Raw genomic sequence first — 461,373 nt, 5'->3', positions numbered from 1 at the left:
GTCAATCTGGCCGAGCTGCCGGCAGACGCGCGCGGCCACGCCGTCATCGAGGTGACCAGCGAAGCCGATATCCAGACGCTTGAGCATCCGGCCGGCATCGAGCTGCACTGGGTCATCAATGCGCAGCCGGACCCGAGCGGCCAGCCGCTGCTGGACAAGATCGCCTCCTTGCCGAGCCTGGAGGGTCAGGTGTCTGTCTGGGCGGCCTGTGAATTCGGCAGCATGCGAGCGCTGCGTGCTCACCTCAAGCAGGTGCACGAGATCCCCAAGTCCCACTTCTATGTCTCCAGCTACTGGAAGATCGGGCAGTCAGAAGATGGCCACAAGCTGGCCAAGCAGCAGGATGCCGAGGCGGAAGGAGCGTGATCGCCTTGAGGTCTCTGAGCAAGTGAATGAGCTGCTTTTCCCCAATGCCCTGATGCACGCCTGCATGAGGGCATTTCGTTGTCGCAATGAAGCCCTGGCCCTGCAGAAAGCCCTGCGTCATTTGAAGGGATTGCGGTGTCATTTGAAGGGATGGCGGGCCAGATAGTCCTGGGTGTGCTCAATGAAATGGCGGATCCGAAGCGGCAGCACGGCATGATGTTGATAGACCAGATGGATGTCGGCATTGGGCAATTGATACTCCTCGAACAGGATCTTGAGCTCTCCCGCCTCGACATAAGGCGCCACATCCCATTCCGCTCGCAGCACGATTCCGCGGCCATCCAGGGCCCAGCGAAGGGCGCTTTCCCCATCATTGGTGGACAGGCTGCCGCCCACCTTGACGCTACAGGTTTCCTCACTGCCCTGAAATTTCCAGATGCTCCATGAGTCCCGATTCTGATGCAGGGTGATGCATTCGTGGCTGGCCAGTTCATCGGGATGCTGCGGGCACCCATGGCGGGCAAGGTAATGCGGAGAGGCACAGACGATGCGGCGATGTGAGGCGATCTTGCGTGCATGCAGATTGGAATCAGGCAGCTCGCCGAATCGAATGGCGACGTCAAAGGCACCATCGACCATGGCGTGCGGGATGTCGGAAAGATGCAATGTCACCTCGACCTGCGGGTACGCCTGAACGAAGCCCGAGATGATGGGCGCCATGTACTTGCGCCCGAAGCCCAGCGGGGCGTTCACCTTTAGTCTTCCTCTTACCTGCCCCTCATGGCGGGAAAGCTGCTCTTCCATCTCCAGCACCTGGCTCAAGGTCTGTTCCGCATGGCGCTGATATATCTGGCCTTCGGGCGTGAGGCTCATGGAGCGCGTGCTGCGGTTAAATAATTGAATCTTGAGTCTTTTTTCAATGTTTGCCAGTCGCTTGCTGACGGCTGCCGGACTGATGTCCAGCACGCGGGCGGCGTTGGACATGCTGCCTTCCCGACAGAGCGTCAGGAAGAAATCGAGTTCTGTGAGCGATTGCATTTTCAACTTCCTGGTTGAAGGTGTTGTGAATGCTAGTGCATTGTCGGCTCGGTGGCTCGCTGGCTAGTGTGTGATCACGCCTTGATTCACCCACCCCAATGACAAGAGAGCCTACATCATGAATAGCCACCGTATTGCAGTCATCCCGGGCGATGGTATCGGTCTTGAAGTCATCGAAGCCGGCAAGCGTGTGCTGGAAGTGCTGGCGGAAGACAATACCGATGTCACCTTCGACTTCGTCGACTTCGACTGGAGCTCCGAGCGCTACCTCAAGACTGGCCAGTACATTCCGGATGGCGGCATCGAGGAGCTCAAGACCTTTGATGCCATCTATTTCGGCGCCGTAGGCAGTGAAAAGGTGCCGGATCACATCTCGCTGTGGGACCTGCGTCTCAAGATCTGCCAGGGGTTCGATCAGTACGCCAATGTGCGCCCCGCCCGTGTTTTCCCGGGGATCACCAGCCGTCTTCAGCAGGCGGAGGATATCGACTGGGTCATCATTCGCGAGAACAGTGAAGGGGAATACTCCGGGAATGGCGGCCGTGTCCACCAGGGGCTTCCGGAGGAGGTGGGGACTGAAGTCTCGATCTTCACTCGCAAGGGCATCGAGCGCATTCACCGCTTCGCCTTTGAAATGGCGCAGTCCCGTCCGCGCAAGCATCTCACGCTGGTGACCAAGTCCAATGCCCAGCGCCACGGCATGGTGTTGTGGGACGAGATCTTCTTCGAAGTCGCCAAGGACTACCCGGACGTCACGATCACGCGTGAACTGGTCGACGCCATCACGACACGCATGGTGCTCAAGCCCCACATGCTGGACGTCATCGTCGCGACCAACCTGCATGCCGATATCATTTCCGATCTCGCTGCGGCTCTGAGCGGCAGCCTGGGGATTGCCCCGACCGCCAACCTCAATCCGGAAGGCACCTTCCCCTCCATGTTCGAGCCTATCCACGGCTCTGCCTTCGATATCACCGGCAAGGGCATCGCCAATCCGGTGGGCGCCTTCTGGACGGCCGTCATGATGCTGGAGCATCTGGGTGAGACGGCACTGGCCAAGCGCCTCATGACCGCCATTGAAGAAGTGGTCGCTTCGGGTCTGCATGCGCCAGATCTGGGCGGCAGCGCCACCACGCGCGAGATCACCGATGCCGTCTGTGAACGGGTTCGCGCGACTCGTCAGAGCGCCGCCATCGCCTGACGCAGTTCTTGCAGCATCCAGGGGGCAGGAACGCCATGCCTGCCCCCTGCGCGTGAAGGTTCCAACCACAAGGACAATAAAATGGACGCGCAACTTCTGACGCTGGCCATTCTCATGGTCGCGATCGTACTGTTCGTCTCGGAAAAGATTCCGCTTGCCCTGACTGCCATGCTGGTACTGATCAGTCTCGTGCTGGGCGACATCCTCACGCCAGAGGAAGCCTTTTCCGGGTTCATCAACAAGAACGTGATTCTCTTCTGCGCGATGTTCGTCGTCGGCGGTGCCTTGTTCGAAACCGGCATGGCCAATCGTATCGGTGGCATCGTGACGCATTTCGCCAAGACAGAGCGACAGCTGCTGCTGGCCATCATGCTGGTGACAGCGATTCTGTCCGGCTTTCTGTCCAATACCGGCACGGCTGCCGTCTTGATTCCTGCGGTGGTCGGCATCGCCAGCCGCTCCGGGATTCGCCGCTCCAAGCTTCTGATGCCGCTCGCCTTCGCTTCCGCAATGGGCGGTAATCTGTCCTTGATCGGGGCACCGGGCAACCTGATCGTCGACAGCACCTTGAGCAAGATGACCGATGGCGCTCAGTCCTTCGGTTTCTTCTCCTTTGCGATGATCGGCATTCCGATGATGATCTTCGGCCTGCTGTACTTCCTGACCATCGGCTACAAGCTCCTGCCGGATCGTCCCGGCGGCGATGGGGTCGAGATGTATGACGAGCAACCGACCATGGCACCGCTCTGGAAGCAGTACCTGGCGTTGGGTGTGCTGGTGCTCACCATCCTGGCGATGGTCTTCGATGACGTGATCGGTTTCCCCATGCATGTCATCGGTGTCACGGGGGCACTGCTGCTGGTCTTGACGGGTGTCATGAAGGAGCGCCGTGCGCTGGATGCCATCGACTCCCGCGTCATCTTCCTCTTCGCAGGCATGCTGCCCATGGCCATCGCCATGCAGAAGACGGGGTTGGGCACGATGATGGCGGAGCACGTGGTCGCCTATCTGGGCGAAGCCCCATCACCGCGCGTGTTGCTCAGTGTGCTGTTCGTGATATCCGCGGGTCTCTCGCAGTTCATGTCCAATACGGCCACGACAGCCCTGTTGGCCCCTATCGGCGGTGCGATCTCGGTGGGATTGGGCGCTGACCCCAGTGCGGTATTGATGGCGATCTGCATCGGCGGCTCCTGTGCCTTTGCAACGCCGCTGGGCATGCCGGCCAACACCATGGTGTTGGGGATCGGGGGATATCGCTTCAATGATTACGTCAAGGCGGGCCTGCCCCTGGTGGTCGTGGGCTATCTGGTCAGCGTCGTATTGCTGCCCATCATCTGGCCTTTCTATCCGGCCTGACATCTGGGGTCCATTCTACCCAGGCTGATATGCGCGCCATGAAAAATGCCCCACAGGCCAGTCCTGTGGGGCATTTTTTCGTCAGCTGATCGTGAAGTCAGGGGCTGAGTTAGTGGCTGGGTCAGAAGCTATAGCTGGCACCCAGGCGGACGTCACGGCCCGGCTCCAGCATGCTGTCACCGCTGCTGAGCAGGTAGCTGCTGTGGTCGCTGTAGCGCTTGTCGAACACGTTGTTGACCGCCAGTGTCAGGGTCAGGTCCTGATATGAGGCGGGTGTCCACTGGGCGCGGATGTCGTGCGTCACGTAGCCCGGCTTCTCCTCGTCGCCTTCTGCCACACGTTCCAGACGTTCCACCGCGTTCAGGGTGTAGCCCAGGGTGACGTTGTGGTTTGGCAAGCGATACTGATGATCCCAGGTCCACTTGTCGCCAGTGGAGGCGCCGATGTTCATCTCGTCACCCAGCGGGTCGCCGTCGTTGTTCTTCATCACCACCTTGGCGTAGCCCAGGCGCGTGTCGTAGCCGCCCACGCCCCAGTTCAGGCTGGCTTCATAGCCACGGCTTTCGACTTCGCCTTCCAGGTTGTAGAGCACCGCCGGATCACTGCCGCGATCATAGGCCTGATAGTTCTCGATATCGGTATGGAAGCCGGTCAGCGCGAAGCCGAGGCGGTCTCCCGCCATCAGGGCGTCCCGCTGATGCCAATCCAGACCGATCTCGCGCTGGCGAGCGCGTTCCGGCTCAAGCCCCTCCGCGATGGTGACATCATCGCCGATCAGGATCACTTCACGTGCCTTGGCACCGCGAATGGCCTCGCCGTAGCCGGCATGCAGGGTGAGGTTGTCAGTGGCATCGACACTCAGAATCGCGTTGGGGGAGACCTCGCTGCCACTGACGCTGCCCGCCTCGCCGTAATCACTGTCGTAATCATCCAGACGCGCGCCAACGGACAGGGCCCACGGGCCCAGCGTCATGCGGTTCTGGGCGTAGACCCCCAGGTTGCGTGAGGTGTCTTCGTTGTTGGGGCCGGCGCTGCCGGCGTCGTCGGAGCGACGAGTGTCCTGATCATGGAAGTCCACGCCAGTGGTCAGCGCATGTGCCACGTCACCCGTCTTGAGGCGCAAGGTGTTGCGGACATCCGCGCCGAATTCTTGGGAACGGCTGGTGCTGCCGGCATCGACACGATCCAGTTCCTGGGTGGTGTGATAGAGGGTGGTTCTGGTGTCGATCAGGTCATTGCCCGGGTGCCAGGCATGATTGACGGTGAAGGTCTCGCGCTCCATTTCCTGATAGGTCGGCTGCTGACTGCTGAAGCTCGGCATGTGCGGACGCGTGAAATAGGTGCCGTGATCGGTGGTGCGCTCGGCGCTGATGCGCAGGTCCTGATCATTGACGTCCAGCAGTGACATCTTGAGCAGGTAGCCACGCTGCTGGCCTGCGGTCTGTTCCTGCTCACCGCCACCGCCAACTTCATAGTCATCGCTGTTGCGGCCGCTGACATATCCCATCAGACCGAGATTCTCCCCCAGACGACCATAGAACGCCGTGGTGCCGGAGGTGGCGTCCGCAGCACTTTCGGTGCCGACGGAGACGCGTGCGCCCAGGTCCTGACCGGGCTTGAGCAGGTCCTGCGCATCCTTGGTCTCGAAGCGGAGACTGCCGCCAAGCGCGCCCGGGCCATCATCGGCGGTCGCGGGGCCTTTATCGACTTCCGCCTGCTTGAGCAGGGCCGGGTCAATGGTCAATCGACCGGTATGGTGGAAGAGGTAGCCGCCCTGACGCGCGCCATCGATGGTGACGTTCAGGTTGGTGTCTTCCAGGCCGCGTACATAGACCTTCTGGCCGATGGCGATGCCACCGCCGACACTGACGCCCGGCTCAGCGCGGAACAGGTCTTCCAGGTCGCGTGCCTGACGCTGATCGATCTCTTCAGCACTGATCACGACATTCTGTTCGAGACGGTCTTCGCTGATGACGAGGGTGGACATGTCGTCAGCCGAGGCGTGGCCCGAGAGGCTCAGGGTCAACGCACTGGCGGAGAGGACGGCTGCGGTAAGCGGATGGAGGCGGAGGTGCACGTGATGTCCCTTGCTTTGAATAGTTATATGTTGCGGCTGGCAATGCTAATCGTTCTCAATAATGAATTGCAAGATTCTTGCACAATTCTTGCCTGCAAGGTCTGCTGGCATCGTGTCGGGGAGAAAGGTCGCGATTGAGTTGCCCGTGCAAGGCATTGCCACGTGCAAGCCGATAGGGTTGCTGGACAAGGGTTGCTGGATAAGGGTTGCTGGATAAGGGTTGCTGGATAAGGGTTGCTGGATAAGGGCTGCCGGATATCGGTGCGCTCTGTATCGTGCTCGGTTATCGTGGCAAGCCATGCCCCCCTTTTTTGACCACCGTCACGTGAGGCAACAGAGTGGATCAAGCAGAAGCACTGTACGAAGCCGTCAATCAGCTCATCCGTGTCCATCAGTTTCGCGACAGGGAAAGCATCTGCCACCACAACGTCTCCGTCGCTCAATGCTATGCGCTGGAGACGCTGGTCAAGCGCGGACCGCTGAGACTGCAGGCGCTGGCGGACGAGATGTACCTCGACAAGAGCACGACAAGCCGGGTCGCCGACTCGCTGATCCGCAAGCACTATGTGCGCAAGATCGAGGACCCCAACGACCGGCGTGCCGTTGAGCTCTCGCTGACCCCGGAGGGCAGGGCGCTGTACCAGCAGATTCACGCCGAGCTGGTCGCGGAAGAGGCCTCCATGATCGAGGGCCTGTCGCCGGAGGTCGTGGAGGGCGCAGTGGCGCTGCTCAACAAGCTGACCCTTGCCGCGCGTCAGCGCCTGGGTGACTGATTGAGCGCCAGGGAGTAGACATTGGCGTGGAGGGATACTAGGTTTGTTGTCACTGACAACATATTGCTGCGAGAGACTGCCATGAGTCGTGATATCACAAGCCTGCCGGTGGCCATCATCGGCGCCGGGCCGATAGGGCTGAGCGCCGCCGTCCATCTGCTGGAGGCAGGGTTGGAGCCGATTCTCTTCGAGTCGGGCGCACACGCAGGCGCCAACCTGGCCTGCTGGAGACATGTGCGCATGTTCTCGCCCTGGTCATGGAATATCGACGCTTTAGCGGCCGAGTTGCTGCAGGAACAGGGTTGGCGCGCCCCGGACGCCGCTGCCTATCCCACCGGGGCCGAGTTTCTCGACCGCTATGTCGCGCCGCTCGCCGCGCACCCGTCGATCAGCTCGCGGCTGCATGTCGATAGCCGCGTCACCCATGTCAGTCGACAACAGCATGATGTGCTGCGCAGTGGCGGTCGCGATGAGGCGCCCTTCGTGCTGCGCGTCGAGGGGCCTGACGGCCCGCGCGATGTGCTGGCCCGCGCGGTGATCGATGCCTCCGGCACCTACCAGACCCCCAACTGGATCGGGGTGCACGGGATTCCCGCCATCGGTGAGCAAGCGGCGGCCGAAGTCATCGCCTATGGCGTGCCGGACATTCGCGGCACACAAGCGGCTGAGTATGCCGGCAAGTCGATACTCGTGATCGGCAGCGGCCACTCGGCGCTGAATGCGCTGCAGGACCTGATCGCGCTGGCAGACCATGAAGCGGGGATGCGAATCCTCTGGGGTGTTCGCTCCGCCAATATCGAGGAGGTCATCCGCCCGGCGCCCAATGATGAGCTGGAGGAGCGCAAGGCGCTTGAACTGCGCATCAAGGCGCTGCTTGAGGAAGGCCGGATCGAGGTAGTGACCGGGCTTGCCGTCGAGGCGATCGAACACCAAGCGGGGCGCTGGGTCGTACAGAGTGGCGAACACCGGCTGCCGGCGGTGGATCGCATCATCGCGGCCACCGGCTTCCGCCCGTCTCTGGGGCTGCTGTCTGAATTGCGTGTCTCGCTGGACCCTGCGACGCAGAGCCCTATCAAGCTTGCGCCGCTGATCGACCCCAACCAGCACAGCTGTGGGTCGGTGCCGGAACACGGCGCGGCCGAACTGCTGCATGCCGAGCCAGGCTTGTTCATCCTCGGCATCAAGAGTTACGGCAGAGCGCCGACCTTCCTGATGCGCACCGGCTATCAGCAGGTAAGATCCGTGGTGGCCGCGCTGGCAGACCCCGCCTCCATTCGCCCGGCGCCTGTCTGCAATGCCCCGGCTACCCGCAACGCCTGCTCTGCACCCGCCTGATCGTCGCGCGCAGGCCTGGGAGTGTGATGTGTGGGCGTGATGTGTTGGCAGTCGTGGTGATCGGTTGGTCCGCGCGACGAGAGAACATGAAAATGCCCGCTACCTTTCGGTAGCGGGCATTTTTCGTTCAGGCATGGAGCGTGTGGCTGGGCTTATTCCCGGGAGCTTGTGGCTGAGCTCATCCCCGGGAGCTTATGGATAGGCTCGTTCCCGGGGCCTTGTGGGAGGCTCAGCCCGTCGAACCTGCCTTCTCGGGAGTTGCCTGATTCAACTGCACCGGTTTGCGAATGCCGAGGAAGTAGACGAAGACCACCGTCAACACGACGAAGAACAGGCTGTCCGGCGTGGTGATGAAGGTCATCGGGTTGCCGTTGGAGAGCGTCAGCGCGCGCCGCAGGAATTCTTCCAGGTTCGGGCCGAGGATGAAGCCGAGCAGCAGCGTGATCACCGGATAATCATGTTTGCGCATCAGGTAGGCGACGATGCCCAGCACCAGCGTCATCATCATCTGGAACACGGAGTAGGTGGCCACGAAGCTGCCGACCATGGCCAGCAGTGCGATGGCGCCATAGAGCACGTCCTTGCGGATCGTGACGATGCGCAGGAAGTAGGGGCCCATCAGGTAGAGCGTGAGAGGAATCAGGATCAGCGCGCTGAACAGCAGTGAGGCCAGCATCGGTGCAATCAGTCCGGATTGCGAGGCCATCAGCTGCGGCCCCGGCTGGATGCCGTTGATCACCAGCACTCCCAGCACGATGGCCGTCACCGGGTCGCCCGGAATCCCGAAGGTCAGCATCGGCACCAGGGCGCCACCGCACACGGCATTGTTGGCGCTTTCGGCGGCGGCGATACCTTGAGGGTTGCCCTTGCCGAAGCTCTCCGGCTTCTTCGAGGTGCGCACGGTTTCCACGTAGGCGAGAAAACCACCCATCGAGCCCCCTGCGCCAGGCAGGGTGCCGACCATATAACCGATCAAGGTCGATTTCAGATAGCAGCCGAGGCCGATCTCGCGAATGGCACTCAGCGGCGGAATGAAATCACGCCGCTTGAGCTGTTGGCTGGCCTTGAGTTGCTGGCGGATGGCGGCGTCCTTCTTGCGGTTGCCGACCTGGATCAACAGCTCGCTGATGGCGAAGGTACCGATGATGACCGGCATCAGATCGATCCCGGCGGTCAGCTCACTGATGCCGAAGGTGAAGCGGGTCAGCGGCTGCATGGCGTCCAGCCCGACGGTCGCGAGCATCAGGCCCAGGCAGGCGGTGATGCCAGCCTTGCGGATGTTGCCGCGTTGGGCGACCACGATCACGATCAGCGCGAAGGCGATCAGCGCGCACTTGCCCGTCGTCTTGACCAGCAGTGAGGCCTCGGCGATGAAGGGGGCCAGCACGATCAACAGCAGCGCACCGAGGCTGCCGCCGATCATCGAGCCGAAGGAGGCATGGCCCAGCGCTAGCGCGCCTTCGCCACGCTGCTGCATGGGGTAGCCTTCCAGCGCTGTCATCATCGAGGACGGCGCGCCGGGAATATTGATGGTGGTGGCCGTGATGCTGCCGCCACACATGCCGGCCATGTAGATACTGGCACACGCCATCAGGGCGGTGGTGACATCGAGGCTATAGGTCAGCGGCAGCAGCAGGGCGAGTGCCAGCGTCGCGGTTAGACCCGGGATGGCCGAGAAGATGGTGCCGATCACGAAGCCGGCGACCACGTAGAACAGGATCACGGGGTCGAGCAGCAGGGCGAAGCTCGAGAATACCTGGGCAATGAATTCCATGGGTCAGCTCCCGTTGCCCAGGCCGAGCGCAGACAGATCCAGCGCAGGGAGATGGACGTTGAACAGTTGCTCGAAGAGCCCATAGCCCAGCGCGGAAATGGCGCAGGCGATCACTGCCTTGCTGATCCACTTGTCGCGCCCCGCGAACAGCAGCATCACCGCGAAGACATACAGCGCTGACGACAGCAGGTAACCCAGATGCGAGAACGCCAGGATATAGAGCGCGGTCACCAGCATCAGGCGCAGCGCCGGCGAGAAGAGAGGCGAGCTTGCGTCGCTGTCCGCGCTGGAGGCGTCATCGTTGGCGGTCTCGGTGCTGGTGGATTCAGCGCTGACGGTCTCAGTTCTGGCGGACTCGCTGCTGCGGGAGCCACGGTTCGCCCGTTGTTGGCTCACCAGCTGCGCCACGCAGAGCACGAGCGCGATGCTGCCGATCAGGGCGGGGAAGAAGGAGGCCGTCAGGCGGCCATTGTCCAATGGCGGCGCCATCTGGAAGGCACTGATCAGATAGAGGGCGCTGATGGCGGTCATGGCCAGCGTCAGCGGTGTCGCCCCGCTGAGCAGCCAGTGACGCCGGACGGGAGGAGAGGCGGAAGGAGACATGACAGAATTCCCTGGCGGCGCCCGTGGCCGGGCGCCGCTTGACGATGGAAGTGAAAGAGGACGGGTAGACGTGGGGTTGCAGCGGCACTCAGAGGTGCCGCCTGCCAGCGCGTCTACAGGCCGAGTTCATCCATGGCAGTGAAGGTCTTCTGTTGATAGTCCTCGATCCAGGCGTTGACCTCATCGGCCCCCAGCCAGCTGGGTGTGACGCCGACTCCCGTAATCCACTTCTGGAATTCTGGTGTCTCGTAGGCGCTGTGGTAGGCGCTTTCCAGGGTGCTGACCACATCCTCCGGTGTACCCTTGGGCACGGCCAGCACGATGAAGCTGCCGGTCTCGAGATTGCCGCCCAGTTCGCTCATCGGCGGCACTTCCGGGTAGGCCGGATTCTGCTCGGAGGAGAACTCGACGAGGCCGTGGGCATCGCCGGAATCCAGAATGCCGGAGAAGTCTCCCAGGCTCGAGATTGCGCCGTCGATCTCACCGGAGAGCAGAGCCTCGGCTTCGGCGGTGGAAGAGCCCGGGTAGGTGATGACATTGAATTCGACGCCCGCTGCCGCTTCCAGGCGGCGTACCGCCAGGTAAGGGCCAGAGCCCTGCGGAGCGACGCCGATCCTCACGGTACCGGGGTTTGCACGGGCGGCCTCGATCAGTTGCTCATAATTCTCGTACCCGGACTGCCTGGAGACCACGATGGCATCCGCTTCCTTGGTGATGCGGGCGAAGGGGATCATCCGGTCCAGCGAATAGCCGGGCACCAGGTTGCCGCGGGGCAGGGTGATGATGCTGTCGTAGGTCAGTACGCCGACGGTATGGCCATCCGGACGCGCCTTGCTGAGCTGCATCAGGCCGGTAGCGGTGATGGCGCCGCCGATGTTCTCGACGTAGATCGATTTCGGCAGGTCCTGCTCGGCGAGGTTGCTGATCTTGCGGCTGATGGCGTCGGCACCACCGCCGGCCGGCCATGGCACGATCAGGCGAATGTCACGTACGGGATAGTCGGCCTGCACGCCGCTGCTGACGAAGGGCGAGGCCGCCACCATGCCGGACAGGGCCAGCGGGGCGAGCAAGGCCAGCAGCGGACGACTGCGGCGCTTGCGGTCTGCGCGGGAGTGCTGACTGGCATCAGGGTTGGCGTGCACGTTGGCCTGACGGCTGTTTAGAGGACTATTCAGATGGCTATTGAGACGGCTGTTCAAACGGGTCATGGCATGACTCCAGTGTTGTTATGGTTGTGGTCACTCGAGGCGCATTGAGGCAGGAGAGATGGCGGACGACAGGTCGGCGTGGCCTGTCGTCCGTGGCCGCCGTGGACAAGACGGCGGCTGGCGAGCCGGTTACTGCTTGGCTGCCATGTAGCGTTCGAATTCTGCACGCGCTTCGTCGGTCGGCGGATACAGACCGATCACCGGCGTGCCGTTGCGTACCTTCTCCAGCACGTAATCCTCGAAATCTTCCATCTGGCTGGCTTCCTCGGCGATCTCGTCGGCCAGTTCCAGCGGCACGACCATGACACCATCGGCATCGCCGACCAGCACATCGCCCGGGAAGACCGGCACGCCACCGCAACCGATCGGCACCTGCAGTTCTACCGCGTGATGCTTGGTCAGGTTGGTCGGCGCGCTCGGCTTGGCGCAGAAGATCGGCAGGTTCATCTCGGCGGCGGCGCCTGAATCACGAATGCCGGCATCGGAGACGAAGCCCGCGCACTGACGATACTCCAGACGTGTCAGCAGAATGCTGCCGGCGCTGGCGGCCGAGGCGTCCTGGCGGCAGTCAGACACCATCACGTGACCGGCCGGCACGGTTTCCACCGCCAGACGCTGCGGGTGCTTGGGGTCGCGGAAGGCGGCGACGGTGTCGATGTCTTCCCGCGCCGGGATGTAACGCAGCGTGAAGGCCTGGCCCACCATCTGGGTGGTCCTGTTGTTCATCTGCACCACGTTCTGGATGAAGGTGTTCCGCAGACCGCGCTTGAACAGCAGGGTGTGCAGGGAGGCGGTGGAGGCGCGCATCAAACGCTCGCGGGTCACGGAGGAGAGCTCGGCGTAGCTGGGATGCTCTGTGGAGGTAATGGCAGTCATATGGCGTCCGTCGTCAGTATAGGTAAGGAGTCTCGGCTCTCGGCAACGTGCCTGGCCCAAGTGATCAGTCGACACGTGCGTCTGATGTGCTTTCGAGACTCACTATAGGGGGGAAGGGATGACTGATCAAACAAATATTGACAACTTTTGATGAGCAATAAGTCTAGTGTCGTGACCCGAAAAGCGCGTCTTGGTGGCCGCCAACAGACTTGTCACGAAAGGGGTGTGGCAACGATTGCGCAAAGAGGAATGATGGTGAGCTATTGAGTAATGTTAGCAATCTACTGATTGTAATGGATTTTTTGTGAGGTGTGAGCGCGATGGGTATCTGATCGGCCTGGTATCTCGAGACGTGATCGAGGGTTGAGCCCACCTTCAGAGGGAAGGGCGCCGGGAGAGCCGCTCGCTGGCAGCGACGTAGGTCGCATGGCAGCAGCTGATACAAGTTGTCATATTTTGTCGGCAGGTGGCATTTGCCCCCTTTGACCGTCAAGGAGATGACATGGAAGCGACATGGCGCTGGTTCGGTCCCGCGGACCCCATCACGCTCGAGGAAATTCGCCAGACCGGCGCGACAGGTATCGTGACGGCGCTGCATGAGATTCCCAACGGCGAGGTCTGGCCGCTGGAGGCCATTCGTGAGCGCAAGGCGCAGATCGAGGCGGCTGGGCTCAGGTGGTCGGTGGTCGAGAGCATTCCGGTGCATGAGAGCATCAAGCAGGCCGCGCCCGGCAGTGATCGCCATATCGCCAACTATCAGCAGTCGCTGCGCCACCTGGCGGAATGCGGGATCGGCACCGTGTGCTACAACTTCATGCCGGTGCTGGACTGGACGCGCACTGACCTCGCCTGGCAGCTGCCGGAGGGCGGCACGGCGTTGCGTTTTGATCAGGATGCCTTCGCGGCCTTTGATCTCTATCTACTGGAGCGCCCCGGCGCCGAGCACGAGTACAGCAGCGCAGAGCAGCAGGCCGCGCTCAGGCATCTGGCGTCGCTCGATGATGCCGGACGCGAGACGTTGATCCGCACCATCATCGCGGGGCTGCCGGGGGCGGAAGAAGGCTACACGCTGGCCCAGTTCCGAGCGGCGCTTGCGGCCTATGACGGTATCGATGCCGCGCGACTGCGCCAGCACCTGGCCATCTTCCTCAAGGCCATCGTGCCGGTGGCGGAAGAGGTCGGCATTCGACTGGCCATCCACCCCGATGATCCGCCGCGGCCGATGTTTGGCCTGCCACGCGTGGTCTCGAGCATGGTGGATGCCGATTGGCTGCTGGGCGTCGTGCCCAGCCCCGCCAATGGCCTGACGTTCTGCACCGGCTCCTACGGGGCCAATCCGGAGATCGATCTGTGCATCATGGCGCGGCGCTTCGCCCCACATATCCACTTTGCCCATCTGCGGGCCACCGGGCGTGACAGCGAGGACAAGCGCTCCTTCCATGAGGCTGAGCATCTCGAGGGCGACCTGGACATGGTGGACATCATCAGCGTGCTGGTCGCGGAAGAGCGTCGTCGTCTGGTGTCTGGCGGCGCGCCCTTGCCGATGCGCCCGGATCACGGCCACCACATTCTGGATGATGCCAGGCGCGAGACCCGCCCGGGGTATCCACTGTATGGGCGCATGAAGGGGCTGGCGGAAATCCGTGGCCTCGAAATGGCGGTCCAAAGACTGGCCTGACGGCGAGTACGCAATCCAGACACAAATGCAAACACGAACGGCCACCCGCGGTCTTGAGACCGGGGTGGCCGTTCGTGTTTGCTGCAGGTCGCGATGTCTGCTGATTCAGAGCTAAGAGCCAAGAGCCAAGAGTTCAGAGCCAAGAGCTCAGAGCTCAGAACTCAGAACCAAGAGTTCAGACGACCGCAGGTTTCAGTCTTCGACGATGTCGAAATCACCATTGGTGCGCACGTAGAGCAGAGTCTCGCCGTCGGCGCCGGTGGTGATGTCATGGGTGATCTCGCCTTGAGAGCCGAAGTAGCTGCCGGTCGCCAGGCTCTGGCTGTCGTCCTTGCCTTCGGTCTCGTGGGTCAGGGCGCCCTTGATGACCACGGCGCGGAATTCGTCGGCGTGGCTTTTGATCTCGCCGGAGAAGTCGGCCGGCAGTTTCACCAGGCGGCCGCTCAGCTGGCCGACGTCCGGGTTGCCCCACAGGAAGGCGGTCTTCGGGCCTTGCTCGGCGTCGTCGCTGCCCGGCAGGTTGATCCAGCGGATGTCATTGGCATCCAGCCACACCATGTTGTTTTCGGCGACATTCAGCGGCTCTTCATCGTTGTGGAAGGCCTCGGATTCCGGCTGTACCAGGTAGGGCCCTTCATTGATCTCGATGTAGGCCATGTTGACCTTGTCTCTGGCCGCGGTGATGTGCGATTCGCCTGCCGGCTGGATCCAGAACGAGCCTGCGGGCAGCCACTGCTCATCGGCGTTCTTGTCATCGTTGTGGACCTCGCCCTGGATGACCACGCCACGGTAGGTGATGTTGTGGATGTGGGGCGGTGAGGAGAAGCCTTCGTTGAACTTCACCAGAAATCCTGAAGCGCCATCCTTGGTGCGGTCGCCCCACAGGTCGCCGGCCGCCGGGCTCTGGTCACCGCGCAGCGGGTTCAGGTAGCCCCAGTCGATGTCGGACTGCTGGACGACTTCACTGGACGGTGTGAGCGTGGAGTGGTCATCGGCGTGGGCGGTCATGCTGACGAAGGCGACCGAGAGGCCGAGAAGAGCAAGGGAGAAGGGACGTTTCATGGTGGCTGCCTGTCTGGTCATGGGAAGAAGGGGGACAATGCCGATGCGCGGGCAATCGACGCAGTGAATCTTGGAACAGGCAGGCGGCGGGATATAGCGGCAGATGGCGTAAAGACTTTCAATCAAAACATGATAATCAGTCGTTCATCTTGAGCGTGTTATCGGCGCAAAGGCCCAAGACGATGCCATGACCTGTGGCGTGGCGATCACCCTGAGGCGAGGAGGATCTCTCGACAGATCACGACGTTGGCGCGCTTTTGGCGCGGGTTCGTGCCGCTAGTGCGGCCCGGCCCGCCGGGGTGAGGCGGGCAAAAATGAGCCGCTAGGGGGAGGATGGGAGGTGTGCGAGGATGAGAAATGGGCAGTTCCGGACTTTCCTAAAAGAGTTTTCGGAATGTCCGGATAATACGTCGGGTCAGACGAAGTCAGGGGCGATCAGGCGCGGAATGGTCAGCACGAATTCCGGGAACAGGATCATCAGCAGGATCACGGCCAGCATCACGCCGAGATACAGCATGGTGGTCGCCATGGCCTTGAGCAGAGGGATGCCGCCTATCTTGGCAGAAATCATCAGGCACAGGCCGTAGGGCGGCGTGATCAGGCCCAGCCCCAGCGCCATCACGCCGATGACACCGAACTGCACGGGGTGCACGCCTGCCGACATCGCCAGCGGATAGAAGATGGGCGCCATGATCGCCATCGCGGGCAGGGCATCCATGAAGGTGCCGATCACCAGCAGCACGATGGTCATCACGATCAACAGCACCGTCGGGTCGGTGATGCTGACGCCCGCCATCAGCTTGGGCGGAATCTGATAGAAGCTGATCAGATAGCCGAAGATGGCCGCGCCCACCAGGCTGAACAGCGACAGCGAGCACAGCCTGACGGTGTCGGTGGAAGCATTGAGCAACTTGGTGAGATCCAGCTCGCGATAGACCACGAAGCCTAGCGCCAGCGCATAGACCACCGCGATCACCGCGGCCTCGGTGGGGGTCACGATGCCCAGGGTGATGCCACCGATGATGACGATCGGAATCCCGGCGGCCAGCAGGCCATCCTTGCCGGAGCTGGCCAGCTCCTTGAGGGTGGCGCGCTTGCGCACCGGCACATCATAGCGGCGGACATAGCGGGTATTGAGCAGCAGCTGGGCCACGCCGATCATCACGCCGGGCAGAATGCCGCCCAGAAACAGGCCGGCGATCGAGGTATTGGTCAGCGCGCCCCACACGATCATGTTGATCGACGGCGGGATGATGGTGCCCATCACGGAGGAGGCTGCGGTGACCGCGACGGCGAAGCTGACTGGATAGCCTTCGCGTTTCATGGCCGGAATCAGCACCGTGCCCACGCCGGCACTGTCGGCGGTGGAGGAGCCGGACACCCCGGCAAACAGCATGCTGACCAGCACATTGACGTGGGCTAACGCGCCCCGGAAGTGGCCGACCAGACGCATGCACAGCGTGATCAGCCGGTCGGTGATCCTGGCGGCATTCATCAGGTTGCCGGCCAGCAGGAACAGCGGCACGGCCAGCAGCACGAAGGAATCCATGCCGTTGTACATGCGCTGGAACATGATCCAGTAGGTCAGGCGCGGGTCGAGCAGAATCAGCGTCGTCGCCGTCAGCACCAGCGCCATGGCGATGGGGATGCCGATCACGATCAACACGCCCAGCACGCCGAACAGCAGCCAGGGCATCAGGTAGAGCCAGTCCATTGGCATCATGACAGGGGCCTCCGATCAGTCGCGCCATGCGCATGGCTGGCGATGGCGGGAGACAGAACCGCTGCCGTCTCCTCCGGTATTGCCAGTTCTTCCGCCTCATTGGGCGTATTGAGCGCCTTCTCCATGGCTTGCATGCCGTGCAGCCAGGCATGCAGCAGCCGTTGCAGGCTGAACAGCACGATGAAGATGCCGCTGACGGTGAATACCGAGTAGACGTAGATCATCGACAGTCCCGAGGCCATCGCACTGCGGCGCAGACCGGAAAGGGCGAAGTCCTTGCCGTGCAAGATGAACAGTACCCCCAGCAACAGGCAGGCGAGATCACGGATCCAGCGCGTGACGAGATCGGCACGGCTGCCACGCGCAAAGGCTTCCAGCACGAAGTGGTCGGCGTGCAGCACCCCGACCGCAGTGCCCAGCATCACCATCCACTGGAAGGCGAAGCGGCTGAATTCCTCGGTCCAGAACAGGCGCGGCAGAAAGGCCAGATTGCGACTGGCGATCTGATAGATGATGAAGACGATGAAGCTTGCCAGCAGCGCCAGCAAGACGAGATAGAGCAGACGTTCGAGCGTCCGGTTCAGGCGCGAAAGCCCTGAGAGCACAGGATGCATGGCACTGTCCTCAAGAAGAGTGCGAGGGGGGAGGGAGCTCGACGCAAGGCGGCGAGATCATTCAAGCCAACCTGACGGCGGGGCAGCCAGACGCTGCAGGGCTGCCCCCAGGCGTGGCTTACTTGACCGCACGCACCTTGTCGTAGATTTCCTTGAGGCCCATCTCGGCGATCACTTCCTTGAGCGGCTCAGCCACGATTTCCTGCATGCGCTCACGGTCGATCTCATGCAGCTTGGCGCCCTGCTTCTCGAGCTCGGCGAGAGCATCCGCGTCCTGCTCCAGCTGCACCTTGCGGGCATAGGCCGCCGCGTCATGGGCCGATTCCATCAGGGTCTTCTGCTGCTGCTCATCCAGGTTGTCCCAGGACATCTTGGACATGGTCAGCAGGCGCACGGTGATGTCGTGCTCGGACAGCGCGATGTTGGGCGCGACTTCGTGGAAGCGCATGCGTAGGGTCCATTCCGGCTCGTTGAGCAGCCCGTGGATCGCGCCCAGCTGGATGGCGGTGTAGATCTCCTTCCAGGCCACCACGCTCGGTTCGACCCCGAGTGCCTGCCAGGCGACGATCAGCGGCTTGGTCGGGTTGGTACGCAGCTTGAGGCCCTCAAGTTCATCGAGTGAGGTGACCTCGCGCGAGCTGACGATATGCCGCTTGCCGCCCCCGAAGTAGGCCAGCACCTTCACATCGGTCTCGTCACTGATCTTCTGGGCGATCTCCTGGCCGACATCGCCATCCAGCACCTTCTGCCAGTGATCGACATCGCGATACAGGAAGGGGATCGTGAACACGTTGGCGGTGGGCGAGAAGTCGGTGATCAGCCCCGGGCTTACGATGGACATGTCCAGCGCGCCGGCCATCTGTTGCTCGAACATCTCGGTCTCATGGCCCAGCACCGAGTTGCCCATGATGGTCATGGTGATGTCGCTATCGGTCTTCTCGGCGAGCAGGTCGCGCAGCCGCTCGGCGCCGAGTTGATAGGCGGTATCTTCGGTGCCGGCGTGGCCGAAGCGCAGCTCCATCGCCTGGGCGCTGGCCGAGACGCCGAGCGTGGCGCCGATCAGGGTGCCGGTGGTGGCCGCGACGGCCAGGCTCTTGCCTAGCCCTTTGCTTAGCCGGGCGCTCAAACGAGAGCCCAGACGTGAGCACTGGGAGGGAGAGGTGGAGATAGAGGTGGAGGTGGAAATAGAGCGAGAGGCATTGGTTGGATTGATCCAATTCAGCATGATGGCGTTTTCCTTGGCGTTGTTTGTTGTTGTGCCTTGCACCTTCTGGTCTTGCAGTCTTGCCGTCTTGCGCTTGCCAGACCGACAGTCTCCAGACTGCCGGTCCATGCTCGGGGGCTGCGCGGCTTGTCGATGCTCTCCAGGCATGACGTGCCGATCAGCTGAAGCTTGGTATCAGTCCTTCGGGGGCGTCGCGACGATGGCGTCGTCAGGACTCCCGCAGGAGCGGCGTATCTTGAGTTCCGGCGGCATGATGACGCTTTCTCGCTCGCCGCCGGGGTTGGCGATCCGGCGCAAGGCCAGGCGCGCCGCCTGCTCCCCGATGGCGTAGGGGTGCGTGGCGATACTGGTCAGGGGCGGGTCGCCCAGTTCGGCTTCCTCGACGTCATCGGTGCCGATCACGGCGCAGTCGCGGCCGGGCTCGAGCCCCATCTGGCGCAGGCCCAGCATGGCGCCGAAGGCCACCAGGTCGTTGTGGCAGACCACCGCCGTCGGGCGCGGGCTTTCCTGCATCAGACTCTTGATCAGTTCATGACCGACGCGTCGGGTCACGCCGTTGCCACGCACCAGGCGGCGATAGGCCAGGCCGTGGCGATCCAGCGCGGCCTGATAGCCAAGCCAGCGGTCATGGCTGACCGAGTGATCCGCGCCGCCGATGAAGGCGATGCGCTGATGGCCCAGGCCGACGAGATGATTGACGGCCATCTCGGCCACGCGCCGGAAATCGGTGCCGGCGTAATCGAAGGGCGGCGCGTCCAGATAGCGCATCACCTGGATGCAGGGCATGCCCCAGTCGGCCAGTTGATGAATCAGGTTGGGGTCCGTGTGTTCGGCGGGGCACAGCAGCAGGCCATCGACGCGATGTTCACGCATGCGCTCGATGAAGCGCTGCTGGCGCTCGGGGGAATCCTCGCTGTTGGCGAGGAATGACACATAGCCTTCCTGGTGCAGGGCGGCATCGATACCCGCGACCATGGAGCCGAAGAAGGGGTTGGCGATGTCATAGACCACCACGCCCAGGGTGGCGGTGCGGCTGCCACGCATGGCGGCGGCGCCACGGTTGTAGACATAGCCCAGCGCCTTGATGGAGGCCTGGACCTTCTCGCGGGTGCGCTTCGCCACCAGCGGGCTTTCGCGCAGCACCAGCGAGACCGTGCTGCGCGAGACCTTGGCGTGGGCCGCGATATCCTGGAGCGTGATGCTGCTCGAGGCGCCCTGAGTCGAATGGCCCTGAGTCGAATGGCCCTGTGATGACGGGTCGGCATCTTCCCGAGCAGGGGGTGGCGTGATGGGCGCTTTCATGGCGTCGTTCCTGGGCATTTTCTTGTTGTCATCCCAAGCCTGGGCTGGGGCGCTGGCGTTTTGGATTGTTCCAATTCCTTGTCGTCAGCATAGAGCAATCCCTCGGCTATCCCTTCAGCACTTTGGTCTGGCAGGCGGGTTTGTGCTAGCGGCGTGTCCAGTGGGTTTCATTGACCGCGCTCAAGGGGGATTCGCCTGCCAGCGCCAGCAGCAGGTTGTCCAGCGCACGCTGCGCCATGGCGCGCCGGGTCTCATGGGTCGCCGAGCCGATATGCGGCAGCGCCACGACCTGAGGCAGGCGCGTCAGCGGCGAGCTTGCCGGCAGCGGTTCCTGCTCGAAGACATCCAGCCCCGCCCCGCGAATGCCGCCGCGCTCGAGACACTCGATCAAGGCCCCTTCATCGATGACGCGCCCGCGGGCGATGTTGATCAGAAAGGCGCTGGCGGGCATCAACTCCAGTTCGCGCCTGCCGATCAGGCGTTCGGTCTGCTCGCTGAGCGGGACGGTGACGCACACGAAGTCGCTGGTCTCGAGCAGTGAGTCCAGTTCGACACGGGTCGCGCCAAGCTCGCTTTCCAGCTCAGGCTTTGGGGAGGCGTTCGAGTACTGGATGCGCATGTTGAAGCCGAGCGCGCCGCGCCGTGCGATCGCTGCGCCGATGCGCCCCATGCCGATCATGCCCAGCGTCTTGCCGTGCACATCCGTGCCGAAGTGGGACGGTGTGAGGCTCTCTGTCCATTGGCCATCGCGAACCTTGCAGGCCAGCTCCACCGCGCGCCGCGCCGTGGCCATGATCAACAGGAAGCCGGTGTCCGCCGTGGTCTCGGTCAGCACATCCGGGGTATTGCACAACAGGATGCCGCGCGCGTTCATCGCCGTCAGCGGGTAGTTGTCATAGCCCACCGAGACCGAGCAGATCACCCGCAGTACAGGGGCGGCGTCCAGCAGCGATGGCGTGATCACATGGCCTGAGCTGATCAGGCCGTGGGCATCGCGCAGGACATCGCGCAGCGCGTCTTCCCGCGCCTGTGTGGACAGGCCCTCAGGCAACACCACGACATCATGATGCTCGCGCAGGGTGCTCATCTGGTCATCGTCGAGTGCCTTGAGCACCACGACCTTGCGGCGGGGCAGGGGGTTGGCCGCGTCGCTGGCCATCTGGCTGGCACCCTGGGGCGAGTAGTGCTGTGCGTGCATGGAGGTCTCCTTGAGTTCATGAGCGTTCGACACGAACGGATCGACAGGCGCAGATCGACAAGCGCAGATCGCGGCTCAGGACACGAGACTGGCGGCCTCTCCGTTCTCGATCGCCGTGAGTGTCTGGCGATCCGGCAGGCCCTCCATGTCACCGCGCACCTGCACCGCGCGACTGCCCAGCAGGTTGGCGCGCAGCATGGCAGCTTCAGGTGACAGTCCATCGAGCAAGGCGCTGATGGCACCCACCGCAAAGGCATCGCCGGCACCGACGGTATCGACGACCTGGTCGACGCGCTGGCCGGGGACACTGAAGGCGGCTTCCTTGCCACCGATCAGTCCACGGTAATAGCTGCCCTCAGGCCCGAGCTTGATGATGACGGCCTTGGCACCTTGTTCGAGGTAGTGGCCCGCGATGGCCTCGGGGGTCTTGTGGCCCGTCAGACGTTCGCCTTCCGCCAGTCCCGGCAGTACCCAGTCAGCGCGGCTTGCCAGCTGATTGAGGGTGTCGCGCATCTCACGCTCGCTCGACCACAGGGTGGGGCGCAGATTGGGGTCGAACGAGATGCTGGCGCCTGAGGCGCGGGCCTGCTCGAAGAGGTGGAAGGACAGCTCGCGGCAGCTGGGGGAGATGGCCGGCGGAATGCCGGTGGCATGCAGGTGGCGCAAGGCGCTGAAGTCGATGCCATCGGCATCGCGTGCATTCATGCGGCTGGCGGCGCTGCCCTGGCGGAAGTACTCGACATGGGGGTCTTCGCCCTGACTGGCGCGCGCCTTGAACATCAGGCCGGTGGGCGCCTCGTTGTCCCGAGTCAGATGGCGACAGTCCAGGCCATTGTCTTGCAGGGTCTGGCGCAGATAGCGCCCGAGACTGTCGTCACCCACGCGGCTCAGCCAGCCGACATGAAAGCCCAGGCGGGCGAGGCCGATGGCGACATTGGTGTCGGCCCCGGCGATACGGCGCTCGTAATGTGAGACGTGCGCAAGATCTCCCTCGCTCTCGGCGACCAGCATGGCCATGGCTTCGCCGAAGGCGAGGATTTCCAGTGGCGAGGAAGAAGGGGAAGAGGTGGGCGTCGCAGACGCGCTGGCTTGCTCAGACATCATGGCGTGTCCTTTGTCTTGGAGACATTCCTTGTATTTGTCAGCCATGACGGTGCGGCTGGCGAAGCCGCCCCGTCATGCTAGTGCTGCACCGATAGTGCTGCACCGATAGTGCTGCGCCGTCTTGCTGGTCGCGCGTCACTTGTTGCGTACTGATTGTCGCGTACCCGTTGCCGACAGGCTCAGTGATGGCGCGACTCAGTGCTGGCGCTTGCCGTCCACCAGGCGTGGCAGGTCGGCGCTGTCACGCAGGGTCGGGCTCAGCAGTGCTTCGGGCAGGTCCTGGTAACACACCGGACGCAGGAAGCGTTCGATCGCCGCGCTGCCCACCGAGGTGGTGCGGCTGTCGGAAGTGGCAGGCCAGGGGCCGCCGTGGACCATCGCCTGACAGACCTCGACACCGGTCGGCCAGCCATTGGCGAGGATGCGCCCCGCGCGACGCTCGAGGACCGGCATCAGGCTGCGCGCGGCATCGATATCGGCATCGTCCAGATGCAGGGTGGCGGTCAGCTGGCCTTCCAGGTGCTCGCAGACCGCACGCATCTCGTCCAGATCGCGACAGGCGATGACCAGTGAGCTGGCACCGAAGACTTCTTCCTGCAATGCGGCTTCACTCAGGAAGTCGCTGCCGGTGGTGCGGAACAGCGCGGTCTGACACGGGCTTGCGTTATCGCCATCCAGCGCACCGCGCGCCACTTCCTGTACCTGAGGCAGGGCGGAAAGCTTCTCCACGCCACCGCGGTAGGCGTCATGAATGCCTGGCGTCAGCATCGTCTGGCAGGCACTGGCCGCGACGTTGTCGGCGGCGGTGTTGAGGAAGCGCTCCAGCGCCTCGCCTTCGAGTGCCAGCACCAGCCCCGGATTGGTGCAGAACTGGCCGGCACCCATGTTGAGCGAGGCGATGAAGGCCTGTCCCAGCGCTTCGGCGCGGGCCTCAAGCGCGGCCGGCATCAGCAGCACCGGGTTGATGCTGCTCATCTCGGCGTAGACCGGAATCGGCTGCGGGCGGGCTTGAGCCGTCTTGAGCAGTGCCGTGCCGCCACTGCGCGACCCGGTGAAGCCCACGGCCTGGATGCGCGGGTCATTGACCAGTGCCTGGCCCAGGGTGTTGCCGCTGCCGTAGAGCAGCGAGAAGACGCCTTCCGGCAGGTTGCAGCGCTTCACGGCACGCTGGATGGCACCGCCGACCAGCTCGGACGTGCCCGGGTGAGCGGAATGCGCCTTGACGATGACCGGGCAGCCCGCCGCGAGGGCCGAGGCGGTATCGCCACCGGCCACCGAGAAGGCCAGCGGGAAGTTGCTGGCCCCGAATACTGCCACAGGGCCGAGACCGATGCGCCGCTGGCGCAGGTCGGCACGTGGCATCGGGCTGCGTTCCGGCATGGCCGGGTCGATGCGCACATCCAGCCATTCCCCGGCGCGTACGACACCGGCGAACAGACGCAGCTGACCGCAGGTGCGGCCGCGTTCGCCTTCCAGACGTGCGCGCGGCAGGCCGGTTTCCTGCAGGGCGCGTTCGGTGATCTGCTCGCCGATGGCCTCGATTTCCTCGGCGATGGTCTCGAGGAAGCCGGCGCGGGTCTCGGCGTCCGTCTCCCGGAAGCTGTCGAAGGCGTCATGCGCCAGCTGGCAGGCCAGCTCCACCTCGCGGGCACCACCGGCCGGATAGGCGGGGTCCAGTCGTTCGCCATTGGAAGGATTGATGGCATGAACCGGCTTGCCGTCAGCCAGCAGGCTCTGCTGGCCGATGAGCTGATGGCCGCGCAGTGTCGTCTGATCGGAAGGTGACATGAGGCGTCTCTCTTTTCGTTGGGCGTGCTGTGCGTGGGGCATACGGAGCGTGGGGCCTACGGTGCGTGGTAGGTGCTGTGCGAAGGACGCGTGGAGGGCCAGGGGGGGGCAGGCGCCTCGACAGGCCAGGCCAGTCGAGGCGTCACCGCCTTGGGGATTGCGCGTCACTTCACGTCATTCCACCGCGCTGAAGGTGGCAGACGACATGCCTTACGGGCACATCTGGCCGCCGTTGATGTCGATCACCTGACCGGTGATGTAGCCACTGGTGGCGTGCGAAGCGAGGAACAGGAAGGTCGGCGCGCATTCTTCGGAGGTGCCGAAACGGCCCATGGCGATGCTGCCGGCGATCTTGGTGCGCAGCTCTTCGCTCTTGTCGGCATGGAAGACGGTATCGATGGTGCCCGGCGACACGATGTTGAAGCGCACGTTGTCCTTGGTGAATTCCTTCACCCAGTTGCGATGCAGGTTGTGCAGCATGGCCTTGGTGCCGCCGTACAGGGAGGCGCCCAGACCGCCGCCTTCGCGACCCGCGATGGAGCCGGTGCTGATGACGCTGGCGGTGGTGCCGGAGTCCTTGGCGGAGGCCTTAAGGTGCGGCATGGCGTACTTGGTGGTCATGATCGCGGAGCGCAGGTTCAGGTCCATCACCAGGTCGAAGGCGGCATCGTCCAGACTCTCGAGTCCCGCACGCACACCCAGGCCACCGGCGTTGTTGACCAGCACGTCCATGCCGCCGAAGGCCTTGGTGAAGTCTTCCACCAGTGCGGCGCAGCCTTCGCTGGTGGACAGGTCACGTGCGAAATATTCAAAGCGTGCCCCGGTGGCTTCCAGCTGGGCGATGGCGTCACGCGCGGCGTCATCCTGCTGACGGCTGTTGATGCCGACCACGGCACCCTCACGGGCGAAGGCGACAGCGGCTGCCAGACCAATGCCCTTGGTAGAGCCGGTGATGAGAACTTTCTTCTGCTTGAGATCGGTGAACATGTGGGATTCCTGACGGTGGAAAGCCGTACGCTCTTGGAGGCGGCATGGCGAATGAAAGGTGGAGGGGCCTGCGGCGAGCATCGGCTCCCTCTCGGCACGAGTCACCTTAGCCCAGACAAACAGGTTCGACAAACAAATAATGACAACTAGCGAATAGTGCTTTAGTGCAGTCCCGCCTATCAAATGACATGAGAAGGCTGACTTGAGGCCTGGTTCGCGCGGTGCTGACCGGGGCTATTGGGAGAGGGGACTGTGCGCATCAGTCGAGAGACTGATTTGTCGTGAAATTCCTGATAAATCAAATAAATCAATGGCTTGTGGCAATGCATGCGATGCGGATCGGCCGACGATCTGCAAGGCGTTGCGGCCATTGGATAAGGGTCGCAGGGGCCGGGGTCGGCTATCCTAGGGGTTGATCCGGCCAGCCTGTCACGACCTACAACTCCCGCTCCCTCCCTGCCGTCCATTTTTGGATTGGTCTAAAGTTCAAGTTGTCATAACTTGTAAAATTCGTGCATCCCGCTGACACTGATCTGCGTATTCGGGGCAGTCATCGCCAACCCTCAAAGCGGCTGCCTCACGCTGCAACGCCACAATCGACACAGCCACGCAACGCCTCCATAACAAGACAACGAGAGAGTCTTCGCCATGCGTAAATTGTCACAAGTCCTCTGCGCCTCCGTGCTGACCCTGTCCGCTTCCGCGGTGATGGCAGCCGACTATCCCTACAAGCCCATCACGCTGATCGTGCCCTGGTCTGCCGGTGGCGGTACCGATGCGGTCGGTCGTCAGCTGGCGGCGGGCCTGCAGGAAGAGCTCGGTCAGCCGGTCAATGTGGTCAACAAGACCGGCGGTTCCGGGGTGGTGGGGCACATGGCCATGAAGATGGCGCGTCCCGACGGCTATACCCTGGGGCTTGGCACGGCAGAGATCGCCACCTATCAGCACATCGGCACCGCGCAACTGTCCTATGAGGACTTCACGCCGATCGCGCTGCTCAACCTGGACTACGCCTCCTTCACGGTGAATGCCGATTCGGAATGGAAGACACTGGATGATGCCCTGTCGGCGCTGAAGGCCAACCCCAGTGACTACACCGTGTCCGGTTCTGCGCCGGGGGCGGCCTACCATCTGTCCTTCGCGGGCTTCTTGGATCAGCAGGGCATCAACCCGAATGACGTGACGCTGGTCCCCAGCGAAGGCGCGGCACCGGGCCTGCAGGAACTGGCCGCCGGTGGCGTGGATATCGTGTTCTCCTCGCTGCCGGAAATCGAATCCATGCGCCAGTCGGGTCGCGTCAAGGCGCTGGCGGTACTCGCCAATGAGCGTGTCGATTCCTTCGAGGACATTCCGTCTGCCAAGGAGCTGACCGGTTCCGAGTGGAGCCAGGGCTCCTGGCGTGGTCTGGTCGGCCCTGAGGGCCTGCCGGAAGAGGTCACCGCGCGCCTGTCTGAAGCGACCGAGAAGGTCTGGAAGTCCGAGCAGTTCCAGGACTTCATGGCCAGCCGCGGTTACGGCACCGTGTGGGAAGATGCCGAAGGGTTCCGTGCCTTCATGAAAGATCAGGATGAAAAGAACGCTGCCACCATCGAAAAGCTGGGGCTGGCCAACTGAGCACGTCGCATCGCTTGGTGTTCGAACGTTTCCTCCTGAGTCTTCATGAGTAACCGCACATGCGTACCAACGACAAGGTAACGGGTGTGGTGACGGCAGCCTTCGGGGCTGCCGTCATATATGCCTCCCTCGACCTGAAGAACCTGCCGCGCCAGGAATATGGGGCCGGTACCTTTCCCACCGTCATCGGCGCACTGCTGATACTGTTCGGGGCCATCCTGCTCGTCCGTGGGCTGCGCAATCGTGAAGTCTGGTTTGCCTGGCAGCACCCCGTGCCGCTGATCACCTTCATTCTGACGCTGGTGGCCATCTGTGCCTCCATCATCGCCTACATCTATCTCACCCCGGTGGTCGGCTTCCCCGTGGTGTCCTTCGTATTGCTCACCTTGCTGCTCTACACCTTCCATCATCGTCGCTGGATGCCCGCTGCCGGCATCGCGGTGACGGCGACAGGGGTGATCTGGGGCGTGTTCGGCCAGTTGCTGCACGTGCCGCTCGAGCTGGGACTGCTGGAAAAGGTGATCTACTGATGAGTGACTTACTGCAAGCCGCCACGATGGTCTTCACCTGGGAAGTGATGCTGATCATCCTGGCCGCCTCCCTGTTCGGGCTGTTCATGGGCGCGATTCCGGGCCTGACCGCCACCATGGCCACGGCCCTGCTGGTGCCGGTCACCTTCTTCATGGACCCGCTGCCGGCCATCGCCGCCATCGTGTCCGCCACGGCCATGGCGATCGTGGCCGGGGACATTCCCGGGGCGCTGTTGCGAATCCCCGGTACGCCAGCCTCGGCGGTCTATACGGAGGAGGCCTATGCCATGGGCAAGCAGGGCAAGGTGGGTCTGGCGCTGGGCCTCAACGTGACCTGCTCGATGATCGGCGGCGTGATCGGGGTGCTGATCCTGGCCTTCTTCGCACCGCGCATCGCCGAGTTCGCCATCCAGTTCACCAGCGATGAGTACTTCTGGCTGGCACTGCTGGGGCTGTCCTGCGCGATTCTCGTCTCGGGGCGTGATCCGCTCAAGGGCGGCATCTCGATGCTGGCGGGCCTGGTCATCGCGATGGTGGGCATGGACAGTGTCTCCGGCCAGATGCGTTTCACCTTCGGCAACTACGACCTGCTGGCCGGTATCTCCATCCTGCCGGTGCTGATCGGCCTGTTCGCGATCTCCGAGCTGATCCGCCGCATGCCAGAGACGCGCAACCCGGCGCCGATCGTACCGCCGGTCATCAAGCGTCCCTTCGAGGGCGTCGGCTCGACCCTGTGGAAGTACAAGGGTGGCGTGCTGCGCGGCGGGGCACTGGGAACCGTGATCGGCTCTCTGCCCGGCGCCGGTGCCGACATCGCCTCCTGGATCAGCTATGCCGTCAGCCGCAAGTTCTCCCGAACGCCGGAGAAGTTCGGCAAGGGCCATCCCGAAGGCCTGGTATCGGCCAGTTCCGCCAACAATGCCTCGCTCTCCGGTGCCTACATTCCTGCGCTGGTGTTCGGTATCCCGGGCGATACGGTGACGGCGATCATCATCGGCGTCCTGATGACCAAGGGCATCACCCCGGGGCCGGACGTCTTCACCGACCAGGCGCCGCTGGTGAACGCCATCTTCATGGTCTTCGTGCTGGCCAACCTGCTGCTGTTGCCGCTGGGCTTCATGGCGATCCGTGGGGCGCGTCACATCCTGTCGATTCCCACCGGCATCCTGTTCCCGCTGATCCTGATGTTTTGCATCGTCGGTGCCTTCGCGGCCAACAATGCCATGTTCGATATCTGGATCATGCTCGGCATCGGTCTGATGGGCTTCTTCATGGCCGAGAACGACTTCCCGGTCGGGCCGATGATTCTGGCGGTGATTCTCGGACCGATTGTCGAGAGCAACTTCATGCGCTCGATTCTCAAGTCCAATGGCGACCTGACCGCCTTCGTGGACCGCCCCATCGCCATGGTGCTGGCCATCGCCGCGGTGGCGGTGTGGAGCATGATCATCGTCAACGGCGTGAAGGCAGGGCGCAAGGCACCGCAGGCAGAGGAAGCGACTCAGCCCCAGGATGCCTGAACGGGCGTCAGCCGCGCGGCCTTTCCTCAACTGGCAGGGTTTCCGGTAGAATTGCACACCATCCGACATGCCTGAAGGTGGACTAAGAGTGATGAGAAAGGGCGACATGACACGATGAGTGACGCAGCCAAGCATTCACTGGCGCTGGTGGTCTACGAGAAGATTCTGGCGGCCATCATCAGCGGTGATTACCCCGTCAACAAGAAGCTGCCCACCGAGGCGCGCCTGTGCGAGCTGTATGAGGTGTCGCGCCCGGTGCTGCGTGATGCGCTGGCGCGGCTGCGCGAGGACAATCTCGTCGTCTCGCGGCGGGGCTCGGGCAGCTTCGTCATCAATCGACCCGACAGCGCCGTGCTCGAATTCGCGCGCATCTCCAGCATCGCCGACATCCAGCGTTGCTTCGAGTTTCGCACCAATGTCGAGGCCAGTGCGGCAGGCCTTGCCGCACTGCGGCGCACCCCGGAGCAGCTGGAGCACATTCGCCAGCGCTTCGAAGCCATCAACCAGGCCAATCTCAACCATGATCGCGCCTCGGATGAAGACTTCGAGTTCCATCTGGCGATCACCGAAGCGGCCAGCAATCACTACTACGCCACCGTGCTGCGCTCGCTCAACCAGAGCATCAAGGAGGGCATGAACCTGACGCGCGGCCTGTCACTGCGCGCCTCGGAGGAACGCCTGCGCATCGTCCAGGATGAGCATCAGGCGATCATCGATGCGATTGCCGACAAGGACGCCTCGGCGGCCGAAAGCGCGATGCGGGCGCATCTCGAAGGCGCGCGCCGACGCATGTTCGAAGGCGTTCATGCGCCTTAGCCCCACAACAGGTAAGCCCCTCAGAGGCAAGCCCCTCAAGAGGCAAGTCCCACAATAGGCAAGCCCCTCGCGAGGTAAGCATTTCGCCAAGAAGTCATGACCCACGACAATGCCTCTGATCGTCACCGATCAGAGGCATTGTCGTATCAGGAGATGTGAAAACGCGGCCTGCAGGCGCGCAAGCGGCCTGTGAAGATAGCCAGAGCACGATGCTCGCTAGGCTAGTGCTCGCCCAGCCAGCGACGTGCCACGGCGACGGCGCGTGGCAGGCTGCGGCACCAGCTGAGCTTGTGCGCACGCGTGTGAATGCCGGCCCGGCGCAGCTTGACGATCAGATGGCTCGGCAGCCCCGCCAGAATCAGCGCCACTCGCTGGAGATGCATGTCATCGATCAGGGATTTCAGGGCCACGATGGCCGTGCCATCCATGCTCGGTACATCGCTCATGTCGAGAATCACGACCCGGACCCTGTCATCGACCAGGCGCAGTGAGGTCAGCGCCTTCTCGGCCACGCCGAAGAACAGGGGGCCATCGATGTCGTAGAGCGCGATGGCGCTGCTGTCGCTTCCCTCGCACGGTGTCTGGCGAAGCGCCTCGCCCTGTGGCGTGTCGGTGATCTGGCGGGTCTGCGTCAGCTGCATCATGCGGCGTATGAACAGCGCCGCCGCCAGACCGACGCCAACTGCTACCGCCAGCACCATGTTGAACAGCACGGTGAGGCCGAAGCAGATCAACAGGATCGCCACATCGCCTCCCGGGGCGGAACGCAGGCTATGCACGAAGTGGCGAGCTTCACTCATGTTCCAGGCGACGATGAACAGCAGCGCCGCCAATGTTGCCATCGGCACCTTCCCCAGCAGATCCGCCAGTGCGATCACCGCAAGCAGTACCACCGCGGAATGCACCACTGCCGCCAGTGGTGAACGGGCTCCGCAGCGAATGTTGGTGGCGGTGCGTGCGATGGCGGCAGTGGCCGTAATGCCCGCGAACAACGGTGCTATCAGATTTCCCAGCCCCTGGCCGATCAACTCCGCATCCGGGTCATGGCGCGTTCGCGTCAGTCCATCGGATACCACCGAGCACAGCAGGGATTCGATCGCCCCCAGCATGGCAATGGCGATGGCGGGCCCCATCAATGCACGGATCAGCTCGAAATCCAGTGTCAGCGGCTGGCCATTCACGTCGGGCAGCTGCCAGGGAGCCACCAACGTTGGGGCGATGGGCGGAATGCCCGTGCCGCTGCTGCCCGCCGCTTCCCAGCTGAAGCGAGAGGCGATGGTTTCCACCAGCGGGCCCTGGGTGTCACCGCCGAAGGCGAGGTCGAGCGCATGGGCCGCCAGTGCACCGACGATCAAGCCGACCAGTGGTGCAGGGGCGGGCAGGTGCAGGCGTGGCCACAGCAGCATGACGGCCAGTGAAAAGACCCCGATGGAGAGCTCATGAGGGTTCAGCGTCGGCAGGGCGACCAGAATATGCCCGACATTCTCGACGAAGTGCTCGCTGAGCTGTCCGACACTCAGGCCCAGAAAGTCAGGCACCTGCAGGACGGCGATCACCACGGCGATGCCGGCGGTAAAGCCGAGCACGACCGGATAGGGCACGAACTGGATCAGCCGCCCCATGTGCGTCAGCCCCAGCAGTACCAGAATCGCCCCCGCCATCATGGTGGCGATCAACAGGCCGCCGAGTCCGTACTGCTGAACGATGGGAAACAGGATCACCACGAAGGCCGCGGTGGGCCCAGAGACGTTGACGCGTGAGCCGCCCGTCATGGCGATGATTGCCCCCGCGACGATGGCCGTATAAAGGCCATGCTGTGGCGCGACCCCGGCCGCGATGGCCAGTGCCATGGACAGCGGCACTGCCACGGTGCCGATGGTCAACCCGGCCAGGATGTCCTGACGCAGATCGGTGAGGCCGTAGCCTGAGTGCCATGCACTGCGCAGGCCGGTGGCAATCGGGGGCAGGCGCATGGGAGAGCGCTTGGAGGTCATCGGGGCGGGTCCTCGCGGAGGGAATCTCGACGCTGGACCTGGTGCTGGCCGTTTCAGGGCATGGCGTGGCATGTCCGAACATGTCACTGCGCCAGGCGACAGCAGGCCAGCCGTCTGTGACGGACTGCCCTGTCATGATTACATGATAATCACATGGTAAAAACATTAACATGTAATTAGCATGATCGTCATTCGCTTGCCCAAAGGTTCGGTGCGGGGTCACAAGGTTCGACTCGGGTTCACAAGGATTGGCTTGTCGGTATCGGCGTCCCGGCATTACCATCTGATGTTAATGATTTCGGGAGAGCTGAAGATGGAAAAGAAGACCGCACGCCTGACCCTGATGATTGACCCGTACAAGAAGCAGGCCTTCGAGCAGCTGTGTGCCTCGCAGGATCAGACGCCGTCTCAGGTCGTCCGTCAGTTGATCCGCGAGTATCTGCAGGCGCATGGCGTCGAGTACGCGTCCCAGCCCGGGCGTCCACAACCCCCATCTTCCTGAACGAGCGGGTTGGGTGGGGCGCTCTGACAAGCCCTGCGCTGATGAGCCTGCTCTGACGCAAGAAACAAGAAGCCCCTGACAGGCGAACCGGTCAGGGGCTTCTTGTTTTTGCACTACCTCACGTAGATGAAGGGTGCAGGCTTATAGGTTTCTCGCGGGGCATGAAGGCTTGACCTCAGGAACATGTTCTAGCGTGCGCTGGAAATTTCCATCGTTGCATCCTGCTCTCTCCCTCTTGAGATATCAGGCGATCTCGATCTGATAACGGAACTCGCTGGCGATACCGTAGGAGCGCCTCAGCTCCAACGGAGTGCCATCAAAGCCGCTGGCGATACGGTCGATCACCACGACTGGTGTCTCGAGGGCTACACCTAGCAGCTCAGAGGTAGATGCGTCTGCCACGCCGATGGAGAGTGTTTCCCGCGCATGGGCGACCAGCTGCCCACATAGTGTTTCGTAGGTCGGGTAGAGCAGGTCACCCAGTGCATCCTTCGGGGTTTCGAGCAGTGCGGCAAAGCGCTTCTGAGGGAGCCAGATCCGCTCATGGAACAGCGGTTTTCCCTCCAGGCGGCGTAGACGCTCCAAGTGGATGACTCCTGCTCTGGCTCCAAGGTTCAGTGCCTGCCTGACATGCTGGCTGGCTGGCTCGCTCTCCAATGACAGGATATCGCTCTCCGGAATCCGGGTAATGCCCTGCGAGTCGACCTGACGGAAGAAGCGCGACAACGAATGCGTGAATTCCGGGCGGCGAACGAAGGTACCGCGTCCTTGCTGGCGCTCCAGGATACCGTCCTGCACCAGTGTCTCGATGGCCTTGCGAACCGTGCCGATCGCGACTTCATACTCTCGCGTCATCTCGGCTTCGGTCGGGATGGGGGTGCCCGGCACCCAATGACCCTCGGCGATCTGCAGAAGGAATTCATCGCGAAGGCGCTGGTAAAGCGGTAGTCGGCTGTCCGTTCCAGTGATCCCCCGAACTGACCGTGCTTGCGGCATGCATTACTCCTTTGGTCATGGGTCTCTGCTATCAGCGTAAGTTTTACGCTAACCTGTCACTCGAAATACATATATATGTTTGCATGAATTACGGGAGGCATGGCCTGATATTCCTGCTTCCTGACATACACATCGATAGTGAGTGACCCTGATGACTGTAGATTCACTGACTTCCTGTCGTGGCGTTGATTGCCACGCCCATGTCTTTCTTCATGACCTCCCCATGGTGGAAGGTCGTCGCTATTGCCCTGAGTATGATGCCACGGTCGACGCATATCTGGCGCAGCTGGATTCGCAGGGGCTGTCACATGGCCTGCTGGTCCAGCCAAGCTTTCTGGGCACCGACAATCGTTTCCTGCTGCAGGCGCTTGCCGCATCTCCTGAGCGCCTCAAGGGCGTGGTAGTGGTTGACAGTGCCATCTCCATGGCGGAGCTGGATCGCATGGGAGCGAAGGGCGTGGTCGGCATTCGCCTCAATCTGATCGGTGCGACACCGGCGGACTATCTCGGGGAGGAATGGCTGTCGCTCTATCGTGAGCTGGCGCGCCGCCGATGGCATGTAGAAATCCAGCGCAGCGTGGCCGATCTCGCCGACTTTCTGCCGAGCTTGATCGAGACTGGCGTGACACTGGTGATCGACCACTTCGGCCTGCCGAAGGAGGGTGAGCTTACTCCTGGACTCCCCGATCATCAGCGCTTTCTGACGCTGGTGAGTTCTCCGCAGCTGTGGGTCAAGGTCTCCGCGCCGTATCGCTCGGGCGCAACGCTTGAGCAGTCACGACGCTCGCTCGCCGTGTTGCGCCAGGCCATGGGCAATGACCAGCGGCTGATCTGGGGCAGCGACTGGCCGCACACCCGTTTCGAACACGTGGCCGATCATGCAGCCCAGACCCGGTGCATGCGCGAGCTGTTGTTGAGCCCGGAGCTGATCGAACAGGTAATGATCCACAACCCGCGTCGTCTGCTGCAGCTGTAACTTCATTGTCCTGCCACATCTGCCCTGTCCCCACATAACAAGAGTGTTCGCCATGTCGAGTCTTGTCGTCATACTGGCCATCGTGGTCTCGATCGTCTTGGGCTATCGCTTGCGCCTGAACATCGGTCTGTTCGCCATTGCCTTCTCCTATCTGATTGGCTGCTTCTGGCTTGGAATGTCGCCCAACGAGGTGATCGGCCTATGGCCGCTGAAGATCTTCTTCATCATCTTCTCGGTCTGTCTGTTCTATAACTTCGCCATCGTCAACGGCACGCTTGAGAAGCTGGCGGAACATCTGCTATACCGCTGTCGCAATGTGCCAGCCTTGTTGCCGTTTGCCATCTTCTTTTCGTCGGTGATCATCTCGGCGTTGGGTGCAGGCTACTACACGGTACTGGCCTTCATGGCGCCCATCACGCTGTTGTTGTGTGACAAGACTCGCCTGTCGCTGATCGTCGGTGCCATGGCAGTCAACTACGGCGCGTTGGCGGGGGCCAACTTCGTTTCCAGTCAGAGTGGCATCATCTTTCAAGGTTTGATGACCGGTGCCGGCATCTCGTCCGGTGATGCCTTCCATTACAGTTTCGGCATCTTCCTGGCGACCATGGTCGTGCCCATCGTGGTGCTGGGACTGCTGGTGCTGTTCTCGCTGCGAGGAAGTCAGGGCGGTGTGCAAATTACCGATGCTGCCCAGCCCTCGCCGATGAACCGTGAGCAGCGACTGACATTGCGTCTGACCTTGCTGTTGATGGTCACTGTATTGGCACCGCCGATCACCGCGATGATCCTGCCGGATAATGCGCTGGTGGCTTACGTCAACGACCGCATCAACATAGGGTTGATTGCCAGCGTGTTCTCGGTGATCGCGTTGTTGATGAAGCTGGGGGATGAGCGCAAGGCGATCGCTTCGCTGCCGTGGGGCACTATCATCATGATCTGTGGTGTCGGCATGCTGATCTCGATTGCCATCAAGGTCGGCACTATCGATCTTCTGGCTTCCTGGGTGAGCGGCAATATCCCGGTCTACGCGGTGCCGATCGTATTTGGAGTGATCTCAGCGATCATGTCGCTTTTCGCCAGCACTTTGGGAGTGGTGACGCCTGCGCTGTTCCCTGTCGTGCCGGCGTTGGCCACCCAGCTGGGAATTGACCCGATGATCCTGTTTGTCGCCATTGTCATCGGTGCTCAGTCCACCGCTATCTCGCCATTCTCTTCCGGCGGTAGCCTGATTCTGGGTTCATGCCCCAGTGAAGAGCGTCGCAATGACCTACTGCCCAAGCTGCTGTTCAAGGCAGCGCCGTTGGGCTTCGGGGCTGCGCTGATCTTCAATTTCCTGTTCGCTTTCGTGTATTGAGGAGCGGAAATTTTCTCTCCACCTTCTGTAAGCAGAAGCTCTTGCAAGCTCTGACGCAAGAAACAAGAAGCCCCTGACAGGCTCGCCTGTCAGGGGCTTTCGTCTTCATGGGCAAGAGTGCAGTTCTGCTTGCTCAGGAGAGCGGGATCATTGGCAGAACCTGGCGGGCGACAGGCTGCGCGCGTATTCCGGCAGGGGTTCGTGCGCCACCGTGCGTGCCACCAGATCGCCCGTCTCGGCCGAGAGTGTCAGGCCCAGGTGGCCATGCCCGTAGGCGAGCAGCAGGCCGGGGCAGCCGGGCATTTCGCCTACTACCGGCAGGCCATCAGGGGTGGAGTGACGCACGCCCATCCAGTGGCGGGCGACGTCGAGCGGCTGACCGAAGAGTGTCTCGCCCCATTGCTTGAGGGCTTGCCAACGCTCCGGCGAGGCGGGGCGCGATGGCGCGCAGAACTCGGTGGTGCCCGCCAGGCGTATGCCTGCGGCCATGGGCGAGGCGTAGAAGTGATGCGCCAGCCAGCCCACCGGGCGTGCGAGTGGCAGCGATGTGGCGAGCTCGATGTGATAGCCGCGCTCGCTGACCACCGGCAGACGCTTGCCGAGTCCTGCCAGCAGCGTATTGCTCGCGATACCGGCGCAGATCACCACATGCGAGACCTCCTGTGAGGTGGTGGCGGTGTCGATGCGCCAGCCACCACTGGAAAGCGGCGTGAGGGCATCGACCTGCTGCGCCGTCCACTCAAGGCCGCCTTTTTCGAGCTGTGCGAAGAGCTGGCGGCTGAGTGACAGCGGGCTGGTGAGATGGCGGGTATCAGGGTAGTAGAGGCCGCCTGCCAGTCCCTTCGAGTTGAGCGACGGTTCCAGATCCCGCAGCTGGTTCGCGCCCAGTGCCTGACATTCGACTCCGTCAAGGCGCTTCGCCTGGGCCATCTTCTCCAGCGATACCGGGGTGATGGCGGTGTCGCGCTGAATCTGCAGGCAACCTGTCTGGCTGGCCAGTGCAGTGGTCGCTCTGGTCTGCAGATCATCGATCAGGGCATGCTGTCGTTCGACGGCATTGGCCAGCAAGGCGATCAGGTCCGCCTTGTGGCGCTGGAAATTGGAGGGCGTTGCCGCCTTGAGGAAGCGCCAGCCGAAATCCGCGAGGGCCGGCGTGTGGCGCAGGGCGATGGCAAGGGAGGGCTGTCTGCTCAGCAGGTGGCCCGGCAGTTGACGCAGGGTATCGCCGTTGGCCATCGGCGAGGTGGCGTAGTTGGCGATGAGGCCGGCGTTGCCGAAGGAGGTGCCTTCGCCGATGGGATTCGGGTCATACAGTCGAACGTGATAGCCGCGTGCCTGCAAGGCGCGGCAGGTCGCCAGGCCGATGATGCCGGCGCCAATGACGGCAATGCTGTCGTGGCTCGCCGCTTCGGCGGCGGAGGATTGCGGGGTCATCGCGCGTACTCTCTTTGCCGGTCATGCCGGGCGGATTGCCCGACATGATCGGCGTGGTGAAGACGGTGGCAGGGTCGTGACAGAGCCATGACGGGTCATGACAGAGCCTGGGAAGACTCATGGTCGAGCGGCGCAGGCCCTGCCGATGGCTCAGTTGTCGCGGTAGAACTTCCAGGAGGCGATGGCGATGCCCACGGCGATGAGGATGCTTAGCAGGCAGATCACATACAGGGTCAGTCCGAACATGGTCAGGTCCTCAGGAATGGGTGGGCTGGGTCGGGGCGTTATTGCCGTTGTGGTCCGGCGCCGCGTTCAAGAACTGATAGACGAGGGTGAAGACCACGATATTGGCGATGACGCCGGCGATCAGCGGCGTGATGCCGCTCAATGCCTCAAGCTCCAGGCCGCTCCACTTCCAGACGCTGGTGGCCAGTGCCCCGGCGAGCATCGCGGCAATGCCGGCACGCTTGCAGCGAATCTTGAACAGCACGGCGAAGATGAACGGCAGCAGGATGGTCGGTGCCCACAGCGCGTAGCTCAGCAGCAGCGCATCGATGATCGAGGTGGCGTAAAGCGCGAAGACGATGGCGCCCAGTCCGATGGCCAGATTGACGCCGCGCTCGATCCACAGCTGCTGCTTGCCGGACATGGCGGGATTGATGAATGGCTTGTAGATGTCGGTCACGAAGATGACCGCTGCCGAGTTCAGGTAGGAATCCGCCGTCGACATCACCACGGCCAGCAGTGAGGCGAGCACCAGACCGGTCAGGCCCAGCGGCAGGGCGTCACGAATCAGTTCCGGCATGGCCTGATCCGGCGAGATCTGCGGATAGAGCACCAGCGCGATCAGGCCGATGGTGGAGCTGACGGCATAGAACAGCAGGCCGAAGCCGCCGGCCAGCGAGTAGCCGATCTTGGCATGACGCGAATCCGGTGCCGAGAGGGCGCGCTGGGTGTAGGGCGGGACGAGGGTCTCGCCGAGCAGGAAGGCGATGAAGATGCTGATGAACATCAGCGGCGTGTAATCGCCCATGATGCTGAAGTGCTCGGTGGGCAGCGCGGCGATCAGGGCATCGGGGCCGCCGATCTTGTCGAGCCCGACGATCATGGTGATGGGTAGGAAGACCGCGAGCATCACGAACTGCACCACGTCGGTCTGGATCACGGCCCACATGCCGCCGGCCGTGGAGTACACCAGTACCACTGCCATGCCGATCAGGATGCCGGTGCTGATCTCGATGCCCAGGATGGCATTGAAGACGGTACCGATGGCCAGCGCTTGAGCGCCGAGGATGCCCACGCAGAAGATCAGCGAGAAGATGCCGGTCAGCAGGCGAGCGCTGCGACCATAGTGATGCGCCATGATGTCACCGACTGTCTGGGCTCCCGCATAGCGCTTGAGGCGCGGTGCGATGTAGAGGCCTGCGATGATGGTGGCGATGGGGAAGGCGGAGGCCGCGAACATGAAGGCGTAGCCCTCATCGAAGGCCTTGCCGGCGCGGCCCATCGAGGCGCCCCCGCCTAGGAAGGAAGCGGCGAGCGTGGCGAACAGCACCGGCCAGATGATCTTGTTGCCGGCGACGGCGAAGTCGGCACTGCTGGACGTTTTCCTGGCACTGCGATAGCCGATGTAGAGCAGTATCGCGAAATACAGCAATAGCCCCATGAGGTCGATCATATGCATTGTCTGTGGCCCTTTGTTGTTGGTTATGAGGGTCTGGTCAGCTTCCTCCCGCAGGGGGTATAAGCACAACTAAAGGCTGTCTATTAAGTCATAAGAACAATTTAGAGTCTGCCCGAGAAAGGCTAGTCTCGAGAATCCGGACATGAGTGCCCCGCTGCGAGAGCTTTGCCACAGGAGCCCTGCCATGCGAGCCCTGTCACAAGACTTTGCCACAAGAGCTCTGCCACGAGAGCCCTGCCATGAGATGAGAGCCCAGCCGTCATGAAACTCAGACACAACCTGCGTCAATTGCAGATCTTTCAGGAAGTGGTACGCACGGGCAGTCTCTCCCAGGCAGCGCGTCGCCTGGCCATCACCCAGCCCGCGGTAAGCACGGCGATCACCAATCTGGAAAGCGAAGTCGGCTTTCTGCTCTTTCGCCGCAACCACTACGGCACCCAGTTGACGCCGGAAGCCGTCCATCTGGCCGAGGGGGTCGACAAGGTGCTGGCCTCGGTGGGCCACCTGGATGAGCTGACCGATGGACTGCGTGACGGCCATGCCGGCAAGCTCACCGTGGCCTCGATGCCGGGGCTGTCTCCCACGGTGATGCCCCGAGTGATGGCGCGCTATCTTGTCGACTTCCCCGACAGCCGCCTGTCGTTGCAGACGTTCAGTTCGCGCAAGATCGCCGAGTGGGTCGCCGAGGGCCAGTTCGATCTCGGCGTCATCGAGTCGGACGCCACCATCGAGGAGCTGGTGCTTGAGGAATATCGGCTGTGCATGGCGCTTGCGGTTCCCGAAGACAATCCTCTCGCCGAGAAGGCGTCACTGAGCCCGGCGGACCTGGCGGGGGAGACCATCATCACGCTGGACCAGCATCACCAGAGCACTCTGAAACTCGCGCGTGCCTTCCAGCAGGTCGGCATGACCTTGCAGGCGAGCATCGAGACCCATCTGTTTCCCTCGGTCGCGATGCTCGTCAACGAAGGGCTGGGGATCGCCCTGATCGATCCGGTGACGGCGGAGGCGATGCTGGCCCGCCGCGATTGCCATCTGCGCATCGTGCCCTTCACACCGACCATCACTCTGGATGTCGCGCTGGTCACCTCGCGCTTTCATCCCATCTCGCGTCAGGGGCAGCGCTTCATGCCCTATCTGGCGGCGGAGCTGGCCGCCTGGCAACAACGCTCGCAGGACAGATACGCGCCAGGCGCCTGAGCGAGCGCCTCAGACCGATGTTCTCGGCAGAGTGCGCTGCCAGTCACGGCGGTGGACTTCCTCGTCGTCTTGCCAGGCGATCTGCTCGGCTTCGAGATAGAAGTTCTCGGCGTCGCAGCGCATGCGATAGTGGCTCTCGACGCGGACGTCGAACTGGCCCGGGGTGGTCTCGCCAAGCGCACTGTCACGCCCGTGCTGATCGCGTCCGGCGTGGTAGTGCCAGACGATCTCGGCACGGGTGCGATCCGCATCTTGCGGGTGCGCGGTATAGCGCTCGGTACAGCGATATTCGACCCGCATGCCGGTATCTTCGAGCGTCATCGCGCCCAGGTCATCCGCGACGATGGTAGTGACTTCGCCGCTGGCCGCATCTTCCACCACGCTGCGACTCGGCCTGGCGGCACGCTGCTCGCTGATGTTGGCCGGTGGGGCGGATTCCGGTGCCGCGAAGGGGTTGTCGACGGCCTCGCCGGTAAAGACCGGCAGCCCGAGTGATTGCAGGCCCGCTTGCAGGGTCAGAGCCGCTCGCCGGGGTGCCGGCCACACCATCGGGAAGTTGGCTGACGCCAGTGCCACGCGCAGACGGTGGCCGGCTGGAATCCGATAGCCCGCCATGTCCAGTTCCAGCTCGATATTGATGGGCTCGCCCGGAATGAGAGGCTGCGGGTTGTCATGATCGCGCAGCGCGAGGTTGAGCACGCCGTAGGTGATGCGTGCGACCTGGCCATCGGGCTGCACATCACTCAGGCGCACCGTCAGCTGGCCGCAGGTCTGGTCGCTGGTCAGTGTCAGCGTGACCCTGGGCTTTCCGAGGATATCCAGCGGCGCGTCGAGCGGTTCACTGTCAAAGCACACGGCGAGTGCATCATCGAGACGCTGATCCGCAGGCAGGTCAGGCCCGAACCAGATGGCACAATACTCGCCCTGATGACGACCCGCGGTCAGCGGTGAATCCACCACGACAGGCCTGGCGAGTGCCTGCTGGCCCTGATGTGCGTCGTCGCTCAGGCCTGATTCGCTCAGCGACATCTGGTGCATCTCGACATTGCTGGCGGGCCAGCCGTCGGTCTGCACCCAGCGTCCCGGACGTTCGGCATACATCGTCTTCGGCGGCAGAGCATCCTGCAGATAGAAGGTGGCGGACGGCTCGTCCATCACGCCATTCTCCTCGCCTTTCAGCCAGTGGTCCCACCAGCGCAGCGCTTCCTGCAGGAAGCCGATGGCGGGGTCGGGCACCGCAAAGTGCGGATACTTGTGGATCCACGGGCCGATCAGCGCCTTGCGTGGGCAAGTCAGGTTTTCCATCATCCGCCCGATGGTGTTTTTGTAGGCATCGCCCCAGCCACCGATGGCATAGACCGCCGCTTCGATGTCGGCGTAATCGGTGTTGATGGAGCCCTGCTTCCAGTAGGCATCGCGGTGCTGATGCGACAGCCAGGTCTCGGCCAGCAGCGGCATCTCGTCGAGACGCTCCTGCCACATGGCGCGCCACTCATCGCCCACCAGACGCAGGTCCGGCGGTGCCGCGGAGAAACTCAGCATGGTGGCGGCCCAGGCCAGGTTCTCGTTGAGCAGGCAGCCACCCTTGTAGTGGATGTCATCCGTGTAGCGATCATCGGTGGAGCAGAGGGTGATGATGGCCTTGAGTGGCTCGGGCCGGTGCGCGGCCAGTTGCAGCGAATTGAAGCCGCCCCAGGAGATGCCCATCATGCCGAGCTTGCCGCTGCACCATGGCTGATTGGCGATCCAGTCGATCACCTCCAGCGCATCGGACTGCTCCAGTGGCAGATATTCATCCTCCATCAGCCCCTGGGATTCGCCGTTGCCGCGCATGTCGACGCGCACTGACGCGTAGCCGTGGCCCGCGAAGTAGGGGTGGGTGAGGGCATCACGCGCGATGGTGCCGTCACTCTTGCGGTAGGGCAGGTATTCGAGGATGGCCGGCACCGGTGCCTGTTCCGCGTCTTCCGGCAGCCAGATTCTGGCGGCCAGCTGATTGCCGTCCGAGAGCGGAATCAGCGTGTGCTCGATCTCGCGGACGCGATGGGGGAAGTCGGTCTTGACGCGCATTCACGTATCCTTGTGTCGTCGGGGCGATGGACGGGGGCTTGTCACGGGAGTACTGCTTGCCGCTGGCCGCGACGCCGGGACTCATAATTCGGAAGTCGATGCTGGCGCATGCCGTCAAACGCCGCAAGGCGCCGTGGAGGGAAATCCACGGCGCCTTGCGGTGTCATGCGGGGAGGGAGCAAGGATGCATGGCATTTCAAGGCCATGCATCCCGTCAACCACTGCTTGTCTTGGGCGCTGCCCTGCTGACAGGCAACACGATCACATCTCGCTACTCCAGACTCGCTCCATAGCCGAAGCTGGCGGCGGGCTCGGCTGCTGTCTCGACCCACACGCTCTTCACTTCGCTGTATTCGCGCAGCGCATCCAGCCCTGAGGATCGGCCATAGCCACTCTCGCCGTAGCCGCCGAAGGGCGAGCTGACGTGAATGGTCTTGTAGCCATTGACCCAGAAGGTGCCGGCACGCACCTGGCGTGCCACGCGGTGGGCGCGCCCGACGTCGCGCGTCCAGACGGCGCCGGCCAGCCCGAAGCGACTGTCGTTGGCGATGCGGATGGCCTCGGCTTCCTCCTCGAAGGGAATGGCGACCACGACCGGGCCGAAGATCTCTTCCTGCGCGCAGGCCATGGCGTTGTCACCCAGCAGTACCGTCGGCGCGACATGATAGCCGCCGGTGTCCGGTACGGGGTCTGCTGAGCCATCGGCGAGACGCGCGCCGTCCTCGATGGCGCCGGCAAGCATCGACGTCACATGCTGGTATTGCTTCGCGTTGTTGATCGGGCCGATCTGGGTCGCCGGGTCCTGCGGGTCACCGAGGGTGAATTGCGTGGCGGCCTCGGCCAGCGCAGTGGTGAACTTGTCGAAGATCGAGGCCTGCACCAGCAGGCGCGAGCCGGACACGCAGCTCTGGCCGGCGCCGGAGAAGATGGCCGCCTGGGCGCCGCGCAGGGCCACCTCGAGATCGGCATCCTCGAACACGATGTTGGCGGACTTGCCGCCCAGCTCCAGCACGCAGGGGATGCAGCGCTGCGCCGCGGCGGTGGCGATGTGGCGGCCGGTGGCGGGTGAGCCGACGAATACCACCTTGCGAATGTCGCCCTCGGCGATCAACGCCTGGCCGATGCTATGGCCGTAACCGGCGATGACATTGACCAGCCCGCGCGGCACACCGGCGCGCTCGATCAACACGCCCAGCGCCAGCGAGGACAGCGCCGTCAGCTCCGAGGGCTTGAGAATCACCGCATTGCCGGCGGTGATGGCCGGGGCGATCTGCCAGCCGGCGGTGAAGATGGGGGCGTTCCACGGCGTGATCTGCAGCACGGTGCCCAGCGGCTCGTAGGTGACGTAGTTGAGGTGCGAGGTCGGGACCGGAATCACCTCGCCGTGCAGCTTGTCGGCCCAGCCCGCGTAGTACTCGAACATCTCGGCGACCTTGGCCACCTCGACCCGCGCATCGCGAATCGGCTTGTTGGCGCTCAGCGCCTCCAGTTCGGCCAGGGTGTCGGCCTGCTCTCGGATCAAGCTGCCTATCCGGTAGATGGCGCGCCCGCGGGCCTGGGCGGTCAGGGCGGCCCATTGCTGCTGGGCCTCGCGGCTGGCGGCATTGACGAGCGCGACCTGAGAGATGTCGGCATCCGGGAAGGACAGCATCAGGCTGTCATCCTGGGCGTTGCGCACCTCGATGCTCTCACCGCTTCCTTTGATGAACTCGCCACCGATCAGGCTGCTGACGACAAGCGTGTCGTCTTGAGATTGGCTGCTGTCCTGAAACGCCTGCATCAGTTCGGCGATACGCTGAGTCGTTGAGAATGCCGGGGTCATGTCGTGGGTCAACATGGCTTATGCTCCGTGGCCAAAGAGAGTCGGGTCAGTGCGTTGCACGATGGCGCAGAAATCCTCGCTGTCATCCAGCGTCGCGCTGCTTTCAATCCAGAGCTGGGCGACGGCGTTGGCGAGAGGCAGTTCCATCCCGAGCTGTTGCGCCAGCTCACTGGCCAGCCCGACATCCTTGCGCATCAGGCCCATGGTGAAGCCGGAATCGTAGGCCTTGTTGATCACCCAGTTGGGGAACATCACCTGGCTCGCGCCACTGCGCCCGGAACCCGCATTCACGCCTTCCAGCAACTTCTCGGGGGAGACGCCCGCTCTGGCGGCCATGGCAACGGCTTCCGCCGTGCTGATCAGATGGCAGGCAGCCAGCATGTTGTTGGCGATCTTGGCCACATTGCCCGCCCCGCAGCGACCGACGTGCACTCGGCTGCCGCTCATGGTCTCAAGCACTGGCTTGGCGCGTGCCAGCACCTCATCCTCGGCGCCGATCACCATCGACATGCTGCCGCTCGCGGCGCCCTTGGGGCCGCCGGACACCGGGGCGTCGATGAAGTCGATACCGCGCGTCGCCAGCGCCGCTGCCACCTTGCGGCTGGTCTCGGGAGTCGAGGTGGTGGTGTCGATCACGATCAGTCCCGGCCTGGCCAGGGCCAGCAGGCTTTCGGCCTGGTGGTCGTCTGCTGCATCGCTGACTGGCGCATCTTCGCCGCCCAGACACAGGCGTTCGACATGCTCGGCCTTGGGCAGTGAGAGAATCACCACCTCAACCTTCTCGAGAAGCTCGGTGAGGGAATCGACCGGCGTGACGCCTGACGCAGCCGCCTTGTCACGCGCAGCCTGTGATAGATCGAACCCGAATACGGGGAAGTCATGACGGGCGAGAGTCGCGGCCATGCCGCCGCCCATGTTGCCCAGTCCGATGACACCGACGGTTGTTGTCATTGTGGCGTTCCTGTCGTGGTGAAAGGGGGAGTACTACCCGGTGACTCGAGTATGGACAGCGCTTCTGTGTTCCAGCAATAATCCAGAATTCACTTTAATGTTGCCTTCAAGGCAATGCTGGGGGCGTGATGAGTCTGGTGCAGGATCGACGTATCAGTCACTTCCATGAGGCGGCAAGACTCGGTAGCGTGCGCGCGGCGGCGGATTTCCTGAATGTGGCGCCTTCCGCAGTCAGTCGGCAGATCACCCAGCTGGAGCATGAGCTGGGCATGCCGCTGCTTGAGCGCCATCGTCGCGGGGTCAAGCCGACGGAGGCGGGGGAACGGGTGTTGGAGTATTACCGGCAGCGTCTGGCGCAGCAGGAGGTTCTGCTCGAGTCGTTGCAGTCATTGAAGGGGCTGCAGAGTGGCTCGCTGGTGCTGGCGATCGGTGAGGGGTTCATCGAGGGGCTGGCGGGGCCATTGAGTCGTTTCTCCGCGCGTTATCCGGGCATCGAACTCAAGGTGAATCTATGCGGGACCAATGAAGTGATCCGTCAGGTGGTCGAGGACGAAGCGCATCTGGGGCTGGTGTTTCACCCGACTCGCGATCCGAAGATTCGCACACACGTCTCGCGGCCGCAGCCGGTGTGTGCGGTGGTCAATCCGCAGCATGTCTTGGCTCGACAGTTCGGGGGGCAGCCGTTCAGGGGGCAACAGTTCGCGGCTCAGGAAGGCTCAAGGCGGGCGGCAGGCACGCTCGAGCCGCTATCGCTGGCGGCACTGGCCAGTCACTCCCTGGCCCTGCCGGAGGTGTCATTCGGCATCCGCCAGATCGTGGCCCAGGCCGAACATCAGGCCGGTGTGATGCTGAGCCCGACCCTGACCTGCAATGCCCTCGCCATGCTCAAGCAATTCGCGCTGCATGGCGGCGTGACCCTGCTGCCGGAGTTCGTGGTCTCCGAGGAAGTCGCCGCCGGCCGCCTGTGTCGAATCCCGCTGCAGGAAGCCCAATTCGTCACGCCGCATGTGCAGTTGATCAGCCGCCTGGGCCGTCAGTTGAGCGATGGCGCCAGTCGGCTGTCGAGCCTGCTGCAACAGGACATGACGGCCTTCAGCCCGTCGGAGGGGGGCTCAGTCGGTCAATCGCGCTGACGGTGAGGGATTCAGTACAGAATTGGCGCGCAGGCGTTCGGCGGCAAAATCCAGGAAGGTGCGGACCTTGGCCACCGCGCCGCGCCCCTCGCTGTGCAACAGGTGGATCGGCAGCGGCGGTGGCTCCAGCTCCTCCAGTACCGCCTGCAGGCGACCGGCGGCGAGATCCTCGCCAACCTGATAGGACAGCACGCGGGTGATGCCCCAACCACTGCGGGCCGCCTCGATGCAGGCGGCAATGCTGCTCATCGTTAGCCGGGGGCTCACTCGTATGGCGTGTTCTCCTGCGTGGCCGAAGCGCCACTCCTTGCTGGCATTCATGTTGCTCGAGGCAACGATGCGCAGTCCGGCCAAGGCCTCCAGCGAGTCCGGCGTGCCCTCGCGGGCGAAATAGCTCGGTGAGCCGCACACCACGCGCCGTACGCTGCCGACTCTCAGTGCCGAAAGCCCCGAGGACGGCAGGGAACCGATACGCACGGCGATATCGAAGCCTTCCTCGATCATGTTGACCACGCGGTCCACCATGACCACCTCGGCGCGCATCTCGGGGTAGCGTTCGAGGTATTCCATCAGTAGTGGCATCACATGGAGACGGCCGAATTCGGTGGGACAGGTGATGCGCAATACGCCAGTGGGGCGTGTCGCGGCGCCGCTGACACCATCCTCCGCTGCCTGAAGCTCCGCCAGAATGCGCCGTGCATCCGCCAGATACCGCCCACCGATCTCGGTCAGGCGCACGCGACGTGTGGTGCGCGTGAACAGACGTGCGCCCAGGCGGGCTTCCAGGGCATTGATACCGCGTGTCACCGAGGGGGCGCTCATGCCCAGCGCCCGGCTGCCTGCCGCGAAGCTTTCGGCGTCCGCCACGGCCACGAAGACCTCCAGTGTCTGCAGTCGGTCCATCTTTGGCTCCCATTGGCGTCAATTATTGTCATTATCTGGAATGATCAATTGTGTCTGCTGAGGATTCTAGTAGCCAGATGAGGAGAGTAGTGTGGGGATGTGTTTGATCACCCCAACCGCTGGAGCCTCTTTCATGTCAGCCAATCTGCCCCGCCATCCCTTGCCACCGTTCACGCCAGACAGTGCGGCACACAAGGTGCGTCTTGCCGAAGACGGCTGGAACAGCCGTGATCCCGAAAAGGTAGCGCTGGCGTATTCGCCGGACACCCGCTGGCGCAATCGCGCCGAATTCGTGACCGGCCGTGATGAGGTGGTGGCCTTCCTGACCCGCAAGTGGGCAAGCGAGCTCGACTACCGCCTGATCAAGGAGCTGTGGGCCAGCGCAGGGAATCGGATCGCCGTGCGTTACGCCTATGAGTATCGCAATGACAGCGGCCAGTGGTTTCGCGCCTACGGCAATGAGAACTGGCAGTTTGATGAGCTGGGGCTGATGACCCATCGCCACGCCAGCATCAATGAGCACCCCATCGCGCAGAGCGAGCGCAAGTTCCATTGGCCATTGGGGCGCCGACCGGATGACCACCCCGGGTTGAGCGATTTCGGCTTCTGAGTCGTCATTGCCTGCCACGTTTCCTGCAGCGCACTGCGCTTTGCCGCTCTCGGCTCTTTCCTCTTTGCTTTTTCCTCACATTGTCAGGTGAATCATGAACCCACGCTTTGCTGCCGCGTCAGCGCCCATCCGTCTGTTCCGCAATCCGAAGTCTGGCCACTGTCACCGCGTCGAGCTGATGCTGGCGCTGCTGGACATTCCCTATGAGGCGGTGGATCTCGACATGGCCAACGGCGCGCACAAGGCGCCCGACTTCCTCAGGATCAGTCCGTTCGGGCAGGTGCCGGCCATCGAGGACAATGGCGTCTTCCTGAGTGATTCCAACGCCATCCTCGTCTATCTGGCCCAGCGCTATGACGGCGAACGACGCTTCATGTCCGGAGACGCCCTGGCAGCGGCCCAAGTGCAACGCTGGCTCTCGGTCGCGGCCGGCGAGATTGCCGCTGGCCCCTGCACGGCACGTCTGGTGACCGTCTTCGGTGCCCCCTTTGACCACGAGCAGGCCATCGCCCGCGCGCATGCCCTGTTCGCCGTCATGGAGTCCCATCTGGATCAACGGCAATACCTGGTGGAGGAGCGGCTGACGTTGGCCGACATCGCGGGTTACAGCTACATCGCGCATGCCCCGGAGGGGGGTGTCAGCCTGAGTCCTTATCCCGCCATTCGTGGCTGGCTTGCGCGTATCGAAGCCGAACCGGGCTTCGTGGGCATGGCGACGAGCCCGGTACTGGCCTGAGCCCCACCGTCATTCTGAGGGTTTGTCCATGAATGAGCATCGGCAGGTGTTTCATGCAGGTGAGCGACGTGTCCAGGCACGCGCAGGCGTGCCGGAGCATTATCTCGACCAGGTCGCCCCCTACGTGCGCGACCGGATGCCTGAGCAGCATGTCGCGTTCTTCACGAGTCTGCCGGTGCTGTTCATGGGCGTGCCTGACAGCCACGGCTGGCCGTGGACGGTGGTGAGCCTTGCGCCGCCCGGGCAGCTTTGCGATGCCACGCCCGGTGAGCTGCAGGTGCATGCACGACCGGCGCTGGGGAAATTGCTGGGGCTGGATTTCACTCCCGGTACCAGGGTCGGCGTGCTGGGGCTGGATCTGGCCAGTCGGCGGCGCAATCGCCTGAATGGCACCCTGCTTGCCCCTGAAGCGGTGGCGGGCATGCGGCCCGATGGGCTGCGGATCGGGGTCGATCAGAGCTTCGGCAACTGTCCGCAATACATCCAGCAACGTGAGATCGACTGGGCTGCCGAGCAGGCGAAAGCGCTGGTCAGCCGCGAGGTGGCACTCAATGACGAGGCGACATGGAACGATGAAGAGGCGCGCGCCTTGCTGGCCCAGGCGGACACCTTCTTCATCGCGACCCGCGCAGGTGAGCTGGACGATGCTGCGCCCAACGGCGTGGATGTCTCGCATCGTGGCGGCAGGCCAGGCTTTCTGCACCTGAATGCCGATGGCAGCCTGTCGTTTCCCGATTTTGCCGGCAATCGCTTCTTCAACACCCTGGGCAATATCGAGCTGGATTCCCGCGTCAGCCTGTTGATTCCCGACTTCATCACGGGTGATGTGTTGGTGCTCAAGGGGCGTGCCCGGGTCGACTGGAACCCCCAGCGGGCAGCGCTGGTCGCGGGCGCCGAGCGCATCGTGGATGTGGTGCCAGAGCAGGTACTGCATGTCGAGCATGCCTTGCCGGCGCAGGGGCGTCTGATCGAACTCTCGCCGTCGCTTGAGCAGACCGGTGACTGGCCGGCCCCTGACGAGGCGCCCGTACCCTTGCGTCGTCTGAGCGTCATCGACAAGGTGCGCGAAAGTGACTCGATCACCTCCTTTTATCTGGCGCCATGGCCGCTAGCGGGGCAGGAGCGCGAACCGGCGGAAATCGACGCCTATCACCCCGGCCAGTTTCTGACCCTGCGTCTGGCCTCCACGCCACGCAAGCCCTTGTCCTGCGGCGAGATCGCGGTGATGCGTAGCTACAGCATTTCGCAGGCCTGGCGGGCGGGACAGAGTGCCTATCGCATCTCGGTACGCCGCGACCCCAAGGGACTTGCCTCACGACTGCTGCATGATGAATTCGCGGTGGGCGATGTGCTGGAAGCGACACCCCCGGCGGGGGATTTCGTGTTGCAGGACTTGCCAGCACCTTGCGTGCTGCTGTCATCCGGCGTCGGCATCACGCCGATGATCGCCATGCTGGAGGCCTTGATACAGCAGGCAGAAGCGGGGCATCCGCCGCTCGGCGAAGTGGTCTTCCTGCATGCTGCGCGTAATGGGCGTGAGCTGGCATTTCTCGACACGCTGGAGCGCTGGTCGCGCGCCCATGCGTGGCTGCATCTGCATATCGCCTTGTCGCGCCCGAGTGCGGCGGATCTCGTGGCCGGGCGGCATCAATCTGTGGGCAGATTGGAGCTGGTGAGTCTGGCGGGCAGCCTGCCGGAACTTGCCTCCAGCCATGTCTATCTATGTGGCTCCGAGGGCTTCATGCGCGCGCAACATGCCGCCTTGCTGGCGCTGGGGTTACCGCGTGAGCAACTGCATCACGAATTCTTCGGGCGTGGTTCGCTGGAGGACGGGGAGGCAACCGCGGTTGCGCTATCGGCAGATTTCCAGGAGAGCCTGCCGGAGCGTACCCGGGTCACCTTCACGCCTCGCGTGGCACCTGGTCAGCCATCGGCCAGCGACGTGGGAATCACACGACAGTGGACACCCGAACAGGGCAGTCTGCTTGAGCTGGCCGAGCAGTCAGGCGTGAATACCCTGTCCAGTTGCCGTGCCGGGCGCTGTGGCAGCTGCGCATTGCGACTGCTCGCGGGTGAGGTCAAGTATCCCGAGCCGCCACAGGCCGGCGTGGCTCAGGGACAGGTGCTGATGTGCTGTGCCTATCCGGCCAATGTTCAGCCGCTGGTCATCCAGACGCTTTGAGCTGCGTCGTCGGGCGCGAAAGACTCGGTGTGAATGGCTCGGTGTGAATGGCTGGGCATGAATGACTCGCGCGGCTGACAAGCCCGATGCAAATCAGTGAGATAGCAATAGATCAGTTCATGGTCCTGACAAGTGGCTGGCGGTATAGTACGAAGCGTGTGTCATTTATCCGAGCCTGTCGCAGCTTGTTGCCCGCTCGGCATCACAGACAAGGATTTTCACGATGGCTTCATTTCGTATTCTGACGCATCCCGAGCACGGGACGCGTGCCGTCAAGATCGGCTGGTCATGGCCGGCATTCTTCTTCGGCCTGTTCTGGGCGCTCTACAAGCGCATGTGGCTGCTGGCGGCCAGTCTGTTCGGCTTCATCGTGCTCAGCTCGGTCTTCATTCCGGCGACGCAGGGAGGGCAGCTGATCTCCAATATCCTGTTCCTGGGCCTCAACTTGACCATCAGCCTCAAGGGCAACCTGTGGTACGCGAGCCTGCTGGAAACCCAGGGCTATCAAGAGCAGGCTCAGGTCTCGGCGCGCAATCCCGATGATGCGCTCGCCGTGTACGCCAATTCGCAAAAGGCCTCTGCTGCCGATATCCGCGATCATGAACAAGGCGGCGCTGACTCGCGGGATCAGGACTCATGGGGCGATCAGCGTGACGAGCGGGAGCGCAAGGATGGCAGGGGTGACAGAGATGAAAGAGATGAAAAAGATGACGACGACAACGACGATGGTGGCACCGGCGGCAAGGGCGGCGGCAACACCACGGGTACCTTCATCGGCTAAGGGCCTGCCCGGAAAGAGATGAGACGATGAACCTTCAAGGACGATTGACGCGCTGGAACGATGACAAGGGCTTTGGCTTCATTACCCCGGCGTCGGGTGGCAAGGATGTCTTTGCCCATATCAGCGCCTACCAGGGGCGCGGGCGACCCAAGGCCAGCGCGCAGGTGCACTATCAGTTGGGCATGGATGACAACAACCGCCCACGTGCCATCCGCTTTCGCACCCATGGGGCCGGAGCTTCCACCACCTCTACCGGGGTGTGGCTTGCATGGTTGGTGGCGTTAGCCGTGATGGTCGTACTCGGAGCGGGCTGGTGGCAGGAGCGTCTGCCATGGATGTTGCCTGCAGCGTATCTGGGCATGAGCCTGGTGGCGTACATGGCGTATCGGGTAGATAAACTGGCCGCTGCTGAGAGTGAACAGAGAGTCCGCGAGGATACCTTGCACTTCATGGAGCTGCTGTGTGGCTGGCCGGGCGCGCTGATCGCCCAGCAAAGCTTGCGCCACAAGACGCGCAAGACAAGCTACCGGTTCGTGTTCTGGTGTGCGGTACTGCTCAATATCGCGGCCGTGAGCTGGCTGACTCTCTCGCCGGATGCCGCGACCCTTCGTGACCTGCTCGGCTTTCCCGTCATGGCAGGCGAGGCCATGATCAGGTGGTCATGAGGGGATGATTGAGCGCCGTTATCGAGCGCATGACAACGACAAAGGGGGCCTATCAAGGGCCCCCTTTGTCGTTGTTGCTCACTAATGTTTACCAGTAGAGCACGCTGGCCATCAGAACGGTGCGAAATCATCCTGTTCGGCGCTCGAGGCGACCCAGCGGTCTCTGGCAGGTATCGCCCGGCGTTGCGCGCCCTGTGGCGGTATCTGGCCTCGCTCACCATACAGCCACAGCACCAGGTTGGAGCGCTGGCCGCTGGTGATCGGCTGCGCGGCATGCGGCACATTACCGCGATGCAGCATGGCCGAGCCGGGCGTGAACGAGAAGCGCACTGCGTCGCCGCTCGCGGCGTCCAGAACGTCCAGTTCAGAGCCCTTAAAGGTCTCGTCGGGTAGGTTCATGTTGATGTTGAGAGTCACGGACGAGGCGTCGGTATGCGGCCGAATCGAGGCGTCTGTCGTGGGCTGGTAGTGGATCGAGAAGCCGAAGGACTGGCTGTCGTAGCCGATGATTTCCGGGAACAGCAGCCGCGAGATCGGGCGCATGTAGGTGTCCAGCAGTTGCTGATAGAACGCCTGGAAACTCGGTGCCGCCAGATAGCCCTCTGAGCGACGGTCGAGCATGGCGCCGCGTCGATTGAGCACGATGCCGTAGGGCGGGCGCAGCGGAATGCCGGCGTCCCATGCCTGTTCCAGCATGTTGCGCAGATCAGCAATGCGCTCGACATCGAAGAGCTGGAACTGATAGACGTCAGTAGCGACTTCTGTCATCAGCGCCTTGACGTCCGTCTCGCGCTCGGGATTTTCCCACGCCTGCTTGACGGCAGTGCGCAGCGCCTCGTCGATCAATCCACTATCGAGGATGGCGAGGTCGTCTTGCTCGACGGCTTCCCATTCACGCCAGGCGTCACTCAGCAGCTGACGATGGCTGTCCCAGAATTGCTGGACGGAGGGGGCGCGCCGCAGCATGGCCTCGCGGGAAGGAAGTTCGAGCTCGCGGGCCTGCTGCAACCGGGTCTGCTGTAGTCGGGTAGGGTGCAATACAGAATGGGTCATGGGGTGTCTGCTCCAGAAACTTGCGACATGAAGGCTGCCGTTTCGGCGATGTTGGGCAATTTATTACGCCGTGCCTTGTTGATAAACAGGCCCCTGGAGTAAACACATTCAATATTCTGTTGATGATCTCTACACGACAGCAGGCCCGCACACAATGCGGGCCTGCTGGCGTTTGCCAGAGTGATACGAGGCGTGTTGTCAGCTCATCAAGCCGTCGATCACGCCCAGGCCGTGGAAGGCGATCATGCCGATGATGCCAGCGAAGATCACGTAGTAGAGGGTCGGCAGGATCGTCTTGCGAAGCGTGACGCCTTCGCGACCCAGGAGGCCGACGGTGGCCGAGGCGGCCACCACGTTGTGGATGGCGATCATGTTGCCGGCAGCCGCGCCGACCGCCTGGAGGGCGACCATCATGGCGCTGGAGATGCCCAGAGCCTGGGCGACGTTGAACTGGAAATCGGCCAGCATCAGGTTGGAGACGGTGTTGGAGCCGGCGATGAAGGCCCCGAGGGCGCCGACACTCGGCGCGAACAGCGGGTAGATATCGCCCACGCTATCGGCGATGAACTGTGCCATCGCCACCGGCATCGACACCAGATCCGCCTCGTTGACGCCGGAGTTGATCAGGATGCGCACCATCGGAATCGTGAACAGCAGCACGAAGCCTGCGCCGAGGATGGTGCGGCTGGATTCGCTGACGGCAGCACTGACGTCTCGCATGCGCATGCGGTGCAGCAGGATGGTCAGCAGTACCACGACCACCAGAATACCGCCGGGCAGGTACAAGGGCTGCAGGCTGCCGGAGATGTCAGCCTCCCCGAGAATGCCGCTCCAGCCGAAGCTCCATGAGGTCAGCGCCTCCTTGATCGGCGCGATGACGCGCGACATCACCAGCAGCACCGCGAGCAGCACATACGGCAACCACCCCATGCCGACCGAGAGCGGCTTGCGGCCCTCGACGGGCTCAAGTGTCATGTCCAGCTTGCCGATCCACTCCGCGGGCCAGCTGTCTGCGTTCGGGAAGTCCCAGGTCCGGCTGGGCAGCAGGAAGCCCTTGCGCGCCGCGGGTACCACGATGGCGAGCCCCACCATGGCGCCGATCATCGACGGGAACTCCGGCCCCAGCAGCATGCCGGCCAATACGTAAGGCACCACGAAGCAGACGCCGGCGAACAGCGCGAAGGGCGCGACCTCCAGCCCTTCACGCCAGGAGCGATTGGCGCCGAAGAAGCGTACCATCACCGCGACCATGATCAACGGCATGCAGATCCCGATGATGCCGTGGGTGATGGCGACCTCAGAGGTCACCAGCTGGAAGTAGGCCTCCCAGCTCGAGCCATTCGCGGCCAGTGTCTCGCTGACACCGGCCTTGTCGAGGCCACCGGAGACCCCGACCACAATGGGCGTGCCGACCGCACCGAAGGAGACCGGCGTCGATTGCACCATCATGCCCACCACGACCGCCGCCAGGGCCGGGAAGCCCAGCGCTACCATCAAGGGGGCGGCGACGGCGGCAGGGGTGCCGAAGCCGGAGGCACCTTCGATGAAGCAGCCGAACAGCCAGGCGACGATGATGGCCTGTACGCGGCGGTCCGGGCTGATGCCGGAGAAGCCGTTGCGTATCGCGGCAATGCCGCCGGAATGCTTGAGGGTATTGAGCAGCAGCAGGGCGCCGAAGATGATCCACAGGATCGCGACCGTCAGTATCAGCCCTTGGAGTGACGAGGCCAGGACACGAGAGAAGGTCATGTCCCAGGCCAGCAGGGCGATCAGTGCAGTGACTACGAAGACGATGGGCATGGCGAGGCGGGCGGCCATGCGAAAGCCGATCAACAGCACCCCGGCGAGCAGCAATGGCACAAAGGCCAATAGTGCCAATAGCGACTGATTCATGTGCAGCACTCTCCCTATGTTGCGTGGCGCCCCATGTTGCGTGGCGAACGTCGTTTTATAAGACTTTGTTGTTGGTGGGTGCGTGGTTATGTCGCACCTGACGCTAGCTCAAGGTAAGAGAGTCCATTTGTTTCTGCTACTTGAGGTCATCTGGTATTACCAGTGATGATCACGAGGTTTATTTGCGCCAACTCATTGATAGTCAACGCCTCTGTGAGGTGCCGCAGCCCACTCATCACGCGCAGCAGGTCAGTTTATTAGACTAAAAGGCGGCAGTTTACCGGGTGAGAGGCGTCTGCTTTCTGAGCGTGACAGGAAGGGTGTCCGGCCAATGACATCTGCATGCCACGCGCTTCACTTCCCCCAAGCGCCCCAATAGAAGGAGGAATGGCGAACAAGAAGATGGTCGGGTGGGGGTGTCTTGCGCGCCATAAGGGCGGCTCACGCCTTGTTGTCTTGCGTGAATCCCCTCTTTCTGGTGGTCGTCATTGTCTCGAGATGATGGGCGAAATCAAGGCCTGCTCAGGCAAGGATATATCCACTGATTATTCAAGAAGTCGCGCACGATTCAGTGACAAGTCACTAGTAGCCGTCATGTCTGTCATGCATTGGCGACAGGTATTCAAGTTTAACTTTCGTTGGCTGATTGAGAATAACAATTGGATACCATTTAAATAAAAGAAAGTACAAATAAGCCGGCTGTGTATATTTACAGGCTCCGGGCGTGTCTTGTTACGCTGTCTTTCCTCAATCAATCACGTCTATGGAGAGCGCATGGCACAATGGGGCACGTTATTGGTCATTCTGGCAGCCCTCCAGTGGGGGATTACCGGTGGGCTGGGAAGTCAGTTGATGTCGTGGGGCTGGCAGGCCGAAGTCATTTCGTTCTGGCGCGCCATGGTGGGGTTCATCTGCATGCTGGGCTGGATGTTTCTGCTGGGCTATCACAAGCGCCCGGCCGACTCCACGCGTGGTCTGTTGGGGTGGTCATTGCTGGCGGGGCTGGGTGTCGCCGGCAATTTCATGTTCTATTTCAAGAGCGTCAATGAAAGCAGCGTCGCGGTGGCTGCCACGCTGATGTACAGCGCGCCCATCTTTGTCTATATCGCCTCTTTCCTGGCGCGGGTCGAGAAACCGACGCCGACCAAGTTGGGATCGATCGTGGTGGTGATGATCGGCATCGTATTGCTGACAGGCGTGCTGCAATCCGGCTCTGCCTCTGTCACCCCACTCGGCATCGCCTTTGGCTTGTTGGCAGGCGTGTCTTATGCCGTGTTCATCTTTGCCTTCAAGTCCGCTTCGCGGCATGGCAGTGTGCCGGGCATCCTGGCCATCGCGCTGGGCTTGAGCACCTTGATCATGGTGCCGTTCACGGACATGGGGCAGGCAATTGCGGTGCCCTTCGCCGATGAGTGGTGGGTCTTCATCCTGTTCGGGCTGGTGGGCGGTGGCCTGTCCTTCTATTGCTATATTGCCGGGCTGCGCCATAGCTTGCCCTCGGTCGCCTCCATCGTCGCCATGATCGAGCCGATCACTGCCACCCTGTACGGCCTGTTGATTCTGGGACAGGGGCTGGATGCCATGCAGATAGGTGGCATGGTGCTGATTCTGCTCGCGATCACGGTGCTGAGCCTGGCGCAGAATCGCCCCGATGTGTTGCTGCGCATGCCGCTAGGCTTGCGCAAGGACACCTCAAGAGACGCGCAGGCGAAGCAGACGGAACAGACAAGTCAATGACGCCTTGTGAGTCCTGAACTGATGTCTTCATTCTGCTCGCGATCGTGATGAATGCCGCGCGATACACGATGCGCAAGTCTCGATGGCAATAGCGAAGGGATGAAGGGGCCTGCAACACGACAACGCCTCGTCAGCATGGCTGGCGAGGCGTTGTCGTGTTGTGACGTGTATGAAGTCGAGTGATGCCAGTGCGTGCTGGATCTGCCTCGCTGTCAGCTATCGCTGAGCACGGCGGCAAGTTCAGGGCTCGGGCGGCTGGCGTTGACGAAGAAGTCATTCATCGTCAGCAGCAGGTATTTCTTCATCATGTTCTGGGCCGGCAGGAAGATGCGATCACCGAAGTCGAAGTTGCCTGCCTGGTGCGGCACGGAGTCCTGAACGGCGTAATCCTTGCTGAACAGCAACTGCTCGTTCTTGTCGTAGAGACGATACTGGACATCGAAATCGGCAATGATATCGAAATCTTCATTGGCGACACCGAAGGTCAGCAGATTCTTGGTCAGGTTCTGGGCGATCAGGTAATCAAGATATACAGGGCCACGATTCTCATGGGCCTGGATTTCCACTTGCAGGCGGTAGTCGCTGGCGCGTGCATCATGGGTGATGCGCGAAGACGCGGGCAGTTGCTCACGCAGCAATTGATTGAAGTGGGTCATTGCCGGTGAACAGGCGCGCGACAGCTTGATGTTGCCCAGTGGTTGCATGGCCTGTTGGGCTGCGCCGGAAAACAGGTTGGCCTGTGGCTGACTGTAATAGACGTCGGAATAGAACACCTTGTGCTGGTAGGCCTGCGCCTCCACCGGCGTCACCTTCGGGACATCGATCTGCGCGCGCGACACACAGCCGGCCATCACCATGAGGGCAATGCCCGCGCTAGCGAGTTTCATCAATGGCATGGGCATTCGAGTGACGGGCATAAGACGAATTCTCGGGCGTGGCGAAGTTGTCGCTCACCGTAACATGCGCATGTCACAAGGCTAAACACAGGCCAGACAACGCCTTTCAACCATTGTTAACTTTTGTTGAATATTGTTGCATTTGTATATGTGAAGACTCGCAAGAGGCGCCAGCTCAATCGAACCAGCGCTTGAGTGTCGTCTCCGCGCGCGCGGAATGTTCCGGCTTGATATGCGCGGCGACGATGGCGACGGCACCCGCCATCAGCGTCAGGTCATCGGTGTAGCCAAGCAGTGGCGTGAAATCGGGCAGACCGTCGATGGGTGAGATGAAATAGCCCAGCGCCCCATAGATGGTGGTGCGCGCCCAGAGAGGCGTATCGGGGTCCTGGGCGGCGAAATACATGCGAAATGCGGGGTTGAGCACACGCTTGCCGGCCTTTCTGGCGGCGCCGCTCATCTTGCGCCAGAAGCCGGCCTCCGAGTAGTCCTCGGTATGGGCGTCGAGGGCCTCCTGGTGTGGACGGCTGCCATCGCCCGTCTGCGCTAGTGGATCCGGTGCTGGCAGCCTGAGTGTCTCAGGCGGCTCGGCGGCGATGATGGTCTCATTCGTCATGGCGCTGTCTCCGTCATCTGAAGGTGTCGGCAATGGCTGCCAGCCTCATACCCTGCGCTGCAGGCCTTACTCTAGCATGTGACTTTGTGCGGGTTGCGTCGTTCAATGAATCGCGCCGTGAATCCTTCCGTGAGTCACTTCGGCAATCGCTCCCTGTGTCGTTCTGTGGAGCGCTTTGTGAGCCGCTGCGTGCTGGCAATGACAGACAGAAAGACGCCGCTTCCTCACCCGTATCAATTGGGCAGGGAGGCGGCGTCATTTTTGGCGATCAGGCACAGATCAGCATCAACGGCTCAGGCGGGCAGGTCGAACAGCAGGGCATGCAGCCGGTGGGCCTCGCTCAGCGCGAGCCGTGATGCTTGATCCAGCGTCACGGCGTCGCCTGCGCCCAGCGAGACACCTTGCGCATCACTCGTGCTCAAGCGCGTGGTCCCGTCGATCACGTGCAGATAGTAGCGGCGCTCGCTGTCCAGCGGCAGTTCCAGTGCTGTGCGCTGCTCGTCATCCCCTTGCAGGCCGATGCGATACATCCGGGCATCCTGATTGATGGTCAGCACCCCAGGCGCGGCTTGCGCCGGTGGTGCGATCAACAGGGTCAGGCCGTCGCGGGCGGCGAAGGGCTGCTGCTGATAGCGCGGCGGCAGCCCCTTGGCCTGTGGCGTGATCCAGATCTGCAGAAAGCGCAGTGGCTCGCGCGACGAGGCGTTGTACTCACTGTGCTCGATGCCCGTCCCGGCACTCATCAGCTGGACTTCGCCGACCCCCAGGGTGTGCCGTGAGCCCATGCTGTCGCGGTGCTCGATGCTGCCTGACAGCACATAGCTGATGATTTCCATGTCACTGTGCGAGTGCGGATCGAAACCTGCGCCCGGCGCCACGCGGTCATCGTTGATCACGCGCAGCACGGAGACGCCCATGTGAGCCGGGTCGTAGTAGCTGGCGAAGGAGAAACTGTGGCGGCTCTCCAGCCAGGCGAACCTGGCATGGCCGCGCGCATTGCCGGGACGTAACGTGAGCATGGCAACCTCCTGAGACTGTGCGGGCGCGCATTGAGTGATGAATAGCCAGCCTTCAGCAGGCTTATGAATCGTGCCTGGCCGGGCTCAGCAGACGGTCGAGTGACAGCTTGCCGCCGCCGGTGATCACCAGGCTCGCCGCGATGGTCAGTAGTGCCAGCGCATATTCGTAACCGTTGTTGCTCGCGAACAGACCATTGCCGATATGCACGGTCAGGATGGCGACCAGCATGGTGAAGGCCAGCACGGCAGCCGCCGGACGTGTCAGCAGGCCGATCAGGATCGCCAGTCCGCCGAAGAACTCGCCGCTGCCGGACAGCAGCGCCATCAGGTAGCCGGGTTCGATGCCGATGGAGGCCATCCACTGACCGGTGCCTTCCAGGCCGTAGCCGCCGAAGGCGCCGAACAGTTTCTGTGAGCCGTGGGCCATGAAGATGATGCCGGTCGGGACCCGCAGCACCAGGCTTGCGAGGCTGGAATCGGTGGTCATCAGGCGAGAGAGGGCAGACTTGAACATGTGTGGCTCCATTGATCAGAGGATATGAGGTTTTTCAGATCAGTGTCTTTGATCGATGGAGCTACTATAGAATGGGGCTTATCAAAAAAATAACGGAGGATTCTGGTCTCAATGATCAGAATTTTTGAATCATGGTCTCACCCATCACACTCGACGCCCTGCGCGTGCTGGATGCCATCGAGCGGCGTGGCAGTTTCGCCGCGGCCGCCGAGACGCTGCATCGCGTGCCCTCGGCGATTTCCTATTCGGTCCAGAAGCTGGAGGAAGAGCTGGGCGTGCCGCTGTTCGATCGCTCGCGGCGCAAGGCCGAGCTGACCGATGCGGGCCACTTGGTGCTGGCGCATGGACGGCGCATTCTGCTGGCCACCGAGGAGATGACGGCGCTGGCGCGTCAGGCGGGAGCGGGCTGGGAGGTCGAGCTGCGCATCTGCGTCGATACCATTCTTGATCCGGAGGCGCTCTATCCGCTGTTGGAGGAATTCCAGGCCATCCAGCCGCGCACGCGGGTGGTGTTGAGCGAGGAGGTGATGGCGGGTGCTTGGGATGCGCTGCATGACAATCGCTGTGATCTGGTGATCGGCGCGCCCGGCGAGCCACCGGTGTCGGGTCTTGCGTGCCGGCGGTTCGGCGCAATAGAACCGGTCTTCGCTGTGGCGGCAGATCATCCGCTGACCCGGCTGGCGCAGCCGATTGCCATCGAGGCGCTGCAGGAGTATCCCACCGTGATCGTGGCGGACAGTTCGCGCAGTCTGCCCGGCCATTCTTCCGGCTTGCTGGATGGCCGCAGCCAGATCATCGTCAAGACCACGGCGCAGAAGATCGAGGTCCAGCGCAAGGGGCTGGGAGTCGGCTATCTGCCGCGCCATCGGATCCATCGCCAGCTGGAGGAGGGCAGTCTGGCACTGCTGCAGCTGGAGACGGCGCGCGCGCCGATCGATCTCTCGCTCGCGTGGCGCAGTGGTCGTCAGGGCAAGGCGCTCAAATGGTTCCTCGAGCGCCTTGCCGCCCCCGGCATGGGCGAGGCCTTCGGGCTGTTGCCGCGCGCGCCGGCGACTGACTTGCGTGGAGACTGAATCGCGCAAGCGCCCTCAGCCCCAGTCGAGCACCACCTTGCCCGACTGACCGGAGCCCATGATCTCGAAGCCCTGCTGAAAGTCTGCGACGCCCAGGCGATGGGTGATGATGGGCGAGAGATCCAGCCCTGACTGGATCAGGCTGGCCATCTTGTACCAGGTCTCGAACATCTCGCGGCCATAGATGCCCTTGATGGTGAGGCCCTTGAAGATGACCTTGGTCCAGTCGATGGCCATCTCGCCGGGCGGAATACCCAGCATGGCGATCTTGCCGCCATGATTGATGACATCGAGCATCTGCTCGACGGCGGAGGGCACGCCGGACATTTCCAGCACCACATCGAAGCCCTCATGCATGTCGAGCTCCGCCATCACCTCCTGCAGGGATTCGCGGCTGACATTGACGGTGCGGGTCGCGCCCATCTGCTCGGCCAGTGCCAGTCGATAGTCATTCACGTCGGTGATCACCACGTGGCGAGCCCCGATATGGCGGATGACCGCTGCCGCCATGATGCCGATGGGCCCGGCGCCGGTGATCAACACGTCCTCGCCGACCACATCGAACGCCAGCGCCGTATGCACGGCATTGCCGAAGGGGTCGAAGATGGCCGCCAGGTCATCGCTGATCTCATCCGGCAACTTGAAGAGGTTGTAGGCGGGCAGGGCGAGATATTCGGCGAAGGCGCCGGGGCGGTTGACGCCCACGCCCTCGGTATTGCGACACAGATGGCGACGCCCCGCGCGGCAGTTGCGGCAATGGCCGCAGGTGATGTGCCCTTCGCCCGAGACACGGTCGCCGATCTCGTAGCCGCGCACCTCGCTGCCCAGCGCGACGATCTCCCCCGCATACTCATGACCGGTGACCATCGGCACGGGCACGGTCCCCTGCGACCACTCATCCCACTGATAGATGTGCATGTCCGTGCCGCAGATCGCGGTCTTGCGGATCTTGATCAGCACATCGTTATGGCCGATTTCCGGTACGGCCGTCTCGGTCATCCAGATGCCGGGTTCGGCCTTGAGCTTGGCCAGCGCCTTCATGCATCACCTCCCGTCGTGGAGTTGATCACGCCCATCTCGCCCCCGATACGCGTAAAGGCGGCAATGGCCGTCTCGATCTGCTCCGGAGTATGCGCCGCCGAGATCTGGGTGCGAATGCGCGCCTGTCCCTTGGGCACCACCGGATAGGAAAAACCGATCACGTAGATGCCGGCCTCCAGCAGGCGATTGGCGAAGTCGCCCGCCAGGCGTGCATCGCCGATCATCACCGGAATGATGGCGTGACCGGCACCCGCTAGGGTGAAGCCGGCCTCCTGCATGCCACGACGAAAGCGTTCGACGTTCTCCCACAGTTGATGGCGCGCCTCGGCGCTGTCCTCGACCTTGTCCAGCGCCTTGAGGGTCGCCGCCACGATGGGCGGTGCCAGCGAGTTGGAGAACAGATAGGGCCGCGAGCGCTGGCGCAGCCACTCGATGATGGGCCCGCGCGCTGCCGTCACGCCGCCCGAGGCACCGCCCAGTGCCTTGCCGAAGGTCGTGGTGATGATGTCGATCTGATCCATCACGTCATGGTATTCGTGGCTGCCACGCCCGTTGGCCCCCACGAAGCCGGTGGCGTGGGAGTCATCCACCATCACCAGCGCGTCGTAGCGCCTGGCGAGCTCGCAGATGCCCTTGAGATTGGCGATCACGCCATCCATCGAGAAGACACCGTCGGTGGCAATCAGCTTGAAGCGTGCACCGGCGGCGTCCGCTTGCTGGAGGCGGGCCTCGAGTTCGCGCATGTCATTGTTGGCATAGCGATAGCGGCTTGCCTTGCACAGGCGCACGCCATCGATGATGGAGGCGTGATTGAGCGCATCGGAAATGATGGCGTCTTCAGGGCCGAAGAGTGTCTCGAACAGGCCGCCATTGGCGTCGAAACACGAGGAATAGAGGATGGCATCGTCCATGCCGAGAAAGGCCGCAAGGCGTTTTTCCAGCACGCGATGCTGATGATGAGTGCCGCAGATGAAGCGCACCGAGGCCATGCCGAAGCCGTCACGCTCCAGCGCCTGTTGCGCGGCCGCGATCAGCTCGGGGCTATCGGCCAGGCCCAGATAGTTGTTGGCGCAGAAGTTGATCACCTCCGACCCTTGCCTCTCGTGTTCACCCCCGCCCGCGACCCGCAGGCTGGCACGCTGGGGCGAGGTGATCTCGCGCTCCTGCTTGTAGAGACCTTCTTCATGCAGCTCATTGATCTGACGGCTGAGGTGGTCGTGGAAACTGGCTGGCATGCGTCGCTCCTGTCTGTCGTGGTCCTGTTCGCTTCCGATGGACGCTGAACGCCTGCGGGAAACGTGATGGCACAGGCTTTCAGCGTAGTCGGGGTCTGTCAGCGGTGTGGTGCGGATCGTGCGCTCAGCTGACCGGACGCTCCTTGAGTTCGTTGCCATCCTCGTCTTCAAAGGTCAGTCCCCAGCTGGTGACGGCGGCCAGCAGCATGATGGCCACGAGGAACCAGCCCTGGAAGACAAACGGGAAGACGGCGGTCGGTGAGACGGAGGGCAGCCAATCATAGGTGCCCTGCATGGACTGGATCGTCGACCAGCCCAGCAGTACCGGTGCACCCCAAGGGAAGATGTAGCCCAGCGCAGAGGTCACGGCGTCCAGCATGTTGGCGCGGCGATAGCGATGGATGCGGTAGCGGGTGCCCAGCGCACGCACGAAGGGCGCGGCCGCGATCTCAGCGGCGGTATTGATGGTGATGGCGCTGTTGAGCAGCGCCACGATGCCCCAGATGGCCACTTCGGCGCGGCGCATCGATTGCTTGATCCAGCGCATCAGCAGGCGCGTGACATGCTCCATGGTGCCGCCGAGGGTCATCAGGTGGGCGGCACCGACGATCAGCAGGATCAGGATGCCCATGTTGACGTAACCTTCGACGCCGCGAACCAATGCACCAGTCATGACGCCATCGGCCTCGGCATCGAAGGCGATGATCTGTGGCAGGCTGCCGGTGCCGGCGATCAGCATGACAGGAATGGCGAGCAGGATGCCCCAGGTCAGAGAGGTCAGCAGGTGTTGCCCACGCAGTGCCAATATCAGCACCAGTGCAAAGGGCGCCAGCATGATCAGGCCCGCTGGATCGGCGGCCTCCTGCATCGATTGAACCGCCGCGGGGTCGGTGATGCCGCCTTGCTCGCTGCCGCCGAAGATCACGAACAACGCCAGTGCCGGCAAGGCTGCCGCAATCGAGTACTTGAAGCGGCTTTTCACCACGCCGGGGACATCCGCGCCCTGGGTCGTGGCGGAGACGATGGTGGTGTCCGACACCGGGGCCAGGTTATCGCCGAAGATGGCACCGGACAGAATTGCGGCAAACAGCAGGGTGGGGTCACCGCCCACCGCGATGCCGGCCGGATACATCAGCGTGCAGAAGGCGACCGTGGTGCCGTAACCAGTACCGACAGCGGTCGAGAACACGGCTGCGAGCAGGAAGGTGAGCCCGACGAACCAGCCGCCGGTCATGTCCGAGATGCCGCCCAGCCAGACAAGCCCTTCGACCAGTCCCCCGACCTGCAGAACCTGAGCGAACATCCCGGCATAGAACCAGGCGACGATGGCGACCACCCCGATGGGCTGCGTCAGCCCATCGAACAGCCCGTTGGCATAGTCCTCCCAGCGACTGGTGCAGAAGAACAGGCCGAGGGTCAGCCCGAACAGTGCCCCCATGACCAGGCCGATTTCAGAGGACAGCCCCATCACGCTGGTCGTGATTGCCCAGACGACAAAGAAGATCAACGGGATGGCGGCGCCCCAGGCACCGAAGCGGAATGTCAGCGAAGGGGAGTCAGGCGCTGCGTGTGAGGCGTCATTGGGCGGGTGAGCAGCGTTCTGCTGCCCATGATCCTGCTGGGAAGTCGGGGACATGTCATTACCTGTCTACGTCATTGTGATTGTTGGGTGACGACTTGAGGCAGGCGCTGGGCAAGACGATCTTCCGCATGGCAAGGCACTTGCTTCACCTTGCATCGGATGGCACTCGGCACATGCCTGAGCGCAATGTCGATGTCCGCATGGCCTTGTCAGCAATACAAACGCCAGCAAGGCTTGTGGATGTTTGATGTCTTGCCAGCATGAAGCGCTGAAAATCCAGCGTTCTGCCAGTCATTTCAGCCTATCAGTGTGTGCTGATGGACTGTCAATGCGGCGAAGGCGCAAGACGTGTCGTTCGTGGCGGGTAGCGAAAAAAGGTGTTCATCAGACGTGACACGGCCCTGCACCTCATTCGAGGGCAGGGCCGTTGTTTTGGACAGATTGCGTTGGATAGATCGCGTTGGACAGATTGCGTTGTCATGCATCGCGTCGGTACACGCTGCAACGCCTCTCACGCCATGGCGGTTCAGCGCTGGGTGAGTGGCGCCGGTGCCGGGACGGCGCGGGTGGCTCGATCACGGCGTACGCGGATCACGAAGGCGATCACCAGCGCGAAGATGCCGAAGGCGACCGGGATGGCGGCGACCGAGATCAGGCTCAGCAGGGTCTTGTAGACATCGCCGCCCAGCCAGCTGACCACGACGGCCAGGGCCGCCATGGAGACGATCCAGAAGGCGCGTGAGCGTTTGACGGTCAGCATCTCGCACACCAGGCCCGCGGAGTCGGCGCTGGTGATGAAGAACAGCAGGATGTTGAGCGTCAGGATCAGGGACAGCAGGCCGCTGCTGTCGATGGTGTCGATCAGCTTGAACACGTCATCGACGCCCAGACTCAGGCTGCCGAGCCCGAAGACCACGAACCACAGGCACGAGAACAGGGTCGGCACCAGCATCACGCCCAGCACCATGCCACGCAGGGTGCGGCCCTTGGAAATGCGGGCGATGAAGACGCCGGTGAAGATGAACCAGCCATACCATGCCGCCTCGAAGGCATATAGCCAGTCTGCCAGCCATGTCTTGCGCTCCGGATCGCCCAGGCCGATATCGGTGGCCATCGCGGGGTACTTGAGCAGGTATTCCGGCACCAGGCGCACGAAGGTGGAGAGGATATCGCCGGGCACGGTCAGCACCAGCACGCCGAGCATCAGGATGATCGCGAACAGGGTGTTGTAGTTGCTCAGCCACTTGATGCCGCGCTTGAGGCCCGAGGCGGAGGAGATGATGGCGCACACGGCCAGCACGCAGATGATCAGGGTCGGGCTGAACTCGATGCCGACCAGCTTGACCAGCCCCTGCTGGATCGGGGTGGTGGCGTAGGTGAAGGACAGCGACAGGCCGATGACGGTGGAAACGACGAGGCTGATCAGGTTCAGCTTGCTCCACAGGCCGTTGCCCAGCAGTTCTTCGGCGGGCTTGGCCATCTTCATGTTGTACATGGCGTGGGCGAAGAGCGCGCCGATGGCCAGATAACCGGCCCAGGCGAGCAGACCCCAGTGATTGAAGGCGTTGAGCAGCGCCATATCGGTGCTGAGGCCGGCATCGGTGTGATATTTGGGTTCCAGCACGCCCCAGGTGAGCAGGCCGATGCCCATGCCGGTGGCGAACAGCATGCCCATCCAGCTCAGGGTATGGAATTCAGGGTCGCCTTCGCCGAAGCGTAGCTTGCCCAGCGGGGTAAAGCAGACCGCAACCAGAATCAGCGAGACGGCAAAGGCCGGCCAGGTGAACAGGAAGCCGAAGTTGCCGATCACCGAGCCCTTGATCAGGTCGAGACTGGCCAGAAATCCTTCGGGAAACAGGGCGGCGGCAGCGATCAGCAGCGCGATCACGCAGACGGTCGCGATCGAGGTCAGGTACTGCTCCTTGCCGGAGACCGAGGACCCCAGTCCGCAGATGTCGTCAGCGGATTGCGCGTTCTGTTGTTCTGAGACGAGCTGTCCATGAACGGACTGTTCAGACACGGGCTGCCCAGAAACAGGCTGTGCAGAGGGCGAGTGATGGGTCATTGTGCGAGTCCTGATGTTGTTATTGTCATGGCTGGCAACGTGATGCGGGGATGAGGTGACGCGTTGAAGAGGCCGATGCTGAGCTCCTGTGAATGGCAAGGACCCCAAAAGACTATCCGGACTGGGTAAGCAGTTTTGGATATGCGCGACAACTAATTGGCTTGTTGCGACATCCCGGGCTGCCAGTGCGAGAAATATTGGTTGATAACGTCGTGATGCCTCCTCCCAACGAGACTCGCCGAGCCGCCCCGGTATCGGGATGGCTCGGCGAGTGTGGTGATACCTGCCGAATGATGTCTGTCGGGAGATGTCTAGATCAGACGCGACCGCTGTCTTGACTGGGCTTGCGTAGTTTCCTGAGCGCGATACCCGACTCCTGACACAGTGCCACCAGTAGGCCCAGCGTCATCGCCACGATCACGAAGCTCATCGGCAGGGCGGCGGCCATCAGGATGGTCTGCAGCGCCTTGAGCCCGCCCGCCATCAGCAGTGTACCGGCCACCAGCCCGATGCAGATGCCCCAGAAGATACGATGGCGTGCCAGCGGTTCTTCATCGCCCAGCGACAGGATGGTCGTGACCACCAGGGTGCTGGAATCCGAGCTGGTGACGAACCAGCTGATCAACAGGAAGATCAGCAGAGACGACAGGATGACGCTCAGCACGCTGTTGCCCGCCAGGGCATCGGCGGTAGCAAACAGCGCTTCGGGTAGGTTCCAGTTGCGCACCAGCGACATCAGCTCGCCGCTGCCGGCACCCATGCTGGCTGTCAGCTCCTGATACAGGCCGGTACCGCCGAACAGTGCCTGCCAGATGAAGATGATCAGCGGCGGGGCGATCAATACACCAAGGATGAACTCACGCAGGGTGCGGCCCTTGGAGATGCGGGCGATGAACAGACCAATGAACGGGGCCCACGCCAGCCACCAGGCCCAGTAGAAGATGGTCCAGCCGACCTGCCAACTGTTTTCCCCCGCAGTCTCGGCGACCCACAGCCCCATCGGCACCACATCGCGCAGATAGGCCAGCAGCGTTTCGCCGAACAGCGAGATCAGCCATAGCGTCGGGCCGCCGATCAGGAAGCTGCCGACCACGAGGACCGACACGCCGATGTTCAGCTCGGAGATGAAGCGAATCCCGCGCTTGATGCCGGAGACCGCGGAGGCGATGGAGATCGCACTGATCGCGACGATCAGCGCCAGCTGGGTGCCGATGCCGGCATCCAGACCGGTGAGGCGATTGAGGCCCACCGCGATCTGGCTGACGCCCAGGCCCAGCGAGGTGGCGATACCGAACACGCAGCCCAGCACGCCCATGATGTCGACGGCATGGCCGATCGGGCCGTAGATGCGATCACCGATCAGCGGATAGAGCGCGGAACGCAGCGCCAGCGGCAGTTTCTTGCGATAGGCGAAGTAGGCCAGCGTCATGCCGACCATGCCGTAGATCGCCCAACCATGCAGCCCCCAGTGGAAGAAGGCCACCTTGAGCGCCTCGACGGCGCGGGCGTGATCCATGGCGGTCGCGCCGGCCAGATCCGCATGCGGGTTGTTGGGGTAGCCGAAGCCACCGGAATTGTCGAAATAGAACATCGGCTCCGCGACACCGAAGAACAGCACGCCGATGCCGACACCTGCCGAGAGCAACATCGAGATCCAGGTGAAGCGCGAGAATTCCGGCGCGCTGTCCTTGGGGCCGAGGCGCAGGCTGCCCCACGGCGAGCACACTAGCACCAGCGACAGGGCGATCATCACGACCACCAGCACCAGGTAATAGGTGCCGAAGGTATGTTCGATCCAGCTGCGCGCGGCACCGAAAATGGCGGCCGCCCCATCGGGAGAGAGACCGGCTCCGACGACGAACGCTAGCAACAGGCCGGCCGAAGTCAGGGTCATGCCCTTGTGCATGCCCTTGAGCGGGCCGCTGGTTTCCACCTGGATATGTGCCGTGAGGGCATTGTTCTGCGAAGGGTGTGGTGCGGGATCACCGAGCGGATCATGGTCTGTCGCTGCCATGAGAAGACTCCTGAATTGTTGTAGTTGTTGTGTGAGCTGTCGTTCTAATGCTGTTCGAGCTGTCGTTCTAATTGCTGTTTGAGCGTCGCTCCTGCTGCAGCCTGAGTGCCTTGAGGCCTTGAGAGCGGAATCGATACGGGCAAGGCCGGTGGCTAAAGTGGGGGATGATGTTCTCGTTCAGGCCAATGCCGGGGATGGCCAATCTCGAGAGCGCCAAGAGTGTCATGCGTACCTGGCTGGGCACTTTTGCTGTCAGTGTCCTGTCAGTAACGCAACCGACTGTCAGGCCGAGGGTTGCGCCTTTCCAGACTAGTCAGATGCGGTTTGTGAACATTGGATGCAAGCGACGCCTATTTGCCACAACGCGACGTCGAGAACACGCCAAAGACGCCAGAAACGACAATGCCCGCTCAGATCGGGATCTGAGCGGGCATTGGTGACTCGATAATGACAAATGGCTACCAAAGAGTGTGACTCTGCTGCCAGTCTTTAGCCCGCGTTGGTCTGGTTGACCGCTCGCGGAGTAGCCTGAGCGGATGGCTTCGGCTGACGACGCGACCTCAGCGCGCTGCGTGATTCATCGATAAGTGCGACCAGCAGGCCGAGGGTCATTATCAAAATCACGAAGCTGACTGGCAGAGCGGCTGCCATCAATACCGTCTGCAGCGCCTTGAGTCCGCCGGCCATCAGCAGCACCGCTGCGACGGAGCCGATGCAGACACCCCAGAAGATGCGATGACGCGGCAGTGGGTCTTCATCGCCCATCGACAGGATGGTGGTGATGACCAGGGTGCTGGAATCGGAGCTGGTCACGAACCAGCTGATCAGCAGGAAGATCAGCAGCGACGTCAGCACGGTGCTGAGAATGTCATTGCTCACCAGCGCATCGGCGGTGGCGAACAGTGCCTCTGGCAGATTCCAGTCGCGAATCATGCCCATCAGCTGGCCGGTGCCCGGGCCCATGGCCGCGTTCAGCTCCTGATGCAGTGCGGTGCCGCCAAACAGGGTCTGCCAGATGAAGATGATCAGCGGCGGGGCAATCAGCACGCCGAGGATGAATTCACGCAGGGTGCGGCCCTTGGAGATCCGCGCGATGAACAGACCGATGAACGGTGCCCATGCCAGCCACCAGGCCCAGTAGAAGATGGTCCAGGCATCCTGCCAGTCGCGCTCGACCGGCGTGCTCGCGACCCACAGTCCCATGGGAATCACATCACGCACATAGGAGACCACCGTCTCGCCGAACATGCTGATCAGCCACAGGGTAGGGCCGCCGATCAGGAAGCTGCCGACCACGATGACGGACACGCCGACATTCAGCTCGGAAATGATGCGGATACCGCGCTTGACGCCGGAGACCGCCGAGGCGATGGAGATGACGCTGATGATCGCGATCAGCACGACCTGGGTGCCGATACCCGAGTCGATACCGGTCAGGCGGTTGAGGCCGACGGCGATCTGACTGACGCCCAGCCCCAGCGAGGTGGCGATACCGAACACGCAGCCCAGTACCCCCATGATGTCGACGGCATGGCCGATGGGGCCGTAGATGCGGTCACCGATCAGCGGATAGAGTGCGGAGCGCAGTGCCAGCGGCAGATTGCGGCGATAGGCGAAGTAGGCCAGCGTCATGCCGACGATGACATAGACCGCCCAGCCATGCAGGCCCCAGTGGAAGAAGGCCAGCTTGAGCGCGTCGACGGCGCGGGCGTGATCCATCGCCATATGGCCGGCGAGGTCTGCGTGCGGGTTGTTGGGATACCCGAAGCCGCCAGAGTTGTCGAAGTAGAACATCGGTTCGGCGACGCCGAAGAACAGGATGCCGATACCCACGCCTGCCGAGAGCAGCATCGAGACCCAGGTAAAGCGCGAGAATTCAGGACGGCTATCCGGCGCGCCTAAGCGCAGCTTGCCCCAGGGGGAGAAGACGAGGGCAATGCACAGGCCGATCAGACCGACGATGGTCACCAGGTAATAGGTGCCGAAGGTGGATTCGATCCAGGCGCGCGCGGCGCCGAACAGACTGGAGGACAGCTCGGGTGCCAGGCCGGTGGCGAGGACGAAAAGCAGCAGCAGGCCGGCGGAGGTCAGGGTCATGCCCTTGTGCATGCCCTTGAGCGGCCCGGAGGTCTCGACACGCAGGCTCAGGTCCGGCGAATGGTAGCGCTGAGAACCGACGACTGCTGTGGCGCTGCCGTTAGAGGGGGTGTTTTGGGCGGTGGCGTTTTTAGTACTGGCGTTGTCAGGTGAGGCGGGATCAGGCTGAGGTGGGGTCACGCAATATCTCCTGTTCGAGCTGGTCGTAGGGCCAGCGTTCCCTGTCGCGGTCACGGCGGAATGACCGTTCATCAGTTGCGAAAAATTGTTGTCGATAAGGCAACGAGATGAAGACGTGAATGCTTGTCGAGATGCGCAAGAAGGCGCTAACTCCCTAAAAGCATTACAATATATTATGTATGGAATTGATTTTGATGGCTACAGCTTCTGGAAAATTGGCTGTGTCTCAAGAGCACGTTCGCCAGCGGGCCTGTTCGGTCACGCAAGCTCATTGGCCAGGACTACCGTATAGGAGTGTCGCGTCAGTCTGAGAAGCAGAAATCATGCAGTGATATTCTTGACGTGATGCGACGTATTCTTGCCTAAATACGACAATGTTAGCCGCACGTGGGCCTCTTCCGGAATAACATTCTGGCGGTGCAGGGTCGTGAGTGGAGCCTGTACCTCAGGCGCTTGCCCTCACGACGTCATTGACGCTGCTTGCGCTCAGGCGACGGGCAGGGCGGATTCACCTTCTCACTCTCTGGAGCCACTGCACGATGCGACTCGATTACACCGGCCCGCTACCGGAAACCATCGGTTTTCTCTTGCTGCCACGCTTCTCGATGATGGCGTTCTTCGCGGCCGTGGAGCCTCTGCGCATCGCCAATCGCATCAGTGGCAAGCCGCTGTTTCGCTGGTTGCTTATCAGTGAGGATGGTCAGCCGGTCACGTCTTCCAGTGGCATGACGCTGGTCGCCGACCACAGCATTCTTGATATTCGCTCCCTGCCTTCCCTGGCGGTATGCAGCGGTTTTGAGCCCGAGGCACACCTCAATCGCGCCTTGACGGGCTGGCTGCATCGTCTCGATGGCGGAGGCTGTGTGCTGGGCGGCCTGGATACCGGCTGTTTCCTGTTGGCGGCGGCAGGACTGTTGGACGGCGAGCGGGTCACCCTGCATTGGGAGAGTCTGCCGGCGTTTCGTGAGCGCTTCCCGACCATCAGTACCTCGGACGAATTGTTCGAGCTGGGCGCGCGCCGCTTTTCCTGTGCCGGTGGGGCAGCCGCGATGGACATGGCGCTGGATGTGATTGCCCGCCGGCACGGTACGGCGTTGGCGGTGGATGTTTCGGAGCAGCTGGTACACGACCGCATGCGCACGCGGACTGACCAGCAGCGCATGACGTTGGCGCGCCGCCTTGGCACCCACAAGCGCCAGCTAGTGGATGCGGTCGCCCTGATGGAACAGAACCTGGACACCCCCTTATCGCTGGAGGAGTTGGCAAAGCGCTGTCGCGTCTCGCTGCGCCAATTGCAGCGCCTGTTCGAGCAAGAGCTGTCGACCTCGCCGCGGGCCTGGTATCTGCGTCTGCGACTGGAGCGGGCGCGGCATCTGCTCAAGGAAACCGACCTCGATATTCTCTCGATCGGGCTGTCGAGTGGCTTTACCTCCAGCTCCAGCTTCTCGCGTGCCTACCGCAACCACTTCGGTCACTCACCGCGCCAGACGCGCTGAGGGCCTGGGCAAGGCATTGCCTCAACAATTGCTGCAAGTTTATGCGCCACTTTGCTTGCGATCGGCTCTCACCACTGGCTTTTGGCGGCTGTCATAACCGCGTGTCAACAGCGTGACCTGATGGGAAAGACTGCCAGAAGGCGGGTGTCCACGCCTTGAGGTGCCATGCTGTCTGGCAAGGGGCGTCTTGTGCTGGATGAAGGACGAGGTTCCAGCAGGCGCTTGGTCCGAATGAGTGACAGCTGCGTGTGGCCTGCATAGGCATGAGAGCGACTTTTGCAATGACAAGGGGATGGGGAATGAAGCATCTGACAAGCAAGTTGCTATTGGGGAGCGCCATCGCCTTGATGGCCTCCACGACCGCCATGGCCCACGGCATTGATATGAGCGAGCGGCTGACAAGTATCAAGTCGATGTTCGATGCCGACAGCATCGTGGCGGGACCGAAGGTCGTGGACTGCACGCTTTCCGGCGGCACCGAGACCCAGTGCTTCAGCATCACGCTCAAGAACTCGCTGGCTGCCGATGAGATGGGCCCCTGGTGCCCCGGCAATATCTCGGACAGTGCTGATGAGGGCGGTATCTGGGTACGTGATGGCACGCAATACGACGTGGATGGGGCCTTCATCGAGAACCTGGCCACCTTCTATGATGATCCCGAGTGGCAGTTGTTTGACGAGGAGACTGGCAAGGTTCGTATTACGGACACCAAGACCGCCTGTGATCAGGCGGCGCGGCCGGATGTGGCTGAGGAGTACAACAACTACTGCGTGGAATGCCGCACTGAATATATGGATGAGGTCGTCGAGACCACCTATGTCGTGCCATTGGTGCCTGTCGCCAGCCAGGAGGAGGCGGCAAGACGCACGCCAGGCCCGCGGGGGATCGCCTTCAACGGCGTCAGATTCGATGCTGCGGCGCCGCAGGATGCGATTCTCGCTGCCCATACTCTAGCCCCGTTCGACGATTGCGGGGGGCATGTGAATCTGCATGTGGGCTATCACTACCACGGTGCCAATGGCTGTAGCCCCAAGCAGGAGAAGACTGAGGCGGATGCCCCGATGATTGGCTTTGCGATGGACGGTTACCCGATTCTGGCCAAGCTGACCGGAGATGACGCGGATAAGGCAGATCTGGATGCCTGCAGCGGTCACGTCGCCGAGGGGATCGGCTATCACTATCACGGTAACAGTGCCGAGAAGAACGAGATTCTGGGCTGCTTCAAGGGTGAGATCGGCTGCGCGCTCGACTCGCCCGATGCGGTCTGCAAGGCAAATGAACGACCTAAGGGTGGACCGCCCGAGGGCGGGCCTGAAGGGCAAAAGCCTGCCGACAAGGCGTGATGCCGGGATTGCTCCCGTGTGATTGGGGGAGCCCTTGCGAGTGCAGGGGTTGCCTCGGGTTGTCGGCATGGTGCGGCGTTCTGACATATTGCCTGCACACTCTAGCGGCACCCTGCGTTCATCAGCACGAATACATAAGGAACGAGCATGATGAAGCTTTCTGGTCTCTCTGGCGTGAGTCAGGCCATCGCCCGTAGTGGCGCAATGTTTGCCATCACCGGCGCCCTGCTGGCAGTCAGTGCCGTGAGTGCGGCGCAGCAACCGCCGCGCGGCAAGCCGCCTCAGGAAGCGTTGGAGGCATGTATCGCCAAGCAGGTGGGAGACCAGTGTCAGATTCAGGTGCAAGGTCAGCAGGATCTGATCCCCGGTCAGTGCATCGCACCGCCCGAGGACGGTCCTGGCCCGGGTGCATCAGGTGACGCGCCGGCCGATGGAGGTGCAGGTCTTGCCTGTCTGCCCGAGGGTGCCAAGCCGCCGGGCGGCCCAGCGGAACACTGAGGCTGAAGGCGCCTGCGCCGCATGCACAATGAATGCTTCGCCCGTTACTCTGATGATGTTGCAAAGATCAAAGGGCGGGAGCTGCTGTCTGTGCGCCGCCGGGGCAAGCTGTGAGTGCCAGCTTGTGCTCACGAATTGTTCGTTGTAACGGTTCTTTGCAACGCTTCACTCGTACGCTGCGCTTTTGCATGCGTTCTAGTGGATCCACCCTTTCTGTCGCGGCGACACCTTACGCTTACCGCGACATTCAAGCGTCTTGTCAGGAGTCATTGAATGACCATCACACGTCCTCGTCGTGCAGCTGCCTTGTGGCACAAGGCACGCTTGCCCGCTTCTGTGCTGTCAGCATCGGTCGCAATGCTGATGGCCGGCGCGGCTCACGCTGAAGTCGTGCCGAGCCAATTCTCCTCGGCCGCGCTGGTGAAAGCTCCTGAAACGGTGAGCTGTACGCTGGAGAATGGCACGCAAACCCAGTGCACCCGTCTGGTGGTCAAATATAAGCCGGATGGCCTGAAAACCGGGCCATTCTGCCCACCATCTCTGGATGACGAGGGCGGTATCTGGGACTGGGATGGTGAGAACTCAGGCCTCTATCGTCTGGATCGTGCCTTCTTCGAGATGCTCGATACGCTCGGCTTCCATTTCTATGATGATGACGAAAAGCTCAACATCATGACGGACCTGAGCAAGAAACCGGTCGAAGCCAACAACTGCCTCAATGTGGCCGAAGATGAGAGCGTCGAAATGACGGTGCTTTTACCGCTCACGCCCGTCGAGGCTGATGAACCAGTCGATCTCGGCACCGTCGCAAAGGTTGGCCTGGCACTGGATGGTGTACCGATCTTCGCCGATGCCCCCTCGGTACTGGATACCGGAAATCTTCCGGCACTCGACACCTGTGGCGGTCACGTCGATCCCGGTGGCTGGTATCACTGGCACGCGACGGCGACTGATATCGACACCCTATATGATGAAGAAGGTGTTGATGCTCACTGTCAGTTACCGCAAAGCCACACTGCGCAATTCGCCTATGCCTTCGATGGCTATCCGATGTTCGGTACTCAGGATTCAGGCGGAGAAAAACCGACAGATCTCGATAGCTGCAATGGTCACTTCGGCCCGACAGAGCGCCACCCCGAGGGCGAGTACCATTATCACGCCACTGACGAGTTCCCGAATCTGCCTAAGTGTCTAAAAGGCGTGGTCGCCAAGGATAACTTCGAAACCACGGCCAGCATGGGGATCGGCTCGCCGCGCATACCGGGCCAGGGCCCCGGCCCGGGTGGGCCGGGTGGGCCGGAGAAGGACACATCTGATCGCTCGGAGTCTGATCAGCCGTCAGAGGCCCCATCTCAGGCATCCAGCGAGCAGTAGAGGCGGATGTCCATCAGGCTGCTGAGTGGAAGCTTGGCGCGCCACCTTGCCGACACTCGCGCGGACTGCCTGAGCTCACGAGCTGTATGAAAGAGAGTGCTGTATGAAGAAGCCCTGCGGCCATGCGAAAGACCTGCATTGCCGCGGGGCTTCATGCTTTTCACCGAAGGATTGTTACCTCATGACGTTTACTCGCTTTTCGGTGCCGCGACTCTCGCGGGCAGCCATCTCTCGCCTGGGCCTGTTGCTGGTCATGTTCTCCGGGGCTGCGCATGCCCATGTCGATACCGATTCGGTCGGTGGCTTTGCCGCGGGCTTCCTGCATCCCCTGACCGGGCTTGATCACTTCACGGCCATGGTGGCGGTGGGCCTATGGGGCGTGATTCTGGGGCGGCCCGCCACCTGGCTGCTGCCGGTCGTCTTCCCGATGATCATGGCGCTGGGCAGTGTGGTCGGCATCGTGGGCCTGGCGCTGCCGGGCATCGAGATCGGTATCGCGCTTTCCGCGCTGGTGCTCGGCGCCTTCATCGTGTGGCGGGTCGCATTGCCGTTGTGGCTCGCCTGTCTGGTCGTCTCGGTGTTCGCGATCTGTCATGGCTACGCCCACGGGGCGGAATTGCCCCTGGCCTCCGATCCCTTCGCCTTCGCGATGGGCTTCATGTTGGCCACCGGCAGTCTGCATGCCGCCGGTATCGGCGTGGGCGTAGTGGCAGAGCGCTTTCGTCAGGGCGTGTTGCTGCGGGTACTGGGCGCAGTGACGGCGCTGTTGGGCGTCTACTTCCTGATGGAGGCCCTGGCATGATGATGTGGGATCAATGGCTGTTGGGTGTTCGCGCCGCCACCGGAAGTCCGGTGATCCTGTATCTGCTGCTGACGGCCAGTCTGGTGGGCGTTGCCTGTCAGAGCCGCTTCACGACTGGCGAGTGGCTGCGCGGTGTCCTGCGTCTGATCAATGCCATGGTGCTGGGAGTCGTGGTGGCGCTGTACGCGCCGGATTCGCTGGTGATGGCAGTGGTGGGTTTCGCGATCGTCACGGCCTTGCTGGTGTCGATTCATCTACCGCTGCGCACGCTGTGGGGCAGGGCGCTGATGATGCGTGTTCCGGCAGCGTTGTCGGGGCTGGTGGTCGCCCTGCTGTTCGTCGGGCATGACGTGGCCACTACCCCAGTGGCAATACTGCTCGGCGTAATGACGGCCATACTCCTCATCGTTGTCGCCGGCTGGGGGATTCTTGCCTTGGCCGGTCGCTTTCTCCCCGAGTCGGCTTTCGTCATCGCCCAACGCGTGCTGGGCGCCTGGCTGGTCGCCATCGGCGTGATGACCCTGACCTTCATCGTGATGCAGTGGTGAGGTTGGCCTCTTGCATTATCAGGCTGCTCGCCCCCATTGCATGAGGATGCCCTCAGTAAGCCCCAAGGAATGGAGCGCGTATGCAGTTCATGAAATATGCCAGGCAGTTGGCGCGGAACCCGCTGGGGATCATCGCGTTGTTCATCTCGTTGATCTATGGCTTCGCGAGTCTGCTGCTGAATTCGGCGGCCGAGACACTGACGGTGGCGGAGCGTTGGCCGTTGATCGGTTTCATCGTGGTGTTTCCGCTGCTGGTGCTTGCGGTGTTCTATCGACTCGTGACCCATCATCACGGCAAGTTGTATGCGCCGGGGGATTACGACAAGGACCGCTCCTTCATGCGCACGCTGTCGCCAGCCGAGCAGGAGCAGCGTCTGACTCGCGAGGTGCAGGAGTCGCTGGGGGAGAGTGATTGGCAGCAGGGTGGAGCAGACGCCGAGGCTCAGATATCAGCCGCAGATGAGGATAGCGGGCAGGCCGTCGACGATGCCGATGTCGCGCAGCTGTTGAGCCCTCAGAACGGCGCCGACGAGAAGGCGCCGTTATCGCGTGCCGAGCACCTGGAACATCATCGCCAGCAGATGACCCAGCTGAAGGATGCGGTGCTGCGTCAGATGCAGGAGTCCTCCACTGCGGGTGGTGGCGGCGGTAGTGCGAGCGGTGGGATGACGCGGCATGTGCGTGTCGGCGAGACCGATGCCTGCTTCGATGCGTTGCTCGAGGGAGAAAGTGCCCCCTTCACGTTCATTGAAGTGAAGGTGCTCAAGCACTACGCCAGAGCGCAGACGGTGCTGCAAAGTCTGCTCTACGAGGCGCTGCTGGCGGACCGCACTCTGGAGGCCAATTTCAGACTGATCGTCGTGGTCGTGCTGACGGACGATTCGTCTCAGGACATGACGCGGGAGCGGCTGGAGCAGGAGTGGCATCAGCGCATCCGTCAGTGCCCGGTCGCCATCGAGCTGCGCTTCATGTCACCGGCGAGTCTGAAGGCTTAGGCGACGGCTTGACGCTCGAGCGGTCATCTCCAGGCCTTTCATTCATCAGCTATATCTGTCGTCAACTATGTCGGTCACCAGCTATGTCTGTCACCAGATGCGCAAACGCCCAGTCACTATTCTCGTGGCTGGGCGTTTGTGTACGTGAGGGGCTTGCGCTAGTCCAGGGCGCACAGGCGCCGATCGAGGGCTTCACAGAAGGCCTGCCAGGCGTGCTGCATCTCGGGGAGCGCATGATGTGCGTGCAGCGCCGCATGCACCATGCCGCTTGCACTGCGATAGCCGACATCGGCACCGCGCCAGCGCCAGACATCCACCGCTGCCTCCAGCGGTTGGGTCAGCGGATCATGTTCGGCGGCCAGCACTTCGATCTGGCGTGCTGGCGGCTGCTGGGAATGGGCCGGCGAGGGTGAGTAGCTGGCGGAGCGGTCGCCCTCGGCGACGGTCAGCCACATGCTGACCACTTCATCGCGGCCGAGCAGCGGCGCATCCGAACCCAGCGCGAACTCGTTCTCCTTGGCCAGCACGAAGACCGGGTCCATCGGCGGGTAGATCAGCCCCAGCACATAGCTTGTGGGCTGCTCGGGGGCCGGATGCTCTTGATGGTGGGCCGTCTCCATTTCCGCGCCGTGGGTGCCGAGGCTCTGCATGCGCGTGCCCTGCAGGCCGATGTTGGGCATCTCGGTATCGAGTCGGCGCGCCACATCCATCGCCAGTCGAGCGCCGGCGCTGTCACCGACGATGGCCACCGGTTCGACCGTGGCGGAGAGGTGCTCGATGGTCGCCAGGCAATCCGCCAGTGCGTCCTGATAGTTGGCTTCCGGCAGCAGGCGATAATCGACACTGACCACCTCACGCCCCAGCTGGGCGGCCAGGCTGGAGGCGATGCCCTGATGGCTCTCCGGCGAGCCTATCTGCCAGGCCCCGCCGTGCAGAAATACCACCGGTGCCGGCAGGTTGCCGTCTGCCTTGCGTGCCACCTCCGGGATGAAGTGGCGCAGGCGCAGCGGCGTCGCGCGGCCAGCGACCTCGACGTGATTCTCGTGGGTCGTGACGCCCTCGGCGAGCGGCGCACCAAGTTGCTGGCACAGTTGTTCATAGCGCTTGCGGGCGTCTGCCAGCGGCATCTCTACCATTTCATCCATGCCGCGCGCGAAGTCATCGATGAAGGCGCGACAGGTGATGGGGGAAGGCGTCATGGTCATGAATCGGCTCTCGGCGGGTGTCCCAAGACAATAACACCCCGCCAGAAGACTGGCAGGGTGCGGGTTTCGACGCTAAATCAGCGACTTGTTATCCGAAGCGGACATCGGTTGTCACACGTCTCAGGCCGTCTTGCGGCGGATGGCGATACGACGACCGGCCGCCTTGGGCCAGTCCTCGTCGCCTGTCGGCTGGGGCAGGGCGGCAATGCGCTCCGCCACCGATTCCGGGCAGGGCGTCGGGCGACCGCCACTGATGCTCATCGCCATCAGCATCTGCTCGCTGGTGGCGATCTCGCCGCCGTCGGCATCCGTCAGGGTGAACAGCACATGCTGACGCTTGGCGTCATGGTCCAGCAGCAGCACCTTGACCTTGAGCGTCTGGCCTTCATGCGCTTCCGCCAGATAGCACAGGTGCGTCTCCAGGGTGTAGATGGTCAGGTCGTGTTCGCGACGACCCTCGGCATCCAGCCCCACGTGCTCCATCAAGGCTTCGACCGCCATCGAGAAGGCACGCGCGTACTCGGCATCATTCATGTGGCCGTTATAGTCGACCCACTCATGCGGTACCGTGATCTCGAGCAGGTCCATCAGATACGACCCTCGAGGCCTTCGGCTTCCGGCCAGTACTTGCGCGTCAGGCTCAAGAGCTCGACCAGGAATTCATCGCGACGACGGTCCAGCTCGGCGACCGGGCGGCCCGCAGCCTGGTATTCGCAGCCTTCCACGACCTTGTCGATCAGCTCGTCGGTCAGCTCCGGCGCTTCGAGTTTGGTCCACGGCAGTTTCAGTGCCGGGCCGAACTGCTCGAGCATGTGACGCATGCCCGGCTCGCCGCCTGCCAGGTGGAAGGTCAGGAAGGTGCCCATCAGCGACCAGCGCAGACCACAGCCATAGACGACGGCAGCGTCGATCTCTTCGGTGGTGGCGACGCCGTCGTTGACCAGGTGCAGGGCTTCACGCCACAGCGCTTCCATCAGGCGGTCAGCGATGTGACCTTCGATCTCGCGACGCACGATCAGGGGACGCATCGCCAGCTGCTGGTAGTCGTCACGGGCGCCTTCCAGCAGTGCCGGTGAGGTGTGCTCGCCACCGACCAGCTCGACCAGCGGCAGCAGATAGACCGGGTTGAAGGGGTGAGCGACGATGACGCGGCCCGGTGCCTTCTTGCAGTCCTGTTGCAGATCGGTCGGCTTGAAGCCGGAGGTGGAAGAGCCGATCACGACGTGCTCTTCGGCCGCGGCATCGATGGCGCTGAGGATTTCCTGCTTGAGCGGCAGACGTTCCGGCACGTTTTCCTGGATCAGATCGGCGCCGACCACGGCTTCCTCGAGGGTCGCGGCGAAGCGCAGACGATCGACGGAGGCACCCTCTGCCAGGCCATCCTTCTCAAGCGCATGCCAGGCATTCGCGACGAAGGCGCGAGTGCGGGCTTCGGCGTCCGGCGCCGGGTCAAAGGCGACCACATCCCAGCCATTGGCCAGTGCACGCGAGATCCAGCCATTGCCGATGACACCGGTTCCTACGACAGACAACTGGCTCATGCGACACCTCCAGCGGTTTCGAGTGCGGCGATATCGCCAGCGGTCTTGCCGGTGGACGGATCACGCAGCTTGAGGAATTCACGCGTCTCGGCCGGGGTCATCACGCTGGAACCCAGGTTCTCGATGATGCCGGAGGACTTCTCGACCAGCTGGGCGTTGGTCGCCATCACGCCCTTGGACAGATAGAGGTTGTCTTCGAGACCGACGCGAGCGTGACCGCCCAGCAGCACGGCCTGTGCGACCATCGGCATCTGCATGCGGCCGATGCCGAAGGCGGCCCAGTTGGAGTTGGTCGGCAGCTTGTTCTTCATGGTCAGCATGGTTTCGGTGTCGGCTTCCGCGCCCCACGGGATGCCCAGGCACAGCTGGAAGAGCAGGTCGTCGTCGAGCAGGCCTTCCTGCTGCAGCTGGCGGGCGAACCACACGTGGCCCAGATCGAAGCACTCGAGCTCCGGCTTGACGCCAGCGGCCTGCACCAGACGAGCGTGCTCGCGCAGCCAGTCGGCGGTGTTGATGTAGACCATGTCGCCGAAGTTCAGGCTGCCGCAGTCCAGGGTGCACAGTTCCGGCAGCAATGCCTGTATCGGCGCATGACGCTCGGCCGGGGTCTGGATGTCGGTGCCCGGGCCGCCACGAGTCGGATCATTGACGTCCGGAATCCAGTCGCCGCCGCCACCGGCGGTGATGTTCATGACGATGTCGGTGTCGGCGGAACGCACACGGTCCATGACTTCACGGAAGTGCTCGGTGGAGTGGCTGATGCCGCCGGTCTCCGGATCACGCACGTGAATGTGGGCCACGCTGGCACCGGCCTTGGCGGCCGCGATGCAGTCATCGGCGATCTGCTTGGGCGTCACCGGGACATTCGGGTTCTTGCTGGCGGTATCACCCGCGCCAGTGATGGCGCATGTCAGGATAGTCTTGCGATTCATCGTCGGGCCTCACGTGTCAGAACACTTGTCTGCGGTAAGTCGCAGCGGCCATGTCACCAGACGTCAACCTGCACGTCCCGGTCGCATCGCCTCTGCGCCTTTGTTGAACACAGTGTCGTGAAGTTGAGGGCGGTGAGATGATCAGAAGACGCCGGATACTTTGCGTTTTACGTCAACTTTGCTCAGGCTGGGCGCCAACTCGCCCTGACGGACGCGAATGCGTCGTTGAGAGGCCTCGATCGTGAGCCAATCTGGCAGCGCCTTAGAGAGGTTTCGCGGCCTCAGGTGCTGCCACCGACCCGCAGCGTGAACCCCAGGTCGTGGCTCAGTTCTCCGACGGGTTCACCATTGATGCGCGCCAGCAGCTTGCGCGCTGCCATGCGGCCGATCTGCTCCCGTGGTGAGACGATGGTGGTGAGGCGCGGCGTGACATGCTCCCCGATCGGCAGGCCATTGAAGCCGGCGATGGCGATGTCATCCGGGATGCGCACCCCAAGCCTGGCGGCAGCGAGGATGGCGCCACAGGCCATGTCATCGTTGGCGAAGTGGATGGCGTCGCAGTCAGGGAATGTCGCTTTGATACGCTCAAGCGCCTGAGCACCGCTGGTCATCTGTTGCCGCACGGGCAGGTCGAGCAGGGGAGCGTCCTCGATGCCGGCCGCCGCCAGCGCCTCACGGTGTCCGGCATAGCGCATCGCCGCGCGATAGTCGCGATCAAGCTCGGCACCGGCGAAGTGGATCGTGCGATACCCGCGTGCCAGCAGGTGCTCGGTCATGGCGCGTCCGGCGGCGACATGATCCATCCCCACGTTCAGATCCAACCCTTCCCCCAGCTCCATGATCTCAACGATCGGCTGATTCCAGTTCTCCAGTATCTGGCGCGTCGCATCGTCATGGCGCAGCCCCGTCACCACCAGACCCGCGGCCGACCAGCCCAGAAAGGTACGGATCAGCTGGGTTTCCCGAGCCAGATCGTAATCCGTCTTGCCCAGCAGCAGCTGATAGCCGTGCGCCTCGAATTCATCCTGCAGGCCCTTGATCACGTCGATGAACACCACGTTGGACAACGAGGGCACGATCACCGGAATCACGCGACTGGAGGCCGAGGCCAGGCTGCCGGCAATCATGTTGCGCACGTAGCCGACCTTCTCGATGGCCGCTTCGACCTTGATGCGGGTCGCTTCGCGCACGCTGTCGGGGCTATTGAAGTAGCGCGAGACTGTGATCGAGGAGACCCCGGCTTCCCGGGCCACGTCATTCAGGGTCGGCTGCATGGCACCCTTGCGGCTGCGGCGGGGAGATGATGGTGGATTAGACATATGTCGCGTTTTCTCATTTGCCGCTTGTCGTGGCTTGGAGCCTAATCTATTAATGATGTTAGCGCTAACATGGTAGCGCTAACATTCAGTGAAGTGCTGATCGGTGTGCCGCATGAGGTCGCCTTGATCATCACTTGAAACAGCTTCCGCGGGAGATGCGAGATGACAGCAGCAACGACTTCACCAGTGATCGGCCTTGTCGGCCTCGGCGCGATGGGAATGGGCAGTGCGCGCGCCATGCTGGAAGCAGGCCTGGACGTGATCGGCTGTGATATCTCGCCCGCCGCCTGTCAGGCCTTCGAAGCGGCGGGTGGCCGCGCCGTTGCCTCGCCGCTGGAACTGGCGGCCGAGTGTCAGGTGGTGGTGCTGGTCGTGGTGAATGCCGATCAGGTCGAGCAGGTGCTGTTCGGGGCCGAGGGTGAGGGCGGCCTGGCCGAGCGACTCGCGCCGGGTAGCCTGGTGATCCAGTGCGCCACCGTGGCGCCGAGCTTCGCGCGCGAACTCGAAACCCGCCTGAACGGCATGCAGCTGGAGCTGCTCGACGCCCCGATCAGCGGCGGCGCCGTCAAGGCACGCAGTGGTGAGCTGTCCGTGATGTCCTCCGGCAGTGAAGCGGCTTACGTCAAGGCGGAACGCGTGCTGGCGGCGATGGCAGCCAATGTCTATCGGCTGGGCGACTGCGCCGGCCCGGGCTCGAGCGTCAAGCTGGTCAACCAGCATCTCGCGGGCGTGCACATCGCGGCGGCGGCAGAAGCCATGGCGCTGGGCATGAGCATGGGGATCGACCCCGACACCCTGTATGACGTCATCACCCATTCCGCGGGCAATTCCTGGATGTTCGAGAATCGCGTGCCGCACATCCTCAAGGGCGATTACACGCCGCTGTCGGCCGTCGACATCTTCGTCAAGGACCTCAACATCGTGCACAGCACCGGGCGCGAGCTGAAGCTTGCCATGCCGGTGGCTGGCAGTGCCCTGCAGCAGTTCACCGCCGCCAGTGGGGCAGGCTTCGGGCGCGAGGATGACTCGGCCGTCATCAAGGTCTATCAGCGTCTCGGCAGCTTCAACCTGCCGGCCGCGAATGATGAAGGAGCGCAGTGATGTCGATCGTACTGGGCGGAATCGCCGATGACTTCACCGGCGCGACGGATCTCGCCAACAACCTGGTACGTGCCGGCATGCGCACCGTGCAGGTGATCGGGGTACCCCAGGATGCGCTGCAGGAAGGGGCGGCGAACGGATTGGATCTGACTGAGGTCGACGCAGTGGTGGTCGCGCTCAAGTCGCGCAGCTGCCCGGTGGATCAGGCGATCAGTGAATCCCTCGCGGCGCTTGAATGGCTGAAAGCCCAGGGCGCGCGCCAGCTGTTCTTCAAGTACTGCTCGACGTTCGATTCCACGCCCGAGGGCAACATCGGGCCGGTCGCCGATGCCTTGCTGGAGGCCTTGTCCTCCACGCAGACGGCCTTCGTGCCGGCCTTCCCCATCAACGGACGCAGTGTCTATCAGGGCCATCTGTTCGTCGGCGACCGCCTGCTCAATGACAGCGGCATGCAGCATCATCCCCTCAACCCGATGACCGATGCAGATATCGTGCGCGTGCTGTCACGCCAGACGCCGCATGGCGTGGGGCTGCTCGATCACGCCACTCTACGCCGCGGCGCGCAGGAGGCCCGTCAGCGTCTGGACGAGCTTGCCCATCAAGACGTGCGTCATGTGGTCTGTGACAGCCTCGATGAGCAGGATCTCGAGGTACTGGCCGAGGCGCTGGTGGATCACGCGCTGGTCACCGGTGGCTCTGGCCTCGCGCAGGCCTTGCCTGCCCAGTACCGCCGCAAGGGCTGGCTTGAGCCGATCGATGATGCGGCGGTGCTGGCCCCGGCGCAGGGCGCCGCGATGGTGCTGTCCGGCAGTTGTTCTCGCATGACGCTCAAGCAGGTGGCGCACTTCACGCAGCAGCATGCTGCCTTCGCACTGGACCCCGTCAAGCTCAATGCGAGCGATGCCCACTTCGAGGCGGCGCTGAGCTTCGCCCGTGAGCAACTGGCGGCGACGGAGCCCAAGCCATTTCTGATCTACGCCTCGGCCGAGCCGGAAAGCGTCAAGGCGGTGCAGGCGTCACTGGGCGTCAAGCAGGCCGGTGAGCTCATCGAGTGCGCCCTGGCCAGTCTGGCCAGCACCCTGGTTGGAGAAGGCGTCGGGCGTCTGCTGGTGGCGGGGGGAGAAACCTCCGGCGCGGTGGTCTCGGCACTCGACATCCGTGAGCTGCGTATCGGCGGTCAGATCGACCCCGGCGTGCCCTGGACACAGGCACCGCACCCGGCCGCCGGCCCCTCGCAGCCGGAGGCGAGGCTCTCGCTGACACTCAAGTCCGGCAACTTCGGGGGTGAAGACTTCTTCACCCGGGCATTCGACGTGCTGGATGCCATGAATCCTCGCGAGGAGAACGCATGAGTCAGTCACAGCACGACATCAACGTGTTGCGTGAGCAGATCGCCACCTACGGCAAGTCACTGTTCGACCGCGGCCTGACCATGGGCTCCAGCGGCAACATCAGCCAGCGGCTGGACGATGGTGGCTGGTTGATGACGCCGACCAATGCCTGCCTGGGGCGTCTGGACCCGGCGCGCATCTCGCGCCTGGACGCCCAGGGCGTATTGATCGATGGCGACGCGCCGACCAAGGAGCACTTCCTGCATCGCGCCATGTATGACGAGCGCCCGCAGTCGGGTGCCATCGTCCACCTGCATTCGACCCACTCGGTGGCGGTGTCCTGCCTGCCGGACGTGAATCCCTGCGAGTGCATTCCTCCGCTGACGGCCTATTACGTGATGCGGGTCGGCAAGCTGCCGCTGGTGCCTTATTACATGCCGGGCGACCCCGCGCTGGGCGATGCCGTGCGTGGCCTGGCCGGCAAGCACTGCGCCGTGTTGCTGGCCAATCATGGCCCGGTGGTGGCTGGAAAGACGCTGGAGGCGGCGGTCTATGCCACGGAAGAGCTTGAGGAAACCGCCAAGCTGTTCCTGCTGCTGCAGGGCAAGAACCCACGTGGGATGACCCCGGAACAGGTGGCGGAACTCGAAGCCAAGTTCGGGCGCCCCTGAGTGATGACGTCTTCGTCTGTGAAATCCAAGGATCTGACATGACCCGATTGGCCGCCAATCTCAGCATGCTGTTCACCGAGCATGACTTTCTCGATCGCTTCGCGGCTGCGGCCGAAAGTGGTTTTCGCGGGGTCGAATATCTCTTCCCCTATGCCTATTCCCCGGAAGAATTGCGCGCAAGGCTCGATGAGCACCAGCTGTCGCAGGTGCTGTTCAATCTGCCGCCGGGCGACTGGGAGGCCGGTGAGCGTGGCCTGACCTGTCTGCCGGGCCGCGAGGAGGAGTTTCGGGCCTCGGTGGCCGAGGCGATCCGCTATGCCCAGGCGCTCGATTGTCCGCGCGTGCATGCCATGGCGGGCCTGGTGCCGCAAGGCGCGGATGACGCCATGCGCGCGCGCTGCACCGAGACCTATATCAGCAACTTGCGTTACGCCGCCGCCGAGCTTGAGAAGGTCGGCAAGACACTGCTGATCGAACCGATCAACCCGCGCGACATGCCCGGCTTCTATCTGAGTGGCCAGGCGCAGGCACGCGAGATTCTCGCCCAGGTCGGCGCCGCCAACCTCAAGGTGCAGTTCGATCTCTATCACTGCCAGATCGTCGAGGGCGATCTGATCCGCAACCTGGAAGCGCAGTTCGCGCATATGGGCCATGTGCAGATCGCCGGCGTGCCGGACCGTCACGAGCCGGATGTCGGGGAAGTGCATTATCCGGCGCTGTTCGCTCGGCTGGAGAGTCTGGGGTACGACGGCTGGATCGGCTGTGAATATCGTCCACGGGGTGAGACGCGCGCAGGCCTCGGCTGGGGTCGCGCCTTCGGGCTCAACGACGGCCAGTCCGGCACCGCCTGATCACGACTCAAGACAGCAGAAACGCCAATAACGACAACACGTCATGAGCCGTCATGCCAGGCGGCGAGCAAGGAGTCCACACGATGCACGTCATGATTACCGGCGCCGCCGGATTTCTCGGTCAGCGTCTGACCGAGGCCTTGATCGACACGGGCAGCCTGAAGGGGCAGCCATTGTCACGCTTGACCCTGCTGGATCAGATCGAGGCGCCACGTCCCGAGGCGGCGTCATGTCTGGCAGTCGAACCGGCCACCTCGCTGGATATCGAGATCGTGGCAGGCGATATCGCCGACGGCGAGGTGCTTGATCGCTGCCTGGCGGGCGAGCCGCAGGTGATCTATCACCTGGCAGCCGTGGTCAGCTCGGCAGCCGAGGCGGACCTGGCGCTCGGCATGCGCGTCAACTTCGACGCGACTCGCCTGCTGCTGGAAGGCTGCGCGGCGCGTGGATTGAGCGACACCCGGCTGGTGATGGCCAGCTCGGTCGCCGCCTACGGAGGCGATCTCCCCGAGACGCTGAGCGACATGACCGCGCTGGTGCCGCAGAACTCCTACGGCACCCAGAAGGCGATGTCGGAACTGCTGATCAATGATTACAGCCGTCGCGGGCTGGTGGATGGCTGCGTGCTGCGTCTGCCCACCATCATCGTGCGCCCGGGGCGTCCCAATGCGGCAGCCTCGAGCTTCGCCTCCTCCATCCTGCGCGAACCGCTCAATGGCGAAGCCGCCATCTGCCCGGTACCGAGCGAACTCGAGATGTTCGTGATGTCGCCCCGTCGGGTGGTCGCGGCCTTGCTCAAGGGCGCGGAGGTGCCGAGCGCGGACTTCGGCCTCTCTCGCTGCTTCATGCTGCCGGGCATCACCGTCAGCGTTGCGTCAATGCTCGCGGCGCTCAAGGATATCGCCGGTGAGCAGGCGCTGGCACTCGTCAAGCATGAGCCTGACCCGCGTATCACCGCCATCGTCGGCAGCTGGCCGGCGCGCTTTGACACCCGCAAGGCGCGTTCGCTGGGCTTCGTCGGCGATGCCGACCTGCACGAGATTCTCAATGCGTATCGCGACGAGAGCGCCATCGCCTAGCCAGCGTCTGGTCATCTCATCCAGGACGAGCTCGCCAGACACCTTTGCCAGACCTGCTCGTCACATCAGTACGTCAATAACAACGATCGGCGTCATGCCAGCCGGCAGCGCCGACACCGCATACCTTGCGCCACACAATAACAAACTACAGGAGTAGCACCCCATGACAGACGCCGCCGTCGCGGGGCCACAGGTCATCATCGGCCTGGGCATCGCCATCTTCGTCATGATCTATCTGGTATTGAAAACCCGCGTGCATGCCTTGCTGGCCTTGATCATCGCCGCCTCGCTGGCGGGGTTGATCGGTGGCATGCCGCCCAATGAGGTCATCAGTGCCATCACCACCGGTTTCGGCAAGACGCTTTCCACCATCGGTCTCGTGATCGGCTTCGGCGTGATGATGGGGCGTATCCTGGAGGTGACCGGTGCCGGGCAGCGCATGGCCTACGCCATTCTCAATCTGCTGGGCAAGAACAAGGAAGAGGCCGCGATGGCGCTGACGGGCTACATCGTCTCCATCCCGATCTTCTGTGATTCGGCCTACGTCATCCTCAACCCGCTGGTGCGTTCACTGGCGCGCAACAGCGGACGTTCAGTGATCGGTCTGGGCATCGCGCTGGCGGCTGGCTTGATCATCACCCACTCGAGCGTGCCACCGACCCCGGGCCCGCTGGGCGTGGCCGGTATCTTCGGTGTCGACATCGGTCTGATGATCGGTTGGGGCCTGGTGATTACCGCGCCGGCGCTGATTGCACTGGTGATCTATGCCCGCCTGATGGGGCCGCGTATCGAGGCGATGCTGGAAGCCCAGCCGGGTGGTTTCGAAGGTAGCGTCAAGCATGACACCGACAGCATGATGCCTGAATCGGAGCTGCCTTCCCTGCTGATGTCGTGCATGCCGATCGGCCTGCCCATCGCGCTGATCTTCCTCAATACGCTGGTCAGTGCCGTGATGGGCGATACCAGCAACGCGTTTACCAGCACCATCGCCTTCGTCGGCAACCCGGTGATCGCCGTGGGCATCGGGGTGCTGGTCGCCATCTATGGTCTGATGCCGAAGACCCCCAAGCAGGAAGTGTTCGATCATCTGGAAAAGGGCGTCGAGACGGCGGGTATCATCCTGCTGGTCACCGGTGCCGGTGGTGCGCTGGGCTCGGTACTGCGTGCCAGTGGCGGCGGTGATTACATCGCCATGCAGGTGGCGGCACTGGGGCTTCAGCCGCTGTTGATTCCGTTCATCATCGCCACCCTGGTGCGCTTCATCCAGGGGAGCGGCACGGTGTCGATGATTACCGCGGCCTCGATTTCCGCGCCGATCCTGATGGGCATGCCGGACGTCAACATGGTGCTGGCCGCGCAGGCCGCCTGTATCGGCGCGATGTTCTTCAGCTACTTCAATGACAGCTATTTCTGGGTCGTCAATCGCATGCTCGGCGTCAAGAGCACCAAGCATCAGATGCTGGTGCTGACCCTGCCGACGACGCTGGCCTGGGCCATTTCCATCATCACCCTGTTGCTGCTCAACGCCATCGTCGGTTGAGCCAGCCAGAGCAGTCAGCTGCATCAAGAACGCCGGGCCTCATCGAGGCCCGGTTTTTCGTTGGATTTTCGTTCATGAGCGAGGTATCAACACGGACATGCGGCGCTTGAGCATTTCCGTCAGCGTGGCTTTCAACATCTGCGCATGTGATAAAGAAAGCAGGGCGATCGAAGGGAAATCAGACATGCCTTCACGAATGGCAATATTGGAGCAACACCTGAGTGCCACGACTCCTGCGAGGCTGAGCTTTGCCCCTGAACTCGAGAGGGACTTTGAACAGTTCGAGCATCGTCGGCGCATGAGTCGTGCCGTAATGGGTTGCTGGAGCCTGATCATCTTTCAGCTGATGTTCGTGCTCTATGACACCGTCTATGCGCCGATCGCGATGCCGGTGATAGAGAATCTCGCCGTGATGCTGCGCCTGTATGTCTGCATCGCGCTCGCGATTCTCGTGCTGGTCCTCAAGAGCGAGGTCTGTCGCCCCGTCGGGCGTGAGGCGCTGCTGGTCGCGACCCTGTGGGGCGTGATCGGCCTGGCGGCGTGGCTGGCGGTTCGCGAGAACCACCTGCGCTGCTTCCTCGAACTCTATGCGCTGGGCGTAGTGCCACTGGTCGGTATCGTCTTGATGCAGCTGCGTTTCGTCGCGGCTCTGGTGCTGTCGGCAGGGGGGATGGTCATCGTGATCAGCGTAGCGCTGAGCGTAGCGATGCCCTATGCCCACATGGACTTCGCGATCGTCTTCGTCTTCATGGCGTTCTGCCTGTTTTCGCTGATCGCCAGCTTCCGCATCGAGTTCTCTGCCCGTCATGCCTATCTGATGACCTCTATCGATCAACTGCGCCTGCAGGATGTGGAGTCACGCAATGCCGAGCTGCAGGAAATGGCCTGTCTCGACCCGCTGACCCAGCTCTACAATCGCCGTCATCTGATCGAGGTGCTCAAGCAGCACCATGGCGATGCTCAGCAGGCGAAGAGCGGCGTGTCAGCGTCCCAACCGGTGCCACCGTTACCATGTCTGGCGCTGATGATGATGGATGTCGATCACTTCAAGGCCTTCAATGATCACTACGGGCATGTCGCGGGTGACAACTGCCTGTATCAGATTGCCCAGGCCTTGCAGGAAACACTGGACAGGGAAAAAGGCGCGGGCATCGCCGGTGCTCTCGAGGGGGAAGAGGCTGCGTTGGCCAGCGTCGTCCGCTTTGGCGGTGAGGAATTTACCGCCCTGGTGGCCGTGCGGGATCTCGAGCATGCGCGCAGCCTGGCCGAGGCAATGCGCTATGCCATCAAGTCGCTCAAGCTGCCTCATCGCGAGTCGGAACTCGGTGTCGTCACCCTGAGTGTTGGGCTTTGCGTCATCCCCTTGTCGCGCCTGCTCGAGGGCGAGGGGATGGAGGATGAGGTGACGCGTGACATGGCGGTCGAGACGCTCCTCAGCCGCTGGGTCGATCAGGCCGACAAGGGGCTCTATCGTGCCAAGCGCCATGGCCGCAACCGTACCTGCGTGCAACGTGGCAACCGCCATGGCAAGGCGCGCGCCCAGGCCAGTGATGACCTGCGTGATGGCCTTCACGATGGCCTTGACGATGAGCGGCAGGCTGCGCAGCAGGGTGAGCGGCAGAATGCACAGCACGATGAACAGAAGGCTGAGCTGCCTGATCACAGGCCGCCGATGGGCGGAGCGGGCCTGTCATGAGAAGTCAAAAGCGACTCCCCGGCGCCCGCGAGGCGATGATGCCGGCGGCGATGGCCGCCGAGCGCGGTGTCGTCGAGGGGCTGATCGACGGTCGTGGCGCGTCACGCTGGCGGCTCATGTTTCCTGAAACCCTCGAGACCCGATATGTGGAAGAGACGCGCGTCTCGCGCACGCGCGGCTTGCTGTATTCCGGCATCTTCGCCTTCGTGATGTATGCCACCTTCCTGATCAGTGACACCATTCATCGCAGTGAGGACCTGGCACTGGCCGCCATGCTGCGGCTGGGCTGTGTCTGCGTGGTGGCCATGCTGGTGCTGCCGCTGGTGCAGCGCGCGCCTTCCATGCGGCTCAAGGAGTGGCTGATGACTGCGCTGGTGATCAACACCATGCTGGTCAGCGCCATCCTGTTGCAGCTGTCGCGCACCGAGCTTTCGCATGTCGATACGCTGTTGTTCGGCTTCTTTCCGATGGTCGGCAACATTCTCTTTCGGTTGCGCTTCCCCCAGGCACTGACGGCGTCGCTGACCTGTACGCTCATCATGGCCGGGGTGATCGTGTTGGAACCTGCCGGTCAGGAGGGGCTGGAGCTGCTGGCGATGGTGATCTTCGTCAGCACCACGGGGCTCTCGCTATTGGCCAATCATCAGCTCGAGCACAATCAGCGTCAGGTGTGGTTGCTGCGCCAGCGTGAGCGACTGTTGCTGGAGGAGAAGCGCGCTGCCGGTCAGCGTCTTACCCGAGAGGCCAACTGCGATGCGCTGACAGGCGTCTACAACCGGCGTCATCTGGAGCGGGATCTGGCCCAGCGCTGGGCGGACCTGACCCGTGAGGACGGGCTGGCGATCCTGATGGTGGATGTCGATCACTTCAAGACCTACAACGACCATCATGGCCATGTGGAAGGGGATCACTGCCTGCAGCAGGTTGCCGAGGCGCTTCAGGCCGCCATTGGCCCGCAACCGGGCATGGTGGTGCGCTATGGCGGCGAGGAATTCCTGGTCCTGCTGGAGTCAGTGACCGAACGGCAATTGCGGGCCTGCGCCGAACGCATCCGCCGCAAGGTGCGTGCGCTCAAACTGATCAACCCTGACAGCGCGGTGGCGAAAGTGCTGACCGTCAGCGTCGGGGCGGTGAGCTACAAGGCCGAGCAGCACACCAATCTGACCGATCTGGTGCGTGCGGCGGATGCGGCGCTCTATGACGCCAAGCATCAGGGGCGCGACTGCTGTGTCGTACGGTGAGTTTCTGACGCGAAGGGGCAGGGCAACAAGAAAAAGGATAGAGAGGAGAGAGGAGGGTGAAGAGTGAAGAAAGGCAGAAATAGATAAAAGGGAAGAGGGAAGAGGGAAGAGGGAAGAGATGGAGACAACAAGGCGCGTTTCTCGAAAGGGGGCGCGCCTTGTCTTTTTTCCGCCATCAGGGCGCACATTCCTGGCTGGCTCAAGGTGCGCAGCACGACAGAATTCAAGATAAACCGCGTCCGACGGCCCCTGGCATTGGTCGTATTCGAGGCTCGACGTGTGGTTATCTTGATGTAGGTCAATAAAGGCGGATGTGCGGCGAAATATAGATGGCAAGCCTGAGCATGCCGAGTGGAAAATACGTGGATGCTGTCGTGCAATATGGCGGGCCTGATCGATCACCAACACGGCGATTGATCGTATGGCTGGGCCTGCGGCAAAGCGTCATCGTGCACGATAGCCTGGTGTTTTCTATGCTCTTTGGGTCAGCTGGTAGAAAGATGACTGCCATGATCGATGGAGTTTGGTGGTATGCCTTATCGTCACGGGCCTGACCGTGATATCGCTGCGACTGTGCGTCCCACAACGGGATGAACAGAGTGCAACCCCTGGAGTCCTGAGGAGTCGCCCATGGAACTGGATCCCGTGATCCTGTCACGCATACAGTTCGGATTTGTCGTGTCCTTTCATGCCGTCTTTCCGGTGTTTACCATCGGTCTGGCATCCTATGTGGCCTTGTTGCATGGCCTTTTCTACAAGACAGGCAATGCCGCCTGGGAGCGCCTTGCGGCGTTCTGGGTGAAGGTATTCGCCGTGGTCTTCGCGATGGGCGTGGTCTCCGGTATCGTGATGGCCTTCCAGTTCGGCACCAACTGGAGCAACTTCAGTTATGCCACCTCCAACTTCATCGGCCCGATGCTCAGCTATGAGGTGGTGACCGCCTTCTTCCTCGAAGCCGGCTTCCTCGGCGTGCTGCTGTTCGGGCGTGGCAAGGTGCCGGAAGGCGTCCACCTGTTCGCGGCACTGATGGTGTCATTGGGCACCTTCATTTCCTCCTTCTGGATCCTGTCCTCCAACAGCTGGATGCAGACACCGGCGGGCGTCGACTTCATTGATGGCCACTTCTTCGTGAATGACTGGAGCGCGGCCATCTTCAATGCTTCCTTCCCGTATCGCTTCACGCACATGGCGATCGCCTCGTTCCTGACCGGCGGCTTCGTGGTGGCCGGGGTGAGCGCCTGGTATCTGCTGATCGGGCGTGATGTCGAGGCCAACAAGCGCGCGCTGTCCATGTGCATGTGGCTGCTGCTGGTGCTGGCGCCGGCGCAGGCGGTGGTGGGTGACATGCACGGCATCAATACGCTGGAGCATCAGCCTACCAAGGTCGCGGCGATGGAAGGCAACTGGGAAACCCAGTCGGGCGCGCCCTTGCTGCTGTTCGCCTGGCCGGACAAGGAAGCCCAGATGAACCACTTCGAGATCGCGATCCCGAAGCTGGCCAGCCTGATCTTGACCCATGACCCCGATGGCGTGGTGCCGGGCCTCAAGGAGGTCGAGCCCGACATGCAGCCGCCGGTGTGGTTCGTGTTCTGGTCGTTCCGCGTGATGGTGGCGGTGGGGCTGGTGATGATCGCGGTGGCGTTCATCGGCCTGTTCCTGCGTCGCGATGGCAAGCTCTACCGCTCGCGCCCCTTCCTGCAGACGCTGCGTCTGATGTCGATCGCGCCATTCTTCGCCGTGCTGGCCGGCTGGTTCGTCACCGAGGCCGGGCGCTCTCCGTGGCTGGTCTACGAGATGATGACCCAGCAGGAGGCCGTCACGCCGTCACTGACCGGCTGGATGGTGCTGGCCACGCTGATCGGCTACTTCCTGGTCTATCTGGTGGTCTTCGTGACCGGCAGCTACTACCTGACGCGCGTCATCCGTGGCGGCATGCAGCCTGAGTTGCCGCATGACGATGTCGAAACCGCGATGCGCCCGCTGTCCGCCGCGCACGAGAGTCTCGATGATGATGCCAGCCGTACGGTAAGGAGTTGAGCACATGGAACTGATCAATCTGACCATGATCTGGGCGCTGATCATCGGCTTCGGCATCATGATGTACATCCTGATGGATGGCTTCGATCTCGGGGTCGGCATCCTCTATCCCTTCGCCCCGGATGAACACGCCCGTGACGTGATGATGAATTCGGTCGCGCCGGTCTGGGACGGCAATGAAACCTGGCTGGTGCTGGGTGGGGCCGGCTTGCTGGCGGCGTTTCCGGCGGTGTACTCCATTCTGCTGCCGGCGCTGTATCTGGGGGTCTTCCTGATGCTGGCCGGGCTGATCTTCCGCGGGATCGCGTTTGAATTCCGCTTCAAGTCCACGCGCAATCGGCATTGGTGGAACGTCGCCTTCAGTGGCGGCTCCTACGTGGCGACCTTCTGTCAGGGCGTGGTGGTCGGGGCCTATATCCAGGGCTTTGCCACCGAAGGCCATATCTATGTCGGCGGCGCCTTTGACTGGCTGACCCCCTTCACGGTGATCACCGGGCTCGCGCTGGTGGCGGGCTACGCTCTGCTGGGGGCCACCTGGACCATCCTCAAGAGTGAAGGCGAGGTTCAGGCCTGGGCCTATCGCATCACGCCCAAGCTGCTGATTGCCGTACTGGTCGGCTTCGGGGTCATCAGCCTCTACACGCCGTTCGTCGATGAATACGTGCGCGAGCGCTGGTTCAATCATATTGGCATGTTCTGGATCTTCCCGGTGCTGGCACTGTGCTGTGCGGCCTTCATCTGGCGTGCCGTCAGCAAGCGTCTGGAGGGCCAGCCCTTCGTCGCGACCTTGGGGCTGTTCCTGTTCACCTATCTGGGGCTGATCTTCAGCAAGTGGCCGTATCTGGTGCCGCCGGACATCACCATCTGGGATGCAGCGTCAGACCCGGGCGCGCAGCTGTTCCTGCTGATCGGCGTACTGTTCGTGATTCCCATCGTGCTGGGCTATACCGCCTGGAGCTACTGGGTCTTCCGCGGCAAGGTGCAGGACGGTGGCTATCACTGATCTCACGCAAGGGGCAGCGCAGGGGGCAGCACAGGAGGCCCCGACCAGCGCCGCTGGCAATGACACGGCGCGTGCAACCGTCAGCGACGACAGTGTCACTGGCAAGGAGCGCGACAAGGCGAGACGCAAGGCTGCCGGCAAGTGGCTCACCCAACAGGCGACGCGCGAGCGTCGCCTGTTGGCTATGGCGGCGCTGTGCGGCGCACTGGCGGGGCTGGCAACGGTGGCGCAACTGGTACTGCTGGCCTGGCTGGTCACTCAGGTGATCGAGCAGCCCGAGGCGTTGGCTCGCCTGTGGTGGCCGTTTGGCGGCCTGGTGGCGCTGCTGGCAGTGCGCGCCTTGCTGAGTGCCGCGCAGGAGCTATGCGCCCAGAAGGCCAGCCAGCGCCTGCGCCAGCGGGTGCGTCGAGAGGTGCTGGATCACCTGCAGGCGCTGGGGCCGGTGCGGGCCGCGCAGTTTCATGGCGCTGATGTGGCCCAGCGCTGGGTCGAGCAGGTCGAGGCGCTGGAAGGCTACTTCGCGCGTTTCTACGTCCAGCTGCGCCTGGTGCTGATCAGCCCGCTGGTGATTCTGGCCATCGTGGTCAGTCAGGATTGGCTGGCGGCGATTCTGCTCGCGCTGACCGCGCCGCTGATTCCGCTGTTCATGGCGCTGGTCGGCATGGGGGCCGAGTCGCTCAATCGCGAGCAGTTCGTCGCGGTCGCGCGCCTGTCGCGCCACTTCGTCGATCGCGTCCGCGGGATCACAACTTTACGGTTGTTCGGCCTGGGCGAGCAGGCCACGCGTGAGGTCACGCTGGTCGCCGATGATTATCGCCGCCGCAGTCTGCGCACGCTGCGCCTCGCCTTCCTCTCATCAGCGGTACTGGAGTTCTTCTCGTCGGTATCGATCGCGGTGGTCGCGATCTATATCGGCTTCGGCCTGCTGGGCGACATTCCCTTCGGGCCCGCCCAGTCGCTGACCCTGTTCAGCGGCCTGCTGATCCTGCTGCTGGCGCCGGAGTTCTTCCAGCCGCTGCGCACCCTGTCACAGCACTATCATGATCGCGCCTCGGCCTTGGCCGCCGCGGACTCGCTGCTGGAGCTGCTCGACACGCCCATCGCGCCGGCGCGTCAGGCCTCCACGATGGCGTCGGTCAGTGTCTCGCTGCCCAGCGATGTGATGTTGCAGCTGGAGGCCGTCACGCTGACGCATCCCGGGCGGGGCAGGGTGCTTGGCCCGCTGGATCTCACCTTGAAGGCCCACGAGGTGCTGGTGATCAGCGGCCCGTCCGGGGCCGGCAAGTCATCGCTGTTGCAACTGATGGCGGGATTCGTGGCACCCGATGAAGGCCAATGCCTACGCCGAGATACCACTGGCCTTGCCTGGATGGATCAACGACCGCTGCTGATGCAGGGCAGTCTGGCCGACAACCTGCGTATCACCGCGCCAGACGCCAGTGATGGCGACATCGCGCAGGCGCTGACGCGCGCCGGCCTCGCCGAGGTGCTGGCCGCCTTGCCGCAGGGCATCGCCAGCCCGTTGGGCGAAGGCGGGCGTGGGCTGTCCGGCGGCCAGGCTCAGCGTCTGGCGCTGGCGCGGGTCTTCTTGAGCGATGCGCCGCTGGTGTTGCTCGACGAGCCGACCGCCAGTCTGGACGCCGAGACTGAACAGCGCCTGATCGCCGGTTTCCAGGCGTTGGCCGAAGAAGGCCGCACGCTGGTCATCGCCACCCACCATCCGGCCTTGAGGGCCATGGCGACGCGCCAGATGTGTCTGTCCCGTGATGGGGTCGTTGGCACCACTGGAGAGAAACAGGATGCTGGGGAGGGCGCATCATGATCGGACCCGCTCGCACTCTCGGTCCTGGCTCCACTCCCTCGACGCGCGAGGCACTGGCCGCGCTGGCGCCCTGGTGGCGGGTGCATGAGCGCTATCGCCGTCGACTGCTGCTGGGCGTGGTGCTGATGACAATGACCGCGCTGTCGGCACTCGGGCTGCTGGCGGTCTCGGGGTGGTTCATCACGGCGTCGGCCCTGACGGGGGCGGCGCTGGCTGCCGGTGCCGTCGCCGTGCTGGATGTCTACACGCCGGGCAGCGCGATTCGCCTGTTTGCCGTCTCGCGCACCGTCTCGCGCTATCTGGAGCGTCTCTACAATCACGACACCATCCTGCGACTGCTGGCCAGCCTGCGCGGCAGTGCCTTTGCCTCGCTGGTCAGCATGGACCCCGCGCGGCTGGCAGCCCGGCGTTCCAGTGACTGGCTGAATCGTCTGACCGCGGATATCGACACCCTCGATGCGCTCTATCTGCGTCTGGCGGCGCCTCCGGTGATGGCCTTGCTGCTGATTGTGGCGCTGCTGGGCATCACACTCGTGTGGCTGCCGGGCGCGACGCCGTGGCTGGCGCTCTTGCTGTTGACTGGCTGGGCGTGGCTGACACTCGGGCAGGCACGCTGGGGACTGGTGGCCAGCCGTCGGCGTGTGACCACTCTCGAGGCGTTGCGCTCAAGCCTGATGGAGGCGCTGCGCGGGCATGCCGAACTCGAGGCCTACGCGGCGCTTGGCCATGTGCGTGAGCAGCTTGAGGCGGTGGAAGCGCGTCTGCTGGCGGACCAATGGCGGCTGGCGGTCATCAGTGCCGTCGGCAATGCGCTGGCCGTGCTGGTGATCGGACTCGCCTGGTTGCTGCTGCTGGCGATGGGCATGCTCGCCCTGCGCGATGGCCAGCTCAGCGGCCCGATGATGGTGATGCTGCCGCTCGCGGCGATGGCGCTGGGTGAGGGAATGGCGGGGCTACCGGCGGCCTTCAGTCAGGCTGGGGCGACGCTTGGCGCTGCGGAGCGCCTCAATGATATCGAGCACGCCGCGGGTGTCGTGCACGGCGATGCTCGCCTGTCAGCAGGGCCGATCACAGTAACGCTGGAGCAAGTCAGCTACCGCTATCCGGGCGCCTTGTTCGAGGCATTTTCAAATGTCTCGCTCACTGTCGAGGCCGGTGAGCAGGTCGCGATCTGTGGCGCCTCCGGTGCTGGCAAGTCGACGCTGGCGGCACTGCTGACCGGGCAGACCAGCCTGGCCTCCCGCGGCCTGCAGAGCAGACTAGATGAAGAGCCGAGCGGGGGTACTGAACAGCAGGGCGGGGGTACTGAACTGCAGGGCGGGGGTATTGAAGAGTCGAGCGGGGGTCCTGAAGAGAAGAGAGGTGAAGAACAGAGCGGGCGAGTATTGCTCAATGGCCGTGAGGTGCATCACTACGCGCCTCTGGCGATTGCCGATGGTGTCGGCTGCCTCACTCAGCAGGTCGATCTGTTCGATGCCAGTCTGGCTGACAACCTGCGACTAGGGGCCGCCGACGCCGAGGATGCCGTGCTATGGCGGGTGCTGGCCGCGGTGGATCTCGCTGATTGGGTCGCGAGTCTGCCGCAGGGGCTGGCGACACGTGTCGGCGAGGGCGGTCGTCAGGTGTCGGGTGGCCAGGCACGGCGCATCAGTCTGGCGCGCCTGGCGCTGACCAACCCCGGCCTCGTGCTGCTGGATGAGCCCTTCTCGGGGCTGGATGCCACGACAGCGCAACGCGTCGCGCAGGGACTTGCTGACTGGCTGGCGGGCAGGACGGTGATCTATCTGCTGCATGAGCATGATCTCGCGGCGCCACGTCCCGGCACCGAGGCCGTGACTCGCGTCTGGTGGCTGGATCGCTGAGCCGCCCCCAGAGTGGGATCAAGGCAGAGTGGAAATGCGAAAAAGCCTCCCGGGCAGAGTGCCCGGGAGGCTTTCTTGTCACTGGACCCGTCGATCAGGTTCAGTCAGTTGGGCTCAGTCAATCAGTCCCAGTCGGGCGCGATGTCCGGGTTGGCGATACGCTCGCCGCGGTCCAGCTCGGCGATCTTGGCCATGTCCTCGCCGGTCAGCGTCAGCGAGAAGGCCTCGATGTTGCTGCGGATGTTCCTGGGCTTGGTGGAGGACGGGAAGGTCACGATGTCCTGCATCTTCAGCCACGCCAGGGCGATCTGCGCCGGGCTGACACCGTGGCGGTCCGCGATGATCTTGAGGGTCTCGTCATCCATCACCTTGCCGACGGCCAGCGGCATGAAGGCGCTGACTTCCAGCCCCAGCTCCTGACACTTGTCGAGCACCTTGCGGTTCTGCAGGAAGGGATGCACCTCGACCTGATTGGTCAGCAGCTCATCACGCCCCAGAATGCCGACGGCGCGTTCCATCTGCTCGCAGGTGAAGTTGGAGATGCCGATATGGCGTGTCTTCTCCTCGGCCTTCATCTTGGCGAGCGCCGGCAGGTAGTCCTCCATGGCGACTTCGTCATTAGGTGACGGCCAGTGGATCAACAGCAGGTCGACGTAGTCCATCTGGAGCTTCTCGAGGCTTTCCTCGACGCTCTTCTCAAGATCACCGGGCTGGAGGCGGTCGTACCAGATCTTGGTAGTGACGAACAGCTCGCTGCGCGGGATGCCGCTGTCGGCGAGCACCTGTCCCACTTCGGCTTCGTTGCCATAGAACTGGGCGGTATCGAAATGACGATAACCGGCGTCCAGCGCCGCCTTCATGCTCTCACGCAGGGTGTCGCCTTCCAGACGGAAGGTACCAAAGCCGGGATTCGGTAGGGTAGTCGACATGCGGTAACTCCTGTTGACGTTCCCGCCGAGTGCGGCGGGGACGTTTCCATGTGTTGTGTCGTCTTTACTGGGGCTGTGAAACTGGCGCGACAATGGCGTGCCTACGCATCAGTCATGTGCCGGTTGCGCAACAATCCTGCGCCGCCCGCCATGCGCCTCATTCGTTGGCCGTGATCACGAATTTCAGGGCGCGACGCTCACCACGCTTCAGTTCGGCGAGGCAGGACGGCAACGCCGTGAATGGCTCGATGCAGGGCGCCGGCTGGTTCATGGAGCCATCGGCGATCGCTTCGAGCAGACCTTCCCCCGCCTCGACCAGACGTGCCCAGTCCTCGTCGTCGCCCGCCCAGTGCAGAGCACCCAGCGCGACTTCGTGCTGCGAGATGGCGCGATCGAAGGCCGGCGCGGCCGCCTGCTCCAGGCGGTCCTGAATGCAGACGATGTGGCCATTGGCCCCCAGGTGGCGGGTCATCTTGTGGGCGTGATCACCATTGACGGTATCGATCACGGCGAAGACCGGCGCGTCCAGCTGCTCGGCGTCCGCAAGCGTCTCGTCGGCGCCCAGCGCCTTGAGGTCCGCGTGGCGCTTCTCGGAGGCAACACCAATGACGTGGAAGTTGCGCTGTCTGGCCAGCTGGATCAACCAGCGGCCCACGCTGCCGGAGGCGCCGGTGATCAGCAGGCGTCGCCCGGCCTTGACGGGCAGCTTGTCGATGGCAAGCCAGGCGGTCAGTGCCGGGCAGGGGAAGGCGGCGGCGTCATTGAAGCCCAGGGTGACGGGCAGGCGCATCACGGCGCGCGCCGGCACACGCAGGCGTTTGCTGAAGGTGCCCGGCCCCGCCAGGGTGGTGTGGACCGCGATGCGATCGCCCGGCGATACGTGACTGACATTGGCACCGCAGGCGATCACCTCGCCGGAGGCATCGACGCCGGGAATCTGGCCGGCTTGCCACAGCTCGCTGTCCATCGCCATGAACTTCCAGTCGACGGGATTGAGGCCGATGGCACGCGTGGCGACCAGTACCTCGTCGTCACCCGGGGCGCCGATGTCCACCTCTGACTGCTCTAGCGCCTCAGGCTCGCCCGGGCCTTGCCATACCCAGGCGGGTGCCCGGGTGGCGCTGTGACTGATGTCTTGCGGGGTGGTGGTCTCTGTGGAATCTGACATGGGATCTCCTTGCAGCGTGAACGGTGAATCCTTTCCGCCATGGCGGGGGCAGGTCGCGCGACCCGCCCGGCTTGCCAGTGCGCTCAGCCAGCCGGGCAGATCAGTGCAACCCTTGCGCCCTCATGAGAAGTGCGGCAGCACCTCACGCCCCAGTTCCTCGAGGGTTTCCGTGAGCGGGCGGCGATTGCGACGCAGGTGGAAGCCGATGTGATTCACCCCGGCATCCTGCATGGCCGACAGTTCTTCCATGAGGGCAAGGCGGCCACTCGACAACCCGAAGCGATGACGACGCACCGAGGCGTGCGGGTCTTCTTCCAGATTGAGGTGGATGAAACTGACGTAGGGTTTGTCACCGGCGACCTGACGCCAGAGCGCCACGCGACGGATGTGATCCTCCGGCGTGCCCGGGTAGGCCAGCCAGCCGTCCATCTCGCGACCGATCCACTCGGGCGTCTGCTGGGAGAGCCCGGCACTCAACAGCGGCGGACGCGTCGCGGCAGGCAGGATGGCCTGGCCTTCGCTCAGGGCGTCGTCCGCCTGGCCCTTGATGACATCCACCGCGTGACGGAAGGCGGCACCACGGGTCGCGAACTCCTCGCCGAACAGCGGGTATTCCGCCGGTCGGTCGCCACTGGCGACGCCAAGCAGCAGGCGGTCTTCGCTCAGGGCCTGCACGCTGGCGGCGGCCTTTCTCACCAGCCACGGCTGGCGCAGCGGCAGCACCGCGGCGGCAGTGCCCAGCAGCAGGTTGTCGGTGTGACTGGCCAGATAGCCCAGGTAGGTGAACAGCTCGAAGACCTGACCGGCATCGCCGAAGGCGGGGTCGAACAGCGGCACGTCACGCAGCCAGGCGGCGCGGAAGCCGAGCCTGTCGACCTGGCCGATCAGCTCGGCATGGGCGCGCATGTCAGGCACGCCGAAGGGCGTGGAGGGGGCTCTGTCAGTGCGGACCCAGTCATTGTCGAGGGGCAGTTCGACGCCCAGGGTCAGGGGGCCTTGAGTTAGGCGATCCAGCGGACGGGACGGGGAGATCATGGTGGACTCCTTCAGCAAGCAGGTGGGTAGACGACGGTGCCCCCGAGCCAGCAGGCTGAGCTGTCGGAATCGGGGGCACGTCGTGATGGCGGGAGGCTTCGCGGCGGATCAGGCGGTCGCGATGGAAGACGCGTGACGCTTGTCGAGGCGACCGGCCAGCAGGGTCAGCAGCAGGGCGGCGGTGACGATCAGCGCGCCGATCCAGGCGGTGTCGGTCAGTGCCATCCCGGAGACCACCTGGCCACCGACGATGGAGCCCAGCGCGATGCCGATGTTGAAGGCGGCGATGTTGAGGCCGGAGGCCACGTCAACGGCCTGCGGCACGAAGCGTTCGGCCTGCTGCACGACGTAGACCTGCAGGCCCGGCACGTTGCCGAAGGCGAAGGCACCCCAGATCAGGATGGTGATCACGGCGGTGATCGGGTTGGCGGCAGTGAAGGTCAGCACGCCGAGGATGACGATCAGGCCACCGAAGATCAGGGTCAGGGCGCGGATCGGACCCATGCGGTCGGCCAGCTTGCCGCCCTGGATGTTGCCGATGGCGACCGAGACGCCGTAGACCAGCATGATCAGGCTGATGGCGCCTTCATTGAAGCCACTGACGTCCTGCAGCAGCGGGGCCAGATAGGTGAAGGCCGTGAAGGTGCCGCCGTAGCCGAGAATGGTGATCAGGTAGACCAGCAGCAGACGCGGATGGGTCAGAACCTTGAGCTGTTGGGCGAAGGTGGCCGGTACGCTCTTCTTGAGATTGTTGGGCACCAGGATGGCGCTGCCGATCAATGCCAGCACGCCGAGGACCGAGACCACGAGGAAGGTGGCGCGCCAGCCGAAGTGCTGACCGATCCAGGTGCCCAGCGGCACGCCGGTGACCAGAGCCACGGTCAGGCCGGTGAACATGATGGCGATCGCACTGGCTTCCTTGTCCTTGCTCACCAGGCTTGTCGCGATGGTGGAGCCGATGGAGAAGAAGACCCCGTGGGCCAGGCCAGTCAGGATGCGCGCCGTGATCAGCGAGCTGTAGCTGGGTGCCTGCCAGGCCAGCAGGTTGCCGGCGATGAACAGTGCCATCAGGGCCAGCAGTACCAGCTTGCGATTGAAGCGGCCGGTCATGGCGGTCAGCACGGGGGCGCCGATGGCGACACCGACGGCATACAGGCTGACCAGCAGGCCAGCGGAAGGCAGAGAGACGCTCAGGTCCTGAGCGATGGTGGGTACCAGTCCGACGATCACGAACTCGGTGGTCCCGATGGCAAAGGCGCTCAATGTCAGCGCCAGCAGGGCAAGGGGCATGGCAGTTCTCCATCAGCAATGGGTGGGTCTTGGATGCTGTGCAGTCTGCCGTGAGATACCTTTGTGATAAACGCACGAAATGATGAAATACTTTTGCATTTTTCGTAAAGATTGCCTGTGATGGCGTCTTTCTCCCATCCTTGCAGCGCCTTTCCCTGTCCCTGTCAGCTTTTGTCGTCATCTCGATCTCATGCCAGATGGCGCCACAGGGTGACTCAACAGCGTGATTCAACAGGGTGACTCAACCGGGTGACTCAACAGCGGGATTCACCAGGGTGACTCCACAGGGCGGGGCGCAGCGGCTACACTGCGCGCCGAGAATTTTCATTCACTCCCTGTTCACATCGGAGATCGTCTTGGCCGCGCCTAACACCCCGTCTTCCTCTCAGCCTGATGCCCGGACTGCAGAGATTCCCTGTTCCTTGCCGCGCCTCGTCATGCCCTCGACCTGGCGGGGCTGGAGCCTGCTGGTGATCTTCCTGCTGCTGGTCGTGATGGGTATCTGGCCGGTGATCGGCTGGATCAACCAGCAGACCCTGTTGTGGGGCATGCCGTCATTGATCATCTGGAGTTACCTGATCATCTTCGCCTGCAGTGGCGCGATGTTGTTAGGCAATTGCCTGTTGCGCCGTCGCCACGGCGCAGACCCGCTGTCGAAAGCGGCCGCTGGCGAAAGAGACGGAGGCGCCGCGTGATTGATCCGCATGCCTTTTCGTCCGTGCATGACAGCGTGCCCTTGATGGTCACGCTGGGGTATGTCGTCCTCGCCATGGCCATCGGTCTCGGCGCGCGGGGTGGCCGCCGCATGGACACGCTGGAGCAGTGGGGAGTCGCCGGGCGCTCGATGGGGCCCGTGACACTCTATCTGTTGATCGCCGCCGGCAGCGTCAGTGCCTACACCTTCATGGGCGCGCCGGGCTGGGCCTACAGCAAGGGCGTGCCGGTGTTCTATGTCGCCATCTATCTGGCCTATCTGGCGCTGGTGGCCTGGTACTTCGGTCCCAAGGTGTGGAAGTTCGGCGAGCAGTTCGGGCATGTCACCCAGGCAAGCGCGATCGCGGACCGCTATCAGAGCCCTCTGCTGGGGGCGCTGTCGGCGCTGGTGATGTCGATTGCCTCCATCGCCTATGCAGTCCTGCAGACCATCGGCTCGGCCTATATCCTGCTGGTGATGAGCGGCGGGCGCATTCCGCTCTGGGCTGGCGTGTTGCTGGTGCTCAGCGCGATCGCCGTCTATCTGTTCGTCAGCGGCCAGCGCGCCATCGGGCGTACCAATGCCTTCCAGGGCGTGCTGATGCTGGTCGTTGCCTGGGTGATCGGCCTGTGGGCGGCCTATCTCTCCACCGGCGAATGGGGCTTCAGTGGCGTGTTCACGCGTCTTGAGGCCAGCCATCCGGAGTATCTGCGTCTGCCCGGCGCCGGCGGCGACATGAGCTTCAGCTTCTGGACCACCTCGATCATCGTCTCGATGCTGTCCTTCATGCCGCCGGTATGGACCCAATGGATGAGCGCGGCCTCCGCCGGCACCATCCGCCGCAGTGCCAGCTGGCTGCCGACCTACTATGTGGTGATCCTGCCGCTGGTGGTGGTCGGCTTCATCGGTATCTACAGCCTGCCGGAGCTTGCGCGCGCCGACACCGTGGTGCTCGAATACGCGATGGCCAACATGCCGGTCTGGCTGGTGGGCCTGTTGGGCGCGGGCACGCTGGCGGCCTCGATGTCCTCCAGCGAGCCCTTCATTCACTCGGTGGCCCTGAGCCTGAGTCGTGATGTGCTGCAGCCGGGCCTCAAGCTTGATGACCAACGCGCTGGCAAGCTGGCGCGCTGGCTGATCTTCCCGGTGATGTTCCTGGTCGTGGCACCCCTGGCGATCTGGGAGCCGGGCAATCTGGTGATGATCCTCTTGATCGGGCTGGGCTTTGCCTCTCAGGTATTGCCGGCATTTGTGGGCATGTTCTTCTGGCCGCGTGCCTCGGCGGCAGGTGTCATCAGCGGCATCAGTGCCGGCTTCGTGGTCACGGTGCTGTTTACCGTCGTATGGCCGCATCCGCTGGGCCTGCATGCCGGTTTCTGGGGGCTGATGCTCAACCTGCCGGTCTTCGTGCTGGTGTCACTGCTGACACGGCCGGTGGATGAGGCGGTGACGTTGCGCTTCTTCCGCATCGCCGCCCCCTGGAGTCTCAAGCGCTGAGATTACGCAGGAAAGATCGCGGGCGAAGTGATGTCGGGGGCATCACTTCGCTCTGATAATCGAGCGTTTGGCTCTACCAAACAGTTGTCTGAAATTTGGACAAGCGTTTGACAAGGTTGTGAACGATTGTCACGTTTGCGCCCGAGCGCTTATTGATCCGTGTCGCCTTGTATAGAGTGAGATCATTGATTGGCTGTCCTCAAGGGAGGGGACGTGAATGAATGATCTGATGGTGCAGGTGGACAGACAGATACAGCGTGAGGGCGGTCTGGGAGTGCATTTCCCGGCCGAGATAGAAGCGCGCTTCGAGCACGATATCCATGTCGCGCGCAGCCACAAGCTTGCCTGCATGGGCGCGGTGGCGATCAGTATCTATGTGCTGTTTCTGCTCAATGACTGGCGCTTTCGCCCAGACCACATGCTGGAGGCCATCGTCATTCGCGTCGGGGTCATGACGCCCATCGCCCTGATCTGCATCTACCTGCTCAAGCGGGGTGTCTCGCCGGTACTGCGTGAGATGTTGATGACCGCGCTGGTGTGCTTCGCGATGATCTTCACGGCCCTGTTGATCCAGTTGTCAGTCTCGCCACATTCCTTCCTCGACCTGTTCGCACTCGGCCTTATCGTGCTGGTGGGCAATGTCCTGTTTCAGCTGCGCTTCTGGTATGCCCTGTGCTCTTCGGCCTTCCATTTCGGCGTGATGCTGTATCTGGTCAATGCCCATCCTGCGCCCTATGCCTCGGCGGGTTTCATGGCGTTGATGGTGTTTCTGTCCATCACGCTGTTTTCGATCATTTCCAATCTGCGCAGCGAAAAGGCCGAGCGCCTTTCCTACCTGCTGTTGCTGCGAGAGCAGCTCAGGGTCGAGGAGTTCACCGAGAAGAATGAAGAGTTCCGACGCCTGGCCTCGATCGATCCCTTGACCGAAGTCTATAACCGGCGTCACTTCGACAGTCTCGTGAGCTCCCTGCTCGGCAAGCAGGTCGACAGTCGGCTTCAATACGGCGTGGCCATGATCGATGTCGACCATTTCAAGGCCTACAACGACCACTACGGCCACGTGAAAGGGGACCTGTGCCTCAAGCGTATCGCGACGGCCATCTTTGAAAGCGTGCACCCCGATGTCGATATCGTGGCGCGTTTCGGGGGCGAGGAGTTCGTGGTGCTGCTGCCATCCTGTACGCCGCAACAGGCATTGGCGCGCGCAGAAGAGATTCGCCGCCATGTTCGCGACCTGGCGCTACCGCATGGGGGGAGTTCACGCCATGGCATCGCCACCATCAGCATCGGGGTCTCTGCCGCCGGCACCGGCCAGGGCTGCAGCTTCGAGACCATCCTCAAGCAGGCGGATGAGGCGCTTTATCGTGCCAAGGCCTCGGGACGAGATCGCTGCGAGCTGTTTGCTCAGCAGGATCAGCAAGCATTGGGCCGAGCCTTCGCCGGCTAGCGTCGTGGTGTCGTCGCGGTGGTGTCATGGTGGTGTCGTGGAGTCTGAGACGAGAGCCCAAGGGGGCGTGCGCTCACGTCTCGTGTGACAGCCCCAGCTGCTGGCGAAGCCACGGCAGCATGATCTGCTCTGCCTGATGCGCCCGCGCCCCGGGATAGACCAGATAGAATCCCTGGCCCTGGTCCGGCAGACCACACAGAGTGACCAGTTGCCCCTTCGCGATGCCTTCCGCCGCCATCAGGCGCGGTGTCAGCGCGATACCTTGATCTGCCAGAGCGGCATCGATCGCGAGACTGGTGTGATTGACCCAGAGGCGATCGGCCTTCTCCAGGCCCGAGAAGTGCGCCGCAAAGGTATGCCACCCCTGATGGCTGTCCTCGATCAATACGCACCCGCGCATATCGAGCCTATCCAGTCGCTCGCCCAGCTGTTCCCGATAGCCGGGACTGCAGACGGCGATACGCTCAAGCCCCGTCAACCATATCGCCTTGAGTCCGGCGTCATGCTGGCCATAGCCCTGGCGGATGGCGAGATCGATCCCGTCCTGATGCAGATTCGAAAGTCCTTCGCTTGCGTGTACCCGCAGTTGCCATTCGGGATGTGCGTGGCGAAAGCTTGCCAGGCGGGGCATCAGCCACTTGGCGGCAAAGGAGGGCGGTACGCTCAATGACAGGGTGGTGTCAGCGGGGTCATGGCTGGCATCGCGCACGGCCTTGTCGATATTGCCCAGCGCCAGGGCGATCTGCTCATGAAAGCGCTGGCCTGCGTGAGTCAATGCCAGACCACGTGGGAGACGATGGAAAAGCTTTATCCCAAGCTGTGTTTCCAGCTCGCGTACACGCTGCGCCACGGCGCTTTGGGTGAGCGACAGCTCTTGGGCCGCGCGGCGGAAATTGAGATGGCGCGCTGCCGCATCAAAGGCTGGCAGCGCGCCCAGGCGCAGTTTCGTGTTCAGGTTCTTGCTCATGTCAGGGACGTGCTCATGTTCAGGCTCGTGTCAGGGGCTCATGCTCAGAGCCATGCTCATGCTCAGAGCCATGGGCGCTTGGCCGGCAGGGGGCGATGAGGCCCCTCCGGCGCCAGCACGCTATCTGAGCGGGAAGCCGACGCACCGCGTGTGACGTCATATGGCACAAGAGTGAAGATTTTCTACAGGGTAATGCAAATAATGCCCGCTTGTCGCGACGCGGAGCACAGCCGAACATGGCGCTATCGGTCCCACATGGCGCTATCGGTCCCACATGGCGCTATCGCCAGGGGCGCCATGTGGTTGGCTCCCCAAGTATCCTCGCCACAAGGAGTACCCCATGCCTCGCTCACGATTCTCGGCACATCTTGCCTTTCTGGCGCTCGGTACCATCTGGGGCAGCAACTTCCTGTTCATGAAATGGGCGGCAGAGTGGATCACCCCGGGTCAGGTGACCTTGCTGCGTGTCGTGGCAGGCTTCATCCCCCTGGCCCTCTATGCTGCCTGCCAGGGCGTTCTGCACCGGGCGCACTGGCGCCATCTGCATCACTTCGTTGTCATGGCCCTGCTGGCGACGGCGCTGTACTACCTGGCATTCGCCTATGGCAGTTCGGTATTGCTGTCGAGTGTCGCGGGCATGCTCAGTGGCGCCATCCCGCTCTTCACCTTCGTGGCGGCGGCCTTGTTCCTGCGTAACGAGCCGATCAATGTACGTTCGATCACCGCCACCTTGCTCGGCATCATCGGTATCGCGCTGATTGCCCGCCCATGGCAGGGCCTGCAGGCAGACGTCTCGCTGGCGGGCGTGGCCGCCATGCTCGGCGGCGCGATGTGTGTCGGCTTGTCATTCGTCTATGCCAAGCGCTTCGTGATGCCGTTGGCGATTCCTTCGCTGGCCCTGGCTACCTATCAGACGGGGATTGCCACTCTGCTGCTGCTCGCTGTTATCGACCTTGAGGGTATCCTGGCGCTGAGCAACGACGGCGTTGCCTTGACCGGGCTGGTAATCGGCCTCGGGGTGTTGGGAACCGGCGTAGCCTATGTGCTTTATTACTTCATCGTCGGCGAACTTGGCGCCATCAAGGCCTCTGGCGTGACCTACCTGCCCCCGGTGGTCGCCGTCATCATCGGAGTGCTGCTGATAGGGGAGCCCATCCGCGGACTCGACCTGCTGGCAATGGCGATCATTCTGGTGGGTGTCATCCTGTTGCAATCCGCGCGTAAGAAGCAGGAGGTTGCGCCTCCCAAGCCAGACGACAACGAGACTGAACAGGTATTGCCTCGCTCAGGCGGCCTCGAGACCTCGAATCACTCGGCGCGATGATCAACACCTGGGAATCACGACTGAGGCCGCAGCAGAGAAGCACGACTGAGCATCGCAACTGCATCTCGCGATAGTGATGGGAAATGATCGAACGCCTGATGCTGCACCCTGCCTGTGAGCGGGGTGCAGCATCATGTTTCAGCCGGTGTGACCTGTCTCAACCCTGTGCCACTTAACTCCCGTGCCTGACACGGGTAAGGTTGAGGCAAATGGCCACAGGTTGATGAAATTTGCCTCATGTCTGAACCGCAGCCCGACCCCTCTGAATCCTCCGGGCTTTCAGAACAGCCCGCGCCATCCCGCATGCCTCCTCTAGCGTCGGCGACGGCGTCGGAGCCTCTCTCTGCGCCGTATCCGCGCCCGGATTCACCGCCGCTGCTGGCACCGGGGGCCGCCGAGCACACGCTGAATGTCTGGTTGGTGCCGCGCTTCTCGATGTTGACGTTGTTCTGCCTGCTGGAACCGCTAAGGGTCACCAATCGCTTCGGACGGCCGCTGTTCGCCTGGCGTCTGCTGTCCAGTGATGGCGAGGCTGTCGTGGCCAGCAATGGCGTGCGCATCGACGTCGATGGTGCCTTGTCGTCTCTGGTCGATGAGCCGTCGTCGGGTGGCCAGAGTGGGGCGCAGACGCGCTTGATGGTGGTGTCATCCTACGGACCGGAAGTCAGCGTCGGCAGCCAGGCGCGTGGCGTGATTCGCCATCTGGCAGCCCACGGCGCCTGGTTGGGAGGCTTGGATACCGCCCCCTTCATTCTGGCGCGCGCCGGGGTGCTCGCCGGTCATCGGGTCGCCCTGCACTGGGAGAGCGTGCCGGCCTTTCGCGAGGAATTTCCTCAACTCGAGATCAGTCAGGCCGACTATGAATGGCAGGGCGAGCGGCTGACGGGGTCTGGCGGCGCGGCCAGTATCGACATGATGCTGGCGTGGATCGAGTTTCTGTACGGGCCGTCGCTGGCGGACGCCGTCGGGCGGCAGCTGGTGCATCAGCGCGGGCATCTGGCCACGCCTGCTGCCGTCAGTACTCGAGACGATTCGCTGCCACGCAGTGTGGTCAAGGCGCTGGCCGTGATGGAGGCCAATCTTGCCCAGGTGCTCTCGATCCCCGACATCTGCCGTCTGGTCGGCCAATCCCAGCGCCAGCTGACGCGTCTGTTCATGGCGCATTTTGAGGAAACGCCCAAGCAGCGCTATCTCGGCATGCGCCTGGATCATGCCCGGTGCGTATTGGCCGACAGCAGTCGCAGCGTTTCCCAGGCGGCTCTCGGCGTCGGATTCACGCATCTGGCGCACTTCTCGCGTGCCTATCGTCAGCGATTCGGTGAGCCGCCCAGCGCGACCGCCCGCCGTGGTCAGGCCACGCCCTGAAGCGGGTCATTATCCTCCGCCCCTCAAGGCGGCGCGGATGACGTCGAGGGCACAAAAAGAGCCGCAAAAGGGAGTATGATCGCGCCGCTGCGCCGCTGCGCCGCTGCACCGAAACGCCATCGCAGCAGACGACTTGGCAGAGGGTGCCATCAGGGTTCACGACAAGCATATACGCCATTGTTTCATGCGCACGCCAGCGCACTGCAGGAGGCTTCACGAGAATGAACTGGATAACCTGGCTCGACCTGGCCGGTGTGATGATCTTTGCCCTGACCGGTGTCGTCGTGGCGTGCCGTTCACGCATGGACCCGATCGGCATGCTGGTGCTGGGCGCCGTGACCGGTATCGGCGGCGGTACGCTGCGTGATCTCGTGCTGGGAATCGGCCCGGTGTTCTGGGTCGAGCAGCCGATCTATCTGTGGGTCATCCTGTTGACGGTAATGGTGGCGACGCTGGGCTTTCATTATATCCACCGCCTGACGCGGGTTTTCCTGCCGGTCACCGATGCCTTCGGGTTGGCGTTGTTTACGGTGCTGGGTGCGCACAAGGCGCGCATGCTGGGCGTGGATGGCATCGTGGCCGTCTTGATGGGCACCATGAGCGGCGTGGCGGGTGGCATGATTCGCGATGTGCTCGCGCGCCGTGTGCCGATGGTGCTGCGTCAGGAAATCTACGCCTCGGCGTCGCTGGCGGGTGGCATTCTCTATATCGCGCTTCTCGAGGCGGGCGTTGGCCTGGCGTGGGCCACCGGCGCTGCCATCTTGCTGATACTGGCGATTCGCCTGCCGGCGATCTATTGGCATCTGACCTTGCCGACCTTTGCCTGGGTGATCATCCCGCCACCCCCGCTGGCTTCGCAAGACAGTGGCCAGAGGCATGATCAGGCCCCGTCGGGGGCAGAGGGCACGGGCGGGGAGAGTCGCGAGGGCGTGCACGCCGCGCCAGATGGCAGACCTCGTCAGCGCTCGGAATTCGCGACGACGCTGGGCGGCTCGGTCGGCGCCAGCGATGTCTCGCCCTCAGGTCAGCTGGAGACACCACCGGCGCCTCCGTCATTGCCGCGGCGCACGCCCAAGGCACGCGTCAGGATGCTGCGCCCCGGCGAACGCCGCCGTGGTGGGCTCTAGGCGACATCCTTTTGCTGAGTGATTTGATTGGCAAGCCATATTGCAGAAGCGATCATGATGCGCATCATTATTGTGATTTCTGCAAAGATGCATGGGACCATGCATGTTGCACTTTCAAGGAGATCACAGCATGCGCAGCCGTTCGGATGACCTCGAGTTGCTACTGGCCGTGGTGGATAGCGGGGGCTTCAGCGCCGCCGCCAATCGGTTGAACATTCCGGTGGCCAAGGTATCGCGGGCCATTCAGCGCCTGGAAGGTGAGCTGGAAACGCCGCTGCTGAATCGCACCACACGCAGCGTGGCGCTGACCGATGAGGGACGCGGCTTCGTCGAGCGCGTGCGCGAGGGCTTGTTGCTGCTCGGCAGTGCCGAAGAGGCTCTGTTGCAGCAGCGCGATCAGCCCAGCGGGCGGCTGCGTGTCGATGCCGCGAGCCCCTTCGTGCTGCATCAGCTGGTGCCGCTGGTCGCGGAGTTCTCCCGCAGCTATCCCGGCATCGCGCTGGAGCTGTCAGCCGCCGATGACATCATCAACCTGCTGGAACAGCGTACCGATGTGGCTATCCGCATCGGCGAGCTGGATGACTCCACGCTGCACGCCAAGGTGCTGGGGCGCTCCACGCTGCATCTGGTCGCAAGCCCTGCCTATCTGGCCGAGCATGGCGTGCCGTCCAGTGTTGCGGCGCTGCAGACCCATCAACTGCTGGGGTTTCTGCCCCCCAGTCGTCTCAATCGCTGGCCGCTCAAGGGTGCCGCACAGGGCTTCGACACGACACCTCATCTGCCGACCACCAGTGGCGAAGTCATGCGTCAGCTGTGCCTGGCGGGACATGGTATCGCCCTTATCTCGCGCTTCATGCTGGGCAATGACCTCAAGACCGGCGCTCTGGTGGAAGTGTTGCCCGGCCAGATCCAGAGCCCCAATCCCCGCGAGCAGATCCAGGCGGTCTATTACCGCAACAGTACGCTGTCGCCGCGTATCAGCGCTTTCGTCGAGTTTCTCGCCACCCGCCTGACGCTGTGAGTGGCTTATGTCTGGCGCCCCAGATTTGCCCTGACAACAGCGGATAAAGGGGCGCTAATTTGTCCTGGCACAGAGTTTTAACGATTATCCCGCACCTGAAGCATGGCAGAGGAGTCGGGCTGATTTAAATAAAGTTTATAATCTATTGATGAAATCTGTTTATTGACGCATGTTGCATGGCGTATTTTACGGGCAATAGCGATATATTGGGCTGACAAGGAAGTAATCAGCGCTTCAGGGACGAGCAGATGATAGCCAAGGAAAAAGAGGCCTACAGTGGCGACGATGAGCGCGCCAGGTACGGTCACCGCCAGGAAGAGGATGTGGCCTTCCATCTACGGCGTGCCTTCGGGGATGACCCCGAGGTCGTGATCTTCAATGATCTGCGACTGAAATACGGTGAGGAGAATGCCCAGATCGATCATCTGGTCATGCATCCCTTCGGCTTCATCATCATCGATTCGAAAAGCATCACTGGTGAAGTCAGGGTCAATGCGGCAGGTGAATGGCAGCGCAGCTATCGGGGCAATTGGTCTGGGCTCAAGTCACCACTGCGTCAGGCGGAATTGCAGCAGGATATTCTCAAGCGCCTGTTGATCGAGCATCGCACTCGTTTGATGAACAAGACTTTGGGGCTGCAAGGCGGCTTTGCCGGTCGACAATGGAAAGTGCTGTGCGCCGTCTCGAGCAATGCCATCGTGCACCGTGACGATATGGCCAAGGGGGTCTCGGCTCAGGTGGTGAAGCCGGAGTTTCTTCACGAGCAGGTCAGTGGTCTGATCGGGGCGCGTTCGATGGTCAAGCGTGCCTTGCTGTTCGATACGCGTCCGGAGTTCACCAAGGATGAGCTTGAGCGTGTCAGCGAGTTCCTGCTTAAGCAGGACGCCCGTTCGCGTCGCGCGCATGCCGTCGAGAGCGTCCGTCGCGAGGTGAGTCGTCGCCCGCCGCCGGCAGCGAAGACGCCTGATGCCGCTGACAGTGCTGCGAGTCGATGGGCGGTCAATGAGGGTGGTATCCGCGAATCTGCCAGCAAAGTCCTCGCCAACAAAGACCTCGGTAGCAAAAATCTCGTTAACAATGGCGCGGGCTACAGTGCTCATGGCGGCAATGGCATTGGCGACAGTGCGCCTGGCAGCAATGGGCGTGGCGAACAGGAGCGCGGCAGCCAGGGGCGCTGTAAACAGAAGCAGCGCGCCATGGCCAGGCAGGGAGGCGATTCGAGTGCAGTGGCAGTTGCCATCCCCGCCGCCGCGGCAGTCAATGAGGCGAAGGCAAGCGCCGAGAGCGTCGCTAAGCCCAAAGCTGAACCCAGAGCCGAAACACCAGCGCCGCCAACCGAGGCACCAGTCGGGTCGCCAGTGCCTGAAGCGTGCTTGGCCTCGCCCCAGTTGAGCGAGCATCTCGACAGAATTGCCGCACGCCTGAAGGCTTCCGCCACCACGCAAGCGCCACCGCAAGTGCGTGTCCAGTGCCAGAAATGTCAGGAAAAAGATGCACTGCTGGGGCGTTATGGCCCCTACGGCTATTACGTCAAATGTCAGGTCTGCAACGCCAATACATCACTCAAGCAGGGCTGTCCGGCCTGCGAGCATCACAGCGTACGCCTGAGCAAGTCCGGGGCGGTCTACTCGGGGCATTGCCCGCAATGTGAGCACGAGTTCGTGATATTCCGACAGCCCGACTGATGTGGTGCCTTGCAGAAAGACAACGCCCGCATTCCTGACCAAGGAATGCGGGCGTTGCCATTCAGAGGGTCGACTCGATGGACCTCTCTACAGCCGACTCAATTATCGACGGGCCAGACCTTGAAGATACGGTACGGCGCCTGGCCGCTGTCCTTGCCGTCATTGAAGGGCGGCGTGCTGTCGAGCTGGTTGACGGTGACATAGAGCCAGCCGTCGGCTGCCATGCGCACGCCATCCGGCCAGTCGAGACGCTCATCGCGCACCAGCGGCGTCAGTTTGCCATCGGCGCCCAGCACATCCAGCCCATGCTGATTGAGGTTGGTGAAGTAGTGGGTGCCCCCAGCGGTATCCGCGCCGTCGGAAACGGGCTTGTCGCCGACGCGGGTGATGGCAGCGGCAATGGTGGCGTGATCGGCGCCTTCGCGCAGCAGTCTGGCCGGTACGCTGTACCAGCTGTGGCCGGTCATGGCGCCGAAGAAGACTGTCTCGCCATCGCCGGACAGGGTGATCGGGTCGACGCCGACCTTGGCAGGCTTGCCATTGAACTGGACGTCCTTGCCATCGATCTTGAGCGTGGCACCGGGTTCTGCCTCAAGCGCCGGATGCTCGCTGAAGCGGGTGGCCTCGCCGCTCTCCAGGTCGACGGTGATCAAGCCCGGATTGGCGATGTCTGCCAGATAGGCCACGCCGCGGCTGCGGTCCACTGCCAGGTCCTGCACGAAGCTGCCCTCGGGGGCGATATTCGCAGGCAGAGTCAGCTTGGTAATCAGCTTGCCCGAGGCAATATCGAAGCCCCACAGGCGGGTCTTGCCCAGATGCAGCCCCATGTCGGTGATCCACAGACCGCCCTGGCCATCCTGATAGATGCCCAGCGGGGAATCGATGGTGGCGTCGCCGTAGCGGCCGGCATGCGTCTGCAAGGCGGGGGAGGGCCAGGCGCGATAGCTGTTCTGGCCGGTGATCTCGACCAGCTGCACGTCGTGATCCCCATCCATCGGGTGGATGGTGGCGAAGACCTGCCCATTGGGCGTCACCGCCACATTGCCGGGGCGAATCTGCATGACGGCGACAGAGCGCATTTCACCGTAGGCAGGCCCGGCCTTGAGCGCTGAGGTGGTGGCCGGCAGGGTCGTATGGCCGTTGGCGCAGCCCGTCAGCAGGCCGGTAAGCAGGGCGACCATGCCCAGATGTCGGGTCGAACGGACGGGGTCAGGCATCAATGTTTCCTTATCGTGGTAATGCTGGTGTTACTGTCGCGATGAGCGATATCTTGAAGGCAGGGATTTCTCTATGACGATAATTGCCTGAAAAATCATGGGCATAGAGTAACCTAAAGCACCGTTCAGACCAAAAAAAACGCCCTCATGGAGGGCGTTTTTCTTACAGCGTCAGTGCCTTGCGGCCAGCGGCCGATTCGATCAGGCGTGACGCGAGATCATGGCGTCGAAGTTTTCCTTCGGCTGGACGCCGGTCAGGGCTTCGAGCTTCTCACCGGACTTGAACAGCGCGATGGTCGGCAGGCCGCGGACGCCATTCTGGGCGGCGAGGTCCGGTGCATCATCGACATTGATGGCTACGACCTTGAGGGCATCACCCTGTTCTTCGGCGATGGATTCGACGATCGGGTCGAGCATCTTGCACGGGCCGCACCAGGGTGCCCAGAACTTGACCAGCACCGGCTGCTCGCTCTCGATGACTTCCTGGGTGTAGTTGCTATCGACGACTTGTGCGAAATCCGCCATTTGTCTCTCCTGTGCATCACGAGGGATGCGTGATTCAAAAGGGCACTTGGTGTGCTTGATGGGCACACACTAACGCTGCTCGACTTTTGTTCGCAAGCGCATTCGCTTTTGAGGCCAGGCAACATATGCGTGCCGTTTGCGCAACAGTGGCGATGGTGTGACCGCCTACCCGCTGGTACACCGAGCCAAGCGACACTCTGATCGCGCTTCATTTGCCCTCCATTCAACATCCACTCGCTCTCCATCGCTGTCATCGATTCCCGCGACGACTGTCATCCAACTGTCATGCATGTGTCACTTGATATATGGAAAAACACATATATGATATTTCGTATGTCACCGCGCTTCAGCCGGCTGGCAGGCAACCTGCCTTGCCATGCGTCAGGTGCCGGTGAGAGGGAATCGGGAGGGGAGAAAGATGGCTCAGGCATACGCGAGGACATCGCCATGAAACCGTCAACCAATGACGTTATTGATGGAGTGGGAGACATGGCGGCCTGCCTGACACCGTTGCAGGTCTTCAAGTGCCTTGCCGAGGACACTCGCCTGACCGTCGTGCAGCTGTTGGCCCAGATGGAAGAGCTGTGTGTCTGTGAGCTTATCTGGCTGCTGGAGCAGCGCGCCATGCCCATCTCCCAACCCAAGGTCTCGCGGCATCTCGCCCAGCTGAGAGATGCTGGCCTGCTGACCAGTCAGCGGCGTGGCCAGTGGGTGCACTACCGCCTGGCACCTGACCTGCCGGCCTGGTGCCATCAGATTCTCGCGACCCTCTGTCAGGCCAACGCCCGCGAGGTGTCGCGCTGGGTGGCGTGGCTGGAGACGATGCCCAACCGCCCTGTGCGCTGCTGCTGAGTGCACAGGGCCTAGAACGTTAGCCGAATCTTTTTGAACACTCTCAAGGAAATGCCCATGTGTCCTGCTCATAGCGCTCCGTCCTATTCCTCATCCATCAGCGTGCCGGAGGGCATGCCGGCCCTGCGCGTCGGTATCAACGGCTTCGGGCGCATCGGTCGTCTCGCACTGCGCGCGCTGTGGAAGCTGCGCGAGGACATCGCGCTGGAGGTGGTGCGTATCAATGACCCGGGTGGCGATGCCGCGACCTTCGCCCATCTGCTGGAATTCGATTCCGTGCATGGCCAGTGGTCGCCGGGCGCCGGTATCACCAGCGACGCGGACTCCATCACCCTCGATGGTCAGCGCACGGCATTCTCAAGCCAGCGTGAGATCGGTGACACCGACTGGTCGGGCTGCGATGTGGTAATCGAGGCTTCCGGCAAGAAGAAGAGCACCGAGGTGCTGAACGCCTATCTCGAGCAGGGCGTCGCGCGGGTCGTGGTCTCCGCGCCGGTCAAGGAAGAGGGCGTGCTCAACATCGTCATGGGCGTCAACGACCACCTCTACAACGCCGATGAGCATCGCATCGTGACGGCGGCCAGCTGCACCACCAACTGCCTGGCGCCGGTGATCAAGGTGATTCAGGAGCAGTTCGGCATTCGTCATGGCTCCATGACCACCGTGCACGACATCACCAATACCCAGACGATTCTGGATGCGCCGCACAAGGACCTGCGCCGCGCGCGGGCCTGCGGCATGAGCCTGATTCCGACGACCACCGGTTCCGCCAAGGCGATCAGCGCCATCTTCCCGGAGCTGGAAGGCCGCTTGAACGGCCACGCCATTCGCGTGCCGCTGGCCAATGCCTCCCTGACCGACATGGTGTTCGAGCTCAACCGCGAAGTGACGGTGGATGAGGTCAATCAGGCGCTGCAGAGCGCGGCGGAAGGTGAACTGGCCGGCGTGCTGGGCTACGAGACACGCCCGCTGGTGTCGATCGATTTCCGTACCGATTCCCGCTCCAGCATCATCGATGCGCCCTCGACCATGGTCGTCGCGGGCACCCAGCTCAAGCTGTACGCCTGGTATGACAACGAGTGGGGCTATGCCAACCGCACCGCAGAGCTGGCGCTGAAAGTGGGCCTGGGTGATCTGGCCGACGCCAGCACACGGGAGCGCTGAAATGCTTGCCCGCCTGCGAGAGCTGCCCCATGAGGTGCGCCAGTACCTGCTGGTGACGGGGAATTACTGGGCCTTCACGCTGACGGATGGCGCACTGCGCATGCTGGTGGTGCTGCATTTCCATTCGCTGGGCTATTCGGCGCTGGACATCGCGCTGCTGTTCCTGTTCTACGAAGCCTTCGGTGTCGTCACCAACCTGGTCGGCGGCTGGCTGGGGGCGCGGCTCGGCCTCAATCGCACCATGAATGCGGGGCTTGCGATGCAGCTGGTGGCGCTCGGCATGCTGTTGGTGCCGGAGCCCATGCTGACGGTGGTCTGGGTGATGATCGCCCAGGCGCTGTCGGGCATCGCCAAGGACCTCAACAAGATGAGCGCCAAGAGCGCCATCAAGGTGCTGGTGCCGAAGGGGCAGCAGGCGGCGCAGTCGCAGAGCGCGCTGTATCGCTGGGTCGCGCTGCTGACCGGCTCCAAGAATGCCCTCAAGGGTCTGGGCTTCTTCCTCGGTGGCGCGGCGCTCAGTCTCATCGGCTTCCAGGGCACGGTGTTGGCCATGTGGCTCATGCTGGCCGTGGTGCTGGTGCTGTCACTGCGCAAGCTCTCGGCATCGCTGGGGCAGAGCAAGGCCAGCCGCAAGCCGGCGTTTCGTGAGATGTTCTCGACCTCGCGGGCGGTCAATGTGCTGTCGGCGGCGCGCATGTGCCTGTTCGCTGCACGTGATGTCTGGTTCGTGGTCGCCTTGCCGGTCTATCTGGCCGAGGTACATGGCTGGAACTTCTGGACAGTCGGTATCCTGATGGCCGCGTGGGTGATCGGTTACGGCGGGGTGCAGACCCAGGCCCCGCACATCACCGGGCCGATCGCGCGTCGCTTGAGCGGTGATGCGGGCGTGCGCTGGATGACCGTGCTGCTGGCCGGCGTGCTGGCGTTGTTGCCCGCGCTGATGGCGAGCATGTCGCTGGACGCGCAGCAGGGCGGCGATGGCAGTGCGGCCATCCTGTTGGGGCTGGCACCCCTCGAGTGGTTGATCATCGGTCTGCTGGTGTTCGGCGTCATCTTTGCCGTCAATTCCAGCTGGCACAGCTACCTGATCGTGCGCTTCGCGCGCAGTGAAGGCGTGTCGATGGATGTCGGCTTCTATTACATGGCCAACGCCATGGGGCGCCTGCTGGGCACGTTGCTGTCCGGTTGGCTCTATCAGGCCTATGGTCTGGAAGCCTGTCTGTGGTGGTCGGCGGCACTGGTGGCGGCGAGCGCGGTGATGGCCATCGCGTTGCCCTCGGACACGCAGCATGCTTCCACTCAGGAGACGTCGGCCAACTGAAGCCTTCGCCGGGCACCTGACGCCTAAGCCCTTATGCAGGAAGCCCTTATGCAGGAAGCCCGTCCCAACCATGGGGCGGGCTTCCTGTCATCTGGCGACGATAGTCTGGTGGGTGATGCAAGGGGCGAGAGGATCAGCTCATTGCGCATTCACCTGATGTCACCGTAGCGTCAGCAAGTGAAAATTCTTTCGTATAGCTCTTGCTAAGCCCCTCGCTGGATTTCTGGTCGTTATCCTTTCCTTTCCGCTCCAAGAGAAACGTCATGTCACATCCGGATGAAACTACCCAGCGTGAGCGCGACCACGCGCCTGATGCCCCGCTTGCGAGCGACAAGGCGCGGCGCAGTGAAGTGCTGCGCACCTTCTTCACCTTGGGGCTGACCAGCTTTGGCGGCCCGATAGCTCACCTCGGATACTTCCACGATGAGCTGGTACGCAGGCGAGGCTGGTTGAGTGACAAGGCCTACGCCGAGCTGGTCGCGCTCTGTCAGTTTCTGCCGGGGCCGGCCAGCAGCCAGGTCGGTTTCGCGCTGGGCATGGTGCGTGGCGGTGGCGTGAAGGGCGGGATATTGGCGTGGATCGGCTTCACCTTGCCGTCTGCGTTGGCGTTGCTGGTATTGGCGCTGGTGGCGGGCAGTCTCGAAGGGCCGCTGGCCTCGGGGGTGATCCACGGCTTGAAGCTGGTGGCGGTGGCCGTCGTCGCCCAGGCGATCTGGGGCATGGCGCGCAAGCTGTGCCCGGACTTGCGGCGTACCTGTCTGGCGCTGTTGGCCATGCTGGGCCTGGCGCTGGCACAGAGCGCCTGGACGCAGGTCGCCTGGGCGCAGGTCGGGGTGATCGCGATGGGCGCAGTGCTCGGCAGCCTGCTGTGTCGTGATGACAAGGCGGAATCCGTGCGCCAGCAAGCCCAGGCCGCGGGGCTGTCACTGCCGGTCTCGCCGCGCCTGGCGCGCTACTGCCTGGTCGCGTTCTTCGTGTTGTTGATCGGTCTGCCGCTGGTGGCATCGGGCAGTCTGGTCGATATCTTCTACCGTGCCGGGGCGCTGGTATTCGGGGGCGGGCACGTGGTGCTACCGCTGCTGGAGGCCTCCACCGTCGAGACGGGCCAGATCGCGGCCGATACCTTCCTCACCGGCTATGGCGCCGCCCAGGCAGTGCCGGGGCCGCTGTTCACCTTTGCCGCCTGGCTGGGGGCCGGCATGGCGCAGGTGGGCGGCGGTTCGGCATTGCTCGGTGCCGTCATTGCGCTGTCGAGCATCTTCCTGCCGGGGATTCTGCTGCTGATCGGCGTGGCGCCTTTGTGGGGGCGTCTGCGCGCCCGCGCCGGGGCGCGCGCTGCGCTCGCCGGCGCCAATGCGACCGTGGTGGGCGTGCTGGGCATGGCGCTCTATGACCCGCTGTGGACCACCAGCGTGCTGAGCCGCACGGACCTGGTGATCGCGCTGGCCGCCTTCATCGCTCTGACGCGTTTCTCGCTGGCACCCTGGAAGCTGGTGCTGGGGATGGTGATCCTCGGCGCGGTGCGTGGCGTGATCTAAGTCTCGACGTCGTATCTGACAAAAGAACGCCCCCGTCTGCTGTTGGCAGGCGGGGGCGTTCTTGTTCTGTAGAGCAGTTCATGCAGAGCAACTCATGCCGAGCAACTTCAGGCAGAGCAGCTCGCGGTCGGTGTCACACCAGCGACAGCAGCGCGGTGACCAGCAGCTCGTTGTCATAGTAGGGTGCGCTCTGCTCGCTGATCAGGCGGGTGTCGATCACGGTGATGCCCATGCGCTCGAGCGCCTCGATGCAGGGGCCGCCGGGATAGTCACCGCGCTGGCTGTCGAGGAGCACGATGTTGAGCAGGTTCTCGGTGGGGCAGTCTTCCATGCGGCCGGTCAGGTCGGCACACAGGGTGTCGAGCAACACGCTGACCAGCTCATCCATGCGCTTGCCGGTCTGCTCCGGGTCCGGGCAGCAGTTGGGGATATAGACCTTGGGGCAGGGGTTTGCCAGCACCGCGCGCCCGACGCCCTTGGGCAGCAGATTGGCGAGCACGCTGGAGTAGAAGCTGCCGGGAGGGAAGCAGATCAGTTCGGCCGACTCGATCAACTGTCGATTGTTGGCGTGCAGCTCCGGCACCACGGGCACATGGTGGTCGCCCTCTGTCGCGGCCAGACGCATGCGCGCGATGGGCGAATCGAGGGGGGCGACTTCCTTGCCGGTGATGCGATGCTGACCGATGATCTCGCGACCATCTTCCAGCGTCACCGCCAGATGACAATCGGCATTGACCACGGCGCGTACCGTGCCGCGTACATGTACCAGCTTGGAGAACAGGAAGATGATCTGATCCAGCTGCTGGTGATGGTTCAGATAGCCGCCGGCAATGATCAGATTGCCGATGCTGGCGCCGCGCAGATCGAAGCCTTCCGGCATGGCGTCGATGAGAAAGCCCAGCTGATGGCAGATCAGGGTGCGCATCGGTTCCGCGACCGCCATGGTCAACGGATGACGCCCGGCTGCCAGCTCGCGCAGCGTGGCGTGCAGCATCTCCGGGCGCGCTTCACGCGGCAGGCGGTGGGTAAACAGGCGATAGATCTCGGGATGGCCCAGGACGCTGTCATCGGCCAGCGCCATCAGGCGTGATCGCAGATCGCCGATGGCGGGCATCGAGAAGGCGTCGCGCAGTTTGGCCGAGCTGCCACCGGAATCAAACGGCGTCACCAGATGGATGCTGTGGTGGGTATAGCGGGTCAGGGTGCGCGAGACCCCGGTCAGTGCGGTGCCGCCACTGAAGAACAGCACGCGCGGGCCGACTTCGGGGGCTTTCAGATAGCGCCTGACGCGCATGGGATCGGGTACACGTGCGGTCCGACTGACCCTGACCTTGGCCATTGCATGGCTTCCTTTATGCTTGCATTTTTGGCATAGAGTGCCTTTTTTTACGCCCAGCGTCGCCTATTATGCACTTTCTCTCAATTCCAGCGCAGGGACTCTCGATCCCAGTCTCTCGACCCTAGCCCAGCGTCTCTTGTTGCCAGCCTGGCTTCCCTCATTGCCAACCCGGTTTCCTTCATTGCCAGCGTAGTGTCTGCCAGGCGCGCTGTTGCGCCAGGCTGGCGAGGGTCGGGTCCGGGTGGACGGCGAAGGGGTGATCGACGAATTCCAGCAAGGCCAGATCATTGCGTGAATCGGAATAGCCCCAGCTGGGCACTCCGGTACTGTGGCTGGCGTGTTGCTGCTGCCATGCCTTGAGAGCCGCGAGCTTGCCCTCGCGGAAGGTGCGAATGCCACAGGCGCGCCCGTTGTAGCAGCCTTGCTCGGTCTCAAGGGCCGTGGCCAGGGCCGCGTCCAACGCCAGGCGCTCGGCGAGAGGGGCGACCAGATGCGCCGTCGAGGCCGAAATGATCACGACCTGATGATTCTGCGCGCGGTGCCAGTGGATTCGCTCCAGCCCCTCACGATACAGGCGCGGCATCAACTCGGCATCGAGAAAGCGTGCCACCTCGGCATCGACCTCACTGACGGCGCGCCCTGCCAGCGGGGCCAGCAGGTGGGTCAGGTGGGTCTCCATGTCGAGCTTGCCGGCCGCGTAGTCCAGCATCTGTTGTGCCCAGATCGCGCGATATTCCTCTCCATCGGCGATCCAGCCCCTTGCGATCAACCAGTCGGTCCAAAGCCCCGTGGCATCGCCCTCGAGCAAGGTGTCGTCGAGATCGAAGATGGCAAGCCCTGTGATGTCATCCATGGGACACCTGCGACGTGGCGGTGGTCTCGTGCCCGCCCAGCGCCTGAACCTCATCCAGATCGGCGTGCAGCATCACGCGCAGATGGCGCGGCAATAACTGCCGAGCGCTGCGATTGAGGACATCGACATTCAGGCGCAGTCCCTGACAGTCCACCTCGTAGCGCACGATATTGCCGAGCAGCTGGTGGCGGCGAATCACGCCCGGGCAGCCGGGGCCGGCATTGTCCGGCAAGGGCTGGGTCGGGAAGTTGGCATGTTCATCCTGTTGTCCCTGGGGGCTGGTGTCCGGTTGCAGATACAGCGCTTCCGGACGCAGTGCCACGCGCGGGCTGTCACTCTCGTAGCCGAGCAGCGGGCGCGCCAGCTCGCGACCGATCAGGTTGTAATGCCCCATGAAGCCCGCCGCCGTGGCATCCACCGGCCGGGTATACAGCGACTCGGCATTGCCCTGTTGCAGGATGCGCCCCTGATGCATCAGGAAGATGCGGTCCGACAGCAGCAGCGCCTCCTCCTGATCGTGGGTCACGAACAGGGTGGTCAGGCCGAGGCTCTTCTGGATATCGCGGATCTGATCACGCAGATGGCGGCGGATACGTGCATCGAGTGCCGACAGCGGCTCATCCAGCAACAGGATCTGCGGCTCGACCACCAGCGCGCGTGCCAGTGCCACACGCTGACGCTGACCGCCGGACAACTGGTGCGGGAAACGCTGCGCCTGATCGGTCAGCTCCACCAGTCTGAGCACCTCGCTGACACGCCGCTCGCGCTCTTCCGGGCGCACCTTCTTCATGCGCAGCCCGAAGGCCACGTTGTCCGCCACCCGCATGTTGGGGAACAGCGCATAGTGCTGGAAGACCATGCCGATGCCGCGACGCTGCGGCGGCAGCGACGTGATGTCGTGACCATCGACGATGATCTGGCCTGCATCGACATCATTGAGGCCGGCGATGGCGCGCAGCAGGGTCGACTTGCCGCAGCCGGAGGGCCCGAGCAGGGTGATGAATTCACCCCGCGCGATCTCGGCCTCTATCTCGGCGAATACCTGGGTCTTGCCGAAGCTCTTGGCCAGGCCATTGAGCTTGAGGTAGTGCTGGTCGGCGGCGCGTTCGCGCAGGGCACTGGTCAGAAGGCCGCCGGCGCTCTGGCTATCGAAAGTGGTGGCGGTGTCGATGGCAAGCATCAGCGGTCCCCTCGGGGTGCGGAGTCTGACGACTGGTGAGTGGTGTGGCGCGGCTCGGGGTCGGCGCTCGGCACCGGGCCGGGCAAGCCGTCGGTTATGGCGGTGGCCAGCGCCTCGTCGGGGTCATCCGCGGGCATCTCCTGCTCGGCGGGCTGACGATTGCCGAGCCAGGTCAGGATCAGGGTGAACACGAACAGGGTGATGACCAGGGCGCTGGTGAAGTGGCCGCTGGCGCCGCGGATATTGTTCAGATAGACCTGCAGGGTCTCGAAGCGTGTGCCGACCAGCATGTTGGCGAACACGAATTCGCCGGCCAGGAACGAGAAGGCCAGGAAGACGGCAATCTGGATGCCGACGCGAATATTGGGCAGTACGACCAGGAAGAACGCCTTGAGCGGACTCGCCCCCAGCAGTTGAGCGGCCTCCATCAGGGACGCCACGTCCAGCGCGCGCAGGCTGTTGGCCAGGGCGCGGTACATGAAGGGCAGCACGATGGTGAAGTAGGTGGGGATCAGGATCCACGGCGTGCCGACGATGGCCAGCGGGCCGCCTGCGTAGAGCTGCAGCAGGCCGACCGATGACACGATGGGCGGCACGGCGAAGGGCAGCAGGATCAGCCCATTCATCACGCTGTCGAGGCGCGGATAGCGTGTGTGGGCGAGAAATACCACCGGCACGATCAGCAGCAACGACAGTGCCAGCGCGCCGACGGCGACCAGCAGCGAGCGCCCGAACGCCGCCAGAAAACGCGGTGTGGTCCAGAGCTCCAGAAACCATTTCACGGTCAGGGCGTCGGGAGTCAGGCTGGCGCCCCAGCGTGTCGCCAGGGCGTAGAACAGCGTCGCGATCAGCGGCAGTGCCAGCAGCGCGAAGACACTGGTGACGATGAAGGTGTAGATGTTCACGCGGCGCAGGCGCGCCATCAGGCTGGGCAGCAAGGGCTTGCCGTGGCGATAGGGCAGTTCAGCGGGAAGTGACATGGTAGCTCCTGCGCATGAGCCATTGCTGAATCAGCGTGACGATGACGAGAATGACGACCAGCACCAGGGCCAGTGCGCTGGCCAGTTCCGGCTGCAGGAACAGGTCGCCGGAGACCAGATTGGCGATGCGGATGGTCATCAGGTTGTAGCTGGTGTTCACCAGCGCATAGACGGTGGCGTAGGCGCCCATGGCATTGGCGAACAGCACGGTGAGCGTGCCCGCCAGTGACGGCCACAGCACCGGCAGGCCGATGTGCTGCCAGTAGGCGAGGCGATTGGCGCCCAGCAGGCTGGCGGCTTCACGCCACTCCGTCTTCAGGGTGCTGAAGGCGGGATACAGCAACAGGATGCCCAGCGGAATCTGGAACCAGGTGTAGATGACGATCAGGCCGGTGCGCGAGTAGAGGTTGAAGTCCTCGAGCAGACCAAAGCGCTCCAGCATCAAGGTCAGCATGCCGTTGGCGCCCATCAGGATGATGAAGGCGAAGGCCAGCGGGACACCGGCGAAGTTGCTGGTCATGTTGGTGAAGGCGATCATCATGCGCGTCAGGCGCGGGCCGCAGCGGTGCATGCTGTGACAGGTCACGGCGGCGATCGCCAGCCCCAGCACGCTGGACATGAAGGAGATCTCGAGGCTGCGCCAGATGGCCTGGCGGAAGAAGGCCGACGAGGCGATCTCGTGAAAGTTGGCCAGCCCCCAGCCCGTGGGGGTCTTGAAGGCGCTGATCATCACCCACACCAGCGGCGCGATCTGGAAGGCGCCGAAGATCAGCGCAAACGGCAGCAGCCACATGACGGGGCTGGTCAGGCGGCGCTTGAAGGCGGCAGGCATCACTCGAGGCCTCGCGTGACAGCATGGCTCGCCAGCAGCGACGGATTGCTCGCCTTGCTGTGCTCAAGCCCCAGCAGTGTGGCCAGGGTGCCGCAGAGCTCGCGTTGCTTGAGATCCGTCGCGGCGCCATTGGCGAAGGCGGTGCCGAAGGTCCACAGCGGCACGCGACGCTCCTCTTCCAGCAGGCCGGAGTGTGAGCGGTCGGCATTCATGCCGTGATCGGCGGTGACCATCACCTGATAGCCGGCTTCCAGCCATGCCGGCAGATAGTCGGCCAGGGCGACGTCGGCACGCCGCGCGGCGTTGCGATACTGCGGCGTGTCGCCGCCATGACGATGGCCGGCATCGTCGATGTTCATGCTATGCACCAGCAGGAAATCCGGGTCGTGACGCAGGCGCAGCATTTCGGCGTCACTGAACAGATGGTCATCCGGATAATGATCCTGCCAGTAGAAGATGCCCGCCTGGATGGCGGATTCCGGGTTGTCGAGCCAGCGATGGCGGGCCGGCACGAAGGGGGCCGCGACATAGAGTTCGCTGACCCAGTGATAGGCGGCGGCAGCCGTGCGCTTGCCCTGCTGGCTGGCAAGGTCGAACAGGCTGATGCCGCGTGAACGGCGCACGATACCGTTGTTGACGATACCTGAGTCGACAGGCAGGTCGCCGGTCAGCAGGCATTCATAGAGCGGGCGCGACATGGCCGGCAGTTCGCAGTCCAGTGATTGATACTGGCCACGGCCGGCCTCGACCAGGGCACTCAGATAGCCCATGGCATGATGACCCACGGCATGGTTGAGGCCGTCGAGCACGACAAGAATGACACGCTGAGACATGGTGACTCCGTGAAGCTCAAGACGGCACCGCAAAGGCGATGCCGTCTGTCAGGATGGTGCGCGCTCTGCTCGCGTGAAGCAGAGGCCGGGGATCACTGCTGGTGGATCAGTACCTGGGACTGCCACTGACGCGGCAGCTGCTTGGCACTGGCTTCCCAACCCGCGAAGTCCTGGACCGGACGTGCATTGGCGTACTGCTCGTTGGGCAGCAGCTTGGCGGCGATATCCTCGGGCAGGGTGAGGTGCTCGGCGCGGATGGGACGGGCATAGCCCTTGGCCAGATTCAGCTGACCGGCATCGGAGAGGATGTACTCACGGGCCAGCTTGGCGGCATTCGGGTGCGCGGCATGCTTGTTGATGATGGTGGCGTAGCCGGAGGTGACGGAGGCATCAGACGGAATGACGACCTCGAAGGTGTCGCGGTTGATCTGATCGCGATAGTTCAGGGCATTGAAGTCCCACAGCAGGGCGACTTCGACTTCGCCTTTCTCCAGGTTGGCGATGCTCGGCTCTGCCAGTGACAGACGGCCCTGGCGCGCCAGTTCCGCGAAGACTTCCAGGCCCGGTGTCAGGTCGGATTCCTTGCCGCCATTGGCGAAGGCGGCGGCCAGAATGGCGTTGTTGGCCTGGGAGGCCTTGCCCACGGCGCCGACGGACACCTTGTAGTCACCCTCGGCGAGATCGGCGAAGGAGGTCGGGCGCTCATCTTCGCTGACCAGTGTCTTGTTGATCATGAAGGAAATGGTGCCGGTGTAGCCCAGTACCCAGTGGCCATCCTTGTCTTTGGCCCACTCCGGGATCTGCTCCCAGGTCGTGGTCTTGTAGGCCTGGGTCACGCCTTGCTGCACCGCGATCGGACCGAAGGCGAAGCCCACGTCACCGATATCGGCGGTGGCGTTCTCACCCTCGGCCTTGAACTTGGCGACTTCCTCGGCGGAGCTCATGTCGGTATCGCTATGCGCGATGGAATACTTCGACTCGAGGTCAGCCCAGGTGTCCTTCCAGTTGGCCCAGCTGTCCGGCATGCCGACGCTATCGACACGGCCTTCGGACTGAGCGGCCTCGAGAAGGTCAGCCGGCATGTCGGCGGCACTGACGGAGGCACTGCCCAACAGGGCGGCCATGCAGGTGGAAACTAGCAGGCCGGTGGAGCGGGATGAGGTAGTGGCAATCGACTTCAAGGAGATTTCCCCAGTAGGTGATGAACAATCGCTGCGCTGAAGGTAAGGCGTGACGGGCATCAGGCACCCTGTCGACACGCTGAGAGCACGTCCGGGTGCTCAGGTCATTGCTCAGGCCAGTTCTCGGATCATTGACCAGACCAGTGCTCTGCCAAGTGCTCAGGCAAGTGTCGAGACAGCCGAGATGTGTGGTCTAGTTCAGTTCGAAAGGCACGATCGACTCTAGCGCTCGCCTGTGACAGTTGCGTGTCGTCAACATGTCGTTGTCATGGCATGGGGTGGCGGCTCTGCCTCTGCCTCCTTCATACCTTCTCCGCGCCTTCTTCGTGCCTTGCCGCGGGCTTCAGTCCTCGCTATCTTCCACAGCCATAGGCGTGCAAGGCATGAGCCAGCACGTGATGGCTGAGCTGGCGTGGCAGCCAGAGCTGCGCTGTCACCGAGTTGTCACGCCAATGCCACTATTCTCCTCATGCGTGTCTCGGCAAGCGTGTCTTGAAAAGTCGCTCTGAGCTTTGCGGGTCCTCTGAACTAGACCACAGAAATCGCTTCGCTCTGACCCTTTCCATCCTGGACGCCCTGGATGTCATGCAAGTGACTCGCCAGAAATTGCTGTCTTTCGTTATCTTTCAGGAACTTCGCATGCCTTCATCTTCGCTTGAGCCCCAGAGTGACGCCGCTTCATCGGCAACTCCTGACGCGGATGTCCCCGTGGCAGGGCTCAAGGGCAAGCTGCTGAACCATCTTGAGGCAGCGCCGCTACGCGCTTCACAGCGCCTGCCCTCCGAGCGCGAGATGATCGAACGCTTTGCCACGACGCGGGTCACCCTGCGCGACACCCTGCTGCAGCTGGAGGCGGAGGGGCGTATCTATCGCGAGAATCGGCGGGGCTGGTTCGTCTCGCCGCCACGACTGCGCTATGACTTGCTGGCGTGCCTGCCATTTCGCGACATGGTCGAGTCACAGCAGCGGGTGGCCAGCACCGAGGTACTGGCGGCAGGAGAAGTCGCTGCCAATGCGGTGATCGCGCGGCGACTGGGGATTGCGGAGGGCTCAGTGGTCTATCGCATCACTCGCGTGCGGCGTATCGACGGGCGGCGCGTGCTGCATGTCTGCCATCACCTGCGACGTGACTGCTTCCCGGGCATCCTCGATTTCGACCTCGCTGCCCACTCCCTGACCGACCTCTACCGGCACGAATACGCCATTCGTGTCAGTCGCGTCAGCTTCGAGCTGGCTTCCACGGTGTTCGACGCTGAGGCCGCCGCCGCGCTGAACGCCGCACAGGGCAGCCCCGCGCAGCGCATCACTCGCATCAACTTCGATCAGAATGGCCGCGCGGTGGACTGCGATGATGAACACTGGCGCCACGACGCCATCGAATTGACGTTGAGTGCCGCACCACAGAGCTAGTCGGCAAGTTCGCGGTAAAGCCTGAATGTCTGGCAGGCCGCTGGTAGCCCAGACGAAAACACCCGCACACCTCTCTGTCAGTAGAGGCCGTGCGGGTGTTTCTTGTGCGACGGGCAGGATTCGGGCGCGGTTGAGACCCGATCGATCGGTATCAGCGCATCAGCAGGCTTTCATCGACTTCGCGGAAGTGATGGGCGCTTTTCATCAGGGCGAGGGCGGTGAGGGCTTCGACGCCGTAGACGTGTGTCGTCACATCGTGGCGCGCCGCGACATGATCCAGCAGCAGGGCGAAGTCGCCATCGCCGGAGGCGAGGATGATTTCATCGACCTCGGGGGCGGCTTCCATCACGTCGATGGTGATGCCGACATCCCAGTCGCCCTTGGCCGAGCCGTCGCCGCGCTGGATGAAGGGCTTGAGTTTGACCTCAAAGCCTATCTCGCGCAGGCGCTGCTGGAATTGCTGCTGCTTGGGGTCGCCACGGTCGATCGCGTAGGCGTAGGCATGCTGGATCGAGCCGAGGCGCTCGAGCTCTGCCCACAGGCGACGATAATCGAACTGCCGGCCGAAGGTATCGCGGGTGGTGTAGTAGATGTTCTGCACATCAATGAAGACGGCCAGGCGTGTGCGTGCCCCATCCGCGTCGCGAGTGCCATGCACGCTGTGCTGGCGGGAGTCGAGGGAGCTGTCGCGCGAAGAGGATGCTGGCATGGGCGTCGCCGTGGCGGGAGGAGCAAGGGCAGGCAAGAGGTGATTTTCCTCTCCCCAGAAAGAAGCCGGCCGCTACCTGATGATGCAGGGCAGCGGCTGGAGGTCTAGCGATGAACAGCGCTCTCACCGGTCAGTGACTCGATGGCAGACGCCAGTTGAGCGAGGCGAGCAGCGCGTTCGGGCACCAAGGCTTGATGGGCAAGCCTCAGCTCTTGGCAGCAGGGTTTGACGGCTTGGTCGGCTTGACGCCAATGACCTGGCCGCTGACACCGGATTCAATCACATCCACCTTGCCACCACGGTCCAGGAAGGCCTGCATCTGAGCTTCAAGCGAGGCTGAGGTTTCGACAGCAGCCGGTGCTTTTTTCTTTGCAGCAGTACGAGTATTCGCCATGCGGGACTCCGTTCCAAGACGTGAGGGGTGAAGGTGCATGATAACACAGTGGCAACTTTGCTGCTTGATGGCGTCAATTTGGAATCAGAAGCCTGATGTTTTGCGTCGCTTTTCCTGGTGTCTGCAAGCCTCGCGCAGCTTGGTGGGTCGCTGTTGCGATATGACCAACACAGTGATGCAGGGCAGCCAAGCCATTGAAAAGTCGGGCTGTCGGCAAGATGTCAGTGGGCATGATCGCGACTGCCGCATGGCATGCGAATCCTTTTACGGGCGCTGAATCATCTTTGATGACCAGGCTGTCCGACGCTCAGCCAAGCAAGGAGAGACTCCATGACAAGCCCTTCCAACGGTGATTTTGACGGCCAGACACGCGCTTATGCCGTGGCGTCCGAAACGGCAGACCTGGCGCCCTGGAACTTCGAGCGTCGCCAGCCGCGCCCGGATGACGTGGCCATCGAGATTCTCTACTGCGGTGTCTGCCACTCGGATCTGCACGTCGGGCGCAATGACTGGGGCTTTTCCCAGTATCCGCTGGTGCCGGGGCACGAGATCGTGGGTCGGGTGACCCAGGTGGGCAATGACGTCAGTCAGTACAAGGTGGGCGACATGGTCGGCGTTGGCTGCATGGTGGATTCCTGCCGTGAATGCAGCGCCTGTCAGAAGGGACTCGAGCAATACTGCCTCGACGGCATGACCATGACCTACGGCAGCCCGGACCGTCACGACGGCAGCCTCACCCAGGGCGGCTATTCCGACAAGATCGTCGTCAGCGAACGCTTCGTGGTCTCCATCCCGGACAAGCTCGACCCGGCAGTGGCCGCGCCGCTGCTGTGCGCGGGTGTCACGACCTATTCGCCGCTGCGTCACTATGGCGTGAAGTCCGGTGACAAGGTCGGGGTGATCGGCATGGGCGGCCTGGGCCACATGGGCATCAAGTTCGCCAAGGCGATGGGCTGTGAAGTGACGCTCTTCACCCGCAGCGAGAGCAAGGTCGAGGAAGCGCGCGAGAATGGCGTCGATCATGTGATCGTCTCGACGGATGACGAGCAGATGACAGCCGCCACCGAAACCTTCGACTTCCTGCTCGACACGGTGCCGGTGCCGCATGATCTCAACCCCTACCTCAATACCCTGAAGTACGATGGCACGCATATCCTCGTCGGCCTGGTGCAGGAAGTGGACCCCGCGCTGCAGGGCGGCAACCTGGTCATGAAGCGCCGTGTACTGGCGGGCTCGTTGATCGGTGGCATGCCGGAGACCCAGGAAGTGCTCGACTACTGCGCCGAGCACGACATTGGCTGCGATATCGAGATGATCGACATCGACACTATCAATGATGCCTGGAAGCGCATGCAGGAAGGCAAGGTCAAGTATCGTTTCGTGATTGACATGCAGAGCCTCAAGAACGCCCAATAAGCGCTGGCGCTGCTGCCGATCAGGCAGTCTGTCAGTGAATGCTGAAACCCCCGCCAATGACGCATTGGCGGGGGTTTTGTCGTAAGGTATGTCACAAAATTGCTACAGGGTGATTCCCGATGTATCGCAAAACGCGTATAAGAACGCGATGAAAACGCCAAAGAGAATCCAGCCGCTCATAGATGACGGTCTGGTCGATGAAGTGCTCCGCCCCTTGATGAGTGGCAAGGAAGCCTCGGTTTATGTCGTGCGCTGCGGAGAAGAGATTCGCTGTGCCAAGGTCTACAAGGATGCTGCCCAGCGCAGCTTCAAGCAGGCTGTGCTGTATCAGGAAGGCCGCAAGGTGCGTAACAGTCGCCGTCAACGGGCGATGGAGAAGGGCTCCGGCTTCGGACGCAACCAGCAGGAAGCCGCCTGGCAGAATGCCGAGGTCGATGCGCTGTATCGTCTGGCCGATGCCGGTGTACGCGTGCCGCAGCCGTTCGGCTGCTTCGATGGCGTGCTGCTGATGGAGCTGGTCACCGATGACGACGGCAATGTGGCGCCGCGCCTGAATGATGTCTCGATGTCCGCCGAGCAGGCGCGGGAAGACCATGCGCTGATGATGCAGTACATCGTGCGCATGCTGCATGCCGGCCTGGTGCATGGTGACCTGTCCGAGTTCAACGTGCTGGTCGATGACTATGGCCCGGTGATCATTGATCTGCCGCAGGCGGTCGATGCCGCGGCCAACAACAATGCCAAGAGCATGTTGGCGCGTGATGTCGCCAATATCACCGCCTACTACGCGATGTTCGCGCCTGAATTGGCACAGACACGCTACGCCGACGAGATCTGGGCATTGTTCGAGGCCGGTGTTATGGACCCGGATGTCGAGCTGACAGGCCTTTATGAGGACGACGCCGAAGCGCCGGATGTGGATGCGCTGCTCGAGAACATCATGGCGGCCATGGAAGAAGAGCAGGAGCGCAAGGCGCGCCAGAAGAGTGCCGAAGAGGGCGATGATGACTAGCAGGAACCTTTAGCTGCTAACTGCTGGCCGCTAGCCGCTTGCCAGGACTCGGGCTCCCGCCAGGAGCGTTGAGGAGGGGCTCGCCAGTGGCAAGCGAGTGATGCCCTGTCACGCACGCTGCCGTGTCGATGGCCTGATCTTCCCACGAGTGACTGGGGAGGTCAGGCCATTTCTGTTGGGGCCTTGTCTCGGGCGAAGGTAAAGCAGAGAGGCGAAAGGGGAAGGGGAAGGGATATAGGAAGGGATATAGGAAGGGATATAGGAAGGGATAGAGAGGCACGGCAGCCCGCGGCAGGATCCTCAGCGGAGATGTCACGCGACTGCAATAAAATGATGCTCATATATGCCTATGCGTATTTATCGACATGCCTGTCATCGAGATACGTGTTCAGCATGCCGAGGGTGATTTTCATCACTGGCATGTGGCGATTGGCGAGGTGTCGCGCCAATCGGGTTAGCGGAGTCGTGAGGGATTCCGCCACCAAATATATGCTTATTCATATAAATCAATGCATCGGAGCACCGCAATGAATCGCCCTCTCAAGCAGCTCGCTTTCGTGATCGCCTCTGCGGCTATCGTGTCCAGTGCACAAGCACGTGACCAGGTTCGCATCGTCGGTTCCAGCACCGTCTATCCCTTCTCGAGCTATGTGGCGGAAGAGTTCGGTGTCACCACGGATCATCCCACTCCGGTCATCGAGGCCACGGGTTCCGGTGGCGGCATGAAGCTCTTCTGTGAAGGTGCCGGCAGCAACACCCCGGATATCACCAACGCCTCGCGCCGCATGAAGGCCTCCGAATTCGAGCGCTGTCAGGAAAATGGCGTGACCGACATCACCGAAGCCTTCATCGGTTATGACGGCATCGCCTTCGCGCAGTCCAACACCAACGATCCTGCCGCCTTCACGCTGGAGCAGATCGCGCTGGCGGTTGTAGCCCAGGTGCCGGTCGATGGCAAGCTGGTGGCCAACCCCTATACCCACTGGAACCAGATCGATTCCAGCCTGCCGGACCGCAAGATCACCATCTATGGGCCGCCCAGCACTTCCGGGACACGCGATTCCTTTGAAGAGCTGGTGCTGGAAGCGGCTACCGAAGAGATGGACGGCTATGGTGGCGAAGGCTACTCCAAGGTGCGCAACGATGGCGTCTTCGTGCCGGCCGGTGAGAACGACAACCTGATCGTGCAGAAGCTGTCGGAAGACACCGAGGCCTTCGGCGTCTTCGGTTATTCCTTCCTCGAGGAGAACGAAGACTCGCTGAGCGGCGCGTCCATCGACGGCATCGCCCCGTCTCCCGAGGCCATCTCGGAAGAGACCTACCCGGTCGCACGTACCATGTTCTTCTACATCAAGAATCAGCACGCGGAAGAAGCGCCGGTCATGTATGACTACGCGGACCTGTTCATGAGCGAGAAGATGGTCGGCAACCTGGGCTACCTGAAAGGCATCGGCCTGATTCCGGCGCACGAAGAAGCGCGCAAGGCGGCGCGTCAAGCCGTCGCCGACAGGAAGACCCTGACGCTTTCGGACCTGCAGGGCTGATGACGTGAGCCACGCGGTGCGGCGGTCGAGCGCATCGTGAACGCAGCGAGTGGCAATCTTCGCGGGCTGGCGTGGTGTGCCTGGCAGTTGCCGGTAACTGCGCCGGCCCGTTCGCGTCTGTTGCAGGCTCTGTTGCAGGTGTTGTTACAGGGTTTGTTGCAGAAAGTGATCTGAAGCTGGGGCGCCGAGGCCTGAAAGGCTACTGACATCAGTTTGTTATACAAGCGCGGTACTTCTGATATGCGACCCTATGGTAAGGTAAAATTGCAGCTCTGGAGATGAGTCATGTCCAAACAGCGAGTGCTTTTTCTGTGCAATGCCAATTCTGCCCGCTCCCTGATGGGGGAGGCATTGCTGCGCAACATGGCGGGGGACGAGTTTGACGCCTTCAGTGCCGGTGTCGCGCCTGATGCCCCGCAACAGCATGCGTTGGACGCTCTGGCGCGCGCCGGGGTGGATAATTCAGGTCTGGCGAGCGAGTCGATCGATCGCTACCGCTCTCAGTCCTTCGATGCCGTCATCGTGCTGTGTCAGAAGGCGCAGCAGCAGTGTCGCCAGTGGGATGGCCAGACCGATGAGCTGTTGTTCTGGGATATCGAAGATCCGCGCAATGAGGATACTGCGGTGTCCTATGGGCGCGCCTTGAACGAAATTCGCACGCGCTTGCAGCTGTGGTTGGCGGCACGCTCACATCATTGAATCAGGTGGAATTCTGCATTGTCTCTTCTGACCCCGACACGTCTTTTCAAATGCCTCAGCGACGATACACGCCTTGTGCTGATGTTGCTTGTCCATGCAGAAGGCGAGCTTTGCGTATGCGAGATGACCTACGTGTTGCAGGAGTCGCAGCCCAAGGTATCGCGCCATCTGGCCCAGTTGCGCAATTGCGGTCTGCTGCTGGACCGCCGCCAGGGGCAATGGGTCTACTACCGCCTGATGCCTGACCTGCCGTCCTGGGTATTGCCGGCGCTGGTCGCGGCTGCGGAAGGGAGTCAGCACCGCATGGCACCGTTGCTGGCGCGCCTGGCCACCATGGAAGGGCGCCCCAACCGCGAATGCTGAGCCGCTGTTGGTACCGCCATTGCCGTCATGCAACAACGCCGCCCCGGATTCCGGGGCGGCGTTGTTGTTGAGAGCACATCAGGGGCTGATCAGACCGGATCGACGGCGTGCTGCTCGGTCTCGGGGTCATGGCGACGATGGCGCAGTTCGATGCCCTTGAGCAGGTTGCGCAGGATCTGGTCCTTGCACTCGCGGTAGTGGCGATGATCGGGCTTGCGGAAGAAGGCAGACAGCTCGGACTTGGTGATCAGCTCGAAACCGGCCAGTGCCAGCAGCTCGAGCATGTCGTCATCCTTGAGCTCGAAGGCGATCTTGAGCTTGCGCAGAATCACGTTGTTGTCGAGACGCTTTTCAGGCGCTGGCTGGGCGCCTTCGCGCTTGCCGCGACGCACGTTGATCAGGCCATTGAGGAACCTGGCCAGGTCGATGTCCTTGATGCGCTGCTGAGCTTCATCATCATCGCGCTTGAGCCAATCGCTGATCTGGGCGCGTGAGACCTCGTGGTCCGCGGCAGCGAAGGTGTTGATCATGTCGGTGTCGGAGAGATTCAGCGCGTAGCGCAGGCGACGGATGATGTCGTTATTGGTCACGGGCGTGGTTCCGGTCGTGAAGAGTGTCAAAGGGCGGCAGGCGGCGCAGTCGGCACAGCAGAACTGATGCACAAGCGCTGGCCAGCAAGGCCGCGGATGGCGCGCAGCATACCAGATCAGGCGGGCGGTTCGCTCCACTGCAGGCGATGGGGATCGAATCCGGCGCACAGGGTCGGCTTGATGATGTCGAAGTAGGGCGAGATATCGAAGTCGCAGGGCGCAAACAGGCTGTGATGGCGGATATGCAGCAACTCCTCATAGCAGTGCAGGCATGCCGGGTCGCTGGAGGGCAGGACGTCACTGTCTGGCAGGATGGGATAGCGCACGGCCTGGAAGGCCTCGGCGATCAGCGATGAGCAGATCGCACGGGTCGGGTCGCCGCTGCCCAGTGCCAGCATGCGGCGTCGATAGCGGCTTGGCACCGGTGGCGTGCGAATCAGATAGCGAGCCAGATCGACGATGTTGCGCAGGTCATATTGATGGCCCAGGCGTGCCTCGGCATGGGCGATCAACGCGCTGATCTCCTCCTCCGTGAGTCCGACCGGGCGGCAGATACGCGTGTGCTGATGCCAGTAATGGTTGAGGGGGACGCGGCGCACCCCAGCGGTGACGTCCGCTTCCAGCAGGCAGTCGCCCCTGACCGGACGCCCTCTGCTGTCCAGCGGCGTGCGCACGCAGAGCGCGGCGTGAGACCAGGTCGACTGGGTGAGGTAGCGAATGGCGGTGCTGATACGCGAGGAGCCCTCGACCAGCAGGACATCGCCGCGCCGCAGGGTGGCAGCCAGCTTTTCCGGTGATGAGGTGGCGCGATGCGCCGGCAGCTTGCCCGGCGCCGTGAGATGACGCGCCATCCGCGTGCCCAGCCAGTCGAGTCCTCGCATGCCTGCCTCCCGTATGGCTCAACCCTCATCAGCCAGTCTGGGACCTTTTGGAGAATTCAGCCAAACGCCACCTCAGTCGTGTCGCGCTCAGCGACCCGGTTTCGGCACGTCCTGCTGGCTGACATTCTCGTCACTGGCGGTCTCGCTGGCCTCGGCCTGGTCGTCGGCGTCCGGCTCCGGGGCATCGAGTGTCTCGCCGGTGTCCTGGGCGGGCGTCAGCGCCAGTTCGGTGAGCAGCGGGAAGTGATCGGAGCCGAAGGCTTCCATGCGCGCCACGCGCACCACACTGAAATGCTCGCTATGGAAGAGGTGATCCAGCGGCCAGCGCAGCAGGGGAATGTTGGCGTGAAAGGTATTGAACATGCCGCGGCCGACGCGGGGGTCCAGCAGGCCGGACAGCTTGCGGAACAGGCGCGTGGTGCGAGACCAGGCCACGTCGTTGAGGTCGCCGGTCACGATCACCGGTTGCTGGCTGTCGGCGACGCTCCGCGCCACGATGATCAGCTCGGCATCCCGCTCGGATGACTCGTCATTCTCGGTCGGGCTGGGCGGCGCCGGGTGCAGGAAGTGCACCCGCACGCGGTCACCGCTGGCCAGCTCCAGTTGCGCATGCATCGACGGCACATCCTCTTCGACCAGGTAGTCGATGCTGGCGTCATGCAGTGGCAGGCGTGAATAGACATGCATGCCATAGAGGTTGTCCAGCGGGCATTTGAGGGTGTGGGTATAGCCGTATTGCTCGCTATCCGCCTCGAGCACGTCGAGCCGCTGCTGCCACCAGTCATCGGATTCCAGCGTCACCAGCACGTCGGGCTGTTCGCGTTCGACGATGGCCAGCAACTTGTCACTGTCGTGGTTGCTGGTCAGGACGTTGGCGTTGAGGATACGGATCTGGCGCTGCCGGTCGTGCTGTCTGGTGCGCGCGGACTCGCAGGGAAAGAGGCGGGTATAGGGCACGATCCAGTGTGCCTGATAGACAAGCCCGGCCACGGCGATCACGGCCAGTGACACCCTGAGCCCGAAGGAGAGCTCGGACACCGCGAGGTCGGCGATCAACAGCATCGCCCACAAGGCGGCCAGCTGCAGACGGGGGAAGTCCATGATGCGCACCGACCAATGGCGAATACGCGTCAGTGGCAGCAGGGTGAAGGCTGCCATCAGCAGCGTCAGTACGCCGAGTAGTGTGGGGATCATGGTGGCTCCGGTGGCAGAGAATGGGGCGGGAAGTCGAACGCTCAAGCGTCAGACATGGTGGCGACATGCCTGACACTCAAGTCAGGACGCTTTTCTCACGAGGCAGCCCGCCGCTGACGCCACAGGCGTGAGATCCATTGCCAGCGATTGATCAACAGGGCGGTGAAGATGAGGCCGCAGCCGGTCATCTGGATCAGGGTCATGCGCTCACCGAACCAGGCAGCCGACATCAGGGCGGCCCAGACCGCTTCCAGCATCAGGATGACCGAGGCGTGACTGGGGGTGGTCAGGCCCTGTGCGTAGATCTGCAGGAAGAAGCGCAGGGTGCTGGCGATCAGGGTACTGGCCAGGAACCAGCTCAGGATGTCGAGACTGATGCCGGCGGGCCAGCTCTCGCTGAGCGCCGAGAGTATCAGGCAGGTGACGCCGGTGGTCATCAGCTGGATGGCCGTCAGCGGCAGGGCCGGGATATTGCGCACCAGGCGTGAATTGAAGTTGAACACCAGTGCGAACAGGCAGGCGGCGCCGAAGATGAGCCATTGAGCGGGCTCGATGGTGAAGCCATCGGTCGCGCCGGGCTGGCCCATGCCGAGCAGGGCGAAGCCGAGCAGGGCGGTGGGTAGTGCGATCCAGGTGCTCAGCGGCGGTCTGTCCTTGAACAGCAGTCGTGCGAGTACCGGCACCATCAGGATGCCGAAGCTGTTGATGAAGGCGATCACGCCCAGCTGATCAGACAGTGCGACCCCCAGTGACCAGCAGGCCATGGCGCCCCCGAACAGGACACCGACGCCGCTGGCGCGCAGCTTGCGCGCGGTGGACAGCTGGCCCAGTGAGCGCGCATCGAAGATGGCCAGAATGAGCCCCGCAAGCAGGAAGCGACTGCCGATGAACAGCAGAGGGGGCATGCCAGCCATCGCCTCCTTGGAGAATATCCAGCCGGCGGCGGCGATGATGGTGACCAGCAGGAGCAGCAGATCGGCCTTGAAAGGCGAGCGGGAGGGGGTCGTCTCGGAGGAGAGGCTCATGGGGAGGGCGGGAATCCTTTATTCGTTGCTTCGCAAGTGATAACTATCCTATCAAGCTGGCGCAGTGGCTGCTGGCCTTTATCGGAACGCGAAAATCCGCCAATGCGTCTTGAAAGCCGCGCGACTTTCGATGTTACGCTGCGCATCATGCAGACACGTTTCTTTTTTCATTAGATGGCCGGAGGTTGAATGGCATCGACACCGCAAGATGAGGTTCGCGAACCCTCGCATGAGCCTTCCGGGCAGCACGCTCACGATCATTCCCATGGCTCCGCCCCTTCAGGCGGGCACTCGCATGGCCATTCACACGGTCATTCACACGGCCACTCACATGATCATTCACACGGCCACCACCATGATCATGCGCCTGAGGTGACCGCCGACAGCGAGCGACGCGTCAAGCTGGCCATGTATCTGACGGGCGGCTTCATGCTGGCGGAGGTGGTCGGCGGGCTGGTCGCGGGCTCACTGGCCCTCTTGGCGGATGCCGGGCACATGCTCAGTGATACCGTGTCGCTGGCATTGGCCTGGGGCGCGTTTCGCCTCGGGCATCGGGCGGCGACCCGCAAACTGACCTTCGGCTATGCGCGCTTTCAGGTGCTGGCAGCGTTCGTCAATGGCCTGACCCTGCTGGTGATCGGGGCGGCGATCGTGGTGGCCGCCATCAAGCGGCTCTGGCTGCCCTCCGAAGTACTCGCGGGGCCGATGCTGGCGATCGCCGTGCTCGGACTTGTCGTCAATATCGCGGCATTTCGTATCCTGCATCAGGGCGATCAGGACAACCTCAATCTGCGCGGCGCGGTATTGCACGTGATGGGGGACCTGCTCGGCTCGGTGGCGGCCATCGTCGCCTCGCTGATCATCATGACCACCGGCTGGAATCAGGCGGACCCGCTGTTGTCAGTACTCGCGGCGGTGCTGATATTGCGCGGTGCCTGGTCATTGGTGAAGCGGTCGGCGCACACCTTGCTGGAAGGCACGCCTGAGCAGCTCGATCACGCCGATATCCAGGCGGGTGTCCTGGCGCTTGAGGGTGTGGAGAGCGTACATGACCTGCATCTGTGGGGGCTGACGCCTCAGTCGCCGATTGCCAGTCTGCATGTCGTCGTGGCCGCCACCAGCGTGCCCGGCGATGTGCTGGAGCGTGTTCAGGCCTATCTGCGCGACGGCCATGACATCTCGCACGTCACGGTTCAGTTGGAAGGCGAGGCATGCCTGCAGGGCTGCGTGACGCGCTGATGTGATGAGTGCGATCAGCGCGCCGGCTGGTTGAGGGAGGGGGATCTCGCAAGGGCAAGCATGCGAATCTCTGACGAACAACGCCCCGCTGAAAAGCGGGGCGTTGTTCGTTGCAGCGAAGGGACTGGAGTGAATCATCCGCTGCAGTCTCTTCAGCTCTTCAGGGTCGCTGACGTCACGTTACGCCTATACGTGCAACAAGTCTGTGCTCAGCGACTCAGTGCTCAGCGACTCAGTGTTCAGCGACATAGACGGTGCGGATGTTCATGAAGGCACCGAAGCCATACTCGCTCTGCTCACGACCATAGCCACTGCCTTTGACACCACCGAAGGGCAGCTTGGCGAAGGGCGTGGTCGGACGGTTGACGAAGCTCATTCCAGCTTGCAGCTGACGAGAGACGCGTTCACCCCGTTCGTCGTCCTTGGCCACTACGGTGCTGCCCAGGCCATAGGGGCAGTCGTTGGCAAGCTCGATGGCATGCGCTTCGTTGTCGGCGACCACCACGGAGGCGACCGGACCGAACAGTTCTTCATTGAAGGCCGGATTGCCCTGGGTGACATTGGTCAGCACCGTCGGCGGATACCAGGCACCGTCGCGATCCGGAATCTCACCACCGCACTCAAGCTTGGCACCTGCCTTGATGGCGCGCTGGACCTGGTCATGCAGGTCATCGCGCAGGTCCTTGCGAGACATCGGGCCGATATCGACCCCTTCGCTCATCGGGTCGTCCATGCGCATGTCCTTGACCTTCTCGATCAGGCGCTTGGTGAAGTCCTCGGCGAGGGACTTGTCGACGATCAGGCGCTTGGACGCGGCGCAGCTCTGGCCGGTATTGTCGAAACGCCCGGCGATGGCGAGATCCACCGCACGCTCGATGTCGGCGTCATCCAGCACGATTAGCGGATCGATACCACCCAGCTCCAGCACGCTTGGCTTGAGCGCCGCGCCTGCCTGCTCGGCGACCTTGCGACCCGCCTCTTCACTGCCGGTCAGGGTGACGCCCTGCACGACAGGGTCATTGATGATGTCTTCGATCATCTCCGAGCCCACCGGCAACCAGGTGAAGATACCCTCTTCAAAGTCGGCCTTGTGGAACAGCTGAGTGATCAGATCGGCACAGCCCGGGACATTGGAGGCGTGCTTCATCAGGCAGACATTGCCGCCCGCCAGGGCCGGAGCCGCGAAACGGATGACCTGATAGAGCGGGTAGTTCCACGGCATCACGCCGAGGACGGCGCCGATGGGGTCCTTGACGATCTTGGCACGCACGGCGCCGTCGACATCACGCTGCTCGGTTTCCATCAGCTCGGGCAGGTTGTCGGCATAGAAGCGCGCGATGCTTGAAGAAATCTGCGTCTCGCTGATGCCCTGATCATAGGGCTTGCCCATCTCATGGGCGATCTGCGTGGCGATTTCATTCTGATGCTCATCGATCAGGTCCGCCAGAACGGTGAGGCGCTGCGCACGATCCTGCACGGTGGTCTGGCTGAAGCTCGAGTACGCCTTGCGCGTCTGCTCCAGTGTCTGCTGAACCTCTTCCTTGCTCAGCGTGGCGTATTCCTTGAGAACCTTGTCATTGGCCGGATTGGACGCGGTCAGTGTGTTGTTGCTCATCTTGCCTCCCTGGTGGGTGCTGGTTCAGCAAGTGACTGAATGGGGATCGCGAGGGATCGAGATCGGCCCTTGAGCCAGTCACTTCATTGGCTACACATCAGGACTTGGCGATATTGCCTGAGGTCTTCAAGGGGTAGGGGGCTATTGCGTCGGGTCACCTCAGTGTTGCCATATGAGCACGCTGCTGGCCCTTGAAAAGCCACAGGTGTCATCAGTGCTCGATCGCGAAGCGGTCAAATGTGAACCTGCCGAACAGGCTGCCAGCATGCGACAATGGGCGTCTGACGTCCGTGCGGGGCCAAGCTTGCCGCGCGCCGGGCCATCAACATGAGTGCAAGCGTCACAAGGAAGAGGAAGTCAGCGTGTTCAACAATATTCTGGTGGTGTGTACCGGCAATATCTGTCGCAGTCCGGTCGGCGAGTCACTGCTGAAGCAGGCGTTGCCTGGCAAGACAGTGCACTCGGCGGGCGTGGGCGCACTGGTCGATCACCCGGTCGAGCCCACGGCAGCACGCTTCGCCGTCGAGTCAGGGCTCGAGGTAGATGAGCATCGAGCGCGCCAGGTGTCGGTCGAGATGCTGACGGCTGCAGACCTGATTCTGGTCATGAGCGATGGCCACCGCCGCGCCATCAATCAGATGGCGCCGCAGGTCAGTGGCAAGACGATGCTGTTCGGCCGCTGGCTGGCGGGCGGCCAGGGGGAAGAGATCCCTGATCCCTATCGCAAGAGCGAAGAGGCCTTCCGCCATGCGCACCAGAAGCTGGTGGAAGCGGCTGCGCTGTGGGCAAAGAAACTGATGTAACCGATATCTAGCATTTGACTAAGTTTTAACAAGTTGCTGTATAGCTTTGACGAAGAGATTGATTGCCATGCAATCAATCTCTTTTTTTTTGTAGTTATCTAATTGATCGTGTATTAATAAAGTAGTTTTTTAGTATGCAAGTATCTGTATTTTCTTGGCTCTCCCTGCGGCCCATCTGCGCTGGGTGGAATAAGCGTGAATTTTTGTCAAATTTGATCTTGTGTAGGTCGTAACGTATCTTTGTGTAACTATAGGTTTCGTTAAAATTACAATGGTGCCCTCTCCCCATGCGCGAACTCGATCTCCAGGCTCTTGAGCCCCGTCTGCTGTTGGATGCCGCTGCTGCCGTGACCATTGCCGAGGGCGCCGATAGCAACGGCGACACGGTGTCGGCCACCAATACTGGTGCTTCGCTGTCGGGTACCGAAGATACGCAATTCTCGCTTTCGAGCCTGAGTGTCACGGACAGTGGCAACGTGGATGATGAGGGCAACGCCACGGATGAGTACTCGCTGACACTGAATCTGGATCAGGCAGCCGCCGATTCCGGAGCGGAGTTCAGTAGCGGCGGCAGCAGCGCGACCCTGACGGGCACAGCCCAGGAGATCACCGATGAGCTCGCCGGCCTCGTGGTCACCCCGGGGGACGATTACACCGCCGATATCACCTTGAGCCTGAGCCTCACCGAAACCACAGACGGGGTGGTGGATACCGACCGAGGCAGCCTCGATTTCGTCGCCACTCTGACGCCTGTCAACGATGATCCGGTGTTCGGGGACAGCGGCGCGACGGTCACCGAGGCGGGAACCTTCACCTTCTCCATTGAAGCCTTGGGTCTGAGTGATCCGGATATTGCCAGTGGCGAGCAGGATACCGACCAGCTGATCATCGAGATCGACAGCCTGCCGACGGGAGGCTCGCTGACGTTCAATGGTTCACCGGTCGCGATCGGTTCAAGCTTCGATTCAGACCAGCTTGGCAAGCTGGTCTATACCCATGACGGTGGCGATGTTGCTGTCGGGGACACTGACAGTTTCGCCATCACGGTGGTGGATGGCGCGGGTGGAGAGGCCTCCAATACCCTCAATATCGAGCTGATCCCTGACAACGCCGCGCCGACTATCACGGGCGACCCGCAGCAGTTCGAGGGCGAAAATACCTCGCTGGGCCTGAGTTACACCGATGAAGAGTCCGGGCATGCCGATGCGGCGGCCAATGCAACGGTGGAAATCACGGATCTGGGCAATCTCTCGGAGCGTGGCACCCTCTATCTGGATCTCAACCAGGACGGTATCGCAGACGCTGATGAGATCATCTCCGACACGTCGGACGCGGCTGCCAGTTTCACGGCAGACAAGCTCCAGTATCTGTCCTTCGCCCATGATGGGGACGAGCCGATTGTCGATGACTTGCCCAGTTTCACCATCAAGGTGACCGACGCCGGTGGCGGTGAGGGTATTGACGCTGCGCTGACCAACGACACTGATTCTGAAGATGGTATTGATGGTCAACAGGTCACCATCTCCATCCTCGAGAATGACGATGACCCGACGCTGACGCCCACCACCGACGCGCTGGATGCCACTGGTGAGGCGGTATTGATCGATGCATCTGCCCTGAACGCGATAGACCCGGACAGCACCGATGATCAGCTGAGCTACAAGATCGACACCTTGCCGAGCTTTGGTGAGATCCAGATTCTCAATGGGACTGAATGGGTCAAGCTGCCGGTGGGTGGCACCTTCTCGCAGGCGCAGGTCACGGCGGGCGAGGTCCGCTATCAACAGACCCTCGTGGATGGCACTGGAGGCACGGCGGACGACTTCACCTTCACGTTGGTGGATTCCGAATTCAAGGCATTTGAAGAGGCAGGAGACGCAGGGACCTGGGGCGGCGCGGATTCACCGACCGTCGGTACGCTGAATTTCCTGATTGACAATGTGACCGGTGGCCCCGGGGAGCAGCAACAGGAAACCATCTACGCCGAGCAAGTGAACAATACCGGCGTCATCGTGAGCGAAAGCACGTCCGATCCTGCTTCCACCGCGGTGGTCATCACAGACGATATGCTCAAGTATGGCGCCGAGCTGGACGGCTACGTGCTGCCTGCGACCCAGATCGTCTACACCGTGACGAACATACCGACCAACGGAACGCTATTCCTGGATGGTCAGCCGATTTCCGACTTCGGCAGCTTCACCCAGGAAGACATCGATAACGGGCTGGTCACCTTCCTGCACGATGGCAGCGAAGATCATGAGTCCAGCTTCACGTTCACCATCCTGCCGACGGACATCGACAAAGATCCGGACACGCTCGACCCCATTACCGATGTCTTCACCATCGACGCAACACCCGTCAATGATGCCCCCGTCGCAGGTAACTCGAGTGTCAATCTGCTCGAGCAGACCGATACGACGGACGGCATCGTTCGTATTACCAATCTGGTGATGTCGGATGTGGATGGGAGTCTGGAGAATCTGGACGGCGAGGGCGAAAGTGATGATCTCTGGTTCCAGATCGCCAGTACTGAACTGAGCGGTGGATCACTCGAAGTCTGGGATGGCGACAGCTGGGAGGCAGCCTCCACCGATGTCTGGTACTCCCAGGCGATTCTGACCGCGCAGGCGGATGGTCAGACGGGGGGATTGCGCTACGTTCACGACGGTGGTGAAAGTGTCGACTCCCTGAACGATAGCTTCACTTTCATCGTGCGCGATGATCTGACAGCGCCGTCAGATCCCTTCGCGACGGATTCTTCTACTCCGGTAGACAATGGGAACGATACCAGTGTCGTCTCCAATGTCGGCAACGTCACTATCGAAGTAACGCCCTTCAATGATGCCCCTCTGATTCCGCTGACCTCCGATGCTGCGGATCAGACGGTCATTGATGCCCTGGATCAGTCGTCCACTTCCGCCAACAACGTACTGACCCTTGGGGAAGGGGAATCGGCAGTCATCGGCAATAGCCTGCTGCAAGCCGTGGACAGCGACAACACCACGCGTCAGTCGACCTTCGTGATCACGAGCCTGCCGGAGAACGGCACTTTGACGGTGAATGGCAAGGTTCTGCGCGTCGGTAGCTCCTTCACCCAGGCCGACATCGACAGTGGGGCACTGTCCTATGAGCATGATGGCGGGGAAATCCACTCTGATGCTTTCACCTTTACTGTCAGTGATGGTCCGCTGACGACCGACGTTGCGACGTTCAGCATTGATATTACCCCGTTGGATGATTCGCCGGAAATCACGGCAACCCAGCCAGAAGACAGACTGATCCCGGCTTCCACAGCACTTTCAGCATTGGACCTTGGTGATGCCTTTGTCATTGGCGATGTCGATATTCTGGATCTCGACTCCAGTTCGGGTATTGATGCTGGCGAGACGGATAACATCACGGTATCTCTTTCGCTGAAGGATGAGACGGGAGCTACTGTTCCTTTTACTACCGCAATATTGACTACAGATGCGTCGGTAACCACGGACGCCACTTTCAGCACTGAGGCAACGGAAAACCTGTCGGCTGACACTCTGGTGCTTGAAGGCACGCTGGAGGGTGTGCAGGCACTACTGGAAAACCTTCAAGTCCAGATGGTATTGGCAGGTGATGCTGCTGATTTCGATGCACGTTGGACGGTGGAAGCCGTAGTAGATGATCGTCTTGATGACGGCTCCTTGAATGGCGGCGACGCCAATGAGGGAGGGGTGACGATTGGTGATGAGTTCAATACCGCCACCGCGAGCATCGAACTGTGGGTTTCCACCGAGAACGATGCTCCTGTTGTCACGTTGCCGGATACCGACTCTCTGACAGTCACGGAAGATGGCGGCTATCAGGATATCGGCGCCATCACGGTGACGGACGCTGACAGCTTCGATACTGATATCACCGTCGTACTGAGCGTTCCAAATGGCACGCTGCAGATCAGTGATGCCGGTGATGCGGACATCAGTGGTGACGGTACTGCAAGTATAGAGTTGGTAGGCACTCAGGAAGAGCTTGCGACGGCATTGGCAAACGTCCAGTACCAACCGGATGCCAATGACAATGGTGCCGTCGAGCTGACCATCACGGCGACGGATACTGACTTGCACGGGACCGATACCGCCATTGAAACTGTCGTGAAGGAAGACATCACCGTGACAGCGGTCAATGACCAGCCGGTCTTGACGGTGCCCGGCACGACCTTCGTGATCAACAACAACGATTCTCAGACGATTGCCATCACTGGTGTATCGGTCGCGGATGCCAATGATGTAGGCCAGAGTGTCTATCAGGATGTACAGACCATCACGGTCAGTGTTGATGGCGGTGGTGCTGCCGGTACTCTGAGCATGGCGGGTGCCACCGCCAGTAATGGTGATACGCAAGTCACGCTGACAGGCACCCTGGCGCAGATCAATGCTGCTCTGGGAACACTCGAGTTTACCGCGACAAATGTCGATGCCGATGATACAGCTACGCTGAATATCGTATTCGATGATGATGCCAATGGTGATCAGACATTCGATGTTCTGACAGCCCTGACCGCCACTGCAGCTGTCAATATCAACATTTCTGCGGCCAATGATGCGCCGGCCATATCCGCGCCTTCAGGGACTACCACGCTGGTCGAAGATGGCAGTCTCACGCTGTCAGCGCTCGGGGTGACGCTTGATGATGCCGATGATTTCGGAGCCAATAATCTGTCGCTGACATTGACCGTGGATCACGGCACCTTCAGCAATGGCAGCAGCACCATCACCTTTACTGGGACTGTCGCTCAACTGCAATCTGCATTGGATGCTGAAACCTATTCGCCTGACACCCATTTCTATGGTCAGGACAGCCTCAGCATCGAGTTCAACGATGGCGGCAATACCGGTGTCGGTGGAAACCAGATCACGACGCGAACCATTGTGTTGACCGTCACCCCGGTCAATGACCGTCCGCTTGCCGCCGGTACAGCGGAAACAGTGGTCTCCGTTGCAGAAGATACCGCGGCAGATGAAATCGCCGGCACGGATCTCTATACGCTGCTGGTCGATCAGTACGATGACACCACCGATGATCAGACCGATGAGAATGGCAATACCGCTGCCACCACCGAGACTGATCTCACCTATGTTGCCATCGTCGAGAATACGTCTACCGATGCGCAAGGGGAGTGGGAATACAGCACTGACGGTGGTAGCACCTGGGAGCAGATCCCAGGCAATCTGCGTAACAATAATGCCCTCATATTGCCTGCTGATGCCGACATTCGCTTTGTTCCTGCCGACGACTTCAATGGTGAGCCTGGTGCTCTGACCGTACGTCTGGGTGATGACAGCGCAGCACTGGTTACCAGTACCGATGCTGATGATCTTCGTAATCTGAATCAAACTGCCAATGGTGACCGCGATCTGGCGACTGGCGTCTGGTCAAGCCGCACCATTGCCATCAAGACCAGCATCACTGCCGTCAATGATGCCCCGACGACACCTGATGATAGTGTGACTCTCGCGGCCATCAATGAAGACGACACCGATCCGGTTGGCGCCACCGTCGCGGAGCTGGTGGGCGTTAATTTCAACGATGTCGCTGCTGACGACCAGACCCAAGAGGCTGTTTCGGGGGGCAGTTCTGCCAACGTGTTGGCAGGTATCGCCATTACCTCCAATCCCTCCGATGACAGCGAAGGGACCTGGCAGTACTCCACTGACGGCGGCGATAGCTGGATCGATGTCCCTGCTGATGTCAGTGACAGCAATGCGTTGGTGCTGTCGACGACTGACTCAGTGCGCTTCCTGCCGGAGGAGAACTACCACGGTGATCCGGCTGGCCTGACCTACGTCGTGGCGGATGACAGTAGCGGAGCCGTGACGTCTGAAACCACCGTGGATGTCTCCACCTTTGACGAGACCGGTATCTGGTCAAGCGTGGCCGATGCCGACACCCTCAACACGACGGTCAATGCGATCAATGATGCACCGGTACTCTCCGGTGGCACGGCTGCGCAAGCCTTCCCGATTTCAGCTGTCGAGGCTGGCGGTGAAGGCACCGGAACCAACGAAGTTTCGCTGGTTTCCGGGGCCTCGCTTGCCGATGTCGACACTGCACTGGTCGGTGACAACTTCGGTGGTGGAACCATCACGGTTTCCATCGATGCCGCGACGGCTGCCGATGTGTTTGCCGTCGATGACTCTCTGGCGGGCTTCGCCGGTGCTTCTCTTGCAGACGGCACCCTGACGGTGACGCTGAGCTCCGGCGCGACGGCAGCCCAGGTCTCGGCGCTGATTGACTCGCTGACCTATCAGAACACCAGCGATGACCCGGACACCGATACGCGTGCCTACACCGTAGTCGTCAATGACGGCAACAACGACGGTCTGGCCGAAATCGATGGTGTCGGGCTGGATAGCAATGTTCTGACCGGCTATCTGCAAGTCGTGGATACCAATGACGGCCCTGTCGCGAATGATGATGCCGATGCCACCGACGAAGGCGTGGCGCTGACCACCGCTGACACCCCCAATCTGTTCGACAACGACACGGATCTGGATACCCCCACTGATGACTTCACCATCACCCAGGTGAATGGCAATGCTGGCGGGGTAGGCTCAGCTGTCTCGGGCAGCGAGGGCGGTTCCTTTACGGTCAATTCCGATGGCACATGGAGCTTTGATCCGGGCGCTGATTTCGACGGCCTCACCGATGGTGAGAGCGCGGTTACCACCATTACCTACCAGGTCAGTGATGGCGAGGGCGGCGTCTCGACCGCCACCGTCAGCGTGACCGTCAATGGTGTCGATGACACCCCGACGCTGACCCCGGACACCGGTAATGTCATTGAAGATACCAATGTCACCTCCGACAACCTGACTACCAGCGGTACGCTTGACGCGGGCACTGGCGGCGACACCGGGGAAGACAAGTTCACGGCTGAGACACTAACGGGCTCCTATGGGGCTCTGGTGGTCGATGCCGATGGCAACTGGTCCTACAGTGCCGACAATACTCAGGACGTCATTCAGCAGCTCAATCAGGGCGCCACGCTGACGGATACCCTGACGGTCACCAATGCTGATGGTGTCACCCAGACCACCATCAGCATCACCCTCACCGGTGTCAATGACGCGCCTGTCGCTGTCGCCGATACCGGCGAGACTGCGGAAAACCTCGATCTTAGCGTCGCGGCTGCGGATGGCGTACTGGCCAATGACACGGATATCGATACCGGCTCCACCAAGGCGGTTAGCCAGGTGGCTGGCGCGGGGACGGGCGTTGGGGCAGCGGTCGCCATGGCAGGGGGCGGTACTGTCACCATTGCCGAGGATGGCAGCTATGTCTTCGCGCCGGGGACTGACTTCGATTATCTCGCCGAGGGTGAGACCGCGACCACCACCGTTGCCTATACGGTCATTGATGACAATGGCGCCGAGTCGAGCAATACGCTGACGATTACCGTGACCGGCACCAATGATGCGCCGACCTTGGTGGAGACCCAGGCTGCTCAAGACAGCGTCGATGGTCAGGCCATCACGCCCTTTGATGTGGTGGATCTGTTCGCGGATGCCGATGACGGTGCGGTGCTGACCTACTCGGCAACGGGCCTGCCGGACGGGCTGAGCATCGACCCGGATACCGGTGAGATCAGTGGCACGCTGACCAGTGTTGCCTCCCAGGGCGGCAGCGGGGGCGTTCACACCGTCACGCTGACGGCGACGGATGAAAACAATGCGCCTGTCACCACGACTTTCACGTGGACCGTGGCCAATGTGGACCCCGTTGCGCAGGACAATAGCGACGATATCTCTGAAGGACTTGCCACTGATTCCGTCAGCACGACCGCCGGCAATGTCATGTCTGACGCCGGTACCGACAGTGATGGTGGCAATGACAACGATGCCATCGTCGTCAGCGGAGTCGGGGCGGGCGCCAATCAGGACACGGATGTTGCGGCCGGTACGCCGGTCGAAGGTGTCTACGGCAGCGTGACCATCGCCGAGGATGGTAGCTACACCTATACGCTCGATAACACCGATTCCGTCATCCAGGCGCTGGATGTCGGCGACAGTCTCACCGACACCTTCACCTACGAGATTTCCGATGGCCAGGGTGGCACCGATACAGCGCTGCTGACGATCACCATCAATGGCACCAACGATGCTCCGGTCGCGACCGATGATGCCTCAACCACTGATGAAGACACTGCGCTGGCCACGGCCGACACGACCAATGTGCTGGTCAATGACATTGATGTGGACGCTGACTCCGCGCTTGTCGTCAGTCAGGTCAATGGCAGTGGTGCGAATGTCGGTCAGCCGGTTACCGGCAGTGAGGGTGGTGATTTCACCCTGAATGCTGACGGCAGCTGGAGTTTCGATCTCAGCGGCGATTTCGAAGCGCTGAAGGACGGCGAAAGCGCTGTCACCACCCTGACGTATCAGGTCAGCGATGGCCTGGGCGGTGTCTCCACCGCCACGGTCAGCGTGACCATCAATGGCGTTGACGATGTGCCGACTCTGACGCCGGCCACTGGCGACGTCACGGAAGACACAGCGGTCAATGGTGAGGGAGACCTCGTGGCTGCCGGCACTCTGGCGGCAGGTAGCGGCGGTGATGCAGGCGAAGACAAGTTCACCGCCGCTACCCTCACCGGGGAGTATGGCGAGCTGACGGTCGATGCCGACGGCAATTGGGCCTATAGCGCAGACAATGCGCAAGATGCCGTGCAGCAGCTCAACCAGGGCGTTGAGCTGACCGATACCTTCACGGTCACCAACGCCGATGGCGTGACCACCACTACGGTGACTATCACCCTCACCGGCGTGAACGATGCGCCGGTGGCTGAAGCGGATACCGGTACCACGGCCGAAAATGCCAACCTGGTGGTGGACGCCGTCGAGGGTGTGCTCAGCAATGACACCGATATCGACACAGGCTCCACAAGCGTCGTCAGTCAGGTCGCGGGCACTGCCGCCGGCGTGGACGCCGCGGTCGACATGACCGGGGGCGGCAGCATCACCATCGCCGAGGATGGCAGCTACACCTTCGCGCCGGGGACTGATTTCGACACCTTGGCTGTTGGCGAGAGCGCCACCACCACCATCGCCTACACGGTCCAGGATGATAACGGTGCCGAATCCAGCAGCACCTTGACCATCACCGTGACTGGCACCAATGACGCCCCGACCGTCGTCGCGACCCAGGGTGACCAGGCCCATGAAGATGGCGAGGCGATCACCGAGTTCTCGGTGGCCGACCTGTTCGAGGATGTCGATAACGGTGCCGAGCTCACCTACACCGCCGCACAGTTGCCGGACGGCCTGAGTCTGGACCCGCAGACGGGTGTCATCAGCGGCACCTTGAGCAGTGATGCCTCTCAGGGCGGTACTGAGGGTGATGGGGTACATACCGTCGTGCTCACTGCGGACGATGGCAACGGTGGGGTGATCACCACATCCTTCACCTGGACCGTGGCCAACGTGGTGCCGGTGGCAGAGGACAACAGCGACTCTCTCGATGAAGGCGTGGCAGACACCAGCGTCAGCCAGGCTCAGGGGAACGTGATCAACGACGCCGGCACGGACAGTGATGGCGGCAACGACAACGATGACATCGTCGTCAGCGGTGTCGGGTTCGGCGAGAACGTCGCCACGGGGTCTGCAGCTGATACCGAGGTATCCGGCACCTATGGCGCCGTCGTGATCGAAGCGGACGGCAGCTACACCTATACGCTGGACAACAGCAACGCAGCGGTTCAGGCGCTGGATATCGGCGACAGTCTGGTCGAGACCTTCACCTACGAGATCTCCGATGGCCAGAGTGGCGTTGCGACTGCTCTGCTGACACTCACCATCAACGGCACCAATGATGCCCCGGTATTGGTGGACAACGCTCAACCCGTCGAGCAGAACGACGCGGATGGCGATGAAGTGACGCCGGTGGATGTCTCCACCGCCTTCGCGGATGTCGATGGCGATGCCGTGCTGACCTATAGCGCGGCGAACCTGCCGGACGGCCTGACCATCGATCCGGAAACAGGTGTGATCAGCGGAACGCTGACCAGCGATGCCTCCCAGGGCGGCACCGACGGCGCACATTCCGTGACGGTCACGGCGACCGATGATCAGAACGCGACCGTCACCACCACCTTCGTGTGGAATGTGGACAACGTGGCACCGGTGGCGCAGGACAACATCGCGAGTGTGTCGGAAGGGCTCGACACTACCAGCACCAGTGCGACAGGCGGCAATGTCCTGACTGACGCAGCCCTGGATGCCAGTGTCGATGCGGACGGAGGAAATGATACCGATACCCTGAGTGTCAGCGGTGTCGGGGCGGGTCAGAGCGTGGTGGACGCGGCGACAACTGCCGAGGGCACCTACGGTAGCATCTCACTCGATAGTGCCGGCGATTACGACTACACCCTCGATAACACCAATCCGGACGTTCAGGCACTGGCAGTGGGGGAAAGTGTCACCGAGACCTTCACCTACGCGATTTCCGATGGCCAGGGCGGCTCGGATACCGCCGAGCTGACCATCACCATCAACGGAACCAACGATGCGCCGGCCATCACGATTGCGGCCGGTGACAGCATCAGCGCCGCGCTTTCAGAGTCGGATAGCGGCTTGAGCGCGGATGGCACCCTGACGGTCACCGATGTCGATACCTCCGACAGCGTGACGCCCACGGTCGAGGCGGTGGTCGCCGACGGGGACGTCAATGGCCTGTCGGATGCCGCTCTGCTTGCGATGTTCAGCGTGGATGGTGGCGCCATCATCGACGGCACTGCCAACGACGGCACCCTGAATTGGGGCTTCGACAGCAGCGCGCTTCCCGAAGCCTTTGATCATCTCGAGCAGGGGGAAGTGCTGACCCTGACGTACCAGGTCGATGTCGCGGATGGCAACGGCGGCACCGACACTCAGGACATCACGCTGACCATTACCGGCACCAATGATGCGCCGGTGTTGGTCGCAGGCGCTCAGCCGCAAGATCAGTCTGACAATGACGGCGATGCGATCACGCCGTTCAGCGTCGCGGATGCCTTCGCTGACGTCGACAACGAGGCAGTGTTGAGCTTCGCCGCTGACAATCTGCCCCCGGGCCTGGTGATCGATGCCGACACCGGCGAGATCAGCGGTACCCTGTCACCGGATGCCTCCATCGGCGGAGACGACGGTGTCTATACCGTCACCCTGACGGCCACGGATGAAAACGACGCCGAGGTCACGACGACCTTCACCTGGAGTGTGGCCAACGTCGACCCGCAAGCCGAGAACGATGCTGCCTTTGTGACGGAAGGGCTTGACGCCGGCGACAGCAGTGACGTCAGTGGCAATGTCCTTGCCGCTGCGGGTGCCGGTGTCAATGACCAGGCAGACAGTGATGGCGGCAACGACTCGGATGCGCTCGTCGTCAGTGGCCTGGCCTTCGGGGCGGTCCCGAGCGCCTTCACCGCCGCCGGCAGTGACGTCGAGGGCAATTATGGCGCCGTCACCATCAATGAAGACGGCACCTATACCTATGTCCTGAACAATGCCCATGAAGATGTCCAGGCATTGGCAGAGGGCGAGGTGCTCAGCGAAATCTTCACCTACCAGATCTCCGATGGTCAGGGCGGCACGGATACCGCACTGCTCACCATCACCATCAATGGCAGCAATGATGCTCCGGTCATCGCGATTGAAGGCGATGACAGCGCGGCCGAAACGCTGATCGAGACTGACGACACGCTTGCCACTGCTGGCACGCTGTCCGTCAGCGATCTGGATACCTCGGATAGCGTCACGCCCAGTATTGATTCCGTGACCGCCACAGGCGACACCGACGGCCTGAGCAATGCCGAGCTGCTGGGCATGCTCTCCGTCGATGCCGACGCGATCATGGATAGTGCCAACAACGACGGCACCCTGAACTGGACCTTCGACAGCAACAGTGTCGCCGGTGAGGCGTTTGACCATCTCGCCGTCGGCGAAAGCCTGGTGCTCGACTACACCGTGGTCGTCACCGACAGCCAGGGCGCGACCGCCGAGCAGGTCGTCTCGATCACCATCAACGGCACCAACGATGCACCTGTCATTGCCATTGAAGGCGACGACAGCGACAGCGCCGACCTGACCGAGACCAACGCACCGCTGTCCGCCGACGGCACCCTGTCCGTCAGTGATCTCGACACCACCGACGACGTCACTCCGAACGTCACGGCTGTCGCTGCTGATGGCGACACCGACGGCCTGAGCAATGCTGAGCTGCTGAGCATGCTGAGTGTGGATGCCGACGCGATCATCGCCAATACCGAGAACGACGGCACCCTGAACTGGGCATTCGACAGCGCGAACCTGCCGGAAGCGTTTGATCATCTGGCACTGGATGAGACGCTGGTGCTGGATTACACCGTGCAGGTGACTGACAGCGAGGGAGCGACAGCGGAGCAGGTGGTGACCATCACCATCACCGGTACCAATGATGCACCGGTACTGGTTGCCGGCGAGCAGCCCGCTGATCAGACCGACAATGATGGCGACCCCATCACGCCGTTCAGCGTCGCGGATGCCTTCACGGACATCGACAATGATGCCGTGCTGAGTTTCTCGGCTGACAACCTGCCGGACGGGATCGAGATTGATCCGACCAGCGGTGAAATCAGTGGCACCTTGTCGCCGGATGCCTCCATCGGCGGTGACAACGATGACGGCACCTACACCGTCATCCTGACCGCGACCGACGAGAATGGCGCCACTGTCACCACATCCTTCACCTGGACCGTGGCCAACGTCGCGCCCGAGGCCTTCGACAACACTGCCGAGTTGGATGAGGGCGTCGCCACCGGCGATACCAGCACTGCCACAGGCAATGTCCTCGATGATGCGCAACCGGATGCCGACACCGATGGCGGCAATGACAGCGATGCACTGATCGTCAGTGGTATCGGTGCTGGCACCAACGCCGGTACGGCAAGTGCGGTCGATACTGACGTGACCGGCACCTATGGCAGCATCACCGTCGCGGAAGATGGCAGCTACACCTACACCCTGGACAACACCAATCCTGACGTTCAGGCACTGGCCGTCGGGGAAAGCCTCAACGAGACCTTTACCTATCAGATCTCCGATGGGCAGGGTGGTGTCGACACGGCACTGCTCACCATCACCATCAACAGCACCAATGATGCGCCTGTCATCGACATTGATGGCGATGACAGCGCGGCTGCGATTCTGACCGAAACAGATGCAACCCTGAGTGCCGCTGGTACCTTGTCGGTCAGTGATATCGACACCACCGATGAAGTGACCCCGAGCGTCACGGCCGTGGCTGCCACTGGTGATACCGATGGCCTGAGCAATGCCGAGCTGCTGGGTATGCTCTCCGTCGATGCCGACGCCATCATCGATGGTGCCAACAACGACGGCACCCTGAACTGGACCTTCGACAGCGACAGTGTCGCCGGTGAAGCCTTCGATCACCTCGCAGTGGGCGAAAGCCTGGTGCTCGACTACACCGTGGTCGTCACTGACAGCCAGGGCGTGACCGCCGAGCAAGTCGTCTCAATCACCATCAACGGCACCAATGATGTGCCGGTCATTGCCATCGAAGGTGACGACAGCGCGGCGGAATCTCTCACGGAAACCGACGCGCCGCTGTCGACCACCGGTACGCTCTCCGTCAGCGATCTGGACACCACCGACGAAGTCACTCCGAGTGTCACCGCCGTGGCTGCCACTGGTGATACCGACGGCCTGAGCAATGCCGAGCTGCTGAGCATGCTCTCCGTCGATGCCGACGCCATCATCGACGGTGTCAGCAACGACGGCACCCTGAACTGGACCTTCGACAGCAACAGCGTCGCCGGTGAAGCCTTCGATCATCTGGCGGTGGGCGAGAGCCTGGTGCTCGACTACACCGTGGTCGTCACTGACAGCCAGGGCGTGACCGCCGAGCAGGTCGTCTCGATCACTATCAACGGCACCAATGATGTGCCTGTCATCGCCATCGAAGGTGACGACAGCGCCGCCGAGTCACTGACAGAAACTGATGCTCCGCTGACCACCGCTGGCACGCTCTCCGTCAGCGATCTGGACACCACCGACGAAGTCACCCCGAGCGTCACCGCAGTGAACGCCACCGGCGACACCGATGGCCTGAGCAATGCCGAGCTGCTGGGCATGCTCTCCGTCGATGCCGACGCCATCATCGATAGTGCCAACAACGACGGCACCCTGAACTGGACCTTCGACAGCGACAGTGTCGCCGGTGAAGCCTTCGATCACCTCGCAGTGGGCGAAAGCCTGGTGCTCGACTACACCGTGGTCGTCACCGATAGCCAGGGCGCCACTGCCGAACAGGTCGTCCAGATCACCATCAACGGCAGCAACGATGCGCCTGTCATTGCCATCGAAGGCGACGACAGTGCGGCCGAGTCACTGACCGAGACGGACGACACCCTGACCAGCGCTGGCACGCTGTCCGTGAGCGATCTGGACACCACCGACGAAGTCACACCGAGTGTCACGGCCGTGAACGCCACCGGCGACACCGGTGGCCTGAGCAATGCCGAGCTGCTGGGCATGCTCTCCGTCGATGCCGACGCCATCATCGACGGTGTCAGCAACGACGGCACCCTGAACTGGACCTTCGACAGTTCAAGCGTTGCTGGTGAAGCCTTCGACCACCTGGCCGTCGGCGAGAGCCTGGTGCTCGACTACACCGTGGTCGTCACCGACAGCCAGGGCGCCACTGCCGAGCAGGTCGTCTCGATTACCATCAACGGCACCAACGATGCGCCGGTCATTGCCATCGAAGGCGACGACAGCGCCGCTGAGTCACTGACAGAAACCGATGCACCGCTGTCCACCGCCGGCACACTCTCCGTCAGCGATCTGGACACCACCGACGAAGTCACGCCGAGCGTCACCGCAGTGAACGCCACTGGTGACACCGATGGCCTGAGCAATGCCGAGCTGCTGGGCATGCTCTCCGTCGATGCCGACGCCATCATCGACGGTGTCAGCAACGACGGCACCCTGAACTGGACCTTCGACAGCAACAGCGTCGCTGGTGAAGCCTTTGATCATCTGGCGGTGGGCGAGAGCCTGGTGCTCGACTACACCGTGGTCGTCACCGACAGCCAGGGCGCCACTGCCGAGCAGGTCGTCTCGATCACCATCAACGGCACCAATGACACGCCTGTCATTGCCATCGAAGGTGACGACAGCGCGGCCGAGTCACTGACAGAAACCGATGCACCGCTGACCACCGCTGGCACGCTCTCCGTCAGCGATCTGGATACCACCGACGAAGTCACGTCGAGCGTCACCGCCGTGGCTGCCACTGGTGAGACCGATGGCCTGAGCAATGCCGAGCTGCTGGGCATGCTCTCCGTCGATGCCGACGCCATCATCGACGGTGTCAGCAACGACGGCACCCTGAACTGGACCTTCGACAGCGACAGTGTCGCCGGTGAAGCCTTCGATCATCTGGCGGTGGGTGAGAGCCTGGTGCTCGACTACACCGTGGTCGTCACCGACAGCCAGGGCGCCACTGCCGAGCAGGTCGTCTCGATCACCATCAACGGCACCAATGATGTGCCTGTCATCGCCATCGACGGTGACGACAGCGCGGCGGAATCTCTCATGGAAACCGTTGCACCGCTGTCTACCACCGGTACGCTCTCCGTCAGCGATCTGGACACCACCGACGAAGTGACCCCGAGCGTCACCGCAGTGGACGCCACAGGCGACACCGATGGCCTGAGCAATGCCGAGCTGCTGGGCATGCTCTCCGTCGATGCCGACGCGATCATCGCCAACGCCGAGAACGATGGCACTTTGAACTGGACCTTCGACAGCGCAAGCGTCGCCGGTGAAGCCTTTGATCATCTGGCGGTGGGCGAGAGCCTGGTGCTGGATTACACCGTGGTCGTCACCGACAGCCAGGGCGCGACCGCCGAGCAGGTCGTCCAGATCACCATCAACGGCACTAATGATGCGCCTGTCATTGCCATCGAAGGCGACGACAGCGCGGCCGAGTCACTGACAGAAACCGATGCACCGCTGACCACCGCTGGCACGCTCTCCGTCAGCGATCTGGATACCACCGACGAAGTGACCCCGAGCGTCACCGCAGTGGACGCCACAGGCGACACCGATGGCCTGAGCAATGCCGAGCTGCTGGGCATGCTCTCCGTCGATGCCGACGCCATCATCGATAGTGCCAACAACGACGGCACCCTGAACTGGACCTTCGACAGCGACAGTGTCGCCGGTGAAGCCTTCGATCATCTGGCGGTGGGTGAGAGCCTGGTGCTCGACTACACCGTGGTCGTCACCGACAGCCAGGGCGCGACTGCCGAGCAGGTCGTCTCGATCACCATCAACGGCACCAATGACACGCCTGTCATTGCCATCGAAGGTGACGACAGCGCGGCCGAGTCACTGACAGAAACCGATGCACCGCTGACCACCGCTGGCACGCTCTCCGTCAGCGATCTGGATACCACCGACGAAGTCACGTCGAGCGTCACCGCCGTGGCTGCCACTGGTGAGACCGATGGCCTGAGCAATGCCGAGCTGCTGGGCATGCTCTCCGTCGATGCCGACGCCATCATCGACGGTGTCAGCAACGACGGCACCCTGAACTGGACCTTCGACAGCGACAGTGTCGCCGGTGAAGCCTTCGATCATCTGGCGGTGGGTGAGAGCCTGGTGCTCGACTACACCGTGGTCGTCACCGACAGCCAGGGCGCGACTGCCGAGCAGGTCGTCTCGATCACCATCAACGGCACCAATGACACGCCTGTCATTGCCATCGAAGGTGACGACAGCGCGGCCGAGTCACTGACAGAAACCGATGCACCGCTGACCACCGCTGGCACGCTCTCCGTCAGCGATCTGGATACCACCGACGAAGTCACGTCGAGCGTCACCGCCGTGGCTGCCACTGGTGAGACCGATGGCCTGAGCAATGCCGAGCTGCTGGGCATGCTCTCCGTCGATGCCGACGCCATCATCGACGGTGTCAGCAACGACGGCACCCTGAACTGGACCTTCGACAGCGACAGTGTCGCCGGTGAAGCCTTCGATCATCTGGCGGTGGGTGAGAGCCTGGTGCTCGACTACACCGTGGTCGTCACCGACAGCCAGGGCGCCACTGCCGAGCAGGTCGTCTCGATCACCATCAACGGCACCAATGATGTGCCGGTGCTGGTGGATGGTGAGCAACCGGTTGACCAAAACGGTAACGATGGTGACCCCATCACGCCGTTCAGCGTCGCTGATGCCTTCACCGACGTCGACAACGGCGCGGAGCTGAGCTTCTCGGCTGACAATCTGCCGGACGGCCTGGTGATTGACCCGACTACCGGCGAGATCAGCGGCACACTGTCACCGGATGCCTCTACCGGCGGTGACAACAACGACGGCATCTACACCGTCACGCTGACTGGTACTGACGAGAATGGCTTGGATGTCACCACGACCTTCACCTGGACGGTGGCCAACGTCGCCCCCGAGGCCTTCGACAACACTGCCGAGCTGGATGAGGGCGTCGCCACCAGCGACACCAGCACCACGACTGGCAACGTGCTCAGCGATGCGCAGCCCGATACCGACACCGATGGCGGCAACGACAGCGATGTGCTGATCGTCAGTGGCATCGGTGCTGGCGCCAACGCCGGCACTGACACCGCCGCGGGTACGCCGGTCACCGGCACCTACGGCAGCGTCACCATTGCCGAAGACGGCAGCTACACCTACGCGCTGGATAACAGCAACGCGGCGGTGCAGGCGCTGGCCGAAGGCGAGGTGATCATCGAGACCTTCACCTACGCGATCTCCGATGGCCAGGGCGGCACCGACACGGCACTGCTCACCGTCACCATCAACGGCACCAACGATGCACCGGTGCTGGTCGATGGGGCACAGCCGGTTGAACAAAACGGTAACGATGGTGACCCCATCACGCCGTTCAGCGTCGCTGATGCCTTCACCGACGTCGACAACGGCGCAGAGCTGAGCTTCTCGGCTGACAATCTGCCGGACGGTCTGGTGATTGACCCGACCACCGGCGAGATCAGCGGCACGCTGTCCCCGGATGCCTCCACCGGCGGTGACAACAATGACGGCATCTACACCGTCACGCTGACTGGTACTGACGAGAATGGCTTGGATGTCACCACGACCTTCACCTGGACCGTGGCCAACGTCGCGCCGGAAGCCTTCGACAACACTGCCGAGCTGGATGAGGGCGTCGCCACCAGCGACACCAGCACCACGACCGGCAATGTGCTCAGCGATGCGCAGCCCGATACCGACACCGATGGAGGCAACGACACGGATGCGCTGATCGTCAGTGGCATCGGCGCTGGCGCCAACGCCGGGACTGACACCGCCGCAGGTACGCCCGTCTCCGGCACCTACGGCAGCGTCACCATCGCGGAAGACGGCAGCTACACCTACGCGCTGGACAACAGCAACGCAGCGGTACAGGCGCTGGCCGAAGGCGAGGTGATCACCGAGACCTTCACCTACGAGATCTCCGATGGCCAGGGCGGCACGGACACCGCACTGCTCACCGTTACCATCAACGGCACCAATGATGCGCCAATCGCGACTCTTCGGGCTCCGCAGGTGGAGACGGGAAGTGACGGGGAAGAGATTGCACCGATCAGCCTCCAGGATGCCTTCCAGGACGTCGATAGCGGCGCTCAGCTGAGCTATACGGCCGAGAACCTGCCAGGTGGTCTGGTCATTGATCCGGTGACGGGCGTCATAAGCGGCACACTTGCCGACGATGCCTCTCAGTCAGGCAACACCACGACGGACGGTCGCTACACCGTGACCGTGACAGCCACGGACGAACAAGGCCAATCGGCTGACGTCACGTTGAACTTCTTTGTCGCCAACGTGGCGCCGGAAGCCTTCGACAACACTGCCGAGCTGGACGAGGGCGTCGCCACCAGCGACACCAGCACCACGACCGGCAACGTGCTCAGTGATGCGCAGCCCGATACCGACACCGATGGTGGCAACGACACGGATACCCTGATCGTCAGTGGCATCGGTGCTGGCGCCAATGCCGGCACTGACACCGCCGCGGGTACGCCGGTCACCGGCACTTACGGCAGCGTCACCATCGCCGAAGACGGTAGCTACACCTACGCGCTGGATAACAGCAACGCGGCGGTGCAGGCGCTGGCCGAAGGCGAGGTGATCACCGAGACCTTCACCTACGAGATCTCCGATGGCCAGGGCGGCACCGACACGGCACTGCTCACGGTCACCATCAACGGCACCAACGATGCGCCGGTGCTGGTCGATGGGGCGCAGCCGGCCGATCAGGCTGCCAATGACGGCGACGTGATCACACCGTTCACCATTGCCGATGCCTTCACCGATGTCGATGAGGGTGCGGAGCTGACTTACAGCGTCGACAACCTGCCGGACGGCCTGGTGATTGACCCGACTACCGGCGAGATCAGCGGCACGCTGTCACCGGATGCCTCTACCGGCGGTGACAACAACGACGGCATCTACACCGTCACGCTGACGGGCACCGACGAGAATGGCTTGGATGTCACCACGACCTTCACCTTCGAGGTAGGGAATCCGGCGCCGCAGGCATTGGATCAGAGCGCGGACGTCTCCGAGGATGGAGTGACGACGGCTGAGGGCAGCCTGCTGGTCGATGCTGATGGCGAGCCGGTGACTGTCGATGGCGATGGCGATTCACTGCTCATTGCGAGCGTCAATGGTCAGGCCGTCGCTGACAGCGACACAGTGATCCAGGGCACTTACGGTCAGTTGATCATCGCTGCTGATGGCACCTGGAACTATGTGCTGGACAACGACGGTGATGCCGTCCAGTCCCTCGACGATGGTCAGCAGGTGACGGATGACTTCAGCTTCGTGGTCAGTGATGGAGAAGGGGGCACGGCAGTCGGTGAGTTGACGATCCGGGTGGCTGGTCTCAGCGACAACGTTGTTCCGGAACCCGTGGTGCCGGTGACGCCAGTCGAAGGCTCCTCTGGTAATGGTTCCCCGGCGGGCGGAGCGAATGCTGGATCTGATGAGGGCGAAGCAACCTTCCTTCCGGAGTCTGATGGAGAGCTCTTCCAACCGCTCAGCGATTCCACCTTGCTGGATATTCCGAGCATTCAGCCGGTGCAGTTGACCATCATCCTGCGTGACGTCGTGGCCAATGAAGCCGTGTATGAATTTGCGCTGCCGGCGGGCGCATTTGAAAGCACCAACAATGAAGAGATCAAGGTTGAAGCGACGAGAACCGACGGGTCGCCGTTGCCCGACTATGTCGCTTTCGACAGTGATTCCCTCAACTTCCGTGTCAATCGGGCGCTGGCCTTGTCTCTCGGCGTTGAGCGAGTCGACGTCAAGGTCATCGGTCGCGACGAGTCCGGCAATGAGGCCAGTACCACCTTCGTCATCTACCTGACGCCTGAGCAGGAAGAGGAAGAGAGCCTCGAGTATTACCGCAACCTCGCCAACGACGGTGAAGAGAAGCCGCCGGCAGAAGGGCAGCAGGAAGACGAAGCCGAGCCGAGCACTGAAGTCACTGGCACACCTGATCTCGAAAACGGTGAGGATCAGGCCAGCGTACCGGGTGCCGTGCCACTCTCCGAGATGCTCAAGGTGGCCGGACGTGACGGGTTCAGTCACGACCATGCAGATGTGCTGGCCGATTTGATGGCGTTGTTGAGCGATGATTCAGAAATTTCTTGATTATCGTTAATAGAATAAACCGCAACGAGCTCTCCATGGCGCGAAAGTGAGCTTATCCAATACAAGGTGTCCGCCTGCCCCCATACCACGGGGCGGGTGAACAAGAGCAAGGGAACGAGGCGATATCATGACGGGAAACGAAAAAACGGAAACCGCCCGGGCGTTGCCTGAATCACGCGGGCGGGGTCGTCTCAAGACTCTGGCGACGATGGTTGCCATAAGCGCCGCGGGCATTGCCTTGTCGGCATGCGGCACCGTGCAACCTGAGCCTCTGGATCGTCAGGATATCGCGACCGCCATCCAGAGCGATGAGATGCTCTTCGAACAGATGACGCCGGCCATCACCGAGCCGCTGAATCTCAATCAGGCGATGGCGCGTGCGCTGAAGTACAACCTCGACAATCGCGTCAAGCTGATGGAGCAGGCGTTGGCCGAGCAGAGCTTCAATCTGGCCAAGATGGACATGCTGCCGGTATTGGCGGCAAACGCCGGTTTCACCAGCCGCAACAATGAAGATGCCTCCTCGAGCGAGAACGTGCGTACCGGCGTGCAGAGCCTTGCCCAGTCGACCTCTGTCGACAAGGACCGCACCGATGCCGATCTGCGCCTTTCCTGGAACGTGCTGGATTTCGGTGTCAGCTACCTGAAGGCCAAGCAGGAGGCGGACCGCTTCCTGATCGTCAAGAATGCCCGGCGTGACATCATGGCCAAGCTGCTTCAGCAGACGCGCAGCGCCTATTGGAAGGCTGCAGTGACGCAGAAGTTGAAGCCGCGCATCGATGCCTTGCTGATAGACACCGAAAAGGCGCTCGCGCAGCTGGATCAGATCCAGCGCGAACGACTGCGGGCACCGTTGGATGTCCTGCAGGAGCAGCGCCAGCTGCTCTCCATCATGCGCAATCTCAAGAGCTTGCAGCGTTCCGTCGAGACCTCCCAGATCGAACTGGCGAGCCTGATCAATCAGGCCCCCAATGTCGAGATCCCCCTGCAGGCGCCGAGTGAGTTGCCGGAACTTCCTCCGTTGCCCTCCAACGACCTGGATGTGCTGGAGCGTGTCGCGCTGGCCAACAGCGGGGAATACGTCGGTCAGCTCTACAATGCGCGCATCGCGCAACGTGAAGCGCGCAAGAGCATGGTGCGATTGTTGCCGGGGCTGGAGTTCTCCTACAGCGCCAATTACGACAGTAACAGCTATCTGTACAACGACACCTGGGCACAGGCGGGTGTGCGGGTCAGCTGGAATATCTTCCGGCTGTTCGCGATCGATGAGATCAAGGCTCAGAACGAGGCGCGTGACCAGATGGTCGAAGCGCGTCGTCTCGCCAGCAACATGGCGACGCTGGCACGGGTGAATCTGGGCTGGCAGCAGTACCACAACTCCTTGGATAGCCTGGCGATCGCGCAGCGCTTCCAGGCATTGGATGAGCAGATCGCGGACTTCAGCAAGCAGGCGCGGGCAAGCCGTGCGATCTCGGGAACGCAATCCCTGCTCAACCAGGCCAAGGCCTTGAACTCCGTGCTGAGCAATTCATTGGCCTACGCCGATGCACAGGACGCCTATGGCGGCTTCCTGTTCAGCCTGGGCTTCAATCCGGTCCCCGAGGATTATCAGCGTTACGACGTCGATACGCTGGCCAGCAACCTGGATGCCTCCTTCCGCCAGTGGTCTGGCGGCAGCCTGCCATTGCAGGACCCGGCACTCTGGCTGGAAGCCCAGTCCGAGACAACCCAAGCACAGGACGGTCAGGCCAGTCTGTAAGCTAGCCTCCCGCCATATTTCAACAGGGATGCTGACGATGATGATCGCTGGTAAAGGTATCAATCGCCGCATGGCGAGGTTGGGGGGAACCCTGCTGGTCGCCATGCTGCCCGGGCTGATGAATGCCGCTCACGGGGCGGATCAACCGACCGTTCGCGGTCAGGTCAGTGCTGTCAATTCCACCATTCTGGCGGCGCCCCTGTCGGGGCGCCTGCTGGAAGTCAATCGGCGTGTCGGGGAAGAGGTCAACAAGGGCGATGTGCTGGTGCGCTTCGATTGCCGTTCGCTGAAGGCGGAGCGGGCAGTCGCGCGTGCGCGTCTGTCCGGTGCAAGCTCCCAGTACAAGGTCAACAAGCAGCTGGCGCGCTATGACAATGTCAGCCAGCTGGACGTGGATCTGTCGCGAGCGGCGGTCAATGAGGCCAGTTCCTCGGTCAAGCTGTCGGATGTCTATCTCAGCGATTGCACCATCACGGCACCCTTCGACGCGGAAGTGGTCTCGCGTGCCGTCAATCCTCATCAGTTCGTCTCCAATGGCGAGCCGATGCTGGAGCTGGTGAGTTCCGACGAGCTCGAGATCGAGGCCGTCATTCCCGCCATGTGGCTGGGGCAGGTCGGCGCGGATACCCCGATGACCTTCACCGCAGATGCCACGGGGGCGGAACTTGCCGGCAAGATCGTGCGCGTCGTCGACAACATTGACCCGGTCAGCCAGACCCTCAAGGTGATCGCACGGCCGGATGCCAAGCCGGATGGCGGCATCAAGCCCGGCATGAGTGGCGAGGTCCGTTTTCCTTCTCTGAGTCCTTCCACCGTCGAGGATGTGGATAGCGGAGAGGCGGCACAATGAATCGGCGGGTCGAAATGCCAGGCAATGTCACGACAGATCGCCTGGCGGGCCTCATCACCTTGCAGAAGCGTTTGATGAGCGCCAAGGGGCGCAAGGAAGCAGAGTATGTGCTGGTCAATGACACAGGCTACCTCTTTCCCGCGCGCCAGATGTTGCTGGTCAGCAATGGCAAGCTCTCGTCACACTCCGGCGCCACGGATGTCGAGCAGCAGAGTCCCTATCTGCACTGGGCAAGACGCGTCATCAAGGCGTTTGATCTCGATCGTCAGGTCGTCTCCGACAAGGCAGGTGACTCCCGGGCGGCCAAGCCCGAGCAGGTCATGTCACTGACGCCGGAGCGCCTCAAGGAACGCGATGCATCTCTTGCCGAAGACTGGAGTGAGTATTGGCCACGAGAAGGACTCTGGGTGCCCATGGTATGGCGAGGCCGTATCGAGGGTGGCTTGCTGTTGTTGCGCGAAAAACCCTGGAATGAAGCCGAACAACGCCTGCTGACCCATTGGGTGCAAGGTGCCGAGAACGTGCTGGCACGTCATTCGGGTCGCAGGCGCCAGCCGGTGGGCAAGCGCCTGCTGTGGGGCGCGGCCTTGGTGGTGATCGGTCTGCTGATGTTGGTGCCGGTACGCCTTTCCGTGCTGGGGCAGGCGGAGGTGGTGCCAGAGGTCAGCAGTATCATCCGCTCACCCCTGGATGGCGTGCTCAAGGACTTGTCCGTGGCGCCCAATCAGGTGGTGGAGAAGGGCCAGTTGCTGGCGAGTCTCGATGATGCCGAGCTCAAGGGGCGACTGGCCGAAGCCAATCAGGCTCTGGCGGTGGCACAGGCGGAATATGCGCGTGCCCGGCAGCGCTCCTTCACCGAGCGTGAGGCCAGTGCCGAGGTGCCGCTGTTGAGGGCGCGGGTGGACCAGGCGCGTGCCGACGTCGATTTCCTTGAAACACAACTGACGCGTGTGCGCGTTGAAGCGCCACGTGAGGGTGTCGCGATCCTCGGCGATACCAGCGATTGGGCCGGGCGTCCGGTCAGGCTGGGTGAGCGTCTGCTGGAAGTGGCCGACACTCGGGGCGCCGAGGTGGAAATCTGGCTGCCGAGTGCCGACAACATTCCGCTGCCGGAAGGTGCCGAGGTCTCGTTGTTCTTGAATGTTGACCCTTCCCAGGTTCGTGAAGCACGGCTGACGCACGTCAATTATCGGGCCGAACTGGCACCGGATGGCGAGCTCGCCTACCGCGCGCACGCCGTGTTGAGCGATGCCGAGAACCTGCCGCGCGTCGGCTGGCGGGGCACGGCCAAGGTCGAGGGGGAACAGGTCACGCTGGGTTATTACCTGTTCCGTCGCCCGTGGGCCACGCTGCGCAGCTGGACCGGGTGGTAAGGCATGATCTCACAGACTCCCCCGTTGGCCGTGCTGCGTGAAGACCTCAAGTTGCACCCCGTCGAGCAGGATCGCGATGGCAAGCGGCGCTGGTTGCTGCATGACCCGGTCGCCCAGCGCTTCTATCGACTGGGCGAGGCCGCCATCGAATTGCTGCCCTTCATTCGCGGTGGTCAGGAAGCGGCAGCCGCCAAACAGGCGAGTGCCAGTCTCGGTCGTGAAGTGCCTGGCGAGCAGTTACGCGCCCTGTCGGAATTTCTGCGTCAGCATGATCTGGTGCGCGGGGATCCCGGACAGCAGGAACGCTACCAACGCCGTCTTGAGTCGCGTCCTACGGGGCTCAAGTGGTTGATGCATCACTATCTCTTCGTGCGCATTCCGCTGGCCAATCCGGATCGCTGGCTGAGCCGGCACGTCAACAAGGTACGCTGGCTGGGTAGCCGGGGCCTCTTCTGGAGCCTGGCGGTCATGTTTCTGGTGGGCCTTTGGCTGACGGTACGCCAGCTGGATACCTTCATCGCGAGCTTCGCGGCACTGGGCGCTGTCGGTGGCTGGCTGACACTGGGGCTGGCGCTGGTCTTCGTCAAGATACTGCATGAGCTGGGGCACGCCTTCGTTGCCAAGGCCAAGGGCGCGCGCGTCCCGACCATCGGGGTGGCCTTCATCGTCGGCTGGCCGGTGCTCTACACCGATACCAGTGATGCCTGGCGACTCACCCAGGCCCGGGACAGAGTTGGCGTCGATATCGCGGGTGTCGCGGTCGAGCTCTCGATCGCGGTACTGGCCTTGCTGTGCTGGCATCTGTTGCCGGAAGGCTTGCCGCGCACCCTGTGTTTCTGGCTGGCGACGACGACCTGGATCATGTCGGCGCTGGTCAACTTCAATCCTCTGATGCGTTTCGATGGCTATTACCTGCTGTCGGATGCCTGGCGGCAGCCCAACCTTGAACCGCGCTCCCAGGCGCTGGCGCGTTGGCAGCTGCGTGAATGGCTGTTCGCCTTCAAGGAAGCGCCGCCTGAGCGTCCGCAGCGTGCCCTGGTGCTGTTCGCGGTGGGCGTCTGGGTGTATCGCCTGTTGCTGTTTCTCGGGATCGCCCTGGCGGTCTATCACTTCTTCTTCAAGCTTCTCGGCATCGTGCTGTTCGCCGTCGAGATCTGGTACTTCATCATGCGGCCAATCGTGAATGAAATTCGGCGCTGGTTCAGTGAAGGTCGCAAGCCTCGCGCCAATCTGGCTCTGTTGCGTACCGGGATGATCATCGTGGCGCTGGGGGCCTTGCTGGTCTGGCCCTGGCAGAGCGAGCTGCGCCTGCCGGGGTGGCTGGAGCAACCCTCGGCCCGTCTCGAAGCCCCCTTCGGTGGCCGGCTGAGTCTCGATGTCGCCCAGGGTGACGAGGTGAGCGCCGGTCAAGCGCTGGCGACCATCAGTGCCCCGGAAGTCGCCCAGCGGCTTGCCAGTGCCGAGCGTCGCGTGGAGCAGCTGGACTGGCGTCGCTCCGCCAGTGGTCTGGATCGCAGGCTGCTGCAGGATAGCCCGGTGGTGCAGGCTGATCTGGATGTGCAGCGCCAACGGGTCAGCGCGCTGCAAGCCGAACAGGCGACCGGTCAGCTGGAGGCAGCATTCGCCGGCAAGGTGAACTCGCTCAACCCTGCCTTGCGAGAAGGGGGCTGGGTCGGTGAAGGGGAGTGGGTGATGACGCTGCGCAATCCCCGGCAGGTAACCCTGACGGCCTGGGTGGAAGAGGAAGAGGTGCTGCGCGTCGATGAAGGCGCCACTGCCTGGTTCTATCCGCTGGCGCCGGTAGGCAAGCCGCTGGAAATGCGCGTGGTCAGCGTCGAACCTCAGGCAGTCGCAGTGCTTGAACAGCCGGAAATGGCCGCGCCCTATGGTGGGGAGTTGAAGGTTCGCGAGGGCGAGGAAGGGCAGCTGGAACTGATGCGCAGCCTCTATCGGGTCACGCTTGAGCCAGTGGACTTTTCGCAGGCGCTGGCACTCTCGATGCCTGGCCGGCGCGGCATGGTCAACGTCGAGACTGAGCCGCGCAGCCTGTTGAGCCGAACCTGGCGTGAAGTGGTGGGGGTCTGGCGCCGCGAATCCGGTTTCTGACACCGTTATTCTCCCCCCTGCACCCTGAATTCTGAAAAAGAGCACAGAAGCCCAGCTTACGAGTGGCGTTTGCCGCTCGGAGGCTGGGCTTCTCTTGTGTGGTCTTGAGGAAATGTCGCGCTCTGCTCTATGGGGCGCTTCGCCTTTATTCGGCAAGCCTCTGATTCAGCCAGCTTTAGGAGCAAGAGGCTGCGCCACCCGAGCGTCATTGACCCGTGAGGTCGGGCTGGAGTCTGTGTCGCCGGTATGCCCCTTGCTGTGGCCGTCATTGGTATTGGAGCAGATGGCGAGTGTCTCGAGTGGCTCCGGCATGCCCAGCGCATAGCCCTGCACATAGTCGGCACCGATGGTGGCGACGGAGGCGAGCACTTGCGCACTCCCCACGAATTCCGCCACGGTCTTCATGCCCATTTCACGCGCGACCTCGGCAATGGCGCGGGCGATGGAGTAGGAGACGCGGTTGGTGTCCATGTCGCGAATGAAGGCGCCATCGATCTTCAGGAAGTCGACGGGCAGGTTTTTCAGGTAGCCGAAGGACGACACGCCACTCCCGAAGTCATCCAGCGCGAAGGAGCAGCCGAGTGCGCCGAGTGCCTCGAAGAAGGCGCGAGCGTCGCCCAGCCGCGTGATGGCGACGGACTCGGTGATCTCGAAACACAGCTTGTCACCCGGGATGCCACTGTCGCGGACCAGCGTGACCAGCAGGTCGCGAAAGCTCGGGCTGCTTATGGAGTGCCCGGAGAGATTGAGTGACACCATGGTCAGTCGCTGGGCATGCGCAGGGTGCGCTGCCAGCCAGCTCAGGTATTGGCGAATGACATGTTCATCGATGGCGGCTGACAGGCCATAACGCTCCGCCGCAGGCAGAAAGGCGCCCGGCGCAATGATGGTGCCATCCCTGCCTTTCAAGCGCACCAGCACTTCGTAATGTAGCTCGCAGTTCAGCTCGCAGTGCGGGTCGTTGGCTGGCTCTGCGTTGTCAGCTTGTGCAGTGGCGAGGGTGCTGACAATCGGCTGTTGGTAAAGCACCAGGCGCTGTTCTTCGATGGCCGCGGTGATTTCTGTCAGCCAGTGCATTTCCTGCATGCGCCGAGCTACCTCGTCACCGGATTCACTGTGGCGATGAATGCGGTTGCGCCCGGCATCCTTGGCTTCATAGCAGGCAGCATCGGCGGCACTCAGCAGCTGGTGTGGGTCGTTGTGATTGCTGTCGATGCTCACCAGGCCAATGCTGGTACTGATGGTGAACAGCTTGTCTTCCCACATGAATCGGAAGTTGGTGACGGACTGGCGCATCTCTTCGAGCAGCGCTTCGGCGGCGTCCAGCGACATGTCGGGCATCAGCAAGCCGAATTCATCCCCTCCCAGGCGTGCGAGACGATCCTGCTTGCGCAAGCCGGCGGCAATGACGTCGACCAGCTGGATCAATAGCGCATCGCCGGCCGAGTGGCCGCAGGTGTCATTGACGACCTTGAACTGGTCCAGATCGATGTAGGCGAGACAATGTAGCGTGCGGGTGGCGCGCGCATCATCGCAAAGTGTCGTCAGTTCACGCTTGAAGGCGCCGCGATTGAGCAAGCCCGTCAGGCTGTCGTGATTGGCCTCGTGAGCCATGCGCTGCGACATGGTGTGATTGAGCGTATTGTCGATCAGCGCCAGCAGCGTATAGCCATCCTGGTCTGGCGTCGCCTCGACCGCAGAGACACTGATCTCTGCATGCACCGAGTTGCCGGAGGCATGGATGAAGCGACATTGCTGGGTAAAGAAATCCTTGCGCTGCTCGATCAGGGCCTGATGTTGCTGCAGGAAGCTCTCCAGGTCTTCCGGCTCGATCAGTTCGCGTATCACACTCTGCGACAAGGTGGCGGCGGTGTAGCCCAGGATGCTCTCGATTCGTTGATTGACGCGCAACAGCTGGCCACTGGTGCTCAGGTGCGCCATGCCGACAGCGGAGTGCTCGAAGGTGGCGCGGTAGCGTCGCTCGCTGGCACGCAGGCGTTTCTGAGAGGCCTGTTGCTCGAATTCGGTCATGAGCTGTGAGACGTGATCCGCCACCGAGGCCAGAAACGCCTGCTCATCATCTGCCCATTCGCGTGGGGCATTGCTTTCCGTGCAGCAGATGACGGCCACCACCTGGCCTGCCACACGGATCGGGCTGTCGATGATGGCCTTCACGCTGCAGCGGAAGGTGCCATCAAACAGCAATTCCTGATTGGCCTTGGTCACATCGGCCAGGGCGAGAGCATGACCGGCATCCAGAGCCTCGAAATAGACCCGGTTCTGGGTGCGGGTGAGGCGAGTGGGAACTGTGCTATGCGTGGCATCGTGCGGCGGGGGGACCCACGCATCATGGACATGGGCCAGCGACAGGCAGTCGCGGTCTTCATTCATGTACCAGAAGCTTACCTTGCGTATCTGCAGGCCCTTGGCGACTTGCTCACATAACCACGGCAGCAGGCTGTCGAGCTGCGCGTTCTCATCGTGGCGGGTGTTGCCGAGCTCGATCAAGGCCGCCTGCTGACGTTCATAGCGGCGCAGCTTGTCGGCCTGGGCATCCTTGGCCAGATGCTGCTGATGGATATCCAGCAATGAGCCGATGAAGCGGTAGGGCGCTCCGTTTCTGACCTCGAATTGAGCGCGCAGCTCAAACCAGCGATGATCTCCCTGTTGGGTGCGGATCAGCAACTCGCAATTGAAAGGCGTCCCGCTCAGTCGCTTGGCGTTGATCAAGGCCTTGAAGTCGTCACGCATGTCGGGCGCGACTCTCTCATGCAACGCCTCGAGTGCGGTATCGAGTGTGCCGGCTTCATACCCCAACTGGTTTTCCAGGCGGGTAGAGATGGTCAATCTCTCGTTGCCTGTTTTCCATTCGATGATGCCATCGGAAATGCTGCGCAATATCCAGCTGGCCCGCGACTGACTGTCTGCGAACTCTGCATTGAGGTAGCTTTGATTGACCTGGCGTTTCAGCGCCTCGGTCGCCAGGCTCGCGAGCTTGTCCAGCCGGACGAGGACGTCCGGGCTGGGCAATTGTTGCCGCGGCTCAGCGTCCGCCAGGCTCATGCAGCCGATTATCTCGCCATTGTCTGCCTTGAGGGGCAAGCCGATGTAATAACGAATGCCGTCGGCAAGGACCGAACTGCAACCGGCGAGTTCCGGTTGTCGACGGGCGTCACACGTGATGAGGGGACTGGCTTGCAGTACCGCTGCGCCACACAGCGCATCGTTGATGGGGACGGACTCATGCACATTGTCGTCCAGACTCAACCAGCGCTTGAGCTGCTCGCCATCACGCAGGTTGATCATCGCCATGGGAGCGCCAGCCAGGTCGGCAGCCAGTTCAAGGATCATCAGAGCCTGATGATCCTCTTCATGCCGCAATGTCTTGATCCAATTGGGAATAATGGATGTATCAAGCCCGAGAGAATCTGGCATCGTGTCGCAGCCTTCCCTGTCTGTAACGGTGATGGGGGATCAAGATCGCAGATTATCACAGTAAAGCGTTGCCTCACCGTTGTTGGCGTTGAGAGCACTGAGGGCAGCAAGGGCGCCGGGGTCATGAGGATGCCGGGTGGGAGAGGCAAGGGCGTCAGGGATGGCTGTGACATAATTGTCAGCATGACGGCCTGACGGGCTGACACGGTCAAGAGGAGTCTGTAAGGAAATGGCGTTGATCAAGGGGTTCTGCATCTTGCTGCTTTGCCAGTTTCTCGGCGAGGTGACGGGGCGTGCGTTGTTGCTTCCGGTGCCGGGGCCGGTACTGGGAATGTTGTTCCTGCTGCTGGGGTTGATGTTGCGAGGGCGGCTGCGCAAACGGTTGTTGCCTGCCCCGGACAGAGAGGGGGAAGGAGTGCTGCGTGTTGACGAGAATGCGGATCGAGACCTCGGTCAACGTCAGCTGGCCCGAGCGCTGCTGCGGGAACGTGTGCCTGCCAGTCTCAGGCTTGCCAGCAATGGCCTGCTCTCGCATCTGTCGCTGCTGTTCGTGCCCGCGGGCGTTGGCGTGATGGTCCATTTCGAGCTCATCGCACGCGATCTCACCGCCATCGCCATCACGCTGGTCGCGTCGATCGCGGTCACCCAATTCGTCACGGCGTGGCTGTTGCAGCGCTTGATCGATCGAGGTTCTGCGACACCGAGTGGAGCAGGGGGCAAGTCACCCAGCGCCGATGAGGTGTCTTCATGAATCTGGCCCCGCTTGACGCCCTGTGGGTGTACCTGAGCGCTTCTCCGTTGCTGCATCTGCTGTTGACGCTGGTGGCCTTTCTGCTGGCGACGGCGATCAACCGTCTGGCTCGGGGGGCATCGCTGGCGCATCCAGTATTGGTCTCCATCGCGCTGATCATCGGGTTTCTGTGGCTGACGGACACCGACTATCCCACCTACTTCGAAGGGGCCCAGTTCATTCACTTCCTGCTCGGGCCGGCCACCGTCGCGCTGGCGGTACCGCTGTTTGATCATCTCGATCGGGTCAAGCAGATGCTGTGGCCACTGCTGACAGCCTGTTGCGTCGGCATCGTCACCGCCGTGACCACTACCCTTGGGCTGGCGCTGGCACTGGGGGCACATACCCAGGTGGCCTTGAGCCTGGCGCCCAAATCCGTCACATCGCCGATCGCGATGGGGATCGCCGAAAAACTGGGCGGTATTCCCTCGCTGACGGCAGGGCTGGTACTGCTGACCGGCACCCTGGGTTGTGTGGTAGGCCCCGTTGTCATGCGACTGGCAGGGGCGCGAGACGATACCGTCAAGGGTTTCACCATGGGCTTGTCGGCGCATGGCATCGGTACTGCCTTTTGCTTCTCGTCGGTGAGCACGCTGGCGGGCGCCTTCGCTGGCATGTCGATGGGGCTGACCGGTCTGCTGACCGCCTTCATCGTGCCGCCTATCGTCAGGCTGTTCGGCTTCTGAGCATGAGGGGCATTGGTGGAGAGTCGAGCTGGAGGTGAGCAAGCGGCGAGCAAGCGGCGAGCAAGAAACAGGAAGGCCGGCGCTATCGTGGCATCGTCTTGTGAGAGCTTAAGTTTGCGTTAAGCGCAGCCATTCATGCTGGTGATCACTCCATGGTTCAGCTCAGCGCTTGCGTGTTGGCCATGGCAATCGCCAGCACGTCTTGTGGAGATGTCACCTCGTTGCCACATGTCTGTCAGTGAGCTGATCGATCATGCTCCTACGCAGTTCCACAAGGCGTGTCATCCACTCGCGCCTCTGTGGCTGGCAATGCCTCGACCCAAGGAAAGCCCTCATGTTCACCTCTCTTGCACGCACAGTTCTTGAACGCACTGGTCTGGCCCGCACTGGTCTTGCCCACACCGCTGCAAATCTCAAGCCCGCTGGCCTTGCCGGGCATCGTGTACTGGTCGAGGCGCCGATGGCCTCCAGCTGTCGAGAGCTCTGTTGGCAGCTGGCGGCGGCAGGGGCTGCATTGATTCTGGTCGAGCGAGAGGGGGATGACCTTGCCTTGCTGTGCAGGTTGTTGCCCACCCCGAATGGCCAGCAACACCGCCGCCTGTCACTGACGCACGCAGATGTGAGGGGTGATGCGCTATGCACGCAACTGCGCAACATCCCGGCTTCGGAGCGCCCCGATACCTTGCTGAGCCTGCCGGGCGATGGCCGCTGGCATCTGGAGAGTGGCCGCGCCTGGCATGTGCTCGAGCGTGGGGGATGGCCGGCCGAGGTGCGCGCCAAGGTACTGGAGTGTCTTGAACTTCATGGCTCGGCGGATGGCCGACGCGCGCTGCTGGAGCTGATCGTGCAGGCAGACGGCGACTTTTTCGTTCCGTTGCCGACAGCGAAGCACTCACGTATCCGGTTGCATACCCCGGCGCTGATCACCGGTGAAGAGGACCCTCTGTTGATGCGCCTGGCGCGTCATCAGGGCAATCATCCTGTCAGTGTGGGGCGTCAGGCGCGCAAACTGATCTTCCGACTGCGGCTGGCGCGAGCCAGGCACCCGCTCGCGTATGGCTGGTTGATGGCGGGTGAGGCACTGCGGCGTGTCATCGGCGGGCCGCGCCGCATGCTGGAGCGTGGCGCGCTCGGGCTGCGCGAGCAGAGGATGCTGCTGACGGCGCGTCTGGCCAGGTGGCTCCATGCTCGACACCAGGGGCGTCGCGCACGCAGCGGTGTGTAATGGCTGGCTGATCCATCGATACAGGCGATGTGCTATCCCGCAGTATGCTTGCAACGTCCGTCACCTTTCGGTGGCGGACGTCTTGTCTCATGTCCCCTCATGTCCCGATATGACATGGCAGAATCAGAACGATTTCAAGGAGTCCAGATGCGAGTTCTGCTCGTCGAAGATGATCCGTTGTTGGGCGAGGGGGTCAGCCATACCCTGCGCCGCGAAGGCATGAGCACTGAATGGTTGAAGGAGGGCGCCAACGTCGCCGCCACGCTCAAGCATTCGCCCTTTGATGTGCTGGTGCTGGACCTTGGCCTGCCGGATCTCGACGGTCTGCAGGTCTTGAGTCACCTGCGCCGTCAGGGCCAGACGTTGCCGGTATTGATCCTGACGGCACGTGATGACATCAGCGACCGGGTACGTGGTCTGGACGGCGGCGCGGACGACTATCTGGTCAAGCCGTTCGACATTGCCGAGCTGGTGGCGCGTCTGCGTGCGTTGGTGAGGCGCCATGCCGGGCAGGCCAGCGGTTGCCTGCAGCTGGGGCCGTTGCGCATTGATCAGGCTGGCCGCACTGTCACGCTCTCCGGTAGTGAGGTCGGCCTGGGGCGGCGCGAGTTTGATCTGCTGGAGTTCCTGCTGCTGCACCCCAGTCGTGTCTTCAGCCGGGATCAGCTCGTCGAGCAGCTCTATGGCTGGGATGGCGATGTCGAGAGCAATGTCATCGAGGTACATGTGCACCATCTGCGCCGCAAGTTCGGCACCGGGGTGGTCAAGACCGTGCGCGGTGTGGGCTATCGGCTGGGGGAACTCACGTGAAATCCATCCGCAGTTTCCTGCGGCGCAACCTGATCGGTGGCGTCGTGGTCGTGCTGGGGACGGCCGCCGCCTGGAGTTACTTCGATTCCCGCGAGCAGATTGATGAGCTGTTCGACGCTGAGCTGGCCCAGAATGCACGCATGCTGGGGCGACTCTATCAGTCCCGACTCGCGTCGTTGACACCGGTCGAGCGTCAGGAAACGTTGCAGCAGATGACATCGGGCCAGTTCAGCCTGCGTCCGCCCTCCCTGAGCTTTGCCGATGGCCACGAGAAATCCCCGCTGGGACATGTCTATGAAGACAAGCTGATCTTCCAGATGTGGGATGCGCTGGGCCAGCCGTTGCTTGGCCTCTCGTCACGCTCCGTGGCGCTCGATTATCTGCCGGTGCCCGGCTATGGCAGGCAGCATGACAATCACCATGACTGGTTCACCTTCACGCTGTATTTCCCCGAGAGTGGCATCTGGGTCACGGCGGCCCAGCGTGAAGATGTGCGCGATGAACTGACCGGCCAGATTGCGTTGCACAACGTGCTGGCGCTGGTGGTCGGGTTGCTCGTGATCGCCTTGCTGATCGGTGTGGCGGTCTCGCGGGGTTTTCGTCCCGTCTTGCGCATCAGTCATCAGATCACGGCCCGTCAACCCGGGTACCTCGAGCCGCTGGATGCCAGCGAGGCGCCGGAAGAGATACGCGGCATGGTGGATGCTCTCAATGGGCTGCTGGCGCGCCTGGCGGACACCCTCGACAAGGAGCGGCGCTTCACGGCCAATGCCGCCCATGAATTGCGGACTCCCCTGGCGGGCATCAAGGTGCATGCCCAGAATCTGGAGGCCGATGCCAGGGATGAGGCCTCGCGGCGCTCGGCACGCATGATCGTGGATGGCGTCAATCGCATGACGCGGGTAGTGGAGCAGCTGTTGACCCTGTCACGACTGGAAAGCGGGGCAGAGGCACCGCGTCGTCCGGTCGATCTCGCCCAGCTGACCCATGAGCTGGCGCGGGACCTGGGCCCCATGGCACGCCAGCGAGGCATCAAGCTGCATGTCGAGGTTGCACCCGGCGCGCAGCTGGTCAGTCACGAGAACGGCCTCTACGTGCTGCTGCGCAATCTGCTCGACAATGCGCTGCGCTATACGCCAGAAGACGGAGAGGTGCGTCTGGATATCCGCCGCGACGACGCTGGATGGCGCATGGAAGTGGCCGATACGGGCCCCGGAATCCCGCTGCGTGAACGCGAGCGCGTCTTTGAACGCTTCGTGCGTCTGGCCGGCCAGAGGACTCAAGGTTCCGGGCTGGGCCTTTCCATCGTGCGCGAGCTCGCCGAACGTCTAGGCGCAGCGCTGGCGCTGAAGGAGAGCCCCTTGGGAACGCCGCAGGCCCCGGGGCTGCTGGTGCAGGTTCGCTTCCCGTCATAGCAGGTGCGCTTCTCGTCGTGAATAGCGCCTGTCGGCCGGGTTGCGTCAGCGGAGGCCAATGATTGCGTCGAATGCATCATGCGGCTGTGATGCTGGCTGGCGCCCGATAATGCCAGCGGGGAGTGCAACTCGGCGATGGTCGGGTGGCAAAGACGGCTAGATTAGCGCTATCTTCATTATATGTTGCAGAGCAGCATGACATTCCCCTCTGTCAGGAGATTCGCATGAGTGAACAACAGTCTTCCCCTGTCCGTGTTGCACTGGTGACCGGCACCGCCAGTGGTATCGGCGCCGCCATCATGCAGGCGATGTGCGATGCCGGGCATCAGGTGCTGGCGGTCGATTTCAGTGATGAGGGGGCAGAAGTCGCCGACAAGGCTGGGGCTGCCTTCTTCAAGGCCGACCTGACGGATGCCGAGCAGTGTCGCGCGGCGGTGGATGAAGCCGTGTCCCGTTTCGGGCGCCTCGATATCCTGGTCAACAATGCCGGCATCCAGCATGTCGAGCGCATCAAGGACTTCCCCGAAGCCAAGTGGAATCAGATCATCGCCTTGATGCTGAGTGCGCCATTCACGCTGATCCAGGCGGCCTGGCCGCATATGGAGAAGAATGGCTATGGGCGCATCGTCAACATGGCGTCCATTCACGCCCATGTCGCGTCACCGGGCAAGGCGGCCTACGTCAGTGCCAAGCACGGCTTGATGGGGCTGACCAGAACCGCTGCGCTGGAAGGGGGCGAAAGCGGCATCACCGCCAATGCCATCTGCCCGGCCTATGTGCGCACGCCGCTGGTCGACAAGCAGATCGCCGAGCAGGCCAAGCTCAATGACATGCCTGAGGATGAAGTGATCGAGAAGATCATGCTCAAGGGCGCGGCGATCAAGCACATGATCGATCCCTCCGAAGTGGCGGATATGGCGGTGTGGCTGGCCTCCGACAAGGCAGGCTCGGTGACCGGCTCCAGCTTCAACATGGACCTGGGGTGGACGGCGCAGTAACGGCGTACCCTTGAGCAACGGCTCATTCCAGACAGTGCAGAGACACGAAGCCCTCACCATCGATGCGCGCTTGCGAGCGAGGATGGTGAGGGCTTTTGCTTGGCCGGCAGTGAAGTGTCGCCTGGGATGCAGACTACGGCAGCGCCGATGTCTCAGCGCTTGACCGGACGCTTCTGCAGCTTGCGTTGCAGGGTACGGCGGTGCATGCCCAGGGCGCGGGCAGTGGAGGAGATGTTGCCATCGTGCTCGTTGAGCACCTTCTGGATGTGCTCCCAGGTCAGGCGGTTGACTGACGGCGGGTTGTCGGAGATCTCGGCGGCAGGGTCGCCGCCTTCGCGGTTGAAGGCGTTGAGAATCTCGTCGGCATCGGCGGGCTTGCACAGGTAGTTGACCGCGCCGAGCTTGATGGCTTCCACCGCGGTGGCGATGCTGGAATATCCTGTCAGCACCACGATACGCGTGTCAGGCAGCAGGGCGATCAGCTCCGGCAGCAGCTTGAGGCCGGAACTCTGCTCCAGCTTCAGGTCCAGCGTGATCAACTCCGGGCGGTGGCTGCGTGCCACACTGAGTGCCTGGGCTTCATCACGGGCCACTTCCACTTCATAGCCGCGACGCGTCATGGCGCGCGCCGTGACCTGGCAGAAGAATTCATCATCGTCGATGATCAGCAGTCGGGTTGCATCGCTCATCAGGGTTCTCGCTTGGGCGGTCTTTGCCGCCATCATGTCAGATGAAGGGGGAGGCGCACTTCCGTCAAGGTGCCGCCATCTTCGTGGTTGTACAGACTGACGCCGCCACCGAACCGATTGATGGTGGCATGCGTGAGGAACAGGCCGATGCCCATGCCCTTGGATTTGGTGGAGATGAAGGTCTCACCGAGCTGGTCCGCCACCGCCATGGGCACACCATCGCCATGATCGCGGATGTCGATCAGCACTTCCTGATCGCGTTGCTCCAGGGTGATCTCGATATCATCCGGGCAGGCGTCGGCGGCATTGTTGAGCAGGTTCATCAGCGCCTGCTCAAGCGTGGTGTCCACCAGCATGGAGGCCTGTTCAGCGCCGGACGTCACCTCGACGCTATGCTGCACGTCCGGGCGCACCACCAGCCAGCGCTGCACGATTTCCTCCAGCCACTGGGCAGCATTGATGGGTTGGGGCTGTTCCATGCGACGGCGGTCGGCCGCGGCTACCATCGCCTGCAGGCGTTGCTTGCAGGTGTCGACCTGACTGCGCAGCAGGGCAAGATCATCCTCCAGCTGAGGGTCATTCCTGTCCTTGGCATCCTCGCGCATCTCGCTCAGCAGCACTGCCATGGTGGAGAGCGGGGTGCCCAGCTCATGCGCGGTGCCGGCGGCCTGACTGGCCACCGCCAATACCTGCTCGCTGCGCAGGGCGGCCTCTCGCGTGGTGGACAGCGCCTGATCCCGGGTGCGCAGGGCATGGGCCATCTTGTAGATGAAGTAGGTCACCAGCGACGCCGACAGGCCGAAGTTCAGCCACATGCCGATGACATGCAGGCTGATGCGTCCACCCAGCTCATAGGTCGCCAGCTGCGGCACCGGCTCATAGAACACCATCAGGAAGCTGTAACAGCCCATGCCGACCGCGGCAATCACCCAAGCGTAGCGCCAAGGGAGCGTTGCGGCCGCCATGGTCACCGGCACCAGATAATAGGGCACGAAGGGGTTGGTGGAGCCACCGGTATGGAAGAACAGCATCGTCAGACCGGCAATATCCACCAGCAGGTGAATCAGGTTCTCGGTGTCGGTGACGGGATGCGACTGCCCGAGGCGCCACCAGGTCGCGACATTGACCAGCCCCATCGCGATGATGATCGAGATGACCGGCAGCACATTGAGCTGAAAGCCGATGATCTCGAGCCCGAAGATGATCAGGATGAGAAAGCCGGTCCAGGTGATGCCGCGCGCGATGGTCAGACGAATGAGATTGCGGTGCGGCGTGGACAGTGGTGGCGGTAGCGGCTGATTCATGACGACTCCTGCGAGGAATGCGGCCATGATAGTGAATAAGGCTCATAAAGTGCAGTCCTGACGGTCAGTTAGCGCCAAGGCGCCATGCAATCCCCTGCGTTGCTTTCTCTGCGTTGTGCCCGCTTTGTGGCGCTCTCTTCGTGGTTCAACGCTTGTCAGCCTCGCTCGAAGGAGCCACTCAGCCAGGGCGTCACGAGTGTCGGTGTGATGTCGGCCAGATGGGCCTCCCAACCCTCGACATGCGTGAGAGGCTGGCGCGGGTAGCTTCCCGCTGATCCGTTGCGGCCAGCGCTGCTTGACCAGGCGAGCCAGGGCGCATGGCGCTGCATGCCGGCGGGCAGTGTCGCAAGCTCCGGTATCCAGCGGCTGACGTAATGACCGAGAGGATCATGCTGGCGTGCCTGCTTCATCATGTTGAAGTGGCGATCCCCGCGCGGATCGCGTCCGATACCCGCCAGATAGCGCCAGTTTCCCCAGTTGGAGGCGACGTCGTGATCCAGTAGCTGATGCTCGAACCAGGCCGCTCCCTGGCGCCAGTCCACGCCAAGGTCCTTGACCAGAAAGCTCGCCACGTTCTGGCGCATGCGGTTGCTCAACCAGCCGGTAGCCGCCAGTTCGCGCATGCCGGCATCGACCCACGGTACCCCGGTCATTTCGGTCTGCCAGCGTTCAAGCGCTTCCGACGTCTGCGCATGGCTTTGCGGCTGAGCCGCGTAGTGGCCTGGGGACTCGCCCGTGAAGGTGTGTCTGCCCAGCCGCCGTGCATCCCAGTGGAAGTACTCGCGCCATAAAAGCTCGACGCGGATCCAGTCGCTGTCCTTGAAGGCAGCCTGCGGATGTTCACAGTGCTCGGGTAGCGTGGTCTGAAAACGGTGCAGCGCGTCCAGTATCCGCCGCGGCGACAGACAGCCCAGTGCCAGCCACATGGAGAAGCGGGTCGAGAAATCCGCACCGTTGAGGCGATTGCGGGTGGTCTTGTACTGGCCGGCGAAGGCGGGGCTCAGGTAATCCTGCAGGCGCTGCAAGCCGGCGGGCTCTCCGGGGGCAAAGGTGTATTCGCCACGGGTGTCGGCCTGCCAGTGGCGAGCCTTGAACAGCTGCCTGGCCGCGCCTTGAAAGCCACGAGGGGCGGCCTCTGGCCAACCAGGGAGCGTGGATGGTGCGTCCAGCGGGGCAGGCATGTCGGTGAGGCTCGGGCGGGCCTTCTCCAGCTTGCGCCGGAAAGCACTGAAGCTCTCGGGGAGTGCGGCGAGCGGTTCCGGCAGCTCGTCTTCGTCCAGCAGCAAACCACTGTTCAATTGCCGCAGACGACACTGGCTTGCCACCGCGCGTTGCTGGCGTCGTTCCACCACGCCCGTGGCGCGGCGCGTGATGACGCCCCGGCAGCCATATTGCCTTGCCAGTTGCCCAATCAGCTGTGCCGCGTCGCCATGGAGGATCAGCAGGTCACTGCCCAGTGCCTGAAGTCGCGTGCGCAGCGATTCCAGGCTCCTGAGCAGGGCATGTTGCCGTCCCGTGCTGAGCGGCTGCAGGCGTGGCTCCCCGGGGCTGACGCTGCCGAAGGGCTGAAAGGTCGTCTCCGCCACCACATGCACGACCAGCAGGTGCGAGGCTTGCTCCTCGAGCGCGGCTTGCCACAACGGGTTGTCATCCAGGCGCAGGTCCTCGTTCAACCATACCATCCAGGGGTCAGTGGACGTCATCGCGCGCCTCCCGTGCCAGCTGGCGTGCGTTGCGACGACAGCGCTGACTGCAATGGCGTACGTCGTCCCAACAGTCCTGCCACTTCTTGCGCCACGTGAAGGGGCGCTGGCAGGTCTGACATGGCTTGCTGGGCAGGTGCGGTTTGCGATGCATGCTGGCAAGGCTCCTTAAAAACAGTACACAACCTATACCATGATTGTACGTCGCACGAAATGGCGGCCAGGCAATCCCCTGTCGTTCTGTGGATGAGTGCCTTGCATCCCTGCCTCAGTCACCGCCCGGCAGTTGATCCAGTTGTCGCTCCAGAGTCTGCATGGTGAGCAGCAGATCACGGTATTGGCGTGCATTGACGGCGCCGAGCAGCTCATCCTCGAATCGCCGCGCTTCGGGAATCAGCTCGGCGAGCATGGCCTCGCCCTCGGCGGTCAGGACAAGCAGCTGCGCACGCTGGTCCTGCTCGCTCGGGCGACGCAGGATCAGTTCACGGCCTTCCAGTGATTTGACGGCGCGCGAGACGCGTACCTTGTCCATGTGGGTGCGCAGACTGATTTCCCGCGCGGTCATCGGCACGCCTCGGCTCAACCAGGCCAGCAGACGCCACTCGGCGACATTGATGGCGAAGCGCTCGCCATAGCGGGCGAACATCGCCTCACTGGTGCGCTCGGCCAGTCGGTTGAGGCGATAGGGCAGGAACTGGTCAAGATCCAGCTCGCAGCGGGGCGTGTCCTGTGAGACTTCCCCATCAAGGGCATCGCGCGCTTCGGGAGTGTCATCAGTGCGTTGCATCGAGAGTTACCTGTCTCGGTGAGAGGGCTGACCAGCGTTGTCACGACAGTGCAGGGTAGTCGGATCAGGTTACCGATGTTACCACTTTCGACAGCGAGCAAGACAAAAGTCGAGCACTTGAGCGATTGCCAAGGTATGAATCTGTCTATATGGTTTCATATGTAACTATCTAAGGGCGATGGTGGCATGTCGTGCCGTGGATGCCCCAGGTCATCAGGAGCCGCGAGCCCACAAGGAGATGAATCGTCATGCGCGAGCGCAATGCTGAGTGTCATTATCACGCCGGTTTTCGAAATCATGTCTCCAGTGAGGCGTTGCCTGGCGCCTTGCCGCAGGGCCAGAACTCTCCCCAGCGTTGCCCCTATGGCCTGTACGCGGAGCAGTTGAGCGGCTCGGCCTTCACCGCGCCGCGTAGCCACAATCTGCGCAGCTGGCTTTACCGCATTCGGCCCTCGGTGGTGCAGGGCGCCTATCAGCCCATGGAGATGCCGCAGGTCGCCACCGCACCGCTGGCCGAGAGAATGCCGGATCCCAACCCGATGCGCTGGGACCCCATCGCGTTCTGCCCTGGCGATTTTCTGGAAGGCCTGATCACGCTGGCGGTCAATGGGGATGCCCAGGCGCAGCAGGGCTGTGCCACGCATCTCTACGCCTTCTCTCGCGGCATGCAGCAGCGCTTTTTCTACAATGCTGACGGCGAATTGCTGATCGTGCCGCAGCAGGGTGCCATCGAGGTACGCAGCGAGCTGGGCCTGCTGGAAGTCGCCAGCGGCGAGATCGTCGTGATCCCACGTGGTATCAAGTTCCAGCTCAATCCGCTGGCGGGACACGCAAAGGGCTGTCGAGGCTATGTGGCCGAGAACTATGGCGCGCCTCTCGAGTTGCCCTCGCTGGGGCCCATCGGCAGCAATGGACTGGCCAATCCGCGCGACTTCCTCGCGCCATCGGCACGTTTCGAGGACGAAGCCGGTGACTTCACGCTGGTGGCCAAGTTCGGCGGGCGTTTCTGGCGCGCGAGCCTGGATCATTCACCGCTGGATGTCGTGGCCTGGCACGGCAACTACGCGCCCTACAAATATGATCTGGCGACCTTCAATACCATCAATACGGTCAGCTTCGATCATCCTGACCCCTCGATCTTCACCGTGCTGACATCACCGTCGGACACCGCCGGGGTCGCCAATCTCGACTTCGTGATCTTCCCGCCGCGCTGGATGGTCGCCGAGAACACCTTCCGACCGCCGTATTTCCATCGCAACCTGATGAGCGAGTTGATGGGCCTTATCCATGGCGAATATGACGCCAAGCGCGAAGGTTTCCGTCCGGGCGGCGCGAGTCTGCACAACGCCATGACCCCGCATGGCCCCGACGCTGCCACCTTCGAGGCCGCCACTCAGGCAGAGCTCGCTCCTCGCTATCAGGGCAATACGCTCGCCTTCATGTTCGAGAGTCGCTATCTGTTCCAGCCCACCCCACAGGCCCTGTCGTCGAGCGCTCGTCAGCGCGACTACGGCTCGGTCTGGCAGGGGCTCGCGTCTCACTTCACGCCTCACACCACTCCTCAATTCACCCCTTGATTCACTCCTTAATTCACCCTGCATCAGTGATGACCTTTGACTGTTCATCGTCATCCGACCCCAGGCAATTCCTGCATTAATGCTCACGTTGCTCTTCAAGGAGGCACCCATGAAATTCGCTACCTACCAGGATGGTTCCCGCGATGGAACGCTGCTGCTGGTCTCCCGTGACCTGACCCGCGCCGTCAAGGTCGCGGATGTCGCAACGACCCTGCAGGCGCTGCTGGAAGACTGGACGTCGCTGGCGCCCAGGCTCGAGCAACGCTACGCGGCGCTCAATGATGGCACGCTGACGGACGCCTTTGCGCTGGAAAGCCAGGCGCTGCATTCCCCGTTGCCGCGCAGTTATCAGTGGGCAGACGGCTCGGCGTATCTGAACCATGTCCAGCTGGTGCGTCAGGCGCGTGGCGCCGAGATGCCCGAGACCTTCTGGCACGACCCGCTGATGTATCAGGGCGGCAGCGACAGCTTCCTGGCCCCCAGCGCCGATATCGTATGCGTCAGTGAGGAGCATGGCATCGATTTCGAAGGCGAGATCGCCGTCATCACCGATGATGTGCCGATGCACGTCAGTCCGGAGCAGGCCGAGGACCACATTCGCCTGTTGATGCTGGTCAATGACGTCAGTCTGCGTGAGCTGATCCCCGGCGAGCTGGCCAAGGGCTTCGGCTTCTTCCAGGCCAAACCGTCGTCAAGCTTCTCGCCCATCGCCGTGACGCCGGATGAGCTGGGGGATGCCTGGCAGCAGGGGCGCGTACATCTGCCGCTGAGCGTGCATCTCAATGGTGAGAAGTTCGGTGAGCCAGAGTCCGGGCCAGACATGATCTTCAGCTTCCCGCAGCTGGTGGCGCATGCCGCGAAGACTCGCCCCCTGGGCGCCGGCGCGATCATCGGCTCAGGCACCGTGTCCAATCCCGGCAAGGATGGCGGCCCCGGCAAACCGATCAGCGAAGGGGGCGTGGGCTACAGCTGTCTGGCCGAAGTGCGCATGGTCGAGAAGATCCTGTTCGATGAGATTCGCACGCCCTTCATGCGTTTCGGTGATCGCATCCGCATCGAGATGTTTGATCGCGATGGCCAGAGCATCTTCGGCGCCATTGATCAGCAGGTGACGCAGTTGGACGCCTGATGGCGGCGTCGAGAGGCAAAGCTTCTCAGAGACATGTCTCGGGAAGACGTCGTGTGCCGGTAAGCCTCAAGCCAACTGGGTGCGAGGCAGTGCGAAGGGGCGGCCGGCATCCAACCGCGTCACAGGGGAGTGCAGCATGAGTTCAATGAGCCTGTATGGCTATTACCGTTCATCTACCAGCTATCGGGTAAGAATTGCGCTGGCGCTCAAGGGGATAGAGGTCGCTCAGGTGCCGGTCAATCTGCTCAAGGGCGAACAGCGCAGCGAGGACTATCTGGCCATCAACCCCCAGGGACTGGTGCCGTCCCTGATGGTCGGAGATACCCCAACATCTGTGGCCCTGACCCAGTCGCTCGCGATCATGGAATATCTGGAGGAGCGCTGGCCCACCCCGGCGCTGTTGCCCTCAGCGCCGGAAGCGCGTGCGAAGGTGCGCTCACTGTGCCAGTTCATGGCCTGTGAGATGCATCCGCTCAACAATCCGCGCGTGCTCAATTATCTGACCGATCGGCTTGAGGTCACCCAGCAGCAGCGCCTTGAGTGGTACCGACACTGGGTCGCCGAGGGCTTCGCGCGTCTGGAAGTGATGCTGGCGGAAAGTGCAGGGCGTTTCTGTCATGGCGATAGCCCGGGCATGGCGGATGCCTGCCTGATGCCCCAGCTCTACAATGCGCGCCGTTTCGAGTGTGAACTCAAGGACTACCCGAGGATTCTGGCCATCGAGGCGGCCTGTCAGTCACTGGAAGCCTTCCAGCAGGCCCACCCCGAGCGTCAGCCAGATTGTCCGGCGGCCTGACGCGCATGGCTTCAAGGCAGCAAGCAGCGCCCCACTCGAAACGGTGGGGCGCTGTCGTTTCAGGTCATCGTCTCAACGACAGCACTTGCTGGAGCTGTCGCCGCTGGCGGGTGTCTGCTCGACCTCTACGGCAGCCGTGGATGGCGCGCAACAACTGCGGGTGGCGCAGGATGATGGCGGAGCGTCAGGGGCTTGGGAGCTTGCGTCTTGCTCATCCGCAGCTTGCACGCTTTCGGCCTGCTTGGCCTCGCGCAGCTCAACTCGCGCGTCGCGAATCACCTGCCAGGCGGACTGCAGGAAGAGTGCGGCAATCGCCGCCCCCAGCAGCACATCCGGCCAGCGGGAACCTGTCCAGCCGACCAGTAGTGCGGCGCCGAAGACCGAGGCATTGGCGATGATGTCATTGCGTGAACACAGCCAGGTGGAGCGCATGTTCAGATCATCCGACTTGAAGCGCCACAGCAGGCCGAAACAGACCAGATTGACGGCCAGCGCCAGCAGGGCGAAGGCGCCCATGCCGTGTGCGGCGGGGGCGATGCCATGGAGGGCCTGATAGCCCGCCTCGCCAAGGACGATCACGCCCAGCGCCAGCATCACGATGCCTTTCACCAGCGCGCTCAACGCACGTTCACGCACGCTGCGGTGCAGGACGTAGAGGGTCAGGGCGTAGACGCTGGCATCGCCGAACATGTCGAGTGAATCCCCCAGCAGCGCGGTGGAGCCCAGCCACCAGGCCGCGGTGAATTCGATGAAGAACATGCTGGCATTCAGTGCCAAAAGGATCTTGAGCACCTTGCCCTGAGAGGCTCTGAGCTCTGCCAGCTCGCCGGACTTGCTTTCGCAACAGCTTTTCATAAGGGGTCTTGGCCTCCTGTCGTATTGCTGACAGCATGGAGGTTATAGCCACTATAAGGTCAAGCCTCATGACACAAGGAACCGAGCGCGAGCCGGGGACAGCAGCGCAAGACCCGCAAAGATCAGCGGCTTGCCCAGGGTCTGACACAGAGCCTGTCACAGGGGCGATGAGCATCGGTCAGCTGGCCAAGGCCTCAGACGTCCAGGCGGTGACGATCCGCTACTACGAGAAGCAGGGTCTGTTGGCCCCGCTGCGGCGTGCGGCCAACGGCTATCGTGAATATGGCAATGCACAACTGCGCCGGTTGACCTTCATCCGCCGTTGTCGACGTCTGGGTTTCTCGCTGGATGATATCCGCGCCTTGTTGGGACTGGCGGACCAGCAGGCGTTGCCGTGCGATCAGATAGACGCGCGCATCGAGGCGCAGCTGGCCGAGGTGCGCAAGCGTCAGCGCGACCTCGCCGTCATGGAGGAGGAGTTGCAGCGCCTGACACATTGCTGTGCCGGCGGGGTGGTGGCGCAGTGCCGTATCGTCGAGTCACTGTCCGAGAGCGAGGAGTAAGGCCCCGGCAGGCAGTTAACTGTTGCCAGGGCTGGGTCAAGGAGGGGGGAAGTCAGGCGGGTTCAGGCGGTGCCAAGCGGGGTCAGACGCCGCAGGACTTGCGGGCGAGCTCCTCCGCGACCAGTTCCGTGACATCGATCAGGGTCTTGGCGGGCGCTGCGTCGTTGCCTGATGAGCTGACGATGTTGACGGGAATCAGTGGCAGCTCGGTACAGGCCAGCAGCACGGTGTCTGCCGACAGGCTCTCCAGCAGTGTATGAAAGCGCTGGACCACGCTCGGGTCATCGCCGCCATGGGCCTTCACGTCATAGATGATCTGATGCAGCAGGTGTGGGTCGCCGGGCACCTCGACTTCCACCACCTCCGTCAGTGCCCGGTAGGGTGACCAGTCCCCCATGTCCGTCACGGATTTCGCGCCCAGCAGCGCCACCTTGCTCAAGCCGTCGCGCCGCACCCTGTCGATGACGACATCGCTGAACGACACCAGCTGGGCATTCAATTTCAGGGCCTCCAGTTGGGGCTGATAGTAGTTCAGCGTATTGCAGGCGATGGCGTAGTAGTCGACATGCTCGGCGAGCTTGTGGGCGCTGTCGGCCAGCGCCTCCCACACTTGTTGGTCATGAGTCTCTAGCTCCATGGACAGCCCGAGCGCCGGCTGGGAGATCAGATGGACGTGCGGGGCATCCAGATCTCCCCGATAGCCAGGCCCGATGCGGGCCTTGTTGGCGATCAGCAGCTTGTTCCAGAGATCCAGTCCGGCATCCGGGCCGGAGCCGGTGAGGATGCCGATCACGTTGCGTTGGCGCAGCTCAGTATCTTGCATGGCGGTGTCCGTCGTCTTGTTGCGGGGCAGGCAGTGAAGGTTCAGTCGAGGGCAGCTCAGTCAGGGGTAGATCAGCTGGCTGAGCTTGGGGCTGAACTTGAGACTGAACTTGGGGCTGACGCTGACAGTGAGGAGCGCACAGCGGGCGTGTCGCCGGTAGCTTCTTCCTGCGCGCTCGCCTGGCCTGCCGGGCTGAAACGACGGCCCCAGCCGGTGGCGATGGAGACGCTCATCACGGCCAGCAGGACCCAGGCGTAGAGCACCCAGGGCGTCAGATCGAGCGGCATCAGGGCCGGCACGCCGGGGAAGGTCTCAGCGGCTTTCACTGACAGCCCGGAGGCGAACAGCAGCGCGGCGGACCAGGGCAGCGAATAGACCAGGGTGCAGGACATGCTGTCGATGATGTTGGCGCGACGGTAAGGGCTCAGGCCGAAGCGTTCGCCGACCGGTTTGGCGTAGGACAGGCCGACCGCGAGGATCGCCGGGGCATTGATGCTCATCAGCGAGGACATCAGCAGCGAGAGCCCGGCGGAGGAGGCTTCCGCGCCACGCGGTGTGCGCACGACCCCCTTGAGCGCATTGATCAGCCTCTCACTGCCACCGCCATCGAGCATCAGGCGAATGCCCGCCGACAGCAGGATCACCAGAATCGACAGGTCTGCCATCCAGCCGGCCACGCCATTGATCAGCGCGCCATTCTCGACCGACACGAAACCGCTCAGGGTGTTGAGGCCGGTGAGCATCGCCACCAGCATGCCGGACAGGATTCCCACGGTGGTGGCGAAGATCACATCGCCTTTCTTCATGGCCACGTAGATGGCGGCCAGGGCGGGCAGCAACATCACCAGGCCCTTGGGGTCCATGTGCTCGGCCAGCTGTTCATGCGCGATGACCAGCGGCGTCGTTTGCTGCGTCAGACTGATCAGCACCATCACCACGAGCGTGATGCTGCCGGCCACCAGCGTGAAGGGCAGTCGGGAGCGAACCACGCCGCCGATGTCAGCGCCCTGACTCGCCGCCGAGGAAATGGTGGTATCGGAGATGGGCGCCAGATTGTCGCCGAAGGCGCCGCCGCCCACGATGGCCCCTGCCAGCAGCAGCGGGTCGGCGCCCAGCATGACGCCTGCGGGATAGAGCACGCCCATGCCCGCGGCGATGGTGCCGAAGCCGGTGCCTGCCGCGGTGGCGAACAGGGCGCAGGCGAGGAAGGTCACGACAAGGAAGGCCGTGCCGGTGGCACCGGTGTGATAGGCCGCCCACAGGATGCCGTCCACCAGTCCCGAGGAGCGCAGTACCGTGGCGAAGATGCCGGCAAAGATCCACGCCGCCACCGGGGCGATGGCCACCTTGCTGGCCATGCCCTTCATGATGGTGTCGCTGTAGACGGACTTGTCACGGGCAAACAGGAAGGTGACCAGCAGGCCGGCGAGAATGCCGACCCACATGCCCTGGATGGTCGGCTCCTCCAGGCTGGTGGCCACATGGATGGCCGTGGTGATGAAGCACAGGATGGGCAGGAACGAGACCCAGGGCCCGCCGTGGAACGTGAGTTTGGATGCAGGAGTCATGCGATAGCCTCTTTTATGGTTATTACTATCTGCGTGTGAGGGACTTCTGCATTGCATCACTCACTCGTGAGGCGTGGAATTTGACGACCTGACTCAAGGTGGCGCACTCAGACGCACTATCTGATACAGACTGCGCCTGACGCACTCTGGGTCATGGCGGGGGAGCGGCGTAGACTGAGGCTCTATCCCGGCGCGAGACAGACCCATGAACGAAGACCTGGCCCTCAATCTGCGGCTGCTGTGCAGCTACTACCGATCCATCGCCGAGGTGAGTCGGCGGCTCGAGATCAGTCGGCCGCAGTTCAATCGATATCTGAGCGGTCAGTACCGGCCCGCCGCGCATACGCTGCGGCGGATCTGCGAGTTCTTCGGGGTGGAGGAGCACGAGATCCTGCTGCCCAATCGTCAGTTCCAGCGTCTGGTGCAGGTGCGTCCCAAGCCGCGCGAGAGTCACGCCACGCGTGTGGAGAGCGAGCCGCTGGCGCAGCTGAGACGCTCGGGCGCCTCCGAGCTGAGCCGCTATGTGGGCCACTACTATGAGTACTATCTGTCGATGTCGTCGCCTGGGCGGATACTGCGGGGGCTGGTGTCCATCATCCAGCGTGAGGATGGCGTCTATTACCAGCGTCTTGAGCGCCTGGTCGAGCGCGAGTCGTCCGGCGTCGGCGTGTCACACTGCAAGTATCAGGGGATGGCGTTCTATCTGAGCGATCGCATCTTCATGACCGACTACGAGTCGATGACCGGCAATGAGATCACCCAGACCATTCTCTACCCGACCTTCACCAGCCGTGTGTCGCGCCTCAAGGGGCTGCGGATCGGGGTATCGGCAAGTGGTGATCGCACGCCGGCCAGTACTCGCGTGCTGCTCGAATATCTCGGGCGTGATATCCGGGTTCGCTGCGCGCTGAAGCAATGCGGGCTCTATCCCCTGGACAGCGACGAGATCGAGGATGCCATCCGCCACGAGATCCTCAATGATCAGGCGCCGGTGGGCGAGGGGCCCTGGCATTTTCGCGCGCGCATGGATGACTGAAGGGCGCTGATCGCGCTCGCCTCTGTTGCCGCGCCGCGCCAGCCGCTACAATGCGCGCCATTCGTCTTGTTCTGCTATTCACCCAACAGTGCGCGCGGCGTGCCTCACGTCGGGCCGGATGCCTTTCAGCTCATGTCAGATTCCCAGATTGCCAAGGCGGCGGATGTGCGCCGTACATTCGCCATCATCTCTCACCCGGATGCCGGTAAGACCACCATCACCGAGAAGCTGTTGCTGTTCGGGAATGCCATCCAGATGGCCGGCTCGGTCAAGAGCAAGCGGGCCGATCGCCACGCGACCTCTGACTGGATGAAGATGGAGCAGGAGCGTGGCATCTCCGTGACCACCTCCGTGATGCAGTTCCCCTACAAGGACCGCATGGTCAACCTGCTGGATACCCCCGGGCACGAAGACTTCTCCGAAGATACCTACCGGACGCTGACGGCTGTCGACTCGGCGCTGATGGTCATCGATGGTGCCAAGGGTGTCGAGGACCGCACCATCAAGCTGATGGAAGTCTGCCGCCTGCGCACCACGCCGATCCTGACCTTCGTCAACAAGATGGACCGCGAGACGCGTGACCCCATCGAGGTGATGGACGAAGTCGAGACGGTGCTCAACATCCAGTGTGCGCCGATGACCTGGCCGATCGGTGTCGGCAAGGGCTTCAAGGGCGTCTATCACCTGCTCAATGACGAGATCCACCTCTACAAGCAGGGTCAGGGCAACCGCATCCCCGATGACGTGCGCATCAAGGGCCTCGATAGCCCCGAAGCCATCGAAGTGCTGGGCGAAGACCTGATCGAAGAGCTGAGCATGGAAGTCGAACTGGTGCGCGGCGCCTCTCACGAGTTCGATCTCGAGGCCTATCGTCGCGGTGAGCTGACGCCGGTCTACTTCGGTACCGCCATGGGCAACTTCGGCGTGCGCGAGATGCTCGACGGCTTCGTCGAATATGCACCGCCGCCCCAGCCGCGTGATACCGATACCCGCGAAGTCACGGCCCACGATGAGCGCTTCACCGGCTTCGTGTTCAAGATCCAGGCCAACATGGACCCGAAACACCGTGACCGCGTCGCCTTCCTGCGTGTCTGCTCCGGCAAGTACGAGAAGAACATGAAGATGCGCCACGTGCGCATCAACAAGGACGTCAAGATTCCTGACGCCCTGACCTTCATGGCGGCGGACCGCTCCCACGTGGAAGAAGCCTGGCCGGGCGATATCATCGGCCTGCACAACCACGGCACCATCCAGATCGGTGATACCTTCACCATCGGCGAGGACATGCGCTTCACCGGCATTCCGCACTTCGCGCCGGAACTGTTCAAGCGCGTGCGCCTGAAGGACCCGCTGAAGATGAAGGCGCTGCAGAAGGGCCTGCAGCAGCTCTCCGAAGAGGGCGCGACCCAGGTCTTCCAGCCGTTCGACAACAACGACCTGATCGTCGGTGCCGTCGGTACGCTGCAGTTTGACGTGGTCGCTCACCGCCTGAAGGAAGAGTACAAGGTCGAGTGCATCTATGAGGCGATCAACGTGCAGACCGCGCGCTGGATCTACTGCGATGACACCAAGATGCTGGAAGACTTCAAGCGCAAGGCCAGTGCCAACCTGGCCTACGACGGCGGCGGCTGGCTGACCTACATCGCGCCGACCCGCGTCAACCTGCAGCTGACCCAGGAGCGCTGGCCGGACATCACCTTCCGCGCGACCCGTGAGCACTGAGGCAGTTGCCAAAACGGCGTTGCCCTAGCGGCGATGTCGTAGTGGCGCTGCCACAGCGACGCTGCGATAGCGAGACTGTCGATCACGCCATGAAGAACGCCACCCCTCGGGGTGGCGTTTTTTATGCCCGGATAAAGGTGGCGTTTTTCGTGGCCAGACATGCGTGTAACCCTACGTTTACACAGCCAACCCATGGCGCGGCATCAGCACGGCATAATGTTCGGGTCATGTTGTCTTGCTGGCATCCGGGTGATGAAGCTTGCTGGGGCGAAGGTCGGTAGGGCGCAGACAATGACAACAACAATGGCGTGGGATGTGTCTCAGTGCGGGCCATGCATGATGCGTGGCAATCCACCGGATGGTTAGCGAGTGACAGGAGATGACAGATGTCCGGATTCATGCAGGAATTTCGTGATTTTGCCGTCAAGGGAAGCGTCGTCGACATGGCGGTCGGCATCATCATCGGCGGGGCATTCACACTGATCGTCAAGAGTCTGGTCGGTGACATGCTCAACCCGTTGATCGGGCTGCTGATCGGCGGAGTCGATTTCGCCAACTTCTTTGTCGTCCTCAAGGAAGGCGCTCAGGCCGCGCCCTACGCCAGTCTCGAGGCCGCCAAGGAAGCGGGAGCCGTCACGCTGAACTATGGCTTGTTCATCAATGCCATCATCAGTTTCGCCCTGGTGGCGCTGGCGGTATTCGTGTTGATCCGCCAGATCAACAAGCTCAAGAAGGAAGCCGAGGAAGCGCCGGAAGAGGTCACCGACAAGGATTGCCCGTATTGTCTTTCCAAGGTGCCGCTGGCGGCGACCCGTTGTGGTCATTGCACCTCCGAGCTGGCGCCGGCAGCGCCGGTGGAGGCGGCCTAGGCCATCTGCGTCAGTCACGACGACTGGCAAGCAATATCGACACTCGTCCTCAAGGGACCGGCCACCAGGCCGGTCCCTTCGTTTGTCTGACACACGCTGATATAGCACGATGGCTGTACGACCATCACCGGGAGATTCCATGCTGATCGACAGTCATTGTCATCTGGATTTCGCTGACTTCACGCCGGATCGTGAGGCGGTCATCGCGCGTGCCGAGCAGGAAGATGTCTCGGCCTTCGTGGTGCCCGCCACCACGGTGGCAAGCTTTTCGGCAGTGCTGGCGCTGGCGGATTCATCGGCGCGTATCTTCGCTGCCCTGGGACTGCATCCCTATTTTCTGTCCGAGCATGGTGAGGGCGCGCTGGCGGCGCTTCATCAGGCTCTCGATCAGCATGCCGGCCAGATCGTCGCGTTGGGCGAATGTGGCTTCGATGCGCGACTGGCCGATCATGACGCCCAATGGCAGCTGTTCGAGGCCCAGCTGAGCATGGCACGCGAATTCTCCCTGCCTGTCATCGTGCACTGCGTGCGCGCCAATGACGAAGTCGCCAAGCGTATCAAGCAGGCACAACTCACCCGTGGCGGCATCATCCACGCCTTCTCGGGCAGTCAGGTGCAGGCAGAGCGCTTTCTCGAGCTTGGCTTCGTGCTGGGGCTGGGCGGCAGCGTGACCTACCCGCGTGCCAACAAGCTGCGCGGAGTGGTGGCGTCACTGCCCGACGATGGCTTCGTGCTGGAAACCGACAGCCCCGACATGCCGCTGTGCGGGTTTCAGGGCCAGCGCAATGAGCCTTCGCGAGTGGCCAAGGTCGCGGATGTGGTGGCGGAACTCCGCTCGAGCAGTCGCCACGATATCGCGTTATCCACCACGACGAATGTGCAGCGTATTCTTCAACTGAACGTCTGATCTAGACTGACCTCAAAGGCCAGGCGACAGCCTGCCGACCCGGTTCAGGAGGTCGCCTCATCATCGGTAAATCAATGTCAGATTCTTCAGCATCGCGTTCCTCCTCTCGTGTGCCGGCACACGAGTCTTCTGCTGTCTTCGCGCACGCCTCCCTGCCTGCTGGTCCCCGCTATCGGATGTATCTGCTGCCGCTGCTGTTGCTGGCGGCATTGCTGGCCACCGCCTGGTTGACGGCCAGCCAGATCACGCAATCCCGCGAGGCGGATCGTGAGTCCGACAGGCAGCGGCTGGCCTTGTGGGTCCAGAGTGAACAGCGCCTGCTCGCGGGACAGTTGCAGGAAAACGGCTACTGGGAAGAAGCCGTGACCAGGTTTCTGCGCGAGCCCGAGCTCGACACGACCTGGCTCGAGTACATGTATGGCCCCGAGTTCGCCATCAATACCGGCATACATCTGATCTCTGCGGTGCGTGGCGATGGGCAGGTGGCCGCCTGGGTGCAGCACAACGCCGGGTCGCCGGGGGCCGACTGGCTGGGCAAGCAGCCGGTGAGCTGGCGACGTGCGCTCGCCCCCGTCATGCAGGCGGCCCGCCAGTCACCGACACAACCCCAGCTGGCCTGGTTGATCGTCGATAACCAACCATGGCTGATCGGTATGCAGGGGCTCTACGAGGATGAGGAGGCCTTGCCGCCGCAGGACGAGCAGGGGCTGTTGATTCTGGGCATGCCGCTCACGACAGACCTGCTTGACGAGCAGGCGGCCGTGCTGGGCTTGAAGGGTCTGCAGGTGGTCAGCAACGCCATGCCACAGCCCATCGCGACGCAGCAGGTCTGCGTGGCCTTGCCGGCGTCCGGCCGTGCCGATCGCTACAACCATGCCAAGGCCTGCTGGCAGGATGAAAATCGCGTCGCTCAGTTGCTGCAGGAGATGGGCACTCCGCTGGCGGTGCTGCTGTTGATCATTTTGCTGGCGGGCATGGGCACTATCGGCATGCTGGTGCGCGACAGTCGGCGCCGCAGGGCGAGTCGGGCCTATGGCGCCTATCTCGAGCATCAATACCAGCGCCACAGCATTCTCAACCAGCAATTCCTGAGCGTCCCCTATGAAACCCACACGCCGCAGAATGCGCGTGCCTCTCTCACCCGCTACCTGCAGCGCGTGCGCGAGATGCTGGGGGCAGAGATCATCATCTATCGGCGTGAGGTGGGAAATCCCAACGCCGGCTACCTGATTCTGCAGAGTCATGATGAGCGTGAGTGGTTGAGTGAAGCATCGTTGCGGCGTGATCCTCTCTGGCGCCTGCCGGTGGGGCGCGTGTGCGTGTCAGCCGGCGATCGCTCGCGACGCGATGGCGATGGGAGCGTCGACAAAAATGTCGATGAGCAGGAAGATCGCGCGCTGCTGCTGTGCCAGCGACTGGGCGCCAGCCAGCTGATGGGCTATTCGGTCTCGCCGCATCCCGGGCGCAGCGAATTGCTGCTGGTGGCCAGTCGCGGCCATCGACTCAACGCCACCGAGATGATGCCGTTGCTGGACATGACCCTCGATACTCTGGTGGTAAGAGGACTGGAGCAGGAGCGTGTGCTGCTCCAGCACCAGTTGCTCGAGGAGCGCGAGACGGATCTCGATACCGGTCTGCTCAGTCGTGAAGGCATGCTGCGCCTGATCAAGGTGCGGATTGACCAGCTGGGCGAGGTCGCGCCGATGGAGGGCTTCGTGCTGATGGCGCTTAGGATCGGCGGCTTGCAGGTGCTCTACGATCATGCCGGCGCCGAGCCGGGCAATCACCAGCTGGAGCAGGTCCAGATGCGTATCGCTCCCTTGCTGGGAAATTCCGGCGATGTGGCGCGCCTCGAGACCGACAGGCTGCTGATCATGGTCCAGCGCCGGCTGCTGGAAGCGACGCGTGGCGGTATCAGTGGCTGGCTGGACAACCTGCTGAATGCCGTGCGCGACAAGGTCACGCTCAATGATGAGGTGATCTATCTGCAGCCGAGCCTGGGCATCACGCGCTATCCCGAGGATGGCCATCAGGTGGATGCGCTGGTCTATCGCGCCGAACGTGCCCTGCACGATACCCAGCAATGCCAACGCGAGTGGCATTTCTTCGATGAAGAGGCGGAGCGTGAGTTGCGTCGCCTCAAGCAATTGGAGGCCGAGTTCACCGTCGCTCTGCGCGAGAATCAGCTCAGGCTCTTCGTGCAGCCGATCGTCGACGGGCGTACCGGCCGCTTGCAGCTGTCGGAGGCGCTGATTCGCTGGCAGCACCCCGAACATGGCTTGATGGGCTCGGCGGACTTCATGGCGATCGTCGAATCCGCCCGCCTGGATGTCGCGCTGGGGCGCTGGGTGCTCAAGGAAAGCATCGCGACCCTGATGCGCGTCCACGAAAGCGGTCATGAGCTGCATCTGAGCGTCAACGTGACCGTGCGCCACATGATGGACAAGCGCTTCCTGTCAGACCTGGACATGTTGTTCCGGCATCCGGAGCTATGTGAGCGCCTGACGCTTGAGCTGGTCGAGAGCCAGCTGCCGGATGACATCCAGGCCCTGGCCGTGCTGTTCCAGACCATCCGGGCTCACGGTGTGGCGTTGGCATTGGACGATTTCGGCACGGGCTACTCCTCGCTGTCGCAGCTGCAGCGGTTGCCGTTCGACAAGCTCAAGATCGATCGGCAGTTCGTGACGGCGCTGGGCTCCAGCAAGGGGCAGGCCATGATCGAAGCGATGCTGGGGCTGGCGGAGGCCTTCCATCTTGCGGTGGTGGCCGAAGGCATCGAGACGCCGGAGCAGCGAGCCGAATTGCTCGCGCATGGCTGCTCGCTGCATCAGGGCTATCTCTATGCACGACCGATGCCGGTGCAGGAGCTGATCGAGCACCTGATTGCAGGAGATGGCTGGCTGCCGGAAGGGCTGTGAGCCCCGGCAGGTGCGTGAGGTCTGCAGTCCTTGAAAGACAAAAGCCCCGTACGTTGGCACGTGCGGGGCTTTCCTGTGGCGGCTTTCAGCGATCAGTCCCTCAGGGCGATCAGCCTTTCAAGCCGTGCCCTTCAGCCCTTGAGCTGCTCCGGGTCGCGACGCTCGACGGCATAGGGCAGCGCGCTGCGCTCAAGCTGGGTGCCATCTTCCAATGCCAATGCGATCTCTTCATCGCGCAGGCTGATCACGGCCAGCAGCTCCAGGCGACCCTGCTCATCATGGGCTGCCTGCAGCACTTCGCCGAGGGACTTGCCGTCGGGGCTTGTGACCTTGCTGCCCACCGCAGGCAAGTCGGCCGGCTGCGCCGTCGTCAGGCGTTGCAGGCGCTTCTTGACCTGACCGCGGAAGTGGGCGCGGGCCACGACTTCCTGACCGGTGTAGCAGCCCTTCTTGAAGCTGATCGCGGCGAGGGCTTCCAGATTGAGCATCTGCGGCAGCCAGCTGTCAGTCTGCGCGGAGGTGACCCATTGCAGCCCGGCGCGGATATCTTCCAGGCGCCAGTGGGTGTCATCGCTGGCGGCCACATCGCGTGCGAACAGCGCTGTCGCGAGGTCTGCCAGGGCGGCATGCGGGCCGACCAGTATCGCGCGCGGGGTATTGCCTGACGGCTGGCGCGCCAGCGCGCAGGCCTGCGGTTCATCGTCCTCGCTCGACAGCAGGGGCGACGGGAGGACCGAGCGCATGGCCAGGTCATGCTCGGCCAGCGCAGGTGCCGCCAGGGCGTCGGCACAGGCCGCCAGAGTCTGCTCGCCGAGCAGGCCGAGCACGCTCAGCTCACTCGACACCTCCAGCGTCACCTTGTAGAAGGGCGCGAACTTGGCCAGATGGGCGCGCAGCGGTTCGGCGGTGCCAGCCGGCATCACCAGCCACAGGCGCTCTTCGCTGACGCGCAGCAGCTGAGCCATGGCCAGAATGCGTCCCTTCGGGGTGCAGAAGGTCGTCAGCGGCGCCAGCTCGCCATCGACCAGACTCAGCTGCTGTGAGGTCTGTCCCTGCAGAAAGCGTTCGCCATCCTTGCCGCAGACCTCGAGTACCTCGAAATTGCCCAGCGGAGTCAGTGCATTCTCGGCCAAGGCACGGTCGGCTACGCCAGCGTGAGGCATGTCAGCGAGTGGCATGGAGGCGTCGGCTGGCTCACCCAGCGTCAGGCGGCCGTCCTCGCCGAGCTGGTAGCCGTGGTCTTGCATCAGGGTCTTCAAGGGATTCATCTACCATCATCCTGTTGCGAAGGAGTGAACTGCCGGTGGCGCACTGGCAACCAGGCGGCATGTCGGATGCCCGCATTGTCACGCGCCAGCTGGCGGCTGTCAGCCCCTTGTGCCCCAAGTGGCAGTAAAAGAACGGGCAAATCAGTGTTCCCGTCCTGCCAGGCGTTTCTCGGGCCTGGCTCGCGGCGAGTCTGATGCGCGCTGACTGTCAGGCAACCGTGCTATTCTTGACGGCTGCAATGCGCCGCGGCGCCCCTTTTTTACTGCATGACAGGAATGACACGATGGCCAGCTTTTCTCTTACTCTGATCGGCGTCGAGAGCGTCAAGGACGTCAACAAGGTCACCACGGCGCTGATGATGATGGATGGCGTCAAGGAAGCCGAGGTCGGGCGTGGCTTTGCCGAAGTCGACGGTCAGGTGCGTTATGACGCACTGGTCAAGACGGTCGAGAAGGCCGGTTACAAGGTCAAGTGACCGCGGTGCGGTGACGCTGGACAGGCGGGAAACAGGCAACGTCTCACGAGCGGGATCACGGATAGATCAGCGACAGGGAGGTGACGAATGAGCATCGAGGTAATCAGCCGTCGGTCAGGCAGCTTCGTGCAACGGGTACAGGTCGCAAGCTTTGATGAGTTGCTGGTCGATGTGCCGGCGGTGGTCGGTGGCGACGAGAGCGCCCCGGACCCGCATGACTACTTCGATCTGTCGCTGGGGGCCTGCAAGTCGATCACCGTGCAGATGTACGCCCGGCGCAAGGGCTTGCCGCTGGCGGGGATCATCACCACGGTGGACCGGGACGACAGCGACGAGCGCCGTGGCAGCAACAGCGAATATCGCCTCACGGTCAGCATGCAGTTTCTGGCTGAGGAGGGCCATGAGCTGGACGCCGAGACACGCGCGCGCCTGATCGAGATCTCCGAGCGTTGCCCCATCCATCGCCTGATGACCAGCACCCGGGTCTCGGTGACCAGTCGAGAAGCGCCCGCGAGCGAATGATGCCGCCGGGCAATCATCTGCCTGTCGTCAGTTGAAGACCCGACTGACTGCCACCATTGAGAGCGCATGAGCAAACCATTTCGCATCGATTCCAAGTTTCAGCCGGCCGGTGACCAACCGGCGGCCATCGAGAAGCTGATCACCGGCCTGGACGCGGGCCTGGCGCATCAGACTCTTCTGGGCGTGACCGGCTCCGGCAAGACCTTCACGGTGGCCAACATCGTGGAGCGCCTGCAGCGCCCGGCCATCGTCATGGCCCCCAACAAGACGCTGGCGGCGCAGCTATACGGCGAGTTCAAGTCGTTCTTCCCCGACAACGCCGTCGAATATTTCGTCTCCTATTACGATTACTACCAGCCCGAAGCCTACGTCGCCTCCTCGGACACCTTCATCGAGAAGGATGCCTCGATCAACGACCACATCGAGCAGATGCGTCTGTCGGCGACCAAGGCGCTGCTGGAGCGCCGCGATGCGATCATCGTGGTCTCCGTCTCGGCCATCTACGGCCTGGGTGACCCGGACCAGTACCTGAAGATGCGCCTGCACTTCAATCGTGGCGAGCAGATCGATCAGCGCGGCTTCCTCAGGCGTCTGGCGGAGCTGCAGTACACCCGCAACGACATGGATTTCCGGCGCGGTACCTATCGGGTGCGCGGCGATGTGATCGATGTCTTCCCGGCCGATTCCGAAGAGCAGGCGGTGCGTGTCGAGCTGTTCGATGACGAGATCGATTCCATCCGGCTGTTCGATCCGCTGACCGGTGAAGTGGCCGAGTCGGTACCGCGCATGACCATCTATCCCAAGAGCCACTACGTGACGCCGCGCGAGACCATCGTCGCCGCGGTCGATCACATCAAGGAAGAACTGGTCGAGCGCCTCGATTACCTGCGCAAGCACGACAAGCTGGTCGAGGCCCAGCGCCTGGAGCAGCGCACCCTCTATGACATCGAGATGATGATGGAGCTGGGCTACTGCAACGGCATCGAGAACTACTCGCGCTATCTGTCGGGGCGTGATCCCGGCAATGCGCCGCCGACCTTCTTCGACTACCTGCCCAAGGACGCGCTGGTCTTCATCGATGAGTCCCACGTCAGTGTGCCGCAGGTCGGCGGCATGTATCGCGGTGACCGTTCGCGCAAGGAAACGCTGGTGGAGTACGGCTTCCGGCTGCCGTCGGCCCTCGACAACCGCCCGATGAAATTCGAGGAGTGGGAGAGCATCCTGCCGCAGACCGTATTCGTCTCGGCGACGCCTGGCCCCTATGAGGAAGAGCATGCCGGCCAGGTGGTGGAGCAGGTGGTACGTCCCACCGGGCTGCTCGATCCGGTCATCGAGGTGCGTTCGGCCTCGACCCAGGTGGATGACGTCCTCTCGGAGATTCGCGCGCGCACCAAGGTCGGCGAGCGCGTGCTGATCACCACGCTGACCAAGCGCATGTCAGAAGACCTGACCGAATATCTGGGCGAGCACGACGTGCGGGTGCGCTATCTGCACTCCGACATCGACACCGTCGAGCGGGTCGAGATCATTCGTGACCTGCGTCTGGGCAAGTTCGATGTGCTGGTCGGCATCAACCTGCTGCGTGAGGGCCTCGATATTCCGGAGGTCTCGCTGGTGGCGATTCTGGATGCCGACAAGGAGGGCTTCCTGCGCTCGGAACGCTCCCTGATCCAGACCATCGGTCGCGCGGCGCGTAACGCCAACGGCAAGGCCATTCTGTACGGGGACCGCATCACCGATTCCATGCAGCGGGCCATCGCCGAGACCGAACGCCGTCGCGAGAAGCAGATGGCCTTCAATGACGAGCACGGCATCACGCCGCGCACCATCACCAAGTCGGTGGCGGATATCATGGAAGGTGCCCAGGCGCCGGGCCGCAAGAGCAGCCGTCGCAAGGGCAGCGAGCGTCAGGTGGCGGAAGAGACGCCGGACTACGCTGCGCTGGCGGCCGAAGGGCCTCAGGCGCTCGAGAAGGAGATCAGCCGTCTCGAAGATGCCATGTTTGCCGCGGCCAAGAACCTCGAGTTCGAGGAAGCCGGTCGACTGCGCGACCAGATCAACGATGTTCGCAATCGCCTGATCGCGCTGGGCTGACGCTATTCTCCATCCCCCAGCATTCGCGTTGCTAAAGGCATGACCCTGCGCGCCCGACGATGTCACCCATCGTCGGGCGCGTGGCGTTCAGGGCTGGCGGGTATCTGACGGGGAAGTGTCATCAACAAGTTATCCCGTTATCTTGCCTGTTGCGTCGCAAATCATCACATTGCAGCTCAGTGCATGGCTCAGAGGCAACCGGTTGCTCGGGTGGGGGGCGGCAGGATTGCTTCTCTTACAACCTTGGGCGTAGCCGGGCAGGGGGCTGCGGCGCGTCCTGATGGTGCAATAGGAGAGGGAAATCCTGTTATCCGCGTGTTGGCATGTGCCAATGACTGGCTTTGATCGGGTTTTCCGAGGATTGTCTGGCCACATTGGAAAGCGTGGTGCTTTTCGCTATTGGCAGGCTGCCGAGCCGCATTCATGAGCGCCCAAACGGTCACTTTACATGCGTATTCGCTGCTGCCAATAATGCTTTCAAGGCATTCCTGACGTGTCGACCCCCTGCCTGCAGGCTGGCAGCGGCGCACAAGGTCAGCGAATGACAGACACTGTCGCCAGCCTTTTGCGGTCAGCCCAGCGCTGCCACCAGGCGTCAGTCAGGTCTGCCCGGCCGTAGTACAACAATAATCGGGAACAGGAATTCTCATCATGATGCGCAGGTCTCTTCTCGCTCTCGGTATCGCCGCGGCGATGTCCACCCAGGCTCAGGCCGATATCACCATCGCCATGGCAGGCCCGGTCACGGGGCCAGTCGCCCAGTACGGTGACATGCAGTTCATCGGTGCCGAGATGGCCATCGAACGGATCAATGCCGCCGGTGGCGTCGACGGCGAGATGCTCAAGGGCGTCAAATACGACGACGCCTGTGATCCCAAGCAGGCGGTGGCGGTGGCCAACCAGATCGTCAATGACGGTGTCCAGTACGTGATCGGGCACCTGTGCTCCAGCGCGACCCAGCCGGCCTCGGACATCTACGCCGAGGAAGGCGTGATGATGATCACGGCGGCGTCCACCAGCCCGACCATCACCGAGCAGGGCTATGAGCTGGTCTTCCGCACCATCGGCCTGGACTCCCTGCAGGGGCCGGTCGCCGGGCGCTATATCGCCGAGACGATCAAGCCCACGCACATGGCCGTGATCCACGACAAGCAGCAGTATGGGGAAGGCATCGCCACCGGCGTGCGCGACACCGTCGAGGAAGCAGGAATCGATGTGGTGCTGTTCGAGGGCATCACGGCGGGCGACAAGGATTTCTCGGCGCTGATCTCCAAGCTCAAGAAGGAGAACGTCGACTTCGTCTACTACGGCGGCTATCACCCGGAGCTGGGCCTCTTGCTGCGTCAGTCGCGTGAGCTGGGCTTCGATGCCCCCTTCATGGGCCCGGAAGGGGTCGGCAACCCGGACATTTCCAAGATCGCCGGTCAGGCCTCCGAAGGCCTTTACGTGACGCTGCCGCCGGCCTTCGAGACCGACCCGAAGAACGCTGATCTGGTCGCGGCCTTCAAGGACAAGGATCAAGACCCCTCCGGCCCGTTCGTCATGCCAGCCTATACCGCGGTGGAACTGATCGCCGATGGCATCAAGGGCGCCGATTCCACCGACCCGTATGACGTCGCCGAATATCTGCGCGCCAACAGCTTCGACACGCCCATCGGCAAGGTCGAATACGACGAGAAGGGCGATCTGAAGGACTTCAACTTCGTCGTCTACAACTGGCACGCCGACGGAACCAAGAGCGAAGCGGCACATTGATCATCGGCTGGCCTCTGCTCGTCTGAGCCCAGCCTTCGCCACGGCCATGTGGCATCTCATCTGGCACCTCATTTGAGCGATCATTTGAGACCTTGTTCGAGACCTCTTGTGGCCGTGGTGGATCAACCCCGAGACGCTTCCCGTCATGCCTCCTGGCATGGCGGGCTTCTCCGTTCGGTCGAGTCCACGGTGATGCAATATCGCCGTGCCTTCCCGTTGTCGCCGCGCATGCGGCATTTCCCTGACGGTCACCGGCCACAAGCCGAAGACAGTCGCGGCCAAGGGTCGTTTCAATGGAAGACATCCTCTACTTCCTGCAACAGGTCATCAATGGCCTGACCATCGGCAGTACCTATGCCTTGATCGCCATCGGCTACACGATGGTCTACGGCATCATCGGCATGATCAATTTCGCCCACGGCGAGATCTACATGATCGGCACCTACGTGACCTTCATCGTCATCGCGGCGCTGGGCATGCTGGGCATCGCCAACCCCTTCTTCCTGATGGCGGCCGCCTTGCTGGTGGCGGTGCTGGTGTCCTGCGCCTACGGCTTTGCCGTGGAGCGGGTGGCCTATCGTCCGGTACGTGGCTCCAAGCGTCTGATCGCGCTGATCTCGGCGATCGGCATGTCGATCTTCCTGCAGAACTACATGCGGCTGGCCCAGGGCTCGCGTGACATGGCGATCTCCAGCCTGATTCCGGGCGGTTGGGAGTTCGGGCTGGAAAGCTTCGCGGTCAATCTCTCCTACATGCAGGTGATCATCTTCAGCGTCACCCTGGTGTGCATGCTGCTGCTGTCGTCCTTCATCTCGCGCTCCCGCCTGGGGCGTGCCTGTCGTGCCTGCTCGCAGGATGCCGGCATGGCGCGTCTGCTGGGCATCAATACCGACATGATCATCTCGATGACCTTCGTGATCGGGGCGGCGCTTGCCGCCGTGGCGGGCCTGCTGCTCGGCATGTACTACGGCGTGGTCAATCCCTACATCGGCTTCCTGGCCGGTCTCAAGGCGTTCACGGCGGCGGTGCTGGGCGGTATCGGCAGCATCCCCGGCGCGATGCTGGGCGGACTGCTGCTGGGGGTCGCGGAGGCGCTGACCGGCGGTTACCTGTCCACGGAATACAAGGACGTGGTGGCCTTCGGACTGCTGATCCTGATTCTGCTGTTCCGTCCCTCCGGGATTCTCGGCAAGCCCGAAGTGGAGAAGATCTGATGCCCAAGCTTGCGAAACAGACTCTGAAGAAGGCGGGCACCTCGCCTGCCGAGACGTTGCCGCCCCAGCCTGCCTATCGGCGTCCCTGGTGGTCGGCGCTCGCGGCCGCCGTGCTGACCCTCGTGCTGGGCGGCTCGGTGCTGGGGGTGCAGCTCGAATCCACCGGCATCACCACCACGGTGCGCTTGATGGGCATGGACACCTGGGGCTGGTTGCTGGCTGCGGCGCTGGCCGTCTTCCTGCATCAGCTGGTACGCCCGCAGATCGAGGAGTGGCGGGCGCGTACCCGCAAACCCTCACGTTTCAGCGTCCCCGATGTGATGAGCGGCCAGAAGCGTCAACTGTGGATCATGCTGGCCATCGGCGCGCTGCTGATCTTTCCGTTCCTCTCCAACCGCTCGGCGGTGGATCTCGCCACCCTGACGCTGATCTACATCATGCTGGGCCTGGGGCTCAACGTGGTAGTGGGGCTCGCCGGGCTGCTGGATCTCGGCTACGTGGGCTTCTACGCCGTCGGGGCCTATACCTATGCGCTGCTCAACAGCTATCTGGGCTTCAGCTTCTGGGAGGCATTGCCCATCGCCGGGTTGATGACGGCGCTGTTCGGCTATCTGCTCGGCTTCCCGGTATTGCGACTGCGCGGGGATTACCTGGCCATCGTGACGCTGGGTTTCGGGGAGATCATCCGCATCCTGCTCAACAACTGGACCGAGCTGACCGGTGGCCCGAATGGCATCGCGCGCATTCCCAAGCCGACCTTGTTCAACCTCGAGTTCTCGCGGCGAGCCGACGAGGGCAACATCGCCTTCCATGAGTACTTCGGCATCGACTACGACCCGGCCCTCAAGGTGATCTACCTGTATCTGCTGGCCTTGATCCTGGTGCTGATCACGCTGTTCGTGATCTACCGCCTGCTGCGCATGCCCATCGGGCGGGCGTGGGAGGCGCTGCGTGAGGATGATATCGCCTGTCGCTCGCTGGGCATGAACCCCACCGGCATCAAGCTCTCGGCCTTCACGATCGGCGCGAGCTTCGCGGGCTTCGCCGGCGCCTTCTTCGCCGCGCGTCAGGGCTTCATCAGCCCCGAGTCCTTCACCTTTATCGAGTCGGCGATCATTCTGGCCATCGTGGTGCTGGGCGGGATGGGCTCGCAGCTGGGCGTGATCCTGGCCGCGATCGCCATGACGCTGCTGCCGGAGCTGGCACGCGAATTCAATGAATATCGCATGCTGCTGTTCGGACTGATGATGGTGTTGATGATGGTCTGGCGTCCCCAAGGCCTGGTGCCGCTCAAACGACCGCAGATGGAGCTCGACCGTGGCTGATACACATGACAAGCAGGTCCGTGACAAGCAGGTCCGCGACAGGCAAGAGCACGACAATCCGACACCGGTTGCCTCCTCGCGTCGTCAGGCGCGCGCCGAGGGCGGAGCGCCATTGCTGGATGTGCGCGATCTCACCATGCAGTTCGGTGGCCTCAAGGCCGTGGACGGCGTGACGCTCCAGGTGCATCCGGGCGAGGTGGTGTCGGTCATCGGGCCGAACGGTGCAGGCAAGACCACCGTCTTCAACTGCATCTCCGGCTTCTATCAGCCCACCGGCGGCGAGGTGTATTTCCAGAATCGCGCCATGCATCTTCTGCCGGGCTATCGCATCGCCCAGGCCGGCATGGTGCGCACCTTCCAGAATGTGCGGCTGTTCAAGGAGATGACCGTCATCGAGAACCTGCTGGTGGCGCAGCACATGCACGCCGAACGCAATCTTTTCAAGGGACTGTTCAAGACGCCGGGCTATCGACGCAGTGAAAAGGCGCTGATGCAGCATGCCGGCGACTGGCTGGAGCGAGTCGGTCTGCTCGAATTCGCCAACCGCGAGGCAGGCAATCTGGCCTATGGTCAGCAGCGCCGACTCGAGATCGCGCGCTGCATGGTCGCCAGGCCGCGGCTGCTGATGCTGGATGAGCCGGCGGCAGGCCTCAATCCCAACGAGACACGTGATCTGGATGATCTGATCGTCAGCCTGACCCGCGATGAGGGCATCTCGGTGCTGTTGATCGAGCATGACATGAGCCTGGTGATGGGCATCTCGGACCACATCTACGTGGTCAATCAGGGCCAGCCGCTGGCGGATGGCAGTCCGGAGGACATACGGCGCAATGATGCCGTGATCAAGGCCTATCTGGGGGAAGAGTGATCATGAGTGAGCATGTCGAAGACGTGACGCCCGAGGCCACGCTTGCCGGTGAGGAGCTCGCGCCCCGGGAGGCCATGCTGGCCCTCGAGCATCTGACCACCCACTACGGGCCGGTGCAGGCGCTCAATGATGTCTCGCTGGCCGTCGGCCAGGGCGAGATCGTGACGCTGATCGGTGCCAACGGCGCCGGCAAGACGACGCTTCTGATGTCGATCTGTGGCGATCCGCGTCCGACCAGCGGGCGGGTGTGGTTCGAGGGCGAGGAGATCACCGGCACGCCCACGGCGCGCGTGATGCGCGGTGGTCTGTCGGTGGTGCCGGAAGGTCGCCGCATCTTCACCGGCATGACGGTGGAGGAAAACCTGGCCATGGGCGGCTATTACCAGAGCAAGGAGGAGAACGAGCGCAGCATCGAGCACGTGCTGGGGCTATTCCCGCGTCTCAAGGAGCGCTTCCAGCAGCGCGGCGGCACCATGTCCGGTGGAGAGCAGCAGATGCTGGCCATCGGGCGCGCCCTGATGAGTCGGCCGCGGCTGCTGTTGCTCGATGAGCCATCGCTGGGGCTGGCGCCCATCGTGATCGGGCAGATCTTCGAGATCGTCGAGCAGCTGCGCGAGCAGGGCACCACCATCTTCCTGGTGGAGCAGAACGCCCATCGTGCCTTGTCGATCGCCGATCGCGGTTATGTGCTGGAGCATGGTCGAGTGGTATTGGCGGATAGCGGCAAGGCGCTGCTGGCCAATGACGACGTACGACGCGCCTATCTCGGAGGCTGATCGTTCGCAAGTCGATCGATTGCCAGCCGTCGCCAGGACTTTTCGAGGGCTGCCAGTCGATCGGGTTCACCACACCAGAACGCCGCCTCCGGCACTGAATCGTCAGTGTCGGGGGCGGCGTCTTCTTTCGCTCTCGAGATGGGGATGAGGTGGAAGTGTGGGAAGGAGGGAAAGGAGAGGGAAAAGGCTGGCTCGGTCAGTGGTGTGCTGCTTGTGCCAGTCCCTTTATCAGTCCCAGTGAGCTGCGTGAACAGAGGTCAGGCAGAGAGCGATTCGGGAAACTCTTCGGGCATGTAGGCGACGCCGTCATGAATGCGGTAATGATTGGTGGGGCCTGAAGCCTGGCAGCTCTTGACGCATGCCTGGCTGGCGGGGAGCTGGCGCAGGGGGTAGCGCACGCCGGCTTGGCACAGTTCCAGCATCTTCTTGAGCGCGCTGCGCTCACAGTAACCACACAGGCACTCGAGGGCGTTGTCGAGGCAGTCTTCTTCGCTCATGCCCGCACCGTAGATGCGGTTGTCATCACAGACGACGAATCCGAGAGCGCCGGGGGATGTGGCGGGTGTTGTCATGTCTGCTGCCGTATCAGGTACTGCACTGAGAATGTTGTCAGCCATGATGAACCTCATTGTGATGGGGTATTCCGGCTTCTCCGAGCCAGTCGCTAGCTTGTCTGTCCATGATCCTCTCTGGTCATGCCTCACCCCAGAGTAGACGGCGGTCGTCAAACTGCCATGCAAATCTGTTTAACGCGTCAAGGACGAACCGATGCTGCGTCAGAAATGTGACAGAGAAGTGTCGTTCAGATGACTGCGAAGATCTCGCGACTGGCGGTTTCAGGACGGCTGGCATCCCAGTGGCTGACGGTAACGTGAATTGAGCGCCAGCAATATCGCGGCACTCTCGGCATCGAAGGCTCCGCTGATCGCCCCGGGACGAAAATGTGCCTGGAATGCGGCAATCGCCAATTCGGGACGTGCGGCGTCCACCGGATAACCGTAATGCGTGAGCGCCGTGAGCAGAACCTCTTGTGATGGCAGGCCCTCGCTTGCCAGCTGGCGCTGGAAGCACAGCACGTCAGAGGTGCGTGGCCAGGCGCCGATGCCGGCCTCATGCAGACGTTGCCATGGGAAGCGCGGGCCGGGGTCGGTCTTGCGCTCAGGGGCGATGTCCGAATGCCCGACGACATCCACCGCCTTGATGCCATGACGCGCGATGATGGGCTTGAGCAGCGTTAGCAATGCAGTAATTTGCGCCTCGCTCCAAGGCGCGAAGTCACGCGAGGGGGACCACCGTCTGGCGACCGCCGCCGTGGCATCTTCCTGCTCGCCTGCCGGCAGTGGCACCAGTGCCTGCGGCCCGGCATTGACGATCTCGATGCCGATGGAGGTGTCATTGAGGTTGCTGCGTTCACCCCACTGGCTGACGCCGGCATGCCAGGCACGGCGCGCTTCCGGCACCAGCGGATAGACGCGCGGCAGGCCAGTCGCGGGCATCGGCGCCGACAGCAGATAATGCGCGCTGACCTGAGAGCCGGTCAGGCTGATCAGGGAGCCGCGCAGATCATCATCGGTGTAGTGCAACACCAGATGGCGAACCCGCGAATTGCTCTTGCCGTGGGGGGAGGACGTCACCCAGTCGAAGGTATCGCTCCCGTCACCGGCGTCAGAACCCGGCTGGGTGCCACAGCCTGCCAGCAACACAGTGAGCGTGGCAGCGGCCAGCGACAGCAGACGCCGCGAAAAGGAGCGTGACGAGAAGGAGGGTGGCAAGAACAAAGGTGGCGAGCAGGGACGTGGTGAACAGTAGCGTGGCGTCATTGAGCGGTCATCGTGGTTAAAAAAGGAGAGGCTGCATGACAAGACGGTACCGCAACGGGACGGCGTCAGTCGCCTCGCGATGCAGGCGACTGCCGGCAGCGAAGCAGGCGGCTCCGGCCGGGAGAGCCTCACGCAGACTGGGCCATAACCTGCTGAATTCTCATGACTTGCGGGTTGCAGGATTCGCTCTGCCGCCTCGTGCTCGCATGAGGTATAATCCTGCGCACCTGACCTGACGCTCGCCCCGTGGCGGCGCGATTGCCGTGCCTGACAACAGTAATCGCCCCGGTGCCCTGCGCGCCAGTGTGTCTGTCTTTCCCATCGCTTGCCCTTGAGGAGCCGATCCTGATGACCGTGATCCGCCAGGATGACCTGATCCAGAGCGTCGCCGACGCGCTGCAGTACATCTCCTACTACCATCCGAAGGATTTCATCGACGCCATGAACGCGGCGTACGAGCGTGAAGAGAATCCTGCCGCCAAGGATGCCATCGCGCAGATCCTGATCAACTCCCGGATGTGTGCCCTGGGTCATCGTCCCATCTGTCAGGACACCGGTATCGTCACCGTCTTCGTTCACGTCGGCATGAACGTGCGCTTCGAGGCCGACATGAGCCTGGATGATATGGTCAACGAAGGCGTGCGTCGCGCCTATCTACTGCCGGACAACGTGCTGCGTGCCTCCGTGCTGGCAGACCCGGACGGCAAGCGTGCCAACACCAAGGACAACACCCCGGCCATCATCCACCACAAGCTGGTGCCGGGTGACAGCGTCGAGATCCACGTCGCGGCCAAGGGCGGCGGCAGCGAGGCCAAGTCCAAGTTCGCGATGCTCAACCCGTCCGATTCCGTGGTCGACTGGGTGCTGGAGCAGATTCCGAAGATGGGTGCTGGCTGGTGTCCGCCCGGCATGCTGGGCATCGGCATCGGCGGTACCGCCGAGAAGGCGATGCAGTTGGCCAAGGAGTCCCTGCTCGAGCCGATCGATATCCAGGAGCTGCAGGCGCGTGGTGCCTCCAACCGCGCCGAAGAGATCCGTCTCGAGCTGTTCGAGAAGGTCAATGCGACTGGCGTCGGCGCCCAGGGCCTCGGCGGTCTGACCACCGTGCTCGACATCAAGGTCATGGATTACCCGACCCACGCGGCCAACAAGCCGGTGGCGATCATCCCGAACTGCGCGGCGACCCGTCACGTGCACTTCACCCTGGATGGCAGCGGTGTGGCAGAACTGCCGGCACCCAAGCTCGAGGACTGGCCGGAAATCACCCGTGAAGCGGGCGACAGCGTCAAGCGTGTCAACCTCGACACCGTGACGCCCGAGGAAGTGCAGAGCTGGCAGCCGGGCGACACCCTGCTGCTCAATGGCAAGCTGCTGACCGGCCGTGATGCCGCTCACAAGCGCATGACCGAGATGCTGGCGCGCGGCGAGCAGCTGCCGGTCGACCTCAAGGGTCGCTTCATCTACTACGTCGGCCCGGTCGACCCGATCCGTGACGAAGTCGTCGGTCCGGCTGGCCCGACCACCGCGACCCGCATGGACAAGTTCACGCGCACACTGCTGGAAGAGACCGGCCTCCTGGGCATGGTCGGCAAGGCAGAGCGTGGCCCGACCGCGATCGACGCCATACGTGACAACAAGTCCAGCTACCTGATGGCCGTCGGCGGCGCTGCCTACCTGGTCGCCCAGGCGATCAAGAAGTCACGTGTGCTGGCGTTTGAAGACCTGGGCATGGAAGCGATCTACGAATTCGAGGTCGAAGACATGCCGGTGACCGTGGCCGTCGACAGCGCGGGCGTCTCCGTGCACCAGACGGGCCCAGCCAAGTGGAAGGAAATCATCGCCAGCCGCGCCTGATGACGGCCGAGTGATGAATCGCCACGTCCCTGCGACATACGTCCTTGTGACATGCGTCCTTGTGACATGCGTCCTTGTGAGATGACATGAAGAACCCCGCCCGTGATCATTCATCGGCGGGGTTCTTGGCTTTGCGGCGCTCAAGACATCTTCCTGAGCGCCAATGCAACGGCATCGTCGCGCGCGCTGCTGTGGCATACTCTGGCAACCCTGACGCCTGCAATGGAGTTGCAATGACCGCCTGGCTACTCGGCTTTCTACTGCTGACCAGTCATATCCTCGGTGCCATGTCTGCCGTCATGGCCCTGATGTCGAGCCGCACTTCACAAGGGGCGATCGCCTGGATTCTGTGTCTGCTGACATTCCCCTACGTGGCGCTGCCACTGTACTGGGTGTTCGGACGTCCACGCTTCTATGGTTACGTCAGCGCTCGTGAGGAGCGCGATTCGACCATGCGCCGCGTGCTGATGCGCTTTCGGCCCAAGCTGTCGCCGTGGCTGTCACGCCCGCTGGGAGGCAATCCCACCCATCTGGATGCCATCGAGCGTCTGGCGATGATGCCGGTCACTACCGGCAACCGCGCCAAGTTGCTGATCAATGGCGAGCACACCTTCGATGCACTGTTTCATGCTATCGACGCCGCCGAGGATTACATCCTGATCCAGTTCTTCATCGTACGTAACGATGAGCTGGGGGTGCGTCTCAAGCAGAAGTTGATGCGCCGCGCCGAACGCGGCGTGCGAGTCTGTTTCCTGTATGACGAGATCGGCTCGCGCAAGCTGCCCGATGGCTATCTGAATGATCTGATGGAGTCGGGGTGTGAGGTCAGTGCCTTCAATTCCTCGCGCGGTTGGCGCCATCGCTTCCAGATCAACTTCCGCAATCACCGCAAGGTCACCGTCATCGACGGCCGCGTCGGCTTCGTCGGCGGGCTGAATGTCGGCAATGAGTATCTGGGTCATTCCGAACGCTATGGCGCTTGGCGCGATACCCACCTCAAGCTTGAGGGGCCCAGCGTGATGGGCCTGCAGGAAGCCTTCTGGGAAGACTGGCACTGGGCGACCGGTGAGGTGCTGTCGCTCGAATGGCAGCCACAGATCAGCTGTGACGAATGTCAGCATGTGGTGATCGTGCCCTCCGGCCCGGCGGACCGCCGAGAGACGGCCAGTCTGCTGGTGCAGCAGGCGATTCACTCCTCGGTCAGTCGTATCTGGATTACCAGTCCCTATTTCGTGCCGGACCAGGGGGTGCAGGATGCGCTAAAGATCGCGGCGTTGCGTGGGGTGGATGTGCGGGTGATGATTCCTGAGCGTCCCGATCACCTACTGGTATTCCTGTCGGCGTTCTCGTTCCTGTCCGAGATGATTCGCTCCGGTGTGCGTGTCTTCCGCTATCAGCCCGGCTTCCTGCATCAGAAGGTGATGTTGATGGATAGCCATACGGCGACCATTGGCACCGTAAATCTCGACAATCGCTCCTTCCGCCTCAACTTCGAGATCACGGCGTTCGTGCCCGATCACCAGTTCGCCTCGGAAGTGGAGGCGATGCTCGAAGAGGACTTCCGCCACTGTCGTGAAATCAGCTGCGAAGAGCTGGATGCGCGGCCGATGTGGCGTAAGCTGGTCTCGCGCGCGGCCTATCTGCTGGCACCCATCCAGTAATGCAGCACCCTGCATGCGACAAGCGCCTGCCGAGCTGAGTAAAACTCACTCGGCAGGTCTTGCCAATCGCCGCGCCAGCAGGCATCTTCTCGCTATAACTGATCGCCTTCTTATTTCTGTAAGAAATAAGGTGAGAGCCTTGAAGTGCTTCACGTGCCACGCACGCCAAGCGCCATCGAGGCCGGCGACTTCATGATTCAGCGCTGAGACCTGCCATGACTGCTCAAGACTCCACCGCTAGCACTTCACCCTCCATCGACTATCAGTTTCGCGATGATGCGGATGTGATCGCCTTCGCGCGCCAGCACGTGGGTGCGCGCTATCCGGCCTTCACGACCGCTGAAGAACTTCAGGTCGAAGAGATCGGCGATGGCAACATCAACTATGTCTATCGCGTCTGCACGCCGGACCGCTCCGCCTCGGTGATCGTCAAGCAGGGCCTGCCCTGGGTGCGCATCATCGGCGAAAGCTGGCCGTTGTCGCTGGTACGTGTGCGCATCGAGGCGGAAACCCTGCAATTCGAGGCCGCCTGCGCACCGGACCTGGTACCGGCGCTCCATCACTTCGATGAAGCTCGCTCGGCGATCGTGATGGAAGATATCGGCGATCACCGCAATCTGCGCCATGCCTTCCTGGAGCGCGCGTCATTGCCGCGGCTGGGCGAGCAGATGGGGAGTTTTCTGGCCACCACGCTGTATCGCAGCAGCGATCTGGCACTCGATGCCCACGACAAGAAGGCGCGCGTCGCACGCTTCATCAATCCCGATCAGTGCAAGATCACCGAAGACCTGTTCTTCATCGATCCGTTCTGCGATCACGAGCGCAACAGCATCAATCCGGCGCTGCGCGCGGATGCCGAAGCCTTGTGGCAGGACGTCGCCCTGAAAGTCGAAGTGGCCGAGCTCAAGCAGCGTTTCCTGTCCGCGCCCGAGGCGCTGCTGCATGGCGATCTGCATGCCGGCTCGATCTTCGTGCGGGAAGACAGCACCAAGGTCATCGATCCCGAATTCGGCTTCTTCGGCCCGGCGGGCTTCGATATCGGCAGCTGGCTGGCGGCACTGTGGCTGGCGGCCTGTGCGCATACCGAGCTTGAGGCAGAGCAGGGCGACAAGCGTGACTACGTGGCGCAGCTGCGTGCCCAGGCGGTCGCCAGCTGGGAAAGCTTCGCTCGTGAGTATCGTGAGCAGGCCGCCCACACGCCGGATGCCAGCTTCGCTGCGCCGGGCGTGGCAGATCGTCTGTTGGCTCGCATGTTACGTGATGCGCTCGGCTACGCCGGTTGTGAGCTGATCCGCCGCACCGTGGGGCTTGCGCATATTCTGGAGCTCGAATCCATCGGCGATGAGACTACCCGCGCACGCGCCGAGCGACGTGCGCTGTCGCTCGGGCGCGAGCTGATCATGGCGCGCGAAAGCCTGAGCGATATCGATGCCATCGATGCCCTGGTGGCGCGTCACCTCGCCTGAGGGCGGGCATGCCAGGCAGGAGTCGGGCGTTTAGGGCCCGGCTAGGGTAGACTCTGCGCTCCGCACCCACGCGCTTGCATTGTCATGCGCGTGGTTCAGTCGAGGAGCATGGTGCTTTATCGGCAGAGTGACTGCCTGCCATCGCCTTTCCAAGACGTCTGCCTTTTCAAGAAGAGATTTTCATGGCCCTGTCTTCCACGCCTTACAAGGTGGATCTGTCGCTGACCGACCTGGATCGCGGCGTCTACGAGACCCTGCGCTTCACGGTGGCTCGTCATCCCTCCGAAACCGAACTGCGTCTCTGTGTGCGTCTGCTGGGCCACGCCCTGTGGTACAGCGAGAACATCGCGTTCGGTCGTGGCCTGTCCGATGTCGATGAGCCGGCGCTGTGGGAAAAGAGCCTCGATGGCCGTGTCCTGCATTGGATCGAAGTCGGTCAGCCGGATGCCGAGCGCCTGACCTGGTGCTCGCGACGCACCGAGCGAACCTCGCTGCTGGCCTATGGCAGCTTGCGCGTGTGGGAAGCCAAGGTCGTGCCGGCGGTGGCGGGGCTCTCCAACCTCAACATCGCGGCCGTGCCGGAAGGTTCGCTGGACGCCATCACTGAGTCGCTGCCACGGAACATCAAGTGGACCGTAATGATCTCCGAAGGAACCATCTTCATCACCGATGACAACGGCCAGCACGAGATCAATCTCGAATGGCTGAAGGGCGAGCGCTAAGCGATAGCGTTTGCTTGATGTCATGCGGTACACGAAACGCCCCCGCAAGCCATGCTTGCGGGGGCGTTGTCGTTGGGGATGGCTCAGCCGGAGCTGCCGCGGCTCAGATGACGCTAAGGTCCTTGTCGACCATCAGGCGGCCTCGGCCATTTTCCTTGGCGTGATAGAGAGCGTCATCACTGCGCTTGACCCAGCTCGACAGGGTGTCATCGTCGTGCAATTCGCTGGCGCCGGTGCTGAAGAGTATCACCCCGTGCAGCAGGGGCGAGGTTTCGCAGCGCTCCCGCAGGCATCTGTCGAACTGGCGAGCCGTCGCCAGGGTGCCGGGAATCAGGATCATGAACTCCTCGCCGCCATAGCGCCCTGCTTCTCCCGAGAACTCCTGCGTTAGCAGACTGACATGGCGTGAGAATTCTTCCAGTACCGTGTCGCCGTATGGATGCCCGTGGTTGTCATTGATCATCTTGAAATGATCCAGATCACAGATTAGCAAACAGGAACTTTGCGAACGCCTGATCCAGGCTTTAGCCTGTTCGTGGATGGCGCGATGGTTGTAGAGGCCGGTCAGGCTATCCAGCAAGTTGAGGCGCTCGAGTCGAGCGGCATAGGCATTGGCAATATCACGCTCTTCATGGATGCGTCGAGCGTAGCCTGCGATCACTACGCTGAGCAGTCCAAAAGAGAGCGTGTAACTGAAGCCCATGTCAATGAAGCGCATGCCTTCTGTGGCATAGCCGCTGACCAGCCCCGGCCTTGAATACTCGAAGGCCAGCAGCCCCCAAGGCATGAACATGAGTCCAATGATGATGATGCCACGGCGCTTGGGATTAGCTGGAAGTACCGCTAGCACATAGGCTGCCGCCATTAGATAGAACAGCAGGGTGGGACCGGTCGCGCCATGATTGAATAGCCAATTGCCAGGCAGCATCACGAAGGTCACAAGCGCACAGAACAACCAGGCCATGCGCTGGAACTCACCATGAAAGCGCGAGCGATACCACATCAGGGCGATGAACGCGCTGGTGGTGACCAGCACGATGTTGTACGCAGGAAGGGTGAGGTCAAATAGGGAATTGAAGAGGGCCGAGATCAATCCGATGAAGACAGCGGAAACGAGAAAGCCATGATGGAGTATCTCGCGCGCGGAGCCGGTCTTGCCGACCAGCCAACGCCAGGAGGTAACTATCAATTTCAATGGGCTGACCATGTGACCTCGGGCATCGAAATGTCAGTGCACGCCAGGCACCAACCGGGAAAGGCGGATAATACACCACCTCATCATCAGCCACAGCTCGCCAGAGCCAACGAAGACACGCAAACCTTATGCTAACGAAGTGCGGGTCAAAACTTGTCTTATATATCATTGCGCGCAACGATATAGGTTGATTTTTCGGGTAAGGCGCAAGATAACGCCTGTTTGACCTGACGCGATACCCTCTCACGCTTTCCCAATGATTTCCTGCGCCGCTCGCTTATTTCCAGGGCGTGTAGCGGTAGCTGTCGGGATCGTTGGCATCCGGGCTATCGGCTTCCTTGAGGCGCACTAGGGTGTTGCCATCGTCATCCTCTTCGACTCCCGTGACTGTCACCGGAAAGTTGGGTGACAGGGCATCGAGTGCCAGCCATTGCCCCTTGGTGATCTGGCTGCCGGCGGCAGGAGCGCTGTCGGCGCTGACCTTGATGGGGTCTCCGCTGACGCTGGTGCCGCCCTTGAGCGTGGTGGTAAGCGTGAATTGGATCATCAGTCGCGAACTCCTCTGGACGTTTGTCGTTCATGGGGCGTTGCATTCGAAGGTGCGAAATGAATGCCTGCTTCTTGAACATGCGTCGCACCCGGGCATTTTGCAATGCCGACAGCGGATTCAGGCGTCACTGCGACAACAGATCACGACGCAGGTAAAGAAATGTGAGATTCCTGCTTTTCTTTTTGAGATCAATGCGGTACATTACGTCTCGTCTTGAGGGGGAAGCTCTTCCAGGCACTGTCGGGACGTGGCGCAGCTTGGTAGCGCGCTGCAATGGGGTTGCAGAGGTCGCAGGTTCGAATCCTGTCGTCCCGACCAGATTCAAGTGAAAAGGCCATCCGGAAACGGATGGCCTTTTTGCGTTTTCGCATGTCCGAAAGATACCTGCCTCTTTACTGTTCGTTCTGCGCTCTTCTTTTCCATTCTCCGCTCCTCATTTCCCTTCCTCATTTCCCTTCTTCATTTCCCTTCCCGCGACAACCAGCCTGTCTCCCGCATCTCGCCTTCGCCCGTATTGCTCACTTTCCTGGCCCCTCAGCTCAATCAGCGCTGTGCTCGCGCAAGTTCTTTTGTGTTGATCCAGGCAGATGCCTCTGGCATGTGACCCTGAAAGCGCTGCCGATTGAGTTGATGTGGATCAATTTTCTGTCGGTTCGAAAGGCGAGGTAAACAGGATGAGTTATCTAAGCATGTAAGTATTAGAGTTTTCGTATATACTGCGCCAGTCGATATTGGGGGTGATAATGAAAATCATAGACATTTACACGGCATCTCGATTCAATCCCGAACGATCCATCCTCAGAGAACAGCTGGGCGGAGGCTATGTGGTGCAGACCTGCGCCGTGGCCGCCGAGAACTACTGCTTCGAGGTCTCTCAGTCGCGGCATTTCATCCTGGGGTTTGAGGTCGCGGGTGCGCGCAGTGCTGAATTTCTGTCGATCATCACCGAGGATTACGTCTTCCAGCATCCCGGCATTCGCCCGGAAACGCTCTCGGCATACCTGCAGGATCGCGCCCGACATCCGCTGCGTCGTCGCGCAGCCTCTGTGCCTTCCGCCACTGCATCGAGCGCCGCACGGCGCAGTGTCACCAGCGTTGCCGTTGGCTGATGATGCTTGAGGCAACGTTCTTCAGCGAATGTCGTTGCGCCGTGCTGAGGGGAAAAGCAGGCAAGAGACAGGCGAGCGCAGGGCAAGCGAGACAGCCAGAAAGACTACAAAGACAAGAAAAACCAGCAGGACAAGGAAGGGTAGAACGCAGCGCTGGGGAAGGGGAGCCGTTCAGAGAAGACTGCGCAGGTTTTTCACTTTTTACGGCGCACACTGTTGCGGCACGGGCTTTTGCGGCACACGCTTTTTACGACGTTCACTCTTCGCCGTGCATCTGCTCTTCGACGTGCATGTGCGCGTCTCATTTATTCGCAGGGCGCGCACAGGGTCATGTTCTGGCCCGATAGCGCCTGAGCGCCCAGACCGTGCTGGCCAGGCACATACAGCAGAGCAGCGGCAGGGCGACATCGAGACAGGAATCCAGATTCCAGTGTTGCAGCAGTCCGTAGTCCCAGCGCTCCGCCTTGGGGCCGTCGCCCTTGTATTCGTGCTGAGCGATCTCGCGGCCCAGAAACAGGGCCACGGCGATGGCACCTGCCGACCACACGCCAAATAGCGGCCATAGCGCCAGCTGGATCAGCATGGCGATCACGCCATGCTGAAGGGCACTGTTCAGAATCTCGGCCGTCATATCTCAGCCATCATGCTGCAGGCCTCATGCTTGAGAGCTCATTCTTGAGAGCTTGTTCTTGAAAGCCATCTGTCGACCTTCACTTCTCGATCCTCATCCCTAGACCCTCATTTTCGACCGTCATTTCTCGGACCTCGTTTTCGATGAAGCTCACGCCTCTCACGCATAGCCCAGTGTCTTCTGCAGGCGCTCGGCGTTGTCGGCGACCCACTGGGCATTGATCGGCCCCCAGTCACGAATCACGTAGTGGCCGATATTGTTGCGCTGGCCTTCCTCACGCTGGAATTCACAGACGATCTCGAGCTCACCCAGGGCAGTGATGGTGTCCTGGGCGGTGCGCCGCGGCATGCCGGTGGCAGCGATGATGGCCGGTACGCTGGCGATGTCATGCGCGATGAGGTGGGCCACGAACAGGCGTCGATAGAAGCTCGTCTGGGTCTTGCTCAGCGGGGTATCGGACATGGGGGCTCCATATGGCGAAGATGGGGGCTGTCGAGAGGTGATCAGTGGCTCAGGGTGTAGTCGATGGTGGTCACGACTCTGACTTTCTTGATGTCAGGGGTATAGCTGTCGAGATCCGAGATCGAGAAATAGCCCTGGCTGGCATGCTTGATGTGACCCACCGTGCTGCCGGAATCCTCCGCGAACTGCTGGGCGGCGCGCCGGGCATCCGCGGTCGCGGCCGCGATCATGTCGGGCTTGATGGCTTCAAGCCCCGTGAACAGGAATTCGGTGCGATAGGCATAGTCAGCCGAGAGCAGGATGCCTTCGCGCACCAGCTCACCGGTCAGTGAGGCACTCTGCTTGACGAGGTCGACCTTGGGCGAGCGCACCAGCACCGTGGCTTCGGCGCGATAGCGTTCATCCGGGCGCTGAGCGTTGTAGCTGTTGGTATAGAGGTCAGTCACCTGGGGAGAGGTCACGGTGACCTGGTCGGCGGGGAAGCCCCGGGCGGTGAGAAAGGCGCGAATCTTGCGCTCATCATTGGCCAGCGCCTCATGAAGCCCGGTCAGCTGATTGGCATTGACGCTGAAGTGCAGCGGCCAGAGGGCCAGATCGGCCTTGACCTCACGCTCCGCGAGCCCCTTGACGGTGACCACGCGGCTGGAAGATTCCCACACCTGCGCGGCCTGCTTGAGATAGCTGCCACTCCAGACCATCCCCACGGCCAGCAGGCCGCCCAGCACGGCCGAGCTGATGATGTTGCGCATGAATTGTCGTCCCTGACGTGAGCTGTGAGCTGGCCGCCGCCTGTGGTGGGGTCAGTCCTGTACCTTGCCGCGCATGGCCTTGATCTTGCCCTTGCGCGTCTTGCTGTCGACCCGGCGACGCTTGGCCCCCTTGCTGGGCGCTGTCGCACGGCGCGCCTTCTGTACCTTGACGGCCTCCAGAATCATCGCCTTGAGGCGCGCCAGCGCATCTTCCTTGTTCAGCTCGAGGGTGCGATGGCTCTGCGCCTTGATGATGATGACGCCTTCCTTGCTGATGCGCTGATCCGACAGCTGCATCAGGCGCTCCTTGTAGAAGCCGGGCAGCGTCGAACGCTGCACATCGAAGCGCAGGTGAACGGCGGAGGCGACCTTGTTGACGTTCTGTCCGCCATTGCCCTGGGCGCGAATCTGGGTAAGGTCGATTTCCCAGTCGGCCAGCGCTACCGAATTGGAGATGGTCAGCATATTGAATCTCCTTGTTTTTGGGACTGTGTGGTTTGTCACGCAGGCACAGTCAGTGAAGCGATGGTCCATCTTAGCCTATTCGCGCACTGGCTTCAGAATGGCGGGTGCGTCTGCCCCTCCATTGGGTCAGCTCGCGACGCTGATCGTCTGCCCTCGTGTCACAGCGCCGAGAGCTGTGAGAACTGTCATGAAGAGGAGGAGGAGAGGCGAGGAGGCGAGGCGATGATTTATTTTGATATGGCGTTGAGGGAGGATGAGTTCAACCGCGCGCTGCCCGAGGCGCCCGGATATCGGGTACTCTGCTGGCTGCGTCTTGTGTGAAGACTCTCCGCTTTTCTTAGCCACTCTCCCATCCTCTGCAGAGCGCCTCATGGATATCCCGCATCAGCGTCTCGTCTATTTTCAGGTCACCGTCGAAGCCGGCTCCATCCGGCGTGCCGCCGCGCGTCTGAACATCGCCCCCTCGGCTGTCAGTCGTCAGATAGGTCTGCTCGAAGAGGCCATGGCCGCCTCGCTCATCGAGCGCACCCGTGACGGCGTGCAGCCGACGCGAGTCGGCGAGATGCTGCTGGATTACATCCTGCAGCGAGAGAAGCTCGACCAGCACCTCGGCGAGCGCCTCGATGCCTATCAGCGGCTGGAAACCGGGGAAATCCGCCTGATCATCGGCGAAGGCTTCGTCGGCGATATCATCAACAGCCCGCTGCGTGCCTTTCGCAAGCAGTACCCCGGCATCACGCTCAAGGTCGATACTGGCAGCATGCAGAGCATCATCGACAGCGTGATCGAGGATGAGGCGGATATCGGCCTGATGTATCACGAGCGGGTCCATCCCCAGCTGCGCTTCTGGCATTCAAGCCCGCAGCCGCTGGTGGCCATCATGTCGCCGGAGCATCCGCTGGCAAGCGAGACCCATGCGCTGACGCTCGAGGAAGTGGCACAACATCCCATGGCGCTGTGGGGGCCGAGCCACGGCGTGCGTCAGCTGATGGACGATGGTTTTCGTGAGGCAGGGGTGCGCCCGCATATGGTGGTGCAGACCAATTCCATGGAGGTACTCAAGCAGGCGGCGCGCTCCGAGCTGTGCATCACGCTGTTGCCGGCCTTCGCCGCGGCGCGTGAGCTTCAGGAGGGCGTGTTGATCGCGCGGGATGTGGAGTGCGCCAGCTTCCGCCAGGCCCGCGCGCATATCATCACGCGGGTCGGGCGGCGCATGCCGCGTGCCAGCCTGCAGCTCCTGCGCCATCTTGAACGCTGGATCGCGGCGTTCAGTGGTCCGCGTCAGGAAGCGCGCTGATAGCAAGGGCTTGTGGTTTAGGGGCTCTGGGTTCGGTCAGTCGCGGCAGGGGCAGCTGGGCAGGTACCTTGCTCAGCCAGCGATCGCACAGATGATGGAGATCATCCTCGTCCGCCGGACACAGCTCCGGCGGCTGACAGCGCTCGAAGACCGCCTTCATCAAGCCTTCCGGCAGGTTGAGCGTGGTGACGAAACTGCGCGCCAGACGCAGGTCGCGGCGCAGATGACCGGTGGAGATGCCCGAGTCATAGCGGCCCGGCAGCACCCAGCGCGGAAAATTCACCTCGCTCACGGCACTGCGCCCGGCGCCCAGGTTGATGGCATCGATGCACGCCTGGGGTGTCACCCCCGCGCGATAGGCCATGGCGACCGCCTCGGCGGTGGTGATCAGGTGCGCGGCATGCAGATAGTCGCTGGCCAGGGCGGCGGCATGGCCACAGCCGGCATCTCCGACATGCAGATGCTGCGTGCAGATGGCGTCGAGCAGCGTTGTCATGCGCGTCACTGTCGCCTCATCACTGCCGATCAACAGCGTCAGGCTGGCATTCGCCTCATCGGCGGGATTGCGACTGGTGGCCGCTTCCAGCCAGTGATGGCCGGCGAGGTGTGTCTGCACGGCCAGTTCGCGGCTGAGCGTGACATCACCACTGCAAAGATCGATCACGGTACTGCCGGGCGGCGCCCTGCGCAGCAGGCCTTGCTTGCCCGTCAGTACCTTCTGCACCTGTTGCGATGTGGCCAGCGCCATCAGGTAGACCTCGGCGCTGAAGGACGAATGACTCGCGACTTGCCCCTCGGGCGCTGCCACTGCCATGACGCCCTCAATTCCGGCATGCGCAAGCGCCTGTATGGCCCGAGTGCCAATGGGCGCATCGCCAATCACGCAGATCTTCATGCTGAGCATCCCTCGAGGGTTTGTTCACCTGGCCTCAGGCGGCGGCCAGCAGCTGACGCACCAGCGTCGTCCAGTAGCTGACGCCGATGGGTGTGGCCGCATCATTGAAGTCGTAGTGCGGATTGTGCAGCGAGGCGCTCTCTTCGCCGTTGCCCAGCCAGATATAGGCGCCCGGACATTCCTGCAGCAGATAGGCGAAGTCTTCCGAGGCCATCGAGGGCGGCAGGTCACGATGGACCCGCTGGATGCTCGGCAACTGTTCGAGAACGCTGGCGCAGCGTTTGGCATGGCCGGGCGCATTCCGGGTCGCGGGATAGCGTGGCTGATAGTCGAAGTTGACCTTGAGACCGTGGAAGGTCGCCATGGCATCGACGGCGTCATGGAAACGCTGCTGCAGATGCGCGCGCAGTGTCGGGTCGAAGCAGCGCAGGGTGCCGCGAAGTTCGACCTCTTCCGGCATCACGTTGAAGGCATCACCGGCATGGAACTGGGTGATGCTGAGAATCGCGGTCTGGTGCGCCGGCGTCTCGCGGCTGATCAGCCCCTGCAGCTGGGTCACCAGCTGACAGGCCGCCAGGATGGTGTCTTTGCCCAGATGCGGCATGGCGGCGTGGCAGCCGTGGCCGCTCAGGGTCAGGGTGAAGACATCAAAGGCCGCCATCACCGCCTCTTCATGCACCGCCGCCTCGCCGAGCGCCAGCCCCGGCCAGTTGTGCAGGCCATAGATGGCATCCATCGGGAACTGCTCGAACAGGCCGTCCTCGACCATGCGGCGGCCGCCGCCTTCGTTCTCCTCGGCCGGCTGGAACACGAACACCACGCGGCCGGCAAAGTCCGGATCGCGCGCCAGTTCACAGGCCGCGCCCAGCAGCATGGTGGTATGGCCATCATGGCCACAGGCATGCATCTTGCCGGGCGTGTGCGAGCAATGTGAGACGGCGTTGGCCTCGGTGACATCCAGCGCATCCATGTCGGCGCGCAGGCCGATGGTCTGGCCCTTGCCCAGCTTGCCGTCGAGCACCGCGATCACGCCGGTCTCGGCAAGTCCCGTGGTGACTTCCAGGCCTGCCGCACGCAGGATCTCGGCGACGCGCGCCGAGGTGCGGTGCTCCTCGAAGGCCGTCTCGGGATGCTGATGAAACTCATGACGCCAGCTGCGCAGCAGTGCCTCGTCGATCTTGTCGGGTAGTTGCATGCTGAATTCCTGTGGAAACCGGCACCCTGGAGTGCCGGCGTGAAAGTGATGAGAAGGGTATGCAAGTGAGGAGCGAAGGGTGAAGCGAAAGGTAAAGCCCGAAGCCCGTGTGATCAGAGCAGTGCCTGCGCCACGACCGCCGAGCCGATATAGGTGCCAGTGAAGACCAGCAGCGAGATGATCACCAGCTTCCAGCCCGCCTGGCGGAACATGCTGAACTCGCGCTTGCTCAGCGCCAGACCCGCATAGCCGAGTACCGGCGTGACGATGGCGAGGAAGTTGACGAAGCCCAGCTGCTCGGTGATCCAGCCGCTGCCCGGGAACCACGGCAGCGTCATCAGGATGCTGACCAGCGACACCCAGGCGATGGCCGGCAGGTAGAAGGGCATGAAGCGGGCGACCAGCAGGCCGAGCATGGTCATCACGTACAGGATCAGCATGCCGGGGGCGGCGTCGATCAGGCTGGCACCATTGATGGTGTTGACCACCCAGCCGACCACGCAGACGGCCGCGACGACCATGGCCGTCTTGCCCAGCTGGTTCTCTGGGCGGTCTTCAACCAGCGCGTCTGAGGCGAGCTTGGCTTCCTCGTCATTCATGGCGTCATCGCTGCCGGCCCGCTTGCGGCTGAAGAAGCGGAACAGGCGCTCGGCGACCGGCAGAGCGATGAACAGCGAGACGTAGAGGCCGGTGGCATAGGTCAGCAGGTTGCTGGCGCCGGCGAAGGCCAGCAGCTCTTCGCCCATCTCCGGCAGGGCACCGGCGATGGCGCCGGAACACGCCGCCACCATGCTGCCGCTGCCGACACCGCAGGCCATGGCCAGTGCACGCGGGTCGAAGATGTCCAGTGAGGTCAGGTAGCCCGCCATCAGCGCGAACCACAGGGTGCCGAACATGGTGCCCACGACATAGACGCCCATCACGCCGACGCCTTCCGGGCCCTTGAGGCCGTATTTGTCGGAGATGATCGCGATATTGGGTTCACGCGCGATGGAGTAGGTCGCGCCGATCGCCTCGCGGCCCATCTTGAGCACCACCACCGCGATCGGCATCGCGATCAGCATGGTGCCCAGATTGCCCAGTTCCTGCAGGATCAGTGCCGGACCCGCCGAGATCAGCTGCTCGATGGCCGGGCCGATGGTGGAACCGAAGCGGGCGATGAACGGCATGATCGACAGCAGGATGACCGGCCCTGCCGCCGCGCTGACCACCGGCGGGATGAAGCGCCTGGTACCACTGAACAGGTGCGGGTTGCACAGTACGGCGGCAATGAAGGCATAGAACAGCGGCAACAGCAGCAAGGTGCCGGGGCCGAGCGGGAACTTGAGAATACCGATCAGTTCGGCGCCGAGAGACAGCACCACGACCAGCAGGTGCAACCGCCAGTCCAGGAGTTGAGACAGGGGCATGTGGGACTCCGCTTGTTATTGTAGTTTCTTCAGCTGATGAAACGTCTGGAATGCAGCGCCTCGGGGCATGCCCGCGGCTGTCGGCTGCCACCCTCTGCCGGGGCGGTCAGCGCAATCCAGTATTGTCAGGAGCGGTGCTCTAAAGAAACACGGAGGGTGTTCGAAAAAATAGCGCGGGTCGTCCTTGCCACGAAACCAGACGCCCACAACGCGACGACCCGACACGCCGCGTGGGGCGGCGTGTCGGGTCGTCGGGTGTATCGAACGTGTCGAGCGTGTCGCGACTGGCTGCGGGCCGCCATTCACGGCCCGGCGGGCGGTCAGTCGCGGGTGATCACGCGCAACAGCTCATGGCAGGCGCCGAGGCTGTGATAGTCACACTTGGCACCGGGCGAGCTCTTCAGGTCATCGAAGCGCTGGTTGTCGGCATTCAAAAGGCGATACCAGGCACCGTGCTGGTGGTCGATGAAGTGCTGCCAGGCGTAGCCCCACAGGCGCTCGTACCACTCGGCATAGTGCGAATCGCCGGTGGCCTCGTGCAGCAGCGCCGCGGCCACCAGGCTCTCGGCCTGCACCCAGAAGTACTTGTCGTCATCGCAGATGGTGCCATCCGGCGCGAAGCCGTAGTAGATGCCGCCGCGTTCGCTGTCCCAGGCCAGATCCAGGGCGGTATCGAACAGACGCTGCGCGGTCGGCAGCAGCCAGTCGTCATCGCGATGACGCTTGAGCATCAGCAGCAGCTTGGCCCACTCCGTCAGGTGACCCGGCTGGAAGCCCCACGGGCGGTAGAGGTTCTTGGGGTCGTCGCGGTTGTAGTCCCAGTCGACGTTCCAGTCGCGATCGTAATGCTCCCAGATCAGGCCATCGGCCTTGGCGGCCTGACGCTGGCAGATGTTGCTGGCCAGGGTCATGGCCCGCTCCAGATAGTGCGCCTCGTCGGTGGCTTCGAAGGCGGCCAGCATGGCTTCACAGGCATGCATGTTGGCGTTCTGGCCACGGTAGTCGGACAGCGTCTGCCAATCGGCGCTGGCCTCGTCGGCATAGAGCCCCGCCTCAGGCGACCAGAACTTGTCTTCCATCAGCGCGCGGGTCTCCTCGAGCCAGCCGCGAGCCTCCTCGATGCCGGCGCGCCAGGCCGTCGCATAGGCCAGCATCACGAACGCCAGGCCGTAGCACTGGTTGGTGTGGTCTGCCTCGCCTTGCTCGCTCAGCGACCACAGATAGCCACCGGTCTGCGGATCGAGATGGACATCGCGCAGGTAATCGATGCCGTGACGGGTCGCGGCCAGACACTGCTCATCACCGCTGCGCAGATATTCCATCGCGAAGTTGAAGACCATCCGCGTGCTGCTGACCAGATGACGCGCCGCGGGCGCATACACCGTGCCGTCGTCGCGCCAGGCCTGGAAGTAGCCACCGCGCTCATGGTCTATCGCCTTGGGCAGATAGAAGTCCATGATCGAGCGGATATGCTCACCCAGAAAGCCGCGGCTGGCGAACGTTGCCGGCATGGGCGGTATTGCCTGGCGTGACAGCGGTGCCTTTTGCGGTGCCTGCGCCAGTGGAGAGGCTTGTTGAGACTGCTGCTGAGAGGCGTGCTGAGTCATCAGGAAGCCTCCACGACGCCGGCTGCCGCCTTGCTGGCAGTGAAGCTCTCCAGCGGGTTGAGCCAGTAGAGGTCCATCGCCGCGGTCCAGGAGAAGTCGCGACCGCCACAGCCTTCGCCGGTCACCGAGTTGAAGTACTCGTAGTAGCCGGCGGCCTCGATGCACTTCTGGCTGGCCTGCTTGATCTGGTCGGCCTCGCGGGACATGCCATATTCCTCGCAGCCGATGGCCAGCATCCAGTTGATGTGCAGCCAGCTCGGTCCGCGCCAGTAACGCTTCGGCTCGAAGCGGGTGCTGGCCGGATGGGTGGAGGCGACACCGAAGGGCGCCTGTTCCAGCCATTCCTCGAGCAGACCGCCCATGCGCTGCGCCTGGGCGCCGCTGGCGACCCCGGCGAACAGCGGCAGGATGCCGGCGGTGGTGACGTGATCCAGCAGCACGTTGGCACGCGCATCGCGGCTCAGGAAACAGCCCAGCTCATCGCTCCACAGCGCCTGCACGCCTTCCTCGGTGCGCGCCAGCGACTGCTTGAGGCTGAAGAGCGCCTCGCCGTGGGTGTTGGCCAGGCCCAGACCAGCGGCATCCTCTTCGCACAGCGCGATCAGGTCGCGCGTGCCACGGTGCAGGATGGAGATCAGGCTGATGTCCTCGACGCGGTACGGGCAGTCGCGATACAGCACCTCGGCGTCGTGCTCGTTCTGCTGGAAGAACTTCACCAGATAGATATAGCGATCGTATTCGTACTTGTGCGGGCGCTCGGACGGATCGACCAGACCGGTATCGCGACGCACGTATTCGGCATCGACCGGCGGCACGCCAGCCAGCGGGCCATCCCACTGGGGGCTGTTGTCCATGCCCGATTCCCACGGGTGATAGCTGCACACGCGGCCGGTGTGTTCCGGATCACGATCGCGGTAGAACCACAGGTGGTAGCGGATGACGCCGGGCAGGGTGGCGGCCAGCTTTTCCTCGGCAAGCCGGCGATCACGGCCTTCCTCGAACAACAGCTTCATGACGCTGGCCAGCACCGGCGGCTGGGAGATGGCGCTGGTCGACGGGCTGTGCTTGACGCCCCAGACTTCCGGCCCCGGGAAGTAGGTTTCCGCGTCACCGTGGAAGACGATGTGCGGCACCATGCCGTTGTCCCACTGACCTTCCAGCAGGCGCTCGACCTCACGCCAGGCACGTGCTTCGTCACCGGCGGCCAGCCAGCCCAGCGCGGTGATGGCGGCGTCCCAGTTCCACTGGAAGGGGTAGAGGCCACGCGTGGGCACGGTGTAGCCGCCCAGGTCGTTGAGCTTGAGAACGTCGTGAGCGCTGAGCGCGTCGAGCTTGGCATTCATGTGAGTCGGCTCCGTTCGGGATGAAAGGTTTGGGCTGAAAGGTTGGCTAGAGAGGAGTCGGGGTGCCTTACGCCGACATCAGGTGGCCGCTGTGGTCGTAGAAGCGCACCTTCTCGGCCAGCGGGCGGATGTGGATGTCGCTGCCATTGCCGACATCGAGATCACTCGGCACATTGACGCGAATCATCTCGTCACCGAAACGCGCGGTCAGCTGCTTGTGCGACCCCAGTAATTCCGAGACCAGCACGCGCACCGGGGCGAAGTTCTCGGTGGGCTCGAAGCGCACCTCGAAGTCCTCGGGGCGAATACCGCACTTGTGCACCTGCTGGCTCGACTGCTCGGGTCGGGTCGGGTGATTCCAGCGCGCATCCGGCGGGATGAAGTTCATCGGCGGGTTGCCGATGAAGCTGCCGACGAATTCGGTCGCCGGGTAGTGGTAGATCTCGGAGGGCGGCGCGTACTGCTCGATCTGACCCCCCTTCATGACCGCGATACGGTCCGCCAGGCTCATGGCCTCGACCTGGTCGTGGGTCACGTAGATGGTGGTGGTGTCGGAGGCGGCGAGAATGGTCTTGAGCTCGGCGCGCATCTCCAGACGCAGCAGGGCATCCAGATTCGACAGCGGCTCATCCATCAGCAGCACTTCCGGCTCCATCGCCAGGGCGCGCGCGACCGCGACACGCTGACGCTGACCGCCGGAGAGCTGACCGGAGTAGTGATCGAGGCGGTCCTCGATATGCATCAGTGCGGCGGTTTCCTTCACCTTGCGCTGGATATGCGCCTCGCTGTCCTTGCGCACGCGCAGGCCGAAGGCGATGTTCTCCGCCACGGTCATGTGCGGGAAGACGGCGTAGTTCTGGAACACCATCGCGATGCGACGATCGCGCGGTGCCAGCGAGGTGATCTCACGCTCGCCGATGCGGATCGAGCCGCTGCTCTCGTATTCCAGCCCCGCGATGATGCGCAGCAGGGTGGACTTGCCGCAGCCGGACGGGCCGAGCAGCACGGTGAATTCCTTGTCGCGGATCTCGAGATCGATGGACTTGAGGATTTCCTGCTTGCCGAACTGCTTGCGTACGGCGCTGATTTGGATGGCTGACATGGTCTGACTCCTTTGATCGAGAGCGGCGGCGAGGAAGTGAACTCGCTTGCGAGACGATGAAGATCGCCGCCGGTCATTGGCCTGATGAGCGGGCGTACGTTAGCGGTTGGAAATGCCCCACATGCTGAACAGGTACTTCCTGATCGCGAACAGGAACAGCAGCGCCGGGACGACCAGAATCAGACCACCGGCATACTTGATCTCGGCAGGTGACTCGGAAAGGCTCTGCACCAGGAAGGCGGTCAGGGTGCGGTTCTCGACGGTGAGAATTGCCGAGGCGAACACCTCGTTCCATGAGATCACGAAGGCGAACACGGCCGAGGCGGTGATGCCCGGCGCGGCCAGCGGCAGCACCACGCGACGGAAGGCCTGCCAGCGGTTGCAGCCCATCAGCCAGGCGGCTTCCTCGAGTTCCACCGGAATGCCCATGAACAGGCTGGAGGTGATCAGCACCGCAAACGGCAGTGCCAGGGTGGCGTGCACCATCGCCAGACCCAGGATGGAGTCATCGATGCCGACCTGGATGAAGATGACGGCCAGCGGCAGCGCCAGCAGCGGCATCGGGAAGGCCCGCGACAGGATGATGATCATGCGGTAGGCATTCATGCCCGGGAACACGAAGCGGGCCAGCGCATAGCCTGCCGGTGCGCCGAGCACGATGGCGATCACCATGGTGAAGACGGCGGCCAGCAGCGAGTTGCCCAGCGCGCTGATCACGCCCTGGTAGTGCCAGAAGAAGTCGAGGGTCTCGAAGCTCAGCGCCGGGGTCAGGGTCTTGGGCCAGCCGGTGATCTGCTCCGGCGTGCTGACGCTGTTGAGCATCAGCAGGGCGATGGGCACCAGCACCCACAGCACCAGAATCGCGACACCGGCCCGGAACAGCCATTTCCAGGCCATGTCATTGCGTCGTGGCTTGTGGGCGGTCTGTGCCTCCTGGCGTGAGGAGTCGGCTGAGGAGGCGCTTGCGCGTGACGAAAGCGATGACGGCATGACGGCCTCGGAAGAAGAGGATTTCATCAGCGGGCCTCCTTCGGCACATTGAGGAACTTGATGTAGAAGCCGGTGATGACCACCGAGATCAGCATGATCAACACCGCGTAGGCCGCAGCGGCACCCGTCTGCTGGTAGAGGAACTGCCAGTCGAAGGTCTCGCTCATCAGTACCGGCATGTCACTGCCGCCCAGCATCATCACCACCGCGAAGACCTCGAGTGCCAGCAGGGTGCGCAGAATCAGCGCCGACTGGATGCTGGGGCGCAGCATCGGCAGGGTGATCTTCCACAGGCGCTGCCAGTAGCTGGCGCCGAACACCTGACCGGCCTCGTCATATTCCTTGGGGATCAGCCCCATGCCTGATACCAGGATCACCAGCACGATGGCGGTACCGCGCCAGATCTCGGCGACCACCACGGCCAGAAACAGCGCGAAGGCATTCTGATAGTTGAGCCAGGACGCCGGCGCATCGATCACGCTGACCGCACTCAGGAAGCTGTTGAGGAAGCCGAACTGCTCGAGGATCGCCAGCCAGATGATGCCGGCGGCCAGATCGGAGATGCCCAGCGGGATGGTCCAGATGTAGAGGATGCTGTCGCGCCCCTTGTTCATCCTGGTGACCATCAGCGCCATGCCGATGGCCAGCACCAGCTGCAGCGGCACCACGACCCCGGTCAGCAGCAGGGTGTTCTTGAGTGACGGCCAGAAGTTGAAGTCCTGATAGATGCGCGTGAAGTTGGCCAGGCCCACGTTGCCATCACTGCTGGTGAAGGCCTCGGCGAAGATCTGGATGAACGGATAGAGAAAGAAGGCACCCATGAACAGCAGGCTGGGGGCGATCAGGTAATAAGGTAGCCAGCGATCGTGCTTCATCTTTGCTCACCTTTGGCGTTGTTGTGATGGCTTGTCGGAATGGTCTGGGGGCACCGGGCCGGCATGACAGGGGTTGGCGTTCCGTCATGGCGACCCGTCGGGGGGTGCCGTTGCTGCTGCGTTACGAGTGATGCGAGTGATGCGTGTGTGGCGAGTGATGCGTGTGTGGCGAGTGATGCGTTCTTGAGTGTTGCGTTCTGGCGTCAGCGGCTTACTTGACCGGGCAGGGGCCGTCGCTGGGCGTATCCGGGAGCCAGCAGCCTGCGCCTGATGTGTTGATCAGCGTCTGCAGGCGCGGGGCGAGGATATCCAGCGTCTCCTCGATGTCGGCGTCGCGCAGTACGATCTGCACGAAGGCATCGCGGTAGATCTTGTTGAACAGGCCCGATTGCTGGCCCAGGCCGCTGGGCAGCAGCGAGAGCACGGCGTCATCGGCGGAGGACTGGGCCGCGACCGCCTTGCCGGACATGCGAATGCTGGCGGGCAGGTCATCGGGCAGTTCAGCCTCCACCACCGGGAAGAAGTTGGTGGCCCGCAGGGTGCGAATCTGGGCTTCCGGCGTCATCAGATAGCGGATCAGCTTGCGCGAGGCATCGGGATTCGTGGCATTGGCGGGTACCGCCAGGCCAGCGACCACCGGCATGTAGCCGCGCCCCTCGGGGCCGGCGGGGGCCGGGAAGGCCACGTACTGATCCGGCTGCTTGTTGAAGGCATCCTTCAAGCGCGCGGTGTGATCGAAGGCGACCCACACCTCGCCATTGAGCAGCGGTTCCTGCATGAAGCCGTAGGCGGTGGAGCGCGGATTGGTCACCGCCCAGATCTCGCGAAACTTCTGCCACATGGCCACGGCGTCATCGCTGCGGAACTCACGCACCACCGAGTGGGTGAAGGACGGGTAGAGATAGCCTTCCAGGAAGCGGTGGATCAGCCCCTTGCGACCGGCCGGGAAGCCCAGCTTGGGGCTGCCGGTGGCCTCCTGCATGTTGCGGCCCCAGGCCAGCAGCTCGTCATAGCTCAGCGCGTTCAGGTCAGCGCCTTCGGGCAGGTAGGGCAGCGCCTTGCGGTTGGCGGCCATGATGTAGGTCGCCTGCATCCACGGGATGTAGCGCTGCTGGTCGCCGCCCAGCTTGCCCAGCGTCATGTACTGCTGGCTGATGCCCGCGTCCGCAAGCGAGCCTTGCAGGTCATCCAGCGGCGCCAGAATGCTGGGCGTCAGCGACCCCAGTTCGCCGTGCAGCCCGCCGAGCAGATCCAGCGCGCCATCGGGGCTGGTCTTCTCCGCCTCGAGACGCGACAGGAAGGTGCCCGTCTCCTGTGGCATGTAATTGATGGCCTCGGCGTAGGGTGCCAGCGCGATCTCACGCATCTGCTGGGCCTCTTCCAGCGGTCTGGCCTGGGTGCTGAAGAAGGTGATGTCAGCGAGGGCGGACGTACTGCCCAGCAGCGCCAGCAAAGCGAGGGCGGTTGGCATCTTGCGCATGGAGGTCTCCCCGGTCGGGTGTTGTTTTTCTGGCGTCACGCTGACCACGTTCTGGCGATGGCATTTTCAGATCAGGCGTTTAGCGGTCAGGCTTCTGGCGTCGTGAGGTCAGTCGATGGTCCTGTGTGCTCAGGCATGTGTGCTCAGGCAGTGGTATCGCGCAGCAGCAGGTCGTAATCGAAGCAGCGATGGCGTGGCGCGCCCTCCTGCGGCGCCAGCACCAGTTCGATCAGCGCCTGACTGACGGTCTCGAACGAGACGTCCAGGGTGCTGAGGCTGGGCTGGCGGTACATCTGCGGCGGCAGGTTATCGGCGCCGATGATGGCGATGTCCTCACCGGGCGTGTGGCCGCAGGCGCTGACCGCTTCCATCACGCCGTAGGCGAAGATGTCGCTGGCACACACGAAGGCGGTGGGGGCGTTGGCCCCGGACAGCGCTTCATGGGCGACCTGATAGGCACTGGCATAGCCGTGCGGGCAATGGCGCGAGCTGGGCGCGAGGCCGGCGTCGTGCATCGCCTGCAGATAGCCGGTCTCACGTTCGACGGCGGTATAGAGGTCGCTGAAGAAGTTGAGGAACAGGATATTGCGATGGCCCAGGCCAATCAGATGGCGGGTGGCGCGCATGAAGCCGTCGGCAGCATTGATGTCGACCCAGTCGTGCTCGCTGGCGCGGCCGGTACGACCGTGAGTGACGAAGGGGATGCCGCTGTCGAGCAGGAAGTCGACGCGCGGGTCCTGAATGCGGGTACGTGCCACCACGAAGGAATCGACCTTGCCGCCATCGATGAAACGCTTGTAGGTGTCCAGCTCGTCGCGGTCCTCTGGCACCGTGGTGACGATGAGGTCATGTTCCGGTGCGGCGTCGTGCAGCGCCTGGCCCAGCGCGACCAGCAGGCGGGTGTTGAACTGATCGCGAAAGTCGCCCTGGGCGCCGTTCATGATGTAGCCCACCGAGGAGGTGCGGCCTGTCTTGAGGCGGCGTGCGCTCTGATTGGGCTTGTAGCCCACTTCACTGGCATAGGCCTGCACCCGCTCACGGGTCGTGGCGCTGACATCCTCGAATCCGCCCAATGCCCGCGAGACCGTCGTGACTGACAGGCCCAGCTGGCTGGCGAGATGCTTGAGTGTGATGTTCGGCGGCATGGCACTTTTCCTTTGCGGTAACTGTGAGCGGAAACCGTTACCCGAAACGTTTCGGAAGCGATCTTTTCACTGTTTTGATTAGCTTGGCAAGAATGACGAGACCAAAGAATATATCCGTAATAATCCCGACATATGGCGCTGAAAATCGCCGCTCAGGCTGGCGATTGAGCCGGCGACGATACCACGCTATTTGCACGTAGCGATCTGGCGCGCGTCAGCGCAGGAGAAGGGCAGCAAGCCAAGTGCGTTGTGGGTAGCGGAGCCGCTCTCATGTCGTGAGGCGATGCTCGGCGGGGGCTCCTGACGGGCATGACTGCCAGAGCCATAAACGCCGACACCCCGCACAGGGCGGGGTGTCGGCGTCTGGAGAGCGTTACTCGAGTCAGGCTTCAAAGCTAAGTCGTCAAGAGCCTCAGTTGCCCTGTGGCGCGAGTGCCGCGGCCTGTTCCTGCTCCTTCTCCTTGCGCGAAGGGCGGATCAGACGGCCCTGCAGGTCCTCAAGCGAGACACCCTTGGTCTCGGGCATGAAGAACAGCACGAACACCAGTTGCAGCAGCATCATGACGGCGAAGAAGGCAAACACCGGCCCGCCGCTGAAGTGGCTGAGGATGGTCGGCATCAGCAGCGCGATCAGCGCCGCGAAGATCCAGTGCACGGAGCTGCCGAAGGACTGGCCCATGGCACGTACCTTGTTGGGGAATATCTCTGAGATGAACACCCAGATCACCGTGCCCTGGCTCATGGCATGCGCCGCGATGAACACGCCCAGCAGCACCGGCACGCCATAGCCGCCCATGGCGGAGAAGTCCTCGAGATGGAAGGCCCAGGCGATCAGGCACAGCGACACCAGATAGCCGGCAGAGCCGATCTTGATCAGGGTGCGGCGCCCCAGCTTGTCGATCAGCGACATGCCCAGCAGGGTGAAGACGAGGTTGATCACCCCGATGCCCGCCGTCGAGAGCAGGGCAGCACTCGCTTCCAGCTGCGCCTCGGCCAGAATGCGCGGCGCGTAATAGATGATGAAGTTGATGCCGGACAGCTGATTGAAGGCCGCGATCAGGAAGGCGAACAGCACCGGCAGACGATAGCGCCAGGCGAACAGACGGGTGTGCTGTTTGGCACTTGCATCGCTCTCGGTGCCGCGGATGATGGCGATTTCCTCGGCGATGTCGGCCTTGGGGTTGATCAGCGCGATGATCTCGGCGGCGGCCGCCTCATCGTTGCGCTTGAGGATCAACCAGCGTGGGCTGCGCGGCACCTTGCAGATCATCAACAGATAGAGCGCGGCCGGCACGGCTTCCACGCCCAGCATCCAGCGCCAGTTCTCACCGTCGATGAAGCCGATGAAGTAGTTGGAGACGAAGGCGATCAGGATCCCGAAGACGATATTGAACTGATAGAGCCCGACCAGCGCCCCACGCCGCTTGCGCGGTGCGATTTCCGAGATGTAGATAGGCGCCGCGACGGATGAGGCCCCCACGCCCAGCCCGCCCAGCAGACGGAAGAACGAGAATACATAAGGGTCAGTGGCCAGCGCCGACCCCAGCGCCGAGACCAGATAGAGGATACCGATGCCGATCAGCGTGGCGCGGCGCCCGAAGCGATCGGTCGGCCAGTTGCCGAAGATGGCGCCGATCACCGTGCCCCACAGGGCCATCGACATGATGATGAGGCCGTGGTTGAGATCGCTCAGACCCCACTGGCTCTGCAGTGAGGTATCCGCCCCCGAGATGACGGCGGTATCGAAACCGAACAGGAAGCCGGCGAGGGCAACCGTGATCGACCATTGAAGTATTCGTGACATGGTGTAGCTCGTCCAATGAGGGCTAGGGTAAGTGACAGCAACTTGTGAAACTTAATCGTTCAAGATTGTATGGCTGAATCGTGTCACCGCGCAATGTCAGCATAGCGTGTGCGATTCTTTCTATCAGCTATACCTTATGGTGAAAGGCATTTCGTTGAGGGATGTCGCTAATTGCTATTGGGAAATTCAATAGCTAGAACAATAGGTTATTGAAGACGCCTTGTTGTTATTCTTTATGGTTTTAACGTTATTCTATTTTGCGTTGTTGCCGCTGCAAGCGTAGGCTTGAGACATCAATCCTTGAGCGAAGCAGGAGGTCGGAAGATGGCAACCTCAATACAGCGCCCCCAGGTCGAGAGCTTCTTCGACGAAGACAGCAACACCTTCACGCACCTGGTGCGCGACCCGCAGTCCCGCCAGTGCGCGATCATCGATCCCGTGCTCGACTTCGATTATCCCGCAGGCCACACCAGCACCCGCTCTGCGGATGCCTTGCTTGCGCATATCGAAGCCGAGTCCCTCGAGGTGGCGTGGATTCTCGAGACCCACGTCCACGCCGACCACCTGTCGGCGGCCGCCTACCTGAAAGGCAAGCTGGATTGCCAGCTGGCGATCGGGGCGCGCATACGCGAAGTGCAGGACATCTTTGCCGATATCTTCGCCGCCGAGGCGGGTTTCGCGCGTGATGGCCGCCAGTTCGATCGCCTGCTGGAAGAGGGCGACAGCCTGGCGATCGGGGCGCTTGAATGCCGCGTGCTGCATACGCCGGGCCATACGCCGGCCTGCGTCAGCTACGTGATCGGCGACGCCGTCTTCGTCGGCGATACCCTGTTCATGCCCGATTACGGCACCGCGCGCTGCGATTTCCCCGGCGGCGATGCGCGTACGCTGTATCGCTCGATTCACAAGGTGCTCTCGCTTGCAGGCAGCACACGCATCTTCCTGTGCCATGATTATTCGGCCGAAGGGCGAGAAGGCTTCTGCTGCCAGACGTCGGTGGGTGAGCAGCGTGAGCACAATATCCATGTGCATGACGGCATCGATGAGCAGGCCTTCGTCGACATGCGTACCAAGCGTGATGCCGGGCTTGGCATGCCGCGTCTGATGCTGCCGGCGGTGCAGGTGAACATGCGTGCCGGCCAGCTGCCGCCGGCGGAAGACAACGGTCGCGCCTATCTCAAGATTCCGCTCAACCTGCCGTTTGATCAGCTTTGATGGCTGCCATGCCGGCAGGGAGTATGACCAGGCGCTTTGCCTATGTAGCTTGCTTACGTAATTTTGTGACTCAAATGGACGATTTTCCGCGATGGGAGCCTTATCGATGAGCCAGAGCACGCCACAGACCCCGCCAGTTTCGGATTCTGCAACGACGCCTTGTGACAATCAGGGGGCTGATTCGGCCACGGAAGCGACTCGCGCCGCCAATCACCGCCTGGCACCCAACGCCCACAAGGTGGTGATCATCGGTGGCGGGGCCGGCGGCATCGCGGTGGCGGCCAGTCTGCTCAAGCGCCAGCCGGGCATGGACATCGCCATCGTCGAGCCCGCCGAGCAGCACAGCTATCAGCCGGGCTGGACGATGGTCGGTGGCGGCATCTTCACGCCGGAATTCACGCGCAAGCCGATGCACTCGGTGATGCCCAAGGGCGTGCACTGGTATCGCGATACGGCCACCGGCATCGATGCCGAGGCACACGAAGTCACGCTCGGCAATGGCCATCGTCTGCGCTACGAGCGCCTGGTGATCGCCATCGGGCTGGAACTGGACTGGGGCGCCATCGACGGGCTTGAGGAGACGCTGGGCGAAAATGGCGTCACCTCCAACTATCGCTATGATCTCGCGCCCTATACCTGGCAGCTGGTGCAGACCCTCAAGGGCGGCAAGGCGCTGTTTACCCAGCCGCCGATGCCCATCAAGTGCGCCGGTGCGCCGCAGAAGGCGATGTATCTGGCCTGCGATCACTGGCAGCGCGAGAATGTGCTGTCGCAGCTCGAGGTCAGCTTCCACAACGCCGGCGGCGTGATGTTCGGCGTGCCGGCCTACGTGCCGGCGCTGGAAGAGGCGGTCGCGGGCTATGGCATCGATGTCAGGTTCCATCAGCGGCTGGTCGCGGTGGATGGCGAGACGCAGACGGCACGCTTCGAGGTGCCGGCAGCCGAGGAGGGCGGCGAGCCGCAGATCGTCGAGCAGTCCTTCGACATGCTGCATGTGGTGCCGCCGCAGAAGGCACCGGCGTTGATCGCACAATCCGGGCTGGCCAACGCCGCTGGCTGGCTGGATCTCGAACCCGAGACCCTGCAGCACATGAGCCATCCCGACATCTTCGGGCTGGGCGATGTCAGCGGTACCTCGAATGCCAAGACCGCCGCGGCGGTACGCAAGCAGTCCCCCGTGGTGGTCCAGAACCTGCTGGCCACGTTGACCGGTGGCGCGCTCACGGCGGGCTATCGGGGCTATGGCTCCTGCCCGCTGACGGTGGAGAACGGCCGCATCGTGCTGGCGGAATTCGGTTACGGCGGCGAACTGCAGCCCACCTTCCCCAAGTGGGTCAATGACGGCACGCGTCCGACTCGCCTGGCCTGGCAGCTCAAGGCACGAGGGCTGCCGTTCATCTACTGGAACCTGCTGCTCAAGGGCCACGAATGGCTGGCGCGTCCGGCGTCACGCGATGTCTGAGCCGGTTCGAGAGACAAAGGGGGCGTCGCTTGCCCGCTGGCTGCCGCTGGCGGGTTGGCTTGCCCACTATGACCGCCACAGTCTCGGGCGTGATCTGCTGGCGGCGGTGATCGTCAGCGTCATGCTGGTGCCTCAGGCGCTGGCCTATGCACTGCTGGCGGGGCTGCCGGCGCAGGTCGGCCTCTACGCCAGCATGTTGCCGCTGGTGCTGTATGCGCTGTTTGGCACCAGCAGCACCCTGGCGGTGGGGCCGGTGGCGATCATCTCGCTGATGACGGCCTCGGCGATCGCGGGCATGAGCGGCGCCGATGGCGCGGCGCTCTCCACGCCCGAGATGCTGGCCGCTGCACTGCTGCTGGCCTTTCTCTCCGGCGCGATGCTGATCGCCATGGGGCTGTTGCGCCTGGGAGTGCTGGTGAATTTCATCAGCCACCCGGTGATCTCGGGCTTCATGACCGCCTCGGGCATCCTGATTATCGCCAGTCAGCTCGGGCCGATCACTGGCCTGAGCCTGAGCGGCGGCAATCTGATCGCGATGGGCGAGTCGCTGTCGGCAGGCGCTCAAGAGTTGCACTTGCCGACACTCGCCATCGGGCTGGGCTGCCTGGCGTGGCTGATCCTGGCGCGCCGCCATCTCAAGCATGGCCTGATGGCCTTGCGGATGAGCGAGAGCGCGGCAGGCATGCTGTGCAAGACCACGCCGATCATCGCCGTCATCGTCTCCAGCCTGCTGGCCTGGGGGCTGAGTGATCCTCTCGTTCAGGGCGAACAGCTTGAGCAGGGCAAGAGCGGCATGGCGCTGGTCGGTGCCGTGCCCGGCGGGCTGCCCGATCTCAGCCTGCCAAGCCTTGTCAGCCATGACTGGTCGGGTCTGCTGATCTCGGCACTCTTGATCAGCGTGGTCGGCTTCGTCGAATCGCTGGCGCTGGCCCAGACTCTCGCCGCGCGGCGCCGTCAGCGCATCGACCCCGACAAGGAGCTGATCGCGCTGGGCGTCTCCAACATGGGCGCAGGCGTCAGCGGTGGCATGCCGATCTCGGGCGGGCTGTCGCGCTCGGTGGTCAACTTCGATGCCGGCGCCGCCACGCCCTTGGCGGGGGCCTTCACCGCCATCGGCATTCTGCTCGCCAGCCTGTGGCTGACCGACTGGTTGGCCTGGCTGCCGCGCGCGACGCTGGCGGCGATCATCATCGTCGCCACCACCAGCCTGATCGACATCGCGGCGATCAAGCGCACCTTCCGCTACTCGAAGGGTGACGGTGCGGCGCTGATGATCACGCTGGTCATCACCCTCGCGCATGGGGTGGAGAGCGGCATCATCGTCGGCATCGCCGTGTCGCTGGGGCTCTATCTCAAGCGCACCAGCCAGCCGCACAGTGCGCTGGTGGGGCGCGTGCCGGGCAGCGAGCACTTTCGCAATGTCGAGCGCCATGAGGTGGAGACCGACCCCGAACTGGCGATTCTGCGCATCGACGAGAGTCTGTATTTCGCCAATGCGCGCTATCTGGAAGACACCGTGCTGGCGCTGATGGCCGAACGCCCCTCGCTCAAGCATCTGGTGCTGGCCTGTCAGGCGGTCAACCTGATCGACGCCTCGGCGCTGGAAAGCCTGGAAGTCATCAATGAACGCCTGAGCGCCGCTGGCGTGAAGCTGCATCTGAGTGAGGTGAAGGGCCCGGTGATGGACCGCCTCAAGTGCTCGGAGTTGCCGGCCAATCTCGGCGGTGACATCTATCTCAGCACCTTCGATGCCTGGCAGGCGCTGAGCATTCACGGCAGCCACTGCGGCCAGTCCTGCGCGCGGGACGGCATCAGCCAGACGGCGGCGGTCGGCTGATAGGAGAAATAGGAGAAGTAGCTGGTTTCCATAAAGAGTCGTGAACGAAAAGCCCCGCCTCGGTGATTGCCGAGGCGGGGCGTTTTCTTATCTGGTCACACAAGATGCTCAGTCAATACGTTCAGTCAATACGTTCAGTCGAGCACTGGGCCGATGATGTGCTTGACCTCCAGATAGCCCGCCAGGCCCCACGGCCCCAGCTCACGGCCGATGCCGCTGCGCTTGAAGCCACCCCAGCTGGCCTGAACCAGCGGCAGCTGCTCACTGTTGTACCACACCACCCCGGCGCGCAGGCGACGGCCGAGCTGCTGGGCGCGCCTGGCATCGCCGCTGACCACCGTGGCCACCAGCCCGAAATCACAGTCATTGGCGAGGCGGATCGCCTCGGCCTCATCGGCGACGCGGCGCGAGCACAACACCGGCCCGAAGATCTCCTCGCGCCACAGACGGCTTGCTACCGGCACATCGGTGTAAAGGGTCGGCGCCACGAAGTAGCCCTTGCTCGGCAGGCTGCGATGGGTGCCATCGCGCAGCGCCGCCAGGCCTTCCTCGCGCGCCACGTTCAGATAGCTCAGCACGGTGTCGCGCTGGCGGGCGCTGGTCATCGGGCCCATCTGGGTCGCGGCATCCAGCGGGTCACCCAGCACCAGCGCATCGATGCGGCTGGCCAGTGCGGCGTGCAGCTCATCGGCGATGGCTTCATGCACCAGCAGGCGCGAGGTGGCAGAGCAGATCTGACCGGCATTGAAGTAGATGCCCGCCATCACCCAGTCGGCGGCTTCCTCGACGTCGGCATCGTCGAGCACGATGATCGGCGATTTGCCGCCAAGCTCGAGAGAGACACCGCGCGTGCCGCAGGCCGCGGCCTGCATGACCTTCTCGCCGACCACATTGCTGCCGGTGAAGGAAATCTTGTCGATGCGCGGATGACGGGTCAGCGGCGCGCCGATACCCTCGCCATCGCCGTGCAGCAGGTTGAACACGCCTGCCGGCAGACCGGCTTCCAGGGCGATCTCGGCCATCACCTGCTCCGGCAGTGGCGTCACTTCAGACGGCTTGATCACCAGGGTGCAGCCCGCGGCGAGCGCCGGCGCGACCTTCCAGGCGCTGGTGACCAGCGGGAAGTTCCACGGCGTGATCAGTCCCACCACGCCAGCCGGCTCGTGATAGGTGTGCGCGGCATAGCCTTCGACATCGTGCGCGACCTCCGCACCCTGACGCGCATCCAGCGCGCGTGCCTGGGCGGCGTAATAGCGGTAGCAGCCGATGGCGTCATCGAGATCGATCTCGGCCTCGGCGCGAATCTTGCCGTTGTTGCGACACGACATCTCCACCAGCGCTTCCCGGCGTGAGGTCAGCCCCTCGGCGAAGGCCTCCAGATAGACCGCACGTTCGGCGCCACTCAGTGCCTGCCAACCCTCGAAGGCCTCGGCGGCGGCCGCGACGGCGGCCTGTACATCACGCGCATCACCCGCCGTCACCTCGGCGATGACGGTCTCCTCGAAGGGATTGGTGACCGCCAGACGACGCTCGCCGTGGGACTTGACCCACTCGTTGTTGATGAACTGATGATCGAGCTTGTGCATGGACATTCCTGACATGTGAGTTTCTGGCATGAGAGTTCCATGCCGCCTGCCACCTCAAGGTCACAGGCGGGCATTGTTCGTGAGAATGATGCGCTGCGCCGAGCCGGACTCAGCCGGCGATTGAGCGCTGCCATCCCGCCGCGTCGATTTCCACCAGCAGCGGGGCGTTTGCGTCGCGCTCGCTGATCGCTGTCGCCAGCTGACTGGGGGAGTCGATCGCCACGGCGGCGCAGCCGAAGCCCTGGGCGAGCAGCTGGAAGTCGGGGGCCTTGATGTCGACGCCCAGGCGCGTGACGCCGGCGTTGTCCATGAAGCGGCGGATCTCTTCATAGCCCTGGTTGTGCCACAGCACGATCACCACCGGCAGCTGTTCTTCCACCGCGCAGGCGAGTTCGGACAGCGTGAACATGATGCCGCCATCGCCGACCAGCGCGATCACCGGCAGGTCCGGGCGGCCCAGGGTCGCGCCCATCGCGGCGGGCAGGCCGTAGCCGAGCGTGCCGTAGCCGGTGGAGGCATTGAAGTAGCGGCGCGGTGCCGGCTGGCTGAGCAGATGATTGGCGGCGTAGACGGTCGCGCAGGAATCGCCGACCCAGATCGCCTCCGGCAGTGCTTGCTGGAGGGTATCGAACAGCGGCACATAGGGCGCGAAGGCCGGGTCAGTCGGCAGCGCGAGGGCTTCAAGCGTGGCGGCGGTGATCTGCGCGCCACGTGTCTTGCCTGCCTCTGCGTCAGCCGTCTTGTCATAGGTTTCGCCCAGGCCATCAGCAACACGCGCGGCGAGAGTCTCCAGCGCCAGGCCGGCGTCGGCGACGATGGCGAGTGTCGCCTGCTGGTTGCGCGCCAGCTGTTCGGGGTCGATATCGATGCGGATCAGCTGACCGCCGATCACGAAGCCATCATCGAACACCACGTCGTAGTCGGTCTCGCCAAGTTCGGTACCGATCGCCAGCACCACATCGGCGTCGCGCGCCAGTTCACGTACCGCAGGCAGCGCGGCGTTGGCACCGAGATCCAGCGGGTGGGCGCCGCCCAGCAGACCCTTGGCATTGATGGTGGTGACGGTGGGGGCATCGAGCGCCTCCACCAGCTGGCGGGCCGCCTCGGGTGCAGTGACACAGCCACCGCCCAGCAGCACCAATGGCCGCTCGGCGCCCTGCAGCAGGCTCACGGCCTCAGCTAGCAGGGCCGGGTCCGGCGCGAGGCGCCCGATGCGCGGGCGCGTGAAGTCATGCGTGGTGCGACCGGCGGGCGGAGCGATCTCGGCATTGAACAGGTCGATGGGAATCTCGATATGCACGGGGCCGGGGCGGGCACCCTCGAACAGCGCGAAGGCGCGGGCCAGCACTTCCGGCAGCGCGGCCGGGTCGAGCAGCGTGTGGCTGAAGCGCGCCACGCCCGACACCAGTTGCTGCTGGCTGGGCAGTTCGTGCAGACGCCCCTGGCCACGGCCGAGGGTGTCGGTGCGATTGACGCTGGAGATCACCAGCATCGGGATGGAATCGGCCAGCGCCTGGCCCATCGCGGTGGTGATGTTGGTCATCCCCGGGCCGGTGATGATGAAGCACACCCCGGCCTTGCCGGTGCTGCGGGCATAGCCATCGGCCATGAAGCCGGCGCCTTGTTCATGGCGCGGGGTGACGTGGCGAATGCTGCGCGCGGCGGTATCGGCATCCGGCTCCAGGCCACGGTAGAGCTCGACGGTATGCACGCCGGGAATACCGAAGACGGTGTCGACGCCGTAGGTGTCACGCAGCAGTCGGATCAGGAGTTCAGCACATGTCATGGCAGGTTATTCCAATGACGGGAGCACCGTGGTGCTCCCGTATGAGATGAGAAACAAGGTGAGTGCCCGCTTGGCTCAGAACACGAACAGATGCGCGATACCGGCGATGATCGGCAGGGTGATCAGCGTGCGCAGCACGAAGATGGCCACCAGTTCCCAGATCTTGAGCGGAATCTTGGACTTGAGCAGCAGGGCACCGATCTCGGACATGTAGATCAACTGGGTCAGTGACAGGCAGGCGATCACGAAGCGGGTCAGTTCGCTGTCGATGTCCTTGGCCAGCACCGCCGGCAGGAACATGTCGGCAAAGCCGACCAGCGTCGCCGGGGCTGCCTCTGCCGCGTGGGGAATCTGCAGCAGTTCCAGCAGCGGAATCATCGGGTAGGAGAGCCAGGTGAACACCGGCGTGAACTCGGCCAGCATCAGCGCCACGGTGCCGATGGCGATCACCACCGGCAGCAGGCCGAGGAAGATGTCCGCCACGTTGAAGCCGGCCGATTTCACCAGCTTGAGCGGGCCCGGCGCATGCTCGGCGCGCGCGACCGCCATGCCCAGTGAGTAGCGCAGCACGCCACAGTCGCTCTGGTTCTCTTCACTGATCTGGCAGCCGACCGGCTCGTGGTAGTCATCACGCTTGCGCGACAGCGGCGGCAGACGCGGCACGATGACGGCGGCGATCAGGCCCGCGATGACGACGGTCAGATAGAAGGGCACGAACAGGTGGTTGATGTTCATGAAGCTGGTGACCAGCAACGCGAAGGCGATCGAGACCACCGAGAAGTTGGTGGCGATCACCGCCGCTTCACGCTTGCTGTAGAAGCCCTGCTCGTACTGCTGGGTGGTGATCAGCACGCCGACGGTGCCGGAACCCATCCACGAGGCGGTGGCATCGATGGCGCTGCGCCCGGGCAGATTGAAGATGGCGCGGAACGGGCGACGCACCAGGCTGCCGATGAATTCCATGAAGCCGAAGTCGACCAGCAGCGGCAGCAGAATGGCCGCGAAGAAGAAGAAGGTCAGCAGTACCGGCGCGAGATCATTGAGCATCACGCCGCCGGTGAAGGCCGCGGTGACCTGGGTCGGCCCCCACTGGAAGTAGGTCATCAACGCGAAGATGGCGCCGAGGGCACGCATGGCGAACCACACCGGCGAGACGTCGAACAGCTCGTGCGCCGCGCCCTGACGTGCCCAGGCGGGCTTGGCGAGCTTGACGAAGCCGGTGAGGATCACCGACAGGCACAGCACCGCGACGGCGATGGCGGGCAAGGCGCTGCCGAGCGTGGCCTTGAGCCAATCGGCCATCAGGCCCATGCCGATGTTGATGGTGTCGCCGACACTGAACGGCACCAGGAAGAAGCTGACGCCGAGCAGTGACGGCACCAGGAATTTCATCAGCCCCTTGGCCGTGAGCGGCACGGGGCGGGTGGCGATGAGGTCTTTCTGCGCCTTGTGTGGCTTGGCGGTCTCAGGTTGTTCAGCACCAGAGCCAGAACTTGATGCGGAACTTGAGACAGAGTCAGAAATAGCGCGGGGCGGCGTATGGTCCGCCGCGGAGTCGATGCTGGTTGTCATTCGGGTCACCTAGATCTTGTTGTAATGGTCAGGCTCTAGCCGAGCATTGTGTGATGCATCATGCCGTATCGTCTCGGGTGATTCTGTGTGCGCCGAGGGCGGGACGGGCCCCCGGCGCGGGTGCAGCAGGACAGCGGGTCATTCGTGGGTCGTTCGTGGATCAGTCGCGCTGTTGCACGCCCGGCAGTACACACAGCATCTCGTAGAGCAGGGTCGCGCCCATCAGCGCGGTGTTGCCGCTGGTGTCGTAGGGCGGGGAGACTTCCATCAGGTCACCGCCGACGATGTTGAGGCCACGCGCGCCGCGCACGATTTCCATGCCCTGCGGCATGGTCAGGCCGCCGGCTTCCACGGTGCCGGTGCCGGGGGCGACGGAGGGGTCCAGGCCATCGATGTCGAAGGTGATGTACACCGGGCGGTCGCCCATCATGTCGCGCACTTCGGCCATCAGCGGGGCGAGTGACTTGAACCAGCACATCTCGGCAGTCTCGACACGGAAGCCCTGCTGGCGGCACCAGTCGAAGTCATCGGCGGAGTAGCCGGTGCCACGCAGGCCGATCTGCACCACGCGATTGCTGTCGAGCAGGCCTTCTTCCTGGGCGCGGCGAATCGGCGTGCCGTGGGCGATGGGCTCGCCGAACATGTGGTCGTTGACGTCGGCGTGGGCATCGATGTGGATCAGGCCGACCGGACCGTGCTTCTTGGCGATGGCGCGCAGCACCGGCAGGGTGACGGTGTGATCGCCGCCCAGTGTCAGCGGCACGCAGTCGTGGCGCAGCACCTCATCGTAGAACTGCTCGATGATGTCCATGCTCTTGGGCAGGTGGAAGGTATTGATCGGCACATCGCCGATGTCCGCCACCTGCAGGCTATCGAAGGGCGCGGCGCGGGTGGCCATGTTGTAGGGGCGCAGCATGCGCGATTCATCACGGATCTGACGCGGGCCGAGACGCGCACCCGGGCGGTTGGAGGTACCGATGTCCAGCGGAATGCCGATGAAGGCGGCGTCCAGGCCTTCCGCGGTTTCCTGAGCCGGCAGACGCATCATGGTGGCCGGGCCGCCGAAACGTGGCATGTCGTTGCCGCCCAGCGGCTGATTGAACTCGCTCATCTGTCTCTCCAGGGTCTTGAGTCGCTCGCGCTGACGTGACGGCGAGCGGGGTATTGTGATTGTTCGCCTGATCGCCTGCCGGACAGTGGCATGAAAGCCGGCGATCTTCCTTGGCGCATACCCCAGCATTGCAGTAACCATGCCAATTTTTAGTCTATTGATTTTATTGAGCTTTATTTGACGGCGGTCGCCGAGTGATTCATTTATGGATCACTCGTGCGCCATTAATGATTCAAAAATGGATCACTGATTCATTTGTGGATCACATTCGGGCATCATCGAGAGTGTCTTCAAGCGCAGTGCGAGAAAGACCAGCTAGAAAGACCTGCTGGAAAGAACTGATAGAAAGAAGCGCTAGAAAGAACTGCTAGAAAGACCTGCTGGAAAGCCCCGCCCGATTCACAGGCTCGACCATGAGGTGCCCGCCATGTCAGAGCTCGACCGTCAGATTCTCAAGACCATCATCGACACCGCTCACGATCACTACTTCGTGGTCAATGCGGATGGCCAGGTGATGGATGTCAGTCCCGGCGCCGCGGCGGTCTATGGCATGACCCGCGAGGAGTTGTGTGCCGCCAACGTGCATGAGCTGGAAGCCAGCGGCGTGCTCAAGCCCTCCATCAGCCTGGAGGTGCTGCGCACGGGGCGCACGCTGCAGATGATGCAGCTCACCGCCACTGGGCGGCGGGTAGTGGCGCAGGCGCATCCGGTGTTCGTCGCGGGCAAGCTCGAGTGCGTGGTCAGCCGCTCGATGGACCTCACCGATATCCAGCTGTTGCAGCAGGAATACGCGGTGCTTCAGCAGCGCTTCAGTGATCATCTGCGTCGCAACTCGCGCGGTGGCGATCTGGGCGGCGTCAGCCAGGGAGAAAGCGATTGGACAACGGCGGGGGCAGGGCAAGCAGTCCAGGCCACTGAGCAATATGCACAGAGCCAGGCTGAACAGCGGCAACGTGAACAATCAGCACGAGAGCAGGCCGAGTGCGAAGACGCCGCGCTGGAGCTAGGCGAGCTGCAGGTCAGAAGCCCGGTGATGCGCGAGATAGCACTGCTGCTCAAGCGGGTCGCGCCCACCAACGCCACGGTATTGATGCTGGGCGAATCCGGGGTCGGCAAGACGGCCTTCGCCCATCAGCTGCATCGCTGGAGCCAACGCGCCGACGGCCCCTTCATCGAGGTGAACTGCGGCGCCATCCCCGAGAGCCTGTTCGAGTCCGAGATGTTCGGCTATCAGGCCGGTGCCTTCACCGGCGCGGGCAACCGTGGCAAGGCGGGCCTGATGGAGCAGGCCGAAGGCGGCACCCTGTTCCTCGATGAGATCGGTGAGCTGCCGCTGGCCACCCAGACCAAGCTGCTCAAGGTGATTCAGGACGGGATGATCACTCGCCTGGGCGACACCACCACTCGCCGCGCCGACTTCCGTCTGGTCGTCGCCACCAATCAAGACCTCGCCGCCCGCGTGGAGCAGGGCCAGTTCCGCCTCGACCTCTACTACCGCATCAATGTGCTCCCCGTCAGCCTGCCGCCGCTGCGTGAACGCCGCGAAGACATTCCCGCCCTGATCGAGCAACACCTCTCCCGCCTCAATCAACGTCACGGTCGCCGCAAGCTCCTCGACGCCTCGTTATGGCCCATCCTCATGCGCCAGGACTGGCTCGGCAATATCCGCGAACTGGAAAACTGGCTGGAACGCGCCTGGCTCAGCGCCCCCAGTGATGTCATCGACAGCGAGTCAGTGAAAACACTGCTCAACACTTGTTCCACGAATAACGCTAATGGACTAGGCAATTCATTTAGCTTCAGTAATGACAAATCTAATGGAATAGGCGTTACTGAAAATTTTACCACTGCCGATAACTCTCATCGTCCCAACTCCCTCTCAGAGCCTGCCGCTGAGGGGGCGGTAGCCATGCCAATCCCCAAACTCGGCCCTAACGAAACTCTCAAGGAAGGCCTGGCACGCATCGAAGCGCAATGGCTCCGAGAGATGGCTGCCGAGCTGCCCAGTACCTATGCAATAGCGAAGAGGGCAGGGATCAGTCAGCCGTCGGTGGTGAGGAAATTAAAAAGGAGCTAAAAATTATATTAATATATAAATCGATTGAAATAGTATTTATCTTGAACGTTGTACTGACAAGATCCCCTGTGAGGCTAGTGAAATATGATGTCAAGAGGTTTTTTTGTGAAGTGTCATGCATAAAGATATATGCAAGTAATCAATAGACTAGGCGATGCTAGAATTTTGCTTGTTCCTTAACATGCTGATTTATAAATTAAGACATTCGCTGGCTTTATCTATATTGTCTGCCTGGAATAAAAGATTTGTCATTATCAAGATAGCAGAAAGATGTATTAATTGTTTCTATAAGATTAATGATTTGGCTTTCAACTTCATAGAAGTCAAGTCTAGGCATTATATGTAAGGTTATACCGATGCGTTGATAATGTTTGATCGCATCAACCTGGTGCTCTGTATATTTGAACTCTTTTGATGTGGGTGAGATAAAAAGGCTATTAGACTTCTGTATTAAACTTGATATTTCTTTTAATATATCAAAGTATTTATCTGATATTTTTAACTGTCCTTCTTGTGAGTCCGGGTAGATAGCGTTATACCATTTTAATAAGTCAAATGTGCTATGTTGCAACTTATCACGTTTGTTAATTTCTTCACCAACGTATTTAAGAAACACGCTGACGTTAGAGATATGTATATTGGAGTTGGACGCTTTTTTGCTGCTTATATAGTTTTTGCATGCTATATTAAAACTGCCAAAGGCAAAAATCCCTAATATTGAAGCTCCAGTAGCTTTGGATACACTTATTGCTGTACTAGCTTGTTCGTAAAATAGCTCTACGCATTTGTTAGTGAAGCAGAGGTTAAGGTCAAACAATTGGCCCTGAAATCCAGTAAATAAAAGTATAGCTGAGGCCGCACAAAAACCTACTATAAAAATTATAGTGCAAATTATGTTTACGAGAATGAACTCGTTTTCTGAGCTATAGGCGTATTTGAATTTTTGTACTAACGTATCCATTAAGTTACTCATATTGTGGCCTTATAGTCTTCAGCTTAAATCTTAGTGTTTTCGCTATATTTGGGAAACTTCTCTGTATAATATTTAAGCGTTCATGCGCTTGGAAGTATTTCTTTTTGTACCAATAGTCATGTAAATGTGTAGGGTAAATATGTTCAAGCTGCCTTATCATGCTCCGAGCCCTGATTACAGCCTGACGATTCGGTAAAGGTTTAACTTTTCTCAATCTAGAAATTAATTTTTTATGCTGAATATGCTTAACCCGCGCGAGTTTATTTACGCGTCCAATACATTTATTATAATCTTTTTTGTAAGCATTAGAAGTACGATAATCCGGATGTTTAGATAATTTTTCAATATTCCTAACCGCAGCTCTTATTTGTCTTGCTTCCTCAGGTGGTAATCTCGGCTCTTTGAATGAAATTCTTAGGCCATGAACTAATATTGGTGCAGAGGATAGCCGTTGAACAGTAGTTTTAGCTTCATTGATTGGCAGATCTTTTGAATGAAGCATATCAAATACTAATTTTTTTGCAAAAGAGAAGTCGTAATTAGGATGTTGTGAAGATATAGTGATGTCATCAACAAATCTTGTGTATTTGACATCCTTATTTTCAAGCCTTTTAACAACATCTGGTTCTACATCAAAGAGAGATAGACAAGCTAAGTAACTAGAGGTCAGGCCGCCTTGCGGAAGTTTATTTTTATAGGTGCATAGGTCTGTTAGCAATTCAGCAACCTCTTGGGGGTACTTGAATAGCTTGATAAATATGTTAAAAATCAAATCGGAATGAATGTTGTCAAAAAAGTCCTTTACATCAATTTTTAAAACCGATTTTGCCTGGCAGTGTATGCTTGCACATGTTACATAATCCTTTTTCATTTCAATTTCATCATCTCCTATTGTATTGGGTATCGATCCATATAAATAGCTTGGCCATTCGATTACGTTCGATGATGAGAATATTCTTTTGTTAAGTCTTCTTTGTATGGTTCTTATTCTATGGTTGGGTTTATAGATTTTTCTAAAGTTTCCATCGGCTTTTGGCAAGTTTTTTTCTTTATAACGCTTTTCTGTAGACAGTGCATTAGCTGCATTGATTTCTTCTAAGGTAAGGTTAAGAGCTTTAGCTAGATTCTGAGGGCTAGCAATAACACTACCTTTTATCTTGTAGTTATTCATGATTATGATTTCAATAAAAATGATAAATGTGGGCGCGATCGACTCATTCTATAGAGCTTGAATTGAGCAAAGTTACTTACGCTGGCACTCTAGCATTGACTACAGCCTTTGCCTTCATCTGATTACGCCCACCGTCCAGAGGTGTTGCTACACAAGCCCAAGCCAAAGTGCTTGGAGCCCCCTCGAGCCTGCATCGCTGCAGGCGCCCCGATTCAACGGAGCATCAACTCCAATGCTATTTAGAGTGCTAGCTGCAGAAAGTAAGCGAGTCGCTTACGCAGTTAAATCATTGCAACTCCTCTCAAGTATGTCAATAAATGTATTCGAGTATTTCGTCTAGTAATATAGTATTAGGCTCGAGGATTCTGGCCTTTTTAGAGCCGAACTTAATTAAATTGTTCTTCCATTACCACCAGACTCTCCATCACCCCTTCACATAACGGCTTGATCTCGCTGAAGCCTTCATCAACTGAGAGGTCTGTCTTGGCTTTGGCGTAGGTGGTGCCGTCGGCGGTGGGGTGGTAGCTGGTGCAGTGTAGGCGGATCAGCTTGTCGTCGAGGAAGAGGCCGTATTCGCGGGTCTGCGTGGTGATGGGTGTGCCCTGGTGTCGCTGAGTCATGGCGATATCGAACCAGTAGACCTGACGGTGATCCACTCGGGTCAGGCCGGAGTCGAGCATCTGACTGTTGATGGGCGCCCATTGCGCCAGTTGGTCCGTGGCGGCCATTACCTTGAGCTGCGCATCGCTGACGGTGTCGCCATGCAGATCATAGATCTCGAGGATGATCATGTCGGTGCCGGTACCCGCCTGACTCTGCCATTTCTGCACGATATGCGGCAGGCGCCCCTCGGCGGCAGACCACGAGGCGGGCAGATGCAGCGCCAGGTTGATGCCCAGTGACTTGGCGTGGCCCTTGGTGTGGAATTCCTGGAAATAGCCGTCGTACAGCTCGTACACCGGCTCGATCTGATACTTGGTCGCCAGCAGGAATTCCTTGAACGGCGAGGGCAGGTATTCCCCCTGGGCGCGCAGATGAATGGCCTCGATGAAGCGGGCCGCGAAGTCGCTGGTCAGCTTGTCGGTGGTCAGCTGCGAATCCAGCTCCTTCTTTATCTGACGGCGGATGCCTTCCAGCACTTCGCGCGCGTGGTCCTTGCCCATCAGGGTGGCGAGGTTTTCCGCCAGACGATGGGTGATATTCGGGAAGGCATTCTTGAAGTAGGCGGAGGCCAGTTCCGCATCCGGCGCGAGGCCGGGATACTCATCGGCGATGCGTGACAGGGTGATGTCCTGGGCGATGACGAAGCCGTAGGTACTGCTCAGCGTATTGATGACCTTGGGCGTGGGGCGAAACTGTGCGGCTTCGGCGCGTGCCGAGGCACCGGGGGTAATGAGACATAAGCCCAAGCTCAGGCCCAGTCCGAGCGTCAGGGCGGCGGCGGCCAGCCCGGGAATTGCCCCAAAGGAGCGTGTTACGGCAAACGCCATGCGTGACATCCTGTCAGAGTGCGATCGATTCAATCCTATCATCGGCCTACGGTGACTTCTTGCGTGCTGACGCTGTTCAGATGCCTAATCAGGCAGAAGTATCAGACTGCGCGTCATGCGGCGCACGCGGTTTCCCTTGTGAGAGAGCAGCAGACAACGATGTCCAGACGACACCAGTATTCGGTTGAACTTGAGTGGACCGGCAATCGCGGTGATGGCACCCGCCATTACACCGCCTATGAGCGTGATTTCGTGGCCCGCGTCAGTGGCAAGCCGAGCCTGGAAGGCTCCGCCGACCCCGCCTTTCGGGGCGACGCTGACCGCTGGAATCCGGAAGACATGCTGGTGGCCTCCGTCTCGGCCTGCCACAAGCTGTGGTATCTGCACCTGTGTGCTGAGGCCGGCATTCGTGTCATGAGCTATCACGACCACGCCGAGGGCACGATGCAGGAAGGCGCTCCCGCCGCGGATGACAAGACTCAGACAGAGAACCCGGGCGAGGCGGGACGCTTCACCTCCATCGTGCTGCGCCCCGAGATCACGCTGGCCGCCGGTGACGATATCGCGTTAGCCCATGAGCTGCACCACCGAGCGCATGCGCTGTGCTTCATCGCCAATTCGCTGAATTTTCCGGTCAGCTGTGAGGCGGTGATTACCCATCAGTGATGGGTAGCCCTCAGCCCGCGTCGGACTGAGCGTGTCAGACCGACCGTGTCAGACCGACCGTGTCATACTGACCGTGTCAGAACCCAAAAGGCCACCAGAGCAATCTGGTGGCCTTTTTTGGTTTCAGCGTCTCGCAATCGCATCAAGCGAACGGATCAACCGCGTGCGTTCACTTCCTCGATCAGCTTGCTGGAGCCGGTGAGGTCCGGCAGGCAGGCGCCGTCGGCAATCTTCGCCAGCAGCACTTCTTCGGCTTCTTGCACCTCGATGGCGTGGCTGGCGATGGCCGAGACTTCCTCGGGCGCCATCACGATGACGCCGCTTTCATCAGCGAGGATGGCATCGCCCGGATTGACGACGACACCGCCGATGCTGACCGGCACATTGAGCGCGCCGCCGATACCGGCGAAGCGGGTGGTCAGCGAGGCGACACCGCGACTCCAGACCGGGAACTGCTTGTCGCGAATGGTCAGCGCATCGGTGGCCATGCCATCGATCACCACACCCGCCACGCCGAGGCGTGAGGCGACTTCCGTCATCACGCCGCCCCAGCAGGCGCGGTGGCGATCGCCCTGACGATGCACGATCAGCACATCGCCCGGGCGCACCAGGCGCATCAGGTGGTTGAGCAGGGTGCCGTCTTCCGGCGGCAGCGAGACGGTGACGGCGGTACCGGCGATGCGCACCTCGGGCAGCATGCTGGCAATCGCCGGTTCGACGAAGCCGTGGGTGTGGAAGTGGCCGATGGTGGCCGTCTCGCACTGCTTGAGCTGTTCCAGCCGTTCAGGCGCGACCTGCGCTGGCATGTCATTGAGTTGGTACATGGAAGTCTCTCGTCGTGGTCGGTCAGATCAGGCTGGGCAGGAAGGTCGTCAGCCACGGGGCCCAGTAAAGCATCAGCATCGCGAACAGGAAGCAGATGACGATCGGCCAGGCCGCGGCGTAGATGGTCTGCATCGGCGTCGCTGGGGCGGCGCCTTTCACCGCGAACAGGTTGTAGCCGAAGGGCGGGGTCAGACTGCCCACCGAGATGTTGATCAGGAACAGTGTCCAGAACCACACCGGATCAAAGCCATACAGCTTGACCAGCGGCGCGTAGATGGGAATCACCACCATCATGAAGGCGATCTGATCGATGAACATGCAGGCGATCAGCGGAATCAGCATCAGGATCAGCAGCATCCACACTGGATCGAGATCCAGCCCTGTCACGCTGCTCACCAGACCGCTGGTGGCGCCGGTGAAGCTCAACAGCTGCGAGAACAGCTTCGAACACGCCAGGATCAGGATGATCATGGTGCTGACCTTGAGCGAGGACATCACCGCCTCGCCGGCCATCTTGAACGAGAACTTGCGGTAGTAGGCCGCGACTACCAGCGAGCCCAGCACGCCGGTGGCGGCGGATTCGGACGGCGTGGCGATGCCGAGCAGAATCAGGCCGAGCACGGCGAAGATGATGATGGTGAACGGCAGCATGTTGATCACGGCGCGGCGCTTTTCCTGGGCCGTGCCGCCACCGCTTTCATCGACGGGCGGCGCGCGGCGCGGGTCCAGCGTGATGCGCACCTTCACATAGAGGATGAACAGCGCGGCCAGCAGGATGCCGGGCAGGATACCCGCGATCAGCAGGCGCGCGATGGAGACATCCACCATCGAGCCGATGATGATCACCAACAGGCTCGGCGGGATGATCGGCGCGAGACTCGCCCCGCCCAGAATCAGGCCGATGGAGAGCCTGTCGTCATAGCCGCGCTCCTGCATGGTCGGCAGCGCCGAGCGGCTGAGCATGGCGGTCACGGCCAGTGCCGAGCCGGACAGGGCACCGAACAGCGTCGAGAGGGCGACGACGAAGAAGTAGAGGCGACCCTTCATGCGGCCCATCAGGGCATCCAGCGAGTCGAAGATCACATCGATGGAGCCGGAGCGGAACAGCAGCTCCCCCATCAGCACGAACAGCGCGATGGTGGTCAGCGTCTCCGAGGTCATGCTGTCGTAGACACTGTTGGCGAACATGCCGAAACCGGCGGTGCCCATCAACCACAGCGTACCGAGCACGTTGATGGTCAGGAAGGCGGCGAAGACGGGGATGCCGAGGGCGAACAGGCCCATCAGCAAGGCGATGGCCAGGCCCAGAGAGGTATACCATTCCATGACTCAGGGTCCTTTTCTGGCGGCGGTAGCCGGGGGCGTCGCGCGGCTAGTCGAGCGGCTAAAGGCGTGGCGCAGGAAGTACAGGGCGGCGCTGATCATCGCGTAGGCGATGAAGCTGGAGACCCAGTACTTGGGAATGTCGAGGCCCATGGCGGTGGTGGTGTGGTAGTTGAACTGACGCAGGCTTTCCTGCACGCAGATCCAACCGGCCACGGCGCAGACGGCGCCGGTCACCAGGGCGAGGAGACGATCATAGAAGGCGCGCGCGGCAGGGCCGAGGCACTCCGGCAGCACGGTGATGGCGATATGGCCATGGGTGCGTGCCAGTTCCGGCGTTGCCAGCGAAATCGAGAGGCATAGCAGGTAAGCCACCATCGCGCCGGACCACAGGGTGGGAGAGTTGAAGAAGTAGCGCGCGATGACTTCCAGCCAGAAGCACAGGACGATGCCACACAAGGTGACACCGCCCAGAAGGAAGCCTGCTCGCGTCACGCCGTCATGCACACGTGCAAGCAGGGTTAGCATGGTGGATTCCTTACTCGCTGACGGTGGTCAGGTTCTTCTCGATCGCCAGCTCACGCATGGCGGTCACCGTGTCCGGGGTCTTGTCGATGCCCAGCTGCCAGATACCGTCGGTGACGAGGGCATCCAGACGCTCGGCGTCTTCCGGTGCGAATTCGGTGGCCTGCATGCCGGCTTCGTCGAGCGCCTTCCACTCTTCGACTGCCAGTTCATCCAGGATCGGGACGATCTCGGTTTCCAGCTCACGCCCTTCGTCGAGCAGCACTTGCTGCTGTTCTGGCGACAGGGTGTTGAAGGCGTTCAGGTTCATCAGCACGAAGTTGTAGGTCTGACCGAAGGTCGGCTTGGAGTAGTAGCCGGCGACTTCCTGCCAGCCCATGTCCTTGACGCCATTCAGGCCCCAGGCCGCGCCGTCGATCACGCCACGGTCCATCGCGGAGTAGACATCGCCACTGGACATCAGCACCGGCGTACCGCCCAGGCCCTTGGTGACGTTGGTATAGGTGGGGCTACCGCGCAGACGACGGCCATCCAGACCCGGCGTACCAGTGATCGGCTCCTTCAGCACGTACTGGAAGCCGTGGCTGCCCAGCGGCGGAATCGCGATCAGTTTGAGGCCCAGGCCGTTGTAGTGCTCATCGACCATGTCCCACAGGCCGGATTCACGCGTCTGTTCCGGATTCACCGCCACGCCATCCATCGCGGCGCCGACGCCGGTGGTGTTGGTGTGGTAAGCGGCGTGGGTATACAGCAGCTGGAAGACACCGGCCGCGACAGGCTGCAGCTGCTCGAAGGGCGGCACCACATCCGGACCGGTCAGCTTGATGGTGAGGTCGGCGGCCTTGTTGGCTTCGACTTCCTTGATGAAGCGCTGGGCAATCTCGCGGGAGTAGGCAGTGGTCTGGTCGTAACTGGACAGCATGCGCAATTCGGTGGCCATGGACTGGGTGGCCGGGAGGAGGGCGAGCAGCGGGAGCAACAGAGCGGGCTTGAGGGTTTTCATAGCAGTATCCACGTTATCGTTATTGTGAGCGGGGCAGTGCATGCGGGACTTCTCGTGACCATGATGCTGCGTCCGGGAGATGCATGCGGTACCTGTCCCTGCTTCTTGTTGTGATGGTACGCCTTCAATCTATGAGGCCCTCCCTTCGCGGTCAACGAATCATCAGCCTTTTGGGCTTTCAAATTTCAATACGCAGTATTTGCCAAATTTATGTAAGAAAATATGTGTGTATTGTGCGATGACAACATGCGGGGATTGCGATGAGAAATTGGCCGATCAATGGCAGAAAAGACAGGCAAGTCGTCGCAGGGATAGTGGGCAGTCGCTCACGATAAACCTGCCTGAAGGCATCTGCTCGGTCAGCAGAATGGTCATCGGAATGGCCATCATAGTGGTGAGCAGGAAACCCGCAGAGCGATGGATCCTGAACACGGGAAAGCCCCCGTTGCCGATGCTCTCAAGAGGTCATCGGCAACGGGGGCTTTCGGGGGGGACATCACTACTTGATAAGCACTGAGCGCAACTGTTCTCTCAGTCAGTCAGCTCGGCCAGTCAGTGCGCCAAGTCAGCTCGGTCAGTCAGCGCGCCGCAGACTCGGTCGAGAGGCTCAGGCTCGGTTTGCGCAGCGCCAGCGGCATCAGCGCCAGCGAGACCGGCAGGCCGATCATCACCGGGTGCAGGCCGAAGGGATGGCCCAGCACCTGCCACAGTACGGCGGTGGCCAGCCCGCTCCACATCATGATCACCCCGCCACGCGGGTCTGGCGTGCGACGGCACAGCGCGACCACCGTCGGCACCAGCACACCGCAGACCAGCATCGCGCTGCCGAGAATCCAGATATCGAGCAGACGCGGGGCATAGAGCGCCAGGCCCAGCGAAATCAAGGACATGGCGACCACCGAGTGGCGGCTCATGCGCAGCATGAAGGCATCATCGCGGCCCTTCATGCGCGGCTTGATGATGTCGTTGGCGATGGAGGACGCACCGGCGATGAAGAACGAATCCGCGCACGAGATGATGGTCGCCAGCAGCACGACGACCATGCTGACCATCAGCGGCAACGGCAGAGTGGCCTTGATGATGGCGTAGAAGGACAGGTCCGGATTGGCGACCGCGATATCCAGCCCCAGCTTGGCGAAGGCGCCGATCAGGACCACGGCACCGCCGACCAGCAGCGTGAAGACGATGGCGACGGCGTAGCCGGTGCGTGCCGCCTTGAGGCTGCGTGCGGCCCAGAAGCGCTGCCACAGGTCCTGGCGCACGAACTGATAGGCGCCGATGGTCAGCATGTAGACCGCCAGTTCATGCCCGGAAATGCCGGTCAGGCTCAGGAAGTCAGGGTTGCCTTCGGGCATCGGTGCCGCGCTGATGAATTCCCAGCTGCCGCTGGCGTAGTAGACGGTGACCAGCAGAAAGAAGATGCCCAGGGTCTGCAGGGTGCCCAGGATGGCGTCTGACCAGATGACCGCCATCAGGCCGCCCAGCCATGTCTTGGCGGTCAGCAGCGCCCAGGTCAGCAGGATGCCCACCGGCAGCGCCAGGCCGAACACCAGCTTGAGCACCGTGGCCACGGCCACGAACTGCATGCCGGTGATGGCCGCGTAGGCACACAGGATACTGAGCAGGGTCGGCACCCTGACGCCTTCGCCAAAGCGACTGACCAGGAAGTCGGCCAGGGTCACCATGTTGAGGCGCTCGCCTTCGGCGTGGATCTTGCCGATGAAGAAGTACAGCGCAATGCCTGCGAAGGTCATGCCCACCGGCAGCCACAGCTGGCCCATGCCGAAGGTGTAGCCCTTGGAGACGAAGCCCAGCAGGGTAGAACCGCCGACGGCGGTACCGATCAGCGTACAGATCAGCGGGAAGGTCGAGGTGGAACGGCCTGCGACATTGTAATCATCATAGGTCTTGATGCGGCGGAAGAAATAGAGCGAAAGCCCCATTAGAAATACGCCACATGCTATGATCATGATCGAGAGAATGAAGGTTTCTCGGGTATCGAACATCGTCGTGTTTTCCGCTTTATTGATATTGTATTGATCGTCATTAGTGTCTTGAGCGAGGGGGAATATATCACTCGAGGGCAGACGTTGGTGACGCGGTGCTGACTTTATTACCATCTGGCGTGCCACCGGGAGTGCGTTTCATTGCGCTCTTGCCGGTCGCGCCACTTTCGGGACAGGAACAATCGCCATGCGACCCATACATGACACGCTGGACTGGAACCTGCTGAGAACATTCATCGTCATCGTCCAGGAGGAAAGCGTCAGTCGGGCCGCGGCGCGTCTCTACCTGTCACAGCCAGCGGTGAGTCTGTCACTCAAGCGCCTGGAAGAACGCCTGGGGCAGCGTCTGATCGAACGGGACAGTCACAGTTTTCGCGTGACCGGGGCGGGGCAGGTGGTCTATCGCGAGGCGGTGGAGATCTACGCCAATGTGGCGCGTCTCGCCTCTGAGGTGGGCAATAGTCATACGGAGATTTCCGGACATGTCTCGCTCCTGTTCATCACCGGCATTGAATGCCGTTTCCTTGATAGCGTGTTTGCACGCTTTCACCGCTGTTTCCCCCAGGTCACCTTCTCGATCCAGGAAATGTCCAGTCACGAGGTGCAGCAGGGTTTGCTGCAGCGCCAGGGGGCCTTGGGTATCTGTCTGGCCCAGCAGACGCCTGAACAGCTGATGTCCCAGGTGCTGGCGCGCCAGAATTACCGCTACTTCTGTGGTCGCATGCATCCGTTGTTCGGTCAGCAGAACCTGCCGATGGATGCGCTGCGCAATGAACGCTATGTCTCCTTTGGCAGTGAGCAGCTCGATGGCGTGCTGTCACCGCTGGCGATGTTCCGTGCTCGCGAAGGCGTGCAGGGTCCGGTGATCGGTCAGTCCAGCAGCCTGCAGGAAATCCGCCGCATGGTGCTGGCCGGTTGGGGCATCGGCTGCATGCCCGAGCACATCGTGCGCCGTGAAGTCGCGGAAGGGGAGCTGTGGCCCCTGCCGCCCTACGGTGGCGTGGCCGATATCGACCTGCACCTGATGTGGCACCGCGAGGCGCGTTTCAGTGCCGCCGAATCCACCTTCGTCAACTTCATGCACAACGCGCTGGCCAAGGTGCCGCTGGAAGAGCGTCTGCATCGCGGGCTGGAAATGCAGCCCACCGCGGCCTCTGCCGCAGCCGACGGCGTGCCGGCCAGTCGCGACCCGCTTGCCGCCGTGCATGCTGATGCTGATGCGGCCCAGCCGGGTGCTGAACGGCCAGATTCCGGCGAGGGCGAGACCGTCTAGACCGAACCTCAGTTTCAAGCCCCATTTCTCGACTACCACCATCGACACCGCTGCCATCCTGCAATATCGGATGACAGCGGTGCCTTGGGTGGGTGGGTCGTCACAGGCCTCAGTAGGCGAGATTGATCCAGGTGGTCTTCAGGTCGGAGTACTTGTCCAGCGCGTGCAGTGACTTGTCACGCCCGAAACCGGACTGCTTGACGCCACCGAAGGGCACGCTGATGTCGCCATCGGCGTAGCAGTTGACCCACACCAGCCCCGCCTTGAGACGCCGCGAGACACGATGGGCACGCGCCAGATCGCGGGTCCACAGGCCAGCGCCCAGCCCGTAGATGGAATCATTGGCCAGTTCGATGGCCTCTTCCTCGCCGCTGAAGCGGGTCACGCCGAGCACCGGGCCGAAGATTTCCTCGCGCATCACGGTGCTGTTCTGGCCGCCTTCCACGATGGTCGGCTCCAGATACCAGCCGCCGGCGGTGGCGTCGCTGGGCGCGATCGCCTGACCGCCCTGATGCAGCGTCATGCCTTCCGAGAGCGCCGTCTCGACGAAGCCGAGCACCTTCTCGTGGTGGTCCGCGCTGACCAGTGCGCCCATGCGCGTGGCCGGGTCGAGCGGGTCACCGGCCGGCATGGCGCGGGCGCAGGCGATCAGGCGCGGCATGAAGTCATCGAAGATGGCCTCATCGACATACAGGCGCGAACCGGCGATGCAGACTTCGCCCTGATTGATGAAGATGGCGTCTGCGGCGGCGCGAGCGGCCTGGTCCAGGTCCGGGCAATCGGCGAACACGATATGCGGCGACTTGCCGCCACACTCCAGCCACACACGCTTGAGGTTGGAGTCGCTGGCATAGCGCATGAAGCGCTTGCCGGTCGCGGTGGAGCCGGTGAAGGCCAGCGCATCGACTTCCATGTGCAGGCCGAGCGCCTGACCCGCCACCGCGCCGAGGCCTGGCGTGACGTTGAACACGCCCGCTGGAATGCCGGCTTCATCGGCCAGTGCCGCCAGACGCAACGCACTCAGGCTTGAGGCTTCGGCCGGCTTGAGCACCACGCTGTTGCCCAGTGCCAGCGCCGGCGCGAACTTCCAGGAAGCGATCATCAGCGGGAAGTTCCACGGCACCACCGCCGCGACCACGCCCAGCGCTTCACGGGTGATGGTGGCGTGCACGTTCTCGCCGGTGGGCGCGATCTCGTCATAATGCTTGTCGATGGCCTCGGCGTACCAAGCCACCGAGCGCGCGGTTTCCGCCAGATCAAAGCCCAGGCTGTCGCCGATCGGCTTGCCCATTTCCAGTGTCTGCAGCAGCGCCAGTTCTTCGGCATTGTCGCTGATCAACTGGGCAAAGCGCTGCAGCACGGCCTTGCGGGCCTGGGGGGACTGACGCGACCAGACACCGGATTCGAAGGCTCGACGCGCGGCCATCACGGCGCGGTCGATGTCCTGCTCGGTGCAGGCGGTGATATGCGCCAGCACTTCGCCGGTGGCCGGATTGTAGGCCGGGAAGGTGTCGCAGCCGGTGCTTTCGGTATAGGCACCGTCAATGAAGGCACGCGTCTCGAAGGTCAGCGCTGCGGCGCGTTGCTGCCAGTCGGCATGCGTCAGCGGGGCGGATGTGGCAGTGCTCATTGGGCGTTCTCCGCGGTGTTGTGGGTCGCATTGGCGTCGTCAGTGTTGGTGCTGACGATGCCGGCGCGCTTGAGCATCGCCAGCAGCAGGACGTTGGCGCCATCCTCGAGATCGGACGGTTCGGCGTTCTCGCTCTCGTTGTGGCTGATGCCGTCTTCGCAGGGCACGAAGATCATCGCCACCGGATTGATGCCGGCGATCTGCACGGCGTCGTGACCAGCACCGGTTTCCATGTCGCGGTAGCTGAGCTCCAGCTCCTGACTGGCGCTGCGCACCATCTCGATCAGTTCCGGCGCGAAGGGCGTCGGCGGAATGTGCTGGACCTCGATCAGCTCGATGTCCACGCGCTGCTTGTCGCTCTGGTTGGCGGCGTGATGCTTGAGGCACAGCGCCTTGAGCTGGTCGTGCATCTCGGCGAGCACCGCCGGTTCCAGGTGGCGCAGGTCGACGCTGAAGCGCACCTGGCCCGGAATCACGTTGCGCGAGTTGGGATGCACATTGAATTCGCCACAGGTGACGCGACCGTTGGGCTGGTAGGCATCGGCCAGCGTCAGGATGTCGCTGACCAGCGCGCAGGCGGTCTTGAGCGCATCGCGGCGGTAGGGCATCGGCGTCGGGCCGGCGTGGGCTTCCTGACCACTGACCACCACGTCGAACCAGTGCAGACCCAGCGAGCCGGTGACGGCGCCGATGGTGATCTCTTCCTGCTCCAGCACCGGGCCCTGCTCGATATGCGCCTCGAAATAGGCGCCGAAATCATGGCTGCCCACCGGCACGTCACCGGCATAGCCGGTGCGCGCCAGTGACGCGGCAACGCTGTCGCCGTCGCGGTCGGTGGCGGCCAGGGCCTTCTCGAGCGGGATCAAGCCCGCATGCACGCCGGACCCCATCATCACCGGCACGAAGCGGCTGCCTTCCTCGTTGGTCCAGATCACCACTTCCAGCGGGGCTTCGGTCTCGATGCCGCGCTCATCCAGCACGCGCATGACTTCCAGGCCGGCCAGCACGCCGTAGCAACCGTCGAACTTGCCGCCGGTGGGCTGGGTGTCGATGTGACTGCCGGTGGCGACCGGCGGCAGGTTGTCATTGCGCCCCGGGCGACGCGCGAAGATGTTGCCGATCTCGTCGACGCGCAGTGTCAGGCCCGCGGCCTCGAGCCAGCCGGTGACCAGCTCGCGGCCGGCGCGGTCTTCTTCGGTCAGGGCCAGACGGCAGTTGCCGCCCTTGGGCGTCGCGCCGATCTCGGCCAATGTCATCAGCGCGTCCCACAGGCGCTTGCCATCGACGCGCAGGGCGAGGCTATCCAGAATCTGCTGGGTCTGTTCGGTGTTGGCAGAGGGAGCTGAAGGGGTAGTGGTAGTGGACATGTTGTTGTATGACTCCTGTCGTCGCGCTCTGGCGGCATGGTTCAACTGTTCTGACGGTTCAACTGTTCTGACTGGCGACCTTCCCGCCTTCGGGCGACGGGAAGGTCCCCCGAAGGCGGGAAGGAGCGCCTCCCTGTGACTTACTCGGCCGCGTTACGCGTGAGGGCATCTTCACGGATGCCGCTGAGCAGCTTGCCCGGGGCGATGCCGTCCGGGTCATAGCGCAGCTCGATCAGGGCCGGCAGACGCTCGCGGTCGGCGAATTCCAGGGCGCGCTTGAAGCTTTCCTCGAAGTCCTCGTCCTTCTCCACTACCTGACCCAGGCCGCCGTAGGCGGTGACCAGCGCGGCGAAGTCCGGGTTGGTGAAGGTCAGCGCGATCTCGCGGCCCGGGAAGTCGTTTTCCTGGTGGGCGCGGATGGTGCCCCACATGCCGTTGTTGAACACCAGCACCACGACGCCGAGGCGGTACTGCAGTGCCACGCCCAGTTCCTGCAGGTTCATCTGGAAGCAGCCATCACCGGCGTAGCAGACGGCGGGGCGTTCCGGGAATTCCAGCTTGCTGGAGATGGCGGCGGGCAGGCCGTACCCCATGGAACCGACGGTCGGGGCCAGCGAGCTGCCCAGGCCACGGAAGCGCACGTAGCGGTGTGCGTAGAGCGCGTAGTTGCCGGCGCCGACGCTGATGCAGCCCTTGCCATCGAGAATGCGGTCGACGGTCAGGCTGACCTTGTCCAGGCTCAGCGGGCCCGGCGACGGCTGCTCTTCCAGCGTGGCCAGATAGGCGGCGCGCGCCTCGCGGGTAATGCCGGACCAGCGCGGGGCGCTATCCGGTGACAGGGTGGAGAGCGCCAGTGCGAAGCCGTTGACGTCGGTATTGATGGCCAGCGTCGGCTGATAGACGCGGCCCAGCTCTTCCGGGTCTGCGTAGATGTGCACCAGCTTCTGGGTCGGCACTGGCGACTGGATCCAGCTGTAGCCTTCGCTGGTGGCTTCGCCGATACGGGTGCCGACGGCGATCACCAGGTCACTCTCGACCAGCTGCTGGCGCAGTGCGTCATGCATGCCCATGCCGACGTGACCGGCGAATTGCGGCAGTTCGGCATCGACGCACTCCAGACGGCGCCAGGCGACACCGGTGGGGATATCGAAACGCTCGGCGAAGCCTTCCAGCGCGACCTGGGCATCGCGGGTCCAGCCGCTGCCACCGACCAGCAGGAAGGGGCGCTCGGCAGAAGCGAGCAGGCTCTTGAGCTCATCCAGCTGCGGCTGACCCGGATAGGTGGCCAGACGCGGGTGCGGCTTGACGTCCGCGACCTGGGCTTCGCCCCACAGGGTGTCTTCGGGCAGTGCCAGCACCACCGGTCCCGGACGGCCGCTGCGCGCCACCTGATAGGCACGCGCGATGTATTCCGGAATGCGCGAGGTGTCGTCGATCTGCGCGACCCACTTGGTCATCTCGCCGAACATGCGGCGGTAATCGATTTCCTGGAAGGCTTCGCGCTCGATGAAGTCACCCCCGACCTGACCGATGAACAGGATCATCGGCGTGGAATCCTGATAGGCGGTGTGCACGGCGATGGAGGCGTTGGTGGCGCCCGGGCCACGGGTGACGAAGCACACGCCCGGCTCGTTGGTCAGCTTGCCGTAGGCTTCGGCCATGTAGCCTGCGCCACTTTCCTGGCGGCAGACGATGGGCTCGATGGCGCCCTTGTGCTCATTGAGCGCATCGATGCACGGCAGGTAGCTTTCGCCCGGCACCAGGAAGACACGCTTGGTGCCGTGCAGACGGATCTGGTCGACGAGGATCTGCCCGCCATTGCGCAGCGGCAGGGTGGAAGCGGAGGAAGTGTTCGCGGCCTGAGTCATGGGAGTGCTCTCGTTGTTGTTGAGAATTCGTTGTTGAGAAATCAGTGTTGAGAAATCGGATGTTGAGAAATCGGTGTTGAGACGTCGGTACTCTTGACGCGGTAATGAATTCGGTGCGGCGCTCGGCAGGGCAGCCTTTCAGAACTGAGGCGCGGTGTTGTCGACGGGCATCGGGTCAGCGCCGTGAGCGGGCATGAGGTCATACAGCGCCTCGAGCTGTTCGGGGTAGATGACGCAACGCGCCTGCAGCCCCTGCTGATTGGCCCAGTGCTGGTCGGTGCCCAGCCCGTGCTTCCAGCGCCACGGGCCATCGATGGCCAGCCGGCGATGGGTCTTGCAGGCTCGCGCCAACCGCTGACGCCACGGCTTGAGCGTCTCGGTGATGGCGGCGGCGGGCTGGTCGGGCATCAGGCCCAGATCCGTGGCCAGGTCCCCGGTACCGATCAGCGCTCCCAGCAGGCGTGGCGTGTCATCGCCCGCGGCGAGCAGTTCCTCGGCGGCCAGCAGTCCGGCCCGGCTTTCCAGCGTCGCGACGCTCTTCAGACTGCCCCGTGGCAGGCCATGCAGGGCTTCCTGCTCGGCGAGGGCGTCATCCAGCGCGGCCAGCTGGGCGCGTTGCTCGACGGCGGGCAGGAAGATGGCGGCGGGCGCGCCAGTGGGATCGCCCAGGGTGGCGCTGATCAGCTCTGCCAGCTCTTCGCGACCGCCGTGCTCCAGCAGGTTGAGGCGCACGGCCGGCCACACCTTCAGGGCACGGGCGCGTCTGGCGAAGTCGGTGAAGCGACTGATGGCAAGCTTGCGTCCGGCGGCCGGGGTGAACTCTTCGAGATCGACCACGATGGCATCGGCGCCGCTGGTGAGGGCGGCCTGCAGACGGGCGGCGTCGTCACCCGGCACGAACAGCCAGCGCTGGGGAAGCTTGTGGTCCATGGCGGTGGTCATCACTCAGCCCTCCATCAGGTTGGGCAGGAACAGCACGAGTTCCGGAATGAAGGTGATCAGCATCAGCACGGTCAGCATCGCGCCCAGCATCAGGCCCAGCGGGCGCAGCGAATCGCTGACGTTGATCCCGGCGATGCGACAGGCGGCCATCAGGTCGATCCCCAGCGGCGGCGTATTGGCGCCGATGGCCAGATTGACGGTCAGCAGTACCCCGAAGTGCACCGGGCTGATGCCGTATTGCGCCAGCAGCGGCATCACGATGGGCGTCACGATGATGATGATCGCCACGCTTTCCATGAAGGAGCCCAGTACCAGCAGCACGGCGGTCAGCAGCAGCAGGACGCTAATGCGGCTGTCGGTGAATTCGCCGATCAGCTGGGCGATGGCCTGCGGCACCTGCTCGTAGGTCAGGCCCCAGGCGAACATGCCGGCCGCACCGATGATCAGCAGGATGGCGCCGGTGGTCTCGGCGGTTGCGCGGACGCTGTCCAGGAAGCCGCGCCAGGTCAGGCTGCGATAGACACAGGTGCCGATGATGATGGCGTAGAGAATCGCGGAGGCGGCGGCTTCGGTGGGCGTGAAGACCCCGAAGCGGATACCGCCGATGATCATCACCGGCACCATCAGGGCCGGCATGGCGCTGAGCAGGGCGCGGCGACGCTCGCCGGGCACACGGGCCGCGACACCGCCCGACCAGCCATGCTTGCGTGACATGTAGAGGGCGACGCCGACCAGCGCGACGGTCAGCATCAGGCCGGGGATGATGCCGCCCATGAACAGCTGGCCCACCGAGGTATTGGAGGTGGTGCCGTAGACGATCATCACGATGCTGGGCGGAATCACGGTGCCGATGGAGCTGGCGGTACCTACCAGCGCACTGCTGAAGCCCTTGTCATAGCCGTTGCGGGCCATGGTGGGCAGCAGCATGCTGCCGATGGCGATCACGTCCGCCACGCCGGAGCCGGACAGCGCGCCGAACATCATGCAGGCGAGCACCGCGACCACCGCCAGTCCGCCGCGGATATCACCGACCATCGCCATGCACAGGCGTACCAGGCGTTCGGTCAGACCGGCGCGGTTCATCAACTGGGCGGCGAGCACGAACAGCGGGATCGCCAGCAGGGTGAAGCTTTCCATCCCGGCCACGAATTGCTGCGCCGAGACCATCATGGGCGCGGCACCGAAGGCCAGCAGGTAGAAGAGGGCCGACATCAACAGCGCGAAGGCGATGGGAATGTCGATGAGGATGCCGAGCGCGAATACGCCGAGCAGAGCCAGGGCGCCGAGAGTCATGAGGCATCTCCTTGGCGTGGGGATGACGTGGCGTCATCGGCCAGGGTGTCACGGGAGGTTGCGGTCGGCGTCAGCAGGTGCTCCAGCTGTACCAGTGCCATCGCGGTGCAGCACAGCGGCACGGACAGATAGACGATACCGGCCGGAATCTGCAGCGCGGTGGTGGTCTGACGCATCGTGATGGCACTCAGGTCCATGCCTGCCTTGGCCAGCAACAGCAGCATGATCAGGATCATGGCGTCAGTGATGCGTCCGGTGATGCGCTGGACACGCACCGAGCGCACCAGCAGCGGCAGCAGGCCCGCACTCAGGTGAGTGCGGTTGCGGGTGCAGGACACCGCGGCCAGCAGGGTGGTCCATACCAGCACCAGCTGCGGCAATTCTTCTGCCCAGTGCGGCGGCTGGCCCATGACCCAGCGCATGAAGACGGTCCAGATCACCAGTGCCGACAGCGCGGCGACTCCGCTGGCAGCCAGGGCCAGACAGCCCCGGCAGCTCCAACGTGAGAGGGTGATCATCAAGGTACGCACGGCACACAACACGGCCAGCGGCTTGACGGAGGGAGAGGCGGAAGACATCGTTACTCGCCCTTGCGGTATTGCTCGATCAGGCCCATCAGCTCAGGCCCGAAGACGTCGGTGTACTCGGCCCACACACCCTGCACCTTGGCATTGAAGGGCGCGGTGTCGACCTCGTTGACCTGCATGCCTGCCTCTTCCAGCTTGGCGACCAGCTCGGCGTCGTCCTTCTGGGTCATCGCGCGCTGCTTGTCACGCCATTCGTCGGCGCTCTTCTGCACTGCGGCCTGATCCTGCTCGGAGAGCTGGTTCCAGGTGAAGTTGGAGATGGTCAGACACGCCGGTGCCCAGACGTGACCGGTGAGGGAGACGTAGTCCTGCACTTCGCTGAAGGAAGAGGAATAGATGATGGCCAGCGGGTTTTCCTGGGCATCGAACACGCCCTGCTGCAGCGCGGAGTAGAGCTCACCGAAGGACAGCGGCGCCGGGCTGGAACCCAGTGCGGTGAAGGTGTCCAGACGCATCTTGTCCGGCGTGACGCGAATCTTGAGGCCGGCGAGGTCTTCCGGGGTGGTGATGGGGCCACGGTTGTTGGTGACGTGACGGAAGCCGTTTTCCCACCACGACAGGATCTTCATGTTGTGCTCGTCGGCGACTTCCTCGAGCGCATCGCCCAGCTTGCCATCGTAGGCGGCGTAGGCGTGTTCGCGGTCCGGCCAGGAGTAGGGCAGCTCGACGATGCCGAAGCGGGCATCCAGCGGCTGGAAGGAGCCACAGCCGATCACGCCAGCCGGCACGCTGCCGATCTGCATGCCTTCCACGACCGTCTTCTCGTTGCCGAGCTGTCCGCTGGGGAAGACCTGGAAATTGACGCGGCCATCAGTGGCCTCGGCGACATCCTTGGCAAAACCTTCCGCAGCGATGTTCCAGCTATGGGTGGGCGCCAGCACGTGGCCGAGCTTGATATCCTGAGCCTGAGCGGCGCTCAGCGGCAGGATAGTGGTAGCGGCAATTGCAGCGGTCAGCAGGGTACGCTTCATCGGGACACCTCTTGGAGTTGTTATCGTTGTGACAGGCGCCTCTGTGTGCGCCTTGATCCAAGAGTGTGTTCTGTTCGTGTATTTCGGTAGTTTCGATTTTTTATTCTTGGTATTAATCAGATTTATGCTGGATCTCGATGACTCGCCAATCCTGTAGTCCAGTCCATTTATATACCGTTATCTTGCTTTGCTGGCCATTGCGGTTCTGGCAGGCCTGGGTGAGGCAGCAGTCATCGGGACACGCAATACAAGGCGCCCGCGAAGAAGGATGTCTTCGCGGGCGCTGAGATATCACTGAGAGAGCCTGGTTAGCGCCTGAATGGTGCCTGACTGTCGTTTAAGAGCCGCGCTTGGGTCAGGCCACTGCCTTGTCCAGCGCCTGGCTGACATCGGCAATGATGTCGTCGATATGCTCGATCCCCACCGAGATACGCACCAGATCCGCCGAGACGCCTGCCTTGGCCAGTTCTTCCTCGTTGAGCTGGCGGTGAGTGGTGGAGGCCGGGTGGCAGGCCAGCGACTTGGCATCGCCGATATTGACCAGGCGCAGAATCATCTGCAGCGCATCGATGTACTTGCCGCCGGCGATGCGCCCGGCTTCGGCCTTGTCGTCACCAGTCGCGTCCGTCTTGATGCCGAAGCTTACGATGCCGGAGGCCTTGCCGCCGGTGATCTTCTGGCAGGTGGCGTGATAGGGGCTGTCGGGCAGCGCGCCGTAGTTGACCCAGCTGACGCTCGGGTGCTGCTGCAGATACTCGGCCAGCGTGAGCGCATTGCTGCAGTGACGCTCCATGCGCAGGCTGAGAGTTTCCAGGCCTTGCAGCAGCAGGAAGGCGCTCTGCGGTGACAGCGCCGCGCCGGTATTGCGCAGCGGCACCACACGGCAACGCCCGATATAGGCGGCCGGACCGAAGGCTTCGGTGTAGACGACGCCGTGGTAGGAGGGGTCCGGCTCGTTGAGAATCGGGAAGCGCTCCTTGTTGGCGACCCAGTCGAACTTGCCGGAATCGATGATGATGCCACCCACGGTGGTGCCGTGGCCGCCGATGTACTTGGTCAGCGAGTGGATCACGATATCGGCGCCGTGATCGAAGGCGCGGCACAGCACTGGCGTGGCGACGGTGTTGTCGACGATCAGCGGTACGCCATTCTTGTGGGCGATCTCGGCCAGACGCGCGAGATCGACGATGTTGCCGGCAGGGTTGCCGATGGACTCGCAGAAGACGGCGCGGGTCCTGTCATCGATCAGCGCCTCGAGACCGGCGAAGTCATCGAAGGCCGCCATGCGCACCTCGACCCCCTGACGCGGCAGACTATGGGCGAACAGGTTGTAGGTGCCGCCATACAGCTGGCTGGTGCTGACGATGTTGTCGCCGACCTGCACCAGCGCCTGGATGGCATAGGTGATCGCCGCCATGCCGGAAGCCACCGCCAGCGCCGCGATACCGCCTTCGACGGCGGCCATGCGCTGTTCGAGCACGTCATTGGTCGGGTTCATGATGCGGGTGTAGATGTTGCCCGGCACCTTGAGATCGAAGAGGTCCGCGCCGTGCTGGGTATCATCGAAGGTGTAGGAGGTGGTCTGGTAGATCGGTACCGCCGCTGCCTTGGTGGTGGCTTCCGAGGTATAGCCGTGATGCAGGGCGAGGGATTCCAGCTTCATGTTGTCAACCGACATGACAGTGTCCTTGTGCGAGAGCGTGGCGAAGTCTTGTTGTGTCGTGCTGTTCTTCGTGATGTTCAGTTCGTGCTGTTTTGCGTGCTGTTGTCGTTCGTCCGTATGCGGCTGCGGTCTGCCTGCACCGCCAGCAGGGCGCATGCCGCAACGACGCTCAACATTAGCAACGGGTCATCACCAAGTCCAAGCGTCGCTCACGCCGGCACTACCGGCCGCTGACTGGGCGGTACGCCGAACTGGCGACGAAAGGCGGTGGCGAAGTTGGCCGCGCTGCGATAGCCCGCCAGTTCTGCTGCGGCTTCTATCGTCAGCTTGCGGTCCTGCAGCAGGTGCGCCACTCGGGTCAGTTGCCGCCGTCGCAGGTCCTGCGCCAGGGTCTGGCCGTAGGCGTCGCGATAGCGGCGCTGCAACTGGCGCACGCTCATGCCCAGCCGCGCCGCCATCTCCGCCTGACTCAGATAGGCGGCTTCCCCGCTGTGTATCCAGTCTTCCAACCTTGCCGCCCAGTGCTCGCCAAGCCCTTCGGGAGTCGGATGAGAAAGAGAGGCGGAGGCCGCCAGACATTCGCTGATCACCTCCAATGCCAATGACTCGATGCCGAGGCGCAGCGCCAGCGTCCCCGGCCGTTGGCGGCTGAATTCCTCCAGTCGCTCGATCAGACGCGCAGAGGGCTGCCAGGCGTAATGGGCCAGATGCCGCGCCTCGGGCATCAGCTGGCTGGCGCGTGATACCCCCAGATGCAATTTCAGCCACGCCGGCGTCAGCGACAGGATGGCGCTGTGCTCCTGCGTGCCTTTCACGCTCTTGAGCGCGAATTCCGTCACTTCATCGAGGGCGATGCATAGCGCGCGCCCCGGTGCCAGTGCATGGCTGTCCGGGCCGAAACTGACCTTCGGCTCCCCGCGCCACACCACGGCGATCTTGAGGGACGGCTCGATACGGGAGCGAATCATCAGGTCGGCACGTTTGCGCACACGGTTGAGGCGCATGAACAACCCGGGCTGAGCCTCGTGCAGATGCATGTTGCCGATCAGCGCACCATCGCCGGACTGGCCCTCGGCAGGCTCGCACTGGTGGTCGCTGGTCAGGGCGCGCGCCATGCGGTGGACGTGTTCCAGCTCGATGATCCTGGGCCTTGCGCTGTCGCCACGAAGGTTGTCGAGAGGCGCTCTGTCAGAGGACGAGGGGGATGAAGCAGTGGCTTTGGGTAGGAGAGGGACACCACGTTGTGACCGGACATGCATCTTGTCGCACCTGCAAACATGAAGAAGCGTTCAGCAAAGGTTTTTGCCGTCATTGAGTGCCAAAATGCCCCGTCAATGCATCAGATGCAAATAATTATCATTAGTGGCGACAGGCAGTGAGCACAAGACAATGAGCACGAGGCAAGGGGACATGATGATGAAGATGAAGACTAGCGGAGGCGTGCTGTGTGGGGCAGGGGCGCGTCGTTTGCTGCTCGGGGCGGGCGTGGTGCTGATCAGTCTGCCGGCGCAGGCGGACGACTCGACGCTGGTGCTGGAGACGCAGCGGGTCACTGGTCTGCGTCTGTATGACATGGCCTCCAGTGAGGAAAGCGGTGGCTACAGCGTGGATGCCGCCACGGTGGGCTCGAAGGTGCCGGCTTCGCTGCGCGACATTCCGCAGTCGGTCAGCGTCGTGACCCATGACGCCATCGAGGACCAGAATTTCATCACCCTGGATCAGCTGGCGGCGCGTACGCCGGGCGTGCGGGTGCTGAACAACGACAGTGGTCGCTCGTCCATCTTCGCGCGTGGCTATGAGTACGATGCCTACAGCATCGATGGCCTGTCCGCGCCGATGTCGAGCCTGACGGGCTCGGTGCCTTCGCTGACCGCCATCGATCGGGTCGAGGTCATGCGCGGGCCGTCCGGTCTCTTCAACAGCACCAGTGAGCTGGGCGGCGTCATCAATCTGGTGCGCAAGCGTCCGACCGATACCTTCCAGGGCTCCATCAGCGGCAGCGTCGGCACGCTGGATGACAGCAGCGTCAGCGTCGATATCTCCGGACCCATCGATGAGCAGGGCCGTATCCGCGGGCGCCTGGTGACCCGCTCCACGGAGCAGGCGCAGTGGGTCGATGACAACGACAACACGCTGAATGATTTCTATGGCGCGCTGGATATCGATCTGGATGAGAACACCGAGCTGTCAGTGGGCGTGATCCACAACACCAAGGACATCACCGTCAATCAGGGTCAGCCGGTGGGCAGCGATGGCGACTTCACCTACGCACGAAGTTCGGCTTTCTATGGCGCGGACTGGAACAGCTTCGAGAGCGACTCCACCGATGTCATCGCCGAGCTGACGCACCACTTCAGTTCGCGCGGCTATGGACGTCTGGCGGCGCGTTACAGTGATCGCAATGCCGATTACGAGTACGCCTACAGTGGCTCCGCGCTCAGTGACAGCGGCGACATGAGCAGTGTCGCGGGCTATGCCGGTTTCACCGATGAGACCTCGGTGAGCGTGGATGCCAGCTACACCCAGGGCTTCGATGCCTTCGGCAACCAGAACGAATTCGTGGTCGGGGTCGACTACAAGACCTCAGAAGCGGACACCACCGCGGCGCGCACCAGCGACCTGACCGGCTCCAGCGCCAGCATCAGCGAGCTGAACAACCTGGCCTATGTCGACATTCTCGGCAACGCGCGTGACGGCGTCAGTGGCTACAGCCTGTCGCGCACCAAGACCACCCTCGAAGAACAGGGCCTGTACGGCAAGGTGACGCTGCGTCCCGTGGCGCCGCTGGCCGTGATACTGGGCGCGCGGGTCAGCCATTTCTCGGCGGACTCCGAAGACAGGATCAATGGCGGCAGCAGCGACATGCAGGACACGGCTGTCACGCCCTACGGCGGACTCGTGTATGACCTGGACGCCGATCACTCCGTCTATGCCAGCTACTCCAAGGTCTTCGAGCCGCAGACCAGTGAAGGCGAGGACGGGGACCTGATCGACCCGCGGGAAGGCGAGCAATACGAGATCGGCATCAAGGGCAGCTATCTGGATGGCGCCCTCAATGCGCGCATCAGTGGCTTCCAGCTGACCGACAGCCACCGCGCGGCATCCTCCACTGACAGCAGCGTCGATTACTCGGTGGATTCCGGCAAGATGCGCATCACCGGTGCGGAGCTGGAGCTGGCCGGCAATATCACGCCGCAGTGGGATGTCATCTTCGGCTACACCTACATGGACTCCGAGGTGCTGGAAGCCGGCAGCTCCGATACCTTGCTGATGCTGATGCCCAACAACATGGTCAATCTGTGGACCCAGTATCGCTTCGAAGGCAACCTGCTGGACGGCGTATCCGTCGGTGCCGGCATGACGGCGCTGAGTGATTTCGACAATACCCAGGGCACCATCCATGCACCGGGCTATGCGGTATTCGATGCCATGCTCGGTTACCAGTTCACGCCACGACTCAGCGGCCAGCTGAACGTCTACAACCTGTTCGACCGCGAATATTACGTGCGCGCCGGTTCTGCCAGTGTCTTCAACTTCGTGGGACGCCCGGCCAGCGCCGTCGCCACCATGAAGTATGAGTTCTGATGGTGGCTCTCGGATTGCGAGCGCGGATGAGGCTTTTCGCACGACTACAGGCATGGGGACTCATCATGCTGACATCCGTTGCTGTCAGCGTGCCGGCCCTTGCCATGTCTCACGCCACTGATGAGGCGCTGCCAGGCACCACGACCTCCTTCACCCAGCATTCGCACCTCACGGGGCACGATTATCTGATCCAGGTCGCGCTGCCGCAGGTCGCGCCGCCTCCGGGAGGTTATCCCGTGTTGCTGGTACTGGACGGCAATCGTCATCTCGATCTGTTCACGGCGGCGCGCGACATATTGGGCCGTCGTGGCTTTGACAAGGCGCCGGCGGATCTCGCCATCGTCGCGGTCGGCTATGCGGGCACTGACGAGCAGGCAGAGGCGAGGCGCGCCACCGTCACGACGCTGCGCTACAAGGACTTCACGCCACCGCTCACCAGCGGTACCGCACCTGAGGGCACGGGAGGTGGGGCGCAGTTTCTGGCCTATCTGACGCAATCCTTGCCACCTGAACTGGCCTCACGCTATCCGCTCGATCTCAAGCGTCCAGCGCTGGTCGGTCACTCGCTTGGCGGCCTGTTCGCGCTCCATGCCCAGCAACAACAGCCCGAGGCGTTCGGCGCCATCTTCGCGATCAGCCCCTCGCTGTGGTGGCTGCAGGAGAATGACCAGGCCAACTGGCCGCTGCGTCTTGCCTGCTCCGAGGCGGTGGGCCCGGTATTGATCGCCGCTGGCGGACGCGAGCAATCGCCGCAGCCACAGCGCAATGACCCAAAGCGGGACAGGCTGCGTGTCCAGCGCGCGATGATCGACAACGCCCAAGCCTATGCGCGCCAGTTGGGCGAGCGCTGCCCGCAGATCGAGGTGCAATGGCGGCGTTATGCAGGCGAAGACCACGGCAGCGTGATGTGGCCCGCGGCGCGCTCGGTGATGGAGATGTTGTTGGGGTCACGCTGATCAGGCTTGCCTGCGCGAGAGCGCGAACGTGAAAGGGGTCAGACTGACAGTAAAAACACGACGGCGGCATCAGCGTGAGACGTTTATCGTCCTGGCTGATGCCGCCGTCGTCTTGTTTCTGCGCCGCTTTATATCCTCGTGCTCGTCGTAAAATAAAGGAGCTTCATATATGGGAATAGATGTTTTTGAGTGTTCTTCTAGCTTTTTCCTATCAGAATGTGCTTAAGTGATATTTCTATAAGTTTTAATGTAGATTGCCTTGCAGGAATTGATTTGTACGTTAAAGTAAATTGACAACTAGGCTAATAAAATTTAGCTAAGGAGAAATTTGCATGGATGATTTATGCCATTATGACACGATCGTACAGCAGCTTAGAAGTGATTATAAAAAGGCAATAGTAAGACAAGACATTTCAGCAATATATTCTGTTGATGACGATAATATATCAGGGGTATTCTTATCGAAACCTTCTGAAGATTATTTTAATGTAAGTCCTAGAATAATGGTGGTAGGGCAAGAGCCAAGAGGTTGGCGTGATAAAGCATGTAAGGTAAAGAATAATCTTGAGATAGATGAGGTTGATCTACAAGAATCAATGAATAAGACATTAGAGTTTGCACGCAGCGGAGGAAAAACCAGTAAGTTTTTCCAATTTTACCGTAAAGTCGCTAAGGAGGTACATCTAGCGAATAAAGATGCGATCATATGGTCTAACCAGTTCTGTGTCAGTAGTAACAAGAAGAGCCCTGTTAAGACCAGTAAAGATAAATTTGCAATAATAAAGGATCTTTCTAACGATCTTCTTAAGGCTCAAATTAATAACTTAAGGCCAGATGTTGTAATCTTTACCACAGGCCCCTCTAGAGATAAGTATATAAAAGAGTGCTTTCCTGAGCTCGAAACTATCGAAGTCATTGTGCCTAGGCGTTTATGGCACTTTAAGGTTGGCAGTGTTCACTGCTTTAGAATTACTCACCCGAGATATCTGCGAGGTAATAAGATGTGGGGGCAGGTTATCGAGCACGTCAAGGAAGTATGCTGATTATTAGCAATGGATAAGCTTGTCTTTGCCAAGATATATTCTAATACGACTATAGAGGCCAGCGCCTCTATAGTCGTGATTTTTGATAATCAACTGATAAAAGATATCTAGCCTAAAACTACATCACCGCACGTACCGCCAGGAACAGCACTGTCGGGGCGAGCAGAATGCCCAGGCCGGTGTAGAAGGTGGCCGTCATCGCGCCGTAGGGCACCAGGCGGGCATCGGTGGCGGCGAGACCGGCCGCGACGCCGCTGGTGGTGCCGATCAGGCCGCCGAAGATCATCGCGGAACGCGGATTGTCGAGCCCGATCAGGCGCGCCGTCATCGGCGTGGCGACCATGGTCAGAATCGACTTCACCAGTCCGGCCGCGATCGACAGCGCGACCACTTCGGAGCTTGCCCCCAGGGTGGCACCGGTGACCGGGCCGACGATGTAGGTGACCGCGCCCGCGCCGATGGTGGTGATATCGACCGGATCGGTATAGCCGAAGGCGATGGCGACACCGCCACCGGCGATGAAGGAGATCAGTACGCCGACGAACAGCGCCACGACCCCACGGAAGCCGGTCTGGCGGATTTCCTTCAGGTTGACGCCGTAGGCGGTGGCGATGATCGCGAGATCGCGCAGCATGCCGCCGCCCATCAGGCCAAGCCCCGAGAACAGCGTGACATCCGAGAGCCCCTTGCTGCCGCCGGTGGTCGCGCCGCCCACATAGGCCAGCACCAGGCCGAGGATGATGGCGATGGCGGAGCCGTGCAGCTTGCCGTGGGTCAGGTTGTTGCTGATCCAGTAGGCGACATACATCGCCAGGCCGATCACGGCGAAGGCGGCGACCAGATGATACTTGTCGAACAGTTGGACGAGTGACTCGATCATGGTTCAGCCCTCAGTGTTTGTGCGCAGGAGTGGAGGAGGTGTGGCGGCTGCGGTCCAGCACCGGCGCACCCGTCGTCACTGAGGTTCTGGTCGGCGTATAGCGGGTCTCGCCGGCGAGCGGGTCATCTTCCAGCGCATTCTCGGGGCGCTTGCCGGTCAGCAGCGGCACGAGGGCCAGCCCCAGCACCACGGCCAGCACACCCGCCACCAGTGCGACCATGCCGCCACTGAAGGCCGCGACCACGTTCTGGCTGGCGGCCATCGCGACCACGATGGGGATGTACATCGCGTTCCAGAAATTGATGCCGCTGGCGGTGCTGTCGGCCATCTTGCCGCGGTCCTTGAGCACGCCGGTGATGAAGATGAGCAGCAGCATCGCGATGCCGACGCCGCCGAGATTGGAATCGATATTGAGCATTTCTCCGAGCAGATCACCGATCACGAGACCGGCCATCATGCACCCTGCGAGCAGGGCAACTCCGTAGATCACCATGGCGTAATACCTTCTTGTTGTTGTGGTGAAGGGGTGGTGAATCAGTGTGGCGTCTTGTCGTCTATCTGATTTATCTCTCGTCTATCCAGGTTGGCTAGCCTGGCTTTACGTGTCTTGTCTCTGACTATTGCGCGTCCTTTGCCTGTCCTTTGCCTGTCCTCTGCAGGACTTGAGGGTGAATGAACCCACCGGCATGACGTGATGGCGTCACGCCATGCCGGTGGCAGTCGATGATTGAGCGTCAAGCTGTATAAGTCGTACCGAACGAGCCCTCAGCTTTGGACTAGAGAGCCCTCAGCCATGAGCGCGTGAAGGCTCTGGCATGAACAGCTCGGCATACTCCTCGCGCAGCTGCTTCTTCTGCACCTTACCCATCACGTTGCGTGGCAGGCTGTCGATGAAGAACACGCGCTTGGGCTGCTTGTAGCGGGCCAGCTTGTCGCTGAGGGCGACCAGCACCGCCGCTTCATCGAGACTGTCCTGGTGGCCGGGCTGCATCACCACCACCGCGCAGACGCCTTCGCCGAAGTCAGGATGCGGCACGCCGAACACCGCCGATTCGTTGACGCCGGGCATGTCATCGATCAGCAGCTCCACCTCCTTGGGGTAGATGTTGTAGCCGCCGGAGATGATCAGGTCCTTGTCGCGGCCGCTGATGCACAGATAGCCATCGGCATCGATATGGCCGAGATCGCCGGTGATGAAGAAGCCATCCTCGCGGAATTCGCTGGCGGTCTTCTCCGGCATCTTCCAGTAGCCCTTGAAGACGTTCGACCCACGCACCTCGATCAGCCCCGTCTCGCCACGCGGCAGGATGGCGCCTGTCTCGCGGTCGGTGACGCGCACCTCGCTGCCGGGCAGCGCCATGCCCACCGTGCCCGGGCGACGCTCGCCATCGTAGGGGTTGGAGGTGTTCATGTTGGTCTCGGTCATGCCGTAGCGTTCGAGAATCGCGTGGCCGGTGCGTGCGCTGAATTCGCTGTGGGTCTCGCTGAGCAGCGGCGCGGAACCGGAGACGAACAGGCGCATGCTGGCGGTCGTCTCGCGGTTGAGGCGCTCGGATTCCAGCAGGCGCGTATAGAAGGTCGGCACGCCCATCAGTACGCTGGAGCGCGGCATCAGGTCGAGAATCTGCTCGGCATCGAACTTGGGCAGGAAGGTCATCGAGGCGCCGACGGTCAGCACGATATTGCAGGCCACGAACAGGCCGTGGGTATGGAAGATGGGCAGGGCGTGGATCAGGTGATCGTCCGCGCTGAAGCGCCAGGTCTCGGCCAGTGCCTGGCAGTTGGAGGCCAGGTTGGCGTGGGTCAGCATCGCGCCCTTGCTGCGTCCGGTGGTGCCGGAGGTATACAGAATGGCGGCGAGATCATCGGCGGCGCGTGGCTCGACCTCGTGGCTCGCGCTGCACTGGCGCGCCTGCTCCATCAGGCTGCCGTCCTGCTCGGTACCGAGGCTCTCGACGCGCGGCACGCCGCATTGCTTGCCGAGTTCACGTGCCGTCTCCAGCACCTTGGGCTGGCAGACATACAGGTGCGGGCCGGCGTCGCCCAGGAAGTAGCGGATCTCCTCGCCGGTGTAGGCGGTGTTCAGCGGCAGATAGACCGCCCCGACCTGCAGGCAGGCCAGATACAGGATGACGGTCTCGCAGCTCTTGTCGATCTGCACCGCGACGCGGTCGCCCGGTGCCACGCCCAGCTCGCGCAGGGCGCTGGCCATCTGGCCGGCGGCGGTGCGTGTCTGGGCGAAGGTGTAGCCGTGACCTTCGACGGTATCGAGGAAGGTGGCATCCGGGCGCTCATCGAAGTTGCGCGCGAATTGCAGATAGAGATTGTCGTGGTTGGCGTGAGACATCATTGGCTCCAATGGCGTTGTTCTTGTCGTGAGGTGTTGTCTTGTCATGAGGCGTCATTGACGCAAAGCAAGAGACGTCGTGGTCAGGCGTGCTCCGGCAGGCGGCGTGCCTGCCGGGCGACTTATTCTTCGAGCGGCCTATTCTTCCAAAGACTCAGGCGCTTGCTTGCTGTCGTTGGCATCAGCAGCCGGTTTCGGTGCTGGCGGCTGTTTGGCCGCTTTTGGTGTTTGGGGTGAATTGGAGAGGGGCGAACTGGACAGGGAATCGGTTTCCTTTTTAGTTTCGCGCTTTGGGGCCTTGGCCAGTTCCTTGTTGGCTTTCGATTCCTTCTTGACCTCGCTGCTGCACACCACGCTGTCGTTGCGGCTGAAGGCCTCGTGGTTCTGCTCGATGCGGTGCGGCTCATAGAGGTAATTCACCATCAGGCCGTGGGCCTGCTGGCGGCCATTGGGCGAGGTGTCGCCGGGCCAGTTGAGGCGATGCAGACTGGCACCATTGCCGAGATGGAAGCGGGCGACCGGGTCCATCGGCTGGCCGCTGCGATGCTTGACGTTGACCAGATAGTGGGCGGCGAGGGCACGCAGCTCCGGCGCCATCTTCTGCTGGGCCTCCTCGTCATTCATCCAGTCATCGTGCTGCAGGTGATGGGCCAGCAGGTCGGAGACTTCCAGGCCCTCCTCGTCACGCGCACGTTCGAGCCACTGACTGAAGCCGGGCACCGGCGAGAGGGTGACGAAGCGGCTGAGGTTGGGCAGTTCGCGTTGCAGCTCCTGCACCACCTGCTTGATCAGGAAGTTGCCGAACGAGATGCCTTTCAGGCCCTTCTGGCAATTGCTGATGCTGTAGAAGACGGCGGTGTCCGCCTCGCGCTCGGTGGTCTGGCCGCTGTTGGCGAGCAGATGCTGGATGTTGTTGGGCACGCCCTTGCACAGCGCCACCTCGACGAAGATCAGCGGTTCATCGCCGATGGCCGGGTGGAAGAAGGCGTAGCAGCGGCGGTCCTCGGGGTCGAGGCGCCCGCGCAGGTCGCTCCAGTCCTGGATGGCATGCACCGCCTCATAGCGGATGATCTTCTCCAGCACCGCCGCGGGAGTGTTCCAGTCGATGGCCTCCAGCATCAAAAAGCCGCGATTGAACCAGGAGGCGAACAGGTGCGCGAAGTCGGCATCCAGCGGCTTGAGCTCCGGATGCTGCTTGATGATCTTGAGCAGGTCGGCGCGCATACGCACGATTTCATAGGTGCCGCCGGGGCACAGGTTCAGACGGCGCAACAGCGATTGGCGCCTGGGTTCGCTGGCGGCGAACAGCGTGCTCAGGTTGGCGTTGTCCGGGGATTCACGATAGGCCGCGTAGGCGGCGTGGATACGCGCTTCATCGGCGGCGTAGTGCTCGGCCAGCACATGGAAGAAGGCGAGGCGCTGCTCGTGGTCCAGCTGCTGATAATCCTCCAGCGCCCGCTGGGCCATCATGATGCGCGAGGCTTCACCGCTGCTCTCGGTGAGGTTGTGGCAGCTCTCGGTCAGACGGGCGAGGGCGGTGTCTTCATTGCCGGCGCCAGGCGAGAGGCCGACCTGCTGGCGGGCACGCTGGCCGACATGGGTCAGCAGATCCTGCAGAAAACTCAGATTGATGTTCATGGCGGTCTTCCTCAAGGCGCGAGACGCGAAGCTGTGGTGGCTGGTGCATATCCATTGCTCAGTATGGCGTCTGAGGAATGAATATTTGGCTTCGTCTTGTTGTATACAACAGATAGGCGTCTGGTGTGTTAGCGTCAAGTCCTGACATGCCAGACACGACTAAAGTCAGTTTCCTGCGCGGCCACTTCCCCTGTTCAATGAAGGCAAGGGGACGAGGCAGCGACTGGCCTCATGGCCGGTTGGCATGTCTGTGAGGGGATTGAGGCGAAGGGCGGCAGTAATTGGCGCCATCGTCACCGCAACATGGCCGCAAGGCATCAGAATCAGCACTCAGCATCAGTGCTCAGCATCAGTAAAAGGACGCCGCAGATGATCAAGATGTCCCACACCCAGCGCCTTCGCGATCTGCTCGAAGATGCCATCGTCGAAGGGCGCTTCCCGCCGGGGACCAAGCTCGATCCCGAGGCCCTGGGGCGCGAGTACCAGTGCTCACGCACGCCGATCCGCGAGGCGCTGCAGCAGTTGGCCGCCTCCGGCATGGTGAAGGTGGTGCCCAAGCGTGGCACCTTCGTGACGCAGCTGGGGGTCTCGGAGCTGGTGGAACGCTTTGAAGTCATGGCAGAACTGGAAGCCATGTGTGGCCGACTCGCCGCGCGGCGCATCACCACGCAGGAGCTTTCTGAACTCAAGGACGCCCACGCCGCCTGCCGTGAACGTCTGGAAGCCGACGACGCCAATGGCTACTACTACGAGAACGGCCTCTTTCATCACTGTCTCTACCGCGCCAGCCACAACGCCTTCCTCACTGAAGAAGCCACGCGCCTGCACGCCATCCTCAAGCCATACCGTCGCCTGCAACTCCACGTCCGCCACCGCATGCACAGCTCCTACGCTGAACACGAAGCCATCGTCGCCGCCATCGAAGCCGGCGACGCCGCTGCTGCGGAGCAAGCGCTGAAGGATCACGTGCATATCCAGGGGGAGAGGTTTACGGATCTAGTGGCGAATATTGAGCGGCTGCATGATGTGGGATAAAGTTAGCTTTCAATATTACTAGTTTGTTGGATTGTCGAGAAAAATCATGCATGATAAAATTATTCTGGTAGCGCTAAATGATGAGCAAAAAGCTGAAGCCGTAGAAGCGCAAAGTAGCCGCAAAAAATAACCCATGCTGTTGTATGTGGGGATTATGGAACAATCTTTGGTACTGAAAAGTATTGTCTAAAATATTTTCATGCTTGGAGTTCTATTTTTCCTAATATATTTTCAGGAGGGGAGTTTTCTGATAGTTTTCAATTCGGCTCCTATCAGCCTACATACGAGCTGGTCAATATTCTGATGGTAGCGAATGATGAGGCGAAAAAAATCATCGCCCTAGTATTGAAGTGGCATTACTTAAAAGCAAGAGCGGCCATAGCATAGGTATGCTAATAAATATTAATATTTATATATTTTGTTGTAGCTATTAATATTTTTCTGCTCTTTTCTAGTTTGGTTTTGATGTGTCAAGGATGATATTATGAAATATAAAATGGCGCTAGTTTTAACCTTATCTTTTGCTTCCTCTGAAGTGTTTGCTTTTGATAAGGATGATGCCGCATCTTTAGTGAAAAAGTTTACTGAAACTACCGCCTGCGAAGTCGGTGACCGTGATGAAGATAAACCCTTGCAGTTCAAAACAATTCAATTGAAAGAAGGCATGGATACTGTCGATGGTTTCGGAGTCCAGTATGCAGTGTTTTGGACAGGTGATTTAGGGTGTTATGGGGGGCGAGGAGGCAACTCACCGCATGTGAGTATTGTTGAAAGAAGTGGTTTTGGTAGTGCAGATCCAGTTGTAAAAATAGATGAATATGAATTACCTGATGCTTTAAAAAATATTGCTCATGTTACAGATTTTTATGGCAATGACTTTAAGGAACAGTTCTATATCAAGGGGTTTAAGTATAATCCGGATGACCACCAGATAAACCCTACGAGAGAAGTTAGTTATTTGGTGAAAGTGGGTTACTCTGGCATGAAAATTATAGATTGACCAAGATTGATGTCCGTATATTGTAATTTTGGGGACCATCCGTTAATAGCAACATGAACAACCTCATGTTCTGCCAAAGTACTAGGCGCCGTAGAGATTGATATCTAGGTTGGTGGCGAGCCATCGACCTGTAACGGGTCAGTTTGTTCCTGCTAGGGAGAACACAGCAAGGCCATAGTGGTCACCTTCTTCGGGGGTGACCGCCATGATCGGGCCGCCTATAAGATAGCGATCTTCGGGATGTTGAAGAGCATCTCACGGGTAGCTGCCTCATGTAGATACCCATTCAACTTTTATACAACTGATTGAAGCCTTTGACGCTGAAGCCCTTCAAGAACTGATCGCCAATCTTCAGGACAGGCACGCTGCGAAAGCCTGTCTTGGCGAATTCCTTTTGGCCCGCGGGGGATCTGACATCCACCAGGCGGAAGCCGATCTTCTGCTGCTCCAGATACTGCTTGGCTGTCTTGCAGTGTGGGCAGTTGGCCATGGTGAAGAGTGACACCCGTTTCATTGCTGTGCTCCCGTATTGATCGATCCCGCGCTGTACGCACCTCGCCTGAGATGCTGGCGGGCAATGATACCAGCCGTTGTTCTCTCTCTACACCAGCACCTCCTGCACCAGCACTTTCCACACCAGGCGTTGTGAAGGTCAGCCCTTGCGCGGGATATGGCTCATCGCATGTTCCGCCAGGGCGGTGATGGTCAGGCTGGGATTGACGCCCAGGTTGGCGGCGAGCATCGAGCTGTCACAGATCAGCATGTTGCGGTAATAAAAGACACGATTTTGCCCATCGCAGACGCCGTCCTCGGGGGAGGCCGCCATGGCCGCGCCGCCCATGCAGTGCGCCGTGGTCGGGATGTTGAAGAGTATCTCGGGGATGCTGCTGCCGGGGATGGCGCCGATGGCCTCTGCGCCACGTGTGACGAAATCATTCGCTTCGGGGATGAAGGTCGGGATGCGCTTGCCCTCGGTGACCAGCGCCTTGCGCAGCGGCCAGTACCACAGGCGTTTCAGTGTCATGTTGAGATGGCCATCCGCCGTCTGCATGCACAGAAAGATGATCGTCTCCTTCGCGAAGCCCCACGGCAGCTGGAATTTCAGCGCGCGGCGCGGATTGGCCGCCACCACCTTCGCCATGGCCTTGAGCCACGAGAAGGGCCGTGTCCAGCCGGGCTTGCCCCTGGCCATCGCGGTGAACAACAGCCCCATGAAATCGGAGCCCGCCGGATAGCGCGTGGCTTCGATATGGGTGTGCTCATCGATATGAATGCCGGAGCCGATGGCGATGCCCTTGGACATGTCATCGGGACTGTCCGGCATGCGACAGCTGATCAACGACTCCGCATTGGTGCGCACCCGCTTGCCCAGCGCATTCGAGATGTTCGGCAATGAGCCCTTGTCCCTGAGGTGGAACAGCAACTCCTGGGTGCCGAGCGACGAGCCGGAAAAGACGATGGACTGACAGGTGACGCGGCGCTTGCCCAGCCCAAGATAGAGCCCGGCGAAGGTGGAGGGCACCGTCGTCACCGCATAGCCATCGGCCCCATCCGCCTTGCCATTGAGCGGCACGACATCGATCACCTTGGTCTCGGCATGCACCTGGGCACCGTGCTTCTCGGCCAGATACAGATAGTTCTTGTCGAGGCTGTTCTTGGCGCCGTGCCTGCAGCCCATCATGCAGCCACCGCAGCCGATGCAGCTGTGTCTTTCAGGGCCTTCGCCAGCGAAGTAGGGATCTGCATGCGCGCTACCGGCGGCTGGCGTGGCGCTTTCTCCCTCGGGGCCGAAGAAGATGCCGACCTCGGTGGGGTACCAGGTGTCTTCGCAGCCGGCGACCGCCGCCATGCGTTTCAGGTGGTGATCCGCTGACGCGATGATCTGATTGGTCGTCACGCCGAGCATCTGCTTCGCCGTGGCGTAGTGCGCCGGCATCACCGCATGCCAGTCATTGAGCCCCGCCCACTGGCCGTTGTCCCACACCCTGTCGGGCGGCACCAGCAGCGTTTGCGCATAGGTGATGGAGCCGCCGCCCACCGCGTTGCCGTGCAGCACGATGACATGGCGGAAAAAGCTCATGGTGAAGAAGCCGCGCAGGCCCAGCATCGGCCGCCATAGCCAGCGACTCAGCCGCCAGTTGGAGCGCGGCATGTTGTCCGGTGTCCAGCGCTTGCCCTGTTCCATGACCGCCACGCGATAGCCTTTCTCTGTCAGGCGATGCGCGCACACCGAGCCGCCAAAGCCCGAGCCCACGATGAGGTAGTCGTAGCTGTGTTTATGGCCGTGCGCCTGTTGCGCGGTATCACTGGCGTGGCGATCGGTCTCTGACATGGCGGCTCTCTATAGGGAAGCGCTGCTCTTAGCAGGAAAGAACCCTTCGCACGGCGCTGGCTGGGCGACTGCCTCAGGAATGCTGGCGAACGGGCTAGCTAGCGAGGGGGCTAGCGAGGGGGCTAGTGAGGGAAATGCTGCGCCAGCTGCCGGACGATCAGATCGACGAAGCCCTGACGGTCGATCTCGAACAGCACTCTGGCGTTGTGCGGCTTGCCGGTGAGCTGATAGCGGTCCACCACCGTCATGCCCTGGGTGTGCTCGCCCTGTGTCTCGACGCCGACCCAGCACGCCACCGTGGTGAACAGCTCAGGCGCCAGCAGCCAGGCGATGGTGCAGGGATCATGCAACGGCGCGCCGTTGAAGCCCCACTTCGGATCGCGCTGGTAGATCATGAAGAAGTCGAGCAGCTCGGCGACACACTGGGCGACGGGATTGTCGATGGCGCGGATGCGCTCGATGTCCTCATCCATGATCTGCGCCTGATGGGTAACGTCCAGCCCGCACATCACGATGGGCAGGCCGGACTTGAACACCATGTCGGCGGCTTCGGGGTCGACGAAGATGTTGAACTCGGCGGCGGGCGTCCAGTTGCCGACACCGGCCGCGCCGCCCATCAGCACGATGCTGTCGATGCGCGGATGCAGCTCGGGATAGGCTGAGAGAAACAGCGCGATATTGGTCAGCGGGCCGGAGGGCACCAGCGTGACCTTCTGCTCACAGGCGCGGACCTTCTCGGCCATCAGCTCGATGGCGCTCTGTTTGACGGGGGCAAAGCCGGGGTCTGGCAGTTCAGGGCCATCCAGGCCACTTTCGCCATGCACGTTGTCGGCGATGATCAGCTCGCGCGCCAATGGCTTGGGCGCACCGCCCGCCACCGGAATATCGTGGCGGCCCAGCAGGGTGAGCACCCGCAGCGCGTTGTTGAGCGTCTTGTCGGGCGTCTGATTGCCGGCGCTGGTGGTGACAGCGAGGACGTCGAGCGCATCTGAGCTGAGGGCCAGAATCAGCGAGATGGCGTCGTCGTGGCCGGGATCGCAATCGAGAATGATGGGGCGCGGCATGCGGCAGTCCTTGTCGTGAGTCGTCTTGTTGTCGTGGCTTGCCTCTATAAGCTTTTCCTTTATGCCTGAACGCAAAACGACACGCCATCCTTGCGAAGGGCGTGTCGTCTGTCAGGGCATTCGCGGCAATGCGGGGCGGATCAGTCCGCCTGCTGGGCACGCGCCTCATTGAGCATCTGCACCAGCACTTCCACCGGCTGCGCGCCGGGCACGTAGTACTGGCCGACGATGGTGCTGGGCACCGACTGGATACCGGCGTTGCGCAGCGCCTCCTGCTGGGCAGCGACTTCCTGCTCGCCCGCGTCGGAATCAAGGAAGGCCAGCGCCTGCTCGATGCTCAGGTCGTCATCGTGCTGGCTTGCGATCTCGGCCAGCACCTGCCGGTCACCCACGTCCTTGCCATCGTGGAAGTAGGCGCTGAACAGGGCTTCCAGCAGCGGGCGCTCCGCCAGGCCCTTGGATTGCTGGCGCCAGACGATGCACTGGGCATCGGTGGAGTTGGGCGTGCGCTCCATCAGGGCATGACGGAAGGTGACGCCACTCTGCGCGCCGGCCTGGGCCACCTGGGCATCGAGTTCCGCGCCGCGCTCGACACTGCCGAACTTCTGCGCGCGGTAGTCGGCCCGCATCATGCCTTCACGCGGCACCCACGGATTGAGCTGGAAGGGCAGGTAGTTCACGCGTACCTCATCCTTGAAGTCGAGTTGCGCGATGGCGTCATCGAGATGGCGCTTGCCGATCCAGCACCAGGGGCAGACCACGTCGTAGGCGACCTGGATATCGAGCTGTGACATCGGGATTCTCCTGCTGATCTCTCATGCGCTCTTCACTACAGCGTGAAGGGCGCTGTGAGAGCACGTCGAAAAGTGCACGTCGAAATGATTTTGAGCAATCGCTCATCAGTGTCCTGTCATCCTAGCGATTTGGGGCGCGGGACGCTACCGAAAACGCCCTGACCGATCATGTGACATGACCGGACAGGGCGTTCGTGCTCAGCGCTTGGAGTTCAGCACTTCGAGTTCAGTACTTGGAGCTCAGCGCTGCGTATTCACTGCGCCGGGCTCAGCACCTCAATCAACTCAGTGCCTTGCGCAGATCCGCCAGGGCGCGGATGTCGTCCGGGCCGGTGCGGCAGCAGCCACCGATGGCCGTGGCGCCGGCGGCCAGCCAGCGCGGTGTCCAGCCGGCGAGATCATGGTCGTGGTCATAGCTGTTTTCAAAACCGTGCTCAGAGCCGTGGCCATCGGCATCTGAGACGGCGCAGGCGGCAGACCAGGTCTTGGTGACCGGATCATAGACCTCGCCGGAGTTCGGGTAGATGACGATGTCCTTGTCCGTCTCGCCGCGAATCTCGCGCACCAGCGATTCGATGTGCTCAAGCGCGGTGCAGTTGACGCCGATGGCGACCACCTGCTCGCAGTCGGCGATGGCGCGCACGGCGTCGCGGATCGGCGTGCCGTCGCTCAATTCAGTGGCGTTGCGCGCGCTGAAGGCGATCCAGGCACGCGCCGTCGGGAAGTCATCGCGCAGCAGGTCACACACGGCCAGTGCTTCCTCGGCGCAGGGGAGTGTCTCGACGGCGAGCACGTCCGGCTTGGCATCGAGCAGCGTGGCGAGGCGGGCACGGTGGAAATCGCGCAGGCCGGCGCGGTCCAGCGCGTAGCCACCACGGTATTCGCTGCCATCGGCGAGCCAGGCGCCATAGGGGCCGACGGAGGCCGCGACCAGCGGCGGGCAGTCCAGACGCTCCGGGTGCGCGGCCAGATAGTCGCTGCGGGCCTGCGCCGCCAGGGTCACGGAGCGCTGGATCAACGCGCTGGCCTGGGTCTCGCTCAGGCTGCGTGCCATCAGGCCTTCAAGCGTTGCCTGGTAGCTGGCCGTGGTGGCGACATCGGCACCGGCCTCGAAGTAGGCGCGGTGGACATCGACGATCGCCTGCGGATCATCGGCGAGCACCTTGGCCGACCACAGCGAGTCGTTGAGATCGAACCCGGCGCGCTCAAGTTCGGTGGCCAGGGCGCCATCGACGATCATGAAGGGCTGGCGCGCGGTGATGGCGCTCAGCGGATTGCGGGTGGCATCAGCGGGCATCGAGGGCCTCCTGCGGGGTCGGGTTTACAGATTTCGCGGCGTCACCAGACGTGCGATGGGTCAGATAGTGCACCAGATAGCACAGCGCCACGAAGGGCACGCCGAAGTAGAGCGCGATGCGCTGGTTGGGATCGAAAGCGATGCCGATGCAGGCCAGCGCGCAGAACAGGAAGGCGGCAATCGGCACAACGGGATACAGCGGCGCGCGGTAGGTCAGCTCGCTGGCGCTATGGCCTGCCTTCAGCCACTGGCGGCGGAAGCTGAACTGGCTGGCGGCGATCGCCATCCACACCAGCACCACGGCAAGCCCGGAAATCGATACCAGCGCCAGATAGAGGGTGTCCTCGGCATACACGCTGGAGAGCAGCGACAGCAGGCCGCCGAGCATGGTGATCAGCAGTGCGGGCACCGGAATGCCGCGCTGATTGACGCGACTGAACACGCGCGGCAGCGTCTTCTGATCGGCCAGGGTCCACAGCATGCGCGAGGCAGCGTAGAGGCCGGAATTGGCCGCTGACAGCAGCGCGGTGATGATCACGAAGTTCATGATATCCGCCGCGTAGGGAATGCCGGTGAGCTGGAAGACCGCCACGAAGGGGCTTTCCTTGAGGCCGGCGCTGTCCTGCGGCAACAGGGCGGCGATGACGATGATGGTGCCGATGAAGAAGATGATCAGGCGCCACAGGGTCGCGCGGATCGCCAGGGGCACGTTCTTCTCGGGGTTCTCGCTTTCGCCGGCGGCGATGCCGATCAGCTCGGTGCCGGAAAAGGCGAAGCTGACGGCCAGCAGCGTCATCAGAATCGGCATCACGCCGTGATCGAATACGCCTTCCTGCAGGATACGCGTGACGCCCGGCGCCTCGACGTTACCCGCCAGGGGCGTGAAGCCGAACATGGCGGCGGCACCCACCGCGATGAACACGATCACCGCGGCGACCTTGATCAGCGACAGCCAGAATTCGGACTCGGCGAAGAAGCGCGCCGAGACGATGTTCATGCCGAACACGATCAGCGAGAAGATGCCGCACCAGATCCACGGTTCGACACCGGGGAACCAGCGCCCCATGAACACGGCGGAGGCGGTGAATTCCGACCCCAGCGCCACGGCCCAGGTCAGCCAGTAGAGCCAGGCCACGGTATAGCCGGTGGCAGGGCCAAGATAGCGGGTGGCGTGGGCGCTGAAGGCACCGGGTTCCGGGTGATGCACGGCCAGTTCGCCGAGGCACATCATCACCAGATAGACCACCAGGCCGCCGATCAGGTAGGCGAGTACCGCACCCGCCGGGCCCGCCTGCTGAATGGTATAGCCGGAGCTGAGAAACAGGCCGGTGCCGATGACACCGCCCAGTGACAACATCACCAGATGGCGCTGCTGCATGCTGCGTTTGAAGTCGGTGGCGTTGCTGTCAGACATGGTGGGTGTCACTCGTGGAGCTGATGATCTGACTGTCGCTCAGGCTGGTGATCAGAGCTTGCTCGAGCAGGCCGCGCTCGTGCAGGCAGGGCGGATGGATGGACACATGTGGCATGGCAGAAACCGGCTGGAGTGGGAGGGAAACAGGTCGGATATGATAAATGAGCGATAAAGTCTATCCCAACGAATCATCAAGCCGATTGGCTATATATTTAGATGGGCAACTAACGGTGAGGTGCACGATTGATGGTTGAAGAACCCCGCAGTGGCAGGGCTTGGCGTGATAATTCATCTCATGCCTTGTGGCCGGGTCGTGCGGCATATCGTCAGTCTTTTCACAATGATGGCGTTGCCATCTGTCGTGTCATATTGTGCGATGGCAGGTTGCAGAAAACGCAAAACGGCCACCCGTAGGTGGCCGCTGTTTTTATGCATGCCTGCGCTAGACGTTCTGCGCCAGGCAAGCGATCAGGCGAGGCTTTCCAGCGCCTGCTCGATGATGGCGAGACCTTCCTCGAGCACTTCCGGCTCGACGGTCAGCGGCACCAGGATACGGATGGTGTTGGAGTAGAAGCCACACGACAGCAGGATCAGCCCCAGCTCCTTGGCCTTGGCACACACGGCGGCAGTGGCGGCGGCGTCCGGCTGGCCCTTGGCATCCACCAGCTCGAAGGCGGCCATGGAGCCCTGGTTGCGCGGGTGAGCGACATGCGCGAAGCGCTCTTCCCACTTGGCGAAACGCGCGGCCAGTAGCTCGCCCATCTGGGTGCTGCGCTCCAGGATGTTCTCTTCACGGATGACGTCGATGACGGCCAGCGCCGCGGCGCAGGACAGGGCGTTGCCGCCGTAGGTGCCGCCCAGTGAGCCCGGGCCGGAGGCATCCATCACCTCGGCGGTACCGACCACTGCAGAAAGCGGCATGCCGTTGGCCAGGCTCTTGGCCATGGTCATGATGTCGGCTTCGACACCGCTGTGCTCCATGGCGAACAGCTTGCCGGTACGCGCGAAGCCGGACTGCACTTCATCGGCGATCAGCAGGATGCCATGCTCGTCACACAGTTCACGCAGCGCGGTCAGGAAGCTCGGCGAGGCGATGTAGAAGCCGCCTTCGCCCTGTACCGGCTCCAGAATGATGGCAGCGGTGCGGCTGGCCGGAATGTCGGTCTTGAACAGGGTGCGGATGGCGTTCAGGGACTGTTCTTCGCTGATGCCGTGCTTCTCGTTCGGGTAGGGCGCGCGGTAGACGTCACCCGGCATCGGGCCGAAATCACCCTTGTACGGTACGACCTTGCCGGTGAGGGCCATGGTCATCATGGTGCGGCCGTGGAAGGCGCCGTCGAAGGTGATGACGCCGCTGCGGCCAGTGGCAGCACGCGCGATCTTGATGGCGTTCTCGACCGCTTCCGCGCCGGAGTTCATCAGCAGTGCCTTGCGCTCGGGGCCACGCACCGGCGTCAGTTCACACAGCTTCTGGCTCAGTTCGACGTACAGCGGGTGGGACATCACGCCAGCGGCGGTGTGCATCAGCTTGTCGAGCTGCGCCTTGACGGCAGCGACGATCTTCGGGTGACGGTGGCCCAGGTTGAGCACGCCGATACCGCCGGCGAAGTCGATCCAGCGGGTGCCATCCGCGTCCCAGATTTCCGCGTTCAGCGCGGTGTCGGCGGACTGCGGGGTGGCGGTGGCGGCACCACGTGCAACGTACTTCTTCTTGAGAGTTTCGAGTTGAGCGTTGTTCATCTTGTTCTCCGTACGGATTTCATCGGCCTGCACTGTGCAGGCCTGTCACTGTTCGGGGCCCGCACGCCGAGGCGTGCGGGAATCTTGTCGAGAGTTGCCGTGCCTCAGAGGCCGCCGATGCAGACGTACTTGAGCTCGGTGAACTCTTCCAGGCCGTGGTGTGAGCCTTCGCGACCCAGACCGGATTCCTTGATGCCACCGAAGGGCGCGAGTTCGGTGGAGATCAGGCCTTCATTGACGCCGACCATGCCGTATTCCAGCGCTTCCAGCGTGTGCCAGATGCGGCGGTAATCGTTGGCGTAGAAATACGCAGCCAGCCCGAACGGGGTGTCGTTGGCCATCGCGATGGCTTCCTCGTCCTTGCCAAAGCGGAACACCGGCGCCAGCGGGCCGAAGGTTTCTTCATCCGCGACGACCATGTCGGTAGTGACATCGGCCAGCACGGTCGGCTCGAAGAAGCTGTGACCGAGAGCGTGCTTCTTGCCGCCGGTGACCAGGCGCGCGCCCTTGCTGACGGCATCATCGACGTGGCTCTGCACCTTGTTGACCGCCGCGTCGTTGATCAGCGGGCCGATGGTGTTGCCTTCGACCAGGCCATCACCGACCTGCATGCTCTCGACACGTGCCGCGAGCTTGGCGACGAAGGCGTCGTAGACACCGTCCTGGACGAGGAAGCGGTTGGTGCACACGCAGGTCTGGCCGGCGTTGCGGAACTTGGAGGCGATGGCGCCATCGACGGCTGCATCCAGGTCGGCATCATCGAAGACGATGAAGGGTGCGTTGCCGCCCAGCTCCATCGCGGTCTTCTTGACGGTAGAGGCACACTGCGCCATCAACGTCTTGCCCACCGGTGTGGAGCCGGTGAAGGACACCTTGCGGATGCGCGGGTCGGTGGTCAGCACTTCCCCGATGGCGATCGGCTTCATGGCGGTGACGACACTGATCAGGCCCTTCGGCAGGCCGGCTTCCAGCGCCAGATCTGCCAACGCCAATGCAGTCAGCGGCGTGGCTTCGGCCGGCTTGATGACTACCGCACAACCTGCGGCGATCGCCGGGGCGCACTTGCGGGTGATCATCGCCAGCGGGAAGTTCCACGGCGTGATCGCGGCCACCACACCGATCGGCTCGCGCAGCACCATCAGGCGCTTGTCGGCGCCGTGGGACGGCAGGGTCTCACCGGCCATGCGCTTGGCTTCTTCGGCGAAGAATTCGATGAAGGAGGCACCGTAGGTCACCTCGCCACGCGACTCCGCCATCGGCTTGCCCTGTTCCAGCGTCATCAGCTGGGCGAGGTCTTCACGGTGTGCCAGCACCAGATCGAACCAGCGACGCAGCAGCGCGGAACGCTCCTTCACCGGCACCTTCTTCCAGGCGTTGCCGGCGATCTCGGCTGCGGCGACGGCGTCACGGGTGTCATCGGCGCTGACCTCGGCGACACGCGCCAGCTGCTCGCCGGTGGCCGGATTGGTCACGTTGAAGGTGGTGCCGGTCTCGCGGTGCTCGGTACCGATGAGCGCCGGGACGAAGACGTCGCTGCTGGTTTCCGAGTTGACGTAGCGCTTCAGGAAGTCGCTGATCGGGAGGGCGGAACGGGACATATGAAGCTCCTCTGGCGTTCTGGCGTGCAGGTCATTCATGGAGTGAGCAGCATGTCGCAAGAGGCTTCAGCTGCTCTCGAGTCGGCTCGAATATGACGGAGTCGAGATGGCTGGGCAGGCGGAACAGACTGCCCAGCGGTGTAGGTATTGCGTGTTTACTGCGCCGTGAAAGCCGGGGCCATGACACGGTCGCTATAGGCTCGGCCGAATTGCTTCAGGGCGATGACATACATCACCAGACCCAGAGCCATCCAGGCGCCGAAGATCAGCCATTCGGTGCCGGTCAGCGCGGAAGGGCTACCCGGCAGATACAGGCAGGCCATGCCGAAGGACAGGAGGATGGCCAGTGTGCCGCAGAGCTTGCCGTGGCGGACGCGGAACGGACGCGGCATGTCGGGCTCACGGATACGCAGGATCAGGAACGAGATCGCGACGAACAGATAGGCGATGACGATACCCAGGCCACCCGCATCGACGATCCACACCAGTGCCGGACGACCGAAGAAGGGCGCGATGCAGGACAGCAGACCGATCAGCAGTACCGCATTGGTGGGTGTCTTGTGCTTGGGGTGCAGCTTGCCCAGCCAGGCAGGCAGCATGCCGGCATGTGCCAAGGCATAGATGGCGCGAGAGCCACCGATGTAGAAGGCATTCCAGCTGGTGATGATGCCGGCGATACCTGCAAGGATCATCAGCTTGCTGGCCCAGGGCGAATTGAACAGGGCGCCCATGGCGTCCGGCACGCTCAGTGAACTTGCCAGCAGGGAGTCATGATCCAGTGCCATGCTGGTGGCCAGGATGATCAGCGCATACCAGACCACAGCCAGTACCACGGACATCATCAGCACCTTGCCGATGGCGTTGTAGGGCAGATTGATTTCCTCTGCGGCCTGCGGAATGACGTCGAAGCCGACGAACAGGAAAGGCACCAGTACCAGCACCGCGATGACGCCTGCCACCACGCCGCCTTCGGATTGGGTGAACAGCGGTGTCATGTTGGCGACGTCACCTTCGAACAAGGCGCCGGTCACGAACAGGACGCCGGCGATCAGAATCACGCCTGTGACGACCTTCTGCAGGAGTGCGGCAGTGGTGACCCCGACATAGTTGATCGCCATCATGGCCAGCGAGCCGCCGACACCGACAGCCACCCAGGTCGCCTTCACATCCCAACCGGCGATGGTCCACATGTGGCCAACGGCATAGTTGGGCGCGAGGTTCTCGATGACCGTGGGCAATGCCACCGCCTCGAAGGACACCACGCTCAGATAGCCGAGAATGATGGTCCAGGTGCACAGGAACGAAGAGAAATGCCCCATGGCCCGGTAGCTGTAGACATGCTCACCGCCCACCTTGGGCATGGCTGCTGCCAGTTCTGCATAGGTCAGGCCGATCAGGACGACGGCGATGCCGCCAATGATGAAAGCGATGATGGCGCCGACGCTGCCGGCATCCTGAATCATGCCGCCGGTGAGGACGATCCAGCCCCAACCGACCATGGCGCCGAAGGCAAGTGCCAGGACGTCGCCACGCGCAAGGACTCTGACTAGCTGTTCTGCAGGGGGAGTACTGTTGTTCATTGGAATACTCAAATCGATCTTGGAATTTGTTATATAGCGAAGCCGTTTCCTGCTGATGTCCCGTGCGCTCTTCTCAATTTCAAATCCAAAGCTTGCTGGCATGAACGAGAAGTAATGACAGTCCTGTCGCTGGCTGATGCTTGCTGAAAGGTCGCTCCTGTAAAGGGGGAGCCAAGAGCGATTCAGCAATCATTTCGCTGTGAGCATCAGTCAGTAGGCAACGCCTGAAACACACGCTACCAGCGCCATGCCCGATGGCGAATAGACCAATTTGGTGTTTGACTGGACCAATCGGCAGGGGCTGCGGATAATCAGGGCTGAAGGGGCGCTGCGCGCCGCCCCTCAGGCGAGTGGCTGGCGGGGGATGGACAACCTCGGGAAGCTGCGTGACAGCCCTACGGCAACGACAACGGGAGACCTGAATGGAACTGGCCGCGCTTGAGCCGCTGATCGAATGTTATCGCCGCCAGTCCGAGACGCTGGGCAAGCAGGTACGGCTGGAGCAGGCGTTGCTCGAGGTGATTCGTGAGCAATGGCCACTGGGCGCGCGGCTGCCGCCGCATCGCAAGCTGTGCGAGGCGCTGGGGGTGGCGCGCAATACGCTGGCTTTGGCGATCAAGTCGCTGATCGAGGAGGGCTATCTGCACACCGGCCAGGGGCAGGGTACCTGGACGCGTCGCCCGCATGCGCGCCGGGCAAGCGCGGGGTCGGGGGAGTTCGGGGCGGCGGAGTTAGGGCCGGGTGAGTCAGGGGCGGGCGCGACGGCGGCAACACCGGCGCCGTTGCCGTTGTCTGCTCGGGCCCGCAAGGTGTTGGGCGGGCAAGGGGCGAGTCTGATCCAGAGTGGCGCCTTCGTGCCGGGCATCCCGGACATCGCACGCTTTCCGATGCGCAAGTGGCGTCAGCTGTATGCCAGCGTGACGGTGCCCCACAACGCGCTGCTGCTGTCCTACTCCAGCGGCGGCTATGGCCCGCTCAAGCGTGAGATCCGCGATTTCCTGCGTCGTTGGCGCAATATCGATTGCGATACCCAGCAGATCATCATCACCGAGGGCACCCACCACGGCATCGAGCTGTGCGCGCTGGCGCTGGCGGATGCCGGGCAGCGGGTGGTGATGGAGTCACCCTGCTATTGGGGCGCGCGCAATGTCTTCCTGGCCGCAGGCCTCGAGACCCGCCAGATTCCGTGGCGGCCGGTGAGCGATACGACAAGTGAGGCAGGACACGATCTCACCTCGCTTGGCGAGGGGCCGGTGCAGATCGCCTACTTCACCGGCTCGCATCACTATCCGCTGAGTGTGCCCACCTCGCGGCGTGACAAGCAGAGACTGTGCGAGGCCTGTCAGCCCGCCTATATCCTCGAGGATGATTACGAGTTCAGTGGTGATGATCACGGTGAGCTGCTGTTTGATCCCGATTCCGGCAATCGCCTGCTGGTGGGATCGTTCTCCAAGCTGATGTTTCCCGGGCTGCGGCTGGGCTATCTGGTGGTGCCGCGCGCACTGGCCGGGCCGATGAACCGCCTGCGCAGCGAGGTGTTCCGCGAGGGGCGCATGCTCGATCAGGCGGTGCTGGCGCAGTTCATCGCCGATGGCGATCTGGACGCCTGGTATCAGCGCATCCAGCGCGATTATCTCGGCCGGCAGCAGGTGGTGCATGACCAGCTGTGTCAGGTGAAGGGCGTGATCAGCGTCTCGCCGCCGTCGCGCGGCATCAGTCTGTGCGTGCAGTTCGCCCCCGAGATCGACGACCAGCGCGTCGCGCAGCTGATGGTCAAGGAGCATCTGATCGTGCGGCCACTGAGCATGGTCTGCAGCCGCGAGGATTCACGACGCGGGCTGGTGCTGGGGGTCGGCATGCTGGCGGGCGAGAGTCTGGTCAGTGAGGTGGCGCGCCTGAGGCGCACGCTGGAGAGCATTCTGAGCATGCGGGATATTCGACGCCACAACTGAAAACGCCTCCGCCGGCAGGGCGAAGGCGTGGTATCGACGCTGATTGCGTGGGTTATTTTGCCTGCTGCATGCGCTCGGTCAGCTTGCGGAATTCCTCGCGCATGGCGCTGTTCTCGAAGCTGGTGGCAACCGGTACCTGCAGGTCGGCGAGGGTGTCGAAGGTCTTGACGCCCTGGCGGATCAGGTCGGCGACGTGGGCGCTGAGCTTGACGGTGCGATAGGTATTGGTCGCCACCGCAAGCTCGCGCTGACTCTTGGTCAGAGAGGTCGTGACGCGGTCACGTTGCTCGGTCACCAGCGAGCGATACAGGTTGATCGTCTTGAGCGTCAGCGCATTGGCGCGGATGTTGTTCTCCAGACTCTCGCGTGACCCGCCTTGCTTGATCAGCGTACGGGCTTCGCGCGTGGTGGCCTCGGCTTCGTCGGCGAAACCTTGCAGTTGCGGCAATACCTCATCATTCACGCGCGTGATGAAGTCCTGCTGCATGGTCACGATCATGCGGTGGAGCATGACGACCATGCCGTAATAACGGCGCGCGTAGTCGAGGTTCTCGCCGCTGTCGCGGGTCAGCTCGGCGAGCTGCTGGGCCACCGACTTGATGCTGGCGAACACGACACTCATGGTCAGCACATCATCGCCGACTACCGAGGACAGCCACACCTGGACCTGGTCCGGCGTCAGGGTGATGCCGATCTCCTCGAGTCGCGCGGCCAGCTTGCCTTCCAGCGTGGTCAGCTCGCCCTGATAGGCGGCGATGTTCTTCTCATGCGCGGCGATCAGCAGATCGTAATCGCCGCGCGTGCTGGCGGTGAATTCGCGCAGGGTATCGGTGGGCGTGAGGCGCGTCAGCGTCGAGACATCGGTGTCCGGCGCGAGGATGCGCTTTTCCTTCAACTCGGAAATTTCGCTACGCGATTCGCGAATCTTGTCCTCGACCTGGCGATAGGTGCTGCGCAGTGTCGAGAGTTGTGGCACGTCGAGGGCCTGCATGGCTTCCTCGATCATCTCGTCCATATCGCTGCGCGCAGACGCTTGATCGCGGCTGATCCAGGCCTCTTCCGGCAAGGTGTCCATTTCATCGAAATAGCTGACCGCCTTCTTCAGGGTGGCGAAGGCTTCCGGCTGGTCAAAGCGCATATCATCGTCTGACTGCGCTGTAGTGGGTACGAGAATCGCCAGAGATAAAGTGAGAGTTACCAGCATTCGCCATGTTGAGGTGGCGGGGCGAATGCGAGTGTCTTGCGGTGTGCCATGTGTCATTAAATAAACTCGGGTCAGCGTGAAGCACGGCAGCGCAGAGTAGCAAAATCGCTGACAGACGTCTCCGAGTGCAATGTGTAGAAGGTTTGGTCAGTGCGGTTGATAGGCTTGCGGCCGGCCGGTGAGAGGGTCGATGCGATCCAGCGAGGGCCCTTGATAGCGGTCGGTGATCAGGGCCACCACGGCGTCACCGTATTGCTCGAACCAGAAATCGCCCATGGCCTTTAAGTGCTTGATGTTGGTGGTACTGATGTCGTCCATCGCGTCATCAGGCGCCTTGAGCATGCCGGGCTGTGGGCGCATCTCGGCATTGACGCGGATATAGCTGCCTGGCGGCGAGATGGTGATGGCCTGATAGCCGACCACCTTCTCATCGGAGAGCACGTCGATCAGGCTGCCTTCCAGTACCCACTGCACTGCGCCCCAGTGCTGGGAGTCCGGGCCATTGATCTTGCGCGTGCGTGTTCCGGTGCCGATCGACAGCACGCGACGCGGCTCATGCGGCCACAGGCGACAGGCTTCGGCGATGGCGCACATGGTAGGGTTGTTGGCGATGACGCCGCCATCGATCAGCCAGGTCTGCTCGTTGTCCGGCCCCAGCTTCATGTCACGGGTCGGGAAGTAGGTGGGCGCCGCGCTGGAGGCGTCCGCGACCTGCCAGGCCAGCAGCTTGTGATGCTCGCGCTTGCTCGACTTCAAGACATGCGGGCGGCGTCGCTCGATGCCGTAGGTGACGACAAGTACCTGCTTGCCAGCGGGGACATCCCTGAGCTTGGCCTGGCCGAGGTGCTTCTTGAGCATCGCGCTCTTGCCCTTGGCCTCGTACTTGGGCGCATTGATGCCATCGAGTTCGAACCAGCCGCGGTTGTCGGCGAAGATCTGTTTGGCGCTGGTCGCGCTGTAGAGCCCGCTTATGTCCTCGAGGCTCATGTTGGTGGTGGCCAGCGCCAGCGCGATCAGACTGCCGGTGCTGGTGCCCGCATAGAAATCGACCCGCTCACGCAGGCTGGTCTGGTGGTCATTTCTGAGTGTCGCGTCGACACGCATCAGAAACTGCGCGGTGGCCGCCCCGCGTATGCCGCCGCCATCCAGTGAAAGAATCAGCTTGGACATGCTTGCCTCCTGCAGAGCGGATAACGCTCGGTCCTGTCCACGGCAATGCCTGTGGCTGCTACCAGAATAGAGAGGCCACTGGCTTTCAGCCGACTGAAATGACTGATACGGACAAACAGCAGGGCCTGATACTGGCAGGGAGAGCAGAGGTGGCAGGCCAGCGAGGCACTGAAGACGAGTCAAAGGGGGGGAGGCGGAAAGAGGAGAGAAAATAGGAGAGAGGGGAACAGAAGAGGAGAGAAGAGAGGCGTGGCGAGGAAAGCCGCGATTACCTCCCATGCAGCGGGCTGATCGCTCACTGCATGGGAGGCAAGCCGTTGGCGGCCGGAGTCGGTGCTAGAGGGTGTAGTCGACGCCGACCCACAGGCGGCGGCCATCTTCCACGTAGCCGAAGTCGTCGTAGCGCACGCGCTTGTCGAACAGGTTGTAGAGGCCGGCGCTAAGTGTCAGCTGAGTGGTGGCATCAAAGCTGACGCCGGTATCGACGATCGTGTAGGACGGCGCGATGACGGTACGACTGGTGACACCGGTGGCGGGCTGAGTCTCTTCGCCACGCCAGTCGACTCGTGTCCAGTGATTGAGGCGATGGTTGAGCTGCCAGTCCAGCTGAGCCGTGGCCTGGTGGCGGGGAATCTGGGTCAGCGGTTGGCCCTTGTTCTCGCCACTGGTCTGCTCGGAATCGGTATAGGTGTAGCTGAGTGCCAGCGCGAGGTCGTGACGCAGCTCCTGATTGAGACTCAGCTCGACGCCCTGGGTGACGGCACTGTCGACGTTGTTGTACCAGCGCGCATCATCCGCGCCGCCGGCGCAGGCGCCATCCGGGCACAGTTCGGTGACGATCTTGTCATCGAAGTCGCTGCGGAACAGGGTCACGCCCGCCTGGGTGCCTCTGGCATTGTCATACAGCAGGCCGATCTCGCGGCTCAGAGAGGTCTCGGCTTCCAGATCCGGATTGCCGTAGATATCGCCGCCGCGACTGTCCTGTACCCAGTTGTCGGCGACCTGACGCAGACTCGGCGCCTTGTAACCGGTCGCCACGCCCGTCTTGAGCGTCCAGCTGTCGGCCAGTTGATAGACGCTGTAAAGACGCGGTGACAGGTGGCTGCCGTAGTTCTCGTCTTCATCCAGACGCACGCCGCCGGTCAGCGCCCAGTCGTCGGTCAGCAGCCATTCGTCCTCGGCGAACAGTGACCAGCGGCTGTTGCGGATCTCGTTGATCTCGCTCAGAGCGTTGGTGTCGTTGTCCTCGAGGTGCTCCTCCTCGAAGCTCACGCCCAGGGTGGTCAGGTGATCGCCCAGCGGAATCAGCACGTTGCTGCTCGCCTTGGTATTGCTCAGCGTGATGTCACGGCTATCGTTGCGTGACGTCTCGTACTGGACGTAGGAATTGGTGCTGGCGCTGGCCCAGTCACCCTGATGGCTCAGGCTGAAGCGGCGAGTATCCCAATCACGATCACTGTCCTGGCCCTGACTGCGGTCTTCCTCGGTCTGGCGATTCTGGTCATGGTAGGCGAATTCGGCCTCGATGCGCTGGTTGTCGTCCGGCGTGAGGCTGAGCTTGGTGTCGAGGTCCTGACGCTTGCGCTGTGGGTAGCCGCGCGTGATGTCATCTTCCTGGCGCGTGGTCTGTCCGGCGCTGACGCTCAGGCCCAGCAACCCGTCGATGAGCGGGCCCGAGGTGCGAATGCGGCTCTGGCGTTCATGTCCCGACACGCTGTGCTGGGGGATGAAGGTGTCATAGTGCAGATTGGTGACCCATTCCTCCTGCGTCTTGCGGGTGATGATGTTGATGACCCCGCCGATGGCATCGGAGCCATAACGCGTCGACATCGGGCCACGTACCACCTCGATACGCTCGATCGCTTCCAGTGGCGGCAGCCAATCCTGCTCGAAGCCACCACTGCCACTCGGTCGCGTATCACGGCTGTCGATCGGGCGGCCATCCACCAGAATCAGCGTGTATTCACCGGGCATGCCGCGAATGCTGATGTCCTTGGAGTATCCGCCGCTGGATACCGTCACCCCGGGCAAGCCGCGCAGCGCATCGGTGAGGTCGCTGTAATGACGGCCTTCAAGGCTCTCGCGTGTGATCACGCTCATCGAGGCCGGGGCATCCTTGACCATCTGATCATGCCCGGACGCGGTGACGACGATGTCTTCCAGCTGGTCGGAGGCATGGCTCGGGAGTACCACCAGAGAGGGGAGCGCCGCCAGGGCCAACAAGACGGCTGAGCGTGAGGCCATGGGGCGGTGAGGTGCAGGAGGGTGCGCTGGCATCGATTGAAGTTCCCGAGATTATCGTTATGTGTGTGCATCATTCGTGCACTTTTTGAATGATAATGCTTTGCATTGGCGAAGTGCAACGCACTGTTGCGAAAATGTGACGTTGGTGACAATCTTCGACGCTGAATCCATTCATCTTGGTGAGATAGGGCTATCTATGGGGAATTCTCGGCTAGTAACGGCAGGACTCTTGGCAGGGTTGATCGGCCTGCCGCTGTCAGGTGTCGCCTTGGCCAGCGCGGCATCGCAGCCAGCTGATGCTCCTGCTGCGGCGATGTCGCCGCTTGCGACCCAGCTAGCGCAACGGGGGTTGGCGGCGGGTGAGGGGTATCCCGGCCTGCACAGCCTGTGTAGCCTCGAGGCACCCCTGGTTGACGCGGGCAAGCGCCACCGACACTCCGAGGATGAAACTGCCAAGCCCAGACCCAGATCGAAGCCCTCCGCTGACAAGCGCAAGTCGCTGGGGCCGCACAGGGTATTCGACAATCTCTACTTCGTCGGCAATGGCCAGGTGTCGAGCTGGGCCTTGACCACCTCCGAGGGCATCATTCTCATCGATGCGATGAACACTCCGAATCAGGCCGAGACCATCATCGCGCCAGGCATGCGCGAGCTGGGTCTGGACCCTGCCGATATTCGCTATCTGGTGATTACCCATGGCCATGGCGACCATTACGGCGGCCAGTCCTGGATCGTGGAGCAGTATGCGCCCGAGGTGATCATGACCAAGATCGATTGGGACATGCTGGATGACCCCGAGCAGCGCATCGACAACCCGCGCTGGGGAGAGCCGCCAGAGCGGGACCATCAGGTCATCGACGATGAGAGGCTGACGCTGGGTGACACCACGCTCGGCATGTACATCACGCCCGGCCATACCCCCGGCACGCTGTCGCTGGTGTTCCCGCTCAAGGATGGCGATGAAGTGCATCACGCCGTGTTGTGGGGCGGCACTGGCTTCAACTTCGGGCCGGATGAGGCCAGACTGCGTGGCTATTCTGCCTCGGCGTCACGCATGCATCAGATCGCGCAGCAAGCCGGCGTAGACGTCTTCCTGTCCAATCACCCCAAGCGTGACGGCACGCCCGGACGAATCGCGGCGCTTGAGATTCGCAAGCCAGGCGAAGCGCATCCCTTCGTGACCGGAGGCCAGGCGTTGGGCGCGCTGGATCTGCTCAGTGATTGCACGCTGGCCCAGGCCGAGCGCCTGCGCGCCACACGCTGAGTCATCCTGCGGACATAGCCCGCGACACACGAAACAGGCCGCCCAAGATGGGGCGGCCTGTTTCGTGTCGAGCATGTCGCATCACACCCGCCTTGCTCAGGTGTGTGCTAAAGGTCTGCGATCAGGTGTTGAGCACGACGCCACCATTGAGGTGAATCGTCTGGCCTGTCATGTAGCTTGAGTCTTCGCTGGCCAGATAGACGTAGGCCGGGCCCATTTCGCTGGGCTGGCCGGGGCGTTCCATCGGCACCTGCTGGCCGAAGTTGGCGACCTTTTCATCCTCGAAGCTGGCAGGGATCAAGGGAGTCCACACCGGGCCGGGGGCGACGGCATTGACGCGAATACCGCGGTCCATCAGCGTGCCGGACAGTGAACGTACCAGCCCCTGGATGGCGCCCTTGGTGGCGCTGTAATCGATCAGGCTGTCATTGCCCTTGAAGGCATTGACGGATGAGGTGGCGATGATGGAATCGCCTTTGGAGAGGTGCGGCACGGCGGCCTTGATCATGTAGAAGTGACTGAACAGATTGGTCTTGAAGGTACGCTCGATCTGCTCGTCATCGATCTCGGTCACGTCATCCCAGTCGTACTGCTCGGCGGCATTGTTGACCAGAATATTCAGCTGTCCGAATTCCTCCATCGCGCCCTCGACGACCTTGCGGCAGAAGGCCGGGTCGCCGATATCCCCTGCGATGCGGCGTCCGCGTCTGCCTTCGGCTTCGATCAGACGGATGGTCTCCTGGGCATCGACTTCTTCACTCCCCAGGTGCGTGATCAGACAATCGGCACCCTCGCGTGCGAAGTGCACGGCGGCGGCGCGACCGATACCGCTGTCACCACCGGTGATGACTGCCACCTTGCCCAGCAGTTTGCCGCTGCCGCGATAGCTCTCGCGGATGTACTCGGGCTTGGGGTCCATGCGATGTTCATCGCCCGGTTGATGGTTCTGATGCTGTGGGGGCTGTTGCTGAGTCATGCCGTCACCTCCGGTTCGTTGATCTTGAATGCGCTGCTGCGCGTTCAGACGCTGAACGTCTCCCCACAGACCTGTGGACGATCGTGGCGGATTAAACCCCTTTGATCATGATTTTCTTGTTTAGCGATATAAAAACGCCCGGCCCCGTGTGAACGGAGCTGGGCGTCAGAATGTCTCATTATCGGCAAGCCTGACGGTTGTCAGGAGGCGATATCCTCATGCTTGTCATGCATGGTGGCTGGCGTACTGGCGCCCGCTGCCATGGTCTGCGCAAACGGAACACGTGGCTCGCTTTCCTGGGTCTGTTCTATTCCGTGCAGGCTCGGCAGATTGGCAGGGTCATGCCCGGGACCGGTTTCGAGGCTGGGCAGTGCCTTGCGAATGATGCTGGCGCACAGGGCACGGTGTGCATGCAGTGTCAGACCTTCCCGTTCGAGGAATTGCAGCAGCCGAGTGGCTGAGACCAACGCCACGATGGGATGGAGATCGCGAAAGTGTTCCTCGACCTGGCTGGCACTGATCGTCGCGAGTCGCTCCGGATGGGTATGCGGCATCGAAATATCCTCTATTCGGGTTCCGATGAGTCGGAATCTTGAGTGCTTCTTCAGGTGTCACTCTGCCTCGACGGCGATGGGGGCGACCCATCTGCCGGCGTGACCGCTGCGCTTTCCTTGGCCCAGCGGTCATTGGTCTTGAGGTGACTGTTCGTATTGAGAGTGTTCGTGCTGAGAGTCTTTGGTTTACGACGGTGTTGCGTTCTTCAAAAACTAGTATTAGAGAATTCGCGAATATCTTCCAGCCTTGATGCGCGCATGCTCTCATTTTTATCGTCAATTCGCGAAACATCATGCCTTCGCGCAGGCGGATACCTGCCACGGGGTTCTGACTGTTAGACTAACGCTCCCCCATGTCGTACAGATGTCCGTCATGTTGAATATAGTCAGGATGGCCACGAAGCTACCTGACAGATGATCATTTTTCCTTCTATGGATGTGCCATGAAACGCTTTGTGCTGCTCGATACCGCGCCGATCCCCGGCACGACGGATTCGTTGTGTCTGTTCGAGTATGGCGAGGACTTCGTCATCAAGATCGAGAGCGGCAAGGGCGGGCAGCTGATGAATACCCGCATGCATGGCTCGGAAGATGCGCTGGCAGAGATTCCTGCTGGTCTGCTCAAGAGTCGCGGCACGGCCTCGGCGCCGCAGCGCGTTCTGATCGGCGGGTTGGGGATGGGCTTCACGCTGGCCGCCGCACTCAAGCACTTCAAGGCCGATGCCGAGGTGGTCGTCGCCGAGCTGGTGCCGGGAGTGGTGGCCTGGAATGACGGCCCGCTGGGGGCCAAGGCGGGTTATCCGATTCGGGATCCGCGCACGACAGTCGAGAATCGCGATGTGGCCGAGGTGCTGCGTGAAGCGCCCGGCGGCTTCGATGCCATCATGCTGGATGTGGACAATGGCCCGGAAGGCCTGACCGCGGATGACAACGACTGGCTCTACAGTGCGGAGGGGCTGGCGGTGTGTGCCAAGGCGTTGCGCCCGGCCGGCATTCTGGCGGTGTGGTCGGCCACGGCCGATGCGCGCTTCTCGCAGCGCCTGTCGCGGGCCGGTTTCAAGGCCGAGGCACGTCAGGTCTACGCGCATGGCACCTCGGGGGCCAAGCACACCATCTGGATCGCGCGTTATGTCGGGCGTGCGGAGAAGCCTGATGACAAGACGAAGGCCGGGAAAGGCAATGGCAAGCGCTCAGGCAGCCCGGGCAGAAAGCCGGCATCGAAGGGTGCCGCACGGCCGCCGCGCCGCAAGTAAGCTGAGTGTCTCGTTGCTGATGACGTGATGGATGACTCTTCGCCTCACGCGCTTACACACGCTGTGAGAGAAAGCAGCGCCTTCACCGCAGGGTGAACGCATGACAAAACGGGCTGGCCACATGATGTGGTCAGCCCGTTTTGGTGTGCGTCATCGGCGCTTATCGATAGCGTTCAGCCTGTCACAGTGCCAAGTGCTTTCGGCCTGGCTCGATGCTGGCTTCTGGCTCAGGCGGCTTCACGCGCCTTCATGTCCTGGTGATATTCCTCGGCGAGGCGCTTCTTGGTGGCGTCATCGAAGACGCGGCCTGCCAGCTGGAAGACTTCCTGCTCTTCCTCATCCAGGTGGTGGGTCACCAGGTGCTCGAGCTGCTTTGCGGTGGCCAGCCAGCCCGGCGAGCTGTAGTCGGTCGCCTCGAGCTTCTCGACCAGCTCATCGATCTCATGGTGCTCGGCGACACTGTGACGCGCCTTCTCCTGCGTCATGTCGTGCTCCATCATCGGAATGTAGAGCGCACGCTCCTCGGCACCGGCGTGATTGGTCAGCGATTCCTTGAGGCGCTTGAACAGGTCATCGCGCGGCTCGCTGTCACCTTCGGTCTGCAGCAGCATGTTCAGCAGGCGGCGTTGTTCGTCGTGGGTCTCGCGCAGGGCTTCAAATACGGTCATGTTCCAGCTCCTCATCATGTCTGGCGTGTTGAGTGGCGGGTCTGCTTGTGTGCGGTCTTGCTCAAGTGCGATCTTGCTTGTGTCAGGTCTGTACAACTCTGGTGGCGGATCGGCGGAAGTTCAAGTGCGCAACGCCGATCGACCTTGAAAAAGCCTTGGCGCGAGGCAAGGAAACAAGGGTGACCCTTGAATTCTTTGCTCGGTGGTACGTCCGCAACGGTGTCTGATCGATGCCAGCTGCCGGCCGCCACCGTCAGGAGCCCCGACATGTCCCAAGACCAGACCACGCCAGTCGATTCCTTCAGCCCCAAGGGGTCCCACGCACCTGCGTTATCGGCGTCGCTGTCCGGCAGTCAGCTGGACCGGCCGCCGGGCGGTGGCTGGCCGTCGATCAAGGCGGTCGAGAAGTTCATCTGGCAGGAGCATCTGCCCATCGAGGGCCATCGCAGCCTGATGAAGATGAACAAGCCCGATGGCTTCTATTGCCCGAGCTGCGCCTGGCCGAATGGCGACAAGCCAAAGGGCGCCAACTTCTGCGAAAACGGTGCCAAGGCGCTGGCGTGGGAGGCGACACGCGAGCGTGTCAGTGATGAGCTGTTCGCCAACAACACGCTCAGCGAGCTGCGTGAGTGGTCGGATCACCATCTGGAGAAGGAAGGGCGCTTGACGCGCCCCCTGCGCTACAACGCCCGGACGGACCGCTACGAGGTCACCAGCTGGGAAGCGGCCTACGCCGAGATCGGCCAGCGCCTCAAGCGCTATGAGAACCCGAACCAGGTCGAGTTCTATACCTCGGGGCGTACCTCCAACGAGGCGGCGTTCCTGTTTTCCCTGTTCGGGCGCATGTACGGCACCAACAACTTCCCGGACTGCTCGAACATGTGCCACGAGACCACCTCGCGGGCGCTGCCGGAATCCATCGGCATCGGCAAGGCGACGGTCAATCTCGAGGACTTCAAGCAGGCCGATGCCATCTTCATCTTCGGTCAGAACAGCGGCACCAACAGCCCGCGCATGATGGGTGATCTCCACGAGGCGCGTGGCCGTGGGGCCGAGGTGGTCAGCTTCAACCCGCTGCGCGAGCGGGCGCTGGTCAGCTTTGCCGACCCGCAGTCGCCCAAGGACATGCTGAGCGGCAAGGGTGTCGAGATCAGCAGTCAGTATCATCAGCTGCGCATCGGCGGGGACCTCGCCGCCGTGCAGGCGATGTGCAAGTACGTGATCGAGGCCGACGATGCGCTGCGCGAGCGCAATCCGCATGCGGTGGGCTATCTGGATCACGACTTCATCGCCCAGCACACCCACGGTTTCGATGCCTTCGCCGAGCATTGCCGCAAGCTCGAGTGGCAGGACCTGGTCGCCATGTCCGGCCTGTCACGTGAATCGCTGGAACAGGCGGGGCAGACCTATCTGGAGGCCGAGCGCGTGATCTGCTGCTGGGGCATGGGCATCACCCAGCATGCGCGCGGCGGCGACACCATCCAGCAGATCATCAATCTGTTGCTGCTGCGCGGCAATATCGGCAAGCCCGGCGCGGGGGCCTGCCCGATACGCGGCCATTCCAATGTGCAGGGCGACCGCACCGTCGGCATCGAGAATCTGCCCAATGACGCGATGCTGGATGCCTTTGATCGGGTCTTCGACATCAAGTGTCCGCGCGAGAACGGCCATGATGTCGCTGAATGCTGCGAGGCGATTCTGCGCGGTGAGGTACGCGCCTTCATCGGCATGGGCGGCAACTTCTTCCGCGCGATTCCCGATCAGAAGCGCGTGGTCGAGAAGGTCCACGAGATGGACATGACGGTGCATATCGCCACCAAGCTCAACCGCAGTCACCTGCACCCCGGCAAGCATGGCTGGGTGCTGCCCACGATCGGCCATAGCGAGCGTGACCTGCAGGCCGGCGCCGATGGCAAGGGCGCGGAGCAGGTCTCCAGCGCCGAGGACGGCATGTGCAATGTGACGCCGTCGCGTGGCGTGATGGAACCGGCTGACCCAAGCCTGCACTCCGAGATCGCCATCACCTGTCAGCTGGCCAAGGCGACGTTGTCGCCGCATCCCACCCTGGATTGGGATTGGCTGCAGGCGGATTACGCGCGGATCCGTGATCGCATCGAAGAGGTCTTCCCGCAGATCTTCCCCGACTACAATGCGCGCCTGGCTCAGGGCGGCTTCCATATTCGCATCGCCCCGCGCGAGCGCATCTGGCATACCGACTCGGGGCGTGCCAACTTCCTGTTCCCCGAGGGGCTGGGCACGGATGAAGAGGGGCTGAACAAGGTCACCCATGAGACCCTGAACATGGACAGCACCTTCCTGCTCATCACCATGCGCGGTCACGACCAGTTCAATACCACCGTCTATTCAAATGACGACCGCTATCGCGACGTCTATGGCACGCGGTTGGTGGTGATGATCAGCCCGCAGGATCTCGAGACGCTGGGGCTGAGCGAGGGTCAGCGCGTGACGCTGGAAACGGTCAGCGAAGACGGCGTCGAGCGCAGCATGGCGGGCTTCAAACTCAAGGAATACGACATCCCGACCGGCTGTCTGGCAGCGTACTACCCGGAAACCAATGACCTGATTCCGCTGGATCACCGCGATGCGCGCAGCAACACGCCCGCCTCGAAATCGGTGCCGGTCCGGTTGCGCCTGATGGACAGCGAAGAGGTCAATGCCAGCGAAGGGGTGCTGGCGAGCAGCTGAAGGGCTTCAGCATGAACCGCTAAACAAGGAAAGGCTGAAAAATTTGCATCCTGTACTTGGCGTCAGGTTTTGATGTCAGTGAAGGAGGGCGAGATCCACGCCACGCGCTGCACTGAAAGAGTGCGCCGCGTGGCGTTCTTGTATCTGGCGCTCAAGTTGATGCCAACGTCGGCGTATTTGAGGGGTTTGTAGGTACTGCGCCGAACTTGTCGCGAAATCATTTCTGGAGGCGGTCTTGCGCCCAACCGCGCCTGTAGCCAGGCCGGATCCTGACGCCTGTGTCAGCTTCATGGCACAGGCGGCGAGCTGGCGTCTTGCACGGCTCGAGGATGGGTGGCGTGAATCTTGCGTGGTGGTAGGGTAGCGACCGCCGCTCTGACCGCCGCTCTGACCGCCGCTCTGACCGCCGCCCTGCCCGCCACCTTGCCCGCAGGGGGGCGGTGGCCGGCGTTCAGGCAGGCTGACACCACCACAAGACTCGACGACTCACGACCGAGCTCCAGGAAGGCACTCATGGCAGAACACTCCTCACCTCATTCCGCAGACCATGCATCGATGGCAGGCGAATCCGGCAACGATTATCCCTTGAGCGAAGTGCCTGCCTCGGCACGACGGGGACTGCTCTCCACCTCGATGGTGCTGCTCGGTTTCACCTTCTTTACCGCCACCATGTGGGCGGGCGGGTCATTGGGTGCCGCGTTCGCGCTCAATGAACTGCTGTGGATCATCGTGATCGGCAATCTGCTGCTCGGCGGTTACGCCGCCGCCCTGGCCTATATCGCCTGCAAGAGCGGTCTGAATTCGGTGCTGATGGGCCGGCTGTGCTTCGGCGAGAAGGGCAGCCGCCTGTCTGACTTCGTGCTCGGGTTCACCCAGATCGGCTGGTACGCCTGGGGCACCGCGACCATCGCCATCGTGCTGGTCAAGACGCTCGGCTTGCCGGAGTGGCTGACCACGCCGCTGATGGTCATCTTCGGTTTCGCCTTCTGTCTGACGGCGATGATCGGTTATCGCGGGCTGGACATGCTCTCCCGCATCGCCGTGCCGGCCATGTTGCTGTTCATCCTGTTCAGTCTCTATACCGGCATGGTCGATGTCGGTGGCGTGGCAGGTCTTGCGGCACTGACGCCGACCGATTCCATGAGCTGGACGGCCGCCATCACCGCGGTGATCGGCACCTTCATCAGTGGCGGCACCCAGGCGACCAACTGGAGCCGCTTCGCGCGTTCACCGAAGATCGCCGTCATTGCCACCCTGGCGGCCTTGTTCGTCGGCAATGGCCTGATGGTGCTCACCGGCGCGCTCGGCGCGATGATCTACCAGCAGGCCGATATCGTCGACGTGATGATCGCCCAGGGGCTGGTCAGCCTCGCCGTCCTGATGCTGTTCCTCAATATCTGGACCACCCAGGACAACACCATCTACAACTTCGCGATCGCCGGCTGCAATCTGCTGCGCACCCCGCATCGTCAGCGTGTCACCCTGGGCGGCGCGGCCATCGGCACAGTGCTGGCGGTACTCGGCATGTATGAGTGGCTGATTCCGTTCCTGATTCTGCTCGGCACCTTCATTCCGCCGATCGGCGGCGTGATCATGGCCAACTTCTGGCTCGGTCATAAAGGGCAGTATCCGCGCCTCGCCGAGATGCCCAGGGTCGATTATCACTGGCCGGGCCTCGCCGCCTACGCCATCGCCTGCCTGTGCGCCTGGAGCTCACCCTTCATGCCGCCCGTGGTGGGTGTCGTGGTCGCCTTCGTCGTCTATGGCGGACTGATCAAGCTTGCCAAGGTCGAGCTCGCCAACAAGACGGCGGCCTGAGTGGCTGAGCGTCTTATGTGAAGGGCAGAGGAATATGAAGCGCCCAACGAGTCCTGGACTCGTTGGGCGTTTTTCATGGGGGGAGAAGCGTCTGGGGAGAGCCACTTCAGGGTAGAGTCACTTCAGGGTAGAACCGCTTGATGCACAACATGGTTGTGCATAGAATGAGGGAAAAAGGTGCTGCCATGGCGGTGGAGTTCAGGGATGTGTGGCTCGAGAGCTTCTATGAGCATGATGTTGGCCACCGCAAGATACCTGCGGCGCTCTCCAGTTCGCTCTATCGCAAGTTGCAGATTCTCGATGCCGCAAGTCAGGAGTCTGATCTGAGGATTCCACCGGGCAATCGATTCGAGCATCTGCAGGGCAATCTCGCAGGTTATTGCTCGATTCGTGTCAACAAGCAGTATCGACTCATCTTTCGATGGGAGGCAGGGATTGCCCATCAAACATATCTAGACCCGCATGCTTACAAGGGCTAGAGGAGGTAGCAGTGATGAGAAACACCCAGCGGCGCCCACTGACGGTAGGAGAGATGTTGACGGCAGAGTTTCTGGAGCCGATGGACATCGACATCCGCACCCTGGCCGAGGCGATGGGAGTGCACAGAAATACCCTGAGCCGTATCGTGCATGACAAGGGCACCTTGACGGCCCCGATGGCCATCAAGCTGGCGGCTGCGTTAGGCAATACGCCGGAGTTCTGGCTCAACATCCAGCATGCCGTGGAGCTTTGGGATGTGCGTCATCGTGCCTATGCCCAGGATGCCAAGGGCGTACGTCGGATAACGCCGCAAGTTGATGCCACCGAGCTTGCCTCGCACTGACGTCGCGCGCTCTTCACGGCGAGTGATTGAGATGGCGTGAGCCCGTGAGTTCATGCCCAGCAATGCAAAGCCCCAGCCTGAAACTCAGGCTGGGGCTTTGTGTTTTTTGTATCCGGGGCCATCTCGTCGTACCGCTCGCGTCGATCAGGCGGTTGCTGGCTTCACCTGAATCACCAGGCAGACGGCGATCAGTGCCATGCCCAGCCAGCCGAGCGGTGCGATATGTTCCCCGACGATGGTGACGGCGAGCAGGGAGGCGACCAGCGGTTCGAACAGGGTGAGCAGGGTGGCCTTGCTGGCGGCGACGGTCTTCAGGCCGTAGCCGAAGGCGATATAGCCGAGGAACATCGGCACCAGCGCCATGTAGAGCGCGACCGATGTGTTGCCGGGGGTGGCGAACAGGCGCGGGTCTGCCACCAGCATGCTGAGGCCCAGGCCTGCGATCAACGCGATACCGGCGACGCCGAACAGGCTGCCCATGGCAGCGCGGGCGTGGGTGCCGTGGTCCATCATGCGCCGGGCGATCAGCGAATAGGCGGCGTAGGTCGTGCCGGCGATGATGCCCAGCATGATACCGCCCAGACGTTGCCAGTCAGCGTCAGGCACGCTCCCTGACCCTGTCGCCATCAGGTCGCCGCCGGCGCTGATGGTGGCAATGTCTCCGCCATGAGTGGCCGTTTCGCCCATCGCCATCATCACCACACCGGCAACGCCCAGCGCGAGGCTGATATACCAGCTCAGCGTAAGTCGGTGGTGGCCGAACAGGCGCTCCAGAATCGCCGCGGCCAGTGGCGCCGTGGCGATGGTGATCACCGTGCCGATGGCGACGCCGGCCAGATGCATCGAGGAGTAGAAGGCCAGCGGGTAGATGACGACACACCCGGCGCCGAGCAATACCCAGCGCTTCTGCGCCATCAAAAGGCCCAGGCAGCCCATGATATTGGGCCGTGCGATCACTGCCTGAAGCAGGCCGCCGACGCCCATGGCGAAGGCGCCGGTCGCCAGCGGGCTGACATCCTGATTGAAGTGGGCCGCCGTGCCGGTGGTGCCCCACAGCAGCGCGGCAAACAGGACGGCCAAGCTTCCCATGTCGGTCGACCTTGCAGACCCGGCGATATCGGGGCGGGTGGTTGTCATGGTGATGTCCTTGCGTGTCTTGCCAATCCCTTGGCCGTTTTCAGTCGCAGCATAAGCGCTGGCAAAAGTGTGCTGAAACCACTTTCGGGCAAGTGAGTTGCCGCGACAGCTGGCTGCCGCTCAGTGCGCACTGTGACTTGCCCTCAATTCCCTCATCGCCGTCAGGCGTCGTGACGCTGCCATGGCTCCGACCCTTGCTCCGGCCCTTGCTTGGCATCGCGGCCATGCTCGGTATCGCTCCACGGATCACGCTCACCCCAGTAAGCAGTGTCGCCGTGTGTATCAGCTTGAGCGTCGCAGGCCGCGTCAGGCCGCGAGGTCTGCCTGCGGACTGGCCATCGGCGCCTGCGTTGCCTGCGGACGCAATTGCAGCATCAGGCAGGTCATGATCAGCACCATGCCGATGGCGCCCATCAGCGTGAACTGCTCGCCGACCACGATGACGGCCAACAGGCCCGCCACCAGCGGCTCGAACATGGTCAGTACCGTCACCCGGCTGATGGGCACGCTGGCAAGCCCGCGTCCGAAGATGAGGCTGGCCAGCAGCATCGGGATCAGCGCCATGTAGATGGCGACCGCCGAATTCACCGGCGTGGCGAACAGGCGTGGATCGAGGAACAGGCAGCTGATGGCCAGGCCGATCAACAGCAGGACGCCGGCACAGCCGAACATCGCCCCCATGGCCGCACGGCGATGAACGCCCAGCAGCATCATGCGTCTGGCAAGCAGGGAATAGGTGGCGTAGCTCGCGCCGGCCAGCACGCCCAGCCCGATACCGATGAGCTTGCGGCTCTCGCTGGCAACGCCGCTGGCAGTGGCGTGCGCCGCCGTATCTGCCAGGCGTGTCTCGCCCATGGCCATCAACCCCACGCCGGCCATGCCCAGCATCAGCGCCGCGTACCAGCGCGCACTGACGCGCTTGCGATCCAACGCATACTCCAGCACCGCTGCCGCCAACGGCGCCGTGGCGATGGTGATGACGGTGCCCATCGCCACGCCGGTGTATTCCATGGCCGAATAGAAGGCCAGCGGGTAGACGATGATGAACAGCGCCGCCCACAGCACGAGATGCTTGTGGACCAGCAGGGCGGCCAGCTCCTCATGGAGGATTCGTCGCGACAGCACTGCCTGCAGAATGCCGCCAAAGCCCATGGCGAATGCGCCGGTGGCCAACGGGCTGACATCCTGATTGAAGTGGGCGGCGGTGCCGGTCGTGCCCCATAGCAGGGCGGCCGTGAGGACGGAAAGATTGCCGATCTGGCGTTCCAGCGCTGGGCGGAAGGGGGTCCGGGAGAAGGAGTGCTGCATGGTGGATGGCTCGCAATGAAGTGTGTCTCGGTGTGCACGAGATTACGCCTCATCGCGAGAATATATTGTGCTGAAGCTACGCTCTGATCTGCCAGGAGAAGCAAAACGTCATATACCACCAGCGTGCGGTGATTGACTGCCGGGTTCGGGTACTCAATCGGTTGTTCAGATGATCGAGCCAGTCAGTCGGTCATTCAGTCATTCGGGGGAGTGAGGCTCGAATACTGACGCGTCATCTCGCGTGGCGACTGGCCGAAGTAGCAGGAGAAACGCCGCGAGAAGGCGGAGAGGTTCTGATAGCCGACGGCCTCGGCGACCTGCTGGACGCTGAGATCGGTATGGATCAACTGCGCCCGCGCGCGCTCCATGCGTCTGGCAGTCAGGTACTGCTTGACGCTGACGCCCAGATTGTCGCGGAACACCTTGTGGAACTGGGTCGGGCTCAGGTGGGCGAGTCGGGCCAGTGATGTCACATCGTGGGGCTGGGCCAGCTGCGCGTTCATGACGTCGAGCACTCTGAGCAGACGACGATCGACTCGATGATCACAGGTCTGCTTCTCCAGCAGGCCAAGAAACAGCGCGATGGAGAGCTGATCGATGTGCTTGTCGACCTCACCCTGCAGCTGCGCTTCGAGAAACAGCAGGTAGTTCATCAGCAGGGTGCTGATCGAGAACACCACGCGTTGCGACGCCGCGAGGTTGTCGGGCAGGTAGTCCAGATCGGCGACGATGAAACGCGCGGCGTCCTTGGCATGAAACAGGTGCGATTCCCCGGGGCGAATGATGACGCACTCGCCGGTGACCACGGTGCCGTGATGGCTGCCGACCTGGATATCGAGATGGCCGCGGATCGGCAGCACCAGCTGGTGGTGGTCGTGGTCATGACTCGTCGCCTGTGGGGTATAGGCGCGCAGTGAGAGTGTCGTCATGGTGCGGTGGCCATCATCGGGCGGTGCAAGGGCAGCAAGCAGAGCAAGAGGTACACGCGGGCTATCAGCGGCTCAGCTCGATGCTGCGGGTCTGGCCACGGCCGACCTGCACCTGACTGAGAATCAGCGGGCTGCGTGTGCCGTCCGGCAACTGGATGACACCGGCGACATAGAAGGTGCCGGACGGCAGGCCAGTGGCATTGAAGTAGCCATTGCTGTCAGTGCGCACGATGTGGGTGTAGGCCTGGGCACGCGGGTCGGCGCGAGACGCCGTCTTGCCCGCCAGCGCCAGTTCCGCGGCTTCTGCGGAGTAGGTGGTGACCGGTGCGATCGAGATACCCGCCCGGTTGGCGTAGATCGTCTGGCCCTGCCACTCGTAGGACATGCGGCCCTTGATCACCGAGGTGCCGGTCTTGTCCAGCTTGGCGTACTCCGCCTCCGGGAAGGCGACGGTGCGCTGGACGCGTTGCTCGCCCTGTTCGGTCTGCGAGGAGGAGCCGAAGTCCGGCAGCGAAATGCTGTCGGCCATGCGCGAGGCGCTTTCACACCCGGCAAGAACGGCGGTGCACATGAGCAGAGCGAGTGGAGTACGCAAGTGACGAAGCATGGCGAGTCTTCCCTGAAGTCGAGTGATGGGTGGCGCGGGCGTCGGCTCGTGAGCGAGCCAGTCTGGCCACAGCTGCTGCCTTTGCCCCACATCCTACTGCGCCGAGCACAGTCAGGGAACTGCCGGTGAGCGGGAGACAGGCGCGGGTGACTCTTCCGTCAGGCATCGGCATCCGTGGGCATCCGCTGGTAACTCTCGCGGTTTCGACCGACCCTTGTCAGTAGGCCAGCAGCAAGCGTTTGCCCGTGAGCGCGCTGGGTTGCGCAAAGCATGTCTCTGGAGTTGCTTAAATAGGAACTCCTTGTTCATTATACGTTTGTCTATAACGTGATGGCGCTTGTTACCATGCAACTCATCAAACCCTGTGCAAGGGCTGCGCAAGAGCTGTTCAAAACCGTTCGAGGTCTGCTTGTGTGCTATTCGAGTGCAGCTCAGATGGCATTACCGCCTAGCACGCGGTGCGCTGGCGTCGGGTGAACCATTCATTGTCCGGGAGGGCCGCATGTCGACATCCCAGAGCGCTACTGATCCTTCACGTCGCCAGCTGTTGAAGCTGGGGCTCGGTGGGGCAGGCATTGCCGTGTTCGGCGGCCTGTCCCTTCAGGCCCTGGCCGAGACGGTCGCTGACGAGCAACAGACGCAGGATGACAGTGCCTTCGCGACGTTCATGGTCCTGTCGCGTTGGTTGCTCAGCGACAAGACCCTGGATGAGCGGCTGGGCCAGCGCTACTTCGAGGCGCTGGCGAGAATTCCGGCCGAGGGAGTGCCCGGTGTCGGCAGCTTGCCGGCCCTCAAGACTCGGTTGCTGGCCCTGGGCGAGTCGCGAGAGTACGTGAAAAAGGAAGACCTGAGTGACGGCGAGATGGCGCTGGTGCGCCGTCTGCTGCAGGCCTGGATGCTGGGCACGGTCGGCAAGTCGATCAGTGATCCCGCCGCCGAGGTCATCGCCTTCGAGCGCGCTGGCATGTATGCCGGGCCGCGCGATGTGCAGGTGGTGCGTACCTATTGCCCCAATCGCCCGGGGTTCTGGGCAGAGGCACCCAAGGCCTGAGTGGTCACGCTTTCTCCCAGGCTTGCGCGTGGCGGATAGGCGGGCCTTGAGTCCGTGCTTAGATCTCAGCTCCTGACATCGCCTGCGTGCCAGACCTTCCAGGGGCGTCCTGACCGCTCCTGTTGCTGTTCCCAATTTCCCGAGGAGAATCCTGCATGGCCGAGGAATCCCGTGCGTATGATGCCGATGTGATCGTGGTCGGGTCTGGTGTCGCCGGTGCCCTGATCGCACATCGCCTGGCCGAGGCCGGCAAGTCGGTCATCATGCTGGAAGCCGGCCCGCGCATGCAGCGCTGGCAGATCGTCGAGCGCTTCCGCAACCAGGCCAACAAGATGGACTTCATGGGGCCCTATCCTGCCAGCAAGGCGGCGCCCCATCCGATGCTATATGGCGAGAATGCCGACTATCTGGTGCAGAAGGGCGAGCAGGCCTACGACGCCCAATACATTCGCGCGGTCGGTGGCACTACCTGGCACTGGGCGGCGTCTTCCTGGCGTTTTCTGCCCAGCGATTTCGTGCTCAAGAGCGAGTATGGCGTCGGGCGCGACTGGCCGATCGGCTATGACGACCTGGAAGACTATTACTTCCGTGCCGAGGTCGCGCTGGGTGTCTGGGGGCCGAATGATGTCGATCTGGGCAGCCCGCGCAGCGCCGAGTATCCGATGGCGCCTCTGCCGCTGTCGTGGAACGAGCGGCGGGTCAGCGAGCGCATCAATCCCCACGGCTTCGACATGGTCACCGAGCCGGTGGCGCGCAACAGCCGCCCCTATGATGAGCGCCCGACCTGCTGCGGCAACAACAACTGCATGCCCATCTGCCCGATCGGCGCGATGTATTCCGGCATCATCCATGTCGAGAAAGCCGAACGTGCCGGTGCCAGGCTGATCGACAATGCCATCGTGCATCACCTGGAAAGCGATGCCAGTGGCAAGATTCGCGAGGTGCGCTATCTGGACCCCGACGGCAAGCAGCATCGCCTGAGTGCGGCGCGAGTGGTGCTGGCGGCCAATGGCATCGAGACGCCCAAGCTGATGCAGATGTCGGTCAACGCCCATACCCCCGATGGGGTGGGTAACCAGAACGACATGGTCGGTCGGCATCTTATGGACCATCCCGGCACCGGGGTGAGCTTTCTGGCCGATGAGCCGCTGTGGGCCGGGCGTGGCCCTCAGGAGATGACCTCGATCATCACCTGGCGCGACGGCGACTTCCGCAAGGACTTCGCGTCCAAGAAGCTGCATCTGTCCAACATTGCCCGCACGCAGCAGATGACCACGGAGGTGCTGTCGGAAACACCGCTCAGGCTCGGCGCGGATCTGCAGGCGCAGATCGATAACCGCGCCAGTCGCTATGTGCAGTTCGACAGCTTCCACGAGCTGTTGCCAGAGGCCGCCAATCGCATCACGCCGTCAAAAAAACGTGACGCTCTCGGCCTGCCGCGCCCGGAATTCCGTTATGCTATCGATGATTACGTCAAGCGCAGCGCCGCGCATACCCGTGAACAATATGCGCGTATCGCTCAGCTGATGGGAGGCACCGACATTGCGTTCCGTGATGAGTTCTCCAACAACCAGCATATCTGCGGTACGACCCTGATGGGAGACAACCCCAAAGACTCCGTGGTGGATCGCGATTGCCGAGTGCATGGCCATGACAACCTGTTTGTCGCCAGCTCCGGCAGCATGCCCACCGTCGGGTCGGTCAATTGCACCCTGACCATCGCGGCGTTGTCTCTGCGTATTGCCGATCTGCTCGAACAGGAAATATAAGCATGGTCCCGCACGTCCGTACTGCTGGCACCCGTGATGCCATTGATGAGAAAGGTCGTGGTGCCCGCCCGATCCTTCGCCCCGCACGCCTGACCCGTGCCGTCCGCCTGGCCGCCATTGCGGGCACCAGTGCCTTGTTGCTCAGCGCCTGTGGTAGCGGCGAGGACGAGCACGCCAGCCAGGTGGAAGCCGACAAGGCCGCCACCAATGACCCCGCGCTGATCGAGAAGGGTCTTTACATGGCGCGCGCCAGCGATTGCGCGGCCTGTCACAGCACCGAGGACGGCGATGAATACGCCGGTGGCCTCGGCTTCGAGACCCCGGTGGGCGAGATCTACGCCACCAACATCACTCCGGACACCGAGCACGGCATCGGCAACTACACCCTCGAGGAGTACACCCGTGTGCTGCGCGAGGGCGAGGCTGCCGACGGCCACAACCTCTATCCGGCGATGCCGTTCCCGTCCTACGCCCGTCTGACGGATGAGGACATCAAGGCGCTCTACGCCTGGAACATGCATGAGGTGACGCCGAGCAGCACGCCCAACCGCGAAAGCGAGATTCCGTTCCCGCTCAACATGCGCTGGCCGATGGCGCTATGGGAAGAGATATTCTCGCCGCTGGAGCCGTGGCAGGACCACGAGGACAAGAGCGATGACTGGAACCGTGGCGCCTATCTCGTCCAGGGGCCGGGCCACTGTGGTAGCTGTCACACCGAGCGTGGCTTCGCCTTCCAGGAAACGGCACTGACCGGTGATGAAGAAGGCTATCTCGGTGGGGCGATGATCGAAGGCTGGCGCGCCTTCAACCTCACGCCGGACATGCAGGATGGTCTGGGCAGCTGGAGCGAGCAGGATATCCAGACCTATCTGGCGACCGGCAACCTCAAGGGCAAGGCGCAGGCTGGCGGCCCGATGGCGGATGTGGTCGAACACTCCATGCGTCACATGAGTGAAGATGACCTGCGCGCCATCGCGGTCTATCTGAAGTCGATTCCGGTGGTGGATGGCAAGGGCGAGCAGGGCGAGGCGGTCAATGATGGCGATCGCGAGGCCGAAAGCGAGTCGCAGGTCGCCACGCGCTTCAATCAGGGCGCACCGGCCGATGACGTGCTGTTGCTGCGCGGTCAGCCGCTGGACAAGCGCCCCGATGATGAAGACCTGATCGGCCAGCTGACCGACGCCACGCCGGGCGTGCGTCTGTATCTGGGCCACTGCGCCATGTGTCACGGCGCGGATGGCGCCGGCACCCAGGATGGCTACTACCCGTCGCTGTTCCACAACAGCGTGACCGGCAGTGTCTATCCGGACAATCTGGCTCAGGCGATCCTCAATGGCGTGCAGCGTGAGAACAATGGCCACAGTGTCTTCATGCCGGCCTTCGATGACAGCCTGACCGATGATGAGCTGATCAACCTGATGGACTATCTCGAGAATCGCTTCGGGGAAGGTCATCAGTCCGAGACGCTGGCATCGCCCGACACGCGTCGTCAGCAGCTGAGCGACAAGCTCGAGGACTGGCGCAAGCACTGAGTCCGGTGCAGGCCTGAGTCCGGTGCAGGCGCTGAGGTCTGTGCTGACAGGCCTGCGCAAGTGCTGGGTAACCGCGAAAAAAGACAGCCCATGAAAGCGGGCTGTCTTTTTCGTAACCTGCGCCATGGCGCCGAGAGTGCGGTTGTCGAGTGCGTTCAGGCCGTTTCATCCAGCGCTCAGTGTCATCCGTGACTGGCGATGTCACACAGTTGGGGTAATATTGCCCCATGCAGGACCCCCGATTCACATTCATCCCGCTCGGGTTGCGCTCAAATGCAGCACAAACTGAAGAACTGCGGTAGAATGTGCGCCCAGACTTTAGCTCTTTATCAATTATTCGAGGCAACATAGCAGTATGACCGACGCTAATCTTGACGACCAGCTTGCATCCCTGTTTCAGGAGCAGGACACCAAGCAGGACCAGAACGCCCGCATCAAGGAGCTGGAGCGTCAGCTGCGTGAAGCCAGCAAAGAAGCCGACAAGCTCCGTAATGCCCGTGACAAGGCAAAGAAGGAAGTCGAAGACCTGCGCGCTCGCAACGAACGCCTGAGCGAGAAAGCCGCAGCCTCTGACAAGCACCGCAAGCAGGTCGAACACGAGTTCAACCAGAAGCTGGTGCAGTACAAGGCACGTCTGGCACGCGAACAGGCCATCGCCCAGTCTCGCATGATGCCGATGGGCGCAGCCGTCGAGGAAGCGACCGAAGAAGCCGATGCGGCCTCTCTGGAAGACCTCGGCCTCAACGCTGCCGCTATCCGTGCCCTGACTGACGCTGGCTACGACGACGTCGCCAAGGTTCGCAAGGCTCACGCTGATGGCGTGATCTCTGAAGTCAAGGGCATCGGCCCGAAGGCTCAGTCCCAGATCGCTGAAGCCCTCGACGCCTGATCGTTGCCGTTGATCGAAAAAACCCGCCAATCGGCGGGTTTTTTTGTGTCTGTGATTTGCCCTGTGGCGGGCATGACCGCTGGATCTAGTGCTGGGTCTACTGCTGAGTCTACTGCTGGAGCTCAGGCCAGCTGACCGCTGACTGCTGCTCGCCCAGCCAGTCCTCGAGGGCGGTGCGCATGTCGGCGGTCGGGATCGAGCGCCCGTTCAGCGCATGCACCACCCTGGGCAGGCTCGGCGCCTCACCGGCATCCGCCGGCCAGGCCTGCTTGAGCGTGAAGGCAAGCTTCATCGGCTCCTCGCCGTGCAGGCTCTGCTGCATGCGGGCGTGTTCCACGGCCAGCGACTCGAGCTCGGCCTCAAGACTGGCATCCTCGAGATCGGCGCGGCTGACCAGCAGCATGCGCGGCAGGTCGAGCATGTCGGCGCGTGGCAGCCAGTCCTTGGACAGCGGATGCAGCGCCACCAGACGCGTCGCGTCATCGCCGTTGAGGAAGGCAGCGTGCATCTTGCGGCTGTTGATCAGGGCCTGGGGCGCATCGCCGACATACTCATCGCCTTCGAGCTCTTCCAGCGAGCGCGGGCTGACCAGCTGCATGCTGGAGCCGACCTTGCCCTCGACCCACTGCTTCAAGGCCAGATGCGAGCGTGCATCGTCATCGCTCATCACCACTCGCACCGCGCGCGTGGTGTCGTTGAGGAAGCGGATCAGCAGCTCCTGCGGCTCGAACAATTCGGTGTAGCGGATCAGCTCGTCACGCGCGACCAGGCTGACATCGTCGAGATCCGCGCCGTCCAGCACTCGCAGTGACATGCCGCTTGCGGCCAGAGCCTTGAGCATCTGCGGCGTCAGGTAGGCGGCGTCGAGGCTACCATCGCTCAGCCCTTGTTCCATGGCCTCAGGGCTTGAGAACTGCTTGAGCATCAGCGGGCTGCTCAGTTGCTCATCGAGGGTGCCCTCGGCTTCGAGCATCACGGCGGGACTGACGCTGACACCGCCATCGGCGGGCATGCCGATCTCCAGCGCGCTGGCGTGCTGGGCAAGGGTCAGGCTGGCAGTGGTGAGCGACAGGGTGGCGAACATGCGTGCCAGGCGCGGGCGAGATATCGGTAGTGATATCGAGGGACAGAACAGTGCAGGGGGAAGCAGGGACATCTGGCACTCCGGCAACGGTAACAGGGTGATGGCGTACGGCAGCGATGACAGCGCTCGCGCGTGGGCGCCAATGGTAGCCGTTTGGCCTGTGGGTGTCAGGCACGGCGCGGCGTCATGTCTCACCTCACCGCCGGCGCACCATCCTGCGGGGTGGTTGAGAGGATGAGCGCGAGGATGACCGTGAAGATGAGCGTGGAGATGAGCGTATGGATGACCGCTGGCATGAAAAAAGCCCCGTCTCCGAAGGGAGGCGGGGCTTTTGACGACTGTCAGTGCATGTAGCTCAGCACATGCGGCAGCTCACGGCTGTGAGTGTGCCACCGGTGCTTCACCGGTCGCGGCATCTGACGCAGGCGTAGCCACCACACCATCGCGGCGCGCGAAGTGATCGACCCACAGCGCGATCACGCCATCGCCGGTGACGTTGGTGGCGGTACCGAAGCTGTCCTGGGCCAGATACAGCGCGATCATCAGGCCAAGTTCCGCCTCGCCAAAGCCAAGCATGCTGCCCAGCACGCCCAGCGCCGCCATCACCGCGCCACCCGGTGCCCCGGGCGCGGCGATCATGGTCAAGCCCAGCATGATCAGAAACGGAATCACCTCGCCAAGGCTTGCGAGTGCCAGGTTGTGGCTCATCATCATCACGGCAGTGGCGCAGGTGACGATGGTGATGGTGGAACCGGACAGGTGGATGGTGGCGCACAGCGGCACGCTGAAGTTGGCCACTTCATCGCTGACGCCATTGGCCTTGGTCTGACGCAGGCTGACCGGAATGGTCGCCGCCGACGACATGGTGCCCAGCGCCGTCAGGTAGGCCGGCAGCATGTTGCGCAGGAGGCCCAGCGGAGAACGACGCTGGATCAGGCCGGTGATCAGGTAGGCCGTGCTCAGCCAGATCCAGTGCATTACGATCGCCAGCACCAGCACCTTCCAGAAGGTATCCAGTGTCGACAGCGCCTTGCCCTCGTAGGCCATCTCGGCAAAGGTGCCGGCGATGAACAGGGGCAGCAGCGGGATGATGACGCGATTGAGGAACACCTCGACCACTTCACGCGATTCGAAGACAGCGCTTTTCAGGGTCGGCAGTTCGCGGCGGCTGATGACCACGCCGAACACGAAGGCCAGCACCAGGGCCGTCATCACCGGCAGTGCCGCGGGGATTTCGAGATCGAGAAAGGGAGTCAGGGCATCGCGGCCTTCAGCGACCGGCGCCATGCCGGACAGCATGCCGGGCAGCAGGTTGCTGGCCACCAGGAAGGCGAAGATGCCGGCCAGAATCGTCGACCCGTAGGCCATGCCGACGGTGCGACCCAGCATGGCGCCGGAATTCTTCGGCAGCGACGCGATGCCGCTCATGACGTAGAACAGGATGATCAACGGGATGGTGAAGTTGATCAGCTGGCCGATGATGACCTTGGCGGTCAGTGCGGCACGTACGAGGGCATCCGGGGCCATCAGGCCGATCAGCAGGCCGGCAATGATGCCGAGGATAAGTTTGACGATGAGCTTCATGTGGATCTCGAGGGTTTGACGGGTTCTTGCCCCGATAACGGGTCGTGAATCGCGTACCACCTCGGCGACGCACCGAAATGGCGCGCAGAGTTTACCTGAATTGCGCCACCATTTCAGGCGCCTGGCCAGCTGCCGTGGCACGGGGTGTGATTGCCCATGACTCGACGTGCTGACCAGGCGCCATCTCAGGCTCTCAGCCGTTCATCGCTTCGCTTTCATCACTTTCGCGCTTTCTCTCCTTCGCGCCTCGCTTGCCCACCCAGCGCTTCGCTTGCGCTCTCGTCTCACTCTCTTGATCACACTGTCTTGATCTCACCGTCCTGATCTCACTGTGTTGAAGAGGCCGAGCGGCGCTGCTTCACACCATGATGAATCAATGCCACCGCTGCCAGTGCCAGCCCGAACAGTGACATGCCCTGCCAGCCATACACGCTCATCATCTTGACGCCGATGGCGGAACCGGCTGCCGCGCCGAGGTAATAGCACAGCATGTAGACGGCGTTCATGCGGCTCTGGGCCTTGGGGTCGATCGAGAACACGCGCACCTGGTTGGGAATCTGGGCCGCGAAGACGCCCAGGTCCAGCAGGATGATGCCGACGATCAGTCCGGCCAGGCTGTCACCCCACATGGCGAGCACCGCGAAGGACGCCAGCACCATCACCAGGGCGAAGCTGATCAGGCGACCCGCGCCGAGACGATTGACCAGTCGGCCCGCCGCCTTGGCACCGAAGATGCCCGCCAGCCCGATGATGCCGAACAGCCCCGCCTGCTGGACGCTGTAGTCAAACGGCGCATCGGTGACGTGAATGGCCAGCGTCGCCCACATGGCATTGAAGGCCGCGAACCACAGTGCGCCGGTCAGCGCGGATTCGCGCAGCAGGGCATGTTGCTTGAACAGCGTGCCCATCGAGGCGATCAGTCTGGGGTAGGCCATCTGCACGGCAGGCGCGCGGCTGGGCAGGTGACGATGCAGCAGCACACCGATGATGACGGTGATGATGGCCGCGACCAGGAAGACACTTCTCCAGCCCCAGTATCCGCCGATGCTGCCGCTCAGGGTGCGTGACAGCAGTATGCCGATGGTCAGACCTGTCATCAGGGTGGCGATGTTCTTGCCGCGCGCCTCGGGGGTGGACAGCGAGGCGGTCAGCGGTATCAGCTGCTGGGTGATGTTGGCGCCCAGTCCGGCCACGAAGCTTGCCAGCAACAGCGGCCAGAAGCTGGGGGCCAGGAAGATGCCCAGTGAGGCCAGTGCCAGGGTGATGGACAGATTGCGGATCAGCTGGCGTCTGTCCATGGTGTCGCCCAGCGGCGAGATCAGCAGGATGGCGGCGGCGTAGCCGAATTGGGTCGCGGAGGGAATCAGGCCGATCATGCCCTGGCTCACGCCCAGTGAGCCGGCCATCTCCGCCAGCAGCGGCTGGTTGTAGTACAGATTGGCGGCGGTCGCGGCGACCGCGATCGCCATCAGCAACAACAACCCGCGGCCAATGGCGGGCGTGCTGTCGGCCTCTGGTGTCGATGTCGGCGAGGCTGTGCCTGACTGGACAGTATCTGATCGGCCAGTATCGGATCGCGCAGTGTCCGATGGGGAAGTGCTTGAAGGGGAAGTGCCTGTCACCTGGGTATCCTCATGTTCGTGCTGCCAAGCGTGGCAGCGGTGATTCACGAGGGGCAGAGTAGGCAGTGTTCACCCATAAGAGAAATGTTGTTGTTTGATATGTTTGATGCTCATCCGGTATAGATCTGTGATCTAGCCTGGCTGTGCTCAAACGTGGCTGCGCTCAAGCCTGGCTGTGCTTAAACGTGGAGGCACTGGCCTGGCCGCGCGACACTGTCGCGTTCCACCAGCCTCGGGGCCAGTTGGGTCTGGCCCGGGAAGGGAGTGCCTTCCAGGCGCGCGATCAGCTGATCGACGGCCGTGGTGCCCAGCGCATAGATCGGCTGGCGGATGGTGGTCAGGGCGGGTGAGAGGTAGGCACTGATCTCGATATCGTCGTAGCCGATGATCGAGAGTTGCTTGGGTACCTCAAGGCCCAGGTCCTGGGCGGCGCGCAGACAGCCCAGCGCCAGCAGGTCATTGAAGGCGAAGATGGCATCGGGTCTGTCGGCCGGATTGGCCAGCAGCAGGTGGGCCGCGCGATGACCGTCGGCCAGCATCAACTGGGTCGCGATCTGCCAGTCCTCGGCGAGCCCCAGGCCGGCGGCGTGCAGGGCGTCCAGTGCTCCGCTCAGGCGCTCGCGGGAACGCGCATGATCACGAGGCCCGGTCAGCAGGGCGATGCGCTCGATCCCCTGCGCCAGCAGGTGCTCGATGGCAAGTTTGCCCCCCAGGCGTGAATCATCATTGACCACCGTCATGTCCCAGCCCGGTTGGGGCTCGGCGTCCATCATCACCGTCGGCAGTGGCAGGGCGCTGAGCGCCTCGAGAAAGCCGGCGCCGTTCTCGGCGGTCATCACCACCAGACCATCGATGCGTCGGTCCCGCAGCGTCTCGAGATAACTGAGCTGCTTGGCATCGATATCGTCGCTGTTGCACAGGATCAGGCTGTAGCCCGCCTGGTAGCAGCGGTCCTCGACGCCGCGGATCACCTCGGCGAAGAAGGGGTTGTGCGCACTGGTGACGATCATCCCCATGGTGCGGCTGCGGTTGGATTTCAGCGCGCGGGCGACGCTGTCCGGCCGATAGCCGAGTGCGGCGATCGATTCGCGCACCCGGGCCTCGGTCGCGCTGGCCACCGGGCGGGTGGCATTCACGACATGCGACACCGTGGTTACCGAAACTCCAGCGTGTGCCGCCACATCCTTGAGTCGAATCACTTTTCTGTCCCTGGTGGTGAGCCTGATGGTGAAAGTCGAGCGGGCGTCACTGGCCCTGCGAGGCGAGCAAGACACGCCATTGATGGAAAGACGCAAAAAGACGAAAAAACGCCGGCCAGTGGCCGGCGTCCTGTCCCGCGATGCAGGCGGCGTGAGCCGTGTGATCGCTTATTCGGTGATCAGCTTGAGCGGCACGGAGATGGTCTTCTCGACGTCCTCGTCCTTGAGCAGCTTGTCGGCGGTATCGACGCCGAGACTGCCGATCAGTGCCGGCTGCTGGGCGACGGTGGCGTCCATCTTGCCGGCCTGCACGGCCTTGATGCCTTCATCGGTGCCATCGAAGCCGACCAGCAGGATGTCCTTGCCGGCGGCCTGCAGGGCACGCTGGGCGCCGAGCGCCATCTCATCGTTCTGGGCAAAGACGGCATTCACGCCCGGATGCGCCTGCAGCAGGTTCTCCATCACGTTCAGGCCCTGGGTGCGGTTGAAGTTGGCCGGCTGAGTGGCCACCAGGCTGAGGCCGGACTGGCCGTCGATGGCCTTCATGAAGCCTTCACCGCGATCACGCGTGGCCGAGGCGCCGGCGACGCCTTCCAGCTGCACGATCTCACCCTTGCCTGCGAGTTTCTCGGCGATGAAATTGCCCGCCAGTTCGCCACCGGCGACGTTGTCGGAGGCGACGTGCGCCGCGACCCGACCGCCATTGGCGCTGCGATCCAGTGTCACCACCGGCACATTGCGGCCATTGGCGGTGCGCACGCTGGAGACCACGGCATCGGAGTCGGTCGGGTTGATCAGCAGCAGGTCGACGCCGCGGGACAGGGCGTCCTCGACGTTGGACAGCTCCCGCGCGGCGTCATCGCCGGAATCCAGCACGATCAGCTCGTGGCCCAGTTCCTCGGCCTTGTCCTTGGCACCCTGCTGGAGGCTGACGAAGAACGGGTTGTTCAGCGTCGAGACCACCAGCGCGATCTTGTCGGCCATGGCGGATTGCACCGGCATCAAGCTCAGGCCTGCGGCAGTGATGGCGGTGGTCAGCGTGGAGGTGAGCAGTTTTCCGTTCTTCTTCATGGCGATGGTCCTTTCGTTGTTGTCGGCGACCCGCTGGAGGGCCCCCGTGGTTGGCGCACGGGGGCGAGGGTCTTCGATGCTGCCGGGAATGAAACCGTGTCGTGTGTTACTTACTTGCTCTTCTATTTCTGCGGTACTTGCTCTTCTATTTCTGCGGTACTTGCTCTTCTATTTCTGCGCGCGGCTGTCGATCAGTACCGCGAGCAGTATGACGGCGCCCTTGGCGATCATCTGGTAGTAGCTGGAGACGCCCATGATGTTCAGCGCATTGTTGAGCACGCCGATCACCAGTGCCCCGATCAGGGTGCCGAAGATGCGTCCACGGCCACCCATCAGGCTGGTGCCGCCGATGACGACCGCCGCGATGGCGTCCAGCTCGTAACCGGTGCCGGCATTCGGCTGTGCCGAGCCCAGACGCGCGGCGAGGATGGCGCCCGCCAGTGCCGCGAAGGCACCCGCGATGGCATAGACACTGATCTTGATGCGATTGACGTTGATGCCGGACAGGCGCGCGACCTTCTCACCACCGCCGACCGCATAGACGTGGCGCCCGAAGCGGGTGTGATGCAGTACGCCCCAGCACAGCACGTAGACGAAGAACATCATGTAGATCGGGATCGGCACGCCGAGCCAGTAACCGCCGCCCAGATTCCAGAAGCTGTCGGCGGCTTCGCTGACGCCGATGGAGACCGGACGACCATCGGTGTAGACGAGCGTGGCACCGCGCAGCACCGTCATCGCCACCAGCGTGACGATGAAGGCCTGGATGCGACCGAAGGCGACGAACAGGCCGGAAATGGCACCCAGGCCGGCACCGGCGATGATGGTGCCCGGCACGCTCAACCAGGGGGAGAGGCCGGCGGCGGTCATCGAGGCCGCGAAGGCGCCGGTCAGCGCCAGTACCGCACCGACGGACAGATCGATACCCGCGGTGAGAATGACGAAGGTCACGCCCATGGCGATGATGGCATTGATGCTGGTCTGGCGAAGCACGTTGAGCAGGTTGTCAGACGACAGGAAGTTGTCGGACAGGCCGGCACTCACGGCGATCAACAGGGCCAACGCGATCAGCGCCTTGTTGTCGACCAGCAGGCGCATGACGTCGAGGCGGCGGCCGCTGGCGGCAGAGGAAGAAGGAGTAGACATCAGTTCGGCATCTCGTGGCGGGAAGCGGAGGAATCGGGGGTAGAAGACGGGCGGACGGTATCGCGTGATGCAGCGCTGGACATTGATGTGCCATTCGCGGCGTCGTTGCCACTGCTGAGGGGGCTCTCGAGGCCCGAGGCCGCGGTCATGATCGCTTCCTGGGTCGCGTTCTCACGGCTGAATTCGCCGGAGATGCGCCCATCGGCGACCACCAGAATGCGATCGGCCAGGCCGAGCAGCTCGGGCATCTCCGAGGAGATCAGCAGCACGCACTTGCCCTGGCGCTTGAGCTCGTTGATCAGCAGGTAGATCTCGCGCTTGGCGCCGACATCCACGCCACGGGTCGGTTCATCGAGAATCACCAGCTCCGGCGCCGGCATCAGTGCCTTGGCCAGCGACACCTTCTGCTGGTTGCCGCCGGACAGCGTATCGACCGGCTGGTCGGTATTGCTGACCTTGATCTGCATGCTCTTGACGAAGCTTTCGACGGCGGCGGCTTCCTCGCCATGGCGAATGCGCCCGAACGCGCCACAGAAACTCGGCAGGGCGCTCAACGACATGTTGCTGGCCACCGAGTGGGCGAGAATCAGGCCCGCCTGCTTGCGGTCTTCCGGCACATACACCAGGCCCGCGGCCAATGCCTCGGCCGGCGAGGAAAACCGCACCGGCTGGCCATGCAGCTGCACGCTGCCGGCGCTGATACGGGTATCGCCGCACAGGGCGCGGGCCAGTTCGGTGCGCCCGGCGCCCATCAGGCCGCCAAAGCCGAGCACTTCTCCGCGACGGGCAGAGAAACTGATGCCCTTGACGCCCGGTGCCTCGAGATCTTTCACCTCAAGCATCACTTCGCCATCAGGGCTGGCGGGCGTGTAAGGGTAGCGCTCGGCCAGCTCGCGACCGACCATCAGGCGAATCAGGCCATCTTCATCCAGTTCCGCCGTCGGCCCCTGGTGGATCATCTGGCCATCGCGCAGCACGGCGACTTCATCGCACATGCTGAAGATCTCGTTCAGGCGGTGGGTGATCAGGACCAGCGAGCGGCCTTCGGCGCGCAGCTCCGCGACGACCTCGGCGAGAATCTCGGTCTCGATGTCGGTCAGCGCGTCGGTGGGCTCATCCATGATGATGATTTCTGCGTCCAGCGACAGCGCACGCGCGATCTCGACCATCTGCTGCTGACCGATGCTCAGCTCGCTGACGGCGGTGCGGGAATCCAGCGATTGGCGCAGACGGTCGAGCAGCTGGCGGGCATCGCGGTGCAGGCGCTTCCAGTCGACGGTGCCCAGCGCGGTGCGTGGCTCACGGCCGAGGAAGATGTTCTCGCCGGCGGACAGGCCCGGCACCAGATTGAGTTCCTGGTGGATGATGGCGATGCGGCTGTCCATCGCCTGACGTGGGGTGGTGAAGACCACTTCCTCGTCACGCAGCCACAGCGTGCCGGCGTCGTAGCGATAGACGCCGGAGAGAATCTTCATCAGCGTCGACTTGCCGGCGCCATTCTCGCCGGCCAGCGCATGCACGCGCCCCGCGCGCAGCGTCAAGTCGACACCCTTGAGCACGCTGACCCCGGAGAAGCCCTTGTCGATGCCCTTGAGTGCCATCAGCACCCGCGGTTGTGCATGGCTCTGCATCAGAAGGGCACTCCACAGTGCAGGATCACGTTGGCGTACGGCGTGCACTCGCCCGTGCGCACGATGACGCTCGCCTCGGGCAGCGCCGCCTTGAAGGCTTCATGACTGAGCTGCTGGCGGGTAATCGGTGCCATGGACAGGCGGTCCAAGGTGTCCAGACGTTCGACGATGGCGTCATGGAAGGAGGGGCTCTTGACCGGCAGCTCCTCGGCCAGGGTCGTGGCCTCGATGCACAGCTCGGCCAGCAGGGCGTCCAGCACCGGCAGCATGGCAGGCAGGCCGGGCACCACCGCGAGATCGACACAGGGCACGCCCTCGGGAATCGGCAGGCCGGCGTCGGCGATCACCACGGTGTGGGTATGGCCGAGACGGGCGAGGTGGCCACTGAGAGGTCCGTTCAAGATGCCGTGTCGTTTCACGTCGCAGTCCTTGGGTAAAGCAGGAATGAGTCGATCCAGTGTCTGAATCCGCTGGTTCACAATGGCGCCAATTATGAACCGCAAACGTTTGCGGTGCGGTAAGCGATACGTCGTAGGCGCTGTAGGGTGACTACCTTTCTGTAGTCTGAGGTCCAATGCGGGGTGTGCTCGGGAGGTGATCGAAAAAGAAGATGGTCGGAAGAAGAAGGTGGCCGAAAGAAGAAGGCGGTCGAAAGAAGAAGGCGCTCACACAAGACAACGTCTGCACAAGAAAGCTCTCAAGTTCACGAACCCTGTGCCGATAGCCACAACACTCAGACAGACAAATACGCCCGGTATGCGTGCTTTTTCGCCTGATGGCGACTCAGCGGGCATGTGAAAATACCTTCACCCTATCGAGAGGTGCATATGGCGACGATTTCATCGCTGGGGATTGGCTCTGGGCTCGACCTCAACAGTCTGCTGACGGATCTGGAGACGGCAGAGCGTCAGAAGCTCACGCCGATCGAGACCCAGCAGGCAAGTTACGAGGCCGAGTTGTCGGCCTGGGGCACGATTCAAAGTCGTCTGGAATCCCTGGATACCGCCGCCGCGGCGCTGGCCGATGCCGAGACCTATGCTGGCATGACGACCACCGCCAGTGGCTCGGGCGTCAGTGCCACGGCAACCTCGGAAGTGAGTGCGGGCAGTTATTCGGTCGCTGTCACCCAGCTGGCGCAGGCGCAGAGTCTGGCGACGACGGGCCAGGCGAGTCGTGACGAGGCCATCGGTGATGGCACCGCGACCACGCTGACGCTGTCATTGGGCACGCTGGCCAGTGATGGCAGCTATGCGGCGGACGCCGAGCGCAGCGCCAGGATCGTCATCGACGAAAGCAACAACACGCTGGAAGGCATTCGTGATGCCATCAATGAGGCGGGCCTCGGGGTCACGGCCTCGATCGTCAATGATGGCTCTGACACGCCGTATCGCTTGGTGATGACCTCGGATGAAACGGGCAACGAGGCGGTGATGAGCCTCTCGACCAGCGGTGAGGTGGCAGAGCTCGATAGCCTGCTCAGCCATGACCCGGCGAGCTATGACGCGACAAGCAATGATCCTTCAGCCAGCGGGATGGAGGAAGTCGTCGCAGCGCGCAATGCCGAATTCAGCGTCAACGGCATCAGCATGCAAGCCACCTCCAATGTCATCGATGATGCCGTGGATGGCTTGACCCTGACGCTGAGCGAGACCAACACGACTGCGAGCGTGGTCACCGTCAAGGAGAACGCCGAGTCGGTAAGCAAGGCGATGGAGACCTTCGTCAATGCCTACAACGACCTGCAGGACACCATCGACAATTACACCGCCTTCAATGCCGATGAAGGGACCGCGGGAGAACTGCTGGGCGATTCGACGCTGCGCACCATCGAGAGTCGCCTGACCTCGGCGCTGAATTTCACCAGTGAGGGCGATTTCTATGCGCTCTCCTCGCTGGGAGTGAGCCGTACCAACGATGGCAAGCTCGAATTCGACAGTGCCGTGATCGAGGCTGCCGACAGTGAGCAGCTGGCGGCGATGTCGGGGTTCTTCATCTCCGATGATGAGGCGGGCACCAGCGGTTTCGCCAGCCAGATGTCCAGTCTGCTGGAGGAGGTGGTCGGGGAAGACGGCACGTTGGAAAGCACCACGGAAGGCATCGAGGGGTCACTGGAGAGTCTCGCCAGTCAGTATGAGCAGACCGAAGACACCATCGAGGCCACCATCGAGCGTTATCGGGAGCAGTTCACTGAACTCGACATCCTGGTGGCCAACCTGACATCCACCAGTGACTACCTGACCAGTCAGCTGGAAACGCTGGAGAACAGCTGGGACATGACGGGCTGATCGGTGGCTGATGCCCTGAGACATTGGTCATTGGTCATTGGTCACTGGTCACTGACCCAGGCCATCCGCCATGCGCTCGCGAGATTCGATGAATCCGGCGATGCCCGCAGTCGAGACGGCATGCCGACGACGGCTCCATATCTGACAGAGATACTGACAAACGCCATGAACAAGGGAACCCAATCACCATGAGTCGCTATCGTGGCGCCAATGCCTATGCCCGTGTCGGCGTGGAATCCGGTGTGCTTTCCGCCAGCCCACACCAGTTGATCGTGATGTTGTTCGAGGGAGCAGACCGTGCGCTGGCGGCGGCGCGTCTGCAGATGGAGGCCGGCGACGTGGCCGCCAAGGGGCAGTCGCTGGCCAAGGCGACCAGCATCGTCACCGAAGGTCTGCGTGCCTGTCTGGATCATGAGCAGGGCAATGAGGTCGCGACCAACCTTGATCGCATGTATGACTACATCGCGCGCCTGATCATGCAGGCCAACCTGGGCAACAGCCCGGAAAAGCTCGACGAGGCGCGTCGCCTGCTCAACGAGCTGGGAGACGCCTGGCGTCAGATTGCCGTACACGACAAGGGATTGGACTGACCATGGACAGCAATGCACTGCTCGCCGATGACACCTTCCAGCAATGCGATGAGCTGCTGGAGCAGATGAATGCCATGCTGCGCTCGGCACGCCTGGGTGACTGGCCCGCGGTACTCGGCGGGCAGGCCAGCTATATCGAGAAGATGCAGCAACTGCGCATGCCGCGAGGTGGCAGCGCCGAGACGCGCAGGGCACTGGAACAACGCCTGCGCACGCTGACCACGCTGGAATCAGAGCTGACCGTCCAGCTCAAGGCGCGCCAGAGTCAGTTGCAGGAAGTGCTCGGGGATGTGGGTACGCGCCGCAAGCTGGCACGCAGCTATGGCCAGGGCAGCTACGGTCAGAATAGCTGAGGTCACAGTAGCCAAGGCCAGAACATCCAAGATCAGAGCAGCCAAGACCAGGCAAGTTACGATCAGGGCGGCCAGGCTCAGCAGAGCAAGGCTTGATCGGGCGCGGGGAGAGCCGAGCCTCCAAGGCTTCGCGCATGACTCCCTGACGGCCTCCCCGGGCAATGAGGATTGCACGACATGAGCGGCATCAATCCCTTGATCGATAGTCTGCTCCATCAGGTGTTGGGGAGGGCGGCACAACGCCCGCCGCCGGCGGACTCCGGTGTCGTCTTCCCGACCTCCGCTCTCCAGTCGCGCCAGGGGCTGGGGGCGGAAGATGGCAAGGGAAGTGGCGGCCAGAATGGCGCCAATCCGCTCTTCCAGACGGGAACTGGTACAGGCTCAGGCGCAAGGCCTGCGGCCCCGTCATTGAATGCCAGCGCAGCGTTGCTGACAGCCTCGCAAGCCTCCACTTCTCCCGCTGGCGACCTCGCGTCAGCTTCCTCTTCCCTCCCGCCGTCCGGTGCTTCCGTCGAACTGACGACGCAGACACAGACGATGTCGCGTTTGCTCGATGCCCTGTCACAGCTGGTAGCCAGTGGCTCGCCGTCCGCGCGGGTCGGGTTGGCGCTGCCGGAAGGGCAGTCGCTGGTGTCTCTGTTGGCGCGCGGCCAGCCCTTGCCCGGTCTTCTGGCGCCCATGGCGTTGTCCAGCGCATCGCTTCTCAGTCTGTCGGCGGCCTTGAGCCAGCAGATTCACCAGAGCGGGCTCTTCTACGAAGCGGACCTGCTCGCCTGGGTCGAGAATCGGCTGGGATTGGTCGACCTCGCCGGTCATCCGCAGCTCGCCAATGCCAGATTGGAGGCTCTGTTGGCCTGGCGGCAATGGCCGGTGCTGGCGGAGGCGCGCTTCATCCCCTGGGAGGCGACACGCGAGGACGCCTTTGTCTGGCGCATGCGAGCAGAGCTGCGCCGTGAGTCGCGCCCGGGCATGGCTCGCCCGAGCAGTGACATGCTCTTGCCGCCGGATGGAATTGACGCGGCCCGACAGGGCGCCGGCGCCCATGAAGCCAGTGCGCTGGGTGCCTATCGCGCCAACATGCAATTGGGCGTCGCTCAATCTGCCGCCTCTGATGTGTCTCGCCAGGCGAGTGGCTCTGACGCCCTTGCCAGCGGGCTGGTGCAGCAACAGCTGTTGTTGATTCTGGGTCAGCCCTTCCATTGGCAGGGCCTGTTGATGCCCGGCCTGCATGTCTTCTTCAGCCTCTATTTCCCGGGGCCGCCTTATCGGCATCGCTCGCGGGATGAGGAGGAGCGACGTACAGCGCCATTGGCCGTGACGCCCGTGGCTGCGCATGACGCCACACCTGACAGTCGCCGCAGTGATCACGGCGAGGCTCAACAGTGGAAGATGTCGCTGACCTTGGTGGCAGGCGACAGCGATGGCGAGGAGGGCACTGATCGCAAACCACAGGTGACTTCCGAGCCGGAAAATCTTGCGGCGCGAGACAATGCGGAGCAGGGCGAAGGGCAGGCGCCAGCGCCCGGTAGTGTGGAAAGTGCGGAAAGTGAGAGGGGGGAGAAAAGCAGGAGCAGTGAGAGCAGTGATACTGCCACGCGGGCAACGCTTGCCCTGAAGCTGACCTGGTATCAGCTCGCTGCGCCTGTGGCATTGGTGGTCGAGATAGAGCGACTGACGCAACCCTCCAGCAACGCAGGCGAGCGTGATGCGGCCTTGCGCGAACTGCAGCATGCGCTCGCGCAAGGTCTGGCCGGGATGGCGCCCAGGGTGCACGTACGCCCCGTCGATGCAGTGCCTGATCATGAGACGCCCGCGTCTTCTGATGGCACATCTGTCGATGCCCCTCGGGCCACGGCAGAGCAAGCGACGGATTTCATGCATACCCAGGGTGAGAGGCTGGGGCAGCGCATCCAGCAGCGGGCCAATTCGCTGGGTCTGAGCGTGCATGAAATGCCCGAGCTGGTCGAAATGCTGGCCACCGGCCTGCCGGCACGCAAGGAATTGCCTACAGCCTTGATGCAGGTCGTCGTCAAGATCGCCGAGCTATGGGCAGAGAGGCATCGCTCACAGAAGGCGCCTTGCGAGTAAAATCCTCGAATGTCCCGCTCTGCAGGATGATGTTTCATCCTTGTACGATTCTTGCTCATTGAGCCCTGACGAATGCTTTTATGGCATGCCACTGCATGGCGACTGTGGAGGTGTGTAGTGACACTTCAGGCGTCACGCCATAGGTCAGGATATCGAGAAATATAATTTATTTATAATATTTAAATAAAGCGTCAATCAGGCGAACTGCTTGCGTGGATACGGTATTGAAACTCCGCCGAGGGTCGCCCTGTAAATGCAGCTCGATCCTGCATGTTGTTTGTGCCAGAACCCTCATATGCAGTGTTTTATTGTGTTGAAGCGGCGAGAGAAGCCCATTTGGGCGAGCCGCTGGCGGGTCCTCTCACAGCGTTGAAATAGCAGATAGCCCAATCTGGGCAAGTGCTGACATTGCGTTATTCCTCGCCTTTACGCAGGGGTAACTTGCTGCCTGTTGGCGGCCCGTTCGGGGCAATTGCTCGATATTGTACAAGGCATGCCCCGGGTGGCGGGAAAGGGTCAGGCCTGCCTTTCACGAAAATGCAACACACTGTGCGCACCATCCGTTTGCTATTGCTTTGTATGACAAATCTGGTGCATCGTGATTATGCAAGTCGTCTTGAAGACAAGATTGAGGGCTTTTCTGACACACCTTGCTGCCATTTCGGCGGCTTGATGCAGCTTTTGTGCATATAGCGTAGTGGTATGTAAAAAAATGTTGATGAAGAGTCTGGTCCATTACGTGATTAAGTATTAGAATCGCCATCTTAAAGTGGGTGGCTCATTTGGTCATGAAGCCGCTAGCCCGCATGGTGCCACTGGTCCGGCGCCATTGAGTATTTCGTTTCATCACATCAAAACCATAAGGAATGACGGTCGAGCGCCAGGGTTGGCGGTAGCTCGGGACGATCAGACCACTCAGGGAATCATGATGTCCTCACTGCTCAATGATATACAGAGTGTCAATCTGTCGTATCTTCTGCTTGTGCAGCGCTTGTTGGTCGAAGATACGGAAATGGCGCTGGTACGCCTGGGTCTCGATCAAGAGATGGCGGATCTATTGTCTGGCATGAGTGTCAGTCAGCTGGTGTCGTTGTCGTCCTGCAATCAACTGCTGTGCGAGCTGGCGTTGGATGATGCCTCGCAACTCAAGGGAGTCTTGCAGGGTGGACGCGACCAGGATTTCAGCGCGATGCACACTGCCATGCTGCTGAATGCGCGCCAGAACGATGCTGGACTTCGCCAGGGGGGAGTCAGCGGATGACCCAGAAAAGTCTCGTCGATGAACTGCAACAGCTGCAGTTGGCAGTAGAGTTGATCGAACTGGGGGCCCGCCTGCAGGTGCTCGAGACGGAAACGGAGATCAGCCGCGCGCGTCTGGTCAAGCTGTACAAGGAAGTTCGTGGTGTCTCGCCGCCCAAGGGCATGCTGCCGTTTTCCACCGACTGGTTCATGACCTGGCAGCCCAATCTGCATGCATCGCTGTTCCACGGTTTCTACCGTCGGCTCAAGGCGCAGGGCGCGTCGCGCATGAACGCCTTCGTCAAGGCATATCGCTTCTACCTGGAGCATGTCGGCGAAGACGAGCCGGTGCTGGCGCTCACGCGCGCCTGGACGCTGGTGCGCTTTTTCGAAAGTGATCTACTGGAAGTGGCCAGCTGCAAGACCTGCAGTGGCCATTTCGTGGTGCACGCCCACACGCCATCACACGATTACGTGTGTGGCATCTGCCAGCCGCCATCGCGTGCCGGCAAGACGGCAGCCCGCCGCAAGGCCCGTGAAGAACTGGCACTGGAGCAGTCGGCAGCCGTCGCTAGCCTCGGCTGATAGCTGTCTCGTGTCAGTGAAGGCGCCAGGATTGCGCCAGGCGAACGAGCAAGACGAGCGTGCAAAGACCAGAAGGCTTGCCCATCCCCGGGCAGGCCTTCTTGCGTTGTGCGCCATTGCTCTGACGCCTGGCTCATTGCCGATTGTTCGACCATGGTGCTTTCGACCATGGCTCTTTCGGCAACGACTGCCTCAACGAATATTCCGCCGTGACCCTAAAGACATGCTCAGCGACGCCGATAGTCAGATTCATGCGACGTTGACCGAATGCCAAGGGGGTTATTGTGTTGTTGTTCATAGGCTATCTAGTGGTCATCGGGTCCACCCTGGGCGGGTATCTGATGGTGGGCGGGCACCTGGCGGTGCTGATGCAGCCCGCGGAATTGCTCATCATCTGTGGCTCTGCCGTCGGCGCCTTTCTGGCCGGCAACAACGGCAAGGCCATCAAGGCCACCGGCAAGGCATTCTCGAAGTTGAAGCGCACGCGTGGCTACAACAAGTCCCTGTACATGGAAGTCATCGGGCTGCTGTATCTGCTGCTGTCGCGTGCCCGTCAGCAGGGCATGCTGGCGATCGAGCAGGACATCGACAACCCGCAGGAAAGCGCCTTGTTTGCCGAGTATCCGCGCCTGCTCTCCGACCCCATTCTGATGAATTTCATCACCGACTACCTGCGCCTGATGGTCAGCGGCAACATGGACCCCTTCGAGCTCGAGTCGCTGATGGAGCACGAGATCGAGACCTTCAAGCACGAGACCGAGATTCCGGTGCATTCCCTCTCGGCGGTGGCCGATGGCCTGCCGGCCTTCGGGATCGTCGCCGCCGTGATGGGGGTGGTGCATGCGCTGGCCTCGGCGGACCAGGGCGCCGCCCAGCTGGGCGTGTTGATCGCCAATGCCATGGTCGGCACCTTCCTCGGCATCCTGCTGGCCTATGGCTTCGTCACGCCGGTCGCCAACAAGATCCAGCATGAGGTGCATGAGGCCGTGAAGATGATGCAGTGCATTCGCGTCATCCTGATGGCCTCGCTCAATGGCTACGCTCCGCAGGTCGCGGTGGAATTCGGTCGCAAGGCGTTGTTCACCGCCGAGCGTCCCAGCTTCAACGAGCTGGAAGAGCATGTACGCGAGATCAAGAACAAGGGTGCGGGCTGATATGGCGTTGCTGTTTCTCGCCAGTTCGTCAGTCGCAAGTGCGTCTCTCGCAAGTGCGTCAGTCGCAAGCGTGTCCGTCACCTGCGTGCCAGTGACACAGGTATCGCTGGCTGTCGTGGTCGAGGCAGTGGGTGTCTCTGGACTGAAGCTCGGAGGTCTCGATGAGTGAAGAGCGCAGACCCATCGTCATCAAGCGGCCGCGTATCGTCAAAGGGCATCATGGCGGTGGTTGGAAGATCGCCTACGCCGACTTCATGACCGCGATGATGGCCTTCTTCCTGGTGATGTGGGTGATCTCGAATGCCTCGGATGACGACCTGCGGGAAATCTCCGACTACTTCGGTGCGCCGCTGGAAGTCTCGCTGCTGGGGGGCGATCGCAATTCGGCCTCCAGCAGTGCCATTCCCGGCGGCGGCTTCATGGCCGAGCAGACCCAGGGCGAGAAGGGCGCTGATCTGCAACGCCTGCAGCGCCAGGCGCTTGCCGATGATTCCCGCATGGCCGCCATTCGCGACGAGATCGACACCACCATGACGCAGCGCATGGCCGATGACGCGGACCTGGCCGAACTGCGTGAGCAGCTGCAGATCGAGCTGACCTCCGAAGGCTTGCGCATCCAGATCACCGATAGCGATCAGCACCCGATGTTCGCGTTGGGCAGCAAGCAGCCCTCGCCACAGCTCTCGCAGCTGCTTGGCTTGCTGGCGCCGATTCTCAAGCGGCTGCCCAATCATCTGAGCATCACCGGGCATACCGACAATCGTCCCTTTGTCGGTGAAGGCGGCTACGGCAACTGGGAGCTCTCCACCGATCGCGCCAATGCCGCGCGCCGCGTGCTGGGCAACAGTGGGCTGCCCTATGAGCGCATCGTGCGTGTGGTCGGCATGGGCTCGCGCATCAGCCTCGACAGCCAGAACCCTGAGGCCGCCATCAATCGTCGCATCAGCCTGATGGTGCTCAGCCAGTCGGCCTATCGCGATATCACCGACAGCAACGGCGTCAATCCAAAGCCCGCCGAGGACATCAACAGTCTGCGCGAGCGTCTCGAACAGCTGGCAAGCCCGGTGCGCGTGACGAATCCCGTCGCTGGCAGTCCTGTCGCCGACACCCCCGTCGCCTCCGGGCTGGACAGCTGAGTGCGCTCAATGCGCCTCATGTCAGAACTTGAGCGGCGCCGCTTCCCGTGTGATAGCGCAATGACAGCCAGCGAGAACATGCATGGATATCAGTGAGTTTTACGACACCTTCTTCGAGGAGGCGCAGGAGCTGCTGGCCGAGATGGAGCGCCTGCTGCTGGCGCTGGATGTCGAGGCGCCGGATGCCGAGCAGCTCAACGCCATCTTTCGTGCGGCCCATTCCATCAAGGGCGGTGCCGCGACCTTCGGCTTCACGGTCCTGCAGGACACCACCCATCACCTCGAGAACCTGCTGGACCGTGCCCGCCGTGGCGAGTTGCGGTTGAGCATTCAGCATATCGATCGCTTTCTGGAGACAAAGGACATGCTCGACGACCAGTTGGCGGCCTATCGCAATGCCCAGTCCCCCGACCCCGAGGCCTACGCGCATATCGTCGCGGTGCTCAAGCAGCTGGGCGAGGAGTCGTCGGTGATTGATGCCTCGAGCGAACCAGTGCCATCTGACATTGATGGCCCGAGCCTACCAGGGGCGTCAGGCGAAGCGTCTGCGCCAGTCGGCAGCGATATGGCCACGCCGTCTGCGCTCGAGTCACACCCCAGCGCCGACGCAAGTGTGCCGTTGCTCTCGGTCACTCTGATGTTCGTCGCCGACCGCGAGCGTGAACTGCTGATCGAAGAGCTGGCCAACCTCGGTGAGGTCATCTCCAGCAGCGGTGACGAGCAGGTATGTCGCGTCATCGTGAGTACCACGGTCAGCGCTGCGGATATCGAGGCAGTAATGTGCTTCGTCATCGAGCCGGAGCAGATTCTGATCGAGCCCGCGACACCCGCTCCCCCAGCGGAGGTTGATGACGTAGTTGATGGCGTAGTGGGCGGCGTAGCGGATGGGCAGGTTGAAGCGCTGACTGAAGAGCTGACTGAAAAACAGGTCGAGGACGTCGCCGACGGCATGGCTGACGACGCAGCGGTCGAACTTGCTGGCATGCCAGCGCCTGCTGAAGCGGCTGTCGATGCAGGATCGTCGCCACGACTTTCCTCTGCTTGCGCGGCAGAATCATCCTCCGCTGGCATGGAAGAGTCGTCTTCCGCTGCCGTGGCAGGGCCATCTACCGCTACCCCGGCGAGTGGCGAGCGACGCAGCCAGCCGGGGCGGCGCGCCACTGATGCGCCCACCGAGCAGGGCTCCATCCGTGTCGGCGTCGACAAGGTCGATACCATCATCAACCTGGTCGGCGAGCTGATCATCACCCAGTCGATGCTGGAGCAGACGGCATCGGCGACCACGCCGCCGGATCAGGCGGCGCTGGTCAGTGGCATCAGCCAGCTGCAGCGCAATGCACGAGATCTGCAGGAAGCGGTGATGTCGGTGCGCATGATGCCGATGGATTACGTGTTCTCGCGGTTTCCGCGCCTGATTCGCGACCTTGCCTCGCGGCTGGGCAAGCAGGTCGAGCTGGTCAGCCAGGGGCATGACACCGAGCTGGACAAGAGCTTGATCGAGCGGATCATCGATCCGCTGACCCATCTGGTGCGCAACAGCCTCGATCATGGCATCGAATCGCCCAGCAAGCGTGAGGCGAGGGGCAAGAGCGCCCACGGCACCCTGACGCTGTCTGCCCGCCATCAGGGCGGCAATATCGTCATCGAGGTGATGGATGACGGCGCCGGGCTCGATCGCGCGCGCATTCTGGCCAAGGCGCGCAGCAACGGCCTGGCGGTCAGCGATGGCATGAGCGACGACGAGGTCTGGCAGCTGATCTTCGCCCCCGGCTTCTCGACGGCCGAGCAGGTCAGTGACGTCTCGGGGCGTGGAGTCGGCATGGATGTGGTCAAGCGCAATATCCAGGCGCTGGGCGGGCATGTGGAGCTTGCCTCCGTGACCGGGCAGGGCACCACCACACGCATCGTGCTGCCGCTGACGCTGGCGATCCTCGAGGGCATGGCCATTCGCGTCGGCGAGGAAATCTACATCCTGCCGCTGTCGGTGGTGGTGGAGTCGTTGCAGCCGCAGGCCGACATGCTGTTCAGCATGGTCGGCAATGATCGCCTGCTGAAGGTGCGGGACGAATACCTGAGTCTGGTCGCCTTGCATGAGGTATTCGCGGTGCCGGGCGCCCAGACCCAGCCCGAGCAGGGCATCGTGGTGGTGGTGCAGGGCAAGGGGCGCCACTACGCCTTGCTGGTGGATGAGCTGATCGGTCAGCAGCAGGTGGTGGTCAAGAATCTCGAAAGGAATTATCGCAAGGTGCCGGGCGTCTCTTCGGCGACGATCCTGGGCGATGGTCGGGTGTCGCTGATTCTGGATGTCTCGGACCTGCATCGTCTCGCCAACCAGATGCCAGCGGTGCAGCGGCAGGCAGAGGTCGCCACTGAGTCCGCCATGCCCCAGGGCGCCATCATGCCCCGGGACGCCATTGTCAGCTGAGGCGATGGCCGTTCACCGGCCGCACACTCGCCCCTTGCGCCTCGGCGCGAAGCTCCACCCCATCACAGACAGGAGATGAGCATGTCTCACACTCAAGTTGCCGCGGCGCAGACGTCCAATGTCGGCCTGGCGCAGGACCACGCCTCCAAGGTCAATGACGGCGGCGAATACCTGGTATTCAGCCTCGGCGAGGAGCACTACGCCGTGGATATCCTCAAGGTGCAGGAGATTCGCGGTTACGAGAACGTCACGCGTATCGCCAATGCACCGGCCTTCATCAAGGGCGTGACCAACCTGCGTGGCGTCATCGTGCCGATCGTCGATCTGCGGCTGAAGTTTCAACTGGGCCAGGCTGAATACACCGCGCAGACGGTGGTGATCGTGATCAATATCGGTGAGCGTGTGGTCGGCATCGTCGTCGATGGCGTCTCCGATGTGATCAGCCTCGCGGCCGATCAGGTGCTGCCGCCGCCGGAATTCGGTGCGCGCATGAACAGTGACTTCCTGGCGGGGCTGGCGACCGTCAATGATCACATGCTGCTGATCATGGATATCGAGCACATGATGACCAGTGATGAAATGGCGCTGATGGAGCCCGCGGCGCAGCCGGCATGACCGGCTGTCTCGCGGCATGAGTCAGGCGCAATAGGCGGCATGTTGCCTGCGGCGTGTGCTCGCCTGATCTCGCAAGCTTTTTTTGCCCCTATCGCATCGAGCGCCGCTGGCCTGCTGGTCAGCGGCGCTCTTGCATTCAAGAACGGCCGACAGCGGCCGATAAGGTGTGCACCACAAGGTCGTGGGCGGCTGTGCCGGGCAATGACGGTCGTGCTGCCGGTCAGTGGTCTCGCCGGGTCAATGATGATCACGCTGTGACGAGTACGAGGCTAAGCAAGGGCAATGCGAAACAATCAGCCGGTGACGGCAAGGGAATACCCCATTGGTGAGCATGACTACCTGATCTCGCGTACCGATCTCAAGGGACGCATCACCTACGCCAACTCTGTCTTCATCGAGGTCAGTGGCTTCACGCGTGATGCCTTGATCGGTGCGCCGCACAATCTGGTGCGCCACCCCGACATGCCAGAGGCCGCCTTCGAGAATCTGTGGTCGACGCTCAAGCAAGGCGAAAGCTGGCAGGGACTGGTCAAGAATCGACGCGAGAACGGCGACTATTACTGGGTCGACGCCTGTGTGACGCCGCTGATCGAGCAGGGCGAGGTGATGGGATTTGCCTCGGTGCGCGTCAAGGCCAGTCGCGAGCAGATCGCCCAGGCCGAGCAGGTCTACGCGGGCCTCAAGCAGGGCAAGCGCGACTATCGCTTGAGCAAGGGTCGCATCGTGCGTGCTGGTTTCACGGGGGCCTTCCAGCGCCTCACCCAGTGGCGCATGGCGCCGCGTATCGCGCTGCTGGCCGCACTGCCGCTGGTGGCTGGAGCCTTGATGGGCAGCGAGCTGCTGCAGGTGCTGGCCGATAGCCAGGCGCATGCACGTACCGTGCTGACCCAGCTTGCTGCCGAGCTACCCGCGGCGCAGCTGGCGACGCTCGAGCAGCGCCAACAAGCGCTTGAGGCGAGCCATGCGCGTCTGGAGTGGGGGCTGTGGATCGCCTTCGCTGGTGTGGGCGTGGTGTCGCTGTGGTTGGCGCTGCGTACCTACCGCAGTCTGGTGCGTCCGCTGCGCAGCACCCTGGATTTCGCGCGCCAGATCGCCGCGGGCAATCTTTCCCAGTCGATGACGCTGGCGGGCAATGATGAGATGGCACGCCTGGTGCGAGCGCTGGACAACATGCGCAAGTCACTGGTCGGCATCGTCAGCGAGGTCAATGCGGGCATCAATGTGGTCAGGCCTGCCGCTGGCGACATGGCACACGGCAATCAGGAATTCTCGGCGCGGGTCGAACAGCAGGCGGCATCGCTGGAAGAGACGGCGGCCAGCATGGAGCAGATGACCGGCACCGTGCGCCAGAATGCCGACAATGCCATCCAGGTCTCGCAACTGGCTGATCATGCCACGCGCTCCTCCAATGAAGGTGGCGAGGCGATGCAGGCGGTGGTGGTGCGCATGCAGGGGATTACCGCCACCTCTGAAAAGATGGCCGACATCATCAAGGTGATCGACTCGATCGCCTTCCAGACCAACCTGCTGGCCCTCAATGCTTCGGTGGAGGCTGCACGCGCCGGTGAACATGGTCGCGGCTTTGCCGTGGTGGCCGGTGAGGTGCGCAATCTGGCCTCTCGCAGTGCCGAGGCGGCGCGCGAGATCAAGGCGCTGATCGACACCACCCAGCGGGAGATCAGCGACGGCGGTGATCAGGTCGAGGCGGCGCGCGGTACCATGGAGGCGATCGTGACCGGCATCTCGCGGGTCAATGACCTGATCGCCGAGATCTCCTCGGCCTCGCGTGAGCAGAGCGGCGGCATCGAGCAGATCAATACCGCCATCAACGAGATGGACCAGGCCACCCAGCAGAACGCCCAGCGTGTGATGAGCAGCGCCCATCTGGCGCAGGATCTCGAGCGTTCGGTCGCGGGGCTGTCGCACGCGGTCAACGTCTTCCGCTTTGGCGGCGAAGGCCCGGAGCAGATTCCCGCACGCCTGCCGGGGGACGCCTCAGCCGAGCAATCTTCTTCTGTGCACGCTCAGGCCGCGACTCGAGCGCAGGTGCCTGGCGGCTCACAGGCTCCGCGACGGTGACAGATCTCACGCCGCCACCCGTCTGGTCCGCCCCGTCACCGGCTTCCCACGCCCTCGGGCGGGACCTGGTGATGACCGATGACGACTTCGAGCGCATCGCGCGCCTCATCTATCAGCGCGCCGGCATCGTGCTGGCGCGTCACAAGCGTGAGATGGTCTACAGCCGTCTGTCGCGCCGGCTCAGAGTGCATGGTCTGACACGTTTCCATGACTATCTGACCATGCTGGAGGCCAGCCTGAGTCGCAGTGACCACGACGAGTGGCCTGCCTTCATCAATGCGCTGACCACCAATCTGACCGCGTTCTTTCGCGAGCCCCATCACTTCGTGATGCTCGAGAACTTCCTGCGCGAGCGCCTGCAGCGTCAGGTGTCGGGTCAGCGGGCACCGCTGCGTATCTGGTGTGCGGCCGCCTCGACCGGGGAGGAGCCCTATTCCATCGCGATGGTGCTGCGCGAGGTGTTGGGGGCCGCGGCGAACCAGGTCGAGCTGATCGCCACCGATATCGACACGGACGCGCTGCAGGAAGCCGAACTCGGCATCTACCCCTTCGAGCGCATCGCCAAACTGGGTGAGCAACGCTGCAAGCGCTTCATGCTGCGTGGCAGCGGCAGTCGCCAGGGGCAGGTGAGGGTGCGCCCGGAGATCAAGCAGCTGGTGCGCTTTCGCCACCTGAATCTGCTGGATAGCCACTGGGACCTCGGTAGCGGCTTTGACGTGATCTTCTGTCGCAACGTGATGATCTACTTCGACAAGCAGACCCAGTCACGTCTGCTGGACCGCTTCGCGCTGATGCTCAAGCCCGATGGACTGTTGTTTGCCGGTCATTCCGAGAATTTTTCATGGCTCAATGATGCCTTCACGCTGCGCGGCCAGACGGTCTATACCCTGTCTCGCCGCCGGACGGAGGGTGCGTGATGCGTCGTGATGGCTGGTGATGATTCCCTTTCCCTTACCCACTCTCCAGGAGTGTCTGGATGCCTACCCCCGCTTCATCGTCATGCTCGGTCTCAAGCTCAAATGCTGGTTCAAGATCAGATTCGAACTCAAGTGCAGCTGCTGGCGCAGGCACGTCCCAGACCGGGGCCGGGCGCATGATCCGTGTGCTGTGTGTCGATGACTCCGCGCTGATTCGTGAGTTGATGGCAGAGATCATCAATGCCCAGCCTGACATGCAGGTCGTGGCCACCGCGCCGGACCCGCTGGTCGCGCGCGACCTGATCAAGCGTCACGAGCCGGATGTGCTGACGCTGGATGTGGAAATGCCACGCATGGATGGGCTGGACTTCCTCGAGCGCCTGATGCGTCTGCGGCCGATGCCGGTGGTGATGGTGTCTTCGCTGACCGAGCGCGGCGGGGAAATCACGCTACGCGCGCTGGAGCTGGGCGCGGTGGATTTCGTCTCCAAGCCGCGCCTGGGAATACGTGGCGGCATGCTCGAGTATGCCGAGACGATTGCCGACAAGATTCGCGCCGCCGCGCGGGCGCGTGTGCGGCCTGCGGGTCGCGCCGTGACGTCGCCATCTGCTGGCGGTGTACAGGCCGGCTCGGTTCTGTCCAATTCGGCACAGTCAAATCCTTATCCATCCAGTCTGGCAGACAGGTCAGTCGCCGCTTCGGTCGCCGCCCCGGTCAGTCAGGACAAGGAAAGCCCGCCTGCGATCGCTGCTGCCAGCCGCCGGCCATTGCTGTCGAGCGAGAAGCTGATCGCGGTGGGGGCCTCGACCGGCGGGACCGAGGCGATACGCGCGGTGTTGCAGTCGTTGCCGGCGGATGCGCCGGCCATCCTGGTGACTCAGCACATGCCGCCGGGCTTCACGCGCTCGTTCGCCGAGCGACTCAATGGGCTGTGTCGTATCGCCGTCAAGGAAGCTGCGCACGGTGAGCGCATCCTGCCCGGGCACGCCTATATCGCGCCTGGCGACGCCCACCTGACGCTGTCGCGCAGCGGGGCCAACTATGTGGTCACCCTCGATCAGCGCCCGCCGGTCAATCGTCACCGCCCATCGGTGGATGTGCTGTTCGATTCCGTGGCGCGGGTGGCCGGTCGCAACGCCGTGGGCGTGATCCTCACCGGCATGGGCCGCGACGGCGCGCGGGGGTTGTTGCAGATGCGCGAAGCCGGCGCCCACACCATCGCCCAGGACGAGCAAAGCTGCGTGGTCTACGGCATGCCGCGGGAAGCCGTCGAGCTCGGGGCCGCACAAAGCGTGTTGCCGTTGAGTCGCATCAGTGGGCAACTGCTCCACCTGGTACAGCTGGCCGGGCGTTCGCAACGCGTCTAGACCGCTTCGATCTGCCTGGGCGTGGAGGTTAAGTGGGTGTGAGTTGCCGGCAAGAAGAAGATGGGCGCAGAGGGTAAAGTCTGCCAGCTTGTGGCCGATAACCCCCTCACAAGGCTGGAATTTTCAGCCGTTCCCTCATGTGATTCTGGAAGAGAGCCCGACCGCTGATGGCCGACAAGAACCTGCGAATCCTCGTCGTCGACGACTTTCCCACCATGCGTCGGATCGTGCGCAACCTGCTCAAGGAGCTCGGCTTCACCAATGTGGAGGAAGCCGAAGATGGGCAACAGGCCCTGGAGTTCCTGAATCAAGGCAGCTTCGAGCTGGTGATCTCCGACTGGAACATGCCCAACCTCGATGGGCTCGAGATGCTCAGGCGCGTGCGTGCCAATCCCGCCACGGCCACGTTGCCGGTGCTGATGGTCACTGCTGAGGCCAAGAAGGAAAACATCATTGCCGCCGCCCAGGCCGGTGCCAGTGGCTATGTGGTCAAGCCCTTCACGGCGGCGGTGTTGGAAGAGAAGCTGGGCAAGGTCTTCGAGAAACACGGCCTCTGAGCCATCGCGCCACGCTGGCCGGGCCACGTTGGTCGGGCCACGCTGGTCGGGCCGCGCTGGTTAGGCAAGGCTGGCGCGGTCAGCGTAGCTGGTCACATCAAGGAGGGTGTCATGAGTCATCTGGAATCATCATCTGAACCCCAGTCATCCTCGGGCGCTGATCCTGGTGTGATGGCGCGCGATGGGGCGGCCAATCCCGCCAGGACGGGGGATAGCAGCGAAGACCTGATTCGGCGTATCGGCCAGCTGACGCGCATGCTGCGCGACAACATGCGTGAGCTGGGGCTGGATCGCGAGATCGAACGTGCTGCCGAGGCGATCCCTGATGCTCGTGATCGCCTCAATTATGTGGCCAGCAAGACGGAGCAGGCAGCAGATCGTGCCCTCAATGCCTGTGAGCGGGCCCAGCCGCTGCAGGATGCCCTGGCCAGTGAGGCGAAGTCGCTCAGCGGACGCTGGGACGCCTGGTTTGCCGAGCCGGTGGCCTTGGATCAGGCGCGTGAGCTGGTGATCGACACGCGTGCCTATCTGGCCGTGGTGCCTGATCAGACCAGCGCCACCAACAGCGAATTGCTCGAGATCATGATGGCGCAGGATTTCCAGGACCTTACCGGTCAGGTGATCAAGCGCATGATGGATGTCATCCAGCAGATCGAGATGCAGCTGTTGCAGTTGCTGCTCGACAATGTCCCGGAGGGTCATGCACGTTCGGCGCTGGCGTCTTCCGGGCAGGCCGCCACCCCGGCTGCTGCTGCGGGGCTTTCGGCAGCGGCACTTTCAGCCTCGGCGCTGGATGAGCAGGCAGCCCCCGGCGCCGGGGACGCCCAGTCTGGCGCCTTGCTCAATGGCCCCCAGGTGCGAGCCGATGCACCGGGGGTGGTCGCCAGTCAGGATGAGGTCGATGATCTGCTGGATAGCCTCGGCTTCTAGCCGTCTTCCCGGTAGTGGCACCTGCTGGTCCTTGTTCTTCATCCCCTTGCCCGTCCACGTCCCGTGTGGCGGGCAAGGGCGTTTTTGGGCGCTATTCCGCGCTTTGATCCCCGCCGTGCTTGGCACAATGAGGCCCATTCTCGGCATGATGCGTTCGTCGTGCGCGCCAGTGTGAGCGAGCGTCATGCTCCGGGCAGTTCAGGCAGATGCGATCCCAGGCAAGCGGAGTAGCCGGTGGCTGACGAGCAGAGCAGCGACGACAAGACAGAAGACGCCACGCCCCACCGAATACAGAAGGCCCGCGAGGAAGGGCAGGTGCCCCGCTCGCGGGAGCTTGCGACCTTTCTGTTGTTGGGCGGAGGTGCGGCAGGCCTGTGGCTGTTGGCGGGGCCGCTTGGCGACACCCTGGAGCGTGTGCTGGGCGCCTCGTTCGGCTTTGATCGCGCTCAGGCACTCGACAGTCGCGTGATGCTTGCCAATGCCTTGATGCTGGGCCAGGAGGCCTTGCTGGCACTGTTGCCGTTGTTCGCCTTGCTGATGGTGCTGGCGCTGGTCGGCCCGGTGCTGCTGGGCGGCTGGATGTTCTCCACCAAGTCGCTGGCGCCGTCGCTGGGCAAGCTCAATCCCGTCAAGGGGCTGGGCAGGATGGTGTCCTCCCAGGCGCTGGCCGAGCTGCTCAAGACCATCGCCAAGTCGATACTGGTCGGTGGTGTGGTGGTGATGTATCTGCATGCCCAGCGCCAGGAATTGATGGCCTTGATGATGATGCCGCTGGGCAACGCCATGGCGGATGCACTGGCGATCGTGGCGCGCTGTACGGCGCTGGCGATATTGATGCTGATCGTGCCGACGCTGATGGATGTGCCGTATCAGCTGTGGAGTCACGCCAAGAAGCTGCGCATGAGCCTCGAGGAGATCAAGCGCGAGCACAAGGAGACGGATGGCGACCCGCAGATCAAGGCGCGCATCCGTCAGCAGCAGCAGGCCATGGCGCGTGCGCGCATGATGAGCGCCGTGCCCACTGCCGATGTCATCGTCAACAACCCGACGCACTACTCGGTGGCGCTGGTCTATCACGAGGGCGACATGCGCGCACCGCGGGTGGTGGCCAAGGGGCGTGATGAGGTGGCGCTGCGCATTCGCGAAGTGGGCGAGGCGAACGGGGTGCCGATGCTGAGTGCGCCGCCCCTGGCGCGTGCCCTGCACACCCATGTCGATCTCGAGCAGGAAATTCCCATTGCGCTCTACCAGGTCATCGCCGAGGTGCTGGCCTGGGCGATGCGACTCAAGCGGGCGCGCCAGCAGGGTGGCCTGCGCCCGAGCCTGCCGGCAGATCTGTCCGTTCCCGATGAGTATCAGGTGCTGGAGGAGACGCAAGGCGCGGCTGAGGAGGCTGGCCCGCTAGGCGCCGAGCGTGATGACGGGGAGCCGGCAGCCGAAGCTGAGGCTTCAGCCGCAGGCGCGATGTCTTCTGATCATGATTCTCATGACGCCGATGCCGGGGCGGTGTTCCAGCCCAGCGCCAAGCCCGGGCCAGACGGTGACGCGACGACGGGTCCTCGTGTCGAAAGTTGATGAGCGATGTGGCTGATCGAAGTTGATGACCGCAGTTGATGACCGCAGTTGATGACCGAAGCGGATGATCGAAGTTGAGGCCCGAACTTGATAACCGTCCTGCTGCCCGAACCCCATGACTGACCGCCATTTCTGCTCCCCAAGCCCGGGCCGCTGCGCCGCACGCGCAACGCCCTTCACGATCGATGAGCCGCTTGCATGAATACCTTGCTGACACTGTTTGACCGCGTGGGGCTCAACACCTCCAGCCAGCTGAAGGTGCTGGCCGGGCCGCTGCTGATCATGATGATCCTGTCGATGATGGTGTTGCCGCTGGCGCCCTTCATCCTCGATCTGCTGTTCACCTTCAATATCGCGCTGTCGATCATGATCCTGATGGTCAGCATGTTTGCGCAGAAGCCGCTGGATTTCTCGGCCTTCCCCGCGGTGCTGCTGTTCTCGACCTTGCTGCGCCTGTCGCTCAATGTCGCCTCGACGCGGGTGGTGCTGTTGGAAGGTCACAACGGCGGTGACTCGGCGGGCAAGGTCATCGAGGCCTTCGGCCAGTTTCTGGTCGGCGGCAACTTCGCCGTCGGCCTGGTGGTGTTCTCGATTCTGGTCATCATCAACTTCATGGTCATCACCAAGGGTGCCGGGCGTATCGCCGAGGTAGGCGCACGCTTCACGCTGGACGCCATGCCCGGCAAGCAGATGGCGATCGATGCCGACCTCAACGCCGGCCTGATCGGCGAAGACCAGGCGCGCGAGCGCCGCCGGGAAGTGTCGCAGGAATCCGATTTCTTCGGCTCGATGGACGGTGCCAGCAAGTTCGTGCGTGGCGATGCGGTGGCGGGACTGGTGATCATGGTGGTCAATATCATCGGCGGGCTGATCATCGGGGTCGGGCAGCACGACCTGAGCATGTCCGATGCGGCGCGCACCTATACGCTGCTGACCATCGGCGATGGTCTGGTGGCCCAGATTCCGTCGCTGGTCATCTCGACCGCCGCGGGCGTGATGGTGTCGCGGGTCAACACCAATGAAGACGTCGGTCAGCAGATGATCGGCCAGCTGTTCAAGAGCTCGCAGGTACTATGGTTGGCGGCTGGCGTGATGGGGCTGCTGGGCCTGGTGCCGGGCATGCCCAACATGGTCTTCATTCTCTTCACCTTGCTGCTGGCGGGGCTGGGGTGGTGGGCCTCTCAGCGCGAGAAGGAGGTCAGCAGCGAGGCGAAGGAAGAGGCGGCGCCCGCGCCTGCAGCGGCCGTGCAGGAGGTCAGCGAGGCCAGCTGGGATGACGTGCGACTGGTGGAGCCGCTGGCGATGGAGGTCGGTCATCGCCTGATCGCGATGGTCGACATGCGCCAGGGCGGAGAGTTGCTGGCGCGCATCAAGGGGGTGCGTCGCAAGTACGCCCAGGAGATCGGGTTCCTGCCGCCGGTGGTACATATCCGTGACAACCTCGAGCTCGGGCCCAATCAGTATGTCATCAGCCTGAAGGGCGCCGAGGTCGGGCGGGGCGAGGCCTATCCGGGCCGCTGGCTGGCGATCAATCCGGGCAAGGTGTCCGGCAAGCTGCCGGGCGTGGCCACCACCGAGCCGGCCTTCGGCCTGGCTGCCACCTGGATCGAGCCGGAAACCCGCGAGCAGGCCCAGGTCTATGGCTACACGGTGGTCGACACCCCGACCGTGATCACGACCCACCTCAATCATCTGATGACCCGCCATGCCGATCAGCTGCTCGGGCGCAGTGAGGTCAGCAAGCTGCTCGAGAAGCTGGGCCCGCAGGATGGCGGCCTGGTGGAGGAAGTGGTGCCGGCCTTGATCAGTCAGGGCACCCTGCAGCGCATCCTGCACAACCTGCTGGATGAGGAGGTCTCGATTCGCGACATGCGCACCATCCTCGAGGCACTTGCGGAGCATGCCCCGCACAGCAAGGACCCCAACGACCTCACCGCCATGGTGCGCGTCGCCCTCGGGCGTGCCATTACCCAGTACTGGTTCGGCGCCGAACGCGTCTTGCGCGTGATCGGTCTGGAGGCGCAGCTCGAGCAGGTGCTGATGCAGGCCTTGAGCAGCGGCAATGCGCTGGAGCCCGGCCTTGCCGATACCTTGATGCAGCATGCCGAGAATGCCGTCGCCGCGCAGGACGCCAATGGCGAACCCAGCGTACTGGTAGTCGGGCATGCGCTGCGACCCTTGGTGGGGCGTTTCCTGCGTCGTCGCTTCAAGAGCCTGGCGGTGCTGTCCCAGGCAGAGATTCCCGATGACCGCGAGCTGCGGGTCACGCAGATGATCGGGGGGCGTGCGGCGTGACGCCAGCGCGGCTCACCACTGAGCAAGTGAATGACGACAATAAGCCGCAAAGGCAGAGAAGTGCGACAGGGAAGGCGCCGGCAAGGGGTGTGTCGAGCGTCTGCAGCAAGACGGATCTGAAGGAGTCAGCGGTGCAGAGAAGAAGGCGAGTGGTGACAGGATTCAGGAAATCCAGGGCGGGAGTGGCGTCGAGAGCGAAGCTGAGTGCGAAGCCAAAAAGCAGGACGGCACCGATGGCGGCCTTGATGACGGCAGCAGCGCTGTGGGCCGCGATGCTGTCCACGCCGGTGCAGGCCGCCAGCGCGGCGGTGATGATGTCCGTCGAGTCGCTGACCATCGCTCAGCGAGGGCATTGGTATATGCGCCCTCTGGCAGTGGCAGATGCCGTGCGTGATTCAGGTCTGATGGCGCCTGACAGGACGCGCGTCACCGCGATTCATTGGCGCTATTCGCTCACGCGTGCGCCGGGGGAGTGGCAGGTCATGCTCTGCCTGGAGGAGCGCTGCGCCATGCTCGCGGCGAGGCGTGGCAAGTTGACCCTGCCCACCCGGGAGCTGGCGACGGCGCCTTTCTCGCTGAAGGTCTATCGCAATGGACGTGGCGTACTCAAGCCGGCCGCACATCTGGATGACATCCAGCTGGTGATCGACGTCGAGAGTCTGGAAGGTGCGTGACTGGCAGCGTTGTCAGCGAAAGGGGACTGGCTTTGAATGACTTGCGATGAGTGGCTGACGATCGCTGGCTGATTGGCTAGTGACTGGCGTGCAGCAGCAGTGTCTGGAGGCTCGGCAGAATGCCGGGCCTCGCGTGTTTCTGGGTCTCACGTATCTCTGGGTCCGCAGGGGCGGCGTTGCAGTCTGGGTGTACAGCCCGAGGCCTCACGCCTTAGGTATTCAAGTCAGGACGCCCAGGCCAGGACAGTCAAGGCGGGTCATTCAGGCCGAGACGTTCAGGCGTGAGGCGCCCGCTGCCGGACGCCCATCGGCGCCGTAATGGCCGGGGGAACGTTGATGCAAGCTGTCGAGAATCTTGCTGTGCAGCGCCATGCGCTGACCGATCAGCTCACCATTCAGGCGATTGCGTGCCTGGGCGCGGCGTGTCAGCGTCACCAGATGCCACCACTGGGTAGCCAATACCGGCTGGCTGGCGAGCACCGTATGCAGTTCCAGTGGGTCATTGGTGAGTCCTGCGTTGCTCAGCCAGCTGCGCCGGCGGCTCTCCAGCGCTTCCAGGCGGGCGGCGTTGGCCAGTTTGGCTTCGCGCGAGGCCTCAAGGTCTGCCGCGCTTGGCAGGCGTTGGCCCAGCAGGCGCTGTTCTTCCTCGAGCAGGGCGATGAAGTCATTCAGCTCCTGCTCGAGGCCGGAAAAGATCTCGCTCAGCAAGGCCGTCGAGGCGTCATCGAGTGTCATGCGTCACCTTCGAAGGCATCGATCAGCCCTTGTGCGATGCGGTCGACATCGATCTTGATGCTGCCATCGGCGATGGCCTGCTTGAGGCTGTCGACGCGCGCCTGGTCGATGTCCTGGCCTGCATCGATCGCGCTGCTGGAAAGCTCGACCTGGGTGGAGTCGGCCGTGGAGGTCGCCGCCGTGGTGGCGGTGGTGTCCTTGGCCGTCTCGGGGCGCAGTTCGCGCGGGGCTTGAGTGTCGCTGCGCTGTATCGGGCCGCCATGTTCAATCTTCATTGACTGTCCTCTCTGGCCGTCGGGCCGGGCTCGACGACGAGCCTGTCATGGATGGGTTGCGTGCGTCATCTGCGCGCTTGAATCGACTATCGGCCATGCCAGCACAAGCTTTACCCCACGCAGGCAATATGGTCCCTCAGGAATGAGGTATCTGGTGCGGGTCGCTGCTTGTCAGTATCAAGCATTTCGGCCTTTGAGCGTCAGCGTCTCGTTCCGGTGCGTCAGCGTGTCGTGGCTGGACGTGCACAGTCAACAGGATGACTCGGGCTGGTCCGGCGCGGATCAGCTCGGCTCATCTAATCTCAACTGAAGTCATCATGGTGCTACCCGCCGCGGCCCGATGACGCGGGCGCGCACCCAGTCGCCCGGGGCGAGTTCGATGCGGATGCGCTCATCGAGCCCCCCAGCCTCCAGCGCCCGCGCACTGCGCTGCATGCTGAAGCCTGTGCCGCTGACCTGATAGATCACGGTATCGCCGAAGTTTACCAGCGGGATGGCGCGCACGCTGTTGCGGGTGATGACCTCGCCGGCGCGCAGGCGGCGGCGTACCTCGAAGCCTGACAGCGCCGCGGCGCTCTCGAAGCCATTGCCACGCAACTTGCCCAGTGGCGTCAGTACCGGCGCCAATCTCGCGGGTGCCAGTGGGGTGCCGCTCGCAAGTGGCTGTGGCGTGCTCAGGCGCCAGGCGAAGCGTTCCATGCGAACGCTGACGATATGTTGCTGGCCGTTGGCGCACAGCAGCTGCAGGCGTTTGAGACCCGGTGTATGGCGGTCACTGCGCGCGGCATTGAGGCTCAGTTGGGGAGCCGAGCAATCTTTCAGGCGGGCGGGCAGGCGACGCAGCTCGAGTTGTACGGAGGCCTCGCTGGGCGCGCCCAGTGGCGGCTCGCCGGGCATGCGCACTCTGACGGGGCCGCTGTCCTCGGCGGTGAAGATGTCGCTCAATTGCCAGCGCAAAGCTTCGACGGCGCGTGTCTGCGCGTCTTTGACTGATGGCGCTGTTGTTGAGGCTGATGCTGATGCCTGGGCGGCAGACAGCTGAATGGCAGAGCCGATCGCGTCTGAGGTGTTGGCATGCACAGCGGCCCCCGCGGGCAGCAGTACCAACAGTCCGGTGCTGGCGATGGTGCGCCACAAGCCTTTTGCTGTCGTCAGGCCTTTTGCAACAGACAGTCCTCTAGCCACAGACAGACCTTTCGCTACGCTGATTTTCGGCATGCTGTCTCTCATCGCGAGTGGCGTCCGGGGCGGAAGGCGGGGTCAAGCGCCCCTGGTTCAGGGCACAAGGTTCAGGTGCTGGATCAGTGCCGCGAGAGATTGTAAGCCGCCCCTGACACCGGCATGGCCAGAAATAGCCGCGATAAAGTGGCTTGTTCTTACCTTCATCCTGGCGCTGGCTGACTATTCTCAGTCCTGCTTTCCGTCATGCTCCCCTACGCGTGAGCTCATCGATGGATGTTCCCTCGCTCACATCAGGGCGAGGTGCCGACAGCGGGGCACTTCCATGTTTGATCGACTTGATTCCCTAATGAGCTTTCACCAGCAGGCGCTGGGCCTTCGCGCCGAGCGTCAGCAGGTGCTGGCCACCAATATCGCCAATGCCGACACGCCGGGCTATCTGGCACGCGATATGGACTTCTCCGCCACCCTGGCCAAGGCGACGGCGGGCAATACCGCGCCGGGGCCGCTTGCGCTGAACACGACCCAGGCCGGCCACCAGGCCGCCAGCGGGGCGGGGCTGTCGCTGGGCGCGGACCTGCTCTATCGCGTGCCGACACAGCCGAGTCTGGACGGCAATACCGTCGACATGGATGTGGAGCGGGTCAATTTCGCGGACAACAGTCTGCATTACGAGGCCAGCCTTGAGCTTCTGACCGGCAAGATCCAGGGCCTGCGTCTGGCCATGCAATCGGAGAACAGTTGATGGCAGCGTTCAGCATCTTCAACGTCGCGGGTTCCGCGATGGCGGCCCAGTCGCAGCGCATCAATGCCGTGGCCAGCAACATGGCCAACGCCGACAGCGTGGCGGGCCCGGATGGCAAACCCTATCAGGCGCGTCAGGTGGTGTTCGAGTACGCGCCCCTCGCGCGACAGGCCAATGCCTCGCTGGCGACGGCCAACCTGGCCGGTGGCGGTCTGGCGACACAGATGGCGTCACGCAGTGCAGGCCTCGGTGGTGTCAGGGTCAGCTCGGTGGAGCTGAGCGATGCCCCAGCGCGCCAGGAGTATCGCCCCGATCATCCCCTCGCCGACGAGCAGGGCTATGTGACCTTCTCCAATGTCGATCCGGTTGCCGAGATGGTCGACATGATCGCGGCTTCCAAGTCCTACGAGGCCAATGTCGAGGTCTTCAATACCTCCAAGTCCCTGCTGCGCAAGACGCTGACGCTGGGTGAATGACCCTCGCTCAGGGCTTTGGCCTTCTGACCGCTTCTTCTGATTTCGGGTAACCGCATGGCGACGCTAGACACCAGTGTGCTCAACAGCATCAACCAGACCACCACGACCTCCGGCGTCACCGACAGCACGCAGTCGGTGAGCAGTACCGAGGAGCTCAATGATCAGTTCATGACCCTGCTGGTGGCGCAGATGCAGAACCAGGACCCGATGGACCCGGTGTCGAATTCCGACCTGACCGCGCAGCTGGCCCAGATCAGCACCGTCAGTGGTATCGAAGAACTCAACACCACCCTTGAGGGTATCACGGCGCAGATTTCCAGCAGTGAAGCGCTGCAGGCGGCCAGTCTGCTCGATCAGGGCGTGCTGGTCGGCGGCAATGCGGTGCTGGTGGGCAACGCGACCTCGACACCCTTCGGTCTTGAGCTGGCCGACGATGTCGACAATGCCACCGTCGAGGTGCTGGGCGCGGATGGCAGTGTGGTCAAGACCTTCGAGTTGGGCGCATTGGAGGCGGGTATTCATGGCTTCGTCTGGGACGGTTTGCTGGATGATGGCACTGAAGCCGCCGATGGCTCCTACCAGCTGGCCGTGACGGCCGAGCGGGCAGGCGAGAGCTATGACGACCTGCAGACGCTGAGTTATGGCGTGGTCAGTGGTGTCAATCAGACCGACAGCGGCGCTCAGCTGGACCTGGGGCCGGTGTTGGGTGTCGTCAGTCTGGACGCCGTGCGTCAGGTGCTTTGAGCTGAGCCCATGGCGCCGGGATAGCGCCAGCGAGCCCGCCGGACGGGCCACCAGTTTCAGGCCGTTTGGCCGCCCCCGAGCTCGCTGACAGGTCTCGGGCTTTCATCTTCATCGCGATCAAAGGGACAGACCATGGCGTTTTCACAGGCATTGAGCGGTTTGAGTGCGGCTTCTACCAATCTGGATGTGATCGGCAACAACATCGCCAACTCGGAAACGGTGGGTTTCAAATCCTCTGAGGCGCAATTCTCCGACATCTATGCCGGCTCACAGGCAGCGGGGATCGGGGTGCAATTGGCATCCGTTGCCCAGGACTTCACTTCCGGCTCGCTGGAATCCACCGGACGCGATCTCGATCTGGCGATTTCCGGAGATGGCTTCCTGCGTTTCTCGGACACCAGTGGTCAGATCGTCTATTCGCGCAATGGCCAGCTCAACATCGATGCCGAGGGCTATATCGTCACGGCCCAGGGTGCCCAGTTGACAGGCTATTCCGGTGAAGGTGTCACCGGGGAACCCGTGGTATTGCAGATTCCGACAGCCCCTCTGGCGGCAAAAGCGACGCAGGACAACATCGCTCTCGAGGTCTATGGCGCTGAAGTCGCGCTCAATCTGGATGCCGCGGACCTTGTGCCGGCCACTGCCGATTTTGATCCGACGGATGCCGCGACCTACAACTACGCCTCGGCGATGACGGTGTATGACAGTCTTGGCGATGAACATGTCGTGACGTCCTTTTATGCCAAGACCGAAAATAACACCTGGAACGTCCATCACGTGATGGACTTTTCCAGCAAGGCTGCGGAATTGCAGGAACAGATCGACGAAGGCGTCGCTGACCCTTCTGTCGACTTTGATCCTCAGACAGAGGTGATCACCTTCGGGGCGGGCGGTCAGCTGCTTGATTACAGTCAGACGGCCCAGACCTACGCCCTGGCCAATGGCGCGAGTGATCTTAGTTTCAGTATCGACTTCACTGGCAGCACCCAATATGCCAACGATTTTGAAGTCATCACCCTGTCCCAGAATGGTTATACCTCCGGCAGTCTTGTCGGCGTCTCCTTCGAGGAAGATGGCCGCGTGATCGGCAGTTACTCCAATGAGCTCAAGCAGACACTGGGCACCATTGCGCTGGCCAACTTCGCCAATGAGCAGGGTCTGCAGCCCAATGGCGACAACGGCTGGGTCGCCACCGCTTCCTCGGGTGTTCCGCTGGTCGGTGTGCCGGGTGAGGGCGTCTTCGGTGAGGTCCAATCCGGGGTCGTCGAGGCCTCCAACGTCGACCTGACCACCGAGCTGGTCGATCTGATCATCGCTCAGCGCAACTATCAGTCCAACGCCCAGACCATCAAGGTCCAGGACGAGGTCCAGCAAAGCGTCATCAACATGCGCTAATGCCACTCCTGACATGTGACGCGGTTCGTCTTCTGCAATGAAAACAGCAGAGATGTCGAGGCGAACCGGGTCATCTCGAGCGTCAGTACTCTGCGGCGAACCAGCGCATCAAGAGCGGGCGTTGAGGGGCGGGCGCTGACGGCAACACGGCAAGGTGTGAGGGAATAGCGGATGGACAGAATGCTCTACACCGCCATGAGCGGCGCCCAGCGCAGCCTGGCGGCTCAGGATGTCGCCAGTCATAACCTGGCCAACCTCTCGACCACCGGCTTTCGCGAGATGCTGACACTGTCGCGGGCGGTGGATGTGCAGGGCGAAGGGCTGGCGACACGCGTCTCCAGTCAGCTGACCACCACGGGCGCCTCGATGGCCCAGGGCACGATCCAGACCACGGATCGCGCGCTGGATGTCGCGCTGGACGGCCCCGGCATGCTGGCCGTGCAGGGCGCGAATGGCGAGGAGCTCTACACCCGCAACGGCGCGCTGCATATCGATGCCGATGGCGTCCTGACCTCCGGCGGCTTGCCGGTAATGGGCGATGGCGGGCCGATCGAGCTGCCGCTCAACGCCATCGTGCATATCTCCGCCGATGGCAGCGTGAGTGCGCGCTCGGCGGCGGATGCGCCTGACACCATGGTGCTGCAGGCCCAGCTCAAGCTGGTCAATCCCGAGGCCATTCCCGGCAGCCCGGCGCTTGTGCGCGGCGAGGACGGCTATTTCCGTCAGCCGCCGACTGCGGCGGGTGAGGCCGCGCCACCGCTGGCTGCCGACCCGCTGGTACGGGTCGTCTCCGGTGCCCTGGAGAGCAGCAACGTCTCGGCGACCGACGCGATGGTCGCCATGATCAACAACGCGCGCAGTTTCGAGATGCAGATGAAGAGCATCGATACGGCAGAGCGCATGGCCGAGCGTGGCAACAGCCTGCTTGGTACCGACTGACCCCGTAATCACGGCGGAGCCCCCTGATGATTCGTGCCCTATGGACAGCCAAGAGCGGTCTTGAAGCTCAGCAGATGCAGATGGACGTCACGGCCAACAACCTGGCCAACGTCTCGACCAATGGTTTCAAGCAGTCGCGCGCGGTGTTTGAAGATCTGCTCTACCAGAACATGCGCCAGCCCGGCGCTGCCTCCTCTGCCACCACCGAGCTGCCCTCGGGGCTGCAGGTGGGCACCGGGGTGCGCGCCGTGGCCACCGAGCGTCTGCACATCCAGGGCAATCTGGAGCAGACCGAGAACTCCAAGGATGTCGCGATCAATGGTCAGGGCTTCTTCGCGGTGATGCTGCCGGATGGCACCAATGCCTATACCCGCGATGGCTCCTTCCAGCTCGACAGCACCGGCCAGATGGTCACCGCCAGTGGCTACCCGCTGGACCCGGCGATCGTCATTCCGGCCAATGCCCTGAGTGTCGATATCGCCTCCGATGGCGTGGTCAGCGTCACCCAGCCCGGTTCCACCAACAGCACCGAGGTCGGTCAGCTGCAGCTGTCCACCTTCATCAACCCGACGGGCCTGTTCAGTCGTGGCGAGAATCTGTATTCCGAGACCGATGCCTCGGGGCCGCGCAGTGACAACGTGCCGGGCTTCAATGGTGCGGGCACTCTCTATCAGGGCTTCGTCGAGACCTCCAACGTCAACGTGGTGGAAGAGATGGTGGGCATGATCCAGAACCAGCGTGCCTACGAGATCAATTCCAAGGCCGTGACCACCACCGATCAGATGCTGGAGCGTCTGGTCCAGATGTAAGGGTTGTCGCATGTCGCTTTCGCGTGATCTCCCGGTGGTGGCGCTGCCATCCCTGTCAGCTGTTTGCCCACGCCAGATTGGCTTGGCGATGCCCGGATTGGCGTTGCCTGGCTGGCGTCGCATGCGCCGCGCGCTGGCCGGATTGGCGATGCTGGCCATGACGCTGGTAGGCGCCGGGTGTGCCCATATCCCCAGCGAGCCGCTGGTCGATACCACGCCAATGGAATCGACGATGCAGCCGCGTCCGGAACCGATGGCCAATGGCGCCATCTTCCAGCCGCTGTATGGCAACCAGCCGCTGTTCGAGGATCGCCGCCCGCGTGCTATCGGCGACATCATCACCATCCTGCTCGACGAGAATGTCAGCGCCAGCAAGAGCTCGGCCAGCAATGCCAGCCGCGACGGCAGCCTCGGTTTCTCGCTGACCGCCATCCCCGATTTCATGACGGGGCTGCTGGATGGCACCGATGCCGATATCGAGGGCGAGAATGACTTCACCGGCAGCGGTGGCTCGAATGCCAACAACAGTTTCACCGGCACCATCACCGTGACGGTCAGTCAGGTGCAACCCAACGGCAATCTGGAGGTGCGCGGCGAGAAGCGCATCGCGATCAATCAAGGCACCGAGTCGATTCGCTTCTCCGGAGTGGTCAATCCGCGCACGATTTCCTCGGCCAATACGGTGCAGTCCACACAGGTGGCCAGTGCACGCATCGAATATGTCGGTGATGGCTATATCAACGAGGCACAGAACATGGGCTGGATGCAGCGCTTCTTCCTCAATCTGGCGCCGTTCTGAGCCTTGCGTGGCGATTGCCGTGCCATGTTCTGTAGAGAATTGCCCTGTCCCGATTTCTCACCACGCTGTCCCATCATGAGTCGCTATCCGATGCCTGAGATGCTCCCTTATCCCCGCTGGCGCGCTGCGCTGGCCGCCTGCCTGATGCTGGTGAGCTGCCTGACCTTGACGCTGCAGTCGGCGCAGGCCGATCGCATCAAGGACCTCGCCCAGGTGCGCGGCGTGCGCGACAACCCGCTGGTCGGCTACGGCCTGGTGGTGGGGCTGGATGGCAGTGGGGACCAGACCACCCAGGCGCCGTTCACCGGCCAGAGTCTGACCAACATGCTCTCCCAGCTGGGCGTGACGGTGCCGTCGGGCACCAACATGCAGCTCAAGAACGTGGCGGCGGTCATGGTCACCGCCAGCCTGCCGGCCTTCGCCAGCTCCGGTCAGCCCATCGATGTCGTGGTGTCGTCGCTGGGCAATGCCAAGAGTCTGCGCGGTGGGACCCTGTTGATGACGCCGCTCAAGGGCGTGGATGGCCAGGTCTATGCGCTGGCGCAGGGCAATCTGATCATCGGTGGCGCCGGTGCCCAGGCCGGCGGTTCCAGCGTGCAGGTCAACCAGCTCACGGCCGGGCGTATTCCCAGTGGCGCGACGGTGGAGCGCGGCGTGCCGACGCGTCTCGGTGATGAGAATGGCGTGATCCATCTCGACCTGTTCGAGGGCGATTTCAATCATGCCCAGAACGTCGCCAGCGCCATCAACCGCAACTTCGGGGGCTCGCTGGCCTCGCCGCTCAGCAGCCGCGATATCGTGGTGCAGGCACCGCGTGACCTCAGTCAGCGTGTCGGGTTCATCGCCAGGCTCGAGAACATCGAGGTCGCCCTGGGCGTGCCGCGTGCGCGTGTGGTGGTCAATGCGCGGACCGGTTCGGTGGTGATGAACTCCGAAGTGCGCCTGGCGCGCGCTGCGGTCACCCACGGCAACCTGTCGGTGGTGATCGACGCCAATCCGGTGATCAGCCAGCCTGCGCCGCTGTCCCAGGGGCAGACGGCAGTGGTCAATGACCCCGATATCAGCGTGAACCAGCAGGGCGGTGCGCTGCGCATGGTCGAGGGGACTGCCAGCCTGCAGGAGGTCGTCGATGGCCTGAATGCGCTGGGCGCCACGCCGCAGGACCTGGTCTCGATTCTGGAAGCGCTCAAGGCAGCCGGTGCGCTGCGTGCTGATCTCGAGGTGATCTGATGAGTGTGCTTGGTAGCGGTGCCAACGTGGATGCCGGTCGTCTGGCCTTCGATACCCAGGGTCTGGCGAGCCTCAAGGGGGCGGCCAGCAGTGGCGGCGAGCGCCAGCAGGAGGCGCTGGAGGAGAGTGCGCGCCAATTCGAGGCCTTGATGCTCAACATGATGCTCAAGCAGATGCGCTCGGCCACCGAGAACTCAGCGCTGACCGGCTCCCAGCAGCAAGAGATGATGACCTCGATGCTGGACCAGCAGCTTTCCCAGCAACTGGCCAGTGTCGGCGACGGTATCGGCCTGTCGAAGATCCTGATTCAGCAGTTGTCTTCGAACACGGCGACGGGCACGGATAGCAGCACTGCAATGTCCCCCAGCGCAGCAGTGAAAGGTGAGCCGGACGATGAACAGGGTGCCGGTGGCTGGTTGTCGGCGGTAGGGCTGACCCCCGAGGTGGGCGCGGCTCGCGAAGATGACTGGCAGGCGGCGGTGGAGACACGCGCCGCAGACGAGGTTGCCGGCTTCATGGCGATGCTCGATACGCTGGCGCCCGGCGACACGGCGCGAGGCATCTACGCCGAGCTGCCGATGGCGACGACAGGCAAGGAAGACGTGTCTGCCACCGTCAGCCCGGTGGCAGTGACCGACATGGCAGCGCTCAGCGAGCAACAACGTCGTCAGCCCGAGAATGTGCAGCGCTTCGTGGCGGAATTTGGCCCCGCCGCTCAGGCGGCCAGTCGTGAAAGCGGGCTGCCCGCAGAATTGATTCTGGCCCAGGCCGCGCTGGAGACGGGCTGGGGTGAGCGCCGCATTCACACCGAGGCCGGCACCGACAGCCATAACCTGTTCGGCATCAAGGCCGGCAGCAGCTGGCAGGGCGACAGCACCACGGTGCTGACCACCGAATACCGCGACGGGCGCCGCATGCGTCTCGAGGACAGCTTCCGCGTCTATCCCGATCAGGCCAGTGCGCTGCGCGATCATGCCGCGCTGCTGACCGGCGCCCAGCGTTATGCCCACGTGACCCGGTCGCCGGACGCCGAGAGTGCCGCGCGCGCCTTGCAGGAGGCGGGCTACGCCACTGACCCGCACTATGCCGACAAGCTGATCTCGATCATGAGTCGGGTCGGCCCGCTGGAGGCCAGCGGCCATCCCGAGACAGCGGAAACCCGCCTGGCGACACGCGATGCCGTGCCTGCGTCATCGTCTGTCGCAACCGCCAACTCAAGCTCCCCGCGCGGGCTGCTTGAGGCTTCTGCGCCGCTGTTTGCCCTCGATGCGCGCGATGCTCAGCCGCTGGTCGAGATGGCGGCTGCGACGGATGCGGTGTCTGAGACGGGTGTGGCGTCTGTGGCGTCTGTGGCGTCTGCGACGGATATGGCGCCTGCGGCGGATAAAGAGATCGGTACTGGCAGTGAAAGCACTGCATCAGGGGCCATCCAGTTGGCGATGGGCCGTTCAGAGCCGCTGATCCGCTAGAGCCGCTGATGACGATTCACTGTCGATGAATTGCTGGCAACTATTGCTGCCTAGGGCCTCAAGTTGGCGTCTGACGCGCCGATAATCACAGCATCCGTGCGCCGGTGTGGCGTCATTCACCTTCTCCTCTTTCCCATTTTTCCTTTCAGGTAAACGCCATGGCCAGCAGCATGTTGAGTATCGGTGTCAGTGGTCTGCAAGCCGCCCAGACGGCGCTTGCCACCAACAGCAACAACATCGCCAACGTCTACACGCCGGGCTATAGCCGTGAAACGGTCGAACTGAGTGGCAGCAGTGGTGGCGGTGTCAGCGTGGCGTCGATCAGCCGCCAGACCGACAGCTATCTCTCGGCGCAGCTGGACAGCGCCATGAGCGCCAGCACGGCGCTTGAGACCCACGAAGCCAACATCAGTCAGATCGACAATCTGCTCGCCGATGACGAGGCGGGCCTGGCGCCGTTGATGCAGGAGTTCTTCGGCGCCATCGAAGGCGTGGCCAGTCAGCCGAGTGATCCGGCGGCGCGCGAGAGCCTGCTGGGCAGCGCCGAGAGCCTGGCCGGGCAGTTCAATGCCTTCTCCGCCTATCTGGATGACATGGATTCTGCGGTCAATTCACAGCTCGGCGATGTGGTCGGCGACATCAACACGGCCACCAGCCAGATCGCTTCGCTCAACGAGCAGATTTCCCTGACGCGTGCGCGTACCGGCGAAGAGCCACTGGGCCTGCTGGACCAGCGCGATCAGGCGGTGACCGACCTGCAGTCGCTGGTCGGCGTCGAGGTGCAGGAACAGGATGGTCGGCTGAGCGTCAGCCTCGGCAATGGCCAGCTGCTGGTCAACGGCAGCAGCAATTACGAACTGGCCGTGGAGCCAGACCCGCAGGACATGAGTCGTTCGGTGGTCACCTACAGCGTGGCGCCGGGCGTGACCAGCGCCATCGATGAGGGGCAGCTCGAAGGCGGCACCCTGGGCGGGCTGTTGAGCTTCCGCGCCGACAGCCTCGAGCCGACCCAGAACCAGCTCGGCCAGTTGGCCGCGGGGCTGGCGTTGACCTTCAATGCCCAGCACGCCGACGGTGTCGACGCCAATGGCAACGCGGGGGGCGACTTCTTCACTCTCGGCGATCCGGAAGTGCTGCCGGCCAGCGGCAACGCCGCCGGAGCGGACCTTGAGGTGACATTCGCCCCCGCCACCCAGCAGGAAGGTGACGACTTCTACAGCGTCGCGCTGACCGGTGATGACTACCGCCTGAGTCTTGACGGCGGCACCTACCAGCTGGAGAACCTCAGCAGCGGCGCCGTGCAGACCCTGACCCCGGACAGCGAAGGTGTGATGCGCCAGGATGGCCTGGAGTTCACCGCCACCGGCATGGCGGACGGTGACAGCTTCACCATCCAGCCGACGCGCAATATCGCCGACACCTTCGGGGTCGCGATCGACGAGGGTGCCGAGATCGCGGCGGGTTCAAGCGATGCCAGTCTCGACAACCGCAACATTCTCGCCCTGCAGTCTCTGCAGAGCAGCGACGCCCTGGGCAGCGCCGGCAGCTTCAATGATCACTACGCGTCACTGGTCAGCCAGGTCGGCAACCAGACCCGTCAGGTGCAGGTCAACCTGGAGGCTCAGCAGGGCCTGACCGAGCAGCTGTCGGCGGCAGACCAGTCGATCTCTGGGGTCAATCTGGATGAAGAAGCCGCGGACCTGATCCGTTATCAGCAGTATTACCAGGCCAACGCCCAGGTCATCCAGACCGCGTCGACGGTGCTGGATACCATTCTGAACATCCGTTAACGAGGCCGTGATGCGCATCAGTACCCAAACCCTCTATGCCCAGGGCGTCACCTCGATGCTGGATCAGCAGGCGGCGTTCTCCAAGGTGTCCGAGCAGCTGGCCACCGGCAAGCGCGTGGTCAATCCCTCGGATGACCCGAGTGCGGCCAGCCAGGCGGTGACGATCTCGCAGTCCCAGGCCGTCAATGAGCAGTTCAGCGACAGCCGCACCACGGCGCGCAACAACCTGTCCATCGAGGAAAGCGCGCTCAATCAGGTCACCGACACCATCACGCGTGTCCAGAGCCTGATCGTGCAGGCGGGCAACGGCACCCTCAGTGACAGTGACCGTGATGCGCTGGCCACCGAGCTTGAAGGCAGCCGTGAGGTGTTGCTGGGACTGGCCAACAGCACCGACGGCAACGGCAACTATCTGTTCGGCGGCATGAGCGGTGACACGGCGCCTTTTGGCGAGGATGGCAGCTATCGCGGCGATGATGAGCAGCGCCAGCAACGCGTCGACAGCTCGCGCCTGATGGAGGTCAACCATACCGGCAGCCAGATCTTTGGCGGCGTGGCATCCGGCAATCAGCAGCTGGCCCGCCAGACCAGCGAGAGCGAGTCGTCACTGCCGATCACCTTCAAGGGGCCGGAAGTCGTCGATGCCGCGGCGCGGGTCGATGGCGCGGCCTACAGCGTCAGCATCGATGCCGCTGGCGTCACGATCAGCGGCACCGATGCTGACGGCAATGATCTCTCGATCCTGGATGGCGAAGGCAACCCGCTGCCATCGCCCGTGGCGTTCAGCGATGGCATGACGCTTGCATTCAATGGCCTGTCGATGACGCTGTCCGGTGATGAGCAACAGGTCGCTGAGGCACAGGCAGAAGGCAAGGCAACCCAGCTGGTGGTCGAGGAGGGCGAGGCCAGCGCCGATCTGTTCGCCAACCTGGATGGCCTGATCACTGCGCTGAGCACGCCGATCGAGAGCGAGGCCGACCAGGCCGCCTTCAACAACGCCATCTCGACCGCCAGTCGCCAGTTCAGCAACAGTCTCGACAATGTGCTGACGGTGCGCGCCGATGTCGGCACCAAGCTCAACGAGCTGGATTCACTGGATATCATCGGGGATGACCGTGAGCTCAACTATGCCTCGACCCGCTCGGACCTGATCGATCTGGATTACAACGAGGCGATCTCCGACTACTCGCTGACCCAGGTGGGGCTGCAGGCCTCCCAGCAGGCGTTCTCGGATATCTCGGGCATGTCGCTGTTCGACTATCTGCGCTGAGTGATGGCGTGACCGCGTTCGAGGAAGTATGAAAAAGCCGCACTGGATACTCGCTCTCGCGATGGCATTCGGTGCGGCTCTTGCGTGCTGGTGATTGCTTTTCAGATCAGTGCTTGCGTGTCATGGCGTCGTGCCCAGGCCTTCATGCACGGCCTGGAAGGCGCCCAGCGCCTGACGGAACAACAGCGACAGCCAGTCCGTCATGCCCGGCATCATCAGCCACAGCATCGCGATGCCCAGCAGCAGGGTCAGCGGGAAGCCGATCGAGAACACCGACAGCTGCGGTGCCGAGCGGTTGAGTACGCCCATCGCCAGGTTGATCGCCAGCAGCGAGGCGACCAGCGGCAAGGCCAGCAGCAGGCCGGCGCTGAACAGGCTGGCGCTCCACAGCAGCAGATTCTCGAGCCCGACCGGCCCCATGCGGCGCAGGTCGAGGGGAATCTCGTGGAAGTGGGTGACCAGGATTTCCAGTACCAGCAGATGGCCATTGAAGGCCAGAAACAGCAGCATGGCCAGCATGCCCAGCAGACGCGACAGCACCTGGGTATTGGTGCCGGTGTCGGCCGAGAAGAAGCTGGCGAAGGCCAGCCCCATCTGCAAGCCGATGAACTCCCCGGCCGCCTCGACGATGGCGAAGGTGATGCGCATCACCAGACCCAGTGCCAGGCCGACGCCCATCTGCAATGCCAGCTGCCAGACGGCGGCCGGGCCGAGCACATCCACCGGGGGCGGGCTATCGACCAGCGGCGCGATGATCAGCGCGAGGCCAAAGGCCATCAACAGGCGCACCGGCGTGGGCAGGCTGCGGTGACCGAACAGCGGCGCGCTGATCATGAAGCCGGACAGGCGCGCGAAGGGCCACATCACGCTCAGCAGCAGGGCCTGGAGATGCTCGGGGGACAGCAGGTCATTCGGCAAGAGGGTGTCCTCCCGCCGGGCTTGCGTCAGGTCTGTTGGCGATGCTCATGCAGGCGTCGCTCATCCGATCAGGTGCGGGAAGCCGGTGAAGACGCTGCGCGTGAAGTCCATCAGCGTCTCCAGCAACCAGGGGCCGGCCAGTACCAGGGTGCCGAACACGCCGAGAATCTTGGGAATGAAGGACAGGGTCATCTCGTTGATCTGGGTCGCGGCCTGGAACAGGCTGACGATCAGGCCGATGAACAGGGCGCTGGCCAGCAGCGGGCTTGCCACCAACAGGGTGATGTACATGGCATGCGAGGCCAGGCTGGTGATGACTTCAGGTGTCATGGCGGCGCGTTCTCGATGGGCAGATGGGAGGTGTCGAGGCTGGCAGTGCACGGTTGCGCGTCACGACTAGAAAGCCCGGTGACGGCGTGATGTCAGGGCCTGGCTCAGTAGCAGCTCTCTCAGTAGAAGCTTTCGGCCAGCGACCCCAGCAGCAGCTGCCAGCCATCGACCATCACGAACAACATCAACTTGAAGGGCAGCGAGATGGTGGCGGGTGGCACCATCATCATCCCCAGCGCCATCAGTACGCTGGCCACCACCAGATCGATGATCAGGAAGGGCACGAACAGGCTGAAGCCGATCTGGAAGGCGGTCTTCAGCTCGCTGGTGACGAAGGCCGGCAGCAGCACCCGCCACGGCACGTCCTGCGGGGTCTGGATTTCCTCGACCTTGGCCAGGCGCGCGAACAGCGCGATATCCGGCTCGCGCACCTGACCGAGCATGAATTCGCGCAGTGGATCGCCACCGCGTTCGATGGCTTCCTGCAGGCTGATGGCCTGGCTGTCATAGGGTTGCCAGGCCTCGTCGTAGATGCGCTCCAGCACCGGCGACATCACGAAGAAGGTCAGAAACAGCGCGATGCCGACCAGCACCTGATTGGGCGGCGCAGACGCGGTGCCCAGCGCGGTGCGCAGCAGGCCCAGCACGATGATGATGCGGGTAAAGGCGCTCATCATCAGCAAGGCGGCCGGCAGCAGGGCGAGGCCACTGAGCAGGATCAGCGTCTGGATATTCAGCGACCAGGACTCGCCGCCGTCCGGCAGTGGCTGGCTGGTCAGGCCGCTGAGCACATCGGCGTGCGCCGCTTGGCTGGTTAGCAGGCATGCCGACAATGCGATCAATAACCCTGTCAGCAGCTCTCTTGTCTTCAGCCTTCCTGCTTTCTTCAAGCTCGGCGACAACCTCACCAGCCCCGTCATGAGCGTGGCTCCGCGTCATCTGTCTTGTCTGAAGTACCACGCTGGGGCGTAACAGAAGGTGCATCAGCCGGCGAGCGTCTGGCGAGGCGGTCGCGCAGCAGCTCGGCAAAGCCGGCCGCGGCGCCGCTACTGCCTGTTGCGGAGGCAGGCGAGGTCAGCGATACGTCGTTCGGAGTGCTGCCAGCGTCTGCGGGCACCAGGCCGCCATTCTCGGCCGTCAGCTCACCGAGGGAGGTGATGCCTGCCGGCCCGACGCCCAGCAGCAATTGCTGATTGCCCACCGCCACCACCACCAGGCTCTGCTTGTGACCCAGCGCCAGACGCGCCAGCGGGCGCAGGGCAATGCGATTGCCGCGCAGTGTCTGGGCACCGCCGAGTGTCTTCATCAACCATGCCAGCAGCAGGATCACCCCGATCACGCCGGCAAGTGCCAGCCCGGTATTGACCAGGCTGGCCGCGCCCAGCGGTGAGCTGTGGCCTGTGTCGGCATTAATGTTTGCGTCGCTACCGAGAAAGGCCGGTGACGGCGCCTGGGTGGTGGCGTTGGTATTGGTATTGGGGCTGGCATCCGGCAGCAAGATCGCGCCGTCAGGGGCATCGGAGGTCATGACAGGAACAGCCTTAGCGGTTGAGCTTCTGTACCCGCTCATTGGGGGTGATGATTTCCGTGATGCGGATACCGTACTTGTCCTCGACCACGACCACCTCGCCCTGAGCGACCAGATAGCCGTTGATCAGGATGTCCATCGGCTCACCGGCCAGGCCATCCAGCTCGATCACCGAGCCCTGCGACAGCTCCAGCAGCTGCTTGATGGTCAGGCGCGTGCGCCCCAGCTCCACGGTCATCTTGACCGGGATGTCCATGATCATGTCCAGCTCGCGCGGACGTGCGCCGCCACCGCTGCCATCGAGAGGCTCGAAGATGTCGCCGCCCTGGGGGGCAGCCTCGCTCTGCTGTTCTTCCAGCGCCTTGGCCCACTCGTCGCCCATCTGCTCGGTCATCGCATCGGCCCAGGGGTCGTCAGTGCCGGATGTCGGGGAATTCGGGGTGGCCTTGGGCGCGGGCGCGTCTGGCGAATTGGGCTCACTCATCGCCGCTGTCCTCGCTGGCAGTGTTGATCGGATGATTGATGATACGGGTCACGCGCAAGGCGCGGTGGCCATTGGCGCGACCGAAACCGGCTTCGAGCACCGGCACATTGTTGACGTAGGCGTTGACGCGCTCGGGCTTCTCGATGGGCAACACATCGCCCACGGCAAGTTCGGCCAGCGCGCCCAGCGTGGTGGTGATGCTGGCAAAGTCGGCGTGCAGCTCGATATCGGTGGCGCGCACTTCCTTGCGCAGGCGCTCGCCCCAGCGGCTGTCACCCTCGGCGCTGGTTTCCTGCAGCGGGCTCGAGAGCAGCTCGCGGTGCGGCTCGATCATCGAGTAGGGCAGGCAGATCTGGAAGTCGCTACTGTGATTGCCGACCTCCAGATGGAAGCTGGTGCACACCACGATCTCGTTGGGAGAGCTGGTGATATTGGCGAACTTGACCTGCATCTCGCTGCGCAGATAGTCGGTTTCCACGGCGTAGACCGCCGACCAGGCGTCGCGGTAGGCATTCAAGGCCAGCTGCATCAGGCGCTGGATGACGCGTTGTTCGGTGCGCGTGAATTCGCGACCCTCTGACTTGGTCACGAAGCGGCCATCGCCACCGAACAGGCTGTCGACCACCATGAATACGAGACTGGGCGGAAACACCAGCATCGAGGTACCGCGCAGCGGCTTCATGGTGAACAGGTTGATGTTGGTTGGCACCGGCACGTTGCGGGAAAATTCGTTGTAGCTCAGGAACTGCACCGGCCCGGCAGTGATATCGGCGCCGCGGCGGATCAGGTTGAACAGCCCCATGCGGAACTGGCGGCTGAAGCGCGAGTTGATGATATCCAGGGCATGCAGGCGATCCCGGATGATGCGGTGCTGGCTCGCCGGGTCGAAGGGGCGAATGCGCGCTTCGCCGGGCGTGCTCGAGGCGTCAGCCGTCGCACCGCTGTCACCGTTCACGCCGGAGAGCAGAGCATCGATTTCGTCCTGTGACAGCAGATCGTCTTGAGCCATAGCCAGTTATTGCACGATGAAGTCGTTGTACAGCACGCCGGAGATGGCCAGTGGCTGGCCGCCTTCACTGTAGGGGCGCGAAAGCGCCTCGGTCAGGGTGCTCTGCAGCGTCTGCTTGCCGGCCTGGGTGATCAGCTCATCCGGGCTCTGGCCCGACAGCAACAGCAGCAGACGGCTCTTGAGTTCGGGCTTGAGTTCTTCCACGCGCGCCACCGCGTCCTGATCGGCCATCTTGAGCGTGATGCCGATATAGAGCAGGCGATTGCCGCGCGGGCTCTCCAGGTTGACCGTGAAGGGCGCCAGCGGCATGAAGACCGGCGGTGGCACGACCACGACTTCCGGCTCGGCGTCCTGTGCGGCCTTCTGATCACTGAGCATCGGCAGTGCGAAATAGACGGCCACTAGCGCCGCGATCACGGCACTCATCAGGCTGATGACCCCGATCAGCAGCCAGGAGCGACGCTGACTGGTGGGGGTGGTGATAATCGTTGACATCGTGGTGCGGTGTCCCTGGAGTCGGTAGCGGGGCCAGTATGACCGAAGGCGTGGTTATCGAACGGCGGAATAACGCCACGTGCGAGCGCTTACTTGAATGATGACGCGTCAGACGGGCTCATCTGACAGCTACCTGACGGGAGCCGCTGACACAAGCACCTGGCAAGCGCCAGGCCTGTCATGCCTGCCATTCACGCTGCCCCCAGGCTGCCTGGGTTGCACTTGTGAGATTGCTTGTGAGATTGCCCGTGGCGAGGCTTCCCTCCATGGCGTCAGCGCTTGTGTTGGCATCACTCGCCGGCTGACCCTCGAGGTGCTGGGCGAACTGGCCCTGATTGGCCGAGTTGTCCGCCGCCTCGTCCGGTGTGTCGTCCGGTGTGTCGTCCGGAGTACTGAAGCTGATCGCCGTCAGCTCGTGACCCCGGGATTCCAGCGCCTGACGCAGCTCGCTCAAGGATGACTCGACAGCCGAACGCACCTGTTGGTGGCCCGCGACGAAGTGTGCACTGGTGCCCTGTTCGCCGATGTTGAGGCGAATGGTCAGCTTGCCCAGGTTGGCCGGATTGAGCGCGATCTCGGCCTGTGGCGACTTGCTCAGCTGCATGCGTACCACCTGCTCGCTGAGTGCCTGTTGCCAGGCCTGTGTGCCGACGCTTGCGGGAATCAAGGCTCCCGCCTGTGGCGCCATGCCCGCTGGATTGGCTGCTGGACTGCCGGCAGCATTGAGCATGGCGGTGCTGCCTGCAGCGCTCGAACTCGACGCACCGACTGACACGCCAGCCGTTGACGCACCCGAGAGCAGGGACTGATCGCCACCGCTACGTGAAGAATTGGCATCAAGCAGGGCGCCGTCGGCCTTGGCGGTGATGCCTTCAATGGCCTCCTCGGTCAGCGGGCCCAGCGCGCCATCCGTCAGCGAGGAGGGCGCATCCGTGCTCAGGCTGCCTGCCGCTGTCGCGGGGGACCTGCCGGTGGGCGTCTGATCCGCAATGGCGCCGTCCAGCCCCGCCGCCGCAGGGTTGCGCAGCGCGGCGAGCCAGTCACCTTGCAGCGCCGAGTTGCCTGCCGAGTTGGCCGCTGTGCTGCCCGCTGAAGAGAGTGCCTGCGCGCCAGCGGGCGTTGCCGCTGCCGCTTTCAGTGCTGCCTCGTCGCTGCCAGAGGCGCCTTGGCCGCCTTGCGTGAGTTGCTGCAGCTGTTGCATGCGCGAGATGCCGCGCTCGACGCTGCTATCCAGCCGTGAGGCCTCGAGTGACTGCGCTGATCGCTGTCCTGCTGTCGGGCTTGCCGATGAGGGCTGGGCAGGCGGGAGGTTGCCATTCTGGAGGGCGGCAGCGACCGGGTCCGGAGTGGGCGAGGCCTCTGACGACGCTGACTGAGTCTGCTCGAGGTGCTGGGCATGCTTGTCTTCAGTGGCCTCGCGACGCTCGATACGCTGCTGCTGTGCGTCTTTCGTTTCTGTCTGCACTTGCACCTGCGCCGCTTGCCTGTCCTGCTGGCGATCCTCACGCTGGGCGCGTGACAGATGTGCCTCGAAGGCGCTCTCAGAGGAAGCCGAGCTGACATCGTCGCGCGAGCGAGTCTCCTCAGAGGAGGCCTTGGCGCTGGTCGGCGCCCTGGTTGGCGAGGTGGCCGACAACATCGAGATGCGTGCAGTGTCCGTCATGGTGTCACTCCTCCTACTGGCCGTCTTCAGCCATTGGCACGGCGTAACCAGGCCTGGGTGGCTTGCTCATCGCTCTGGCGTTGCTCGGCGGTACGTGCCTGCAGCGCGGCGCTCAGACTGGCGCGATCCGCCAGGCCCTGCCAGGCCGCGTGAGTCTGCTGTTCCTTCACCAGCCGCTGATGCTGATGGTGCGTCTGGGTCTGTTCCTGGGCCACCCGCATGCGACATTGGGCAATCGCCTTGTCCAGCGAGGCGATGAAGGCCTGATAGTTGTGCCAGCTGGCCGGGTCCAGCCCCTGAGTCAGGCGTGCCTGCATCTGCTGGCAGTAGTCGAGACGGTATTGCTCGAGGGTGACCAGTTGCTGGGCGGCGGTTTCCTGACGCTGACGCTGACTGGTGAGCTGGCGTGCAGCGCCATCACGCCGGCGCTCGCTCAGCCGGGTCAGGGTGTCGAAACGTGACGATGAGATGGCCATTCAGTGAGAATTCCCGATCAATGACAGGTGAAGGCGGCCATCATGGCTGGGCCAGCAATTGTTCGAGCATGTTCGTACTATCGGCAAGACTTGCGTGCTGTGTAGTGCCTTGTTGCAGGAAACGTCCCATCGGCTCGTGCAGGCGCACCGCGGCGTCGAGCACCTTGTCGTTGCCGGGCTGGTAGGCGCCGATGGCGATCAGGTCCTGATTGCGCTGATAACTGGAATAGAACTGCTTGAAGCGACGTGCACGGGTGAGCTGCCGCTCCGGCGCCACCGCCGACATGGCGCGGCTGATGGAGGCTTCGATATCGATGGCCGGGTAGTGGCCGCTTTCCGCGATGCGCCGCGACAGCACGATATGCCCATCCAGAATCGCGCGGGCACTGTCGGCAATGGGGTCCTGCTGGTCATCGCCTTCGGTCAGCACGGTATAGAAGGCGGTGATCGACCCGCCGCCACGCCGGCCGTTGCCGGTGCGTTCCACCAGCGCCGGCAGCTTGGCGAAGACCGAAGGCGGATAGCCCTTGGTAGCCGGTGGCTCACCGATGGCCAGGGCGATCTCGCGCTGAGCCATCGCGTAGCGGGTCAGCGAATCCATGATCAGCAGCACATTCTGGCCCTTGTCACGCAGGGACTCGGCGATGCGTGTCGCGTAGCTGGCGCCCTTGAGGCGATGCAGCGGTGTCATGTCGGCCGGCGTGGCCACGACCACGGCGCGCTTGAGGCCTTGTTCGCCGAGAATGTTCTCGATGAATTCCTGCACCTCGCGCCCACGTTCGCCGATCAGGCCGACCACGATCACATCGGCATCGGTGAAGCGCGCCATCATGCCCAGCAGCACACTCTTGCCGACGCCAGAGCCGGCGAACAGCCCCATGCGCTGGCCTCGGCCGACGCTCAGCAAGGCGTTGATGGCGCGAATGCCGACATCCAGCGGCGTGTCGATGGGCGCGCGCTCCAGCGGATTGAGCGGACGGCTCTCCAGCGGCGCATGTTCGACATCTTCCAGCGGACCGAGGCCATCCAGCGGTCGACCCACGCCATCGACGACCCGCCCGAGCAGCGCTTCGCCGACCGGGTAGCGTCGCTCGCCGACATTGCCATGCCCGAGGGGAAACACCCGCGCCCCCGGTGCGACGCCACTGAGCGGGTCGATGGGCATCAGGTAGAGGGTCTGATCGGCGAAGCCGACCACCTCGGCCTCGGCCGGCGGCAGGTTTGCGCCCAGCTCGATCAGACAACTGGCACCCACCGGCAGGCGCAGGCCGACCGCTTCCAGCACCAGGCCGGTCGCGCGTACCAGGCGGCCATTGCTGCGCTGGGGCTCGAGGCTCTCGACGCGCTCACGAATGGCGCCCAGCGCGCTGCGCCATTGCTGTGCGGAGGAGGTGCTCATGGCGTGTCACTCATGTGCGATCTCCTGCCAGCTCAGTGCGTGCCTGCTCTGGCTGTACATGTTCTGACGACTGGCGGTGCACGATGCGCGAGCCGCTGGCCTCGTCCTTGCCATGCAGGCTGCCGTCGGCGCTGCCGCGATGGCGCAGCTGGCGTGACAGCATTTCCAGGCGACTCTCGAGGCTGGCATCGTGACAGCCGCTGTCGGCTTCGGCGCGACACCCGCCGAGGCTCAGGCTGGCGTCCGGCAGACATTGCCAGCCCAGCTTGGCGAGCTGTTCGCCCATCGCCTGCTCGACGCGCGGCAGGTCGTCCGGATTCAGGTAAAGACGCGGACGGCCGATCAGCGGCGGATCCGCCGCCAGCAGGCTGCGCACGCTGTCGATGATGTGCTCCGGATGGGCACGAAATGCCTCACGGGCCAGATGCTGTCCGACGCTGATGGCCAGTGCCGCCAGTTCATCGCTGATCTGCTCATCCAGGCACGCCAGTGATTGCTGCAGGTTCTCGATCAGCGGTGCCAGCTGTGCGGCCTGTTGTTCGAGCGCCAGCTGGGCGGTCTCGGTCTGACGCGCCGCCTGCTCGGCGGCTTCCTGCCTTGCACGCGCCAGACCCGCTTCATAACCGGCTTTCTCACCCGCGGCATAGCCTTCGTCACGCGCCGCCTGTTGCTGCTGTAGCGTCTCCTGCTCGAAGGTCGAACGGGCACGCTGCGCCATGCGCCGAATCAGGTCGACATCCGGCGCCGCAGTGGGCGGCATGCCGGCTTGAAAGCCGCCACCCGACTGGGGCGACGCGGGCTTGCCATCCAGCGCGTCAAGTTCCAGCGGCTGCCACTGATGCATGTCATCGCTGCCTGCCACGTCGCGCTCGGCCCACGGGTCAGGCGCGTCATGATGCGGATCAGAACTAGACATAGTCCTCGCCACCGCTGTTGATCACGATCTCGCCGCTGTCGGCCAGTCGACGCACCGTCTGCAGGATGCTCTTCTGCTCGGCCTCGACCTGGCTGACACGCACCGGCCCGCGCGCCTCCATATCATCACGCAGCATCTCGGCAGCACGCTGCGACATGTTCTGCAGGAATTTCTGGATGATCGCCTCGGGGGAGCCCTTGAGCGCCGTGACCAGCGTCTCGTTGTCGATTTCCTTGAGCAGCAGCTGGATGGAGCGGTCCTCGAGCCCGACCAGGTTCTCGAACACGAACATCTCGTCGATGATCTGCTGCGCCAGACTCTCGTCGTGATTGCGTACCGCCTCGAGGACCTGCTCTTCCTGCTGACCCGGCATCAGGTTGAGTATCTCGGCCGCGGTGCGAATGCCGCCCATCTTGCTGCGCTTGAGGTTCTGGCCACTGAGCATGTTGCTCAGCACTTCGGTCAGCTCCTGCAGGGCCGCCGGTTGCACGCCACTGAAGGTGGCGATACGCAGCAGCACATCGTTGCGCAGGGTGTCGGAGAAATGCTCGAGAATCTGCGAGGCCTGATGGCGCTCCAGATGCACCATGATGGTGGCGATGATCTGCGGGTGTTCGTCGCGGATCATCTCGGCCACCAATGGCGGCTCCATCAGGTTCAGCGTCTCGATGCCATTGTTCTGACCGGAGCTCTCGTAGATGTCTTCGAGCAGCGAGCTGGCGCGCTCCTGCCCCAGCGCCTTCACCAGCACCGAGCGGATATGGTCGGTAGACAGCAGGTTGACGGCGCTGAACTGCTCGCTATCGGCGTGGAATTCCTCCAGCGTCTTCGCCATCTGCTCCTGGGTGACCTGCGGCATGTTGGTCATCGTCGCGCTGAGCTGCTGGATCTCCTGGGCAGACAGGAACTTGAAGACCTCTGCGGCGCTGTCCTCGTCGAGGCTCATGATCAGGGCCGCGCTGCGTTCCATGTTCGTCAGTGTCTTACTCATGGTGACTCATCCAGTTCTTGAGGATCATGGCGACCATGCGCGGGTCATCGCGGGCCATGTCACGTGCATCCTTGAGGTTCTGCTGATAGGTGGTCGGCGTGCGCGGGCCACTGGCCGGCGCTGTCTGGCTCGCCATCATGCTGCCCAGCTCGCCATTGGCCGTCGCCAGGCCAGACTCCATGCCGCCGATACCACCCACGGCGCTGCCGGCTGCCTGAGTGCCGGGCGGCTGACCGATGGTCTGGTAGGCTTCCTGCGGACGCAGCAGCGGCTGCAACAACGGGCGCAGCAATTTGCGATACAGCAGCCAGGCGATGAAGCCGATGATCAGGTAGCGGCCAAGCTCGATGGCCAGCGCCTGCATCTCGGGATTGTTCAGCCACTTCTCCCACCACTGCTGTGGCGGGCCGGCGTTCTGCTGCTCGGCGGTCATGAAGGGCGCATTGATCACGCTCAGGCTGTCGCCACGCTCGGCATTGAAGCCCATCGCCTCGCGCACCAGCGAATCGATCTGTGCCAGCTGGTCGTCTGCCAACGGTTCGCTGGTCGGGTTGCCGTCACTGTCCATGATGCGGCGGTGATTGATCACCACCGCCACCGAGAGATTATCGAGGCGACCCAGGCGCGCACGGGTGTGGCGCACGCGCTTGTTGACTTCATAGTTGATGGTGCTGCTGCGCTGATAGTTGCTCAGACCGCTGGCCGCGTCGTCAGTCTGTGTGGTGCCGTCAGCATTCGCCGCGTCATCGGCATTGATGGGCGAGGCGGCAATTCCCGGGGGCGTGTTGGAGAGGGCACCCGGCACGCCGCCGATGCCGAGCATCTCGCCGGCGCCGGTATTGTTGAGCTGTTCACTGCGCACCGCTGCGCTGCCCGGCTGCTGATTGGGCGTGTAGTGCTCTTCGGTCTCTTCGGCGTGGGAGAAATCGAGCTGGGCGCTGACCTCGGCGCGGAAGTTGTCGCGTCCCACCAGTGGCGTCAGCAGGGCATTGATGCGCGATTGATAGCTGCGCTCCAGTGCCTGGGCATATTCCAGCGCACTGCCATCGAGATTGAGTGCATCGCCTGCCGGGCGCGACAGTGGATTGCCGTCCTGATCGACGACGGTGGTGTCTTCGCTGGCCAGGCCCTGCACGCTGCCGGCCACCAGATGCTGGATGGCCTGGATCTGACGTGCCTTGAGCTGCTGGCCGCCCTTGAGTTCTACCACCACGGACGCCGTCGCTGGGCGGCGCTCGCGCACGAAGACAGAATCTTCCGGGAGTGCCAGGTGCACACGGGCGCTGGACACCGGCTCGAGACTGGCGATGGTGCGCGACAGCTCGCCGGACAGGGCGCGCTGGTAATTGACGTGTTCGGTGAACTGGCTGATGCCGAAGGCCTGGGTATCCATCAGCTCGAAGCCGGAGCCGCCCTGGCTAGGCAGGCCCTGCTGGGCAAGTGCCAGACGCAGGCGATAGACATCCTCCTTGGGGACTTCGACGGTGGCGCCTTCATTGCTCAGCCGATAGGGCACGCCGGTCTGCTCCAGCTGCGCGACGATCTCGCCGCCTTCGCTGGCGGGCAGATCACGATAGAGCACACTCCACTGGGTGCCAGCGCCCCACAGCAACAACGCGACGATGACGGCCACGCTGAAGGCGGCCGCCATGATGAGCGGCAGACGTGGCAATGCCGCCAGGCGCGCCAACAAGGGATTGGCTGGCTTGTCCGATGATTCTGAAGTCGTCGAGGTGCCCGACTGGGGCGCTGTCTGGCTGGGTGTACTCATGCAGATGTCCGATAAGCGCCGTGGTCTGAACTCGCAGCGGGTGATTCCAGCAAGCAGGGCGAAACATGAAAACGATGGACCAACAATGTCGCGTTTCGCAGCGCCTTCTTGCGTAGGCTGGCCATTATCGAAGCTGGGCGCACATCCAATCAGACGAATAGCGTCGCAAAACAGGGGTATTAGTCACTTTCAGCCGCTCGACTGACTGGTAGTCTGAGCCCCACTGAAAGCGGCAGACGAATGGCGCACGTTGAGAAAGGAGAGGCGAGATGGCGATTGAGGCAGTCGGCGCGGCGATGTCATCCGCGATGACGGGCAGTCTGCAGCAGCTCGACCAGATGGCGGTGCAGGCGGCCGGGAGCAACGCTCAAACGGTGGGCGCAGTGTCAGAGGCCAGCGGCACTGATGCACAGGGCTTTGCCGGCATGCTCAAGGATTCGCTGGCGCGCGTCAGCCAGTCACAGCAGGTCGCGGCAGGCCAGGCTAGGGCCTTCGAGCTGGGCAGCCCGGATGTCAGCCTCGATCAGGTCATGGTGGCAGGCCAGAAGGCCTCACTGGAATTCGAGATGACCGTGCAGGTACGCAACAAGTTGCTTAGCGCCTACAAGGAAATCATGAACATGGCGGTGTGATTCCTATCCGCATTCAGACAAAAAAGGGCAGACGCGATGCGTCTGCCCTTTTTTGTTTTCTGGCGGTGGTGCTGGATATCGCTGGCGGAGATTGAAATGCAAGAGCGCTGTTGACTAAAAAAACCAATATCAACAAGGCCACTATCCTCTGCCAGCGACGGGCCTGCCACTCTTGCTGAGTGACAGGCCTATGCAGCATGCGAGCCAGAGATCAGCCCAGCAGTGACAGCACGTTCTGCGGCACCTGGTTGGCCTGGGTCAGCATGGAAGTCCCCGCCTGCTGCAGAATCTGTGCAGTGGTCATGCTGGACACTTCTTCTGCGTAATCGGCATCCTGAATACGCGACTGGGCAGAGGCCAGGTTGGTTTCAGTCGTCGCCAGGTTGGTGATGGCAGAATCGAAACGGTTCTGCACGGCACCGAGGTCGGAACGCATGCTGTCTACTTGCTTCAGGGCGGAATCAAGAGCGGCCAATGGGTCGGTTGTTTTTTCAGTTGTGGATAATTCACTTCCTGCTGTAACTACTCCATCAGTACCCACTGAGGCTTCATAGTATTCCACATTAGAACCGCTGCCTTTTACTAATATGAACTCACCATCAGTGGTTTCTTTTAAGTCATCATACGATGAAGAATATGAAGAGCTATCTATTGTAACCAAAGACTCTACGGCAGATCCGTTATTGACAGTTGTCGCATTTCCATCTTTGCTAGCACCACCCGTTAATCCAGTTGTGGATGCAGTAGAATTACTGACCTCCCCAGTAACAGGGTCGATTACTGCGTCAGTATATGTAATGCTACCGGCGCCATCGTCGGTTTCAATTGCATAGCGCGTTGTGCCGCTATCATCATAGCTTACGAGTGTTTCTTTACTATCAAGGTTACTTGTATCAGCCTTAACGCTAAATGAAGTTTCGGTAGCGGTAGTTGCGGACAAGGTGTCAGTATCAAAACCTTCGGCAACACTAAATGCACCAAGCCCAAGTGTTGATGAATTAACTTCTGAAAGGCTGATGGAGATCGTTTCGCCATCATTTGCACCAACTTGTATGTTAAGAGAATCGTTGGTGTTCAGTACATCTACACCATTGAAGCTGGTCTGTTCTGAGATTCTATCAATCTCTTCCATTCTCAAGGTGATTTCGTCCTGAATCGACTGCAAATCGTCTGCATTGTTAGTGCCATTCTGCGCCTGAACGGTCAGTTCACGCACACGCTGCAGGTTATCGTTGACCTGATTCAAAGCACCTTCAGCGGTCTGGGCGACAGAGATGCCGTCGTTGGCGTTACGCTGCGCCTGGGACAGGCCGGTGATCTGGGAGTCCATGCGGTTGGCGATGGCCTGGCCGGCGGCGTCGTCCTTGGCGCTGTTGATGCGCATGCCGGAGGACAGACGTTCCATGGAGGTGTTCAGGGCGTTCTGGGACTGATTCAGGTTCTGCTGAGTCACCATGGAAAGGGTGTTGGTATTGATCACTGAAGCCATGTGTCACTTCCTGTCGTAATGGGGAGATAGATGGCGTGTCGCCAGTAACGACTCCTGTGCCGTTGCTTCAGTTATCGTCGCGGCGCGGCAGAACTTTAGAAATTTTTTGCGGCCTTTTGACCTTTCTCATTCCGGCTGTCCCGCTGGCTTTCCTTACGCGCTCTTCTTGCGGGCGCTCCTCGCTCCACTCTCGCTCCACCCTCGCGACATTCTGTCGACCTGCTGGTGGGAATTCTGTATGCCTCGCGCTCACTCACTGTCTCTTCCTGTCTTCCTTCATTTCCGCCTCCCCGAGGCAGAGTGGCGACGTAAGGCAGGAAAGCCGTCGCTGAGGGTAGCTATTCGAGCGAATGGTTTGTGGCGGGGGCGCGACAATACGCTGGGAACAGGAGTCCCGAGGATGGGGGCACGACCCTGAGTCAAACGACCCCGAGGGATGCAAGCGAGGACCAGGACGCTGATGTATACCGCCAATGGGCGCATGGCCCAGCAGGATATCTACACCGAGTATCAGCCGCTGGTGCGCCGCATCGCGCTGCAGCTGCAGGTGCGCTTGCCAGCGAGTGTCGATCTCGAGGATCTGATTCAGGCTGGCATGTTGGGGCTGTGTGAATGCGTGGGCCGCTATGAGCAGGGCCACGGCGCCAGCTTTGCCACCTATGCCAGTCAGCGCATCCGCGGCGCGATGCTGGATGAGCTGCGCTCGCGCGACTGGTTGCCGCGCAGTGTGCGCCGGGCCGGTCGCGAGCTTGAGAGCGTGATCCAGCAGCTTGAGCAGAGCCTGGGCTATCCGCCCGAGGAGACCCAGATCGCCGCTGCCATGGGGCTTGAGCTGGAAGATTACCGACGCCTGCTGCTGGACACCAACAACGGCATGGTGATGTCGCTGGACGAGATGATGGATGAGGAAGGCGGGCTGGCGGGTGGTTATGTCTCGCCTGAAGCGACGCCCTTCGCCACACCGTTTGCCTTGCCGCATGATGCGCTGGAAGAGGCCGATACGCGGCGGGCCTTGAACGAGGCCATCGCGCGGCTGCCGGAGCGCGAGAAGCTGTTGATGGCGCTCTATTATCAGGAGAAGCTCAACCTCAAGGAGATCGGCGCGGTACTCGATGTCACCGAATCGCGTGTCTCGCAGCTGCATTCCCAGGCCGTGCGCCGGCTGCAGGGTGTGCTGGCACCGCATCTGGTGGCACGGGCGGGCAAGCGTCGTCGCTGAGTCTCTATCCTGAGCCTCTATCGTTGTGAGCCTTCTTCGTTTCCCCGAACTTTATCCTCTCGCTGTACCGTCTTGCTGTTACGCCTGCCTTGTTTCTGCTGTCCCAGTTTCTCCTGTCTCAGTTTCTTCTATCTCAGTTTCGCCCGCCCCAAACAAGAACACCGCCCTGAGAGGCGGTGTTCTTGTCTATCACTCGAGCATGTCGTCAGACGTGTTCAGTAGCTCTCGCGCTCCGGCTCCGACTTGACGCGGCGCTCCTCTTCGCTGAGGTGCTGGGCCTGCTCATCGATATGGCCATCCAGATGCCAGTCGTCTTCCATGCCGGTGACGCGGTCGTTCATCACGCCTTCCTCATTGTCGACCTGCTGCACGACGCCTTCCTCTGCTTCAGCGGAGGCTTCCTGTTGCTGGGCAGCGAGTTCTTCCTCGCTCAACTCCGGCTCAGGTTCGGCATCGAAGTCGAATTCCAGCTGACCGGTTTCCGGCTCGGTGATGGCTTCCTCGACCCAGGCGGCGCTCAGCGGGCTGGTGGTGGAGGGCGCCACCACATAGTGGCCGGGGTGATCGCCTTCCTCGGCATCCAGTTCCTGACGCGGCTTGCTGGTGACACTGGCGGCCAGAATCACGATCAGCACGTGAATGGCGGTCAGGGTATAGAGGAAGCCGACGGCCCCGAAGCGCTCCATCAGCAGACCCGCGGTGAGCGGGCCCAGAATCGCGCCCGCGCCATGCATCAGCACCAGCGTGCCGCTGGCGGAGATGATCTGTGGCGTGGTCAGAAGGTTGTTGGCCGCCGCCAGGAACAGCGAGTACTGGGTCAGGATCAACCCGCCGAGGCCTGCACCCAGCAGCGCCATGGTCAGCATGCTGCCACCACTGAACGGCACGCCGCCGATGGACAGCGCGATCGCCCCGAGACTGCAGCCCAGAATCACCTTCTTGGCCGACAGCTTGTCGGAGAGCTTGCCCAGCGGCCATTGCAGCAGGGCGGCACCCAGAATGAAGGCACCCATGAACCAGGAGACTTCCTGCACCGGCAGGCCGGCGCGGTCGGCATACACCGCGCCCATGCCGAAGACGGTGCCGTTGGCGATACCGGTGGCGAAGCCGCCCAGGGTGCCCAGCGGTGCCAGGCGCAGCAGGCGAACGATCCCCATCGCCTCCGGCTGCGCGCCTTCCGGTTGCGGCGAGGCGGACAGCAGCATCGGCACCAGCGCCAGCGACATGATCACCGACACCAGGATGAACAGCAGATAGGTGTCCGGGTTGGCGACGTTGAGCAGCAACTGGCCGCCGCCCATGCCCAGATAGGTAATCACCATGTAGATGGCCAGCAGGCGGCCACGCATCTGGTTGGTCGCCTGGCTGTTGAGCCAGCTCTCCGCGACCACGTAGAGGCCGGCGAAGGCGAAGCCGGTGATGAAGCGCATGGCGATCCACACCTCGGGCACCACATAGAGTGCGTGGATCAGGATGCACACCGAGGTGATGGAGGCCAGCGCCGCGAAGGTGCGCACATGGCCGACCCGGCGCAGCTTGCGGGGCGCAAGCGTCGAGCCGAGCAGGAAGCCGGCGAAGTACGCCGACATGATGATGCCCGTCATGGTGTTGCTGAAGCCTTCCGAAGAGGCGCGAATCCCCAACAGACTGCCCTGCAGTCCGTTGGCCAGCATCAGCATCCCCATTCCCAGCAGCAGCGACCACAGAACGACCGCTGCGCCGAGACTGCTGGTCGGCTGCAGTCGTTTGCGCGAGGTGTCGAGCGGCTCGGTCTCGAAGGTGGGAGTGGGTATGGCTTCCTGCTGGGGGTTCGGCATGGAAGGGGGCCTCATCGGTCAGGGTCGGGACCGTGGGAGCGGTGCCGACGAGATGTCAGGTACGACACTTGCGTGCGTGATGTTGGTCAGTCGTGGTCGGTCCTTGCGGGAACGGCGCTCAGTCTACCGACCGAATCCGGAGTCTGCGACCCGTGGTGCGCCATTGTGTGGTTGAAAGGCGACATATCGTGAAATTTGTCTCAAGGATGTAATGAGGTGGATAAATATACAGCACCTCATGAAATCATGACCCGACATGGGCTCGGGACACGCTGGCGCTGTAAAAGCACGGCATCTTGCAATGGACAATATCGTCAAGCTCCCTGCTGGCGGGGCCTGCGCGAGGGTTGGCCCTCTTGCATCGCTGGATGCACTCCTTGGCAACACACGCTGATGACACCACATGGTCGAGCGTTTCGTACGCCATAGGTCTCGGAAAACCCGAGGGGTGGATGTATATACAGTGATGGGAATGGAGTGAGATAGCACCTCAGCGTCGAAAAAGCGCCGATCTGTCGCATGGTCGAATGGTCAGCGACCAAAGTAGATGCGAATCTGCCCGAGGACACACTCAACAACATCATAATCAAGAGGTTATTCATGACCCTGACCGCCGCACTCGCCAACGCTGATTCCGCCTCCGGAACTGACACCGTCTCTCGTCAATGGCATCGCCACGCTTCGATGTCTGCTACTCCTTCTACTTCTTCGCGTGTTGCCGCTCCGAGTCGCGCTGCCCTGATGGCTGGCGTGCTTGGCCTGGCTCTGCTGTCACCGCTGATGGTGAGTGATGCCGAGGCGCGCGAGCTGTCCGTCTCCACCGTGCTGTCGGATGCCTTCCCGTGGGGACAGGCGGCCGAGAAGTGGGCGGAACTGGTAGAGGAGCGCTCCGGTGGCGATCTCACCCTGCGTGTCTATCCGAATGCCCAGCTGGTGGCAGGGGATCAGACCAAGGAGTTCTCGGCCATGCGTCAGGGGCTGATCGATCTCGCGGTGGGCTCGACCATCAACTGGTCGCCCCAGGTGCCGGAGCTCAACCTGTTCTCGCTGCCGTTCCTGATGCCGGACCACGCCGCCATCGATGCGCTGACCCAGGGTGAGTCGGGCAAGCAGATCTTCGCCGCCATCGAGTCCAAGGGCATCAAGCCGCTGGCGTGGGGCGAGAACGGTTTCCGTGAGGTGTCCAATTCCTCGAAGTCGATCACCTCGCCGGATGACCTGAAGGGCCTGAAGATTCGTGTGGTGGGCTCGCCGCTGTTCCAGGACACCTTTACGGCGCTGGGCGCCAACCCGACCCAGATGAGCTGGGCGGATGCCAAGCCGGCACTGACCACCGGCGCGGTGGATGGACAGGAGAACCCGCTGTCGGTGTTCGATGTCGCGCGCATCGACCAGGTAGGTCAGACCCACCTGACCCTCTGGCACTACATGGCGGACCCGCTGATCTTCGCCGCCAACCAGCGCGTGTGGAAGTCGCTCAGTGAGCAGGAGCGCACTCTGCTGACCGAAACCGCCAAGGAAGCGGGTGCCTGGGAGATCGCCATGAGTCGTGAAGGCAATGCCCAGCGGCTGGCGGACATCGAGGCGCGCGGCGTGAATGTCGTCAAGCTCGATGAGGATGCGATGCAGACCTTCCGTGACGCCACCCAGTCGGTCTATGCCAGCTGGACACCCAAGATCGGTGAGGCGCTGGTCGAGACGGCACGTGCCGAGGTCGAGGCCTCGCGCTGAGTCCGCCAGGGCCACCATCGCCGCTGCTCACTGAGCAGATGACATCGGGAATAATGCGGTCTGTGCGCGTTATTGAGTGAAGAACCATGCCGGGGCCTGACAGCCTCGGCGTTCGTGTGGATCGCGTGTCATGACGCAAAAGTCGCAACAAACCTCTCAAAAAACCTCTCAACAAGCTTCATCTCAAACCGGCGCCAACGGAGCGCCTGCTCACACAGACAGGCCACCGCCACGCGTGCGGCCAGAATCCTGGCTGGCGGCGTTGGCGCTGGGGCTGATCGGTATCATCAGTCTGGCCAATGTGGTGGTGCGCTATGCCACCGATGCTTCCTTTGCCTTTACCGAGGAATTCTCGGTCTTCCTGCTGGTGTTGTTGACGCTGGCGGGCGCCTCGGTGGCGATTCGCCGTCAGGCACATATTCGTATCGCATTGCTGGAAGACGTGCTGCCGTTGCCGCTGTGGCGACTGGTCGTGGTATTGCAGACCCTGGCGGTACTGGTCGTGCTGGGGCTGGTGGTGTGGTTCGGGGGCACCTTCGCGTTGGAGGAGTATCAGTGGGACTCGCTGTCACCGGGGCTGGGCCTGCCCAACTGGTGGTACGTGATCTGGCTGCCGATATTGGCGCTGGCGATGGCCTGGCGTCAGCTGCAGCAGTGTGTCGAGCGTCTCAGGCAAGGGCCTGGGCAGGGGCCCGGTCAGAATGCGTCGCCGGAGCACAAGGAGTCAGATCATGAGTCCTGATCTCTGGTTGCTCGCAAGCTTTGCCGCGCTGTTGATACTCGGCGTGCCGGTGGCCTTTGCGCTGGGGCTGTCGGGGGCGGTGGGGATCGTCGCGGGGCTGCCGGTCAGCATGCTGGCCACCCTCGGCACCAATACCTACAACAGCATCGCCAAGTATCCGCTGATCGCCATTCCGCTGTTCATACTGACCGGCCTGGTATTCGAGCGTGCCGGAGTGGCGGTGCGGCTGGTGCGCTTCGCCCAGGCGCTGATCGGCCCACGGCATGGTGGCCTCGCGCTGGTGGCGGTGCTGGTGTGTCTGATCATGGGCGGCATGAGTGGTTCCGGTCCGGCGGATGCCGCCGCGGTGGCGATGGTGATGATCCCCAGCATGACGCGGGCGGGCTATCCCAAGGCGTTCTCGGCGACGCTGATTGCGGCCTCGGCCTCCACGGCGATCCTGATCCCGCCGTCCATCGCGCTGATTCTTTACTCCATCGTGGTACCGGGGGTGGATCTACGCGCGCTATTTGCCGCGGGCCTGATTCCGGGGTTGCTGGTCGGCGTGGCCTTGCTGCTGCCGGCCTGGTTCCTCTCGCGTCGCTATCGCTGGGAAGACCCGACTCAGGTCGAGCGTATCGCGCTGGGTCCGGCGTTTCGCTCGGCGATCCCGGCCCTGCTGGCGCCTGTGATCATCCTCGGCGGGCTGCGCTCAGGCCTGTTCACGCCCACGGAAGCGGCGGTGGTCGCGGCCGCCTATGGGCTGTGTGTCGGGCTCTTCATCACCCGCGAGCTCAAGATCTCTCAGGTGTGGGAGTTGCTCCGGGAGGCGGCCGTCATCTCTGGTGTGGTGATGCTGATCATCGCGCTGGCGGGCATATTCGCCTGGGCGGGCACCATGCTGGGCACCTTCCGGCATCTGGCCGAATGGCTGATCACACTGTCGGATAGCGGAACGACGCTGCTGATTCTGGTGATGGTGGCAGTGCTGATCGCCGGGATGCTGCTGGATGCGGTCTCCATCTACCTGATCCTGATGCCGGTGCTGATTCCGGTGATGCAGCACTTCGGCTGGCATCCGGTGTGGTTCGGTATCCTGCTGGCGATGAACATCGCGATCGGGCAGTTCACCCCGCCAGTCGCGGTCAACCTGATGGTGACCAGTAGCGTGGCCGGAGTAAGACTCGAGAAGACGGTCGGGTGGGCGATGGTCTTCGTGGTGGCGATGCTGGCGGCGCTGGCGGTGGTGATGCTGTTCCCTGAGCTCGCCTTGTGGCTGCCACGCGTGCTCGGCTACGCGGTGTAGTCGACCCTCACCATCATCGCTGGTGGTCTTCACTGTGCGAAATGAAACGGCTTGCCTTCTGGGTAAGCCGTTTTGCGTCTCAGGCTACCTTGACCGCTGCTACCACCTGAACACCTGGTGCCCATTCCGGTTGTGCCGGTTAGCGCGCAGCCAAATGGAGCGCGAATTATGGTCGCGCGCTGTGCAAGGAATGGGGTGATTCTTCTCACGCAACGGTGTACGGCGGTGAAAAATGTTAGCCTGCATATATTCTCAGCGATGACGCTGCCCTCAAGATTCGCGCAGTGGAACAGTTCACCCTCGGGCCTTGAATGCACGCCAGGCAGCCACCATCGTTGAACGCTGATTGCACGCATGGCAGTCGCTATTCAGCTATCGCATACGCAAGCCAGCTCTCGCCCAACGCAAGTCAAGGACATCTCGATGAAGGAAATCGCCGCAGGCAATGATGTTACGTCTGGCTTCAATGCGCTGCATGAAATGGTGGTCGGGGAATTCCTGATCAGCCCGATGCTGGTCTATGCGCTGGTCGCCTTGCTGGCGGCGGGTCTCATACGCACGCTGCTGCATCGTCTGCTGGCCAATCACGAGCTCTGGTTCGAGGCCTGGTTCGATATCTCGCTGTTTGTCATCTGTCTGGCGGCGGTGGTGGCCCTCGTGACGTGACGCACGTCATTGCCCCAGCGTCTTGTCATTCGTCATCCTGATTTCCCCGAGAACTCTTTCGTGGCACCCATTCCCCTCAGCCCCTCTATCCCCCAAGGAAACCGCATGCGCAACCTGCGACAGAAAGCCGTCAAATGGATCATCACTCTATGTCTGGTGGCGGCTGCAGCCTGGTGTGCGGTGTGGCTGTGGAATACCTACATGTACAGTCCCTGGACGCGTGATGCCCGGGTGCGCGCCGAGGTGATCACGCTGAGCCCGGATGTCTCCGGCTGGGTGCGTGAGCTGAACGTGGCGGATACCACGCGGGTCAAGGAGGGGGATGTCATCCTTCAGGTCGATCGTGCGCGCTATGAGGCGGCGCTCGCCAAGGCCAAGGCTAGTCTCGCCAGTGCCAAGGCGACCCTGAGCCTAAAAGAGCATGAATCCAATCGTCGTGGTCGCTTGACCAATCGTGCCATCAGTGAGGAAGAGCGCGACAGTGCGCGTCTGGAGGCCGAGGTTGCCCGCGCTGATGTGCAACAGGCCGAAGCCGCGGTGCAATCCGCGCAGCTGGATCTCGATCGCACGCGGCTGGTGGCGCCCGCCGACGGCAGTATCCTCAACATGCACCTCAGTCAGGGCAATTACGTCACGGCAGGCACGGCGGTAATGGCGCTGATCAAGGACGACTCCTTCTACCTGAGCGCCTACTTCCAGGAAACCAAGCTGCAGCATGTGCGTCCGGGCGATCCGGTCCAGATCACGCTGATGAGCGGCAATGAAGACTTCAAGGGGCGAGTCGTGGGGATCGGTCAGGGCATCGCCGATGACAATACCGCGACCAATGCCCAGCAGCTGCCACAGGTCAGCGCTACCTTCAGTTGGGTGCGTCTGGCACAGCGCATTCCGGTGCGGGTGGAATTCGATGATATCGAGGCGGTACGTGCCTCAGGTGTCAATCTTGCTGCCGGCATGACGGCGAGTGTCAGGCTGATCACTGCCGAAGATGGCAATGATGAGGCGACGCAGGCCAAGGCGGCACCTGTCGAGGTGGAACCTGTCGAGACAGCTCAGGCCGTCCAAGACGCAGACGGGAAGCACTGATCCATGTCTCCCGCTCTGGCCGCCTTCTTAAGGCCTTCGCCGTTCGCGCTCAAGTTCGCCACCAAGGGGGTGCTGGCGATGGCGCTGGCCCTCTACGCCGCCTTCTTCTTCGATCTCGATCGACCCTATTGGGCGCTGATCTCGGCGGCGTTTCTGCAGACACGCCCGATGTCGGGCATGGTGGTCGAGAAGGGCATCTGTCAGGTCACGGGTACCTTCGTCGGTACCTGTGTGGCGGTGGTGATCATGGGTTGCTTTGCCCAGGTGCCGGAACTGGCGCTGGGCTCGGTCACGCTGTGGATCGGACTATGCATCTATGGCGCTTCGCTGACGCACAACAATCTGTCCTATGGCTGTGTGATGGCGGCGGTGGCCTGCATGATCATCGTGGTGTTGACGTCCTCGGCGCCGGATGACTTCTTCTCGGTGGCGCTGGCACGTCTCAGCGAGCTGAGTCTCGGCGCGCTGTGTGCTGTCGTCGTGAGTGCGCTTGTCTGGCCGATTCGTGTGCGTGATCATCTCGGCCAGCTGGCGGACACGGCGGTGAATGCCACCTTCCGCTATATGGCGCTGGCCTTCTCGATGCCACTCGAGGCGGACAGGGCCGTGAACCGAGATACTGACGGTCAGTCACAAGGGCAGCAACGTGAACGCATGGCGATGCTCGAGCAGATGATGACCGGGCTGGATGCGCTCAACAATCTCGAGATCGATGCCCACTCGGCGCGTTATGAAGGCCCCCAGGGCAAGGGGCGCATACGCGGCGTGCACCTGCTGACGCGGCGAAGCATGCGTCTCTACGCGACCCTCAAGGCCCTGCACCAGCTGCGCCATCCCGAGTTCTTTGTGCCTTCACAGAGCGATGACGGTGAGACGATGGCACCGACGTGTGAGCTGAACCAGACCCAGAGACAGGAAGCCGAACGTTTCAGTCAGCCGACGCAGGACCTGATGCAACGCCTGGGCGCGGCCTTTCAAAGCATGGCCGACAATCAGGGCACGGCCCAGGCGCGCAAGACGCTCAAGGAGCTGCGCGGAGAATGTCTGCGCCTGTCTCGCGGTCAGCGAAGCATCACCGCACTGGAAGCCCGGCTGCTGTTCAGTCTGCGTGAGGTGCTGGGGCATGCGCTGGTCATCCTGCAGGCACGCGAGGTCATCAATCATCCCGGCCGTCATCAGCTGCGTCAGCCAAGCATGAGCTGGCACCGCGATCACGGACGCGCCGCCATCGATGCGCTGCGTGCGATGGCCATCTTCAGTGCCACGGCGATCTTCTGGCTTGCGACGGCGTGGGACAACGGCGCGGTGGCCATGCTGCTGGGCACGCTGTTCTCGGGCATCTTCGTCAGTCGCGGTGATCCGGCACCGATCATTCCGATGGTGCTCAAGGGCCTGCTGCTGGCGGTGCCGAGCGTATTGCTGTTCGGCAATGTCATGCTCAGTCACGCCCAGCACTTCGTGCCCTTCGTGATCATCTTCAGTATCCCTCTGTTCCTTGGCCTGATGGGCTCCGTCGTGCCGGCGCTGGCGGGGATCGCCTTGCCCTTCGTAGTGTTCAACATTCTGTTGGTGATGCCGGACAACGGCATGACCTTCGATGTCGCCTACACCCTCAATCGGAGTCTGGCGGCCGGGATCGGTCTGATCGTGACCATCATCGGTTTCCGTCTGATTCCCGTGCCGGGGGCCGGCTGGGACAAGCGCCAGCTGATACGCGCTACGGCGAGTGATATTCGTGAGCTGGCGGAACGCTCCACCGAGCGCCTGGACAGCTGGTTCGGCGGGCGCATGGGCGACAGGCTGCTGCGTCTCGCCCGGCATGAACAGACTCGCAGTCGTGAACAGGAAGCGCGTCGCAGTGGCGAGAATGCAAGTGGTCAGCCCGATGATGCTCAGCAGCAAGTGCTCGGCATGCCGCTTCTGACGCTGGGGCTGACAGGGATGGATATCGGACGCGGCATAGGCTTCGTGCGGCGGGAATTGGGCAACGATGTGCCACGCCCGGTACAGCACGCCTTGCGCGAATTGATCCATGCGCTGGCGGATGATTATCAGCGCTGTGCCCGAGGAGAGAGTCCTACCAGGATGCGGGCGGCCGGCGACCGATTATGCGAAGTGATCGAGCAACATCGCACCATGAGTCGGCATAAGCAGGCGCTGCTGGCGGGCTGGCTGACGCGAGTTCAGCTAACCTTGCAAAGTGATGCCCTGCGCCAACAACCCAGCTGATACTGTGCGTTAATGAGAGTCACTTGCAGATTCCAACAAAATGTTCTTATAAACCGGCCCGCAGCATATCTTCTGCGCTATGATAAGAAGGTCAGCTCAAAAATGAGCGAAATGTATTAGCGCCTTACTGTAGGAGAGAGCCATGGCTTTCATGAACGATATCAGCAACAGTGGGCGCAATGTTCCCGAGCGTTTTCGGCGCGTGACCTTCACGACGCAATATCTGCATGAGTTGAATCTCTATGTATTGCCGGCAAGCGAGGTATTGTTGCGCATCTCTCAGGCGGGCGAGGACCTCATGCTGCTGCAGTTCGACGACGAGTTTCATGCCGAATTCATTGCCTCGCGTATCGTCGAGTGGGTCGCCGAGAATCCCGGCGCCGACCGCGATGACCTGACGCTCTGGATCAAGACGCGGGCACGCCATGAGACGCTGGACCCGAAGCGGGCTCACCACGTCTACTGAGGTGTCAGCACGTTGCTGGCCAGCGTGATTGCTCAACAAGAAGGCCACCCGAATGGGTGGCCTTCTTGTCATTGGCCTGGCGTCATTTTGCTCCACTCATGTTCGAAAACTCACCACTGCTTTGGAGCTTCAGGGCTCAGAAGCTGCCGACCAGGCTGCCCAGGGTCACGACGGCAATCAGGGCCAGCATCGGGAAGGCGACCGTCATCATGAACATCTGGCCGTAGGACTGGCGATGAGTCAGCTTGCAGATCGCCAGCAGGGTGATGACCGCGCCGGAATGCGGCAAGGTGTCCATGCTGCCCGCCGCCAGCGTCGCCACGCGGTGCATCAGTTCCAGGTCGATGCTGGCATTGACGGCCATCTCGCGATAGGTCTCACCCAGAGTCGACAGCGCAATGCTCATGCCGCCGGATGACGAGCCGGTGATGCCGGCCAGCACATTGACTGCTACCGCTTCCGAGATCAGCGGGTTGGCCGGATACAGGCCGAGCACCGCCTCCTTGACCATCGCGAAGCCGGCCAGGCTGGCGATCACCGCGCCATATCCCACCTCTGAGGCGGTATTGAAGACCGGCAGCATGGCGCCGAAGCAGCCATTGTTGACGGTGGTCTTCAGGTCGGCCCACTGCTTCCAGCGTGAAATGACCAGCCAGGTGGAGGCGAAGGCCAGCGCGATCAGGATCGACCACATGCCGGTGGCGCCCGCAGGGTCAAGCTCCGGGAAGGCCTCGCTCAGGTAGGAAAAATCGATGCGCGGGAAGACGAGATAGGTCAGCAGGGCATTCAGGCCGATGACCATCACCAGCGGAATCAACGCCGTGATCATGCCCATCTGTGCGGCGGGCGCGGGGGATTCCTCAAGCGCTTCGTCCTTGTGGACCCCGTAGCCTTCCCCCTGTGCCTGAGCCTTGCTGGCACGTCCCTTCAGCCACCAGGTACCCAGCCCCAGCATGATCAGGCCCGCGATGATGCCCAGGCCTGGCGCTGCAAAGCTGTTGGTCTGGAAGTAGGGGATCGGGATGGCGTTCTGGATGGCCGGCGTGCCGGGGAGTGCCGTCATGGTGAAGGTGAAGGAGCCGAGGGCGATGGCCGCGGGCAGCAGGCGCTTGGGCGTGCCGGTGCGCTGGAAGAGCTGGGCACCAATCGGATAGACGGCGAAGGCGACCACGAACAGCGAGACGCCCCCATAGGTGAGCAGTGCACAGGCCAGCACCACGGTCAGGATCACATGGCGTGTGCCCAAGCGTTTGACCAGGCCTTCGGAGATGGCATGCGCGGCCCCGGAATCGGCCATCAGTTGACCGAACAGGGCGCCGAGGATGAACAGCGGGAAGAACTTGGCCAGATAGCCGCCCAGCTGACTCATGAAGGTCACGGTGTAGCTGGGCAGCAGGGCGGCTGCATCTCCTGACAGGACGACGGCGAGGGCGGCCATCAGAGGGGCGAGCAAGAGAACGGTGATACCGCGGTAGGCAAGGAACATCAGCAGCCCGAGCGATATCAGAATGGCAAGAATACTCATGGGGGGTATCTCGTAGTTGGCGTTATCGTAATCGTGGGTCGTCTGCCATTGACGACGGTTGTCCTGTCTACAGGTGCGTGGCCTGTTGTTTTTGCTATTTATTGGCTTATATACAGAGACATCCAGCACACTAGAGATTGTCTGACATGAGAACAATGCGCCTTAAGTGGCAGCGCTGTGCGGTCAGCGAGCACTCAAGGGTAAACTCCCTCTGGCGCTTGCGCAGCGAAAAGAGAGGTTGTTTTACATTAAAGTATATACCGTTATCTTCTGTCTGCTTCATTGCGGTGATGTGGCAACCTCAGTCATCCGATAAGCAGGGAGTTATGTCAGCACGTGTTGGAGTCACTCATGAAGTCTGGGCAGGTGACATGGAGACCCAGAATAGCTGTTCAAAAAAAGCGGCGCCCGAAGGCGCCGCGGCAAGTGATCGAACAGTCTGCCGGTCGCGAAATCCGAGAGATGTCCTGCATTCAAGCAAAGTCGATTTTCGCGTTGAATGAGTGGGTAGCAGTCGCGGCACTCAGGGGCGCTTTTCGTCACTGAACCAGATACAGACGTCAGCGGGTGCCAGAACCCGGCTACCGGCCAGTAGCCCGCTGTCATTGACGAGGCCTTCGGGCAGCCAGCGCGGCTCGGGCGCATAGTTGAAGGCGAAGCAGAGCGGCCCGCGCCGCCGCAGACGCACGCCGTCGGGCAGCGCATGGGTGGTGATGCCGCAGGCCTGACACTCCGCCTGCAGAATCGCCACTAGGCTGTCTTCACTCAACCAGGCGGTCAGATAGCTGACACCGCGATGGTGCAGGATGGCGGGTTCGCCATCCTCGAAGCGCGTTACCACCTGTGCACTGGTGCGCTGATGATCGAGCAGGTCGCGCCAGCGCAGGGCGTGTCCGCGTGCGCCGTTGCTCAGGGTGACGGCCGGCTCGGCGCCTGGGCGCAGGCCATCGACTCGATCGACCGTGACGCCCGTCAGCTCGCTGAGTGCGCCGGGCGCCAGCTGCGTGGGTATCTGAAACTCCGGCGTACGCGAGCCGGAGCGTGCACCGATCACCACGCGACTGCCTGAATCGCGCGCCGCGCTCAGACGCGCCGCCAGTGCCTCATCGGCGATCACCTGACAGGGCAGCACGATCAACGAATAGCCACTGAGCGCGTCGCGCGGTGAGACGATATCGACATCAAGCCCGAGTCGCCGCAGCGCGCTGTACCAGCTCAGGTACAGCTCGAGCGGGTTGAAGTTCTCGGCGTGAGGCTGGGTCTGACAGGCCCAGATGGAGGCGTAATCGAACATCAGGGCGACGGGCGCCTGCTGGGCCGTCGTCGTGTCATGTTTCGCGAGTGTCGCCAGCTCATCGCGCACCTGCAAAAGCTCCGGCCAGGCCGAGGCGGGCGAGCCGTCCGGGCGCAGCAGTCCAGCGTGCATCTGCTCCTGGGCGAAGGGTGCCTGACGCCAGCGGAAGTAGGAGACGACCTCTGCGCCATGCGCGAAGGCTTCGTGGCTCCACAGTCGCACCATGCCGGACAAGGGCGCGGCGTTGCTGATCGCCCAGTTGACCGGGCCCGGCTGCTGCTCCATCACCCACCAGCGGCCCTTGCACATGGCGCGGTAGAGGTCGTGGTGAAAGCCGGCAAAGTCCGGATGACCTTGCTGGCGATACTGGGCCTTGGTGGCATCGTCGTGGGCACCGCGCTCCAGAAAGCCCAGCGGGTAGCTGTCCCAGCTGGCGATATCCAGATCCCGGGCGACATCGAAGTGATCGAATTCGGTGAACAGGCCCATGAAGTTGTGCACGATATCGCCGCTGACACCCGCGGCACGCAGGGTGTCGACCTGCAGGCGGTTGTATTCGACCACCATGTCGGAGCAGAAGCGTCGATAATCGAGCACGATGGCCGGATGCGGTTCGGTCACGGTGCCAACGGGCGCCTCGATCTGGGAGAACTCGCTGACTTCCATGCTCCAGAACACCGTGCCCCAGGCCTCATTGAGCGCCTCGACCGTGCCATAGCGCGCCTCGAGCCATGCGGGGAAGCGGGCGCGGGCGGCCGCGGAGTAGCTGAGGATGGTGTCATGACAGCCGTACTCGTTGTCGGTCTGCCAGGCGATGATCGCGGGATGGTTTGCGTAGCGCTCGCCCATCAGGCGCACGATGCGCTCGCTCAAGGTACGAAACGTCGGTGAAGAGAAGCAGTAATGACGACGCGAGCCATAGCCACGCGTGTCGCCATTCTCATCGACGGCCAGAATGTCCGGGTGGGCATCCACCAGCCACTTGGGCGGTGTCGCCGTGGGCGTGCCCATCACGATCTTGAGACCCGCCGCCGCCAGAACCTCGACGGCCTCATCCAGCCACTCGAAGCGCAGGTCACCCGCGCTGGGTTCCAGGCGACTCCAGGCGAATTCGCCGATACGCACGACACGAATGCCGGCTTCCATCATGTCGCGAGCATCCTGCGGCCAGCGATCACGTGGCCAGTGTTCCGGGTAGTAACAGACACCGAGCTGCATGGGGGTCATCCTTGAAGCTGAAAATGGGGAGCGAGCGCAGCGCACGCCATCACGGCCTGCGCGGCAGGGGTCATGCCGGAACCGCCTGAAGGTGAATCAGGATCGCCTGGTCGGGGTCCAGCACCGGCAGGGCAAGGCCTTCACGCATCAGGTACTCACCGGAGACGACGACCGGCTCGCCGGCCTGTTGTCGGCTGATCCAGGCGGGCAGCTGCTTCATGCGTCGCTCCGGGTGCTCCGGCAGTTCCAGCAGCTCGAGCCGGTAGGCCGTGTCGGCTTGCAGGCCGGTCAGCGGTTGGGCGGCGGGCACGGCGTGGCGTGGCATGGCCAACTGGCTGATGCTGAAAAGGGCCTGCTGGCCATCCTGACTGACCACGCCGTGGGCATGCTGATTGTCATCCAGGCAATCCAGACGCCAGCTGACGCCGTTGTGCAGCAGACCACGCAGCGTCTTGTAGCGCGCTATCCATCCACCTAGCTCACGGCGCTCTGCCAGATCGAGCTGGCTGACATCCAGCTCCAGCCCCAGATGACCGAACAGTGCCGTGGAGGCGCGGAAGGCGAGCGTCGTGCGCCGCGAGGTGGTGTGGGCGTGTTGCGGCCCGATATGTGCGCCCAGAAGCTCCGGTGGCAGTACGCGACTGGCCCCGCGCTGGATATGCGTGCGCTCGTGGGGGTCATTGCAGTCGGACGTCCAGACGCGATGGGTGTGTCGCAGAATCCCGTGATCGGTGCGCGCGCCACCCGAGGCGCAGCTCTCGATCTCGACGCCGGGATGCGCCTTTCGCAGGCGGGCCAGCAGCGAGTAGAGCGCGCTGACCTGAGCATGGGCGGCAGGCTTGCCGCGACCTTCCTCCGACTGGCCGCCCGCGTGGGTCAGGTCGCGATTCATGTCCCATTTCAGATACTTGATCGGGTACTCACTGAGCAGCGCATCGAGGCGCGCAAACAGGTAGTCACAGACCTCGCGGCGGGTCAGGTCCAGCACGCATTGATAGCGACCCAGCGGCTGCTCACGCCCCTCCAGCCCGAGAATCCAGTCCGGATGGGTGCGGAAGAGTTCACTGTCCGGATTGACCATCTCGGGCTCGACCCACAGGCCGAATTCCATGCCGTGCGCCTGTACAGACTCGATCAGCGGCCCCAGCCCCTGCGGGTACTTGCCGGTATCCAGATACCAGTCGCCCAGGGCGGCGCGCTCGCCATCCCGGCCGACGAACCAGCCATCATCGAGCACGAAACGCTCGGCACCCACCTCACCGGCGGCGACGACCAACTCCTCGAGACGCGTCGCGTCGTGATCGAAGTAGAGCGCTTCCCAGGTGTTGACGTGAACCGGACGCGGCTTGTCAGCCACCGGCCAGTCAAGGCGCGCGCGCAGGGTACGATGCATGCGCTGACTAGCGCCATTGATGCCCGTGTCCGACCAGGCCATTACCACTTCCGGGGTGGTCACGCTGTCGCCGGCGGCCAGCATCTGCTCGCCGGGCAGCAGCAGGGCGCCCATCTGCAGTTGGGTGCTGCCATCGAACTGCCGCTCGATCAGGGCGCGATGGTTGCCACTCCATGCCAGATGCGCGGTGATGACTTCGCCACGCTGCTCGCTGAAGCCTGGCGTGCCGGTGATCAGCGTCGGCACGCGTTGATGCGAGCTGCGCCCGCGACGGTTCTCGAGCGTGAAGGTGCCTTCGCTGAGACGATGACGCGTCTCGGTGAATTCCTGCACCCAGCGGCCACCGAAACTCAGGCATTCCTCGAAGCGGACCGGCAGCGGCAGGCAGGCGGCCGCCAGCCATTCGAGCCGGTAGGGCGCTGATGACTGATTGGTCAGGGTCGTCTGCTGACGCAATACGCCCTCGCGGGTGACGGTCAGTGCCAGCAGCACTTCCAGCTCACTCAGGCTGTCGCGAAGCGTCAGGCGGGCGTGGGCGCCGGTGGCATCCGTCGAGCACGCCACATCGCTCAGGCGCATCGCCGTCAGCCAGTCGCGGCCTTCGCGGTCACCGATCAGCGCCGGATAGCCGGCAAAGCCGAGCCCGGCATCATTGAACAGGGTATTGGGCGGCAGCTGATCCAGGCTCGCCTGGGGCGTGGCGGCAGCGCTCATCAGGCGGTGCTGAGCCGGATTGATGGGCGCGATGCGCCCGAAATGGGCCAGCTTGAGCAGGCCATCGGCGAGATCCAGCTGCAGCTGGATGCCATCGGCACTCAGGCTCAACCACTGCTGATCGCTTGACCAGGTCGCGTCAGGCGCAGCCGACGGTCGGGAAGATGGGGCGTCTGCGGTCATGATGAAGGGTCCAGAAATAAAGAGAGATCAGAGACGGAATGGCAGTGTCAGCCCAGCACCAGCGGTGGCTCTGCCAGTCCCTTGAAGCCGTGTGCTGACAGGTCCAGCGCGAAGAGGTCACCGTCACCCGCCGCATGATCCGGCGTGGCCATGCCTTCATGCGCCGTGGTGATGTACAGCGTGCTCAGCCCCTCGCCACCGAACAGCGGGCACGAAGGCTGGCTGACCGGCAGCGTCACATGGGCGATTTCCTTGCCGTCGTGGTCCAGCCTGGCCACGCGGCCGGCCCCCCAGAGTGCGATCCACATATGGCCGTCGGCATCGATCACGGCGCCATCCGGGCCACCACCGGCATCGCGCAGATCGGCCCACACTTCGGGGGCGTTGTATTCACCTGCCGAGGTGAGTGGCCAGCCATCGGCGTCCAGCTGCCAGCGCATCACCTGACCGGTGACGGTGTCGGTGAAATAGGCGAAGCGGCCATCCGGCGAGAAGCACAGCGCATTGGGAATGCTCAGCCCCTCGAGCACGCGGGTCAGTTCACCGCGATGCAGCCGATAGAGGCTGCCAGCGCCGGTCTCGGCGTTGCAGCCCATGCTCGACAACCACAGACTGCCGTGACGATCGACCCGCGCGTCATTGCTGCGCGTGGCCGGCGTCGCGCCCGCCTCGAAGGGCATGACATCTTCCACGGCGCCGGTCTCGGGATTGAAGCGCGACAGCATCCCCTGCGCGACCAGCAGGTAATCGCCGTCTTGGGTAACGGCTGCGTAGGAGGTGCGGCGCGCGAGCTGAGTGATGACGTGATCACTGCCGTCAGCGGCGGCGTGATGCAGCTCGCCGGCGAGGATGTTCAGCCAGCGCACCCGCGCAGGCAGGGCCTTGGTCGCGGGCGTCCAGCCCGGTCCTTCGCCCAGCTCGCAGCCACTGGCGACGAGGCGCCTGGCAGTGCCAAGGCATGGTGATGACGTCATCTGCTGCTCCTTTGCGATAACCATGGTCTCTTTTAGCCATGGTGGCTTATACCCATGGGCTATTGGCGCGCTCTCGTCGCTCTTGCAGCGACGTGGCTTGTCGCCATCCGTGTGTGGCTGTCAGTCAGCCGCCTGCCATGCCGCGACCAGCGTGCGGGCCCGTTCGCCCACCTCGGCGGCGCTCAGGCCGGGCGTGTAGATGGCCGTGCCGAGGCCAGCGCCGTGGACACCGCCCGCGCGCCATTCGGCGAAGTTGTCACTGCCGATGCCGCCGACGGCATAAAGCTCGGTGTCCTTGGGCAGCACGGCCAGCATGGCCTTCATGTTGACGATGCCGACCTGAGTCGCCGGGAACAGCTTGAGACCCGAGGCGCCGGCAGCGAGAGCCGCGAAGGCTTCCGTCGGCGTGACGATGCCGGGCAGCGAGACCATCTCCAGCCGGCGGCTTTCGCGGATGACGTCGACATCGGCATTGGGCGAGACGACCAGACGGCCGCCGGCGGCGTGCACGTCGCGCACCTGCTGCGGGGTCAGCACGGTGCCGGCACCGATCAGGATCTTGCCGCCATGCGCGCGCTCGCAGTGCTCGACCAGCGCGGCGATGCTCTCCAGCGGTTGAGGGGAGTTGAGCGGGACTTCGATGCGGGTGATGCCGGCGGCGATGATCTCGTCGGCGATGGCGAGAATGTCTTGCGGTGTCACACCGCGCAGTATGGCGACCAGAGGCAGGCTCATGGCGATCTCCAGAAATGGGGCTAATTGAAGAGGAGCTGTTTGAAGATGAGCTCTTTGAATAAGGGCTGTTTGAAGTGAGGAGTGACGTGGCTCACTGACTGGCAATGCCATCAGCGCTGAATCAATGGCTCACAGAGGCGCGATCCGATGACGACGCACGGGCCGAGGGCGATCCACGGTCTGATGACGATGCCTGCGCGGCTGATCGTGCACGCTGGATGCGTCCGAGCCCCGCCAGAATCATGTCGGCGTTGGCCGCGGTGGTGACCTGATAGCCCAGATGTTCCAGCGCGACCTGATAGCGCTGGCACAGCACGGCGTCGCCGATCAGGGTGATGGTGGCGTGATCCGAAAGCTCCGCAGTGGCTCCCGCCAGCTCAAGCCCCAGCACCAGGCCTGACAGGCGTGCGCCGAGTATCGCCTTGCGAGCATCACCCTCAGGCAGAGCCGTATCGAGCAGATCGCGGGCACGAATGCCGAACAGTTGCGCGGTGGTGCGCTCAGGGGCGGCAAGCGCCGTATCGATACCCTCCAGATAGGCATCGCGCTGGGCGGCGTCGCTGAGATCTCCCGCGGCGACGGAGTGCTTGAGCACCGAATCCTGACTGAGCAGCTTGAAAAGCTCGCCGCTCATGAAGGTACTGAAGCCGGTGATGGCGCCACTGGCGAGATGTGCCCACTTGGCGTGGGTGCCGGGCAGACACACCGCACCGCTGTAGTCGGGTTGGGCGGCGACCAGGCCCGCCAGCTGGGTCTCCTCGCCACGCATGACATCGTAGCTCGGCTGCTGCTGGCAGAGGCCCGGCACGATGGCGACGGCAAGGCGGCTGTCGCGGGTCGCGACATGGGTCAGCTGCTCGGAGAGTGCCCCCAGCACATCACGGGAAGGCGTCTTCTCCGTAGGCAACGGCAGGTAAGCCGCCTCCTGCCAGCCCTGACGCGCGCCGGCCATGCCACAGATCAGCACCGGCATGGGAGAGGTCGCATCGTCGGGCAGCCAGTCATTGATCAGCACGCGCAGTACATCCTCGAACTCATCCGCCGCCAGTCCCAGCATGCCACGGGCACTGCTGGCCTGAGCGATGACTGCATTGTCGCCATTAACGGCCCAGGCGCGCAGATTGCTGGAACCCCAGTCGACGGCGATCCAGGCCGGCGTGACGCTGACGGCGCTCACACTCGGCCTCCGTCTACCACCATCGGCTGGCCGGTCATCATGCGCGAGGCGCTGGAGGCCAGGAACAGGCACGGATTGATCATGTCCTCGACCGGAATGGCCTCTTTCAGACATTGCTGATCAATGCACTCGTTCAAGTCCTTGTCGTTGACCCACAGCTCGCGCTGACGCTCCGTCATCACCCAGCCCGGGATCAGGCAGTTGACGCGAATGGCGTCCGGGCCCAGCTCGCGCGCCAGCGCCTTGGTCATGCCCATGATGCCGGCCTTGGCGGTGACGTAGGTCGGGTAGCCGCCCAGTCCCAGCATGTAGCTGTTGGAGGACAGATTGATGATGGCGCCGCCACCCAGCGCGCGCATGTCGGGGGCGACGGCCTGGGCGGTGAAGAATTGCGGGCGCAGGTTGGTGGCGATGGATTCATCCCACTGTTCCACCGTCCACTCATTCAGCGTATGACGGGTGTCACGGGCGGCGTTGTTGACCAGTACGTTGATCAGGCCGTGGGCCTCACGCGCCTGAGCGACGGCGGCCTGCAGCGCCTCGATATCCTGGATGTTGCAGGGGATGAACAGCGGACGATTGGCGTAGCGAGCTTCCATGGCGTCACAGAATTCGCTGGCATCGGACAGGCCGACGAAGGCGACCTTGGCGCCCTGGGCGAGGAAGCCTTCGGTCAGTGCGGCGCCGATGCCGGAGCCACCGCCGGTGATGAAGACGCTGGCGCCTTCGAGGTCCGGGTAGCGAAAGTCGGCGAAGGCGGGGCGTTCGGATGATGCGGTACGGGTCATGTCGAATCCTTCCTTGAGCGTGACAGGCCTTCGGCGGAAGACCTGTCCTGGCATGGCGTCTGTGTTGTCAGTGTGTGCGTTGCGGCATGCTCGGCATTACCACTCGGCGACGGAGCCGTCTTCGTGGGTCCACAGCGGGTTGCGCCAGCGATGGCCGACCTTGGCACGCTCTTCGACGAAGGCTTCGTCGATCTCGACGCCCAGCCCCGGGCCCTGCGGAATGGCGCAGAAGCCGTCCTTGATCGCCAGCGCATCCTTGTCGACCAGGTAATCCAGTACGTCGTTGTCCTTGTTGTAGTGGATTCCCATGCTCTGTTCCTGGATGAAGGCGTTGTGACACACCGCGTCCAGTTGCAGCGAGGCCGCCAGCGTCAGCGGGCCGAGCGGGCAGTGCGGGGCCAGCGCCACATCGTAGGCCGAGGCCAGGGTGGCGATCTTCAGGCCTTCGCTGATGCCGCCACAGTGGGAGAGATCGGGCTGGATGATGTCGACCATGCCGTCCGCCAGCAGATCACGGAACTGGAAGCGGGTGTGCAGGCGCTCGCCGGTGGCGATGGGCGTCGCGATGCCTTCGGCGATGTGCTTGAGCGACGGCAGGTGCTCAGGCGCGACCGGCTCCTCGATGAACATCGGGTGGAACTGCTCCAGCTCACGCAGCAACGCCTTGGCCATCGGGCGATGCACGCGACCATGGAAGTCGATGCCGATGCCGACATCCGGACCGACCGCATCACGAGCCTCGGCGACACGTGCCACGGCGTCATCGATCTTCTTGTGCGAATCGACGATCTGCATCTCCGGCGTGCCATTCATCTTGAAGGCGGTGAAGCCCTGATCGACCAGCGCCTTGGCGCCTGCGCCGACATCTGACGGGCGGTCACCGCCGGTCCAGGCGTACATGCGCATCTTGTCGCGTACCGGACCGCCGAGCAGCTGGTGCACGGGCACTCCCAGATCACGGCCCTTCAGGTCCCACAGCGCCTGATCGATGCCGGCGATGGCAGACATCAGGATCGGGCCGCCACGGTAGAAGCCCGCGCGGTACATCACGTTCCACAGGTGCTCGATATTGCGCGGGTCCTGACCGACCAGATAATCGGACAGCTCGTGCACGGCGGCCTCGACGGTCGCGGCGCGGCCCTCGATGACCGGTTCGCCCCAGCCATAACAGCCTTCATCGGTCTCGATCTTGAGGAACAGCCAGCGCGGCGGAACTTGCCAGGTCTTGAGTCGGGTGATTTTCACGGATGCATCCTTGTTGAGAATGGGCGTTTGAACGAGGCTCAGCGCCAGGCGAAGCGGGTCGTGGGATCGGCCGTCATCGGCTGACGCCCGATCAGGATCAGAAGCGGCGGTGCCCCAGCTGCGGGTGGTCCGGTGAGAAGCCGAGGTCGCGCGCTGCGGTCTCCAGTACCCGCTCGGCACAGGTGCGTGCCATCTCGGGCTGGCGCAGGCGAATGGCCTCCATCACCGCGCGGTGACGATCGAGGCTGGCGCGATGATGGCTGTGATCATGCTGCTGCGCGGACTGCTGGGTACTGTGGATCAGTTGGCTGATGGAAGGGCGTAGCAGGCTGCCAAGCTGTGTCCACACCAGATTGTGGGTGGCGTGGTAGATGGCTTCGTGGAAGGCGACATCGTGCTCGGCATGCGCCTCGCGTGAGCTGTCATTGGCGGTATTGACCATGCCTTCGAAGGCGCGCTCCAGGCGTGCGAGGTCTTGGGCATTTGCCTTCATCGCGGCCAGCGCACTGACATAGGGCTCGACGGAGAGGCGGAAGGCGTAGATCTCGCGCATCAGGTCCGGATTGATACCGTCGAGGCCGCTGACCCAATGGCTCATCAGCGGGTCCAGCAGCTGCCATTCGCTCATCTCGCGCACGATGGTGCCACGCCCGGCGGTGCGCTCCAGCAGCCCGGCGCTCACCAGCTGAGCCAGGGCATTGCGAACACGATTGCGGCTGGCGTCGAAGCGCTGGCAGAGGTCCAGTTCACGCGGAAAGCTGTCACCGGGGCCGAAGCTGCCCGCGAGGATTTCCCGCGCCATGCAGGTGGCGATGGCCTCCATGCTGCGCGGGGTCGCGTCGTCCGCCGAGGCGCTGTCAGTGGCGAGCGCGGCTGTCGCCAGAGAGTCGGTCATTGAGATGCCTGTCGTGAGGGATGGTCAGGAGAGTCACTGCATCGCACCGCCTTGGAGCCTGGCGCTGACGCATGAGATTCCGAGCATCAGAATAAATGTCTGAACACACATTAATAAATGTCGGACATTTCAACAAGACGCAGATGCTTCAACTTTGGTCGCGCGAGAAGCCCGCCCTACACAGCTAACAAGGGCGAAGCTAACAAGAAGGCGGGTAACAAGGGGGGGGAGTAACAAGGAGTGCGGCCAGAACGACAGGGGCCAGACGCGATGTCTGGCCCCTGTCACGCCATGTGGCCTTGGGAAGGCGGGTCACATGCAAAGCGCCATGACCAGGTCAAGCCGATGGCGGGTAGCGAGCCAGGTGGCCATTGAGGGTCAATTGCCATTCCTTGAGTGTCTGGGCACAGGAGAGATCGAGCAGCGTGACCTCCAGCGTCGCAGTGTCCTCCAGCGATGACAGCAGCGATGTCAGGGAATCGGCGGTGGGCGGCGAGGCAGTACCATTGGCTGGCGCCTCGAACAGTGGCTCATTGCCTTCAGGGTGGCGAGTCACTTTCTGCGCAGGCGAGATATCCCGACATTGATGGCCCATCACGATGAAGTTGCCCTCACTGACGCGGAAGACACGCAACGGATAGAAGCAGGCATTCAGGTGCGGGCCAAGCTGGGCATCGAGTGGTGCAAGTTGTCTGTCGCCAGCGTCGCGTCGCGCGCCTCCCTTACTGCCCAGACGAAGATGGCACAGCGTGATGTGCTGCCCCATGGCGTCCTGACACTCACGGGCCAGTGCTTCGAGAGCGGCATCCAGCAGCGCACGGGTGAAGCAGCCACTGTGGCTGTCGCGCCACCGGTTCGGGTCACGTTCTACCTGCTGCGGGCAGAGTCGATGCAGGGTGGGCGCCGGCGGTATCGGTTGCTCCGTCAGCACTTCACGCGCCGCCTGCAGCAGCTCTGGCGGTAGATGGCCATGACGGTGTTCGATATCGCACAGCGCCTGGGCTTCACTGACACCGGTATGACGCACCAACTCGATGACCTGCACGACCAGCGCCAGAGTGCTGGCAGCGAGCGACGTCTCGCCAAGCGACGTTGCAGCAATATCGGTAGAGGCCTGCTCCGCCTGTGGGATGTCTGTATTAGGAGGAGCAGAGGGAAGCTCAGAAGGAGGTGTTGTAGAGGTTTGCGACAGCTGCGATGACGCGTCAGCGTTGCCGTTTGCATGCGGCGCCAACCTGCTGCAGGCCCCCACCATGAACTGCTGGCTGGCACGCAGCAGGTCAGCTTCGGCGGGCGCCATCAGAGCGTCTTCCATCATGCGAGCACCGATCTCGACATGGCGACGCAGCAAGTGATACTGATCGAAATGCAGTTCATCGCGTGGTCGCAGCAGTGAGTCAGGCAGCGCCAGCTTGCCGATATCATACAGCATGGCAACGCGCTCCAACGTGGCGATTTCCTGGCGGTCCATCCCGAGTCGTGTCGCGATGGCGCTGACAAGATTGGCGGCCAGCCAGTCTTCTCCCGAGCGCTCGGGACAGCGTTCCTCGCGGATCATGCGCATCACCGACCCGAGCCTGTCTTCGCCGCGCTGCTCAAGCTCATGCTCCAGTTGATTCATGCGCTGGCGCATCTGCAGCTGTCGCTCGCGATACTGGCGCAGGAAGGCGTAGCCAAAGGCTAGGCAGAGCATCAAGGTCACCAGCAGGGTGATCAGGAAGTGCCAACGCTCCAGCGCGTGCTTCTTCTTCATCAAGTCTGCGTGCGCCTGGAAGGCGGCTTCACTGATGTCATCGAGATAGACGCCGCTGGCGATGATCCACTGGAAGGGGGGATACAGGGCGGCGTAGGCGGTCTTGTCGACCTGCTCGGCGCCCGGGCGCTTGGGGAAGCGGTAATCGAAGTAGATACCACTGCCGTTCAAGACACCCTCGAGCTCGGTACGATACGGGAAGCGTCCACTGCTGTCCTGGTACTCGGTCGACAGCAGCTTGCCTTCGGTGTCGGGCAGCAGAGGATGGATCAAGCGGCGTGCATAGCCCTCACCGCCGGCCGGGTCCAGGATATCGTTGATCCAGACATAGCGGCTTTCCTCGCGCTCGATACTCGCGTGCAGAGACTGTCTCAGCTCATTGGCGACCAGAAAGGCCACCATCTTCGGGTCGATATGCACCAGTGCCCAGGGGGCAGGCTGCTGTCGACGATCAAGGCGTACAGCGCCGGGGCTGTCTTCCTCTTGCCCCAGAGGCACGGCAAACACCAGACCGGCATCCGTGCCGCGCAGGAATTGTGCCTTGCGCATGCCCGCGTTGAGGCGCTGATTCAGCTCCTGATTCCACCAGTCAGGGTGGAGCGTGGTGGGGAGCTGCACGATGTCGATCCAGTCCGGGTTGATGCGCAGGTCCGGGAACTGGCGCAACAGTTCGGTGCTGACGAAGGAGCGATCACGACCACTCAGATGGCTGATGCCCAGTGACGGTGAGCGCATGGTGGTGATGAGAAGACGTTGCAGACGATGCTCGTAATCGCGATGTCGCGAGGCGATCATGCCCAGTGTCTGCTCCACCATCAGGCTGGCCTGTTGACGCCGTTCCCTGGCGACCAGCATCTGTGTCGCCTGGGCCTGCAGAATGTCCTGTTCGCGACTCTGCGATTCCTGAAATACCAGCAGGCCGCCAAGCGAGATACAGGAAAGTGCGGTCAACCCCAGCCACAGGCGCAAGGGTTTGCCGAACGGACGCTGTCTGTCCGGGGAGCGAAGATCGGGCGGGCCGGTATCTGGCCCATGTCGAGAGAGATCACTATCCTTGATCATCGAGTCACGTCATCCATGAGTGATGCGGTGGCGCTGCGAAGGGCGATGATGGCACTGTTTCGAGCATAGCGGCTAGCGCAACACCCAGGAGATGTCGTTTCAGGCCTCGACGTCATCTAGCCAACGCTACGGTGTTGGCGTCCAGATGCCAAGTGAGGGCGCTCAGCACTCCGCGAAGCCCCAGTTCAGGGCACTTGCGCGCTTTGCGTATCGCGCGATGTCTTGCGAGCAGGCGTTGAAAGGGGCATGATGAAGCTAGTTTTCTGTATGGCTTTCAAGAAGATATCTGTCATTTGTCTATGGCTGTCCAGAAGAGGCTCGCTAACATCTTGATTTGAGGCGCGCCGGTCGAGTGTTGAAGGTGTCGTGCATAAGCTGCAAGTCAAATTGTCGCTCATCGTCCTGCAGTGAACTCATAGCGTTGTCTTCTTGTTGTCGACAAGATCAAAAGTGGAAAATCGTGCATGAACCGACATGATGAAAAGATCATTGCCAGTGCTCGCAAGCAGCGTGCTCTCTTTGATGAGCTCGAAAAGGCGTTGGCGGAAGAGCTGAATGCGCTGGATCGCTCTTCTCAGCCGGAGCCCGCCGCTGAGCCGAACCACGACGCCGACGACGCGCGCGCTCAACAGCGTGAAGCGGAGTTCGTGGCGCGGCTCGAGAGCCTGATCGCGGAATTCGATCTCGATCGCGAGGCCGCCCAGACATGGCTGCGTGAGCTTGAGGCCTTCAAGGGAGACGCGGGTTCAGAGGAATCAGCGTAAGCCTCAGTCTTGGCTGATTTCTCTTGCACAACGCCCAGCACTTCTTCCTGAAGGCTGGGCGTTGTGCGTTTCTCGCTTGGCGCATCTGGATCCAATGGTTATCTAGCCCGATAGATTTTCTGACGTCTTGTTATTGGCTTACCTGCTTAGCGACGAAACCGCTTGCCTGTTTGACGGAAGCTTCATTCGGCAACGCTCCCACCGGCCCTCGACCTCGGGTTTGGGCCTAGATCTCCTCCCAGATGGCTTCCTTCAATTCATCTGTCAGGCCTTGCAGGCGTTGCAGGCGCTTGACGGTATGTTCCTGCACATCACTGACGATCTCCGTCAGGCACTCCTTCGACTCGTGTGGGTCAACGAACCCGGTCGATAGCAGGCACTGGCCCATTTCCATGCTCTTGGTCTGCCACATGCGAATAAACTCGATTTCCTGCTCATATGCCTTGAGGCTCAGGGTCCACCATACCTGCTGACAACGCATCAAGGGGGCGAGGGGATGCACGAGGTCGTCTGGTCGATTCATCCAGGGCAGTGGGGTGCTGAACATGGCAGCGAAAGGCTGCATCGGTTGATTGGCGACTGGCATTCTGGACTCCTGTCTCATGGTATCTGATAGCTGATGAGTGCAAACCTTGGGGGAAATACCTGCGGGGCAGCTGGTGTTTGGCGTTATTGTGACCAATAGTGATAGTGGCTGGTGTCTAGTGGCACAGGCTTCGCAACCTGCGCTGAGTTGAGCATAGCTCCCTCTGCTGGAATGCGCGCGAGCATCCTATGCTGCCCCCCAGTCAACCCTGTCCTCAGACAACCCTGTGCCCAGATGATGAATTGCGTGAGGTCACCGACAAGGAGGCGATCATGATCAATGAAGTCAAATCCGTACTGGCAGCATTCTTTGGTGTCCAGAAGGAGGCCAATCGCAAGCGTGATTTCGAGCACGGCCATGCGCTGGACTTTCTGGTGGTGGGACTGGTGATGGCCGCACTGCTGGTGGGAGGGATGGCGCTGCTGTCCACGGTCGTCGCCGGCTGATGAGCCGCTCAGGCGACAGAGACGAAACGTCAGGCAAGATTCTTCAGATACGAAACATCCGGCACGAAAAAAGCCCCCGCCCAGGAGAGCATCCTGGACGGGGGCTTTTGCTTGGCTCACTCGGCTGCGATTGCCTTCTATCCCGCGTCTGTGCGCAGGCAGAAACCGTGAGTTATCAAGAGCGGGCGATCAACGACGCGCGAACAGCGGCGTCTTCTGGTCGACACCGGTCTGGTAGCTGACGCTGAACGAGCTCAGGGCATGCAAGGCATCTTCCACGTACTGATCATCACGCAGAGCAAAGGCACTGATGCCGCAACGGCTCATGTAGTGGAGTTGATCCACCAGCACGTCACCGATGGCGCGAATCTCACCCTGATAGCCGAAGCGCTCGCGCATCAGGCGGGCGATGGTGTAACCGCGGCCATCATTGAAGTTCGGGAAGTCGACCGCCAGCAGCGGTGCGTCCGCCAGTGCTTTGCCCAGTTCCGGCGTGAGCTCGGTGTCACTGGCAAGCCAGGGCGCCAGATGATCAGAGCCTTCCCCGGCGGCGACCAGTGCCTGCCATTCTGCCAGCGGCAGCAGGGCGGGTTGCTGATAGCTCGGCAGATTGCCGTCTTCATCCTGACGCACGACCTGCCAGGCATCTTCGCTCACCAGCTGATTCTGACGGATGACGCCACCCTGGCGCTGATCGGTCAATTCACGTGCTGATGTCATTTCTGCAGTCACCTCAGGCATAGACCCGCTCCTTGAACGGCTTCATGCCGATGCGGTGGTAGGTATCGACGAAGACTTCATCTTCCAGACGCTGCTCGACGTACACCTGCAGTACCTTGTCGATGACGTTCGGCATGTCTTCGGCATTGAAGGACGGGCCGAGGATCTTGCCGAGCGTGGCGTTGTCGTCGCTGCGTCCGCCCAGCGAGACCTGGTAGAACTCCTGGCCTTTCTTGTCGACACCGAGGATACCGATGTTGCCGACGTGGTGATGGCCACAGGCGTTCATGCAGCCCGAGATGTTCAGGTCCAGCGGGCCGAGGTCGTACAGGAAGTCGAGGTCTTCGAAGCGGTCCTGCAGTGCCTGAGCGATGGGAATCGACTTGGCATTGGCCAGCGAGCAGAAATCGCCACCCGGGCAGCAGATCATGTCCGCCAGCGTGCCCACGGTCGGGTTGGCCATGCCGAGTTCTTCCAGCGCCTTCCAGAGTGTCTCGAGTTCATCAACCGGCACGTCAGACAGCACCAGGTTCTGCTCGTGCGTCACGCGCAGTTCACCGAAGCCATACTGCTCCGCGAGGTCAGCCACGGCGTCCATCTGGTCGGCAGTGACGTCACCCGGGGCCAGTTCACGGCGCTTGAGTGACAGGGTGACGGCCTTGTAGCCCGGCACCTTGTGGCCGACGACGTTGTTGGTTACGAAACGCGCGAAGGCACGGTTCTCACTGCGCAGGGTTTCATAGGCCTCGATGGCCTCGGCGCTGACTTCACGGCGCTCAGGCTCGGGGAAGTAGCTGGTCGCCTTGGTGACGGCGGAGTCGGTGAGGGTTTCCGGGCCATCCTTGAGGTGGGCCCATTCTTCCTCGACGCGACGACGGAATTCATCGATTCCCAGTGCCTTGACCAGGATCTTGATGCGCGCCTTGTACTTGTTGTCGCGACGGCCCCACTGGTTGTAGACACGCACGATGGCGTCCAGATAGGTCAGCAGGTGCTGCCAGTCGAGGTCTTCGCGCACGATGTCGCCGACCATCGGCGTACGGCCGAGACCGCCACCCGCCAGGATGGTGGCCTTGACGCTGCCATCGTCGGCGCGGTTGAGACGAATGCCGATATCGTGGACCTGGATGGCAGCACGGTCGGCGCTGGCACCGGTGACGGCAATCTTGAACTTGCGCGGCAGATAGGCAAATTCCGGGTGAAGCGTGGACCACTGACGGATCAGCTCACACCAGGGACGCGGATCGACCGTCTCGTCTTCCGCGATACCGGCGAACTGGTCAGTCGTGGTATTGCGGATGCAGTTGCCGCTGGTCTGGATCGCATGCATCTCGACCTGAGCCAGTTCGGCGAGAATCGCCGGGACATCTTCCAGCTTCGGCCAGTTGAGCTGCAGATTCTGGCGAGTCGTGAAGTGTCCATAGGAACGGTCATAACGACGACTGATGGCCGCCATGGCGCGCAGCTGGACAGCGCTCAGCATGCCGTAGGGAATGGCGATACGCAGCATCGGGGCATGACGCTGGATGTAGAGGCCGTTCTGCAGGCGCAGAGGGCGGAATTCTTCATCTCCCAGACGGCCCGCCAGATAGCGATCCATCTGGTCCTTGAACTGAGCTACCCGCTCGTCGACCAGTGTCTGGTCGTAGGTGTCATAGCGATACATGTCAGGGGTGTCCTGCGGTCGGGCATCAGATGATCGTCCACTGATGCGAATCTTGTTGATGCTGAAGCCACCATACCCTCTATTCTTTATTCTTTAAAAGAATAAATCCTCATAGTTTTCGACGATGGCGTTATTAAGAAGGCGCGTTGAGTTTGCCTACCAGCAACGAAAAAGAAAAGACCAGCCGCCGGAGGGTAAGGCGTCTGGCCATGTTGCCGGGGTCTCACGACAGGCACGGGCCTGCCACATGCCGGGCTTGCGCAGAACGGAGGGCCTCAGTCAGATGCCATCAGCCCGGGTCATTGCCTGTGCCTGGTGCGCTCCTGACAGCTTTCAGCAGACTGACACGCGCATCCGCGTTGGCGTGAAAGCGCGTCTCGAAGGCCTGCTGCGGCATCGGGCGACCGAAGAGATAGCCCTGGAAGGCGTGGACGCCCATGGCCTGGAAGATTTCGGCTTGCCCCCGCTCCTCGACCCCCTCGACAACGACCTGCATGCCGAGTGATTGGCCCATCGCGACGATGACCCGCGCCAGCTCCCTGTCCCGGCGACTGGTCTCGACATTCATGACGAAGGAGCGATCGACCTTCAGGATGCCGAAAGGCAGATCATGCAGATAGGAGAGGCATGAGAAGCCTGTCCCGAAATCATCCAGCGAAAGGTTGACGCCCAGTCTGCGTATGGCCTGCAACTGATAACGCAGGCTGTCTTTGCTGTCGAGCATCAGGTTCTCGGTGACCTCGACCACCAGCTGCGAGGGACGAATCGGGTAGCGCTCGAGCAGTGACTCGAGCTGGTGCAGCATGCCTTGATCCCTGAACTGGATGACGGAGGCATTGACGGACAGATAGCGCTCCTCGATCCCGAGTCGTCGCCATTCGCACAGAATCACGGCAGCCTCTTTCAATACCCAGTTGCCGATCTCGACGATCTGTCCGGTCTTTTCTGCCGCCGCAATGAACTCATTGGGGGGCACCAGGCCGAGCTCAGGGTGCTCAAGGCGGATCAGTGCCTCCGCGCCGAGCAGTTCCGGAGCCTCCAGGTCCGCGCTGGCCGCCCGGAAGATGGGCTGTAGATAAAGGCGGAACCAGCCCATGGTCAAGGCTTCGCGGATCATGCGCTCCTTCAGGAACAGCGGCTCACCGTCTTCCAGCGCGCTATCGCGGACGCAGGTGCGGTATTGATTGCCCCCCTTGTGCTTGAGGTCCACCACGGTAAGTTCCAGTAGACGCATCAGGCGGCTGGGGCTCTCGTCATCTGCCTGCGCCTGCAGGCCCGCCATGCTCAGGCTGAGATGGATGGGTTCACCAGCCTTGAGCAGCGGATGGGAGAAAGCGATTTGAATCCGATGGACAAGTGGGCGCAAGTCATTGATATCACAGGTCATGACGAATTCATCACCACCAGTACGTCCGATCCAGTCGGGGCCACACTCCTTGAGCCGTGCGCCAACCTCTTTCAAAAGAAGATCGCCATCCATCGGCCCCAGGTGGTGATTGATGCTGTGGAATCGATCGATATTGACCAGCAGCAAACCAAAGACAGCGTCACGTGCGATCAACTGCTGGACATGCTGATTGAGCGACAGCCGGTTGGGTAACTGCGTCAAGGGGTCAATCAGCTCATGCTCCAACAGCCGTTGCTGGGTCCTGGTCAGTTCGGTGATGTCCGTCAGCAGCATCATCGTGCCCCGGGCCTGGCTGCCATTGGCGGCGGGAATGACCACCTGAACCTGACGGTCTTCCTGGTGTTGGCAGTTCAATGTCATCACCAGATCGTTGCAGGCATTGCCCAGTCGCAAGGCCGTGCTGATGCGATGGATGTGCTTGCCATTCTGACTGCTGATGAGAGCATGGAAGGGCATGCCGACAAGATGTTCACGTGCCCAACCGGTCACCTCCAGCATTTGCTCGCTGGCATCCTGCACAGTGCCCTTGTCGTCGATCACCAGCAGCAACGCGGGGGTATCACGATAGAAGTGTTGATAGCGCTCTTCATTGTCACGCAGCGCTTCCATCATGTTGAAGATTCGCCCCCCCAGCTTGTTCAGCTCCACGATGACCTTGTTGATCTCGCGCGAGTGAACGGGTGGAATGCGTTGGAAGGTGGCATGCTGGCCCTCCAGCTGCCGCATGCGCCTCACGGCCTTGCTCAAGGGGGTCATCACATCGCGCTTCAACTGCCAGGAAAGCATCAGCAGAATCGACAGAATGATGGTCAGGGCGATCCCGAACAGCACAGCTCCACCCTGGTAACGGGCGGCAAGCAACGGGGCGTTGGTGCTCTCCAGTTCAAGCCTGCCAACGGCCTGCTTGACCAGCGAGTTCTGATAGACAAGTGGCTTCGAATGCGTGACCGGATCCAATGCTGTGCCGCTCTTGGCAATCTCCTCGACAAGCTCCCCCTCATGATTGAAGTAGCGCACGGCATGAACACTGGCGTGGTGACTGAGAGTCTCGAGGTAGGCATGGATTCTCTCATCGTCGAAGTTCCATATGGCGTCCGGCATCGACAGCGCCACGATATCCATCATTTCCTGATGGTCATCATGCATGTGCTCGACGGCCTCGCTGGCATACAGGTAATAACTCACGGCTCCACTGATGGCACAGATGGTGAATACCAGCGGTGCAAGTATCCGCAGTATTCGCCATCTGAGCGGTGACGCATGCTCGCCATCACTCTCGGGCGCCGTACCGGGGGCCTTTGCGAGTTTCGGGCCATCATTGATCACGCTGTTCTCCCTCGGTGGCGATGGACGTTGCCCTGCGAGCTCTCCTTGCGCCTCCTCATTGGGGGGTGTCCATGAGCGCGCTGGAACGTGCAGTCTTCTTCTGGGTGGCGGGAGCCTGAGGGGGCAATCCGGATGCCGGGGCCTGGTGGCCAAGCATCTGCGTCAATACCCTCATCGGATCAAACCCATAGTCATCCCGCGATGCCTGCAATCCGAAGGCGGCGAAATCTGCGGCTTCCCAGTCAGGGTTTTCCAGAAGCGGGCCATATCGCGCCACATTGTCATGCGTGATGGCGCTCATCGGGAAGTTGACGGTTCTGGGGGGCCAGTCCTCGATATCGGCATGGTCTCTTGCCATCACCATCGCCCAGGCTCCCGCCATGAAATGACCGCCGTCCGTCAACAGCATGCGCTGGTCCTTCACCATGCTGATACCCTCCGGTGACCAGTTGAGCCCTGCCACCAGCACATCCACGCCGGGCGTGAGGCCCGCTGACTCGAGCGCAAGAATGGCCCCCTCGGCCATGGCATCATTCGCCGCCCAGATCAGATCATTCTGACCGCTTGAGCGGCTGACCCACTTGAGATATTGCGCAGTAAGATGTTCGGCATCCTGAGTGTTCCAGCGCGCCTCGAGTATGCGATCTATCTGGACGTCCTGGTCCTGGGAAAAGCCGGCCACCATGCCGGTATTGCGGGCAATCGAGGCAGGGGTTCGGGTGTCACCGATCAAGGCAAGCCCATGCAATTGGCCGGTGGGCGAGCCTTCTCGCGCCACCTTGATCAGCTGGGTCGCCATGCGTTTGCCCGCAGTATGGTTGTCGGGGATGACGCTGCCGATCCAGGCGGGGTGGAGGGACCCCGGGGTGCCATGGGTCAGCGCCTCTTCGCGGGTCAGTCCGTTCAACAGCATCACGACATGGGTGTCGTGGCCATCCGCAATCGTCAACAACTCGGAGGCCGCCTGCTCTTCATTGACCAGCAGGAGGTAATCCGGAGCGGCAGGGCTTTCCAACGCCTGAATCGCGAGTTTCTTGAGCAGGTAGGGATTGCGCTCGGCGTAGACGACTTCCAGTGAGATATTCAGGTCCAGGGCGGCTGCTTGCATGGTGTCGGTCACCATGTCCCAGAAGCGTTCGCCACGCAGTCCGGGGTTCACGAAGGTGGCGCTCAGCGGGCGTCCAGGCATCGCCTCCTGTGCACCACGCGCTCTCGATTGGCCTGAAGGGTAGGCAGGGGCTTGAGTGTTTTCGGAGGCTCGAGGCGTGAGATCGGAGGAGGAAGAGCCAGAGGATGAGGCATTGACCAGCCCGCTGAGGGCAAGGCAACCACACAGGACGATCAGCCTTGGCAAGCCAAGTTGTGCTCGTCCTGTCCTGATGGTGGCAGCGGACATGGCGTTCTCCCTAGTGCATTGACTTTTGTTTCTATCAGGGTACGCGACTGGGCAAGCTGGGTATGGACTTCAACAAGACTGCCATTTACCAAGCTTCAACGATTGAACGACATATATCATTCTCTCTTGATGTCTTCCATGGGCTACAGGCGCGAGTGGCAGCAAAGGCTGCTGGCTAGCTGCACCAGAGAACACCTTCAAAGGCGCAAGGCTTGCCACGCTCTGCGTTGCCAGATAAGCCCGAAGACGAGCGAGTTGAGCAGGCGATAGGCGAGCTGTATCGCCCAGATGGCGACAAGGCCACCTTCCTGATGGACGCCCCACCACCAGGCCGCGGGCAGAAAGATCAGCCACTGCAGGCTCAAGGTAGCAAGCATCACGGTGCGATGGGCGCCGGCGCCCAGCAGTGCCTGGGCCAGCACGATGGCGGTGCAGTCGAGCACGATCATGGCGGCTGTCATCTGCAGCGGCAGCAGGCCCAGCTCGATCAATGGCGGGCGATGCAGGAACAGCCCGAGCACGCTCTGGGGCGCGACCCACAGCGGCAAGCCCAGCAACAGCAGACACGGCAGTGCCACGCGCACGGTGTCCCACCCCCAGCGATGGGCCTCTTCATGCTCGCCGCTGCCCAGGGCCTGGCCCACCAGACTCATGGCGGCAAGCCCAAGCCCGACTCCGGGCAATATCAGCAGCAGGGAGAGATTCACCAGCACATGGCCGACCGCGACACTGGCCGCATCGATCTGACCGAGTATCCAGAACAGCATCGCGTAGCCCGCCGCGAACCATAGCTGCTGAAAGGAGTGGGGCACCGCCAGCTTGAGCAGCGTCAGGTAATGCGTCATCGGCGGCCAGGCATGCAGGACACCGTGCAGACTGCGCTCGCCCAGCGTCGCCTTGATCCACAGCGCCAATGCGACCAGCAGGGACAGTGTCGTACCGGCCCCGGCGCCATCGGCGCCCATCTGCGGGGCGCCGAACAGGCCGTGGATCAGGATGATGCTGAGCACGACATTGACCGCCTGGGTGATCAACATGATGCGCAGATAGATGCCGGTGCGCTGCAGGCCATTCCAGAAACCTCGGAAGCAGAACGCCATGGCGACCGGTATCAGCCCCAGCACGCGCCATTGGAAATACGAGGCGGCGGTTTCATGCACGCCGGGCTGGTCATTGATCAGCGACAGCAGCGGCTCAGCCCAGTGATGGCAGGCGAGAGTGACGGGAATGCCGATCGACAACGCCAGCACCAGACCGGCATTCAGGCCTTCGCCACAACGCTCCGGCGCATCCTCGCCCAGGCGCCGCGAGGTCTGGGCCTGAACGGCGGAGGACAGCCCGAAGATCAGCGCCGTGACCATGAACATGGCATAGCCACCGATCCCCACACCCGCCAGCGCCGTCTCGCCCAGACTGCCGACCAGTGCCGCGTCGATCAGGTTGAGCAGGCTCTGCGACAGCATCGCCCCGATGATCGGCAGCGCCAGCTTCAGAATTCGTGTGTTGCGCGCAAGATCCCCCAGCATCAGACGCTCCCACGCGGGGAGTCGGAAAAATGAGAAGAGCAGAAAGAGTCAAAAGCCTCGAAGGCGGCTGACAGACGGGAAACCAGTGAACGGGGCTGCGATGAACAGAACAGCGAGAAACCGAGCAGTGATAGACAGGACAGTGACAAACAGAGCAGTGATAAACAAAGCAGCGATAAACAAAGCAGCGATAAACAAAGCAGTGACAACGGCAGCACGGGCGACTCACGACAGCAGACAAGGAAGAGCGCCATGATAGCGCGCTCGGCAAACTGAAGACATCGCCTCTCAGACGTCAGCGCGCCCCACCGCCTGAAAGGTGAGGCGCGTGGAGCTGACGTTGGCTGCATCAACCGGCGGGACGGCTGATGGAGGGGATCAATCGGCGTCGGGATCGTAGCTCAGCACCGGCGACAGCCAGCGTTCCATCTCGGAAAGCTCCATTGCCTTGCGGCTCGCCAGGGACTGCACCTGATCGCGGGTGATCTTGCCGGTGGAGAAGTATTTCGACTCCGGGTGTGCGAAGTACCAGCCAGAGACGGCGGCCGCCGGCCACATGGCAAAGCTCTCGGTCAGCACCATGCCGGCATGCGTCTCCGGTTCGAGCATGCGGAACAGCGTGGCCTTCTCTGTATGGTCAGGGCAGGCCGGATAGCCGGGCGCCGGACGAATGCCGCGATACTTCTCGGCGATCAATGCCTCGTTGTCGAGCACTTCCTGGCTATCGTAGCCCCAGAACTCCTTGCGTACGCGCTCGTGCAGGCGCTCGGCAAAGGCTTCGGCGAGACGGTCCGCCAGCGCCTTGACCATGATGGCGTTGTAATCATCGCCCGCCGCCTCGTACTCCCTGGCCAGTTCATCCGCGCCATGTCCGGTGGTCACGGCGAAGCCACCGATCCAGTCCGGCTTGCCACTGTCACGCGGGGCGATGAAGTCGGCGAGACTGTGACAGACGCCATCACGGTTCTTGGTCATCTGCTGACGGATGTGATGCAGGCGCTCGACCACCTGGGTGCGTGATTCATCGGCGTAGACTTCCAGGGTGTCGTCGTCGACACAGTTGGCCGGCCAGAAGCCGATCACGCCACGCGCCAACAGCACCTTGTCATCGATCAGCTTGCGCAGCATCACCCTGGCATCGGCAAACAGCGAACGCGCCGCTTCTCCGACCGTCTCATCCTGCAGAATCTTCGGGTACTTGCCCGCCAGCTGCCAGCTCATGAAGAAGGGCGTCCAGTCGATGCGCTCGACCAGTTCATTCAGATCGTAGTCATCGAAGACCTTGAGGCCGGTGAAGCTGGGAGCCGGTGGGGTGTAATGCTCCCAGTCCGGCTGGAAACGGCGCTTGCGCGCCTCGCGGTAGTCGAGGTCCGCGGCCTTGGGGCGGCGCTTGGCGTTGCGCTCGCGCACCACGGCGTACTCGGTGCGAATCTGATCGACATAGGCTGCCTTGAGTTCCGGCGACAGCAGACGCGAGGCCACGCCCACCGCGCGCGAGGCGTCGGTGACATAGATGACCGGCTGCTCATACTGCGGTTCGATCTTGACTGCGGTATGTGCCTTGGACGTGGTCGCACCACCGATCAGCAGCGGCAACTCGAAGCCACGGCGCTGCATCTCCCTGGCGACATTGACCATCTCGTCCAGCGACGGCGTGATCAGCCCGGAAAGCCCGATGATGTCGGCCTTCTCGTCGATGGCGGTCTGCAGGATCTTCTCCGCCGGCACCATCACGCCCAGGTCGATGACCTCATAGTTGTTGCACTGAAGCACCACGCCGACGATGTTCTTGCCGATGTCGTGGACATCGCCCTTGACGGTGGCCATGACGATCTTGCCCTTGGCCTGGGTCTCGCCGCTCTTCTCGGCCTCGATGAAGGGGATCAGGTGGGCGACCGCCTGCTTCATGACGCGCGCCGACTTCACCACCTGGGGCAGGAACATCTTGCCCGCGCCGAACAGGTCGCCGACCACATTCATGCCGTCCATCAACGGCCCTTCGATGACCTCGATGGGTCGGGCTGCCTGCAGGCGCGCCTCTTCGGTATCTTCCTCGATATGGACGGTGATGCCCTTGACCAGCGCGTGCTCGATGCGCTTATTGACCGACCAGCTGCGCCATTCGAGGTCTTCCTTCTTCTCGCCGCTGCTGCCATCGCCCTTGTACTTGTCGGCGATGTCGAGCAGGCGCTCGGTGCTGTCATCGTGGCGGTTGAGTACCACGTCCTCGACGGCGTCGCGCAGCTCCCGGGGCAGGTCATCGTAGAGCGCCAGCTGGCCGGCGTTGACGATGCCCATGCTCAGGCCCGCCTGGATGGCGTGATAGAGGAATACCGAGTGGATCGCTTCGCGGACCGGATTGTTGCCACGAAACGAGAAGGACACGTTGGAGACGCCACCGGAAATCATCGCGTGGGGCAGGTTGTCATGAATCCAGCGCGTGGCCTCGATGAAATCGACCCCGTAGTTGTCGTGCTCCTCGATGCCGGTGGCGATGGCGAAGATGTTGGGGTCGAAGATGATGTCCTCGGCCGGGAAGCCGATGTCATCGACCAGCATCCGGTAGGCGCGCTCGCAGATATCGATCTTGCGCTGATAGGTATCGGCCTGACCGACATCATCAAAGGCCATGACCACCACGGCGGCGCCGTGACGGCGACAGATCTGCGCCTGCTTACGGAAGCTTTCCTCGCCTTCCTTGAGCGAGATGGAATTGACCACCGCCTTGCCCTGGATGCACTTGAGCCCCGCCTCGATGATGTCCCACTTCGAGGAATCGACCATGATCGGCACGCGCGAGATGTCCGGCTCCGAGGCGATCAGGTTCAGGAAGCGCACCATGGCCTCCTGTGACTCCAGCATGCCCTCATCCATGTTGACGTCGATGACCTGGGCGCCGTTCTCGACCTGCTCGAGGGCGACTTCCAGCGCGGTGGTGTAGTCCTCCTCCTTGATCAGGCGACGAAAGCGCGCGGAGCCGGTGACGTTGGTACGTTCACCGACATTGACGAACAGCGAGTCCGGCTGGATGTTGAAGGGCTCAAGCCCCGACAGGCGGCAGGCCGGCGCGATCTTTGGCACCTTGCGCGGCGGGTACTGGGCCACCACGCGCTTGACCGCCTGGATATGCTCTGGGGTGGAGCCACAGCAACCGCCGATGATGTTGAGCAGACCCGCCGCGGCGAAGGAGCCGATGATCTCGGCCATCTCGTCCGGGGTCTGGTCGTACTCGCCGAATTCGTTGGGCAGGCCGGCGTTGGGGTGCGCGGAGACGAAGGTATCGGCCTTCTCGGACAGCTCAAGCAGGTAAGGGCGCAGCTCCTCGGCGCCCAGCGCGCAGTTGAGGCCGATGCTCAGCGGACGTGCGTGACGCACCGAGTTCCAGAAGGCTTCGGTGGTCTGGCCGGATAGCGTACGCCCCGAGGCATCGGTGATGGTGCCGGAGATCATCACCGGCAGCCGCGGATGGCCTTCGTCGAACAGCTCCTCGAGGGCGTAGATCGCCGCCTTGGCATTCTGGGTGTCGAAGATGGTCTCGATCAGGATCAGGTCCGCGCCGCCCTCGAAGAGCGCCAATGCGGCCTCGCGGTAGTTCTCGCGCAGGATATCGAAGGTGACGTTGCGCTTGGCGGGGTCATTCACGTCCGGCGAGATGGAGCAGGTGCGGCTGGTCGGGCCGAGCACCCCGGCGACGAAGCGCGGGATGCCGGTCTCGGCGGCCACGGCGTCCGCCGTCTTGCGCGCCAGACGTGCCGATTCGAGATTGATCTCGTGGACCAGTGCCTGCATGCCGTAATCGGACTGCGACAGCTGAGTGGCATTGAAGGTGTTGGTCTCAACGATATCGGCGCCGGCCTCGAAGTAGGCGCGGTGGATCGCCTCGACGATGTCCGGCCGGGTCAGCGCCAGCAGGTCGTTGTTGCCCTTGATGTCGCTGGGCCAGTCGGCGAAGCGCTCACCGCGGAAGTCTTCCTCTTCCAGCCCATAGCTCTGCAACATGGTGCCCATGCCGCCATCGAGGATCAGGATACGCTCCTGCAGCGCCTGGCTCAGCGCGTCGGGCAGGGGCAGAGAATAGGGAACAGGGGATAGGGCTTGCGCCATGACGGACTCCAGCGTGCGTGACCTGTCGCGTTGTCTCCCGAACGTGCAACTCTCATTACCAGGCCAGTACTTTGCCAAGCCAGTACCTTCTGAGCCAGTACCTCCTGAGCCCAGTACCTTGCCGAGAAAGTCACACGCCACAGGCGCGAACTCATTGCTATTGAGAGGCGCTGGCGAGGGATCCGCTCACGAAATCCCCGCCTGGCCAGTTTGGGATATCGTATCAGACTGCAGAATCGTCACGATGAGCATGATTCATGCGCAACATGAGTCAGTCAGGAGTGCCCGCAAGGGAGTGGCTGCGCGCAGGGCACCAAACCCGAGTGATTTGCTCAGGATTGCGAGTGCAGCAGGTTTTCCTTAACATGGAGCCATTAGTCACCTGACATCAAGAGAGTCTCTGCGCCATGAGTGAGAGCATCCAGATTACCGATAGCGCCCAGGAGTATCTTGCCGAGCTGCTCGAGAAGCAGAACGTCGAAGGCATCGGTGTGCGCATCTTCATCACCCAGCCGGGCACGCCGTATGCCGAGACCTGTCTCGCCTACTGCCGCCCGGGCGAGGAAGAGCCGACGGATGAGATCCTGGATCTGCCGAAGCTGAAGGTCTATCTCGACACGCACAGCGTACCGTTCCTGGAAGAAGCGACCGTCGACTTCAATGCCGATCGCATGGGGGGGCAGCTGACCATCAAGGCGCCGAACGCCAAGATGCCCAAGGTCAACGCCGACAGCCCGCTGGAAGACCGCATCAACTACCTGCTCTACAGCGAGATCAACCCGGGCCTGGCGGCTCACGGTGGCGAGATCAAGCTGGTGCAGCTGACCGAAGAGCAGGTCGCCGTGCTGCAGTTCGGTGGCGGTTGCCAGGGCTGCTCTGCTGTCGATCTGACGCTGAAGGATGGTGTCGAGAAGACGCTGATGGAGCGTATCCCGGAACTGACCGGTGTGCGTGACGTCACCGACCACACCGACACGACCAACGCCTACTACAGCTGATGTCGGGTCTGGCTTAGGGCCCATGACGAGGGCCCGAGGTCAGGGCCGAAGCCAGGCACAGGCTAGAAACGCAATCTCCCATCGATTTTCGGTGGGAGATTTTTTTATGGGCGCGACGTCAGCCTGTCAGGGGATGAGGCAATCTGACGCGAGCCTGTGACATCCAGGCCCGGGCATACAGCGTATGAAGGGAGGTTCGGGGAAGTCGCTGCGTAAAGTATTAGATTTATCTGGTATCGTGGCAGTATCTTTTTCATGCTGGTAGCGCCCATCGGCTGGCCGGCGTGACACGTTTTTCCGTCGAACGTTTCCTCCCATCGTCAAGAGATAGCCTTCATGAGTCTGGCCAACCTGCGCTTTCGCACCATCAACATCATCATCTGTGCGCTTTCCGCCTTGGCGGGACTGGTGTTGCTGGTCGTGTTGGCATTCATTACCCGCAACGTGTCCGACCTGCAGCACGACTGGCAGGAATATCAACAGGCGCGCTCCGACAAACCGCGCCTGGAAGGCCAGCTGACCAAGGCCCTGGGCTATGGCGGCATGGTGCATGACTTCAAGAATCTCGTGCTGCGTCAGGACCTCGAGCTGATCGGCGAGGTGCAGAACGAGATCGGTGCCGCTCGCAGCGCTCTGAGCCGTTATCAGAACCTTGGACTGACCCAGGGGGAGGAAAATGCGGTGGCGGGTCTGCGTGCCACCATCAGCCGCTATGAGCTGATGGTGCCCAGAATACGCACGATGATCGAGCAGGGGCGTTCGAGTGCCGATATCGACAAGCTGGTTCAGATCGATGATTTCCAGGCCGTCTCGGGGCTGGATACCCTGCGGCGTATCTCCATCGCGGAGCTGCGTGACAATGACAATCCGCTCGAGAACGGCATGGGCAAGGCTCGCCTGGTGGCCAATCTGCGCCGAGATCTCGGCTACGGCGAGATGATCCACCACTTCAAGAATTATGTGCTGCGCAGTGACGCCATCTACGGTCAGCAGGCGGCGCAGGACATCGAATCGCTGCGCGCCACCCTGGCGGCTTATCGTGCGCTGGGCATGAACACCGCCGAGCAACGTGCCATCCGCGATATCGCCGATGTCATCCAGTCCTACGGTGACCGCTTGAACAAGGTCAACCAGCTGCATGACGAGCAGGCAGACCTCTCACCGCGTGAGATCGATCAACTGGTCAAGGTCAATGATGCGCCGGCGCTTGACGCACTGGCAGTGCTGGATCACGAAAGCCGCATGCGGATCGGGGCCACCTCTGCCGCGGTCGGCAAGACGCTCAAGCTGCTGGCCACGGTGGCCCCGGTGGTCAATGGCCTGGCACTGGCGATGATCGTGGTGCTGATCGGCATCTCGATGTGGCTGTTCGGGCGTTATGTGCTGGTGCCGATACGTCGTCTGACCCAGACCATGAACACCCTGGCCAATGACGATGTCAGCGTGGTGATCGACAGCACCCAGCACACCAATGAAGTGGGCCAGATGGCGCGGGCGCTGCAGAAGTTCAAGTACAACATCATCGAGAGCAACAACTACAAGAAGCGCATCACGCAACTGGCGATGCATGACTCCCTGACGGGACTGCCCAATCGACAGCATTTCTATGAGCGGGTCGAGCATTGCCTCGAAAGCGTCAATGACGAAGGCGGGCAGCTGGCGTGCCTGATGCTGGATATCGACAAGTTCAAGCCCATCAATGACACCCATGGCCATGCTGCCGGGGATGTGGCGCTCAAGGTGATCGCGGAGCGACTCAACCAGGTGGTGCGCAAGGGCGATTTCGTCGCGCGTCTGGGAGGCGATGAGTTCGTGGTGCTGGTCCACAATGCCGACATCCAGGCGAATCTGGGGCGCCACGGGGAACTCGCCCAGCTGGCCCAGCGCATCATCGACAGTCTGGGCAAGCCATTCCTGTATGAAGAGCACAAGCTGGAAGTGGGCTGCAGCATCGGGATTGCCATCGCCCCTCAGCATGGCAGCGACCGTGAACAGCTATCACACAATGCGGACATGGCGCTCTACGCCGCCAAGAATGAAGGCCGCAATTGCGCGGTGCAGTTCAGCCGCCATGATGAGCTGGGCCAGATTGTCGCGACCGCCAGCAAGAAGCGTGAGGGGCAGAAACAGCAGTGACGGAAGCCCAGGGCTTCAGGCCTGGGTCTCAAGCCCTGGAGCTCAAGCACTAGAGCAGAAGCCGCCTCTGTGGCAATGGAAAGGCAGTGGCAACGCAAGCAAGGCCAGATGCCGCATGATCAGGCAATCAAACGGCGCCCCTCGGGGCGCCGTCTTGCGTCTGGTGGGGACAAATCATCAGCGGCGGTGGGCAAGGGCGAGAGTTGCCCGGTACTGGTACTGGCCCGGGCCTGCACGCTCACCGATACGGGGCTTGGGATAATTCTACGTTATCCATACGCTTCTCGAGGATAATTTATGGTTTGCGACATCCATAACGGTTTGTTATGGTTTATAGCGAATTCGCCAACTGCGAAATATTTTATGAAAACCATGACAATGACTTCCACGATTCAGGGCCTGGCCCACCACACCCACGATGCCGTGATCAACCGCGCCAGCGCGCCGTTGTTCATCCGTCAGCCGACTACCGATGATGGTTGGGGCATCTATGAGCTGGTCAAGGCCTGCCCGCCGCTGGACCTCAATTCAGGGTATTCGTACGTTTTGCTGGCCACGCAGTTCCGTGACAGCTGCGCCATCGCGACAGATGAGGAAGGTGAGGTCGTCGGCTTCGTTTCCGGTTACACCCGCAACGACGCCCCGCAGACCTTCTTCCTGTGGCAGATCGCCGTCGGTGAGAAGGCGCGTGGTACTGGCCTGGCACGCCGCTTGATCGAAGCCGTGATGAAGCGTCCCGAAATGGCGCACGTACGTCATCTCGAGACCACCATCACGCCGGACAACGAGGCGTCCTGGGCATTGTTCACTCGCCTCGCCGAACGCTGGCAGGTGCCGCTGCACTCGCGTGAGTACTTCTCTTCAGACCAGCTGGGTGGCGTGCACCTTGCCGAAAACCTGGTGCGCATCGGCCCGTTCCTGCCGAGCGACATCTGAGTGCTCGACGCGCTCAAGGCTCTTGTGCCGCCAGGGCCCATGCGCAGCAAGGGCGGGTAGCAAGCCGCAAGAAGTCCCGGGCGGGACGCCGTCATGATTCTTGTGTCGGTCGTCGAGAAGAATCACGTCCCGTCCGGCAGATGTTCACGACAGGAAGGTTGTGACATCTCCTGCTGACCCCATGTGTGAGTGAGGTAGGGTCAGTGTCATTCGTTGGATCGTCTTTACATTCTGGTATGGCCATTTCAGTAGTCGGCCATCCATCACCAGGGAGGTGACAGCATGAATACGCAGATTCTCGAACAGATGGAATCCGAGGTACGCACTTATTCGCGTTCTTTCCCGACCGTTTTCACCAAGGCGCAGAATGCCCACCTGTTCACCGAGGACGGCAAGCGCTACATCGATTTCCTCGCCGGTGCCGGTGTGCTCAACTACGGGCATAACCATCCGGTACTCAAGAAGGCACTGGTCGATTACATCAGCAATGATGGCATCATCCACGGCCTCGATATGTGGACTTCCGCCAAGCGCGATTTCCTCGAAGCGCTGGAGGAAGTGATCCTCAAGCCGCGTGGTCTGGACTACAAGGTCCACTTCCCGGGGCCGACCGGCACCAACGCGGTCGAAGCTGCCATTCGTCTGGCGCGCAAGGTTTCCGGCCGCCACAACATCGTGTCGTTCACCAACGGCTTCCATGGTGTGACCATGGGTGCCCTGGCCACCACCGGTAACGCCAAGTTCCGTGATGCGGCGGGTCTGCCGGCGCAGGGTGCGCAATTCGTGCCCTACGATGGCTACATGGGTGAGGGCATCGACACCGTTGCCTATCTCGACAAGCTGCTCAAGGATTCCTCCAGCGGCCTGGATCGCCCGGCAGCAGTGCTGGTCGAGACCGTGCAGGGTGAGGGCGGTATCAACCCGGCCTCCATCGAATGGCTCCAGCGTCTGGATGCCTTGTGCAAGGAGCACAAGATCCTGCTGATCGTCGATGATATCCAGGCGGGTTGTGGTCGTACCGGCAAGTTCTTCAGCTTCGAGCACGCCAACATCGTGCCGGACATCGTCTGCAACTCGAAGTCGCTGTCTGCCTCCGGTGTGCCGTTCGCGATGGTGATGATGCGTCCCGAGCTGGACCAGTGGAAGCCGAGCCAGTACAACGGCACCTTCCGTGGCCACGCCCTGGCCTTCGTGACCGGCGCCGCCGCGCTGCGCCACTTCTGGAGCGATGACAAGTTCGAGCGCGATATCCAGCGCAAGGGCCGTATCGTCGAAGACCGCTTCCAGAAGATTGCCGCCAAGGCCCGCGAGAACGGCTTCGAAGCGCACGAGAAGGGCCGTGGCCTGATGCGCGGTATCGATGTCCGTGACGGTGAGCTGGCCGATGCCATCACCTCACGCTGCTTCGAGCAGGGCTTGATCATCGAGACCAGTGGTCACTCCGGTCAGGTCGTCAAGTGCCTGTGCCCGCTGACCATCCGCGACGAAGACCTGCTGGAAGCCCTCGATATCATCGAGGAAAACGCTGCCGCAGTGCTGTCCAAGTAATGCTGTCTTCCCGCGGGGCGCCCGGTCATCGGCGCCCCGCGGGTCGTTGGTGAGCTTCTGGCTTGCCATCCCCACCGATTGCCCATCCAGGTCACCCCTTCGTTACGGTAATCGCCATCTGTCAGCTGTCGATGTCAGGCAGCCTAGTGAGGAAAACACATGATCGTTCGCAATCTCGAAGAAGCCCGCAGCACCGATCGTCTGGTCAAGGCCGAGAATGGCAACTGGGATAGCACGCGCCTGCTGCTCGATGAAGATGGTGGCAAGTGTTCGTTCCACATCACCCGCATCTTTGAAGGCACCGAGACCCACATCCATTACAAGCATCACTATGAAGTGGTGTATTGCATGGAAGGTGAGGGTGAAGTCGAAACCCTGGCCGATGGCAAGATCTGGCCGATCAAGCCGGGCGACATCTATATCCTCAACGAGCACGATGATCACCTGCTGCGTGCCACCAAGACCATGCACCTGGCCTGTGTGTTCACCCCGGGCTTGACCGGCAAGGAAGTCCATCGTGAAGATGGCTCCTATGCACCTGCCGAAGCCTGAGACCCTGTCTCGTCGTGAGTAAGGCGCGAAGCGTCTGACCTCAAAGGACAAGCGTCATCCAGAAAGCCCCGTAGCCTTGCTGCGGGGCTTTCTGCGTCGTGGTGGTGAGAAACCGCTCCGTGAGGTTGCCGCGCAGCAGCGCGCTCAGGGATTTCCACGCTCAATTATCGTTAGTGGTGCGCAGCTTGCCGGCTCTGCCAGTCAACAGTCGAGACGAGTATGCTCAAGTACGAACATACGGTTATATCTCCTGGAAATTCCAACGAGGCAGTAGGCCATGGCAGATTCCACCCCAAAGACGACCCTCGCGCCGGGTGGCCGGCCCGGCTTCAGGCCGGCGGCGCCTCATCCGCGTGAAGAAGAGCGTCTCAATAGCCTGCATTCTCTGCATGTATTGGATAGTGATCATGAAAAGCGCTATGACGATCTGACGCGGCTGGTCGCCGATATCTTTGATGTGCCCATCTGCCTCGTGTCGCTGGTGGATGAAGACCGCCAGTGGTTCAAGGCCCATTGTGGGCTGGATGCACGGCAGACGGGCAGGGATCTCGCCTTCTGCGCCCACGCGCTGCATGAAGAGCGCTTTCTGGTCATCAATGATGCGCGCCAGGATGAGCGCTTCTTTGATAACGCCCTGGTGACGGGGCCACCGCATGTCTGCTTCTACGCGGGTGCCGTGCTGCGTGACAGCAGCGGCCTGCCGCTGGGGACTCTGTGCCTGATCGACCACAAGCCCCGTCAACTGGATACGGCCCAGCTGGAGCGGCTGGAGCGCTGTGCACTGCTGGTCGAGAACGAGCTCATCCAGCGTGATGCGCTGCTGGCAGAGCGCGCACGCGCCACCCTGCAAGCCAATATCGACCCGATCACCGGCTACAGCCTGCGTCGCCGCTACCTGCAGCGAATGACGGCCTGGCTGCAGGAGCGCGCCAGTCAAGGGGCGCTGCAGGTCATTCTGGTCAAGCTGCAGAACGCCGAAAGGCTGCGCAAGCAGCAGGGCGTCGACTTCTACGAAGGCGTGCTGCAATCCCTATCCCACCAGCTCAATGAAAACTTCGATGACGAGGGCCTGCTCAAGGGACGCGTCAGTCACGACACCCTGATGATCCTGTTGCCGCGTGACCAGGCATTGCACGGCATGCGCTGGCATCGCTTCGTGGAGCAACCCTGGCTGCTGCATCTCTCCGCCAACAATCGGCCTGATCTGCTGATCGGGGCGGGCACCTTCGTTAGCGACAGCATGTCGGCGGCGGAACTGGTCGAGGTGGTGGAAGAGGAGCTTGCCTGTGCCAGTGAATGGGCGCCAAAAGAGAAGGGCGTCCAGTTCGCGGATCTCACGGACAACCTCAACCTGCGCCTCGAGATGAACAACCGCTTTGCCCAGGCGCTGCGCGACAATGAGCTGTGCATCCACCTGCAGCCCATCGTCACTGCGGGCAGCCAAGGCCTCAGCGGCCAGGAAGTGCTGCTGCGCTGGCAGGACAAGAACCGCTGGATCACACCCCACCAGATGTTGCGCATCGCCAGACACGCGGGGCTGGATGAGGAGCTCGATATCTGGGTGCTGCGCAGAAGCTGCGCCTTGCTGAGCCATTGGCTGGCGACCAGGAAGGGCAACGACAGCCTGTTGCCGCTGTCGCTGAACATCACGGCGTCGCGCCTGATCGAAACCGAATACATGGATGCCCTGCGCCGTGTCCTGCGCCTTTACCGGCTCAAGGGTGATTGCCTGCGCCTTGATGTCAGCGGTGTCGAGAGCTTTTCCGCGACGCCTGAGCCATTGGTGCTGGCGATGAAATCGCTGGCCAATGACGGCATCAGCTTCTGTGTCGACCGTTTCGGCCCTGAGCATGACAGCCTGCGCCTGTTGAGCATGCTGCCCATCACCAGCGTGAAACTGCATCCGCGCTGGATCAGTCTGTTGCAGACGGATCCACGTCAGGCGCGCCTGTTGAAAGCCTGGACGGCGGCCTTGCATGCGTTGGAGATCTCCGCCGTGGCGGTTGGTATCGAACACTCACGCCAGCGCCAGAGCATGATGGATCTGGGCTTTGACCAGTTGCAGGGATACGCCTTCGGAGAGCCCATGGCGCCAGAAGAGGATTACGGCAAGTGGCTGTCCAAGGTCGAGACATCGCTCGAGCAGCATGCGGGTGACTCCGCCGCCTCATGAGGGTTGGGCTGTCAGGCGCTGGAACCGACAAGGCTGGCGCTATCGAGGCTTGAGACCACCAGGCAAGGCTTGAAGCCATCAGGGCCTCACGTGATTGCCGCGCACGAGCTGTCATTTCGGCTCAGCTGCCGGTGAATCACAGGGACAGCGCTGAAAAGCCAGGGTGATACTGGCGGCTTCGAGGCCCAGTTTGCGCAACGAGGTCCGGTTCAAGATGCGACCATCCGGTTGCAGATACATCCAGTCATCCATGCTGAACTCCCAGGTACTGTCGTCGATCGGTACCTGAAGCACGTAGTTCATGCGCAAGGCGTTACCGCGGGTCGTCGCTGTCGCTTCGCCCGTCACATCCGCCGCTCGACCAGTCCATTGGCGATCACCCGCCGGGGTAAAGGTCCAGCGGCGGTGTTGCGTCTCGCCATCGGCATAGACGAAGTCTTCCTCCAGAATCAGCTGGTTGCCTTGCATGCTGCCGATGACATCGACCACGAACCGCCGCGTCACCTCGCCACGGTAATCCTGCACCATGCCCCAGCCACGTGTGTGGCCCAGGAAGTAGTCATCGATGCGCAGCTCAGGGCCGCTGCCCGCGTAATCCTCTATCTGTGGTCCGCTACAGGCTGACAAGCCCGCTGCCATGATCAACACGGCTGCGCGGCCGCTGATGCGCTGAAGGCGCCGAATGCCGTTGTGCATGAATCCAGCGCTAGCTGACAGACAGGACGGGAAGGAGGGCATCGCTGACTCCGGTTCGCGCCGACCCGTGAGTCATCACGGCGCGCGGCAAGGTTGAGTGACAAGGTGTGCGGTGCGGGTCACATGTGGCTCGAATTATTCTACAACACTTGTGCATGAATGCTATCAAGGATAAGTTTGTTCGCGCTCCTGGGCAAACGGACTGTTCTGATGGATCAAAGCAACTGACTCTACGGGCGCCCAGGATCACTGATGAAATCCGCATACCCTTTGGTTCGTATAATATATATTATGTTAAATACGGTGATTCGTGAGCGTGTTCAAGCTGTGTACGTCGGTGCCTTGTTAATCCGGGTTGTGTTCATCCGGGCTGTGTACGTCAATGCTTGAGCGTCGATCTTCAGGCACCTGACTTCAGGCACCTGACTTCAGGCATCTGACCTCCTCCGCGTGCATGACAGCTTCTGCATAGCTGCTTGTGAGCCTCAGGTTCTGCTTGTCATTAAAGTCAGTCGATAAAGTCAGTCGATAAAGTCAGCCGATAAAGTCAGCCGATGGAGTCAGTCGACGTTCCCGCCTATCTTTTGCTGAGTGTCCCGCATTTGATCAGTTTGGCGACAGTCTGACTCGCTGTGCGGGCGGGCTCGCATCCGAGATCGTGTCCTTGCCATGTTGTGATCCCGCGCTGATGATGCTGTGGCATCCTGAACAATGCGCAAACAGTGAGGTCTGGCTGTGCAAACTGCCGCGAAGATTGCTCCTGTCTGGAGGCTGGATTCCATCAAGGTTTTCGTCACCTGAAGGCGACGCATGCCAAGCTGGCGTTATACGTCAAGCCGGCTGACAGCGGCCCTGACCCACGCCTGGTGGGAGCTCGTGTGGTCTGTCCTCGACTGGCGACAGAAAGTGATCGCTACGTTGGTGAATCGCAGGCAATGGCTCGGGGTCAGGTGCTGAAACATGGACAGTCACCATTCGGGCTACGTATGATCGCCCCCAGTAACGCTTCGGTGCTAGAACGCCCAAGCTATACAAGGGAACACCCAGGCATCGTCGGATCAGTGTGCTGACTGACTGACGATGGACAAGAATTATGTCTGCCGTTCACACAGGTTGTAGAGCGGCAGCAAGGCTGAACAGGAACCTTCTCCCCTATGCTGATCCGCAAGCTGCTATTGCCTGTTACCTTGACCAGTGTCGTCGTCATGGCCGGCTGCGTCCCGGCACAACCGCAACCGCAGAAACCGGTATTGACGCCAGATGCCTTTTCACAGCGCATCGATGCCCTGCAGGAACAGCTGGCAGGCCAATGCAACGTCCAGCAGCAGCAACTTGCCGACCAGCAAGCGCTGAGCCGCTCTCTGCGTCGTGACGTGCGAGAAGTCGGCAGTCAGCTGCGCCAGATCCATGCCGAGATGGAACAGCCCGCACAGCCGCAGGCCGTGGAAGCCTGCAAGGCAGTGACCGACAACCCCATCCTCGACAAGACCCTGCTTGGGCGCGTCGAGTGGGTCGGCTTCCCGACCATCAGCAGCTACTTCAAGGCACGTATCGATACCGGTGCCAATACCTCGTCGCTGTCGGCGCGTGATATCACCGAATTCGAGCGCGACGGCGCCAAGTGGGTCAAGTTCAAGCTCGCACTGCGGGATGACGGCAAGTATTTCGTGTCAGGCGATCGTGACAAGTGGGTCGAAGCCCAGGTCAGCCGCACGGTGACCATCATCCAGGCCTCCGGCCGCGAAGAGCGTCCCGTCGTCAGCCTGCTGATGACGCTGGGTGACATCAAGCAGAAGGTCGAGTTCACCCTCAATGATCGTCGTGATCTCACCTATCCGGTATTGCTGGGCCGTCGCTTCATGATGGACATCGCTGCGGTGGACGTCAGCCGTACCTTCATCAATGCACGTCCGGAGTACCCGGGCAGTGCCCCCAGTAACGAAGCGGCCAAGGACGAGGACCCGAACGAAGGCAACCGCGACTGAGTGGCAAGCGCCCTCCTGTCTCCTCTGCCCGGCTTCGCTGCCTGACATGGCTCGGTGCTCCACCGAGCCATCATGACTGCTCCAGACATTTCAAGGACTCCCATGTCGCGTTTTGCTTTCTATCTTCTGGTCGGCCTGTTGATGCTGATCGGTGTGGGCCTGACCGCCTATCGCCATATTTCGTTTGATGTGCCCTGGGTGCCCGGTGCACAGCAGAAAGTGTGGGATATCGAAGCCCAGGTGGCCTTCACGGCCACTGGCGGTCCGGTCAAGGCGTCGCTGGCGCTGCCGGAAAACCAGAAAGGCTACAGCGTTCTGACCGAGAACACGGCGTCCTCGGGCTTCGGGCTGTCCTATCTGGATGACCTGCCGGGCCGTCGTGCCGAATGGTCGATCCGTGAAGCGGCAGGCTCGCAGCTGCTGTATTACACCGTGACCATGCTGGAGTCCGACAACGCGACCCCTGCGCCCATCAAGCGTCTGCCGGCCCCTCAGGAAGTCTCCTGGGAGCGTCCCTACGATACCGCCGCGGCCCAGGTCATCGATCAGGCCCGTGAGCGCAGTGCCGATTCGTTCACCTTCGCACGCGAGTTGATCAAGCAGTTCGACAATCAGCGTCAGGGCGAGAATGCGCGCCTGCTGCTGACCCAGTTCGAGCGTCCCGAGTTGATGCTGCGCCTGCTCAATGAGGCCGGTGTCAGTGCGCGTCTGGTCAGCGGCCTGAGTCTGGAAGACGGTCGTCGTCGCCAGACGGTCTCGTCCTGGTTGCAGGTCTTCGCTGAAACGCCGCAAGGCAACGAGGCGGTGGATGTCGAGGCCGCCGACGCTGAAGACATCAACACCGACTGGGTGCTGATCAACCCGGAAACCGGCAAGCAGGGTGAGCCGGACAACCTGCTGCTGTGGGAAGGTCGTGGCGCGCCGATGCTGGAAGTCGAAGGCGGCGTGAATTCCCGTGTCAGCTTCTCGATGATCCGTCACAACGAGCCGGCGGCCGTCGCGGTGCGCAACAAGCTGGCCAATGACGAGTTGCTCAACTTCTCGATCCACTCCTTGCCGCTGGAAGAGCAGGCGCTGTTCAAGACCATCCTGCTGATTCCGATCGGCGCGCTGGTCGTAGTGCTGCTGCGTGTGCTGGTCGGTCTCAAGACCTCCGGTACCTTCATGCCGGTATTGATCGCCCTCGCCTTCATCCAGACGAGTCTGGTGACCGGCTTGATCGGCTTCCTGCTGATCGTCGCGACGGGCCTGGTGATCCGCAGTTACCTGTCCCGGCTCAATCTGCTGCTGGTGGCGAGGGTCTCGGTGGTGATCATCACGGTGATCGCGATCATCTCCATCTTCTCGGTACTCGCCTATCGCTTCGGTCTGAACGCCGGCCTGACCATCACCTTCTTCCCGATGATCATCCTGTCGTGGACCGTCGAGCGCATGTCGATCCTGTGGGAAGAGGAAGGCCCCAAGGAAGTGCTCAAGCAAGGTGGTGGCAGCCTTCTGACCGCCGTGCTGGCCTATCTGGCGATGAACAATCCGTGGGTACGTCACCTGACCTTCAACTTCCTCGGTCTGCAACTGGTGCTGATGGCTTTCATCCTGCTGCTCGGCAACTACACCGGCTATCGTCTGCTGGAATTGCGCCGCTTCAAGCCGCTGACGGAGGATTGAGATGCTCTCGTCATGGCTGAATCGCTGGTCGCGCAACTGGACCATGCCGGGCGCCTTGCGCGCCCGGGGGGTTGTCGGCATGAATCGCCGCAACATCGGGTATATCTCGAAATACAACGACCGCCGCCTCTATCCGCTGGTCGATGACAAGCTGCAGACCAAGCTGCTATGTCAGAAGTACGGCCTGGCCTCGCCGGAGATGATCGGCAAGGTCGCCAGTCAGTTCGAGGTCGAGCGCGTCGTCGACATGGTGCGCGATCACGCAGGTTTCGTGATCAAGCCGGCCAAGGGCTCAGGCGGCAAGGGGATCCTCGTCATCGAGCACCATGATGGCGAAGAGTATGTGAAGCCCAGCGGCGCGCGCATCACGCGTGCCGACATGGAACGTCACGTCTCCAACATCTTGTCAGGGCTCTATTCGCTGGGCGGCTCACCGGATGTGGCGCTGGTCGAAGGCTTGATCTCCTTCGATCAGGCCTTCGCCGAGTTCACCTATGAGGGTGTGCCGGACATTCGTGTCATCGTCTTCAAGGGCTATCCCGTGATGGCGATGATGCGCCTGTCGACGGCGGCCTCGGATGGCAAGGCCAACCTGCACCAGGGCGCGGTCGGTGTCGGGCTGGATATCGGCAGTGGCTGGGCGGTGCGCGGCGTGCAGTACGATCGCCCGCAGTTCGCCCACCCCGATACCGGGCACGATATCTTCTCGCTCAAGGTGCCGCAGTGGGACACCCTGCTCGAGCTGGCTGCCGGTTGTTACGAGATGACGGGACTGGGGTATCTGGGCACCGACATGGTGCTGGACCGTCGCCATGGCCCGATGCTGCTGGAGCTCAACGCCCGACCGGGGCTGGCCATCCAGATGGCCAATGGCGAGGGCCTGCGCAAGCGGCTCGAGCTGATCGAACGTCAGCCCGACGGTGTGCCGGTCGCCGAGCGTGTCGCCTTTGCGCGCAAGCATTTCTCGCGCAGCAAGGAAGATGTCGCCAATGTCGGCATGGCACCCATCGCGGACTGATGTCGGGCTCCATGGGGCTGCCGAACGACTGTTTTGCTGAGCGATGCCTTGGTTGATCGACTGCTCCAGCGTCTGGAAAGACAGAAACACCTCGCCTTGGCGGGGTGTTTCTGTTTGGTGAGTCGCAAGCGAAGCCTCGGCTCAGCCGGGGTCCATGCTCAACATCAGGCGACTGCCATTGGGCACCACCGGTGAGCGATGGATCAGCCCTCGCCCTTCGTTGCCCGGCCAGCACTCGCCCTTGAGCAACCCCAGGCTGCCCGGGCGCAGCTCATGTATCTCGCCGGGGGCCAGGCAGATGTCCTGATGGCCGGGTTGGCCGTGGCCCAGCGCCAGTCTGTCGGCGGCGTGGTCCGGCAGCCACTGGGTGCCCGGTCCATCGTAGGTCGTCACCAATCTGACCGGGATGCGATCGACATGAAAGCGCGGGCACATGGCGCTCTGGGTCATCTCCAGTCGCATGCCGATATCCTTGACCTCGAAGAGCTCGCCCATGGCCTCACCCAGCACACGGATATCCTCTATCAGCGCAGCCCCGGCATCCGGTGCCGGAAGGTAGCGCTCCAGCGCCTCACGCAGATCACTGATCGGGCCGCGCCAGCGCATGCGCAGCGGGTAGGCACCCGAGGACTGAGCCTTGACCGCCATCTTCAATACCCCATCGATGCGGCGTTGCATCACGGCCAGGCTGATGTCGGGTTCGAAGATCGCCCCCAGGTCATGTGCCTCGTGACCGATATGCCAATGGGTTGTGGGCCTTGGTGCCGACGCGAGGGTCGAAGGTGACGAACTGGCTGCCAGGCGTGGCTCGAGCCGTGTGTGAAGGGGTGGGTGCAGCGCCTCGAACTGGGCCATGAATTCCTCCTGTCAGGGATGGTCGCGGGTCTATCATCGCGACCAGAAAGCGATAATTGTTATGTTATATCATATTGATCGCTTGTCCATGCTTTCATGTCGGCTCCGCGCCGTGCGTTGCCTTTGAGTGACTCACGCAGCCCCGATGCCTTTGCCGGTGGCCCGTCATGGCCCATTTGCCCTAGAATAAGCATCTGGTCATTCAGGCTGCGCGCTGACGCACTTGCCCTCATCGCGCTTGACGCCTTTTGACATCCGGGATTCACGACACTCAGGATTCTTCATGCCAGAGCCACTTTCGCTGATCGACCAGGCCGAACGTCAATGTCTGGCGCGCGGTGTGCGATTTACGCCGATTCGGCGACGTGTACTGGAAATGATCGCGACCAGTCATGGCGCACTCAAGGCGTATGACCTGCTGGACCAGCTCGCCAAGGAACATGGCGCTGCCCGCCCTCCCACGATCTATCGTGCACTGGACTTCCTGCTCGAACAGGGCCTCGTCCATCGCATCGAATCACTCAATGCCTACCTTGCCTGCCACTGCCCGGAACATCAGCACGGCTTTCAGCTGTTGATCTGCCGCGGCTGCGGTCGTGTCGAGGAAATGCATGATGACGATCTCGGTACTCGGCTAGTCGCCAGCGCCGATCGCCATGGTTTCTCGATCGAACGTCAGACCATCGAACTCGAGGGGCGTTGCCAGGATTGCACCTCTCAAGCAGCTGCCATGGCAGAAAACGCTCAGTGAACGGCGCTTGCGAGCGCTTTTGATACGATATAACATTTGCTTCCCACGGAGGACGTCACATGCTGGACATCCGCATCTCACAGGCGCAAGTCGTCAATGAAGGCACCATTTCCACTCAGGATGTGGGCATCAAGGACGGGCGTATTCACGCCATCGGCAGCGACCTGTCTCACCTCGATGCACGTGAAGTGATTGATGCCGCTGGCCGCCATCTGCTGCCGGGCATGATCGATGATCAGGTGCACTTCCGTGAGCCGGGCCTGACCGCCAAGGGCAACATCGCCACCGAGTCAGCCGCTGCCGTGGCCGGGGGGATCACCACCTTCTTCGACATGCCCAACGTCAAGCCGGCGACCCTGGACAGCGATGCACTGGAAGCCAAGTTTGCCGTGGCCGCCGGTCGTGCCCATGCCAACCACGCCTTCTATCTGGGTGCCAGCAACGACAACCTGGAAGCGATCAAGACGCTGGATCCGAACCAGACCTGCGGCATCAAGATCTTCATGGGCGCCTCTACCGGCAACATGCTGGTCGATGATCCGGAGATTCTCGAAGGCATCTTCAAGCATGCACCGACGCCCATCGTCACGCATTGCGAAGACACGCCGATGATTCTCGAGAACGAGGCGCGCTGGCGTGAGCGTTTCGGGGAAGACGTGCCCTTCTCCGAACACTGCCTGATCCGCTCGCGCGAAGCCTGCATCAAGAGCTCGCGTCTGGCGATCGACCTGGCGACCCGCAACGGTACCCAGCTGCATGTCCTGCACCTGACCACCGCTGAGGAAATGGCGCTGTTCAAGGCTGGCCCGATGAAGGGCAAGCAGATCACCGCAGAAGTCTGCGCGCACCACCTGTGGTTCAGCGACGCCGATTACGACACCCGTGGCAGCCTGATCAAGTGCAACCCGGCAGTGAAGACCGCCGAAGACCGTGCCGCCCTGCGCGCTGCCGTGATGGATGGCCGTATCGATATCATCGCCACCGATCACGCACCGCATACCTGGGAAGAGAAGCAGAACCCGTACTTCAAGGCGCCTTCCGGCCTGCCGCTGGTGCAGCATGCCCTGCTGTCACTGCTCGACCAGGTTCAGGACGGCATCTACGACCTGGCGACCCTGGTGCAGAAGACCAGCCACAACGTGGCGGATCGCTTCTCCATCGTCGATCGCGGCTACATCCGTGAAGGGGCCTTCGCTGACCTTGTGCTGGTCGACCTCAATGGCGAGACCAGCGTCACGCGTGACAACGTGCTCTACAAGTGTGGCTGGAGCCCCTTCGATGGCGTGACCTTCAAGGCGCGCATCGATGCGACCTTCGTCAACGGCGTGAAAGCCTATGACGGCAAGACCGTCAATCCGGTGGCCAACGGCCAGCGACTCTCGTTCAACCGCGGCTGATGGCGGTCCTGGCGTGCCGGTTCTCGGCACGCCCTGCCCGCATCATGCCGTGATCACTAGCAAAGGAAGTGGTGTCATGAGTATGCATGCGGGCTCTCCCCTGGCGTCTCGCCAAGTGTTGTGTGAAAAGCTGCTGTCTCGGGTCCAGCGCACGCTGGGTCCGCGGGCTGCGCGTGCCCTGCCGCTGAGTGTGCTGGGCGCGCTTGCCGCGTTCGCGACGCCTGCCACCCACGCCCAGGACAGCGCCCCTCTGCATGTGGCCGTCAGCGTGCCGCCCATCGCGTGGATGGTCGATCAGCTGGCCGGTGAGCATGTCGAGATCACCACGCTGGTCAAGCCGGGCGACAGCCCGCACGCCTACGACCCGACCCCGCGCCAGGTGGCCGAGCTGTCGACGGTCCCGCTCTATCTCGCCATCGGCGTGCCCTTCGAGCAGGTGTGGTTGCCGCGCCTGGTGAAGAACAACGCCGAGATGCAGGTCGTGCATCTGGAAGAAGGTCTCAATACACGCCACTTCGGCAGTGGTGAGGCGCATGACCACGGTCATGATGAAGCGCATGCTTATGAGCAAGAGCAAGAGCATGATGAGCATCACGATGATGATCACACCGACGACCATGCCGACCATGATGAACACGACGAGCATCACGGCGAGCACGAAGGTCACGAAGAACATCACCACGATCACCACGATGAGCACGCTGATCATCAGGCGCATGGTGCCCAGCATGGCGAGGATGAGGACCTCGGCGAAGCCGATCCCCACCTCTGGCTGGACCCGCAGCGCATGCAGACCGTCGTCGAGCGTGCCGCCGAGGTGCTCGAGGCACGCCTGCCGCAGCATGCCGGCGAGATCGATGCCAATGAGCAGCGTCTGCTCAAGACCCTGAGCGAGCTGGATGCGCAGATCGCTCAGACGCTGGCCCCCTACAAGGGCCGCAACTTCCTGATCTTCCATCCCAGCTTCGGCTACTTCGCGGACCGCTACTCGCTCGAGCAGCATGCCATTGAAGTCAGTGGCCGCGAGCCCACGCCGCGCGAGATGGCCACGCTGATCACGCGTGCCAAGGATGAGAACATCGGCACCATCTTCGTCTCGGGGCAGTTCTCCCAGACGGCGGCCAAGCGGATCGCCAGCTCCCTGGAGGCCGAAGTGGCCGTGCTGGACCCGCTGGCAGAGGACTATCTCGACAACCTGAAGCACGCCACCGAAGCGCTGAAGGCAGGTTTCGAGTTGACTGACAGCCAGTAATTGCCGGCCGGGTATTGCGCATATCGTCTGATCTTGCACAATGCCCTGCCCCATCGAAAAGTCAGACGGGCGCTCATGCGCCCGTCTGCGTTGCAACGAGGTAGCTTACGTCATGGTCAGCCCCATCTCCGTCGCGCGCCCGCGCACGGACAGCCATCCGGAGGCGTCAGCCACCGGGCGCAGTGTCGGACCGGTCTTTCGCCCGGTGCCGGCAGATGCACCGGATGCCATTGATATTCGCGGCGTGACCTTCCGGTATGGCGAGCAGGTCATTCTCGACGATGTCGACTTTCAGGTCGGCGCGCGCGAGATCGTGGGACTGATCGGGCCCAACGGTGGCGGCAAGAGTACGCTGCTCAAGCTGATACTCGGTCTTCACAAGCCGGCGGCTGGCTGTGTCCGGGTGCTGGGGCGCACGCCCAAGGCCGCCGCGCGCCATATCGGTTATGTGCCGCAGTTTGCCAACTTCGTGAAGCGCTTCCCCATCCGCGTGGAAGATGTCGTGCTGATGGGGCGCCAAGGGCGTCGTCGTCAGTGGGGTCCCTGGCCACGCGCGGACCGTGAGGCGATCGGTGCGGTGCTGGAAGAAGTCGGTATCAGTCATCTGCGCCGTCGGCATATCGATGCCCTCTCCGGCGGTCAGCTGCAGCGTGTGCTGATCGCTCGCGCCCTGGCGGCCGAGCCTCAGTTGCTGCTGCTGGATGAGCCCACCGCGAGTGTCGACAGCGACGGCGAGCGCTCGCTGTTCGAGCTGTTCAATCGCCTGGCCAACCGCATGAGCGTGGTGGTGATCAGTCACGACCTCGGTTTCATCAGCGATTACGTCGATCGGGTCGCCTGCCTCAACCGCAAGATGATCGTCCATGACACCGAGACGCTCACCGCTGAATCGATCGAGCGACTCTATGGTGAAAACGTCCAGATGATCCATCACCATCACTGATGTCGCGGCCGGTGACTGTCCGTCTGGCCTGTTTCACTTCCTTCACGTCGCCCGCTCTGCGCTCTAGGCTTACATTACATGAATTTCATCACCGCCCTGGGCAGCCAGGATTTTCTCCAGAACGCCCTCTTCGCCGGCCTGCTGGCCAGTCTTGCGGCCGGTCTGGTCGGCCCCTATGTCGTGGTACGTCGCATCGGCTATCTGGCCGGGGGTATCGCCCATACCGTGCTTGCCGGCATGGGGATCGCCTACTTCATGGGCGCAAGCCCGCTGGTCGGCGCCTTCATCAGCGCCATTCTCGCCGCCCTGCTGATCGGTTACATCAGCCTCAAGGGCTTTGATCAGGAAGACACCGTCATCGGCGCGCTGTGGGCCATCGGCATGGCCACCGGCATCCTGTTCATCAGTCAGACCCCGGGTTACAAGGTCGACCTGATGAGCTATCTGTTCGGCAACCTGCTGCTGGTGCCCGCGGATGCCATCGGCACCCTCGCCTGGATGGTGGGAGGCCTGGCACTGGTGTTGCTGCTGGTGCATCGCCCGCTGACCGCGGTGATCTTCGATGAAGAGTTCGCGCGTCTGCGGGGCGTGCCGGTCAAGACGCTCTACCTGCTGCTGCTGGTGATGGTGGCGATCACCGTCGTGCTGCTGTTGCAGGCGGTGGGCTTGATCATGGTGCTGGCCTTGCTGTCCTTGCCTGCCGCGCTTGCCGGTCATCATGCGCGCTCACTGGGCATGATGATCGTGATCGCGAGCCTGGCGGCCATGGCCTTCACCACCGGTGGGCTGGCGCTCTCCTGGCAGTTCGACCTGCCGGCCGGCGCGACCATCGTGCTGGTGGCCGGTGTCGCCTACCTGCTGTCGCTCATCTGGCGCAGCGCCCGTGGCGGGCTGCGTCGCTGATTCGCGGCTTGTGATATTGAATACTGCGTGAGCCCCTGCCAGCGTGACATGACGCTGACAGGGGCTTCGATATGGACTCTGCAAGGAAACACCCTCAATGGCACAGGATGGACTGCTCAAGTCGCTGGAGAATGCCGATATCGGCGAGAAGGTCGCGCTGGAGGCGCTGATCGCTGCCTTGCCCTGGAATGGTGACGGCCTGATTCCCGCCATCGCGCAACAGCATGACAGCGGCGAGGTATTGATGATGGCGTGGATGAACGCCGAAGCCCTGCGCGAGACGCTCTCCACCGGTCGCGTGTGCTACTTCTCACGCTCGCGCAGCAAGCTGTGGCGCAAGGGCGAGAGCTCGGGCCAACAGCAGAAGCTGGTCAGTACGCATCTGGACTGTGATGGCGATACCCTGCTGGTCAAGGTCGATCAGACGGGCCCTGCCTGCCATACCGGGCGCAAGAGCTGCTTCTACTGGCGCCTGGATGCTGAAGGTGCCGAGATTACCGATGCACCGATCATTGACCCGAACACCCTGTATGGCAACGCCTGAACGTCGCCACTCCCTCAGGCGCGGCGTGACGTCGGTCATGACGCGCCTGCTGACCGGCTTGCTGCGCGGCTATCAGCTGGTGCTCAGCCCGCTGCTGGGGCCGCGCTGTCGCTTCTATCCTTCCTGCTCCAGTTACGGACTGGAGGCCATCAAGGTGCATGGGCCCCTCAAGGGGTGCTGGCTCACGGCCAGGCGTCTGTCGCGCTGCCACCCGCTGGGCGGGCCGGGTGGCGTGGACCCCGTGCCACCGTGCAAGGGTCACGCTTCGTCTGCCAGCTGCTGCGATGCGCATGATCAGGACGACGCGCCCAGGTCTTGAGGGCATACGCCTTGTGAGTGACTGGGTCGAGTGCCCTGCGAGCGGCGGAGTCTTGCGGCTGGCTGTACGCATGTGAAGTGTTTCTGTGTTATCATTCACGTGTGTGTGGCGTCAGCTGTGACGCCATCGTCAGTCAGCAGGAGAATGTCATGTCCACCGCAGCCGCCCTCGATCGTGTGTCCCCGACCAGCCCCAGTGCGGGCCGCGTTGCCCTCAAGTCCTTCTTCAACATCATGGAGAAGTGGCAGTGCAGCGCGGCGGATCAGCGCGTGCTGCTGGGGGGCATCGGTACCACCACCTATCACAAGTATCGCAAGCTGCCGGAAGTGCGCCTGCCCAACGACACCCTGGAGCGTATCTCCTACGTGATGGGGATTCACAAGGCCCTGCGCATCCTGTTCAGCAATACGCCTGAGATGGCCCATGAATGGGTACGTCGCCCCAATCGTGCGGCGCCCTTCAATGGCCAGAGTGCGCTGGACTACATGCTGGCCGGTCAGGTGGTCTCGCTGGCCGACACCCGCCGTTATCTCGACGGAGTGCGTGGATGAGCGAATGGACGAGCGAAGGCAAGCATGTTGATGGCTCCGCCCTGCCCGCGCTGACGCTGCCGGACTGGCAGAACGCCTGGCGCGTGATCTCCAGCGCCTTCCCGCCCATTTCGGTATTCGAGGATATTCTCGAGCCTGATGAGCTGGAGATGGCGTTTGCCATCGAGGCGCTGACCAATGATCGTCTGCGCGAAGAAGCCGGCGAGCTGAGTCGCGTCGCACCGCAAGACCGTATCAGCGGGCCGGGTTCCACGCCGGTGATGGCGGCCTTCACGCACATCGGGCGTGCCTCGCGCTTCACCGATGGCAGTTTCGGGGTCTATTACTGCGCCAGTACGCTGGATACCGCGATCAGCGAGACCCGCTTCCACATGGCGCGCTTTCTGGCCGATACCGCGCAGCCCTGTCAGGAAATGACCATGCGCAGTTACGTCAATCGCGTGACGCAGCCACTGCATGACATTCGCGAGGGTCATGACGCCCTCTGTCAGCCAGACATGGCCAGCTACCCTGCCGGCCAGGCATTTGCCGCCAGGTTGCGAGAGGCTGGCAGCTTTGGCCTGCTCTACCCCAGCGTGCGCCACGCTCAGGTGGATGCAAGCGCCGAGTGCGCTGCCATCCTGCGTCCGCCGGCGGTCAGCATCCCCATTCAGGGGCCGCACCTGCGCTATGTCTGGGATGGCCAGCATCAGGCCATGACGCATGTGCTGGAAGTGCGCGAGCATCGCTGAGAGCGTGCAGGCGCCCTGCTGAACAGTCTGAAATTAGCCTGAGAACGCCCTGGGTGAGAAAGCCCTGAGAAATTATTTAGAAAGACACAAGAAAAGACGCCCGCCATTCCGCTCGAAATCTCGAGACTGGAATGGCGGGCGTCTTGCGTTACTCGTGTTGGCCCAGGCCTTAAGCATCAGAGCTGAAGCATCAGAGCTGAAGCATCAGAGCTGAAGCATCAGCGCTAAAGCGCCAGGCCTCAGGCGTTGGCGTGCAGCTCGGCGACGCCGTAGATACGCTTGAGCATCGCATGCAGGCCGTTGGAGCGCGTCGGCGACAGGTGCTTGTCGAGGCCGAGCTCGTTGAGGAAGGTCGGCTGGGTGGCGACGATTTCCTGCGGCGTCCGGTCGTTGTAGATGCGCAGCACCACGGCGATCAGGCCTGCCACGATGGCGGCGTCCGAGGTCGCCTGGAAATGCAGGCGCTGCTCGCTTCCTTCGCCACGCACTTCAGGATGAATCCAGACGTTGGACTGGCAACCGTCGATCTTGGTCTCAGGGCCTTTCAGGGCTTCCGGGTATTCCGGCAGCGCCTTGCCCATGTCGATGATGTACTGATAGCGGTCCATCCAGTTGTCGAAGAAGCTGAATTCCTCGACCAGTTCCGCCTGCGCTTGTTGCGCGTCGCTCATGCTGACTCCCGATGATGTCACTGCAAAGTGTCTGAAGATACGCTGTCGCCATGATAACGCCTGACCTCGCCGGACGCACGGCGCCTTGGAGTCTGTGCGTGGTGGCAGCGCTCATGAGTCGTGTTCTGGCATCTCAGGCGGATGACCTGGCGTCGCCAGCGAATGTCTGGCCATCTGTTGCTGCCACTCGCTGTCCTCGGCGTGCAGGTAGCGCGATGTCGTATCCAGTCGCGAGTGCCTGGCGGAGCGCGACAGAAAGCGCAGCTCTACCCCGGCCTGTGCCTGATGGGTGATCGCGGTGTGGCGCAGCCAGTGAGGGCTTGCCTGATCGAGGGTGCGTGCCATCAGCTCGCTGGCGTCGCCAGGGCTCTGGATTCGCTGGCGCATGTCAGCGGCTGCCTGTGTGAATGTTTGCTTGATCAAGCGGTAGAGCTGGTTGTCGCCGAGCGGTGTCGTGCCATCCAGGCGCGCCAGCAGCGGCAGTGACTCGTCGGCGGGCAGCGCCTGCGGCAGCTCACTGAGCCCGCGCAGGCGTCGCCAGCGAACCAGCGCCTCGAGCATCGGCGGCGGCAGCGGAATCTCGGCCAGCTTGGCGCCCTTGCCTATCACCCGCCACCACCACTGGCCTTCCCGCTTGACGATATCGCCCATCCTTGCGGCGGCCATTTCCGCGATGCGCGGTGCCATCAAGTAGGCGAACGCGAACAGAAAGCGCTTGCGCTCGGCCACGAAGCGCTCGCGGGACACCCCGTCCTCAGGTGAAGCACCGACCGGTGTCAGCACCTCGCAATGCGCTTCGATACGCTCCCACAGCCAGTCCCACAAGGGGCGCTCGAGATAGCGTTCGATGCGCAGCGTGCGGTTGTCCATGCGGCGCTTGTCGCGCATCAGGCGGAACGGGTTGCGTGACAGGTAGCCGGCCTCGATCAGCCAGGCATACATGCCCTGCAGGATCACCAGGCTCTGCCGGCGGCTGGCGGGGGCCAGCGGGCCGCGAAAGGGTCGCCACTGAGGGTGCTTGCGGGCGCGCACGCTGCCGATCCAGACCTCAGCAGGCTGAGGGTCGGCCAGAAACGCCTCGAAGTGCTCGAGTCGTTCGCGATCCAGGCTGGCCAGGGCGGATTCTCTGCCCTGCTCTCCCTCGGCCTTGAGCCATAGCAGCAGGCGCTCCGCTTCCTTGCGATAGGCACGCAGCGTCTGAGCACTGTGGCGATACTCGTTGAGCCAGGCGGCCACGGCTTCGACATCCGTGCGGGCGCGAATCAGTGAGCGATCATCAGCGGCCGTCAGCTGGGCATGCCGCTGCACTCTGGATAGCTCACCCTCCAGATGCCCGACCAGCGCCGTGATGCCGTCATGCGTGCTTTCTTCCACCGACCAACTCCAATTGCTGCCTCTCGGCTGTATATCGCCCGTCTGGCGCGTCATATCAGGCGTGCGCCGCTCTGTGGCGCCCCTGTCTTTCTCTTGTCTGCCCTTTCCTGCTCTGCCCTTTACTGTTCTGTCCAGGCTTGGCCTGCCCTCGGGGCTGATTGTGACGTTACGGCCATGATAATTCAAGATAAGGCGCGTAATCATGAATTTATAGCTCTATCTGTATCGTAAATTACGTATTACGTAATATGTAATTATCTTTATCTTGTCAGAAAACATCGCTAAGATGGGCACCAGGCTGGGGGTGGATTGATGGCAGAAGAAGGCGAGCGGCATCCAAGGTATTGCTCTCGCCAGATGACATGGCCCATCCGCTGCCATTGCGTGTATGAGAGTGCGTGCTGGAGAGTAGTAGTTGGCCGCGCTTCGTGGCGTAATGGCGGTCAAGCAGCAACGACTGACGACGTATCACTGACAGACTACGTATCAATGACGGACTACGGACGGAGATTCCCATGGCGCGCACTGGCGTCCAGTACGAGGATGTACAACGAGCCATCGAGTCACTGATGGCACGGGGCGAGGCCCCGAGCGTGCAGAAGATTCGTGAAGTGCTGGGGACCGGCAGCTTCACCACCATCAGCGATCACCTGCGTGACTGGCGCCAGCGGCGCGCCGAGAAGCGTGATGAGCCGCTGAGCCAGGCCATGCCTGACAGTCTCACCGAGACCCTGGCCACGGTCTGGAAGGAGGCGCAGTCACTGGCCAATGAAAGCCTGGTGCACTATCGCCAGGAAGCGGACAAGCAGACCGTCGAGGCGCGTGAGGCCGAAGCGCAGGCACAGCGCCGCGCGGAAGATGCCGAACAGCGTCTCAGTGCCCTGTCCGAGCAATTGGCCCAGGTGCAGGCGCGCCTTGAAGAGCGTGTGCAGGCCCTGGCGACGTTGACCAATGAGCAGGAACATTGGCAGCAGCTGCAGGACAAGATCGAAAAGCGCCTGACCCTGGCCCAGGAAGACATCGCGGCCATGGAGCGCACGCGCGAAGTGGACCACGAGCGCCATCAGCAGGCGATTCAGGCGCAGGAAAGCGAGTGGAAGGAGCGTCTGGCGCAGGAAGAGGCGCGTCATGAAGCCAGTGAAACGCGCCTGATGAAGATGCTGGATGATGCACGCCTCGAGAAGAGCGAGCTCGACAAGCAGCATCGGCGCCGTCAGGAGCAGCTCGAGAAGCGCGTCGAGCGTCTCGATGCCCAGGCGGCCGAGCAACGCAAGCAGCTGCAGGAAGAAGAACGTCGCCGCTTTGAGGAGACCTCGGCTCGCCAGCAGCGCGAGACGGAGCTCAAGGACATGCGCGCGCAACTGGAGCACTCCTCGGCGGAATACTCACGCCTGGAGGCCCAGCTCGGCCAGCTGACACACGAGAACAAGCTGCTCAAGGAACGCCTGGCCTTTGCGCCCTTGCCGCCCTTCGTATGCTGAAAGCCTTGTCGGGTGATCGCCACGCACTTGCGGCGTGATCACCGTGGCTGACATGACGCAATGCACACGAAAACGCCGCCCATCAGGGCGGCGTTTTTTGTCAGTGCTGTCGAGTTCTCATTCTCGTGATGTCAATCTCATGATAGCAAGCTCGTGATATCAGAGCCGTCAGTGTCGTGATGGCGACGCCATCGGGTGACTATCAGGTTGTCAAAAGTGTGGCGAACACCTCACAGCAGCTCTTCCGCGACCAGTGCCAGACGTGAGCGCTCGACGCACTTGAGTGTCACGTGACTGGCATGCGGCCACGAGCTGAAGCGCTGCACTGCCACCGCAAGGCCGCAGGTGTTGGCGGTCAGATAGGGAGTGTCTATCTGGCCCACATTGCCCAGCAGTACCACCTTGGTGTTGGCGCCCGCCCGTGTCAGCAGGCCCTTGAGCTGCTTAGGCGTCAGGTTCTGGGCTTCATCGATGATCAGGAAGGTGTCGCTCAGCGTGCGGCCACGCATGAAGGACGGCGAGCGGATCTGGACGCGATTGCCGATCCAGGCGCGCGTGGCCTCCTCGTTCCAGGCGCTGGTGCCTTCTCCCTCCTTGCGCAGCAGGTTGTCCATGTTGTCGTGGAAGGCCCCCATCCACGGCGACATCTTCTCTTCTTCGGTGCCGGGCAAAAAGCCGATCTCTTCGCCCATCGCGATCGGCGCGCGGGTGAAGATGATGCGCTCGAAACGCTTCTTCTCCAGTGTCTGCTCGAACGCGGCAGCCAGTGTCATGTAGGTCTTGCCGGTGCCTGCACTGCCCGCGATTGACACCATGTCGACGCTGTCGTCCATCAGCAGGTTGAGGGCGAAGTTCTGGCGACTGTCATGGGCATTCACCCCCCATGCGCTGCGCTCGTTGCGATAGTTCTGCAGCACTTCCAGGCGTGCATAGTCATGCTCCAGCTCGCGCACGATGGCTTCGAAACTGGCGCCATCATCCCCATCACAATCCGCGATCAGCATGCCCGGGTACCAGTCCTTGGGCATCTGGCCTGACAGCTCATAGAAGGTGCGATGGTGCTCGCGCGTGACGGTGACATCGACCTGCATGTCGTCCCAGACGCCCTGGCCGTCGTGGCCGGCCTCATGAAAGAGCTTGACGCCCTCGATCATGGCGTCGCTGTCGGTGAAGGCGCGATCCGTCAGATAGTCTTCCACCGCCATGCCCAGGGCGGCGGCCTTGATGCGGAGATTGATGTCCTTGGTCACCAGGATGACCGAGGCGTCCTGACAGCGTGCAGACAGGCTGCGAGTCTCGGCGAGAATACGATTGTCGGCGCAGGCGTCGCTCTGATCGACATGGCCGGAGAGGAAGTGAAGGTTGCCCGCGCCATTCATGGAAGGCGGGAGCGGAATTCCACGCAGGATTTCCTGAGGTGTGACATCCGCGGTGAGATCGGACAGCGTACGGCTGATCTGGCGGGCGGTATGGGCAATCTCCTTGTTGCCATTCTTGTGCTTGTCCAGCTCCTCCAGCACCGTCATCGGAATGACGACATCATGCTCGTCAAACTGGAACAGGGCTGAGGGGTCGTGAATCAGCACGTTGGTATCGAGGACGTACAGACGACGGGACTGCTTCTCGACTCTTACCATTGGCGACATGCCTTCCGTTGGAGTGTGCCCCTTGAAGCTAGCATGCTGAATATGTCGATCGTGTTGCAAAAACGCGTTCAGATTTCACGCTAGCCTTGCAGACAGGTCACGCAAGGCAGGCGCATACTGTTGCTCCCTCATGAAATGCCCTTTTGCCTGGTGCCTGACAGCATCATGCTGAGCAGCGCCAACCTGTAGCAGAGAGAGCCAGCCGCGCCGCAGGCAAAGTCAGCGCCTCAGGCATAAGTCAGCGCCGCAGGCATGAAAAAGCCGCCCACCGAGCATCTCGGGGGCGGCTTTTGTTTATCCCCTCACGGCATCGGCCGTGAGGGTTGGTTCTCTCAAACGCTACCTTGTCGCGCGGATAGCGCGTCGGCGTCAGGCAACGGCGGGTTGCTGACGGCGTCGACGTACCTGCAGGAAGCCGATCAGCCACAGCAATGCCAGTGCCGGTAGCATGGCGATTTCCTTCGGAGGACGCTCAGCCGTCTGCTGGATGCCATCGATGGTGTAGTCGAAATCGATGCCGGCCTGCTGTGCCACGCTGCCGTACTCGATCATGCTGACCAGCACCTGCTCGTCGCTGATATCCAGCGTCAGGCCGACATCGGTCAGACGGGCTTCGCCACTCTCGGCGTCAGAAACCGGCAGCAACACGGTCTTGGAGACCTCGTCGCCATCCAGGTTGATGCCCGAGACGTGAATCGGCAGCTTACTGTCCACCGGCGCTTCGGCGATCAGCGTCTCGATCTGCTGCGGCGCGGCCATGGTGGTGGGCGGATAGATCATGTCCCACCAGTAGCCCGGACGGAACAGCGTGAAGGTGATCAGCAGCAGACCGATGGTCTCGTACCAGCGCGTACGCGTCAGCCAGTAGCCTTGCGTCGCCGCCGCGAAGACCAGCATCGCCGCGACGGCCGAGGCCACCGTGATCGCCAGGTGCCAGTAGCTGTCGATGTTCATCAGCAACAGGTTGGTATTGAAGATGAACATGAACGGCAGGATCGCGGTGCGGATATCGTAGGTGAAGCCCTGGATACCGGTCTTGATCGGGTCTGCCTTGGCGATCGCGGCCGCCGCGAAGGCGGCTAGCCCCACCGGTGGTGTGTCATCGGCCAATATCCCGAAGTAGAACACGAACAGGTGCACGGCGATCAGCGGCACGATCAAGCCGTTTTCCGCGCCCAGATTGACGATGACAGGTGCCATCAGCGTCGAGACGACGATGTAGTTGGCGGTCGTCGGCAGGCCCATGCCCAGAATCAGGCTGATCACGGCGGTGAAGATCAGGATCAGCATCAGGTTGCCGGCCGAGATGAACTCGACGAAGGCGGTCATCTTGAGGCCCAGCCCGGTCAGGGTCACGGTGCCCACGACGATACCTGCCGCCGCGGTGGCCACGCCGATGCCGATCATGTTCTTGGCACCGATCACCAGGCCATGGAAGAGGTCTTCGCCACCGCGTTGTGCGGCGCCGCCGACATTGCCTTCCTTGCGGAAGATGGCCACCAGCGGACGCTGGGTCACGGTGATGAAGATCATGAACAGCACGGCCCAGAAGGCCGACAGCCCCGGTGACATGCGTTCGACGGTCAGGCACCACACCAGTACCACGACCGGCAACAGGAAGTAGAGACCGACCTTGACGGTCGGGCCGACCGGCGGCAGTTCATCGATGTCGCCTTCCCCAAGTTCCGGGAAGCGTGCTGAATAGGCGATCAGTGCCACATAGGAGGCCAGCAGCAGCGGCAGCACGATCCAGACCGCGCCATCCCCCGCCAGGGTCTTGATCCAGCCGATGCCGTAGTAGACGACCAGCGTGAGTATTCCCATGCCGATGAAGACGGTCAGGAAGGTCAGCAAGGTCGCGATCATGCTGGTCTTCTGGGTGCGCTTGAGGCCTTCCATGCCGGCCTTGCACGCTTCCAGGTGCACGATGTAGATCAGGGCGATGTAGGAGATCAATGCCGGCAGCAAGGCATGCTTGATGACGTCAAGGTAAGGAATGCCGACATATTCGACCATCAGGAAGGCCGCGGCGCCCATGATCGGCGGCGTCAGCTGGCCATTGGTGGACGCGGCCACTTCCACGGCGCCCGCCTTGGTGGCCGGGAAGCCGACCTTCTTCATCAGCGGGATGGTGAAGGTGCCGGTGGTGACGACGTTGGCGATGGAGGAGCCGGAGATGATGCCGGACAGGCCAGAGGCGACGACGGCGGCCTTGGCCGGTCCGCCCCGCATGTGGCCGAGCATGGAGAAGGCCATGCGGATGAAGTAGTTGCCGGCGCCAGCACGTTCCAGCAAGGCACCGAACAGCACGAACAGGAACACGAAGTCGGTGGAAACGCCGAGCGCGACCCCGAACACCCCTTCCGTGGTCAGCCACTGGTGGCCGAGCAGCTTGTTGAGGCTGGCCCCGGCATGCGCGATGACATCGGGCATGTAGGCGCCGAACAGGCTATAGAGCAGAAAGACGCTGGCGACGACCGCAAGGGGCGGCCCGAGTGCACGACGCGTGGCTTCCAGCAGCAGGACCAGGCCGATTCCCGAGAACACCAGGTCCACGGTGGTATAGGCGCCCGCGCGACGTGCCAGTTCATCACTGAAGATCAGCACATAGGCGACACCCGCCACGGCGAAGATCGCCAGGGCCCAGTCATAGAGGGGAATGCGATTGGCGGGAGCACCCTTGTAGGCCGGGTACGCCACGAAGGCCAGCGAGATGGCAAAACAGAGATGCACGGCGCGCGCGGTGTCGGAATTTAGCAGTGACAGCGGCGAGGCGTGGTAAAGCTGAAACAACGACCATGCCAGTGGAATCAGCCACATGAAGTGGCGGCCCACGAAGCCCACGGGATGACGGCCGCCGGTTTCCGACTCCAGCATCTCGAGGACTTCAGCATCATGATGCGTCTCGGCGTCTGGCGCCTGAGACGTTGCTGCAGTTTGGGTTTTGGTCATTTTTTGTGATCCGGTACGCGAGTCAGGCGATGGCTGACAGGTCACCTTCTTGCTCGACCAGAAGGCCCTGCTCAACCACATGCTTATCAAGCTGGTTACGTCTTCAGTATGTCCGGCCTGACAGATGTTTCCATTGATTCACCCGATCAGGGCGTAAATTTCCTGAACGATTTCCTGAGCGGGCAGCGAGCTAGGCTCGTGACGAGCGTGAGACCTTGCCTGGTCACGCTTGTCCATGCTGCGGCTACCGTCACGCCACTTGCCACTCGCAGGCAAGTCCTGGCGGCGCGCTGACGGCGGGTGTCTCTGCTGCGCTTTCCCTGCTTGGCCTTTTCCTGCCTGGCCCTTTCCTGCTCGACCTGAGTGGCCGCCCGGGAATGCAGACTTTCCACAAGCACGGAGACCGCAACGAGTGCGGTCTCCGGGAATTCCCTGTGCTCCCTGCGCTCGGGTCCCTGAGCGCAGGATGAGCGTTCATGCACGGCGCCTCGCAGGCGAGGCGCGCAGGGCATATCACTCGCTCAGCAGGCCAGCTTCCTTGTAGTACTGCTTGGCGCCATCGTGCAGCGGCGCCGTCAGGGAAGCATTGACCATCTCTTCCTTCTTCAGGACCTGGAACGCCGGGTGCAGGCGCTGGAACTGATCGAAGTTGTCGAACACGGCCTTGACCACTTCGTAGGCGACGCGGTCTTCGACTTCGGCACTGGAGACGATGGTTGCGCGGACACCGAAGGTGGTCACGTCGTCATCGTTGCCGCGGTACATGCCACCCGGGATGGTCGCGACGGAGAAGTAAGGCTTCTCTTCGACCAGCTTGGTGACGGCGTCGCCGGTGACATTGACGATGTTCGCGTCACAGGTGGTGGTCGCTTCCTTGATGGAACCGGACGGGTGACCCACGACGTAGACGTAACCGTCGATCTTGTTGTCACACAGTGCGGAAGACATCTCGGAGGCCTTGAGCTCGGAGGCCACGGAATACACGCTGGTGTCCTTGTCCTGAGAGGACAGCAGAGTGTCGATGGTCGAGCGCTGACCGGAACCCGGGTTGCCGATGTTCATGCGCTTGCCTTCCAGCTGGTCGAACTCGGTCACGCCGCTGTCCTTGCGGGCGACGACGGTGAACGGTTCCGGGTGCAGGGAGAACAGTGAACGCAGGTCCTTGTTCGGGCCGAAGTCTTCGAAATCGCCCTTGCCTTCATAGGCATTGTAATGCGCGTCAGACTGGGCAACGCCCATGTCCAGCTCGCCGGTACGGATGCTGTTCAGGTTGTAGCCGGAACCGCCCGTGGACTCGACGCTGCAGCGAATGCCGTGTTCGGCCTTGCCACGGTTGACCAAGCGGCAGATTGCACCACCAGCCGGATAGTAAACGCCTGTTACACCGCCGGTGCCGATGGTTACGAAGGTCTGCTCGGCGGCGCTGGCGCCTCCGGAGATCCCCATCAGGCCAAGACCTGCGGTCGCGACCGCCGCTGTCAGCGACTTCTTGATCATGGTCATGTTGAAACTCCCTTTGCTGGCTTGTTATTGGTCTTGCCGTCATGCACCTCGATACCGGCCAGGCCCTTGCTTGTATCGCGCGTGTAACAGGCCGATTCTCAGGCTTATCCACTGCCACATGGCTGATATTTCAGTAATTTGAGGTGCATAACGCTGCACTGAGACTAGCATAGCTGAAGTGCGCGAGTACCAGCTTGTCATGCTTTATGCTACGAAAGGTGTAGGTGTTGGCAGTGAACTGCGCAGACAACGACTTGTATCTCGCCACACGAGGATGGCCACTCCCTCATTGCGTGCAACTTTCAGCGCGGATTCAGATAGTCGCTGCTGCTGACTGTGTAACCTGCACCGTTACTCAGTAACCATGACTCCCCTTTCGCAGTTAATTTGCGCCTGGGAGCACGCAGAAGACGCATGCAAAAACGCCCCACGGCAAGGCCGTGGGGCGTTCTGTTTTCGACGTTCAGTCTTTTCGGCGTTCAGTCTTTCCGAGGCTCAGTCATTTAGACGAGCCGTCTTTGCGACTGGCTTGTCAGGTGCGCGTGACACTGCGCATGGTGACGAACTCTTCCGCTGCCGTCGGGTGAATGCCCACGGTCAGGTCGAAGTCGGCCTTGGTTAGGCCGGCACGCACGGCGATACCGATGCCCTGCATGATCTCACCGGCTTCATCACCGACCATGTGCACGCCGACGACCTTGTCGCTGGCATCATCGACGATCAGCTTCATCAGGCTGCGCTCATCGCTGCCGGACAGGGTGTGCTTGAGCGGACGGAAGTCAGCGGTGTAGACGCGGATGCTGTCGAACTTCTCGCGCGCCGCTTCCTCGCTGAGGCCGACGGTACCGATGTTCGGATGACAGAACACCGCTGTCGCGATGCTGTCGTAGTCCAGACCACCCACGACGCCATCGCCGAAGTGCGCACGCACCAGGTGCATGGCTTCTTCAAGTGCCACCGGTGTCAATTCCGGACCGCCGATGATGTCGCCCAGCGCGAGGATGGACGGGGTGGTGGTCTCGAAGCGCTCGTTGACGCGTACGGTGCCATCGACATTCAGCGCCACATCGACATTCTCGAGCCCCAGGCCTTCGATGTTCGGCTTGCGACCGGTGGCGGCGAGGATGCAATCCACTTCCAGCACCTGGCCATCGCTCAGGCGCACGCTGTAGACATCGCCCTGCTTGTCGATGGACTCGACCGTGGTGTTGAAGTGCAGGTTGACGCCCTTCTTGGCCATCTCGTCACGCGTGAACTCGCGCACTTCGTTGTCGAAGCCGCGCAGGAACAGGTCACCGCGATAGCTCAGGTGCGTCTCGGCACCCAGACCATTGAAGATACTGGCGAACTCGACGGCGATATAGCCGCCACCGATGACGAAGAAGCGCTTCGGGAAGCTTTCCAGATCGAAGATGCGGTTGGAATCCAGCGCATGTTCACGACCCGGGAAGTCCGGCAGGAACGGCCAGCCACCGGTGGCGACCAGGATCTTGGCCGCGGTGTGACGCTCGCCATTGACGACGACGGTGTTGGCATCGGCGATGCTGGCACGGCCTTCGATCAGCGTGGCGCCGGAATTGTTTAGCAGATTGCGATAGATGCCGTTCAGACGAGAGATCTCGGCGGTCTTGCGATCGCGCAGGGTCGCCCAGTCAAAGCGCGGGGCGTCGCCCAGATCCCAACCGAAGCCGGCGCTGTCCTTGAAGGAATCATGGTAGTGGGCAGCGTAGGAGTAGAGCTTCTTGGGCACGCAACCGACATTGACACAGGTACCGCCGAGGTAGCGGTCTTCTGCCACGGCAACGCGGGCGCCGGTCGCGGCGGCGGTCCGGGCAGCGCGAACGCCGCCGGAGCCGGCACCAATGACGAACAGGTCGAAGTCAAACTGGCCTGTCGCAGGCTGATGGGTCTGATCGGTCACGGGAATCTCCTTGATGAATTGGCCACATGGTATCAGGACTCGCGCGGCCTCGGGAGTCCCGTGTCGCTGGGCACGGTTACCCGCGTATCGGCCTTCAGGTTGACCCTGTGGCCTCTGACACGGTAAATATGTCCAACAAGCATGTTAGACAAAAGTTACAACGTGCTGGCACAGGGGCTAGCACCGTCATTGGCGAAGCGCTCCGCGGGCGCGTAACATTGTTGCTCGTAACCTTAGCGCTCTGACGTCTTGCCTGACGCTGCCGTGAATGCCTGCCTCATGGGTCTGAGTCAAGAGGCTCTGCGCCCGAGAGGCACCACGGCCAACGCCCCTGTGCGACAACCGTCCCCTGCCCCCGTCATTTGAAAAAGTGGTCTCCCTGCCATGAGCAATATCGAAAAGCTGCTTGAGCAAAACAAGGTCTGGGCTGAATCCATGACCGAGCGCGACCCTGAGTTCTTCAAGCGCCTCTCGGACCAGCAGAATCCTGACTTTCTGTGGATCGGCTGCTCGGATTCCCGCGTACCGGCCAACCAGATCATCGATCTGCCGCCCGGCGAAGTCTTCGTTCATCGCAATGTCGCCAACCTGATCCACTACAACGACATGAACGCGTTGTCGGTGATCCAGTACGCCGTCGATGTCCTGAAGGTCGAGCACATCATGATCGTCGGCCATTACGGTTGTGGTGGCGTGCGTGCCTCGATCACCGGCGGTGACAATGGCATGGTCGACTACTGGCTGCACACCCTGCGTGAGCTCTACAACCTGCACTATGACGAGCTCAAGGACCTGCCGCTGGATGAGCAGGTTGATCGCATGTGCGAACTCAATGTCCGCTCTCAGGTGCAGAACCTGGCCAGAACCAAGATCCTGCAGCGTGCCTGGGAGCGCGGTCAGAAGCTGGAAGTGCACGGCTGGGTCTACGGCCTGTCCGATGGTCGAGTGAACAACCTCGATTGCACCATCAGCAACCTGTCACAGGTGCCGCAGCTGTATCGTGTGGACCGCATCGAGCCTTTACCGCAGCAGGACTGATCAGGCCGACCTGATCCAGCTGCCGGTGCTGCAGGATGCCGGTAGCAACATCAGTGCCCTCCAACGCGCCTCCCACCTGGGAGGCGCGTCGCGTTTCAGGCCTCCCTCTTATCAAGACCGACTCTCCAGCGCCTTTCTCCCTCTGTCAGTGCTTTCCTGCATCGACTGCCTTGGCGTCCATTGAATGGAATCAGGCCTGGCAGCCACCGGCGCTGGAAAGTCTTTCACGTGTTTTCAGCGCAGCGTTCGGGAATTTTACAGTGCAGTATCGATCTTTCAGGCCTTCGTGGAGGGCCTCTGAGGCGCAACTTTGGTCGCAGAACGCCATGCGCACCAATCAGGTGCAGAGACTGCACGCAGTGGAGAATCACCGCCTATCCTGTCGGCTTTTCTACCGCTGATGGTGTCTGTTTATCGCCAGGTGGCGTGAAGCCGGATTGGCGCTATTCAGCGTACGCAATGTCTCTCAACCAGGCGCCGTCGGCTGACGGAACTGATACACACCACGGCCATGCAGCGCCCGGGAATTCCCCAGACCTCGATCATCAATTTTGATTCAAATAGTTGATTCTATTGGAATTGAATTGTAGTCATGGCTTGCAATGTGAACGAGGCAGGTCAGTATCACGGCGGCTTGCCCAGCATATGACAGGACTGAATCGTACCGCATTGCCTCGACAGGAAACGCCCTCAGCTCACGGCTTTGTTGATGTGAGAGATGGCGTTGTCGTGTGACATTCGGCGTGTCGCCTGGCCCACCCCGCGCCCTGCACCAGCCTGGATGACGTTGCGTGGTCAGGAAAAGGCTATTCACCACCTGCATCCGGCTACTCAACATTTCGATTGTCCCGCGACCAAGTGACTCTCTACTGTTAGAACGCATCCTGCGTGTCTGCCTCGACAGCCGCGCAGGATCGCCACAACAACAATCAAACTACACAAGCAAAGGGATGCTCATGACCCGTCAGAATGCCCTCCAGTCTTTCTTGCCCAAGAAGACCCTGTGTGCGCTGATCGGCAGCGCGACATTGGCCATGGCGGCTCCGGCAATGGCCGAAGACGTCACCCTGCGCATGGCCTACGACGCTGACCCCGTGACCCTCGATATCCACGAACAGCTCTCCGGCGGCACCCTGCAGCTGTCGCACATGGTCTACGACCCGCTGATTCGCTGGAACAAGGACCTCGGCTTCGATGGCCGCCTGGCCAAGAGCTGGGAGCGTGTCGATGACAACACCATGCGCTTCCATCTGCGCGAAGGCGTCAAGTTCCACTCCGGCAATGACTTCTCCGCCAAGGATGTGGTCTGGACCATCGAGCGCCTCAAGAAGAGTGCCGACTTCAAGGCCATCTTCGCACCCTTCACCGACGTCAAGGCCGTCGATGACTACACCGTGGACCTGGTGACCGACAAGCCGTTCCCGCTGGTGCTGAATGCCGCCACCTACATCTTCCCGATGGACAGCGCGTTCTATTCCGGTGAGACCGAAGACGGCAAGGCCAAGGATGAGATCGCCAAGGCGGCCAACACCTTCGCCTCACGCAACGAGTCCGGCACGGGCCCCTACAAGGTCGCGGACCGTCAGCAGGGCGTGAAGATCAGTTTCGAGCGCTTCGAGGATTACTGGGATACCGAGTCGCCGGGTAACGTCGATGACATCGTGCTGACGCCGATCAAGGAAAACGCCACGCGTGTCGCGGCGCTGCTGTCGGGTGACATGGACTTCATCGCGCCGGTACCGCCGACCGATCTGGAACGCATTCGCAAGCAGGACGGCGTGCACCTGGTCGAGATGGGCGGCACCCGCATCATCACCTTCCAGATGAACCAGGAGCGTGTCGAAGCCTTCAAGGACAAGCGCGTCCGTCAGGCCGTCAACTACGCCATCAACCAGGAAGGCATCGCCCAGAAGCTGATGAAAGGCTTCGCGACCCCCGCCGCCCAGATGTCACCGGATGGCTATCAGGGCCACAACCCCGAGCTGACCCCGCGCTATGACGTGGCCAAGGCCAAGGAGCTGATGAAGGAAGCCGGATACGAGGATGGCTTCGAGATCAGCATGATGGCGCCCAACAACCGCTATGTGAACGACGCCAAGATCGCCCAGGCCGTGGCCTCGATGCTGGCCAGGATCAACATCACGGTCGACCTGAAGACCCTGCCCAAGGCCCAGTACTGGCCGGAATATGATGCGCGTGCTGCCGACATGATGATGATTGGTTGGCACTCGGACACCGAAGACAGTGCCAACTTCTTCGAATTCCTGACCTTCTGCCCGGATGCCGACAGCGGTGTCGGTCAGTACAACTCCGGCAACTACTGCAATCCGGACGTCGACAAGATGGTCACCGAGGCCAACCTGGAAACCGACACCGAGAAGCGCGCCAAGATGCTGCAGGCCGCCGAGAAAGCCGTCTACGACGATGCCGGTTTCGTGCCGCTGCACTGGCAGAACCTGGCCTGGGGCGCGCGTGATGGCGTCAACATCGAGCCGGTGCTGAACGTAATGAACTTCCCGTATCTGGGGGATCTGGTCATCGACCAGGAGTGATCCCGCCGCGTGAGTGAGAGACAGGCACTGAACCGCCTTGCATCGTTCAGTGCCATGTTTCTGGCCACTCACCCCTCGCGACAGGCAAGTCAGGCAACCGGAGATAGCCTGAGCGAACTCTCTGGTTGCCCTGCTGACCTGAACGCGACGACTTACCCCCGCCTGTTGTTTTCCTCGCCATCGCCTGTCGGTGATGGGTTGGGGAGCCTGTGCCCGATGGCAGGCCAGCGACAGGCGGGATACCTGACACCCAGCGTGATCGGCCAGCATGGATAGGGCCGACACGCGCGAGACCGTGATGTTCACGAGGAAGGTGGCGATCCATGATTGCCTTTCTGATCAAACGCCTGATGCACGCCGTACTGGTCATGTTCGTGATCAGCATCATCAGCTTCGCCATCCAGGACAACCTGGGCGACCCGCTGCGCGAGATGACCGGCCAGGCCGTGTCGGAAGCCCAGCGTGAGGTCATGCGCGATGAAATGGGCCTCAACGACCCCTTCATCACCCAATATCTGCGTTTTGCCGGCAATGCCCTGCAGGGCGATCTCGGCAACTCGTACTTCTACAAGCAGCCAGCGACCGAGGTGATTCTCAAGCACCTGCCCGCCACGCTAGAACTGGTGATGGCCTCGAGCCTGATCATCATCCTGCTCTCGGCGCCCATCGGGGTGTTCGCGGCGATTCGCCCGCGCAACTGGCTGTCACGCCTGTTCATGGGTACCTCGATCATCGGTATCTCGGTGCCGGTCTTCCTGACCGCCATCGTGTTGATCCAGCTGTTCGCGATCGGCGTGACGGTGGACTGGTTCCCCAGCGACACCACCTGGGGCAGTGTCCTGAACGGCATGCTGTCCACCGATGGCGGCATGCCCTCCTACGGGCGCGGTGAGCTGGTACACGTCGCGGGCACCTGGTCGAGCGGCTTCTTCACCGCCGACGGCCTCTGGCACCTGGTGCTGCCGGCCATCTCGCTGGCCTCGATCATGCTGCCACTGTTCATCCGCCTGATTCGTGCCGAGATGATGGAAGTGCTGCAGTCGGACTACATCAAGTTCGCGCGCGCCAAGGGTATCGGCCTCAAGCGTATCTACTTCCTGCACGCACTGAAGAACACCATGCTGCCGGTGATCACCGTCGGCGGCGTGCAGATCGGCACCATGGTCGCCTACACCATCCTGACCGAGACCGTCTTCCAGTGGCCGGGCATGGGCCTGATGTTCCTCGAGGCCATTACCCGCTCCGACATCCCGCTGATCGTGGCCTACCTGATGATGGTCGGCGTGATCTTCGTGATCACCAACACCCTCGTCGATCTGATCTACGGACTGGTCAACCCCACCGTCAAGCTTGCGGGGAAACCGGCATGAGCCAATCCAATACCCAATCGAGCAACGCGCCCGTCACCCCGAAGACCAGCTCCATCGTGGTCCCAGGCCGTTGGCAGCGATTCCGCGAGTCCTACCTGGTCTACAGCTTCAAGCGCGACTGGATGGCTCAGGCCTGTCTGCTGGTGTTCATCGCCATGGTGCTCGGGGCCTTCCTCGCGCCGTGGATCGCCCCGGCCGATCCCTATGACCTGGCCAGTATCGACATCATGAACTCGGAGCTGCCGCCGGCGTGGATGGCGGGCGGCGATCCGGCCTTCCTGCTGGGCACCGATGCCCAGGGGCGTGATCTGCTCTCCACCATTCTCTACGGCACGCGCGTGTCGCTGTTGATCGGCTTCGGCGCTGTCATCCTGCAGGCACTGCTCGGCGTGACCTTCGGGCTGCTGGCGGGCTATCTGGGCGGGCGTATCGATGCCTTCCTGATGCGCATGGCCGATATCCAGCTGTCGTTCTCGACCCTGATGGTCGCCATCGTGGTGGGCGCCATCATCAAGGCCACCTTCGGCGGCGCCGCCTTCTCGGATTACGCGCTGATCCTGTTGATCCTGATCATCGGGCTGGCGGAATGGCCGCAGTATGCGCGTACCGTCCGCGCCTCGGTGCTGGCGGAGAAGAACAAGGAATACGTCGATGCCGCGCGGGTAATGGGCTTCCGCTCCCGTCGCATCATGTTCCGTCACATCCTGCCCAACACCCTGTCGCCGATCTTCGTCATCTCCACGGTGCAGATCGCCAACGCGATCATCTCGGAGGCGGCGCTGTCCTTCCTCGGTCTCGGCATGCCGGAGACCCAGCCGTCGCTGGGGTCACTGATCAAGTCCGGCTTCGACTACCTGCAGTCAGGCAGCTGGTGGATCACGCTGATCCCCGGTGGCGTGCTGATCGTGCTGGTCCTGGTCATCAACCTGCTGGGCGACTGGCTGCGTGATGTCATGAACCCGCGTCTCTACAAGGGCTGAAGCCGAGAGGAGTCAAGACAATGGCACTACTTGAAGTCAAAAACCTCGACGTCCGCTTCGCCATGCGAGGCGGTGAGGTCCGCGCCCTGCGCGACGTCAGTTTCACCCTAGAACGCGGTGAGCGCCTGGGGATCGTCGGTGAATCGGGGGCCGGCAAGTCGGTCGCGGCCTTCACCATCCTGAATCTGATCGCCAAGCCCGGCTACATCGCCGGCGGCGAGATCAAGTTCGATGGCGAGGTGCTCAACACCCTCAAGCCCAAGGCGATGCAGTCGATTCGCGGCAACCGCATCTCGATGATCTTCCAGGACCCGATGATGACGCTCAATCCGGTGCTGACCATCGGCGAGCAGATGATCGAATGCCTAAAGGCGCACCGCCGCATCTCGCGCAAGGATGCGCGCGCCATCG

General features: G+C 62.4%; 365 protein-coding genes, 1 tRNA gene and 2 pseudogenes (2 of these 368 only partly in view). 182 read left to right on the top strand and 186 right to left on the bottom strand.

What is annotated here, in order from left to right; genetic code table 11:
- A protein-coding gene (locus H2O77_RS10785; protein WP_215823017.1) for a siderophore-interacting protein crosses the window boundary here: on the top strand, positions 1–366 show its end. It extends 381 nt beyond the left edge of the window; only the last 366 of its 747 coding nucleotides appear in the window; the start codon falls outside the window, past its left edge; it ends in the stop codon at positions 364–366.
- 138 nt (positions 367–504) lie between these two features.
- On the opposite strand, the gene H2O77_RS10780 is transcribed toward H2O77_RS10785, so the two are convergent.
- Positions 505–1,404: a LysR substrate-binding domain-containing protein gene (locus H2O77_RS10780; protein WP_276315241.1), complete on the bottom strand. Its 900-nt coding sequence runs from the start codon at positions 1,402–1,404 to the stop codon at positions 505–507.
- A 118-nt stretch (positions 1,405–1,522) separates the two neighbouring features.
- Here H2O77_RS10780 and H2O77_RS10775 point away from each other — a divergent pair, with 118 nt between their 5' ends.
- Both H2O77_RS10775 and H2O77_RS10770 read left to right on the top strand, forming a co-directional pair.
- Positions 1,523–2,605, top strand: a complete 1,083-nt coding sequence (locus H2O77_RS10775; protein WP_192839318.1) for a tartrate dehydrogenase — start codon at positions 1,523–1,525, stop codon at positions 2,603–2,605.
- Between the two features lie 81 nt (positions 2,606–2,686).
- On the top strand, positions 2,687–3,961 hold the full coding sequence (locus H2O77_RS10770; RefSeq protein WP_192839317.1) for an SLC13 family permease: 1,275 nt from the start codon (positions 2,687–2,689) through the stop codon (positions 3,959–3,961).
- Positions 3,962–4,082: 121 nt separating this feature from the next.
- Here the strand turns inward: H2O77_RS10770 and H2O77_RS10765 are convergent, their stop codons facing one another.
- Positions 4,083–6,038, bottom strand: a complete 1,956-nt coding sequence (locus H2O77_RS10765; protein ID WP_215823015.1) for a TonB-dependent receptor — start codon at positions 6,036–6,038, stop codon at positions 4,083–4,085.
- A gap of 338 nt (positions 6,039–6,376) precedes the next feature.
- Between H2O77_RS10765 and H2O77_RS10760 the strand changes: the two genes are divergently transcribed.
- Positions 6,377–6,811: a MarR family transcriptional regulator gene (locus H2O77_RS10760; RefSeq protein ID WP_054557127.1), complete on the top strand. Its 435-nt coding sequence runs from the start codon at positions 6,377–6,379 to the stop codon at positions 6,809–6,811.
- A gap of 81 nt (positions 6,812–6,892) precedes the next feature.
- On the top strand, positions 6,893–8,146 hold the full coding sequence (locus H2O77_RS10755; protein WP_215823014.1) for an FAD-dependent oxidoreductase: 1,254 nt from the start codon (positions 6,893–6,895) through the stop codon (positions 8,144–8,146).
- Positions 8,147–8,375: 229 nt separating this feature from the next.
- Here the strand turns inward: H2O77_RS10755 and H2O77_RS10750 are convergent, their stop codons facing one another.
- The 4 genes from H2O77_RS10750 to H2O77_RS10735 all read right to left on the bottom strand — a co-directional run bounded on the left by H2O77_RS10750 (position 8,376) and on the right by H2O77_RS10735 (position 12,607).
- Positions 8,376–9,920 (bottom strand): tripartite tricarboxylate transporter permease, encoded by a 1,545-nt coding sequence (locus H2O77_RS10750; RefSeq protein WP_215823013.1) that lies wholly within the window; start codon positions 9,918–9,920, stop codon positions 8,376–8,378.
- 3 nt (positions 9,921–9,923) lie between these two features.
- Positions 9,924–10,523 carry a tripartite tricarboxylate transporter TctB family protein gene (locus H2O77_RS10745; protein ID WP_215823012.1) on the bottom strand — a complete coding sequence of 200 codons (600 nt, stop codon included), beginning with the start codon at positions 10,521–10,523 and terminating at the stop codon, positions 9,924–9,926.
- 113 nt (positions 10,524–10,636) lie between these two features.
- The gene (locus H2O77_RS10740) at positions 10,637–11,731 is read right to left on the bottom strand and encodes a tripartite tricarboxylate transporter substrate binding protein (RefSeq protein WP_240548576.1); all 1,095 of its coding nucleotides are present in this window, start codon (positions 11,729–11,731) and stop codon (positions 10,637–10,639) included.
- Positions 11,732–11,860: 129 nt separating this feature from the next.
- A complete protein-coding gene (locus tag H2O77_RS10735; RefSeq protein WP_052384648.1) occupies positions 11,861–12,607 on the bottom strand; it encodes a ribonuclease activity regulator RraA in 747 nt (248 codons plus the stop codon).
- Positions 12,608–13,109: 502 nt separating this feature from the next.
- Here H2O77_RS10735 and uxuA point away from each other — a divergent pair.
- Entirely contained in the window at positions 13,110–14,285 is a 1,176-nt protein-coding gene (gene uxuA, locus H2O77_RS10730; protein ID WP_215823011.1) for a mannonate dehydratase, read from the top strand.
- A gap of 192 nt (positions 14,286–14,477) precedes the next feature.
- Here the strand turns inward: uxuA and H2O77_RS10725 are convergent, their stop codons facing one another.
- The 9 genes from H2O77_RS10725 to H2O77_RS10685 form a co-directional block, all read right to left on the bottom strand.
- Positions 14,478–15,347, bottom strand: a complete 870-nt coding sequence (locus H2O77_RS10725) for a DUF4437 domain-containing protein (RefSeq protein WP_215823010.1) — start codon at positions 15,345–15,347, stop codon at positions 14,478–14,480.
- Between the two features lie 415 nt (positions 15,348–15,762).
- Positions 15,763–17,070, bottom strand: a complete 1,308-nt coding sequence (locus tag H2O77_RS10720) for a TRAP transporter large permease (RefSeq protein WP_054557135.1) — start codon at positions 17,068–17,070, stop codon at positions 15,763–15,765.
- Complete coding sequence (locus H2O77_RS10715) at positions 17,067–17,684, bottom strand: TRAP transporter small permease (RefSeq protein ID WP_215823009.1); 618 nt, start codon at positions 17,682–17,684, stop codon at positions 17,067–17,069. Before H2O77_RS10715 ends, H2O77_RS10720 begins: the two co-directional genes overlap by 4 nt.
- 118 nt (positions 17,685–17,802) lie before the next feature.
- Positions 17,803–18,909, bottom strand: a complete 1,107-nt coding sequence (locus H2O77_RS10710; RefSeq protein WP_215823008.1) for a TRAP transporter substrate-binding protein — start codon at positions 18,907–18,909, stop codon at positions 17,803–17,805.
- 174 nt (positions 18,910–19,083) lie between these two features.
- Complete coding sequence (locus H2O77_RS10705; protein WP_215823007.1) at positions 19,084–20,211, bottom strand: LacI family DNA-binding transcriptional regulator; 1,128 nt, start codon at positions 20,209–20,211, stop codon at positions 19,084–19,086.
- A gap of 145 nt (positions 20,212–20,356) precedes the next feature.
- On the bottom strand, positions 20,357–21,409 hold the full coding sequence (locus H2O77_RS10700) for a D-glycerate dehydrogenase (protein ID WP_240548575.1): 1,053 nt from the start codon (positions 21,407–21,409) through the stop codon (positions 20,357–20,359).
- Between the two features lie 75 nt (positions 21,410–21,484).
- Positions 21,485–22,513 (bottom strand): sugar kinase, encoded by a 1,029-nt coding sequence (locus tag H2O77_RS10695; protein WP_240548574.1) that lies wholly within the window; start codon positions 22,511–22,513, stop codon positions 21,485–21,487.
- A 195-nt stretch (positions 22,514–22,708) separates the two neighbouring features.
- Complete coding sequence (locus tag H2O77_RS10690) at positions 22,709–24,301, bottom strand: aldehyde dehydrogenase (NADP(+)) (protein WP_215823006.1); 1,593 nt, start codon at positions 24,299–24,301, stop codon at positions 22,709–22,711.
- A 210-nt stretch (positions 24,302–24,511) separates the two neighbouring features.
- On the bottom strand, positions 24,512–25,288 hold the full coding sequence (locus tag H2O77_RS10685; RefSeq protein WP_107334523.1) for an SDR family oxidoreductase: 777 nt from the start codon (positions 25,286–25,288) through the stop codon (positions 24,512–24,514).
- A 648-nt stretch (positions 25,289–25,936) separates the two neighbouring features.
- On the opposite strand from H2O77_RS10685, the gene H2O77_RS10680 reads away from it, so the two are divergent.
- The 4 genes from H2O77_RS10680 (at position 25,937) to H2O77_RS10665 (ending at position 29,768) form a co-directional block, all read left to right on the top strand.
- Positions 25,937–26,902, top strand: a complete 966-nt coding sequence (locus tag H2O77_RS10680; protein WP_043334189.1) for a tripartite tricarboxylate transporter substrate binding protein — start codon at positions 25,937–25,939, stop codon at positions 26,900–26,902.
- A gap of 59 nt (positions 26,903–26,961) precedes the next feature.
- Positions 26,962–27,432 (top strand): tripartite tricarboxylate transporter TctB family protein, encoded by a 471-nt coding sequence (locus H2O77_RS10675; RefSeq protein WP_107334525.1) that lies wholly within the window; start codon positions 26,962–26,964, stop codon positions 27,430–27,432.
- Positions 27,432–28,952, top strand: a complete 1,521-nt coding sequence (locus tag H2O77_RS10670) for a tripartite tricarboxylate transporter permease (protein ID WP_043334188.1) — start codon at positions 27,432–27,434, stop codon at positions 28,950–28,952. The genes H2O77_RS10675 and H2O77_RS10670 overlap by 1 nt, the downstream gene beginning before the upstream one ends.
- A gap of 114 nt (positions 28,953–29,066) precedes the next feature.
- Positions 29,067–29,768 carry a FadR/GntR family transcriptional regulator gene (locus H2O77_RS10665; RefSeq protein WP_215823005.1) on the top strand — a complete coding sequence of 234 codons (702 nt, stop codon included), beginning with the start codon at positions 29,067–29,069 and terminating at the stop codon, positions 29,766–29,768.
- A gap of 221 nt (positions 29,769–29,989) precedes the next feature.
- Here the strand turns inward: H2O77_RS10665 and dauA are convergent, their stop codons facing one another.
- The gene (gene dauA / locus H2O77_RS10660; protein ID WP_215823004.1) at positions 29,990–31,762 is read right to left on the bottom strand and encodes a C4-dicarboxylic acid transporter DauA; all 1,773 of its coding nucleotides are present in this window, start codon (positions 31,760–31,762) and stop codon (positions 29,990–29,992) included.
- Positions 31,763–32,075: 313 nt separating this feature from the next.
- Between dauA and H2O77_RS10655 the strand changes: the two genes are divergently transcribed.
- Positions 32,076–32,264, top strand: coding sequence for a ribbon-helix-helix domain-containing protein (locus tag H2O77_RS10655; protein WP_215823003.1), 189 nt, complete (start codon positions 32,076–32,078; stop codon positions 32,262–32,264).
- 243 nt (positions 32,265–32,507) lie between these two features.
- Here H2O77_RS10655 and H2O77_RS10650 read toward each other — a convergent pair whose 3' ends face one another.
- Positions 32,508–33,260 carry a GntR family transcriptional regulator gene (locus H2O77_RS10650; protein WP_215823002.1) on the bottom strand — a complete coding sequence of 251 codons (753 nt, stop codon included), beginning with the start codon at positions 33,258–33,260 and terminating at the stop codon, positions 32,508–32,510.
- 151 nt (positions 33,261–33,411) lie between these two features.
- Here H2O77_RS10650 and H2O77_RS10645 point away from each other — a divergent pair, with 151 nt between their 5' ends.
- Positions 33,412–34,236, top strand: a complete 825-nt coding sequence (locus H2O77_RS10645; protein WP_276315199.1) for an amidohydrolase family protein — start codon at positions 33,412–33,414, stop codon at positions 34,234–34,236.
- A gap of 52 nt (positions 34,237–34,288) precedes the next feature.
- Entirely contained in the window at positions 34,289–35,590 is a 1,302-nt protein-coding gene (locus H2O77_RS10640; protein WP_192839290.1) for an SLC13 family permease, read from the top strand.
- Positions 35,591–35,737: 147 nt separating this feature from the next.
- On the opposite strand, the gene H2O77_RS10635 is transcribed toward H2O77_RS10640, so the two are convergent.
- Together H2O77_RS10635 and H2O77_RS10630 are read right to left on the bottom strand one after the other, a co-directional pair.
- A complete protein-coding gene (locus H2O77_RS10635; RefSeq protein ID WP_215823000.1) occupies positions 35,738–37,024 on the bottom strand; it encodes an FAD-dependent oxidoreductase in 1,287 nt (428 codons plus the stop codon).
- A 256-nt stretch (positions 37,025–37,280) separates the two neighbouring features.
- Positions 37,281–38,708, bottom strand: a complete 1,428-nt coding sequence (locus H2O77_RS10630) for a sodium:solute symporter family protein (RefSeq protein WP_215822999.1) — start codon at positions 38,706–38,708, stop codon at positions 37,281–37,283.
- Positions 38,709–38,969: 261 nt separating this feature from the next.
- Between H2O77_RS10630 and H2O77_RS10625 the strand changes: the two genes are divergently transcribed.
- Positions 38,970–39,908: a LysR family transcriptional regulator gene (locus H2O77_RS10625; RefSeq protein WP_215822998.1), complete on the top strand. Its 939-nt coding sequence runs from the start codon at positions 38,970–38,972 to the stop codon at positions 39,906–39,908.
- A gap of 9 nt (positions 39,909–39,917) precedes the next feature.
- Here the strand turns inward: H2O77_RS10625 and H2O77_RS10620 are convergent, their stop codons facing one another.
- From H2O77_RS10620 to H2O77_RS10610, 3 genes are all read right to left on the bottom strand, one after another.
- Positions 39,918–41,978: a CocE/NonD family hydrolase gene (locus H2O77_RS10620; RefSeq protein WP_215822997.1), complete on the bottom strand. Its 2,061-nt coding sequence runs from the start codon at positions 41,976–41,978 to the stop codon at positions 39,918–39,920.
- Positions 41,979–42,249: 271 nt separating this feature from the next.
- Positions 42,250–43,815: an aldehyde dehydrogenase family protein gene (locus tag H2O77_RS10615; protein ID WP_240548573.1), complete on the bottom strand. Its 1,566-nt coding sequence runs from the start codon at positions 43,813–43,815 to the stop codon at positions 42,250–42,252.
- A 3-nt stretch (positions 43,816–43,818) separates the two neighbouring features.
- On the bottom strand, positions 43,819–44,751 hold the full coding sequence (locus H2O77_RS10610) for an NAD(P)-dependent oxidoreductase (protein WP_215822996.1): 933 nt from the start codon (positions 44,749–44,751) through the stop codon (positions 43,819–43,821).
- Positions 44,752–44,879: 128 nt separating this feature from the next.
- Here H2O77_RS10610 and H2O77_RS10605 point away from each other — a divergent pair, with 128 nt between their 5' ends.
- Positions 44,880–45,884 carry a LysR family transcriptional regulator gene (locus H2O77_RS10605; RefSeq protein WP_215822995.1) on the top strand — a complete coding sequence of 335 codons (1,005 nt, stop codon included), beginning with the start codon at positions 44,880–44,882 and terminating at the stop codon, positions 45,882–45,884.
- Here H2O77_RS10605 and H2O77_RS10600 read toward each other — a convergent pair.
- Entirely contained in the window at positions 45,864–46,787 is a 924-nt protein-coding gene (locus tag H2O77_RS10600; protein WP_215822994.1) for a LysR substrate-binding domain-containing protein, read from the bottom strand. The genes H2O77_RS10605 and H2O77_RS10600 overlap by 21 nt on opposite strands.
- A 133-nt stretch (positions 46,788–46,920) precedes the next feature.
- Between H2O77_RS10600 and H2O77_RS10595 the strand changes: the two genes are divergently transcribed.
- From H2O77_RS10595 to H2O77_RS18070, 5 genes are all read left to right on the top strand, one after another.
- On the top strand, positions 46,921–47,397 hold the full coding sequence (locus H2O77_RS10595; RefSeq protein ID WP_215822993.1) for a nuclear transport factor 2 family protein: 477 nt from the start codon (positions 46,921–46,923) through the stop codon (positions 47,395–47,397).
- 94 nt (positions 47,398–47,491) lie between these two features.
- The gene (locus tag H2O77_RS10590) at positions 47,492–48,133 is read left to right on the top strand and encodes a glutathione S-transferase (protein WP_215822992.1); all 642 of its coding nucleotides are present in this window, start codon (positions 47,492–47,494) and stop codon (positions 48,131–48,133) included.
- A 28-nt stretch (positions 48,134–48,161) separates the two neighbouring features.
- Positions 48,162–50,315 carry a pyridoxamine 5'-phosphate oxidase family protein gene (locus tag H2O77_RS10585; protein ID WP_215822991.1) on the top strand — a complete coding sequence of 718 codons (2,154 nt, stop codon included), beginning with the start codon at positions 48,162–48,164 and terminating at the stop codon, positions 50,313–50,315.
- A 223-nt stretch (positions 50,316–50,538) separates the two neighbouring features.
- On the top strand, positions 50,539–51,096 hold the full coding sequence (locus H2O77_RS10580) for a DUF2628 domain-containing protein (protein ID WP_215822990.1): 558 nt from the start codon (positions 50,539–50,541) through the stop codon (positions 51,094–51,096).
- Between the two features lie 26 nt (positions 51,097–51,122).
- Positions 51,123–51,761, top strand: a complete 639-nt coding sequence (locus H2O77_RS18070) for a cold shock and DUF1294 domain-containing protein (protein WP_215822989.1) — start codon at positions 51,123–51,125, stop codon at positions 51,759–51,761.
- A 111-nt stretch (positions 51,762–51,872) separates the two neighbouring features.
- Here H2O77_RS18070 and H2O77_RS10570 read toward each other — a convergent pair whose 3' ends face one another.
- Both H2O77_RS10570 and H2O77_RS10565 read right to left on the bottom strand, forming a co-directional pair.
- Positions 51,873–52,814, bottom strand: coding sequence for a 2OG-Fe(II) oxygenase (locus tag H2O77_RS10570; protein WP_215822988.1), 942 nt, complete (start codon positions 52,812–52,814; stop codon positions 51,873–51,875).
- 198 nt (positions 52,815–53,012) lie between these two features.
- Positions 53,013–54,707: an L-lactate permease gene (locus tag H2O77_RS10565; RefSeq protein ID WP_215822987.1), complete on the bottom strand. Its 1,695-nt coding sequence runs from the start codon at positions 54,705–54,707 to the stop codon at positions 53,013–53,015.
- Positions 54,708–55,481: 774 nt separating this feature from the next.
- Between H2O77_RS10565 and H2O77_RS10560 the strand changes: the two genes are divergently transcribed.
- On the top strand, positions 55,482–56,444 hold the full coding sequence (locus H2O77_RS10560; protein ID WP_215822986.1) for a DMT family transporter: 963 nt from the start codon (positions 55,482–55,484) through the stop codon (positions 56,442–56,444).
- Positions 56,445–56,656: 212 nt separating this feature from the next.
- On the opposite strand, the gene H2O77_RS10555 is transcribed toward H2O77_RS10560, so the two are convergent.
- From H2O77_RS10555 to H2O77_RS10540, 4 genes are all read right to left on the bottom strand, one after another.
- The gene (locus H2O77_RS10555) at positions 56,657–57,340 is read right to left on the bottom strand and encodes a hypothetical protein (protein WP_192839265.1); all 684 of its coding nucleotides are present in this window, start codon (positions 57,338–57,340) and stop codon (positions 56,657–56,659) included.
- 175 nt (positions 57,341–57,515) lie between these two features.
- Positions 57,516–57,956 (bottom strand): YkvA family protein, encoded by a 441-nt coding sequence (locus H2O77_RS10550; RefSeq protein ID WP_215822985.1) that lies wholly within the window; start codon positions 57,954–57,956, stop codon positions 57,516–57,518.
- A gap of 293 nt (positions 57,957–58,249) precedes the next feature.
- The gene (locus H2O77_RS10545) at positions 58,250–58,975 is read right to left on the bottom strand and encodes a pirin family protein (RefSeq protein WP_215822984.1); all 726 of its coding nucleotides are present in this window, start codon (positions 58,973–58,975) and stop codon (positions 58,250–58,252) included.
- 61 nt (positions 58,976–59,036) lie between these two features.
- The gene (locus H2O77_RS10540) at positions 59,037–59,489 is read right to left on the bottom strand and encodes a DoxX family protein (RefSeq protein WP_131432257.1); all 453 of its coding nucleotides are present in this window, start codon (positions 59,487–59,489) and stop codon (positions 59,037–59,039) included.
- A gap of 131 nt (positions 59,490–59,620) precedes the next feature.
- Here H2O77_RS10540 and H2O77_RS10535 point away from each other — a divergent pair, with 131 nt between their 5' ends.
- Positions 59,621–60,562 (top strand): LysR substrate-binding domain-containing protein, encoded by a 942-nt coding sequence (locus H2O77_RS10535; RefSeq protein WP_215822983.1) that lies wholly within the window; start codon positions 59,621–59,623, stop codon positions 60,560–60,562.
- Positions 60,563–60,577: 15 nt separating this feature from the next.
- Here the strand turns inward: H2O77_RS10535 and tdh are convergent, their stop codons facing one another.
- The 6 genes from tdh to H2O77_RS10505 all read right to left on the bottom strand — a co-directional run bounded on the left by tdh (position 60,578) and on the right by H2O77_RS10505 (position 70,776).
- A complete protein-coding gene (gene tdh / locus H2O77_RS10530; protein WP_215822982.1) occupies positions 60,578–61,603 on the bottom strand; it encodes an L-threonine 3-dehydrogenase in 1,026 nt (341 codons plus the stop codon).
- The gene (locus H2O77_RS10525; protein ID WP_215822981.1) at positions 61,600–62,838 is read right to left on the bottom strand and encodes a glycine C-acetyltransferase; all 1,239 of its coding nucleotides are present in this window, start codon (positions 62,836–62,838) and stop codon (positions 61,600–61,602) included. The genes tdh and H2O77_RS10525 overlap by 4 nt, the downstream gene beginning before the upstream one ends.
- A gap of 124 nt (positions 62,839–62,962) precedes the next feature.
- Entirely contained in the window at positions 62,963–64,474 is a 1,512-nt protein-coding gene (locus tag H2O77_RS10520; protein ID WP_215822980.1) for a Na+/H+ antiporter NhaC family protein, read from the bottom strand.
- A gap of 472 nt (positions 64,475–64,946) precedes the next feature.
- Entirely contained in the window at positions 64,947–66,440 is a 1,494-nt protein-coding gene (locus H2O77_RS10515; protein WP_240548572.1) for a BCCT family transporter, read from the bottom strand.
- A 361-nt stretch (positions 66,441–66,801) separates the two neighbouring features.
- Positions 66,802–68,499, bottom strand: coding sequence for a BCCT family transporter (locus H2O77_RS10510; protein WP_215822978.1), 1,698 nt, complete (start codon positions 68,497–68,499; stop codon positions 66,802–66,804).
- Positions 68,500–68,988: 489 nt separating this feature from the next.
- Positions 68,989–70,776 carry a BCCT family transporter gene (locus tag H2O77_RS10505; protein WP_240548571.1) on the bottom strand — a complete coding sequence of 596 codons (1,788 nt, stop codon included), beginning with the start codon at positions 70,774–70,776 and terminating at the stop codon, positions 68,989–68,991.
- Positions 70,777–71,315: 539 nt separating this feature from the next.
- On the opposite strand from H2O77_RS10505, the gene H2O77_RS10500 reads away from it, so the two are divergent.
- The 7 genes from H2O77_RS10500 to H2O77_RS10470 all read left to right on the top strand — a co-directional run bounded on the left by H2O77_RS10500 (position 71,316) and on the right by H2O77_RS10470 (position 77,832).
- Positions 71,316–72,272 carry a GlxA family transcriptional regulator gene (locus tag H2O77_RS10500; protein WP_215822977.1) on the top strand — a complete coding sequence of 319 codons (957 nt, stop codon included), beginning with the start codon at positions 71,316–71,318 and terminating at the stop codon, positions 72,270–72,272.
- Positions 72,273–72,571: 299 nt separating this feature from the next.
- On the top strand, positions 72,572–73,615 hold the full coding sequence (locus tag H2O77_RS10495; protein WP_215822976.1) for a YHYH protein: 1,044 nt from the start codon (positions 72,572–72,574) through the stop codon (positions 73,613–73,615).
- A gap of 147 nt (positions 73,616–73,762) precedes the next feature.
- Positions 73,763–74,113, top strand: a complete 351-nt coding sequence (locus H2O77_RS10490; protein WP_215822975.1) for a hypothetical protein — start codon at positions 73,763–73,765, stop codon at positions 74,111–74,113.
- Positions 74,114–74,386: 273 nt separating this feature from the next.
- Positions 74,387–75,487, top strand: coding sequence for a YHYH protein (locus H2O77_RS10485; protein ID WP_215822974.1), 1,101 nt, complete (start codon positions 74,387–74,389; stop codon positions 75,485–75,487).
- A 181-nt stretch (positions 75,488–75,668) separates the two neighbouring features.
- Entirely contained in the window at positions 75,669–76,289 is a 621-nt protein-coding gene (locus tag H2O77_RS10480) for a HupE/UreJ family protein (RefSeq protein ID WP_215822973.1), read from the top strand.
- Positions 76,286–76,837, top strand: coding sequence for a hypothetical protein (locus H2O77_RS10475; protein WP_215822972.1), 552 nt, complete (start codon positions 76,286–76,288; stop codon positions 76,835–76,837). Before H2O77_RS10480 ends, H2O77_RS10475 begins: the two co-directional genes overlap by 4 nt.
- A gap of 80 nt (positions 76,838–76,917) precedes the next feature.
- Entirely contained in the window at positions 76,918–77,832 is a 915-nt protein-coding gene (locus H2O77_RS10470) for a hypothetical protein (RefSeq protein WP_215822971.1), read from the top strand.
- A 158-nt stretch (positions 77,833–77,990) separates the two neighbouring features.
- Here H2O77_RS10470 and H2O77_RS10465 read toward each other — a convergent pair whose 3' ends face one another.
- The 5 genes from H2O77_RS10465 to H2O77_RS10445 all read right to left on the bottom strand — a co-directional run bounded on the left by H2O77_RS10465 (position 77,991) and on the right by H2O77_RS10445 (position 82,829).
- Complete coding sequence (locus H2O77_RS10465) at positions 77,991–79,037, bottom strand: alpha/beta hydrolase (RefSeq protein ID WP_215822970.1); 1,047 nt, start codon at positions 79,035–79,037, stop codon at positions 77,991–77,993.
- A 120-nt stretch (positions 79,038–79,157) separates the two neighbouring features.
- A complete protein-coding gene (locus H2O77_RS10460; protein WP_215822969.1) occupies positions 79,158–79,625 on the bottom strand; it encodes a thioesterase family protein in 468 nt (155 codons plus the stop codon).
- Positions 79,625–80,578: an L-carnitine dehydrogenase gene (locus H2O77_RS10455; protein WP_054557175.1), complete on the bottom strand. Its 954-nt coding sequence runs from the start codon at positions 80,576–80,578 to the stop codon at positions 79,625–79,627. Before H2O77_RS10455 ends, H2O77_RS10460 begins: the two co-directional genes overlap by 1 nt.
- Complete coding sequence (locus tag H2O77_RS10450) at positions 80,575–81,510, bottom strand: 3-keto-5-aminohexanoate cleavage protein (RefSeq protein WP_215822968.1); 936 nt, start codon at positions 81,508–81,510, stop codon at positions 80,575–80,577. Before H2O77_RS10450 ends, H2O77_RS10455 begins: the two co-directional genes overlap by 4 nt.
- Before the next feature lie 281 nt (positions 81,511–81,791).
- Entirely contained in the window at positions 81,792–82,829 is a 1,038-nt protein-coding gene (locus H2O77_RS10445; protein ID WP_107334574.1) for a LacI family DNA-binding transcriptional regulator, read from the bottom strand.
- 162 nt (positions 82,830–82,991) lie between these two features.
- Here H2O77_RS10445 and ltnD point away from each other — a divergent pair, with 162 nt between their 5' ends.
- The 12 genes from ltnD to H2O77_RS10385 all read left to right on the top strand — a co-directional run bounded on the left by ltnD (position 82,992) and on the right by H2O77_RS10385 (position 99,063).
- Positions 82,992–83,930, top strand: coding sequence for an L-threonate dehydrogenase (ltnD, locus tag H2O77_RS10440; RefSeq protein WP_215822967.1), 939 nt, complete (start codon positions 82,992–82,994; stop codon positions 83,928–83,930).
- Complete coding sequence (otnK, locus tag H2O77_RS10435; RefSeq protein ID WP_215822966.1) at positions 83,930–85,282, top strand: 3-oxo-tetronate kinase; 1,353 nt, start codon at positions 83,930–83,932, stop codon at positions 85,280–85,282. The genes ltnD and otnK overlap by 1 nt, the downstream gene beginning before the upstream one ends.
- Positions 85,279–85,932 (top strand): 3-oxo-tetronate 4-phosphate decarboxylase, encoded by a 654-nt coding sequence (gene otnC / locus H2O77_RS10430; protein WP_043336237.1) that lies wholly within the window; start codon positions 85,279–85,281, stop codon positions 85,930–85,932. Before otnK ends, otnC begins: the two co-directional genes overlap by 4 nt.
- Before the next feature lie 38 nt (positions 85,933–85,970).
- The gene (otnI, locus tag H2O77_RS10425) at positions 85,971–86,783 is read left to right on the top strand and encodes a 2-oxo-tetronate isomerase (RefSeq protein ID WP_215822965.1); all 813 of its coding nucleotides are present in this window, start codon (positions 85,971–85,973) and stop codon (positions 86,781–86,783) included.
- 83 nt (positions 86,784–86,866) lie between these two features.
- Complete coding sequence (gene denD / locus H2O77_RS10420) at positions 86,867–87,862, top strand: D-erythronate dehydrogenase (RefSeq protein ID WP_215822964.1); 996 nt, start codon at positions 86,867–86,869, stop codon at positions 87,860–87,862.
- Between the two features lie 163 nt (positions 87,863–88,025).
- Entirely contained in the window at positions 88,026–89,402 is a 1,377-nt protein-coding gene (locus H2O77_RS10415) for a gluconate:H+ symporter (protein ID WP_215822963.1), read from the top strand.
- 298 nt (positions 89,403–89,700) lie between these two features.
- A complete protein-coding gene (locus H2O77_RS10410) occupies positions 89,701–91,098 on the top strand; it encodes a GGDEF domain-containing protein (RefSeq protein WP_215822962.1) in 1,398 nt (465 codons plus the stop codon).
- Positions 91,095–92,339: a GGDEF domain-containing protein gene (locus H2O77_RS10405; RefSeq protein WP_215822961.1), complete on the top strand. Its 1,245-nt coding sequence runs from the start codon at positions 91,095–91,097 to the stop codon at positions 92,337–92,339. Before H2O77_RS10410 ends, H2O77_RS10405 begins: the two co-directional genes overlap by 4 nt.
- Before the next feature lie 630 nt (positions 92,340–92,969).
- Positions 92,970–94,376 (top strand): cytochrome ubiquinol oxidase subunit I, encoded by a 1,407-nt coding sequence (locus H2O77_RS10400; protein WP_054557186.1) that lies wholly within the window; start codon positions 92,970–92,972, stop codon positions 94,374–94,376.
- 4 nt (positions 94,377–94,380) lie between these two features.
- Entirely contained in the window at positions 94,381–95,379 is a 999-nt protein-coding gene (cydB, locus tag H2O77_RS10395; protein ID WP_215822960.1) for a cytochrome d ubiquinol oxidase subunit II, read from the top strand.
- Entirely contained in the window at positions 95,366–97,201 is a 1,836-nt protein-coding gene (gene cydD / locus H2O77_RS10390; RefSeq protein WP_240548570.1) for a thiol reductant ABC exporter subunit CydD, read from the top strand. The genes cydB and cydD overlap by 14 nt, the downstream gene beginning before the upstream one ends.
- Positions 97,198–99,063 carry an ATP-binding cassette domain-containing protein gene (locus tag H2O77_RS10385; protein ID WP_215822959.1) on the top strand — a complete coding sequence of 622 codons (1,866 nt, stop codon included), beginning with the start codon at positions 97,198–97,200 and terminating at the stop codon, positions 99,061–99,063. Before cydD ends, H2O77_RS10385 begins: the two co-directional genes overlap by 4 nt.
- A gap of 122 nt (positions 99,064–99,185) precedes the next feature.
- On the opposite strand, the gene dkgB is transcribed toward H2O77_RS10385, so the two are convergent.
- From dkgB to H2O77_RS10365, 4 genes are all read right to left on the bottom strand, one after another.
- Positions 99,186–99,992 (bottom strand): 2,5-didehydrogluconate reductase DkgB, encoded by an 807-nt coding sequence (gene dkgB / locus H2O77_RS10380; protein WP_215822958.1) that lies wholly within the window; start codon positions 99,990–99,992, stop codon positions 99,186–99,188.
- A 157-nt stretch (positions 99,993–100,149) separates the two neighbouring features.
- Positions 100,150–101,160: an alcohol dehydrogenase catalytic domain-containing protein gene (locus H2O77_RS10375; RefSeq protein ID WP_215822957.1), complete on the bottom strand. Its 1,011-nt coding sequence runs from the start codon at positions 101,158–101,160 to the stop codon at positions 100,150–100,152.
- Positions 101,161–101,280: 120 nt separating this feature from the next.
- On the bottom strand, positions 101,281–102,195 hold the full coding sequence (locus H2O77_RS10370) for a TIGR03571 family LLM class oxidoreductase (protein ID WP_215822956.1): 915 nt from the start codon (positions 102,193–102,195) through the stop codon (positions 101,281–101,283).
- Between the two features lie 108 nt (positions 102,196–102,303).
- Positions 102,304–103,485 carry an MFS transporter gene (locus H2O77_RS10365; protein ID WP_043336655.1) on the bottom strand — a complete coding sequence of 394 codons (1,182 nt, stop codon included), beginning with the start codon at positions 103,483–103,485 and terminating at the stop codon, positions 102,304–102,306.
- A gap of 422 nt (positions 103,486–103,907) precedes the next feature.
- Here H2O77_RS10365 and H2O77_RS10360 point away from each other — a divergent pair, with 422 nt between their 5' ends.
- The 3 genes from H2O77_RS10360 (at position 103,908) to H2O77_RS10350 (ending at position 107,123) form a co-directional block, all read left to right on the top strand.
- Positions 103,908–104,180 (top strand): hypothetical protein, encoded by a 273-nt coding sequence (locus H2O77_RS10360; RefSeq protein WP_215822955.1) that lies wholly within the window; start codon positions 103,908–103,910, stop codon positions 104,178–104,180.
- 44 nt (positions 104,181–104,224) lie between these two features.
- A complete protein-coding gene (locus tag H2O77_RS10355) occupies positions 104,225–105,676 on the top strand; it encodes a sodium:solute symporter family protein (RefSeq protein WP_215824564.1) in 1,452 nt (483 codons plus the stop codon).
- Positions 105,677–105,893: 217 nt separating this feature from the next.
- A complete protein-coding gene (locus H2O77_RS10350; RefSeq protein WP_215822954.1) occupies positions 105,894–107,123 on the top strand; it encodes a GGDEF domain-containing protein in 1,230 nt (409 codons plus the stop codon).
- A gap of 73 nt (positions 107,124–107,196) precedes the next feature.
- On the opposite strand, the gene H2O77_RS10345 is transcribed toward H2O77_RS10350, so the two are convergent.
- Positions 107,197–108,090 (bottom strand): LysR substrate-binding domain-containing protein, encoded by an 894-nt coding sequence (locus H2O77_RS10345; protein ID WP_215822953.1) that lies wholly within the window; start codon positions 108,088–108,090, stop codon positions 107,197–107,199.
- A gap of 340 nt (positions 108,091–108,430) precedes the next feature.
- Between H2O77_RS10345 and H2O77_RS10340 the strand changes: the two genes are divergently transcribed.
- From H2O77_RS10340 to H2O77_RS10320, 5 genes and pseudogenes are all read left to right on the top strand, one after another.
- Entirely contained in the window at positions 108,431–109,414 is a 984-nt protein-coding gene (locus H2O77_RS10340; RefSeq protein WP_215822952.1) for a DMT family transporter, read from the top strand.
- Between the two features lie 303 nt (positions 109,415–109,717).
- Complete coding sequence (locus H2O77_RS10335) at positions 109,718–110,779, top strand: helix-turn-helix domain-containing protein (RefSeq protein WP_215824563.1); 1,062 nt, start codon at positions 109,718–109,720, stop codon at positions 110,777–110,779.
- Positions 110,780–111,000: 221 nt separating this feature from the next.
- Positions 111,001–111,621, top strand: a pseudogene (locus H2O77_RS10330) (trimeric intracellular cation channel family protein); the annotation flags it as partial.
- A 415-nt stretch (positions 111,622–112,036) separates the two neighbouring features.
- On the top strand, positions 112,037–112,927 hold the full coding sequence (locus tag H2O77_RS10325; RefSeq protein ID WP_215822950.1) for a LysR family transcriptional regulator: 891 nt from the start codon (positions 112,037–112,039) through the stop codon (positions 112,925–112,927).
- Positions 112,928–113,175: 248 nt separating this feature from the next.
- Positions 113,176–114,612 (top strand): nuclease-related domain-containing protein, encoded by a 1,437-nt coding sequence (locus tag H2O77_RS10320; protein ID WP_215822949.1) that lies wholly within the window; start codon positions 113,176–113,178, stop codon positions 114,610–114,612.
- Between the two features lie 98 nt (positions 114,613–114,710).
- Here H2O77_RS10320 and H2O77_RS10315 read toward each other — a convergent pair whose 3' ends face one another.
- Together H2O77_RS10315 and trxA are read right to left on the bottom strand one after the other, a co-directional pair.
- Positions 114,711–115,829 carry an L-dopachrome tautomerase-related protein gene (locus tag H2O77_RS10315; RefSeq protein WP_215822948.1) on the bottom strand — a complete coding sequence of 373 codons (1,119 nt, stop codon included), beginning with the start codon at positions 115,827–115,829 and terminating at the stop codon, positions 114,711–114,713.
- A gap of 201 nt (positions 115,830–116,030) precedes the next feature.
- Positions 116,031–116,354, bottom strand: coding sequence for a thioredoxin (gene trxA, locus H2O77_RS10310; protein WP_054557199.1), 324 nt, complete (start codon positions 116,352–116,354; stop codon positions 116,031–116,033).
- A gap of 501 nt (positions 116,355–116,855) precedes the next feature.
- Here trxA and H2O77_RS10305 point away from each other — a divergent pair.
- From H2O77_RS10305 to chrA, 4 genes are all read left to right on the top strand, one after another.
- The gene (locus H2O77_RS10305; protein WP_342357201.1) at positions 116,856–117,206 is read left to right on the top strand and encodes a metalloregulator ArsR/SmtB family transcription factor; all 351 of its coding nucleotides are present in this window, start codon (positions 116,856–116,858) and stop codon (positions 117,204–117,206) included.
- Positions 117,207–117,320: 114 nt separating this feature from the next.
- Positions 117,321–118,370, top strand: coding sequence for an ArsJ-associated glyceraldehyde-3-phosphate dehydrogenase (locus H2O77_RS10300; protein WP_215824562.1), 1,050 nt, complete (start codon positions 117,321–117,323; stop codon positions 118,368–118,370).
- A 1-nt stretch (position 118,371) separates the two neighbouring features.
- The gene (arsJ, locus tag H2O77_RS10295; protein WP_215822947.1) at positions 118,372–119,691 is read left to right on the top strand and encodes an organoarsenical effux MFS transporter ArsJ; all 1,320 of its coding nucleotides are present in this window, start codon (positions 118,372–118,374) and stop codon (positions 119,689–119,691) included.
- Positions 119,692–119,954: 263 nt separating this feature from the next.
- Positions 119,955–121,229 carry a chromate efflux transporter gene (gene chrA, locus H2O77_RS10290; protein WP_215822946.1) on the top strand — a complete coding sequence of 425 codons (1,275 nt, stop codon included), beginning with the start codon at positions 119,955–119,957 and terminating at the stop codon, positions 121,227–121,229.
- Between the two features lie 133 nt (positions 121,230–121,362).
- Here the strand turns inward: chrA and H2O77_RS10285 are convergent, their stop codons facing one another.
- The 7 genes from H2O77_RS10285 to H2O77_RS10255 all read right to left on the bottom strand — a co-directional run bounded on the left by H2O77_RS10285 (position 121,363) and on the right by H2O77_RS10255 (position 128,427).
- Complete coding sequence (locus tag H2O77_RS10285) at positions 121,363–122,568, bottom strand: GAK system CofD-like protein (RefSeq protein WP_215822945.1); 1,206 nt, start codon at positions 122,566–122,568, stop codon at positions 121,363–121,365.
- A gap of 178 nt (positions 122,569–122,746) precedes the next feature.
- Entirely contained in the window at positions 122,747–123,421 is a 675-nt protein-coding gene (locus H2O77_RS10280; protein ID WP_215822944.1) for an HAD-IB family hydrolase, read from the bottom strand.
- Positions 123,414–124,601 (bottom strand): ABC transporter ATP-binding protein, encoded by a 1,188-nt coding sequence (locus H2O77_RS10275; protein ID WP_215822943.1) that lies wholly within the window; start codon positions 124,599–124,601, stop codon positions 123,414–123,416. Before H2O77_RS10275 ends, H2O77_RS10280 begins: the two co-directional genes overlap by 8 nt.
- Positions 124,601–125,581, bottom strand: coding sequence for an ABC transporter permease (locus tag H2O77_RS10270; RefSeq protein ID WP_215822942.1), 981 nt, complete (start codon positions 125,579–125,581; stop codon positions 124,601–124,603). The genes H2O77_RS10275 and H2O77_RS10270 overlap by 1 nt, the downstream gene beginning before the upstream one ends.
- Positions 125,565–126,413, bottom strand: coding sequence for an ABC transporter permease subunit (locus tag H2O77_RS10265; protein WP_215822941.1), 849 nt, complete (start codon positions 126,411–126,413; stop codon positions 125,565–125,567). Before H2O77_RS10265 ends, H2O77_RS10270 begins: the two co-directional genes overlap by 17 nt.
- Positions 126,413–127,246: an alkaline phosphatase family protein gene (locus H2O77_RS10260; RefSeq protein ID WP_215822940.1), complete on the bottom strand. Its 834-nt coding sequence runs from the start codon at positions 127,244–127,246 to the stop codon at positions 126,413–126,415. The genes H2O77_RS10265 and H2O77_RS10260 overlap by 1 nt, the downstream gene beginning before the upstream one ends.
- A gap of 92 nt (positions 127,247–127,338) precedes the next feature.
- A complete protein-coding gene (locus tag H2O77_RS10255; protein ID WP_225996643.1) occupies positions 127,339–128,427 on the bottom strand; it encodes an extracellular solute-binding protein in 1,089 nt (362 codons plus the stop codon).
- Positions 128,428–129,066: 639 nt separating this feature from the next.
- Between H2O77_RS10255 and H2O77_RS10250 the strand changes: the two genes are divergently transcribed.
- Positions 129,067–129,837 (top strand): UTRA domain-containing protein, encoded by a 771-nt coding sequence (locus tag H2O77_RS10250; RefSeq protein ID WP_215822939.1) that lies wholly within the window; start codon positions 129,067–129,069, stop codon positions 129,835–129,837.
- A gap of 151 nt (positions 129,838–129,988) precedes the next feature.
- On the opposite strand, the gene H2O77_RS10245 is transcribed toward H2O77_RS10250, so the two are convergent.
- Together H2O77_RS10245 and H2O77_RS10240 are read right to left on the bottom strand one after the other, a co-directional pair.
- Positions 129,989–130,546, bottom strand: a complete 558-nt coding sequence (locus H2O77_RS10245) for an NYN domain-containing protein (RefSeq protein ID WP_215822938.1) — start codon at positions 130,544–130,546, stop codon at positions 129,989–129,991.
- A 205-nt stretch (positions 130,547–130,751) separates the two neighbouring features.
- Positions 130,752–130,940, bottom strand: coding sequence for a hypothetical protein (locus tag H2O77_RS10240; RefSeq protein WP_084589604.1), 189 nt, complete (start codon positions 130,938–130,940; stop codon positions 130,752–130,754).
- Between the two features lie 330 nt (positions 130,941–131,270).
- On the opposite strand from H2O77_RS10240, the gene H2O77_RS10235 reads away from it, so the two are divergent.
- The 5 genes from H2O77_RS10235 (at position 131,271) to H2O77_RS10215 (ending at position 135,974) form a co-directional block, all read left to right on the top strand.
- The gene (locus H2O77_RS10235) at positions 131,271–132,356 is read left to right on the top strand and encodes an NAD(P)-dependent alcohol dehydrogenase (protein WP_215822937.1); all 1,086 of its coding nucleotides are present in this window, start codon (positions 131,271–131,273) and stop codon (positions 132,354–132,356) included.
- A gap of 148 nt (positions 132,357–132,504) precedes the next feature.
- Positions 132,505–133,368, top strand: coding sequence for a PA4780 family RIO1-like protein kinase (locus H2O77_RS10230; RefSeq protein WP_215822936.1), 864 nt, complete (start codon positions 132,505–132,507; stop codon positions 133,366–133,368).
- A gap of 527 nt (positions 133,369–133,895) precedes the next feature.
- Positions 133,896–134,912: a substrate-binding domain-containing protein gene (locus H2O77_RS10225; RefSeq protein ID WP_215822935.1), complete on the top strand. Its 1,017-nt coding sequence runs from the start codon at positions 133,896–133,898 to the stop codon at positions 134,910–134,912.
- A gap of 285 nt (positions 134,913–135,197) precedes the next feature.
- A complete protein-coding gene (locus H2O77_RS10220; RefSeq protein WP_131432205.1) occupies positions 135,198–135,611 on the top strand; it encodes an arsenate reductase ArsC in 414 nt (137 codons plus the stop codon).
- Between the two features lie 27 nt (positions 135,612–135,638).
- Positions 135,639–135,974 carry a metalloregulator ArsR/SmtB family transcription factor gene (locus H2O77_RS10215; RefSeq protein ID WP_276315240.1) on the top strand — a complete coding sequence of 112 codons (336 nt, stop codon included), beginning with the start codon at positions 135,639–135,641 and terminating at the stop codon, positions 135,972–135,974.
- Positions 135,975–136,063: 89 nt separating this feature from the next.
- Here the strand turns inward: H2O77_RS10215 and H2O77_RS10210 are convergent, their stop codons facing one another.
- The 4 genes from H2O77_RS10210 to H2O77_RS10195 all read right to left on the bottom strand — a co-directional run bounded on the left by H2O77_RS10210 (position 136,064) and on the right by H2O77_RS10195 (position 139,664).
- A complete protein-coding gene (locus H2O77_RS10210) occupies positions 136,064–136,564 on the bottom strand; it encodes a DUF1456 family protein (RefSeq protein ID WP_054557257.1) in 501 nt (166 codons plus the stop codon).
- A gap of 116 nt (positions 136,565–136,680) precedes the next feature.
- Positions 136,681–137,445, bottom strand: coding sequence for a YiiX/YebB-like N1pC/P60 family cysteine hydrolase (locus H2O77_RS10205; protein ID WP_215822933.1), 765 nt, complete (start codon positions 137,443–137,445; stop codon positions 136,681–136,683).
- A gap of 87 nt (positions 137,446–137,532) precedes the next feature.
- Positions 137,533–138,639: an endonuclease/exonuclease/phosphatase family protein gene (locus H2O77_RS10200; RefSeq protein WP_215822932.1), complete on the bottom strand. Its 1,107-nt coding sequence runs from the start codon at positions 138,637–138,639 to the stop codon at positions 137,533–137,535.
- 95 nt (positions 138,640–138,734) lie between these two features.
- Entirely contained in the window at positions 138,735–139,664 is a 930-nt protein-coding gene (locus H2O77_RS10195; RefSeq protein WP_215822931.1) for a DMT family transporter, read from the bottom strand.
- 372 nt (positions 139,665–140,036) lie between these two features.
- Here H2O77_RS10195 and H2O77_RS10190 point away from each other — a divergent pair, with 372 nt between their 5' ends.
- Entirely contained in the window at positions 140,037–140,903 is an 867-nt protein-coding gene (locus H2O77_RS10190) for a cation diffusion facilitator family transporter (RefSeq protein WP_225346721.1), read from the top strand.
- Between the two features lie 232 nt (positions 140,904–141,135).
- On the opposite strand, the gene H2O77_RS10185 is transcribed toward H2O77_RS10190, so the two are convergent.
- Positions 141,136–142,518 carry an NAD-dependent succinate-semialdehyde dehydrogenase gene (locus tag H2O77_RS10185; RefSeq protein ID WP_215822929.1) on the bottom strand — a complete coding sequence of 461 codons (1,383 nt, stop codon included), beginning with the start codon at positions 142,516–142,518 and terminating at the stop codon, positions 141,136–141,138.
- A 362-nt stretch (positions 142,519–142,880) separates the two neighbouring features.
- Between H2O77_RS10185 and H2O77_RS10180 the strand changes: the two genes are divergently transcribed.
- From H2O77_RS10180 to H2O77_RS10155, 6 genes are all read left to right on the top strand, one after another.
- Positions 142,881–143,321, top strand: a complete 441-nt coding sequence (locus H2O77_RS10180; RefSeq protein WP_215822928.1) for a low molecular weight phosphotyrosine protein phosphatase — start codon at positions 142,881–142,883, stop codon at positions 143,319–143,321.
- 287 nt (positions 143,322–143,608) lie between these two features.
- Positions 143,609–164,029 carry a VCBS domain-containing protein gene (locus H2O77_RS10175; protein ID WP_215822927.1) on the top strand — a complete coding sequence of 6,807 codons (20,421 nt, stop codon included), beginning with the start codon at positions 143,609–143,611 and terminating at the stop codon, positions 164,027–164,029.
- A 256-nt stretch (positions 164,030–164,285) separates the two neighbouring features.
- Positions 164,286–165,788, top strand: coding sequence for a TolC family protein (locus H2O77_RS10170; protein WP_192838952.1), 1,503 nt, complete (start codon positions 164,286–164,288; stop codon positions 165,786–165,788).
- Positions 165,789–165,825: 37 nt separating this feature from the next.
- Positions 165,826–166,638, top strand: a complete 813-nt coding sequence (locus tag H2O77_RS10165; protein ID WP_215822926.1) for an efflux RND transporter periplasmic adaptor subunit — start codon at positions 165,826–165,828, stop codon at positions 166,636–166,638.
- Positions 166,639–166,712: 74 nt separating this feature from the next.
- A complete protein-coding gene (locus H2O77_RS10160) occupies positions 166,713–168,011 on the top strand; it encodes an HlyD family efflux transporter periplasmic adaptor subunit (RefSeq protein ID WP_215822925.1) in 1,299 nt (432 codons plus the stop codon).
- A gap of 3 nt (positions 168,012–168,014) precedes the next feature.
- Positions 168,015–170,117 (top strand): HlyD family efflux transporter periplasmic adaptor subunit, encoded by a 2,103-nt coding sequence (locus H2O77_RS10155; RefSeq protein ID WP_215822924.1) that lies wholly within the window; start codon positions 168,015–168,017, stop codon positions 170,115–170,117.
- A 165-nt stretch (positions 170,118–170,282) separates the two neighbouring features.
- Here the strand turns inward: H2O77_RS10155 and H2O77_RS10150 are convergent, their stop codons facing one another.
- The gene (locus tag H2O77_RS10150) at positions 170,283–173,468 is read right to left on the bottom strand and encodes an EAL domain-containing protein (RefSeq protein WP_215822923.1); all 3,186 of its coding nucleotides are present in this window, start codon (positions 173,466–173,468) and stop codon (positions 170,283–170,285) included.
- 313 nt (positions 173,469–173,781) lie between these two features.
- Here H2O77_RS10150 and H2O77_RS10145 point away from each other — a divergent pair, with 313 nt between their 5' ends.
- The 6 genes from H2O77_RS10145 to H2O77_RS10120 all read left to right on the top strand — a co-directional run bounded on the left by H2O77_RS10145 (position 173,782) and on the right by H2O77_RS10120 (position 179,476).
- Positions 173,782–174,303 (top strand): CidA/LrgA family protein, encoded by a 522-nt coding sequence (locus H2O77_RS10145; protein WP_215822922.1) that lies wholly within the window; start codon positions 173,782–173,784, stop codon positions 174,301–174,303.
- A complete protein-coding gene (locus H2O77_RS10140; RefSeq protein WP_054557016.1) occupies positions 174,300–175,028 on the top strand; it encodes an LrgB family protein in 729 nt (242 codons plus the stop codon). The genes H2O77_RS10145 and H2O77_RS10140 overlap by 4 nt, the downstream gene beginning before the upstream one ends.
- A gap of 334 nt (positions 175,029–175,362) precedes the next feature.
- Complete coding sequence (locus tag H2O77_RS10135) at positions 175,363–176,253, top strand: hypothetical protein (protein ID WP_215822921.1); 891 nt, start codon at positions 175,363–175,365, stop codon at positions 176,251–176,253.
- A 147-nt stretch (positions 176,254–176,400) separates the two neighbouring features.
- Positions 176,401–177,063, top strand: coding sequence for a response regulator (locus H2O77_RS10130; RefSeq protein WP_215822920.1), 663 nt, complete (start codon positions 176,401–176,403; stop codon positions 177,061–177,063).
- Positions 177,060–178,478, top strand: coding sequence for an ATP-binding protein (locus H2O77_RS10125; RefSeq protein ID WP_215822919.1), 1,419 nt, complete (start codon positions 177,060–177,062; stop codon positions 178,476–178,478). Before H2O77_RS10130 ends, H2O77_RS10125 begins: the two co-directional genes overlap by 4 nt.
- A gap of 224 nt (positions 178,479–178,702) precedes the next feature.
- Positions 178,703–179,476, top strand: a complete 774-nt coding sequence (locus H2O77_RS10120; RefSeq protein ID WP_054557012.1) for a 3-hydroxybutyrate dehydrogenase — start codon at positions 178,703–178,705, stop codon at positions 179,474–179,476.
- Positions 179,477–179,628: 152 nt separating this feature from the next.
- Here the strand turns inward: H2O77_RS10120 and H2O77_RS10115 are convergent, their stop codons facing one another.
- From H2O77_RS10115 to H2O77_RS10095, 5 genes are all read right to left on the bottom strand, one after another.
- Positions 179,629–180,165 carry a response regulator transcription factor gene (locus H2O77_RS10115; protein ID WP_043336058.1) on the bottom strand — a complete coding sequence of 179 codons (537 nt, stop codon included), beginning with the start codon at positions 180,163–180,165 and terminating at the stop codon, positions 179,629–179,631.
- A gap of 32 nt (positions 180,166–180,197) precedes the next feature.
- The gene (locus H2O77_RS10110; protein WP_215822918.1) at positions 180,198–181,469 is read right to left on the bottom strand and encodes an ATP-binding protein; all 1,272 of its coding nucleotides are present in this window, start codon (positions 181,467–181,469) and stop codon (positions 180,198–180,200) included.
- Between the two features lie 155 nt (positions 181,470–181,624).
- Positions 181,625–183,172 (bottom strand): DASH family cryptochrome, encoded by a 1,548-nt coding sequence (locus H2O77_RS10105; protein WP_215822917.1) that lies wholly within the window; start codon positions 183,170–183,172, stop codon positions 181,625–181,627.
- A complete protein-coding gene (locus H2O77_RS10100; protein WP_107334636.1) occupies positions 183,159–183,326 on the bottom strand; it encodes a DUF2256 domain-containing protein in 168 nt (55 codons plus the stop codon). The genes H2O77_RS10105 and H2O77_RS10100 overlap by 14 nt, the downstream gene beginning before the upstream one ends.
- Positions 183,327–183,440: 114 nt before the next feature.
- Positions 183,441–183,959 (bottom strand): MarR family winged helix-turn-helix transcriptional regulator, encoded by a 519-nt coding sequence (locus H2O77_RS10095; protein WP_215822916.1) that lies wholly within the window; start codon positions 183,957–183,959, stop codon positions 183,441–183,443.
- A 248-nt stretch (positions 183,960–184,207) separates the two neighbouring features.
- Here H2O77_RS10095 and hmgA point away from each other — a divergent pair, with 248 nt between their 5' ends.
- The 3 genes from hmgA to maiA all read left to right on the top strand — a co-directional run bounded on the left by hmgA (position 184,208) and on the right by maiA (position 187,461).
- Positions 184,208–185,536, top strand: coding sequence for a homogentisate 1,2-dioxygenase (gene hmgA, locus H2O77_RS10090; protein ID WP_215822915.1), 1,329 nt, complete (start codon positions 184,208–184,210; stop codon positions 185,534–185,536).
- A gap of 109 nt (positions 185,537–185,645) precedes the next feature.
- Positions 185,646–186,665 carry a fumarylacetoacetate hydrolase family protein gene (locus H2O77_RS10085; RefSeq protein WP_215822914.1) on the top strand — a complete coding sequence of 340 codons (1,020 nt, stop codon included), beginning with the start codon at positions 185,646–185,648 and terminating at the stop codon, positions 186,663–186,665.
- A gap of 145 nt (positions 186,666–186,810) precedes the next feature.
- A complete protein-coding gene (maiA, locus tag H2O77_RS10080) occupies positions 186,811–187,461 on the top strand; it encodes a maleylacetoacetate isomerase (RefSeq protein WP_215824561.1) in 651 nt (216 codons plus the stop codon).
- Between the two features lie 72 nt (positions 187,462–187,533).
- Here the strand turns inward: maiA and H2O77_RS10075 are convergent, their stop codons facing one another.
- A complete protein-coding gene (locus tag H2O77_RS10075; RefSeq protein ID WP_215822913.1) occupies positions 187,534–188,316 on the bottom strand; it encodes a cation diffusion facilitator family transporter in 783 nt (260 codons plus the stop codon).
- A gap of 167 nt (positions 188,317–188,483) precedes the next feature.
- Between H2O77_RS10075 and H2O77_RS10070 the strand changes: the two genes are divergently transcribed.
- Entirely contained in the window at positions 188,484–188,879 is a 396-nt protein-coding gene (locus H2O77_RS10070; RefSeq protein ID WP_215822912.1) for a helix-turn-helix domain-containing protein, read from the top strand.
- An 82-nt stretch (positions 188,880–188,961) separates the two neighbouring features.
- On the opposite strand, the gene H2O77_RS10065 is transcribed toward H2O77_RS10070, so the two are convergent.
- The gene (locus H2O77_RS10065) at positions 188,962–189,702 is read right to left on the bottom strand and encodes an aspartate/glutamate racemase family protein (protein WP_215822911.1); all 741 of its coding nucleotides are present in this window, start codon (positions 189,700–189,702) and stop codon (positions 188,962–188,964) included.
- A gap of 71 nt (positions 189,703–189,773) precedes the next feature.
- Positions 189,774–191,270, bottom strand: a complete 1,497-nt coding sequence (locus H2O77_RS10060) for a Na+/H+ antiporter NhaC family protein (protein WP_215822910.1) — start codon at positions 191,268–191,270, stop codon at positions 189,774–189,776.
- Between the two features lie 205 nt (positions 191,271–191,475).
- On the opposite strand from H2O77_RS10060, the gene H2O77_RS10055 reads away from it, so the two are divergent.
- The 5 genes from H2O77_RS10055 (at position 191,476) to H2O77_RS10035 (ending at position 198,722) form a co-directional block, all read left to right on the top strand.
- A complete protein-coding gene (locus tag H2O77_RS10055; protein ID WP_215822909.1) occupies positions 191,476–192,306 on the top strand; it encodes a helix-turn-helix transcriptional regulator in 831 nt (276 codons plus the stop codon).
- A gap of 132 nt (positions 192,307–192,438) precedes the next feature.
- Positions 192,439–194,028 (top strand): peptide chain release factor 3, encoded by a 1,590-nt coding sequence (locus tag H2O77_RS10050; RefSeq protein WP_153635928.1) that lies wholly within the window; start codon positions 192,439–192,441, stop codon positions 194,026–194,028.
- A 386-nt stretch (positions 194,029–194,414) separates the two neighbouring features.
- The gene (mscL, locus tag H2O77_RS10045) at positions 194,415–194,897 is read left to right on the top strand and encodes a large conductance mechanosensitive channel protein MscL (protein WP_054557004.1); all 483 of its coding nucleotides are present in this window, start codon (positions 194,415–194,417) and stop codon (positions 194,895–194,897) included.
- A gap of 139 nt (positions 194,898–195,036) precedes the next feature.
- The gene (locus tag H2O77_RS10040; RefSeq protein ID WP_215822908.1) at positions 195,037–195,804 is read left to right on the top strand and encodes a TatD family hydrolase; all 768 of its coding nucleotides are present in this window, start codon (positions 195,037–195,039) and stop codon (positions 195,802–195,804) included.
- Positions 195,805–195,878: 74 nt separating this feature from the next.
- Positions 195,879–198,722 carry an EAL domain-containing protein gene (locus H2O77_RS10035; RefSeq protein ID WP_215822907.1) on the top strand — a complete coding sequence of 948 codons (2,844 nt, stop codon included), beginning with the start codon at positions 195,879–195,881 and terminating at the stop codon, positions 198,720–198,722.
- 131 nt (positions 198,723–198,853) lie between these two features.
- Here H2O77_RS10035 and H2O77_RS10030 read toward each other — a convergent pair whose 3' ends face one another.
- Positions 198,854–199,990 (bottom strand): folate-binding protein, encoded by a 1,137-nt coding sequence (locus tag H2O77_RS10030; RefSeq protein WP_240548569.1) that lies wholly within the window; start codon positions 199,988–199,990, stop codon positions 198,854–198,856.
- Positions 199,991–200,274: 284 nt separating this feature from the next.
- On the opposite strand from H2O77_RS10030, the gene H2O77_RS10025 reads away from it, so the two are divergent.
- From H2O77_RS10025 to H2O77_RS09990, 8 genes are all read left to right on the top strand, one after another.
- On the top strand, positions 200,275–200,466 hold the full coding sequence (locus H2O77_RS10025; RefSeq protein WP_054557000.1) for a hypothetical protein: 192 nt from the start codon (positions 200,275–200,277) through the stop codon (positions 200,464–200,466).
- An 87-nt stretch (positions 200,467–200,553) separates the two neighbouring features.
- Positions 200,554–200,988 (top strand): OsmC family protein, encoded by a 435-nt coding sequence (locus H2O77_RS10020; RefSeq protein ID WP_054556999.1) that lies wholly within the window; start codon positions 200,554–200,556, stop codon positions 200,986–200,988.
- A gap of 66 nt (positions 200,989–201,054) precedes the next feature.
- Entirely contained in the window at positions 201,055–203,082 is a 2,028-nt protein-coding gene (gene uvrB, locus H2O77_RS10015; RefSeq protein ID WP_215822906.1) for an excinuclease ABC subunit UvrB, read from the top strand.
- A gap of 651 nt (positions 203,083–203,733) precedes the next feature.
- Positions 203,734–204,837, top strand: coding sequence for a branched-chain amino acid ABC transporter substrate-binding protein (locus tag H2O77_RS10010; protein WP_043336885.1), 1,104 nt, complete (start codon positions 203,734–203,736; stop codon positions 204,835–204,837).
- 293 nt (positions 204,838–205,130) lie between these two features.
- Positions 205,131–206,051, top strand: a complete 921-nt coding sequence (gene livH, locus H2O77_RS10005) for a high-affinity branched-chain amino acid ABC transporter permease LivH (RefSeq protein WP_043336883.1) — start codon at positions 205,131–205,133, stop codon at positions 206,049–206,051.
- On the top strand, positions 206,051–207,376 hold the full coding sequence (gene livM / locus H2O77_RS10000; protein ID WP_082388855.1) for a high-affinity branched-chain amino acid ABC transporter permease LivM: 1,326 nt from the start codon (positions 206,051–206,053) through the stop codon (positions 207,374–207,376). Before livH ends, livM begins: the two co-directional genes overlap by 1 nt.
- 112 nt (positions 207,377–207,488) lie before the next feature.
- Entirely contained in the window at positions 207,489–208,244 is a 756-nt protein-coding gene (livG, locus tag H2O77_RS09995) for a high-affinity branched-chain amino acid ABC transporter ATP-binding protein LivG (RefSeq protein WP_276315239.1), read from the top strand.
- 74 nt (positions 208,245–208,318) lie between these two features.
- Complete coding sequence (locus H2O77_RS09990; protein WP_043336899.1) at positions 208,319–209,020, top strand: ABC transporter ATP-binding protein; 702 nt, start codon at positions 208,319–208,321, stop codon at positions 209,018–209,020.
- Positions 209,021–209,277: 257 nt separating this feature from the next.
- Here H2O77_RS09990 and H2O77_RS09985 read toward each other — a convergent pair whose 3' ends face one another.
- Complete coding sequence (locus H2O77_RS09985) at positions 209,278–209,637, bottom strand: hypothetical protein (RefSeq protein WP_192838928.1); 360 nt, start codon at positions 209,635–209,637, stop codon at positions 209,278–209,280.
- Positions 209,638–209,856: 219 nt separating this feature from the next.
- Positions 209,857–210,792, bottom strand: coding sequence for an N-acetylmuramoyl-L-alanine amidase (locus tag H2O77_RS09980; protein ID WP_240548568.1), 936 nt, complete (start codon positions 210,790–210,792; stop codon positions 209,857–209,859).
- A gap of 396 nt (positions 210,793–211,188) precedes the next feature.
- Here H2O77_RS09980 and H2O77_RS09975 point away from each other — a divergent pair, with 396 nt between their 5' ends.
- The 4 genes from H2O77_RS09975 to H2O77_RS09960 all read left to right on the top strand — a co-directional run bounded on the left by H2O77_RS09975 (position 211,189) and on the right by H2O77_RS09960 (position 216,543).
- Positions 211,189–212,694 (top strand): fumarate hydratase, encoded by a 1,506-nt coding sequence (locus H2O77_RS09975; RefSeq protein WP_054556993.1) that lies wholly within the window; start codon positions 211,189–211,191, stop codon positions 212,692–212,694.
- A gap of 233 nt (positions 212,695–212,927) precedes the next feature.
- Complete coding sequence (gene cls / locus H2O77_RS09970; protein ID WP_192838926.1) at positions 212,928–214,355, top strand: cardiolipin synthase; 1,428 nt, start codon at positions 212,928–212,930, stop codon at positions 214,353–214,355.
- A 215-nt stretch (positions 214,356–214,570) separates the two neighbouring features.
- A complete protein-coding gene (mtnK, locus tag H2O77_RS09965) occupies positions 214,571–215,821 on the top strand; it encodes an S-methyl-5-thioribose kinase (protein WP_215822904.1) in 1,251 nt (416 codons plus the stop codon).
- A 182-nt stretch (positions 215,822–216,003) separates the two neighbouring features.
- Positions 216,004–216,543: a YaeQ family protein gene (locus tag H2O77_RS09960; protein ID WP_215822903.1), complete on the top strand. Its 540-nt coding sequence runs from the start codon at positions 216,004–216,006 to the stop codon at positions 216,541–216,543.
- A gap of 103 nt (positions 216,544–216,646) precedes the next feature.
- Here the strand turns inward: H2O77_RS09960 and H2O77_RS09955 are convergent, their stop codons facing one another.
- A complete protein-coding gene (locus tag H2O77_RS09955; RefSeq protein WP_215822902.1) occupies positions 216,647–217,750 on the bottom strand; it encodes a GGDEF domain-containing protein in 1,104 nt (367 codons plus the stop codon).
- A 265-nt stretch (positions 217,751–218,015) separates the two neighbouring features.
- The gene (locus H2O77_RS09950) at positions 218,016–218,285 is read right to left on the bottom strand and encodes a hypothetical protein (RefSeq protein ID WP_215822901.1); all 270 of its coding nucleotides are present in this window, start codon (positions 218,283–218,285) and stop codon (positions 218,016–218,018) included.
- A gap of 244 nt (positions 218,286–218,529) precedes the next feature.
- Here H2O77_RS09950 and H2O77_RS09945 point away from each other — a divergent pair.
- A tRNA-Pro gene (locus H2O77_RS09945) sits at positions 218,530–218,606 on the top strand.
- Positions 218,607–219,031: 425 nt separating this feature from the next.
- Entirely contained in the window at positions 219,032–219,397 is a 366-nt protein-coding gene (locus H2O77_RS09940; protein WP_215822900.1) for a hypothetical protein, read from the top strand.
- 328 nt (positions 219,398–219,725) lie between these two features.
- Here H2O77_RS09940 and H2O77_RS09935 read toward each other — a convergent pair whose 3' ends face one another.
- The 4 genes from H2O77_RS09935 to arfB all read right to left on the bottom strand — a co-directional run bounded on the left by H2O77_RS09935 (position 219,726) and on the right by arfB (position 221,704).
- Complete coding sequence (locus tag H2O77_RS09935; RefSeq protein ID WP_215822899.1) at positions 219,726–220,028, bottom strand: hypothetical protein; 303 nt, start codon at positions 220,026–220,028, stop codon at positions 219,726–219,728.
- A gap of 159 nt (positions 220,029–220,187) precedes the next feature.
- Positions 220,188–220,490 (bottom strand): winged helix-turn-helix domain-containing protein, encoded by a 303-nt coding sequence (locus H2O77_RS09930; protein WP_192838920.1) that lies wholly within the window; start codon positions 220,488–220,490, stop codon positions 220,188–220,190.
- A gap of 41 nt (positions 220,491–220,531) precedes the next feature.
- Entirely contained in the window at positions 220,532–221,239 is a 708-nt protein-coding gene (locus tag H2O77_RS09925; protein WP_215822898.1) for an SIMPL domain-containing protein, read from the bottom strand.
- 51 nt (positions 221,240–221,290) lie between these two features.
- A complete protein-coding gene (arfB, locus tag H2O77_RS09920; RefSeq protein ID WP_043334927.1) occupies positions 221,291–221,704 on the bottom strand; it encodes an alternative ribosome rescue aminoacyl-tRNA hydrolase ArfB in 414 nt (137 codons plus the stop codon).
- 370 nt (positions 221,705–222,074) lie between these two features.
- On the opposite strand from arfB, the gene H2O77_RS09915 reads away from it, so the two are divergent.
- Positions 222,075–223,001: a LysR family transcriptional regulator gene (locus tag H2O77_RS09915; RefSeq protein ID WP_054556984.1), complete on the top strand. Its 927-nt coding sequence runs from the start codon at positions 222,075–222,077 to the stop codon at positions 222,999–223,001.
- On the opposite strand, the gene H2O77_RS09910 is transcribed toward H2O77_RS09915, so the two are convergent.
- The 11 genes from H2O77_RS09910 to H2O77_RS09860 form a co-directional block, all read right to left on the bottom strand.
- Positions 222,973–223,896, bottom strand: a complete 924-nt coding sequence (locus tag H2O77_RS09910) for an NAD-binding protein (protein ID WP_276315196.1) — start codon at positions 223,894–223,896, stop codon at positions 222,973–222,975. The two genes, H2O77_RS09915 and H2O77_RS09910, sit on opposite strands and share 29 nt — an antisense overlap.
- A gap of 34 nt (positions 223,897–223,930) precedes the next feature.
- Positions 223,931–225,091 carry a M20 aminoacylase family protein gene (locus H2O77_RS09905; protein WP_215822896.1) on the bottom strand — a complete coding sequence of 387 codons (1,161 nt, stop codon included), beginning with the start codon at positions 225,089–225,091 and terminating at the stop codon, positions 223,931–223,933.
- A gap of 113 nt (positions 225,092–225,204) precedes the next feature.
- Entirely contained in the window at positions 225,205–226,500 is a 1,296-nt protein-coding gene (locus tag H2O77_RS09900) for a DUF3100 domain-containing protein (RefSeq protein WP_215822895.1), read from the bottom strand.
- A gap of 320 nt (positions 226,501–226,820) precedes the next feature.
- On the bottom strand, positions 226,821–228,107 hold the full coding sequence (locus H2O77_RS09895) for an AGE family epimerase/isomerase (protein WP_346428182.1): 1,287 nt from the start codon (positions 228,105–228,107) through the stop codon (positions 226,821–226,823).
- Entirely contained in the window at positions 228,107–229,450 is a 1,344-nt protein-coding gene (locus H2O77_RS09890) for a trehalase family glycosidase (RefSeq protein ID WP_215822894.1), read from the bottom strand. Before H2O77_RS09890 ends, H2O77_RS09895 begins: the two co-directional genes overlap by 1 nt.
- 67 nt (positions 229,451–229,517) lie before the next feature.
- Positions 229,518–230,552 carry an ABC transporter ATP-binding protein gene (locus tag H2O77_RS09885; protein ID WP_107334666.1) on the bottom strand — a complete coding sequence of 345 codons (1,035 nt, stop codon included), beginning with the start codon at positions 230,550–230,552 and terminating at the stop codon, positions 229,518–229,520.
- Between the two features lie 99 nt (positions 230,553–230,651).
- Complete coding sequence (locus H2O77_RS09880; protein WP_215822893.1) at positions 230,652–231,569, bottom strand: carbohydrate ABC transporter permease; 918 nt, start codon at positions 231,567–231,569, stop codon at positions 230,652–230,654.
- Entirely contained in the window at positions 231,569–232,417 is an 849-nt protein-coding gene (locus tag H2O77_RS09875) for a sugar ABC transporter permease (protein ID WP_192838913.1), read from the bottom strand. The genes H2O77_RS09880 and H2O77_RS09875 overlap by 1 nt, the downstream gene beginning before the upstream one ends.
- A gap of 211 nt (positions 232,418–232,628) precedes the next feature.
- Positions 232,629–233,897: an ABC transporter substrate-binding protein gene (locus tag H2O77_RS09870; RefSeq protein WP_215822892.1), complete on the bottom strand. Its 1,269-nt coding sequence runs from the start codon at positions 233,895–233,897 to the stop codon at positions 232,629–232,631.
- 143 nt (positions 233,898–234,040) lie between these two features.
- Positions 234,041–235,042, bottom strand: a complete 1,002-nt coding sequence (locus H2O77_RS09865; protein WP_215822891.1) for a substrate-binding domain-containing protein — start codon at positions 235,040–235,042, stop codon at positions 234,041–234,043.
- A gap of 412 nt (positions 235,043–235,454) precedes the next feature.
- Positions 235,455–236,846, bottom strand: coding sequence for a sugar porter family MFS transporter (locus tag H2O77_RS09860; protein WP_215822890.1), 1,392 nt, complete (start codon positions 236,844–236,846; stop codon positions 235,455–235,457).
- A 336-nt stretch (positions 236,847–237,182) separates the two neighbouring features.
- Here H2O77_RS09860 and H2O77_RS09855 point away from each other — a divergent pair, with 336 nt between their 5' ends.
- The 3 genes from H2O77_RS09855 to sulP all read left to right on the top strand — a co-directional run bounded on the left by H2O77_RS09855 (position 237,183) and on the right by sulP (position 241,360).
- Positions 237,183–238,061, top strand: coding sequence for an MBL fold metallo-hydrolase (locus H2O77_RS09855; protein WP_215824558.1), 879 nt, complete (start codon positions 237,183–237,185; stop codon positions 238,059–238,061).
- A 106-nt stretch (positions 238,062–238,167) separates the two neighbouring features.
- The gene (locus H2O77_RS09850) at positions 238,168–239,523 is read left to right on the top strand and encodes an FAD/NAD(P)-binding oxidoreductase (RefSeq protein ID WP_215822889.1); all 1,356 of its coding nucleotides are present in this window, start codon (positions 238,168–238,170) and stop codon (positions 239,521–239,523) included.
- On the top strand, positions 239,516–241,360 hold the full coding sequence (sulP, locus tag H2O77_RS09845) for a sulfate permease (RefSeq protein ID WP_215822888.1): 1,845 nt from the start codon (positions 239,516–239,518) through the stop codon (positions 241,358–241,360). The genes H2O77_RS09850 and sulP overlap by 8 nt, the downstream gene beginning before the upstream one ends.
- Before the next feature lie 134 nt (positions 241,361–241,494).
- On the opposite strand, the gene H2O77_RS09840 is transcribed toward sulP, so the two are convergent.
- The 4 genes from H2O77_RS09840 to speB all read right to left on the bottom strand — a co-directional run bounded on the left by H2O77_RS09840 (position 241,495) and on the right by speB (position 247,415).
- Positions 241,495–242,946 (bottom strand): aldehyde dehydrogenase family protein, encoded by a 1,452-nt coding sequence (locus tag H2O77_RS09840; RefSeq protein WP_215822887.1) that lies wholly within the window; start codon positions 242,944–242,946, stop codon positions 241,495–241,497.
- Between the two features lie 109 nt (positions 242,947–243,055).
- Positions 243,056–244,732, bottom strand: coding sequence for a 5-guanidino-2-oxopentanoate decarboxylase (locus tag H2O77_RS09835; RefSeq protein ID WP_215822885.1), 1,677 nt, complete (start codon positions 244,730–244,732; stop codon positions 243,056–243,058).
- 75 nt (positions 244,733–244,807) lie between these two features.
- The gene (locus H2O77_RS09830; protein WP_131433041.1) at positions 244,808–246,124 is read right to left on the bottom strand and encodes a YjiH family protein; all 1,317 of its coding nucleotides are present in this window, start codon (positions 246,122–246,124) and stop codon (positions 244,808–244,810) included.
- Between the two features lie 340 nt (positions 246,125–246,464).
- A complete protein-coding gene (gene speB, locus H2O77_RS09825) occupies positions 246,465–247,415 on the bottom strand; it encodes an agmatinase (RefSeq protein ID WP_054556970.1) in 951 nt (316 codons plus the stop codon).
- Positions 247,416–247,842: 427 nt separating this feature from the next.
- On the opposite strand from speB, the gene H2O77_RS09820 reads away from it, so the two are divergent.
- Positions 247,843–249,492: a sigma 54-interacting transcriptional regulator gene (locus H2O77_RS09820; RefSeq protein WP_240548567.1), complete on the top strand. Its 1,650-nt coding sequence runs from the start codon at positions 247,843–247,845 to the stop codon at positions 249,490–249,492.
- A 214-nt stretch (positions 249,493–249,706) separates the two neighbouring features.
- Here H2O77_RS09820 and H2O77_RS09815 read toward each other — a convergent pair whose 3' ends face one another.
- From H2O77_RS09815 to H2O77_RS09805, 3 genes are all read right to left on the bottom strand, one after another.
- Complete coding sequence (locus H2O77_RS09815; RefSeq protein WP_215822883.1) at positions 249,707–250,453, bottom strand: retron Ec48 family effector membrane protein; 747 nt, start codon at positions 250,451–250,453, stop codon at positions 249,707–249,709.
- A 4-nt stretch (positions 250,454–250,457) separates the two neighbouring features.
- Positions 250,458–251,636, bottom strand: coding sequence for a reverse transcriptase family protein (locus tag H2O77_RS09810; RefSeq protein WP_215822881.1), 1,179 nt, complete (start codon positions 251,634–251,636; stop codon positions 250,458–250,460).
- Positions 251,637–252,022: 386 nt separating this feature from the next.
- Positions 252,023–253,126 carry a hypothetical protein gene (locus tag H2O77_RS09805; protein WP_215822879.1) on the bottom strand — a complete coding sequence of 368 codons (1,104 nt, stop codon included), beginning with the start codon at positions 253,124–253,126 and terminating at the stop codon, positions 252,023–252,025.
- A 159-nt stretch (positions 253,127–253,285) separates the two neighbouring features.
- Here H2O77_RS09805 and H2O77_RS09800 point away from each other — a divergent pair, with 159 nt between their 5' ends.
- Complete coding sequence (locus tag H2O77_RS09800; RefSeq protein ID WP_215822877.1) at positions 253,286–253,792, top strand: OsmC family protein; 507 nt, start codon at positions 253,286–253,288, stop codon at positions 253,790–253,792.
- Positions 253,793–253,947: 155 nt separating this feature from the next.
- Here H2O77_RS09800 and H2O77_RS09795 read toward each other — a convergent pair whose 3' ends face one another.
- From H2O77_RS09795 to H2O77_RS09775, 5 genes are all read right to left on the bottom strand, one after another.
- Positions 253,948–254,616: an RraA family protein gene (locus tag H2O77_RS09795; protein WP_131432145.1), complete on the bottom strand. Its 669-nt coding sequence runs from the start codon at positions 254,614–254,616 to the stop codon at positions 253,948–253,950.
- Between the two features lie 22 nt (positions 254,617–254,638).
- Positions 254,639–255,943: a TRAP transporter large permease subunit gene (locus H2O77_RS09790; RefSeq protein WP_054556964.1), complete on the bottom strand. Its 1,305-nt coding sequence runs from the start codon at positions 255,941–255,943 to the stop codon at positions 254,639–254,641.
- 3 nt (positions 255,944–255,946) lie between these two features.
- A complete protein-coding gene (locus tag H2O77_RS09785; protein WP_215822875.1) occupies positions 255,947–256,468 on the bottom strand; it encodes a TRAP transporter small permease subunit in 522 nt (173 codons plus the stop codon).
- Between the two features lie 10 nt (positions 256,469–256,478).
- The gene (gene dctP / locus H2O77_RS09780) at positions 256,479–257,468 is read right to left on the bottom strand and encodes a TRAP transporter substrate-binding protein DctP (protein ID WP_192838901.1); all 990 of its coding nucleotides are present in this window, start codon (positions 257,466–257,468) and stop codon (positions 256,479–256,481) included.
- Between the two features lie 578 nt (positions 257,469–258,046).
- Positions 258,047–259,474, bottom strand: a complete 1,428-nt coding sequence (locus H2O77_RS09775; RefSeq protein ID WP_215822873.1) for a sodium:solute symporter family protein — start codon at positions 259,472–259,474, stop codon at positions 258,047–258,049.
- 187 nt (positions 259,475–259,661) lie between these two features.
- On the opposite strand from H2O77_RS09775, the gene H2O77_RS09770 reads away from it, so the two are divergent.
- A complete protein-coding gene (locus H2O77_RS09770) occupies positions 259,662–260,747 on the top strand; it encodes a LysR family transcriptional regulator (RefSeq protein ID WP_215822871.1) in 1,086 nt (361 codons plus the stop codon).
- Positions 260,748–260,856: 109 nt separating this feature from the next.
- Here H2O77_RS09770 and H2O77_RS09765 read toward each other — a convergent pair whose 3' ends face one another.
- The 9 genes from H2O77_RS09765 to H2O77_RS09725 all read right to left on the bottom strand — a co-directional run bounded on the left by H2O77_RS09765 (position 260,857) and on the right by H2O77_RS09725 (position 272,183).
- Entirely contained in the window at positions 260,857–262,377 is a 1,521-nt protein-coding gene (locus H2O77_RS09765; protein WP_215822869.1) for an aldehyde dehydrogenase, read from the bottom strand.
- Positions 262,374–263,744, bottom strand: coding sequence for a Zn-dependent hydrolase (locus H2O77_RS09760; RefSeq protein WP_215822867.1), 1,371 nt, complete (start codon positions 263,742–263,744; stop codon positions 262,374–262,376). Before H2O77_RS09760 ends, H2O77_RS09765 begins: the two co-directional genes overlap by 4 nt.
- A gap of 140 nt (positions 263,745–263,884) precedes the next feature.
- Positions 263,885–265,612 carry a thiamine pyrophosphate-binding protein gene (locus H2O77_RS09755; protein WP_215822865.1) on the bottom strand — a complete coding sequence of 576 codons (1,728 nt, stop codon included), beginning with the start codon at positions 265,610–265,612 and terminating at the stop codon, positions 263,885–263,887.
- Between the two features lie 138 nt (positions 265,613–265,750).
- Positions 265,751–266,554: an aldolase/citrate lyase family protein gene (locus H2O77_RS09750; protein WP_215822863.1), complete on the bottom strand. Its 804-nt coding sequence runs from the start codon at positions 266,552–266,554 to the stop codon at positions 265,751–265,753.
- A 3-nt stretch (positions 266,555–266,557) separates the two neighbouring features.
- Positions 266,558–267,847: a TRAP transporter large permease gene (locus tag H2O77_RS09745; protein ID WP_054556959.1), complete on the bottom strand. Its 1,290-nt coding sequence runs from the start codon at positions 267,845–267,847 to the stop codon at positions 266,558–266,560.
- Positions 267,844–268,425 (bottom strand): TRAP transporter small permease, encoded by a 582-nt coding sequence (locus H2O77_RS09740; protein ID WP_240548566.1) that lies wholly within the window; start codon positions 268,423–268,425, stop codon positions 267,844–267,846. The genes H2O77_RS09745 and H2O77_RS09740 overlap by 4 nt, the downstream gene beginning before the upstream one ends.
- Positions 268,426–268,427: 2 nt before the next feature.
- On the bottom strand, positions 268,428–269,405 hold the full coding sequence (locus H2O77_RS09735) for a DctP family TRAP transporter solute-binding subunit (RefSeq protein ID WP_215822861.1): 978 nt from the start codon (positions 269,403–269,405) through the stop codon (positions 268,428–268,430).
- Between the two features lie 355 nt (positions 269,406–269,760).
- Complete coding sequence (locus H2O77_RS09730) at positions 269,761–271,068, bottom strand: aminotransferase class I/II-fold pyridoxal phosphate-dependent enzyme (protein ID WP_215824555.1); 1,308 nt, start codon at positions 271,066–271,068, stop codon at positions 269,761–269,763.
- Between the two features lie 209 nt (positions 271,069–271,277).
- Complete coding sequence (locus tag H2O77_RS09725; RefSeq protein ID WP_215822858.1) at positions 271,278–272,183, bottom strand: AraC family transcriptional regulator; 906 nt, start codon at positions 272,181–272,183, stop codon at positions 271,278–271,280.
- 307 nt (positions 272,184–272,490) lie between these two features.
- Here H2O77_RS09725 and H2O77_RS09720 point away from each other — a divergent pair, with 307 nt between their 5' ends.
- From H2O77_RS09720 to H2O77_RS09710, 3 genes are all read left to right on the top strand, one after another.
- A complete protein-coding gene (locus H2O77_RS09720; protein ID WP_215822856.1) occupies positions 272,491–274,653 on the top strand; it encodes a TonB-dependent siderophore receptor in 2,163 nt (720 codons plus the stop codon).
- 65 nt (positions 274,654–274,718) lie between these two features.
- A complete protein-coding gene (locus H2O77_RS09715) occupies positions 274,719–275,609 on the top strand; it encodes an alpha/beta hydrolase-fold protein (RefSeq protein ID WP_215822854.1) in 891 nt (296 codons plus the stop codon).
- A gap of 332 nt (positions 275,610–275,941) precedes the next feature.
- Positions 275,942–276,652: a uracil-DNA glycosylase family protein gene (locus H2O77_RS09710; protein WP_215822852.1), complete on the top strand. Its 711-nt coding sequence runs from the start codon at positions 275,942–275,944 to the stop codon at positions 276,650–276,652.
- A gap of 118 nt (positions 276,653–276,770) precedes the next feature.
- Here the strand turns inward: H2O77_RS09710 and madM are convergent, their stop codons facing one another.
- From madM to H2O77_RS09690, 4 genes are all read right to left on the bottom strand, one after another.
- The gene (madM, locus tag H2O77_RS09705; protein ID WP_054556957.1) at positions 276,771–277,532 is read right to left on the bottom strand and encodes a malonate transporter subunit MadM; all 762 of its coding nucleotides are present in this window, start codon (positions 277,530–277,532) and stop codon (positions 276,771–276,773) included.
- Between the two features lie 10 nt (positions 277,533–277,542).
- Complete coding sequence (gene madL / locus H2O77_RS09700) at positions 277,543–278,025, bottom strand: malonate transporter subunit MadL (protein WP_131432133.1); 483 nt, start codon at positions 278,023–278,025, stop codon at positions 277,543–277,545.
- Positions 278,026–278,319: 294 nt separating this feature from the next.
- A complete protein-coding gene (locus H2O77_RS09695; protein WP_215822850.1) occupies positions 278,320–279,879 on the bottom strand; it encodes a malonyl-CoA synthase in 1,560 nt (519 codons plus the stop codon).
- Between the two features lie 138 nt (positions 279,880–280,017).
- Positions 280,018–281,517, bottom strand: coding sequence for a malonyl-CoA decarboxylase (locus tag H2O77_RS09690; RefSeq protein WP_346428180.1), 1,500 nt, complete (start codon positions 281,515–281,517; stop codon positions 280,018–280,020).
- 369 nt (positions 281,518–281,886) lie between these two features.
- Here H2O77_RS09690 and H2O77_RS09685 point away from each other — a divergent pair, with 369 nt between their 5' ends.
- Complete coding sequence (locus H2O77_RS09685; RefSeq protein ID WP_215822848.1) at positions 281,887–282,552, top strand: GntR family transcriptional regulator; 666 nt, start codon at positions 281,887–281,889, stop codon at positions 282,550–282,552.
- A 484-nt stretch (positions 282,553–283,036) separates the two neighbouring features.
- Entirely contained in the window at positions 283,037–283,552 is a 516-nt protein-coding gene (locus H2O77_RS09680) for a hypothetical protein (protein WP_215822846.1), read from the top strand.
- Between the two features lie 286 nt (positions 283,553–283,838).
- On the opposite strand, the gene H2O77_RS09675 is transcribed toward H2O77_RS09680, so the two are convergent.
- The 10 genes from H2O77_RS09675 to H2O77_RS09635 all read right to left on the bottom strand — a co-directional run bounded on the left by H2O77_RS09675 (position 283,839) and on the right by H2O77_RS09635 (position 295,371).
- A complete protein-coding gene (locus H2O77_RS09675; RefSeq protein ID WP_215822844.1) occupies positions 283,839–284,057 on the bottom strand; it encodes a glutaredoxin family protein in 219 nt (72 codons plus the stop codon).
- Between the two features lie 147 nt (positions 284,058–284,204).
- Positions 284,205–285,884 (bottom strand): GMC family oxidoreductase, encoded by a 1,680-nt coding sequence (locus H2O77_RS09670; protein ID WP_215822842.1) that lies wholly within the window; start codon positions 285,882–285,884, stop codon positions 284,205–284,207.
- A 122-nt stretch (positions 285,885–286,006) separates the two neighbouring features.
- Positions 286,007–286,948, bottom strand: coding sequence for a pyrimidine-specific ribonucleoside hydrolase RihA (gene rihA, locus H2O77_RS09665; RefSeq protein ID WP_215822840.1), 942 nt, complete (start codon positions 286,946–286,948; stop codon positions 286,007–286,009).
- Positions 286,949–287,088: 140 nt separating this feature from the next.
- On the bottom strand, positions 287,089–287,742 hold the full coding sequence (locus H2O77_RS09660; RefSeq protein WP_215822838.1) for a DsbA family oxidoreductase: 654 nt from the start codon (positions 287,740–287,742) through the stop codon (positions 287,089–287,091).
- 280 nt (positions 287,743–288,022) lie between these two features.
- Entirely contained in the window at positions 288,023–289,039 is a 1,017-nt protein-coding gene (gene mmuM, locus H2O77_RS09655) for a homocysteine S-methyltransferase (RefSeq protein ID WP_215822836.1), read from the bottom strand.
- Positions 289,029–290,453 carry an amino acid permease gene (locus tag H2O77_RS09650; protein WP_215822834.1) on the bottom strand — a complete coding sequence of 475 codons (1,425 nt, stop codon included), beginning with the start codon at positions 290,451–290,453 and terminating at the stop codon, positions 289,029–289,031. Before H2O77_RS09650 ends, mmuM begins: the two co-directional genes overlap by 11 nt.
- The gene (locus H2O77_RS18065; RefSeq protein WP_276315195.1) at positions 290,446–290,568 is read right to left on the bottom strand and encodes a hypothetical protein; all 123 of its coding nucleotides are present in this window, start codon (positions 290,566–290,568) and stop codon (positions 290,446–290,448) included. The genes H2O77_RS09650 and H2O77_RS18065 overlap by 8 nt, the downstream gene beginning before the upstream one ends.
- Positions 290,569–290,921: 353 nt before the next feature.
- Positions 290,922–292,193: a 4-aminobutyrate--2-oxoglutarate transaminase gene (gene gabT, locus H2O77_RS09645; RefSeq protein WP_215822832.1), complete on the bottom strand. Its 1,272-nt coding sequence runs from the start codon at positions 292,191–292,193 to the stop codon at positions 290,922–290,924.
- Between the two features lie 104 nt (positions 292,194–292,297).
- Positions 292,298–293,791, bottom strand: coding sequence for an NAD-dependent succinate-semialdehyde dehydrogenase (locus H2O77_RS09640; RefSeq protein WP_131432122.1), 1,494 nt, complete (start codon positions 293,789–293,791; stop codon positions 292,298–292,300).
- Positions 293,792–293,946: 155 nt separating this feature from the next.
- A complete protein-coding gene (locus H2O77_RS09635) occupies positions 293,947–295,371 on the bottom strand; it encodes an APC family permease (protein WP_215822831.1) in 1,425 nt (474 codons plus the stop codon).
- A 422-nt stretch (positions 295,372–295,793) separates the two neighbouring features.
- Between H2O77_RS09635 and H2O77_RS09630 the strand changes: the two genes are divergently transcribed.
- A complete protein-coding gene (locus H2O77_RS09630) occupies positions 295,794–297,323 on the top strand; it encodes a PLP-dependent aminotransferase family protein (RefSeq protein WP_215822829.1) in 1,530 nt (509 codons plus the stop codon).
- Between the two features lie 52 nt (positions 297,324–297,375).
- Here the strand turns inward: H2O77_RS09630 and H2O77_RS09625 are convergent, their stop codons facing one another.
- The 3 genes from H2O77_RS09625 to H2O77_RS09615 all read right to left on the bottom strand — a co-directional run bounded on the left by H2O77_RS09625 (position 297,376) and on the right by H2O77_RS09615 (position 301,941).
- A complete protein-coding gene (locus tag H2O77_RS09625; RefSeq protein WP_215822827.1) occupies positions 297,376–298,461 on the bottom strand; it encodes a hypothetical protein in 1,086 nt (361 codons plus the stop codon).
- 213 nt (positions 298,462–298,674) lie between these two features.
- On the bottom strand, positions 298,675–299,697 hold the full coding sequence (locus H2O77_RS09620; protein ID WP_215822825.1) for a patatin-like phospholipase family protein: 1,023 nt from the start codon (positions 299,695–299,697) through the stop codon (positions 298,675–298,677).
- A gap of 336 nt (positions 299,698–300,033) precedes the next feature.
- Entirely contained in the window at positions 300,034–301,941 is a 1,908-nt protein-coding gene (locus H2O77_RS09615; RefSeq protein ID WP_215822823.1) for a TonB-dependent receptor, read from the bottom strand.
- Positions 301,942–302,170: 229 nt separating this feature from the next.
- Here H2O77_RS09615 and H2O77_RS09610 point away from each other — a divergent pair, with 229 nt between their 5' ends.
- Entirely contained in the window at positions 302,171–303,205 is a 1,035-nt protein-coding gene (locus tag H2O77_RS09610) for an MBL fold metallo-hydrolase (protein ID WP_215822821.1), read from the top strand.
- A 121-nt stretch (positions 303,206–303,326) separates the two neighbouring features.
- Here the strand turns inward: H2O77_RS09610 and H2O77_RS09605 are convergent, their stop codons facing one another.
- Complete coding sequence (locus H2O77_RS09605) at positions 303,327–304,181, bottom strand: SDR family oxidoreductase (protein WP_054556575.1); 855 nt, start codon at positions 304,179–304,181, stop codon at positions 303,327–303,329.
- Between the two features lie 200 nt (positions 304,182–304,381).
- Positions 304,382–304,735, bottom strand: a complete 354-nt coding sequence (locus H2O77_RS09600) for a hypothetical protein (protein ID WP_215822818.1) — start codon at positions 304,733–304,735, stop codon at positions 304,382–304,384.
- A gap of 443 nt (positions 304,736–305,178) precedes the next feature.
- On the opposite strand from H2O77_RS09600, the pseudogene H2O77_RS09595 reads away from it, so the two are divergent.
- A pseudogene (locus H2O77_RS09595) lies at positions 305,179–305,859 on the top strand (hypothetical protein); the annotation flags it as partial.
- A 356-nt stretch (positions 305,860–306,215) separates the two neighbouring features.
- On the opposite strand, the gene H2O77_RS09590 reads toward H2O77_RS09595, so the two are convergent.
- Positions 306,216–306,656, bottom strand: a complete 441-nt coding sequence (locus H2O77_RS09590) for a hemerythrin domain-containing protein (protein ID WP_215822801.1) — start codon at positions 306,654–306,656, stop codon at positions 306,216–306,218.
- 267 nt (positions 306,657–306,923) lie between these two features.
- Here H2O77_RS09590 and H2O77_RS09585 point away from each other — a divergent pair, with 267 nt between their 5' ends.
- From H2O77_RS09585 to H2O77_RS09570, 4 genes are all read left to right on the top strand, one after another.
- On the top strand, positions 306,924–309,362 hold the full coding sequence (locus tag H2O77_RS09585) for an FdhF/YdeP family oxidoreductase (RefSeq protein ID WP_215822799.1): 2,439 nt from the start codon (positions 306,924–306,926) through the stop codon (positions 309,360–309,362).
- A 555-nt stretch (positions 309,363–309,917) separates the two neighbouring features.
- Positions 309,918–311,180 carry a cytosine permease gene (codB, locus tag H2O77_RS09580; RefSeq protein WP_215824553.1) on the top strand — a complete coding sequence of 421 codons (1,263 nt, stop codon included), beginning with the start codon at positions 309,918–309,920 and terminating at the stop codon, positions 311,178–311,180.
- Positions 311,181–311,365: 185 nt separating this feature from the next.
- Complete coding sequence (locus tag H2O77_RS09575) at positions 311,366–311,659, top strand: type II toxin-antitoxin system RelE/ParE family toxin (RefSeq protein ID WP_215822797.1); 294 nt, start codon at positions 311,366–311,368, stop codon at positions 311,657–311,659.
- A 14-nt stretch (positions 311,660–311,673) separates the two neighbouring features.
- Positions 311,674–312,003, top strand: coding sequence for a HigA family addiction module antitoxin (locus H2O77_RS09570; protein WP_215822795.1), 330 nt, complete (start codon positions 311,674–311,676; stop codon positions 312,001–312,003).
- A 144-nt stretch (positions 312,004–312,147) separates the two neighbouring features.
- Here the strand turns inward: H2O77_RS09570 and H2O77_RS09565 are convergent, their stop codons facing one another.
- The 4 genes from H2O77_RS09565 to H2O77_RS09550 form a co-directional block, all read right to left on the bottom strand.
- Positions 312,148–313,140: an EamA family transporter gene (locus H2O77_RS09565; RefSeq protein WP_240548565.1), complete on the bottom strand. Its 993-nt coding sequence runs from the start codon at positions 313,138–313,140 to the stop codon at positions 312,148–312,150.
- Positions 313,141–313,446: 306 nt separating this feature from the next.
- The gene (locus tag H2O77_RS09560) at positions 313,447–314,448 is read right to left on the bottom strand and encodes a DMT family transporter (RefSeq protein WP_215822793.1); all 1,002 of its coding nucleotides are present in this window, start codon (positions 314,446–314,448) and stop codon (positions 313,447–313,449) included.
- A gap of 194 nt (positions 314,449–314,642) precedes the next feature.
- On the bottom strand, positions 314,643–315,377 hold the full coding sequence (locus tag H2O77_RS09555) for an AraC family transcriptional regulator (protein WP_215822791.1): 735 nt from the start codon (positions 315,375–315,377) through the stop codon (positions 314,643–314,645).
- A gap of 64 nt (positions 315,378–315,441) precedes the next feature.
- A complete protein-coding gene (locus tag H2O77_RS09550) occupies positions 315,442–315,906 on the bottom strand; it encodes a carboxypeptidase regulatory-like domain-containing protein (protein ID WP_215822789.1) in 465 nt (154 codons plus the stop codon).
- 580 nt (positions 315,907–316,486) lie between these two features.
- On the opposite strand from H2O77_RS09550, the gene H2O77_RS09545 reads away from it, so the two are divergent.
- The 4 genes from H2O77_RS09545 (at position 316,487) to H2O77_RS09530 (ending at position 321,225) form a co-directional block, all read left to right on the top strand.
- Complete coding sequence (locus tag H2O77_RS09545) at positions 316,487–317,035, top strand: sorbitol dehydrogenase family protein (protein WP_215822787.1); 549 nt, start codon at positions 316,487–316,489, stop codon at positions 317,033–317,035.
- 155 nt (positions 317,036–317,190) lie between these two features.
- Complete coding sequence (locus tag H2O77_RS09540) at positions 317,191–318,804, top strand: GMC family oxidoreductase (protein WP_192838864.1); 1,614 nt, start codon at positions 317,191–317,193, stop codon at positions 318,802–318,804.
- Positions 318,805–318,806: 2 nt separating this feature from the next.
- A complete protein-coding gene (locus tag H2O77_RS09535) occupies positions 318,807–320,336 on the top strand; it encodes a cytochrome c (RefSeq protein WP_215822786.1) in 1,530 nt (509 codons plus the stop codon).
- A 355-nt stretch (positions 320,337–320,691) separates the two neighbouring features.
- Positions 320,692–321,225 carry a hypothetical protein gene (locus H2O77_RS09530; RefSeq protein WP_054556587.1) on the top strand — a complete coding sequence of 178 codons (534 nt, stop codon included), beginning with the start codon at positions 320,692–320,694 and terminating at the stop codon, positions 321,223–321,225.
- Between the two features lie 109 nt (positions 321,226–321,334).
- On the opposite strand, the gene H2O77_RS09525 is transcribed toward H2O77_RS09530, so the two are convergent.
- The 8 genes from H2O77_RS09525 to rbsD form a co-directional block, all read right to left on the bottom strand.
- Complete coding sequence (locus H2O77_RS09525) at positions 321,335–322,381, bottom strand: hypothetical protein (protein WP_215822784.1); 1,047 nt, start codon at positions 322,379–322,381, stop codon at positions 321,335–321,337.
- Between the two features lie 300 nt (positions 322,382–322,681).
- Positions 322,682–323,893 (bottom strand): dicarboxylate/amino acid:cation symporter, encoded by a 1,212-nt coding sequence (locus tag H2O77_RS09520; protein ID WP_215822782.1) that lies wholly within the window; start codon positions 323,891–323,893, stop codon positions 322,682–322,684.
- Between the two features lie 326 nt (positions 323,894–324,219).
- Positions 324,220–325,362, bottom strand: a complete 1,143-nt coding sequence (locus H2O77_RS09515; protein ID WP_215822781.1) for an MFS transporter — start codon at positions 325,360–325,362, stop codon at positions 324,220–324,222.
- A gap of 332 nt (positions 325,363–325,694) precedes the next feature.
- A complete protein-coding gene (locus H2O77_RS09510) occupies positions 325,695–326,714 on the bottom strand; it encodes a LacI family DNA-binding transcriptional regulator (RefSeq protein ID WP_215822779.1) in 1,020 nt (339 codons plus the stop codon).
- Positions 326,715–326,882: 168 nt separating this feature from the next.
- The gene (rbsB, locus tag H2O77_RS09505; RefSeq protein ID WP_107334719.1) at positions 326,883–327,785 is read right to left on the bottom strand and encodes a ribose ABC transporter substrate-binding protein RbsB; all 903 of its coding nucleotides are present in this window, start codon (positions 327,783–327,785) and stop codon (positions 326,883–326,885) included.
- Between the two features lie 168 nt (positions 327,786–327,953).
- Positions 327,954–328,931, bottom strand: coding sequence for a ribose ABC transporter permease (gene rbsC, locus H2O77_RS09500; RefSeq protein ID WP_107334720.1), 978 nt, complete (start codon positions 328,929–328,931; stop codon positions 327,954–327,956).
- Positions 328,931–330,562 carry a sugar ABC transporter ATP-binding protein gene (locus H2O77_RS09495; protein ID WP_215822777.1) on the bottom strand — a complete coding sequence of 544 codons (1,632 nt, stop codon included), beginning with the start codon at positions 330,560–330,562 and terminating at the stop codon, positions 328,931–328,933. The genes rbsC and H2O77_RS09495 overlap by 1 nt, the downstream gene beginning before the upstream one ends.
- Positions 330,562–330,981 (bottom strand): D-ribose pyranase, encoded by a 420-nt coding sequence (gene rbsD / locus H2O77_RS09490; protein ID WP_107334721.1) that lies wholly within the window; start codon positions 330,979–330,981, stop codon positions 330,562–330,564. The genes H2O77_RS09495 and rbsD overlap by 1 nt, the downstream gene beginning before the upstream one ends.
- Positions 330,982–331,389: 408 nt before the next feature.
- Here rbsD and fliD point away from each other — a divergent pair, with 408 nt between their 5' ends.
- The 18 genes from fliD to H2O77_RS09395 all read left to right on the top strand — a co-directional run bounded on the left by fliD (position 331,390) and on the right by H2O77_RS09395 (position 353,426).
- The gene (gene fliD, locus H2O77_RS09485) at positions 331,390–332,847 is read left to right on the top strand and encodes a flagellar filament capping protein FliD (protein ID WP_215822775.1); all 1,458 of its coding nucleotides are present in this window, start codon (positions 331,390–331,392) and stop codon (positions 332,845–332,847) included.
- Positions 332,848–333,035: 188 nt separating this feature from the next.
- Entirely contained in the window at positions 333,036–333,437 is a 402-nt protein-coding gene (gene fliS / locus H2O77_RS09480; protein WP_054556596.1) for a flagellar export chaperone FliS, read from the top strand.
- A 2-nt stretch (positions 333,438–333,439) separates the two neighbouring features.
- Positions 333,440–333,790 carry a flagellar protein FliT gene (locus H2O77_RS09475; protein WP_215822773.1) on the top strand — a complete coding sequence of 117 codons (351 nt, stop codon included), beginning with the start codon at positions 333,440–333,442 and terminating at the stop codon, positions 333,788–333,790.
- Between the two features lie 177 nt (positions 333,791–333,967).
- The gene (locus H2O77_RS09470; protein WP_215822771.1) at positions 333,968–335,878 is read left to right on the top strand and encodes a hypothetical protein; all 1,911 of its coding nucleotides are present in this window, start codon (positions 333,968–333,970) and stop codon (positions 335,876–335,878) included.
- A gap of 928 nt (positions 335,879–336,806) precedes the next feature.
- Entirely contained in the window at positions 336,807–337,139 is a 333-nt protein-coding gene (gene flhD / locus H2O77_RS09465) for a flagellar transcriptional regulator FlhD (protein WP_166018115.1), read from the top strand.
- The gene (flhC, locus tag H2O77_RS09460) at positions 337,136–337,702 is read left to right on the top strand and encodes a flagellar transcriptional regulator FlhC (protein WP_054556600.1); all 567 of its coding nucleotides are present in this window, start codon (positions 337,136–337,138) and stop codon (positions 337,700–337,702) included. Before flhD ends, flhC begins: the two co-directional genes overlap by 4 nt.
- Positions 337,703–337,986: 284 nt before the next feature.
- Positions 337,987–338,856, top strand: a complete 870-nt coding sequence (gene motA / locus H2O77_RS09455) for a flagellar motor stator protein MotA (RefSeq protein ID WP_176677172.1) — start codon at positions 337,987–337,989, stop codon at positions 338,854–338,856.
- Between the two features lie 161 nt (positions 338,857–339,017).
- Positions 339,018–339,992, top strand: a complete 975-nt coding sequence (gene motB, locus H2O77_RS09450; protein WP_215822769.1) for a flagellar motor protein MotB — start codon at positions 339,018–339,020, stop codon at positions 339,990–339,992.
- Between the two features lie 82 nt (positions 339,993–340,074).
- On the top strand, positions 340,075–342,417 hold the full coding sequence (cheA, locus tag H2O77_RS09445) for a chemotaxis protein CheA (RefSeq protein ID WP_215822767.1): 2,343 nt from the start codon (positions 340,075–340,077) through the stop codon (positions 342,415–342,417).
- Between the two features lie 81 nt (positions 342,418–342,498).
- Positions 342,499–343,032 (top strand): chemotaxis protein CheW, encoded by a 534-nt coding sequence (locus tag H2O77_RS09440; protein WP_215822765.1) that lies wholly within the window; start codon positions 342,499–342,501, stop codon positions 343,030–343,032.
- Between the two features lie 282 nt (positions 343,033–343,314).
- Positions 343,315–345,111 carry a PAS domain-containing methyl-accepting chemotaxis protein gene (locus tag H2O77_RS17910; protein ID WP_240548564.1) on the top strand — a complete coding sequence of 599 codons (1,797 nt, stop codon included), beginning with the start codon at positions 343,315–343,317 and terminating at the stop codon, positions 345,109–345,111.
- 71 nt (positions 345,112–345,182) lie between these two features.
- Entirely contained in the window at positions 345,183–346,028 is an 846-nt protein-coding gene (locus H2O77_RS09425; RefSeq protein WP_215822763.1) for a CheR family methyltransferase, read from the top strand.
- A gap of 176 nt (positions 346,029–346,204) precedes the next feature.
- Positions 346,205–347,395 (top strand): chemotaxis response regulator protein-glutamate methylesterase, encoded by a 1,191-nt coding sequence (locus H2O77_RS09420; RefSeq protein WP_215822761.1) that lies wholly within the window; start codon positions 346,205–346,207, stop codon positions 347,393–347,395.
- Between the two features lie 167 nt (positions 347,396–347,562).
- On the top strand, positions 347,563–347,952 hold the full coding sequence (gene cheY / locus H2O77_RS09415) for a chemotaxis response regulator CheY (RefSeq protein WP_131432094.1): 390 nt from the start codon (positions 347,563–347,565) through the stop codon (positions 347,950–347,952).
- 171 nt (positions 347,953–348,123) lie between these two features.
- Positions 348,124–348,882, top strand: coding sequence for a protein phosphatase CheZ (gene cheZ / locus H2O77_RS09410; protein WP_215824550.1), 759 nt, complete (start codon positions 348,124–348,126; stop codon positions 348,880–348,882).
- Between the two features lie 234 nt (positions 348,883–349,116).
- Positions 349,117–350,457, top strand: coding sequence for a flagellar biosynthesis protein FlhB (flhB, locus tag H2O77_RS09405; protein ID WP_215822759.1), 1,341 nt, complete (start codon positions 349,117–349,119; stop codon positions 350,455–350,457).
- A 198-nt stretch (positions 350,458–350,655) separates the two neighbouring features.
- On the top strand, positions 350,656–352,752 hold the full coding sequence (gene flhA / locus H2O77_RS09400; RefSeq protein ID WP_131432092.1) for a flagellar biosynthesis protein FlhA: 2,097 nt from the start codon (positions 350,656–350,658) through the stop codon (positions 352,750–352,752).
- Between the two features lie 233 nt (positions 352,753–352,985).
- On the top strand, positions 352,986–353,426 hold the full coding sequence (locus tag H2O77_RS09395; RefSeq protein ID WP_215822758.1) for a flagellar protein FlhE: 441 nt from the start codon (positions 352,986–352,988) through the stop codon (positions 353,424–353,426).
- A 261-nt stretch (positions 353,427–353,687) separates the two neighbouring features.
- On the opposite strand, the gene H2O77_RS09390 is transcribed toward H2O77_RS09395, so the two are convergent.
- The 3 genes from H2O77_RS09390 to flgA form a co-directional block, all read right to left on the bottom strand.
- Complete coding sequence (locus H2O77_RS09390) at positions 353,688–354,161, bottom strand: flagellar protein FlgN (protein WP_215822756.1); 474 nt, start codon at positions 354,159–354,161, stop codon at positions 353,688–353,690.
- The gene (gene flgM, locus H2O77_RS09385; protein WP_054556606.1) at positions 354,158–354,436 is read right to left on the bottom strand and encodes a flagellar biosynthesis anti-sigma factor FlgM; all 279 of its coding nucleotides are present in this window, start codon (positions 354,434–354,436) and stop codon (positions 354,158–354,160) included. Before flgM ends, H2O77_RS09390 begins: the two co-directional genes overlap by 4 nt.
- A gap of 315 nt (positions 354,437–354,751) precedes the next feature.
- Positions 354,752–355,573, bottom strand: coding sequence for a flagellar basal body P-ring formation chaperone FlgA (gene flgA, locus H2O77_RS09380; RefSeq protein WP_215822754.1), 822 nt, complete (start codon positions 355,571–355,573; stop codon positions 354,752–354,754).
- 367 nt (positions 355,574–355,940) lie between these two features.
- On the opposite strand from flgA, the gene flgB reads away from it, so the two are divergent.
- The 11 genes from flgB to flgL all read left to right on the top strand — a co-directional run bounded on the left by flgB (position 355,941) and on the right by flgL (position 367,281).
- Complete coding sequence (flgB, locus tag H2O77_RS09375; protein ID WP_215822752.1) at positions 355,941–356,360, top strand: flagellar basal body rod protein FlgB; 420 nt, start codon at positions 355,941–355,943, stop codon at positions 356,358–356,360.
- Positions 356,360–356,836 carry a flagellar basal body rod protein FlgC gene (gene flgC / locus H2O77_RS09370; RefSeq protein ID WP_054556609.1) on the top strand — a complete coding sequence of 159 codons (477 nt, stop codon included), beginning with the start codon at positions 356,360–356,362 and terminating at the stop codon, positions 356,834–356,836. Before flgB ends, flgC begins: the two co-directional genes overlap by 1 nt.
- Positions 356,837–356,890: 54 nt before the next feature.
- Entirely contained in the window at positions 356,891–357,580 is a 690-nt protein-coding gene (locus tag H2O77_RS09365; RefSeq protein WP_131432086.1) for a flagellar hook assembly protein FlgD, read from the top strand.
- Positions 357,581–357,712: 132 nt separating this feature from the next.
- Positions 357,713–358,975 carry a flagellar hook protein FlgE gene (gene flgE, locus H2O77_RS09360; RefSeq protein WP_054556611.1) on the top strand — a complete coding sequence of 421 codons (1,263 nt, stop codon included), beginning with the start codon at positions 357,713–357,715 and terminating at the stop codon, positions 358,973–358,975.
- 171 nt (positions 358,976–359,146) lie between these two features.
- Positions 359,147–359,914 (top strand): flagellar basal body rod protein FlgF, encoded by a 768-nt coding sequence (locus tag H2O77_RS09355; RefSeq protein WP_215822751.1) that lies wholly within the window; start codon positions 359,147–359,149, stop codon positions 359,912–359,914.
- Between the two features lie 26 nt (positions 359,915–359,940).
- Entirely contained in the window at positions 359,941–360,723 is a 783-nt protein-coding gene (gene flgG, locus H2O77_RS09350) for a flagellar basal-body rod protein FlgG (protein WP_215822749.1), read from the top strand.
- Between the two features lie 88 nt (positions 360,724–360,811).
- Positions 360,812–361,522, top strand: a complete 711-nt coding sequence (locus tag H2O77_RS09345; protein ID WP_215824549.1) for a flagellar basal body L-ring protein FlgH — start codon at positions 360,812–360,814, stop codon at positions 361,520–361,522.
- A gap of 144 nt (positions 361,523–361,666) precedes the next feature.
- Positions 361,667–362,752: a flagellar basal body P-ring protein FlgI gene (locus H2O77_RS09340; RefSeq protein WP_063124270.1), complete on the top strand. Its 1,086-nt coding sequence runs from the start codon at positions 361,667–361,669 to the stop codon at positions 362,750–362,752.
- Positions 362,752–364,221 carry a flagellar assembly peptidoglycan hydrolase FlgJ gene (flgJ, locus tag H2O77_RS09335; protein WP_215822747.1) on the top strand — a complete coding sequence of 490 codons (1,470 nt, stop codon included), beginning with the start codon at positions 362,752–362,754 and terminating at the stop codon, positions 364,219–364,221. The genes H2O77_RS09340 and flgJ overlap by 1 nt, the downstream gene beginning before the upstream one ends.
- Positions 364,222–364,379: 158 nt before the next feature.
- Entirely contained in the window at positions 364,380–366,011 is a 1,632-nt protein-coding gene (flgK, locus tag H2O77_RS09330; RefSeq protein ID WP_215822745.1) for a flagellar hook-associated protein FlgK, read from the top strand.
- Between the two features lie 10 nt (positions 366,012–366,021).
- Positions 366,022–367,281, top strand: a complete 1,260-nt coding sequence (gene flgL, locus H2O77_RS09325) for a flagellar hook-associated protein FlgL (RefSeq protein ID WP_215822743.1) — start codon at positions 366,022–366,024, stop codon at positions 367,279–367,281.
- A gap of 120 nt (positions 367,282–367,401) precedes the next feature.
- Here flgL and fliR read toward each other — a convergent pair whose 3' ends face one another.
- From fliR to fliF, 13 genes are all read right to left on the bottom strand, one after another.
- Entirely contained in the window at positions 367,402–368,199 is a 798-nt protein-coding gene (gene fliR, locus H2O77_RS09320) for a flagellar biosynthetic protein FliR (protein WP_240548563.1), read from the bottom strand.
- Between the two features lie 60 nt (positions 368,200–368,259).
- Positions 368,260–368,529 (bottom strand): flagellar biosynthesis protein FliQ, encoded by a 270-nt coding sequence (gene fliQ, locus H2O77_RS09315; protein ID WP_054556620.1) that lies wholly within the window; start codon positions 368,527–368,529, stop codon positions 368,260–368,262.
- 119 nt (positions 368,530–368,648) lie between these two features.
- The gene (gene fliP / locus H2O77_RS09310; RefSeq protein ID WP_276315193.1) at positions 368,649–369,371 is read right to left on the bottom strand and encodes a flagellar type III secretion system pore protein FliP; all 723 of its coding nucleotides are present in this window, start codon (positions 369,369–369,371) and stop codon (positions 368,649–368,651) included.
- Between the two features lie 74 nt (positions 369,372–369,445).
- The gene (fliO, locus tag H2O77_RS09305; protein WP_215822741.1) at positions 369,446–370,057 is read right to left on the bottom strand and encodes a flagellar biosynthetic protein FliO; all 612 of its coding nucleotides are present in this window, start codon (positions 370,055–370,057) and stop codon (positions 369,446–369,448) included.
- 13 nt (positions 370,058–370,070) lie between these two features.
- A complete protein-coding gene (gene fliN, locus H2O77_RS09300) occupies positions 370,071–370,541 on the bottom strand; it encodes a flagellar motor switch protein FliN (RefSeq protein WP_215822739.1) in 471 nt (156 codons plus the stop codon).
- Complete coding sequence (fliM, locus tag H2O77_RS09295; RefSeq protein WP_215822737.1) at positions 370,534–371,550, bottom strand: flagellar motor switch protein FliM; 1,017 nt, start codon at positions 371,548–371,550, stop codon at positions 370,534–370,536. The genes fliN and fliM overlap by 8 nt, the downstream gene beginning before the upstream one ends.
- Positions 371,551–371,556: 6 nt before the next feature.
- Positions 371,557–372,045, bottom strand: a complete 489-nt coding sequence (fliL, locus tag H2O77_RS09290; RefSeq protein ID WP_215822735.1) for a flagellar basal body-associated protein FliL — start codon at positions 372,043–372,045, stop codon at positions 371,557–371,559.
- A gap of 178 nt (positions 372,046–372,223) precedes the next feature.
- On the bottom strand, positions 372,224–373,708 hold the full coding sequence (locus tag H2O77_RS09285) for a flagellar hook-length control protein FliK (protein ID WP_215822733.1): 1,485 nt from the start codon (positions 373,706–373,708) through the stop codon (positions 372,224–372,226).
- A gap of 26 nt (positions 373,709–373,734) precedes the next feature.
- Positions 373,735–374,184 (bottom strand): flagellar export protein FliJ, encoded by a 450-nt coding sequence (gene fliJ / locus H2O77_RS09280; RefSeq protein WP_215822731.1) that lies wholly within the window; start codon positions 374,182–374,184, stop codon positions 373,735–373,737.
- 40 nt (positions 374,185–374,224) lie between these two features.
- Positions 374,225–375,583 (bottom strand): flagellar protein export ATPase FliI, encoded by a 1,359-nt coding sequence (fliI, locus tag H2O77_RS09275; protein ID WP_215822729.1) that lies wholly within the window; start codon positions 375,581–375,583, stop codon positions 374,225–374,227.
- 10 nt (positions 375,584–375,593) lie between these two features.
- The gene (locus H2O77_RS09270; RefSeq protein ID WP_215822727.1) at positions 375,594–376,499 is read right to left on the bottom strand and encodes a flagellar assembly protein FliH; all 906 of its coding nucleotides are present in this window, start codon (positions 376,497–376,499) and stop codon (positions 375,594–375,596) included.
- Positions 376,492–377,490, bottom strand: coding sequence for a flagellar motor switch protein FliG (gene fliG, locus H2O77_RS09265; protein WP_192838828.1), 999 nt, complete (start codon positions 377,488–377,490; stop codon positions 376,492–376,494). Before fliG ends, H2O77_RS09270 begins: the two co-directional genes overlap by 8 nt.
- Positions 377,483–379,261, bottom strand: coding sequence for a flagellar basal-body MS-ring/collar protein FliF (gene fliF / locus H2O77_RS09260; RefSeq protein WP_215822725.1), 1,779 nt, complete (start codon positions 379,259–379,261; stop codon positions 377,483–377,485). Before fliF ends, fliG begins: the two co-directional genes overlap by 8 nt.
- Positions 379,262–379,530: 269 nt before the next feature.
- Between fliF and fliE the strand changes: the two genes are divergently transcribed.
- Positions 379,531–379,893: a flagellar hook-basal body complex protein FliE gene (gene fliE / locus H2O77_RS09255; protein ID WP_240548562.1), complete on the top strand. Its 363-nt coding sequence runs from the start codon at positions 379,531–379,533 to the stop codon at positions 379,891–379,893.
- Positions 379,894–380,104: 211 nt separating this feature from the next.
- On the opposite strand, the gene H2O77_RS09250 is transcribed toward fliE, so the two are convergent.
- Entirely contained in the window at positions 380,105–381,382 is a 1,278-nt protein-coding gene (locus H2O77_RS09250; protein ID WP_215822723.1) for a FliC/FljB family flagellin, read from the bottom strand.
- Between the two features lie 460 nt (positions 381,383–381,842).
- Here H2O77_RS09250 and H2O77_RS09245 point away from each other — a divergent pair, with 460 nt between their 5' ends.
- Entirely contained in the window at positions 381,843–382,601 is a 759-nt protein-coding gene (locus H2O77_RS09245) for an RNA polymerase sigma factor FliA (RefSeq protein ID WP_215822721.1), read from the top strand.
- Positions 382,602–382,816: 215 nt separating this feature from the next.
- On the opposite strand, the gene H2O77_RS09240 is transcribed toward H2O77_RS09245, so the two are convergent.
- Entirely contained in the window at positions 382,817–384,418 is a 1,602-nt protein-coding gene (locus H2O77_RS09240; protein WP_215822719.1) for an MFS transporter, read from the bottom strand.
- 741 nt (positions 384,419–385,159) lie between these two features.
- Between H2O77_RS09240 and H2O77_RS09235 the strand changes: the two genes are divergently transcribed.
- The 7 genes from H2O77_RS09235 (at position 385,160) to H2O77_RS09200 (ending at position 392,623) form a co-directional block, all read left to right on the top strand.
- Positions 385,160–386,149: a DctP family TRAP transporter solute-binding subunit gene (locus H2O77_RS09235; protein WP_240548803.1), complete on the top strand. Its 990-nt coding sequence runs from the start codon at positions 385,160–385,162 to the stop codon at positions 386,147–386,149.
- A gap of 235 nt (positions 386,150–386,384) precedes the next feature.
- On the top strand, positions 386,385–386,891 hold the full coding sequence (locus H2O77_RS09230; RefSeq protein ID WP_240548560.1) for a TRAP transporter small permease: 507 nt from the start codon (positions 386,385–386,387) through the stop codon (positions 386,889–386,891).
- Positions 386,881–388,176, top strand: coding sequence for a TRAP transporter large permease (locus H2O77_RS09225; protein ID WP_215822715.1), 1,296 nt, complete (start codon positions 386,881–386,883; stop codon positions 388,174–388,176). Before H2O77_RS09230 ends, H2O77_RS09225 begins: the two co-directional genes overlap by 11 nt.
- A gap of 423 nt (positions 388,177–388,599) precedes the next feature.
- Positions 388,600–388,842: a DUF1656 domain-containing protein gene (locus tag H2O77_RS09215; protein ID WP_054556634.1), complete on the top strand. Its 243-nt coding sequence runs from the start codon at positions 388,600–388,602 to the stop codon at positions 388,840–388,842.
- A gap of 105 nt (positions 388,843–388,947) precedes the next feature.
- Entirely contained in the window at positions 388,948–389,928 is a 981-nt protein-coding gene (locus tag H2O77_RS09210; protein ID WP_215822713.1) for an efflux RND transporter periplasmic adaptor subunit, read from the top strand.
- 3 nt (positions 389,929–389,931) lie between these two features.
- On the top strand, positions 389,932–392,157 hold the full coding sequence (locus H2O77_RS09205) for an FUSC family protein (RefSeq protein ID WP_215822711.1): 2,226 nt from the start codon (positions 389,932–389,934) through the stop codon (positions 392,155–392,157).
- 142 nt (positions 392,158–392,299) lie between these two features.
- Positions 392,300–392,623 carry a hypothetical protein gene (locus H2O77_RS09200; protein WP_054556636.1) on the top strand — a complete coding sequence of 108 codons (324 nt, stop codon included), beginning with the start codon at positions 392,300–392,302 and terminating at the stop codon, positions 392,621–392,623.
- 136 nt (positions 392,624–392,759) lie between these two features.
- Here H2O77_RS09200 and H2O77_RS09195 read toward each other — a convergent pair whose 3' ends face one another.
- The 10 genes from H2O77_RS09195 to H2O77_RS09150 all read right to left on the bottom strand — a co-directional run bounded on the left by H2O77_RS09195 (position 392,760) and on the right by H2O77_RS09150 (position 407,579).
- A complete protein-coding gene (locus tag H2O77_RS09195) occupies positions 392,760–394,148 on the bottom strand; it encodes a GntP family permease (RefSeq protein WP_215822709.1) in 1,389 nt (462 codons plus the stop codon).
- A gap of 523 nt (positions 394,149–394,671) precedes the next feature.
- Entirely contained in the window at positions 394,672–396,660 is a 1,989-nt protein-coding gene (locus tag H2O77_RS09190) for a beta-galactosidase (RefSeq protein ID WP_215822707.1), read from the bottom strand.
- Between the two features lie 70 nt (positions 396,661–396,730).
- Complete coding sequence (locus H2O77_RS09185; RefSeq protein ID WP_215822706.1) at positions 396,731–398,950, bottom strand: alpha-galactosidase; 2,220 nt, start codon at positions 398,948–398,950, stop codon at positions 396,731–396,733.
- Positions 398,951–398,997: 47 nt separating this feature from the next.
- Positions 398,998–399,924, bottom strand: a complete 927-nt coding sequence (locus tag H2O77_RS09180) for an SMP-30/gluconolactonase/LRE family protein (protein WP_215822704.1) — start codon at positions 399,922–399,924, stop codon at positions 398,998–399,000.
- Between the two features lie 120 nt (positions 399,925–400,044).
- Entirely contained in the window at positions 400,045–400,659 is a 615-nt protein-coding gene (locus tag H2O77_RS09175) for a 2-dehydro-3-deoxy-6-phosphogalactonate aldolase (protein WP_215822702.1), read from the bottom strand.
- A 121-nt stretch (positions 400,660–400,780) separates the two neighbouring features.
- Positions 400,781–401,836, bottom strand: a complete 1,056-nt coding sequence (locus tag H2O77_RS09170) for a 2-dehydro-3-deoxygalactonokinase (protein WP_240548559.1) — start codon at positions 401,834–401,836, stop codon at positions 400,781–400,783.
- Positions 401,833–402,624 carry an SDR family oxidoreductase gene (locus tag H2O77_RS09165; RefSeq protein ID WP_215822698.1) on the bottom strand — a complete coding sequence of 264 codons (792 nt, stop codon included), beginning with the start codon at positions 402,622–402,624 and terminating at the stop codon, positions 401,833–401,835. Before H2O77_RS09165 ends, H2O77_RS09170 begins: the two co-directional genes overlap by 4 nt.
- Positions 402,625–402,720: 96 nt before the next feature.
- Positions 402,721–403,869 carry a galactonate dehydratase gene (gene dgoD, locus H2O77_RS09160; protein WP_054556643.1) on the bottom strand — a complete coding sequence of 383 codons (1,149 nt, stop codon included), beginning with the start codon at positions 403,867–403,869 and terminating at the stop codon, positions 402,721–402,723.
- A 97-nt stretch (positions 403,870–403,966) separates the two neighbouring features.
- Positions 403,967–404,764 carry a FadR/GntR family transcriptional regulator gene (locus H2O77_RS09155; RefSeq protein ID WP_225996562.1) on the bottom strand — a complete coding sequence of 266 codons (798 nt, stop codon included), beginning with the start codon at positions 404,762–404,764 and terminating at the stop codon, positions 403,967–403,969.
- A 337-nt stretch (positions 404,765–405,101) separates the two neighbouring features.
- Positions 405,102–407,579, bottom strand: a complete 2,478-nt coding sequence (locus H2O77_RS09150; RefSeq protein ID WP_215822696.1) for a cache domain-containing protein — start codon at positions 407,577–407,579, stop codon at positions 405,102–405,104.
- Between the two features lie 464 nt (positions 407,580–408,043).
- Here H2O77_RS09150 and H2O77_RS09145 point away from each other — a divergent pair, with 464 nt between their 5' ends.
- Positions 408,044–408,343 carry a hypothetical protein gene (locus tag H2O77_RS09145; protein ID WP_215822694.1) on the top strand — a complete coding sequence of 100 codons (300 nt, stop codon included), beginning with the start codon at positions 408,044–408,046 and terminating at the stop codon, positions 408,341–408,343.
- 226 nt (positions 408,344–408,569) lie between these two features.
- On the opposite strand, the gene H2O77_RS09140 is transcribed toward H2O77_RS09145, so the two are convergent.
- Positions 408,570–408,929: a hypothetical protein gene (locus H2O77_RS09140; protein WP_153635789.1), complete on the bottom strand. Its 360-nt coding sequence runs from the start codon at positions 408,927–408,929 to the stop codon at positions 408,570–408,572.
- 272 nt (positions 408,930–409,201) lie between these two features.
- Between H2O77_RS09140 and H2O77_RS09135 the strand changes: the two genes are divergently transcribed.
- The gene (locus H2O77_RS09135) at positions 409,202–409,375 is read left to right on the top strand and encodes a DUF2970 domain-containing protein (RefSeq protein ID WP_082388754.1); all 174 of its coding nucleotides are present in this window, start codon (positions 409,202–409,204) and stop codon (positions 409,373–409,375) included.
- 189 nt (positions 409,376–409,564) lie between these two features.
- Here H2O77_RS09135 and H2O77_RS09130 read toward each other — a convergent pair whose 3' ends face one another.
- The 6 genes from H2O77_RS09130 to metH all read right to left on the bottom strand — a co-directional run bounded on the left by H2O77_RS09130 (position 409,565) and on the right by metH (position 421,521).
- On the bottom strand, positions 409,565–410,116 hold the full coding sequence (locus tag H2O77_RS09130; protein ID WP_240548558.1) for a DUF934 domain-containing protein: 552 nt from the start codon (positions 410,114–410,116) through the stop codon (positions 409,565–409,567).
- Positions 410,109–411,761 (bottom strand): nitrite/sulfite reductase, encoded by a 1,653-nt coding sequence (locus H2O77_RS09125; protein WP_215822692.1) that lies wholly within the window; start codon positions 411,759–411,761, stop codon positions 410,109–410,111. Before H2O77_RS09125 ends, H2O77_RS09130 begins: the two co-directional genes overlap by 8 nt.
- 289 nt (positions 411,762–412,050) lie before the next feature.
- Positions 412,051–414,354, bottom strand: coding sequence for a bifunctional diguanylate cyclase/phosphodiesterase (locus tag H2O77_RS09120; RefSeq protein WP_215822690.1), 2,304 nt, complete (start codon positions 414,352–414,354; stop codon positions 412,051–412,053).
- Positions 414,355–414,550: 196 nt separating this feature from the next.
- A complete protein-coding gene (locus H2O77_RS09115; protein WP_215822688.1) occupies positions 414,551–415,684 on the bottom strand; it encodes an ABC transporter substrate-binding protein in 1,134 nt (377 codons plus the stop codon).
- 404 nt (positions 415,685–416,088) lie between these two features.
- Positions 416,089–417,417, bottom strand: coding sequence for an MATE family efflux transporter (locus tag H2O77_RS09110; RefSeq protein ID WP_215822686.1), 1,329 nt, complete (start codon positions 417,415–417,417; stop codon positions 416,089–416,091).
- 378 nt (positions 417,418–417,795) lie between these two features.
- A complete protein-coding gene (gene metH / locus H2O77_RS09105; RefSeq protein ID WP_215822684.1) occupies positions 417,796–421,521 on the bottom strand; it encodes a methionine synthase in 3,726 nt (1,241 codons plus the stop codon).
- Between the two features lie 407 nt (positions 421,522–421,928).
- Between metH and nfuA the strand changes: the two genes are divergently transcribed.
- The 6 genes from nfuA (at position 421,929) to H2O77_RS09075 (ending at position 429,864) form a co-directional block, all read left to right on the top strand.
- Positions 421,929–422,519, top strand: coding sequence for a Fe-S biogenesis protein NfuA (gene nfuA / locus H2O77_RS09100; protein ID WP_054556652.1), 591 nt, complete (start codon positions 421,929–421,931; stop codon positions 422,517–422,519).
- 336 nt (positions 422,520–422,855) lie between these two features.
- On the top strand, positions 422,856–424,655 hold the full coding sequence (locus tag H2O77_RS09095) for a sensor domain-containing diguanylate cyclase (protein ID WP_215822682.1): 1,800 nt from the start codon (positions 422,856–422,858) through the stop codon (positions 424,653–424,655).
- Between the two features lie 372 nt (positions 424,656–425,027).
- On the top strand, positions 425,028–425,591 hold the full coding sequence (gene ectA, locus H2O77_RS09090) for a diaminobutyrate acetyltransferase (RefSeq protein ID WP_240548557.1): 564 nt from the start codon (positions 425,028–425,030) through the stop codon (positions 425,589–425,591).
- A 282-nt stretch (positions 425,592–425,873) separates the two neighbouring features.
- Positions 425,874–427,139, top strand: coding sequence for a diaminobutyrate--2-oxoglutarate transaminase (gene ectB, locus H2O77_RS09085; RefSeq protein ID WP_043334231.1), 1,266 nt, complete (start codon positions 425,874–425,876; stop codon positions 427,137–427,139).
- Positions 427,140–427,298: 159 nt separating this feature from the next.
- On the top strand, positions 427,299–427,691 hold the full coding sequence (locus tag H2O77_RS09080; protein ID WP_043334232.1) for an ectoine synthase: 393 nt from the start codon (positions 427,299–427,301) through the stop codon (positions 427,689–427,691).
- A 277-nt stretch (positions 427,692–427,968) separates the two neighbouring features.
- Positions 427,969–429,864 (top strand): sensor domain-containing phosphodiesterase, encoded by a 1,896-nt coding sequence (locus H2O77_RS09075; RefSeq protein ID WP_215824427.1) that lies wholly within the window; start codon positions 427,969–427,971, stop codon positions 429,862–429,864.
- A 111-nt stretch (positions 429,865–429,975) separates the two neighbouring features.
- On the opposite strand, the gene H2O77_RS09070 is transcribed toward H2O77_RS09075, so the two are convergent.
- Positions 429,976–430,602 carry a DUF3833 domain-containing protein gene (locus H2O77_RS09070; protein ID WP_240548768.1) on the bottom strand — a complete coding sequence of 209 codons (627 nt, stop codon included), beginning with the start codon at positions 430,600–430,602 and terminating at the stop codon, positions 429,976–429,978.
- Between the two features lie 1,112 nt (positions 430,603–431,714).
- Here H2O77_RS09070 and H2O77_RS09065 point away from each other — a divergent pair.
- From H2O77_RS09065 to H2O77_RS09055, 3 genes are all read left to right on the top strand, one after another.
- A complete protein-coding gene (locus H2O77_RS09065) occupies positions 431,715–432,545 on the top strand; it encodes an ATP-dependent zinc protease (RefSeq protein WP_054556656.1) in 831 nt (276 codons plus the stop codon).
- A 102-nt stretch (positions 432,546–432,647) separates the two neighbouring features.
- Positions 432,648–434,210 carry an inactive transglutaminase family protein gene (locus H2O77_RS09060; protein WP_215824426.1) on the top strand — a complete coding sequence of 521 codons (1,563 nt, stop codon included), beginning with the start codon at positions 432,648–432,650 and terminating at the stop codon, positions 434,208–434,210.
- A 1-nt stretch (position 434,211) separates the two neighbouring features.
- Complete coding sequence (locus H2O77_RS09055) at positions 434,212–435,228, top strand: alpha-L-glutamate ligase-like protein (RefSeq protein WP_200016759.1); 1,017 nt, start codon at positions 434,212–434,214, stop codon at positions 435,226–435,228.
- Between the two features lie 141 nt (positions 435,229–435,369).
- Here the strand turns inward: H2O77_RS09055 and H2O77_RS09050 are convergent, their stop codons facing one another.
- Positions 435,370–436,083 (bottom strand): DUF1826 domain-containing protein, encoded by a 714-nt coding sequence (locus tag H2O77_RS09050; RefSeq protein ID WP_215824425.1) that lies wholly within the window; start codon positions 436,081–436,083, stop codon positions 435,370–435,372.
- 283 nt (positions 436,084–436,366) lie between these two features.
- Here H2O77_RS09050 and H2O77_RS09045 point away from each other — a divergent pair, with 283 nt between their 5' ends.
- The 9 genes from H2O77_RS09045 to H2O77_RS09005 all read left to right on the top strand — a co-directional run bounded on the left by H2O77_RS09045 (position 436,367) and on the right by H2O77_RS09005 (position 443,474).
- Complete coding sequence (locus tag H2O77_RS09045; protein WP_043334236.1) at positions 436,367–436,834, top strand: transcriptional repressor; 468 nt, start codon at positions 436,367–436,369, stop codon at positions 436,832–436,834.
- A gap of 59 nt (positions 436,835–436,893) precedes the next feature.
- A complete protein-coding gene (locus H2O77_RS09040) occupies positions 436,894–438,231 on the top strand; it encodes a dihydroorotase (RefSeq protein WP_215824424.1) in 1,338 nt (445 codons plus the stop codon).
- A gap of 76 nt (positions 438,232–438,307) precedes the next feature.
- Entirely contained in the window at positions 438,308–439,483 is a 1,176-nt protein-coding gene (locus tag H2O77_RS09035; protein ID WP_215824423.1) for a zinc ABC transporter substrate-binding protein, read from the top strand.
- A 112-nt stretch (positions 439,484–439,595) separates the two neighbouring features.
- Positions 439,596–440,426 (top strand): metal ABC transporter ATP-binding protein, encoded by an 831-nt coding sequence (locus tag H2O77_RS09030; protein ID WP_082388762.1) that lies wholly within the window; start codon positions 439,596–439,598, stop codon positions 440,424–440,426.
- 78 nt (positions 440,427–440,504) lie between these two features.
- The gene (locus tag H2O77_RS09025) at positions 440,505–441,329 is read left to right on the top strand and encodes a metal ABC transporter permease (RefSeq protein ID WP_043334239.1); all 825 of its coding nucleotides are present in this window, start codon (positions 440,505–440,507) and stop codon (positions 441,327–441,329) included.
- A gap of 97 nt (positions 441,330–441,426) precedes the next feature.
- Entirely contained in the window at positions 441,427–441,873 is a 447-nt protein-coding gene (hisI, locus tag H2O77_RS09020) for a phosphoribosyl-AMP cyclohydrolase (protein ID WP_043334240.1), read from the top strand.
- Between the two features lie 37 nt (positions 441,874–441,910).
- A complete protein-coding gene (gene yidD, locus H2O77_RS09015; RefSeq protein WP_215824422.1) occupies positions 441,911–442,192 on the top strand; it encodes a membrane protein insertion efficiency factor YidD in 282 nt (93 codons plus the stop codon).
- A 149-nt stretch (positions 442,193–442,341) separates the two neighbouring features.
- Positions 442,342–442,743, top strand: coding sequence for an MbcA/ParS/Xre antitoxin family protein (locus tag H2O77_RS09010; RefSeq protein ID WP_052384668.1), 402 nt, complete (start codon positions 442,342–442,344; stop codon positions 442,741–442,743).
- Complete coding sequence (locus H2O77_RS09005) at positions 442,740–443,474, top strand: RES family NAD+ phosphorylase (protein WP_215824421.1); 735 nt, start codon at positions 442,740–442,742, stop codon at positions 443,472–443,474. The genes H2O77_RS09010 and H2O77_RS09005 overlap by 4 nt, the downstream gene beginning before the upstream one ends.
- Positions 443,475–443,713: 239 nt before the next feature.
- Here the strand turns inward: H2O77_RS09005 and H2O77_RS09000 are convergent, their stop codons facing one another.
- A complete protein-coding gene (locus H2O77_RS09000) occupies positions 443,714–444,145 on the bottom strand; it encodes a SufE family protein (protein WP_054556665.1) in 432 nt (143 codons plus the stop codon).
- A gap of 111 nt (positions 444,146–444,256) precedes the next feature.
- Positions 444,257–445,519 (bottom strand): site-specific integrase, encoded by a 1,263-nt coding sequence (locus tag H2O77_RS08995; protein ID WP_346428203.1) that lies wholly within the window; start codon positions 445,517–445,519, stop codon positions 444,257–444,259.
- 515 nt (positions 445,520–446,034) lie between these two features.
- Between H2O77_RS08995 and H2O77_RS08990 the strand changes: the two genes are divergently transcribed.
- The gene (locus H2O77_RS08990) at positions 446,035–447,000 is read left to right on the top strand and encodes a DNA-binding protein (RefSeq protein ID WP_215824419.1); all 966 of its coding nucleotides are present in this window, start codon (positions 446,035–446,037) and stop codon (positions 446,998–447,000) included.
- 230 nt (positions 447,001–447,230) lie between these two features.
- On the opposite strand, the gene H2O77_RS08985 is transcribed toward H2O77_RS08990, so the two are convergent.
- The 4 genes from H2O77_RS08985 to gorA form a co-directional block, all read right to left on the bottom strand.
- Positions 447,231–448,637, bottom strand: coding sequence for a PhoH family protein (locus tag H2O77_RS08985; protein ID WP_043334244.1), 1,407 nt, complete (start codon positions 448,635–448,637; stop codon positions 447,231–447,233).
- A 378-nt stretch (positions 448,638–449,015) separates the two neighbouring features.
- Complete coding sequence (locus H2O77_RS08980) at positions 449,016–451,598, bottom strand: TRAP transporter permease (RefSeq protein WP_153635767.1); 2,583 nt, start codon at positions 451,596–451,598, stop codon at positions 449,016–449,018.
- A 513-nt stretch (positions 451,599–452,111) separates the two neighbouring features.
- Positions 452,112–453,101, bottom strand: coding sequence for a TAXI family TRAP transporter solute-binding subunit (locus H2O77_RS08975; protein WP_054556669.1), 990 nt, complete (start codon positions 453,099–453,101; stop codon positions 452,112–452,114).
- Positions 453,102–453,633: 532 nt separating this feature from the next.
- Positions 453,634–455,022 (bottom strand): glutathione-disulfide reductase, encoded by a 1,389-nt coding sequence (gorA, locus tag H2O77_RS08970; protein WP_043334248.1) that lies wholly within the window; start codon positions 455,020–455,022, stop codon positions 453,634–453,636.
- 384 nt (positions 455,023–455,406) lie between these two features.
- On the opposite strand from gorA, the gene can reads away from it, so the two are divergent.
- The 5 genes from can to H2O77_RS08945 all read left to right on the top strand — a co-directional run.
- Positions 455,407–456,060: a carbonate dehydratase gene (gene can, locus H2O77_RS08965; protein WP_043334249.1), complete on the top strand. Its 654-nt coding sequence runs from the start codon at positions 455,407–455,409 to the stop codon at positions 456,058–456,060.
- Positions 456,061–457,016: 956 nt separating this feature from the next.
- Positions 457,017–458,612, top strand: a complete 1,596-nt coding sequence (locus H2O77_RS08960) for an ABC transporter substrate-binding protein (RefSeq protein ID WP_107334799.1) — start codon at positions 457,017–457,019, stop codon at positions 458,610–458,612.
- 323 nt (positions 458,613–458,935) lie between these two features.
- Complete coding sequence (locus H2O77_RS08955) at positions 458,936–459,982, top strand: ABC transporter permease (RefSeq protein ID WP_054556671.1); 1,047 nt, start codon at positions 458,936–458,938, stop codon at positions 459,980–459,982.
- Positions 459,979–460,962 carry an ABC transporter permease gene (locus H2O77_RS08950; RefSeq protein WP_052384673.1) on the top strand — a complete coding sequence of 328 codons (984 nt, stop codon included), beginning with the start codon at positions 459,979–459,981 and terminating at the stop codon, positions 460,960–460,962. The genes H2O77_RS08955 and H2O77_RS08950 overlap by 4 nt, the downstream gene beginning before the upstream one ends.
- Positions 460,963–460,982: 20 nt before the next feature.
- Positions 460,983–461,373, top strand: partial view of an ABC transporter ATP-binding protein gene (locus H2O77_RS08945; protein ID WP_215824418.1) — the beginning only. Its footprint extends 662 nt past the window's final position; only the first 391 of its 1,053 coding nucleotides appear in the window; the start codon lies at positions 460,983–460,985; the stop codon falls past the right edge of the window.

The organism is Cobetia sp. 4B (assembly GCF_018831605.1).
GTDB lineage: Bacteria > Pseudomonadota > Gammaproteobacteria > Pseudomonadales > Halomonadaceae > Cobetia > Cobetia amphilecti.
This window is presented reverse-complemented; position numbering and strand designations above follow the sequence as displayed.

What these genes read in the sequence shown, in the direction of transcription:
- flhA (WP_131432092.1), top strand. Translation starts at nt 350,656, where the DNA reads ATGAATACCTTGCTGACACTGTTTGACCGCGTGGGGCTCAACACCTCC.
- H2O77_RS10035 (WP_215822907.1), top strand. Translation starts at nt 195,879, where the DNA reads ATGTCAGATTCTTCAGCATCGCGTTCCTCCTCTCGTGTGCCGGCACAC.
- H2O77_RS10745 (WP_215823012.1), bottom strand. Translation starts at nt 10,523, where the DNA reads ATGTCTCCTTCCGCCTCTCCTCCCGTCCGGCGTCACTGGCTGCTCAGC.
- H2O77_RS10370 (WP_215822956.1), bottom strand. Translation starts at nt 102,195, where the DNA reads ATGATCTCCCCGTCCCGTCCGCTGGATCGCCTAACTCAAGGCCCCCTG.
- H2O77_RS09520 (WP_215822782.1), bottom strand. Translation starts at nt 323,893, where the DNA reads ATGAAGCTCATCGTCAAACTTATCCTCGGCATCATTGCCGGCCTGCTG.
- H2O77_RS10375 (WP_215822957.1), bottom strand. Translation starts at nt 101,160, where the DNA reads ATGTCAGATTCCACAGAGACCACCACCCCGCAAGACATCAGTCACAGC.
- H2O77_RS10645 (WP_276315199.1), top strand. Translation starts at nt 33,412, where the DNA reads ATGACTGTAGATTCACTGACTTCCTGTCGTGGCGTTGATTGCCACGCC.
- H2O77_RS09530 (WP_054556587.1), top strand. Translation starts at nt 320,692, where the DNA reads ATGACCGACGCTAATCTTGACGACCAGCTTGCATCCCTGTTTCAGGAG.
- H2O77_RS10590 (WP_215822992.1), top strand. Translation starts at nt 47,492, where the DNA reads ATGAACCCACGCTTTGCTGCCGCGTCAGCGCCCATCCGTCTGTTCCGC.
- H2O77_RS10720 (WP_054557135.1), bottom strand. Translation starts at nt 17,070, where the DNA reads ATGATGCCAATGGACTGGCTCTACCTGATGCCCTGGCTGCTGTTCGGC.
- H2O77_RS10715 (WP_215823009.1), bottom strand. Translation starts at nt 17,684, where the DNA reads ATGCATCCTGTGCTCTCAGGGCTTTCGCGCCTGAACCGGACGCTCGAA.
- H2O77_RS09755 (WP_215822865.1), bottom strand. Translation starts at nt 265,612, where the DNA reads ATGACTCAGGCCGCGAACACTTCCTCCGCTTCCACCCTGCCGCTGCGC.
- H2O77_RS09875 (WP_192838913.1), bottom strand. Translation starts at nt 232,417, where the DNA reads ATGAAGCACGATCGCTGGCTACCTTATTACCTGATCGCCCCCAGCCTG.
- H2O77_RS09830 (WP_131433041.1), bottom strand. Translation starts at nt 246,124, where the DNA reads ATGAAATTCCTGGTGCCGTCACTGCTCGGCGTCAGCTTCTTCCTGGTG.
- H2O77_RS10625 (WP_215822998.1), top strand. Translation starts at nt 38,970, where the DNA reads ATGAAACTCAGACACAACCTGCGTCAATTGCAGATCTTTCAGGAAGTG.
- H2O77_RS10010 (WP_043336885.1), top strand. Translation starts at nt 203,734, where the DNA reads ATGATGCGCAGGTCTCTTCTCGCTCTCGGTATCGCCGCGGCGATGTCC.
- H2O77_RS09540 (WP_192838864.1), top strand. Translation starts at nt 317,191, where the DNA reads ATGGCCGAGGAATCCCGTGCGTATGATGCCGATGTGATCGTGGTCGGG.
- H2O77_RS08980 (WP_153635767.1), bottom strand. Translation starts at nt 451,598, where the DNA reads ATGACCAAAACCCAAACTGCAGCAACGTCTCAGGCGCCAGACGCCGAG.
- H2O77_RS10230 (WP_215822936.1), top strand. Translation starts at nt 132,505, where the DNA reads ATGAAAACGCCAAAGAGAATCCAGCCGCTCATAGATGACGGTCTGGTC.
- H2O77_RS10550 (WP_215822985.1), bottom strand. Translation starts at nt 57,956, where the DNA reads ATGACGAATGAGACCATCATCGCCGCCGAGCCGCCTGAGACACTCAGG.
- H2O77_RS09640 (WP_131432122.1), bottom strand. Translation starts at nt 293,791, where the DNA reads ATGTCCCGTTCCGCCCTCCCGATCAGCGACTTCCTGAAGCGCTACGTC.
- H2O77_RS09040 (WP_215824424.1), top strand. Translation starts at nt 436,894, where the DNA reads ATGCTGGACATCCGCATCTCACAGGCGCAAGTCGTCAATGAAGGCACC.
- H2O77_RS10365 (WP_043336655.1), bottom strand. Translation starts at nt 103,485, where the DNA reads ATGCCCCTTGCCCTGCTGGCGCTGACATTGAGCGCCTTTGCCATCGGG.
- H2O77_RS09730 (WP_215824555.1), bottom strand. Translation starts at nt 271,068, where the DNA reads ATGAAGCTGGAATCCCTCGCCCTGCATCACGGCTATACCTCGGAAGCC.
- H2O77_RS09765 (WP_215822869.1), bottom strand. Translation starts at nt 262,377, where the DNA reads ATGAGCACTGCCACATCCGCCCCGCTGACGCATGCCGACTGGCAGCAA.
- H2O77_RS09155 (WP_225996562.1), bottom strand. Translation starts at nt 404,764, where the DNA reads ATGACCGACTCTCTGGCGACAGCCGCGCTCGCCACTGACAGCGCCTCG.
- H2O77_RS10655 (WP_215823003.1), top strand. Translation starts at nt 32,076, where the DNA reads ATGGAAAAGAAGACCGCACGCCTGACCCTGATGATTGACCCGTACAAG.
- H2O77_RS09815 (WP_215822883.1), bottom strand. Translation starts at nt 250,453, where the DNA reads ATGGATACGTTAGTACAAAAATTCAAATACGCCTATAGCTCAGAAAAC.
- H2O77_RS10725 (WP_215823010.1), bottom strand. Translation starts at nt 15,347, where the DNA reads ATGAAACGTCCCTTCTCCCTTGCTCTTCTCGGCCTCTCGGTCGCCTTC.
- H2O77_RS10520 (WP_215822980.1), bottom strand. Translation starts at nt 64,474, where the DNA reads ATGTCCCCGACTTCCCAGCAGGATCATGGGCAGCAGAACGCTGCTCAC.
- H2O77_RS09570 (WP_215822795.1), top strand. Translation starts at nt 311,674, where the DNA reads ATGAGAAACACCCAGCGGCGCCCACTGACGGTAGGAGAGATGTTGACG.
- otnK (WP_215822966.1), top strand. Translation starts at nt 83,930, where the DNA reads ATGTCGATCGTACTGGGCGGAATCGCCGATGACTTCACCGGCGCGACG.
- H2O77_RS10085 (WP_215822914.1), top strand. Translation starts at nt 185,646, where the DNA reads ATGAAATTCGCTACCTACCAGGATGGTTCCCGCGATGGAACGCTGCTG.
- H2O77_RS09210 (WP_215822713.1), top strand. Translation starts at nt 388,948, where the DNA reads ATGCGCAACCTGCGACAGAAAGCCGTCAAATGGATCATCACTCTATGT.
- H2O77_RS09045 (WP_043334236.1), top strand. Translation starts at nt 436,367, where the DNA reads ATGCCAGAGCCACTTTCGCTGATCGACCAGGCCGAACGTCAATGTCTG.
- H2O77_RS09150 (WP_215822696.1), bottom strand. Translation starts at nt 407,579, where the DNA reads ATGATCAAGGATAGTGATCTCTCTCGACATGGGCCAGATACCGGCCCG.
- H2O77_RS09800 (WP_215822877.1), top strand. Translation starts at nt 253,286, where the DNA reads ATGTCCAGACGACACCAGTATTCGGTTGAACTTGAGTGGACCGGCAAT.
- fliQ (WP_054556620.1), bottom strand. Translation starts at nt 368,529, where the DNA reads ATGACACCTGAAGTCATCACCAGCCTGGCCTCGCATGCCATGTACATC.
- H2O77_RS10020 (WP_054556999.1), top strand. Translation starts at nt 200,554, where the DNA reads ATGAGCATCGAGGTAATCAGCCGTCGGTCAGGCAGCTTCGTGCAACGG.
- H2O77_RS09670 (WP_215822842.1), bottom strand. Translation starts at nt 285,884, where the DNA reads ATGTCAGAGACCGATCGCCACGCCAGTGATACCGCGCAACAGGCGCAC.
- uvrB (WP_215822906.1), top strand. Translation starts at nt 201,055, where the DNA reads ATGAGCAAACCATTTCGCATCGATTCCAAGTTTCAGCCGGCCGGTGAC.
- H2O77_RS10665 (WP_215823005.1), top strand. Translation starts at nt 29,067, where the DNA reads ATGAGTGACGCAGCCAAGCATTCACTGGCGCTGGTGGTCTACGAGAAG.
- H2O77_RS09285 (WP_215822733.1), bottom strand. Translation starts at nt 373,708, where the DNA reads ATGACGGACACTGCACGCATCTCGATGTTGTCGGCCACCTCGCCAACC.
- fliG (WP_192838828.1), bottom strand. Translation starts at nt 377,490, where the DNA reads ATGAGTAAGACACTGACGAACATGGAACGCAGCGCGGCCCTGATCATG.
- H2O77_RS09060 (WP_215824426.1), top strand. Translation starts at nt 432,648, where the DNA reads ATGTCGCGTTTTGCTTTCTATCTTCTGGTCGGCCTGTTGATGCTGATC.
- H2O77_RS10475 (WP_215822972.1), top strand. Translation starts at nt 76,286, where the DNA reads ATGATGATGTGGGATCAATGGCTGTTGGGTGTTCGCGCCGCCACCGGA.
- H2O77_RS09110 (WP_215822686.1), bottom strand. Translation starts at nt 417,417, where the DNA reads ATGCTGGGGGATCTTGCGCGCAACACACGAATTCTGAAGCTGGCGCTG.
- H2O77_RS09590 (WP_215822801.1), bottom strand. Translation starts at nt 306,656, where the DNA reads ATGACCGTATTTGAAGCCCTGCGCGAGACCCACGACGAACAACGCCGC.
- H2O77_RS10445 (WP_107334574.1), bottom strand. Translation starts at nt 82,829, where the DNA reads ATGTCTAATCCACCATCATCTCCCCGCCGCAGCCGCAAGGGTGCCATG.
- H2O77_RS09890 (WP_215822894.1), bottom strand. Translation starts at nt 229,450, where the DNA reads ATGAATGCCAAGCTCGACGCGCTCAGCGCTCACGACGTTCTCAAGCTC.
- H2O77_RS10135 (WP_215822921.1), top strand. Translation starts at nt 175,363, where the DNA reads ATGTTCACCTCTCTTGCACGCACAGTTCTTGAACGCACTGGTCTGGCC.
- H2O77_RS10400 (WP_054557186.1), top strand. Translation starts at nt 92,970, where the DNA reads ATGGAACTGGATCCCGTGATCCTGTCACGCATACAGTTCGGATTTGTC.
- H2O77_RS10405 (WP_215822961.1), top strand. Translation starts at nt 91,095, where the DNA reads ATGAGAAGTCAAAAGCGACTCCCCGGCGCCCGCGAGGCGATGATGCCG.
- H2O77_RS09865 (WP_215822891.1), bottom strand. Translation starts at nt 235,042, where the DNA reads ATGCCGCCGAACATCACACTCAAGCATCTCGCCAGCCAGCTGGGCCTG.
- H2O77_RS10630 (WP_215822999.1), bottom strand. Translation starts at nt 38,708, where the DNA reads ATGCATATGATCGACCTCATGGGGCTATTGCTGTATTTCGCGATACTG.
- fliF (WP_215822725.1), bottom strand. Translation starts at nt 379,261, where the DNA reads ATGAGTACACCCAGCCAGACAGCGCCCCAGTCGGGCACCTCGACGACT.
- motB (WP_215822769.1), top strand. Translation starts at nt 339,018, where the DNA reads ATGAGTGAAGAGCGCAGACCCATCGTCATCAAGCGGCCGCGTATCGTC.
- H2O77_RS09205 (WP_215822711.1), top strand. Translation starts at nt 389,932, where the DNA reads ATGTCTCCCGCTCTGGCCGCCTTCTTAAGGCCTTCGCCGTTCGCGCTC.
- H2O77_RS10650 (WP_215823002.1), bottom strand. Translation starts at nt 33,260, where the DNA reads ATGCCGCAAGCACGGTCAGTTCGGGGGATCACTGGAACGGACAGCCGA.
- rbsB (WP_107334719.1), bottom strand. Translation starts at nt 327,785, where the DNA reads ATGAAGAAGAACGGAAAACTGCTCACCTCCACGCTGACCACCGCCATC.
- H2O77_RS10025 (WP_054557000.1), top strand. Translation starts at nt 200,275, where the DNA reads ATGGCCAGCTTTTCTCTTACTCTGATCGGCGTCGAGAGCGTCAAGGAC.
- H2O77_RS10205 (WP_215822933.1), bottom strand. Translation starts at nt 137,445, where the DNA reads ATGCGAGGACTCGACTGGCTGGGCACGCGGATGGCGCGTCATCTCACG.
- H2O77_RS10100 (WP_107334636.1), bottom strand. Translation starts at nt 183,326, where the DNA reads ATGCATCGCAAACCGCACCTGCCCAGCAAGCCATGTCAGACCTGCCAG.
- cydB (WP_215822960.1), top strand. Translation starts at nt 94,381, where the DNA reads ATGGAACTGATCAATCTGACCATGATCTGGGCGCTGATCATCGGCTTC.
- arfB (WP_043334927.1), bottom strand. Translation starts at nt 221,704, where the DNA reads ATGCTGACCATCTCCAATTCGGTAGCGCTGGCCGACTGGGAAATCGAC.
- H2O77_RS09575 (WP_215822797.1), top strand. Translation starts at nt 311,366, where the DNA reads ATGGCGGTGGAGTTCAGGGATGTGTGGCTCGAGAGCTTCTATGAGCAT.
- H2O77_RS09030 (WP_082388762.1), top strand. Translation starts at nt 439,596, where the DNA reads ATGGTCAGCCCCATCTCCGTCGCGCGCCCGCGCACGGACAGCCATCCG.
- H2O77_RS09470 (WP_215822771.1), top strand. Translation starts at nt 333,968, where the DNA reads ATGAGCGGCATCAATCCCTTGATCGATAGTCTGCTCCATCAGGTGTTG.
- H2O77_RS09805 (WP_215822879.1), bottom strand. Translation starts at nt 253,126, where the DNA reads ATGGCGTTTGCCGTAACACGCTCCTTTGGGGCAATTCCCGGGCTGGCC.
- H2O77_RS09185 (WP_215822706.1), bottom strand. Translation starts at nt 398,950, where the DNA reads ATGACCGCAGACGCCCCATCTTCCCGACCGTCGGCTGCGCCTGACGCG.
- H2O77_RS10385 (WP_215822959.1), top strand. Translation starts at nt 97,198, where the DNA reads ATGATCGGACCCGCTCGCACTCTCGGTCCTGGCTCCACTCCCTCGACG.
- H2O77_RS10770 (WP_192839317.1), top strand. Translation starts at nt 2,687, where the DNA reads ATGGACGCGCAACTTCTGACGCTGGCCATTCTCATGGTCGCGATCGTA.
- H2O77_RS10225 (WP_215822935.1), top strand. Translation starts at nt 133,896, where the DNA reads ATGAATCGCCCTCTCAAGCAGCTCGCTTTCGTGATCGCCTCTGCGGCT.
- H2O77_RS10065 (WP_215822911.1), bottom strand. Translation starts at nt 189,702, where the DNA reads ATGCAAGATACTGAGCTGCGCCAACGCAACGTGATCGGCATCCTCACC.
- H2O77_RS08985 (WP_043334244.1), bottom strand. Translation starts at nt 448,637, where the DNA reads ATGGTAAGAGTCGAGAAGCAGTCCCGTCGTCTGTACGTCCTCGATACC.
- fliM (WP_215822737.1), bottom strand. Translation starts at nt 371,550, where the DNA reads ATGGCTCAAGACGATCTGCTGTCACAGGACGAAATCGATGCTCTGCTC.
- H2O77_RS09175 (WP_215822702.1), bottom strand. Translation starts at nt 400,659, where the DNA reads ATGAGCCTGCCTCTGGTCGCCATACTGCGCGGTGTGACACCGCAAGAC.
- H2O77_RS10300 (WP_215824562.1), top strand. Translation starts at nt 117,321, where the DNA reads ATGCCGGCCCTGCGCGTCGGTATCAACGGCTTCGGGCGCATCGGTCGT.
- H2O77_RS09250 (WP_215822723.1), bottom strand. Translation starts at nt 381,382, where the DNA reads ATGGCTTCAGTGATCAATACCAACACCCTTTCCATGGTGACTCAGCAG.
- H2O77_RS09010 (WP_052384668.1), top strand. Translation starts at nt 442,342, where the DNA reads ATGTCCACCGCAGCCGCCCTCGATCGTGTGTCCCCGACCAGCCCCAGT.
- H2O77_RS09340 (WP_063124270.1), top strand. Translation starts at nt 361,667, where the DNA reads ATGCTGGTGAGCTGCCTGACCTTGACGCTGCAGTCGGCGCAGGCCGAT.
- fliJ (WP_215822731.1), bottom strand. Translation starts at nt 374,184, where the DNA reads ATGGCCATCTCATCGTCACGTTTCGACACCCTGACCCGGCTGAGCGAG.
- H2O77_RS17910 (WP_240548564.1), top strand. Translation starts at nt 343,315, where the DNA reads ATGCGAAACAATCAGCCGGTGACGGCAAGGGAATACCCCATTGGTGAG.
- H2O77_RS10320 (WP_215822949.1), top strand. Translation starts at nt 113,176, where the DNA reads ATGATAGCCAAGGAAAAAGAGGCCTACAGTGGCGACGATGAGCGCGCC.
- H2O77_RS10565 (WP_215822987.1), bottom strand. Translation starts at nt 54,707, where the DNA reads ATGAATCAGTCGCTATTGGCACTATTGGCCTTTGTGCCATTGCTGCTC.
- H2O77_RS09795 (WP_131432145.1), bottom strand. Translation starts at nt 254,616, where the DNA reads ATGTACCAACTCAATGACATGCCAGCGCAGGTCGCGCCTGAACGGCTG.
- flgE (WP_054556611.1), top strand. Translation starts at nt 357,713, where the DNA reads ATGGCGTTTTCACAGGCATTGAGCGGTTTGAGTGCGGCTTCTACCAAT.
- H2O77_RS10775 (WP_192839318.1), top strand. Translation starts at nt 1,523, where the DNA reads ATGAATAGCCACCGTATTGCAGTCATCCCGGGCGATGGTATCGGTCTT.
- H2O77_RS10615 (WP_240548573.1), bottom strand. Translation starts at nt 43,815, where the DNA reads ATGTTGACCCACGACATGACCCCGGCATTCTCAACGACTCAGCGTATC.
- H2O77_RS10735 (WP_052384648.1), bottom strand. Translation starts at nt 12,607, where the DNA reads ATGACTGCCATTACCTCCACAGAGCATCCCAGCTACGCCGAGCTCTCC.
- H2O77_RS10700 (WP_240548575.1), bottom strand. Translation starts at nt 21,409, where the DNA reads ATGCACGCACAGCACTACTCGCCCCAGGGTGCCAGCCAGATGGCCAGC.
- tdh (WP_215822982.1), bottom strand. Translation starts at nt 61,603, where the DNA reads ATGAAGGCGCTGGCCAAGCTCAAGGCCGAACCCGGCATCTGGATGACC.
- H2O77_RS10335 (WP_215824563.1), top strand. Translation starts at nt 109,718, where the DNA reads ATGCCTCCTCTAGCGTCGGCGACGGCGTCGGAGCCTCTCTCTGCGCCG.
- H2O77_RS10740 (WP_240548576.1), bottom strand. Translation starts at nt 11,731, where the DNA reads ATGACCCGTTTGAACAGCCGTCTCAATAGCCATCTGAATAGTCCTCTA.
- H2O77_RS09860 (WP_215822890.1), bottom strand. Translation starts at nt 236,846, where the DNA reads ATGTCACGAATACTTCAATGGTCGATCACGGTTGCCCTCGCCGGCTTC.
- flgB (WP_215822752.1), top strand. Translation starts at nt 355,941, where the DNA reads ATGTTTGATCGACTTGATTCCCTAATGAGCTTTCACCAGCAGGCGCTG.
- H2O77_RS10535 (WP_215822983.1), top strand. Translation starts at nt 59,621, where the DNA reads ATGGTCTCACCCATCACACTCGACGCCCTGCGCGTGCTGGATGCCATC.
- dauA (WP_215823004.1), bottom strand. Translation starts at nt 31,762, where the DNA reads ATGACCTCCAAGCGCTCTCCCATGCGCCTGCCCCCGATTGCCACCGGC.
- H2O77_RS09365 (WP_131432086.1), top strand. Translation starts at nt 356,891, where the DNA reads ATGGCGACGCTAGACACCAGTGTGCTCAACAGCATCAACCAGACCACC.
- fliD (WP_215822775.1), top strand. Translation starts at nt 331,390, where the DNA reads ATGGCGACGATTTCATCGCTGGGGATTGGCTCTGGGCTCGACCTCAAC.
- chrA (WP_215822946.1), top strand. Translation starts at nt 119,955, where the DNA reads ATGTCACATCCGGATGAAACTACCCAGCGTGAGCGCGACCACGCGCCT.
- flgM (WP_054556606.1), bottom strand. Translation starts at nt 354,436, where the DNA reads ATGAAGATTGAACATGGCGGCCCGATACAGCGCAGCGACACTCAAGCC.
- fliL (WP_215822735.1), bottom strand. Translation starts at nt 372,045, where the DNA reads ATGTCAACGATTATCACCACCCCCACCAGTCAGCGTCGCTCCTGGCTG.
- H2O77_RS10415 (WP_215822963.1), top strand. Translation starts at nt 88,026, where the DNA reads ATGACAGACGCCGCCGTCGCGGGGCCACAGGTCATCATCGGCCTGGGC.
- H2O77_RS10110 (WP_215822918.1), bottom strand. Translation starts at nt 181,469, where the DNA reads ATGAATCAGCCGCTACCGCCACCACTGTCCACGCCGCACCGCAATCTC.
- H2O77_RS09235 (WP_240548803.1), top strand. Translation starts at nt 385,160, where the DNA reads ATGGCTGGCGTGCTTGGCCTGGCTCTGCTGTCACCGCTGATGGTGAGT.
- H2O77_RS08975 (WP_054556669.1), bottom strand. Translation starts at nt 453,101, where the DNA reads ATGACCATGATCAAGAAGTCGCTGACAGCGGCGGTCGCGACCGCAGGT.
- yidD (WP_215824422.1), top strand. Translation starts at nt 441,911, where the DNA reads ATGACGCGCCTGCTGACCGGCTTGCTGCGCGGCTATCAGCTGGTGCTC.
- H2O77_RS09425 (WP_215822763.1), top strand. Translation starts at nt 345,183, where the DNA reads ATGACCGATGACGACTTCGAGCGCATCGCGCGCCTCATCTATCAGCGC.
- H2O77_RS09080 (WP_043334232.1), top strand. Translation starts at nt 427,299, where the DNA reads ATGATCGTTCGCAATCTCGAAGAAGCCCGCAGCACCGATCGTCTGGTC.
- flgL (WP_215822743.1), top strand. Translation starts at nt 366,022, where the DNA reads ATGCGCATCAGTACCCAAACCCTCTATGCCCAGGGCGTCACCTCGATG.
- trxA (WP_054557199.1), bottom strand. Translation starts at nt 116,354, where the DNA reads ATGGCGGATTTCGCACAAGTCGTCGATAGCAACTACACCCAGGAAGTC.
- H2O77_RS09820 (WP_240548567.1), top strand. Translation starts at nt 247,843, where the DNA reads ATGTCAGAGCTCGACCGTCAGATTCTCAAGACCATCATCGACACCGCT.
- H2O77_RS10030 (WP_240548569.1), bottom strand. Translation starts at nt 199,990, where the DNA reads ATGAATCCCTTGAAGACCCTGATGCAAGACCACGGCTACCAGCTCGGC.
- H2O77_RS10185 (WP_215822929.1), bottom strand. Translation starts at nt 142,518, where the DNA reads ATGAGCAACAACACACTGACCGCGTCCAATCCGGCCAATGACAAGGTT.
- H2O77_RS10500 (WP_215822977.1), top strand. Translation starts at nt 71,316, where the DNA reads ATGCGACTCGATTACACCGGCCCGCTACCGGAAACCATCGGTTTTCTC.
- H2O77_RS10680 (WP_043334189.1), top strand. Translation starts at nt 25,937, where the DNA reads ATGCGTAAATTGTCACAAGTCCTCTGCGCCTCCGTGCTGACCCTGTCC.
- H2O77_RS09240 (WP_215822719.1), bottom strand. Translation starts at nt 384,418, where the DNA reads ATGCCGAACCCCCAGCAGGAAGCCATACCCACTCCCACCTTCGAGACC.
- flgC (WP_054556609.1), top strand. Translation starts at nt 356,360, where the DNA reads ATGGCAGCGTTCAGCATCTTCAACGTCGCGGGTTCCGCGATGGCGGCC.
- H2O77_RS09525 (WP_215822784.1), bottom strand. Translation starts at nt 322,381, where the DNA reads ATGTCCCTGCTTCCCCCTGCACTGTTCTGTCCCTCGATATCACTACCG.
- H2O77_RS10165 (WP_215822926.1), top strand. Translation starts at nt 165,826, where the DNA reads ATGATGATCGCTGGTAAAGGTATCAATCGCCGCATGGCGAGGTTGGGG.
- livM (WP_082388855.1), top strand. Translation starts at nt 206,051, where the DNA reads ATGCCCAAGCTTGCGAAACAGACTCTGAAGAAGGCGGGCACCTCGCCT.
- H2O77_RS09545 (WP_215822787.1), top strand. Translation starts at nt 316,487, where the DNA reads ATGTCGACATCCCAGAGCGCTACTGATCCTTCACGTCGCCAGCTGTTG.
- H2O77_RS09050 (WP_215824425.1), bottom strand. Translation starts at nt 436,083, where the DNA reads ATGGCCCAGTTCGAGGCGCTGCACCCACCCCTTCACACACGGCTCGAG.
- H2O77_RS09390 (WP_215822756.1), bottom strand. Translation starts at nt 354,161, where the DNA reads ATGACACTCGATGACGCCTCGACGGCCTTGCTGAGCGAGATCTTTTCC.
- H2O77_RS09585 (WP_215822799.1), top strand. Translation starts at nt 306,924, where the DNA reads ATGTCCCAAGACCAGACCACGCCAGTCGATTCCTTCAGCCCCAAGGGG.
- can (WP_043334249.1), top strand. Translation starts at nt 455,407, where the DNA reads ATGAGCAATATCGAAAAGCTGCTTGAGCAAAACAAGGTCTGGGCTGAA.
- H2O77_RS09270 (WP_215822727.1), bottom strand. Translation starts at nt 376,499, where the DNA reads ATGTCTAGTTCTGATCCGCATCATGACGCGCCTGACCCGTGGGCCGAG.
- H2O77_RS10235 (WP_215822937.1), top strand. Translation starts at nt 131,271, where the DNA reads ATGACAAGCCCTTCCAACGGTGATTTTGACGGCCAGACACGCGCTTAT.
- H2O77_RS10485 (WP_215822974.1), top strand. Translation starts at nt 74,387, where the DNA reads ATGACCATCACACGTCCTCGTCGTGCAGCTGCCTTGTGGCACAAGGCA.
- H2O77_RS10285 (WP_215822945.1), bottom strand. Translation starts at nt 122,568, where the DNA reads ATGGCCAAGGTCAGGGTCAGTCGGACCGCACGTGTACCCGATCCCATG.
- H2O77_RS10560 (WP_215822986.1), top strand. Translation starts at nt 55,482, where the DNA reads ATGGCACAATGGGGCACGTTATTGGTCATTCTGGCAGCCCTCCAGTGG.
- H2O77_RS09420 (WP_215822761.1), top strand. Translation starts at nt 346,205, where the DNA reads ATGATCCGTGTGCTGTGTGTCGATGACTCCGCGCTGATTCGTGAGTTG.
- H2O77_RS09895 (WP_346428182.1), bottom strand. Translation starts at nt 228,107, where the DNA reads ATGACTCAGCACGCCTCTCAGCAGCAGTCTCAACAAGCCTCTCCACTG.
- H2O77_RS09065 (WP_054556656.1), top strand. Translation starts at nt 431,715, where the DNA reads ATGCTGATCCGCAAGCTGCTATTGCCTGTTACCTTGACCAGTGTCGTC.
- H2O77_RS10155 (WP_215822924.1), top strand. Translation starts at nt 168,015, where the DNA reads ATGATCTCACAGACTCCCCCGTTGGCCGTGCTGCGTGAAGACCTCAAG.
- H2O77_RS09680 (WP_215822846.1), top strand. Translation starts at nt 283,037, where the DNA reads ATGAAATATAAAATGGCGCTAGTTTTAACCTTATCTTTTGCTTCCTCT.
- flgK (WP_215822745.1), top strand. Translation starts at nt 364,380, where the DNA reads ATGGCCAGCAGCATGTTGAGTATCGGTGTCAGTGGTCTGCAAGCCGCC.
- H2O77_RS10040 (WP_215822908.1), top strand. Translation starts at nt 195,037, where the DNA reads ATGCTGATCGACAGTCATTGTCATCTGGATTTCGCTGACTTCACGCCG.
- H2O77_RS09225 (WP_215822715.1), top strand. Translation starts at nt 386,881, where the DNA reads ATGAGTCCTGATCTCTGGTTGCTCGCAAGCTTTGCCGCGCTGTTGATA.
- cheZ (WP_215824550.1), top strand. Translation starts at nt 348,124, where the DNA reads ATGGCGCGCGATGGGGCGGCCAATCCCGCCAGGACGGGGGATAGCAGC.
- rihA (WP_215822840.1), bottom strand. Translation starts at nt 286,948, where the DNA reads ATGCCGCGCCCCATCATTCTCGATTGCGATCCCGGCCACGACGACGCC.
- sulP (WP_215822888.1), top strand. Translation starts at nt 239,516, where the DNA reads ATGTCTGAGCCGGTTCGAGAGACAAAGGGGGCGTCGCTTGCCCGCTGG.
- nfuA (WP_054556652.1), top strand. Translation starts at nt 421,929, where the DNA reads ATGAGTGAGAGCATCCAGATTACCGATAGCGCCCAGGAGTATCTTGCC.
- H2O77_RS10640 (WP_192839290.1), top strand. Translation starts at nt 34,289, where the DNA reads ATGTCGAGTCTTGTCGTCATACTGGCCATCGTGGTCTCGATCGTCTTG.
- H2O77_RS10195 (WP_215822931.1), bottom strand. Translation starts at nt 139,664, where the DNA reads ATGAGCCTCTCCTCCGAGACGACCCCCTCCCGCTCGCCTTTCAAGGCC.
- madM (WP_054556957.1), bottom strand. Translation starts at nt 277,532, where the DNA reads ATGATCGAGTCACTCGTCCAACTGTTCGACAAGTATCATCTGGTCGCC.
- H2O77_RS08960 (WP_107334799.1), top strand. Translation starts at nt 457,017, where the DNA reads ATGACCCGTCAGAATGCCCTCCAGTCTTTCTTGCCCAAGAAGACCCTG.
- ltnD (WP_215822967.1), top strand. Translation starts at nt 82,992, where the DNA reads ATGACAGCAGCAACGACTTCACCAGTGATCGGCCTTGTCGGCCTCGGC.
- H2O77_RS18065 (WP_276315195.1), bottom strand. Translation starts at nt 290,568, where the DNA reads ATGCCACATGTGTCCATCCATCCGCCCTGCCTGCACGAGCGCGGCCTG.
- speB (WP_054556970.1), bottom strand. Translation starts at nt 247,415, where the DNA reads ATGAGCGAGTTCAATCAGCCGCTGGGCGGCAACGACATGCCACGTTTC.
- H2O77_RS09135 (WP_082388754.1), top strand. Translation starts at nt 409,202, where the DNA reads ATGATCAATGAAGTCAAATCCGTACTGGCAGCATTCTTTGGTGTCCAG.
- H2O77_RS10105 (WP_215822917.1), bottom strand. Translation starts at nt 183,172, where the DNA reads ATGACGTCCACTGACCCCTGGATGGTATGGTTGAACGAGGACCTGCGC.
- H2O77_RS10455 (WP_054557175.1), bottom strand. Translation starts at nt 80,578, where the DNA reads ATGAGCCAGTTGTCTGTCGTAGGAACCGGTGTCATCGGCAATGGCTGG.
- mscL (WP_054557004.1), top strand. Translation starts at nt 194,415, where the DNA reads ATGTCCGGATTCATGCAGGAATTTCGTGATTTTGCCGTCAAGGGAAGC.
- mmuM (WP_215822836.1), bottom strand. Translation starts at nt 289,039, where the DNA reads ATGCCCGCTGATGCCACCCGCAATCCGCTGAGCGCCATCACCGCGCGC.
- H2O77_RS09690 (WP_346428180.1), bottom strand. Translation starts at nt 281,517, where the DNA reads ATGAACATCAATCTGAGTTTTCTGCAGGATCTGCTGACCCATGTCGGC.
- H2O77_RS09635 (WP_215822831.1), bottom strand. Translation starts at nt 295,371, where the DNA reads ATGAACAACAGTACTCCCCCTGCAGAACAGCTAGTCAGAGTCCTTGCG.
- H2O77_RS09035 (WP_215824423.1), top strand. Translation starts at nt 438,308, where the DNA reads ATGAGTATGCATGCGGGCTCTCCCCTGGCGTCTCGCCAAGTGTTGTGT.
- H2O77_RS10595 (WP_215822993.1), top strand. Translation starts at nt 46,921, where the DNA reads ATGTCAGCCAATCTGCCCCGCCATCCCTTGCCACCGTTCACGCCAGAC.
- H2O77_RS09685 (WP_215822848.1), top strand. Translation starts at nt 281,887, where the DNA reads ATGATCAAGATGTCCCACACCCAGCGCCTTCGCGATCTGCTCGAAGAT.
- H2O77_RS09770 (WP_215822871.1), top strand. Translation starts at nt 259,662, where the DNA reads ATGCGACCCATACATGACACGCTGGACTGGAACCTGCTGAGAACATTC.
- H2O77_RS08990 (WP_215824419.1), top strand. Translation starts at nt 446,035, where the DNA reads ATGGCGCGCACTGGCGTCCAGTACGAGGATGTACAACGAGCCATCGAG.
- H2O77_RS10670 (WP_043334188.1), top strand. Translation starts at nt 27,432, where the DNA reads ATGAGTGACTTACTGCAAGCCGCCACGATGGTCTTCACCTGGGAAGTG.
- H2O77_RS09140 (WP_153635789.1), bottom strand. Translation starts at nt 408,929, where the DNA reads ATGCCAGTCGCCAATCAACCGATGCAGCCTTTCGCTGCCATGTTCAGC.
- H2O77_RS09750 (WP_215822863.1), bottom strand. Translation starts at nt 266,554, where the DNA reads ATGACCACCGCCATGGACCACAAGCTTCCCCAGCGCTGGCTGTTCGTG.
- H2O77_RS10075 (WP_215822913.1), bottom strand. Translation starts at nt 188,316, where the DNA reads ATGAAAAGCTGTTGCGAAAGCAAGTCCGGCGAGCTGGCAGAGCTCAGA.
- H2O77_RS09515 (WP_215822781.1), bottom strand. Translation starts at nt 325,362, where the DNA reads ATGGCGATCGCGGTCGCCGCGACCGCCGCCAATCTGTACTACAACCAG.
- H2O77_RS10685 (WP_107334523.1), bottom strand. Translation starts at nt 25,288, where the DNA reads ATGTTCACCGATCTCAAGCAGAAGAAAGTTCTCATCACCGGCTCTACC.
- H2O77_RS10240 (WP_084589604.1), bottom strand. Translation starts at nt 130,940, where the DNA reads ATGGCGAATACTCGTACTGCTGCAAAGAAAAAAGCACCGGCTGCTGTC.
- ectB (WP_043334231.1), top strand. Translation starts at nt 425,874, where the DNA reads ATGAATACGCAGATTCTCGAACAGATGGAATCCGAGGTACGCACTTAT.
- H2O77_RS09985 (WP_192838928.1), bottom strand. Translation starts at nt 209,637, where the DNA reads ATGGCTGACAACATTCTCAGTGCAGTACCTGATACGGCAGCAGACATG.
- dkgB (WP_215822958.1), bottom strand. Translation starts at nt 99,992, where the DNA reads ATGTCGACTACCCTACCGAATCCCGGCTTTGGTACCTTCCGTCTGGAA.
- H2O77_RS09710 (WP_215822852.1), top strand. Translation starts at nt 275,942, where the DNA reads ATGGATGATTTATGCCATTATGACACGATCGTACAGCAGCTTAGAAGT.
- H2O77_RS10755 (WP_215823014.1), top strand. Translation starts at nt 6,893, where the DNA reads ATGAGTCGTGATATCACAAGCCTGCCGGTGGCCATCATCGGCGCCGGG.
- H2O77_RS10510 (WP_215822978.1), bottom strand. Translation starts at nt 68,499, where the DNA reads ATGGCAGCGACAGACCATGATCCGCTCGGTGATCCCGCACCACACCCT.
- fliO (WP_215822741.1), bottom strand. Translation starts at nt 370,057, where the DNA reads ATGACCTCCGATGCCCCTGACGGCGCGATCTTGCTGCCGGATGCCAGC.
- H2O77_RS10175 (WP_215822927.1), top strand. Translation starts at nt 143,609, where the DNA reads ATGCGCGAACTCGATCTCCAGGCTCTTGAGCCCCGTCTGCTGTTGGAT.
- livH (WP_043336883.1), top strand. Translation starts at nt 205,131, where the DNA reads ATGGAAGACATCCTCTACTTCCTGCAACAGGTCATCAATGGCCTGACC.
- H2O77_RS09115 (WP_215822688.1), bottom strand. Translation starts at nt 415,684, where the DNA reads ATGCCTGGACGCCCGCTGAGCGCCACCTTCGTGAACCCCGGACTGCGT.
- flhD (WP_166018115.1), top strand. Translation starts at nt 336,807, where the DNA reads ATGTCCTCACTGCTCAATGATATACAGAGTGTCAATCTGTCGTATCTT.
- H2O77_RS09735 (WP_215822861.1), bottom strand. Translation starts at nt 269,405, where the DNA reads ATGAAGCGTACCCTGCTGACCGCTGCAATTGCCGCTACCACTATCCTG.
- H2O77_RS09925 (WP_215822898.1), bottom strand. Translation starts at nt 221,239, where the DNA reads ATGCGCAACATCATCAGCTCGGCCGTGCTGGGCGGCCTGCTGGCCGTG.
- H2O77_RS10120 (WP_054557012.1), top strand. Translation starts at nt 178,703, where the DNA reads ATGAGTGAACAACAGTCTTCCCCTGTCCGTGTTGCACTGGTGACCGGC.
- H2O77_RS10270 (WP_215822942.1), bottom strand. Translation starts at nt 125,581, where the DNA reads ATGTCACTTCCCGCTGAACTGCCCTATCGCCACGGCAAGCCCTTGCTG.
- H2O77_RS10130 (WP_215822920.1), top strand. Translation starts at nt 176,401, where the DNA reads ATGCGAGTTCTGCTCGTCGAAGATGATCCGTTGTTGGGCGAGGGGGTC.
- H2O77_RS10345 (WP_215822953.1), bottom strand. Translation starts at nt 108,090, where the DNA reads ATGAGCAAGAACCTGAACACGAAACTGCGCCTGGGCGCGCTGCCAGCC.
- H2O77_RS10145 (WP_215822922.1), top strand. Translation starts at nt 173,782, where the DNA reads ATGGCGTTGATCAAGGGGTTCTGCATCTTGCTGCTTTGCCAGTTTCTC.
- fliI (WP_215822729.1), bottom strand. Translation starts at nt 375,583, where the DNA reads ATGAGCACCTCCTCCGCACAGCAATGGCGCAGCGCGCTGGGCGCCATT.
- H2O77_RS10265 (WP_215822941.1), bottom strand. Translation starts at nt 126,413, where the DNA reads ATGCCTGCCGCCTTCAAGCGCCGCCTGACCAGCCCCGTCATGTGGCTG.
- H2O77_RS09760 (WP_215822867.1), bottom strand. Translation starts at nt 263,744, where the DNA reads ATGTCCACTACCACTACCCCTTCAGCTCCCTCTGCCAACACCGAACAG.
- H2O77_RS10750 (WP_215823013.1), bottom strand. Translation starts at nt 9,920, where the DNA reads ATGGAATTCATTGCCCAGGTATTCTCGAGCTTCGCCCTGCTGCTCGAC.
- H2O77_RS09850 (WP_215822889.1), top strand. Translation starts at nt 238,168, where the DNA reads ATGAGCCAGAGCACGCCACAGACCCCGCCAGTTTCGGATTCTGCAACG.
- H2O77_RS10460 (WP_215822969.1), bottom strand. Translation starts at nt 79,625, where the DNA reads ATGGACCTGCTCGAGATCACGGTACCGCATGAGTGGGTCGACTATAAC.
- H2O77_RS10555 (WP_192839265.1), bottom strand. Translation starts at nt 57,340, where the DNA reads ATGCCATTGATGAAACTCGCTAGCGCGGGCATTGCCCTCATGGTGATG.
- H2O77_RS10495 (WP_215822976.1), top strand. Translation starts at nt 72,572, where the DNA reads ATGAAGCATCTGACAAGCAAGTTGCTATTGGGGAGCGCCATCGCCTTG.
- H2O77_RS09000 (WP_054556665.1), bottom strand. Translation starts at nt 444,145, where the DNA reads ATGAGCGACGCGCAACAAGCGCAGGCGGAACTGGTCGAGGAATTCAGC.
- H2O77_RS10675 (WP_107334525.1), top strand. Translation starts at nt 26,962, where the DNA reads ATGCGTACCAACGACAAGGTAACGGGTGTGGTGACGGCAGCCTTCGGG.
- codB (WP_215824553.1), top strand. Translation starts at nt 309,918, where the DNA reads ATGGCAGGCGAATCCGGCAACGATTATCCCTTGAGCGAAGTGCCTGCC.
- H2O77_RS09620 (WP_215822825.1), bottom strand. Translation starts at nt 299,697, where the DNA reads ATGTCCAAGCTGATTCTTTCACTGGATGGCGGCGGCATACGCGGGGCG.
- gabT (WP_215822832.1), bottom strand. Translation starts at nt 292,193, where the DNA reads ATGAACAACGCTCAACTCGAAACTCTCAAGAAGAAGTACGTTGCACGT.
- H2O77_RS09930 (WP_192838920.1), bottom strand. Translation starts at nt 220,490, where the DNA reads ATGTCCGATACCCCGCTGAGCAAGACCCAGACGAGCTTCTATCGACGC.
- H2O77_RS08955 (WP_054556671.1), top strand. Translation starts at nt 458,936, where the DNA reads ATGATTGCCTTTCTGATCAAACGCCTGATGCACGCCGTACTGGTCATG.
- H2O77_RS09790 (WP_054556964.1), bottom strand. Translation starts at nt 255,943, where the DNA reads ATGGAATGGTATACCTCTCTGGGCCTGGCCATCGCCTTGCTGATGGGC.
- H2O77_RS10605 (WP_215822995.1), top strand. Translation starts at nt 44,880, where the DNA reads ATGAGTCTGGTGCAGGATCGACGTATCAGTCACTTCCATGAGGCGGCA.
- H2O77_RS10355 (WP_215824564.1), top strand. Translation starts at nt 104,225, where the DNA reads ATGGTCACGCTGGGGTATGTCGTCCTCGCCATGGCCATCGGTCTCGGC.
- rbsC (WP_107334720.1), bottom strand. Translation starts at nt 328,931, where the DNA reads ATGTCTACTCCTTCTTCCTCTGCCGCCAGCGGCCGCCGCCTCGACGTC.
- H2O77_RS09785 (WP_215822875.1), bottom strand. Translation starts at nt 256,468, where the DNA reads ATGCTAACCCTGCTTGCACGTGTGCATGACGGCGTGACGCGAGCAGGC.
- H2O77_RS10525 (WP_215822981.1), bottom strand. Translation starts at nt 62,838, where the DNA reads ATGCCAGCCAGTTTCCACGACCACCTCAGCCGTCAGATCAATGAGCTG.
- H2O77_RS10695 (WP_240548574.1), bottom strand. Translation starts at nt 22,513, where the DNA reads ATGATGTCTGAGCAAGCCAGCGCGTCTGCGACGCCCACCTCTTCCCCT.
- flgG (WP_215822749.1), top strand. Translation starts at nt 359,941, where the DNA reads ATGATTCGTGCCCTATGGACAGCCAAGAGCGGTCTTGAAGCTCAGCAG.
- H2O77_RS10545 (WP_215822984.1), bottom strand. Translation starts at nt 58,975, where the DNA reads ATGCTCACGTTACGTCCCGGCAATGCGCGCGGCCATGCCAGGTTCGCC.
- H2O77_RS10055 (WP_215822909.1), top strand. Translation starts at nt 191,476, where the DNA reads ATGAACGAAGACCTGGCCCTCAATCTGCGGCTGCTGTGCAGCTACTAC.
- H2O77_RS09775 (WP_215822873.1), bottom strand. Translation starts at nt 259,474, where the DNA reads ATGTTCGATACCCGAGAAACCTTCATTCTCTCGATCATGATCATAGCA.
- H2O77_RS10340 (WP_215822952.1), top strand. Translation starts at nt 108,431, where the DNA reads ATGCCTCGCTCACGATTCTCGGCACATCTTGCCTTTCTGGCGCTCGGT.
- H2O77_RS09955 (WP_215822902.1), bottom strand. Translation starts at nt 217,750, where the DNA reads ATGGTCAGCCCATTGAAATTGATAGTTACCTCCTGGCGTTGGCTGGTC.
- denD (WP_215822964.1), top strand. Translation starts at nt 86,867, where the DNA reads ATGCACGTCATGATTACCGGCGCCGCCGGATTTCTCGGTCAGCGTCTG.
- H2O77_RS10150 (WP_215822923.1), bottom strand. Translation starts at nt 173,468, where the DNA reads ATGATCCTTGAACTGGCTGCCGACCTGGCTGGCGCTCCCATGGCGATG.
- H2O77_RS09200 (WP_054556636.1), top strand. Translation starts at nt 392,300, where the DNA reads ATGGCTTTCATGAACGATATCAGCAACAGTGGGCGCAATGTTCCCGAG.
- H2O77_RS09915 (WP_054556984.1), top strand. Translation starts at nt 222,075, where the DNA reads ATGGATATCCCGCATCAGCGTCTCGTCTATTTTCAGGTCACCGTCGAA.
- H2O77_RS09095 (WP_215822682.1), top strand. Translation starts at nt 422,856, where the DNA reads ATGAGTCTGGCCAACCTGCGCTTTCGCACCATCAACATCATCATCTGT.
- H2O77_RS09940 (WP_215822900.1), top strand. Translation starts at nt 219,032, where the DNA reads ATGAAAATCATAGACATTTACACGGCATCTCGATTCAATCCCGAACGA.
- H2O77_RS09905 (WP_215822896.1), bottom strand. Translation starts at nt 225,091, where the DNA reads ATGCAACTACCCGACAAGATCGACGAGGCACTGCTGCGCAGCTGGCGT.
- H2O77_RS10410 (WP_215822962.1), top strand. Translation starts at nt 89,701, where the DNA reads ATGAGTCGTGCCGTAATGGGTTGCTGGAGCCTGATCATCTTTCAGCTG.
- H2O77_RS10245 (WP_215822938.1), bottom strand. Translation starts at nt 130,546, where the DNA reads ATGCCAGCATCCTCTTCGCGCGACAGCTCCCTCGACTCCCGCCAGCAC.
- H2O77_RS10635 (WP_215823000.1), bottom strand. Translation starts at nt 37,024, where the DNA reads ATGACCCCGCAATCCTCCGCCGCCGAAGCGGCGAGCCACGACAGCATT.
- H2O77_RS09125 (WP_215822692.1), bottom strand. Translation starts at nt 411,761, where the DNA reads ATGTATCGCTATGACACCTACGACCAGACACTGGTCGACGAGCGGGTA.
- metH (WP_215822684.1), bottom strand. Translation starts at nt 421,521, where the DNA reads ATGGCGCAAGCCCTATCCCCTGTTCCCTATTCTCTGCCCCTGCCCGAC.
- H2O77_RS10140 (WP_054557016.1), top strand. Translation starts at nt 174,300, where the DNA reads ATGAATCTGGCCCCGCTTGACGCCCTGTGGGTGTACCTGAGCGCTTCT.
- fliS (WP_054556596.1), top strand. Translation starts at nt 333,036, where the DNA reads ATGAGTCGCTATCGTGGCGCCAATGCCTATGCCCGTGTCGGCGTGGAA.
- H2O77_RS10465 (WP_215822970.1), bottom strand. Translation starts at nt 79,037, where the DNA reads ATGACCATGACGCCTTCCCCCATCACCTGTCGCGCCTTCATCGATGAC.
- H2O77_RS09615 (WP_215822823.1), bottom strand. Translation starts at nt 301,941, where the DNA reads ATGGCCTCACGCTCAGCCGTCTTGTTGGCCCTGGCGGCGCTCCCCTCT.
- H2O77_RS10690 (WP_215823006.1), bottom strand. Translation starts at nt 24,301, where the DNA reads ATGTCACCTTCCGATCAGACGACACTGCGCGGCCATCAGCTCATCGGC.
- H2O77_RS09495 (WP_215822777.1), bottom strand. Translation starts at nt 330,562, where the DNA reads ATGCAGAGCCATGCACAACCGCGGGTGCTGATGGCACTCAAGGGCATC.
- H2O77_RS09535 (WP_215822786.1), top strand. Translation starts at nt 318,807, where the DNA reads ATGGTCCCGCACGTCCGTACTGCTGGCACCCGTGATGCCATTGATGAG.
- maiA (WP_215824561.1), top strand. Translation starts at nt 186,811, where the DNA reads ATGAGCCTGTATGGCTATTACCGTTCATCTACCAGCTATCGGGTAAGA.
- H2O77_RS09560 (WP_215822793.1), bottom strand. Translation starts at nt 314,448, where the DNA reads ATGCAGCACTCCTTCTCCCGGACCCCCTTCCGCCCAGCGCTGGAACGC.
- H2O77_RS10115 (WP_043336058.1), bottom strand. Translation starts at nt 180,165, where the DNA reads ATGAGCGATGCAACCCGACTGCTGATCATCGACGATGATGAATTCTTC.
- H2O77_RS10705 (WP_215823007.1), bottom strand. Translation starts at nt 20,211, where the DNA reads ATGAAAGCGCCCATCACGCCACCCCCTGCTCGGGAAGATGCCGACCCG.
- H2O77_RS08950 (WP_052384673.1), top strand. Translation starts at nt 459,979, where the DNA reads ATGAGCCAATCCAATACCCAATCGAGCAACGCGCCCGTCACCCCGAAG.
- ectA (WP_240548557.1), top strand. Translation starts at nt 425,028, where the DNA reads ATGACAATGACTTCCACGATTCAGGGCCTGGCCCACCACACCCACGAT.
- H2O77_RS10540 (WP_131432257.1), bottom strand. Translation starts at nt 59,489, where the DNA reads ATGTTCAAGTCTGCCCTCTCTCGCCTGATGACCACCGATTCCAGCCTC.
- H2O77_RS10060 (WP_215822910.1), bottom strand. Translation starts at nt 191,270, where the DNA reads ATGACTCCTGCATCCAAACTCACGTTCCACGGCGGGCCCTGGGTCTCG.
- uxuA (WP_215823011.1), top strand. Translation starts at nt 13,110, where the DNA reads ATGGAAGCGACATGGCGCTGGTTCGGTCCCGCGGACCCCATCACGCTC.
- H2O77_RS09130 (WP_240548558.1), bottom strand. Translation starts at nt 410,116, where the DNA reads ATGCCTGAGGTGACTGCAGAAATGACATCAGCACGTGAATTGACCGAT.
- hisI (WP_043334240.1), top strand. Translation starts at nt 441,427, where the DNA reads ATGGCACAGGATGGACTGCTCAAGTCGCTGGAGAATGCCGATATCGGC.
- H2O77_RS09190 (WP_215822707.1), bottom strand. Translation starts at nt 396,660, where the DNA reads ATGCAGCTCGGTGTCTGTTACTACCCGGAACACTGGCCACGTGATCGC.
- H2O77_RS09960 (WP_215822903.1), top strand. Translation starts at nt 216,004, where the DNA reads ATGGCCCTGTCTTCCACGCCTTACAAGGTGGATCTGTCGCTGACCGAC.
- H2O77_RS09025 (WP_043334239.1), top strand. Translation starts at nt 440,505, where the DNA reads ATGAATTTCATCACCGCCCTGGGCAGCCAGGATTTTCTCCAGAACGCC.
- H2O77_RS10280 (WP_215822944.1), bottom strand. Translation starts at nt 123,421, where the DNA reads ATGGATGACATCACAGGGCTTGCCATCTTCGATCTCGACGACACCTTG.
- H2O77_RS09165 (WP_215822698.1), bottom strand. Translation starts at nt 402,624, where the DNA reads ATGACCCGTACCGCATCATCCGAACGCCCCGCCTTCGCCGACTTTCGC.
- H2O77_RS18070 (WP_215822989.1), top strand. Translation starts at nt 51,123, where the DNA reads ATGAACCTTCAAGGACGATTGACGCGCTGGAACGATGACAAGGGCTTT.
- H2O77_RS10160 (WP_215822925.1), top strand. Translation starts at nt 166,713, where the DNA reads ATGAGCGCCAAGGGGCGCAAGGAAGCAGAGTATGTGCTGGTCAATGAC.
- H2O77_RS09345 (WP_215824549.1), top strand. Translation starts at nt 360,812, where the DNA reads ATGCCCGGATTGGCGTTGCCTGGCTGGCGTCGCATGCGCCGCGCGCTG.
- H2O77_RS10325 (WP_215822950.1), top strand. Translation starts at nt 112,037, where the DNA reads ATGCGCAGCCGTTCGGATGACCTCGAGTTGCTACTGGCCGTGGTGGAT.
- H2O77_RS09355 (WP_215822751.1), top strand. Translation starts at nt 359,147, where the DNA reads ATGGACAGAATGCTCTACACCGCCATGAGCGGCGCCCAGCGCAGCCTG.
- H2O77_RS09005 (WP_215824421.1), top strand. Translation starts at nt 442,740, where the DNA reads ATGAGCGAATGGACGAGCGAAGGCAAGCATGTTGATGGCTCCGCCCTG.
- H2O77_RS09950 (WP_215822901.1), bottom strand. Translation starts at nt 218,285, where the DNA reads ATGATCCAATTCACGCTTACCACCACGCTCAAGGGCGGCACCAGCGTC.
- H2O77_RS10780 (WP_276315241.1), bottom strand. Translation starts at nt 1,404, where the DNA reads ATGCAATCGCTCACAGAACTCGATTTCTTCCTGACGCTCTGTCGGGAA.
- H2O77_RS10470 (WP_215822971.1), top strand. Translation starts at nt 76,918, where the DNA reads ATGCAGTTCATGAAATATGCCAGGCAGTTGGCGCGGAACCCGCTGGGG.
- H2O77_RS09990 (WP_043336899.1), top strand. Translation starts at nt 208,319, where the DNA reads ATGCTGGCCCTCGAGCATCTGACCACCCACTACGGGCCGGTGCAGGCG.
- H2O77_RS09725 (WP_215822858.1), bottom strand. Translation starts at nt 272,183, where the DNA reads ATGGCGCGCGCCCTGACCAGCGACCACCAGTGCGAGCCTGCCGAGGGC.
- H2O77_RS10220 (WP_131432205.1), top strand. Translation starts at nt 135,198, where the DNA reads ATGTCCAAACAGCGAGTGCTTTTTCTGTGCAATGCCAATTCTGCCCGC.
- H2O77_RS09625 (WP_215822827.1), bottom strand. Translation starts at nt 298,461, where the DNA reads ATGCGCTTTGACCAGCCGGAAGCCTTCGCCACCCTGAAGAAGGCGGTC.
- H2O77_RS09055 (WP_200016759.1), top strand. Translation starts at nt 434,212, where the DNA reads ATGCTCTCGTCATGGCTGAATCGCTGGTCGCGCAACTGGACCATGCCG.
- arsJ (WP_215822947.1), top strand. Translation starts at nt 118,372, where the DNA reads ATGCTTGCCCGCCTGCGAGAGCTGCCCCATGAGGTGCGCCAGTACCTG.
- cls (WP_192838926.1), top strand. Translation starts at nt 212,928, where the DNA reads ATGACCGCCTGGCTACTCGGCTTTCTACTGCTGACCAGTCATATCCTC.
- H2O77_RS10570 (WP_215822988.1), bottom strand. Translation starts at nt 52,814, where the DNA reads ATGACCCATTCTGTATTGCACCCTACCCGACTACAGCAGACCCGGTTG.
- H2O77_RS09695 (WP_215822850.1), bottom strand. Translation starts at nt 279,879, where the DNA reads ATGTCTCACGCCAACCACGACAATCTCTATCTGCAATTCGCGCGCAAC.
- H2O77_RS10580 (WP_215822990.1), top strand. Translation starts at nt 50,539, where the DNA reads ATGGCTTCATTTCGTATTCTGACGCATCCCGAGCACGGGACGCGTGCC.
- H2O77_RS09195 (WP_215822709.1), bottom strand. Translation starts at nt 394,148, where the DNA reads ATGAGTATTCTTGCCATTCTGATATCGCTCGGGCTGCTGATGTTCCTT.
- fliN (WP_215822739.1), bottom strand. Translation starts at nt 370,541, where the DNA reads ATGAGTGAGCCCAATTCGCCAGACGCGCCCGCGCCCAAGGCCACCCCG.
- flgJ (WP_215822747.1), top strand. Translation starts at nt 362,752, where the DNA reads ATGAGTGTGCTTGGTAGCGGTGCCAACGTGGATGCCGGTCGTCTGGCC.
- cheY (WP_131432094.1), top strand. Translation starts at nt 347,563, where the DNA reads ATGGCCGACAAGAACCTGCGAATCCTCGTCGTCGACGACTTTCCCACC.
- H2O77_RS10070 (WP_215822912.1), top strand. Translation starts at nt 188,484, where the DNA reads ATGAGCATCGGTCAGCTGGCCAAGGCCTCAGACGTCCAGGCGGTGACG.
- H2O77_RS09245 (WP_215822721.1), top strand. Translation starts at nt 381,843, where the DNA reads ATGTATACCGCCAATGGGCGCATGGCCCAGCAGGATATCTACACCGAG.
- H2O77_RS09910 (WP_276315196.1), bottom strand. Translation starts at nt 223,896, where the DNA reads ATGAAGATCTGCGTGATTGGCGATGCGCCCATTGGCACTCGGGCCATA.
- H2O77_RS10275 (WP_215822943.1), bottom strand. Translation starts at nt 124,601, where the DNA reads ATGCTTGCCATCGACACCGCCACCACTTTCGATAGCCAGAGCGCCGGC.
- fliE (WP_240548562.1), top strand. Translation starts at nt 379,531, where the DNA reads ATGGCGATTGAGGCAGTCGGCGCGGCGATGTCATCCGCGATGACGGGC.
- H2O77_RS09550 (WP_215822789.1), bottom strand. Translation starts at nt 315,906, where the DNA reads ATGGCCGACAGCATTTCGCTGCCGGACTTCGGCTCCTCCTCGCAGACC.
- H2O77_RS09935 (WP_215822899.1), bottom strand. Translation starts at nt 220,028, where the DNA reads ATGACGGCCGAGATTCTGAACAGTGCCCTTCAGCATGGCGTGATCGCC.
- flhC (WP_054556600.1), top strand. Translation starts at nt 337,136, where the DNA reads ATGACCCAGAAAAGTCTCGTCGATGAACTGCAACAGCTGCAGTTGGCA.
- H2O77_RS09605 (WP_054556575.1), bottom strand. Translation starts at nt 304,181, where the DNA reads ATGACTCAGCAACAGCCCCCACAGCATCAGAACCATCAACCGGGCGAT.
- H2O77_RS09440 (WP_215822765.1), top strand. Translation starts at nt 342,499, where the DNA reads ATGTCTCACACTCAAGTTGCCGCGGCGCAGACGTCCAATGTCGGCCTG.
- cheA (WP_215822767.1), top strand. Translation starts at nt 340,075, where the DNA reads ATGGATATCAGTGAGTTTTACGACACCTTCTTCGAGGAGGCGCAGGAG.
- H2O77_RS10450 (WP_215822968.1), bottom strand. Translation starts at nt 81,510, where the DNA reads ATGAATCGCAAGACTATCCTGACATGCGCCATCACTGGCGCGGGTGAT.
- H2O77_RS09720 (WP_215822856.1), top strand. Translation starts at nt 272,491, where the DNA reads ATGAAGACTAGCGGAGGCGTGCTGTGTGGGGCAGGGGCGCGTCGTTTG.
- H2O77_RS09740 (WP_240548566.1), bottom strand. Translation starts at nt 268,425, where the DNA reads ATGTCTTCCGCCTCTCCCTCCGTCAAGCCGCTGGCCGTGTTGTGTGCC.
- otnI (WP_215822965.1), top strand. Translation starts at nt 85,971, where the DNA reads ATGACCCGATTGGCCGCCAATCTCAGCATGCTGTTCACCGAGCATGAC.
- H2O77_RS09810 (WP_215822881.1), bottom strand. Translation starts at nt 251,636, where the DNA reads ATGAATAACTACAAGATAAAAGGTAGTGTTATTGCTAGCCCTCAGAAT.
- H2O77_RS09475 (WP_215822773.1), top strand. Translation starts at nt 333,440, where the DNA reads ATGGACAGCAATGCACTGCTCGCCGATGACACCTTCCAGCAATGCGAT.
- H2O77_RS09145 (WP_215822694.1), top strand. Translation starts at nt 408,044, where the DNA reads ATGAACCGACATGATGAAAAGATCATTGCCAGTGCTCGCAAGCAGCGT.
- H2O77_RS09650 (WP_215822834.1), bottom strand. Translation starts at nt 290,453, where the DNA reads ATGTCTGACAGCAACGCCACCGACTTCAAACGCAGCATGCAGCAGCGC.
- H2O77_RS10490 (WP_215822975.1), top strand. Translation starts at nt 73,763, where the DNA reads ATGATGAAGCTTTCTGGTCTCTCTGGCGTGAGTCAGGCCATCGCCCGT.
- H2O77_RS10710 (WP_215823008.1), bottom strand. Translation starts at nt 18,909, where the DNA reads ATGCTGAATTGGATCAATCCAACCAATGCCTCTCGCTCTATTTCCACC.
- H2O77_RS10350 (WP_215822954.1), top strand. Translation starts at nt 105,894, where the DNA reads ATGAATGATCTGATGGTGCAGGTGGACAGACAGATACAGCGTGAGGGC.
- H2O77_RS10260 (WP_215822940.1), bottom strand. Translation starts at nt 127,246, where the DNA reads ATGTCTCAGCGTGTCATTCTTGTCGTGCTCGACGGCCTCAACCATGCC.
- H2O77_RS09565 (WP_240548565.1), bottom strand. Translation starts at nt 313,140, where the DNA reads ATGACAACCACCCGCCCCGATATCGCCGGGTCTGCAAGGTCGACCGAC.
- H2O77_RS09630 (WP_215822829.1), top strand. Translation starts at nt 295,794, where the DNA reads ATGGAACTGGCCGCGCTTGAGCCGCTGATCGAATGTTATCGCCGCCAG.
- H2O77_RS09835 (WP_215822885.1), bottom strand. Translation starts at nt 244,732, where the DNA reads ATGACATGTGCTGAACTCCTGATCCGACTGCTGCGTGACACCTACGGC.
- H2O77_RS10250 (WP_215822939.1), top strand. Translation starts at nt 129,067, where the DNA reads ATGCCTTCATCTTCGCTTGAGCCCCAGAGTGACGCCGCTTCATCGGCA.
- H2O77_RS09880 (WP_215822893.1), bottom strand. Translation starts at nt 231,569, where the DNA reads ATGAAATCCTCTTCTTCCGAGGCCGTCATGCCGTCATCGCTTTCGTCA.
- H2O77_RS10480 (WP_215822973.1), top strand. Translation starts at nt 75,669, where the DNA reads ATGACGTTTACTCGCTTTTCGGTGCCGCGACTCTCGCGGGCAGCCATC.
- dctP (WP_192838901.1), bottom strand. Translation starts at nt 257,468, where the DNA reads ATGAAAACCCTCAAGCCCGCTCTGTTGCTCCCGCTGCTCGCCCTCCTC.
- H2O77_RS09395 (WP_215822758.1), top strand. Translation starts at nt 352,986, where the DNA reads ATGGCGGCCTTGATGACGGCAGCAGCGCTGTGGGCCGCGATGCTGTCC.
- H2O77_RS09745 (WP_054556959.1), bottom strand. Translation starts at nt 267,847, where the DNA reads ATGACTCTCGGCGCCCTGGCTCTGCTCGGCGTATTCGCGCTCGGCATC.
- H2O77_RS10585 (WP_215822991.1), top strand. Translation starts at nt 48,162, where the DNA reads ATGAATGAGCATCGGCAGGTGTTTCATGCAGGTGAGCGACGTGTCCAG.
- H2O77_RS09215 (WP_054556634.1), top strand. Translation starts at nt 388,600, where the DNA reads ATGAAGGAAATCGCCGCAGGCAATGATGTTACGTCTGGCTTCAATGCG.
- hmgA (WP_215822915.1), top strand. Translation starts at nt 184,208, where the DNA reads ATGCGCGAGCGCAATGCTGAGTGTCATTATCACGCCGGTTTTCGAAAT.
- H2O77_RS09180 (WP_215822704.1), bottom strand. Translation starts at nt 399,924, where the DNA reads ATGACGTCATCACCATGCCTTGGCACTGCCAGGCGCCTCGTCGCCAGT.
- mtnK (WP_215822904.1), top strand. Translation starts at nt 214,571, where the DNA reads ATGACTGCTCAAGACTCCACCGCTAGCACTTCACCCTCCATCGACTAT.
- H2O77_RS10095 (WP_215822916.1), bottom strand. Translation starts at nt 183,959, where the DNA reads ATGCAACGCACTGATGACACTCCCGAAGCGCGCGATGCCCTTGATGGG.
- H2O77_RS09975 (WP_054556993.1), top strand. Translation starts at nt 211,189, where the DNA reads ATGACCGTGATCCGCCAGGATGACCTGATCCAGAGCGTCGCCGACGCG.
- H2O77_RS09885 (WP_107334666.1), bottom strand. Translation starts at nt 230,552, where the DNA reads ATGTCAGCCATCCAAATCAGCGCCGTACGCAAGCAGTTCGGCAAGCAG.
- H2O77_RS10200 (WP_215822932.1), bottom strand. Translation starts at nt 138,639, where the DNA reads ATGATCCCCACACTACTCGGCGTACTGACGCTGCTGATGGCAGCCTTC.
- H2O77_RS09900 (WP_215822895.1), bottom strand. Translation starts at nt 226,500, where the DNA reads ATGCCCCTGTCTCAACTCCTGGACTGGCGGTTGCACCTGCTGGTCGTG.
- H2O77_RS09660 (WP_215822838.1), bottom strand. Translation starts at nt 287,742, where the DNA reads ATGTCACAGCTCGATATCCAGGTCGCCTACGACGTGGTCTGCCCCTGG.
- H2O77_RS09070 (WP_240548768.1), bottom strand. Translation starts at nt 430,602, where the DNA reads ATGCCCTCCTTCCCGTCCTGTCTGTCAGCTAGCGCTGGATTCATGCAC.
- H2O77_RS10610 (WP_215822996.1), bottom strand. Translation starts at nt 44,751, where the DNA reads ATGACAACAACCGTCGGTGTCATCGGACTGGGCAACATGGGCGGCGGC.
- otnC (WP_043336237.1), top strand. Translation starts at nt 85,279, where the DNA reads ATGAGTCAGTCACAGCACGACATCAACGTGTTGCGTGAGCAGATCGCC.
- H2O77_RS09870 (WP_215822892.1), bottom strand. Translation starts at nt 233,897, where the DNA reads ATGCGCAAGATGCCAACCGCCCTCGCTTTGCTGGCGCTGCTGGGCAGT.
- H2O77_RS09840 (WP_215822887.1), bottom strand. Translation starts at nt 242,946, where the DNA reads ATGCACAAGCTCGATCATCAGTTCATCAACAACGAGTGGGTCAAGTCC.
- H2O77_RS10050 (WP_153635928.1), top strand. Translation starts at nt 192,439, where the DNA reads ATGTCAGATTCCCAGATTGCCAAGGCGGCGGATGTGCGCCGTACATTC.
- madL (WP_131432133.1), bottom strand. Translation starts at nt 278,025, where the DNA reads ATGGTGATCTACGGAGTTGCCCTGCTCGCAGGGTGCATGATGGCCGGT.
- H2O77_RS09715 (WP_215822854.1), top strand. Translation starts at nt 274,719, where the DNA reads ATGCTGACATCCGTTGCTGTCAGCGTGCCGGCCCTTGCCATGTCTCAC.
- H2O77_RS09555 (WP_215822791.1), bottom strand. Translation starts at nt 315,377, where the DNA reads ATGACGACACTCTCACTGCGCGCCTATACCCCACAGGCGACGAGTCAT.
- H2O77_RS10620 (WP_215822997.1), bottom strand. Translation starts at nt 41,978, where the DNA reads ATGCGCGTCAAGACCGACTTCCCCCATCGCGTCCGCGAGATCGAGCAC.
- H2O77_RS09075 (WP_215824427.1), top strand. Translation starts at nt 427,969, where the DNA reads ATGGCAGATTCCACCCCAAAGACGACCCTCGCGCCGGGTGGCCGGCCC.
- H2O77_RS09600 (WP_215822818.1), bottom strand. Translation starts at nt 304,735, where the DNA reads ATGCCGCATACCCATCCGGAGCGACTCGCGACGATCAGTGCCAGCCAG.
- H2O77_RS10600 (WP_215822994.1), bottom strand. Translation starts at nt 46,787, where the DNA reads ATGGACCGACTGCAGACACTGGAGGTCTTCGTGGCCGTGGCGGACGCC.
- H2O77_RS10315 (WP_215822948.1), bottom strand. Translation starts at nt 115,829, where the DNA reads ATGCCTGACCCCGTCCGTTCGACCCGACATCTGGGCATGGTCGCCCTG.